The organism is Leisingera sp. SS27 (assembly GCF_028368855.1).
Taxonomy (GTDB): domain Bacteria; phylum Pseudomonadota; class Alphaproteobacteria; order Rhodobacterales; family Rhodobacteraceae; genus Leisingera.
Map to the genome: position 1 here is coordinate 54202 of NZ_JAQNCY010000003.1, position 353646 is coordinate 407847.

345 protein-coding genes, 2 tRNA genes, 1 pseudogene and 1 riboswitch (1 of these 349 only partly in view) are annotated in these 353646 nt (G+C 63.1%); of the genes and pseudogenes, 198 read left to right on the forward strand and 150 right to left on the reverse strand.

Annotation, left to right across the window (positions count from 1 at the left end; translation table 11 throughout):
* The 4 genes from N6L27_RS08245 to N6L27_RS08260 form a co-directional block, all read left to right on the forward strand.
* Positions 1-351 carry the 3' portion of an EF-hand domain-containing protein gene (locus N6L27_RS08245; protein ID WP_271906768.1) on the forward strand. It extends 108 nt beyond the left edge of the window, so 351 of the gene's 459 nt are visible here — the last part of the coding sequence; its start codon lies off the left edge, out of view; its stop codon occupies positions 349-351.
* A gap of 67 nt (positions 352-418) precedes the next feature.
* The gene (locus N6L27_RS08250) at positions 419-1000 is read left to right on the forward strand and encodes an RNA polymerase sigma factor (protein ID WP_271906769.1); all 582 of its coding nucleotides are present in this window, start codon (positions 419-421) and stop codon (positions 998-1000) included.
* On the forward strand, positions 993-1367 hold the full coding sequence (locus tag N6L27_RS08255) for a hypothetical protein (protein WP_271906770.1): 375 nt from the start codon (positions 993-995) through the stop codon (positions 1365-1367). The genes N6L27_RS08250 and N6L27_RS08255 overlap by 8 nt, the downstream gene beginning before the upstream one ends.
* Entirely contained in the window at positions 1364-1855 is a 492-nt protein-coding gene (locus tag N6L27_RS08260) for a periplasmic heavy metal sensor (protein ID WP_271906771.1), read from the forward strand. Before N6L27_RS08255 ends, N6L27_RS08260 begins: the two co-directional genes overlap by 4 nt.
* Positions 1856-1939: 84 nt before the next feature.
* On the opposite strand, the gene N6L27_RS08265 is transcribed toward N6L27_RS08260, so the two are convergent.
* Positions 1940-3334, reverse strand: a complete 1395-nt coding sequence (locus tag N6L27_RS08265) for a diguanylate cyclase domain-containing protein (RefSeq protein WP_271906772.1) — start codon at positions 3332-3334, stop codon at positions 1940-1942.
* A 115-nt stretch (positions 3335-3449) separates the two neighbouring features.
* Between N6L27_RS08265 and N6L27_RS08270 the strand changes: the two genes are divergently transcribed.
* The 5 genes from N6L27_RS08270 (at position 3450) to N6L27_RS08290 (ending at position 8288) form a co-directional block, all read left to right on the forward strand.
* A complete protein-coding gene (locus N6L27_RS08270; RefSeq protein ID WP_271906773.1) occupies positions 3450-3734 on the forward strand; it encodes a DUF3572 domain-containing protein in 285 nt (94 codons plus the stop codon).
* A gap of 57 nt (positions 3735-3791) precedes the next feature.
* Entirely contained in the window at positions 3792-4481 is a 690-nt protein-coding gene (locus N6L27_RS08275; RefSeq protein WP_271906774.1) for an HAD family hydrolase, read from the forward strand.
* Positions 4482-4727: 246 nt separating this feature from the next.
* A complete protein-coding gene (locus N6L27_RS08280) occupies positions 4728-6287 on the forward strand; it encodes a trimethylamine methyltransferase family protein (RefSeq protein ID WP_271906775.1) in 1560 nt (519 codons plus the stop codon).
* A gap of 364 nt (positions 6288-6651) precedes the next feature.
* On the forward strand, positions 6652-7239 hold the full coding sequence (locus tag N6L27_RS08285) for a heme NO-binding domain-containing protein (protein WP_271906776.1): 588 nt from the start codon (positions 6652-6654) through the stop codon (positions 7237-7239).
* Positions 7236-8288 (forward strand): GGDEF domain-containing protein, encoded by a 1053-nt coding sequence (locus N6L27_RS08290; protein ID WP_271906777.1) that lies wholly within the window; start codon positions 7236-7238, stop codon positions 8286-8288. Before N6L27_RS08285 ends, N6L27_RS08290 begins: the two co-directional genes overlap by 4 nt.
* Before the next feature lie 290 nt (positions 8289-8578).
* On the opposite strand, the gene N6L27_RS08295 is transcribed toward N6L27_RS08290, so the two are convergent.
* The 5 genes from N6L27_RS08295 to N6L27_RS08315 form a co-directional block, all read right to left on the reverse strand.
* Positions 8579-8653: transfer RNA gene (locus tag N6L27_RS08295), tRNA-Glu, on the reverse strand.
* A gap of 104 nt (positions 8654-8757) precedes the next feature.
* On the reverse strand, positions 8758-10497 hold the full coding sequence (recJ, locus tag N6L27_RS08300) for a single-stranded-DNA-specific exonuclease RecJ (RefSeq protein ID WP_271906778.1): 1740 nt from the start codon (positions 10495-10497) through the stop codon (positions 8758-8760).
* A 112-nt stretch (positions 10498-10609) separates the two neighbouring features.
* Positions 10610-11596, reverse strand: coding sequence for a class II fructose-bisphosphatase (gene glpX / locus N6L27_RS08305; protein ID WP_271906779.1), 987 nt, complete (start codon positions 11594-11596; stop codon positions 10610-10612).
* Positions 11597-11751: 155 nt separating this feature from the next.
* Positions 11752-13038 carry a homoserine dehydrogenase gene (locus N6L27_RS08310; protein WP_271906780.1) on the reverse strand — a complete coding sequence of 429 codons (1287 nt, stop codon included), beginning with the start codon at positions 13036-13038 and terminating at the stop codon, positions 11752-11754.
* 115 nt (positions 13039-13153) lie between these two features.
* A complete protein-coding gene (locus tag N6L27_RS08315; protein ID WP_271906781.1) occupies positions 13154-13408 on the reverse strand; it encodes a hypothetical protein in 255 nt (84 codons plus the stop codon).
* Between the two features lie 165 nt (positions 13409-13573).
* Between N6L27_RS08315 and N6L27_RS08320 the strand changes: the two genes are divergently transcribed.
* Together N6L27_RS08320 and N6L27_RS08325 are read left to right on the forward strand one after the other, a co-directional pair.
* Complete coding sequence (locus tag N6L27_RS08320; RefSeq protein ID WP_271906782.1) at positions 13574-14161, forward strand: TetR/AcrR family transcriptional regulator; 588 nt, start codon at positions 13574-13576, stop codon at positions 14159-14161.
* Positions 14158-14637 carry a GNAT family N-acetyltransferase gene (locus N6L27_RS08325; RefSeq protein ID WP_271906784.1) on the forward strand — a complete coding sequence of 160 codons (480 nt, stop codon included), beginning with the start codon at positions 14158-14160 and terminating at the stop codon, positions 14635-14637. Before N6L27_RS08320 ends, N6L27_RS08325 begins: the two co-directional genes overlap by 4 nt.
* 8 nt (positions 14638-14645) lie before the next feature.
* Here N6L27_RS08325 and N6L27_RS08330 read toward each other — a convergent pair whose 3' ends face one another.
* The 4 genes from N6L27_RS08330 to N6L27_RS08345 form a co-directional block, all read right to left on the reverse strand.
* Positions 14646-14948, reverse strand: coding sequence for an antibiotic biosynthesis monooxygenase family protein (locus tag N6L27_RS08330; protein ID WP_271906785.1), 303 nt, complete (start codon positions 14946-14948; stop codon positions 14646-14648).
* A gap of 127 nt (positions 14949-15075) precedes the next feature.
* Positions 15076-15987: a pirin family protein gene (locus tag N6L27_RS08335; RefSeq protein WP_271906786.1), complete on the reverse strand. Its 912-nt coding sequence runs from the start codon at positions 15985-15987 to the stop codon at positions 15076-15078.
* 181 nt (positions 15988-16168) lie between these two features.
* Positions 16169-17356, reverse strand: coding sequence for a 4Fe-4S double cluster binding domain-containing protein (locus N6L27_RS08340; protein ID WP_271906787.1), 1188 nt, complete (start codon positions 17354-17356; stop codon positions 16169-16171).
* A gap of 55 nt (positions 17357-17411) precedes the next feature.
* Entirely contained in the window at positions 17412-18287 is an 876-nt protein-coding gene (locus N6L27_RS08345; RefSeq protein WP_271906788.1) for a LysR substrate-binding domain-containing protein, read from the reverse strand.
* A gap of 122 nt (positions 18288-18409) precedes the next feature.
* On the opposite strand from N6L27_RS08345, the gene N6L27_RS08350 reads away from it, so the two are divergent.
* On the forward strand, positions 18410-19366 hold the full coding sequence (locus tag N6L27_RS08350; RefSeq protein ID WP_271907097.1) for an NAD(P)-dependent oxidoreductase: 957 nt from the start codon (positions 18410-18412) through the stop codon (positions 19364-19366).
* A 105-nt stretch (positions 19367-19471) separates the two neighbouring features.
* Positions 19472-19948, forward strand: coding sequence for a hypothetical protein (locus tag N6L27_RS08355; RefSeq protein WP_271906789.1), 477 nt, complete (start codon positions 19472-19474; stop codon positions 19946-19948).
* Between the two features lie 20 nt (positions 19949-19968).
* Here N6L27_RS08355 and N6L27_RS08360 read toward each other — a convergent pair whose 3' ends face one another.
* Genes N6L27_RS08360 through N6L27_RS08370 form a run of 3 tightly spaced genes read right to left on the reverse strand, consistent with a single transcriptional unit; the run spans position 19969 to position 22761 of the window.
* Positions 19969-20598: a TadE/TadG family type IV pilus assembly protein gene (locus tag N6L27_RS08360; protein ID WP_271906790.1), complete on the reverse strand. Its 630-nt coding sequence runs from the start codon at positions 20596-20598 to the stop codon at positions 19969-19971.
* Between the two features lie 4 nt (positions 20599-20602).
* Positions 20603-21139, reverse strand: a complete 537-nt coding sequence (locus N6L27_RS08365) for a TadE/TadG family type IV pilus assembly protein (protein ID WP_039184143.1) — start codon at positions 21137-21139, stop codon at positions 20603-20605.
* Positions 21136-22761 carry a TadE/TadG family type IV pilus assembly protein gene (locus N6L27_RS08370; protein ID WP_271906791.1) on the reverse strand — a complete coding sequence of 542 codons (1626 nt, stop codon included), beginning with the start codon at positions 22759-22761 and terminating at the stop codon, positions 21136-21138. The genes N6L27_RS08365 and N6L27_RS08370 overlap by 4 nt, the downstream gene beginning before the upstream one ends.
* Before the next feature lie 337 nt (positions 22762-23098).
* Here N6L27_RS08370 and N6L27_RS08375 point away from each other — a divergent pair, with 337 nt between their 5' ends.
* From N6L27_RS08375 to N6L27_RS08435, 13 genes are all read left to right on the forward strand, one after another.
* Complete coding sequence (locus N6L27_RS08375) at positions 23099-24529, forward strand: Glu/Leu/Phe/Val family dehydrogenase (RefSeq protein WP_271906792.1); 1431 nt, start codon at positions 23099-23101, stop codon at positions 24527-24529.
* A gap of 268 nt (positions 24530-24797) precedes the next feature.
* Positions 24798-26051: a sarcosine oxidase subunit beta family protein gene (locus N6L27_RS08380; RefSeq protein ID WP_271906794.1), complete on the forward strand. Its 1254-nt coding sequence runs from the start codon at positions 24798-24800 to the stop codon at positions 26049-26051.
* 66 nt (positions 26052-26117) lie between these two features.
* Positions 26118-26387: a sarcosine oxidase subunit delta gene (locus N6L27_RS08385; protein WP_271906796.1), complete on the forward strand. Its 270-nt coding sequence runs from the start codon at positions 26118-26120 to the stop codon at positions 26385-26387.
* On the forward strand, positions 26384-29329 hold the full coding sequence (locus tag N6L27_RS08390) for a sarcosine oxidase subunit alpha family protein (RefSeq protein ID WP_271906797.1): 2946 nt from the start codon (positions 26384-26386) through the stop codon (positions 29327-29329). Before N6L27_RS08385 ends, N6L27_RS08390 begins: the two co-directional genes overlap by 4 nt.
* Positions 29322-29867, forward strand: a complete 546-nt coding sequence (locus N6L27_RS08395) for a sarcosine oxidase subunit gamma (RefSeq protein ID WP_271906798.1) — start codon at positions 29322-29324, stop codon at positions 29865-29867. Before N6L27_RS08390 ends, N6L27_RS08395 begins: the two co-directional genes overlap by 8 nt.
* A 37-nt stretch (positions 29868-29904) precedes the next feature.
* Positions 29905-30243, forward strand: coding sequence for a hypothetical protein (locus N6L27_RS08400; protein ID WP_271906799.1), 339 nt, complete (start codon positions 29905-29907; stop codon positions 30241-30243).
* Between the two features lies 1 nt (position 30244).
* Positions 30245-32236 (forward strand): DNA primase, encoded by a 1992-nt coding sequence (gene dnaG / locus N6L27_RS08405; protein WP_271906800.1) that lies wholly within the window; start codon positions 30245-30247, stop codon positions 32234-32236.
* 131 nt (positions 32237-32367) lie between these two features.
* Entirely contained in the window at positions 32368-34350 is a 1983-nt protein-coding gene (gene rpoD, locus N6L27_RS08410; RefSeq protein ID WP_271906801.1) for an RNA polymerase sigma factor RpoD, read from the forward strand.
* Between the two features lie 235 nt (positions 34351-34585).
* Positions 34586-34885, forward strand: a complete 300-nt coding sequence (locus N6L27_RS08415) for a hypothetical protein (protein ID WP_271906802.1) — start codon at positions 34586-34588, stop codon at positions 34883-34885.
* Complete coding sequence (locus tag N6L27_RS08420) at positions 34886-35329, forward strand: thiol-disulfide oxidoreductase DCC family protein (RefSeq protein ID WP_271906803.1); 444 nt, start codon at positions 34886-34888, stop codon at positions 35327-35329.
* Positions 35326-35871: a DUF4166 domain-containing protein gene (locus N6L27_RS08425; RefSeq protein ID WP_271906804.1), complete on the forward strand. Its 546-nt coding sequence runs from the start codon at positions 35326-35328 to the stop codon at positions 35869-35871. Before N6L27_RS08420 ends, N6L27_RS08425 begins: the two co-directional genes overlap by 4 nt.
* 83 nt (positions 35872-35954) lie before the next feature.
* Entirely contained in the window at positions 35955-36251 is a 297-nt protein-coding gene (locus N6L27_RS08430) for a hypothetical protein (RefSeq protein ID WP_271906805.1), read from the forward strand.
* A gap of 106 nt (positions 36252-36357) precedes the next feature.
* Positions 36358-36759, forward strand: coding sequence for a hypothetical protein (locus tag N6L27_RS08435; RefSeq protein ID WP_271906806.1), 402 nt, complete (start codon positions 36358-36360; stop codon positions 36757-36759).
* A gap of 251 nt (positions 36760-37010) precedes the next feature.
* On the opposite strand, the gene N6L27_RS08440 is transcribed toward N6L27_RS08435, so the two are convergent.
* The gene (locus N6L27_RS08440) at positions 37011-37262 is read right to left on the reverse strand and encodes a hypothetical protein (RefSeq protein WP_271906807.1); all 252 of its coding nucleotides are present in this window, start codon (positions 37260-37262) and stop codon (positions 37011-37013) included.
* A 271-nt stretch (positions 37263-37533) separates the two neighbouring features.
* On the opposite strand from N6L27_RS08440, the gene N6L27_RS08445 reads away from it, so the two are divergent.
* The 4 genes from N6L27_RS08445 (at position 37534) to ribD (ending at position 40122) form a co-directional block, all read left to right on the forward strand.
* Entirely contained in the window at positions 37534-37959 is a 426-nt protein-coding gene (locus N6L27_RS08445) for a hypothetical protein (RefSeq protein ID WP_271906808.1), read from the forward strand.
* A 59-nt stretch (positions 37960-38018) separates the two neighbouring features.
* Positions 38019-38435, forward strand: a complete 417-nt coding sequence (locus N6L27_RS08450) for a secondary thiamine-phosphate synthase enzyme YjbQ (RefSeq protein WP_271906809.1) — start codon at positions 38019-38021, stop codon at positions 38433-38435.
* A 122-nt stretch (positions 38436-38557) separates the two neighbouring features.
* On the forward strand, positions 38558-39025 hold the full coding sequence (gene nrdR, locus N6L27_RS08455; RefSeq protein WP_019294728.1) for a transcriptional regulator NrdR: 468 nt from the start codon (positions 38558-38560) through the stop codon (positions 39023-39025).
* A complete protein-coding gene (gene ribD, locus N6L27_RS08460; protein ID WP_271906810.1) occupies positions 39025-40122 on the forward strand; it encodes a bifunctional diaminohydroxyphosphoribosylaminopyrimidine deaminase/5-amino-6-(5-phosphoribosylamino)uracil reductase RibD in 1098 nt (365 codons plus the stop codon). The genes nrdR and ribD overlap by 1 nt, the downstream gene beginning before the upstream one ends.
* A gap of 118 nt (positions 40123-40240) precedes the next feature.
* On the opposite strand, the gene N6L27_RS08465 is transcribed toward ribD, so the two are convergent.
* From N6L27_RS08465 to N6L27_RS08475, 3 genes are all read right to left on the reverse strand, one after another.
* Complete coding sequence (locus N6L27_RS08465) at positions 40241-42253, reverse strand: capsular polysaccharide biosynthesis protein (protein WP_271906811.1); 2013 nt, start codon at positions 42251-42253, stop codon at positions 40241-40243.
* 6 nt (positions 42254-42259) lie between these two features.
* The gene (locus N6L27_RS08470) at positions 42260-43354 is read right to left on the reverse strand and encodes a polysaccharide biosynthesis/export family protein (protein WP_442915751.1); all 1095 of its coding nucleotides are present in this window, start codon (positions 43352-43354) and stop codon (positions 42260-42262) included.
* Positions 43355-43488: 134 nt separating this feature from the next.
* Positions 43489-44781, reverse strand: a complete 1293-nt coding sequence (locus N6L27_RS08475) for a capsule biosynthesis protein (RefSeq protein WP_271906813.1) — start codon at positions 44779-44781, stop codon at positions 43489-43491.
* Positions 44782-44944: 163 nt separating this feature from the next.
* Between N6L27_RS08475 and N6L27_RS08480 the strand changes: the two genes are divergently transcribed.
* From N6L27_RS08480 to N6L27_RS08505, 6 genes are all read left to right on the forward strand, one after another.
* Positions 44945-45532 (forward strand): riboflavin synthase, encoded by a 588-nt coding sequence (locus tag N6L27_RS08480; RefSeq protein ID WP_271906814.1) that lies wholly within the window; start codon positions 44945-44947, stop codon positions 45530-45532.
* A 217-nt stretch (positions 45533-45749) separates the two neighbouring features.
* Positions 45750-46877, forward strand: a complete 1128-nt coding sequence (gene ribB, locus N6L27_RS08485) for a 3,4-dihydroxy-2-butanone-4-phosphate synthase (RefSeq protein WP_271906815.1) — start codon at positions 45750-45752, stop codon at positions 46875-46877.
* Between the two features lies 1 nt (position 46878).
* The gene (locus N6L27_RS08490) at positions 46879-47430 is read left to right on the forward strand and encodes a 6,7-dimethyl-8-ribityllumazine synthase (protein ID WP_271906816.1); all 552 of its coding nucleotides are present in this window, start codon (positions 46879-46881) and stop codon (positions 47428-47430) included.
* Positions 47427-47909 carry a transcription antitermination factor NusB gene (nusB, locus tag N6L27_RS08495; RefSeq protein ID WP_039184169.1) on the forward strand — a complete coding sequence of 161 codons (483 nt, stop codon included), beginning with the start codon at positions 47427-47429 and terminating at the stop codon, positions 47907-47909. The genes N6L27_RS08490 and nusB overlap by 4 nt, the downstream gene beginning before the upstream one ends.
* A gap of 171 nt (positions 47910-48080) precedes the next feature.
* Positions 48081-48407, forward strand: coding sequence for a hypothetical protein (locus tag N6L27_RS08500; protein ID WP_271906817.1), 327 nt, complete (start codon positions 48081-48083; stop codon positions 48405-48407).
* Positions 48408-48758: 351 nt separating this feature from the next.
* A complete protein-coding gene (locus N6L27_RS08505) occupies positions 48759-49241 on the forward strand; it encodes an MmcB family DNA repair protein (protein WP_271906818.1) in 483 nt (160 codons plus the stop codon).
* Between the two features lie 107 nt (positions 49242-49348).
* Here N6L27_RS08505 and N6L27_RS08510 read toward each other — a convergent pair whose 3' ends face one another.
* Together N6L27_RS08510 and N6L27_RS08515 are read right to left on the reverse strand one after the other, a co-directional pair.
* Positions 49349-50878 (reverse strand): hypothetical protein, encoded by a 1530-nt coding sequence (locus N6L27_RS08510; protein ID WP_271906819.1) that lies wholly within the window; start codon positions 50876-50878, stop codon positions 49349-49351.
* A gap of 125 nt (positions 50879-51003) precedes the next feature.
* A complete protein-coding gene (locus N6L27_RS08515) occupies positions 51004-51189 on the reverse strand; it encodes a DUF6324 family protein (protein WP_271906820.1) in 186 nt (61 codons plus the stop codon).
* A gap of 90 nt (positions 51190-51279) precedes the next feature.
* Here N6L27_RS08515 and N6L27_RS08520 point away from each other — a divergent pair, with 90 nt between their 5' ends.
* Positions 51280-51777: a GNAT family N-acetyltransferase gene (locus N6L27_RS08520; protein ID WP_271907098.1), complete on the forward strand. Its 498-nt coding sequence runs from the start codon at positions 51280-51282 to the stop codon at positions 51775-51777.
* Positions 51778-51955: 178 nt separating this feature from the next.
* Positions 51956-52032, forward strand: a tRNA-His gene (locus N6L27_RS08525).
* 210 nt (positions 52033-52242) lie between these two features.
* Here N6L27_RS08525 and N6L27_RS08530 read toward each other — a convergent pair.
* Positions 52243-52581, reverse strand: coding sequence for a hypothetical protein (locus N6L27_RS08530; protein WP_271906821.1), 339 nt, complete (start codon positions 52579-52581; stop codon positions 52243-52245).
* Between the two features lie 153 nt (positions 52582-52734).
* On the opposite strand from N6L27_RS08530, the gene N6L27_RS08535 reads away from it, so the two are divergent.
* Positions 52735-53316 carry a hypothetical protein gene (locus N6L27_RS08535; protein WP_271906822.1) on the forward strand — a complete coding sequence of 194 codons (582 nt, stop codon included), beginning with the start codon at positions 52735-52737 and terminating at the stop codon, positions 53314-53316.
* A gap of 9 nt (positions 53317-53325) precedes the next feature.
* Here the strand turns inward: N6L27_RS08535 and N6L27_RS08540 are convergent, their stop codons facing one another.
* On the reverse strand, positions 53326-53631 hold the full coding sequence (locus N6L27_RS08540) for a DUF6476 family protein (protein WP_271906823.1): 306 nt from the start codon (positions 53629-53631) through the stop codon (positions 53326-53328).
* Here N6L27_RS08540 and N6L27_RS08545 point away from each other — a divergent pair.
* From N6L27_RS08545 to N6L27_RS08555, 3 genes are all read left to right on the forward strand, one after another.
* Positions 53630-54655 (forward strand): RluA family pseudouridine synthase, encoded by a 1026-nt coding sequence (locus N6L27_RS08545; protein WP_271906824.1) that lies wholly within the window; start codon positions 53630-53632, stop codon positions 54653-54655. The genes N6L27_RS08540 and N6L27_RS08545 overlap by 2 nt on opposite strands.
* A gap of 161 nt (positions 54656-54816) precedes the next feature.
* On the forward strand, positions 54817-55713 hold the full coding sequence (gene rpoH, locus N6L27_RS08550; RefSeq protein WP_271906825.1) for an RNA polymerase sigma factor RpoH: 897 nt from the start codon (positions 54817-54819) through the stop codon (positions 55711-55713).
* A gap of 519 nt (positions 55714-56232) precedes the next feature.
* Positions 56233-56502, forward strand: a complete 270-nt coding sequence (locus tag N6L27_RS08555) for a DksA/TraR family C4-type zinc finger protein (protein ID WP_065269843.1) — start codon at positions 56233-56235, stop codon at positions 56500-56502.
* Between the two features lie 9 nt (positions 56503-56511).
* Here N6L27_RS08555 and N6L27_RS08560 read toward each other — a convergent pair whose 3' ends face one another.
* Positions 56512-56904: a GFA family protein gene (locus tag N6L27_RS08560; protein WP_334312490.1), complete on the reverse strand. Its 393-nt coding sequence runs from the start codon at positions 56902-56904 to the stop codon at positions 56512-56514.
* A gap of 289 nt (positions 56905-57193) precedes the next feature.
* On the opposite strand from N6L27_RS08560, the gene N6L27_RS08565 reads away from it, so the two are divergent.
* Entirely contained in the window at positions 57194-58315 is a 1122-nt protein-coding gene (locus N6L27_RS08565) for a serine/threonine protein kinase (RefSeq protein ID WP_271906826.1), read from the forward strand.
* Between the two features lie 51 nt (positions 58316-58366).
* Here the strand turns inward: N6L27_RS08565 and N6L27_RS08570 are convergent, their stop codons facing one another.
* The 4 genes from N6L27_RS08570 to N6L27_RS08585 all read right to left on the reverse strand — a co-directional run bounded on the left by N6L27_RS08570 (position 58367) and on the right by N6L27_RS08585 (position 62063).
* Entirely contained in the window at positions 58367-58840 is a 474-nt protein-coding gene (locus tag N6L27_RS08570; protein ID WP_271906827.1) for a GNAT family N-acetyltransferase, read from the reverse strand.
* Complete coding sequence (locus N6L27_RS08575; RefSeq protein WP_271906828.1) at positions 58840-60660, reverse strand: M3 family oligoendopeptidase; 1821 nt, start codon at positions 60658-60660, stop codon at positions 58840-58842. Before N6L27_RS08575 ends, N6L27_RS08570 begins: the two co-directional genes overlap by 1 nt.
* Positions 60661-60810: 150 nt before the next feature.
* On the reverse strand, positions 60811-61773 hold the full coding sequence (locus tag N6L27_RS08580) for an alpha/beta hydrolase (protein WP_271906829.1): 963 nt from the start codon (positions 61771-61773) through the stop codon (positions 60811-60813).
* On the reverse strand, positions 61773-62063 hold the full coding sequence (locus N6L27_RS08585) for an SCP2 sterol-binding domain-containing protein (protein WP_271906830.1): 291 nt from the start codon (positions 62061-62063) through the stop codon (positions 61773-61775). The genes N6L27_RS08580 and N6L27_RS08585 overlap by 1 nt, the downstream gene beginning before the upstream one ends.
* A 101-nt stretch (positions 62064-62164) precedes the next feature.
* Between N6L27_RS08585 and N6L27_RS08590 the strand changes: the two genes are divergently transcribed.
* The 5 genes from N6L27_RS08590 (at position 62165) to N6L27_RS08610 (ending at position 67214) form a co-directional block, all read left to right on the forward strand.
* Positions 62165-62731: a tetratricopeptide repeat protein gene (locus N6L27_RS08590; protein ID WP_271906831.1), complete on the forward strand. Its 567-nt coding sequence runs from the start codon at positions 62165-62167 to the stop codon at positions 62729-62731.
* 28 nt (positions 62732-62759) lie between these two features.
* Positions 62760-65621 carry a helicase-related protein gene (locus tag N6L27_RS08595; protein ID WP_271906832.1) on the forward strand — a complete coding sequence of 954 codons (2862 nt, stop codon included), beginning with the start codon at positions 62760-62762 and terminating at the stop codon, positions 65619-65621.
* 7 nt (positions 65622-65628) lie between these two features.
* The gene (locus N6L27_RS08600) at positions 65629-66003 is read left to right on the forward strand and encodes an RNA-binding S4 domain-containing protein (protein ID WP_271906833.1); all 375 of its coding nucleotides are present in this window, start codon (positions 65629-65631) and stop codon (positions 66001-66003) included.
* 62 nt (positions 66004-66065) lie between these two features.
* Positions 66066-66404, forward strand: coding sequence for a ferredoxin FdxA (fdxA, locus tag N6L27_RS08605; protein ID WP_019294695.1), 339 nt, complete (start codon positions 66066-66068; stop codon positions 66402-66404).
* Between the two features lie 300 nt (positions 66405-66704).
* Positions 66705-67214: a CarD family transcriptional regulator gene (locus tag N6L27_RS08610; RefSeq protein ID WP_019294694.1), complete on the forward strand. Its 510-nt coding sequence runs from the start codon at positions 66705-66707 to the stop codon at positions 67212-67214.
* 71 nt (positions 67215-67285) lie between these two features.
* On the opposite strand, the gene N6L27_RS08615 is transcribed toward N6L27_RS08610, so the two are convergent.
* Positions 67286-68044, reverse strand: coding sequence for an adenosylcobinamide-GDP ribazoletransferase (locus tag N6L27_RS08615; RefSeq protein WP_271906834.1), 759 nt, complete (start codon positions 68042-68044; stop codon positions 67286-67288).
* A 100-nt stretch (positions 68045-68144) separates the two neighbouring features.
* Between N6L27_RS08615 and cobT the strand changes: the two genes are divergently transcribed.
* Positions 68145-69161, forward strand: a complete 1017-nt coding sequence (cobT, locus tag N6L27_RS08620) for a nicotinate-nucleotide--dimethylbenzimidazole phosphoribosyltransferase (protein WP_271906836.1) — start codon at positions 68145-68147, stop codon at positions 69159-69161.
* Positions 69162-69213: 52 nt separating this feature from the next.
* Here the strand turns inward: cobT and N6L27_RS08625 are convergent, their stop codons facing one another.
* The 3 genes from N6L27_RS08625 to N6L27_RS08635 form a co-directional block, all read right to left on the reverse strand.
* The gene (locus N6L27_RS08625; RefSeq protein WP_271906837.1) at positions 69214-71106 is read right to left on the reverse strand and encodes a cation:proton antiporter domain-containing protein; all 1893 of its coding nucleotides are present in this window, start codon (positions 71104-71106) and stop codon (positions 69214-69216) included.
* Between the two features lie 88 nt (positions 71107-71194).
* The gene (locus tag N6L27_RS08630) at positions 71195-72415 is read right to left on the reverse strand and encodes a PAS domain-containing protein (RefSeq protein ID WP_271906838.1); all 1221 of its coding nucleotides are present in this window, start codon (positions 72413-72415) and stop codon (positions 71195-71197) included.
* Between the two features lie 67 nt (positions 72416-72482).
* A complete protein-coding gene (locus N6L27_RS08635; RefSeq protein WP_271906839.1) occupies positions 72483-72938 on the reverse strand; it encodes an Lrp/AsnC family transcriptional regulator in 456 nt (151 codons plus the stop codon).
* Between the two features lie 151 nt (positions 72939-73089).
* Between N6L27_RS08635 and hppD the strand changes: the two genes are divergently transcribed.
* Positions 73090-74190 carry a 4-hydroxyphenylpyruvate dioxygenase gene (gene hppD / locus N6L27_RS08640; protein WP_271906840.1) on the forward strand — a complete coding sequence of 367 codons (1101 nt, stop codon included), beginning with the start codon at positions 73090-73092 and terminating at the stop codon, positions 74188-74190.
* Between the two features lie 172 nt (positions 74191-74362).
* Here hppD and N6L27_RS08645 read toward each other — a convergent pair whose 3' ends face one another.
* The gene (locus tag N6L27_RS08645) at positions 74363-76855 is read right to left on the reverse strand and encodes a hypothetical protein (RefSeq protein WP_271906841.1); all 2493 of its coding nucleotides are present in this window, start codon (positions 76853-76855) and stop codon (positions 74363-74365) included.
* A 178-nt stretch (positions 76856-77033) separates the two neighbouring features.
* Here N6L27_RS08645 and N6L27_RS08650 point away from each other — a divergent pair, with 178 nt between their 5' ends.
* Positions 77034-77753: an SIMPL domain-containing protein gene (locus N6L27_RS08650; protein ID WP_271906842.1), complete on the forward strand. Its 720-nt coding sequence runs from the start codon at positions 77034-77036 to the stop codon at positions 77751-77753.
* Positions 77754-77812: 59 nt separating this feature from the next.
* On the opposite strand, the gene N6L27_RS08655 is transcribed toward N6L27_RS08650, so the two are convergent.
* The 4 genes from N6L27_RS08655 to N6L27_RS08670 form a co-directional block, all read right to left on the reverse strand.
* Positions 77813-79105, reverse strand: coding sequence for an O-acetylhomoserine aminocarboxypropyltransferase/cysteine synthase family protein (locus tag N6L27_RS08655; protein WP_271906843.1), 1293 nt, complete (start codon positions 79103-79105; stop codon positions 77813-77815).
* A 194-nt stretch (positions 79106-79299) separates the two neighbouring features.
* Complete coding sequence (locus N6L27_RS08660; protein ID WP_334312492.1) at positions 79300-80337, reverse strand: ABC transporter substrate-binding protein; 1038 nt, start codon at positions 80335-80337, stop codon at positions 79300-79302.
* A complete protein-coding gene (locus N6L27_RS08665; RefSeq protein ID WP_271906846.1) occupies positions 80337-81728 on the reverse strand; it encodes a sensor histidine kinase in 1392 nt (463 codons plus the stop codon). Before N6L27_RS08665 ends, N6L27_RS08660 begins: the two co-directional genes overlap by 1 nt.
* Entirely contained in the window at positions 81721-82392 is a 672-nt protein-coding gene (locus N6L27_RS08670; protein WP_271906847.1) for a response regulator transcription factor, read from the reverse strand. The genes N6L27_RS08665 and N6L27_RS08670 overlap by 8 nt, the downstream gene beginning before the upstream one ends.
* Before the next feature lie 156 nt (positions 82393-82548).
* Here N6L27_RS08670 and N6L27_RS08675 point away from each other — a divergent pair, with 156 nt between their 5' ends.
* The 3 genes from N6L27_RS08675 (at position 82549) to N6L27_RS08685 (ending at position 85580) form a co-directional block, all read left to right on the forward strand.
* Positions 82549-83526, forward strand: a complete 978-nt coding sequence (locus N6L27_RS08675) for a Bug family tripartite tricarboxylate transporter substrate binding protein (RefSeq protein ID WP_271906848.1) — start codon at positions 82549-82551, stop codon at positions 83524-83526.
* A 71-nt stretch (positions 83527-83597) separates the two neighbouring features.
* The gene (locus N6L27_RS08680; protein ID WP_271906849.1) at positions 83598-84029 is read left to right on the forward strand and encodes a tripartite tricarboxylate transporter TctB family protein; all 432 of its coding nucleotides are present in this window, start codon (positions 83598-83600) and stop codon (positions 84027-84029) included.
* Positions 84030-84041: 12 nt separating this feature from the next.
* Complete coding sequence (locus tag N6L27_RS08685) at positions 84042-85580, forward strand: tripartite tricarboxylate transporter permease (RefSeq protein WP_271906850.1); 1539 nt, start codon at positions 84042-84044, stop codon at positions 85578-85580.
* Positions 85581-85708: 128 nt separating this feature from the next.
* Here the strand turns inward: N6L27_RS08685 and N6L27_RS08690 are convergent, their stop codons facing one another.
* The 5 genes from N6L27_RS08690 to N6L27_RS08710 all read right to left on the reverse strand — a co-directional run bounded on the left by N6L27_RS08690 (position 85709) and on the right by N6L27_RS08710 (position 91670).
* Positions 85709-87217: an AMP-binding protein gene (locus tag N6L27_RS08690; RefSeq protein ID WP_271906851.1), complete on the reverse strand. Its 1509-nt coding sequence runs from the start codon at positions 87215-87217 to the stop codon at positions 85709-85711.
* Positions 87214-88635, reverse strand: a complete 1422-nt coding sequence (gene sauS / locus N6L27_RS08695) for an acylating sulfoacetaldehyde dehydrogenase (protein ID WP_271906852.1) — start codon at positions 88633-88635, stop codon at positions 87214-87216. Before sauS ends, N6L27_RS08690 begins: the two co-directional genes overlap by 4 nt.
* Positions 88636-88705: 70 nt before the next feature.
* A complete protein-coding gene (locus tag N6L27_RS08700) occupies positions 88706-89665 on the reverse strand; it encodes a Bug family tripartite tricarboxylate transporter substrate binding protein (protein ID WP_271906853.1) in 960 nt (319 codons plus the stop codon).
* A gap of 41 nt (positions 89666-89706) precedes the next feature.
* The gene (locus N6L27_RS08705) at positions 89707-90162 is read right to left on the reverse strand and encodes a tripartite tricarboxylate transporter TctB family protein (protein ID WP_271906854.1); all 456 of its coding nucleotides are present in this window, start codon (positions 90160-90162) and stop codon (positions 89707-89709) included.
* A complete protein-coding gene (locus N6L27_RS08710; RefSeq protein WP_271906855.1) occupies positions 90159-91670 on the reverse strand; it encodes a tripartite tricarboxylate transporter permease in 1512 nt (503 codons plus the stop codon). Before N6L27_RS08710 ends, N6L27_RS08705 begins: the two co-directional genes overlap by 4 nt.
* A gap of 113 nt (positions 91671-91783) precedes the next feature.
* Here N6L27_RS08710 and N6L27_RS08715 point away from each other — a divergent pair, with 113 nt between their 5' ends.
* On the forward strand, positions 91784-92809 hold the full coding sequence (locus N6L27_RS08715) for a LacI family DNA-binding transcriptional regulator (protein WP_271906856.1): 1026 nt from the start codon (positions 91784-91786) through the stop codon (positions 92807-92809).
* 527 nt (positions 92810-93336) lie between these two features.
* Here the strand turns inward: N6L27_RS08715 and N6L27_RS08720 are convergent.
* The 4 genes from N6L27_RS08720 to N6L27_RS08735 are packed head-to-tail and all read right to left on the reverse strand — an operon-like array spanning position 93337 to position 98313.
* Positions 93337-94245, reverse strand: a complete 909-nt coding sequence (locus N6L27_RS08720) for a glycoside hydrolase family 26 protein (protein ID WP_271906857.1) — start codon at positions 94243-94245, stop codon at positions 93337-93339.
* 3 nt (positions 94246-94248) lie between these two features.
* Positions 94249-96066, reverse strand: coding sequence for a glycosyltransferase family 2 protein (locus N6L27_RS08725; protein ID WP_271906858.1), 1818 nt, complete (start codon positions 96064-96066; stop codon positions 94249-94251).
* Positions 96053-97072, reverse strand: coding sequence for a UDP-glucose 4-epimerase GalE (galE, locus tag N6L27_RS08730; protein ID WP_442915740.1), 1020 nt, complete (start codon positions 97070-97072; stop codon positions 96053-96055). The genes N6L27_RS08725 and galE overlap by 14 nt, the downstream gene beginning before the upstream one ends.
* Positions 97072-98313, reverse strand: coding sequence for a UDP-glucuronic acid decarboxylase family protein (locus N6L27_RS08735; RefSeq protein WP_442915741.1), 1242 nt, complete (start codon positions 98311-98313; stop codon positions 97072-97074). Before N6L27_RS08735 ends, galE begins: the two co-directional genes overlap by 1 nt.
* A 358-nt stretch (positions 98314-98671) precedes the next feature.
* Between N6L27_RS08735 and N6L27_RS08740 the strand changes: the two genes are divergently transcribed.
* The 11 genes and pseudogenes from N6L27_RS08740 to N6L27_RS08790 all read left to right on the forward strand — a co-directional run.
* On the forward strand, positions 98672-99007 hold the full coding sequence (locus tag N6L27_RS08740; protein WP_271906859.1) for a hypothetical protein: 336 nt from the start codon (positions 98672-98674) through the stop codon (positions 99005-99007).
* Between the two features lie 1120 nt (positions 99008-100127).
* Positions 100128-101147, forward strand: a complete 1020-nt coding sequence (locus N6L27_RS08745) for a putative 2-aminoethylphosphonate ABC transporter substrate-binding protein (protein ID WP_271906860.1) — start codon at positions 100128-100130, stop codon at positions 101145-101147.
* 137 nt (positions 101148-101284) lie between these two features.
* Entirely contained in the window at positions 101285-102391 is a 1107-nt protein-coding gene (locus tag N6L27_RS08750) for a putative 2-aminoethylphosphonate ABC transporter ATP-binding protein (RefSeq protein ID WP_271906861.1), read from the forward strand.
* A gap of 5 nt (positions 102392-102396) precedes the next feature.
* Positions 102397-104412, forward strand: coding sequence for a putative 2-aminoethylphosphonate ABC transporter permease subunit (locus N6L27_RS08755; RefSeq protein WP_271906862.1), 2016 nt, complete (start codon positions 102397-102399; stop codon positions 104410-104412).
* 191 nt (positions 104413-104603) lie between these two features.
* Entirely contained in the window at positions 104604-106865 is a 2262-nt protein-coding gene (locus N6L27_RS08760; RefSeq protein ID WP_271906863.1) for a methyl-accepting chemotaxis protein, read from the forward strand.
* Positions 106866-106919: 54 nt separating this feature from the next.
* On the forward strand, positions 106920-107747 hold the full coding sequence (locus N6L27_RS08765) for a CheR family methyltransferase (protein WP_271906864.1): 828 nt from the start codon (positions 106920-106922) through the stop codon (positions 107745-107747).
* Positions 107748-107767: 20 nt separating this feature from the next.
* The gene (locus N6L27_RS08770) at positions 107768-108229 is read left to right on the forward strand and encodes a chemotaxis protein CheD (RefSeq protein WP_271906866.1); all 462 of its coding nucleotides are present in this window, start codon (positions 107768-107770) and stop codon (positions 108227-108229) included.
* Positions 108226-109839, forward strand: coding sequence for a chemotaxis protein CheW (locus N6L27_RS08775; RefSeq protein WP_271906867.1), 1614 nt, complete (start codon positions 108226-108228; stop codon positions 109837-109839). Before N6L27_RS08770 ends, N6L27_RS08775 begins: the two co-directional genes overlap by 4 nt.
* Positions 109840-109984: 145 nt before the next feature.
* Positions 109985-110176, forward strand: a riboswitch (cobalamin riboswitch).
* Between the two features lie 141 nt (positions 110177-110317).
* Positions 110318-111328, forward strand: a complete 1011-nt coding sequence (locus tag N6L27_RS08780) for an ABC transporter substrate-binding protein (RefSeq protein WP_271906868.1) — start codon at positions 110318-110320, stop codon at positions 111326-111328.
* Complete coding sequence (locus N6L27_RS08785; RefSeq protein WP_271906869.1) at positions 111325-112374, forward strand: FecCD family ABC transporter permease; 1050 nt, start codon at positions 111325-111327, stop codon at positions 112372-112374. Before N6L27_RS08780 ends, N6L27_RS08785 begins: the two co-directional genes overlap by 4 nt.
* Positions 112371-112881: pseudogene (locus tag N6L27_RS08790) on the forward strand (ABC transporter ATP-binding protein); the annotation flags it as partial. The gene N6L27_RS08785 and the pseudogene N6L27_RS08790, both read left to right, overlap by 4 nt.
* 304 nt (positions 112882-113185) lie before the next feature.
* Here N6L27_RS08790 and N6L27_RS08795 read toward each other — a convergent pair.
* Positions 113186-114073: a LysR family transcriptional regulator gene (locus N6L27_RS08795; RefSeq protein WP_334312493.1), complete on the reverse strand. Its 888-nt coding sequence runs from the start codon at positions 114071-114073 to the stop codon at positions 113186-113188.
* Positions 114074-114174: 101 nt separating this feature from the next.
* Between N6L27_RS08795 and N6L27_RS08800 the strand changes: the two genes are divergently transcribed.
* The 6 genes from N6L27_RS08800 to N6L27_RS08825 all read left to right on the forward strand — a co-directional run bounded on the left by N6L27_RS08800 (position 114175) and on the right by N6L27_RS08825 (position 121982).
* Positions 114175-115620, forward strand: a complete 1446-nt coding sequence (locus tag N6L27_RS08800; RefSeq protein ID WP_271906871.1) for an aldehyde dehydrogenase family protein — start codon at positions 114175-114177, stop codon at positions 115618-115620.
* 136 nt (positions 115621-115756) lie between these two features.
* Positions 115757-116740, forward strand: coding sequence for a membrane dipeptidase (locus tag N6L27_RS08805; RefSeq protein ID WP_271906872.1), 984 nt, complete (start codon positions 115757-115759; stop codon positions 116738-116740).
* A gap of 3 nt (positions 116741-116743) precedes the next feature.
* Entirely contained in the window at positions 116744-118432 is a 1689-nt protein-coding gene (locus N6L27_RS08810) for a hypothetical protein (RefSeq protein WP_271906873.1), read from the forward strand.
* Positions 118429-119058: a DUF3726 domain-containing protein gene (locus N6L27_RS08815; protein WP_271906874.1), complete on the forward strand. Its 630-nt coding sequence runs from the start codon at positions 118429-118431 to the stop codon at positions 119056-119058. Before N6L27_RS08810 ends, N6L27_RS08815 begins: the two co-directional genes overlap by 4 nt.
* Positions 119059-119070: 12 nt before the next feature.
* Positions 119071-120081, forward strand: coding sequence for an Ldh family oxidoreductase (locus tag N6L27_RS08820; RefSeq protein WP_271906875.1), 1011 nt, complete (start codon positions 119071-119073; stop codon positions 120079-120081).
* A 77-nt stretch (positions 120082-120158) separates the two neighbouring features.
* The gene (locus N6L27_RS08825; protein WP_271906876.1) at positions 120159-121982 is read left to right on the forward strand and encodes a BCCT family transporter; all 1824 of its coding nucleotides are present in this window, start codon (positions 120159-120161) and stop codon (positions 121980-121982) included.
* 183 nt (positions 121983-122165) lie between these two features.
* Here N6L27_RS08825 and katG read toward each other — a convergent pair whose 3' ends face one another.
* Positions 122166-124367, reverse strand: coding sequence for a catalase/peroxidase HPI (katG, locus tag N6L27_RS08830; RefSeq protein ID WP_271906877.1), 2202 nt, complete (start codon positions 124365-124367; stop codon positions 122166-122168).
* A 207-nt stretch (positions 124368-124574) separates the two neighbouring features.
* Here katG and N6L27_RS08835 point away from each other — a divergent pair, with 207 nt between their 5' ends.
* The 4 genes from N6L27_RS08835 (at position 124575) to N6L27_RS08850 (ending at position 128315) form a co-directional block, all read left to right on the forward strand.
* Complete coding sequence (locus tag N6L27_RS08835; protein ID WP_271906878.1) at positions 124575-125492, forward strand: LysR substrate-binding domain-containing protein; 918 nt, start codon at positions 124575-124577, stop codon at positions 125490-125492.
* A gap of 188 nt (positions 125493-125680) precedes the next feature.
* Positions 125681-126742 carry a Hint domain-containing protein gene (locus N6L27_RS08840; RefSeq protein ID WP_271906879.1) on the forward strand — a complete coding sequence of 354 codons (1062 nt, stop codon included), beginning with the start codon at positions 125681-125683 and terminating at the stop codon, positions 126740-126742.
* Positions 126743-126958: 216 nt separating this feature from the next.
* Positions 126959-127579 (forward strand): 30S ribosomal protein S4, encoded by a 621-nt coding sequence (gene rpsD, locus N6L27_RS08845; RefSeq protein WP_271906880.1) that lies wholly within the window; start codon positions 126959-126961, stop codon positions 127577-127579.
* 163 nt (positions 127580-127742) lie between these two features.
* Complete coding sequence (locus N6L27_RS08850; protein ID WP_271906881.1) at positions 127743-128315, forward strand: PA14 domain-containing protein; 573 nt, start codon at positions 127743-127745, stop codon at positions 128313-128315.
* A 43-nt stretch (positions 128316-128358) separates the two neighbouring features.
* Here the strand turns inward: N6L27_RS08850 and N6L27_RS08855 are convergent, their stop codons facing one another.
* Positions 128359-128820: an Lrp/AsnC family transcriptional regulator gene (locus tag N6L27_RS08855; RefSeq protein ID WP_271906882.1), complete on the reverse strand. Its 462-nt coding sequence runs from the start codon at positions 128818-128820 to the stop codon at positions 128359-128361.
* A 104-nt stretch (positions 128821-128924) separates the two neighbouring features.
* On the opposite strand from N6L27_RS08855, the gene N6L27_RS08860 reads away from it, so the two are divergent.
* The 5 genes from N6L27_RS08860 (at position 128925) to N6L27_RS08880 (ending at position 135106) form a co-directional block, all read left to right on the forward strand.
* Positions 128925-130349, forward strand: coding sequence for an aminotransferase class V-fold PLP-dependent enzyme (locus tag N6L27_RS08860; RefSeq protein WP_271906883.1), 1425 nt, complete (start codon positions 128925-128927; stop codon positions 130347-130349).
* A gap of 170 nt (positions 130350-130519) precedes the next feature.
* Positions 130520-132166: a peptidoglycan-binding protein gene (locus N6L27_RS08865; protein ID WP_271906884.1), complete on the forward strand. Its 1647-nt coding sequence runs from the start codon at positions 130520-130522 to the stop codon at positions 132164-132166.
* Between the two features lie 122 nt (positions 132167-132288).
* On the forward strand, positions 132289-133374 hold the full coding sequence (gene hisC, locus N6L27_RS08870; protein WP_271906885.1) for a histidinol-phosphate transaminase: 1086 nt from the start codon (positions 132289-132291) through the stop codon (positions 133372-133374).
* Entirely contained in the window at positions 133371-134291 is a 921-nt protein-coding gene (locus N6L27_RS08875; protein WP_271906886.1) for a prephenate/arogenate dehydrogenase family protein, read from the forward strand. Before hisC ends, N6L27_RS08875 begins: the two co-directional genes overlap by 4 nt.
* The gene (locus N6L27_RS08880) at positions 134288-135106 is read left to right on the forward strand and encodes an extensin-like domain-containing protein (RefSeq protein ID WP_271906887.1); all 819 of its coding nucleotides are present in this window, start codon (positions 134288-134290) and stop codon (positions 135104-135106) included. Before N6L27_RS08875 ends, N6L27_RS08880 begins: the two co-directional genes overlap by 4 nt.
* A 109-nt stretch (positions 135107-135215) precedes the next feature.
* On the opposite strand, the gene N6L27_RS08885 is transcribed toward N6L27_RS08880, so the two are convergent.
* The gene (locus N6L27_RS08885) at positions 135216-136214 is read right to left on the reverse strand and encodes a DUF2125 domain-containing protein (RefSeq protein WP_271906888.1); all 999 of its coding nucleotides are present in this window, start codon (positions 136212-136214) and stop codon (positions 135216-135218) included.
* Between the two features lie 67 nt (positions 136215-136281).
* Here N6L27_RS08885 and N6L27_RS08890 point away from each other — a divergent pair, with 67 nt between their 5' ends.
* The 3 genes from N6L27_RS08890 (at position 136282) to N6L27_RS08900 (ending at position 139925) form a co-directional block, all read left to right on the forward strand.
* Positions 136282-136812 (forward strand): gamma-glutamylcyclotransferase, encoded by a 531-nt coding sequence (locus N6L27_RS08890; RefSeq protein ID WP_271906889.1) that lies wholly within the window; start codon positions 136282-136284, stop codon positions 136810-136812.
* Positions 136813-136889: 77 nt separating this feature from the next.
* Positions 136890-138080, forward strand: coding sequence for a biopolymer transporter ExbB (locus N6L27_RS08895; protein ID WP_271906890.1), 1191 nt, complete (start codon positions 136890-136892; stop codon positions 138078-138080).
* A 3-nt stretch (positions 138081-138083) separates the two neighbouring features.
* Entirely contained in the window at positions 138084-139925 is a 1842-nt protein-coding gene (locus N6L27_RS08900) for a peptidoglycan -binding protein (protein ID WP_271906891.1), read from the forward strand.
* 331 nt (positions 139926-140256) lie between these two features.
* Here the strand turns inward: N6L27_RS08900 and N6L27_RS08905 are convergent, their stop codons facing one another.
* The 3 genes from N6L27_RS08905 to gloB all read right to left on the reverse strand — a co-directional run bounded on the left by N6L27_RS08905 (position 140257) and on the right by gloB (position 144502).
* A complete protein-coding gene (locus N6L27_RS08905; RefSeq protein ID WP_271906892.1) occupies positions 140257-141228 on the reverse strand; it encodes a M23 family metallopeptidase in 972 nt (323 codons plus the stop codon).
* Complete coding sequence (clpA, locus tag N6L27_RS08910) at positions 141228-143552, reverse strand: ATP-dependent Clp protease ATP-binding subunit ClpA (RefSeq protein WP_271906893.1); 2325 nt, start codon at positions 143550-143552, stop codon at positions 141228-141230. Before clpA ends, N6L27_RS08905 begins: the two co-directional genes overlap by 1 nt.
* A gap of 176 nt (positions 143553-143728) precedes the next feature.
* Complete coding sequence (gene gloB / locus N6L27_RS08915; protein WP_271906894.1) at positions 143729-144502, reverse strand: hydroxyacylglutathione hydrolase; 774 nt, start codon at positions 144500-144502, stop codon at positions 143729-143731.
* A gap of 55 nt (positions 144503-144557) precedes the next feature.
* Between gloB and N6L27_RS08920 the strand changes: the two genes are divergently transcribed.
* From N6L27_RS08920 to N6L27_RS08945, 6 genes are all read left to right on the forward strand, one after another.
* Positions 144558-145304 (forward strand): methyltransferase domain-containing protein, encoded by a 747-nt coding sequence (locus N6L27_RS08920; RefSeq protein WP_271906895.1) that lies wholly within the window; start codon positions 144558-144560, stop codon positions 145302-145304.
* Between the two features lie 372 nt (positions 145305-145676).
* On the forward strand, positions 145677-146237 hold the full coding sequence (locus tag N6L27_RS08925) for a F0F1 ATP synthase subunit delta (protein ID WP_039193638.1): 561 nt from the start codon (positions 145677-145679) through the stop codon (positions 146235-146237).
* A complete protein-coding gene (atpA, locus tag N6L27_RS08930; protein ID WP_271906897.1) occupies positions 146238-147776 on the forward strand; it encodes a F0F1 ATP synthase subunit alpha in 1539 nt (512 codons plus the stop codon).
* A gap of 14 nt (positions 147777-147790) precedes the next feature.
* Positions 147791-148666, forward strand: a complete 876-nt coding sequence (locus N6L27_RS08935; RefSeq protein WP_271906898.1) for a F0F1 ATP synthase subunit gamma — start codon at positions 147791-147793, stop codon at positions 148664-148666.
* A 21-nt stretch (positions 148667-148687) separates the two neighbouring features.
* Complete coding sequence (gene atpD / locus N6L27_RS08940; RefSeq protein WP_271906899.1) at positions 148688-150112, forward strand: F0F1 ATP synthase subunit beta; 1425 nt, start codon at positions 148688-148690, stop codon at positions 150110-150112.
* Positions 150113-150167: 55 nt separating this feature from the next.
* Complete coding sequence (locus N6L27_RS08945) at positions 150168-150581, forward strand: F0F1 ATP synthase subunit epsilon (protein WP_271906900.1); 414 nt, start codon at positions 150168-150170, stop codon at positions 150579-150581.
* A gap of 210 nt (positions 150582-150791) precedes the next feature.
* On the opposite strand, the gene N6L27_RS08950 is transcribed toward N6L27_RS08945, so the two are convergent.
* The 3 genes from N6L27_RS08950 to N6L27_RS08960 are packed head-to-tail and all read right to left on the reverse strand — an operon-like array spanning position 150792 to position 152784.
* On the reverse strand, positions 150792-151100 hold the full coding sequence (locus tag N6L27_RS08950; RefSeq protein ID WP_259969069.1) for a hypothetical protein: 309 nt from the start codon (positions 151098-151100) through the stop codon (positions 150792-150794).
* Positions 151100-152425, reverse strand: coding sequence for a phage minor head protein (locus tag N6L27_RS08955; protein ID WP_271906901.1), 1326 nt, complete (start codon positions 152423-152425; stop codon positions 151100-151102). The genes N6L27_RS08950 and N6L27_RS08955 overlap by 1 nt, the downstream gene beginning before the upstream one ends.
* Entirely contained in the window at positions 152389-152784 is a 396-nt protein-coding gene (locus N6L27_RS08960; protein WP_271906902.1) for a hypothetical protein, read from the reverse strand. Before N6L27_RS08960 ends, N6L27_RS08955 begins: the two co-directional genes overlap by 37 nt.
* A gap of 704 nt (positions 152785-153488) precedes the next feature.
* On the opposite strand from N6L27_RS08960, the gene N6L27_RS08965 reads away from it, so the two are divergent.
* Together N6L27_RS08965 and N6L27_RS08970 are read left to right on the forward strand one after the other, a co-directional pair.
* Entirely contained in the window at positions 153489-155156 is a 1668-nt protein-coding gene (locus tag N6L27_RS08965) for an ABC transporter substrate-binding protein (RefSeq protein WP_271906903.1), read from the forward strand.
* Between the two features lie 9 nt (positions 155157-155165).
* Positions 155166-156167 (forward strand): sterol desaturase family protein, encoded by a 1002-nt coding sequence (locus tag N6L27_RS08970; protein WP_271906904.1) that lies wholly within the window; start codon positions 155166-155168, stop codon positions 156165-156167.
* 72 nt (positions 156168-156239) lie between these two features.
* Here N6L27_RS08970 and N6L27_RS08975 read toward each other — a convergent pair whose 3' ends face one another.
* Positions 156240-157169 carry a LysR substrate-binding domain-containing protein gene (locus N6L27_RS08975; protein ID WP_271906905.1) on the reverse strand — a complete coding sequence of 310 codons (930 nt, stop codon included), beginning with the start codon at positions 157167-157169 and terminating at the stop codon, positions 156240-156242.
* A 207-nt stretch (positions 157170-157376) separates the two neighbouring features.
* On the opposite strand from N6L27_RS08975, the gene N6L27_RS08980 reads away from it, so the two are divergent.
* The 6 genes from N6L27_RS08980 to N6L27_RS09005 all read left to right on the forward strand — a co-directional run bounded on the left by N6L27_RS08980 (position 157377) and on the right by N6L27_RS09005 (position 166410).
* Complete coding sequence (locus tag N6L27_RS08980; RefSeq protein WP_271906907.1) at positions 157377-158984, forward strand: fatty acid--CoA ligase; 1608 nt, start codon at positions 157377-157379, stop codon at positions 158982-158984.
* Between the two features lie 20 nt (positions 158985-159004).
* Positions 159005-159691 carry a dimethylsulfonioproprionate lyase family protein gene (locus N6L27_RS08985; RefSeq protein ID WP_237457032.1) on the forward strand — a complete coding sequence of 229 codons (687 nt, stop codon included), beginning with the start codon at positions 159005-159007 and terminating at the stop codon, positions 159689-159691.
* Between the two features lie 11 nt (positions 159692-159702).
* The gene (locus tag N6L27_RS08990) at positions 159703-161823 is read left to right on the forward strand and encodes a 3-hydroxyacyl-CoA dehydrogenase NAD-binding domain-containing protein (protein ID WP_271906908.1); all 2121 of its coding nucleotides are present in this window, start codon (positions 159703-159705) and stop codon (positions 161821-161823) included.
* Positions 161820-163004: an acetyl-CoA C-acyltransferase gene (locus N6L27_RS08995; RefSeq protein ID WP_271906909.1), complete on the forward strand. Its 1185-nt coding sequence runs from the start codon at positions 161820-161822 to the stop codon at positions 163002-163004. The genes N6L27_RS08990 and N6L27_RS08995 overlap by 4 nt, the downstream gene beginning before the upstream one ends.
* Positions 163005-163481: 477 nt before the next feature.
* Positions 163482-165071, forward strand: coding sequence for a class I SAM-dependent methyltransferase (locus N6L27_RS09000; RefSeq protein ID WP_271906910.1), 1590 nt, complete (start codon positions 163482-163484; stop codon positions 165069-165071).
* Positions 165072-165186: 115 nt separating this feature from the next.
* Complete coding sequence (locus tag N6L27_RS09005; RefSeq protein WP_271906911.1) at positions 165187-166410, forward strand: PAS domain-containing protein; 1224 nt, start codon at positions 165187-165189, stop codon at positions 166408-166410.
* On the opposite strand, the gene N6L27_RS09010 is transcribed toward N6L27_RS09005, so the two are convergent.
* Positions 166407-167423 (reverse strand): GlxA family transcriptional regulator, encoded by a 1017-nt coding sequence (locus N6L27_RS09010; RefSeq protein WP_271906913.1) that lies wholly within the window; start codon positions 167421-167423, stop codon positions 166407-166409. The genes N6L27_RS09005 and N6L27_RS09010 overlap by 4 nt on opposite strands.
* Positions 167424-167499: 76 nt before the next feature.
* Positions 167500-168972 (reverse strand): Na+/H+ antiporter NhaC, encoded by a 1473-nt coding sequence (nhaC, locus tag N6L27_RS09015; RefSeq protein ID WP_271906914.1) that lies wholly within the window; start codon positions 168970-168972, stop codon positions 167500-167502.
* Positions 168973-169306: 334 nt separating this feature from the next.
* On the opposite strand from nhaC, the gene N6L27_RS09020 reads away from it, so the two are divergent.
* Positions 169307-169657, forward strand: a complete 351-nt coding sequence (locus tag N6L27_RS09020; RefSeq protein ID WP_271906915.1) for an H-type lectin domain-containing protein — start codon at positions 169307-169309, stop codon at positions 169655-169657.
* Between the two features lie 2 nt (positions 169658-169659).
* On the opposite strand, the gene N6L27_RS09025 is transcribed toward N6L27_RS09020, so the two are convergent.
* A complete protein-coding gene (locus tag N6L27_RS09025; RefSeq protein WP_271906916.1) occupies positions 169660-170703 on the reverse strand; it encodes a hypothetical protein in 1044 nt (347 codons plus the stop codon).
* Between the two features lie 82 nt (positions 170704-170785).
* Entirely contained in the window at positions 170786-171199 is a 414-nt protein-coding gene (locus tag N6L27_RS09030) for a helix-turn-helix domain-containing protein (RefSeq protein WP_271906917.1), read from the reverse strand.
* 69 nt (positions 171200-171268) lie between these two features.
* Between N6L27_RS09030 and N6L27_RS09035 the strand changes: the two genes are divergently transcribed.
* Complete coding sequence (locus N6L27_RS09035; RefSeq protein ID WP_271906918.1) at positions 171269-172462, forward strand: MFS transporter; 1194 nt, start codon at positions 171269-171271, stop codon at positions 172460-172462.
* A 55-nt stretch (positions 172463-172517) separates the two neighbouring features.
* Here N6L27_RS09035 and N6L27_RS09040 read toward each other — a convergent pair whose 3' ends face one another.
* On the reverse strand, positions 172518-173540 hold the full coding sequence (locus N6L27_RS09040) for a ribose-phosphate pyrophosphokinase (RefSeq protein WP_039185814.1): 1023 nt from the start codon (positions 173538-173540) through the stop codon (positions 172518-172520).
* Between the two features lie 167 nt (positions 173541-173707).
* On the opposite strand from N6L27_RS09040, the gene N6L27_RS09045 reads away from it, so the two are divergent.
* From N6L27_RS09045 to N6L27_RS09055, 3 genes are all read left to right on the forward strand, one after another.
* Positions 173708-174487 (forward strand): alpha/beta fold hydrolase, encoded by a 780-nt coding sequence (locus N6L27_RS09045; protein WP_271906920.1) that lies wholly within the window; start codon positions 173708-173710, stop codon positions 174485-174487.
* Positions 174488-174554: 67 nt separating this feature from the next.
* Positions 174555-175313, forward strand: a complete 759-nt coding sequence (locus tag N6L27_RS09050; RefSeq protein WP_271906921.1) for a nuclear transport factor 2 family protein — start codon at positions 174555-174557, stop codon at positions 175311-175313.
* 68 nt (positions 175314-175381) lie between these two features.
* Complete coding sequence (locus tag N6L27_RS09055; RefSeq protein ID WP_271906922.1) at positions 175382-175975, forward strand: 2-hydroxychromene-2-carboxylate isomerase; 594 nt, start codon at positions 175382-175384, stop codon at positions 175973-175975.
* A gap of 18 nt (positions 175976-175993) precedes the next feature.
* Here N6L27_RS09055 and N6L27_RS09060 read toward each other — a convergent pair whose 3' ends face one another.
* The 5 genes from N6L27_RS09060 to N6L27_RS09080 form a co-directional block, all read right to left on the reverse strand.
* Positions 175994-177028 carry a threonine aldolase family protein gene (locus tag N6L27_RS09060; protein WP_271906923.1) on the reverse strand — a complete coding sequence of 345 codons (1035 nt, stop codon included), beginning with the start codon at positions 177026-177028 and terminating at the stop codon, positions 175994-175996.
* Positions 177029-177116: 88 nt separating this feature from the next.
* Entirely contained in the window at positions 177117-177323 is a 207-nt protein-coding gene (locus tag N6L27_RS09065; RefSeq protein ID WP_271906924.1) for a hypothetical protein, read from the reverse strand.
* A gap of 122 nt (positions 177324-177445) precedes the next feature.
* The gene (locus N6L27_RS09070; RefSeq protein ID WP_271906925.1) at positions 177446-177928 is read right to left on the reverse strand and encodes a YcgN family cysteine cluster protein; all 483 of its coding nucleotides are present in this window, start codon (positions 177926-177928) and stop codon (positions 177446-177448) included.
* The gene (locus N6L27_RS09075) at positions 177925-178857 is read right to left on the reverse strand and encodes a bifunctional riboflavin kinase/FAD synthetase (protein WP_271906926.1); all 933 of its coding nucleotides are present in this window, start codon (positions 178855-178857) and stop codon (positions 177925-177927) included. Before N6L27_RS09075 ends, N6L27_RS09070 begins: the two co-directional genes overlap by 4 nt.
* A 608-nt stretch (positions 178858-179465) precedes the next feature.
* Positions 179466-179909, reverse strand: a complete 444-nt coding sequence (locus N6L27_RS09080) for a MaoC family dehydratase (protein WP_019298602.1) — start codon at positions 179907-179909, stop codon at positions 179466-179468.
* Between the two features lie 219 nt (positions 179910-180128).
* Here N6L27_RS09080 and N6L27_RS09085 point away from each other — a divergent pair, with 219 nt between their 5' ends.
* Positions 180129-180821, forward strand: coding sequence for a DUF1194 domain-containing protein (locus tag N6L27_RS09085; RefSeq protein ID WP_271906927.1), 693 nt, complete (start codon positions 180129-180131; stop codon positions 180819-180821).
* A gap of 63 nt (positions 180822-180884) precedes the next feature.
* On the opposite strand, the gene N6L27_RS09090 is transcribed toward N6L27_RS09085, so the two are convergent.
* A complete protein-coding gene (locus N6L27_RS09090) occupies positions 180885-181760 on the reverse strand; it encodes a TIGR01459 family HAD-type hydrolase (protein ID WP_271906928.1) in 876 nt (291 codons plus the stop codon).
* Positions 181761-181985: 225 nt separating this feature from the next.
* On the opposite strand from N6L27_RS09090, the gene N6L27_RS09095 reads away from it, so the two are divergent.
* Positions 181986-183902: a methyl-accepting chemotaxis protein gene (locus tag N6L27_RS09095; RefSeq protein ID WP_271906929.1), complete on the forward strand. Its 1917-nt coding sequence runs from the start codon at positions 181986-181988 to the stop codon at positions 183900-183902.
* A gap of 59 nt (positions 183903-183961) precedes the next feature.
* Here N6L27_RS09095 and N6L27_RS09100 read toward each other — a convergent pair whose 3' ends face one another.
* Positions 183962-184696 carry a helix-turn-helix transcriptional regulator gene (locus N6L27_RS09100; protein WP_271906930.1) on the reverse strand — a complete coding sequence of 245 codons (735 nt, stop codon included), beginning with the start codon at positions 184694-184696 and terminating at the stop codon, positions 183962-183964.
* Between the two features lie 319 nt (positions 184697-185015).
* On the opposite strand from N6L27_RS09100, the gene N6L27_RS09105 reads away from it, so the two are divergent.
* On the forward strand, positions 185016-185501 hold the full coding sequence (locus N6L27_RS09105) for a DUF995 domain-containing protein (RefSeq protein ID WP_271906931.1): 486 nt from the start codon (positions 185016-185018) through the stop codon (positions 185499-185501).
* A gap of 136 nt (positions 185502-185637) precedes the next feature.
* On the opposite strand, the gene N6L27_RS09110 is transcribed toward N6L27_RS09105, so the two are convergent.
* From N6L27_RS09110 to N6L27_RS09120, 3 genes are all read right to left on the reverse strand, one after another.
* Positions 185638-186558: a manganese-dependent inorganic pyrophosphatase gene (locus tag N6L27_RS09110; protein ID WP_271906932.1), complete on the reverse strand. Its 921-nt coding sequence runs from the start codon at positions 186556-186558 to the stop codon at positions 185638-185640.
* Positions 186559-186688: 130 nt separating this feature from the next.
* Positions 186689-187669 carry a TraB/GumN family protein gene (locus tag N6L27_RS09115; RefSeq protein ID WP_271906933.1) on the reverse strand — a complete coding sequence of 327 codons (981 nt, stop codon included), beginning with the start codon at positions 187667-187669 and terminating at the stop codon, positions 186689-186691.
* Between the two features lie 44 nt (positions 187670-187713).
* Positions 187714-188697 carry a TraB/GumN family protein gene (locus tag N6L27_RS09120; protein WP_271906934.1) on the reverse strand — a complete coding sequence of 328 codons (984 nt, stop codon included), beginning with the start codon at positions 188695-188697 and terminating at the stop codon, positions 187714-187716.
* A 150-nt stretch (positions 188698-188847) separates the two neighbouring features.
* Between N6L27_RS09120 and N6L27_RS09125 the strand changes: the two genes are divergently transcribed.
* The 8 genes from N6L27_RS09125 (at position 188848) to N6L27_RS09160 (ending at position 196794) form a co-directional block, all read left to right on the forward strand.
* Entirely contained in the window at positions 188848-189543 is a 696-nt protein-coding gene (locus tag N6L27_RS09125) for a DUF2161 domain-containing phosphodiesterase (RefSeq protein ID WP_271906935.1), read from the forward strand.
* Positions 189544-189770: 227 nt separating this feature from the next.
* A complete protein-coding gene (groES, locus tag N6L27_RS09130; RefSeq protein ID WP_039185788.1) occupies positions 189771-190058 on the forward strand; it encodes a co-chaperone GroES in 288 nt (95 codons plus the stop codon).
* Positions 190059-190134: 76 nt separating this feature from the next.
* Positions 190135-191787: a chaperonin GroEL gene (gene groL / locus N6L27_RS09135; protein ID WP_271906936.1), complete on the forward strand. Its 1653-nt coding sequence runs from the start codon at positions 190135-190137 to the stop codon at positions 191785-191787.
* A 138-nt stretch (positions 191788-191925) separates the two neighbouring features.
* The gene (locus tag N6L27_RS09140; protein WP_271906937.1) at positions 191926-192510 is read left to right on the forward strand and encodes a GNAT family N-acetyltransferase; all 585 of its coding nucleotides are present in this window, start codon (positions 191926-191928) and stop codon (positions 192508-192510) included.
* Between the two features lie 77 nt (positions 192511-192587).
* Positions 192588-193901, forward strand: a complete 1314-nt coding sequence (locus N6L27_RS09145; RefSeq protein WP_271906938.1) for an alpha/beta hydrolase — start codon at positions 192588-192590, stop codon at positions 193899-193901.
* A gap of 67 nt (positions 193902-193968) precedes the next feature.
* Positions 193969-194826, forward strand: a complete 858-nt coding sequence (locus N6L27_RS09150; RefSeq protein ID WP_271906939.1) for a DMT family transporter — start codon at positions 193969-193971, stop codon at positions 194824-194826.
* A gap of 46 nt (positions 194827-194872) precedes the next feature.
* Positions 194873-195649, forward strand: a complete 777-nt coding sequence (locus N6L27_RS09155) for an alpha/beta fold hydrolase (RefSeq protein WP_271906940.1) — start codon at positions 194873-194875, stop codon at positions 195647-195649.
* Positions 195646-196794 (forward strand): alpha-D-ribose 1-methylphosphonate 5-triphosphate diphosphatase, encoded by a 1149-nt coding sequence (locus tag N6L27_RS09160; RefSeq protein WP_271906941.1) that lies wholly within the window; start codon positions 195646-195648, stop codon positions 196792-196794. Before N6L27_RS09155 ends, N6L27_RS09160 begins: the two co-directional genes overlap by 4 nt.
* A 148-nt stretch (positions 196795-196942) precedes the next feature.
* Here N6L27_RS09160 and N6L27_RS09165 read toward each other — a convergent pair whose 3' ends face one another.
* Positions 196943-198031: a 5-(carboxyamino)imidazole ribonucleotide synthase gene (locus N6L27_RS09165; protein WP_271906942.1), complete on the reverse strand. Its 1089-nt coding sequence runs from the start codon at positions 198029-198031 to the stop codon at positions 196943-196945.
* Positions 198024-198512 carry a 5-(carboxyamino)imidazole ribonucleotide mutase gene (purE, locus tag N6L27_RS09170; RefSeq protein WP_271906943.1) on the reverse strand — a complete coding sequence of 163 codons (489 nt, stop codon included), beginning with the start codon at positions 198510-198512 and terminating at the stop codon, positions 198024-198026. Before purE ends, N6L27_RS09165 begins: the two co-directional genes overlap by 8 nt.
* A gap of 294 nt (positions 198513-198806) precedes the next feature.
* On the opposite strand from purE, the gene N6L27_RS09175 reads away from it, so the two are divergent.
* The gene (locus tag N6L27_RS09175; protein WP_271906944.1) at positions 198807-199121 is read left to right on the forward strand and encodes a DUF1272 domain-containing protein; all 315 of its coding nucleotides are present in this window, start codon (positions 198807-198809) and stop codon (positions 199119-199121) included.
* Between the two features lie 36 nt (positions 199122-199157).
* Here N6L27_RS09175 and N6L27_RS09180 read toward each other — a convergent pair whose 3' ends face one another.
* Positions 199158-200441 (reverse strand): uracil-xanthine permease family protein, encoded by a 1284-nt coding sequence (locus tag N6L27_RS09180; protein WP_271906945.1) that lies wholly within the window; start codon positions 200439-200441, stop codon positions 199158-199160.
* Positions 200442-200678: 237 nt separating this feature from the next.
* On the opposite strand from N6L27_RS09180, the gene N6L27_RS09185 reads away from it, so the two are divergent.
* Positions 200679-202718: an NADH:flavin oxidoreductase gene (locus N6L27_RS09185; protein WP_271906946.1), complete on the forward strand. Its 2040-nt coding sequence runs from the start codon at positions 200679-200681 to the stop codon at positions 202716-202718.
* Positions 202719-202828: 110 nt separating this feature from the next.
* On the opposite strand, the gene N6L27_RS09190 is transcribed toward N6L27_RS09185, so the two are convergent.
* On the reverse strand, positions 202829-203854 hold the full coding sequence (locus tag N6L27_RS09190; RefSeq protein WP_271906947.1) for an alpha/beta hydrolase family protein: 1026 nt from the start codon (positions 203852-203854) through the stop codon (positions 202829-202831).
* Positions 203855-203982: 128 nt separating this feature from the next.
* Here N6L27_RS09190 and N6L27_RS09195 point away from each other — a divergent pair, with 128 nt between their 5' ends.
* On the forward strand, positions 203983-205038 hold the full coding sequence (locus N6L27_RS09195; protein ID WP_271906948.1) for a helix-turn-helix domain-containing protein: 1056 nt from the start codon (positions 203983-203985) through the stop codon (positions 205036-205038).
* 216 nt (positions 205039-205254) lie between these two features.
* On the opposite strand, the gene N6L27_RS09200 is transcribed toward N6L27_RS09195, so the two are convergent.
* Positions 205255-205479: a YdcH family protein gene (locus N6L27_RS09200; protein WP_039185773.1), complete on the reverse strand. Its 225-nt coding sequence runs from the start codon at positions 205477-205479 to the stop codon at positions 205255-205257.
* A gap of 180 nt (positions 205480-205659) precedes the next feature.
* Here N6L27_RS09200 and N6L27_RS09205 point away from each other — a divergent pair, with 180 nt between their 5' ends.
* From N6L27_RS09205 to N6L27_RS09220, 4 genes are all read left to right on the forward strand, one after another.
* The gene (locus N6L27_RS09205) at positions 205660-206073 is read left to right on the forward strand and encodes an Hsp20 family protein (protein ID WP_019298576.1); all 414 of its coding nucleotides are present in this window, start codon (positions 205660-205662) and stop codon (positions 206071-206073) included.
* Between the two features lie 5 nt (positions 206074-206078).
* Positions 206079-206303, forward strand: a complete 225-nt coding sequence (locus N6L27_RS09210; RefSeq protein ID WP_271906949.1) for a DUF1150 family protein — start codon at positions 206079-206081, stop codon at positions 206301-206303.
* 140 nt (positions 206304-206443) lie between these two features.
* Positions 206444-207592: a peptidoglycan-binding domain-containing protein gene (locus N6L27_RS09215; RefSeq protein WP_271906950.1), complete on the forward strand. Its 1149-nt coding sequence runs from the start codon at positions 206444-206446 to the stop codon at positions 207590-207592.
* On the forward strand, positions 207592-208476 hold the full coding sequence (locus tag N6L27_RS09220) for a PhzF family phenazine biosynthesis protein (protein ID WP_271906951.1): 885 nt from the start codon (positions 207592-207594) through the stop codon (positions 208474-208476). The genes N6L27_RS09215 and N6L27_RS09220 overlap by 1 nt, the downstream gene beginning before the upstream one ends.
* Before the next feature lie 22 nt (positions 208477-208498).
* Here the strand turns inward: N6L27_RS09220 and N6L27_RS09225 are convergent, their stop codons facing one another.
* From N6L27_RS09225 to dctP, 5 genes are all read right to left on the reverse strand, one after another.
* Positions 208499-209374 carry a DUF1206 domain-containing protein gene (locus N6L27_RS09225; RefSeq protein ID WP_271906952.1) on the reverse strand — a complete coding sequence of 292 codons (876 nt, stop codon included), beginning with the start codon at positions 209372-209374 and terminating at the stop codon, positions 208499-208501.
* Between the two features lie 94 nt (positions 209375-209468).
* The gene (locus N6L27_RS09230) at positions 209469-210239 is read right to left on the reverse strand and encodes an alpha/beta fold hydrolase (RefSeq protein ID WP_271906953.1); all 771 of its coding nucleotides are present in this window, start codon (positions 210237-210239) and stop codon (positions 209469-209471) included.
* Positions 210239-211540, reverse strand: a complete 1302-nt coding sequence (locus tag N6L27_RS09235) for a TRAP transporter large permease (RefSeq protein WP_271906954.1) — start codon at positions 211538-211540, stop codon at positions 210239-210241. The genes N6L27_RS09230 and N6L27_RS09235 overlap by 1 nt, the downstream gene beginning before the upstream one ends.
* Positions 211540-212049 carry a TRAP transporter small permease gene (locus N6L27_RS09240; protein WP_271906955.1) on the reverse strand — a complete coding sequence of 170 codons (510 nt, stop codon included), beginning with the start codon at positions 212047-212049 and terminating at the stop codon, positions 211540-211542. The genes N6L27_RS09235 and N6L27_RS09240 overlap by 1 nt, the downstream gene beginning before the upstream one ends.
* 74 nt (positions 212050-212123) lie before the next feature.
* Positions 212124-213107, reverse strand: a complete 984-nt coding sequence (gene dctP / locus N6L27_RS09245; RefSeq protein WP_271906956.1) for a TRAP transporter substrate-binding protein DctP — start codon at positions 213105-213107, stop codon at positions 212124-212126.
* A 216-nt stretch (positions 213108-213323) separates the two neighbouring features.
* Here dctP and N6L27_RS09250 point away from each other — a divergent pair, with 216 nt between their 5' ends.
* Positions 213324-214208, forward strand: a complete 885-nt coding sequence (locus N6L27_RS09250; protein ID WP_271906957.1) for a LysR family transcriptional regulator — start codon at positions 213324-213326, stop codon at positions 214206-214208.
* Here the strand turns inward: N6L27_RS09250 and N6L27_RS09255 are convergent.
* Entirely contained in the window at positions 214203-215099 is an 897-nt protein-coding gene (locus tag N6L27_RS09255; protein ID WP_271906958.1) for a LysR family transcriptional regulator, read from the reverse strand. The genes N6L27_RS09250 and N6L27_RS09255 overlap by 6 nt on opposite strands.
* A 122-nt stretch (positions 215100-215221) precedes the next feature.
* Between N6L27_RS09255 and N6L27_RS09260 the strand changes: the two genes are divergently transcribed.
* The gene (locus N6L27_RS09260) at positions 215222-216241 is read left to right on the forward strand and encodes a D-cysteine desulfhydrase (protein ID WP_271906959.1); all 1020 of its coding nucleotides are present in this window, start codon (positions 215222-215224) and stop codon (positions 216239-216241) included.
* Between the two features lie 32 nt (positions 216242-216273).
* Positions 216274-217002: an aspartate/glutamate racemase family protein gene (locus N6L27_RS09265; RefSeq protein ID WP_271906960.1), complete on the forward strand. Its 729-nt coding sequence runs from the start codon at positions 216274-216276 to the stop codon at positions 217000-217002.
* A 486-nt stretch (positions 217003-217488) separates the two neighbouring features.
* On the opposite strand, the gene N6L27_RS09270 is transcribed toward N6L27_RS09265, so the two are convergent.
* The 8 genes from N6L27_RS09270 to N6L27_RS09305 form a co-directional block, all read right to left on the reverse strand.
* A complete protein-coding gene (locus N6L27_RS09270; protein ID WP_271906961.1) occupies positions 217489-218601 on the reverse strand; it encodes a class II histone deacetylase in 1113 nt (370 codons plus the stop codon).
* Positions 218602-218627: 26 nt separating this feature from the next.
* Positions 218628-219956 (reverse strand): outer membrane beta-barrel protein, encoded by a 1329-nt coding sequence (locus N6L27_RS09275; RefSeq protein ID WP_271906962.1) that lies wholly within the window; start codon positions 219954-219956, stop codon positions 218628-218630.
* A gap of 36 nt (positions 219957-219992) precedes the next feature.
* A complete protein-coding gene (locus tag N6L27_RS09280; protein ID WP_271906963.1) occupies positions 219993-220919 on the reverse strand; it encodes a branched-chain amino acid ABC transporter permease in 927 nt (308 codons plus the stop codon).
* Positions 220916-221785: a branched-chain amino acid ABC transporter permease gene (locus N6L27_RS09285; protein WP_271906965.1), complete on the reverse strand. Its 870-nt coding sequence runs from the start codon at positions 221783-221785 to the stop codon at positions 220916-220918. Before N6L27_RS09285 ends, N6L27_RS09280 begins: the two co-directional genes overlap by 4 nt.
* The gene (locus tag N6L27_RS09290) at positions 221782-222486 is read right to left on the reverse strand and encodes an ABC transporter ATP-binding protein (RefSeq protein ID WP_271906967.1); all 705 of its coding nucleotides are present in this window, start codon (positions 222484-222486) and stop codon (positions 221782-221784) included. Before N6L27_RS09290 ends, N6L27_RS09285 begins: the two co-directional genes overlap by 4 nt.
* Positions 222483-223196 (reverse strand): ABC transporter ATP-binding protein, encoded by a 714-nt coding sequence (locus N6L27_RS09295; RefSeq protein ID WP_271906968.1) that lies wholly within the window; start codon positions 223194-223196, stop codon positions 222483-222485. The genes N6L27_RS09290 and N6L27_RS09295 overlap by 4 nt, the downstream gene beginning before the upstream one ends.
* 3 nt (positions 223197-223199) lie before the next feature.
* A complete protein-coding gene (locus tag N6L27_RS09300; RefSeq protein ID WP_271906969.1) occupies positions 223200-224480 on the reverse strand; it encodes an ABC transporter substrate-binding protein in 1281 nt (426 codons plus the stop codon).
* A 168-nt stretch (positions 224481-224648) separates the two neighbouring features.
* Complete coding sequence (locus N6L27_RS09305; protein ID WP_271906970.1) at positions 224649-225653, reverse strand: helix-turn-helix transcriptional regulator; 1005 nt, start codon at positions 225651-225653, stop codon at positions 224649-224651.
* A gap of 82 nt (positions 225654-225735) precedes the next feature.
* Here N6L27_RS09305 and N6L27_RS09310 point away from each other — a divergent pair, with 82 nt between their 5' ends.
* Both N6L27_RS09310 and N6L27_RS09315 read left to right on the forward strand, forming a co-directional pair.
* A complete protein-coding gene (locus tag N6L27_RS09310) occupies positions 225736-226113 on the forward strand; it encodes a nuclear transport factor 2 family protein (RefSeq protein ID WP_271906971.1) in 378 nt (125 codons plus the stop codon).
* 23 nt (positions 226114-226136) lie between these two features.
* Positions 226137-227537 carry an aldehyde dehydrogenase family protein gene (locus N6L27_RS09315; protein ID WP_271906972.1) on the forward strand — a complete coding sequence of 467 codons (1401 nt, stop codon included), beginning with the start codon at positions 226137-226139 and terminating at the stop codon, positions 227535-227537.
* 28 nt (positions 227538-227565) lie between these two features.
* Here N6L27_RS09315 and N6L27_RS09320 read toward each other — a convergent pair whose 3' ends face one another.
* A complete protein-coding gene (locus tag N6L27_RS09320; protein ID WP_271906973.1) occupies positions 227566-227940 on the reverse strand; it encodes a winged helix-turn-helix transcriptional regulator in 375 nt (124 codons plus the stop codon).
* A gap of 104 nt (positions 227941-228044) precedes the next feature.
* Here N6L27_RS09320 and N6L27_RS09325 point away from each other — a divergent pair, with 104 nt between their 5' ends.
* Both N6L27_RS09325 and N6L27_RS09330 read left to right on the forward strand, forming a co-directional pair.
* On the forward strand, positions 228045-228875 hold the full coding sequence (locus N6L27_RS09325) for a nuclear transport factor 2 family protein (protein WP_271906974.1): 831 nt from the start codon (positions 228045-228047) through the stop codon (positions 228873-228875).
* A 38-nt stretch (positions 228876-228913) separates the two neighbouring features.
* On the forward strand, positions 228914-229501 hold the full coding sequence (locus tag N6L27_RS09330) for a YceI family protein (protein WP_271906975.1): 588 nt from the start codon (positions 228914-228916) through the stop codon (positions 229499-229501).
* Positions 229502-229604: 103 nt separating this feature from the next.
* Here N6L27_RS09330 and N6L27_RS09335 read toward each other — a convergent pair whose 3' ends face one another.
* Both N6L27_RS09335 and N6L27_RS09340 read right to left on the reverse strand, forming a co-directional pair.
* The gene (locus N6L27_RS09335; protein ID WP_271906976.1) at positions 229605-231236 is read right to left on the reverse strand and encodes an arylsulfatase; all 1632 of its coding nucleotides are present in this window, start codon (positions 231234-231236) and stop codon (positions 229605-229607) included.
* On the reverse strand, positions 231233-232093 hold the full coding sequence (locus tag N6L27_RS09340; RefSeq protein ID WP_271906977.1) for a TauD/TfdA dioxygenase family protein: 861 nt from the start codon (positions 232091-232093) through the stop codon (positions 231233-231235). Before N6L27_RS09340 ends, N6L27_RS09335 begins: the two co-directional genes overlap by 4 nt.
* A gap of 89 nt (positions 232094-232182) precedes the next feature.
* Between N6L27_RS09340 and N6L27_RS09345 the strand changes: the two genes are divergently transcribed.
* Positions 232183-233094 carry a LysR substrate-binding domain-containing protein gene (locus N6L27_RS09345; protein WP_271906978.1) on the forward strand — a complete coding sequence of 304 codons (912 nt, stop codon included), beginning with the start codon at positions 232183-232185 and terminating at the stop codon, positions 233092-233094.
* 347 nt (positions 233095-233441) lie between these two features.
* On the opposite strand, the gene N6L27_RS09350 is transcribed toward N6L27_RS09345, so the two are convergent.
* A complete protein-coding gene (locus N6L27_RS09350) occupies positions 233442-234185 on the reverse strand; it encodes a substrate-binding periplasmic protein (protein WP_271906979.1) in 744 nt (247 codons plus the stop codon).
* A gap of 101 nt (positions 234186-234286) precedes the next feature.
* On the opposite strand from N6L27_RS09350, the gene N6L27_RS09355 reads away from it, so the two are divergent.
* Both N6L27_RS09355 and N6L27_RS09360 read left to right on the forward strand, forming a co-directional pair.
* The gene (locus N6L27_RS09355; protein WP_271906980.1) at positions 234287-235777 is read left to right on the forward strand and encodes a sensor histidine kinase; all 1491 of its coding nucleotides are present in this window, start codon (positions 234287-234289) and stop codon (positions 235775-235777) included.
* Entirely contained in the window at positions 235737-236138 is a 402-nt protein-coding gene (locus N6L27_RS09360; RefSeq protein ID WP_271906981.1) for a response regulator, read from the forward strand. Before N6L27_RS09355 ends, N6L27_RS09360 begins: the two co-directional genes overlap by 41 nt.
* A gap of 102 nt (positions 236139-236240) precedes the next feature.
* On the opposite strand, the gene N6L27_RS09365 is transcribed toward N6L27_RS09360, so the two are convergent.
* Together N6L27_RS09365 and N6L27_RS09370 are read right to left on the reverse strand one after the other, a co-directional pair.
* Complete coding sequence (locus N6L27_RS09365; protein WP_271906982.1) at positions 236241-238316, reverse strand: bifunctional sulfate adenylyltransferase/adenylylsulfate kinase; 2076 nt, start codon at positions 238314-238316, stop codon at positions 236241-236243.
* 235 nt (positions 238317-238551) lie between these two features.
* On the reverse strand, positions 238552-240231 hold the full coding sequence (locus N6L27_RS09370) for an adenylate/guanylate cyclase domain-containing protein (protein WP_271906983.1): 1680 nt from the start codon (positions 240229-240231) through the stop codon (positions 238552-238554).
* Positions 240232-240364: 133 nt separating this feature from the next.
* Between N6L27_RS09370 and N6L27_RS09375 the strand changes: the two genes are divergently transcribed.
* Positions 240365-241651: a caspase family protein gene (locus N6L27_RS09375; RefSeq protein WP_271906984.1), complete on the forward strand. Its 1287-nt coding sequence runs from the start codon at positions 240365-240367 to the stop codon at positions 241649-241651.
* Between the two features lie 40 nt (positions 241652-241691).
* Here the strand turns inward: N6L27_RS09375 and N6L27_RS09380 are convergent, their stop codons facing one another.
* Together N6L27_RS09380 and trxB are read right to left on the reverse strand one after the other, a co-directional pair.
* Entirely contained in the window at positions 241692-242024 is a 333-nt protein-coding gene (locus N6L27_RS09380; protein WP_271906985.1) for a ribonuclease E inhibitor RraB, read from the reverse strand.
* A 5-nt stretch (positions 242025-242029) separates the two neighbouring features.
* Entirely contained in the window at positions 242030-242971 is a 942-nt protein-coding gene (trxB, locus tag N6L27_RS09385; protein WP_271906986.1) for a thioredoxin-disulfide reductase, read from the reverse strand.
* Positions 242972-243211: 240 nt separating this feature from the next.
* Here trxB and N6L27_RS09390 point away from each other — a divergent pair, with 240 nt between their 5' ends.
* Entirely contained in the window at positions 243212-243712 is a 501-nt protein-coding gene (locus N6L27_RS09390; RefSeq protein ID WP_174146456.1) for an Lrp/AsnC family transcriptional regulator, read from the forward strand.
* Between the two features lie 159 nt (positions 243713-243871).
* On the forward strand, positions 243872-244306 hold the full coding sequence (locus N6L27_RS09395; protein WP_271906988.1) for a CBS domain-containing protein: 435 nt from the start codon (positions 243872-243874) through the stop codon (positions 244304-244306).
* A gap of 38 nt (positions 244307-244344) precedes the next feature.
* On the opposite strand, the gene N6L27_RS09400 is transcribed toward N6L27_RS09395, so the two are convergent.
* From N6L27_RS09400 to lgt, 4 genes are all read right to left on the reverse strand, one after another.
* Positions 244345-245121: a Hint domain-containing protein gene (locus N6L27_RS09400; RefSeq protein WP_271906989.1), complete on the reverse strand. Its 777-nt coding sequence runs from the start codon at positions 245119-245121 to the stop codon at positions 244345-244347.
* A gap of 699 nt (positions 245122-245820) precedes the next feature.
* On the reverse strand, positions 245821-246576 hold the full coding sequence (pgeF, locus tag N6L27_RS09405) for a peptidoglycan editing factor PgeF (protein WP_271906990.1): 756 nt from the start codon (positions 246574-246576) through the stop codon (positions 245821-245823).
* A gap of 9 nt (positions 246577-246585) precedes the next feature.
* Positions 246586-247653: a class I SAM-dependent methyltransferase gene (locus N6L27_RS09410; RefSeq protein ID WP_271906991.1), complete on the reverse strand. Its 1068-nt coding sequence runs from the start codon at positions 247651-247653 to the stop codon at positions 246586-246588.
* A complete protein-coding gene (gene lgt, locus N6L27_RS09415; RefSeq protein WP_271906992.1) occupies positions 247650-248549 on the reverse strand; it encodes a prolipoprotein diacylglyceryl transferase in 900 nt (299 codons plus the stop codon). The genes N6L27_RS09410 and lgt overlap by 4 nt, the downstream gene beginning before the upstream one ends.
* A 111-nt stretch (positions 248550-248660) precedes the next feature.
* Here lgt and N6L27_RS09420 point away from each other — a divergent pair, with 111 nt between their 5' ends.
* Positions 248661-248906 carry an accessory factor UbiK family protein gene (locus N6L27_RS09420; protein WP_019296037.1) on the forward strand — a complete coding sequence of 82 codons (246 nt, stop codon included), beginning with the start codon at positions 248661-248663 and terminating at the stop codon, positions 248904-248906.
* Between the two features lie 239 nt (positions 248907-249145).
* Complete coding sequence (locus N6L27_RS09425; RefSeq protein WP_271906993.1) at positions 249146-249697, forward strand: 2OG-Fe(II) oxygenase; 552 nt, start codon at positions 249146-249148, stop codon at positions 249695-249697.
* A 41-nt stretch (positions 249698-249738) separates the two neighbouring features.
* Here the strand turns inward: N6L27_RS09425 and N6L27_RS09430 are convergent, their stop codons facing one another.
* Entirely contained in the window at positions 249739-250449 is a 711-nt protein-coding gene (locus N6L27_RS09430; RefSeq protein ID WP_271906994.1) for a glutathione S-transferase family protein, read from the reverse strand.
* A 67-nt stretch (positions 250450-250516) separates the two neighbouring features.
* Positions 250517-251059, reverse strand: coding sequence for an RNA polymerase sigma factor SigZ (gene sigZ / locus N6L27_RS09435; protein WP_271906996.1), 543 nt, complete (start codon positions 251057-251059; stop codon positions 250517-250519).
* A 109-nt stretch (positions 251060-251168) separates the two neighbouring features.
* Here sigZ and N6L27_RS09440 point away from each other — a divergent pair, with 109 nt between their 5' ends.
* The 5 genes from N6L27_RS09440 (at position 251169) to N6L27_RS09460 (ending at position 255184) form a co-directional block, all read left to right on the forward strand.
* A complete protein-coding gene (locus N6L27_RS09440; protein WP_271906997.1) occupies positions 251169-252245 on the forward strand; it encodes a DUF2652 domain-containing protein in 1077 nt (358 codons plus the stop codon).
* Between the two features lie 296 nt (positions 252246-252541).
* Complete coding sequence (locus N6L27_RS09445) at positions 252542-253042, forward strand: YbjN domain-containing protein (protein ID WP_039185723.1); 501 nt, start codon at positions 252542-252544, stop codon at positions 253040-253042.
* Positions 253043-253082: 40 nt separating this feature from the next.
* The gene (gene proC / locus N6L27_RS09450) at positions 253083-253898 is read left to right on the forward strand and encodes a pyrroline-5-carboxylate reductase (RefSeq protein WP_271906998.1); all 816 of its coding nucleotides are present in this window, start codon (positions 253083-253085) and stop codon (positions 253896-253898) included.
* Positions 253891-254229, forward strand: a complete 339-nt coding sequence (locus tag N6L27_RS09455; RefSeq protein WP_271906999.1) for a tRNA-binding protein — start codon at positions 253891-253893, stop codon at positions 254227-254229. The genes proC and N6L27_RS09455 overlap by 8 nt, the downstream gene beginning before the upstream one ends.
* Position 254230: 1 nt before the next feature.
* The gene (locus N6L27_RS09460) at positions 254231-255184 is read left to right on the forward strand and encodes a 2-hydroxyacid dehydrogenase (protein ID WP_271907000.1); all 954 of its coding nucleotides are present in this window, start codon (positions 254231-254233) and stop codon (positions 255182-255184) included.
* 37 nt (positions 255185-255221) lie between these two features.
* Here N6L27_RS09460 and N6L27_RS09465 read toward each other — a convergent pair whose 3' ends face one another.
* Complete coding sequence (locus tag N6L27_RS09465; protein WP_271907001.1) at positions 255222-255827, reverse strand: thymidine kinase; 606 nt, start codon at positions 255825-255827, stop codon at positions 255222-255224.
* Between the two features lie 372 nt (positions 255828-256199).
* Here N6L27_RS09465 and N6L27_RS09470 point away from each other — a divergent pair, with 372 nt between their 5' ends.
* The 3 genes from N6L27_RS09470 to N6L27_RS09480 all read left to right on the forward strand — a co-directional run bounded on the left by N6L27_RS09470 (position 256200) and on the right by N6L27_RS09480 (position 258605).
* Positions 256200-256664: a hypothetical protein gene (locus tag N6L27_RS09470; RefSeq protein ID WP_039185713.1), complete on the forward strand. Its 465-nt coding sequence runs from the start codon at positions 256200-256202 to the stop codon at positions 256662-256664.
* Positions 256657-257385: an arsenical resistance protein ArsH gene (arsH, locus tag N6L27_RS09475; RefSeq protein ID WP_442915744.1), complete on the forward strand. Its 729-nt coding sequence runs from the start codon at positions 256657-256659 to the stop codon at positions 257383-257385. The genes N6L27_RS09470 and arsH overlap by 8 nt, the downstream gene beginning before the upstream one ends.
* Positions 257386-257885: 500 nt before the next feature.
* Entirely contained in the window at positions 257886-258605 is a 720-nt protein-coding gene (locus tag N6L27_RS09480) for a trypsin-like serine peptidase (protein ID WP_271907003.1), read from the forward strand.
* A gap of 915 nt (positions 258606-259520) precedes the next feature.
* On the opposite strand, the gene carB is transcribed toward N6L27_RS09480, so the two are convergent.
* The gene (gene carB / locus N6L27_RS09485; RefSeq protein WP_271907004.1) at positions 259521-262877 is read right to left on the reverse strand and encodes a carbamoyl-phosphate synthase large subunit; all 3357 of its coding nucleotides are present in this window, start codon (positions 262875-262877) and stop codon (positions 259521-259523) included.
* A gap of 201 nt (positions 262878-263078) precedes the next feature.
* Between carB and N6L27_RS09490 the strand changes: the two genes are divergently transcribed.
* The 5 genes from N6L27_RS09490 to N6L27_RS09510 all read left to right on the forward strand — a co-directional run bounded on the left by N6L27_RS09490 (position 263079) and on the right by N6L27_RS09510 (position 269877).
* Positions 263079-264290, forward strand: a complete 1212-nt coding sequence (locus N6L27_RS09490) for an aminodeoxychorismate synthase component I (RefSeq protein ID WP_271907005.1) — start codon at positions 263079-263081, stop codon at positions 264288-264290.
* Entirely contained in the window at positions 264233-264886 is a 654-nt protein-coding gene (locus tag N6L27_RS09495) for an aminotransferase class IV family protein (protein ID WP_271907006.1), read from the forward strand. The genes N6L27_RS09490 and N6L27_RS09495 overlap by 58 nt, the downstream gene beginning before the upstream one ends.
* 364 nt (positions 264887-265250) lie before the next feature.
* Positions 265251-267035: an aspartate--tRNA ligase gene (aspS, locus tag N6L27_RS09500; RefSeq protein WP_271907008.1), complete on the forward strand. Its 1785-nt coding sequence runs from the start codon at positions 265251-265253 to the stop codon at positions 267033-267035.
* A 223-nt stretch (positions 267036-267258) separates the two neighbouring features.
* Entirely contained in the window at positions 267259-268644 is a 1386-nt protein-coding gene (locus tag N6L27_RS09505) for a DUF1800 domain-containing protein (RefSeq protein WP_271907009.1), read from the forward strand.
* A gap of 15 nt (positions 268645-268659) precedes the next feature.
* Positions 268660-269877 (forward strand): DUF1501 domain-containing protein, encoded by a 1218-nt coding sequence (locus N6L27_RS09510; RefSeq protein WP_271907010.1) that lies wholly within the window; start codon positions 268660-268662, stop codon positions 269875-269877.
* Positions 269878-270191: 314 nt separating this feature from the next.
* On the opposite strand, the gene N6L27_RS09515 is transcribed toward N6L27_RS09510, so the two are convergent.
* Together N6L27_RS09515 and N6L27_RS09520 are read right to left on the reverse strand one after the other, a co-directional pair.
* Complete coding sequence (locus N6L27_RS09515; RefSeq protein ID WP_271907011.1) at positions 270192-270335, reverse strand: hypothetical protein; 144 nt, start codon at positions 270333-270335, stop codon at positions 270192-270194.
* Position 270336: 1 nt separating this feature from the next.
* On the reverse strand, positions 270337-271056 hold the full coding sequence (locus N6L27_RS09520; protein WP_271907012.1) for a response regulator: 720 nt from the start codon (positions 271054-271056) through the stop codon (positions 270337-270339).
* Between the two features lie 177 nt (positions 271057-271233).
* On the opposite strand from N6L27_RS09520, the gene mce reads away from it, so the two are divergent.
* Positions 271234-271638, forward strand: a complete 405-nt coding sequence (gene mce / locus N6L27_RS09525; RefSeq protein WP_271907013.1) for a methylmalonyl-CoA epimerase — start codon at positions 271234-271236, stop codon at positions 271636-271638.
* Between the two features lie 56 nt (positions 271639-271694).
* Positions 271695-271970 carry a DUF1467 family protein gene (locus N6L27_RS09530; protein WP_271907014.1) on the forward strand — a complete coding sequence of 92 codons (276 nt, stop codon included), beginning with the start codon at positions 271695-271697 and terminating at the stop codon, positions 271968-271970.
* 333 nt (positions 271971-272303) lie between these two features.
* Here the strand turns inward: N6L27_RS09530 and N6L27_RS09535 are convergent, their stop codons facing one another.
* Together N6L27_RS09535 and N6L27_RS09540 are read right to left on the reverse strand one after the other, a co-directional pair.
* Complete coding sequence (locus N6L27_RS09535; protein ID WP_271907015.1) at positions 272304-272993, reverse strand: EI24 domain-containing protein; 690 nt, start codon at positions 272991-272993, stop codon at positions 272304-272306.
* Entirely contained in the window at positions 272990-273568 is a 579-nt protein-coding gene (locus tag N6L27_RS09540; protein WP_271907016.1) for a nitroreductase family protein, read from the reverse strand. The genes N6L27_RS09535 and N6L27_RS09540 overlap by 4 nt, the downstream gene beginning before the upstream one ends.
* A gap of 197 nt (positions 273569-273765) precedes the next feature.
* Between N6L27_RS09540 and N6L27_RS09545 the strand changes: the two genes are divergently transcribed.
* Positions 273766-274047 carry a DUF167 domain-containing protein gene (locus N6L27_RS09545; RefSeq protein WP_271907017.1) on the forward strand — a complete coding sequence of 94 codons (282 nt, stop codon included), beginning with the start codon at positions 273766-273768 and terminating at the stop codon, positions 274045-274047.
* Positions 274048-274065: 18 nt separating this feature from the next.
* Here the strand turns inward: N6L27_RS09545 and N6L27_RS09550 are convergent, their stop codons facing one another.
* Positions 274066-274302 (reverse strand): hypothetical protein, encoded by a 237-nt coding sequence (locus N6L27_RS09550; protein WP_039185684.1) that lies wholly within the window; start codon positions 274300-274302, stop codon positions 274066-274068.
* A 149-nt stretch (positions 274303-274451) separates the two neighbouring features.
* Here N6L27_RS09550 and N6L27_RS09555 point away from each other — a divergent pair, with 149 nt between their 5' ends.
* The 5 genes from N6L27_RS09555 to N6L27_RS09575 all read left to right on the forward strand — a co-directional run bounded on the left by N6L27_RS09555 (position 274452) and on the right by N6L27_RS09575 (position 276465).
* Positions 274452-275165 (forward strand): M48 family metalloprotease, encoded by a 714-nt coding sequence (locus N6L27_RS09555; RefSeq protein WP_271907018.1) that lies wholly within the window; start codon positions 274452-274454, stop codon positions 275163-275165.
* Between the two features lie 2 nt (positions 275166-275167).
* Positions 275168-275560 (forward strand): YigZ family protein, encoded by a 393-nt coding sequence (locus tag N6L27_RS09560; protein WP_271907019.1) that lies wholly within the window; start codon positions 275168-275170, stop codon positions 275558-275560.
* Positions 275561-275648: 88 nt separating this feature from the next.
* Complete coding sequence (locus N6L27_RS09565) at positions 275649-275912, forward strand: DUF6455 family protein (RefSeq protein WP_271907020.1); 264 nt, start codon at positions 275649-275651, stop codon at positions 275910-275912.
* Positions 275913-275926: 14 nt separating this feature from the next.
* Complete coding sequence (locus N6L27_RS09570) at positions 275927-276187, forward strand: DUF6455 family protein (RefSeq protein ID WP_271907021.1); 261 nt, start codon at positions 275927-275929, stop codon at positions 276185-276187.
* On the forward strand, positions 276184-276465 hold the full coding sequence (locus N6L27_RS09575; RefSeq protein ID WP_271907022.1) for a DUF6455 family protein: 282 nt from the start codon (positions 276184-276186) through the stop codon (positions 276463-276465). The genes N6L27_RS09570 and N6L27_RS09575 overlap by 4 nt, the downstream gene beginning before the upstream one ends.
* 2 nt (positions 276466-276467) lie before the next feature.
* Here the strand turns inward: N6L27_RS09575 and N6L27_RS09580 are convergent, their stop codons facing one another.
* The 3 genes from N6L27_RS09580 to rimO all read right to left on the reverse strand — a co-directional run bounded on the left by N6L27_RS09580 (position 276468) and on the right by rimO (position 279207).
* Entirely contained in the window at positions 276468-276710 is a 243-nt protein-coding gene (locus N6L27_RS09580) for a CDGSH iron-sulfur domain-containing protein (RefSeq protein WP_271907023.1), read from the reverse strand.
* 164 nt (positions 276711-276874) lie between these two features.
* Positions 276875-277735, reverse strand: a complete 861-nt coding sequence (locus N6L27_RS09585) for a hypothetical protein (RefSeq protein ID WP_271907024.1) — start codon at positions 277733-277735, stop codon at positions 276875-276877.
* Positions 277736-277788: 53 nt separating this feature from the next.
* Positions 277789-279207 carry a 30S ribosomal protein S12 methylthiotransferase RimO gene (gene rimO, locus N6L27_RS09590; RefSeq protein ID WP_271907025.1) on the reverse strand — a complete coding sequence of 473 codons (1419 nt, stop codon included), beginning with the start codon at positions 279205-279207 and terminating at the stop codon, positions 277789-277791.
* A gap of 188 nt (positions 279208-279395) precedes the next feature.
* On the opposite strand from rimO, the gene N6L27_RS09595 reads away from it, so the two are divergent.
* Positions 279396-281042, forward strand: a complete 1647-nt coding sequence (locus N6L27_RS09595) for a pentapeptide repeat-containing protein (RefSeq protein WP_271907026.1) — start codon at positions 279396-279398, stop codon at positions 281040-281042.
* 128 nt (positions 281043-281170) lie between these two features.
* Complete coding sequence (locus N6L27_RS09600; RefSeq protein WP_271907027.1) at positions 281171-283123, forward strand: AsmA family protein; 1953 nt, start codon at positions 281171-281173, stop codon at positions 283121-283123.
* 214 nt (positions 283124-283337) lie between these two features.
* Here the strand turns inward: N6L27_RS09600 and N6L27_RS09605 are convergent, their stop codons facing one another.
* The 4 genes from N6L27_RS09605 to N6L27_RS09620 are packed head-to-tail and all read right to left on the reverse strand — an operon-like array spanning position 283338 to position 288000.
* Positions 283338-284834, reverse strand: coding sequence for a phosphomannomutase/phosphoglucomutase (locus tag N6L27_RS09605; protein WP_271907028.1), 1497 nt, complete (start codon positions 284832-284834; stop codon positions 283338-283340).
* A gap of 21 nt (positions 284835-284855) precedes the next feature.
* Positions 284856-285689 (reverse strand): 3-deoxy-8-phosphooctulonate synthase, encoded by an 834-nt coding sequence (gene kdsA, locus N6L27_RS09610; RefSeq protein WP_039185663.1) that lies wholly within the window; start codon positions 285687-285689, stop codon positions 284856-284858.
* Positions 285690-285704: 15 nt separating this feature from the next.
* Positions 285705-287363: a capsule biosynthesis protein gene (locus tag N6L27_RS09615; protein WP_271907029.1), complete on the reverse strand. Its 1659-nt coding sequence runs from the start codon at positions 287361-287363 to the stop codon at positions 285705-285707.
* Positions 287341-288000: an ABC transporter ATP-binding protein gene (locus N6L27_RS09620; RefSeq protein WP_039185658.1), complete on the reverse strand. Its 660-nt coding sequence runs from the start codon at positions 287998-288000 to the stop codon at positions 287341-287343. The genes N6L27_RS09615 and N6L27_RS09620 overlap by 23 nt, the downstream gene beginning before the upstream one ends.
* A gap of 267 nt (positions 288001-288267) precedes the next feature.
* Between N6L27_RS09620 and N6L27_RS09625 the strand changes: the two genes are divergently transcribed.
* The 3 genes from N6L27_RS09625 to N6L27_RS09635 all read left to right on the forward strand — a co-directional run bounded on the left by N6L27_RS09625 (position 288268) and on the right by N6L27_RS09635 (position 290167).
* Positions 288268-288861 carry a uracil-DNA glycosylase family protein gene (locus N6L27_RS09625; RefSeq protein ID WP_271907030.1) on the forward strand — a complete coding sequence of 198 codons (594 nt, stop codon included), beginning with the start codon at positions 288268-288270 and terminating at the stop codon, positions 288859-288861.
* Positions 288858-289661, forward strand: a complete 804-nt coding sequence (locus tag N6L27_RS09630; protein ID WP_271907031.1) for an SseB family protein — start codon at positions 288858-288860, stop codon at positions 289659-289661. Before N6L27_RS09625 ends, N6L27_RS09630 begins: the two co-directional genes overlap by 4 nt.
* Before the next feature lie 92 nt (positions 289662-289753).
* Positions 289754-290167, forward strand: coding sequence for an ester cyclase (locus N6L27_RS09635; RefSeq protein WP_271907032.1), 414 nt, complete (start codon positions 289754-289756; stop codon positions 290165-290167).
* A gap of 72 nt (positions 290168-290239) precedes the next feature.
* Here N6L27_RS09635 and yghU read toward each other — a convergent pair whose 3' ends face one another.
* Positions 290240-291115: a glutathione-dependent disulfide-bond oxidoreductase gene (gene yghU, locus N6L27_RS09640; protein WP_271907033.1), complete on the reverse strand. Its 876-nt coding sequence runs from the start codon at positions 291113-291115 to the stop codon at positions 290240-290242.
* A gap of 272 nt (positions 291116-291387) precedes the next feature.
* Between yghU and N6L27_RS09645 the strand changes: the two genes are divergently transcribed.
* Positions 291388-291906, forward strand: a complete 519-nt coding sequence (locus tag N6L27_RS09645) for a YHS domain-containing (seleno)protein (protein WP_271907034.1) — start codon at positions 291388-291390, stop codon at positions 291904-291906.
* A gap of 218 nt (positions 291907-292124) precedes the next feature.
* Here N6L27_RS09645 and N6L27_RS09650 read toward each other — a convergent pair whose 3' ends face one another.
* The gene (locus N6L27_RS09650; protein WP_271907035.1) at positions 292125-292505 is read right to left on the reverse strand and encodes a VOC family protein; all 381 of its coding nucleotides are present in this window, start codon (positions 292503-292505) and stop codon (positions 292125-292127) included.
* Between the two features lie 39 nt (positions 292506-292544).
* On the opposite strand from N6L27_RS09650, the gene N6L27_RS09655 reads away from it, so the two are divergent.
* Positions 292545-293087 (forward strand): winged helix-turn-helix transcriptional regulator, encoded by a 543-nt coding sequence (locus N6L27_RS09655; protein WP_271907036.1) that lies wholly within the window; start codon positions 292545-292547, stop codon positions 293085-293087.
* Between the two features lie 145 nt (positions 293088-293232).
* Here the strand turns inward: N6L27_RS09655 and N6L27_RS09660 are convergent, their stop codons facing one another.
* Positions 293233-293829, reverse strand: a complete 597-nt coding sequence (locus N6L27_RS09660) for a GcrA family cell cycle regulator (RefSeq protein WP_271907037.1) — start codon at positions 293827-293829, stop codon at positions 293233-293235.
* A gap of 161 nt (positions 293830-293990) precedes the next feature.
* On the opposite strand from N6L27_RS09660, the gene N6L27_RS09665 reads away from it, so the two are divergent.
* Positions 293991-294803, forward strand: coding sequence for an ABC transporter permease (locus N6L27_RS09665; RefSeq protein ID WP_271907038.1), 813 nt, complete (start codon positions 293991-293993; stop codon positions 294801-294803).
* Positions 294804-294808: 5 nt separating this feature from the next.
* On the opposite strand, the gene N6L27_RS09670 is transcribed toward N6L27_RS09665, so the two are convergent.
* Both N6L27_RS09670 and N6L27_RS09675 read right to left on the reverse strand, forming a co-directional pair.
* Positions 294809-296047: an MFS transporter gene (locus N6L27_RS09670; protein WP_271907039.1), complete on the reverse strand. Its 1239-nt coding sequence runs from the start codon at positions 296045-296047 to the stop codon at positions 294809-294811.
* A gap of 130 nt (positions 296048-296177) precedes the next feature.
* On the reverse strand, positions 296178-297089 hold the full coding sequence (locus tag N6L27_RS09675) for a DMT family transporter (RefSeq protein ID WP_271907040.1): 912 nt from the start codon (positions 297087-297089) through the stop codon (positions 296178-296180).
* 438 nt (positions 297090-297527) lie between these two features.
* Between N6L27_RS09675 and N6L27_RS09680 the strand changes: the two genes are divergently transcribed.
* The 5 genes from N6L27_RS09680 (at position 297528) to N6L27_RS09700 (ending at position 301544) form a co-directional block, all read left to right on the forward strand.
* Positions 297528-298709, forward strand: a complete 1182-nt coding sequence (locus N6L27_RS09680) for an aspartate aminotransferase family protein (RefSeq protein WP_271907041.1) — start codon at positions 297528-297530, stop codon at positions 298707-298709.
* Between the two features lie 78 nt (positions 298710-298787).
* Complete coding sequence (argF, locus tag N6L27_RS09685; RefSeq protein WP_271907042.1) at positions 298788-299714, forward strand: ornithine carbamoyltransferase; 927 nt, start codon at positions 298788-298790, stop codon at positions 299712-299714.
* Positions 299715-299729: 15 nt separating this feature from the next.
* Complete coding sequence (locus tag N6L27_RS09690; RefSeq protein WP_271907043.1) at positions 299730-300125, forward strand: ACT domain-containing protein; 396 nt, start codon at positions 299730-299732, stop codon at positions 300123-300125.
* An 89-nt stretch (positions 300126-300214) separates the two neighbouring features.
* The gene (locus tag N6L27_RS09695) at positions 300215-300733 is read left to right on the forward strand and encodes a GFA family protein (protein WP_271907044.1); all 519 of its coding nucleotides are present in this window, start codon (positions 300215-300217) and stop codon (positions 300731-300733) included.
* Positions 300734-300827: 94 nt separating this feature from the next.
* Entirely contained in the window at positions 300828-301544 is a 717-nt protein-coding gene (locus tag N6L27_RS09700; protein WP_271907046.1) for an SDR family NAD(P)-dependent oxidoreductase, read from the forward strand.
* A 79-nt stretch (positions 301545-301623) separates the two neighbouring features.
* Here the strand turns inward: N6L27_RS09700 and N6L27_RS09705 are convergent, their stop codons facing one another.
* From N6L27_RS09705 to hrpB, 3 genes are all read right to left on the reverse strand, one after another.
* A complete protein-coding gene (locus tag N6L27_RS09705; RefSeq protein ID WP_271907047.1) occupies positions 301624-303105 on the reverse strand; it encodes an inorganic phosphate transporter in 1482 nt (493 codons plus the stop codon).
* A gap of 90 nt (positions 303106-303195) precedes the next feature.
* On the reverse strand, positions 303196-303654 hold the full coding sequence (locus tag N6L27_RS09710) for an NUDIX hydrolase (RefSeq protein ID WP_271907048.1): 459 nt from the start codon (positions 303652-303654) through the stop codon (positions 303196-303198).
* A 208-nt stretch (positions 303655-303862) separates the two neighbouring features.
* Positions 303863-306337 carry an ATP-dependent helicase HrpB gene (hrpB, locus tag N6L27_RS09715; RefSeq protein WP_271907049.1) on the reverse strand — a complete coding sequence of 825 codons (2475 nt, stop codon included), beginning with the start codon at positions 306335-306337 and terminating at the stop codon, positions 303863-303865.
* Positions 306338-306696: 359 nt separating this feature from the next.
* Here hrpB and meaB point away from each other — a divergent pair, with 359 nt between their 5' ends.
* From meaB to N6L27_RS09735, 4 genes are all read left to right on the forward strand, one after another.
* On the forward strand, positions 306697-307674 hold the full coding sequence (gene meaB, locus N6L27_RS09720) for a methylmalonyl Co-A mutase-associated GTPase MeaB (protein ID WP_271907050.1): 978 nt from the start codon (positions 306697-306699) through the stop codon (positions 307672-307674).
* 216 nt (positions 307675-307890) lie between these two features.
* A complete protein-coding gene (rpmB, locus tag N6L27_RS09725) occupies positions 307891-308181 on the forward strand; it encodes a 50S ribosomal protein L28 (RefSeq protein WP_019296104.1) in 291 nt (96 codons plus the stop codon).
* Positions 308182-308297: 116 nt separating this feature from the next.
* On the forward strand, positions 308298-308669 hold the full coding sequence (locus N6L27_RS09730; protein WP_271907051.1) for a hypothetical protein: 372 nt from the start codon (positions 308298-308300) through the stop codon (positions 308667-308669).
* Positions 308670-308725: 56 nt separating this feature from the next.
* Positions 308726-309199: a copper chaperone PCu(A)C gene (locus N6L27_RS09735; RefSeq protein WP_271907052.1), complete on the forward strand. Its 474-nt coding sequence runs from the start codon at positions 308726-308728 to the stop codon at positions 309197-309199.
* Between the two features lie 84 nt (positions 309200-309283).
* On the opposite strand, the gene N6L27_RS09740 is transcribed toward N6L27_RS09735, so the two are convergent.
* The gene (locus tag N6L27_RS09740) at positions 309284-309991 is read right to left on the reverse strand and encodes an NAD-dependent deacylase (RefSeq protein WP_271907053.1); all 708 of its coding nucleotides are present in this window, start codon (positions 309989-309991) and stop codon (positions 309284-309286) included.
* Positions 309992-310041: 50 nt separating this feature from the next.
* Here N6L27_RS09740 and N6L27_RS09745 point away from each other — a divergent pair, with 50 nt between their 5' ends.
* The gene (locus tag N6L27_RS09745; RefSeq protein ID WP_271907054.1) at positions 310042-310479 is read left to right on the forward strand and encodes a low molecular weight protein-tyrosine-phosphatase; all 438 of its coding nucleotides are present in this window, start codon (positions 310042-310044) and stop codon (positions 310477-310479) included.
* Position 310480: 1 nt separating this feature from the next.
* Here the strand turns inward: N6L27_RS09745 and N6L27_RS09750 are convergent, their stop codons facing one another.
* The 4 genes from N6L27_RS09750 to N6L27_RS09765 all read right to left on the reverse strand — a co-directional run bounded on the left by N6L27_RS09750 (position 310481) and on the right by N6L27_RS09765 (position 313766).
* Positions 310481-311446, reverse strand: a complete 966-nt coding sequence (locus N6L27_RS09750) for a LysR family transcriptional regulator (RefSeq protein ID WP_271907055.1) — start codon at positions 311444-311446, stop codon at positions 310481-310483.
* 165 nt (positions 311447-311611) lie between these two features.
* Entirely contained in the window at positions 311612-311923 is a 312-nt protein-coding gene (locus N6L27_RS09755; RefSeq protein WP_271907056.1) for a hypothetical protein, read from the reverse strand.
* A 148-nt stretch (positions 311924-312071) separates the two neighbouring features.
* Positions 312072-312254 carry a hypothetical protein gene (locus N6L27_RS09760; RefSeq protein ID WP_271907058.1) on the reverse strand — a complete coding sequence of 61 codons (183 nt, stop codon included), beginning with the start codon at positions 312252-312254 and terminating at the stop codon, positions 312072-312074.
* A 324-nt stretch (positions 312255-312578) separates the two neighbouring features.
* Entirely contained in the window at positions 312579-313766 is a 1188-nt protein-coding gene (locus N6L27_RS09765) for a hypothetical protein (RefSeq protein ID WP_271907059.1), read from the reverse strand.
* Between the two features lie 223 nt (positions 313767-313989).
* Here N6L27_RS09765 and lepA point away from each other — a divergent pair, with 223 nt between their 5' ends.
* From lepA to N6L27_RS09780, 3 genes are all read left to right on the forward strand, one after another.
* Complete coding sequence (gene lepA, locus N6L27_RS09770) at positions 313990-315804, forward strand: translation elongation factor 4 (protein ID WP_271907060.1); 1815 nt, start codon at positions 313990-313992, stop codon at positions 315802-315804.
* Between the two features lie 106 nt (positions 315805-315910).
* Positions 315911-316822, forward strand: a complete 912-nt coding sequence (locus N6L27_RS09775; RefSeq protein ID WP_271907061.1) for a DUF4238 domain-containing protein — start codon at positions 315911-315913, stop codon at positions 316820-316822.
* 300 nt (positions 316823-317122) lie between these two features.
* Positions 317123-317362, forward strand: a complete 240-nt coding sequence (locus N6L27_RS09780; RefSeq protein ID WP_271907062.1) for a hypothetical protein — start codon at positions 317123-317125, stop codon at positions 317360-317362.
* An 81-nt stretch (positions 317363-317443) separates the two neighbouring features.
* Here the strand turns inward: N6L27_RS09780 and N6L27_RS09785 are convergent, their stop codons facing one another.
* The gene (locus N6L27_RS09785) at positions 317444-317581 is read right to left on the reverse strand and encodes an entericidin A/B family lipoprotein (protein ID WP_260015563.1); all 138 of its coding nucleotides are present in this window, start codon (positions 317579-317581) and stop codon (positions 317444-317446) included.
* A gap of 153 nt (positions 317582-317734) precedes the next feature.
* On the opposite strand from N6L27_RS09785, the gene N6L27_RS09790 reads away from it, so the two are divergent.
* The 5 genes from N6L27_RS09790 to N6L27_RS09810 all read left to right on the forward strand — a co-directional run bounded on the left by N6L27_RS09790 (position 317735) and on the right by N6L27_RS09810 (position 322121).
* On the forward strand, positions 317735-318052 hold the full coding sequence (locus N6L27_RS09790) for a TraR/DksA family transcriptional regulator (RefSeq protein WP_271907063.1): 318 nt from the start codon (positions 317735-317737) through the stop codon (positions 318050-318052).
* Positions 318053-318300: 248 nt separating this feature from the next.
* The gene (locus N6L27_RS09795) at positions 318301-318519 is read left to right on the forward strand and encodes a TraR/DksA family transcriptional regulator (RefSeq protein ID WP_271907064.1); all 219 of its coding nucleotides are present in this window, start codon (positions 318301-318303) and stop codon (positions 318517-318519) included.
* A 231-nt stretch (positions 318520-318750) separates the two neighbouring features.
* The gene (locus N6L27_RS09800) at positions 318751-319404 is read left to right on the forward strand and encodes a protein-L-isoaspartate O-methyltransferase family protein (RefSeq protein WP_271907065.1); all 654 of its coding nucleotides are present in this window, start codon (positions 318751-318753) and stop codon (positions 319402-319404) included.
* Between the two features lie 128 nt (positions 319405-319532).
* Positions 319533-320957: a TolC family outer membrane protein gene (locus tag N6L27_RS09805; protein ID WP_271907066.1), complete on the forward strand. Its 1425-nt coding sequence runs from the start codon at positions 319533-319535 to the stop codon at positions 320955-320957.
* Between the two features lie 75 nt (positions 320958-321032).
* Entirely contained in the window at positions 321033-322121 is a 1089-nt protein-coding gene (locus N6L27_RS09810) for a hypothetical protein (RefSeq protein ID WP_271907067.1), read from the forward strand.
* Positions 322122-322346: 225 nt separating this feature from the next.
* Here N6L27_RS09810 and N6L27_RS09815 read toward each other — a convergent pair whose 3' ends face one another.
* On the reverse strand, positions 322347-323801 hold the full coding sequence (locus N6L27_RS09815; RefSeq protein WP_271907068.1) for a cobyric acid synthase: 1455 nt from the start codon (positions 323799-323801) through the stop codon (positions 322347-322349).
* Between the two features lie 191 nt (positions 323802-323992).
* Positions 323993-324310, reverse strand: a complete 318-nt coding sequence (locus N6L27_RS09820) for a DUF6280 family protein (protein ID WP_008556013.1) — start codon at positions 324308-324310, stop codon at positions 323993-323995.
* Positions 324311-324529: 219 nt separating this feature from the next.
* On the opposite strand from N6L27_RS09820, the gene efp reads away from it, so the two are divergent.
* A complete protein-coding gene (gene efp / locus N6L27_RS09825; protein WP_039185609.1) occupies positions 324530-325093 on the forward strand; it encodes an elongation factor P in 564 nt (187 codons plus the stop codon).
* A gap of 138 nt (positions 325094-325231) precedes the next feature.
* On the opposite strand, the gene N6L27_RS09830 is transcribed toward efp, so the two are convergent.
* From N6L27_RS09830 to ygfZ, 3 genes are all read right to left on the reverse strand, one after another.
* Positions 325232-325768 carry a hypothetical protein gene (locus N6L27_RS09830; RefSeq protein WP_271907069.1) on the reverse strand — a complete coding sequence of 179 codons (537 nt, stop codon included), beginning with the start codon at positions 325766-325768 and terminating at the stop codon, positions 325232-325234.
* A 69-nt stretch (positions 325769-325837) separates the two neighbouring features.
* Positions 325838-326641, reverse strand: a complete 804-nt coding sequence (locus N6L27_RS09835; protein ID WP_271907070.1) for a fructosamine kinase family protein — start codon at positions 326639-326641, stop codon at positions 325838-325840.
* Positions 326642-326651: 10 nt separating this feature from the next.
* Positions 326652-327386: a CAF17-like 4Fe-4S cluster assembly/insertion protein YgfZ gene (ygfZ, locus tag N6L27_RS09840; protein ID WP_271907071.1), complete on the reverse strand. Its 735-nt coding sequence runs from the start codon at positions 327384-327386 to the stop codon at positions 326652-326654.
* 99 nt (positions 327387-327485) lie between these two features.
* On the opposite strand from ygfZ, the gene N6L27_RS09845 reads away from it, so the two are divergent.
* Positions 327486-328166 carry a TIGR04283 family arsenosugar biosynthesis glycosyltransferase gene (locus tag N6L27_RS09845; protein ID WP_271907072.1) on the forward strand — a complete coding sequence of 227 codons (681 nt, stop codon included), beginning with the start codon at positions 327486-327488 and terminating at the stop codon, positions 328164-328166.
* Between the two features lie 45 nt (positions 328167-328211).
* Here the strand turns inward: N6L27_RS09845 and N6L27_RS23280 are convergent, their stop codons facing one another.
* Both N6L27_RS23280 and N6L27_RS09850 read right to left on the reverse strand, forming a co-directional pair.
* Positions 328212-328475 carry a hypothetical protein gene (locus N6L27_RS23280; RefSeq protein WP_442915748.1) on the reverse strand — a complete coding sequence of 88 codons (264 nt, stop codon included), beginning with the start codon at positions 328473-328475 and terminating at the stop codon, positions 328212-328214.
* Positions 328472-329008, reverse strand: a complete 537-nt coding sequence (locus N6L27_RS09850) for an ABC transporter transmembrane domain-containing protein (protein ID WP_442915749.1) — start codon at positions 329006-329008, stop codon at positions 328472-328474. The genes N6L27_RS23280 and N6L27_RS09850 overlap by 4 nt, the downstream gene beginning before the upstream one ends.
* A gap of 206 nt (positions 329009-329214) precedes the next feature.
* Here N6L27_RS09850 and N6L27_RS09855 point away from each other — a divergent pair, with 206 nt between their 5' ends.
* Entirely contained in the window at positions 329215-330423 is a 1209-nt protein-coding gene (locus N6L27_RS09855) for a pyridoxal-phosphate-dependent aminotransferase family protein (protein ID WP_271907073.1), read from the forward strand.
* A gap of 33 nt (positions 330424-330456) precedes the next feature.
* On the opposite strand, the gene N6L27_RS09860 is transcribed toward N6L27_RS09855, so the two are convergent.
* Together N6L27_RS09860 and N6L27_RS09865 are read right to left on the reverse strand one after the other, a co-directional pair.
* Complete coding sequence (locus tag N6L27_RS09860) at positions 330457-330651, reverse strand: histidinol phosphate aminotransferase (RefSeq protein ID WP_271907074.1); 195 nt, start codon at positions 330649-330651, stop codon at positions 330457-330459.
* 90 nt (positions 330652-330741) lie between these two features.
* Positions 330742-331851, reverse strand: a complete 1110-nt coding sequence (locus N6L27_RS09865) for a pyridoxal phosphate-dependent aminotransferase (RefSeq protein ID WP_271907075.1) — start codon at positions 331849-331851, stop codon at positions 330742-330744.
* A gap of 95 nt (positions 331852-331946) precedes the next feature.
* On the opposite strand from N6L27_RS09865, the gene N6L27_RS09870 reads away from it, so the two are divergent.
* The 4 genes from N6L27_RS09870 (at position 331947) to N6L27_RS09885 (ending at position 334843) form a co-directional block, all read left to right on the forward strand.
* Positions 331947-333011 carry an SMP-30/gluconolactonase/LRE family protein gene (locus tag N6L27_RS09870; protein ID WP_271907076.1) on the forward strand — a complete coding sequence of 355 codons (1065 nt, stop codon included), beginning with the start codon at positions 331947-331949 and terminating at the stop codon, positions 333009-333011.
* A gap of 77 nt (positions 333012-333088) precedes the next feature.
* On the forward strand, positions 333089-333874 hold the full coding sequence (locus N6L27_RS09875; protein ID WP_271907077.1) for a crotonase/enoyl-CoA hydratase family protein: 786 nt from the start codon (positions 333089-333091) through the stop codon (positions 333872-333874).
* Between the two features lie 496 nt (positions 333875-334370).
* Entirely contained in the window at positions 334371-334568 is a 198-nt protein-coding gene (locus tag N6L27_RS09880; protein WP_271907078.1) for a hypothetical protein, read from the forward strand.
* The gene (locus N6L27_RS09885) at positions 334565-334843 is read left to right on the forward strand and encodes a hypothetical protein (protein WP_271907079.1); all 279 of its coding nucleotides are present in this window, start codon (positions 334565-334567) and stop codon (positions 334841-334843) included. Before N6L27_RS09880 ends, N6L27_RS09885 begins: the two co-directional genes overlap by 4 nt.
* A gap of 78 nt (positions 334844-334921) precedes the next feature.
* Here the strand turns inward: N6L27_RS09885 and N6L27_RS09890 are convergent, their stop codons facing one another.
* The 3 genes from N6L27_RS09890 to N6L27_RS09900 form a co-directional block, all read right to left on the reverse strand.
* Positions 334922-335824, reverse strand: coding sequence for a fructose bisphosphate aldolase (locus N6L27_RS09890; RefSeq protein WP_271907080.1), 903 nt, complete (start codon positions 335822-335824; stop codon positions 334922-334924).
* A gap of 80 nt (positions 335825-335904) precedes the next feature.
* Positions 335905-336237, reverse strand: coding sequence for a DnaJ family domain-containing protein (locus tag N6L27_RS09895; RefSeq protein ID WP_271907081.1), 333 nt, complete (start codon positions 336235-336237; stop codon positions 335905-335907).
* A 41-nt stretch (positions 336238-336278) separates the two neighbouring features.
* A complete protein-coding gene (locus N6L27_RS09900; RefSeq protein WP_271907082.1) occupies positions 336279-337649 on the reverse strand; it encodes an aminotransferase-like domain-containing protein in 1371 nt (456 codons plus the stop codon).
* A gap of 145 nt (positions 337650-337794) precedes the next feature.
* Here N6L27_RS09900 and N6L27_RS09905 point away from each other — a divergent pair, with 145 nt between their 5' ends.
* Positions 337795-338175 carry a DUF983 domain-containing protein gene (locus N6L27_RS09905; RefSeq protein ID WP_271907083.1) on the forward strand — a complete coding sequence of 127 codons (381 nt, stop codon included), beginning with the start codon at positions 337795-337797 and terminating at the stop codon, positions 338173-338175.
* Positions 338176-338331: 156 nt separating this feature from the next.
* On the opposite strand, the gene N6L27_RS09910 is transcribed toward N6L27_RS09905, so the two are convergent.
* From N6L27_RS09910 to secG, 3 genes are all read right to left on the reverse strand, one after another.
* Entirely contained in the window at positions 338332-339156 is an 825-nt protein-coding gene (locus tag N6L27_RS09910) for a hypothetical protein (RefSeq protein ID WP_271907084.1), read from the reverse strand.
* A gap of 177 nt (positions 339157-339333) precedes the next feature.
* Positions 339334-340977, reverse strand: a complete 1644-nt coding sequence (locus N6L27_RS09915; protein ID WP_271907085.1) for a CTP synthase — start codon at positions 340975-340977, stop codon at positions 339334-339336.
* 172 nt (positions 340978-341149) lie between these two features.
* On the reverse strand, positions 341150-341518 hold the full coding sequence (gene secG, locus N6L27_RS09920) for a preprotein translocase subunit SecG (protein WP_271907086.1): 369 nt from the start codon (positions 341516-341518) through the stop codon (positions 341150-341152).
* A gap of 174 nt (positions 341519-341692) precedes the next feature.
* Between secG and nthA the strand changes: the two genes are divergently transcribed.
* The 5 genes from nthA (at position 341693) to N6L27_RS09945 (ending at position 345607) form a co-directional block, all read left to right on the forward strand.
* Positions 341693-342307: a nitrile hydratase subunit alpha gene (gene nthA / locus N6L27_RS09925; protein ID WP_271907087.1), complete on the forward strand. Its 615-nt coding sequence runs from the start codon at positions 341693-341695 to the stop codon at positions 342305-342307.
* Positions 342304-342981, forward strand: coding sequence for a nitrile hydratase subunit beta (gene nthB / locus N6L27_RS09930; RefSeq protein WP_271907088.1), 678 nt, complete (start codon positions 342304-342306; stop codon positions 342979-342981). Before nthA ends, nthB begins: the two co-directional genes overlap by 4 nt.
* A complete protein-coding gene (locus N6L27_RS09935; RefSeq protein WP_271907089.1) occupies positions 342978-343310 on the forward strand; it encodes a nitrile hydratase accessory protein in 333 nt (110 codons plus the stop codon). Before nthB ends, N6L27_RS09935 begins: the two co-directional genes overlap by 4 nt.
* A gap of 747 nt (positions 343311-344057) precedes the next feature.
* Positions 344058-345371 (forward strand): adenylosuccinate synthase, encoded by a 1314-nt coding sequence (locus N6L27_RS09940; RefSeq protein WP_271907090.1) that lies wholly within the window; start codon positions 344058-344060, stop codon positions 345369-345371.
* Positions 345371-345607, forward strand: a complete 237-nt coding sequence (locus N6L27_RS09945; RefSeq protein ID WP_174146559.1) for a DUF2842 domain-containing protein — start codon at positions 345371-345373, stop codon at positions 345605-345607. Before N6L27_RS09940 ends, N6L27_RS09945 begins: the two co-directional genes overlap by 1 nt.
* Positions 345608-345810: 203 nt before the next feature.
* Here the strand turns inward: N6L27_RS09945 and N6L27_RS09950 are convergent, their stop codons facing one another.
* Positions 345811-348015, reverse strand: coding sequence for a chemotaxis protein CheA (locus tag N6L27_RS09950; protein ID WP_334312494.1), 2205 nt, complete (start codon positions 348013-348015; stop codon positions 345811-345813).
* A 119-nt stretch (positions 348016-348134) separates the two neighbouring features.
* Here N6L27_RS09950 and N6L27_RS09955 point away from each other — a divergent pair, with 119 nt between their 5' ends.
* Positions 348135-348800 carry a thiamine diphosphokinase gene (locus N6L27_RS09955; RefSeq protein WP_271907091.1) on the forward strand — a complete coding sequence of 222 codons (666 nt, stop codon included), beginning with the start codon at positions 348135-348137 and terminating at the stop codon, positions 348798-348800.
* 27 nt (positions 348801-348827) lie between these two features.
* Here N6L27_RS09955 and N6L27_RS09960 read toward each other — a convergent pair whose 3' ends face one another.
* The 3 genes from N6L27_RS09960 to N6L27_RS09970 all read right to left on the reverse strand — a co-directional run bounded on the left by N6L27_RS09960 (position 348828) and on the right by N6L27_RS09970 (position 352020).
* Positions 348828-349742 carry a DMT family transporter gene (locus tag N6L27_RS09960; protein ID WP_271907092.1) on the reverse strand — a complete coding sequence of 305 codons (915 nt, stop codon included), beginning with the start codon at positions 349740-349742 and terminating at the stop codon, positions 348828-348830.
* A gap of 196 nt (positions 349743-349938) precedes the next feature.
* Entirely contained in the window at positions 349939-351312 is a 1374-nt protein-coding gene (locus tag N6L27_RS09965; RefSeq protein WP_271907093.1) for an L-serine ammonia-lyase, read from the reverse strand.
* Complete coding sequence (locus tag N6L27_RS09970) at positions 351313-352020, reverse strand: glutathione S-transferase family protein (protein ID WP_271907094.1); 708 nt, start codon at positions 352018-352020, stop codon at positions 351313-351315.
* Between the two features lie 464 nt (positions 352021-352484).
* On the opposite strand from N6L27_RS09970, the gene N6L27_RS09975 reads away from it, so the two are divergent.
* A complete protein-coding gene (locus N6L27_RS09975) occupies positions 352485-353510 on the forward strand; it encodes a hypothetical protein (protein WP_271907095.1) in 1026 nt (341 codons plus the stop codon).
* Positions 353511-353646: the final 136 nt, after the last annotated feature.

Below are 353646 nucleotides of genomic sequence, written 5' to 3' on the forward strand. Positions count from 1 at the left end.
GAGGAGATCGACGCCGACGGCAACGGCGAGGTGACCAAGGCGGAGATCCAGGCGATGAAGGACGCGCATTTCGCCAAGGCAGACAGCAATGGCGACGGCAAGCTGTCGCTGGAGGAAATGCAGGCGCGGGCAAATGACCGCGCTGCGCATATGCTGGAACGCTTTGACAAGGACGGCGATGGCGCGTTGAGTATGGACGAGATGCCGCAGCCGCGCCGGGCGGGCAGGATGTTCGACCGGATGGATGCCGATGGCAGCGGCGGCATCTCCAAGGAAGAGTTTGAAGAGGCCCGGGCGCGCCACAGCGGCAAGCGGTGGCATGGCCATGGGGATGAAACGGAGCAGAACTGATCGCTGAGGCGTGCTGCAGAACGCGGAAATATCACGGCGCCGGGCCCCTGCTGCGGGTCCGGCAGCCATGAACGCAGCGGCGGAGGAGGCCTCCGACGATGCGCTTCTGGTGCTTTATGCCAATGGCGACAGCCGGGCCGCGGCAGAGCTGACCGCGCGGCTGGGGCCGCGGGTCTATGGCGTCGCGATGCGGGTGATGGGGATCCGTGCCGAGGCCGAGGATGTGACCCAGGAGGCGATGCTGCGCCTTTGGAAGATGGCGCCGGAGTGGCGGCCGGGGGAGGCGCAGGTGTCGACTTGGCTGTACCGGGTGGCGATGAACCTGTGCATCGACCGCAAGCGGCGCGCCCGCGGTGGCCACGTGGATCTGGACGCGGTGCCGGAGCCGCCGGACCCGGGCCGCTCGGCCGTGGAGCATCTGCAGGACGGCGCGCGCCAGGATGCACTGCAGGCAGCATTGATGCAATTGCCGGAACGGCAGCGGCAGGCGGTGGTGCTGCGGCACCTGGAAGAGCTTTCGAACCCGGAGATTGCCGGGATCATGGACATCAGCACCGAGGCGGTCGAAAGTCTGACCGCCCGGGGTAAACGGGCGCTGGCTGCGGCTCTGGCCGGGCGGCGCGAAGAATTGGGGTATAGCGATGGCTGAGACGGATAAATCACTGCAGGAGCTGGACGGCCTGTTTGCTGCGGCGCGCAGTGAGCCGCGCGCGCTGCCGGATCATCTGAGCGCCGCAATCCTGGCGGATGCGGCGCATGTGCAGCCGGGCGGCCAGCCCGCGGCACCTGCCCGGGCGGCGCGGCAGCCGCTGTGGCGGCAATTGGCAGAGGCGCTTGGCGGCTGGCCGGCGCTGGGCGGGCTGGCCGCGGCCAGCGCGGCAGGTCTGTGGATCGGGCTTGCACCGCCCGCGTTTATGCCGGACCCGGCGGCGCTGGCCGGGTATGAGGACAGCAGCACCGCCTTTGCGGACGGCAGTTATGACATGGCGCTGATGCTGAGCGAGGACCTGCAATGACTGCGGAGGCAAAACCCAGGATGAAGCTGTGGCTGAAACTGCTGCTGGCGGGATCGCTGGCGCTGAATCTCGCGGTGATCGGCATCGCGGCCGGAGCAGCCTGGCGGTTCAGCGGCAAGGACAGGCACTGGCAGCGGCCGCCGTCGGTGGGGGCGATGATCTTCCGCGAGCTGGACCGCGATACCCGCAAGGCGCTGCGGCAGAGGGCGGGCGGTGATCACGGCAGCTACTTCAAGCGCCGCCATGCAGAGGGCGAGGCGGTCATTGCGGCCCTGCGCCGTGAGGATTTCGATGCTGAGGCATTGCTGGCTATGCTGAAGGGGCAGGCAGAGGCGCGTCATGCCTTCCATAGCAGCGTGCAGGAGGCCTGGGTGCGCAAGCTGGAAAGGATGGCGCCGGAAGAGCGGGCGGCCTTTGCAGATCGTATGGAGGCGCGGATGCAGCAGGCGGGCAAATACTGGCACCGCAAGCGGGAAGGACGGGACTGATCCGTCTGCAGCGGATCCTGACCCAAGCCAAGGGGCCGCTGGAACGGTTGCTTTTTCTGCTGGAGCGCGAACGGTTGCGGCGGTTCAGGCGGCCTCTGTGCACTCCGGCGTCAGGGTTACCTGATTGCGGCCCGCGTTCTTGGCATCATAAAGCGCCTGGTCGGCCTTTTCGACCAGTGCCGCAGTGCTGCCGCCGTGGCCTGCGCCGCCCATCACCGCGCCGACGCTGATCGTGACTTTGACCGGTTCGGCGGCACCCGGCACCTGAAACGGGGTGCTGTTGATCGCATTGCACAGGGCAATGGCAGCCAGGCTGGCCTCCGGCTCGGTGGCGCCGGGCAGTACCGCCATGAATTCCTCGCCGCCGACGCGGGCCAGCAGGTCCGCCGGCCCCAGCACCGCCTGCATGCGGCGGGCGGCCTCGATCAGCACGGCATCGCCGGCCGGGTGGCCATAGACATCGTTGATCCGTTTGAAGTGATCCAGATCGGCCAGCATGACGGCAAATTTCTCGCCGGTCTCAGCAGCTGAATGCGCCACACGATCCAGAAAAGGCTTGGCATAGCGGCGGTTGTAGAGGCCGGTCATCGGGTCCAGGTTGGCAGCGCGCAAGCCATTGCGGACGCTGTCGCGCATCAGGTCGTTGCGGGCTTTGTGCTGCAGCTGCGTGTTCAGGCGCAGGGCAAGCTCCTGGACATCGAACCCGGTTTGCAGCACGTCGTGTGCGCCGCGGTCCAGCGCCTCTGCCGCGATGTGCGGATCAGCGGGGTTGGGCACGGCAATCACCACTGATTTGCGGGTGGCAGCGCGGGCGCGCAGATCGGCCAGCAGGCGCAGCCCGGGGCCGGCTGACGCCTCGTTCAGCTCAATGATGATGGCATCCGCCACAGGCGCCTGCATCAGGCCCTGAATGTCGCTGATGGCATGGGTGCGGAGTGCATAGGGCAGGGTGCGTGAGAGACGGTCGCGCCAGGCCATGGCCGTGCGCGGGTCCTCGGCCACCACGGCCACGGTGGCATCGCGCAGGCTCTCGCTGCCGGCGCGGTCGCACAGCGGCAGGATGAAACCCTGCGAGGCGTCGCGCTGCAGGTTCAGCTCCTCGCTGGCGCTGCGTGCGCGCAGCAGGCTGCGGATGCGGGCCTGCAGGATCACGTCGTCCACCGGTTGTTGCAGCACATCGTCAATGCCTTCTGCCAGCGCCTGCAGCCGGGCCTGGTGGCCCTCCCAGTCGGACACCGCAATCACCGGCAGGTCGGCCAGCCCCTCATCCGCTGCCAGCGTGCGTTTGACATCTGCGGCTGTGCCATCAGGCAGTGACATCGCGGTGAGCACAAGGTCAGGGCGGCAGGTGCGGGCGGCCTGGAGCACCTCTGCCATGCAGCTGGCCTGGGCGACATCGTAATAGGCAGACGCCAGCTGCACCTTCAGCATGATGCGGTTGGTGGAGACGCCATCGATGACCAGGATAGTGCCTTGCACGCGGTATCCTTTCGCCTCTTGCTAATCCTTTGATTTCCAATTTTGCTGAGACTGGTTAAAAAAACGTTTCAGATTTTTACTAAATTGGCCGCAATACGGCAGGAGTGTGGGGAACATGCGGATTTCCGCTGATGGAGCAGAAACGGTGGCGCTCAAGGCTTTGGCCTGGCTGGCCGGAAATGACGAGCTTTTGCCGGTTTTTCTGGGCGCCACCGGCGCCTGCGAAGCGGATCTGCGGGCGCAGGCGGCGGAACCGGCATTCCTGGGATCGGTGCTCGACTTCTTAATGATGGACGATGCCTGGGTTATGCAGTTCTGCGATTCCGAGGGATTGGCCTATGAGATACCGATGCAGGCGCGGATGTCGCTTCCGGGCGGGGAGCAGGTGAACTGGACTTGAGAATAGCGCGGAGCGGCCCTAGGGTCCGGCCCTGACCCTGAGCAAAAAGGACCTGCAATGACGGTTGATGCTTTCCTGTTCGACAAGGACGGAACCCTGTTTGACTTTGCCGCCACCTGGGATGGCTGGGCGTCCAAGGTGCTGGAGATACTCTCCAAGGGCGATCTTGCCATCAAACAGGGGATGGCAGAGGTTATCAGCTATGACCTGGAGCGCGAGGCTTTCAATCCGGACAGCCTGGTGATCGCCGGCTCCAATGACGAGGTGGCTGGCGTGCTGGCGCCTTTTGTGACGCATATGGAGGCAGGGGAGCTTGCGGCATTCCTTGCGCAAAGCGCTGCAAATGCCGATCTGGCACCGGCGGTACCGCTGGCGGCGTTTCTCGATGGTCTACTGGCACGCGGCAAGGTGCTGGGGGTTATGACCAATGACGCCGAGGTCTCAGCCAGGAGCCAGCTGCAGCGGGCCGGGGTGCTGGACCGCTTTGCCTTTGTAGCGGGCTGCGACAGCGGTCACGGTGCCAAGCCGGACCCGGATCCGCTGCTGGCGTTCTGCAAGGCCGCGGGCGTGTCTCCGGACCGGACCGCCATGGTTGGCGACAGCCGCCATGACATGGAAGCAGGTGCGGCGGCCGGGATGCAGCGGATTGCTGTGCTGACCGGAATGGCCCTGCGCGAGGAGCTGCTGCCGCACGCGGATATCGTGCTGCCCGACATCGGCCATATCCCCGGCTGGCTGGACCGCTGAGCCCCTGATTTGCATCTGCTGATTCCCGCATGACCACAGGCAAAGGGGCATTCCGCCGGCGCGCTGCCCTTGCGTGCCGGCTTTTTTGCATGTCAGACTGGGCATATGTGTACAGAAATACTCCGGCCCGGCGCTTGATGCGGGAAAAGCGACAGGCGGGGTCGTGAACGGACAGGTTCAGGCGCGCGGGAATGGCGCAGTGTTTGCTTGTCAGCAGGTGGCAATTCAGACCCAGGGGAGGGCAGCATGGCAGAAACAGGCACACGCAAACGGCGCGGCGGGGGCAGGGCGGGTGCGGCAGCCCGGCGCGGCAGTGCTGTTCTGGAGCAGATGCCCTGGAATCCGCCGCGCAACATCGACCGCCCCATAGAGCCGCTGAGCGAGGACGGGGTGCAGGCCATCCATGATGGCGCCATGCGCATCCTCGAAGAGATCGGCATCCAGTTTTTCAACGAGGAAGCGCTGGGGATCTTCAAGCAGGCGGGCGTGAAGGTTGAGGGCGACCTGGTCCGGATGGACCGGGACTTTGTCATGGAAATGGTCGCGAAGGCGCCGCGGCAGTGGACCCTCACGCCGCGCAACCCGGAGCGCCGGATCACCGTCGGCGGCGATGTGATGCTGTTCGGAAACGTGTCCTCGCCGCCCAATTACTGGGACCTGGAGCAGAACAAGAAGACAGCGGGCACCCGCGAGCAATGCCGCAACCTGCTGAAGCTGACACAGTACTTCAATTGCATCCACTTTGCCGGCGGCTATCCGGTGGAGCCGGTGGACATCCATGCCTCGGTGCGCCACCTGGATGTGCTCTATGACAAGCTGACGCTGACCGACAAGGCCATGCACGCCTATTCCCTGGGCAAGGAGCGTGTTGAGGATGTGATGGAAATGGTCCGCATCGCGGGCGGCCACAGCCATGAGGAATTCGACGCCAGCCCGAAGATGTACACCAACATCAACTCCACTTCACCGCTGAAGCATGATGAGCCGATGATCGACGGCTCGCTGCGGCTGTGCCGCCGCGGCCAGGGGGTGGTGGTGACGCCCTTCACGCTGGCAGGCGCTATGGCTCCGGTGACCATGGCGGGGGCGGTGGCGCAATCCATCGCGGAATCGCTCTGCGCAATCGCGCTGTTCCAGTATGTTGCGCCGGGCTGCCCGGTGGCGATCGGCACCTTCACCTCCAATGTGGACATGAAGTCCGGCGCGCCTGCCTTCGGCACCCCGGAATATATGCGCTCAACCCAGATGACCGGCCAGATGGCGCGCTTTTACGGGCTGCCGATGCGGGCCTCCGGCGTCTGTGCAGCCAATGTTCCGGACGGGCAGGCGATGTGGGAGACCTCCAACTCGCTGTGGTCCGCCGTCCAGTCGGGCAGCAATATGATCTATCACGCGGCTGGCTGGCTGGAGGGCGGGCTGATCGCCAGCCCTGAAAAGTTCATCATGGATTGCGAAGTGCTGCAGATGATCCAGCGCTACATGGACCCGACGGTCAACGCCACCGGCCCGGACGAAATCGCCCTGGATGCGATCCGGGAGGTTGGCAACGACGGTCATTTCTTCGGCATCCAGCACACTCAGGACCGCTATACCACGGCGTTCTACCAGCCATTCCTGAGCGATTGGAGTAACTTTGAGGCCTGGGAGGCCGCAGGGGCCACCTGGACCGCGGAGCGCGCCCACAAGATGTTCAAGGAGATCATCGGGTCCTTCGAGGAGCCGCCAATGGATGCGGCGATCCGGGATGAACTGGCGGATTTCGTGGCCCGGCGCAAGGCTGAGGGCGGGGCGCCCACTGATTTCTAAGATACAATAAAGCGGTTATTGAAGCGGAGGCCAGTCCTCCGCTTTTTTTGTGCAAGCTCCGACCGGGCGGTGAATTTCCGCCGGGACAGGGTGGTGCAATGTTCCGAGGGCTTGCCACTGCGGGCGGGCGGGTACAGTAGTGCAGCTGGTTGCCAGCGCCAGAAGTGGTTGGCCGACGCTCCGGTTGGACTATAATGGCCGGGCTTTGCGCAGAATTTGTTGGTGAGATTGAGAGTGCAGGTGTGGTGCTAGGGGAAGAAAAAGCGGGATTTTTATACGCTGGACGCTTAAGTGATCTGCTTTGTTGTGCCTTTCTTAACCAGCACGCGTCAAGACTGTGGCATAGGCAAAGAGGGGCCATTGCATGCACGGTCTGATCAACAGGGCGATTCAGGCTTTTGTGACGAGTACCTACGGGGCGGACCGCTGGGAAGAGGTCATGGAGCAGGCCGGACTCGGTTTTACCGAGTTCGAAGCAATGCTGTATTACACTGAGGAGCAGTCCGGCAGCATGCTGACTGCGATGGAGACAGTGCTTGCCCGGCCCCTGCCGGAAATGCTGGAGGACATGGGCACCTTTCTGGTATCGAACCCGCAGGTGGAGGCGCTGCGGCGGTTGCTGCGCTTTGGCGGCGTGACCTATGTGGAATTCCTGCACTCTCTGGATGACCTGCCGGACCGCGCCCGGCTTGCGGTGTCCGACCTGCACCTGCCGGGTCTGGAATTACTGGAACAGGCGCCGGACCAATTCGAGTTGATCTGCCAGCCCGGACTGCCAGGATACGCGCATGTCCTGATGGGGGTTCTGCGGGCGATGGCGGATGATTATGGCGATCTGGTCTTTCTGGACCACAGCGGCACCCACGGCGGTGCAGAGGTAATCTCAATCACCCTGGTGGAAACCAAATTCGCCGCCGGGCGGGAATTTGACTTGGGGGCTCATTCATTATGATGACACTCCCGCAACTGACCGGAATGGCAGATGTCATCTGCCCGATGTTTGTGATCGTTGACCACAAGGGGCGGATCGTTTCGGCCGGTCCCACACTGAAGAAGCTGCGCCCGCAGCTGAACTGGGAAGGGCGGCGCTTCTTCCGGGTGTTTGATCTGTCCAGGCCCCGGTCGGTCCGGTCAGTGGAAGATCTGCTGGGCTCCGCCGGCAGCAAACTGCATCTGCAGTTCCGGGATGCGCCGCAGACAGGGCTCAAGGGGGTATGCACGCCGCTGCCGGACGGCCAGGGGGCCTTTCTGAACCTGTCCTTTGGCATCTCGGTGCTGGAGGCCGTGCGCGACTACGACCTGACAAGCGCAGATTTTTCCCCCACGGACCTGACCATCGAGATGCTGTATCTGGTTGAGGCGAAATCTGCTGCGATGGAGGCCTCGCGCCAGCTGAACCTGCGGCTTCAAGGGGCCAAAATCGCTGCTGAAGAACAGGCTTTCACCGATACGCTGACGGGGCTCAAAAACCGCCGGGCTATGGACCATGTACTGGCACGGCTGATCAGCAGCGGCCGGGAGTTCGCGCTGATGCACCTGGATCTGGATTTCTTCAAGCAGGTCAATGACACGCTGGGCCATGCCGCCGGAGATGCGGTGCTGCAGCAGGCGGCGCGGATAATGGTGGAATGCACCCGGCAGTCCGACACGGTGGCCCGTGTCGGCGGTGATGAATTTGTGATGATCCTTGAAGGGGTTCTGGATACCGGCAGGCTTGCGGCGATCGCCAAGCGGCTGATCCAGCGGCTGGAGGAACCGGTTGCGTTCGGTGGTCAGAGCTGCCGGATTTCCGCAAGCGCAGGAACCACCCTTTCCAATTGGCAAAAGGTTCCGGATGCCCAGGAGCTGCTGAACCAGGCTGATCTCGCGCTCTACGCTGCCAAACGCGCCGGGCGGGCACAGCATTGCTTCTACCGTGAGGGCATGGAGAAGAATGGCGCGGCAGCTGCAGGGGCAGAGGCGTCTGCCAGTTCCATGGCATCCCGCGGCCCTGCAAAGTGACCCGGGCTTCGCCCGTTTAGGACGGGCGGCGGCACAGCAGTCGTGCAAAATGCCCGTAAGAAAAAACTGTGGGGCCTTGCCCGAGCTGAGGCTGCTAACGAATTTCCAGCCGGACTCCTTAGCCCTTTTGCGGAGCCAGCCGGGTTTATGGAAACGCGGTGCCTTCCGGCCCATGCTCCTCTGATAACCTTTTGCGCTGTCTGCCGGGGGTGGAGCGCTGACGCTCAATCGGTTAAATTCTGCGGGTACTTTCCTGCAGGAAAGCCGTATCATCTAAAGATCTGGAAAAGTGGCAGCCCGTAGGGGAATCGAACCCCTCTTTCCAGGTTGAAAACCTGGCGTCCTAACCGATAGACGAACGGGCCACTCTGTGTGTGAGCGGGTATTTAGTTGTAAGCGCCGGAACCCGCAAGAGAAAAAATAAGCCTTTGTGAAATTTCTTATCCACAGGCGGCAAGCCTTTGAAAAGTCAGGCTTCAGCGGCATCTTCCAGGCGGAGCTGCGGGCTTTGGCGGCCGCCCCAGGTGTTGATTTCCAGCCGTCCGGCAAAGTGAAAGCGCGCACCGCCGTGGTCCAGCAGCCGCGGGCCCAATGCGGTGTCGAATGCGCCAAAGCAAATTGCGTCGACGCCGCCGCCCATACCGTCGCTGAGGGACAGTTTCAGGTGGCTTTCACCCACTTTCTTGGCAAAGCGCACCTGCAGGTCCGGCAGTGCATAGCGCGGGGCGGGGGCGCCGGCGCCGAACGGGCCTGCCTGCTCAATCTGTTCAATCAGATCCACGCTGGCAGCCCCTGGCATCAGGGCGCCGTCCAGTTTCAGATCCGCGGGGCCGCCTTCTCCTGCGCCCTGTTTTGCAAGGAGCTCGCTCAGACGCTTCATCGCGGGTTCCAGCTTGTCACGCATCACGGTGAGGCCCGCCGCCATTTTGTGGCCGCCGCCCTTGACCAGCAGCCCTTCTGCGGCCAGCCGCTGGATGGAGGCGCCGAGGTCGACACCTGAAACCGATCGGCCAGAGCCCTTGCCCTCTTCACCGTCGAAGCCGATCACGACGGCAGGCCGGTTGGCGGCTTCTTTCAGGCGGGAGGCGACGATGCCGACCACGCCCGGGTGCCAGCCTTCGCCTGCCGCCCAAACCAGCGGGGCCTCCAGACCGCGCTTCTCCGCCTGCTCCAGCGCTGCGGCGCGCACGGCGTTCTCGATGTCGCGGCGTTCGGTGTTCAGCTGGTCCAGCCGTTCCGCCAGGGCGGCAGCTTCATGCGGATCGTTTGTGGACAGCAGCCGGGCACCCAAGTCCGCCTTGCCGATGCGCCCGCCTGCATTCACCCGCGGCCCCAGCAGAAAGCCGAGGTGGTACGTGGAGGGCGCTGAATCCATGCGGGAGACGTCAGACAATGCCACCAGCCCGGGCCGGTTGCGCGCACCCATCACCTTGAGGCCCTGGCGCACCAGCGCCCGGTTGGCGCCGATCAGCGGGGCAACATCCGCCACGGTGGCCAGTGCCACCAGATCCAGCAGCGACATCAAGTCCGGACCCTTGGCCCCTGCTTCGCGCAGCTGGCGGCCTGCTTCGACCAGCATCAGGAAGACCACGCCCGCGGCACAGAAATAACCCAGATCCCCGCTCTCGTCCTGCCGGTTGGGGTTCACCACTGCAACGCAGTCCGGCAGCGTCTCGCCGCCCAGGTGGTGGTCCAGCACGATCACGTCAGCGCCCTTGGCGGCAGCAATCGGCTCATGGCTCAAGGTGCCACAGTCCACGCAGATGATCAGGTTGTGGGCGCTGGCAAGCTCCTGCATGGCGGGGACATTGGGGCCATACCCCTCGTCGATGCGGTCGGGGATGTAGAGGGTCGCCTCCAATCCCATCTGGCGCAGCCAGACCAGGAGCAGCGCGGCTGAGCTGCCGCCGTCGACGTCATAATCGGCAAAAACCGCAATCCGCTGCTTGTGCCGGACCGCTTCCAGGAACCGGGCGGCGGCGGGTTCCATGTCCTTCATCTCGCGCGGGTCGGGCAGCAGTTCTTTCAGCTTAGGCTCGAGAAACCCCTGTGCTTCCATCGCAGGCACGCCGCGCCGGGCCAGCACCTGACAGACAGAGCGGGGCAGGCCGGTCTGCTGCGCCATCATCTCGGAGGCGCGATCCACTTCAACCCCGGGACCTACCCAGCGGCGCCCGCTCAAGGACTGCTCAACACCCAAAAAGCTCATTTCTGCCCCTCGTATGCAAAGGCCGGACCCAATACGGACCCGGCCCTTCTTCTGGATTCAAATATCCCCGCCGGAGGCAGCGGCGCAAGCCGCTAACAGGCCCGGGGCCGGTTTACTGCTGGTGCGGTTCCAGCGGTGTGCGGTAGGACATGCGGCGCACCGAGCCGGTCTTGGAGCGCATCAGGAGCGTAGTAGTCTCAACCCAGCCCGGGGTGCGTTTGATCGCAGGCAGCAGCGAACCGCCGGTTACGCCGGTTGCGGCAAAGATCACGTCCTGGGTGACCATTTCGTCGCGGGTGTAAATCCGGTCCAGATCGGTGATGCCGGCCTTGGCGGCGCGGCCCTTTTCATCGTCGTTGCGGAACAGCAGGCGGCCGAAAATCTGGCCGCCCATGCATTTCAGCGCTGCCGCGGCCAGCACACCCTCAGGTGCGCCGCCCTGGCCCATGTACATGTCGATGCCGGTCACATCGCTTTCGGCGCAATGCATGACGCCGGCCACGTCGCCGTCGGTGATCAGGCGGATGGCGGCACCGGTTTCACGCACTTCGGCGATCATCGCCTCGTGGCGCGGACGCTCCAGGATGCAGACGGTGATGTCGGAGGGGGCGCAGCCCTTGGCGGCAGCCAGCGCCTCAACCCGCTCACGCGGGGGCATGTCCAGCGAGACGACGCCTTCGGCGTAACCCGGGCCGATTGCCAGCTTGTCCATATAAGTATCCGGCGCGTGCAGCATGGAGCCGCGCGGGCCCATGGCGATCACGGTCAGCGCGTTCGGCATGTCCTTGGCAGTCAGCGTGGTGCCTTCCAGCGGGTCCAGCGCGATGTCGACGCCGGGACCTTTGCCGGTGCCGACTTCCTCGCCGATGTACAGCATCGGTGCTTCGTCGCGCTCGCCTTCACCGATTACCACGACGCCTGCGATATCCAGCAGGTTCAGCTGCTCGCGCATCGCGTTGACCGCGGCCTGGTCGGCGGCCTTTTCGTCGCCGCGGCCGATCAGCGAGGCAGAGGCCAGTGCGGCTTGTTCAGCAACGCGGGCGAGGCCCAGCGACAGCATGCGGTCATGAAAAGGCGCGTCAGAGGTGTTCGAAGTCATACCGGAAATCCTGTCTCAACGGGTCAGAAGTGAATGGGCGTTTCAAGCCGAATAGCGCGGGGCGGGGCTGGCTCGCAAGAGGCGATAGGGGGCACGGCGGCAGGAAATCCCGGCCGCAGCGCTGTAAACTGCCATTTTTTGCCGGTTTTGCCGGCTCAAACCTCTTCGATGCGCAGCGCAACGGGGGTGCCGTCGACCACGTCGGTGGCGGTGAGGCCTTCCAGTGCCACGTCCAGAGTGGCGCGGGTGCATTTGTGGGTGACGAACAGCACCGGTGCCACCGGCGCCTTGTGGCTGTACTGGCGCATGCGGTCGATGGACACGCCGGCCTCGCCCAATATCGCGGCCACTTTGGCAAGTGCGCCCGGTTTGTCCAGCAGGCCCATGCGCAGATAGAAGGGGGCGGGCAGGCCGGTTTGGGCGGCGGGCACGTCCTGCAAGGTGCTGGCGGGCTGGCCAAAGGTGGCAATGCGGAGACCGCGGGCGAGGTCTAGGATATCGCCCATTACCGCGCTGGCGGTCGGGCCTTCGCCGGCGCCGGGGCCGCGCAGCACAACCTGCTCAATCGAGTCGCCCTCGATCACCACCATGTTGGTGCCGCCTTCCAACTGTCCCAGCGGCGAATTGTCGGGCACCAGGCAGGGCGACATGCGCTGTTCCAGCCCGCGGGCGGTGCGCTGCGCCACACCCAATAGCTTGATGCGGTAGCCCATATCGGCTGCGGCGCGAATGTCATCCAGCTGGATGCGCTGGATGCCTTCCAGTTCCACTTTTTCAAAGGCCGGTTTGGTTCCGAAGGCGATGGAGGCCAGCAGCGCCAATTTGTGGCCCGCGTCGATACCGCCCACATCCAGGTTCGGGTCGGCCTCCAGATAGCCCAGGCGGCCGCATTCCTCGAACAGGGCGTTGTAGCCTTGGCCTGTGGCCTCCATTTGGGTCAGGATGTAATTGCAGGTGCCGTTCATCACCCCCATGACGCGGGTGATTTCATTGCCGGCCAGCCCTTCGGTCAGGGATTTAATCACCGGGATGCCGCCGGCAACGGCTGCCTCGAACCGGATCACCCGGCCCGCAGCCTCGGCCTTTTCCGCCAGTTTCTGGCCGTGGATGGCCAGCAGCGCCTTGTTGGCGGTAACCACATCCTTGCCAGCCTCCAGGGCGGCCTCGGTTGCGGCTTTGGCAGCGCCTTCGTGGCCGCCCATCAGCTCGACAAAGACATCAACGTCGCCGCGCACGGCCAGCGCCACCGGATCTGTCTCCCAGGCGTAGTCCTTGAGCGGTACGCCGCGGTCCTTGTCCGGATCCCGGGCCGACACCGCGGAGATGACAACAGGGCGTCCGGTCCGCGCCTCCAGCAGTGCAGCGTGACGGCGGATGATTTTCACCACGCCGATGCCGACGGTGCCCAAGCCTGCGATCCCTAGGCGTAGCGGTTCTGTCATGGCTGGAGGTCCTTTGTGCGAAACTTGTCCGCTTCGCCTTAGCGGGTTCGGCGCAGGCGTGCAACGCCGCCGCGGAACAAGGCGCGGCAGTACGGGCAGGAATACCGCGGAGGGGTCAGAGTTCGGCGTTTTTAACGGCTTCTGCGCGGCGCCTCAGGCGCTCGCTTCGGGCATCCAGTTCTTCCTGCAGATCCTGGCTGGCCTGTTGCGGCGGATCCAGCGGTTCCAGCGCGTCATCCAGCGGCAGGAGGTCGGGGTAGCCTGCGCCGCGCAGATCCGGGGTCAGCCGGTCCTCCAGTTCTGGCACACGAGTGCAGGCGGCGGCTGCCGTCACGGCCAGAAATATCGCGATCCGTGTCCAAAACTGCATTGCCAAGCCCCATGTTCTGCCGGGCTGTTTTTAGGATGTCCGTCCGGCTGGCACAATTGGATTCACGCAGCTATGGAGTGCTGGTTTGCACCTGCAGGCCTGCAGGGGCGAGAAACGGCGGCATTCGCTCTTTTTTCTGAACATTTGTTCAGTTAATGTCCGGCTATGGCACGTACCCAAGGTTCCCATTCCGATATCACCGGCCCCCGCATCCGCGAGGCGGCCCTGCGGCTGTTTGCGCAGCATGGCTATGCCGCCGTCTCGATGCGCCAGATCGCCAAGGAGGTCGGCGTGCAGGCGGGTGCCCTGTACAATTACACACCGGACAAGCAGAGCCTGCTGTTCAACCTGATGGCGGGCCATATGGCAGAGCTGCAGGCGGCCTGGGATTCGGTGCCGCAGGCGGACAGCGCGCTGGAACGGCTGCGCGCCTTCACCGGCTTTCACATCCGCTTTCACCTGGAGCGTCCGGATGCGGTGTTTATCGCCTACATGGAGCTGCGCAACCTGACGGAGGAAAATTTCACCGTCATCGAATCGCTGCGCCGGGACTACGAAAACGGGGTGGAAGGTATCCTTAAGCAAGGCGTGGAACAGGGCGTGTTCGCCATTCCAGACACCAAGATCGCAACACTGGCGGTGATTGCCATGCTGAACGGCGTCAACACCTGGTACCGTTCCGAGGGGCGGCTGTCGCTTGACGAGGTGGAGCGGGTCTATTGGGGCATGGTGCAGAAGGCGGTCAGCTCGTGAGCCTGCTGAGTTTGACGACCAAGCGGATGAAGGCAGCGCCATGGCAAGATCTGACAGTGGCGGAGCTGGCGGGTTTGTTTGCGCCGAAAGTGGTGCAATGGCTGCCGGACGGGTTTCAGGCACAGGGCAGCGATCAGAGCCGCCGCGAATTCCTGGCGGCTGTGTCGCAGCAAGCCGAAGTGGCGGCCCTTCGCAGTGCAGCGGATGAGGGCATCGGGCTGATCATCCTGTCCATTCCGAAAGCGGGCAGCAGCATCCGGAACCTGGGATATCTCTTTACCGAATCCGCCTGGGGGCAGGGGCTGGCGAGCGAACTGATCGGCGGATTGCAGGCGCATTTCCGCGGCAGCGGCGTCACGCTGTCCGGCGGGGTCATGCGGGAAAACGCGGCCTCGGCCAGGGTGCTGCAGAAATCCGGTTTCACGCCGGAGCGCGCGGCGGCGGAGACCGTGTACAGCTGGTATTCCGGCGCCTGACGGCCTTATCAGCTCAGCAGTCCAAGCAGGTCGTAGTGGTCGATCTGGCGGCTCAGCACCATCGGGTCCTCTTCGGGCAGCACATGCGGCTGTTCCCAGTCCTTGCCGGCAAAGGCCTGCAGCGCCTCGACGCTTTCCCAGACCATAACCACACAGAAGGTGGCAGGCGAATCCGGCCGCGGCAGTCCAGCGGTGACCGAAACAAGGCCCGGCTGGCGGCGCACGTGCGGCACAGCGGTATCGGTCAGAAAAGCCTTGAAGTCCTGGATCTTGTCGTCGCGGACGGTAGCACGGAACACCCGGATAATCATCACTCCCCCCATCGGTCATTGGACGGGGAGAGTATAGCACAACAAGCGTCGCTTTGGCGGGCCGATGCGGATGGTGCGCGGGCTTGATGCGCCGCGCACAGGGAAAAGTGGGCACCGGTTTTCCCGGTCAGTGCGCGGGCTTGATGAAGGTGCCGTTGCGCAGGTCGCGGAAGGCCTGGTGCAGTTCGGCCTGCGTGTTCATCACGATCGGCCCGTGCCAGGCCACCGGCTCGTTGATCGGCGCGCCGGAGATCAGCAGGAAGCGCACGCCCTCGGGACCGGCCTGCACAGTGATCTCATCGCCGGTGCCAAAGCGGATCAGGGTGCGGTCGCCGGACAGGTCACGGATGTTGACCTCCTGGCCAGCGACTTCCTTTTCCAGCAGCACACCTTGCGGAGCAGAGGCATCGGCAAAGGCCGCTTCGCCCTCGAACACATAGGCAAAAGCCCGGCGGTAGGTGTCAATCGGCAGGGTCTTCTTCACCGCTGGTGGAATGCAGACGTCCAAGTACTGCGGATCGGCGGCAATACCGTCGACCAGCCCGCGCTTGCACCAGAAATCGCCGGCGATCACTTTCACGCGGGTGCCGTCGTCGTCGATGATCTCGGGAATTTCAGTGCCTTTGATGTCCTGATAGCGTGGCGCGGTCATCTTCTGGCTGGCGGGCAGGTTGCCCCACAGCTGGAAGCCGTGCATTTGGCCCTTGGCGTTGCCCGCGGGCATCTCCTGATGCAGGATGCCGGACCCGGCGGTCATCCACTGAACGTCGCCCGCGCCAAGCGTTCCCTCGTTGCCCAGCGAGTCGCCGTGTTCAACCGTGCCTGTCAGCACATAGGTGATGGTCTCAATTCCCCTGTGGGGATGCCACGGGAAGCCGCGCAGGTAATCCTCGGGTTTCTCATTGCGGAAATCGTCGAACAGCAGGAACGGGTCCAGTTCTGACGGGTCCTGAAAGCCGAAGGCGCGGTGCAGCTTGACGCCCGCACCCTCGGTATGGGGCTGCGCGTCGCGGGTTTCCAGAACGGGTCTGAGGGACATTGTGTGTCTCCTGTGAACGGTATGTGCCGTCAAAATAGAACGTTCGCAGCCCCGCTGAAACAGGCCGCAGGTCACGCCTCCTGTGCGCAGATGAACAGAGATCCCGCAGCCCGCAGGGCTGCCCGGCCCAACGGGACGCGGTGCCGGAGGCGCCAAGGACGGGCGGGAGCCCTCGTGCTGGTCAGTCCTGACCGGGTGAAGATGCGGCCCACCAGTCAGCCGGTTTGCGCCGCTCGCCGTGTTTTCCCGCCAGCCGCAACGCCAGTTTGCGCAGCGGGCCAAGCGCCAGTTTCAGCCACAGACGGTGCTTGCGCCGGGTGTAATCCCGGTTGAAGGGGCAAACCCGCATGCAGATCGCGCAGTCGGAGGCCATCTTGGCCCAGAAGGAGAAGCATTTCTCTGCATCCGAAGTCCATTTCTTCACCCCCTTGATGGCCGAGACATTGGCGGCCTCCGCCGACGGCGGCCCGTATGGCAGCGCCTTCACCGGGCAGGCATCGGCGCATTTGGTACAGATATCGCAGAAGGCCTTCACCCCCTGCGGTTTCGGGGTGTCATGCGCCAGCAGCAGGCTGGTGAAAATCTTGGAAAACCGCAGGCGCGGCCCGAATTCCGGCGTGATCACCATCTGATTGCGGGCGTATTCGCCAAGGCCGGCCTTCACCGCATAGGGGATCACCAGGCCGGTGTCGTTCATCGACGGCACTGCCTCGTACCCCAGATTACGGATATAGGCGGCAAGCTGCATCACGATGGCGGCCTCATGGCTGTATTCCCGCCCCGTCGCAGCGCCTGCCAGCGCCGAGGGGTAGGTGGCAACCAGTTCCTTGTCCATTTCATGGCCCAGCACGATCACGCTGGTCAGCCCTTCAGGCAGATCATGCGGTGCTTCGGATATGTCGCGGGCATCGACACGGGCGGTATAAAGCCAGCGTTCATCCAGATCGGTGATCCCGCAGAGATCGGCGCCGAAGAATTTGGCGATGCGTTTCACCTCGGCGGACATCTTTGCCGGGTCGTCGATCTCCAGGGCATCTTTGGCCACCGGGGTGTCCGGGCGGATGGCGGCCTGAAACCCTTCGCGGATGCCTTCGTGCGCTCGCCGTGAGGAGACCACGTCGGAAATCAGCCAGGCCGCATTTCGCAGGGCGAAGTCGCGCTGTGTAAACCCGTCGCCGCGCCGGGGCGCCGCTTCCATCCGGTAGGAGGAGAAGAATTTCGTTGTGTGCTTGGATTTTACCCGGTCATCCCAGAAGGCGCGGGTAAAGATGTCATTGCGCTGTGAGAAACGCTCGAAATCATCAGTGACTTCAATTCCTGCGGCTGCATCGCCGTCACGCTGGGGCGGGGTGTTCAGAGGCCAAGGCATGGCGGGACGCTAACCATCTGTCCGGATTCCGGCAAGGGCCGCGGGCGCGCGGCAGTCAGCTGAACAGCGAGGTGACCCAGTCCCGCACCATCGTGACCTCAGCGCTGTTGGGGGCCTCGCCGGCGGCGGGCATCAGATAATGCCCCTGACTCATCGGGATTTCGGTTTTCAGCACTGGTGTCAGCCGACCAAGCGAAAGCGGCAGTTCAGCGTAGCGGCGCATCAGCATGGCTACACCGGCACCGGAGGCCGCCATCTCAATCGCAGCCAGTGAGGTATCGACAAACAATGGTGCACTGCGATCCTTGAGCGGCACGCCGGCCTGCTCCGACAAACGCAACCAATGGTCCTGGTAGCCGTGTATGTGGATCAAGGTTTGGTCGAGCAGCTGATCCACCGACTGCAGCTGCGCCGCCTGCTGAGGTTCCGCGACCGGTATGACGCTTTCCGTTGCCAGCAGATGCGCGCGGCGGTCGAACCAGCCGGATGGCCCCAGCCGCAGGTCGATATCGACGTCCTCATCCTGGGTACTGTCGGCCCAGACGGCGGAGATCAGCCGGATGCGGATATGCGGGTGCGCCGCGTGAAAGGCCCCCAGCCGCGGCGCCACCCACAGGACCGCGGTGGAAACCGGTGCCCGCAAGGTTACAGTCCGGGTTTGCGCATGGCCCAGCAGGCCGCGGGTGGAATAGGCGATATCGGTGAGCGCCTGTGCGACCGAGGGATAATAGGCATGGCCCAGCTGGGTCAGTTCCAGGTGCCGGGCGCGTCGGATGAACAGGGTGATGCCAAAGCTTTTCTCCAGGCTGCGGACCTGGTGGCTGACCGCGGCCTGGGTGAGGCCCAGTTCATCAGCGGCGGCAGTGAAGCTTTGCAGGCGGGCGGCGGCCTCAAAGGCGCGCAGCCAGACGAGGTTGGGCAGATCAGACATTTGCGTTGCAAAATTTCTTAGGGTCAGTTCGCGTTATTATTCGTTTTTCTTTTGGCTCAGGTCAAGCTAGCCCTTTTGCAAGCGATTACCCCCGGGAGGAGAAACGGGACATGAAAACGGAAATGAAGATCGGCTTCATCGGCCTGGGCAATGTTGGCGGCAAGCTGGCGGGCAGCCTGGTGCGCAACGGGCTGGATGTGGCTGTGCACGACCTGGACGCGGCGCTGGTTGGAAAATTCGTGGCGCGCGGTGCCAAGGCTGGCGGCAGCCCCGCGCAAATGATGCAGGACTGCGATGCGGTGATCACATGCCTGCCCAGCCCGGCGGCTTCGGACGCGGTGGTGACCGAAATGCTGCCGCATGTGAAACCCGGCAAGGTCTGGATGGAAATGTCCACCACCGACGTGGCGGAGGTGAAGCGCCTCGGTGCCTTGGTTGTAGAACGCGGCGGTGAGCCGGTCGATTGCCCGGTCTCCGGCGGCTGCCATCGGGCCGACACCGGCAATATCTCGATCTATGCCGGTTGCGAGCGCGCCACTTTCGACCGTATCCTGCCGATCCTGACCACCATGGGCCGCCGCATCCTGCATGTGGGTGAGATCGGCAATTCCTCGACCCTGAAGGTGATGACCAACTACCTGGCCAACCTGAACCTGCTGGCAGTCATGGAAGCGCTGACAGTGATGAAGGCCTGCGGCATGGATCTGGGCATGACATTCGAGGCAATCTCGATGTCCTCGGGCACCTCCTTTGCGCATGAGACCGAAAGCCAGCTGATCCTGTCCGGCTCGCGCGATGTGAACTTCACCATGGATCTGGTGATGAAGGACATCGGATTGTTCCAGACCCTGGCCGACCGCCACAACGTGCCGCTGGAATTGTCGCCCCTTATGATCGAGATGATGAAGGACGGGCAGCGCCGCTACGGCGAACGGGCGCAGTCGGACCGGATGATCGAGCGGCTGGAGGAAGCAACCGGCCTGTCGATCACTGCGCCGGGTTTCCCGCAGGAACTGATCGACGACGAGCCGGAAGAGCCGGGCTACGAGGTAGTCGTGCGCCGCGCTGCTGCGGAATAAGTTTCCCCAAAACAGCACGGCTGCGGTCAGCCCCCGGTGCGCCGGGGGCTGTTTTCTTTTGCGGATCCGGTCTATGCCCGGCAGAGCAGCAAAGGGGAGCAGCGGATGAGCAAGGAAGTTCTGGCCACAATCGAGGCCTCGGCCAGCCGGCGTGTGATGGGAACGGTGATGCTGGGCTTGACCGGCTGCCTGCTGGTCTATGTCGCCTTTGCGGCGCCGCCTTCGCCGGCCTGGCTGCTGTTCCTATTGGTGGTTGGGGCAGGGGCCCTGTGGCTGGCCGTCCGGATGTGGCAGGCTACTGTTCACAGGATTGAGCTCACGCCGGAAGAGCTGCGCTGCTCTGACGGGCAAGTGATCGCGCGGGTAGAGGATATCGAAGCCATCGACCGCGGCTTCTTTGCCTTCAAGCCGTCCAACGGCTTTTTGGTCCGAACCGGCACCCAAGGCAGCCGGGCCTGGATGCCAGGGTTGTGGTGGCGGTCCGGCCGGCGGATCGGCATTGGCGGGGTGACGCCCGGATCGCAGGGCAAGGCCATGTCAGAAATTTTGGCCGCGATGCTGGTGCAACGCGGCCAAAGCTGATTGATTGATCCGTTAACTGATCAGGCCGGCGGCGAAACCTTTTCGGCGTCGTCGTTGTGGTTGTTGCCATTGCCCTTGTCCTCGAGGAAGACAACCTGAGGTGCAAAGCGCGGGCGGGTGAACACGAAGTTCTGAACATCCAGAAGCGGCAGGCCGATGTTGAAGGCCGGGGTCACTTCGTTCCAGGTTTCCACCACGATCACGCGTTCCTGGTCGTACATCGCAGGCAGTTTGTCCTCGGCTTCGGCGATAGAGCCATCGTCCCATTCCGTGAAGGTAGAGCCGCGGACTTTTGACCAGTCGACATAGTAGCTCTGATCGCCCTCATCCCAGCGAACGACAGTGATACGGGTCGACAGGGAGGTGTCGCCGCGCACCAGCTCCGTTGCCAGCGCGTGCATGCTGTCGATGTAGGTCTCGTTCACATAATTGGTCTCGCGCGAGATCAGGTCAGAGACCGTGTAGGCCGCTTTCAGGTTGACGTTCTCCTGGCGGAAGGCGTCGAAGAACGTATAGATCGCGGCGAACATGAACATCAGCAGCGGCGCATAGATGGCGAACTCCATCGAAACGCTGCCCTTGGTGTTTTCCACGAAGCCGCGCAGCGGTCGCGGAGTCCGGTTGGAAAGGCGGGAAATAAGCGTCAGCATGGCGTTACCTCGGTTCCTGGACAAAGGCAGAAGATGCAATCAGCTGAATGCGGCCGTCTTCGTCCTGTGCAATATGGGAGGCAAGCCCCCAGCTCGGGAAAATCGGATTGAACTTCATGCAGGCCCGCAGGAACATCAGTTCGTTGGACTGGCCGTTTTCAAAGCTGCGCACGGGCTGAACGTCGTCAATCACGTCGATACAATCCGGCGTCGGATCAATCTCAGCCATATTGAACGGGTCCAGGCGGATCATCTCCAGCCGCAGCGAGTCCGAGCAGTTGCTGATGAAGCCTGAGCGGGCGCAGATCGCGTCGCGCAGCTGATCGTGCTGCAGGTCGGCGCCGGTGCTGAGGCGGATGTCGCGGACAGTCTGATCCACGGCGCGCTCCAGCTGGGAATGGCGCAGGTTGATGATGCCGAGTTCGACCGTGGCCAGCAGGATCATCAGGAAGGCTGGAACGATGATGGCAAATTCCATTGTTGCATTGCCATCCTCACGGTGCCGGAACCGGCGCAGGGCGGTTTGGATACGGTGTGTCATTGGGTGAGCCTCAGCTGACGGATGGAAGTCGCAATTGACGAGAAGGCGTCGGTGATCTCCAGGCCATCCACGTCAAAGAAGTGGGCGGGGGAGCTGGCGCAGTCCTCGAGGACCTTGATGCCGCCGGACGGGGCTTCGAAGCCGACCGAGTAGACGATAACACCCTGATCCTTAGTGATGTCGCAGATGTGCTTGGTGTGCTGGTCCTTGGCGACACGATTATGGAAGTACCGGCCAGCGTGGAACCAGTCGGCCCAGGCGCTGCTGCTGAACTCGTAGACGTATTTCGCAATCCAGGCCAGCGAGGCGCGGGCGTGCAGCTCCGGATAGGTCAGGCGGGAGGATGTGCCTTCCTCAGTGTGGGTCGTGCAACCGTTATAGTCGCAAGTCTGGTATGTGCCTTCACCGTAGGGGTGGTCTTCCCAGCGGTTCAGATGCTCCCAATAGTAGTTCTTGGTGCCGTTAGAGTGATAAACCGAGTAGCTGTCCGAAGTGGGGTTGTACCACACGTCGGAGTCGCCTTCCCGCCGGGACGGATTGACCATATACTGATTGGTGTTCTGGCCGTCGGACATCAGCACGATGATCTTCAGCGTGTCGCCGCTGCCATAGTCAGTGGGCCGGTCCACGAAGGATGCATCGATTACACCGTCGGCGATCAGGTCGTTCACAACCGGACGTGCAGTTGGGTCGAGCAAAGCGCTGCCCCACTTCATGCCAATGTCGATAGAGGTGTTGCCGCTTGCAGTCAGCTTGTCGATATGCTCATGCAGCAACGTTGCATTGTTGGTCAGAGGCAGGATCTGGGAGCCGTCCCTAGTCGGGCAGACAGGCGTGGAGATCATGTTCTCCGAATAGGTGAACGTGTCGAAATGGGCCGTGCGCTCAAGGTTTTCATCGCGAGGCAGCGTGTGTTTGCTGAACTGATCCTTGATGAAGTTCACGCAGTGAGAATAGTTATGCTCCTGGGTGACGTTGGTGTACTGGCTCAGCAGCTCTTCCCCCACATTCACCTGTGTGGCGTAGGGGATGATCGAGATCGACAGGTTATCGATATCGGTGTTCTGAGTGATCTGATCCACAAAGCTGTGCGCGGCGGCCTTCAGGTTGACCAGCCGGTTGTTGCGGGACATCGAACCGGAAATGTCGAGCACCATGGAGATTTCGACAGCGCCGATGGTCTCTTCGGCCCGGGAGTTCGCGTAAACCGGAAGGTCGCCGACGCCGGCAAACTTCAGCAAATGTGCCGGGAAGGTAGCATTGATCGTGCTTTCAACGCTTTTATAGCCCAGTGACTGTTCCACGTCCGGCTCGCTGTAATAGTCGGCGAGCCCGGCCTTGGTCAGGTATTCCTGAACAACTGTTGCTGGATCCTGCTGCTGATCAAGGTCGGCAGCTGCGAGAACGGCACGGTCCAGCGTGTACTGCAGCGTGGTGCGATCGCGCTCCATCCGCATCAGGTCAACGCCCATACCGCCAGCAGCCAGCATGAGGAGGAGCGTGATAATCATCGGTTTCGCCAGAACGCCATCCTCTTCCCGCAGGAAGCCTTTGACCTTTTCCCGGCAGCGCAGAAAGAGCGGATTGCTCAGCGCAGTTGAATTCTTGTGGTGCTTACTCATTTAAATACCCCCTTCCGGCTGGGGAACGGGCCAGCTCGGCTTCTGCAGCGGAATTCCATTAATTAATGCTTGGTAAAGTGGGCGGAAATGGGGCGGAAATTGGCCGAAAACTCTCCCATTGTTGCGGCTTCGAATGCCAATCCTGCGCAATTCGGCAGGGTTGTGGTCCGGGGTGGGACAATCGCTCTTTGGGTAGTGGCGAATCGCTCGCCGCATGCCGGGAATTGATTCTTTTTGGCCGCAAATGGTCAAAAAGGTCGCACTCCTTAATCATCTCTGCATAGAGTGTCAGCATCATCGGCAGCGAGTCGATGTTTGAGTACGGAGAACTTTTTTCATGAGCAGCCGCACAGAGCCGAGCTTCCGCGAAAGCGTGGACCTGATGTTTAACCGGGCCGTCAAACTGATGGACCTGCCGCCCGGGCTGGAGGAGAAGATCAGGGTTTGCAACGCAACCTACACGGTGCGTTTCGGGGTGCGCCTGCGCGGCGCCATGCATACGTTTACAGGCTACCGTTCGGTGCATTCCGAGCATATGGAACCTGTGAAGGGCGGCATCCGCTATGCAACCGGCGTGAATCAGGACGAGGTGGAGGCGCTGGCGGCGCTGATGACCTACAAATGCGCCCTTGTTGAGGCACCGTTCGGCGGCTCCAAAGGCGGTTTGTGCATTGATCCGCGCGAATATGAGGAGCATGAGCTGGAGCTGATCACCCGCCGCTTTGCCTATGAGCTGGCCAAGCGCGACCTGATCCACCCTTCGCAGAACGTGCCTGCGCCTGACATGGGCACTGGCGAGCGTGAAATGGCCTGGATCGCAGACCAATACGCGCGGATGAATACGACCGACATCAACGCCAAGGCCTGTGTGACCGGCAAGCCGCTGAATGCCGGCGGCATTTCGGGCCGGGTCGAGGCAACCGGCCGCGGCGTGCAGTATGCACTGCAGGAATTCTTCCGCCATGAGGAAGACAAGGCCGCTGCAGGCCTATCAGGCAAGCTGGATGGCAAGCGGGTTGTTGTTCAGGGCCTGGGCAACGTGGGCTACCACGCTGCCAAGTTCCTGTCCGAGGAAGATGGCTCGCGCATTATCGGCATCATCGAACGCGATGGCGGGTTGTTCAATGCTGACGGGCTGGATGTCGAGGCGGTGCGCAACTGGATCGTGAAACACGATGGCGTATCCGGTTACCCTGATGCTCAGTTCCTGGAAAACGGTGCTGCGCTCCTGGAAGAGGAGTGTGACATTCTGATCCCGGCGGCTTTGGAGGGCGTGATCAACCTGTCCAATGCGGAGCGCGTTAAGGCGCCGCTGATCATCGAAGCTGCCAACGGGCCGGTGACTGCCGGTGCGGATGAAATTCTGCGAAAGAAAGGCTGTGTGATCATTCCGGACATGTATGCCAACGCGGGCGGTGTGACGGTTTCGTACTTCGAGTGGGTGAAGAACCTCAGCCACATCCGGTTCGGCCGCATGCAGCGCCGCCAGGAAGAGGCGCGCCATCAGCTGGTGATTGACGAGCTGCAGCGCCTGGATGACGTGATGGGCAACACCTGGTCAATGTCGCCGGACTTCAAGGATAAGTACCTGAAGGGCGCGGGTGAGCTGGAACTGGTGCGCTCCGGCCTGGATGACACGATGCGGGCTGCCTATCAGTCGATGCGCGAAGTCTGGCACAGCCGTGATGACGTGACCGACCTGCGCACCGCCGCTTATCTGGTGTCAATCGACAAGGTCGCCAAGAGTTACCACGCCAAGGGTCTCTGAGAGGTACCCGAAGCGGAAGATGATGGACGGGGCGGAGAGGAAACTCTCCGCCCTGTTTCGTTGCCTTTGACCTGCAATACGTCACCTGCCGTCGCAATTGGTACTAGACACAAGTGAATAGTTCGTGTGTTTTGCGGCAAGGCCATGCTGAAGTGCCGCAACTTGAGCCTTGGGGCTAGGAGCCGCACGCGAAAGCGGGTAGCAATGCGGCCAAAGCCCGGACCGGAATTTTCCGGGTGGCAGAAGTGATTTGACGGGGAGGGACGACATGCGGTTTTCGGGCTGGCGTGTGCTTCGCGAGGGGCTCACCGGAAACAAGGGGTGGAAACCCCATTGGCGGGATCCTGAACCCAAATCCGAGTATGATGTTGTGATCATCGGTGGCGGCGGCCATGGGCTGGCAACGGCCTATTACCTGGCCCAGGAGCACGGAATTACAAATGTCGCAGTGCTTGAGAAGGGCTATCTGGGCGGTGGCAACGTCGGGCGCAATACGACCATCGTGCGGGCCAATTACTATCTGCCGGGCAACTCGGAGTTCTATTCACACTCTCTGAAACTGTGGGAAACCATGGAGCAGGACCTGAATTACAACGCGATGATGTCTCAGCGCGGTATCATCAACCTCTTCCACAACGACGGCCAGCGCGACTCGGCGGTTCGCCGGGGCAACTCCATCGTCAACCAGGGCGATGATGCCGAGATCCTGAGCCGTGAGCGCGTGCGCGAGCTGGCACCATTCCTGAACTTTGAAAACAACCGCTTCCCGATCATGGGGGGATTGATGCAGCGCCGTGCCGGCACAGCGCGCCATGACGCCGTGGCCTGGGGTTATGCCCGCGGCGCCGACATGCGCGGGGTGGATCTGATCCAGAACTGCGAAGTCACTGGTATCGACGTGGAGAATGGCAAGGTGGTGGGCGTGCAGACCGCCCGCGGCCCGATCCGTGCCAAGAAAGTCGCGCTGGCAGCTGCCGGCCGATCCGGCCAGGTGGCAGCGATGGCGGGCCTGACCCTGCCAATTGAAAGCCATGTGCTGCAGGCCTTTGTCTCAGAAGGGCTGAAACCCATTGTTGATCACGTGATCACCTTTGCCGAGGGGCATCTCTATATCAGCCAGTCGGACAAGGGCGGTATGGTTTTCGGCAGCTACCTGGATTTTTACAGCTCCTATGCCGCGCGGGGGAACCTGCCGATGGTGGAGCACACGATGGAGAGTTTTGTGGCGATGGTGCCGGCGCTCAGCAAGGCGCGGCTGTTGCGCAGCTGGGGCGGCATCATGGACATGACACCGGACGGTTCGCCGATCATCGATCATTCGCCGATCGACGGCCTCTATTTGAACTGCGGCTGGTGCTACGGCGGCTTCAAAGCAACGCCGGGGTCGGGCAGCGTTTATGCGCATCTGATTGCCACGGACCGGCCGCACGGGGCGGCCACGAAGTTCAAGCTCGACCGCTTCCGCAGCGGCGTGGGCCTGATGGACGAGGAGGGGACCGGTGCGCAGCATAATCTGCACTAAGCGTTTGGAGCACGTCGGGCATGCCTCCGGCGGGAGTATTTTCGCAAAGATGAAGGAGCGCCGGTCATGAGAATTACCTGTCCGCTCTGCGGTGAGAGGGACCGCCGCGAATTCTATTACAAAGGCGCTGCGCTGGTGCGCCCGGCTGAAGGCGCGGATCTGGACGCCTGGCATGAGTATGTGAACCTGCGGGAAAACCCGGCGGGGCCGCTGGATGAGCTGTGGTATCACGAGATGGGCTGCAATGCTTGGCTGAAGGTCACCCGCGATACCGCGACGCATGAGATCCTGGCGGTGCAACTGGCATCCGAGGCCGGACTGGGAGGTGAGAAATGAGACTTCCCGGAAAAGGCCTGAACCAGGGGGCAAAGCCAATCACATTTGCCTTCAATGGCCGCCATATGATGGGGTTGGAGGGGGACACGCTGGCTTCGGCGCTGCTGGCAAACGGGACGCATCTGGTAGGGCGGTCGTTCAAATACCACCGCCCGCGCGGGGTGCTGACTGCGGGCAGTGAGGAGCCGAACGCGCTGGTGACCATCGGCACCGGCGGCGAGCAGGATCCGAACATCCGTGCCACCCAGCAGGAGCTGTTCGAAGGGCTGGAGGCGCGCAGCCAGAACTGCTGGCCGTCGGTTGAGCGCGACGTGATGGCTGTGAACGATCTGGCGGCACCGTTCTTTGGTGCCGGGTTCTACTACAAGACCTTCATGTGGCCTGCGGCGTTCTGGGAAAAGCTGTATGAGCCGATGATCCGCAATGCCGCGGGTCTGGGCGCGCTGTCGGGCGAGGCGGACCGCGACACTTACGAGAAGGCCTTTGCCTTCTGTGACGTGCTGGTGATCGGCTCCGGCCCCGCCGGGCTGATGGCGGCGCTGACCGCCGGCCGCGCCGGTGCGGATGTGATCCTTGCTGAGGAAGACAGCCGTATGGGCGGCCGCCTGCTGGCGGAGCGCGAGGAGATCAGCGGCAAACCGGGCCACGCGTGGGCCGCCGATGTGCTGGCCGAGCTGGAGACGATGGACAACGTGCGGCTGATGACCCGCACCGCAGTGACCGGCGCTTTTGACCAGGGCACCTATGGTGCGCTGGAGCGGGTCTCGCATCATCTGCCGCGGCGGCATTCGCTGAAGGGCAGCCATCTGCCGCGTGAATGCTTCTGGCGGATTGCGGCCAAACATGCGGTGCTGGCAGCCGGCGCGATCGAACGGCCGGTGGCCTTCCGCAACAACGACCGTCCCGGTATCATGATGGCAGGTGCTGTGCGCGCCTATCTGAACCGCTGGGGGGTGGCGCCGGGCGAGCGGGTGACGCTGTTTGCCAACAACGATCAGGCCCATCGCACAGCGCGGGACCTGCATGCCGCGGGCGTGCATATCGCCGCCGTAATCGACAGCCGCCATGACGCGCCTGTCGACGGACCCTATCAGGTGATCAAAGGCGCACAGGTCTGCGGCAGCGCGGGCCGCCAGCGTGTCGAGAGCATTACCGTGCGCTCGGTCAAGGGCGAGGAGAAGATCCAGACCGACTGCCTGGCGATGTCCGGCGGCTGGAACCCGTCTGTGCATTTGACTTGCCATCTGAACAGCCGCCCGCAATGGAACCGCGAGGCGCTGGCCTTTGTGCCGGCCGAAGGCGCGGTACCGGGCATGGTGACAGCAGGCGCCTGCAACGGCACCTTTTCTACCGCTGGTGCTCTGCGCGAAGGCGCTGAGGCTGCTGGCAAGGTTCTGGAGGCGCTGGGCTTGAAACCTGCCGCTGCCGATCTGCCGGATGCCGAGGATGATCCTTACCGCATCTCTGCTCTGTGGGCGGTGCCTGGCAAGGGCCGCGCCTGGCTCGACTTCCAGAACGACGTCACCGTCAAGGATGTGAAGCAGGCGGCCACCGAAAACTTCCGCTCGGTCGAGCATATGAAGCGCTATACCACCCAAGGCATGGCGACCGATCAGGGCAAGAATTCTAACGTCGCGGCGCTGGCGGTGCTGGCGGATGCCACCGGGCGGACAATCCCCGAGACCGGCACCACCACCTTCCGCCCGCCGTTTGTGCCGGTGTCATTGGGCGCTATGGGGGCAGGGGCGACGGACGAGGGCTTCAAGCCGCAGCGGTTCCTGACCTCGCATGGCGAGAGCGAGAACCGCGGAGCGCATCATTTGGAGGTCGGCCTGTGGTACCGCGCCGCCTATTTCCCGAAACAGGGCGAGACCAATTGGCGTCAGTCCTGCGACCGGGAAGTCACCATGGTGCGCAAGGCGGTGGGCATCTGCGATGTCTCCACCCTGGGCAAGATCGACATCCAGGGGCCGGATGCGGGCAAGTTCCTCGACTTCCTCTACACCAACACCTTCAGCACGCTGAAGGTTGGCAAGGTCCGCTATGGTCTGATGCTGCGCGAGGATGGCTTCGTCATGGACGACGGCACCACCGCGCGGCTGGGCGAGAACCATTACGTGATGACCACCACAACTGCTGCCGCAGGGCAGGTGATGGCGCATATGGAGTTCGTGAGTCAGGTGCTCTACCCCGAGTGGAACGTGCGCTTTACCTCGGTGACCGAGCAATGGGCGCAGTTTGCCGTGGCCGGGCCGAAGTCGCAGGAGCTGTTGGACGGACTGCTGGACGAGGACGTGAACGGCGAGACCTGGCCCTTCATGGGCTGCGGCGCGGCGACCGTGCTGGGCTTCAAGGGGCGGCTCTTCCGGATCTCCTTCTCGGGCGAACATGCCTATGAGGTGGCGGTGCCTACGCGCTATGGCGAAAGCCTGTTCCGCGAGCTGCTGAAGCGGGCGGAGGCGATGGGCGGCGGTGCCTATGGCATGGAGGCGCTCAATGTGCTGCGGATCGAGAAGGGTCTGATTACGCACGCCGAGATCAACGGCACCGTGACAGCCTTTGACCTGGGCCTGCAGGGCATGATGTCCAAGAAAAAGGACTTCCTTGGCAAACCCATGTCAACGCGTGAAGGCCTGATGGCCGAAGACCGGATGCGCCTTGTGGGACTGAAGCCCGTTGGTGCGGCCAAGGAAATCACCGCCGGTGCGCATCTGTTCACGCCGGGCGACCCGGTCGAGCGGATCTATGACCAGGGCTATGTGGCCTCGGCCGGCTATTCGCCGACGCTGGGGCATCCGATTGGTCTGGCCTTCCTCAAGGAAGGACCTGACCGTATTGGCGAAACCGTGCGCTTGGTCGACCATATGCGGGGCGTCGATACCCTGTGCGAGGTTGTCTCGCCTGTGTTCTTTGATCCTGAGGGAGGGCGTGCCCGTGGCTGAACTGACTGCAAAAAGCCCCTGCGACGGGCTGCTACCGGTGACTATCGGCGGAATGAGCCTGACTGAGGAACAACCCGGCAGCATGTGGATCGTTGCCCCCTACAAAGGACAGCAGGACGTGTTGAGCAAGGCCTTGGAAGCGGCGCACGGCATGGCCTTTCCGGCCGTGAACCGGGCAACGGGCAAGGCAGGCAGCCGGGCGGTCTGGTTCGGCCGGGACATGGCGCTGCTGATGGGGCCTGCACCGGATGCCAGCTTGGCCAAGCACGCCGCCCTGACCGATCAGAGCGATGCCTGGGCGGTGGTGCGGCTGGACGGGCAGGGTGCAGAGGACGTGCTGGCGCGGCTGGTGCCGGTGGATCTGCGCCCGCAAGTTTTCAAGCGCGGCCATACCGCGCGGACGGAACTGAAGCACATGATGGCCTCTGTCACCCGCATTGGCCCGCAGGCGTTTCAGGTCATGGTGTTCCGGTCGATGGCGAAAACGCTTGTGCATGATTTGAAAACAGCCATGGAAGCCGTCACGGCACGGGGGTAACCTGCGGGGATCACCAACTGATTCCCGGAGCGCATCTATGATCCGCATCGCCTTTGCAGCCGCCTTGCTGGCGGCTCCGGCCTATGCTTCTGAAAGTAAAGAGCAAAGCTGCAAATATCAGGGCCAGGTCATGGCCGCAGTGCAGCAGGCGCGGCTGGACCGGGTGAAGCAGGAAGAGGTGGAACAGGTGATTCTGGACAACAATCCGGAGTGGCCCGAAGCCTATTCCAATGCGATCCCCCAGCTGGCCAGCCACGTCTACACGATGAAACGCCGCGACCTGAAGGAGACCGATCTCGGCGCGCTGTTTGAACAGCAGTGCCTGCAGAACTGGGATCAGATCCAGGCGATGCAAAAACAGCTGAAGTCGAACTGATATGTCCCTGCCGCCCGGCTTTCTGGATGAACTGCGCACCCGCATCAGCATTTCTGATGTTGTCGGGCGCAAGGTCATGTGGGACCAGCGCAAGTCGCAGCCGGGCAAGGGGGACTTCTGGGGGCCATGCCCCTTCCACCATGAAAAAACTGCGTCTTTCCACGTCGAAGACCGCAAAGGCTTCTATTACTGCTTCGGCTGCCATGCCAAGGGCGACGCGCTGAAGTTTGTCCAGGAAACCGAAAACGTTGGTTTCATGGAGGCGGTTGAGATCCTGGCCGGCGAAGCAGGCATGGAGATGCCCAAGCGCGACCCGCGCGCGCAGGAAAAGCAGGATCGCCGGACGCTGCTTGCCGATGTTATGGAACAGGCGGTGCAGTTCTTCCGACTGCAGCTCAAGACCAATGGAGCCCAGGATGCCCGCGCCTATCTGCAGCGGCGGGGACTGACGGCGCAGGCGCTGGACCGCTGGGAGATCGGCTTTGCCCCTGACGGCTGGCAGAACCTGTGGGATGCCTTGCGCGGCAAGAATGTGCCCGAAGATTTGATCATCGGGGCGGGGCTGGCCAAACCCTCGAACAAGGGCGGCAAGCCTTATGACACCTTCCGCAACCGGATCATGTTCCCGATCCGGGATGCGCGCGGCCGTGCGATTGCCTTTGGCGGCCGGGCGATGGACCCGAACGACAACGCCAAATACCTGAACTCGCCAGAGACGGAATTGTTCGACAAGGGCCGCAGCCTTTACAATCACGGTCCTGCGCGGGCGGCCTCCGGGCGCGGTTCCACCCTGGTTGTGGCCGAAGGCTATATGGATGTGATTGCTCTGGCAGAGGGCGGCTTTCAGTCCTCTGTGGCGCCTCTGGGCACCGCGATCACCGAAAACCAGCTGCAGATGCTGTGGCGGATGTCGGATGAGCCGATCATCGCGCTGGATGGCGACACTGCAGGTCTGCGTGCGGCCATGCGGCTGATCGACCTGGCGCTGCCCCTGCTGGAGGCGGGCAAGTCGCTGCGCTTTGCCATCATGCCAGAGGGCAAAGACCCGGACGACATGATCCGCAGCGAAGGGCCGGAAGCGGTACAGGCGGTGCTGGACCGGGCGATCCCGATGGTCAAGCTGCTTTGGCAGCGCGAGACCGAGGGCAAGGTCTTTGACAGCCCGGAACGCAAGGCTGCGCTGGACAAAAGCTTGCGCGAAAAGATTAAGCTGATCCGCGACCCCTCGATCCGCAAACACTACGGCGAGGACGTCAAGGAAATGCGCTGGCAGCTGTTCCGCGGCAGCCGGGACAGCGGCAGCTACCAGCAGCGGACCGGCAAAGGCGGCGGCTTCCGCGATGGCGCCCGCGCGCCATGGAAACCGGGCAAGGGCTTCGGCGCGATTCCGCAGCCGCGCGCCACCACCCGCGCCTCGCTGGTGGCGGGGGCCAATGATGAATCCTTTGCTGCAATGCGGGAGGCGGTGATCCTGGCAACCGCCATCACCACCCCCGAGGTGATCCCGGAATTCGAGACCAGTCTGGAGCGCTTGCAATGCGCCGACCCGGATCTGGCGGCCCTGCGCGACATGGTGCTGCGCCACGGCATCAGCGCGCCGGAGCGTCTGCGCGAGGAAATCGACTGGTCTTTGGGGCCGCATGCCCTTGAAAACCTGTTTGCCCTTCGCCACGTTGCAATCATCCCCTGCCTGCGCAAACCCGGCGACACCGAACTGGCCAGCATGACCCTGGCTGAGGAGCTCGCAAAACTCGAAACGCTGCGCGGGCTGGATGCGGAACTGGCGGAAGCCGAAGAGGATTTGCACGGCCTTGCGGATGAGGCGCTGACCTGGCGGCTGCGGCAGGCAGCTGAGGCCAAGAACAAGGCTGTGCGCAGCGAGAATGAGGACAAGGCGACGTATGACGTGGGCAAGAATGGTGCGCGGCTCAACCGGGATGAACGTGATGCCTTTGGTGCCCTTTTGGACCGGATCGGCTTCTCCGAGAAGTAACTCGCGGGAGTGATTCTGCGTTTTGCTAAGGAAGAGCACAGGAAAATTGGGTAAACGGGGTGACGAATCAGATGATCGCGCTAATGATTCGCTCAGCGAATCGCCCCGCAGCCCCTGAGTAGGAGCATTTAATGGCCGCCAAAGACACCGACGACCGCAAACCTGACGATCAGGACGCCGAAATCTCCCTTGATATGAGCCAGGCTCAGGTCAAGAAGATGATCGCGGAGGCCCGCGAGAAAGGCTATATCACCTACGATCAGCTCAATCAGGTTCTGCCGCCGGATCAGGTCAGCTCGGAACAGATCGAAGACGTGATGTCGATGCTCAGCGAGATGGGCATCAACATCATCGAGGACGAAGAGGCCGAGGAAGAAGAGAACAAGGGCACTACCGACCTAGTGACCACCGAAGGCCCGCGCGAGGTTGCTCTGGCCGGCGCCCAGACTGAGAAGCTGGACCGCACCGACGATCCGGTGCGCATGTACCTCCGCGAGATGGGCTCGGTTGAGCTGCTGTCCCGCGAAGGCGAGATCGCCATCGCGAAACGCATCGAGGCGGGCCGCAACACCATGATCGCAGGCCTTTGTGAAAGCCCGCTGACATTCCAGGCGATCACCATCTGGCACGACGAACTTCTGTCCGAGGATATCCTTCTGCGCGACGTCATTGATCTGGAGGCCACCTTCGGCAACCAGATGGACGAGGACGGCGAGGAGGAGCCTGTGGTCGACACCTCCGCTGTCGCAGCTGCCAAGCCCGCCAAGGATGAAGGTCCGGAACTGGACGCCGATGGCAACCCGATTGCCAGCGACGACGACGACGACGAGGACGATCAGGCCAACATGTCGCTCGCTGCGATGGAGGCTGCGCTCAAGGACCGGGTTCTGGTCACGCTGGAGCGGATCTCCACCGACTTTGCTGAGCTCAGCGAAATGCAGGACAGCCGGATTTCGGCAACCCTGAACGAAGACGGTTCCTTCAGCGCCGAGGATGAGGCGCGCTACCAGTCGCTGCGGGCGGAAATCGTCGAGCTGGTGAACGGCCTGCACCTGCACAACAACCGTATCGAAGCGCTGATCGATCAGCTCTATGGCATCAACCGCCGCGTCATGCAGATTGACAGCTCGATGGTGAAGCTGGCCGATCAGGCCCGCATCAACCGCCGTGAGTTCGTGGACGCATACCGCGGCCGTGAGCTGGACCCGAACTGGCTGGCGGACATGGGCGAAAAGCCGGGCCGCGGCTGGCAGATGTTCATCGAACGCTCCTCTGACAAGGTCGAGGAACTGCGCGCCGACATGGCGCAGGTCGGCCAGTATGTCGGTTTGGACATCTCCGAGTTCCGCCGCATCGTGCAGCAGGTCCAGAAGGGCGAGAAAGAAGCCCGCCAGGCCAAGAAGGAAATGGTCGAGGCCAACCTGCGCCTGGTGATTTCGATCGCCAAGAAATACACCAACCGCGGCCTGCAGTTCCTGGACCTGATCCAGGAAGGCAACATCGGCCTGATGAAGGCGGTGGACAAGTTCGAATACCGCCGCGGTTACAAGTTCTCGACCTATGCGACCTGGTGGATCCGCCAGGCCATCACCCGTTCGATCGCCGACCAGGCCCGCACCATCCGGATCCCGGTCCACATGATCGAGACCATCAACAAGCTGGTGCGCACCGGCCGCCAGATGCTGCACGAGATCGGCCGCGAGCCGACACCGGAGGAACTGGCAGACAAGCTGCAGATGCCGCTGGAGAAGGTCCGCAAGGTGATGAAGATCGCCAAGGAGCCGATCTCGCTCGAAACCCCGATCGGCGACGAGGAAGACAGCCAGCTGGGCGATTTTATCGAGGACAAGAATGCCGTGCTGCCCTTGGACAGCGCCATTCAGGAGAACCTCAAGGAAACCACCACCCGCGTTCTGGCCTCTCTCACCCCGCGCGAGGAACGGGTTCTGCGGATGCGTTTCGGCATCGGCATGAACACCGATCACACGCTGGAGGAAGTCGGCCAGCAGTTCAGCGTGACCCGCGAACGAATCCGCCAGATCGAGGCCAAGGCGCTGAGGAAGCTGAAGCACCCCAGCCGGTCGCGGAAGCTGCGCAGTTTCCTGGATCAGTAAAACAGAAGGCGCCCCGCGGGGCGCCTTTGCATTTTGACGGAGCAGTCGTTTGCGAATAATCTTGTCTGGCCTCATTGTTCTGGCCAATAGCACGCCGGTTTTGGCCTGCCCCGAGGGCTCCGAGACACTGGTCTCCTGTACATTTAACAGTGGAGCTAAAACTCTGACGACCTGCCTGCAAGGCGGGCAGGCATCTTATGATTTTGGGAGGACCGGGCGGCAGCCGGAACTTACAATGGTGCGTGATGTTCGGGACGTGGACATGACCCCATGGCCGGGCATTGGCGGGTCGATCTGGGAGGAAGTCATTTTCACCAGCGCCGATGTCCGCTACATCGTCTATCACAGTATCTCTAAGGATCCAGGAGCGCAGATACCTGTGGAGGGCGGAGTGGTCGTCGAACAGAGCGGCAAGGAACTGGCGCATCTGCGGTGTGATCCCGGAAGCGTGGACAGCGGCTACCCTTTGCCGCTTTATGACGCAAAAATCACAGCCGGGCAGGAATACTCCTTGGAAACGGGGGCTTGGCAATAGGTGAGCGGCAAGGCACGAAACCAGGAATCGGAGCACAAACACCTCATCGTTTTTGATGGCGAATGTGTGCTGTGCTCAGGCTTCTTCCGCTTCATGCTGCGCCACGACCGTGCCGGGCAGTTTGCCTTTGCCACCGCGCAGTCACCGTTGGGACAGCAGCTCTACCGTGATCTTGGGCTGCCCCAAGATGATTTTGAGACCAACCTGGTGATCGTTGACGGATGCCCCCATCAGCGCCTTGATGCCTTTGCCGCGGCAATGCAGGCGCTGCCGTGGCCCTGGCTGGTCTTGTCGTTGTGCCGGTTTCTGCCGCAGCGCTTAAAGGACACGCTGTATTTCAGGGTCGCCCGCAACCGCTACCGCTTGTTCGGACGGCATGACACTTGCATGATCCCCAATTCCGAAATCCGCGACCGCTTTGCCCTTGGGGGCTATGGCGGATGAGAGATGCCTTTGGCGAAGTCATCGCCGCGGAATCCCTGCAAGTGCCGCCAGCGCTGATGCGGTTTCATGCAGAACCGCCTGAACGCAGCTTTGGGGTGGTTCGTGTCGAGGGCGGGACCCGCTGGGCGCAGTTGCTGGCGCGGCTTGCAGGCTTCCCGCCGCCGATGCCTAAAACCCGGTTCCGGCTTGACGTTACACCGCAGGCGAACGGTCATGTCTGGCGGCGTGTCTTCGGCAAGCATCAGACCCGGTCTTTTCTGCGCTATGATGCACGCAAGGGCCGCGTGCTGGAGCGGTTCGGTCCGGTCGATCTGGAGCTTTCGGTCTGGATGCAGCAGGGCGCGCTGATGGTTTCTGTGGAGAAAGCCCGCCTGTTCGGATTTCCGCTGCCCAAGGCTTTGTGCCCGCAAAGCGCGTCCATGGAGTTTGAAACACAACAGGGGCACTTGGGTTTTGACATCTCCGCCAGCCTGCCAAGGGTGGGCCTTTTGGTGCGCTATACCGGGCATATTGCGCTGCCGGAATTGAACCTTCGGCGTTAACCATTTGCTAACCGTGGCGTTGCCCGCTTGCGGTCCGCGCCATAAACTCCGGGCATCCGCATTTACCTTCCGGGGGGAAGAAGATGTCTGCACATGCCGATTTGAATGGAGCGCTGGATGCGCTGCAGGGAAAACTCCAGTCGCTGAACAACCTGGTCAGCGCCAACCAGTTCATGGTCGAGGTGATGGCCAGCCAGGGTGACGCTCTGAAACAGATGAGCAGCGAACATACCCGGGACATGCTGCGCCATCAGGCCCGGGCCCGGTTTCATCCTGAAACCGGAACTGCACCTGATGCCGCGGTTCTGGCCATTCTCGAAGAAGTGCTGGCTCCTCACCAGGAGAGTGCGGAGATTATTCCATTTCCTGTTCAGGCTTGACGCCTGCCGGCACACATCTGCGAGAGGTCGCGGTCAGGACCGCGATCGCCCCTTGGAGGCCCTGCGGATAGTCCTTATGTTGAAGTAAACAAAGGGACATTTCTGGATGAAAAATCTCATCATGGCCGCCTTGCTGGCTTTCGCCTCTGCCGTCCCCGGGTCTGCCGATACATTTGTTGCCAACCGCGGTGTTCGTGTTTTGCCTGTCAACGACTTGGTCTACGAGGTGGTGCCGGGCCGCTCTGGCGGCACTTGGGACTATTGGTGTGCCGGCGCGCAATACGCCCGCCGGGTCCTGGGCGCGAACTGGACTGACCGGTATTACGTCGTGCGCGGCCGCGATGTCAGCGTCACCACGGGACGCAGGTCTTCCGTGCAATTCACTCTTTACCCGGAACAGGCAGGCGTGCCGCCCAAGACGGGCTGGCTGTCGCTTGGGTTCCGCCCGGGTGAAAGCCTTTCAGTGCAGCAAGGCTATGGGTACTGCGTGCAGGCCCCGGCGCTGTAGACCGCCCATAAGCCAATAGGGTTCACAGGCGCCCACAGAATTGTGCGGCTGCTGCGAGAAGCGCTCAGGACGCGATGATTGAAACCGTTAGGCAGGTTACCCGCGCCAGCTGGCAAAGTGATGCCGGCTGTATTTTCTAAAGATCTGTGATGATTTGGAATTTCCTGCGCGCGTGTGATGGCGCCCTGCGGTGTCTTGGTTCGATGCCTGAGAAGGGATCTTGCCGCACAGCAGTGTGAATGGCCTGTGCTTCAGATTTCCTTACCCTGAAAACTGGGCGCAGCGTTTTGCGCCTTGATGAAAGAGAGGGTGCCGCCATGAAACCTGTTTCCGCTGCCGCAGTTGCCGCCACGATTTTGACGCTGGGACTGCCCGGCAGTTCCGAAGCCAATGCAAGCCGTCACAGCATACGCGTCAATGAAATGCCGGGCGGCATCTTCGAAGTGATACCAAGAACTGGTAACGGTTACCTGTTCTGGTGCGGCGCGGCTGACTATGCCCACCGCGTTATCGGAGCGCCATGGACAGCCAGCTTGCACATTTCGCGGGGTTTGGGGCCCAGTGAAACCACCGGCCGCAGGTCAGCGGTCCAGTTCACGCTGGACAGGAATTCGGCCCAAACACCTCCGTCTGGCGGGTACGGGTCTGTTAACAGCCTGCAAGCTGGTGATACAATGACTGTCCAGAGAGCGTTTGATTATTGTTTTGTACCGTTCGGGAGGCCTTGAACGTATTTGATACACGGTCATTCCGACAGGGGAGTAGGAGGTTGATATGACCGGCAAGAGACTTTGGCTGATGGGAATGCTGGCGCTGGTTCTGTCCGTACCGGTGCCCGCGTCCGCCTGGAGAGCAATCAACCGCAATGAGGTGCTGCCGGTCTCCGAAGGTGTTTGGGAAGTGGTGGCCCGGAGCCGATCCGGCGCCCAGGACTACTGGTGCAGCATTGCCGATTTCGCCATCCGCCAGCTGCGGGCGCCGGTGAACCAGCGGATCTACGTCTGGCGTGGAGAAGGCCCTTCGGTGAACCGGCCGGGGCGCAAAGCGGTGCAATTTGCCTTCGGCCTGCCGCCAGGGGTTCCCGACCGCTCCGGCAGTCTGTCGCTTAACGTGCGCGAAGCAGGGGACAGCCTGCGGGTAACATCAGCGCAGAACTATTGCTACGACCACTTGCCCGGGCGTGACCGCTGGCTGCCATAAAAAGCAATGGCCGCTGGTGCAGGGTTGCCTGAATGGTCTGTTCCGGCCAGAAATAAATCATGCAGCATGACTTCAGTATTCCGACGCGCGGCCAGGGGCTCTATGAATTCACCCGGGACGTGAAAGCTTGGGTGGCGGCAAGCGGGCATCAGGACGGGCTGCTGACGCTGTTTGTGCGCCATACGTCCTGCTCATTGCTGATCCAGGAAAATGCCGACCCTGAGGTGCAGGGGGATCTGCGTGCGTTTTTTGCCCGTCTGGTGCCGCCGTCGTCCGATCCGTCCATGGGCTATCTGCGCCACACCTATGAGGGGCCCGACGACATGCCTGCCCATATCAAGGCAGCGATGATGCCTGTCAGCTTGTCGATCCCGGTCCGCAATGGCGCCCCGCTGCTTGGCACTTGGCAGGGCATTTACCTGTTTGAACACCGGGATGCGCCCCATCAGAGGCGGGTGGCGGCGCATCTGTCCTGAACCTCTTTATCTAGCGGCGGCAAATGCCCCCTACCCAAATTCTGGAGGGTCGCCTATAGTTGTGGATAACCGGGAACATGCCGGCACAATAAACAGGCTGACAGGATTGAGGGAGCAGGCGGATGCGCTGCCCATTTTGCGGAAATATCGACACTCAGGTCAAGGATTCACGCCCCGCGGAGGATCATGTTTCGATCCGTCGGCGCCGGTTTTGCCCGGCCTGCGGCGGCCGTTTCACCACCTACGAGCGGGTGCAGTTGCGCGATTTGGTGGTGATCAAAACCAACGGCAAGCGCGAGGACTTCGACCGCGACAAGCTGGAGCGTTCGATCCGTATTTCAATGCAAAAGCGCCCGATTGAGCCGGAGCGCATCGACCAGATGATCTCTGGCATCGTGCGGCGGTTGGAAAGCATGGGCGAGACCGATATTCCTTCTAAGAAAATCGGTGAAATCGTGATGGAAGCACTGGCCCGCATCGACACCGTGGCCTACGTGCGCTTTGCCAGCGTTTACAAGAACTTTCAGGCAGCAGACGATTTCGAGGACTTCGTCCACGAACTGCGGCCGCCGGTGGCGCCGGAAGAATAATGGATACGGATCACCGTTACATGGCGCTTGCGCTGTCCCTCGGGCGGCGCGGGCAGGGTAATTGCTGGCCGAACCCGGCAGTGGGCTGTGTCATCGTGCAGGGCAGCAGGGTTGTGGGGCGCGGCTGGACCAAACCGGGCGGGCGGCCGCATGCGGAAACCGAAGCGCTGGCGCAGGCGGGAGACGCTGCGCATGGCGCCACCGCCTATGTGACGCTGGAGCCTTGTGCCCATCATGGCGAAACACCGCCTTGCGCGCAGGCGCTGATTGATGCCGGGGTGGCCAGGGTTGTCGCAGCGATCGGAGACAGCGATCCGCGCGTTTCAGGGCAGGGCATCCGGATGTTGCGGGACGCAGGTATCAGAGTGGACACTGGCGTGTGGGGGGCGCAGGCTGCGCGGGACCATGCCGGGTTCTTCCTGAAGACCGAACAGGGGCGCCCGCTGGTGACCTTGAAGCTGGCCGGCAGCTTTGACGGCCGCATCGCAACCGGATCGGGCCAAAGCAAGTGGATCACCGGGCCGGAAGCGCGGCGTGCCGTGCATGCGATGCGCGCACGCCATGACGCGGTCATGGTGGGCGGCGGCACCGCACGGGCGGATGACCCCTCGCTGACAGTTCGTGATCTGGGGGTGGAGCATCAGCCGGTGCGCGTTGTGATCTCGCGCCATCTGGACCTGCCGCTGATGGGTCAGCTGGCCCGCACCGCCAAGGACATCCCGGTCTGGCTGTGCCACGGCCATGGGGCTGATCAGGAGCGCATCCGCGCCTGGGAAGGGCTGGGTGCCAGGCTGATCCCTTGTGCGTCGCATGGGGTGCAGCTGGATGCCGGGGATATTCTGCAACAGCTGGGCGCGGCTGGACTGACCCGGGTGTTCTGCGAGGGCGGCAGCGCGCTGGCTGCGTCGCTGCTGGCCTTTGATTTGGTGGATGAGCTGGTCGGGTTCACCGCAGGCCTGGGCATCGGTGCCGAGGGGCTGCCTTCGATCGGCGCGCTGGGCATCGGAAGGCTGGAGGAAGCACCGCGGTTCGAGCTGGTCGAGGCGCGCCCTGTCGGTAAAGATATTCTGCACCGCTGGACACGCGCTCTGCGGTAATGCTTCGCTGTAGCCTTGCTAATCCGGGTTCTCCTGTCTGCCGCCGGACGATGCTTCTGCTCCGGTCCCGTTGGCCCAGCCTCGGTATCTTGCGGGTGCGGGAGCGCTTCTGCTTCGGTCAGCGCCACAGATAGGCGTAAGTGGCGAACAGTCCTTGCAGCTTCGACAGCAGCCTGTTGCTGAGGCCCGGATGCGGCAGGCGGCCCTCACGCAAGCGCATCACCGCCACTTCCGGGGGGCAGGGCTGGCCGGTCACTGGATCGAAATAGCGCGGATAATCGATCAGGGCTGCATGGGCCAGGCCGAATAGGGACACTTGCGCCTGCCGCCAGACGGGAACCGGCGCCAGATCGGTGGTGAGCCCCCAGCCCGCATAGAAGGGCGTGCCCAGGGTTGTGACTTTGAGCCCGCGCAGCAGCGCCTCGAATCCCAGAAGCGAGGTCATTGTCCAAACCTCCTCCACGGCGCCCAGCAGCGCCATCGGGTCTGCCCGGCAGGCAACAACGTCAGCCAAATCCTCTGCTTCGATCTGGCCCTGCCGCAATCCCGCCTCCACATCCGGGTGGGGCTTGTAGATGATCACTGCATCCGGATTGGCCGCCCGCGCGGTGCGCAGCAGATCCTGGTTGGTCCGGATCTCGCCAGCACCGCAGAGGATCGAGGCGTCGTCCTCAACCTGGCCCGGCACCAGGATGCGGCGGCCTTCGGGCAGGGCGGTGGCCGCACCGCCAAGGTTGTACTTTGAAACACCGTCTCTGATCAGGGACTGCACAAACCGCTCCGCCCGCCGTTCCTCAGCCTGGGTCATCTCTGTACGCTTGGAAATCAGCGCATCAAGGTCAGATGGCTGGCGCGGATCGTAGTAGATCCCTTGTTGGTCGGTCACCAGCGACAGCGGCGGCACCAGTTCCGCCCCCAGCCCGCGGGAGCGCAGAAACCCGTCCTCCACTCGCACTGCACCTGAGTGGGCTTCTGCTGCCTTGCCAGCCCAAACCATCCGCCTGCGGCCGCTGGCCTGCGCCTTGGCGGTGTTTTCGGTGAACAACACCCGCCTTTCCGCACCAAAGAACTTTTGCAAAGGCTTGCGCTTCCAAAGCCGCATGCCCGAGGCTGCCCAGCCCTGGCTGTCTTCACGCCAGGCCCGCGCTTTGGCCTCAAGGTTATTCAGAACCGTTTCAAGCCCGCACAGCTCATCCCGGAACGGGTCGTACCATTTGGGGTAAAGGATCATCGCGGCTGCAAACAGCTGCGCGCGGGTCAGACGCCGCTGCCGCCGCGGGGGCGGGGCATCATCCGTGCTGAGTCCCCAGCCTGCATAAAACGGCTGCCCGAACACCCGTGGTTTGTGACCCGCCAGGATCGCCTCGAAACCCAGCTGCGATGAGACCGTGTAAACCCCGATCGCCCCCTCCAGTAACGCCCACGGTGAGACACTGCCTGTAAACAGTTGCACACGCCCCAAAGCATCATCCGGATCATAGTATCCCGCCCGGTATCCGCGCAGGGTCTCGGGATGGGTCTTGATCAGAACCCGCGCGCCGGGATGCTCCTCCTGTGCAAACGCCAGCATTTCCAGAAACCGCGCCCGGTCCGAACGCGAGGCAATAACGGAGGCATCGTCACGCGCCTGATCAGCAACCAGCACATAGCCAGGCTCGGGCACTGGAGCGCTGGGATCAAACGCGTTGTACTTACTGAGATGTGCTGACTTGAGGCGGGCAATGGAGTCGCGTGCCCGTTGCATCAGATGCGCGTCATCCAAAGGGTGAGTCGCCAGCAGCTGCTCCAGATCTGATGGCTCCGACGCATCGAAATGCACACCGGAGCGGTCCAGCATCAGGCCTGCAGGCGGTTCTCCGGCGCGGCCGGGGTGCAGTGAGCGCAGAAACGCGTCCTCCACCCGCAACAGCCCGCAGCCGCGCTTCGCAGCAATGGCCTGGCCGCGATGGGCGGTGGGGGAGGCGCCCCAGATGCCAACCAGATCTTCTGCCTGCGGCAGGCCCAAGCGGATGGAATATCCAGACAGCTCCAGGATACGCCGCACACGCCGTTGTGTCAGAAAGCCGCCGTTGTAGACAAAAAGCCGGGACGCTGCGCTCCCGGCTTCCTGGTGGCCTGCGGTCAGGCGCATCTTCCCTTAGCCGCTAACCGCTGAGGAGGTGCTGGCCAGCGATCCAACCGGGGCAAGCAGCAGCGAGATCGTCTTGGTCCACTGGGCGTAGGGCGCTTCAGTCACATAGAGCGTGTCGTCGTCGCGGATCACGAAGTCGCGGGCCATGAACAGCCCGTTCGGCTGGGTCAGGTTCAGCACATAGACCATTCGTTGCGCGCCGATGAGGTCGTCGCGGCCCAGCACCTGATTGGCGATCTCGGCAGGTTCATTGCGCAAAACGAAGACACCGGTCGGGTCGGCCGCGGTGGAGATCAGGCCGCCGACCTGTGCAATGGCTTCGAGCGCCGACAGATCCTGGCTTTCAAATGGCACCCTTGCCTGTGCGGATGTTGCACCCAGCGCGGTGAAGGAGCGTGTGTCTTCCTCGACAAGAATGCGGTCGCCGCCGCGCAGTGCGACATCCAGCTCCGGATGGTCGAACAGATCCTGAAACCAGATCTTTCCTTTTTCCTGGCCACGGATCACGGTGACCTGGGCAATTTCAGGCTGGATCGTCACGCCGCCGGCCTGGGCCAGCATCGCTGACAGAGTACGGGTCGGGCGTTCAATCGGATAGACACCCTGCGCGCCCACAGAGCCGGTCAGGCTGACCGTGGCGCCATCCCCAGCCAGCCGCCGCACCTGCACCTGCGGATCGGGGGTCTGATCTTCGAGCTTTCTGGTGATGGTTTCGCGCAGCTGCTCAGGCGTATTGCCAGAGGCCCGCAGGCGACCCGCATAAGGAACGAAGATAAAGCCCGCACTGTCGACCTGCACCTCTTCCAGCACGGTGGAATTGCTGGCTTCGGCGGCCAGCAGCCCGTCATCTACGTTTTCCCAGACTGTCAGCCCCAGGACATCGCCAGGGCGGATGGTGTCCGAAGTCAGCCTGCCTGCCGAAGTGAACCCGGTGGAAAAGCCGAGTGCCGGGACAACAGCTGTGGCGCGGGCGACCCGGTCATTGACGGAAACGATAAAGGCATCGCCTTCGCGCTGTACCGAGCCGGCGAAAATCTGGCGCTTGCTAGGGCCGACTTTCGGCAGCCCGCAGGACGCCGCAAGTACCAATGCCGCCAGCATGGCCACGGGGCGCGCCCAGCGAAGGGGAACGGATGTCACTGCTCGGTCTCCTCGACCAATTATTGTTTGCCTCAAGTTTTAGGGGCAACCTAACCGGCTGGCAGGAAAAAATCCAGTCTTTGGGTGTTTCCGCTTCAGGTCACCAGCCGCAACTGTTGCCGTGGAGCCGCTGTACCCAGCCGCAGAGCGTCATATGGGTCCTCACCCGCCAGCATCATGTCGGCCACCTGGCGCAGCAGCTGGCGGCGTCCTTCGCGGGAGTAATAGCCGCCCGGCACCTGAGAGGTTTCCAGCAGGAACCGCCGGTAATCCTTGTAAGCGCGGCTGTCAGGGCGCGCCGGGGCCGCAAAGAACTGGGCCAGCGGCTGTTCCGACACAAACTCCGGTTTGCCATAGACCGCACGGCCGAACACGCGCAGCGGAATGCCGCGCCACAGCACCTGCTGGCCGGCCGTGGAATTGACAGTTACCGCACTGCGGGCTTCATTCAGCAGCTGTGCCAGCTTGCCCCCGCGCACATAATGCACCCGGCCTGCAACGCCATGCTCGCGCGCCAGGCGGCGCAGCGTGCGGCGGACCTGGGCGCGGCCGTCCTCCAGCGGATGCGCCTTGATGACCAGATGGTGATGGCGCGGCGCCCCTTCCGCAAAACCTGTGATCACTTCAGCCAGGAAATCGCCCATGCTGGTAAATGGGGAATGCATCTGGAAAGAGCTGTCGTGCTCCAGCTGAAGCAGTGCCAAGTGATAGGGAAACCCGCCATTGCGGATACGCCTCTCTGCCAGCCGCCGCTCCAGTGCCTGTACGGGCATCAAGAGCAGGCGCTTGAGGTAGAGCTGAAATTCCTTGGTCACCGGAATCGCCCGGTGCGGCTGGAAATTGCGGTACTTGCGGTTCCGGAACATGACGAACCAGTGGTAAAGCGCACCATAGAAAACGTGCTGGCGCATGTCGCCCCAGTGCGCGGGCGGCAGCGGCGCTTCCATGTCCGAGAGCGCCAGCGCCTCCTGCATCTGCGGCACAGTCATTTCCATCAGCCGAGAATGTCCATTGGCGCCACCGCGCTCATAGGTGACCCAATACGGGCGCAGGTAGCCTTCCTCAAACACATGCACTGTGATGCCGCGCTGCCGTGCCGCCGCGACGGCAGCGGCGTGAATGGGGCGGGTGTCCCCGTATAGGACGATGTCCGTCACCCCGCGGCTTTCCAGCAGTCCGGCCAGGTAATCAGGCCAATCCTGCGGGCTGCCGTCATAGGGGATGTAGTTGGCCTTGGGGCGCCAGAAGGCCTCGTCGCCGGCATTGAACCCCACCCGCGCCACTTCGCATCCCGCCGTCCCCAGCATCCGTCCAAGCGCGGCAAAAAACGGACCATGAGGGCCTTGCAGGAACAGGAAGCTGCGGTGTTTCAAAGCGGCATTTGGCATCACGAGGAGTGTTGTATAGGAGCGATTTCAGGATTTGATTAACATTTGACTGGGGCGAAACTAAGGCTTGGCCGGCTGCAAACACAACCCGGGGCTTGTGAAGGCCGCGCGGCTTGGCTACCTCTGCGGCAGGAATGACATATGACCTGCGGGGAGCGCACCCATGTTTACTGGCATCATCACCGATGTGGGCACCATTGCCGAGCTGGAGCAGCAGGGCGATCTGCGCGCCCGCATCCGCACGGCCTATGACACGGCCACAATTGACCTCGGTGCCTCGATTGCCTCGGACGGTGTTTGCCTGACTGTGATCGCGCTGGGGGACGACTGGTACGACGTGCAGATCTCGGCAGAGACCGTGTCCAAGACCAACTTGGACAGTTGGGCCGTGGGCAAGCGTGTGAACCTGGAACGCGCCCTGAAGGTGGGCGATGAACTGGGCGGCCATATCGTCTCCGGCCATGTGGACGGTGTCGCCGAAGTGGTGGAGATGAAGGACGAGGGCGACAGTACGCGCGTTACCCTTCGCGCGCCTCAGGCGCTGGCCCGCTTCATCGCGCCCAAGGGATCGGTTGCGCTGAACGGAACCTCGCTGACGGTTAATGACGTGGACGGCTGCGATTTCGGCATCAATTTCATTCCGCACACCAAGGAGGTCACCACCTGGGGCGATGTGAAGCTGGGCGACCGCATCAACCTGGAAATCGACACGCTGGCTCGTTACGTCGCCCGGCTGCACGAGGCAGGCTGAGCAGGTCCGCGCCTTCATCTTTCCTCAAGTACTCCGGGGTGAGGCCGGCAGGCCGAGGGGCAGCGCCCCTCAGCAACCTGTGCGCAGGCGCACAGGACGCGTCCGGACGTCCGGTTGCCGTTTGCAGGACTGGCATTTGCCGCCGGCCTGGGCTATCTGGCTGGGAAAGAACCCGCAGTGCCAGGCGTGCTGCCCATGCGCATCGAAAGGCTGCCATATGAGCTTTGAAACACCAGGGCCGGTTGAGGCGCAATTGCGCGATGCCATCAGCCCGATTGAAGAGATCATCGAAGAAGCCCGCCAGGGCCGCATGTTCATCCTTGTTGATCACGAGGACCGCGAGAACGAAGGCGACCTCGTGATCCCCGCGCAGCACGCCGATGCCGCCGCGATCAACTTCATGGCCACCCACGGCCGCGGGCTGATCTGCCTGACCATGCCCGCCGAGCGGATCGAGGAGCTGGGCCTGCCGATGATGGCGCTGCACAACTCCTCGCGCCACGAAACTGCCTTTACCGTTTCCATCGAGGCGCGCGAGGGCGTCTCCACCGGTATTTCCGCCGCCGACCGCGCGCTGACCGTGGCCACCGCCATCGACCCGGAGAAGACCGCAGCCGACATCGCCACGCCCGGCCATGTCTTCCCGCTGCGCGCGCGCCGGGGCGGGGTACTGGTTCGTGCAGGCCACACGGAGGCCGGCTGCGATGTGGCGCGTCTGTCAGGCCATTACCCGTCGTCCGTGATCTGCGAGATCATGAAGGAAGACGGAACAATGGCGCGTCTGCCTGATCTGGTCGAATACGCCCAGAAACACGGGCTGAAGATCGGCACCATCTCCGACCTGATCACCTACCGCGCCCGCAACGACAACCTGGTGGTGGAAACCTCGCGCGAGACGGTGACCTCGGAAATCGGCGGCGAGTGGGAAATGCGACTGTTCACCGACCAGACCCATGGCATCGAACACGTGGTGATGATCAAGGGCGACATTACCACGCCAGAACCGGTACTGGTGCGGACCCACGCACTGCATGAGGCGACAGATATCCTCGGTCTCGGCCCCAAGTCAGCCCGCCAGCTGCCGCGCGCGATGGAGATCATTGCCGAAGAGGGTCGCGGCGTCGTGACCCTGTTCCGCCAGCCGCGCAATGCGCTTTATGCCAATGAGGACGAAGGCCCGCGCACCGTGACCATCAAGCAGACCGGCATCGGTGCCCAGATCCTGTCGGGCCTGGGCCTGCATGAGCTGGTCCTTCTGACCGACTCGCCCTCGACCAAATACGTCGGGCTGGATGCCTATGGCCTCGCCATCACCGGCAGCCGCCCCATTTTGAAGGACGCTTGATATGGCTGGACATGAAACCCACTACACCCTGCCGCGTGCCGAGTTTGACAAGCCGGTGAAACTGCTGATCGTTGTCGCGCCTTACTACAAGGATATCGCCGACAATCTGGTGGCCGGTGCCGCAGCCGAGATCGAAGCCGCAGGCGGCACCTTCGAAATCGCCGAAGTGCCCGGCGCGCTGGAAGTGCCGACCGCCATTGCGATTGCTGACCGCACCTCCAACTTCGACGGCTACGTGGCGCTGGGCTGCGTGATCCGCGGCGAGACCACCCACTATGACACCGTCTGCAACGACAGCTCCCGCGCGATCCAGCTGATGGGTCTGCAGGGGCTGTGCATCGGCAACGGCATCCTGACCGTCGAAAACCGCAAGCAGGCCGAAGTGCGCGCCGATACCGCTGATCAGAACAAAGGCGGCGGCGCGGCGGCTGCGGCCTTGCATCTGATCGCACTCACGCGTAAGTGGGGCGCCCAGACCAAAGGCATCGGCTTCAAGGCGCCCGCAGGGGCATACCAGGTCGCCGGTACAGACAACGGATCCACCAGCGCATGAGCACACAGGACAGCCGCCCCAAGGGCAACGGCAAGAATCAGATGAGATCGGCAGCGCGGCTTTATGCCGTGCAGGCGCTGTTCCAGATGGAACACAGCAGCCTCACCTTTGACAGGGTGATCGTCGAGTTTGAGGACCACCGTTTTGGCGCTGTCTATGAGGGCGACGAGATGGCGGAAGGCGACACTAAGGTGTTCCGCAATCTGGTGCGCGAGGCGGTGAACCATCAGGCGCGGATCGACCAGATGACCGACCGGGCGCTGGTGGCGAAATGGCCGATTGCCCGCATCGACCCGACCCTGCGGGCGCTGTTTCGCGCGGCCGGTGCCGAGCTCACTCAGTCTGACACCCCGCCCAAGGTGGTGATCAACGAGTTTGTCGATATCGCTCGCGCCTTCTTCCCCGAGGGCAAGGAGGCGAAGTTCGTCAACGCCGTGCTCGACCACATGGCGCGCGAAGCCCGGCCGGAAGCATTCTGAGCCGGCCTCTGCCACAGACGTGAACTGAAAAAGGCGTGCCTTGGGGCGCGCTTTTTTGTTTTGCGGGGGGAGAGAATGAAAGGGTGCGGCAAATTCCGCTCATCCCTTCCGGAAACGCTGGACGCCGCCGCAAAGGCTGATAACCTCTTCTTGCTTATCTGGAGGACTCAGATGCCTGAACTGGTGAAAATGTACATCCGCAACGTGCTGATCGGCTTTGGGATCGCTGCGGCCTTTGTGGCAATGCTCCTGTGGTTCAATGTGATGAACCTATGGGCGCTGGTTTCGACCTCTGACGTCGGGCTGCTGGCGGTGTTCCTGCTGTGGTTCATGAACGGCATCGTGTTTGCAGGCGTGCAGTTTGCATGGGCGGTGATGGCCATGGCCGAGAAGAACGACGGCCCCCGCGGCGGCACCCCGGTGGCGCATGAGTTCCAGCCGGTGCGGGTACCGGCAGAGGAAACCTCCCGGCAGCAGCGCCAGCTGAAGCGCCGCTGAACCGCGAAACACCTGAATTTCTGCCGCGTTTTCCCTGGAAAACGCGGTTTTCGTTTGTACCAACGGGGGAAGAAGCGGCGGGACCACCAGTCAACCGTGCGGCTTTGATTCCCGAGGACCTGTATATACAGGTGGGCGCCAGGTAAACGGACCAGGATCCGGACAGAGCCAGCTCCCTCGGAATTGCTTAAGGCCACCGGAATGCTGCCTGTCACGAGAAGGGCAGTACCCGCCAAGCCCGTAACTAAGCTGCCGGAGGCGCCGTTACAAGGGGGCAGGGGGCATCCGGCAGCGTTTCGCTGCAAAAGCGCGGGATTGCATTTTGTTCCCTAATTGTTCACATTCACTGCCATGATGGAAGATCTGCAGCCAGGACAGAAACTCGCCCGCGGAGTGTCGCGCTATCTGCGCTCGCTCGGCTTTGCGCCGCTGGAGGAATTCGTGCCGGCCCGCGGGTTGCGGGTGGACGTGATGGCGCTCGGCCCCAAGGGGGAGCTCTGGGTGATCGAGTGCAAGTCCAGCCGCGCCGATTTTCAGTCCGACAGCAAGTGGGAAGGTTACCTGGAGTGGTGCGACCGGTATTTCTGGGCGGTGGACATGGATTTCCCCACCGAACTTTTGCCGGACGGCACCGGGCTGATTATTGCCGATCCCTATGATGCGGAAATCATCCGCATGGCGCCGGAAGACAAGCTGGCGCCGGCCCGGCGCAAGAAGCTGGTGCAGAAATTCGCCATGGACGCCGCCCGCCGGCTGCAGGTCTTGCGCGATCCGCGCCCGGGCAAGGACGGGCAGCTTCTGGGGGCGGCAGCAGAAGAACAGCCGGACTGGTGAACCAGAGGTGCTCCCGCGCCTGCAGAGGCCCCGGCTGCGCCGGTGCCTCTTGGCAGCCTTGGGCCGGGCAGCGCACCTGCGGTGCGCTGCGGGCCGCTCCGGCCGGCTCAGGCCGTTGCGTTCAGTGCCGCAGGCTGGTGCAGCAGCGCAATGGGGGCGTCCTGGCCGGTCGCAACGCCAATGGCGCCGCCTTGGGAAACATTGGTGAAGGTGATGCTTCCGCCGGTGTCGAACGTAAGCGTCAGAGTGTCGCCGTCGCGGGTTGAACTGTAGGTTGAGGCGCCCATTTCGCGCAGTTGCACCACGGCGTTTGCGCCTTCTGTCAGTTCAACAGTGTCATGGCCGTCGCCGAGATTGTACTGCAGCGCCACGGTACCGCCCTGCAGGGTGAAACGGTCATCGCCAATGCCGCCGCGTGCGGCCAGGGTCTCTCCCACCTGCAGGGTGATCTGGTCATCCCCGCTGCCGCCGCTCACCTGCGAGTAGCTGCTGAGGGCTTGACGCATCTTCTCTGCTGCCGGGGCGCCGGCATCGTAGATTGGCGCAGGGCCTTTGCTGGGGTCCCGCAGAGCGCGCTGAGCCGCGACCGAGATCACGTCGTTTCCAGCACCGCCGCGGATGCGCGAGACCAGAGTGGCCGCGACCGCGATACTGTCATCGCCTGCACCGGCCCAGACACCTCGCAGGGTGCCTGCCTGGATTGCAATGGCGTCATCGCCGCCGCCGGTGCTGATATTGCGGGCATGGCGGGCGCGGATCGATACCGAATCCGCATTGGAGAACTGTTCTTGCCTGCGTGCTTGACCCGCGGCGTGCTGATGCCCGAGCGCAAGGCCCTGCATGCGGCCGAACCGGCGGCCATAGCCGAAACCGGGGCCTTCAAAGGGGCGGGCGGACTCGCGGTCTGTGTGAACGCCCTGCACGATGCGCCCCTCCAGCGCCACTGCATCGGCTCCGTCACCGGTGGCAACCCGCCGGATCACATCAGCACGCAGCTCAACCGTGTCGTCGCCCGCCGTGCCAGCCGTGTCTGTCACCATGGCAGGAAACTCCTGCGGGGTTGTTTGCGGCTGCTCTGCGGCCGACGGCAGGGGAACGTCCCCCTGTTCTTCCGGCAGGCCGGTCAGCAGAATAAGGGCCACGGAATTTTCCGGCCAAGGCTGCGATGCAAGGGTGTGCAGCGCCTTGGCCATCTCGAAAATGCGCTTTTCGTAGTAGCTGGCTTCCGGACTGGCAGCGCTGGCCTGCGTCACCTCCTGTGGGGGAAGAACTTCTGCAGCCGGATCATCCGCAGGGGCAGGGGCTGGCTGCAATGTGACAGAAGCGCCCTGGGCGGGTTGCTCAGCGGGTGTGCTGGTTTGCGGCGCGGGGGCGGGGGCCGAGGGGGCGCCGCCCAGTTTCACCACTGCATTCTGAACCTGCGGCTTCTCCCATCCGTGGGCGGCGGGCGGCAGGCCTTCTGCGCCGCGGCGGCCCTGGCCGCCAAACAGGGCGTTGGCTTCCTGCTGCAACTCATCAGCGGTCATGCCGAGGGCGGGATTGATCCCGTCCAGGGAAGCGCGCGCGCCGCTGGTCACAGCGGTCAGCTGCGCCGAATAGAAAAAGGGGTTGGCTGTACTGCTCGTCAGGTTCACCATCTTACTCACTCCGATAACTGGCTGAGCACTAAGGTGAGCCCTGGGGCTTTAGATAGATATAATAGCTAAAAATGCAGATTCGAAAATTCGTCTGAAAACAGAGATGGATTTTCCGAAATCTGATGTTACTTGACGATGCGGGCCGCCTGCGCTGCAGCGCGAAGTTCGTCTGCGATCTCTTCTGCTTCTTCCGGCTCAAAGTCCATCGGGATCTCGACACCGTCCGCCTCGATGAAAATCCGCACCATGCCTTGATCGGTAGGGCCGATTTGCATGTTTGCTTCAACGTCGCGTTCGGTATTGATGCCCATCTTGCACTCCACTGGCAGTCAGCCGCTTGAATGCCGGTGCTATCCCGCCGCAGGCTGAAACGCAAGCCGGGTTTGCGCTACACTGCCTGTATGATGGATGTAACGCTGCGCCGATTCGCCCCGACTGACATGCAATGGCTGGTGGCACGCCACCAGGATCTCTATTCCCGCGAAGCCGGGTTTGACGGCAGTTTCGGCGTGCAGGTCGCGGATATTCTGCACAGCTTCTGTGCGGCTCACGATCCCGCGTGTGAGCGCGGCTGGATGGCGGTCAGCGGCAAGGAGCGTCTGGGCACGGTCTTCTGTATGAAAAAGGACGGTAAGACAGCCCAGTTGCGCCTGTTCCTGCTGACGCCAAAAGCACGCGGCAAGGGGCTGGGAAAGCGGCTTCTGCGTGAGTGCATGGCGTTCGCCCGCGCCGCCGGTTACAGCAGCATGATGCTGAAGACCCACGAAAGCCACCGCACCGCCTGTGCCCTCTACCGCGCTTTTGGTTGGCAGTTGCAGAACAGCCGCCCCGTGCGCAATTACGGCCAGGATCTGGTGGAGCAGACCTGGCATCTTTCGTTTGAGGAAGTCACGGCCTAGTCTGGACGGCCGACGGAAATTTGGTTTAAATGCAATCGGTTGCGGAAGGGGCTCCGCACCGGTCTGTGTGTATTGCAAAGGGCATGGCTGCCTGTCTTTCTGAGAGGCGGATTTCTGAAACAGAAAGGTGAAAAACCTCTTGCACGCCTCCGGAGCGTGCTATAAATGCCCCCTCAGTGCCGCCTTAGCTCAGTTGGTTAGAGCGCTGGATTGTGGATCCAGAGGTCCCCCGTTCAAGCCGGGGAGGCGGTACCATCTTCCTTACACTGCTATCGTTTTTTTTGCCTTTCGTCTGGCAATCCGATCGCCCCGCCGGTCAGGTTATTGCCATGGCAGGCTGCGGCCGCAAGGGGGCCGTCTGCTTAGTACAGAACGGGCCGCCGCAAGGATTTGCGGCGGCCCGTTCTGAAGTCATCATCTCATCGGAGTTGATAGGTCCGTGTTCCCGGTTGCGGTGATGCCGGGTCAGTCGGTCGTTGTTGTTGTCGAGGTGGAGCCATCGTCATCAGCAACCACAATCACGAGCAGGGCCCCGCCGACAACGGCGGCCGTGGCGCCGGCTGACAAGCCGGTTTCCGGCAGGCCGCCAGCAGTGGCTTGCGCCACGGTCTCGGCGCCCGGTGCACGGCAGGTAACCTGCAGAGAGCCGTTCGGAAGATAGCTGGCGGACACCGGCACCCCGGCTCCGCACGCCAGCCGCCGTTTGGCTTCGTCAAGCGCTGGATTTGCCTGGGCCATGGCCGTCTGGGCGGCAAGGGTCAGCGGGACCAGCAATGAGGCCGCGCGCAAGATACTGGTATACATGGTAAAACAACCTTATGCTTTGGGATGGGTTAAGGTTAACGGGCAGCCGGGAATCGGGCAATACGGCGAAATTGCGGCATGCTTGCTCCGGCGGGATGCTGCCCAGAAACACCGCTCCATAGGCGGGTTTCAGACTGTAATGAGGGTAATCAAATGTTCCAGACAGCCATCAAGATCTTGACTGCGGGTGGGGCAAGCCTGGCGTTCGGCGCTGTGCCTGCGTTGGCCCAGGCTCCGGGCGGACTTGTTTACACGGTGGTGGTGCCCGCCGGTGAGTTCGGATCTGCAGCCTTTCTGACAGAGCTTCTGGGCTCACTGGCGGCTGCCAAGGCGTTTTGCCGGTCCACTGGCGATTCGGCGCTGCAGGTTGACTGCTTGTCCGAACGCTTGGAGGCGGCCGCAGATGGCATTCCCGAGGGCACGGATTATGAAGAAGTGCGGGATGTTTTGCAGGATACCTCCCAGCGGCTGAAGCGGCTGGCACGCCAAAACAGGGATCCGAACCGCGGGCGGGTGACGGTCACCAGCTCAACAGACCCGGCGCAAAGCACAAACCGGCCGCTGACCCCGGTCAGTGCTGCGGCGCAGGCTGCGGTCAATCAGGAAGCGGCACGTATCCTCGAAGATGCAGCCACCGTTCTTCTGCGCAGCGCCGAGGCGGCGCAGGAGCGGCAGACGCAATATGCGCAGATCGCTTCGGCAATCGACTCCAACAAGGTGCTGCTCAGATCCTGACCTGCCGGATCAATTGTTCATCGGAACTTCCTGGCGCAGATCACCGGTCTCACGGTCAAAGATCAGGATGCGGTTGTCCCGGCTGACGATGGCGATCCAATCGCGGCCCAGCGTTACCGCTTCGGCTTCAACACCGTCGGGCAGGGCGATTTCCGCAGGCAGCGGCGCATCGCCTGCTTGCAGGCGGATGACAAGCAGCGAGATAATCACTACAAGCCCGCCAATCATCACCACCGTCAGCGTGGTTACCAGCCGCCGCAGGAACCGGATCTGCGGCGGTTCCTGTTGGATTTCGGTCTCGGAAGGATCAGTCATGGGCAGCCGCCGGATTGAGTTTGTCATCGCGGAAAACCCGCCTAAACGGCTTGATAAAGCGGTTTCGCGCGATGTGCCAGAGGAGGCGTCTCTGTCGCGCACCCGGCTGGCACGGCTGATCGAGGAAGGAGCGCTGACAGTGGATGGCGCCGTCGTGCAGGACCCCAAGGCGAAGATCGCCGAAGGCGCACAGATCTTCATCCAGGTGGAGGAGGCCGAGGACAGCCACATTGGCCCCGAAGACATCCCGCTGGAAATCGTCCATGAAGACGAAGATCTGATTGTCATCAATAAGCCCGCGGGCATGGTGGTGCACCCGGCGCCGGGCTCGCCTTCCGGCACGCTGGTCAACGCTTTGCTGCACCATTTCGGCGGCAACCTCTCTGGCGTCGGCGGGGTTAAACGCCCCGGTATCGTGCACCGGATCGACAAGGAAACCAGCGGCCTCCTGGTGGTGGCCAAATCCGATGCCGCGCACCAGGGGCTGGCGGCGCAGTTCGAAAAACACACGGTGGAGCGCTATTATCAGGCTGTCTGCTACGGCGTGCCGGATGGCAATGATCCGCGCCTGCGCGGGGTGAAGGGCGCCAGTTTCGAGCCCGGCAATATTCTCAAGCTCACCACCCAGTTAGCCCGGCACAAGACCGATCGCCAGCGCCAGGCGGTGCTGTTCCAGGGCGGCCGCCACGCCGTGACCCGCGCCCGTATCGTCGAGAGTTTCGGCACGCCGCCCAGCCTTGCGCTGATCGAATGCTGGCTGGAAACCGGCCGCACCCACCAGATCCGGGTGCATATGGCCCACGCCGGTCACGGGCTGATTGGCGATCCCACCTATGGCGGCCGCCGCAAATTGGCCGCCAAGGCGCTCAGTGAGGCCGGGCAGACGGCGGTGCAGGCCTTCCCGCGGCAGGCGCTGCATGCGGCAGTGCTGGGGTTTGACCATCCGGTAACAGGCGAGGCCCTCAGGTTCGAGGCGCCGCTGCCTCCTGATATGGCCGGATTGCTGGACGCTTTACGTCAGTAAATTGACTGCAAATAAGCGTGTTCTGTCCTGTGACGCAATTCACAGACGAAAAGACTCGGGCTAACATAGAAGAATTCCTTAAGCGGTCCTTGAAAAGGGCTTAGCGCTATCACATATGCGCTAATGTTAAGTCCTTATACATTTTGGGAGGGACACTTTATATGGCGAATTATGCAAACCTGCCTGCCCCGACGCCCGAAGGCGGCCTGAACCGGTATCTCCAGGAAATCCGCAAGTTTCCGCTTTTGGAGCCGGAAGAAGAATACATGCTGGCCAAGCGCTGGGTTGAGGAGCAGGACGCAAAGTCCGCCCATAAAATGGTAACGTCCCATCTGCGGCTCGCGGCCAAGATCGCCATGGGTTACCGCGGCTACGGCCTGCCGCAGGCCGAAGTGATCTCTGAGGCGAATGTTGGCCTGATGCAGGCGGTGAAACGGTTTGATCCGGAAAAAGGCTTCCGCCTGGCAACTTATGCTATGTGGTGGATCCGTGCGTCGATCCAGGAATATATTCTGCGTTCCTGGTCTCTGGTGAAGCTTGGCACCACCTCGGCCCAGAAGAAGCTGTTCTTCAACCTTCGCAAGGCCAAGGCCCGCATTGGCGCGCTGGAAGATGGCGACTTGCGCCCCGAAAACGTCGCGCGGATTGCCACCGACCTTGGCGTGACCGAGGAAGAGGTGATCTCGATGAACCGCCGCATGTCCGGCGGCGATGCGTCCCTGAATGCCACTGTCGGCTCCGAAGGCGAAGGCACCATGCAGTGGCAGGACTGGCTGGAGGACGAAGATGCCGACCAGGCCGGCGATTATGAAGCCCGCGATGAGCTGGAGGCCCGCCGCGAGTTGCTGGCCGAGGCGCTGGACGTGCTGAACGACCGCGAGAAGGACATCCTGACCCAGCGCCGCCTGATGGACCAGGCTGTTACGCTGGAGGACCTGAGCACCCAGTACAATGTCAGCCGGGAGCGCATCCGCCAGATCGAGGTGCGGGCTTTTGAGAAGCTGCAGAAGAAGATGCGCGATCTGGCAATGGAAAAGGGGATGCTGAACAGTGCTTGATCCCCGGCACTGGCAGTAGAGCGGAAAGGCGGTGCAGTGCACCGCCTTTTTTTGTCTGCTGACAATGACGCTGGCTTTACGGCAGTGCTTCTGCCGCAATGTTTCGCACGCGAAACATTTGGTCAGGTATTCTGACCTGTATTGCTGGCAGATTCTTGAGGGAAAACCTGTCTGGCGCGGGCCTGGCAAACTGCTGGGTGCGCGGCTGAATAGGCGGAGGCTGGCTGACTTGCTGGCTAAGCACTTTAGGCGCGGCTGGCTGAAATCACGCTGGTTGCTGGCGATGCTTGCTGTCTGGCTGCCCTAACGGGTGGCTGGAGCGCTGGCTGCTTGCGGCCTGGTGATTCTGGCTTGCTTGCAATTTCTTCATTCTGTGTAGCTGGCTGGGGCGGGTGGGTCAACGGAAAATGTAATGAAATCAAATAGTTGATAGTTTTACTCGGAAATTGTCGGCAGCTGCCACTGGTCAGGCAGCCCCTGCGCTCCTAAATTTGTGCCTCTGGCACAGGAGGAAGGATGATGGCAGGCGGCTGGGCGCAGGACGGCGCGGTGAATGAACAGATCGAGGCCTCGATCAATGATGAGCTTGCGCGGTTGAAGGCTCAGAAACGCCCGGTCGGCGAAAGCCTGACCCACTGCGCTGAATGCGAAGAGCCGATCCCGGAGAAGCGCCGTATAGCCATTCCTGGTGTCAAACTGTGCATCGATTGCCAGCAAGAGCGCGACGGGGCCCATCAGGCGCGCGGCGGCATCAACCGGCGCGGCTCCAAGGACAGCCAGCTCAAATAGGCTGGGCTGCTACAAGTATTCCGGGCCGTTGCGCTTGGGCAGCCCGTCATCGCTGTTGAGCCAGCACAGCTTTTCTTCATGCGCGACATGCAAGGAAGGAGCAAAGGCCTCCGGGTCCGCCATCGCCGCCGCGTAAAAGTGCATCGTGCCTGACATCGCTTGCGAACGGAACGACAGGGGCGAGCCGCAGGTTCTGCAAAATGTCCGCTCCACTTTGGGAGAGGAGCGGTACAGTCGCGGTTCTGCTCCGGTCCAGCGCCATTGGCCGTCTTTCACGCCTATGTAGGTGGTCATCGGTGCCGAACATTGCCGCCGGCAGCTTTCACAATGGCAATTCACAACGGACAGGACCGGCATCTTAACTTCGAATGTCACGGATCCGCACAGGCATCGTCCTTGCATGGTCTTCTCCTCAGGCTGGTGCAATCAGGATCCGCTCCAGCCGAATTGGTGTCTGAGCGGATTGCGAAGCGGAATCGCCTGCCTGCGGCAAGCTGTTGTGCCGCCTGCCGCCGGTGAAAACATCTTCCTCCTTCCGCCGGTCGGTGTTATATCCCGTGCCGGGCTCACAGGCGATGGCGTCGCCGGAGAGCGCTGCTGCTCTGGCCCGCTCACCACGCTCCTGTACGCCGGGACTTTCAATCGGGAGATTGAAGGCCCCGCCTTTGCCTCCCATACAAAGGAGGCATCCATGGCCTGGTCGCCGGAGAAAACCGAAGTCAAAAGCTGGAATGAATGGGACACGCTGCGCCATGTGATCGTGGGCCGTGCCGATGATTGCCACATCCCGCCGGAAGAGCCCGCGCTGGATGCCAAGGTGCCGGAAGACAGCGACATGCGCGGCCAGTGGGGCCGCCGCCCGCAGGAAACCATCGACCGTGCGAATGAGCTGCTGGACAACTTTGCTGATCTGCTGCGCAAGCGGGATATCCGGGTGGACCGGCCGGTCTCCATCGATCATTCGCAGCCGGTGACCACCCCGGATTTCCACACCGATAGCCAGTTCGGCTGCATGCCGCCGCGCGACGTTCTGCTGACGGTCGGCCATGAGATGCTCGAAGCCACAATGTCCTACCGCTGCCGCTGGTTTGAATACCTGAATTACCGGCCGCTGCTGAAACAGTACTGGGAGGAAGATCCGAACTTCCGCCACGAGGCAGCCCCCAAGCCGCGCCTGACCGATGCGGATTACCATCCGGATTACCTGAGCGACAAAATCGGGGAGGCCAAGCGGCTGGAATGGGCTGCGGAGAAATTCTTTGTCACTACCGAGGAAGAGCCGCTGTTTGACGCCGCCGACGTGCTGCGGTTCGGCAAGGATCTGGTGGTACAGCATGGCTTTACCACCAACCTCAAAGGCATCGAGTGGCTGCGGCGCCACTTCCCTGATCACCGGGTGCACACGGTGAATTTCCCGGGCGACCCTTATCCGATCCACATCGACGCGACCTTCACGCCTCTGCGCCCAGGGCTGATCCTGAACAACCCGCAGCGCCGCCTGCCGGAGGAGCAGCGCGCGATGTTCAACAAGAACGGCTGGGATATTGTTGATGCGGCTCAGCCCGCCCACAACACCCCGCCACCGCTGTGTTATTCCTCCACCTGGCTCAGTATGAACGTGCTGGTGCTGGACCCGAAAACCGTGTGCGTCGAGAAGTCCGAGGTCTATCAGGCCGAACAGATGGACAAGTTGGGGCTAGAAGTGGTCGAGGTCGAGTTGCGCGACGCCTATGCGTTCGGCGGCGGGCTGCACTGTTGTACGGCGGATGTGTACCGCGACGGCGACTGCGAGGACTACTTCCCGCATCAGTAAGGGCAAACCCTTTTGCAAGATCAGGCTGTTCGCCGCAGTTGCGGCGGATGGCTATGCCAAGGCCATCCGCAAGATATACTGCGGGCCCGCAAGGCCGTGCGGATGAATGCCGCCGGTGTCTGCAAACCCGCCTTTGCGGTAGCAGCGGACGGCGCCGGGGTTTTGCATATTGACCGTCAGCACCACCGCACTGCGGTCCGGGTAATGGGCGGGCAGGTAGGTCTTGAAAGCAGCCACAGCAGCTGTGGCATAGCCTTTACCCTGTTCATTGCGATCTATCATGAAGGCGCGCAAGCCGAGTTCGTTCGCTTGGGCGAAGTTATATGTTTCATGATACAGGCGGTCGATCTTGAAAAAGCCCACCGCGCGGGGCCCGTCGAGGATGGCGTGAAAATCCACACCGTCCTCATCTTCTTGAAACGCCTGCGCCACGGTGCCGGAAAACCGGACTTGATCCGGTTCCACCTGGATATGGGCGACCAGATCAAATTCCTCTCGGGACACCGGGCGCAAGGCTATCGGCATCAGTCTTCCATCGCTTCCAGCTCGTCAATAAAGCCGGAGATCATGGAGAGGCCCTTGTCCCAGAACTTGGGGTCGGTGGCATCCAGGCCGAAGGGTGCCAGCAGCTCCTTGTGGTGCTTGGAGCCGCCGGCTTTGAGCATCTCAAAGTATTTGTCCTCGAAGCCCTCGCCGCCCTCGGCATAGACCGAGTAGAGCGCGTTCACCAGGCCGTCGCCGAACGCATAGGCGTAGACATAGAAGGGCGAATGCACGAAGTGGGGGATATAGGCCCAGAAGGCCTCATAGCCTTCCATATACTCGAACGCTTCGCCCAGGGATTCCGCTTGCACCGACATCCAGATGGCGTTGATGTCATCCGGGGTCAGCTCGCCTTCGGCGCGGGCAGCGTGCAGCTTGCACTCGAAGTCATAAAACGCGATCTGGCGGACCACCGTGTTGATCATGTCCTCGACCTTGCCTGCCAAGAGCACCTTGCGCTGCTCCTTGGTTTCGGCCTTGTCGAGCATCTTGCGGAAGGTGAGCATTTCACCGAACACAGACGCGGTTTCCGCCAGCGTCAGCGGGGTGGAGGACAGCATCTCCCCCTGTTCCGCCGCCAGCACCTGGTGCACGCCGTGGCCCAGCTCATGCGCCAGGGTCATCACATCGCGCGGTTTGCCCAGGTAGTTCAGCATCACATAGGGGTGGACGTTAGTGACAGTCGGATGGGCAAAGGCGCCGGGGGCCTTGCCGGGTTTGACACCCGCGTCGATCCAGCCGTCCGAGAAGAAGGGCGCGGCGATTTCGCCCATGCGGGGATCAAAGGCGTTATAGGCCTCCATCACCGTATTTTCCGCCTCGTCCCATCCAATAGTACGCGTGTCTTCCAGCGGCAGCGGCGCGTTGCGGTCCCAGACCTGCATCACGTCGAGGCCGAGCCATTTCCGCTTCAGCTCGTAGTAGCGGTGGGAAAGCTTGGGGTAGGCGGCAACCACCGCCTCGCGCAGTGCCTCGACCACTTCCGGCTCCACGTCGTTCGACAGGTGGCGGCCGGTTTGCGGGCTGGGCATGCCGCGCCAGCGGTCGATGATTTCCTTTTCCTTGGCCTGGGTGTTGTGGACGCGGGCAAAGGTCTTGATGTTTTCGCCAAACACGCGGGCCAGTTCGCGGGCCGCGGCCTCGCGTTTGCTGCGGTCCTGTTCGGTCAGCAGGTTCAGGGTGCCTTCGATGTTCAGCTCTTCGCCATCGACGGTGAAGGTTAGGCCGGCAATTGTCTCGTCAAACAGTTTTTCCCAGGCGTCGCCGACGATGCCGAGGTCGTGCATGAACTTCTCCAGTTCATCAGACAGCTGGTAAGGCTTCATCGCGCGGATGCGGCGGAAGACGCTGTCATAACGGGCGAGTTCGGCGCTGGCGGCCAGATGCGCGTCCAGCACACTGTCTTCGATCCGGTTCAGCTCCAGCGTGAAGAACACCAGCGGAGTTGTGGCGATGGTGACCTTTTCCTGGCAATCAGACAGGAAGGCGGCGCGGTCCGCGTCGGTGGTCAGCTGGTAATAACGCAGGCCCGCAAAGGACATGATGCGGCCGGCGATGTTGTTGATCTTCTCGTTGCGCTGCACGCACTCCAGCAGCCCGTCCGCGTCCAGTTCCGCCAGCTTGCCCTCGTAATCGGCGGCGAAGGCGGCGCATTCCTCTTGCAGCCAGTCCAGGTCGCGGGCCAGTTCGGGGGCGTCCTCAGATGCATAGAGATCGCTGAGGTCCCATTCCGGCAGGTTGCCAAGGCCGCCGGAGCCGGCTGTGGCGTTTGCGTCGCGGACGGGGAGGGGAAGCTGGAACATGGGGGCTCCTGTCATGAGAAATGATTTGACCCAACATCTAAGGGCGGGCTTGCGGGATCACAAGCAATGGGTCGCGGAACCGGGAGAGAATGACAGAAACAGGTAAGAGGCGCGTAAACGCAGCGTGCGCTCCCCGCGCAACGGGTGGGGTTAGCTGCCGTGCCGATCGAACAGGCGGCACATGCGTGAAAACACATGGGTGCGGATTTCCGGAGTTTCCATCATCACCTCGTGCTGGGCCCCTTTGATCAGGTCCAGTTCACTGCCGGGCCATCGGTCCATGCGGCTTTGGATCGCCGCCGGGCTGACGATCTGTTCATCGGTGCCGAGGAAGGTGATGCAGGGCAGGGCGGGTGAGGGCATTTTCCCCAGTTCCGCGCATTCCTGCAGGCTGACCCGCAGCCATTGAATAGTGGGGCCACCCAGCGCCAGATCCGGTTGGGCTGCCAGCTGGGCGTGCATCAGCTTGTACATCTCGGGATCGGTGGTCAGCGTGTTGCCCTCGAACGGAGTGATCTGCACGTATTGCTCCAGCGCGGTGGTCGGCAGCAGCCGTTCGTCCAGGCGCAGAAATGGCGCGATGCCGCCTAGGGCGCGAACCAGCGGGCGCATCAGCGGCGGGATCTGGATGCCCCACATCGGGCCGGTGAAGCAGCAGGAGTTGACGTCCAGACCCTCAATGAGGGCGCGCAGGCCGATGGCACCGCCCATCGAATGGCCAACCAAATGCCAGGGCCGGGGCAGGTCCAGCTGCTTGGTCAGCGTGGTCAGCGCCTGCACATCTTTTTGAAAATCAGTGAAATGGCCGACGTGGCCAAGCCGGCGTTCGGCCAGCATACGCCCGGCAAGCCCCTGGCCGCGCCAGTCCACGGTCAGGGTGGCATAGCCGCGGGCGGCAAACTCGGCCGCTGCGGGCCCGTATTTCTCGATATATTCCGTGCGTCCGGGGAACAGCAGGACCGTGCCCTTTGCCTCCCCCTCCGGCCTCCAATGGCCTGCACGGATGCGCAGGCCATCTGAGGTGTGCACCCAGTGGGCTGCCCCGCCTGCCGGTCCTTGCGCGATTTCCGCGAACAAAGGGGCGGGCTGGAGGTCCACCGGAGCGCCGTCCATCAGGCCAGCGCAGAGGCGAGCTGCATCGCTGTGCCCATATCGCCGTCGATGGTCAGCTTGCCGGACATGAACGCAGCGGTCGGATTCAGGTCGCCCTCCAGAATCGACTGGAAGGTGTCGGCGTCCGCAGACATGGTTACGTCGGCCTCTTCATCGGCGACGCGGGCGCCGGAGCCGTCCAGCATGATGGCGCCCAGACCTTCGATCTGGAATTTGGCAGAGGCGGTGAATTCGCCTGCATCCAGTTTGCCGTTCAGGGCCTCAGCTGCCTGTTCAAGGGTTACGCTCATCTTGATCCTCAATCTGTTTTGCGCGCCTTATAGCACAAACCTGTGAAGCCATAGCAGCTATTACTGGTAAATGCAGCGCGCGGGATTACACTGGGGGTATCATGGTGGCAAATTTCCCAAAGCTCAAAGCTATCGTGGCGGCAACGGCGGCCATGACTGCGCTGTGCCTGCCCTTCGGCAGCGCTGCGCAGGTGCTGTCCGCCGACGTGCTGCTGCAGGACCTGGCGCAGGCGGAAGCGTCTGAAGCCGCCGCGATTGACCGCGAGCTGCAGGCGCTTTGGGCCAGAAGCGGCTCTCCTTCAATGGACCTGCTGCTGCGGCGGGGGCGCGATGCGATGGAGCGCGGCGACCTGCAGGAGGCGGTGGAGCATCTGACCGCGCTGACCGATCATGCGCCTGGCTTTGCCCGAGGCTGGTATGAACGCGCGCGGGTCTATTTCGAGATCGGGCTTTACGGGCCGTCTGTCGCGGATTTGGAGCGGTCACTGGCGCTGAATCCGCAGGATTACAACGCGATTTATGCGCTGGGCGTTGTGTTTGAGCAATTCCGCCAGCCGGAGCGCGCCTATGAGGCCTACCAGCGCGCCAAGGCTATACATCCGCACCACGAGGAAGTAAGCAGCGCCCTCGAACGTCTGAGGCCCTCGGTTGAGGGCAGGGAACTGTAAGCCCCGCTGGGGCGCGGGGGCTGAAGTTATGGCAAACGCATCGCGGATCGTGGCCGTTCTGGGCCCGACCAATACCGGCAAAACCCATTATGCCATCGAACGGATGCTGGGCTACCGCACCGGAGTGATGGGTTTTCCGCTGCGCCTGCTGGCGCGTGAAGTTTATGATAAGGTGGTGGCCGCGCGCGGCCCGTCGGTGGTGGCGCTGGTCACCGGAGAGGAACGCATCGTGCCGCCGCGCGCGCAGTATTGGATCTGCACGGTGGAGGCGATGCCGGAGGGCATGGGCTGCGACTTCCTGGCCATCGACGAAATCCAGCTCTGCGCCGATCCGGAGCGCGGCCATGTGTTCACAGACAGGCTGCTGCGCGCCCGCGGTACTCATGAGACGCTGTTTCTGGGCGCAGACACCATGCGCGGACCGATCTCGGCGCTGGTGCCGGGTGTCGAATTCGTCCGTCGCGACCGGATGTCCGATCTGGTCTATACAGGTTCGAAAAAGATAAGCCGGATGCCGCCCCGTACCGCAATCGTCGGGTTTTCGGTTGATAATGTCTATGCGATTGCAGAGCTGATCCGCCGCCAGAAAGGCGGTGCAGCGGTGGTGATGGGGGCGCTCTCCCCCCGAACACGCAACGCGCAGGTGGCGCTCTATCAGAATGGCGAGGTTGATTACCTTGTGGCGACTGACGCCATCGGCATGGGGCTCAATCTCGATATCGACCATGTGGCTTTCTCCTCCACCACCAAGTTCGACGGCCGCCGGATGCGCGAACTGGCCCCCAATGAACTGGCGCAGATCGCGGGCCGCGCGGGCCGGGGAATGAGCCACGGTACCTTTGGCGTCACCGGTGATGCACGGCCGTTGGATGAGGGCACCGCATCGGCGATCATGAACCACCAGTTCACGCCGCTGAAGAAACTGAACTGGCGCTCTGCCGATCTGCAATTCGGCTCGGTTGAGGCGCTGATCAACTCGCTCGAATCAAGCCCCTCGAACGAGAACCTGATCAAGGCGCGTGAAGCCGATGATCTGGGCGCGCTGAAGATGCTGTCGCGGGAATCCGCCGTCATCTCGCGCACCACCAACGCGCAATCGGTCAAACTGCTGTGGGACGTTTGCCGCATCCCGGATTTCCGCGGTATCAGCCATGCCGAACACACGTCGCTCTTGGGCGTTATTTTCGAGCATCTGCACGGCGGCGGAGTGGTGCCGGACGACTGGATGGCCCGCCAGATAAAGCGGATTGACCGCACCGACGGAAACATCGACACATTGTCCAAGCGTCTGGCATTTATCCGGACGTGGACATATGTCGCGCAGCGGAATGGCTGGCTGCGTGACGAAAGCCATTGGCGCGGGGAGACGCGCGCTGTAGAAGACAGGTTGTCGGATGCTCTGCATGAGCGTTTGACTCAGCGATTTGTGGACCGGCGCACGTCTGTGCTGTTGCGGCGGCTCAAACAGAAGGAGGCCCTTTTGGCCGAAGTGAATGACAAGGGTGAAGTGACGGTCGAAGGTGAATTCGTCGGCCGTCTGGAGGGGTTCCGGTTCAGCCCGGACAAAGCTGCGCAAGGCACCGAGGCAAAGGCCCTCAAAGCGGCCTCGCTGCAGGCATTGGCGCCGCAATTCCATCTGCGTGCGGACCGGTTCTACAACGCACCCGATACCGAGATCGATTTTACCGAGCAGGGCGGCCTGATGTGGGGCGAGCATGCGGTGGGCAAGCTGGTTGCCGGTGCCGATGCGCTGAACCCGCAGATCGAGGTGTTTGTGGATGACGCCGCCGGGGCGGATGTTGCCCAGAAGGTCGAGCGCCGCCTGCTGCATTTCATCACCCGCAAGATCAACGCGCTGTTCGAGCCGCTTTTGAATCTGCAGAAAGACGAAGAACTGACCGGCCTCGCCCGCGGTTTTGCATTCCGCATGGTCGAGAATCTCGGCGTGCTGCCGCGTGCAAGCGTTGCGCAAGAGGTGAAGGACCTGGACCAGGACGCCCGCGGCGCGCTGCGCAAACATGGCATCCGTTTCGGCCAGTTCACCATTTTCATGCCGCTGCTGCTGAAGCCGGCGCCGACCCGTCTGCGCCTGGTGCTGTGGTCGCTGGCCAATGGCCTGCAGGACTTCCCGGAGGCACCGCCCCCGGGGCTGGTCACCGTGCCGTCCATCAAGGATGCGCCCGAGGGCTATGACACCATGTCCGGCTACCGCGCGGCAGGCGAGCGGATGATCCGCATCGACATGCTGGAGCGTCTGGCCGACATGCTGCGCAGCGAAGACAGCCGCGGCGGCTTTGAAGCCAAGGCCGACATGCTGTCGATCACCGGCATGACGCTGGAACAATTTGCCGACCTGATGCAGGGCCTGGGCTATAAGGCTGAGAAGGGTGAGCGCGAGAAGGTGAAACCGGTTGCGTCTGAGGCTGAGGTGAAAACTGCTCAAGTGGCTGAAGAAGCGCCTGCAGCGGAAGAAACCGCCACTGAGGCCCCGGTTGCTGAAGCCGCTGGGGAAGCTACTGAGGCGCCGGCAGAAGCTGAAGCCGAGGCTGCACCTGTTGAGGAGGCAGTTGAAGCCAAGGCTGAACCTGCTGCTGATGCAGAAGCCGAGATCGAGGTCTTCATTACTTTCACATGGGGCGGCAACCGTGGCGGACGCCAAGGCGGCCAGCGCCAGCAGAACCGCCGCCCGCAGGGCGACGGTAAGCCCGGCGGCAAGGGCAAGCCTCGCGGCGCCAAGGGCGGCGATCGCGGCAAGCCGGGCCGCAAGGGCGGTCCGCGTCAGGATCAGGGTGCCAAGACCTATTCCTCGCGTCCCGCCAAGAAGGAAAAGCAGATCGATCCCGACAACCCCTTTGCCGCAGCGCTGATGGGGCTGAAGCAGGGCGACTGATCCCGCCATGACTGACGGGACGCCCAAGATCCGCATCGACAAGTGGCTGTGGCATGCGCGGTTTTTCAAGACCCGCAGCCTGGCCGGTAAGCAAGTCAGCGCGGGTCATGTACGGCTGAACGGCAGCAAGGCACTGAAACCGGCTCAGAACGTCGCCCCGGGTGACGTTCTAACCTTCGCCCAGGCCAAAGTGATCCGCGTCGTTCGGGTCGAGGCCATAGGCGAGCGCCGCGGCCCGGCGCCGGAGGCTCAGGCGCTGTACTTCGACATGACGGAAAAGCAGGAAAAAATTCCGGCCAATCCAAAGTTCGAGGGAAAAGGCCGCCCGGACAAAAAAGCCCGCAGGGCGCTTGATCTTACCCGCAAGCCCGAGGGCTTTTGACGCCTTGAAGTGCAGCCGCGTCTGGATTAGCTAGGCGCAAACGGAAAACGGGACTCGGTACAATGACCTATGTCGTGACGGAAAACTGCATCGCCTGCAAATACACCGACTGTGTCGAGGTATGCCCGGTGGACTGTTTCTATGAGGGAGAGAATACCCTTGTGATCCATCCCGACGAATGCATCGACTGCGGCGTTTGCGAACCGGAATGCCCGGCAGACGCAATCCGCCCGGACACCGAGCCGGACATGGATAAATGGGTTGAATTCAACCGCAAATACGCCGAACTGTGGCCGGTGATCGTCTCCAAGAAAGATCCGATGCCGGGTTACGAGGAGCGCGACGGCGAGGAAGGCAAGATGGAGAAGTATTTCTCCGAGGCGCCCGGCGAAGGCGGCTGATTCTCTGCCTTGCACGGCAATGCCGCATTTGTGCGGAAAACTGCCGTATTGCTTGGGGTTTTCACGAGCCCTTGCCAGCAGGCCGCCTTTCGGGCGGCCCTTTTTTATGGTATACTTAAACCACAATAGACATAAACAATCGGAGTCCGCCCCCGGTGCGCCGTAGCAGTGGCGCGCATAATGGGCGGTATTTCTGCGGAGAAAGTGTCCTGAGGGCTGGTCAAACTGAACTGACCGGAACTGGAGATTTTTTCCGCCACAGTGCCGGAGCCGCCCGGCCATGAGTGAGGAAGAACCTGTATGACCAAGTCGAAGAAGCTCGAATTCCGCCCCAATGATTATGTGGTCTACCCGGCGCATGGCGTCGGCCAGATCATCTCGATCGAGGAGCAGGAAGTGGCCGGCTTCGCGCTGGAGCTTTTCGTGATCACCTTTGAAAAGGACAAGATGACCCTGCGGGTGCCGACCAACAAGGCGACCGAAGTGGGCATGCGCTCGCTGAGCTCGCCGGACGTGATCGCCCAGGCCATGAAGACGCTGAAAGGCAAGGCCAAGGTCAAACGCGCCATGTGGTCGCGCCGTGCTCAGGAGTATGAGCAGAAGATCAACTCGGGCGATCTGATCTCCATCGCCGAGGTTGTGCGCGACCTGCACCGCACCGACGACCAGCGCGAGCAGAGCTATTCCGAGCGTCAGCTGTATGAAGCAGCTCTGGAACGCCTGACCCGTGAGGTGGCCGCCGTTTCCGGCAATGATGAGATTGCTGCTGCCAAGCAGGTGGATGAGGTCCTGACCTCCCGCGCTGCCTGACTTATGCGGTGACTTTGGATTGACGGGGCCGTGCCTGAACAGGCGCGGCCCTATTTGCGTCTAAAGGCAGTCTAGCTGCAGAGCGCAAGCAAGGTAAGCAAACCTGCGATCTCAGCAACTTGCTGGGAAGCGCCAAGGATATCGCCGGTCTGACCGCCGATTTTGGCCTTTGCGACCAGGCCCAGTCCGGCCGCAGCCACGCCCATAGCCAAAGCTGCAGCAAATGCAGTGCCGCCGACAAGCGGCAGCGACAGGCATATGGCCAACCCGGCAGCCAGGAGGCATGGCAGGGTGCCGGGGCGCCCGACGGTCTGCGACAGCCCGGCGGAACGGGCGTTGGGAAGCGCGGCCATTACTACGGGCATCACGGCCCGGCTCAGCATTGTAAGTGCCAGAAGCGGCCAGACACCCGCGGATTCAATCAGCGCCGCCAAACCGCTCCAGCGCAGGCCCAGGCCCAGGATCAGTGCAATCACCCCATAGGCCCCGATGCGGCTGTCCCGCATGATCTCCAGTCGCCGTTCGCGGGTGAACCCGCCCCAAAGCCCGTCGGCGGTATCGGCCAACCCGTCCTCATGCATGGCGCCGGTCAGCATCACCTGCACTGCCAGCGCCAGACCTGCGGCCACCATTGCAGGCAGCCCGGCAGCCAGCGCCAGCGCCGCCAGCAGCACCGCAGGCAAGGCAACGGCAAGACCTGCCAGCGGAAAGGCCCATACCGCCTTGGCTTGCCGATGGAATGCTTGCGGCGGCAATTGCGGCAGCGGCAGCCGGGTCAGCAGCACCAGTGCCAGCAGGATGTCTTTTGGCTGTATGTCGTTTTTTCGCATTCGCGGGCCTATTGCAGTGCTTGCGGCGGGGCTGCTAGCGGTTAAAGAGGGTCAATCCGCTTTATCCGCGTCCACCACTCAGATGCAACGAGGCTTTCACATGCTGCCACAGCTTTCCTCCCTTGATGATTTCCGCGCCGCACTGGCCGGCGCGCCGGCCCAGGACCAAACGTTTGTCGCCAGTGCGGCGGCACGCAATGGCCAGCTGACAAAACCGCCGGGCGCACTGGGGCGGCTGGAGGATCTGGCGGTGTGGTACGGCGGCTGGCGGGGCAGCGACCGGCCTGAAATCACAGCGCCCCAGGTGATTGTGTTTGCCGGCAATCATGGGGTGATGGAGCAGGGGGTTTCGGCGTTCCCGGCGGAAGTGACAGCCCAGATGGTCATCAACTTTGAGCACGGCGGGGCTGCTATCAACCAATTGGCCAAGCTGGCCGGGGCCCGTATGGACGTGCATGCGCTGGAGCTGGACCGCCCTACCGACGACTTCACAAAAGGCGCCGCGATGAGCCAGGAAGATCTGCTGGCGGCGCTGAAGGCAGGCTGGGATGTTGTTGATCCGTCCGCGGACTTGCTGGTGGTCGGCGAGATGGGTATCGGCAACACTACCCCGGCGGCGGCCCTGGCCTGCGCGCTGTTTGGCGGCGAAGCGGCGGACTGGACCGGGCGCGGCACTGGCGTCGATGATGCGGGGCTGGCCAATAAAACCAGGGTTGTTTCCGAGGGGGTGGCGTTGCACCGGGATTCTATCGGCGATGGTCTGGATGCGCTGGCCTGCCTTGGCGGCCGTGAAATTGCGGCAATGGCTGGCGCCATCGCGGCGGCCCGTGTGCTGCGCATTCCGGTGATCCTCGACGGGTTCATCTGTTGCGCAGCGGCTGCGTGCCTGTTGCAGACGGCGGACGGAGCGCTGGATCATACGGTCGCGGGTCACCAAAGCGCTGAAGGGGCGCACGCAGCGTTGCTTGCAAAACTTGGCAAGGAGCCGCTGTTGTCGCTGGGTTTGCGCCTTGGCGAAGCCTCTGGCGCGGCGCTGGCGATCCAAATTCTGAAAGGTGCCATTGCCTGCCACAGCGGCATGGCCACATTTGCCGAGGCCGGGGTCTCGGACGGCTGATCCGTTGGACTATGCCATGAAACGGAAAACCCCGGCTTGATCCGGGGTTTTATTATTCTGCGGCTTCCGATGACCTCTTGCGCTTCCGCTCAGCCATGTCGAAGATCGCGCTTTCGATGGCTTTTTCCAGTTCCTGGGCCCGCTCGATGTAGGCCGGGTTCTGGCTGGCCGGAACACCCGGCATCCAATGCTGCGCCAGGTCGCGCAAGTTCTGGCGGTCATGATTGTAGAAGGTCTGCGCCGCCTGTGCGGCTTCATATTCGCTGAGGCCGACGTTTTCGAGCACGTAGCGGCCTGCGCGAACTGAGCTGTCGAACAATTCCCGCACAATGTCGTCGGCACCGGCCTGATACAGCTCGTAGACGTGATTGCGGTCCTTGGCGCGGGCAATGATGTGCAGGTCGGGGTAGGCGCGGCGCACATAGGACACCATTTTCACCACGCCTTCCGGGTCGTCCAGCGCCACCACAAAGACTTTGGCCTTTGCAATGCCTGCGGCCTTCAGGAGTTCGGGGCGGGTGGGGTCGCCGAGGAAACTTTTGACCCCGAAGCGGCGCATCAGTTGCACCGCTTCCATATCGTGATCAAGCACAACAGTCTTGAAGCCGCTGGCCTGCACCAGCCGGTTGACGATCTGCCCGAAACGGCCGATGCCCGCGATGATCACCGGCCCTTCTTCGTCGATTTCGTCCGGTTCAGGTGCCTGCAGCGGCTCTCCCATGCGCTTGGACAGCAGATCATAGGCGATGAACAACAGGGGAGTGATCAGCATAGACAGCGCGATCACCAGCAGCAGTTTCTCTGACAGTGCCGCGGGAATAACGTTTAGCTGGGTGGAGAACGCCAGCAGGACAAAGCCGAATTCCCCGGCCTGTGCCAGGCTGAGGGTGAATAGCCACAGCCGGCGCCGGCGCAGCCCGAAGGCACGGCCGACAGCAAACAGCACTACTCCCTTGGCGAAGATCACCAACAGCGCCAGCCCGATCAGATCGCCGGGGTCGGCCAGGAACTGGCGGTAATTGATGCCGGCCCCCACGGTGATGAAGAACAGTCCGAGCAAAAGCCCCTTGAATGGGTTGAGGTCGCTTTCCATTTCGTGCCGGAACTCGGAGTTGGCCAGCACCACGCCCGCCAGGAAGGCGCCAAGCGCCGGAGACAGGCCGACAAGTGTCATCACGAAGGAAATGCCAACCACAATCATCAGCGCCAGTGCCGTATACATCTCGCGCAGGTTGGAGGCGTGAATGAAGCGGAACAGGGGCCGGGTCAGGTAAATGCCTGCCAAGATGATGAGGGCGATCGCAGCCAGGGTCACCAAAGCCACGGCCCAGCCGGGCAGCCCCTCTACCAGTGACAAGGAGCCATGCCCGCCGCCATGCCCGCCCGCAGCTTCACGGCTGATGGAGCCGTCGGCAGAGAATTGCGGAATGGCGTAGGTACCCAGAAGCGGCAGAAAGGCGAGGATCGGAATCACCGCGATATCCTGCGTCAGCAGCACCGAAAAGGACGCGCGGCCACCGCCGGTCTGCATCAGCCCCTTTTCCGATAATGTCTGCAGCACAATCGCGGTGGAAGACAGCGATAGTGCCAGCCCCACCGCCAGGCTCACATGCCATGGCTGACCCATGGCCATTGCTGCGCCCATCAGGACAATTGTCGAAGCAGTGACTTGCATGCCACCCAAGCCAATCAGCTTGTCCCGCATTGCCCACAGCGCGCGGGGTTCCAGTTCCAACCCGATCAGGAACAGCATCATCACCACGCCAAATTCAGCAAAATGGCGCAGATCTTCGGTTTCAGCGCCGGTCAGACCCAAAACCGGGCCGATGGCAATGCCGGCCGCCAGATACCCCAGCACCGACCCCAGGCCGAGACGTGCTGCCAAAGGCACCGCGATGACCGCGGCGCCCAGGTAAATGGTTGCCTGATAGAAAAACTCTTCCATGAAACAGGTATCGCAAGCCTGCCGGTGCCTTGGCAATGGCTTTGCAGCGGCAGGGCTGGCTGTTATGGCAAATGAGCGCCTGCGGGCGCTACTGCTCCAGCATACGAATGTCTTCGCTGAGGCTTGCGATCCGGTCCAACCGCCGTGAAATCCGTTCCTGGAACCCGCCGAGCTGGTCGATGATATCGGCCAGGGTCTCCCCGGAATCAGTCAGCCGGGCGCTTTCGATCTTGAGGAGCACACGCGTGGAGCTGAGGCCCAGGAAGTGACGATGCATGATCTGGCAGGCGCCGGTGATGCGCGCGGCTTCCTCATCCACTTCCTTCATTCCGTCCTCAGACCGTTTCACCTGGTCTTTCACAAGGTCCCCCAGGATTTTTCGCTCATCCTCCATGTCTGCGCTGCCCAGGTCACGGCGTTCCTTCTGCAACTGTGTGTCGCATTCGATCAGGATGCGGGCCATTCCCTCGACAAAGAGGCTGTCGTTCACTGAGGATTTGATCTTGGCGAAGTTGCTGTTCTCACCCATTACGTGGGCGCCAAACCAGTCGGACATTTGCCGGGACATAGCGCCATAATTCTGGGACAGGACAGTGACGGGGCCGCCCGAAGGTTCGATGCGGGAGGCCAGCACGCGCAGGTTATGCGGAATGGTGTGCATGGCATCGAAGTCGGCAATCAGCCCATCGGTTTCCTCTGCAAGCTTTTCAGCATCACGCAGCATGCTTGTCAGCTCTTGAATTCGGGCATGAACCTGGTTTCCCAGTCCCTGATCCCGCGCGATCAGTTCCTGGCTGAGGGCATGGGCGGCAAACTGATGATAGTTTTCGTAGCCCTGGCCCTTGAGCCAGTCGAGCAGGTGCTGGGCGCTTTCCTCCGGCTTGACACCTTCTTCTTTTTCACGCTTCAGCATCTTGGCATAGAGGCCGCGCACCTCGTCAAACAGCTTGCTGCTCGGTTTGATGCGGGCAGACAGATAACCGTCCTGACAGGGGACCACCACAGCGAACACCCAGTAGTACAGTCCGTCTTTCGCTTTGTTCTTCACGTAGGCGCCCATGCTTTCGCCGCGCTGGATGGTGTTCCAGAATAGCGAAAAAACCCCTTTTGGCATGTCCGGGTGGCGGATCACCTTGTGCGGTGCGCCAATCAGTTCTTCCCAAGGGTAGGCGCCGACGCGGCGGAAGACGTAGTTCCCGGCCCGGATCACACCGCGGCCGTCAGTACGGGAAAAGAACACCTCATTGAGGCCAAACGGAGCCTCGCCGCTGGTTGGGCGGGTTTCAACACGGCGGTCTACAAAAGACACGGAACAGTTCCACTTTAGGTTACAAAGGTCGCTCCTGCATCATTAAGTCAGAATCCTTCCCAGCTGGTTAAGTCGGCAGCGGTGCATCGCGTTTTAATTGTGCCATCACGATTTGGCTCTGAACCCTCGCGACGCCGGGATGGGGCAGCAGAATCTCGTGGATCAGCGTGTTCAGCGCCTGCAAGTCAGTGCAGTAGACGCGCAGCAGGTAATCGGCCTCGCCGGTCATGGTCCAGGCTGAAGTGATTTCCGGCTGGCTGGCCACCAGACGTGCGAATCCCTTCGATTGCTCCGGCCCATGGCTGCTGAGGTGCACCTGCACGAATCCCTGTACGGCCAGCCCCAGCTTGGCAGGGTTCAGCCGGGCAGCATAACCTTCGATGTAGCCTTCGGCCTCCAGCCTCTGCCGCCGGCGGCCAGCTTGGCTGGGGGACAGGTTCAGCATTTCTCCCAGCTCTTGTGCTGTCAGGTGTGCGTTTTTCTGCAAAGCCGCGAGCAGTCTCGTGTCAGTTGGGTCGATCATGCGTGATTTTTCCTTTCTCGAGCATAATGGTGCGTGATGCACGCACAAATCAACTTCTTGATGCGCAACTTTGCGGAAAACCTGCGCGGCAAATGCGGTATTCTTGATTCAAGTAATCACACTTCCCTGAATGACATGAAGGAGACGCGCTGTGGGACCTTTTCCGCATAACGCCCCCAAATCTGAAATCACTCCGGAGAATCCGGCCGGCACTGACGGCTTTGAATTTGTTGAATTTGCCAGTCCCGATCCGGATGAGCTGCGGGCTCTGTTCACCCGTATGGGCTATGAGCTGACCGGCCATCGCAAGGGGCAGCCGCTGGTGGAACTGTGGCAGCAGGGGGATGTTACCTACATCCTGAACGCCGACCCGGAAAGCTTTGCCGCAAAATTCGTTGACGAACACGGCCCCTGCGCACCGGCAATGGGCTGGCGGGTGGCAGATGCGCAGAAAGCGTTTGATCACGCGGTGTCCAAAGGCGCCGAAGCCTATGAAGGCCCCGGTAAGCTCATGAATGTGCCTGCAATCAAGGGCATCGGCGGTTCGCTGATCTACTTCATCGACCAGTATTACGACACTTCGCCCTACAACGAGGAATTTGAGTGGCTGAAGCAGTCCAAACCGCGCGGCGATGGCTTCTACTACCTCGATCACCTGACCCACAATGTCTACAAAGGCAACATGGACAAGTGGTTCAAGTTCTACGAGGAGCTGTTCAACTTCAAAGAGATCCGTTTCTTTGACATCCAGGGCAAATACACCGGCCTGTTCAGCCGCGCGCTGACTTCGCCGTGCGGCCGCATCCGGATCCCGATCAATGAAGACCGCGGAGAAACCGGGCAGATCGTATCCTACCTGAAAAAATACAACGGTGAAGGCATTCAGCACATCGCCGTCGGCACAGAGGATATCTATGCCAGCACCGATGCGATTGCGGACAAGGGTCTGAAATTCATGCCCGGCCCGAATGACACCTATTACGATTTGTCCAAGGAGCGGGTGCACGGCCATAATGAGCCGCTGGACCGGATGAAGAAGCACGGCATCCTGATTGACGGTGAAGGCGTGGTGGACGGCGGTGAGACCCGTATTCTGCTGCAAATCTTCTCGAAAACCGTGATCGGGCCGATCTTCTTTGAGTTCATCCAGCGCAAGGGCGACGACGGCTTCGGAGAGGGCAACTTCAAGGCGCTGTTTGAATCGATCGAGCGCGAACAGATCGAAAGCGGCGAGATCCAGGCTGCGGAGTAATCTCGGGCTGAAAAACTGACTGGGCCGGGTCTGTTCTGCAGGCCCGGCTCTTTTGCGGCTGGATTGCGCCGGTTAGGGCGATTTCGAGCGAACAACGGTGCTGATGCTTTCCATGCAGCGGGCCTCAGGGGGTGCCGGTGCCATAGCATTCTGGATTATTAGCTTTTGGTGCTCAGCTCTTGGGCATTGTCAGGGTACGGTTGCGGCCGCCCTTCTGATACTGAAGCTGGCCTTCGCCGATGGCTATGACCCTGCCGCCATCGATGCGGTCGCCAACTTGCACTTTCTTGTAGCGGCCCGAGGGCAAGCGTACCAGGGCGCGGCGGTTGGCTGCTGTGCCATAGACGCCGATCAGGTTCAGCTTTCGCAGGTTGAGGGCGTTGCTGACGGTGGCGCGGCGGGCGACAGAGGCGCTGGTCGGAATACGCGGCGGCGCCGCCGCTGCGGCGGCAGGAACGGCAGCGGCAACCTGCACTTGGTTTTGTGCATTGCGGCGGGCGCGGTCGACCAGATTGGCGAAATTGGCAGGACGGCCGCGCGGCACGACTGAGGAGGCGATGGCCCGCGCGGTGACCGGCAGCTCCTCCTCTTCTGCCGGTTTCAGAGTTGCGGGCCGGTGGCGCGGGCGCAGGCTGGCCAGTTCGGCGCGGCTGAGGCCGCCATTCTGGGCCCGTTCGACCTGTTCCGCCAGATCAGCCGGGCGGGCTTTAGGCCGTTTGCGTGACAGCACCTGATTGCGGGCGACTTCTTCTGCCAGCGCCTCGGCAGCCGGGTCGCTGCGGTCCGGCGCAGGCGGCGGCACTTTCTTGGGGCGGCCAAGAAAAACGGTGATGCCATCAGGATTGAGCGCCCCTTCGGGCGTTGCCTTGACCAGGCCGCGTGCGTCCAGATCAAAGGCTGATCCTGCCGCGGCAGGGGATGCAACGGCCGCCGGCGCATCATCCTGATCATAGGACTGGGGGTCCGGCAGGGCCACGGCGTCAGCAGCAAATTCGGTGCGGTCAACAGACGCTGTGTAGAGCTCATCCAGACCGGTAGCTGCCGGGATGCCGTCGAGGTCCGGTGCCACTGCCCAGACACCGGTTGCCGCATAGCGCGCGGCCAAAGCCAGCTCATCCAGTTCGGGGGAAACGGGTGTGTCCGCGGCGCCAGGCTGCAGGGCTTCTGGATCCAGGAAAGCGGTATCGGTTCCTTCTTCCGGCGGTTCCACGCCGTCAGCAACGGCTTCATCCTCGGCTGTGGGGGCCGCATCCGTATCGCTGGCCTCAGGGAGGCCGACATCGGAGAGCCCAGGGTCCAGCTGATCAGCCAGCACGCTAACTTGCGGTGCAATATCCCCTGCAGTTCCGGTTGCGCTGGAGCGCTGGGGGGAAGCGGTTCCGTTGCTGCTGATGGCTGGGGCAGGGGAGAGGTCGCCGCCGGTTTCCGTCAGCGCAGCAAGCAAGCCGTCCTCGCGGAACAGCGCCCACGCAGCGATTGCCGCCAGGAGCAGCGCGGCAGTCAGGGCCAGGCCAAGCGGACGCCGCTTGCCGCCGGTTGCAGTCTTGTGTGCCGGTGCAGTTTCCGGCGGCCGCACCTGCGCGGCAGGGGACGGAGCGCGCAGGGCAGCAGGAGCGGGCGGAATTGTTCGCGCCTGTCCGGCCTGTCCCTCCGCGGGAGCGGCACTTGCCGGTCCCAGCGGTTTCACCGCTGCAGGATTTGCTGCGCTTGAACTTCTTTCCGTCAGGACAAATGGGGCGGGTTTCGCTGCAGATGGTGAACCGCCGGGAGAACTCTCCTTGGCTCCGGGCACTTTTGCTGGTGCCTGGGAGTTGGTGTTTTCTATCGTTTCCGGCCTTGCCCCTTCCGGGACAGCGACGCTGACGGTTGCGGGAGCGGCAGGCGGCGCAAGTGGTACGTTCGCCGGCATTGCAGCGGGTTCCGGCTGATTGCAGCCCTCTTCATTTGCAGTTTTCGGGTGTTTTTGCAGACTTGACGGGGCCAGGGCGTTTGGTTCCCCGCTGACTTCAGAGGCTTCTTCACCTGCAGCAGTTTCCCTGGTGGATGCAGCAGGAGCCGGAGCTTCCTCGGGTTCTGCGGCGGCCGCGTTCTGGTTTTCGGCGTCTACGTCTGGCGCGGCATCGGGAAGCTGCACTGCACCGATAACTTTGACCGCGCTGCTGTCGGGCTCAACTTCGGTTCCCCGGATCACCCGGGTGGTGCCAAAGAACGGCTCCCCCTGAAAACCGCCGTCTTCTGGCACCGCCACGAAACTGACAGGCCCGAAGCCATGCTCAACCGCAAAAGTCTCTGCCTCGTCCAGGGTTTCCAGCGCCACTGCGGCCACATGGGTCACATTGCCGTCAGCGCACACATCAAAAGCCAGTTCGTCCACCGGATAAGGCGTGGCGCCTTCCAGTGCCCGCTGTGCCGCCGCAATCCGTTCCCCGGCAGGCAGGCCGCCGGTTTCAATGCTCAGATACCGGATCTGGTCATTGGGCAGGATCAGCTTGCTGTAAATCCCTTCCGGCACCAGCCGCAGCGCATCAGCCCGGATTGCGGCCAGTGCGGCGGGAAGGTCCTCGGTGTTGAACGGAGTGCTGGCGACGCTCCTCCAGCCGTCCCCGGCACGGTAGATCAATGCGATCCCGTCGGCGGAAAGCGAAAGAGCAAAGGCCGGTTTCATACTTTGGGTCAAACCATCCAAATCCATACTGCCCGGAGGCGCACGGCGCGCCCGGTGTTTTGCTGCGGACCTTAAAGCAGGAACCTGCCGAGTTAAAGGAAAAGACATTTCCTGGCTCTTGCGGGCGGCGGTTTGCCGTTCCCATCTAAGGGGTATTCGGAAAAGGAGCTTTTTCAGTATGAAGGCAAAGAAACTTCTGGCAGCCGCACTGATGCTGTCGATGAGCGCAAGCGCCCTGGCCGCAAGCGAAACCGTGCCGCCGCGCCAGATTACCGTAAACGGTGAAAGCACCCTGCAAGTGCCGCCTGAACTGGCAACAATCACTCTGGGCGTGACAGAGGAAGCCGAGGAAGCCGCTGCCGCTATGACCGCAGTGTCGCAAGCCATGGGGGCGGTGATCACCCGGCTCAAGGAGGGTGGCATCGCCGCCGAGGACATGCAGACCCAGCAGATATCCATGCGCCCTGTCTGGTCGCAGGACCGTTCCTATGACAGCAGCGGGCGGCGCGAGATTACCGGTTTCGAGGCCTCGAACACGCTGATGGTTCGGGTCCGGGATCTGGACGGCCTGGGTCCCGTTCTGGACAAGGTTCTGGCTGCAGGGGCGAACCGGTTTCAGGGCTTGAGTTTCGGCGTATCTGATCCCGCCGCAGTGATTGACCAGATCCGCGGCGAGGCGGTCAAGGATGCCATCCGCAAGGCGCAGCAGCTGGCGGATGCCGCGGGCATGGAGCTGGGACCGGTGCGCTCAATCTCGGAGCACGGCGGCGGAGGCGGCCGTCCGATGATGGCAATGGAAATGGCCCGCAGCGACGCGATGCCGATTGAGGCCGGGGAGCTGAGCTTTACCCACAATGTCTCGGTTGTCTTCGACATGACGGTGCCGGGCGGAGAGTAACATCAAACGAAGAAAGGCCGGGCAGGGTGCCCGGCCTTTCCATTCGGATAGAGCAAGCCTTAGCCGCAGGCTTTGGCCAGTGCCTGATCCAGGTCGCGGATAAGATCGTCCGCATCTTCGATGCCGATGGAGACCCGGACCACATTCGGACCGGCACCTGCCGCTTCCTGCTGCTCCGGGGTCAGCTGCCGGTGCGTGGTCGAAGCCGAGTGGATGATCAGCGAGCGGGTGTCGCCGAGGTTGGCCACATGGCTGAAAATCTCCAGCGAATCCACCAGCTTGACGCAGGCATCATAGCCGCCCTTGACCGCAAAGGTGAACAAGCCGCCGGTTCCCTTGGGATAGCAAGCCTGGGCGCGCTCGTAGTAGGGCGAAGACGGCAGCCCGGCATAGGTCACATAATCGACGCGGCTGTCATTCTCCAGCCATCCAGCCACCTTGCGGGCGTTCTCGCAATGGCGCTGCATCCGCAAGGAAAGGGTTTCAATCCCCATCAGCGTGTAATGCGCGGCTTGCGGATTCATCGTCATGCCCAGATCGCGCAGGCCGATTGCGATGCCGTGGAAGGTATAGGCCAGCGGGCCGAAGGTTTCGTGGAACTTGAGGCCGTGATAGGCGGTTTCCGGCTCTGACAGCGATGGAAACTTGTCATTCGCGGACCAATCGAACTGGCCGCTGTCGATAACACAGCCCCCGGTGACGGTGCCATTGCCAGTCAGGTACTTGGTTGTCGAATGCACCACCAGCGTCGCGCCTTGGGAAATCGGGTTGCACAGGTACGGGGTGGCAGACGTGTTGTCGACGATCAGCGGAATGCCCGCGCCATCGGTTATGTCTGCAAGCGACCGGATGTCGGTCACATAGCCGCCAGGGTTGGCGACGGATTCGCAGAACACCGCGCGGGTGTTCTCGTCGATCGCGGCCTTCACCGCGTCCAGATCGTCGGTATCGACGAATTTCGCCGACCAGCCGAAGCGTTTGATGGTCTGGCTGAACTGGGTGACGGTGCCGCCGTAAAGGCGGGTCGAGGCCACGACGTTGCAGCCCGGGCCCATCAGCGGGAACAGCGCCATGATCTGCGCCGCGTGGCCGGAGGAGCAGCAGACCGCGCCGACGCCGCCCTCCAGCGTCGCAAGGCGCTCCTGCAGTACTGCAACTGTGGGGTTGGTAAGCCGCGAATAGATGAAGCCGACTTCCTGAAGGTTGAACAATGCGGCCGCGTGTTCGGCATCGCGGAAGACATACGCGGTGGACTGATAGATCGGTGTCTGCCGTGCGCCGGTGGCCGGGTCCGGCTTGGCGCCGGCGTGAATTTGCAAGGTGTCAAACCCATAGGACGGGGCGTCGGTCATCTGTATGTCTCCCTGAGAGGTCTTCTGTTGCGCGCACCTCAGCATGGCTGCGCGCGGAAGGCAATCGCGCGAATGCCGCAGCGGCAGCGTCCTGTCAGCCACAGACCGTTGAATAACCTTAGCATTGAGGCGCCAGTTGCTTGGAGATCAAGCGCCCTGCCTGAAGTCCGGTGATTGAAAGGGCCTGAGGCTGTTCATGGGTTGGCGCCCTGGCCAAAGGTATCGCTCCAGAACTTGAGCAGCAGAGCGCGCCGGTTGGCATCGAGCGCGACCAGCAGGGACGGTGACAAAGGAATGTATCGGCGGGCACTGGCGGTTAGCCCGGAGCCGGTCTCCTCGATCACGGCGACGAGCCCGGCTTTGACGAGCATCTCTTGCGCCTCGGCGCTCAGCAGAAAATCGAGCAGCTCTGCAGATGCGCGTCGCTGTGCGGCGTGCTTGGGGATCATAAAGGCACGGGACAGAACCAGCGTGTAATCCTCTGGCAGAATGGTGCCGACCTCCGGCGCGGAGGCGTTGGCAACATAGGATCCCAAGACGTTGTAGGCGATCAGAAACCGGCCCTCCGCAACGCCAGCGATGATTTCGGCGGAACAGCAGGTGGCAACAGCATCGACCCGGGCAAAGCCCTCCATCAGCGCGCCAAAGGTGGTGGCTTCCAGACTGTCGCTGTAGGCGAACAAATAACCCAGGCCTGAGGCGGCGATGTCGTAGGTGGCGATTTTGCCGCGGTAGAGATCAGGTTCGGCGCGCAGCGCATCCAGCAGGGCAAACCGGCTGCGGGGCACATCGGCGACATCAAGCAGCTGTTTGTTGTAGACGATCACTGCCGGTTCGGTGGTGATCCCCCACAGTTCGTCGCGCCAGCGTCGCGATGGCGGCAGTACCACTGTTGCGGGCGAGCGGTGCGGTTGCGCACAGGCCGCGTTGACCAGCCAGACCATCTGCTGCACGGCCGAGGACAGGATCGCATCAGCGGGCGGGTTGCCCTCCCGGCAATCGGTGCGGCTTTGGGTGAAAAGCGCGTTGGATCCCCATTGCTCATAAGTGATTGCCAGCTCCGGATTGCGCTCTGCAAAACGCTCGATGACCGGCTGGATGATACTGTTGTCGGTGGTTGAGCGGACCAGGAAGGGCACTGGGCCGCTGCCGTACTGATGGGTTGCTTCCTGCGCAGCGGTAGCAGCAGGAAGCAGTGCGGCAAGGAGCAACAGAATTCGCCAAGCCCGCATCATAGTTTATCCTCCGCAGCCGGGAGGATCAGCGCCGCGCGGAAGCCGCCTTCCTCGCGCGCCATCTCTAGCCGACCGCCAAAAGCAGCGGCCACGGAGGTCACGATCGACAGGCCGATGCCGGTGCTGTTTTCCTGGCTGCCCGTGCTGCGGTTGAAGCGGCTGCCAAGCTGTGCGGTGACCGCAGGCGCAGGGCCAGGGCCTGCGTCGCGCACCCACAGGATGGCTTCGCCGCCGCGCCGCTCTGTGCCGATGGACACTGGCGGGGTGCCGTGCCTGAGCGCATTGCCCAGCAGGTTGCCGGCTGCCTCGCCAAGGGAGAAGGCATCAGCCAGCACCATCACGGGGTCCTCGCCGATCTCCAGCCGCAGGTCGCTGCCGGGGGCAAGCAATGCGTGGTCGTCGCGCTCCATGATTTCCAATGCCACCTCACGCAGGTCGACGGGCAGCCGCGGGGCGCTGTCGGTGCGGTGCACCACCAGCGCACGGCTGAGAAGCTGATCCAGCAGCCTCCCAAGCGAGCGTGTGCGCGCCAGCAGCCGGTCCAGGGCGCGGCGGCGGGCGGTTTCACCGGGTTCGGCAATCGCGGATTCCGCCTGCACGCGCATCGCAGCGACCGGGGTGCGCAACTGATGTGCAGTGTCGGAGATCAGATTGCGCATCGCCTCGACCTGACCATCCAGACGGCCCATGAACCGGTTCATAGCCCCCAGCACCACCTGCAATTCCCGCGGCAGCCGGCCGGTGGCAATCGGAGTCAGGTCATAAGGGTCGCGGCGGGCAAGGTCTTCGGTGATAGCATCAAGCGGCCGCAGGGCGGTGCGGATGACCAGCCAGGCCATTGCCATAAGTGCCAGCCCCGCCACTGCCATGGGCAATAGAGCATCCAGCATCAGCTCCGCCGTCATAGCCTTGCGCGCCCGCAGTGTCTGCCCGACCACAACCTCGACTGTTCCGGAAAAGCTGCGCTCCGCAAAACGGCGGGTGATCCGCACGAAGCGCGCGGGTTCGCCGTTGAGTGCGGACTCAAAGTAATCCGGCGCACCTGAACCGGGTCTAGGCATCTGGATTTCATTGTTGGGATCGACACCGGTGATGAACATCTGCCCGGGCCCAAGCACGGCATAATAGATGCGGTCATCGGGAGCCTGTGCCAGCAGCTGGAAAGCCGAGACCGGCAGGTCGGTGACAGGGATAGCCTCCTGGACCCGAACCGACTCGGCGATATCTCTGGCCGCTCCCAGCAGGATGCGGTCATAGGCCTGGCGCGCGGCCTGCTGGCCGTTCAGCCAGGCTGAGCCGGACACCAGCACGCCGCCGAGAAGCAGGATCAGCAGAACCGCCCCCAGCACCCGGGCCGCCAGCGTAAGCGGCGGGCGCGGCTCAGCCATTCAGATGCAGCCGGTAACCGACCCCCCGCTGGGTGCTGATGCTGACACTGCTGCCGGCGATCTTCTTGCGCAGGCGGGCGATATACAGCTCAATTGCGTTTTCCCCCACATCGGCATCTTCGAAACCATAGAGCGAGTCATAAAGGCGCGCTTTGGACAGGTAGCGGTCCTGGTGGCGGATCAGCATGTCCAGCAGCGCCGCCTCGCGCCGGGTCAGCTCCATCAGGCGGCCGTCCAGCCGGGCGCTGCGGTCACTGGGGGAAAAGGCCAGACCGCCCAGGACGATCTGCTCTTCCTTGCGATCAGCCTGCCGCCGCACCAGGGCCCGCAGCCGCGCTTCGAGCTCGCGCTGGTTGAAAGGTTTGCCGAGGTAGTCATCCGCCCCCTGATCCAGCGCTGCCACCCGGTCGTCCACCGAGGTCAGTGCGGTCAGCATCAGCACCGGGGACGGGTCGCCCGCCATGCGCATCTCGCGCAGCAGCGACAGGCCGGAGCCGTCCGGCAGGTTGATGTCCAGTATCACCGCGTCATAGGCTTGCACCGCCCGGCAGTCGCGGGCGCTTTCGATGTCCGGTGCCAGATCACAGGCAATTCCCGAACGGGCCAGGTGGGCGGTCACCCCCTCGGCCAGATCCTCTGCATCCTCAACCATCAAGACCCGCATTCAATGGCGCTCCGCTTTGCTGAAACCGGCGACAGGTTGGTGACAGCTTCAATGGGTAAACATGTCTAACCCGCAGAAAAGGAGCTGCCAAAGCGAATTCTTGCGGGTGATCTCCGGCGCCTGGGAGTGCGCCGGCCACGACCTGAGGAGGAACGCATGAAAATTACCGTCACCCGCGGCCTGGTTGCCGCTGCCGCCCTGTCGCTGTCCGCCTTTGCGGCCCAGGCACAGGAAAACCCCGAATGCATCGCCCCGGCCAATCCGGGCGGCGGCTGGGACTTTACCTGCCGCCAGGTCGGCAAGTCGCTGCAGGATCTGGGACTGATCGACAAGACCATGCAGGTGGTGAACCTGGCTGGCGGCGGCGGCGGCGTGGCCTTTGCCGAGGTGGTGAACAAGCGCACGGACGACAACAGCCTGATCGTTGCTGCCTCCAGCGCCACCGCGACGCGCCTGGCACAGGGCGCCTATCCGGGCAACAGCATGGACCAGGTGCGCTGGCTGGCGGCTATCGGCGCGGACTACGGTGTGATTGCGGTGTCTGCCGACAGCGAGGTCGAAACGCTGCCGCAGCTGTTGGACACCATCAAGGCGGACCCAACCTCTGTCTCCGTCGCCGGCGGTTCCGCGGTGGGCGGCTGGGACCACCTGAAGGTTCTGATCGCGGCCAGTGCCTATGGCATCGAAGACGTCCGCAGCGTCAAATACATCGCCTTTGACGGCGGCGGCGAGGCCGTGACCCAGTTGCTGGCAGGTTCCGTGCAGGCCTTCACTGGCGATATCTCCGAGGCCAAGGGCTTTGTGGACTCCGGTGACATCAAGGTGATCGCAGTGCTGTCGCCGGAACGCCTGCCGGGTGAGTTCGCGGACTTCCCGACCGCCAAGGAACAAGGCGTGGAGGCCATTGGAGCCAACTGGCGCGGCTTTTACGCGCCGGGCGGAATGTCGGATGAGGCCTATGATGCCTGGGTATCGAAGATCGGCGACCTCTATGCTTCCGGCGAATGGAAAGAGGTCATGGCCGCCAACGGCCTGGCGCCGCTGGACCTGCAGGGGGCGGATTTCCAGGAATTCGTGGCCGGTTCGGTTGCGCAGATCCAGTCGATTTCCAAGGACATCGGCATAATCAAGTAACCTGCTGCGGGGCGGTTCGGCACAGCAGTCTGCCAGCCCGCCCCGTCTGAATACCCGAACTGGAGACCGCCATGAGCGATCGTATATTCGGGGTTTTCGGCATCATCCTTGCCGTCGGCTATGTCATTGCCGCGCTTGCGATCGAGGAAAGTTTTCTCTCAGATGCTGTCGGCCCCAAGGCCTTTCCCCTGATCATTGCCGCCATCCTCGCCCTTTCGGGTGCCGTGATCGCGCTGCGCCCGGACCCCGAGCCGCACTGGCCCGCCTTGGCACGTCTGGCAGAAGTTGCTGCGGCCGTGGTGGTGCTGATCCTCTACGCCGAAATGCTGCCGGTCGCGGGCTTTGTCATCGCTACCGCTTTTGCCGCCGCCTATCTGGCCTGGCGCCTGGGATCGGGACCGCTGGAAACAGTGGCCGTGGGCGCCGGAACTTCCATCGGCATCTATGTCACCTTTCACCTGATCCTCGGTCTGTCGCTGGCCAAGGGTCCGCTTGGCTTCTGAGGAGGGCGCCGCATGGAGCTTCTCGCAAATCTTGGCGACGGCTTTGCCATCGCGCTCAGCTGGCAGAACATCGGCCTCGCGCTGCTGGGCTGTTTCCTGGGCACCATCATGGGGGCGCTGCCGGGGCTGGGGCCATCGAACGGGGTTGCCATCCTGATCCCGCTGGCCTTCACCCTGGGGTTGGGGGCGACACCCTCGCTGATCCTGCTGACCAGCGTCTACTATGGTGCCATGTACGGCGGCCGCATCAGTTCGATCCTGCTGAACATCCCCGGGGATGAGCCGGCCATGATGACCTGCCTGGACGGCCACCCGATGGCCAAGAAGGGCCTGGCTGGCGAAGCGCTGTCACTGTCGGGCATCGCGTCTTTCGTTGGCGCCTTCCTGGCCACATGGGGGCTGATCCTGCTGGCTCCGCAGCTGGTCAAGATCGCCCTTCTGTTCGGCCCGGCGGAATACTTCGCGCTGTTTGCGCTCGCCTTCATGACCTTGGGCGGCGTGTCCTCGACCAATCAGGCAAAATCGGCCTTTGCCGCAGCGCTGGGCCTGGGTCTGGCGACCATCGGCGTCGACACCCAGACCGGCGTGCCGCGGTTCACCTTTGGTGAGGTGCATCTCTATGACGGGCTGGATTTCCTGGTTGCCATCGTTGGCCTGTTCGCCCTGTCTGAGGTCTTTATTTTCCTGGAGACCCGGCACGGCGGATCCGACGCCGCGGGGCGCAAACTGACCATCGGCAAGCTGTATCCGCCGGTTTCGATGATCCGGCAGACCACCCCGACCATGCTTCGGACGTCCTTTTTAGGCTTCATTGCCGGTGTTCTGCCCGGCGCAGGCGCCTCTCTGGGGTCGTTCATCTCTTATTCGATGGAAAAGAAACTGGTCGACAAAGAAGGCACCTTCGGCACCGGGGATCCGCGCGGTGTGGCAGCGCCTGAGGCAGGCAACAACGCCGCTGCCGGTGGCGCGCTGGTGCCGATGCTGGCGCTGGGGGTGCCGGGATCAGGCACAACCGCGGTGCTGCTGGCAGTGCTGCTGGCGCTGAATATCACCCCCGGCCCGCTGCTGTTCAGCCAGAACCCGGATGTGGTCTGGGGCCTGATCGCTGCGCTGTTCATTGCCAACTTCATGCTATTGGCGATGAATATCCCCATGGTCGGCCTGTTCACCCGTGTGCTGATGATCCCCTCGCGCATCCTGATGCCTATCGTGGCAATGGTCAGCTTTGTCGGAATCTATGGCATCTCGGGCAGCACCTTCGACCTGCTGGTGATGATTGGCTTTGGTGTAATGGGCTGGGTGCTGCGCAAACTGGATGTGCCGCTGGTGCCGATCATTCTGGGCACGCTGCTGGGCAATTCGATGGAGAACAACCTGCGCCGCGCGGTTACCATCGACAACGGCAATTGGTGGACGCTGGCCGACAGCCCGCTGTCCATTACGCTGTGGGCGATTGCTATCATCGGCTTTGTGCTGCCGCTGATCGTCGGCGCGCGAGTCAAAGCCAAAATGCACCAGCGCCGGGACGAGGAGGGGGCAATCAGCGACTAACCACACAAAGAGCCATTCCAGAATACCCTCTGGAATGGCCTCTATTGGACTAAAGAACGATGATTTGGTCCCATCAGCTTCTATTTTTTGCCTGATCCAGATTCCGTGGTATTGCCGTGTTAAGCAGCTTAGACAGACCGGCGGGCAGTGGATATCACTGCCAGTATTTTGTTTCGCTGGATTTTCCCTGAAGGGCCTTTGGGCAGTTCGTTCAGGAAATGCACCCCGTCAGGCGATTTGAACTTTCCAAGCTGCGCCCGGCAAATTTCGATCAGCTCCCATTCGGTCAGCGCCGAACCGTCGCGGACCTTCACCGCCGCCTCCACCGTCTCGCCGTAGCTGCTGCAGGGGCGTCCGAAGGCGGCTGCCTCGATCACGTCGGGGTGGGAATAGAGCGCTTCGTCGATCTCGCGCGGGGCGATGTTTTCGCCGCCCTTGATGATCAGCTCCTTGAGGCGCCCGGTTACGAAAACATAGCCGTCACCGTCGATCCGCGCCAGATCCCCGGTGCGCAGCCAGCCGTCCTGGGTAAAGGTGTCCGCGGTGTCCACGGGGTTATTGAGGTACTCTTGCATCACGTTTGGGCCGCGCACGGCAAGCTCGCCCACGGTGCAGTCCGTGACTTGCTCCAGTTTTTTGTCCAGAATGCAGACCTCGTTGCCATAGGCAATACCGGGCGAACCTATCTTGCGTGTGCCCGGGGGCAGGGGGTTGGACAGGATCTGGGCGGCGGTCTCGGTCAGTCCCATGGTCTCGATGATGGGCATGCCAAAGCGACCCTCGAAAGCGCGCTGCACTTCCGGTGCCAGCGCTGAGGAGGCGGAACGCCCGAACCGTATGCGCGCCTTGGTGCTTTCGACTGGGTCCAGTTCTGAATGCAGGAGGTGCGAAATGATAGTGGGCACCACAGAGAACCAGGTGGCCTCGGACCATCCGGCATGAGCCCAGAAGCGGCTGGCAGAGAATCGTTCGCACATCGCCAGTGAGCCGCCGGAAATCAGCGTCCCCATAACCGTCACGCAGAGCCCGTTTATGTGATAGATCGGCAGCACGCAGAGGCCACGGTCCTGCGGCGTCAGCTCATGCGCCACGGCTGTGGTCCAGCCGCCTGCCAGCAGGCTCGCATGGGTATGCACCACGCCCTTGGGGCGGCCGGTGGTGCCGGAGGTGTACATCAGCAAAGCGTGGTCACCGGCAGAGAGCGGGTGCAGCTCTGCCGGCGGACCAGCAGTTGCCGCCGCCTGGTCCAAAGGGGAGATGTTGGACAGGTCGGCAGTCTGCTCGAAAAGCCCGGTCTGACTGGCGTGCACAAAGGCAAAGCGGGCGCCGCTGTGTTGCAACGCGTAGGAGACGGCGCTGGTGCCCGCGACCAGATTGATCATGGTTGCGCGGAAGCCGCCGTAGAGCACCCCGAACAGGCACTCCAGCGCCTCGCGCCCGTTCGGGTGCAGGATGGCGATGCTTTCGCCCTTGGCGATGCCCCGGGCAGCCAGCGCACGGGCGATGTCCCGGGCCGTATCGCGCAGTTCCGGCCAGCTGAGATCCGGGGCGCCGTCAGGGAAGACAAAGCCGGTGCCGCCCTCAGTTGCGCGTGTATCCAGCCAGTCGCGAATGGTTCCCTTGGGCGGTTCCATCATTGGCCTGCCTCCGCCCAGTAGCTGCCAAAGATGTCTTCCAGCGCAGGTTCGCGGGAGGGGATTTCGCGCACGATCTTGGTGCTTTGCACGAAGTGGCGCCAGTTGAGGTTGGTATCGATCGAATTGCCGCCCCAGCTGCCGCATCCCATCGATAGAGAAAACGGCATGCCATTGGTAAAGGCGCCGCCGGTGGCGAATGTATGGGCCTGATTGACGATCACCCGGCAGGTGGGCATGTCGCGGCCCATTTGCACTGCGCGTTCGTCCCGGGTTGTATGAATGCCGATGGAGTGGCCAGCGCCCTGATGATCGAGGATGCGGGAAGCGGTGGCTTTGGCATCCGTGAAATCAGCAGCCCGGTAGACAGACAGAATACGGCTCAGCTTTTCGCCGGACAGCGGGTGGTCCGGGCCGATGCCCTTGGTTTCCACCGCCAGGAATTTGGTGTCAGCCGCCACTTTGTAATCCATGCCAAGCGCGGCCAGCATCTTGTCCGCATCCTGTGCGATGACTTCGCGGTTCAGGTGACCGTCCGGCCAGAGCCTGGCGATGATGCCTGCGGCGTCCGCCTCGGGCACCAGCGCGCCGCCTTCCCGGGAGAGCGCTTCAAAGAACTGATCGTAGATGGTGTCCACCACCACGACGGAATTCTCCGACGAGCAGGAAGTGGCATTGTCGAAACATTTGGAGGCTGTGATCTTGGCCGCTGCATCGGCCAGGTCCGCGGTTTCATCCACGATCACGGTCACATTGCCGGCGCCGACTGCTACGGCAGGCGTGCCGCAAGACTGGGCGCGGTGGACATTGTTCTGGCTGCCGGTGCAGATCACCCGGTCGGCGGCTTCCATCAGCGCCTGGGTCTTCGCCTTGGAGCCGGGGGCAGGAATCATCTGCACCAGATCCGGATCCAAGCCGAGCTTGGCAAATTCGGCGTGGATATAGGAAAGCAGCAGCTCGCAGGAGGCGACGCCCTTGGGCGAGGGGGCCACCACGATGGCATTGCCGCCCTTCAGCGCGTTGATGATGTTGTTGGCAGGCGTCGCCGCCGGGTTGGTCGAGGGGACAACGGCCCCGATCACGCCGATGGGGCGCATGATCTCGGTGATGCCGGTTTCCGGGTCGTCGCTGATGACGCCATGGGTCTGGACGTCCGCGATGTCGCGCAGCAGTCCCAGCGTCTTGCGGTGGTTCTTGGTGATCTTGTCCGCCACATTGCCAAGGCCGGTGGTTTCCACCGCCAGCTCTGCCAGGGCGCGGTTGCGGGCGGGTTCCATGATGGCCCAGCCTGCCGCCAGGGCTGCCTTGTCGTAAAGCGCCTGGCTTCCCTTGACTTCAAAACCCCGTTGGGCGGTGCGGGCGCGCACCATGATCTGTTCCACCTCGGCGGTGCCGGAGGCGACTGCGTCCTGAGCGTTCATGTCTTACCTCGATATCTTGGCCAGGACGCGCGCTGCGGCGGCGCGCGCCCCGTAGGAGTTCCGGCTGGGGTCAGAGCCCGGCCAGAAGCTCTTTCAGTGTTTGTTCACGGGCAGCCCACATCGCCTTGACCTCGTCGCGGGTCATGATGTGCATGGGCGATCCGCCAGCCTGCATCTTCTTGGCGACACGGGGGTTGGCGAACATCTCAGGCACGGTGGCGGCCAGTTCGTCGATCACCTCCTGCGGGGTGCCCTTGGGCACCATCACGCCGCGGAAGTTGACGGAGGAATTGTCAACGTCCAGCCCCTGTTCCTGCATGGTGGGCACGTTTGGCAGGAAGTCAGAGCGCTGCAGATCCGCAACGCCCAGGATTTTCACGTTGCCTGCCTCCTGCGCGCGGAAAGCGTCGGACAGGTTGTTGATGCCGCCCATGACCTCACCGGCGATCACCGCCTTCATCGCCGCCGCGCCGCCGCCCTTGGTCGGGATATAGGCCATCTTCACGCCTGCAGCCTTTTCGATCTGCAGCGCAGCGATGTGGTGGCCAACGAACAGGCCCGCGCCGGAGAAGGTGAGCTTGCCCGGGTTTTCCTTGGCATGGGCAACCACATCTGCCATCGAATTGAAGGGGCTGTCAGCACCGACAACAAAGACCGCCGGGTCGGCTCCCCAGTTGGCGATGGGTTCAAAGCTGTCTGCGGAATAGGAGACGCCGCCCTTGATCGACTGGGCGATGAAGTGGGGCACGTTGTAGGCCGCCAGGGTGTATCCGTCCGCATCGGCCTGAGTGGCAAACCAGTTCCAGCCGACACGGCCGCCGGCGCCGGGCTTGTTGATGATGGCGATGGGCATTCCCAGCGCATCCTCGTTGCCTGCGGTCATGGTAACGATCCGGGCCTGGAAATCGGTCGCCCCGCCGGCCCCGTAAGAGACCATCATCATGATGGGGCGGTCAGGGTACTCCTCGGCCATGGCGGTGCCTGCCAGGCCCATCAGCGCCATGGCGGCGCCTGCGATCAGATTCTTCATTTTCTTCTCCTCCCTAATGGTATCGGACCGGGTTCAGGCGGTCAGAACAGAATTTCCCGCGGCGTGTAGACGCTCAGCAGCTTGGCAAAGAGGCCGTACATCACCGCCACGAATACGCCCGTGATCAGCGCCCGCTTGACCCATGTCTTGCCTTCGGAGTGCGGCGCGGGATCGTAGAGCGACAGCAGGATGAAAAAGCCGATGGCGGTGGCGGTGTAGAACCCCAGCGCCTTGGCGGCCCAGAAAACATAGACCAGCATCAGAGCCAGCCCCGGCACCATGTTCAGGAACATGGTGCGTGAGATGCCCGAGCCGACCTTGCTAAGTCCCATGACGGCTTTGCCGAAGGTCCAGCCTGCCAGCACCACGAACACCGATGCGATCAGGCGCGGGAACAGGAAGGCCTCGGCAGGCTCTTGCGTAAAGCTGACCCAGGCGACCCAAATGCCTACGGCAAAGACCAGGCCGGAGCCAACAATGTGCTGAGACCGGTTCATGCCTGCGCCTCCTCTTTGGTGGTGTACCGGCGGCTGCGCAGTTCCATCCAGGCCGAGTAGGCGATGGAGGCGGCGACCACGGCGATCAGGAAGATGTTCAGCCCGCCGGTCAGGAAGTAGCTGGCCTTGCCCACGGTGGCGTCGGCGATCATGCCGCCCTGGATGAAATTCGCCTCGGCAATCGGGCCCAGGATCAGACCAAGCACCAGCGGCGCAGCGGAAAAGCCGAAACGCTCCAGGAAATACATACCAATGCCGAGGCAGGCCATGACATAGACGTCTCCCATGGAGCTTTGCACCGAGTAGGCTCCGAAGACCGACAGGGCCAGCACGATGGCAGCCATCACCGATTGCGGCACCTGGGCAACGCGGGCGGCAAGACCGGCGATGTACAGACCGAAGAGGCACATCAGGACCTGGCCCACCAGCATCGAGTTGATGAAGGTCCAGGCCACATCCGGGTGATTGTCGAACAGATCGGAGCCGGGGAAAATGCCGTGGATCAGCAACCCGCCCAACAGCACGGCGGCGGTGGGGCTGCCGGGGATCGACAGCGTCAAGAGCGGCACCAGCGACGGGCCGACCATGGCGTTGTTGGCGGCCTCTGCGGCGATCACGCCTTCGCTGTGGCCCTTGCCGAATTTCTCCTTCTCGGAAGAAAACTTCTTGGTCTGGTCATAGGCCACGAGCCCGGCGATCTGGCCGCCGACGCCGGGTATCAGTCCGATGACGGAGCCGGTGATGGTGCCGATGCCAAGCGCGCGTGGGCAGCGCAGCAGTTCACGTGTGGCGTCGAGGACGGAATGTTTCTGCACCTCGATCACTTCGGCGCCCTCCGTGCGGCGGCCCTTGGCAAACATGGTCAGCACCTGCGGGATGGCAAACAGGCCGATGAGGGCTGCAATGATGTTGATGCCGCCGCCCAGTGACGGGTGGAAGATAAAGCGCTGGGCACCCATGATGTCGTCAAAGCCGATGGTCGCCAGCCACAACCCGATGCAACCCGACAGCAGCCCCTTCACGACAGAGGCCGAATCCAGCGAGCCGATCACGGTGACGCCCAGGATTGCCAGCCAGAACAGGTGCGAGGGGCCGAAAGCCAGAGCCCACTCAGCCAGCAGCGGGGTCAGGAAAATCAGCAGGAGCACGCCGAAGATACCGCCCGCGGCAGAGGCGAGGAAGGACAGCTGCAGCGCCTTGGCGCCCTGGCCCTGCTTGGCCATCTTGTGGCCGTCCAGCGTGGTGGCGATATTGGCGGGCGCGCCGGGGATTTTCAGCAGGATCGCGCTGACCGCGCCCCCCGCCACAGTAGAGGTATAGGCGGCACCCAAAAGGATCAGGCCCTGAACCGCCTCCAGGTGGAAGGTGAAGGGGATCAGCAGCGCCACTGCCATTGTCGGGGAAAGTCCCGGAGTTGCCCCCAGGATCAGCCCGCCGATGGTACCGCCCAGAAGCAGCAGGAATGACAGCGGCGAGAACACGTCTCCGAAGTAATAAATGAACTCCATTCAGGGCCTCCCAACCCGGCTGATCGCGCTTTTGCTTTTGTTGACAAAACAGGTTAGGCCATGAAAATAGTATTGCAAACGTTTTCATAAATCTTGCCGGAGGAGGGGAGATTGTGGCGCCGAAACAAAAGGGTAATGTGGATATCGTGGCTGTGGCAAAGGCTGCCAAAGTGTCGCCTTCCACGGTGTCGCGCACCTTCAATCATCCCGATCTGGTGAGCCCGGCGACTCGCAAGAAGATCAATCGCGCGGTGCAGAAACTGGGCTATGTCAGGAACCGCGCGGCGCAGATGATGCACGGCAAGCGCTCCGGCACCATCGGGCTGGTGGTGCCGACCATCAACCACGCGATTTTCGCCGAGGTGATCCAGGCCTTCTCAGACGCCATTGACCAGGAAGGGTTCACCCTGCTGCTGGCCTCGCACGGGTATGACCTGGACCGCGAATACGAGATGGTGCGCAAGCTGATGGAGCACCGGGTGGACGGTGTGGCGCTTATCGGGCTGCAGCACTCGGCGGCCACGTCCCGGCTGATTGCGCAGCAGGAAACGCCTGCGATGGCGATCTGGAACTATACCGAGGATTCCGAATTGCCCTGTGTTGGCGCTGATAACCGTCTGGCCGGGCGGATGGCGGCGGAGCACTTGCTGGAGCTGGGCCATCGGGACATCGGTCTGATCTTTCCGGACACTCGCGGCAATGACCGGGCCCAGTACAGATTATCGTCGGCTTTGGAGACTCTTCAGAAAGGAGGTGTGTCTGTTCCCGAAGACCGCATGTCAGAAGCCCCTTACAGTGTGGCGCAGGCAAAGCAGGCGGCGATCAGGCTTCTCTCGGGGCCGGCCAGGCTCACGGCACTGTTGTGCGGCAATGACGTGATCGCTCAAGGCGCCGTTTACGGCGCGCAAAATTGCGGCCTTCGGGTGCCCGGGGACGTGTCAATCATTGGGATCGGCGATTTCAAGGGATCCGCGGATATCGAACCTGGGCTGACCACCATCCGTATACCAGCTGAAACCATCGGAACGCTCGCAGGGCAGCGATTTACAGCATACATCACTTCAGAAACGCGTGAGCAGTTCAGGCTGCGCTGCAGGTTGGAACGCGTCGTCCGGGGGACAACCTGTTCAGCGGCCTGAAGGCATATCACCACTAATGCAGCCTAAGGCTGTTAACGTCGATAGCACCTGGATTTCTGTCCAAACCCGCTGGGAGAACAAACGTAAGTTCCCTTTGCCAGTTTTGTTTCTCCGGCGTCGGTTTTGCCGCCCTGAGCACTTGCGCTGCTCAGGCTGACGGCAAGGCCCAGAGCCGCCGCGCAGGCAAATTTAACCACATGAAAAAAGACCGGCGTGCGCCGGGACTCCGCAGATACTGCGTACATGAACTGCACCTCGTCCTCATCGACCCCGGGCTGCTCTTTAGTGCCTGAACGGCACGCGGCAGCCAAACGGCCATGTCACTCACCGCGCGGTCTGCGCAGCAAGTAATTTTTAGAGGCCTTGACATTTTTTTTCAACGCAATTGTGCGGAAATCCGCTCAATGCCCCTGCAACTGTGCTGTGTTGCACAATATCGCCATCAAAATCAAAGAGTTCCAAAAAACCTCTGAGCAGCAGGCTTTCCCAGTCAGCCAGTTGCGCAATTGGTCGGGATGCAGCGTGGCCTAGTTTCCGGCGGTTTCTATGCGCACTCTGTGCTCTACTCGCCAATCGGGCAGGCCGAAACCATCAGGCCACGGATAAACTTCCTGCTGGTTGAAATAGACGACACCTGTCAGGGCCGGGTAGCCGCTCTTGTCCCGGCGCACGTTCTGCTCCCAGCGTGCGACGTAGGTTTCATCGCCCGAGTAGCCAAGTTCAGCCACCATGACGGGCTTGCCGTAACCTTTCACGCGCTCATAGCGGGGAGCAAAAATGTCATCAAAACTCATCTCGCCGCCCCGGTAGATCTGCTCCCAGGGCTGCAGGCCAAAAACCGAGAGTCCGATGATATCGACGTAATCGTCGCCGGGATAATAGTCCTGCAGGTTCTCATACCCCAGCGGAGACCACATAACATCTATCTCCGGTGCCTTGTTCCGGCAGATGTCAATCATGCGCTTGAAGGCGTAAATATACGTTTCCGGCTGCCATTGAGCCCAGATGAACTGACCGCTGTCATCGTCCATTTCCTGCGCCCAGCGGACAGTGACCTTGCTTTCGAACTCGTTCAGAACTTCACATATCGCAGCCATGTTGCCGTCGTATGTTCCGTCCCGGATGCCGCGGATCAGACGTTGCGGTGTGTTGCGGGCGTCGCGGGTCCATGTCCAGGGTTCAATCGTGACAAGCACATCGCGGTTGCGTTCCTTGGCGTATTTATCGGCCTCTATCAGTGACCCCAGGAACAAGTCTTCCCACGGCAGGAACAGATGTTCGATCTGAACATTCTGTTCGTCAGAGAAATCTCCGTCCGGATCATAGACACCAAAGGGAAAATCACCCGGTGGCGGAGGGAAGGATTGCAGCGCAGAGCCAAGGAATGTTGCAGCCGCGGCGGCGGTGATCAGGAGGTGCCGGTTTCGATAGGACATGGTCTACTCCATTTTCTGCTGGAACAGGGATTTCCCCGGCCATTCCAGGTTCATTTCGTAGGTAACTGTGCCCGGCGGGCCGAGACCCGCGCCGGACACGATGTATTTGGGTGTGTATGGGGTGAATACGCCGCTTCCATAGGACAGCGCATAAAGGCTGTGTGCGCCCTGACCGCCAAGCGCAGCAGCGATCACAACGACAAGCGCCGCACTTGCGGAGGCCTGAAAGGCGGAGGCAAGCGGCCACTTGAACGGTGAAATGCGGTTCTCCCGCAGATGCTGGATCGCGATCACGGTGAACAGCAGCGTGTAAACGGCGGCGTTCAGCAGGCTCAGCACCACAAAGCCCGCCGCCTGTTCCAAGTCGTGGACAAAAAGCGGCGGCAGCGCTGCTCCTATGGCCAGCAGCAGGTAAGGCAGCAGGACCCGCAATGGCACCGGGGGGGCCTTGTCGCCGCCCTTTGGTGTTACACGGAAATCGACAAATCCGCCGCGAAGCCGATCAGCAACGGCGGTGCCGCAGCCCAGCAAAACCCAGGGCCATTGCGCGCAGGGAAACAGGGCGCGTTCCCAGCTGAGCACCTTTGCATCATATGGTCTCAGAGTATCCCGCGCCCGCATCAAATAGACGAACAGGATAACTGCGGCGGTCGACGGCAGCGCGTGCAGAACAAACCCGATGAAGGTCACTCCGGCGAACCTGATATCAAACAAAAGCGCGGCAATGGGGAACATGTACATCAAAGCCATGAACAGCGCGAAAAGCGGATACCACAGCTGGCACAGCAGAAACTGAAACCGAAGCCGCGGCGGCAATCCCCTCAGGTAGCGCGGGGTATAGCTCAGCAGCAGCGTTGTCAGGCTGCGCGACCATTGGAACTCCTGGGTGGCCAGATCGGCCATGCAGGCCGGTCCGGCGCCATGTGCTATGGCATCTGCGGCATGTGTGCCGCGCCATCCTGCGGAGTTCATCAGCATCGTTGTGGAATGATCTTCCGCCAGCTCCGGTCCCAGACCGCCAGCCTGCCGCAGCGCGCGCGTGCGCACGGCATAGTGCGACCCAATACACATCGGCGCCCATCCGGTGCTGTAGCCAAGCTGGATGCCCCCATGGAACGGCGCTTCAGCGTACAGCCGCATCCTTGCGGCCCAGCTCTCGTTTGCATTGCTGCTGCAAATTGACGGAGCGCTGACATAACCCGTTTCAGGGTCATCGAAACTGTTCAGAACGGCTTCCAGATACCTGGACTGAGGCACATGGTCAGCGTCGAGCTGGGAGACGATGTCGTATGCCTCGTAGCCGTAAAGGTCGTAAAAATAGGTCAGGTTTCCTTCCTTGCATCGGGTTCTGCGCGGCCACTCCTTGCGGTGATAGGCATCAACTCCTTTGCGGGTGGAGATCCTGACTCCATGAGCCGCGCACCAGGCGCGGGTTTCCTCGTCCGGATCTTCATCGGCCAGCCAGGTATCATGCGGCGGTCCTTGCGCAAGCATGGCGGAGAGGGTCTCTTTCAGCACTGCCAGGGGTTCTGCTGGTGTCTTGGTGGTGACCATTGCCACCCGCATCGGCCCTTGCAGTGCAGGCCGCCGGCGGCGGCGTGTGCCGTTCAGGAAGAACAGCATGAAATACGCCTGCAGGAAGTAGAGCCATAAGATGGCCAGTGAGACCGTAACATAGCGCCCTGTGCCGATATTGTGGCCAGGCAGAAGCCACCAGTGCCAGAAATAGGCCGCCGCCAGCAGCCATAAGGCAAACACTGCAGCGGCAGCCCCGTCACAGCCGGGCTTGCGGCGGGCTGAGGCCCGGTTATTCCGCAGCATGGCGCCCATGGCGTGCCTTTCTCGCGTCTGCCAGCCCAAAGGACGGGGCGGCATCGCTGATGATCTGGTCCAGCCCGGAATGTTCGGTTCGAAAGCCCAGCGTTTTTGCCGCAAGCTCCGCGTCCGCCGTCAGCGAAGGCGGGTCGCCGGGGCGGCGACCTACCAGTTCATGCGGGACTGGCGCCCCCGTTACCCTTTGAATAGCGGCCAGTACTTCAAAGACCGTGTGGCCGGTGCCGCTGCCCAGGTTCAGGGCGGTGCTGGGGCCGCCCGCGGCCAGATAGTCTGCCGCCAGGACATGGCCGCGGGCCAAGTCGCTGACATGAATGTAATCCCGCTCGCAGCTGCCGTCGCGCGTGCAGTAATCCGTTCCAAAAACCTGCAGGGGCCCGCGCTGGCCGGAAGCCGCCTGCAGCGCCAAAGGCAGCAGATGGGTTTCCGGGTCATGGCGCTCGCATAGCTCACCCTCGGGGTCTGCACCGGCAGCATTGAAATACCGCAACGCTGCAAACCGCAGTCCATGGCCGGAAGAACAATCGCGCAGCATCTCCTCGCACATCAGCTTGCTGCGGCCATAGGGGTTGATTGGCGCCTGTGGGGTGGTCTCGCGGATCGGGCCGCCAGCAGGGATGCCATAGGTCGCACAGCTGGAGGAGAACACGATTTGCTTTACTCCTGTGCTGATGCAGGCGTTGATTAATGCGATCATGCCCCCGGCATTGTTGTCGTAGTAGAACGCCGGCCGCGTCATCGACTCTCCGACATACGCGGAAGCAGCAAAATGTATCACAGCTTCGACATCATGCTCGCGGATGGTTCGGCACAAGGCTGTCTGATCGCGCACGTCTGCGTTTACCAAAGGTCCCCACTTGACCGCATCGGCATGACCGGTGCTCAAATTGTCCACCGTTACCGGCAGGTATCCCGCCTGGCTCAGGGCTTTGCATGCGTGGCTGCCAATGAAGCCGGCACCGCCTGTCACGAGTATGGGGAACCGCAGCGCCATCAGCGCGCCGCCGCTGAAATGTGATCTGTCTCTGCCATTTCCGCCTGAAAGTGGCGGATGGTCCGGCGCAGCCCGTCTTTCAGGCGCACTTTTGGGTGCCAGCCGAGTTTGGCCGTGGCAAAGCTGATGTCTGGCTTGCGCTGCTTCGGGTCGTCCTGCGGTAAATCCTTGAACACCAATTGCGACCTTGTGCCGGTCAATGCGCAGACCTTTCGGGCCAGTTCAAGCACTGTGAATTCTCCCGGATTACCCAGATTGACCGGCGCAGGCGCGGTTTCATTCAGGTCCATCAGGGCTTCGATGGCGTCCAGCAGGTCGCCGGCATAGCAGAAAGACCGCGTCTGCCTGCCGCCGCCATACACGGTTATGTCTTCGCCCCTCAGCGCCTGGGTGATGAAATTGGACACCACACGGCCATCCTGCGGATCCATGTAGGGGCCATAAGTGTTGAATATCCGGGCGATGGAAATCTGCACGCCGTAACGGTGGTAATAGTCATGGAAAAGCGTTTCCGCTGCTCGCTTGCCTTCGTCATAGCAGGCGCGGGGGCCAAAGGTGTTGACGCTGCCGCGGTATCCTTCCGGCTGAGGGCTGATCTCAGGATCACCATAGATTTCGGAGGTCGACGCCTGAAATACTTTGGCACCCTTTTCCCGGGCCAGATCCAATGCGTTCATTGCCCCCATCACGCTGGTTTTAAAGGTGTGTATAGGGTCCATCTGGTACTTCGGCGGAGACGCGGGGCAGGCGAGATTGAATATCTGATGCACCGGTCCCTTGAGCTGGTAGGGGGTAATAACGTCATGCTCGATAAAGCGGAAACTGCGGTGCGACATCAGCGGGGTGATATTGCGCATCCGGCCGGTTTGCAGGTTGTCCAGGCAAATCACCTGATGGCCCTGCTCGAGCTTGCGGGCACACAGTTGCGATCCCAGAAAGCCTGCGCCGCCGGTAACCAGGACCGTTTTGCGCAAAGGCAAACACGGTTTTACCGGCGTGTGCACCGCACGCTTATTCCCATTTGGCAGCGTCATGTACCTAACCCCCATTTGGTACAGCACCGCAATACGATTGCAGGGAGTTTCGGTCCCTGAATTTCCGCCTGATACGGCGGTGTTCCTATTTCCGGCTGGTCTTGCTTTAACGCTTATGAACCAGCGCATTTGGACAAACTTAATTGCGTTGCGTTTTACAATATCTGCGCGCCTCAGGAAAAACGATAGGAGCGGGGTGCGCCCCATCAAGAATAAGCAGCGCCTCTAATACTTAATCGTGCCGGACTACCACTTTTGGAAGGGCTGCAAGATCCCGGCCGCCGCCCTTAAGGGCGATTAAATGTGCCTAAAGATCGCCGTTGCCGTGTGATGCCTGAGGAACGAAGCGCTCAGCTTTTACCGCCCCTCTTTCGCAGGCAATGCCTTTACGCAGCTACGCTGCGCGAGCCGGCATCTGGAAGTCTTCAAATTGAACCGGGTTAATGCGTGCTTTCTTCCACCTTCTTCTCTGGCCTTTGGTTTGACTTGTCAAAATAAAACTCCAGCTAAACTAGAAGATTAAGAGGATCCGCGCCGTTTGCCTTTGGAGGCCGCGGTTCGCCAAGTGGCGAAACTGGCGGCGTTAATGGGGCAGTTAGGCGTGCAACCGAATGGGACTTGGAAATTTCAGAGAGTAGAAAAGGGTTATCAGATGAAAGTGGCAAACTTTTTGGCAGCAGCTGCAGCGGGCTTAATTCTGTCTGGATGCGAGGAATTCGAAGGTGAGCAGGCTCCTGAAGTCACGCCGCCGGAATACTATCCGTGCAGGGAGTTGCCTCAGGCGATCGCACAGGCCGACGCTGTCGTCCGTAACCCTGACAGGTTGAGCGGAAATGAGCAAAATTACTGGTTCGACCGCAAGGACCGCCTGGTCAAGCGCGCCTGGGAGTGCAAATCCTAGTCTACTATCGGTGCGCCTGGTGTTTCAGTCTGAGATTTCTTTTGCTTAGAACCGCAGTGTCGGCATAACGGTCCGGCGCTTGCGGTGTGTTTTGAGCTTGTCTTAGTCCTAGCGGCCTAGATCCGGCACGGGGTCGTGCAGCGCCTGCACAATCGTCAGTTTTAATCGTTTCTCAACAAAGACGGACCGTGCGACCGGGCCAGATAGGGCAGGCAGAAAGGGTGGGGGTAACGGCAAGCCAGCCGGCGCACCACTGCACAGCGGAGGCCACCTCTGCAAACCCGGCGGGCCCGCATCGACCTGCTGGACCAGCCAGTTCAAGGCATTGCCGGCGGCTGCCTCGATCAGGAAAACGGTTTCGCAGAGAGAAAGGCGCAGAACTGCAGCCGGATACCCGAGCTTGCGAAAGGGCCTGGCAGCGGCCAGCTGATAGAAGAGGAAGCCTGCGACGCTGGCCAGGCAACCCGTATCCAGGGCCAGAGGTATTACCAAGGGAAGCGCATCGAACTTGGCAGTTGCGGCCCGCGCCAGAACCCAAACGGGAGCTAGTTTTTTCTGGCCAGCCTCTTTCAGGCGAGGGCATGCCGCGCAGCTTACGGAGCGCAGGCGCCTGGTCCTGCTGACCCCGGCGCACCTGACCGCGGTAACCGGAATGGATGCCCTTGGAGTTGCCTTTTTGCGGGCAAGGAGAGGGAATGGCTCAAGTTACCAATTGTTCATAGTCGTTCCAGGCATCACTCGGAGTTTGGCGTGTCATGTGGTGGATTGTGGAAATATGTTGACATTTGAGGGTGATTCAAGAAAATTTCCTCAAAAGATCCAAGAAAACGCACAAAAACCCTCGTTTGAGACGGAAAGGCTTTTTGTCTTAATGCCACGAGATTGCTGTCTCCTGCCGGAATGCGTGTGTCATCTGTGTGGCACTGGCGGGATCTGCGGCTGTGCTGGACAGGGCGCGCAGGGAAGGTAAGTGGTATAGGCGCGGCCTATGATGTGATGGGTATTACCGATTTTTATTGATGGGAAAACCTGTCAAACTGCCAGTCGAAGAAAAAACTAAGACCAGAAAAGCCCCGTTAGAGGGTGACCAATAATAACACCCAACCAACAGAGGAAATCCATGACACAGAAAGCGTCTTTCTTAACCGCTCTGGCCTTTACTATGACGGCCGCCAGCGCGGCCTTCGCCGAAACGGAGCTGACGGTATATACCGCTGTCGAGGCGGAAGATCTTGCCCGCTATGCCGAAACCTTCAACCAAAGCCATCCGGACATCAAAATCAACTGGGTGCGCGACTCGACCGGGATCATCACCGCCAAGCTGTTGGCCGAGCGTGACAATCCGCAGGCGGATGTGGTTTGGGGGCTGGCGGCAACCTCGCTGCTGCTGCTGAAGTCCGAGGGCATGCTGGAACCCTATGCGCCAGCCGGAGTGGATCAGCTGGATCCGAAGTTCGTTGATGGTGACAACCCGCCCAGCTGGGTTGGCATGGACGCCTGGGTGGCCTCTGTCTGCTACAACACGGTTGAGGCAGAGAAACAGGGCCTGACGCCGCCCGCGTCCTGGAAGGATCTGACCGATCCGCAGTATGCCGGCCATGTGATCATGCCGAACCCGAATTCCTCCGGCACCGGCTTCCTGGATGTGTCCAGCTGGCTGCAGATGTTCGGAGAGAAGAAGGGTTGGAAGTTCATGGACGCGCTGCATGAAAATATTGCGCGCTACACGCATTCCGGTTCCAAGCCCTGCAAGCTGGCGGCGGCTGGCGAGATCCCGATCGGCATTTCTTTCGCCTTCCGCGGTGCCAAGTCCAAGGCCGCAGGCGCACCGCTGGAGATCATTGTGCCATCGGAGGGCGTCGGCTGGGACATGGAAGCAACTGCCATCGTGGCTGGTACCGCAAATCTGGAAGCGGCGCAGACACTTGTCGACTTCACAGTCACCAAGGAAGCCAACGAAATGTACAACACCGGCTATGCGGTTGTGGCTTACCCGGGCGTCGCGAAGCCGGTTGAACATTTCCCCGAAGGGCTGCTGGACGCGATGATCGACAATGATTTCGAGTTCGCGGCCAACAACCGTGCCGCGATCCTCAAGGAGTGGCAGGCCCGCTACGACGGCAAGTCGGAAGCGAAATAAGCTTTCGGGGGCGGCGGGTTAGCCTTCCGCCCTTCTGTCTTCCTCATCCTCACTGCCCCATGCCCTGAGCCATGCCGCCCGTTGACAAAAGACAGGGTGCCGCGTTGGCATATGCAAGGACCAACGACGTGCTTCAAATGACCCCGCCAAAAGAAACCTACCTGAGCATCCGCGACCTCTGGAAAGCCTTCGGCAGCTTCATCGCGCTCAAAGATATCTCCCTGGACGTGACGGAGGGCGAATTCATCTGCTTCCTCGGCCCCTCCGGCTGCGGAAAGACAACCCTGCTGCGCGCCATTGCGGGTCTGGATCTGCAATCTAAGGGCACCGTGACCCAGGGCAATCAGGACGTATCAAACCTGCCGCCATCAGAGCGGGATTTCGGTATCGTGTTTCAGTCCTATGCGCTGTTTCCGAACCTCACCATTGAGAAGAACATTGCCTTCGGCCTGGAAAACGCGGGCCGCAGCAAGCAGGAAATCAATGCGCGCGTCGCGGAACTTCTTGAACTGGTCGGCTTGCCGGATCAGGGCCGCAAGTACCCGGCTCAGCTGTCCGGGGGGCAGCAGCAGCGGATCGCCTTGGCGCGCGCCATTGCGACCAATCCGGGCCTCTTGCTGCTGGATGAGCCGCTGTCTGCCTTGGATGCCAAGGTGCGCGTCCACCTGCGCCATGAGATCAAGGAACTGCAGCGCAAGCTGGGCGTGACCACCATTATGGTGACCCATGACCAGGAAGAGGCGCTGGCCATGGCCGACCGGATCGTGGTGATGAACCACGGTGTGATTGAACAGGTCGGCTCTCCCACCGAGATCTACCGGGAGCCAGCCAACCTCTTTGTGGCCGACTTCATCGGTGAGATGAATCAAATCAGCTCGTCCGTTGCCAAAGGGGGACGTCTGGCTGTGGGTGAAAAGACCTTTGCCTGCCTGCCGCATGACTTTGCCGATGGCACGCCCGTCATTGCCGCCATCCGGCCTGAGGACGTGATCCCGCATGAGGCCGGCTATTTGGAAAGCAGCGGCAACCGGAACTGTATCGACGTCCAACTGGCGGAAATGGAATTCCTCGGCTCCTTCTGGCGCTGCAGGCTGACGAATGAACGCTTTGGCGGCAAGGAGCTGATTGCCGACTTCTCCATTAACGCGGTGCGGCGCCTGGATCTGGAGGCCGGCTGCCAGATGGAAATCGAACTGCCCGACAACCGGCTGATGGCCTTTGCGCAAGACGGGCAGGGGGTTTAACGCAGATGACTGATACCACGCAATCCGTCATGCCTGCAGGCCCTTTGGTCAAAGGCAAGCTCAGCCGCGACGACATCATCATGCGCGGCAGCATGATCATCATCGCGCTTTACTTGGTCGTGTCACTGGTATTCCCGCTTTATGCGATGCTGTCGAAGTCCTTCTCCACCTACCGGGTGGAGCTGTCGCAGTTTGAATTCCAAGTCAGCGATGAGGCCGGGACGTTTGATGGCAGCATCCTGACCGGTGCGGACCTGAACGCCAGAACTGCCACCTTTGCCGAAGCCGATCTGTCTACAGGGGCCGACGGGCGGCTGCCGGTCACTGGCTTTTTCCCGGACTTCAGCTTCCGCAGCCCGGTGATGTATCAGATCCGCAATACCTCCAGCACCGGCCGTTTCTTGATCGGCTCCAACCTGCAAACTGGCACCGAATGGGTTACGCTCGATTCCAACACCTTCCGCCGCGTGCAGCTGCGCCCCGTGAAAGCGCAGGGTCTGGACAATTTCGTTTCCTACTTCTCGACGCCTGCGCTGTTCAATTCGATAAAGAACTCGCTGTGGATTGCAGTGCTCAGTACCGTTGTCACCGTCTCGCTTGCGTTCTGGTTCGCCTACGCGCTGAACCGCAGCTGCATGAAGTACAAAGGCGTGTTCCGCCTGATTGCCATGGCGCCGATCCTGGTGCCGTCGCTGCTGCCCGGTATCGCGCTGGTCTACCTGTTCGGCAACCAGGGCATGATCAAGGAACTGCTGTTCGGCGCCAGCATATACGGCCCCATAGGCATCGTGATCGGCTCGGTTTTCTTCACCTTCCCGCATGCGTTCATCATCATCTCAACTGCGCTGGCGATCTCTGACGCGCGCCTTTACGAGGCCGCTGCCAGCCTGCGCTCCACCCCCTGGCGCACCTTCTGGACAGTCACGGTGCCCGGCGCGCGCTATGGCCTGATCTCGGCAGCCTTCGTGGTTTTCAATCTGGTGATCACCGACTTTGGCCTGCCCAAGGTGATCGGCGGCCAGTTTAACGTGCTGGCGGTGGATATCTACAAGCAGGTGATCGGCCAACAGAACTTTGAAATGGGCGCGGTGGTCTCAGTGGTTCTGGTGATCCCGGCAATCCTCGCCTTTGCCATCGACCGCATGGTGCAGTCGAAACAAGTGGCGTTGCTGTCGGCGCGCTCGGTCCCGTATGAGCCGCTGCCGAACAAGAAGATGGATCGTATCTTTTTTGCCTATTGCACCCTGATCGGCCTGTTCATTGCCGGGCTGCTGGCGGTGTGCCAGTTTGCGGCGCTGATCAAGTTCTGGCCTTACGATCTCAGCTTCAGCCTGAACAACTACCAATTCGACAAGATGGACGGCGGCGGCTGGGGGTCTTATGTGAACTCCATCAAGCTGGCGCTGATGACGGCAGTGGCCGGCACGGCGGTGGTGTTCTTCGGCGCTTATCTGGTGGAAAAATCCAAGGGCTTCCGCACCGGCCGCGCCATCTTCCAGATGTTTGCGATGCTGCCAATGGCCATTCCGGGCATGGTGCTGGGGCTGGCCTATATCTTCTTTTTCAACAACCCGGCCAACCCGCTGAATGCAATCTACGGCACCATGGCGATCCTGGTTGTCTGCACCGTAACCCACTTCTACACGGTGTCGCACCTGACGGCGGTCACGGCACTGAAGCAGATGGACAGGGAGTTTGAATCCGTCGCCGCGTCGCTCAAGCAGCCGACCATGAAGCTGTTTGCCCGCGTTACGGTGCCAGTCTGCCTTCCCGCGGTGCTCGACATCTCCATCTACCTCTTTGTGAACGCGATGACGACAGTGTCTGCGGTGGTGTTCCTCTATTCACCCAAGACCACGCTGGCGTCGATTGCGGTGCTGAACATGGATGATGCGGGCGACATCGCCCCTGCGGCGGCGATGGGGATGATGATCTTCTACACCAACGCGCTGGCGCGGATCATCCACCTGCTCGCATCGCGGGGCATCCTGAGGAGAACCCAGGCCTGGCGCAGCCGCTGACCGCCGTTTCCGCCAGACAGTCAAAGGGGCGTCGCAGCCATAAGGTGTGCGTCGCCCCGTCAAGATTCCATAGATTGTATTTTAAAAATAAAAAACAGCCGCAAATGCACGTTCAGGGTGCATCGGTATCCTGTTGTTAACAGCTGTCCCTCAATTTGGCCTCGAAACGTTTATATGAGTGAGGCGAAACTATGGGTGCGAACGAAATGGCAGCAGCGCCGGAAACAGGTCAGGCCAGCAACGACCTTCAGGGGGTTGTGGACGCAATAAACCGTGTCCAGGCTGTTATTGAGTTTGAGCTGGATGGCACAATCATAACGGCGAACGAGAACTTCCTGGCTACGGTCGGTTACACGCTGGGGGAGATTGCGGGCAAGCACCACCGTATGTTCTGCGATCCGGACTATGCGGCGTCTGACGAATACAGGGATTTCTGGCTTCAGCTCGCGATGGGCGAGTTTTCGGCCGGCGAATACAAACGCCTGGGCAAAAACGGCACTGAGGTTTGGATCAACGCCTCCTACAATCCAGTGTTTGATGGGAGCGGCAAACCCTACAAGGTGGTCAAGTTTGCCACAGATGTCACCAATCAAAAAAAGCTGGAACAGGTAAACCTGCGCAAGACCACGGGGTATGAGAACGCCTCCGCCGCCATGATGACCGTTGACCGGGACTTTATCGTCACCGATGTCAACGCCGCGACCCGTGAGTTGTTGAGCCGCAGTGCAGAGGCTTTTGCACAAGTCTGGCCGAACTTCGATCCGGCCCATATCATCGGCACCTGCATCGACCAGTTTCACAAGAACCCGGCCCACCAGCGCAAGCTGCTGTCTGACCCTGCCAATCTGCCGTACAAGACCGACATTACAATCGGAGACTTTAAGTTCGCGCTGAATGTGGGCGGCATCTTCGATCAAGGCGGCGAATATGTCGGCAATATGCTGGAATGGGACGATGTGACAGAAGCCCGGATGAACGCCGGGGTCCTGGCCGCTCTAGACCGGGCACAGGCCATCATCGAATTCACTCCGGACGGGAAGATCACCAATGCCAACGAGAACTTCCTGGCAACGGTGGGGTATTCTCTGGATGAAATCGTGGGCCAGCATCACCGCATGTTCTGCGATCCGGACTATGTCAGTTCAGCGGAGTACAGCAAGTTCTGGGCCGATCTGGCCGCAGGAGAATATGCGGCCGGCGAATTCAAACGCTTCGGCAAGGGCGGTGCCGAAGTTTGGATCAACGCCTCCTACAACCCGATTTTGGACGCAGGCGGCAAGACCTTCAAGGTGGTGAAATTCGCCAGTAACATCACCGAGGAAAAACAGCGCACAGCTGAGCAGGACGGCAAGATGGCCGCCATCAGCCGGGCCCAGGCCATGATCGAGTTTGAACTGGACGGCACAATTCTGACCGCCAACCAGAACTTCCTGGCAACCGTCGGATATTCGCTCGACGAGATCCGCGGCCAGCATCACCGGATGTTCTGCGACCCGGAATACACAAGCTCGCCAGAGTACCGGAAGTTCTGGGCGGATTTGGCCGCCGGCGAATTTTCAGCCGGTGAATACAAGCGTTTCGGCAAGGGCGGCAATGAGGTGTGGATCAACGCCTCCTACAACCCGGTGTTAAATGCCGATGGCGAACCCTTCAAGGTGGTGAAATTCGCCACCAACATTACTGCTGAAAAACAGGTCGCGCAGGAAGTGACCCGGATTGCAACGCAGTTTGCTGAACAGTCCAAGAAGATCTCGGAGCAGGCCCATACGGTTGCCGGCGGTGCCCAGACCCTCGGCTGCACAACCGAGGAAATCAGCGCCTCCGTTGAGGAACTGAGCGCCTCCATCGACTCGATTGCACAGAACAGCAATCATTCCGACGAGATAGCTCAGAAAACCAAGGGCGAAGCTGATCTTGGGGCAAAAGCGATCGAGAGGTCGATTGAGGCCATGGATCTGATCAATGCCTCCTCCGAGGAGATCAGCGAAATCGTCAAGACGATCAGCGAGATTGCCGGGCAGACCAACCTGCTGGCTTTCAATGCGGCGATTGAGGCGGCGCGGGCAGGCGAGCACGGCCTGGGCTTTTCGGTTGTTGCTGACGAGGTGCGCAAGCTGGCGGAGCGGTCGTCGCAATCCGCCAAGGAAATCAGCAAGCTGATCAATGAAACGGTAAAGCGCGTGACCCAGGGCAGCGAGGTCTCCAGAGAGGCTGGGGCTGCCTTCACCAAGATCCTCACGGGCATCTCGGATACAACCGATTCCATCGCCCAGATTTCAGTGGCCGCAAACGAGCAGCAGACAGCAGCGCGGGACGTCTCCGAAGCCATCCAAAGCATTGTTGACGCGTCTGAAGAAGCTGTGATCGCCTCGGACTCCATTGCCGCTGCGACCGAGGAGCTGAACAGCGGAGCGCAGGAACTGAAGACGGAAGTTGGCCGGCTCGGCTGCTGATCCATTGCGTTGGCGAAAGGACCGGGGATGAGAAAACCTGAAACTGACATAAGCATGAGCGATGGGGATTTTACCAAACTCCGTGCCATCGTTCACCGGAACACCGGAATAACCATCGGCGAGACCCGCAAGACCATGCTGGTCAGCCGCTTGCGGCGGCGGCTGCGGGAGGTCGATGAGCCGAGTTTCGCATCTTATATCTCCCGGCTCGCTTCCGACCCCGAAGAGATGCAGGAACTGACAAACCGGGTGACCACCAACGAAACTTATTTTTACCGCACGCCGCGGGTCTGGGACTATTTCCAGGAAGTGTTCCTGCCGGACTTCCATGCGCGGGGGGGGAACACCCGGATGCGTGTCTGGTCGGCTGCTGCCTCAACCGGGGAGGAGGCCCATACCATCGGCACCATCCTGGAACAGCAGCGGCTGGAAAAGCCGGGCTTCGATTATTCCGTGCTTGGCACGGATGTTTCTTCGCGGGTTCTGGATGTGGCGCAAACCGGGGTCTACAACGGCCGCTCGATTGCCCGTTTCCGCAAAGAACAGCCTGACCTGTTTGCCAGCCACATGAAAGGCAACGATGCAGATGGGTATAAGGCAGTGCCGCAGATCCGGGCGCGCCTGAAGTTCAAGCTGCATAATCTTCTGGAAAGGCTGGGTGGCACCAGCCCGTTTGATGCCGTTTTTTTGCGCAATGTGCTGATTTACTTCACTGACGAAGATCAAGAGAAGATTCTTCAGAATGTCAGGGATCTGATCAAGCCTGATGGTGTTCTGTTCATCGGTGAAAGTGAGACACTGAACAATCTTCGTACCGGGTTCGAGCAACTGGCACCAATTATCTACCGGCCGTCCGCCAGGGTTAGCAGCCCATGTGCGTGAATGATGTTCAGAAAATCCACGTGCAGATCGGCCAGGTGAAAACCGGACGGGCAGGACAATCGCTGAACGCGATTCTCGGCTCCTGCATCGGGTTGGGGCTCCTGAATCCCGCCAAGGGGATCTACGGGCTGGCGCATTGCCTGCTGTCCAAGTCTCCGGATACCTCAGATGCCATCAGCGGCAGGCATGTTGATCAGGCGCTCAGGTCGCTGCAGTCCTTGATGGAGGTGTCCGGCAAGGATCTACGCAAACTCCAGGCGATTGTTGTTGGCGGCGCCAATATGACGATGCCGGCAGATACGGATCCCGAGCGGCTTGTTGGGAGCATCAATGCGCGCTCCGCCTACCGGGCCCTGCGGGATGCCGGCGTCCGTAATATCCACGAGGATGTCGGTGGTATGCAGGGGCGGCAAGTGAGCATTGACTGCAGCAGCGGCGAGTTCACTGTCAAATCCATTCCGCGCTTGGGGGTGCAGTCATGAAACCGGAAACCACGCCCCCGCTGATCCTTGGCGCGCAAATCCTTCCTCAGGGACTAACAGACGGTTCCGTGGTCGGCGCAGAGGATAGCGCAGCAGCCCCGCAGGCCACGGCTTCGCCGCCTGCGGCCAGGGCGCAGCGCAGCAACTCGAGCAAATACGGGTCTTTCCTGATCGATGACAGTGAATTTGCGATCCCTGTCTCCGCGCTGCAGGAGATCGTGAATGAACCGGAGGATATTTCACCGGTGCCGCTTGCCCCGCCCTTTATGCTGGGTCTGTTCAACCTTCGGGGCATGATTGTTCCAGTGATAGATTTGCGCCGCCTGCTGGAGTTTCCGGAGTCCGGCGCCGCGCACGCGCGGAAAGTCGCCATCATTGAACACGGCGCCCATTGCATTGGCCTGCTGTTTGACCGGACTGGCGAGGTTTTGAATGGAAAGGGCGTGGCGCGGGTGGATTTCCGCCCCAATGGCGACGGCATAAAGGATGTGGTCATCGATGGGGTGCTCAAATTCGACGGCGGTGAAAGGCTGGTGCAGATACTGGACCCGCATGAATTGCTGAACCTGGAGAAACTGCCACGGGCGGACAATGAGGCGAGAAAGGAAAACGTCAAACTCAGCAGGGGCAAAAAGCTTGCCTGCGTGTCTTTCCAAACCGGCCACACGACCTGTGCAATTGACCTCCGCTATGTAAAGGAGGTCAAAGCCGTTCCTGAGCTGGAACAGTCATTGCTGGCCGGCGGCAACGTGATCGGCACCGCCAATCTGCGCGGCGTTATTCTGCCTGTGATAGATTTCCGCGGTTTCATGGGGGATGAAGCAAAGTTCACGCTTGGGGCGACCATTCCCAAGGCACGAAGAATGCTGGTCATCGAAACCGAAGAAGGGCCGGTGGGGCTGATGGTTTTCTCCATCGACAGTATCCTGCCGTACTTCGAGGACGAAGTGCTTCCCTTTGCCAAACTTGCCCTGCCGCGCGGCGATCTGGTGAACGGGTGCCTGCTCGACAAGAATAATCAAATTGTTATGATGCTGGACCCGGAAAAGCTTTTGACAGAGCCCAGTTTCCTTGCCGCGGCAAAGTCCTGCCAGGAAGTCTTTCCACCCGATACGGCGGAACATGACGCGGCTGAAGTTGAAGCGCGGTCGGCACGGCGCACCTTCATCAAATTCACCTTTGATAAAAAGTTTGCGCTCGACACGTCGCAGGTCAGCGAGGTGATCAACCGTCCCCGGGATCTGCTTGAGCCACCGTTTTCCCTTAACTTCGTCGAAGGCATTCTCAATTTACGGGGAGAGCTGATCACACTGTTTAACCCCCGGATGCTTTATGGTCTGCCGCCGGTGTCGGGGCAGGACCAAAAGGTACTCATTTTCAGGCATGAAGCGCAGAAGTTCGGAATACTCGTGGACTCCGTCGACGAGATTATCATCACGACTCAAAGCCGTGTGGCTGAACTGAAACCCTTGGACCAGCAGAGCACCTCCAAAAGCATTGCAGAGGATGTGTCCGGCTGTTTGCAGCACAAAACAGTGGACGGCATGCATGAGTCGATTTTGATCCTCGACACAACGGCCCTGGTGGACCGTTGCTTCAATGCCGCCTGAGGCATCCGGTGGCGCCGGGTTTTGAAATGCCTCTGATGCCATCCGGGTTTCTGTTGCAAAATCCATAGCAGCAGGCCGGACTGCTTAGGTTTCACAAGGAAACCTGCCCTCCGGTGAAGTTTTTCTTGCCGCAGGAGAGGTGATGCGCTACGCGCGCTTTACCGGTCCCGCAAGGGCTAAGAGGGAATCCGTGGCGCCGGCTGGCGCCAACCGGAACTGCCCCCGCAACTGTAGGCAGCGAGTGCTGTGTCATGATGTCACTGGACCTGTTGGTCCGGGAAGGCGGCACAGGCAATGACCCGCCAGTCAGGAGACCTGCCGGTCAAAACTGAAGCACACCGGACGGGGTTGTCCGGGGAGGTTGCCGGCAGGATGCGCCGCCAGTATTGGAGGCTGCAAGAAGGGTCAAACGCCTTCGCCTGGCCGGTCAATGCCCTTTCACCCGTTCTCCGGTCATTGACACATGGAGATCGAAATCATGTTTCTGCGTTCCGGCCTGATGGGCCTTTCCTTCATTGCGGCCGCTCAGGCTGCTTCCGCGGGCGAAAACTTCCCGCTGACCCTTCAAAACTGCGGCGAGACGGTCACTTTCGAGGCGCCGGTTGCGTCCTCCGTGACAGTCGGCCAAGCGGCAACTGAGGTGCTCTATGCGCTCGGCCTGGGAAACAAGGTGCTGGGCACTTCGGTCTGGTTCAACGATGTGCTGCCCGAATTTGCTGAGCTGAACGACAAGGTCGAACGCCTCGCGGACAACGACCCGAGCTTTGAAAGCGTCGTCGCCAAGCGTCCTGGATTGGTGGCGGCCCAGTATGAATGGCATGTAGGACCAGAAGGCGTGGTCGCCAAGCGCGAGCAGTTCCATGACCTCGGCATACCGACCTATGTGATGCCTGCCGATTGCGTCGGCAAGGACAACACCACCGGCGGCGACGGAACCCGGACCGAAATGTTCACCACCGACAGCCTCTATCAGGGCATCGAGGAACTGGCGGCGATCTTCGGCGACGCCGAAAAAGGCGCTGAGCTGGTAGCCGACTACAAGGCACGTGAGGCCGCTGCTGTGGCCAAGGCGCAGGAGGTTTCGCTGGAAGACGCCTCAGCCGTGTTCTGGTTCTCTTCACCCGAGATCGAGAGCGATCCGTTTGTAGCCGGTCAAAAGGGCGCACCGGGCTACATGATGCAGCAGCTGGGCCTGAAAAACGTCATCGAAACCGACGAAGAATGGCCGACCGTTGGCTGGGAAACCATTGCCAAGGCCAACCCGACGGTGATCGTGATCGCCCGCATGGACCGCCGCCGCTTCGCCGCCGACGACTATGAAAAGAAGCTGGAATTCCTGCGTACTGACCCGGTTGCCAGCCAAATGGACGCGGTGAAGAACGATCGCATCGTGGTGATGGACGCGCAGGCAATGGACGCCACCATCCGCGCCATCCCGGCGCTGGAGGACCTGGCCGCTGAACTCAGCGCGATCGGCAACGGCGAATGAGCGCAGCCGCCGCACTGGCCTTGCAGGGCATCCGGGGCGTTTGCCTGGCCCTGCCGGTTCTGGCTGCGGCGGTTCTGGCGGGCGCAATGATCGGGGAAACCCCGCTTGCGCCCGACCTTGTCCTGTCCGTTCTGGCCAACAAGCTGGCGGGCGCAGGCCTGCCGGTTGATCCGGTGGACCAGGGCATTGTCTGGAGCTACCGGCTGCCGCGGGCACTGGTGGCAGCGGCCTGCGGGGCGGCCCTGGCGGTGGCCGGCGTGGTGCTGCAGGCGCTGCTGCGCAACGCGCTGGCGGACCCTTACATTCTGGGCATTTCCGCCGGCGCCTCGACCGGCGCCGTGGCTGTCACAATTGCAGGGCTGGGCGGCGGCGCCCTGTCACTGTCTTTTGGCGCCTTCAACGGGGCGCTCCTGGCCTTTGGTTTTGTTGCCATTCTGGCGCGCGCCGCCGGGGCAGGGGGCAACCGTGCAGCGGCGGCGCAGATCGTGCTGGCGGGCATTGCCGGTTCACAGCTGTTCAATGCGCTTACCGCCTTCATCATTGCCAAGTCCGCCAATGCCGATCAGGCCCGCGGCATCATGTTCTGGCTGATGGGCAACCTCAGCGGCGTTCGCTGGACGGATGTGTGGCTGGCGGTGCCTCTGGCGCTGGCGGGCTGGATCATCTGCCGGTTCCATGCCCGCGCCCTTGACGCCTTCACTTTTGGCGCCGATTCCGCAGCTTCGCTTGGTATCCCGGTCCGCCGCGTGCAAGTGGTGCTGATTTTTGCCACTGCGCTAATGACCGCGGTCATGGTGTCGATTGTTGGCTCCATCGGCTTCGTCGGTCTTGTGATCCCCCATGCAGCGCGGTTTCTGGTTGGTCCTGGCCACCGCAGGCTGATGCCTGCCGCAGCTCTTACCGGCGCGGTGTTCCTGATTGCCGCCGACATTGTGTCCCGCATCATCATCCCCGGCCAGGTGCTGCCCATCGGGGTCGTTACCGCGCTGATCGGCGCGCCGTCCTTTGCGGTGATCCTGGTGCGCGGGCAAAGGGCCGCCCGATGAAGATCGAAGCCCGCAACCTATCTTTTGCCGTGCGCGGCAAAACCCTGCTGCAGGATGTGTCTCTATCCGTTGAGCCGGGCGAGACGCTGGCGCTGGTTGGTCCCAACGGCTCTGGCAAGTCGACCCTGATGCGTCTGCTTTCCGGTATCGCGAGACCGACACAGGGGCAGGTGCTGCTGGCAAACAAACCGCTGGCGCAGCTGACCCGCCGCCAGATTGCTCAGCGGATTGCCATTGTTGAACAGCAAGCTGAAACCGCGGAACGCATCACCGCCCGGTCGGTGGTGGAACTCGGGCGTACCCCCTGGCTGACGGCCCTGAACCCTTGGAGCGGTGACGACACTGCGCTGGTGGACAAGGCACTGGGCACGGTGGAGATGGAAAGCTTTGCTCTCCGGGAGTGGTCCACCCTGTCTGGTGGTGAGCGCCAGCGGCTTCACATCGCCCGCGCTTTGGCACAGCGTCCGGGGCTCTTGCTGCTGGATGAGCCGACGAACCACCTGGACATCCATCACCAGCTGTCGATCCTGAATTGCATCCGCAATCTGAAAGTGACATCCGTTGTGGCTCTGCATGACCTGAACCAGGCCCTGACATGTGACAAGGTGGCAGTTCTGTCGCATGGGCGTCTGGCGGCCTTCGGAGCGCCGGAACAGGCGCTGGCGCCGGAAACGGTGTCGGATATCTTTGGGATCAGGGCCCGCTGGGTCCGGGACGCCGAAGGGGCAGATCCCTTTCTATCATTCCAGCTGACCTGATCTTAACCGGCGTGACCCTGACCGGTCTGAGCATAGGGCCGCGGGCCAGCATTTCAGCCAGGTTCCCCGGACAAGTCGCAGAACTGGATGAAATTGCAGCATTCCTCGGTCAGCGCGGCAAAGCGGGACCGCTCGCGCTGGTAAAGGTAAACCGCACGCTTGTCAGGCAGGTCGGCAATCGGGCGGAACGCAGTGGCCTCCGGCATGAAACGTGCAACCGTCTGCGGCAGGACCGTTACCCATTTGCCGGTCCGCACCATGGTGATCAGCGAATGGGTGTTGTGGATCGTTATATCGGCTTTGCTGCTAGCTTCGACAAAGCGCTCATTCCTGATTAGATCGCACAGCGCATTACGGACAAAGGATGCGCCGGTCACATCGGCAATCGTCGGGACAGTCTTTTGCCGGTACAGAGGGTGTGCCGTGGAACAGACCAGGCCAAAACGGTCCTCGAACAAAGGAACTGCCTTCACGCCGTTCAGCGGGTGGTAGCCGGAGGCAATACCGATGTCCGCCTTGCCCTCCGCCAGCGCATCCAGCACCTCCTGGCTGTCGGTGTCGCGAAGCTCCACCTTGAGGCCTGGGTGGCGGGCCGTCATGTGCTCCAGCACAGCCGGGAAAACCAGGGCTGCAACCGACGGAACCGAGACGATTTGCAGCAGCCCGTGGGCCGCCTCTGCCGCCAATTCGATGCTTTGCACGGTTTGGTCGAAGCGCCGAACCTGCTGCTGGGCCAGTTCAAAAACCTGTGCGCCCAAAGGCGACAGCTGGTTTTTGCGCTCGCCCTCGAACAGCTTCTTACCCAGATGGTCCTCCATCTGCTTCAGAGTCATTGAAACGGCGGACTGGGTCCGGCCCAGCCTGTTTGCGGCCTCAGACAGGTTGCCGGTTTGGGCTACAGTGCAAAAGGCGCGCAGCATTTCGATTTTCAGGGCCATCATTCAAGTTTTCTGAAGTTACTTACAGTTTATTGAGTTTGACTGATGTGGCTGGCAGAGTCCATCCTGCTGCAAACCTGAAATTCATCATCTGGGGCCGTACTGTGACCAAACTGAACCTGATTGCCGGCGAATGGCTGGCGGGCGAAAGCGAAATCGAAAACCGCAACCCTTCAGATCTAAGCGATCTGGTCGGCATGTTTGCCCAGGCCAGCTCCGATCAGCTGGACGCCACTCTGGAACAGGCGCAAATCGCACAGCGGGAATGGGCGGCTTACGGGCTGGAACGCAAACAGGCGGTGCTGATGAACATCGGCAATGAGCTGATGGCCCGCGCAGAGGAATTGGGCACGCTCTTGAGCCGCGAAGAAGGCAAGCCGCTGGCCGAGGGCAAGGGCGAAGTTTACCGCGCCGGACAGTTCTTCACCTATTATGCTGCCGAATGCTTGCGTCAGATCGGTGAAAACGCCGACTCCGTGCGTCCGGACATCGAAGTGGACGTGCGCCGCGAAGCGGTGGGTGTGGTGGCCATCATCTCCCCCTGGAACTTTCCGACAGCAACCGCGTCGTGGAAAATCGCGCCGGCGCTGTGCTACGGCAATGCCGTGGTATGGAAGCCCGCGAACATCACTCCTGCATCGGCTGTTGCCCTGACTGAAATCATTGCCAAGCAGGACATCCCGAAGGGCCTGTTCTCGCTGGTCATGGGATCCGGCCGCTCAATCGGCCAGCGCCTGGTCGAAAGCCCCAAGGTGAATGCTATTTCGTTCACCGGCTCTGTGCCGGTGGGCAAAGGCATTGCGTCCGCCGCCATCCAGAACCTGACCAAGGTGCAGATGGAGATGGGTTCCAAGAACGCACTCGCCGTCATGGATGACGCTGACCTCGATCTGGCTGTCACCCTGGCGCTGGGCGGCGCCTTCGGCGGCACCGGGCAGAAATGCACCGCCTCCTCCCGGCTCGTGGTCCACGCGGCCATTCATGATGCCTTTGTCGACAAGCTTGTCGCCGGGGCACAGGCCATGAAAGTGGGCCACGCGCTGGAAGCGGGCGTGCAGATGGGGCCGGTGGTCAGCGAGCAGCAGCTGAATGAAAACCTGTCCTATGTTGACCTTGGCACATCTGAAGGCGCCGAACTGGCCTGCGGCGGCCAGCGCCTCGAGATGCCGCACGAAGGCTTCTACATGTCCCCGGGCGTGTTCCTGAACACCACCAACGACATGCGCATCAACCGCGAGGAAATGTTTGCGCCGCTGACCAGCGTTATCAAGGTCGGCAGCTATGACGAAGCGCTGAGTGTAGTGAATGACACCAACTTCGGCCTGACCTCCGGCATCGTGACCCAGTCGCTGGCCCGCGCCACCCACTTCCGCCGCAATGCGCGCACCGGTGTGGTGACCGTCAACCTGCCGACCGCAGGCACCGACTATCACGTGCCTTTCGGCGGCCGCGGCGACAGCTCCTATGGCCCGCGCGAGCAAGGCAAGGCTGCGGCGGAGTTCTACACCACCGTCAAGACCGCCTACATCAGCGCCGGCAAGCCGACCTGAGACTGAAATCCTGGCCGTGCCGAAGACCGGCCTGCCAGTTTGCGGAAGCGCCCGCCCTCTTGTTTCCCCTGTGGCGGGCGCGTCCTGCCCGCCGCCTGAGGGCCGGGTGCGCGACATTGATAACCGAGGTGCTTGAATGACCGGATACCGTATCGACTGCCTGCAGTATGCCAACTGGTCCGAGAAAATTTTCCGCCAGCTGCGCGAGGGCGGCGTGGACGCAATCCATGTCACCATTGCCTATCACGAGACCTTCCGCGAGACGGTCCTGAACTTCGAGAAATGGAACCGCTGGTTCGAGCAGTACCCGGACCTGATTATGAAGGGGCAGTGGGCTTCTGACATCGACAAGGCCCGTGAAACCGGCCGCACGGCAGTGTTTTTTGGCTTTCAGAACCCCTCGCCGATGGAGGATGATATCGGGCTGGTCGAGATCCTGCACACGCTCGGCGCCCGATTCATGCAGCTCACCTACAATAACCAGTCGCTGCTGGCGACGGGCTGCTACGAGGCCGAAGACATGGGCATCACCCGCATGGGCAAGCAGGTGATCAAGGAAATGAACCGGGTTGGCCTGGTCGTGGACATGAGCCATTCCGCTGACCGCTCCACCATTGAGGCGGCGGAGATTTCCACCCGTCCGATTGCCATAACCCATGCCAACCCGCATGAATGGTCGCCTGCGCTGCGCAACAAGAAGGATGACGTCATCCGCGCGGTCACCGGCCATGGCGGTATGCTGGGGTTCTCGGTCTATCCGCACCACTTGAAGGGCAAGTCCGACTGTACCCTGCAAAGCTTCTGCGAGATGATCGCGCGCACTGCCGAGAAATACGGGGTGGAGCATCTCGGGATCGGTACTGATCTCTGCCAGGATCAGCCCGACAGCATCGTTGAATGGATGCGCGTGGGCCGCTGGACGAAAGAGATCGACTACGGCGAAGGATCAGCCGCCGCACCGGGTTTCCCGGCAATGCCTAGCTGGTTCAACGATAACCGCGACTTTGGAAACATCGAAGAAGGCCTTCGCGCGACAGGCATGAACGATGACGAGGTCAGCGGCATCATGGGCGGGAACTGGTACCGGTTCTTTGCCGAAAACTTTGGCCCAAAGGGATAGGTCATGGAAACAACCGCGCAGACAACGATATCACGACGGGATCCGGCTCAGGTGATGCGCCTCAGCCGTCTTGGCTCTTTGCATCAGTGCCGCCTCAGCTTCATGCGGGTGCTCACTCGGCGGATGGCCCGGGAAAACTGGAGCTTTGCACGCCCCAAGTTCGATATCGATGCCAAGGGCGTCGGCGTGGCGGTGTATACTGCCACCGGCCCTGCGCGGACCTATTCTCTGATTGCCTTTGCGCACGACCTGCCGCCTGAAATGCGGTCGGACCGGGTGATTGCCACTGCCTGGGACGCTACCTTTACCCTGTTTGACGGGGTGCCAACGGACGACGACATTGAACGCTTGTCAAAAAACGTGCCGTATCAGGAAGCGGGCCGGGTCAATGAGAAATCCCTGTCTGTTTCCCGCGCCAACCGCTCAGTGCGCCTCTGGGCGCATTTCGTTGACGCGCTATCACAGGGCCGGCAGCCGGACCCCGCGCAGGTGGAGGCTGTCGGTTACCTGATGCGAACCACCGCCGTCTACGGCTCCGGCAAGCTGGGAGCTGCAGACCGTGAGGCGATTGCCGACCGCCCCGAACTCGTCGCACCATTCCAGGCAGAGATGCTGTCGGTCTATCTGACCCGCGTTTTTGTCCGCGATCTGGTTGAACATATGGCCCGCGCAAAAGGCGGCGAAAACGCTGTGCCGCTGGCGCCGGAAACCGCACGGCGGCTGGGCATCGGCAATTCCACCGGCCTTGGCATGGCGCCGTATATCGTCAACCACCCGGTGCTGTTCAACAACTGGATCATGGCGCGGGAAGAGGCGATTGCCCGGGTGCGATCGGTCGAAACTGCGACCGATGAGGAAGCCGCTTGCTTCCGCCGGATGCTGCGGCGGAGCGAGCTGTCAGCAGGGCGCTGGCACTCCGAACACCCAGTGCAGATCGAAAAACTGGCCAGCCTGCGCAAGGATCTGGATGCGCTGGCCGCCTGGGTCGCCTCCGATGATTTGCTCAACGATAAACCCTGGAACCGCTTGATCCGCTGGAGCGAGACAGAACTGAGCCTTGAAGGGCAGGAACTGGCGGCTTCGCTGATCCTTGAACCCTATGCTGAGCTGGTGGACGGGCTGTCCGACTGCATGGCCGACGCAAACAAAGACGCCTTTATCATCAACGGTGCTATGCCGGTCGCGCAGGTGCGGGAGCTTCTCAGGGACAGTTTTGGCTGGGCGCTGGATCTGGACTGGTCTGCCCGCGAAAACATCGCCCGCGCCTGGTATGTCTCGGAGGAGAAACTGGAGCCGCGCATGGGCGAGCGTTTTGATGAGCCGATTGCTGAATATGAACAGCCGCTGGCCCCGGCCCGCGACGCGGCTGCCGCTCATGCAGCGCTGGCCGGCTGGGAGGGAGAGGAGCCCATCGCAGCTTTCCTGCTGCGCCATCCGGAACACCGCCACACCGTGCGCCGGGCGCAGATGAGCCTGGTTGCGCCTTATGGTGAAATCCGCAGCAACACCATCAGCGATCGTGTGCTGCCGATCGATATGCTGCGGGCCAAGCTTGCGTTTTTTGGGGCCACCCATTTCGACCCGCGTTCTGACCGCTGGGTGCGGATCTGCATGTATGCGGGTGCGCCGTATCCGGAGGACCTGTCCACCTCCAACGCCGATCTGTGGGTTTATCCGGAGGCAGACCAATGAGCTATGCGCTGAACGAAGTCGAAGCCACCGCCAAACGTGCCGCCCGCGGCGCGGGTTACAATTGGGGGCTGGCCGAGGAGGCCGCAAAGGCCACCCGCTGGCTCTGTGCGCAAGGGTTGGACGGAACCGCCGTACTGGCAGGCTTGCTTGAGGCGGGATATGCCGCGGACCTGTCCGCCCATGTGCCGCAAAGCTTGCAGGGAGAGTGGCAGGCCGGGGCACCGCTCTGTCCGCTGGCAACCGGTGCTGCCGTGTCGGACTGCGCTGCCGGTCTGAAGCAGGCTCCTCTAGAGCTTGGATCTGTCTCCCAGCCCGCGATGGTCCTGCCTTTCGCGGCGTTGGCCGCCCGCCAAACAGGCACCTGCATCACTGTCGAAGGGAAGGGCTTTCAAGCCGTTACCGACGGGTTCCAGCTGCAGTGCGAAGGCACTCTCCCGGATGCGGCGGACAGGCTGACAATCCGCGCTGCGGGTAATATCGCCCAGCCGAACCCAAGCTGCACCCGGGCAGAACCGGAGGAGTCCGTCTGGGCTACCCTGAACCGCTATGCCCATAAAACCTACGCTCCGGCCACTGAGGAGTCGCGCCTGCTGGGCGCCGGCGCCGGACTGTCGGACAACGACTGAAGAGGCGTCAACATGACCGAAACCAGAACCATGACCCTTGCCGAGATCGAGGACCTGTCCTTCCGCGCCCTGGTGGCCGCAGGCACGTCCGAGGCCAACGCCCGCCCGCTGGCGGTCGCCACAGCCGCGACTGAGGCAGACGGCGTCGCCAGCCATGGCCTCGCCTATATCCCGATCTATGCTGAGCATGTGCAATGCGGAAAGGTGGACGGGCAGGCGGTTCCAGTGCTGGCCCGCCCGCGTCCCGGTGTCGTGGCGGTGGATGCCGCCACCGGCTTTGCCCATTCCGCCATCGATCAGGGCTTTGAGGCGCTGATCCCGGCGGTACGCGAGCAGGGCGTCGCGGTTCTGGCGATTCGTAACAGCTACAACTGCGGTGTTCTGGGCTACCATACCGCCCGCCTGGCACGCGCCGGGCTGGTCGGCCTCGGCTTCACCAACGCGCCGGCTTCCATTGCGCCGTCGGGTGGTAAAAAGCCGGTTGTCGGCACCAATCCGTTCTCGGTTGCTGTGCCAGGCGCGGACGGCGAGCCGGAACTGCTGATCGACCAGAGCGCCAGCACCATTGCCAAAAGCGAAGTGATGAAGCACGCCCGCGAGGGCAAGGAAATCCCGCTGGGCTGGGCGCTGGATGCCGACGGCAACCCGACCACCGATCCGGATGCAGGCCTCAAGGGTTCGATGGCGCCTTCGGGCGGTTACAAGGGTGTCGGCGTTGCGCTGCTGACCGAAATCATGGCTGCCGCGCTGACCGGCGCGACCCTTGGCATCAACGCCTCGCCCTTCTCGGGCACTGCAGGCGGGCCGCCGAAAACCGGCCAGATGTTCATTGCAATCGACCCGGATGCGACAGCAAATGACGCTTTTGGTGCCGGAATGGCCGGGATCGTGGAAGCGGTGCGCGGGCAAGACGGCGCACATCTGCCCGGAGACGGGCGGCGGGCAAAGCGCTTGCAGGCCCGTCAGGACGGCGTCGCTGTCAGCGTAGCAACGCTGGCGAGGATCGAAGCCCTGCTGGGCTGACGCCAGATACCGGCGGTTGCGCGAACCGCCGGACAATCCGCACCCCGGTGCGGCACGTGCGAAACGGGAGGAAACGCATGTCAATAAAACAACCTTTTACGGATCTGGAGATCAAGACCTCCGACGAGGGCTTCTACAAGGGGCACAGCGTCGAGATCGCCTTGCTCAGCAAGGGGATCATGGTCGCCCTGGTTCTTTGGGCACTGGTCTGGCCGGCAAACGCTACTGGCGTGCTGGGCAGCCTCAACTGGCGTATTCTTGAGGATTTCAACGCCTTCTACATCGTCATCGTCGGTTTCTTCGCCTTTTTCCTGTTTGTGGTCGCCGCATTGCCGCAAACCGGTAAGCGGATCATGGGGGGACCGGGCCAAGGCAAGGAATTCTCGGATTTCTCGTGGTTCTCGATGATGTTCGGCGCCGGTCTGGGCGTCGGCCTGATGGTCTTCGCAACCGCTGAGCCGCTGGGCCTGTGGGGTTCCAACCCCGTGGTTCTGGCGCAGGAAGTGGCCGGAAACACCGAAGAAGCGGTACAGTCCGGCTTCCGCTACACCTTCCTGCACTACGGCTTTCACGCCTGGGCTATCTATGTGGTGACCGGCCTGTCGCTGGCCTACTACGCCTATACCCGTGACATGCCGCTGACCATCCGCACTGCGCTGACTCCGCTGTTCGGTAAGCTGATGAACGGTTTCCTGGGTCACGTCGTTGACGTGCTGGGTGTTGTCGCCACCATCCTGGGTGTCTCCGTGACTATCGGCTTCGGTGTGTCCCAGTTCGTGGACGGCGCCTATGCCATCACCGGCATGGAGTGGATGATGGACATGAGCGGCGATGCACCGGCACCGGGCACCGTTGGCCTGCTGGCCGGCCTGTTCGCAATCATGGGTCTGTCGATCATCTCGGCTGTGTCCGGCGTTGGCCGCGGCGTGAAGTATCTGTCGAACCTGAACCTGGTTCTGTCGATCATCCTGCTGCTGACCTTCGTGGTCTTCGGTTCCTTCATGTTCGCCATGACCACCTATGCGTCCGCCTTCGTGGACTACATCCTGCACTTCACCTCGCTGAGCTTCGGCGCCTATGGCCCGCAGTCGGCAGCTGACTTCGCAGCAGCCCTTCCGGCGGATGCCGCACCCTACGCAGATGCTCTGCGCGGCGGTGCAACCAATGCCTGGGGTTCCTTCGATGGCTTCAAGTCCGGCCTGGAAGGCGAAGCTGCTGCTCTGTCCGACGACGTTCTGGCAGCAACCTATGCAGCCGGTGAAGCACAGCGCCAGTTCGGCTGGCAGGCTGGCTGGACCACCTTCTACTGGGCCTGGTGGATTGCTTTCTCGCCCTTCGTCGGCCTGTTCCTGGCACGCATTTCCCGTGGCCGTTCGGTGCGTGAGTTCATCGTGGGCTGCGTGTTCGCACCGGCGCTGGTCTGCTTTGCCTGGATGACCATCCTGGGCGGCACTGCCATCGACCTGGAACTGACCGGCGGCGCCGAAGGCGCAATCATCGGCGCATCGAACACCGCCAAGCTGTTCGTGACCCTGGGCCAGATGATCGACGGCGGCCTGCTGTCCGGCATCACCATCATGTGCGTTGTGCTGATCATGACCTTTCTGGTCACCTCGGCAGACTCCGGCATCCTGGTGATGAACACCATCATGTCCGGCGGCGACCAGAACATCGGCAACAAGCACAAGATCGTTTGGGGCCTGATCCTGACCGCCGTGATCGGCACCCTGCTGTTCGCAGGCAAGCAGAACGGCGGAGCCGATCCGATGGAAGCGCTGAAAAGCGCGATGATCATCGGCGCGCTGCCCTTCACCATGGTCATGGGCCTGATGTGCGTGTCCCTGGCCAAGGCGCTGTTCCGCGACGGCCAGCGTGAAAAGGCTGCGGCTCCGGCCGAATGAACAAAACACCGGGCAGCGCTGCCGCGCTTGCCCGGCCGTTTTCGAACCGCCCCTGATGGGGTTGAGAAGCCGGAGGAAAGATCCTCCGGCTTCTTTTATTGCCGTGCAGCGGCGGGCTGGAACACCGCGCACAAAAAGGCGCCCCGGATATCCGGGGCGCCTCTATGCTTTGCCTTTGGCGGTTTATGCCGTCAGGTCGAACCGGTCGGCGTTCATCACCTTGACCCAGGCCGCCACAAAGTCGCGGACAAAGGCCGCGGCGCCGTCATCCTGGGCATAGACCTCCGCCAGCGCCCGCAGCTGCGAGTTAGAGCCAAACACCAGATCCGCGCGGGTGCCGGTCCACTTGACCGCGCCGCTGGCCCGGTCGCGGCCCTCATAGGTGCCGTCGCCCGCCGGCTTCCACTCCACCCCCATATCGGTGATGCCGGTGAAAAAGTCTGTGCTCAGTACGCCAACCCGGTCGGTGAAAACACCATGCTTGGAGCCGCCGTGATTGGCGCCCAGCACCCGCAGCCCCCCGATCAGAGCGGTCATCTCCGGCGCGCCAAGGGTCAGCAGCTGCGCCCGGTCCACCAGCATCTTTTCGGCCGGGACGCTGTACTCCGCCTTCTGGTAGTTGCGGAACCCATCGGCCTCCGGCTCCAGTACCGCAAAGCCCTCGACGTCGGTCTGTTCCTGCGAGGCATCGGTGCGTCCGGGGGTAAAGGGCACCTCCACCGGATGGCCAGCCGCCTTGGCGGCTTCCTCGACACCAGCACAGCCCGCCAGCACGATCAGATCAGCCATCGACACCTTCTTGCCGCCGGACGCATTGGTGTTGAAGCCGCTCTGCACCTGCTCCAGCGCCTTGAGCACATTGGCCAGCTTGGCGGGTTCGTTGACCTCCCAATCCTTCTGCGGCGCCAGCCGGATACGGCTGCCATTGGCACCGCCGCGCATGTCGGAGCCGCGGAAAGTCGAAGCCGAGGCCCAGGCCGTGGCAACCAGTTCTGAAACCGGAAGCCCGGTATCAAGGATTGCCGCTTTCAGCTGCGAAACATCCTGCGCATTGACCAATGCGTGATCAGCGGCCGGCAGGGGGTCCTGCCAGATCAGGTCTTCGGCAGGCACGTCGGCTCCCAGGTAGCGCGACTTCGGCCCCATGTCGCGGTGGCACAGTTTGAACCATGCACGGGCAAAGGCATCGGCGAATTTCTCCGGGTTGGCATGGAAATCGCGCGAGATCTTCTCGTATTCCGGGTCCATCCGCAGCGACAGGTCGGCGGTTGTCATCATCGGGGCATGGCGTTTGCTGGGATCATGGGCATCCACCACCATGTGCTCAGGCTTTACGTCCTGTGCTTCCCACTGCTGAGCGCCTGCCGGGCTTTTGACCAGCTTCCACTCATAGCCGAACAGCACGTCGAAATAACCCATGTCCCAGGTGGTCGGGTTCGGCTTCCACGCGCCTTCGATACCCGAAGTGGTGGCGTCTCCCCCTTTGCCGGTGCCATGCGCATTGGCCCAGCCAAAGCCCATCTGCTCCATTGCGCCTGCTTCCGGCTCGGCGCCCACCAGTTCCGGATCGCCTGCGCCATGCGCCTTACCAAAGGTATGGCCGCCTGCCACCAGTGCCACGGTTTCCTCGTCGTTCATGCCCATCCGCGCAAAGGTGTCGCGCACGTCAAGGCCTGACGCCACCGGGTCCGGATTGCCGTTCGGCCCTTCCGGGTTCACGTAGATCAGGCCCATCTGCACTGCGGCCAGCGGGTTCTCCAGATCTCGGTCGCCGGAATAGCGCTTGTCGCCCAGCCACTCGGTCTCGGTGCCCCAATAGATGTCTTCCTCCGGCGCCCAGATATCCTCGCGGCCGCCGCCAAAGCCGAACACCGGCCCGCCCATCGATTCAATGGCGCAGTTGCCCGCCAGGATCATCAGATCCGCCCAGGAGATCTTGTTGCCGTATTTCTGCTTGATGGGCCACAGCAGGCGGCGCGCCTTGTCCAGGTTGCCGTTGTCCGGCCAGGAGTTCACCGGCGCGAACCGCTGGTTGCCTGTGCCTCCGCCGCCGCGCCCGTCGGCGGTGCGGTAGGTGCCGGCACTGTGCCAGGCCATGCGGATGAACAGGCCGCCGTAATGGCCATAGTCGGCCGGCCACCAGTCCTGGCTGTCGGTCATCAGCGCAAACAGGTCCTTCTTCACCGCTTCCAGGTCAAGCTTCTTGAATTCTTCGGCATAGTTGAAATCAGCACCCATCGGGTTCGATTTGGCTGAATTCTGATGCAGGATCTTCAGGTTCAGCTGGTTCGGCCACCAATCCTGATTCGAGGTGCCGCCGGCGTCGGTATTCAGCGCCGCGCCGTGCATCACCGGGCATTTTCCTGCGGGGGTATTTCCGTCCATTTCCATCTCCGATCGTGGCTTCAATTGTTTGAACTGCGATGTGGGGAAGCAACCCGGAACCAATCCGACAGCCTGAGTCCCGCCTGGAAATGCAAGCGGGTCACAGGCTGCCTGTGCCGGGTCTCCCTGTCTTTCTGATCATGAGGCTAGCAGGGAAAAGTCATTGGGATAAGTTGCATTTATTCATCGCTCTGATAATCAATTCCTATGATAAACGTGACCCTTCGCCAGATGCGCTACTTCGAGGCGCTGGCCCTGCACCGCCATTTCGGACGCGCGGCCGATGCCTGCGCGGTGTCTCAGCCAGCTTTGTCTGTTCAGATCAAGGAGTTGGAGGAGGCACTGGGCGTGCAGCTGGTGGAACGCGGAGCCCGACAGGTGCGGCTCACCAGCCTGGGCGAGGATCTGGCCGCCCGCGTGCGCGGCATTCTGCGCTCGGTGGATGAGCTGGGCGAGCTGGCGCGGGCCTCGCGTGACGGGCTGGCAGGGCGGCTGCGCATCGGGGTGATTCCCACCATTGCACCCTATTTGCTGCCCTCCATCGTGGGTACGCTCACCCGCCAGTACCCCGAGGCCGACATCCGCGTCCGCGAAACGGTGACGCCCAAGCTGCTGGAGGAGCTGGGGGAGGGGCGGCTTGACACGGCCATCGTCGCACTGCCGGTGTCTGAGCCATCCTATGAAGAGGTGCCGCTGTTTGCTGAGGACTTTGTTCTGGTGCGCCCGGGAGAAGATGCCGGCACGCCGGTTCCGGGTCCCGAAGGCTTGCGCGAGATGCGCCTCCTGCTGCTGGAGGAGGGGCATTGCTTCCGCGATCAGGCGCTCTCCTTCTGCAACATGCAGTCCGCCGCCCCGCGGGAACTCTTGGACGGCAGCTCCCTGTCAACTCTGGTGCAGATGGTCAGCGCCGGGATCGGTGTGACGCTGATCCCGGAAATGGCGGTGCCGGTGGAAACCCGCTCGGCGGAAGTGTCGGTTGCCCGTTTCCGCGACCCGCAACCCTCGCGCACCATCGGCATGATCTGGCGCCGCAGCAACCCGCTGGCACGGCAGCTGATGCAGGTGGCAGAGGTGGTCCGCCAGGCTGCGGACGGGTTGCGGTCCAGCTATGCGCCGATGGGCTGACGTAAGGTTCGCAGTGCTGCGCTCGGGCTGCCCTGCAGGCGGCTTGCCGCCTGAGACGTCCCGGATGCATTGGAAATGGTGCCTATAGAGCACGCTCACAGGCATATTGGCGGCCCACTGTTTCCAGGCGCGCGCCGCATTGTTAATGTTTCGTTAATAATTAAAAGACGAAGCAGGCATACAGGCAGATGAAGACGGGCTTTCGTGGCACGTTTGTTATTTCCTGGTCGCAAACCGAGATCGACGGCCTTCCGGCTGCGCCCATGGACGCACTTGATGCGGGGGCGGCGTGGTCCTGGCACGGAGATGCCGTGCAGGTGGATGGGCCTGCAGGGCTTTTGCGGCTGGATGGGGCAAACGGCGAGGCAGAATTGCGCCGCCGGGCGGCACGTTCGGTGCGCCGGCTGGTGGGGGCTGCGGTGCAGAACAGGACCGATCTCGCGGCGGTCGAGTTCGACGAGCCTCTGATGGACAGCTGGTTTGTTGTCACCAATGGGGTGCAAAGCTTCACGGCTACGGTGATAGAGACGGGGCCGGGCCAGAACCCGCTATTGATGTTTGTTGATCAGCTGCCGCCGCGCCGCACCGACCTGTGGGTCGTGCACCACGTGCTTGGCGCCGCCGGGACAGCCCGTCCAGGTGGCGAAGCCGGGGTCATCTGCTTTACACCCGGCACGCGGATTGCAACCCCTGACGGGCCGCAGCCGGTGGAGCAGCTGCGCGAAGGCGGCAAGGTTCAGACACGGGACAATGGCGTGCAGGAAATCCTCTGGATCGGATCCCGCCGGATCAGCGGCGCACGGCTGTACGTCATGCCGCAGTTGCGGCCAGTCCGCATTCAGGCGGGGGCCTTGGGTATTGACCGGCCGGAGCGGGAACTGCTGGTCTCCCCTGATCACCGGATGCTGCTGCGCGGTGCCGGAGTGCGGGCACTGTTCAACACCCCCGAGGTACTGGTTGCTGCCGGTGATCTGGTCAATGGCTCCACCATCCAGCCCGACACCTCCGTGCGCGAAGTCACCTATATCCACCTGATGCTGGCCAGTCACCAGGTGCTCTGGGCCAACGGAGTGGAAACGGAGAGCTTCCATCCTTCCAACGCGTCGCTGACTGCACTGAGCGGGCCTGACAGGGATCGCCTGTTCCGGCTGCAGCCGGAGCTGGAGCATAGTCCGCAGGCCTATGGCGCCCATGCGCGCCGCAACCTCAGCGCCACCGAAGCGGCGATTCTGAGGCATGAAGCAGCCTGAAGCCTTTTTCCGGCAAGGCCGGGATGCTATTTCGCGGCCGAGGCCGCGGTTCGACGCAGATTTCCGGCCGAAGACCCCTTCACAGTGTTGACTCTGCCCCATCCCCCTATATAAGCGCGGCTTCATTGGTGTTGGTGGCCCCCGCAAGGGGATCCCTGTCATGCCGAAAGGCAAGAGGACAACGCCCTTCGAAACCACATACGAAGGAGATCAGCCGTGACCAAACGCACGTCTGCCAAGTACAAAATCGACCGCCGCATGGGCGAAAACATCTGGGGCCGCCCGAAGTCCCCGGTCAACCGCCGCGACTACGGCCCGGGCCAGCACGGCCAGCGCCGCAAGGGCAAACTGTCCGACTTCGGCATCCAGCTGCGCGCCAAGCAGAAGCTCAAGGGCTACTACGGCGACCTGACCGAAAAGCAGTTCCGCCGCATCTACGGCGAAGCCGAGCGCGTCAAGGGCGACACCGGTGAAAACCTGATCGGCCTGCTGGAACGCCGCCTGGATGCGGTTGTTTACCGCGCCAAGTTCGTGCCGACCGTGTTCGCGGCCCGTCAGTTCGTGAACCACGGCCACGTCCTGGTCAACGGCAAGCGCGTGAACATCCCCTCCTACCGCGTCAAAGAAGGCGACGTGATCGAGGTTCGCGACAAATCCAAGCAGATGGTTGCTGTTCTGGAAGCCGTCCAGCTGGCTGAGCGCGATGTGCCGGATTACATCGAAGCCGACCACTCCAAGATGACCGCAACCTTCGTGCGCACCCCGGCTCTGGGCGACGTGCCGTACCCGGTTGTGATGGAACCGAACCTGGTCGTCGAATTCTACGCCAAGAACTAAGCCTGCTGCCCACCGGGGCATCTGGCGGAAGGGCTGTCCTCGCGGGCAGCCCTTTTTCTTTGGCGCGCCGGCCCTGCCGGGTGCCCGCGGCAAGTGTTTTCAAAATCGGTGGCCCGCTGGGGCCGTTGGGTCTATCCTGATCCAAAACATCAGGGAGTGACCAATGAAGATCTTGATGAAAGCCGCCGCCGCGGCAATGTTCGCGGTACTGGCTGCGTCGGCCAGCGCCGCACCGCTGAAACTCGCGCCGGCGAACCCGCAGCCCTCCGGCATCAAGCCCGGCCTGGCGGTGGTTTACGCCTATCCGCAGGATGTGAAGACACTGGCCGAAGCCTCCTCTGCGCTGAAAATCAGCAGCGAACCGGGCCGTCCGATCGCCGGGCTGGACAACCGCGATACGGAGGAGGGGCAGAACACGCTGACCGCCAAACGGCCGATGCATGTGGCGGCCCGTATCACTGGCTATGTCAAGCTCGACACCCCGGGTGTCCACAATATCGACTTCCTGACCAACGACGGGCTGCTGGCCAGGATCGGCGGACAGGTTGTGGGTGAGTACGACGGCCGCCAGTCCTGCGACAGCACCATCGTCACCCAGGTCGAGGTGCCCTCGGCCGGATGGTACCCGGTCGATATCCTCTATTTCCAGCGCCTTGGCACCGCCTGCCTGCACATGCGCATGGGCCCGGATGGTAAACGGCCGAAATGGATGAAAGACAGCGCCTTCGGGCACTGACGGCCTTGCCGCGGGGCAGGGGGCTAAACCCCTGCCAGCTTCCTTACAAGGGCAGCGGGCGTCCCTCGGCGATGGCCTCCATCGCGAAATAGGAGGTTACGCTGTCCAGCTCCACGCCGGCGATCAGCCGCTGATAAACCTTGTCATAGCTGGCCATGTCCTCGGTCACCACTTTCAGCTGATAGTCGTAGTCACCGCCTATGCGGTGGAAATCCACCACTTCGGGAATAGTCAGCACATGGCGGCGGAATTTTTGCAGCCAGTCTGCCGAATGATGCCGGGTGCGCAGCAGCACGAACACCACCAGATCCAGCCCCAGCTGCTTGCGGTCCAGCCGTGCGGTGGAGCCCTTCAGCAGTCCGCTTTCATTCAGCGCTTTCAGCCGCCGCCAGCAGGCGTTCTGCGACAGTCCCACCTGGTCTGCCAGTTCCCGCTGCGACAGGCTGGCATCCTGCTGCAGGGCGCGCAGGATGGCTCGGTCAATATTGTCTGCATTTTTGCTCATGGAGCAATCATATGACACAAAGATTTAGTAATCCACTCAGTAATTGATAAGGTTTTCGCGCTAGAAGTCGTTCATCATGCCTCTACAGATTTTGGAGGCGCGACATGACCCTGGCATCATTCAAACAGACAATCCGGCAAGCCGCACAGGACGGAACCCTTGGCCGCAGCGTGATTGGCGATGGCGTGATGATCCCCGGCCTCAATGGTGATGTGCCATTGATCTATGCCGATTACGTCGCCTCCGGCCGCGCCCTGCGCCAGGTGGAGGACTTCGTGGCAGGCCAGGTGCTGCCCTTCTACGCCAACTCCCATACTGAGGCATCCTATTGCGGCACCCAGATGACCCGGCTGCGCCGCGAGGCACGCGGGGAAATCGCCCGCATCACCGGCGCCACCGCAGAGGACGCGGTGATCTTCACCGGCTCGGGCGCCACCGCGGGTCTCAACCGTTTGGTCAGCCTGTTCGGCGTCAATGAGGCAGCCCGCCCGGTGGTCTTCATCGGCCCGTACGAGCATCACTCCAACATCCTGCCCTGGCGTGAAAGCAAGGCGGAGGTTGTTGAAATTCCCGAGGCTGCAGAAGGCGGCCCGGACCTGGCGGTACTGGAGCTGGCGCTCAAGCAGCACGCGGACAGCGATCTGAAAATCGGCAGCTTCGCTGCCGCCTCCAATGTGACCGGCATCGTCACTGATCCCGACCCCATCTGCCGCCTGCTGCATGCGCATGGCGCGCTGGCGGTCTGGGATTACGCCGGCGGCGGCCCCTATTTGCCTATCGACATGGGGCAGGGCGGCGCTGCGCGGAAAGACGCCGTCGTTGTCTCTCCGCACAAGTTCCCAGGCGGCCCCGGCGCTTCCGGCGTGCTGATCGTCAACCAGACCGCAGTGCGCCGCCGCTGCCCGTCCTGGCCCGGCGGCGGCACCGTCAGCTTCGTCTCGCCCTGGCGGCATGAATACAGCGAGGACCTGGCCGCCCGCGAGGAGGCCGGCACTCCTAACGTGATCGGCGACATCCGCGCGGCCCTGGCGTTTCTGGTCAAGGAAGCCGTCGGCCAGGAGCAGATCGAAGCCCGCGAGGCGAAATTCGCGCAGATGGCCTGGCAGGGCTGGTCTGCCAACCCGCGCCTGCGCGTCCTCGGCCACCGGGAGGCGCACCGGCTGCCGATCTTCTCCTTTCTGGTCTCCGACGGCGATGGAAACCCGGTGCACCAGCAGCTGTTCACCCGCATGCTGAGCGATATCTGCGGCATTCAGGCCCGCGGCGGCTGCGCCTGTGCAGGCCCTTATGCGCACCGCCTGCTGGGCATCAACCAGCCTGAATCAGAAGCCCTGTTTGCTGATCTGCAGGCAGGCGAGGAAATGAAGAAACCCGGCTGGGTGCGCCTTAACTTTTCCTACCTGATGGAGGAGGAGACAGCGCAATACATCATTGACTGCGTCAATGAGCTGTCGATGAAGGCAGGGGAGTTTGCGTCCCGCTACAATGCTGACCCGGCAACCGCGCGGTTCAAGTCCCAGGCAGCCTGAAACAATCGCAACGGGTGCTTTCCTGCATAAGGGAAGCACGTCACATATTCGTGATATGTAGGTGCCGTCTTCAGTCATTTAAAGGGGGAATGTGTCACCCAAATCCCCCGCGACGCACCGCTTAGGCCATGTCAGGCTTCCAACAGTAGTTATTTTGTTGGAGCAATGTCATGGCTCTCAAGCTTTCCGCCCCTGTTGGCGACAAGAAACGGATTACCAAGCCGGACCCGAAAACCGGCGAAAGCAAATTTAAACCGGTCAAGAACGCCCCGGCAGATGTCGAACTTGTGCGCCTGATGCTCAAGGCGAACGGCTATTCGATCGAGGTCAGCACTAAATGCGATTCCGGTCTGATCAGCACCATCAAGGATTTCCAGAAGAAGAAGCTGGGGTTCAGAAAGCCTGACGGCATCGTTGATCCCGGCATGCGCACCTGGAACGCGGGCCTGCCCAAACTGGCGGCGATGCATGCAGCCGACACCAAGGTCGAACGGGTTGAGGTCGTCGAGAACGGCAAGACCAAGCTGATCACGGTGGCAGAGTTTGAGGCCGGACAGGAGGAGCTGCGCCGCAAGCTTCTGGCCAAGGCCGAAATGATGTACGGCCAGGCGGAATGCTGGGTGGATTTCTGCAACGACGTTGAAAGCACCCGGCAGGGCAACGAAACCTTCCTGAATGCGCTGACCGAATTTGCCGTCAGCATGGTCAACGACAAGACCGATCCGCCCTGGACCCCGATCCTGAATGCGCGGTCTGAGGCAAGCTTCCTCAAGACACTGACCAGCAAGAAAAAACCGGACTGGAAAAAGGTCTACAAGCAGGATGTGAAAGCCTCCAAAGCCTATAACACCGGCGGCAAGGCCTTCAAAAAGTTCATTGACCAACGGATCGCTACGGCCGGCGGCATCGTCTGGAAGCTTGAAGTGGTGCGTGAGGTCTCTTTTGCCGTGGTCGAAACCTACATGACCGCGCGCCTTGTCGCGACCAAGGGCATGTCGCCCGCCAAGGCCCACGCCATTGCCGCCGCAAGCACCGAAGCGCTGAAATCCAGCGCAGGCCAGCTGGGCGAGCACCTGGCGGGCAACAACGTGACCTGGGACGGTGCCGCCAAGAAGGTCTTCATCGACAGCTTCATCGCAGGCCTGGCAGGTGCCGCCGGCGGCAAGCTGACCGCCAAGCTGTCAGCAGGCCTTGCCGATGATCTGGCCAAGGCCGCAGCATCCAGGCTGTCACGCGAGATGCCCAAAAAGGCCGTCAAAGCCTTCTTTGAGAAGTTCCTGAAATCCAAGGCTGGCGAGGCCATGGTGACAGAAGCGCTCAAGGAGACCATCGGTCTGGCAAAGCCACTGATTGAAAAGGGCCGCCCGCCCAACACCAAGGAGATCAAGGAAAGCATTGCCAAGATCCTGACCGCGGGCATCATGTCCGCAGGCGCAGGCAAGGCGCTGGAGAAATTCTCCTCCGGCTTCACCGGGGCTGCCGAGAAATTCCTCAAGACCAAATTGGCCCCTGCCGCCATGGAGGGCGCGGTCAAGAAGGATCTCATCGCCAAATACGGCACCAAGGCGACAGAGGACTTCATCAAGCTGCACGGCGACGCTGTCTATGGCGAGATCGCCAAGCAGATCTCGGGCAAGACGCTCAGCAAATATGCCGGCGAGGCGCTGAACGGGGCCGATGGCTCGCAATCGGCCTCGACCATGCAGAAACAGGCCAACGAGGCGATGCGCAAGGATATGGAACTGCGCAAGCAGATCCAGAAGATCATCATGGCAGAGGCCAAACGGAAAATGCCCAAGTCTGCATCTGCGCATTAACGCGAACATGCGGCCGGGGCAGGCTGCTGCTGGGGGGCGGCAGCATGGGGGAAGCGTCATCTTGGTGCTTCCCCGCCAGCGTTTGGGCCGTTATGACGGGTTGGAATTAAGGAGCCCGTATTATGACCCAACTCACACCGCAGCCCGGTATCATGGACATCGCTCTGTATCAGGGCGGGGCTGCCCATGTGAAAGGGGTGAGCAATGTTGTGAAGCTCTCCTCGAACGAGAACCCGCTTGGCCCCAGCCCGCGCGCTGTTCAGGCGATGCAGGACGCGGCGGCGAATATGCACCGCTATCCCGGCTCGGATCACGCGGCGCTGCGGCAGGCGATCGGCGAGGTGCACGGGCTGGATCCGGAGCAGATCATCTGCGGCGCCGGCAGCGACGAGATTATCGCCTTCCTTTGCCAGGCCTATGCCGGCCCGGGGGATGAGGTGCTTTACACCGAACACGGCTTTGCGATGTACCGGATCAGCGCGCTGGCTGCCGGCGCTACCCCGGTGGAGGTGAAGGAGCGCGAGCGTGTTACAGACGTGGATGCGCTGCTGGCAGGCTGCACCTCCAGGACCAAGCTGGTGTTCATCGCCAACCCCAACAACCCGACTGGCACCATGATCAGCGAGGCCGAGGTGGCCCGGCTGGCCGATGGCATCCCCGCGGGCGCGCTGCTGGTGCTGGACGGCGCCTATGCGGAATATGTCGAGGGTTTTGATGCCGGCGCGGCCATCATTGCCTCCCGCAGCAACGTTTTCATGACCCGCACCTTCTCCAAGATCTACGGTTTAGGCGGCGCCCGGATCGGCTGGGGCTATGGTCCCAGGGAAATCATCAACGTGCTGAACCGGGTGCGCGGCCCCTTCAACGTCTCCAGCACCGCGCTGGCGGGGGCAGAGGCGTCGGTACGCGACACGGATTACGTGGACCACTGCCGCGCTGAGAATGCCAGGTGGCGCGCCTGGCTGGCCAATGCGCTGGCGGAGTTGGGTGTGCCGTCTGACGTCTCCAGCACCAACTTTATTCTGGCCCGCTTTTCCAGCCAGGCGGAGGCGGAGGCCTGCGATCTTTACCTGCAGGCGCAGGGTCTGATTGTGCGCCGGGTGGCGGGCTACAACCTGCCCACCGCGTTGCGTATCACCATCGGCGACGAGGACTCCTGCCGCCGTATTGCGCAAGGTGTCAAAGCGTTCAAAGAGGGCAAGGCATGAGCGAGCAAGTGTATGGCCGCGTCGCGCTGATCGGCCTGGGCCTGATTGCATCCTCGATGTTCTGGGCGATGAAACGCGCAGGCCTTGCAGGCGAGGTCACCGGTTATGCCCGCAGCGCGGAAACCCGCGAAACCGCCCGCCGCATCGGCCTGTGCGACCGCGTGTGCGACAGTGCGCGCGAGGCGGTGCAGGACGCCGATCTGATTGTGCTTTGCGTCCCCGTTGGCGCCATGGGGCCGGTGATGGAAGACATCGCACCAGTGCTGAAAACCGGCGCGACCGTTTCGGACGTCGGTTCGGTCAAACGCCATGTGATCGAGGCGGTGCAGCCGCACATCCCCGAAAGTGTGCATTTCGTGCCTGCCCACCCGCTGGCAGGGACTGAGCATTCCGGCCCCGAATCCGGCTTTGCCGAACTGTTCGACAACCGCTGGTCGCTGCTGGTCCCGGTCGAAGGCACCGACCCCGAGGCAACTGCCCGCCTGCGCGCCCTGTGGGAAGGCATGGGCGCCAATGTCGATGAGATGGACGCAGACCATCACGATCTGGTGCTGGCGGTCACCTCCCACACGCCGCACCTGATTGCCTACACGATGGTGGGCGTCGCCGACGACTTGCGCCGGGTGACAGACAGCGAAGTGATCAAGTATTCCGCCGCCGGTTTCCGCGACTTCACCCGCATCGCCGCCTCGGATCCCACCATGTGGCGCGACGTGTTCCTGACCAACAAGGACGCGACCCTGGAAATCCTGGGGCGCTTCACCGAAGAGCTGTTTGCCCTGCAGCGCGCCATCCGCACCGGCGACGGCGACCACCTGCACGACTATTTCACCCGCACCCGCGCCATCCGCCGCGGCATTATCGAAGCAGGCCAGGACACGGACGCGCCGGACTTCGGCCGGGGGCAGAGGAAATGATGCGTACGGGCGTGCTGATCCTGGCTGCCGCGTTCGGCGGGGCAGCTCTGGCCTCGACACCGGATGCCTCGATGGAGCCGCCCGCACGTCCGGTATCGGACGCGCGCCTTGAAGCCGCGGCAGCGCCGCTGCCCGGCATGCGCCCGGTCTCCCGTCCGCAATCGGAGCAGCGCCTTGCAGCAGCCTCCCGGCCTGCGGACCTGCCGCTGCTGGCCCCCGGTGCATCCTTGCAGCCTTTTGCACGCCCGGACAGCCTGGCAGAACAAGTGCTGTTCAAACGCCGCCAGCGCCGCAAGGGCTCGGTCTGCGGTGACATCGACATCCAGGGGGACGATGTGGGCCATGTCTCCGGCACGCTGCCCGGCTGCGGGGCCAAGGACGCGGTGCGGGTGCGCGAGATCGCCGGGGTGCGCCTCAGCCAAGCCTCGCTGATGACCTGCAACACCGCCCGCGCCCTGAAGACCTGGATCAACCGCGAGGTCGAAACCGCCTTTGGCCGCGGAAACAAGGTGGTGTCTTTGCGCGTCGCCGCCCATTACGCCTGCCGCACTCGCAACAACCGCCCTGGCGCCAAGATCTCGGAACATGGCAAAGGCCGGGCCATCGACATCTCAGGCTTCACCCTTGCCAGCGGTGAGACCGTCACCGTGCTGCACGGCTGGCAGAACCGCAAGACCCGAAAGAAACTGAAAAAGATCTGGCGTGCCGCCTGCGGCCCCTTCGGAACCGTACTGGGACCTGAGGCCGACCGCTATCACAAGGATCACTTCCACCTCGATGTGGCCCGCCACCGCGGCGGATCCTATTGCCGCTGAGACCCCGGGCGGCAATCCGGGATCCCCTGTTCATCTGGCCCCAAATATCTCGGTGCGCGAGGCAGAGCCTCGCAAGAAATTTCCGGATGGATACAAACCAGCGTGCGGCCTAGCGGATGATCAGCCGTGGCGCATGGCCCAGCGGCAACGGGCCAAGCGTGACATACCCGTCCGCAAATCCCAGCGTGATATCCAGGTTGCGCGGGTTTCCGCTGGCCTCTGCCAGCAGGCCCAGCACCCGTTCCACCGTGCCGCGCAGCGCCGGGGCCAGGGCGCCGCTGCGTTCGGCCATCAGCACCAGCCCGCGCCAGTTTTCCGCCTGCAGCGCAATCTCGCCCTCCGGCAGACCCTGTTCATCCACCGTCAGCGCGCCAGTGGCCTTGAGGCGCAGGTCGCCCCAGCGGGCATCGGCCAGTTTCAGATCGATCCGGCGCGGCTGCGGCCGCCGTTGCTCCAGTGCGGAGCGGTCCCAGGGTGCGTCAAAGGCAACCGCCATCTCAAGCGCCAGCGTGTCGAAACGCTCCGGCAGCGGCGCGCTGGCCGCCAAGAGCCGCCGCCAGGCCGCCCGCGGGGCAAACTCCCGGACATCTGCAGTGATCCGGTATGCTTCCGGGATCTTCGACTGAACTGCCCGCAGATCCAGCGCCGCCCCGCTCAGCACCGTCTCGCCGCCGCGGGCAATCTGCCAGCTGTCTGCAACAGCGGCCATCTGCTCCAGCTCGAGTGCAGCACCGGGTTTCAGATGCAGGCTGGCCTGCAGCTCCTCCGCGGTGATCACAGCGGTCTGGTCATAGTAGGAAAGCCGCTGCGCCGTCGCCGGGAAATGCAGGTCCAGATGCCCGGGCCAGGCTGCCGGGCTCAACAGCTCCAGCCAGTCCGCCCGCCAGGCAGTGCCGGAGCGCAGATCCGCCAGGGCAGGGCGGCTGATCCGGGTCTGGTGCCGGAACGGATAGCCCTGTGTCTCCAGGCCTGCATGTTCTGCCTGCCAGCCGCGGTTCTCCTGTCGTTCGAACCAGGCGGCAATGCCGCTCTTCAGCCCCCATGCGGCCGCTGCCCAATACAGGCTCCACAGCAGCAGGGCCGCAATCAGCAGTTTTGCCAGGCGCATCGCATAGCCTCTTTTGTCCGGGTCAGGATTGCTGTTTATAGGGAGGGCACGGAAAGGGCCAGATGACATGACAATGTGGGTTTTCGGATACGGATCACTTCTTTGGAACCCCGGTTTCCCGGTGGCCCGGCGCGAGGTCGCGGTGCTGCACGGTTATGCCCGCTCCTTCTGCATGTCCTCGATCCACCACCGCGGCAGCGAGGAAAAGCCCGGCCTGGTGCTTGCGCTGGATGCCGTCCAAGACGCCCATTGCAAGGGCATTGCCCTGGCGGTTGAGGCGGGTCACGAGGAACAGACCCTGGCAGAGCTGCGGGAGCGCGAGCTGATCTCCTCGGCCTATCTGGAGCGCGACCTGGCGGTCGAACTGGCGGATGGCTCCATGGTCACCGCCGTCACCTACGTGATCGACCCGCATCATGTGCAGTATTGCGGCGGCCTCAGCCTGGAGGATCAGGCCCAGATCATCGCCCATGCCGTGGGCGGCCGCGGGCCCAACACCGAATACCTCTATAACACGGCGGAGCACCTGGCCGAGATCGGCCTGCATGACAGCGATCTGGACTGGCTGGCAAGCCGGGTGCGGGAAATCACCGCATAAAGCCTTGGCGGTTCTGACACTTTGCTTATAGGCTGCGTGGCAACACGAGCAGACAAAAGTGTCAGGAGCCACAGGAAATGGCGCAGCCAGACCGCAAGACCCGGCCGCAGTTCTCCCAGCCGGTGCGGCAGATCATCATGATGCTGATCGCGCTGGGGCTATCGGGGTTTGGCGCCTTTGTGGCGCTGCCGCGGGTGCTGCCGGTGTTCCAGGCCAATCCTTGGCTCAACGGGTTCATCGTCTTTGTCTTTGTGATCGGGGTGCTGGCTTGCTTCTGGCAGGTGGTGCAGCTGATCGGCTCGGTGCGCTGGATCGAACGCTTTGCCGGCGGCGACAATCAGGAGCACCGCCGCCCGCCATCTATTCTGGCGCCTCTGGCCTCGCTCCTGGGCTCGCGCAGCGCCCGGATGCAGCTGGGCTCGGCCTCCACCCGCTCCATACTGGACTCGGTGGCCAGCCGTATTGACGAAGACCGGGAAATCACCCGGTATATCGTCAACCTTCTGATTTTCCTGGGCCTTCTCGGCACGTTCTATGGCCTTGCCACCACCGTTCCCGCCGTCGTCGACACCATCCGCAGCCTGGCGCCGCAGGAGGGCGAAGAAGGCCTGTCGGTTTTCAACCGCCTGATGACAGGTCTTGAGGCGCAACTGGGCGGCATGGGCGTGGCCTTCGCCTCCTCGCTGCTAGGCCTTGCCGGATCGCTGATCGTCGGCCTGCTGGAGCTGTTCGCAGGCCACGGCCAGAACCGCTTTTACCGCGAGCTGGAGGAATGGCTTTCCTCCATCACCCGCGTCAGCTTCTCCTCAGGCGAGGAGGGCGCCAGCGACAGCGGCGTGGTCTCCCAGGTGCTCGACACCATGGCAGAGCAGATGGAGATGCTGCAGGAAATGTTTGTCGAGACCGCCGAGGGCCGCGCAGCAGTGGACCAGCGGCTGACAGAGCTGGTGGAAACCATTCAGGAAATGAACCGCCGCCAGGATCAGACCGGCACCATCACCGCGGCACTGGACCGGGTTGCGGTAGGGCAGGAGGCGCTGACCGAGATCCTGCGCGCGCAGGGAGAGCACGGCGGCATCGACGCCGAAAGCCGGATGCGGCTGCGCTCGATCGACGTGCAGATGCTGCGCATCCTCGAAGAAATCTCCGCAGGCCGCCAGGAGAGTCTGGCCGAACTGCGCAAGGATATCGACCTGATGATCAAGGCCTTCGCGCGTCCGCGCGGACTGTCCCGCGGCGGTCTGCCGGACCGGGGCCCGGGGGAGTAACCGATGGCCCTTTCCCGGCGTACAGGACAGCGGTTCCAGGCCTCGATCTGGCCCGGCTTCGTCGATGCGATGACCGGGCTGCTGCTGGTTCTGATGTTTGTGCTGACCATCTTCATGGTGGTGCAATTCGTGCTGCGCGAAACCATCACCGGACAGGAAAGCCAGCTGGATGAACTCTCCGCCGAGGTCCGCGCACTGGCCTCAGCACTGGGGCTGGAGGAACGCGAGAACAGCCGGCTGAATGCCCGGCTGGGGGCATTGACCTCGACCCTCAATACGGCGGAACAGGATCTGGCACAGGCCCGCAGCCTGATCACTTCGCTGACGGCTGAGCGCGACCGCCAGGCCGGCGAGCTGGCCGAGGCCGCCAGCCGCATCACCAGTTTCGAGGCCCAAGTGGCGGCTCTGATCGCCAGCCGCGACGCCGCCCAGGCGCGGGTTGCGGATCTGGACGCCGAACGTGAAAACCTCGAGGCAGCCCGCGCCGCACTGCTGAGCGAGCAGGACGCCCTGAACCTCGCACTGGCCCAGGCCCGCGGCGAAATCGACGCTCAGGCTGAAGCAGCCCGGCTGGCGGCGGCCGAGCGTGAGGCAATGGAGGCGCTGATCGCCAGCCTTGAGATGGAGCAAGCCGCGAAAACTGAAGAAATCGCGGGCCTGCAGGAGCAACTGAATGCGGAGGAAACAGCCCGCTTGCTGGAGGCCGCAGCCGCCGAAGCCTTGCGCGAAAAACTGCAGTCGGCAGATGCGGAACTCACTGCCATGACCTTGGCCTTGGAGGCGCAGCGGCAGCAGGCGGAGGACACCCTGACCCTGCTGGCCGCGGCAGAGGCAGCGCGAAAGCAGCTGGATGCGAAGCTCTCTGAACTGGAAACCGCACGTGCAGGCTCAGACGCTGAGGCCGGGCGGCTGGCAGCTGAACTGGCCGCGGCCAAGGCAGCTCTGGCCGCGGCGGAAACCCAGTCGGAAGACCTGGATGTCCTGCGCCAGCGCCTGCTCGCCGCACTGACCGCGCAGGAGACCGCAGAAGCCAGCGCCGCTGAGCAGCTGACCCGGGCCGAAGAACGCGCCGCCTTGCTGGCGCAGGCGCGGGACGCGCTGTCGCAAGAGCAGGCCGTGTCAGAAGAGGCCCGCCGCGAAACCGCTCTGCTCAATCAGCAGGTCGCGGCCTTGCGCGAACAGCTGGGCGGATTGCAGGCCATCCTCGACGACTACCAGGCCCGCGACGCGGCGCAGCAGGTGCAGTTGCAGAACCTGGGCCAGGACCTGAACGCGGCCCTGGCCCGCGCGGCATCTGAGGAACGCAAGCGGCGGCTACTGGAAGAGCAGGAGCGCAAGCGGCTGGAGGCCGAAGCGGAGGCGCTCACCGCCAAGGCACAGGACCTGGAACGCTACCGCTCAGAGTTCTTCGGGCGCCTGCGCGATCTGCTGGGCACGCAGGAGGGCGTCCGCATCCAGGGCGACCGCTTTGTCTTTGCCTCCGAGGTGCTGTTCCCGCCCGGCAGCGCCACCCTGTCGCCTGCGGGCCGGGTGGAGATCGCCAAGGTGGTGTCGATCCTTCAAAGCGTAGTTGCGGCGATCCCGCCGGAGATTAACTGGATCATCCGGGTGGACGGGCATACCGATAACACGCCGCTGGTCGGGCATTCGAAATTTGCCGACAACTGGGAGCTCAGCCAGGGCCGGGCGCTGTCTGTCGTGCGCTACATGGTCGAGGCGCTGGGCGTGCCGCCCTCACGGCTGGCGGCCAACGGCTTTGGCGAATACCAGCCGGTGAACCTGGCAGACACGCCGGAGGCGCGCGCGCAGAACCGCCGGATCGAGCTGAAATTCACAGAGAAATGAAGCGGTTAACCGCACTGGCAAACCAGCCTGTCAGGCCGTTTCCTGCCTGGTTCTGCCAGCCCGGCGGGTGGTGCGGGGTGCAACCCGCTTCACTAATGGAGACAAGCTACTAGTTACACACGGGTTGCGGCCCCGCCGGGCAGCAGGGCCAGATATAAACTATTGCGGATGCGGCATTTATCAAATCCAGCAGCCCGGCTTCCGTCTCAGCGCAGGCGCCGGGTGCTGGCGCGGGAGGCTCCCGCCCGGCGCCAATCCGCCCTGTAAGGGCGGCTGCGCCCGTTGGGCCATGCAGCCGCTGCGCGGCTGCAGAGCGGTTTCCCTGGCTGCGTTATTGGGCCGCGATGGTCATGCTGCGGGCGAAGCGGGCGATTTCCTGCCCGTCGCGCAGAAGCCGGGCCACGCCGGTATAGCTGCCCGCAGGCCACTGCCCGCCGCGCAGGCGCCGCCCCGCGGCACGAAAGAACTGCGCCTGGTTCTTTTGCAGCGCTTCGCTGTGGGAGACAAATTCGCCGCCGGGGCCGGTCACATTCAGCTCCATGAGGTCCCCGGCCTGGCCGCCATAGGCATAGGCCCAGAATACAAAGGCAGGCGCATCCGGCGGCAAAGGTGCCTCATCGGCGGTTCCGGTCTTGACGGATCCGTACTCCGGGATGGCGGTGCTGAAACCGGCACCCAGAACGCCGCCCGCCTGGTAGGGCGGCAGGCTGGCCCAAAGCGTCTCCTCCGGCTGGACGCCGCAGGTGTCCGCAGCCTCCGGGGAAAACGGATCCACGACCGCGCCGTCCTTCCTGACCGACAGATGCAGATGCGGGAACTGGGTCTTGCCCGAAAGGCCGACCTCGCCCAGCACATCGCCGGCTTTCACCTTCTGACCGTTTTCCACCAGGATCGAGCCGCGCTTCATGTGGCAGTACTGGGTCTCCCAGCCGCCGCCATGGCGCAGCACCACACCGTTGCCGCATTCCATCCCCTCGATGCTGGCGGCATTTTCAGCCGTGGCATACTGGTCCGCCATCGTGTTGCGGGTGCCCAGCACAACCCCGTCCGCTGCCGCACGCACCTGCACGCCGGCCTGCATGTCCGACAGATAGGGCAGGGCGATGTCGGTGCCCTTGTGCCCGTCATAGCTGAGCGTGCCGCAGGTGAAATCACGGGCACCCGGCCCGGGATCGCGGTCCACGAACTGCTGGATGTGACAGCTTTCGCCCAGGGTGCAGTCCAGCGGAAACTGCAAACGGAAATCGCCCGCCGCGGCAGGCGCGGCGAGCGATAGGGATACCGTCAGCGCTGCGAAGCGCATCAGTCCGCGGTCAGGAGCGGCGGCTTGTCGCCGGAAATGCGCGGCTTGCTCGGGCCTTCCAGACGCAGGTCCAGCTTGCCATCCTTGATGCCGACCTGGACCACGCCGCCCTTGGTCAGCTTGCCGAACAGCAGCTCTTCGGCCAGCGGTTTCTTGATGTGCTCCTGAATGACCCGGCCCAGGGGACGCGCGCCCATACGGTCGTCGTAACCCTTGTCGGCCAGCCATTCGGCAGCCTTGCGGGTCAGTTCGATCGAAACGTTGCGGTCCATCAGCTGCGCTTCCAGCTGCAGGACGAACTTCTCGACCACCTGCAGGATCACCTCTTTGCCCAGCGGCGCGAAGGAGATCACCGCATCCAGGCGATTGCGGAACTCCGGTGTGAAGGTGCGCTCAATTGCGGCGGTGTCCTCACCCTCGCGGCGGTCGCGGCCAAAGCCGATGGCGGCCTTCGCCATGTCCGAGGCGCCCGCGTTGGAGGTCATGATCAGGATCACATTGCGGAAGTTCACTGTGCGGCCGTTGTGGTCGGTCAGCTGGCCGTTGTCCATCACCTGCAAGAGGATGTTGTAGACGTCCGGGTGCGCCTTCTCGATCTCATCCAGCAGCAGCACGCAGTGCGGGTGCTGGTCGACACCATCCGTCAGCAGGCCGCCCTGGTCGAACCCGACATAGCCCGGCGGTGCGCCGATCAGGCGGGAAACCGCATGTTTCTCCATGTATTCCGACATGTCAAAGCGCAGAAGCTCCACCCCCAGCTGATCTGCCAGCTGTTTGGCAACCTCGGTCTTGCCGACACCGGTGGGGCCTGCAAACAGGTAGTTGCCGATGGGTTTTTCCGGTTCGCGCAGGCCGGCACGGGCCAGCTTGATAGCGCTCGACAGTGCGGTAATGGCATCGTCCTGGCCAAAGACCACGCGCTTCAGCGACTTCTCCAGATCCTTCAGCACCTCGGCGTCGTCCTTGGAGACGTTCTTGGGCGGGATACGGGCGATCTTGGCCACAACAGCTTCGATCTCCTTGACGCCGATGGTCTTGCGGCGCTTGCTCTCGATGATCAGATGCTGCGCGGCGCCGGCCTCGTCAATGACGTCGATGGCCTTGTCCGGCAGCTTGCGGTCATTGATATAGCGTGCCGACAGCTCCACTGCGGTCTTGATTGCATCGCCGGTGAACTTGATGCCGTGATGCTCCTCGAAATAAGGCTTCAGCCCTTTCAGGATCTCGATGGAATCTTCCACCGTCGGCTCGTTCACATCGATCTTCTGGAACCGGCGGGACAGCGCGCGGTCCTTCTCGAAATGCTGGCGGAACTCCTTGTAGGTGGTGGAGCCCATGGTGCGCAGCTTGCCGCCCTGCAGTGCAGGTTTCAGCAGGTTGGAGGCATCCATCGCGCCGCCGGAGGTGGCGCCGGCACCAATCACTGTGTGGATCTCGTCGATGAACAGCACCGCGTCCGGATGCTCTTCCAGTTCGGAGACCACAGCCTTCAGCCGTTCCTCGAAATCGCCGCGGTAGCGGGTGCCCGCCAGAAGCGCGCCCATGTCGAGCGAGTAGATGGTGGTTTCCGACAGGATTTCCGGGGTTTCACCCGAGACAATGCGGCGCGCCAGGCCTTCCGCGATGGCGGTCTTGCCGACACCGGGGTCGCCCACCAGCAGCGGGTTGTTCTTGCGGCGGCGGCACAGCACCTGGATGCAGCGCTCCACCTCATGGTCGCGGCCGATCAGCGGGTCGATATCGCCGTCGCGGGATTTGGCATTGAGGTCGACGCAGTATTTCGCCAGCGCCGACTCTTTCTTTTCGCCCTCGGGCGCGGCGGTCAGGTTGTCCTCTTCCTGCTCGGTCGCGCCGGTCACCGGACGGGATTCCCCGTAGGCCGGGTCCTTGGCAACGCCATGGGCAATGAAGTTCACCGCGTCATAGCGGGTCATCTCCTGATCCTGCAGGAAATAGGCGGCGTCGCTCTCGCGCTCGGCAAAGATGGCGACAAGCACATTCGCCCCCGTTACCTCAGTCCGTCCCGAACTCTGGACGTGGATCGCGGCGCGCTGGATCACGCGCTGGAAGGCTGCGGTCGGCACCGCCTCCGATCCGTCGATATCGGTCACAAGGTTGGCAAGATCCTCATCCACGAACTCGACCAGCGACGATCGCAATTCACTCAGGTCGACGCTGCAGGCGCGCATCACACGGGCCGCGTCGGGCTCATCGATCAGGGCCAGAAGCAGATGTTCCAGGGTTGCGAATTCATGACGGCGTTCATTCGCCAGCGCCAGCGCTGCGTGAATGGCCTGTTCCAGGGTGCTCGAGAATGAAGGCACGGGCGTGCTCCTCTGATCTTGGGTTGGCCGGTGGGGCGGTATTAACCAACCCCTCAGTTCAACCATGTGCTTATAAGGTTAGAGTTTGGTTGATAGAGCGCCGGCTTCAAGGTCTTTTCTTCATTTTGGGGTCACAATTATTTTCTCCCTGTTGCGCCCCGATACACTTGAATGGATCAGAAATTGTCCTTCCGCTTGCGGATTTCGGCGAAAACTTCTGACTCTTCAGCATCTTGCATGCCAAGATTGGCTCTCACAGCACTGTCACCGGCGCGCAGGAAGGGATTGGTGTCAAGTTCCAGCTGCAGCGAAGACGGTACCGTGGGCATGCCTTTTTCCCGGGCCTGTGCGATATCGCTCACCCGCGCCTGCAACGCCGGGTTGCCGGGATCCACGGTGACCGCAAAGGCACCGTTAGTCTGGGTGTATTCGTGTCCTGAATAAACCATAGTTTGCGGCGGCAGAACGGCAAGGCGCGACAGGCTGGCCCACATCTGCTGCGGCGTGCCCTCAAACAGCCGGCCGCACCCCAGCGCCATCAGGCTGTCGGCGGTGAACACGGCTTCGGCGCCGGGCAGGTAAAAGGCGATGTGGCCGACCGTATGGCCGGAGACATCCATCACCTGCACCTCTTCACCCAGCAAGGTGAAAGTGCTGCCATCCTCAACCGCCAAATCCAGTTCCGGCAGCCGGTGGGCATCGGTGGCCGCTCCGATGATTTTGGCACCAAATTCCATCTGGAGTTTGGCTGCACCGTCCACATGATCCCAATGGTGGTGGGTCAGCAGGATCCAGTCCAGCCCCCAGCCCCGTTCCGCCAGGGCGGCCCTGATGGCGCCAGCCTCGGGCGCATCCACCAGCGCGGTTTCGCCCGAGGCCGGATTATGGATCAAAAAGGCATAGTTATCCGACAGGCAGGGCAGGGTGATGATCTCAAGAGGCATGGTCATTCGCCTTTACATTGCTAAACTGCGCCCAGATTGGCCGAAGCAGCAGGCGCCCGCAATGCATCTTGATGTTCAGGATCTCAGGAACTTTTACTACCGCAGCACCCTGGGGCGCGCGGCGCAGGCCTCGATCCGGGGCCGCCTGCTGGAGCTGTGGCCGGAAGCGGAGGGTCTGACCGTGGCAGGCTTCGGCTTCGCCGCGCCGCTGCTGCGGCCCTACCTGCCGGAAGCGCGCCGGGTGATGGCGCTGATGCCGGGGCCGCAGGGGGTGATGCAATGGCCTGCAGGCCTGCCCAATGTCTCGGTCCTGTGCGAGGAGACCAGCTGGCCGATCGACACCGGCCGGGCCGACCGGCTGGTGGTGATGCACGGTCTGGAAACCTCGGAACGCCCCAGCAAGCTCTTGGAGGAGTGCTGGCGGGCGCTGGGCCCGGGCGGGCGCGCGATTTTCATTGTGCCGAACCGGGCGGGCCTCTGGGCGCGCTCCGATCTGACGCCCTTCGGCTATGGCCGCCCCTACACGCTGCGCCAGCTGGAGGGGCAGCTGCGGCAGCATCAGTTCGCGATTGAGCAGCATACCGCAGCGCTCTACCGTCTGCCCAGCCACAAGCGGTTCTGGCTGAAATCGGGCGCCATGCTGGAGAAGATGGGCCGCAAGCTGCCCGCGATGCTGGCCGGCGGCGTGTTCATGGTCGAGGTCAGCAAGCAGACCCATCCGCAGAAAGGCCACATGGCCCGCACCAAGGCCCCGAGCCGCATCCGGGTGCTGGAAGGGTTGTCGAATCCGATGCCGGAACCGGTGTGAGGCGGGCCGTGGCCGCAGCCACGGATTTCGATTCCCGAAATCGGCTGAATCGGCCGTCTCAGGGCGTCTGCCGCGGTTATGTGACGTTTTTCAGCGCAATTGCCGCGTTCCGGAATCGCCAAATCCTGCAGAACAGCAGCACTTTTTTTGAATAATACTGTGGTCAAAGGGCCGCACTTGCCGCAACCCTTTGAAATTGCTGAAAACAACCTTTCTTCTGTAACCGTTATAGGCAGTTGATAGGTCGCATCCGCTCTGCTAGACCCACGCTGATTTCAACGCCCCGCTGCCATGTGGGCTGACTCACGCCCCCGGACGCCTCCTGACGCCAGGTACGCCAACCGGGGCCAAAAACATATCGGAAGGGTGGACGTGTCCGAACCAGCTTCGATTTCTGCAGGCATTGCCGCGCGCTATGCCACGGCGGTGTTCGACATCGCGGAAGAGAACAAGGCGCTCGACAGCCTTGAAACCAGCATCAATGACCTGGCAGCCGCCCTGGCTGACAGCGAAGAGCTCAACAGCCTGATTCATTCGCCGCTCGTGTCGCGCGAAGAGCAGGGTGCCGCAATCACCGCGGTGGCAGACAAGATGGGCCTGGACCCTGTGCTGCGCAACACCCTGGCGCTGATGGCCGACAAGCGCCGTTTGTTTGTGCTGCCCGCGCTGATCGAGGCGCTGCGCGCCCGTCTGGCCGACGCCCGCGGCGAAGTCACCGCCGAGGTGGTCTCTGCCAAGGCGCTGACCAAGACCCAAAGCGAAAAGCTGGCCAAGACCTTGGCCGAGCGCGTGGGCAAGAAAGTTACCATCAATGCTTCCGTCGATGCCTCCATCATCGGCGGTCTTGTCGTTAAAGTGGGCTCGAAGATGATCGACAGTTCGATCCGCTCCAAGCTCAACTCCCTACAGAATGCAATGAAAGAGGTCGGATAAATGGGTATCCAAGCAGCAGAGATTTCTGCGATCCTGAAAGACCAGATCAAGAATTTTGGTCAAGAAGCCGAAGTGGCAGAAATCGGCCGCGTGCTGTCCGTCGGTGACGGTATTGCCCGCGTTTACGGCCTCGACAACGTCCAGGCCGGCGAGATGGTCGAATTCCCGGGCGGCATCATGGGCATGGCGCTGAACCTCGAAGCCGACAACGTCGGTATCGTGATCTTCGGCTCCGACCGCGACATTAAAGAAGGCGACACCGTCAAGCGCACCAACGCGATTGTGGACGTTCCGGTCGGCAACGGCCTCTTGGGCCGCGTTGTTGACGGCCTGGGCAACCCGCTGGACGGCAAGGGCCCGATCGAAGACGTCACCCGCGGCGTGGCCGACGTGAAGGCACCGGGCATCATCCCGCGTAAATCGGTTCACGAGCCGATGGCAACCGGCCTCAAGTCCGTTGACGCGATGATCCCGATCGGCCGCGGCCAGCGCGAGCTGATCATTGGCGACCGTCAGACCGGCAAAACCGCGGTTGCTCTGGACGCGATGCTGAACCAGAAGTCCTACAACGACGCCGCAGGCGACGACGAGAGCAAGAAGCTGTACTGCGTATACGTCGCGGTTGGCCAGAAGCGCTCCACCGTTGCCCAGCTGGTGAAGAAATTGGAAGAGTCCGGCGCGATGGAATACTCCATCGTTGTGGCCGCGACCGCGTCCGACCCGGCACCGCTGCAGTTCCTGGCACCCTATGCCGCAACCGCAATGGCGGAATTCTTCCGCGACAACGGCCGCCACGCGCTGATCATCTATGATGACCTGTCCAAACAGGCGGTTGCTTACCGTCAGATGTCGCTGCTGCTGCGCCGCCCGCCGGGACGTGAAGCCTACCCGGGCGACGTTTTCTACCTGCACTCCCGCCTGCTGGAGCGTTCGGCCAAGCTGAACGAGGACTTCGGTGCCGGCTCGCTGACCGCGCTGCCGATCATCGAAACCCAGGGCGGCGACGTGTCCGCGTTTATTCCGACCAACGTGATCTCGATCACCGACGGCCAGATCTTCCTGGAAACCGAACTGTTCTACCAGGGCATCCGCCCCGCCGTGAACACCGGTCTGTCGGTTTCGCGCGTTGGCTCCTCGGCCCAGACCAAGGCGATGTCGAGCGTGGCAGGCCCGGTTAAGCTGTCGCTGGCTCAGTATCGCGAAATGGCTGCCTTTGCGCAGTTCGGCTCCGACCTGGACGCCGCCACCCAGCAGCTGCTGGCCCGTGGCGCCCGTCTGACCGAGCTGATGAAGCAGGCGCAGTACTCGCCGCTGACCAACGCCGAAATCGTCTGCGTCATCTTCGCCGGCACCAACGGCTACCTCGACAAAGTCGACGTCAAGGACGTTGGCCGCTACGAGGCCGGCCTGCTGAGCCACCTGCGCGGCAAACATGCCGACCTGCTTGCCGACATCACCAACAACGACCGTAAGGTGAAGGACGAGCTGGCTGACAAGGTTAAGGCTGCGCTGGACGAGTTCGCCGCTAGCTTCGCTTAAGGGGGGACGAGGCGATGCCGAGTCTTAAGGACCTTAAAAACAGGATCGAGTCGGTCAAATCGACCCGCAAGATCACCAAAGCCATGCAGATGGTGGCCGCGGCGAAACTTCGCCGCGCCCAGGAAGCTGCCGAGGACTCCCGTCCCTATACCAAACGGTTCAATGCCGTGATGGCAGGGCTGGCGGCCTCGGTCGGCGGCAGCGAGTCGGCGCCCAAGCTGCTTCGCGGCACCGGCAGCGACCAGAACCAGCTGCTTGTCGTCATGACCGCCGAGCGCGGGTTGTGCGGCGGCTTCAACTCGAACATTGCCAAGCTCGCCCGCCAAAAGGCGGCTGAGCTGAAGGCCGCGGGCAAGACGGTGAAGATCCTCACCGTCGGCAAGAAGGGCCGTGACGCCCTGAAGCGCGACCTCGGCGATGACTTCATCGGCCATGTGGACCTGAGCGAGGTCAAGCGTGTGGGCTATGCCAACGCGCAGGACATCGCCAAGGGGATCCTCACCCGCTTTGACGCAGGTGAATTCGACGTTGCCACGATCTTCTTCGCGGAGTTCGTCAACGTCGTGACCCAGATCCCCACCGCACAGCAGATCATTCCGGCTTCGTTTGAAGCATCGGAAGGCGAAAGCACTGGCGCCGTCTACGACTATGAACCGGGCGAAGAGCAGATCCTTGCAGACCTGCTGCCGCGCGGCGTAGCGACCCAGATCTTCTCGGCCCTGCTGGAAAACGGTGCATCCGAACAGGGTGCGCGGATGAGCGCGATGGACAATGCAACCCGCAACGCGGGCGACATGATCGACAAGCTGACCATCCAGTTCAACCGTTCGCGCCAAGCCGTGATCACCAACGAGCTGATTGAAATCATTTCGGGCGCTGAGGCGCTCTAAGAGACAACCGGAGACCAACAAATGGCAAACGCAAAAGGCAAGGTGACCCAGATCATCGGCGCCGTTGTGGACGTCCAGTTTGACGACCACCTGCCCGCAATTCTGAACGCCCTGAACACCGAAAACGACGGCAAGAACCTGGTTCTGGAAGTGTCCCAGCACCTGGGCGAGAACACCGTCCGCTGCATCGCGATGGACGCGACCGAGGGCCTGGTCCGCGGTCAGGCCGTCGAAGACACCGGCGCACCCATCTCGATCCCGGTCGGCAACGCCACCCTGGGCCGCATCCTGAACGTCGTGGGCGAGCCCGTGGACGAAAAAGGCCCGGTGAACGCAACCGAGACCCGCGCGATCCACCAGCCCGCACCGGAATTCAATGACCAGTCGACCGAATCCGAAGTTCTGGTGACCGGCATCAAGGTTATCGACCTGCTGGCGCCTTACTCCAAAGGCGGCAAGATCGGCCTGTTCGGCGGTGCCGGCGTGGGTAAAACCGTTCTCATCATGGAACTGATCAACAACATCGCAAAAGTGCACTCGGGTTACTCCGTGTTCGCCGGTGTTGGCGAGCGGACCCGTGAGGGCAACGACCTGTACTGGGAAATGATCGAATCCAACGTGATCAAGCCCGACAACCTGGAAGAATCGCAGGTTGCCCTGGTTTACGGTCAGATGAACGAACCTCCGGGAGCCCGTGCCCGTGTTGCACTGACCGGCCTGACCCTGGCCGAACAGTTCCGCGACCAGTCCGGCACCGACGTTCTGTTCTTCGTGGACAACATCTTCCGCTTCACCCAGGCCGGTTCCGAGGTGTCCGCTCTGCTCGGCCGTATTCCTTCCGCTGTGGGCTACCAGCCGACCCTGGCAACCGACATGGGCGCCATGCAGGAACGCATCACCTCCACCAAGAACGGCTCGATCACCTCGATCCAGGCGGTTTACGTTCCCGCGGACGACCTTACCGACCCGGCACCGGCAACCACCTTTGCCCACCTGGACGCGACCACCGTTCTTAACCGTGCGATCTCGGAACTCGGCATCTACCCCGCTGTGGACCCGCTCGACTCCTCGTCGCGCCTGATGGACCCGCAGATCGTTGGCGAAGAGCACTACGCAGTGGCGTCCGACGTTCAGCAGATCCTCCAGCGCTACAAATCGCTGCAGGACATCATCGCGATCCTTGGCATGGACGAACTGTCGGAAGAGGACAAGCTGACCGTTGCGCGTGCGCGTAAGATCCAGCGTTTCCTGTCCCAGCCGTTCGACGTTGCGAAGGTCTTCACTGGCTCCGACGGTGTCCAGGTTTCCCTGGAAGACACCATCGCGTCGTTCAAGGCCGTTGTGGCCGGCGAATACGACCACCTGCCCGAAGGCGCCTTCTACATGGTTGGCGGCATCGACGAAGTGATCGCCAAAGCCGAGAAGATGGCTGCGGAAGCCGCCTAAGAATGGAACTTCCCCCGGGCCGCTAGGTGCGGGGGAACCCTGAAAGGAGGCCCCAATGGCACAAACGATGCAATTCGACCTCGTGAGCCCTGAGCGCGCCCTGGCGTCGCTGCAGGCCAGCGCGGTTCAGATCCCCGGAGCCGAGGGTGACTTGACGGCGATGCCTCAGCACGCGCCGACCATTACCACCCTGCGCCCCGGTGTCCTGAAGGTCGAAAGCCCTGAAGGCAACGCGGACTATCTGGTGACCGGCGGTTTTGCTGAAATCGCAGGCGACAGCCTGTCGGTTCTGGCCGAACGCGCGATCCCGATGGCCGAGATGACCCGCGATCAGATGAACGCGCTGATCGAGGAAGCCCGCGAGATGTACAAGACCGCGAAAGAGGAAGACCAGCCCCACGGCCTGGTTGAGGACGCAGCCAAGCTGCTCGCCGACATGGAAGCCCTGGGCACCCATATGTCCCTCTGATCCAAAAGCGGATTGGACGATTCAGAGACCGGCTCCCTTTTGGGGGCCGGTTTTCTTTTGGTTAGGAAGATTGACAATGGGGCAGGTCGGACGGCGGGCCTCACTCAGCAGAGGCTTTCTACCGCTTCAATACAGAGAGCTGCACACGTGTGGCAAAAGGCGGGACATTGCTGCCGTTGGCCGCATTCTCACCAATGGCCGCTTTTGCTTTTAGCCCTCTTGGAAATCGACAAAGCTGTCGCCGTTCAGGATAAGTTTCCGCCCGGGCAGTGAGTCAAAAAACTCAAGCAATTTGGCGCGCGCTTCTATGTCTCGGCCCTTGAAGTGGCGCGATCTCATTTTCGTTTTGTACCCTTTTTGGTCACCGTAATCCTCCATGATTTCCTCATGGAACGGTCCTAGGTCATCATAAACCCACCAGCCTGCCCAAAGGTCCTGCGTGCCTTTGGCAGCAGCTTCGGTTCGGCTCTTCAACGTTTCGATGTCCAGATCGGTGTATATCGTGTACTCAATTGCCATCACAGCCTCCCAATGGTTCCGTCACGGCGAACGATAATCACATCGCCAAGCCCTTCAATTGGCCAGTTCAGAAACTGTTGTCGTAGGGCGTCTTCATCTACATTGCTATCGTAAAGACCGATGACGATGTTTGCAGTCTGACCCTCATCAATTTTGTCTTTGACTTCCGACCAGATGTTTCGAGCGCGGTCCGTTGACGGCGCATAGTGATCGTAAATCTCTCCGTTGATCAGATAGTCAGGATTTTTTGGCCCATCGACCGCTGGGTTTTGAAGGACGTCAAAACCATTTTGCCCCAAAATCTGGGCAGATTCATTCTCTCGTCGATGCCCACGTTGCGTCGCCTCATCTGAATTGGGATCGATCGGAGTCGGCTCACCAGGCCTGACTGCAACGATGTTCGGTCCTGTCTCTTCCGGTATCGGGGTTGAAATGATATTGCCGGTCGGATCATCAGAGATCGGCGATCCGGAATGGTGCGGCAGCCCTAAATCTTCGATCGGATAGGTTTCAAGCCATTGCTCGATCCGTTCTGGCGTGAAACCTGGCAGTTGACCTAAGCGACGTTCGTCTTCCGTCAGTTCGGGGAAGACCTCAACCCAGCCCTGCGCCAGCTCTCCGTCCACTGGGGTAAGCCTTTGCGCCTCCAGGGCCGCCAAAGTGCCTGCCGCGAGCTGGCGTGCGCGTTCTACCGCCCCAGCGGCATCGTTGTTTGGTATCGTGAACAGCCCTGGCCGGACCATTTCATAAAGGCCAATGGCTTCGGCAATAAGTCTCGCCCGATCCCCGCGCTCCGGGGCGTCCGATAGGAAACCATTCTCAGAAAGTTCCTTAGCCAAAGCATAGGCTTGAGCGGCCAGCACCCCCTCAACAGTGCGCAAATCAGCACCCAGGATTTCTGCCGCATCCCGCACCCGCCTTTCGTTTGCCGCGCGTGTGAAGTCTTGCAGCTGGTTACTGGCTTCAAGGGCCGCGTATGCTGCCAGACCTGCGGGCGAGCGGGCAAGTAAACCATTGCCCAGGCGTCGAACCGTATTGTTACCGTTCGGAAAACTGTCTGCTGTGGGCGCGAAATCTGCAAACACAACGTTGTTTGATACGGCGGGAGAAATCGGTTCAGCATAACAACGGCAATTATGTGCTTCTCCGGGATGCCCACCTTCGGGCGGTTCGTCCCATCTGAACATGCGGTCGTCATAGGCCGCATGGCTGTCGCGCACCTTGGCATGATCCTGCGAGCGCCAGATGTATTGCTCAATCCCTAGGGTTTCCTGCCGTAGTTGATTGATCAATCCCGCAAAAGCCCGAAGGAGACGCTCTTCCATGGCGGTTCGCAGAGGCCGCAACCGTTGTGGATGGTTGTGGTATTCGCCAAAATATGCGCAAGGCGCGCGTCCCATGCGTTGAGCGCTTCTGCCTTTGCATCTGACACATCCCGCAACTCAGCTTCGGAGACAGTTGGCACTGTGTCAGGCGGGATCAGCGCGTTCAGGAGCATCCGCGTGTTTTCGGAAATCACCTGTTCGAGACGTTCGCTGAAATCCGCCCGTAGAGCCGTGTAGTTAGGAAATGTCGACTTGAGCGACACTCCAACGCAGCGGCCAATCAGATGACCGTGTCGCTGCGTTATCTCGTACTGGCCCTCACCGCCGTGCCGTAGGAAGTGGCTGAAACTGTGTTGCATGGAACCTCCGAGAACGTGCCGGACATGTTCTATTCACAATTGGTGAAGATTGCCCAAGACCACCGTTCGCAACTTTCTCGCGGAGAGCAACGCATCCCGCTTGCGATGGAACCAGACATTCATGCGCGGCGCAGCATGCGTTGAAATGGGCTCGCAGCTGGGTTTCGCCGCCTTTTGCGCGAAAGTTGGTTCCTGGGGCGCGAACGACTGCACTTCGAACGTCACGGCGGATAATCGGAGGCTTGGCCGATACTGCCGATGACTTGTTTCGTTGCGCCCACACCAAGGTGCTTGCTGCAGAGGCATTCGGCGGCAGCGAGCCCAAGTCGGTCAATGTTGCAGTACGCTTGAATAAGTGTGAACGGCGCAAAACAGACATTCACAGGAAGGATGACACTTCCCACAGGTTCTCGGCAGCAGTCTTACCGGTGCTCATATTCGCCAACTTAGGAACGAGATCACCTGTGCAAAAGTTCAGCTCCAATCCTGCACCGGTTACTGATTGTACATGATCCAAAAATCTTTTCAGTTCTTCGAGCGCGGGCCTGCCGATACATATTGCCATTACAAATAAGGCATAACTTGGCTTGGACTTTGTTTCACCCCAGGCGTGCCAACGACAATGGGAAGTAAGCGTTCATGATTCCAGAAGCCCTTCCGGCTCTGATCGCGGCGTTTGCCTCCCGCCAACCCGGGAGGAAATCATGAAACTTTACAAGTCCGGCTGTGACATACTGCCCGCAACCCTCGAAGACTCTGCTCACAATGCGAAGCGTCGGAATGACGAAGTCAGCCGGCGTGAATTTCTTGCCATGGCGACAACGTTCGGGGCCACTACCGCAACAGCCTACACCATGCTGGGCATGAATGCCCCGGCGTTCGCGTCAGAAACACCAAAGACCGGCGGAACGCTGCGGATCGGGATGGTTGTTCGGGAAGGCAAGGATCCGCGGTCTTATGATGACAGCCCGCAAGCCAACATCAGCCGGGGCTGGCTTGAGTATCTGGTGCGCTACACGCATCAGTTCACCTTTGAGCCGATGCTTCTGGAAAGCTGGGAAATCAGCGAAGATGCAAAGACCTACATTCTGAATGTGCGTCCCGGGGTGACCTGGCACAACGGCGATCCACTTACCGCGGAGCATGTCGCATACAATATTGAACGGTGGTGCGATAAGGGGGCCGAAGGCAATTCCATGGCGGGTCGGTTCGGGACATTGATTGATCCCGATACCTCAAAGGCGGCTGAGGGAACCATCGAAGTGGTCGACGCCTCGACCGTCCGGCTGAACCTGCCGAACCCGGATATTACACTGATCGCCGGCATGGCGGACTATCCCGCAGCTATCGTTCATCCAGACGCCGGCAGTTCAGATCCGTTTCAGGCACCGCTGGGGACAGGGCCTTACACCCTGGAAAGTCATGAAGTCGGCGTCAAAGCCGTGCTGGTCCGCAAAGAAGGCCACACGTGGTGGAATGAGGGCCAGGGGGCCTATTTGGATCGGATCGAATATCATGACGTTGGCACCGACCCGACCACCATCCTGTCTTCCTATGAAGCGGAAGAAATCGACGCCAACTACGAATCCAGCGGTGATTTTGTTGCAGTGCTGACCGGGCTGGGCCTGCAGCAAAACGAAGCCGTGACGGCAGCGACCATTGTTATCCGCCCTAACCAGGTCACTGAAGTGAACGGGCAAGCACCTTATGCCGACCCACGTGTGCGCCGCGCCCTGTCAATGGCGGTCGACAATTCCGTATTGCTCGAATTGGGGGTCAACGGGCTGGGGATACCGGCACAGAACCATCATGTCTGTCCGATTCATCCCGAATATGCCGAAGTCGACCGGATACCTCACGATCCTACCGGGGCCATGGAACTTCTCAAGGAAGCAGGGATGGAAGACTATGAGCACGAGCTGACTTCGATCGACGATGACTGGCGCCGTAACACAACCGACGCCATGGCTGCGCAATTGCGGGAAGCCGGGATCAAGGTGAAGCGAACAGTCGTTCCTGGAGCATCTTTCTGGAATGACTGGGCGAAATTTCCCTTCAGCTCGACCAATTGGAACATGCGCCCGCTTGGCGTGCAAATTCTGGCATTGGCCTACCGGTCCGGCGAAGCCTGGAACGAGACAGGATTCAACAATTCTGAATTCGATCAATTGCTGGCTGACGCGCTGGCAACCCCTGATGCTGACAAACGCAAAGGGATCATGGCCAAACTGGAAAGGATCATGCTGGACGAAGGTGTGATCACGCAGCCCTATTGGCGCTCCCTTTACAATCACAGCCGCCCAAATGTGAAAGGGATGGGCATGCACCCGACCTTTGAAATCCACATGGATAAGATCTGGTTGGACGCATAGGAGGCGCACATGTCGGCCACTGAAAAGCACGTGGAAGCTGGCACAAGCAGGGAATGGAACTGGCATCCCGACTTGCCTGTCGCCGTTACGCCGCTTTTCGCGTGGCCGCCAAGGCCCATGGCCACGCTCCGGTGGTTTGCGACCAACTGGCTGCCGATCACCGAATACCTGATCTACGCCCTGATGGCCTGGGCCATCTGGGCGTGGCTGGTGCCACCCCTGGAGCAGATGCAGCGCTTGAGCTGGGGATGGGTATTGCAGCTTTGGGCGCGCAACCTGATCCTGATGACCATTTTTGCCCAAGGGCTGCACCTGTGGCTTTACGGATGGAAGAAGCAAGGCGACGACTACAAGTTCGACCGGCGCGGACCAGCCAGGAATGCACGCATCTTCCTGTGGAACGATCAGTATTGGGACAATGTCACCTATGCGCTCCTATCTGGTGTGACCGTCTGGACGTTCTATGATGCCATCGTTTGGATGGCTTACGCTAATGGCTGGGCACCGATGATTACGGCCCGGAGCAATCCGCTCTGTTTCTTTGCCCTGTTCCTGTTGTTGCCTGTTGTACAATCCTTCCATTTCTACTGGCTGCACCGCGCACTGCACATCCCATGGATCTATAAACGCGTGCATTCGGTGCATCATCGCAGTGTTTCAGTCGCACCGTGGTCTGGCTTTTCCATGCATCCGATCGAGCATGTCGGCTACATGAGCCTGTTGCTGATCTTCCTGGTTGTGCCCGCGCATCCGATCCACTTCCTCTTCATCGGATTCTCGTTGGCGCTTGCTTCAGCCACGTCGCATGCCGGGTTTGAAAACTTGGTGCTGGGAGACAAGGCCCACCTGAAGATCGGGTCGTTCCACCACCAACTGCATCACCGGTATTTCGAATGCAATTATGGCGGCCCGGAAATGCCCTGGGATAACTGGTTCGGCAGCTTTCACGATGGCAGCCCGGAGGCAACGGAACGTGTGCGCGAAACCAAAAAACGCATGCACGCGAGATGAGTGGCATGGTGACACCCCAGGGCGGTCTGCGTTGATCTGGAACGCTGACCGGTGGTTCCTGAATGACGACGCCTAAACGTCGGCTGGAATGCGTCTCATCGTCGGGTCAGCTTCGATTTCTTCTTCAAGCCACCTGGTGAACAAAGCCAGTTTCGGGTTCGCTGCACGGTTTCTTGGCGTTGCAAGGTACCATTGGCTCGGCTCCGGAACAGAGAGGGCGAACGGCTGTACCAAGCGGCCCCTCTCAAGGTCACGGGAGCAGAACGGTGCTCTTGCCATTCCAATTCCATGGTTTTTCAGGACTGCCTCACGAACCAGCGGATAATTGTCAAAAACGGATCCGAATTTCATGTCGTCGCGGCTGAGGCCTGCCGCCTCCAGCCAGCAAGTCCAGTCATCAACATCTGACGGCGTGGTCGGGACACCCAGCAGCAAGAATCTCTCCAATTCATCAAGTGTCATGCCCATGTCCGGATCACCCAAAGCCTCGGGAGCGCACACCGGGTAAATGTCGGTTTCAAACAACGGGCTGTAGTTAAATCTCTTGTCAAAAGGCGGGGCATTGAAGATGCCCGCGTCAAATCTGTGCGCATCATAGTCACCGTCTTCAAAGGTTGAGATTATGCGCACGCGGGTGTTCGGATTGTCCTGAAGGAAATCGGCAAGCCTGGGCTGCAGCCACATTGTATTGAAACTCGCATAAGACTGAACGAGCAGCACATCGGGCTCGTCCGGCGCCTGTATGCGCCGGGTGGCCTTGATTATCCCCTGAATGTGTTCACGGATTGGCGGATAAAACTGTTCGCCGGCTGGCGTCAGTTCGACGGACCGGCTTGTGCGTTCAAGCAGTTGAACCCCGATTGAATTCTCCAGTGCCTTGATCTGATGGCTGACGGCCGCGTGCGTCACGCAGATTTCGTCAGCGGCCTTGCGAAAGCTCTTGTGACGCGCCACGGCTTCAAAGGCGCGCAGAGAAACCAATGTTGGCATATGGGTCGTCACCGGCGGGCCTCCTTGATGAATGCAGCCTGTCATCCTTTAGCTTGCCTAACTGGCGGCAAAAATTACGGCGGCGGGTGGCATTGAATATTTGCCCAACTTTACATGCGGTCAAACGGTATTTTCACGTTCAACACACCGGTTAGAAATCCTTGATGAATGCAAAAATCTTTCAATTCTTCGGCTCGTTGAGAGATGGCAGATTGGCAAGTGAAGAAAGCCAAGGATTCCTTCTGCATGTCCGTCACGTCACCTTCGCTGAATGCATATGGCTACCCGTTGCTGATCAAGCAGCTGCTGACGCGTTCCAGGCTGGTCTCCGCCAGGCAAGAGATCGTCAGCGGCTCCAATATGCGGTTGACATATGCTCAGCTCAACGAACGCATCGGCCAGCTTGCCAATGCCCTCAAGGCCAGCGGTATTGGCGAGGGCATGCGTGTTGGTGTCATGGACTGGGATACGCACCGCTATCTTGAATGTTTCTTTGCGGTTCCGATGATGGGCGCTGTGCTGCACACGATCAACGTGCGTTTGTCGCCTGCGCAGGTCCTTTACACAATCAACCATGGGCAGCCGGACCTGATCATAGTGCATCAGGATTTCATGCCGCTTATTGATGAGATTAAATCGGATTTTGACCGGGACATTACCATTGTCCCCATCGGAAACGGAGACGGTTACGAAGACTGGATCGGGGGCGCTCCAACCGGGTTTGAATTTCCTGATTTTGACGAAAGCCGGACCGCAACACTGTTCTATACGACTGGAACCACCGGCAACCCCAAGGGCGTGAGCTATTCCCATCGCCAGCTGGTGCTTCACACTTTGGGCCTGATCGCTGGTTTTGGCGCATTCCCCGGAAACGCCGGGTTTCACCGCGGCGACGTCTACATGCCGCTGACACCTCTGTTTCACGTCCATGGATGGGGGTTTCCATATGCCGCGACGATGATGGGCGTGCGCCAAGTCTATCCAGGCCGCTACACGCCAGACGAAGTTCTGCGGCTGATTGCTGCTGAAGGCGTCACTTTTTCCCATTGCGTGCCCACCATTCTGTCCATGGTGCTCGACCATCCCGGCTGCCCGCAGACAGACCTGAGCCAGTGGAAAGTAATCATTGGCGGGGCCGCTTTACCGCGCGGCCTGCAGGAGCGCGCTGCTGCGGCTGGCATATCATTGCATGCGGCTTATGGAATGTCCGAAACCTGTCCGTTTCTGACGGTGGCAGATCTGTCCAGCGATGATCCGGAGAGACAGGCGCAAACCGGCTTTCCCGGCCCGCTTGTCGACCTTCGTGTCGTGACGCCAGATATGAAGGACGTCCCACATGACGGTGAAACAACCGGCGAAGTTGTTGCCCGGGCACCCTGGTTGACCCAGGGTTATTTCGGAAATGAGCAAGCCTCTGACGAACTGTGGGCTGGCGGGTATCTGCACACCGGGGATGTTGGCTACATCCGTGAGAATGGATCGTTGCAGATCACTGACCGACTCAAGGATGTGATCAAAACCGGCGGCGAATGGATTTCGTCACTGGCATTGGAAAACATAGCCTCCGCTTGTGCCGGCGTCGAAGACGTGGCCGCGATTGGCCTGCCACATGCCAAGTGGGGCGAAAGGCCGGTGCTGGTTGCTCAGCTTGCAAAGAATGCCGAACCGGATCAGGTGCGCCAAGTCATCCTGGAAGAATTCCAGTCGCGCGCTGACATGGGGGACCTGTCGAAGTGGGCGGTGCCAGACCGAATAGTCTTTGTCGAACGGCTTCCCAGGACCAGTGTTGGCAAGCTCGACAAGAAACTCTTGCGGCAAGAGATTTAAACAGGCGCGGACGTGAAATCATGACAGATAAGCAGCACCGTATTCAGGCCCTCATCCGAGCCATTGTCGCGTATTTGGAGACCCACCGCAGCGATGCGCCCGGTGTTGATCTGACGCTGGACAAGCTTGCAGCCATGGATCTTTCCTGCAGGCGGCAGCGTGATGTCCCTCCCCAGGGAACCCGTCATGATCAGGTGCTGACTCAAGCCATCGCCGGCATCACCGAGCCCAAACTGCTTGAAATCGCAAAATGCCTGTCTGCGGCTAAGGATGACCTGGTCTGGCGCGAGGACAACGCGCAGTTCTATCCGCCCGGCGCCGACCTGGGAGAGGGTTATATCAAGTGCAACTTGCATTCCTTGCTGATTGGCGCCGACGCCTGCGGGCATCACCACCCGGACTTTAGCCTGGGTATCTTCATGCTGGGTCCGCGGACGTTGTACCGCGACCATAACCACGACGCGCCTGAGCTTTATCTGAACCTGTCCGAGAGATCCGGCTGGCGGTTCAGATCCGGCGAATGGCAGGACTATGCTGCTGGATCGCTTATCTGGAACGCCGCGGGCGAGCCCCATGCCACCCGGGTCTATGATCAGCCGTTCATCTCGGTCTTTGTCTGGCTTGAGAACGTGAGTTCTCGCTGCAATGTCATCCACTTCGACGACTGGGCCGAGATCGAACAAGGTCTTGCCCAAAAGTCCATCTGAGGTTTCCCAAAATGTTTTCTATAGAACGCAGCGGCAGCGTTGCAGTCATCGAACTGAACGCTCCGCCAGTGAACGCCCTTGGCCTGAAGATGCGGCAAGCGCTCTCTTCGGCCGTTCATGAGTTAGAATCTGACGAGCAGGTCAAGGCCATCGTTTTATGTTCCGCACTGCCGCTTTTTTGCGGCGGCGCTGACATCGCCGAATTCCGCACAGGGGCAGTCTGGGACAAACCGGATCTGCCAGACCTGTGTGTAACAATTGAAACCAGCAGGAAACCTGTTGTCGCGGCAATTGCAGGCCCAGCGATGGGGGGCGCGCTGGAGATCGCACTTGCCTGTGACTACCGTGTTGCCACGCCGGAGGCAGTGATGGGCCTGCCCGAGATCAAGCTGGGGCTGCTGCCCGGTGCCGGCGGCACCCAAAGGCTGCCACGGATTGCCGGGTTGGAAGCGGCGACGCGGATGATCCTTTCCGGTGATCCCGTGAACGGCGATTATGCTCTGTCTTGCGGGCTGGTCGACGCGCTGTTTGAAAACAACCAGGATTTTCGCGCGCATGTTCTGGACTTCGCCACCGGGATTGCGCGTAAGGATGACCCGAAACGCAGTTGCGCGGATATGATCGTCACACACCCTGATCCGAAAAGTTTACTCGCAGGTTTCCGGCACGAGATTGCGCCAAAATCCGAAAGTCTTGTCGCTCCTGAGAGATGCCTGGAATCTATCGAGGCCGCTTGTGAATTGCCGCTGGCCGAGGGGCTGGCACAGGAAAAGGCAGGTTTTGCTGAGCTGCTGGAGACCCCTCAATCGCGCGCGGGCCGCCATCTGTTCTTTGCAGAGCGTGAATGCACCAAGGTTCCCGGCGTTTCACGCGGGCAGCGGCCACGTGACATTGCATCGGTCGCCGTGATCGGCGCGGGAACAATGGGGCGCGGCATCGCCATCGCCTTTCTTCAGGCGGGGTATCCGGTCACACTTTTGGAAACTACACAAGGGGCGCTGGAACAGGGGCTGGATCAGGTTTCAAAGCACTTCCAGCGTGCAGCTGACAAGGGACGGTTCAGTCCCGATCAGGCAGAGGCTTTTGCATCCAACGCCACAGGGACGCTCAGCTATGCAGACCTCGCAGATGCCGACCTGATCATCGAAGCAGCGTTTGAAAGCATGAATGTCAAACGCCAGATTTTCGAAGCGTTAGACCGGCACGCAAAACCTGGCGCGATACTGGCCTCAAACACATCGACGTTGGATCTTGATGAAATAGCCGCGGTCACGTCCCGTCCGGAGGATGCGATTGGTCTCCATTTCTTCAGCCCGGCCAATGTCATGCGCTTGCTGGAAGTGGTGCGCGGCGCCAAGACCGCACCCGATGTCATTGCGACGGCAATCACAGTCGCAAAGAAGATTCGAAAGCTCCCTGTCACGGTGGGCGTTTGCTACGGCTTTGTCGGGAACCGGATGCTGGAGCCATACTTCCGCGAAGGGTCCCGGCTGCTGCTTGAGGGGGCGGCGCCGAAACAGGTAGATGACGTCCTTGAAGGTTTCGGCATGGCCATGGGCATTCATGCGATGGCAGATCTGGCTGGGATCGATGTGGGCGCCCGCGTGCGTCAGGAGCGGCGAAGTGAAATTGCGCATGATCCGGCATACCAGGCAGTCCAGGACAGGCTTTTTGAATTGGGACGACTGGGTCAGAAGACCGGGCGAGGCAGCTATATCTACGAGGGCCGGACACGGGTTGAAGATCCCGAGGTTGTTCAAATCAGCAAAGAGCTGGCCACACGGCATGGTGTAGCGCACCGGCAAATCGACGATCAGGAAATCCTTGAGCGGTGTCTGTATCCCTTGATCAACGAGGGCTTTCTGATCCTTGAAGAAGGCATGGCAACGCGCCCTGGGGACTGCGACCTGATCTGGGTCAACGGCTATGGCTTTCCCGACTGGCGCGGCGGCCCAATGCACTATGCCGATGAAGTCGGATTGCCCCGCATTCTGGACCGCATGAACCACTACCGGCAATCGCTGGGCGCCTATGGCGAGATGTGGTTCACACCCGCGCCTTTGCTGGAGGAACTCGCAAACACGGGCGTGACACTTGCAGAGCACTTTGAGGCCAAAAAGGGAACATCATGAGAGAAGCCGTTATCGTCTCTACCGCACGAACCCCTATTGGGGTTGCCTTCAAGGGTGCGCTGAACAACATCAAATCCCCAACCATGATGGGGCACGCCATTCAGCACGCGGTTGAACGTGCAGGAGTGGACCCCGGATTGATCGAAGATGTTGTGATCGGATCGGTCCTGACTGCCGGAACAGGAGGGCTGAATGTCGGCCGCTTATCCGCGCTGGCGGCTGGACTTCCTGTCACTGTGTCTGGTCAGACGATAGACAGGCAATGTTCATCGGGATTAATGGCCATTGCGACGGCCGCAAAACAGATCATCGTGGATCGGCAGAACGTTGCGGTTGCAGGCGGGCAGGAGAATATTTCCGCGGTGCAGAATGCCTATCTGAAGTGGGCAGGTGATGAGAAGGACCCAAGCGTTACCGCCCAGTGCGAACATGCCTATATGCCGATGCTGATGACGGCTGAGAATGTGGCCCGGGTATATGGGATAAGCCGCGACGCTCAGGATGAATACGCAGCACTTTCGCAAAAGCGGACTGCACGGGCACAAGCCGCTGGCGCCTTTGACGACGAGATTGTCCCGATCACCGCCACCAAGCGGGTCAGGAACCGCGAAACCGGGGAGGAGACCCTGGAAGAGGTGACTTTGTCCAAGGATGAAGGCAACCGGCCAGGCACGACAGCCGAAACACTTGGCCAATTGAATCCTGTTTTGGAAAGGGGCGTCATCACAGCCGGCAATGCAAGCCAGCTTTCCGACGGGGCCTCGGCCTGTGTCCTGATGGAACGGAAAATTGCTGACCAGCATGGCCTTACACCCCTTGGCATCTATCGCGGCATGGCAGTCGCAGGCAATGCACCGGAAGAGATGGGGATCGGCCCAATCCATGCCATACCGAAATTGCTAAAGAATGCAGGTCTCGGTATCGATGACATCGGGCTTTGGGAGTTGAACGAGGCATTCGCTTGCCAGGCGCTCTATTGCCGCGACCATCTTGGCATTGATCCCGAGCTCTACAACGTGAACGGCGGTGCTATATCGATTGGCCACCCCTACGGCATGACAGGCGCGAGACAAGTCGGGCATGCTTTGCTTGAGGGCAAGCGTCGTGGCGAAAAATACGTGGTTACGTCCATGTGTGTCGGCGGAGGCATGGGGGCCGCAGCGTTGTTCGAAGTCACCTGACGCCACTGAAGTAAAATTAAGCGGCGCGTTATCTGACCGAGACATCGACGACCTGTCATCTGCGACGGTCGCCTTCCGCAGAAGACACGTTCCATCTCGGACGCAATGTGCAAATAACAGTCATTTGAGAACTCGCAGCGAAAGTCTGAAAAGTCCCGCTCCTTGTGAGTTGCCCGTTCCAACCTCGCTGCGCGCTGCGTCAATGGCCGGTTTCATCGCCGCGTCACAGCGCCAGATTTGGAGCGCATGCAGCATTTATTCCGCTGCGAGCGCACGCAGCAAAAATTCACAATGACCGGGTTGGGCTCGAACCTGACCTTTGCAGGTCTAGAAGTGCGCGGCACAACGGCGGTGCAGCCAGGCTTTGCCGCCTTTATATACGCCTTCACCGCACCACTCCCTCCGCCCTTAACCCAATTCTCACCAAATTTTCCGAAATTACCCTGCAGGACGTTTACCCAAACAGCAGGATTCCCCGTGACCGATTGGACCTCCGGCTATGTCGCCGGCATCGACTACACCTTCGACTTTCACCGCCAGCTGACCCCGGCTCTTCTGGGCTTCACCGCAACCGCGCAGGGGCTCCGGCACGGGCTGGACGGCAATAACCTCACCTATTGCGAGCTGGGCTGCGGCCAGGGCTTTTCCGCCAATCTGCTGGCGGCTGCCAATCCTCATATCGAATTCCATGCGATGGATTTCAGCCCCTCGCATATCGCCGGTGCCCGCGATCTGGCGCAGGAGGCGGCGCTGGAGAATGTGCGGTTCCATGAGCGCAGTTTTGAGGATTTCGGCGACACTTCCGGCTTGCCCGCGTCCTTCGACGTCATCGCGCTGCACGGCGTCTACAGCTGGGTGTCTGAGGAGAACCGCCAGCACATCCTGCGCTTTATCGCGGACCGGCTGAAACCGGGCGGGCTGGTCTATGTCAGCTGCAACACCCAGCCCGGCTGGGCCGCCGCCATGCCACTGCGCCGGATTCTGATGGCCCGGGCAGAGCAGGGCAGGGGCACCCTGCCGGAACGCATCCAGGAAGCGATGGCGTTCGGCCGCCAGCTGGCGGGCACCGGCGGCGGTTATTTCGAACGGAACCCGGCAGTTGCTGCCCGCCTGGGTCATATGGCGTCGATGCCTGCGAACTACGTGGCGCATGAGTATTTCAACCAGGACTGGACGCCCTTCTTCTTCGAGGATCTGGCCGCCGAACTGGGTACCGCCAAACTCAGCTTTGCGGGGTCGGTCAGCCTGATGGACAATCTCGACTGTGTCCGCTTCACCCCGCAGCAGCGCGCCTTGCTGGACAGCGAAAGCGACCCGCTCCGGCGCGAAGGCCTGCGCGATGTGCTGCTGAACGAGCATTTCCGCACCGATGTTTTTGTGAAAGGCAGGCGGGCCCATACCCCGCGCGGCAGCATTGGCGCCTGGTTTGCCACCCCGCTGGCGCTGACCCTGCCTTACCACGGCGGGACGCTCAAATTCCACCACCGCGGCCAGGATGTGCCGCTGGAGCGGGCGGACTACGCGCCTGTCCTGCAGGCGCTTGGTAACGGTCCGGCCACGGTGCGCGGCCTGCTGGATCAGGGCGCATTCGGCACCATGGAGTGGGGCGCCATCACCCGGATGCTGACGGTGCTGGCCGGCGCCGGCCAGATCGCACCCGCCTTGCCGCTGGAGGGGCTGGAGAGCCGCACCGCCGCCTGCCGCGCCTTCAACCGCGCCGTCTGCAAACGTGCGGAAGACAGTGATGCCCTGCGCTATCTGGCTTCGCCGGTCACCGGCGGCGGGGTAGAGCTGGACCGGTTCGAACAGCTGTTTCTCCTGGCCCGCAGCGAGGGGCTGGAAACGCCCGCCGAATGGGCGGATCTGGTCTGGCGGATTCTGGCGCCGCAGGGCCAGCGCCTGCAGCATGACGGAAGGGTGCTGGAGACGGAGGAGGAAAACCTGGCGCTGCTGCGCGCCCGCGCGGGCAATTTCGCCGCCCGCCGCCTGCCGTTTTGTGAAAGCCTTGGCTTAACGCTGGACGAGGGGCGCCGGATGCCGCGGCAGGCCCGGACCGCCGCGGCCTGACACGCGGAACTGCCGGGGCGGAAAAACTTCCTCCACCGCCCCGCATTAGCATTTCGGAAAGCACCGGCCAGTAAACCGGAACCCGCACGAGACAACCACTGACAGGAACTGATACGTGTCCTTTGAAGACCGCGCGCTGGCTGCTCAATCCACAGGCCGGGAATCTCCCTTTGCCCTTGATGAAGTGTTCTTTTCCCGCACCGATCCCCGCGGTGTGATTCAGGCAGGCAATGCCGTCTTCAGCCGGGTTGCCAAGTACCCGATGGAGGAGCTTCTGGGCGCGCCGCACAAGGTGATCCGCCACCCCGACATGCCACGCGCCGTGTTCCAGCTGCTGTGGGACACCATCAAAAACGGCGAAACCGTCGGCGCTTATGTCAAGAACCGGGCCCGCGACGGCAGCTTCTACTGGGTGTTTGCCGTGATCACGCCTTGCGACGGCGGCTTTCTTTCAGCCCGGATCAAACCGACCAGCCCGCTGCTCAAGACAGTGCAGCAGGAATACAGCGCCCTGCGCCAGATCGAACAGACCGAAGGGCTGAGCCCGCAGGAAGGCGCCGCCCGGCTGCTGGCCCGGCTGCGCGAATTGGGCTTTGCTGCCTACAGCGATTTTACCGGCCACGCCCTGGCAGAGGAATTGCTGGCCCGTGATGCGGGCCTGAAACGCCCGCCCTGCGACCGTCTGGCGGAACGGCGGGCAATGCACGCCACCGCCGGCCAGCTGTTTGAGGAGACAGAGGCACTGGTGCAGGAGTTCGAATCCATGCGCACCATTCCTCACAACCTGCGGGTCATTGCCTCGCGGATCGAACCGGCCGGCGGCCCGGTGACGGTGCTGTCCCAGAACTACAGCGCCATGTCGCGCGAGATGTCGAACTGGTTCGAGGCCCACGTCTGGGGCAAGGACAGCAACTTCCGCGCCATCAAGGGCACTGTGACCGCCGCCATCTTCGTCGAAGGCCTGGCCCGGATCCTGACTGAATGCGGCCATCAGCTGGAGCAGGAAGGCGCAACTGCAGCCGTCGACATCCCCCGCGAGCAGGGCATTCTGAGTGACCTGACGGAAATCCAGTTCAGCAAGGCCCGCGCCAGCCTGATGACCGTTCGGTTTGAGGCCGACCGCATCCAGAAAGCCTGCCAGACCCTGCACCGGCATTTCATGGCGCTGACCACCACCCGGGTGCTGTGCAAGATCGAATGCGCCCGGTTGGGCAACGTCGGGGAATCGCTGAACTCCATTATTGATGAGCTCGGCGTGTTCCAGGATAAGATTTCCGCCCGGCTCGAACGCATTTCAGACCTCAGCACTGCCCTCGCCAGCGACGAGGCCTGCGCCTAGGCCTTCGTCTCCGCCCAGCTCTTGCGGAAGGACGCGGGCGATTGCCCGTATCGCTTCTTGAAACGGATCGACAGCTGGGTGGCGCTGCTGAAGCCGGTTGCGGCAGATATCTCCGCCACAGTCATGTTGGTTTCATTCAACAGCGCCAGCGCCCGGCCCACCCGCAGGTCGATATAGAACTGCACCGGCGAGGTGCCGACATAGCGCTGGAACAGCCGCTCCAGCTGGCGGCGCGAGATCTGCGCGTGCTCGGCCACCACGCCCACCTCCACCGGCTCCTCGATGGTCTCATGCATGAACTGCATGGCGTTGATCAGGTGCTGGTTACGGCTGCTGAGCGCCACGGAATAGGCTGATTTCTGCAGCGCCTCGCGGTTGTTGGAACGGAAGTGGATGCACATGTCCGACACAATCACCGCCAGATCCTTGCCGTGGTCGGTCTCGATCATTTCCAGCATCATGTCGGTGGCCGCATTGCCGCCGCCGCAGGTCATCAGCCCCTTGTCGATCTCATAGAGGTTTGAGGTCGGCTCCAGCCCGGGGAAATACTCCGAGAACGATGGCTGGTTCTCCCAATGCAGGGTAAAGCGCTGGCCCTGAAGCAGCCCCGCCTGCGCCAGGGCAAAGGCGCCGGTGCAAATGCCGCCGAACCGGCTGCCGTGGGCATTCTGGCGCCGGATCCAGGACAGCACCTTGGGGCTGGCGCTGTCCGATGGCTCGATGCCCGCGCAGACAAAACCGAAGCTGCCCCGCGGCAGGTCTTCCAGCGTCATGTCAGTGTTGATGCCGATCCCATTGGAGCAGGGCACCGGCGCACCGTCCTCGCTCAGCAGGAACCAGCGGTACAGCTCCTTGCCGGTCACCTGGTTGGCGATCCGCAAGGGCTCCACTGCGGCGCTGAAGGCCAGCATGGTCAGCTTCGGCAGAAGCACAAAATAGATGTCTTTGGGCGGCCCGTCGTAATCGACCCGGAAACTGGCCGCACCCTTCGGGACAAAGCTGCGGAATGTCATATCGCTAACCTAACAGATGGGACGTTCACAGTGAAACGCGCGCCGGAGGGGAGGCTCCGGCGCGCGCGGGGAAGGATCAGGCGGTCAGTTCCTGCACCGGCTCGCCGCTGTCCTCCCAGGCCGCGATCTCATCGTCGCTTGCCTTGGGCGAGAACAGCCCGGTCATCGCGTAGAAGATACCGATGAGCGGCGACAGCCAGCAGGCAAAAGCCAGCGGGATGTACAGCAGGTTCTCAAAGTTGCCGTCGGCAATCCCCAGCGCCAGCGCCGAGATCACAAAGGCGCCGCCCGCGTTCCAGGGGATCAGCGGTGACACCAGCGTGCCGCCTTCCTCGATGGCGCGCGACAGGTTCAGCGGCGAATACTTCATGCCGCGATACACAGGCGCATACATCCGCCCCGGCAGGGCAATCGACAGATAGGGGTCGCCTGCGACGGTGTTGGTCGCCACCGAGGTCAGAATGGCCGACGTCTGGATACCGGCAAAGCTCTTCACCCGGGCGATGATCACCTCGATGATCGCCTGCAGGCAACCGGTGCGCTCCAGCGCACCGCCGAACCCCAGCGCCAGCAGCACCAGCGAGATCGTCCACATCATCGACTGGATGCCGCCGCGGTTCAGCAGCGGGTCGATTTCCGCCACGCCGGTGTCGATGGAATACCCGCTGTTGGCAAAGGTGAAGGTCTCATGCAGGCCCGCGCCCTGGCAGGCCATCGCCATGATGCCGCCGACAACAGCACCGGCAAACAGCGACGGGATCGGCGGCTGCTTCTTCACCGCCAGCACGATCACCAGCAGGGCGGGCAGCAGCATCAGCGGCGAAATCCAGAACGCCTCGTCCAGCGCCGCGGTGATCGCATCGATCCGCTCGAACGACACTTGCGAGGTGTCGATCAGGGTGAACCCGACAACCAGATAGATCCCGAGCGCAATCAGCATCGACGGCACGGTGGTCGGCAGCATGTTGCGGATGTGGTCGAACAGGTTGGTGCCGGTGACGGCAGGGGCCAGGTTGGTGGTGTCCGACAGGGGCGAGATCTTGTCGCCGAAGAAGGCGCCCGAAACCACCGCGCCGGCGGTCCAGTACATCGGAATGCCAAAGCCCGCGCCGATTCCCATCAGCGCCAGGCCGACGGTGCCCACGGTGCCCCAGGAGGTGCCCAGCGACACGGACACGATGGAGCACAGCACCATGCCCGCAGCCAGGAACAGCTCCGGCGACAGGATTTTCAGGCCGTAATAGATCAGCGTCGGCACGGTGCCGCTGGCAATCCAGATGCCGACGATCATGCCGACGGTGATCAGGATCGACACCGACGGCAGCGAGATGTTGATGACGTGGAACACGCCCTCTTCGATATTGTCCCACTTGTGGCCCAGCTTCAGGCCGACCAGCGCGGTGATGGCAATGCCGATCGCCAGCGGGATATGCGGGGTGAAATCCCCGAAATAGAACAGCTGGATGCCCAGCACCAAGAGGGTCAGCAGGATCGGCAGCAGCGCCAGTCCCAGACCGGGTTTTGCGGTATTCGGATCAGATGGTGACACGGGGTTTCTCCTCCCTTGGGTCAAAACGCCTTGTTTGGCGGATGCGGATACACACCAGAGATCGCCGCCGCGGACTCGATGCCAGCGCGCCGGAATCCACAGGTATTGCGACATCCGGGGAGAACGGCCCGTTTCGGGGAGGTGTGGACGGTTGAGGGGAAATTTCCCTCGCCCGGGTCGTTTCTGCCCGTGCCGCTAAGGGAAACGCAGCTGCAGCACTGCCGTCCTCCGCCGTGCGCGAAAGGCCACATATTCGGCCGCATTTCGGCTGCTTTCTGGATTATCCCGCTGTATGAATTACTCTGAGAAGTGGGCTAACTGCTTGGGAACCGGAATGAAAAGGCTGCGCAACCCCCGGACCGGGGTCGAACAGGGCGATGTCACCGTCTTCTCGGATTTCGAGAAGGGCGGCGAGATGTGGACCGGCACCGGGCCGCGGATCCGGCGCCAGCCGGTTGCTTTCAGCACGCCCTATGCCAGCCCGCCGGCGGTGCATGTGTCGGTGTCGCTCTGGGATATGGCCACCACCGCTCCGATCCGCGCGGAACTGGTGGCGGAAAATATCACCTGCGAAGGATTCGAGATCGTCTTCCGCACCTGGGCCGACAGCCGTGCTGCCCGCCTGCGCGCGTCCTGGATGGCCATCGGCGAACTGCCTCATGCCGATGACTGGGACGTGGACTAGGCTCAGGTCAGCTTCGACAGCACGCTCAGGATTTCCTTGCCGCCATCGGTCAGGTCGCGCGCGTCGCGCAGCGACTTGGCGCTGCCGGTTGCAACCGTGCCCAGGGCCTGCACCATTGCCTTGTGATCTTCGGCCATCCGTGTCAGTGCAGCCCGCATGGCGGCGCTGTCCGGCCAGGTCTTGACCAGCGCCTGCACCCTGGCGGCATTGGCATCCAGCTGTTTCTGCAGCCCGGCCGCCTCCTTGCCGCCGCTGTCCTCGACCAGCTTCAGCGCCCGCTTCAGGCCGCGCTGCTCCGCAGCCAGCTGCGCTACCGCCATCTCCGAAGACGCCCGGTGCGCCTCCATCGCTTTGATCCGCTTTGCCACGCCCTTCAGCGCATCCGCCACCGCCGCCAGATCGCGCTTGGCCGCCCCCAGTTCGGTGTCATAGTCATTCAGCGCTTTCGACAGGTCCTCCTTCATCTTCATGCTGGCGCTGGCCCCTTTCAGCGCCGCCGAAGCTACCCCCGCCACATTGCCCGTGACCGCCGACGCCACCGCCGAGGCGATTGCCAGCACCGGCACCGCCGTCACCCGGCCGACCGTCTTGATCTTCTGCTTCTGCAGGTCCTTCAGCTCTGGCTCGCGGGCTTTCTTGACAACTTCCACCAGCACCTGATCGGCCATTTTCGGCGCCACCCGCTGGCTCCAGTTCTCCCACAGCGCCTTGATGTTCTTTTCCTCGTCCTGCAGGAATTTCGAGGCCCTGGCGCTGTCCATCCCGTCCTTCTCTATCACCGCACCCAGTGCTGCGATGTCGCTGTTCAGCTGCTTCAGAAACCCGGCTGAGCGTGCCTTGACCAGCGCATTGAAGGCCTTGTCCATTCCGTCCCGGAGCGTCTTGGCTGCGGGTTTTGACGGGGCGGTCCCCAGATCCATCTCAATTCTGCAGGCCATCTCGACAGGCTTCAGAAACTTGTGCCCCTTGGGCGCCTCTGACATTTCACAGACAAGCATCTTGCGGGAAATCGAAACCGTGAACATGTAAAACCCTTCCTTGGTCATGACAGGAAACTGACGGCACGGGAGACAGACTACCTTGGCATGACGGTCAAACCAGTCTTGAATTCCGCTATCGGCGCAGGAGTCAGCGCAGGGCCCGCGTCTTGCCTGCCCGGGATCCCGCCCGCAGAAGCCTTTGAAACTTGGGGCACTCCAGATGGCTGGGCGCTGGACAGTCCGCCACGTGGCGCAGTGCGGTCTTCAGCACGGTCAGCTCGCGGATCTGTGCTTCCAGCGCATCGGCGCGCGCGTGCAGCTGGTCCCGCGGCAGATCGGGCTGGCCGTCCTTGCCGAACATGCCCGCGACCTCCTGCAGCGAAAATCCCGCCGCCTTGCCCAGGGTGATCAGCGACAGCTGCAGCAGGACCTCCGGCCCGAACTGCCGCCTGAGCCCCTTGCGCGCCGCCGAAGCGATCAGCCCCAGATCCTCGTAATACCGCAGCGCAGAGGGTGCCACGCCAGAGCGTTCCGCGACCTCGCCAATATCCAGAAGTTTCATCCTTGACCTCAAGCTGGCTTCAATTGGCAGGCTGCCAGCCTTGAACGGACAGGACAAGGAAAATCCCCGATGACGAGCAACAACCTAAGCCTTTGGCGGAATCCCCAGGCCATTGCGCTGCTGATGGCCGCCAGCCTCACGGTGATGGCCAACGCCACCATCAGCCCGGCGCTGGCAGGGCTGGAGCAAGAGTTTTCAGATATGCCTGATGCGGGTTTCCTGGTGCGGCTGCTGGTCACCGCACCCTCGCTCGGGGTGATGCTGACCGCGCCGCTGGCGGGCTGGCTCATCGACGGCAAGGGGCGGCGGCCCGTGCTGCTGACGGGGATCTGGCTGTTCCTCCTGTGCGGCACCGCGGGGTATTACCTGCCAGGCCTGCACCTGATGCTCATCAGCCGCTTTGGACTTGGCATTGCCGTCGGGCTGATCATGACCGCGCAGACCGCGCTGATCGGCGATTATTTCACCGGTGCCAGCCGCCAGGCCCTGACCGGGCTGCAGATCTCTGCCCGCAATTTCGGCGGGCTGGTTTTCATCGGAACCGCCGGGCTGGCCGCCACCCTGTCGCCGCGGCTGCCGTTCCTGATCTACGGGCTGGCGGTGCTGTGTCTTTACACCGTCTGGCGCCACGCCCCCGAACCCCGGCGCAGCACCGGCGGGGCAGGGCAGGCGGAAACACCGGGCCACCCGGCCTGGCTGCCGCTGGTCATTGCCGTCTCTGCGCTGCAGATGCTGACCAATGGCCTATTCTTCATGATGCCGACCCAGCTGCCGTTCTTCTTTGCCTCCCAGGGCTTCAACAGCGCGCTGATGACCGGCGCCGGGCTGGGTCTCTTGTCGCTTTGCGGCGGTATCGCCGCGCTCTTTTACGGCCGGCTCAAATCCAGGCTGCTGCACAGCGCCGTATTTGCCCTCGGCTATGGCGCGCTTGCTCTGGGGTTCACGGTACTGGCACAGCAGGGCAGCGCCGCCCTGTCCCTCGCAGGCGCGATGGCTGTCGGCATCGGCTACGCCACGGTTTCGCCGGGATTTGTCGCGATCGCTCTGGCGCTTGCTCCGTCCGCGCGCCGCGGCACTGCCGGCGCCATCCTTACGGCCTCGGTGTTCTGCGGCCAGTTCCTGTCGCCGTTCTTCACCACGCCGGCCATTGCCCGGTGGGGCTACGGCGGCACATTCGGCATGGCTGCAGCGGGTATTGCGCTGATGGCACTGACGGCCTTGACCGTTGCCCTGTCCGCAGGCCGCCGCCGCGTTGCCCCGTAAAAGAAAAGCCCCGCACAACGGCGGGGCTTCCTCAAATCCTGCAAGCGGGGCTTCCTCAGCCGCCGTTGGAATAGAGGCTCTCGTAGATCGGAACCAGGGTCTTGTCCTCGAACAGCGACGAAACGCTGGTGCCGTGCCAGATGTTCAGGATCGCCTGGGTGAACAGCGGCGCGGTCGGCACGATGCGGATGTTCGGCGCAGCCTTCACCTCTTCGGTCGGCTGGATCGAGTCGGTCAGCACCAGCGATTTCATCACCGAGTTGGTGACGCGCTCAACCGCGGGGCCGCTCATCACGCCGTGGGTGATATAGGCGTGCACTTCCTTGGCGCCGTTATCCAGCAGCACTTGCGCCGCCTTGCACAGCGTGCCGGCAGTGTCGCACATGTCGTCGACGATTAGGCAGATCTTGTCCTTCACGTCGCCGATCACGGTCATCTCCGCCACTTCACCGGGCTTCTCGCGGCGCTTGTCAACGATCGACAGCGGCGCGTTGATGCGCTTGGCCAGCTCGCGGGCACGGGCCACGCCGCCAACGTCCGGCGACACCACCATCAGCTCGCCCATCCGGTCCTTGAACTGGTCCTTCACGTCCAACGCAAAGATCGGGCTGGCATAGAGGTTGTCCACCGGAATGTCGAAGAAGCCCTGGATCTGCGCCGCGTGCAGGTCCATGGTCAGCACCCGCTCGATGCCCGCACCGGTCAGCATGTTGGCGACCAGCTTGGCCGAGATCGGCGTGCGCGCCTTGGTGCGGCGGTCCTGGCGGGCATATCCGAAGTAGGGGATCACCGCGGTGATGCGCTGGGCAGAGGAGCGGCGCAGCGCGTCGGCGATGATCAGCAGTTCCATCAGGTTGTCATTGGCCGGGTTCGAGGTCGGCTGGATGATGAACATGTCCTCGCCGCGGACGTTCTCATAGACTTCGACGAAGATCTCGCCGTCATTGAACCGCTCGACGCGGGCATCCACCAGCCCCTGGTCGACACCGCGGTGCATGCTCATGCGGCGGGTAATGGCTTGGGCAAGAGGAAGGTTGGCGTTCCCAGCAATCAGCTTGGGTTCGTTCAAGGTCGGCATTGGCTGTTATCCCCAGGCAGCAATGGCAATGTGTCAGATTCGTGATATTGAACCCCGCTTATCATGCACTTACCCTCGCGCATAGTTCTAAGCGGGAGAAACAGCTTTTGGTGGCATCCGGGATACCCCCTTCAACCCCGCGTCAAACTTCGTGCCGCGCGCCCCAGGTGTTCCACCGCAGCTTCGGCAACGGCCCGCGCCCCGTGCTGGCGGTGCATTGCTCGCTGGCCCATTCCGGCGCCTGGCGCGGTGTGGCTGAGGCGCTGGCCGGGGACATCACCCTCACCGCCTTCGATATGCTCAGCCATGGCCGCAGTCCGGACTGGGACGGGCAGGGCAACTACCAGCTGTTGAACATGCAGGCAGGGCTTTCGCTGCTGACGGCCCCCGTGGACCTCGTCGGCCACTCTTTCGGCGCCACGGTAGCGCTGCGCATGGCGATGGCCCGCCCCGATCTGGTGCGCAGCCTCACCCTGATTGAGCCGGTGCTGTTCGCCGCCGCGCAGGACGAGGACCCTGCCGCCTTTGCCGAACTTGAGGCCGCCAGTCAGCCCGCCGAGGCGGCCTGGGCCTCTGGCGACCGCGAGCGGACCACCCGGCTGTTCAACCGCATGTGGGGCACAGGAGAGCCTAAATGGCCCGATCTGCCAGCCCCCGCCCGCGCCGCCATGGTCCGCGCCATGCCGGTGGTGATGGCCAGCCGCGCGGTGCTGCATTCGGATGCAAACGGCACCCTGGTGCCCGGCGCGCTGGACACCGTGACGATGCCGGTGCAGATCCTGACTGGGGCCGCCAGCCCGCCCGTCATCCCCGCCATCACCCGCAGCCTCTGCCGCCGTCTGCCCGCAGCCGCGCACACCGCGGTGCCGGGCGCGGGCCACATGCTGCCAATTACCCACCCGGCGGAAACCGCCGCGCTGCTGCGCCGCTTCTGGCAGGCGCACTGACCCTTTGCACCACCGCGATGGACGCGGCAGGATAGGGGCCAAGGCCCGCAGACAGGAGACGGCACAGATGGCATCGAAAAAGGACCTGCTGAAAACCCTCCTCAAAGGGCTGGAGACCGGCGACCCGGCCTCTGCCTCCGTCGTCAACGAGGCGAAATACATCCAGCACAACCCGCAGACCCACGAGGGCAGCGAGGGGCTGGCGGTGCTTTTCGCCCGCCTCGCCAAGACCTCGCCCCGCGTCACCTTTAAACGGGTGTTCGAGGATGGCGATTTCGCCTTTGCCCATATCGAATACGATTTCTCCTCGCTGCGCGCGGCCTTTGAGGTGTTCCGCTTCGAGGACGGCCAGGCCGTGGAGCATTGGGACAATATCCAGTCCCTGCGCGGCCCCAACCCGTCAGGCCGCGGCATGCAGGACGGCGCCACGGAGATCACCGGTCTGCACAAGACCGGGGCCAACCGTACCCTCGCGCGCAGTTACACGGAGAAGGTGCTGATCGGACGCCAGCTGGACCTCCTGCCGGATTTTGTCCGCGCGGATCTCATCCAGCACAACCCGGACCTTGCCGACGGCCTGCCTGCCTTGAATGACGCGCTGGCAGCCACGGAAGACGGCATGCCCGTAATTCAGTACCAGCATCTCCACCGGGTGCTGGCAGAGGGCAACTTCGTGCTCTGCGCCTGCGAGGGCCAGCGGGGCGGCATCCACACCAGCTTCTACGATCTCTACCGCATCGAGGACGGCAGGATCGCCGAACACTGGGACACGATCGAAGCCATCCCCCCGCGCAGTGAATGGAAGAACGGCAACGGCAAGTTCTGACAACAGGTGCCAAATGCTCTATCCTGTGCCTGACCGGTGAAACGCGCGGCAAACAGCAGGAGGCCCCCATGCCCGGACTGGATTTCTGGTATTCGATCGGCAGCACCTACAGTTACCTCACCGTGATGCGTATCGGTGACGCGGCAGCGCAGGCGGGCATTCCCGTCCGATGGCGCCCCTTCAACGTGCGCCATGTGATGACGGTGCAGAACAACATCCCGTTCAAGGACAAGCCGGAAAAGACCGCCTATATGTGGCGCGACATCGAACGCCGCGCCGGGCGCTACGGCTTTCACGCAAGGCTGCCCGCGCCTTATCCGCTGCCGGAACTTGTACTGGCCAACCAGGTCGCCGCGCTGGGCGCGGCAGAGGGCTGGGGCGAGGCCTATACCCAGGCCGCCTACCGCTGCTGGTTTGAGGCCGGCCAGCCTGCGGGCGAGGACCCGAACCTTTCCGCCAGCCTCCAGGCCGCGGGCCAGGATCCAGACCGCGTGCTGGCAGAGGCGGTGTCGGACAAGACCGTCAAACTGCTGGCGGACGCAACGGAAGAGGCAATGGCGCTGGGCATCTTCGGCGCGCCCAGCTTCGTTGTAGCGGGGGAGGTCTTCTGGGGCGACGACCGGCTGGAGGACGCCCTTCTCTGGGCGCAGGGCAACCGTTAGGCGCCGCCCCGCGAGAAATCACAGCAGCGACAGGAACGCCCGGATATCTTCCTCCGGCACCGACCAGTCGCAGACAAACCGGGCCGTGACCATCTCATGCTCCGGCCCCTGCAGCAGCCCGTCCCACAGGTGATAGATCGCACCTGCGGCGAACAGCCCTTGATGCTTGCGGCGGGGCAGGGCGGCAAAGATCATGTTGGCCTGGGCGGGATGGGTGAAATGCGCGCCCGCCGCCTCCAGCCCCTCGGCCAGCAGCGCTGTTTTCGCGTTGGCCGCGCGGGCATTCTCCAGCCACAGATCGTCGCTCAGATAGGCCAGCATCTGCGCCGACAGATAGCGGTGCTTGGAAAACAGATGCGCGCCGCGCTTGCGGCGGTACTCGAACTCCTGCGCGTGGCGGGGATCAAAGAAGATCACCGCCTCCACCCCCATGCAGCCGTTCTTGGTGCCGCCGAACGAGATCGCATCAACACCGGCTTTCCAGGTCATCTCTGCAGGCGTGCAGCCCAGCGACACCAGCGCATTGGTAAACCGCGCGCCGTCCATATGCACCGGCAGCCCGTATTCCTTGGCCGCTCCGCAGATGGCCTGCAGCTCCGCAAGGCTGTAGACGGTGCCGAATTCCGTCACCTGCGTCAGCGACACCGGCCCCCGCTGCGGCCCGTGCACGCCGCGGGTTTCCTCACCCTCGATGGCAGCGCGCAAGCCTTCGGAGGTCATCTTGTCGGCCTCGGTCACCAGCGTCAGCTTGGCGCCCCCGGTGTAGAACTCCGGCGCGTTGCATTCGTCCATGTTGATATGGGCAGGTTTGGTGCAGAACACCGTCTGCCAGGGCTGCGCCAGGGTCGACAGTGCCAGCACATTGGCGGCGGTGCCGGTGGCCACCAGATAAACAGCCGCCTCCGGCGCCTCGAAAATCCCCCGGATCCGCTCTGTCACCTCGGCCATTTCCGCGTCCGCGCCATAGCCCATGGCATAGCCCTGGTTGGCCCGCGCCAGCGCGTCGAGGATCTGCTGCGGCACCGGGCCGGAGTTGTCAGAGGCGAAATGCATCAGCGAAGTCCCTTGGTCAGCCAGTGGTATTGCCTAGCAGTAGGCAGTTCCGGCGCCGGTGCCAAGGCCGTTCCGGGCAGCCGCCGGCTCAAAACAGCTGCGCAAACAACAGCCCCAGCCCAATGCCGGAAATGGTTCCCGCCGTCGCCCATATCATCAGCTGCTTGCCAAGGCGGTACTGATGCCAGGCCTTGATTTCACTGGCTTGCTTGCTGCTCAGACCCAGGGTCGAAAGGAACTCCCGGGCTTTGTAGGTCTCTCTTTCGCTGAAATAGGTGCCGTGCTCGAATGGCATCTGCCGCCCTCCTCATTGGGAAACCTTTTGGGATTCCCTCATCATGGCGGCGGGGTTGCACGCAATGCAGCCTTAAATTGCATTCCTGTTTAATAGCGGCATACCTTGCGCAGGCAGCAGGCTCAGCCGGTCGGCTCTTCAATGATGTGGTCTTCCCACTCATCCTCGGCGATCTCAAACTCCGACACCGTCCAGCCGCGCACTGAAACGCCAGCCTCATGCACGCTTTCCGGCGTTCCGGTCAGCAGCGGGTGCCATTCCGGCAGCGGTTTGCCCTGCCACAACAGGCGGTAGGCGCAGGTTTCCGGCATCCAATAGGCGTGGGTGTCCAGGTTCTCAGGCTTCAGCACGATGCACTCGGGGATGAACTGATGGCGGATCGGATACTGGGCGCAGCGGCAGGTCGCGTCATCCAGCAGGCGGCAGGCCACCCGCGTCAGGGCAACCTCGCCGGTCTCCTCATCCTCCAGCTTGTTCAGGCAGCATTTGCCGCAGCCGTCGCACAGCGCTTCCCATTCCTTCTGGTTCAGGTCCTTCAGCGGCTTCTTCTCCCAGAAGCGCTGGCCCAGGCCGGAGCGGTCGATCACGTCTTTTGCAGGTTTCATAGCGCCGCCAGAATGTCACGCGCCTCGGCGCAATCCGCGTCCATCTGCGCGATCAGCGTGTCCAGCCCGTCGAACTTCATCTCCGGCCGCAAAAAGGCGACCAGCCCCACCGACAGCGTCGCGCCGTAAAGATCGCCGGAGAAATCAAACACGAATGTCTCGATATTCGGGACCACGCCCCCGAACATCGGCCGCACCCCGACAGAGGCGGCACCGCGGTAACTGCCCTTATGCGGCCCGTCCAGGACATCGACCAGCACTGCATAGACGCCAAAGCACGGCTGATGCAGCCCGTCGATCGACATGTTGGCTGTCGGGAAGCCCAGCTCCCGCCCGCGCTGCTCGCCGCCGATCACGGTGCCCTCGATCCGGTGCCAATGGCCCAGCATCTCCTTGGCATCGGCAGGCCGCCCTTCGCTCAGCGCATTGCGGATCGCGGTGGAGGACACCGCGTGTTCGGAATATTCCATCAGGGGCGCAATCGTTACGCCAAACCCGTACTGTTCGCCAAAGCGCTGCAGGTCTTCGGCATTGCCCGCGCGCCCCTTGCCGAAACAGAAATCGGCACCCACCACCACATGCGCCAGCCCCAGCCCTTCAGAGATCACGTCGCGGGCAAACTCCTCCGGCGTCAGGCTCGACAGCGCGGTGTTGAAGTTCAGCTCATAAAGCCGCTCCACCCCCAGCTTCTCCAGCCGGTGAGCGCGGGTCTCGGCGCGCATCAGCCGGAACGGCGGCGCATCGGGGGCAAAATACTCGCGCGGGTGCGGCTCAAACGTCATCACCCCCAAGGGCGCCCCCGGGGCGGCCTTGCGGGCCAGCTCGATCACCGACTGATGGCCCAGATGCACGCCGTCGAAATTGCCGATGGCAACGGTGGCGCCCCGGTCCTGGTGTTCGACGAATTCATAATCTCTGACGATACGCATGGCGCATCCGTACCTGCACCGCGGCGGCGGTTCAAGCGGCCAGTGCGGGAGGGGGAGAGAGCCGGGAGGGCGCCTGCACGCGGGGTGGCGTTGCAACGGCTATGCATGGCAGTTTATCCCTGCAACGTCCGTACAACTCATCATGGGACTACTGCACTTGCCAAAGCGCCAGCCCGGTGGGGCGGGCAGGCGCTCGCCCGGCGGCGCTGCGCGCCTTGATTCCGGGCGGGATGGCCTACCCTCACTGGGGCGTTGCGCCCCCACCGTACGCCCCCTTCACGCAACCCTCACGTGTAAATGCCAAACTGCCTCCTGATCGCGATCCCCCGCCATGGCTCTGCGCATGGGCCATGATACGAGGCGCAGGCATCTATGGGCTGCCTGCGCGACACCCCGGAGACCGGCCCTGATAAAAAGGGGGTCGTCCAAGCGAACTTGTCCGAGCAGGCCCCCGGCGGGGTCTGTCCACCTCCACCCGGCGGCGCCGCCCCCTTAATTGGGCTTCAGCGCATAAACGGAAACAAAATGGCCGGAACGAAACAGACCGGCAAAGAAAAACCGCCAAGGGCAAAGGCCCCCGGTGGCTGAAACGGCTGCGTGCGGAAAATTCAGTCGAACTTGCGCGAGGGCGCCATCACCATGGCCTCGCCCACCAGCACCTTCTTGCCATCCACGATGCAGCGGCAGTCCAGCTTGACCCGGCGCTTGTCGATCACGATGTCGGTCACCTCGACCTCCGCCAGCACCAGATCACCCGGGCGCACCGGTGCCAGGAACTTGAGCGACTGGCTCATGTAGATGGTGCCATGGCCCGGCAGCTGCTCGCCAATGACGGCAGAGATCAGCCCAGCGGTCAGCATCCCATGCGCAATCCGGCCTTCAAAGATGGTGTCCTGGGCATAATCGTCGTCCAGATGCACCGGGTTGCGGTCAGTCGACACCTGGGCGAATTTCTCGATGTCCTCATCGGTGATGACTTTGCGCAGGTAACGCACCATGCCCATCTCGATGTCCTCGATGCAGATGGTTCCGCGCGGCATGTTGTCCAACATTTCATCCTCCGTTCGCCCGGTCCTGCACGTGTTGCTTGACCGTTCGGCGTTGTAACTTTTGCGCGCCACCATGGCCGCTTGCGCAACTTTATTACTTTGCAACTGCAGAAAATCAAGCGATTCTTGAAAAGAATGGCCGCCTGGACCGGCCCGCAGCCGCTGCTGTTGAAAACGCACAGGTTTTGCCCCAGCCTTTGCGGGGAGTGGAGGAGGCGCGGAATGGTGATTTTCAGATGTGCCGTTGCGGCGGCGGCAATGGCGGCCTGCACAACCGCTCAGGCGCGGGAGCAGGTTGCAATCGAGCTTGTGCTCGCGGTTGACACCTCTGTCAGCGTGAGCGCTGAGGAGTACCGCTTGCAGATGTCGGGTATTGCCGAGGCCTTCAGAACGCCCGAAATTGCCGGCATCATCCAGAGGCAGCCCAACGGAGTCGCCGTGACGCTGGTTCACTGGAGTGTCGGAAGCCTCAACCGCCAGGCGGTGGGCTGGCGGCATTTGCACGGCCTGGAAAGCATTCTGGCGTTTTCCCGGCTGGTGGATCAGGCGCCCCGCTCCAGCACGGGCCGCGGCACCTCGATCGCCTATGCCATCGACTATGCAACCAGGCTCATCGAAACCAACGGCTTTGACGGCACGGCGCGCAAAATTGACATTTCGGGAGACGCAAGGAACAACTCGGGGCCTTCGCCCGCCTATTTCCGGGACAAGGCGGTTGCGCTGGGCATTACCATCAACGGCCTGGTGATCCCGGATGGCGACCGGGAACTGGTGAGTTATTACCGGTACCTGGTCACCGGCGGCGATGGCTCCTTTGTCATGACGGCAAGCCGCGGCGAGGATTTCGCGGCGGCAATGCAGCGCAAGCTGTCCCGGGAGCTGGACCTGTTCCTCTCGATGAACACAGCCGAGTAAGGGCGGGGCATCCTGCCCCTGCCGCGTTCCCCCGGGTCTCCTGTCCCGGCACAGCTGGCTGTTTTACCGCAAGAAACCGATGGCATAGCTCGGTGCGGACTGCTCCTGCGCCAGATAGGCCGCCAGCGCATCTGCATCCGGCTGGACCGATGTCTTTGTTTCTCTGGCCGCAAGCCCGCCGGTGATGAACAGGGAATCGATGCCTTCCCCCATGGCGCCGGCAATATCCGTATGCGGCCCGTCGCCGATCGCCAGGATCTCGGAATCGGCAATCCCCGGCGCCACTTCCCGCAGCCGCAGCCGGGCCAGGTCGTAAATCGGCGGATGCGGCTTGCCGAAATACAGGCTCTCGCCGCCCATCTCCGTGTAAAGCCGCGCCAGCGCGCCCGCGCACCATTCCCGCGTTTCGCCGCGGTCGACAATGATGTCGGGGTTCGCGCACAAGAGCTTCATGCCCATCTGCTTGGCATAGAGGAAATCGGGCCGGTTCACCTCAGGGTCCGCCATCGTGTCGAAGGGCCCGCAGCAAACGATGCCCTCCGCTTCCTTCAGCGGCACCCGGGTGATCTCCACCGGATCATGGATCACGTGCAGGGGCTCAAAAAAGCCCGCATCGCGCTCCCACTCGCCCATGAAATAGACCTTGTTTCCCACCGCACCCGTGAACATCGCCGCCCGCGCGCTGTCGCCCGAGGTGGAGATGGTGTCATAGGCATCATCCGGCACATTGAACTGCCCCAGCTGCGCCGCCACGCCCGCGCGCGGTTTCGGCGAGTTTGTCACCAGCACCACGATGCCGCCTTGTGCGCGGTAGGCCTTCAGCGCCGCCACCGCATCCGGAAAGGCGGTGATGCCGTTGTGCACACAGCCCCACAGGTCCACGAACAGCGCCTTGTAGCGGCTGGAAACTTCGGAGAGGGAGGTGATGATCTGGGTCATGGCCGGGCCTTCGCGCATGTTGCTGTTGCGGCCAGCTATGGCAGAGACCGCAGCATAAGGCCAGCCGCTGGAGGCTGCTCCCTGACAGGACAAACTGCGGCTCTTCCGTTTAGCTACCGTAAAAAATCTGCACCAGCCCTGCTGATTTTTCAAAAAATTAACCCGGGTGATTTTGCCTGCAGAAAACAACCTTGTGGTGAGTTTATCATGTTTCGCAGTCCTTCTATGTTACGCATAACACCCCTGAAACGCCGTCTGATGCTGTCCGGCGTCATTGCAATGTCCTCGGTTCTGATCCTGGCTGCAGTGTCGCTCTTCAGCCTGTGGCAGAGCGAGCTGAACCTGGAAGAGCAGATCAACGTGACCCAGGCGGTCCGGCATGAGCTGACAGCAGACATCGCCCACAGCCACATCAGCGCAGCGGTGGTCTCGGCGGTGGTGCTGGGCCAGGACGGGGCAGAGGACAAGAAGGCGGAGCTTCAGGCCATGATCGAAGAGGAGGCGCAGAAGTTCCGCTCCGAGATGGACGCGCTGCACGCACTGGAACTGCCGGAGCATATCCGCGGCATGGTGTCCTCTCTGCTACCCCTGGTTGACGGCTTCAACAAGACCGGCGCAGAGGTTGCGGCACTGGCCTTTATCAATACGCAGAACGGCACCGATGCGCTGCCTGCCTTCCAATCCTATTCCGCCAATATCTCCGAAAAACTGACCAAGCTGGGCAAGGCGATCAAGGCATCAGCGGCAGAAACCGCGGTAGAGGCGCGGCAGTATAATTATAACCTGCTCTATCTTGTGCTGGGGATTTCGGCGGTTGCGACGCTGGTCATGCTGCACAACTCGCGCAAGGTGACGCAGACCATCACCCTTCCGATCGAAAGGATGCGGGCAGCCCTGCATGAGGTGGCGCAGGGCGACTTCAGCCTCAGGGTTGCGGACCGGATGCGGGCCGATGACTTCGGCGAGATTGCCAAGGACATCGATGCGGTTTCGGGCCGCGTGGTCAAGGCGCTGGAGGAGCAGAACAAGCTGCGCCAAGAGGGCGAGAAGGTGATCGAGCGGCTGCGCCAGGCGCTGCAGCATCTGGCAGCAGGCGACTTCAGCGATCAGATATCCGAGCAATTCGGCGCCGAATACGATCCTCTGCGGGTGAACTACAATGAGACCGTCGATAAGCTGAATGAGCTTCTGTCCCAGGTGGTGCAGGCTGGCGGGCGGCTGCACAGCCAGGCGGACGGCATCCGCACAGCGGCAGAGGATCTGTCGGCGCGCACCGAAAGCCAGGCAGCCACGCTGGAACAGACCGCCGCGGCGCTGGAGCAGATGACGGCCAGCGTCAATTCTGCGGCCCAGAATGCGCAGGAGGTGCAGGGCGCAGTGGAAACCGCCCGCGCCGACGTGGAGCGCAGCGGCGAAGTGGTTGAGGGCGCCATTGCCGCCATGAATGAGATTGAAAACTCTTCCAGCCAGATTGGCCAGATCATCGGCGTCATTGACGATATCGCCTTCCAGACCAACCTCCTGGCGCTGAATGCGGGTGTCGAGGCCGCCCGGGCAGGCGAGGTCGGCCGCGGCTTTGCGGTGGTTGCCTCCGAGGTGCGGGCGCTGGCGCAGCGCTCTTCCGATGCGGCGATGGAAATCAAGACCCTGATCAGCGCCAGCACCGCCCATGTGCAGGACGGTGTCCACAAGGTGGACGGCGCGGGCAAGGCGCTGGAGACCGTGGTCACCCAGGTCAGCCGCATCACCGAGCTGGTGGCCGGCATTTCCCGCCAGTCGGCGGAACAGGCGCAGGGGCTGAACGAGATCAATATCGGCGTGGCCCAGCTGGACACGGTGACCCAGCAGAACGCCTCCATGGTGGAGGAAACCGGATCCGCCATCCGCGCGATGAGCGGCGAGACGGTAGAGCTGAACAGCATGGTTGGCCAGTTCGTGCTGCTGGACAGCGGCGCGGGACCGGCGCCGCAAGAGCAGGCGCAGGCAGAGGCCGCACAGCCGAACCCGCAGACGGACGCGGAGGCCAGGTATTCAGAGGCCATGGCTGGCGCGCTGGAAGAGGACCGCTGGGAGGACTTCGGCGACGAAGGAGACGCCTGGACTGGCGGCGAAGACGCGGAACCGGCCGCCCGCTCCGCCTGACTGGCTGAGCGGGGCAGATTGCCCAGGCGGCGGCCCGGCCGGGGCTGCCGCTTTAGCCGTTACAGGGAAATCAGCCCCTGTTTCAGCGCCAGCGCCAGGGCGTGCTCGCGGGTGGCAGCCCCCAATGTCTTGCGGGCATTGGAAAAATGCAAGGTGACCGCGGCCTCCGACAGGCCTAGTTTTTCGGCGATGCGGGCGGTCATCATGCCTTCGGCCAGCAAGGACAGTACCTCACGCTGGCGCGTGGTCAGCAGCGGCGGGGCCGGGGGGCCGTAGCGCTCACGCGGCGGCGGGGCGTCCTGTTCGATGGTGCTGGCCAAGAGGGCTGAAAACAGCTGCATCTCCAAGGCGCTGTTGGATCTGGCGGTGCGGATGTCCTCGGCGTAGCCAAGCGTGACATATTTTCCCGCTCCGTGCGGCGGGCCGAAACGGGTGCAATGCAGAGTGGCAAAGCCGGCGTCCTTGAGCCCGTGGTTATAGGCCACAGCTTTGCCCGGTACATCCCCGCTCTGCTGCAACGAGCCGCACTCCAGAACCATACTGCCGGGGCGTGCAGCAAGCTCACTGACAAGGGGGTCCACTTCGACATATCCTTCGCACAGGTATTCCTCCATCCAGCTGTCTGGCATGTCGGTGCTGATCCAGCTGATGTCTTTCAATGTGCCGTCTGCCTGGGCAACCAGGATGCTTTTGATGCCCATCCGCTGCGCCACGTCCTGAGCGGCCTGCCAGCGCCAGGCAGGGTCCTGCGGGTGCAACAGCCTGTCCAGCGTATCGATCAACTCGTTCTTCATACCCGCCCCAATCGCAAACCCGCCGCAAATTTTCCGGCCCGGCCGCGAGGGCCCGGCTACCTCTGGGAGAATTCACAGACCTATAAATATCCCTAGGTTGGCCGGCAGGCGGCTTTCACGCAATGTTTTTTCGCGGCCGGACATCTTCCGGGGGGCCGCTGTTTCCGGCGGGTGCGCGTGTGATGAGTGAGTGGTGGCAGCCCCGTTTCGGCTTGGCTTCAGGGGGACTGGGGCCAGACGCGCGCGGGCGCTGGCAGCGCAGCCGCCGGAAACCACCCGGCGGCGGCCGCGCAGGAGCAGATTTCAAGGAGCATTCAGGATGATATCAGTGAAACAGCATTTGGCGGCCGCCGCCGCAGCCTTCGCCCTGGCAGCGGTGCCGGCCAGCGGAGCATGGGCCGGGGCCAAGCCGAAAGGGGCCAAGGCAACGCCGCCGGAGGTGATCATGCAGCTTTATGCCGGCAAAACCTCAAACTGGAGCCGCGGCGGTCATGCCTACTGGGCGCCGGACGGCAGTTTTGAAGGCGTCAACAAAAGCGGCGATGCGGTGGGCATCGGCAAATGGTACGTGACCCGCAAGGGCAAGCTGTGCAACGAAGCCGACTGGCACAAGGCGGTGGATGGCGTGGTAAAGACCGTTTCCAACGAAAGCTGCTGGCAGTTCGTCACCGCACCGGACGGCTCGGTCTGGGAGCGTTACCTGGGCGAGGACGGCAGCTGGTACCGGCACAAGCCGGAAAAGCAGGTCAGCGGCAACAGTCAGAGACGCCTGTTCCGGAAAATCAGCAAGCGCCTGGGGCTGTAACGCGGTCCTGGCCAGCAGGCCGGCGTGGCCCGCGAACCGGAAAGCGGTCCGGGAATTCCCTATTACTCCAAGACCTCCCTCGACAAAAAAAGGCGCCCTGCGGGGCGCCTTTTGCTGTCTGGATCCGCGGTGCGGATCAGACTTTGAGGTTCGGAATGATCTGCTTCTTGCGGGACATGATGCCCGGCAGAACCACGGTGTCGCCGGCGGCATCGGCGCCAAAGGACTTGGCGGCGACGGTTTTCACCAGGTCGTTCGGCACCAGCAGGGTGGCTTGCTCGTTCAGGATGTCGACCACGAACAGCAGCACCTGATCGACGCCATCCTCAGCCGCGACGGAGGTCATCGAGTCCATCAGCGAGGCCTTGCGGTCCAGCACCACGCCCGGTGCGGTGGTTTCCAGAACGGAGACGCGGAACTTGGTGCCGTCGACTTCGTATTCCTTGGAATCCATGCGGATCAGCTCGGCATCGGAGAAGGAGGAGACGTCGGATTTTGCGGCGAACATCTCGGCGGCGTATTCGGAGATGTTGATGCCCAGCTCACCCGCCAGCTTCTCGGCCACGGCCTTGTCATGGGCGGTGGTGGTCGGCGAACGGAATTCCAGCGTGTCGGACAGGATGCAGGTCAGCGCGGCGCCCTTGACCGCCTCGGGCATCTTGGCGGCACCGTCGCCCATCAGGTCGTGCATGATGGTGGCGGTGCAGGCCAGCGGGCGGATGGTGATGTCGATCGGGCCTTTGGTTTCCAGGCCGCCGACCAGCTTGTGGTGGTCGATGATCGCCTGCACATCGGCGCCGTTGATGTTGGCGGGCAGCTCTGCCGGGTTGTTGGTGTCGACGATGACAACCGCCGCATTATCGGCCACGTCGGCGATGATCTCCGGCTTTTCCAGGCCCCAGCGCTGCAGCATGAAGGCGGCTTCGGTGTTCGGCTCGCCCAGCAGCTTGGGGGCCGCGGCCACGCCTTTCACCTCGTTCAGGTACCAGGCCCAGACAATGGGGGAGCCGGTGGAATCGGTGTCGGGGGATTTATGGCCGAAAACTTGGATGGTCATGGGGCTGTCCTGTTGATGCATAAGGTCACAAAGGCGGGATTTGCGCGCCTTATAGGGCTGGCGCGCAGGCTTGTCACCCCGCTGCTGCTGCAATGCGGCGTTGTGTTCAGAGCGAGGATAGGAACAGGATTTAGAACGGCGCGCGTTCGAGCGTGTAGCCCTGTTGCTGCAGGAGATTCAGCACGCCGGTTTCTCCGGGCAGATGCAGTGCGCCTGCGGCCACCACGATGAGGTCGCCTTCTGCGGCTTCGATCACCGGAATCCAGTTGCGGTTACGGTAGTCGATCAGCTCCGTCATGGTGTCCTGCCACAGCGCCTCGCGCTCAGACCGGGTCAGCGCGCCGCTGTTCAGGAAGTCGCGTTCGCTGAGGAAAAGGGCATAAAGCGCCTGCTCGTCGAAATAGGATTCAACCGTGGTGATGAAGCCGTCGGTGCCGCTGCCCAGCATGGCGGTAAAGGCGCGCAGCTGGCGGATCTGCTCTTCCAGCGGGTCGGAGTCCATCATCCGGATGATCGTCATCGGATCCTCCAGCGACTGCACCGGCACGCCTGCGGCCCCGGCCGCCTCGCCAAGGCGCAGATCGAGGCCGCGCTTGATGTCCTTGTCCTGGCGTAGGCAGGGCGGGAAGGCCAGCGACAACGCCAGGAACCAGGGCCGCATCTTGGCGGCCATCCAGGCAGGCATGCCGTGGTTGCGGATGATGGCGGCCAGTTCTTCCCATTCCTGCGGCGGCAGCCGGTCGATCAGGCTGGGGCCTTCGGTGATCAGCATCAGGGAGGGGGTGCGGCCCAGTTCGGCTTCGAAATCCGCCTTGTCGGCGGGGCTGGCCTCCATCAGCAAGAGGTCCGCCTGCTGCACCAGCGGGGCGAGGCGCGCGGTGATCTGCGCCATCCGCGGGTCATTCACATGCAGGGTGCCGATCACATGCAGGGTGCGGCTGCCGCGCCGCGCAATCCAGTGGTTGCCTGCGGCATAGGGCATCGCGCTGATACGGGCCTCAAGCCCGGCGCGCTCCTGCGGTGTCATGGTGGTGCGCAGGTCGGTGCCGGTGCAGGCGGCCCAAAGGGAGGCCGGCAGCAGCAGGAAAAACACGGTCAGAAAGAGGCGCATGAAATATCAGTCCTGAAAGAGTGGAACGGCTTGGCCGGGGGAGCCTACCACGGGGCGCGGGTCAGGCTGAAGCCCCTGGACTGGAGAAGGTTAAGCAGGCCGTTTTTGCCCGGCAGATGCGCCGCGCCGACGGCGACCACAATCCGGTCCTGGCTGGCGGCACCGATCACCTGCATCCAGCGGAGGTTGCGCTGGTCCAGCAGGCGGCGGTTGTATTGCGTCCATAGCCGCTGGGTTTCGGCACGGGAGAAGCTGCTGTACTGGGCGCTGATCCAGGGGGCGAGCACGAAGGAGGTCCAGACGCTCTGGTCGAAATAGGCCTCAACCGGGGTGGCGTCCTCGGGTTTGCCGGACTGGATCAGCTGCAGTTCAAGCTCCAGCATCCGGGCCTGATCCCGCAGCGGCAGGCCGGAGATGGCGGCCAGCGCCTGCTCTGGCGTTTCCAGCGCGCCGAGCGGGATCCGTTTGCGGCGGGCGAAATCGGAGATCCGGTCGTCCAGCCCGCGACGCAGGCCGAAGCCATAGGGGCGGCAGCCGCTTTGCACCACGAACATCGAGATCGCCCAGGGCTGCATCCGGTTCATGGTTTCCAGACTGGCGCCGCTGACCCGGGTGGTCAGCTTGAAGCGCTGCCAGGCTTCGGGCGTCAGCAGATGGCGCAGCTCGCGCCCCTGCGGCAGCAGAAAGCTGCGCGCCATTGCAGGCGGCATCCTGTCCAGCCGCTCCATGTCCTGGTCCGAGGTTTCAAGGTAGATCGCCTGTGCAGACACCAGCGCCGGGCGCAGGGTGCGCATCACCTTGGCCATGCGGGCATCGCCGCCGTGCATGGTGCCGATCACGTGGATGGTGCGGCGGCCCTTGGCGGCGACCCAGTGGTTTCCTTCGGAAAACGGGGTGGCGGCCATTTCGCGGTCCAGCTGCGCCCGGGCGGCGGGCGGCAGGTGGTCGCGGTAGTCGATGCCGCGGCAGGCGGCAAAACCGGCGGTGGCCTGCAGCATCAGCGCAAGTGCCAGTGCAATCCGTTTCATCACGCGCCCTTTCCCCGGGGTTCCGGAACTCTTGGCCTGACTTATGAGCCTAGGGCGGGGCAGGGGGGACGGCAATGCAGAACCCTGCGTTGCCCCGGAAAACCCGGGCGGCGGATTGCCATCGGCGCAGCTTCCTGCCAGTCATGGGGCATGGAACGCGAGGATCAGCTCTATGCGCCGGTGAAGGCGCTGCTGGAGGCCCAGGGCTATGCCGTCAAGGGCGAGGTGGGGGCGGCCGATGTGGTGGCTGTGCGCGGCGCGGAGCCGCCGGTGATTGTCGAGCTGAAGCTGAAGTTCTCGCTGTCGCTGTTTCATCAGGCCATCGCCCGGCTGGCCATTACCGACCATGTCTATATCGCGGTGCCGCGGCCCGGCGGGCGGCAGGCGCGGCGGATGATGAAGGACAATCTGGCGATGTGCCGGCGGCTCGGGCTGGGGCTGATCACGGTCCTGGCGGACGGGCGGGCAGAGGTGCATTGCGATCCCGGCCCTTATGCCCCGCGCAAGTTGAAGAAAAAGCAGGCACGGCTGCTGCGGGAGTTTCAGACCTTGCGCGGCGATCCCAATGCGGGCGGCGCCACACGGCACGGCATTGTCACCGCCTACCGCCAGGACGCGCTGGCCTGCGCGGCGCATCTGGCCGGGGCCGGCGCCTGCAAAGGGGCCGCGGTTGCCAAGGCCACCGGCGTTGCACGCGCCACCCAGCTGATGGCCAGGAACCACTACGGCTGGTTCGAGCGTGTGGAGACCGGCATTTACCAGCTGACGGATGCGGGCCGCGCGGGTCTGGTGCATTGGGCGGAGAGCTGGGAGGAACAGGGCGGCTCCGGTCCGGAGTTGTCCTGAGGCTCTGGTTTTTGTCATAAAAACAATAACTTGTTTGCGTCTGATCTGAAGCTGTCAACGGCGCGGAAAATCCTGCAATTTTTCTTTCACGAAGATGTTGACTCGGCCCGGATCGATGCCTAGCTTCCCCTCGTTAGCACTCAGCCCTATTGAGTGATAACGGCCCCGCCGGGGAGGCGGAGGTCCAACTGATAACAACCTTTGAGCCTTTTTAAGGAGCTGCAAAGATGGCATTGAAACCGCTGCATGACCGTGTGCTGGTGCGCCGCACCGAAAGCGAAGAAAAAACCGCGGGCGGCCTGATCATCCCCGATTCCGCCAAGGAAAAGCCGAGCGAAGGCCAAGTCGTCGCCACCGGCGAAGGCGCCCGTAAGGACAGCGGCGAGCTGATCGCAATGGCTGTGAAAGCCGGCGACAAGATCCTGTTCGGCAAGTGGTCCGGCACCGAAGTGACCGTCGACGGCGAAGAGCTGCTGATGATGAAGGAAAGCGACATCATGGGCATCATCGAGTAAGACCCCGGGATTTTCCCACGTCTTCTCTGATCCCACAATCGCTGAAACACACAGAATTTCTCTAGGAGAGTGAAAAATGGCTGCTAAGGACGTCAAATTCGACACCGATGCCCGCAACCGCATGCTGAAAGGCGTCAACATTCTGGCCGACGCCGTGAAAGTGACCCTGGGCCCCAAAGGCCGCAACGTGGTTCTGGACAAATCCTTCGGCGCACCGCGCATCACCAAGGACGGCGTGTCCGTGGCGAAGGAAATCGAACTGGAAGACAAGTTCGAGAACATGGGCGCCCAGATGGTGAAGGAAGTTGCTTCCCGCACCAACGACGAAGCCGGTGACGGCACCACCACCGCAACCGTTCTGGCCCAGGCGATCGTCAAAGAAGGCCTGAAGCAGGTTGCAGCCGGCCTGAACCCGATGGACCTGAAGCGCGGCATCGACCTGGCAACCGCCAAAGTCGTGCAGGGCATCAAGGACATGGCCCGCGAAGTGAAAGACTCCGACGAGGTTGCGCAGGTTGGCACCATCTCCGCCAACGGCGAAGCTGAAATCGGCCGCCAGATCGCTGACGCGATGCAGAAAGTCGGCAACGAAGGCGTCATCACCGTCGAAGAGAACAAAGGCATGGAAACCGAGACCGACGTGGTCGAGGGCATGCAGTTCGACCGCGGCTACCTGAGCCCCTACTTCGTTACCAACCCCGACAAGATGGTCGCGGATCTGGAAGACTGCATGATCCTGCTGCACGAGAAGAAACTGTCTTCGCTGCAGCCGATGGTTCCGCTGCTGGAGCAGGTGATCCAGTCGCAGAAGCCGCTGCTGATCATCGCTGAGGACGTCGAAGGCGAAGCGCTGGCAACCCTGGTTGTCAACAAGCTGCGCGGCGGCCTGAAAATCGCAGCCGTCAAGGCACCGGGCTTCGGCGACCGCCGCAAGGCCATGCTGCAGGACATCGCGATCCTGACCGGCGGCCAGGTGATCTCCGAAGATCTGGGCATGAAGCTCGAGTCCGTCACCATGGACATGCTGGGCACCGCGAAGAAGGTCTCCATCACCAAAGATGAAACCACCATCGTCGACGGCGCTGGCGAGAAGGCCGAGATCGAAGCACGTGTTGCCCAGATCCGCACCCAGATCGAAGAGACCACCTCTGACTACGACCGCGAGAAGCTGCAGGAACGCGTTGCCAAACTGGCAGGCGGCGTTGCCGTGATCCGCGTCGGCGGCATGACCGAAGTGGAAGTGAAAGAGCGCAAGGACCGTGTGGACGATGCGCTGAACGCGACCCGCGCTGCTGTGCAGGAAGGCGTGATCGTCGGCGGCGGTGTTGCCCTGGTGCAGGCCGGCAAAGGCCTGGAAGGCCTGGAAGGCGCCAACGCTGACCAGAACGCAGGCATCAACATCGTCCGCAAGGCCATCGAAGCGCCGCTGCGCCAGATTGCCGAGAACGCAGGCGTCGACGGTGCCGTGGTTGCAGGCAAGATCCGCGAATCCGCGGACAGCGCCTTTGGCTACAACGCGCAGACCGGCGAATATGGCGACATGTTCTCCTTCGGCGTGATCGACCCGGCCAAGGTGACCCGCACCGCGCTGGAAGACGCGTCCTCGGTTGCTGGCCTGCTGATCACCACCGAAGCCATGGTTGCTGACAAGCCCGCCAAAGAAGGCGCAGGCGCAGGCGGCGGCATGCCCGACATGGGCGGCATGGGCGGCATGGGCGGCATGATGTAATCATCAGCCATCCATCCGGATGACTTTGGGGGCTGCCTTCGGGCGGCCCCTTTTCGTTTTCAGGGGAGAAGAAGGCCCGCCTTGCGGGCCTGCCTCCGGCGGGAGTATTTGTGCAAAGGTGAATGCGGGAGGTTTAGAATGGTTGTTGGGCCGGATTTTTCGAGCAGCGTTAAGGAAGAGCATTTTGACGAGGTAGAGGCGCTTTTGCTTGCCGCCTTTCCCACCGATGCCGAAGCGCGGCTGGTGCGGCAGTTGCGGGCGGACGGAGATATGCTGGCCGAGTTTCAGAAGCCCTGGGACGGCAGGATCGGCGGCTATTACGCGCTGAGCCGGATGCAGGCGCCGGCGGGGTGGGCCTGTCTGGCACCGATGGCGGTGCGGCCCGAATGGCAGGGCGGCCGGCTGGCGGAGCGCAATCCGAATATGGAGGCCGGCGGGCCTGAGGATGAGTCCAATCGCAGGCCGTGGCGGTTCGGTACCCGGATGCTGCGGGAACTGGCGCAGTGCTATGAGATGCCGGCGGAGGCGTTTGAAGGGCAGCTTCCCGAAACCATCGTCGTTCTGGGAAAGCCCTCTTTCTACGGCCGCTACGGCTTCAGCCTGGAGCGGGCGCAGAAGCTCAAGAGCCCCTATCCGCTGGAATACACGCTGATCCTGCGCCGCGGCGATGATGTGCCGGAGGCGGAGCTGATCTATCCGCGGGCGTTTTCCGGCGGCAGCTGACACGAAGATTTCAGTGGCCGGGCGTGAGGGAGCGGGCTAGCTTTTTGAGAGACGCGCAACAGGAAAGGCTCCGGCACATGGCGACACCGGCAAGACCGATGCTGGCCCGTCTTTTGCTGGCCTTGGCTGTTGCAGGCTGTGCGGTTTCCCCGGTGGACCGGCTGGCCAAGCCGCCGAACCTCTATGTGACAGGGCGCAATTATCAGGCCGAGGAGGTGCCTGAGGCGCAGCGCTCGGTGGCGCCGCGGCTTCTCTATGTCACCAACCGCTCGCAGCAGGTGAACGGCGACGGGTCCGTGACCTATCTGGCGGAACGGTCGGATTCCATGGCTTTTGGTGTGGCCCAGGTTCAGTTCACGAGGGTGCAGGACTGGCCGGAACTGGTGGCCCTGACCCATGCCGATGGAAAGGGGCGGCTGCCGCGGCTGAAGGTGGCGGGCTACCGGGATAACATCCGATTCTCCAAAACACCGCTGCCTGCCGAACGGCGCGGCGGCCGTGTGGTGACCGAGGCGCAGGCTGAACAGGATTATGCGGCCTACGCAGCAGCCTTCCGTAAAGCGGTGGCGGCTGAGATCCGGCGGGCCGGGTCGGGGCGCATTCTGCTGTTTGTGCACGGGTTCAACAATGATTTCGATGAAGCCCTGACCACCCTGGCCAACATCTGGCATTACGCAGGCCGGCGTTCTGTTCCGATGGCGTTTTCCTGGCCCGCCGGAACGTCCGGCCTGTTCAAATACTTCCGCGACCGGGAGGCGGGGGATTTCTCGGTCTTCCATCTGAAGGAGACACTTGATCTGCTGGCGTCAGTGCCGGAGGTGGAGGACATCGATATCGTTGCGCATTCGCGGGGCGCTGATGTGGCCGCAACGGCGCTGCGGGAGCTGGTGATCCGCGAACGGGGGCGGGGGATCCGGCCGAAGATTTCGCTGAAAACCGGCACCCTGGTTCTGGCGGCGCCGGATCTGGATGTCGGCATTGTGCGCCAGCGGCTGATTTCCGAGCGGGTCTTTGCCGCCTTTGAGCAGGTCAATGTCTATATCAACCGTGATGACCAGGCGCTGGCCTTTGCCTCGATCCTGACACAGGAGGCGCGGTTCGGGCGTCTGGATGCCACCGATTTCGCGCCGGGCGAACTGGCCTCATTGAAGAAGGTCGGGCTGGTCCATTTCATCCGGGTCGAGGGCGCGGGCGGGGCCGGGCATTCTTATTTCCGCGACAACCCCGGTGCGATGTCGGACATTGCCCTGGCACTGCGGACACGGGCATTTCCGGGCGGAACATTGCGCCCGCTGGACCTGGATCACGACAATATCTGGACCCTGCACCCCAACTACCCCCTGGAACGGCTGCCGGATCTGGAACTGGATTTTGTGCAGGAGCGCCGCTGATTGAGAGCAGGCCGGGGCCCGAAAAATTCACTGGCGGGCGTTGCCATTACGCGGTAGCTGCCTTCCTATGCGCCTGTTTCTTCTCGTCTCTCTCACCATGGCAGCCTTTGCCGCGAACTCCATTCTCAGCCGGCTGGCGATCGGGGCCGGGCATATGGATGCGGGCAGCTTTGGCCTGCTGCGGCTGGCTTCAGGGGCGGCCATGCTGGTAATTCTGTGCCGGATGCAGGGGCTGGCGGTGCGGCAGGATTTGCGGGCGAGCCTGCAGGGCGGGGCGGCGCTGACACTTTATATCGCGGGGTTTTCGCTGGCCTATCAGCAGCTTGATGCAGGCCTTGGCGCGCTGGTGCTGTTCGGGGTGGTGCAGGTCACGATGTTCTTGTGGGGCGCGCTGCGCGGCACGCCTGTCAGCGGCGGCCAGGTGGCGGGTGCGCTGCTGGCCTTTCTGGGGCTTGCCTATGTGGTCTGGCCCGATGGCTCTGGCACGGCGCCCCTGGGGGCGTCGCTGCTGATGGCGGCGGCGGGGCTGGGATGGGGGATCTACAGCATATTGGGGCGCGGCGCGGCGCAGCCGCTGGCGGCGACGGCGGTGAATTTCCTGTGGTCCACGGCGATGTTCCTGCCGGTTGCCCTGTGGCTGGGCGGCGGCACGGTAAGCCTTTATGGCGCAGTGCTGGCGGCGCTGTCAGGCGCGGTGACCTCCGGCATCGGCTACGCGCTGTGGTACCGGCTGCTGCCGCAGATCCTGCCGGCAGTGGCCGCCACCGTGCAGCTGAGCGTGCCGGTGATCGCGATCCTGGCCGGGGCGGCGCTGCTGGGTGAGGCGATCGGCTTGCGGCTGGTCTTTGGCAGCGCGGCGGTCCTGGGCGGCATCGCGCTGGTGGTGCTGCGGGCGCCTGCACACAAAGCTTTGGCGGCGAAGTAGGAACCGGGGGCTTCCCTGTGCCGCCGCTTGCGCTTATCTGGGCGTCATGCGTGATGTTCTGAAATCCCTGTTGACCGCTGCTGCGGTGCTGCTGCCGCTGCCTGCGGCGGCTGATTGCGTGATCCTGCTGCACGGGCTGGCGCGTTCAGAGACCTCCTTTGCGGTGATGGAGGAGGTGCTGCAATCGCGCGGGTTTGACGTGGTGCGGCCCGGCTATGCCTCTACCGAACAGCCGGTTGAAGTGCTGGCAGAGCAGACCTTGCCTGCGGCTTTTGCAGACTGCGGCGGGCAGAGAACCCATGTTGTGACCCACTCGATGGGGGGCATTCTGCTGCGCCACTGGCTGCGGGGCAACTGGCCGGAAAACCTGGGCCGCGTGGTGATGATGGGACCGCCCAATCAGGGCAGCGAGCTGGTGGATGAACTGGGCGATTGGGAGGTTTTCGGCTATCTGAACGGCCCCGCCGGGCTGCAGCTGGGAACCGGAGAGGACAGCCTGCCGAAGCAATTGCCGGAGGTGGGGTTCGAGCTGGGGGTGATTGCCGGCAGCGAGACACTGAACCCGGTGTTCTCCGCGCTGATCCCCGGTGCAGATGACGGCAAGGTGTCGGTGGAGAGCACCAAGGTTGCGGGCATGGCGGCGCATCTGACGTTGCCGGTCACCCATACCTACATGATGAACAACCCGCAGGTGATGGCGCAGGCGCTGCATTTCCTGGAGGAGGGGAGGTTTGAGCCCGGCCTGGGCTGGCTGGCGGCAGTGGAAGAAATCATTGGCGAGGCCTGCCAGCTGAATGGCGGCTGTGAAGAGGCGGAACAATGACGTTGGAACTGACGCTGCAGGGCGGCGATGTGCTGCGTCCCGGCGGGCTGGAAACAGCTGGTGAGATCGCCATCGCGGGTGGTCTTGTGGCGGATGCGCCTGCCGGGCGGGTTGTGGATCTGTCAGGCTATCTGGTGCTGCCGGGGATCGTGGACGCCCATGGCGACGGGTTTGAGCGCCACCTGGCGCCGCGCCGGGGCGCTATGAAGCAGATGGCCGAAGGCGTGGTCGCTGCCGAGGCGGAGCTGGCCGCCAACGGGATCACCACCGCGGTGCTGGCGCAGTTCTATTCCTGGGAGGGCGGCCTGCGCGGCCCTGAGTTTGCGGCGCAGGTGTTTGAGGGCATCCAGGCGGTGCGCGGCTCTGTCGTGACCGATCTGATGCCGCAGCTGCGGTTCGAGATCCACATGCTTGAGGATTACGCCGGGCTGGCTGCGAAGGTGGCAGGCTGGCAGGTGCCTTATGTGGTGTTCAACGACCACCTGCCGCATGAGCGGCTGGCGCAAGGCAAGAAGCCGCCGCGGCTGACCGGCCAGGCGCTGAAGGCGGGGCGCAACCCGGAGGTGCACTGGCAGATGCTGAAGGACATGCATGCGCGCCGGGATGAGGTGCCGGGCCGATTGGACGCGCTCTGTGCGGAGCTGGCGGAGATGGGCATGCGCCTCGGCAGCCATGATGACCAGACGGCTGAAGACCGCGCGATCTGGCGCGAACGGGGTGCGCGGATTTCCGAATTCCCCGAGACGCTGGAGGCGGCGGAGGCCGCGTGTGCCGGTGGCGATCCGGCGATCCTCGGCTCACCCAACGTGGTGCGGGGCGGCTCGCACAAGGGCAATGCCTCCGCCGTGGAGCTGATTGCCATGGGGCTGTGTGACGCGCTCGCCTCGGATTACCACTACCCCAGCCCGCGCCGTGCGGCGCTGATGCTGGAACGCACTGGCCTGCTGGATCTGGCAGGCGCCTGGCGGCTGGTCTCGGAAGGGCCTGCGCAGCTGTTGGGCCTCACCGACCGCGGCACGCTGGAAGCGGGGAAGCGCGCCGATATCGTGGTGCTGGACAAGCAGACCCAGCGGGTTGCGGCGACAATTGCCGGCGGGCGCATCAGCTATATGGCCGGGGATGTGGCGGGGCGTTTCATCGCCTGAGGGGGGGGGGCGCCGCGCATCAGGCCGGATGGCCCTCTTTGCGGCGCGTGAAACCGGCGGGGCCGCTTTCACTGCCATCTCATATCCAGGCCGGCCGCTTCTTTCTGGTCAGAAGTACCCCGGGGGTCTGGGGGCAGCGCCCCCAGCCTTAGCTCTGCGGTTTCTGCACCCGGTTCACATGGCCCATCTTGCGGCCCGGTTTGGCCTCTTCCTTGCCGTAGAGGTGGAGGGCGCAGTCCGCCTCTTTCGCCAGTTCGGGGATGCGGTCCACGTCGTCGCCGATCAGGTTTTCCATCACCACGTCCGAATGCCGCTGGCCGTCGCCCAAAGGCCATCCGGCAACCGCGCGGATGTGCTGTTCGAACTGGTCGACGGTGCAGCCGTTCTGGGTCCAATGGCCGGAGTTGTGGACGCGCGGGGCGATCTCGTTGACGATCAGGCCTTGGGGTGTGACGAAAAGCTCGACACCCAGAACGCCGACATAATCCAGCGCATTCAGGATCTTGCCCGCCATCAGTACCGCGTCCATGCGCTGGCCTGTGCTCAGTTTGGCAGGCACGGTGGTGGTGTGCAGGATGCCATCGCGGTGGATGTTCTCGCCGGGGTCGAAACAGGCAATCTCGCCAGTTGTGCCGCGGGCAGCAATGACCGAGACCTCGTGGCTGAAATTGACAAAGCCTTCGAGGATCGAGGGCGCGCCTGCCATGGCGGCGAGCGCTTCGCCCGCGTCGTCAGCCGCTTTGATGCGGGCCTGGCCCTTGCCGTCATAGCCGAAGCGGCGGGTTTTCAGGATCGACGGCGCGCCGATCTCTGCCAGGGCGGCATCCAGGCTGGCCTGGTCGGTGATGTCGGCAAAGGGCGCGGTCTGCAGGCCGAGGTCCTGCAGGAAGGTCTTTTCCGTCAGCCGGTCCTGGCTGATCCGCAGCGCCTCGCGGCCCGGGCGGATCGGCTTTTGCGATTCCAGCAGGTCCAGCGCGGAGGTCGGGATGTTCTCGAACTCATAGGTGATCACATCGACCGAGGCGGCAAAGGCGGCCAGCGCCTCGGCATCCTCGTAGCCTGCGGTGGTCACGCGGTCTGCGACATGGCCCGCGGGCGGGTTGGCGCCGGGTTCAAAGATATGGGTCTTGAAGCCGAGGCGGGAGGCCGCAACCGAGAGCATCCGGCCGAGCTGGCCGCCGCCGAGGATGCCGATAGTGGCGCCCGGTTTCAAAGCCTGCGCGAGGGGATCAGTCATCGGAAGGTTCCTCGGGGATGGAGGCAGAAAGGGCGTCGCGCCAATCGTCCAGCCGCTGGGCCAGCGCGGGATCTTGCAGCGCCAGGATGCCCGCGGCCATCAGGCCTGCGTTGGCGGCGCCGGCGGAGCCGATCGCCATGGTGGCAACCGGGAAGCCCTTGGGCATCTGCACGATGGAATAGAGCGAGTCGACGCCGGACAGGGCGCGGGTCTGGACCGGGACGCCGACCACCGGCACCCTAGTCTTGGAGGCGACCATTCCGGGCAGGTGGGCGGCCCCGCCGGCGCCTGCGATGATCACCTGCAGGCCGCGGTCCGCCGCGGATTTGCCGTAGCTCCACAGCCGGTCCGGAGTGCGGTGGGCGGAGACGATCTTGGCCTCGTATTCAACGCCCAGTTCATCGAGGATATTGGCGGCTTCCTTCATGGTGGGCCAGTCGGATTGGCTGCCCATGATGATGCCCACTTTGATGTCACCCATGGATGGTGGCTCCTGTCGCGGCTTGTGGAGCGCGCACTATAGGGAAAGTTGCGGTTTTCGCAATGCGGGCCGGGCGGGAAAACCGCGGGATTTGCCCTGTTTTGCGGGGTTTGGCGCTATGCCGCAGGGGATTGGAGGCGGTGGCTCCCGCCCGCGCGGGGATGCAGGCAAGGTGCACCGCCCCCGCGGTTGGGCGTGGCGCCGCGCCCAGGCGCGGCGCGGGCGCATGCGGCGGGGCTTGCGGGATACTGGGAAGCGGGGCAGGGTGACGGCTGGATCAGGGAGGAGGTCAAGATGCTGGAACTGCGGCCCAATTGCGAGCTGTGCGACAGGGATCTGCCGCCCGATGCGGCGGATGCGCGGATCTGCAGCTATGAGTGCACCTATTGCGCGGACTGTGTGGAGCGGGAGCTGCACAATGTCTGCCCGACCTGCGGCGGCGGTTTTACGCCGCGGCCGGTCCGGCCCAGGCGGGCCTGGCGGGACACACTGAAGCTGGGGCTGGAAAACCATCCGCCGTCAACCCGGCGGGTGCATTCGAAGTTCAGCCGCGAGGATATCGCCGCGCATGTGGACCGCATCCGGCATCTGAAGCCTGAGGAGCGGTGAGCAGGGCCGCTTGCGCGGCCCTGACTCTTTTCAGGATCAGTCCCGCTGCGGCGGCAGGATCAGGTTCAGAAGCAGGCCCGCAACGCCGGAGAGGCCGATGCCTGCGAGGGTGAAGCCTTCGCCGAATTGCAGCGTGAGACCGCCGAGGCCGATGATCAGCACGGTGGAGATGATCACCATATTGCGGGCCTCAGACAGCGCCTCGCCCAGTTTGGCGAGCACCGACAGGCCGACCACGGTGACCATGCCGAACAGAAGGATCATGATGCCGCCCATCACCGGCATCGGGATGGTCGAGAGCGCGCCGGAGAGCTTGCCCGCAAAGGAGAGCGCGATGGCAAAGAGTGCGGCCCAGGTCATAATCGCCGGGTTGAAGGCGCGGGTCAGGGTGACGGCGCCGGTGACCTCGGAATAGGTGGTGTTGGGCGGGCCGCCCAGAAGGCCCGCGGCGGCGGTGGCGAGGCCGTCGCCCAGCATGGTGTTCTGGATGCCGGGTTTCTCCATGTAGTCGCGCTTGGTCACGCTGGAGATCGCCATGATGTCGCCGAAGTGCTCAATCGCGGGAGCAATGGCGACCGGCAGGATGAACAGGATGGCGGCGAGGTTGAACTCGGGCGCGACAAAGCCCGGCACCTTGAACCAAGGGGCATCCGCCAGCGGGGCGGTGTTGACCAGTGTCTCGCCAGAGACGGCGCCGATCACCAGCGCGGCGATGTAGCCCGCGGCAACGCCTGCCAGGATTGGCACCACCCGCATGATGCCGCGGCCCAGGATCGCAGTCAGCATGGTGGCCCCCAGCGAGATGGCAGCGAGCAGCAGGGCGGTGTTGCGCGGCATCACCTGGGTGTCGCCCGCCAGGCCGGTGGCCATGTTGACCGCAACCGGCGCCAGCGACAGGCCGATCACCATGATGACGGGGCCGACCACGACCGGCGGCAGCAGCCGGTGCAGGAAGCCTGCGCCAAAGGCGCGGATGGCAAAGGAGAGCGCGACATACAAGAGGCCCGCCGCGGCGAGGCCGCCGGTGGTGGCGGCCATGCCCCAGGTCTGCACGCCGTAGATGATCGGCGCGATGAAGGCGAAGGAGGACGCGAGGAACACCGGCACCTGGCCGCGGGTGACGATCTGGAAGATCAGCGTTCCAAGCCCAGCGGTAAACAGCGCGACGCTGGGGTCAAGGCCTGTCAGCAGCGGCACCAGCACCAGCGCGCCGAAGGCGACAAACAGCATCTGGGCGCCGATGAGGGCTTGTTTCGGGGTCAACTTATAGTCGGTGCTCTGGCTGGGAGGCGCAGAAGTGGGGTCGCTTGCGGAGGTCATTTTCGTTCTTTTCCCGGATCCTTGAAGTCTTTTTGCGGCAAGCTGATGCAGGTGCCGCGGGCAAAATTGTGCTGCTCCTAAACGGAAAATCCCGCTTTGACCATCCGGTCAGAAGGAGAAACCGCAGGCGCTGGACAGGGTGTCGCAACAGGGGCGGGCGGATGCCGGTTTTCTGCAAGCTGACGGCACGCGCACAGGGGTTTATCCTTGAGCAAAGCCACTGACGGAACATGCGCCATGAGCCACGACAGCGACCCGCTCCTCCAGCCCCTGCAGCTGCGCCATCTGACCCTGCGCAACCGGATCATGAGCACGGCGCATGCGCCCTCGTTCCAGGAGGGCGGCCATCCGCGCGACCGCTACCGGCTGTACCATGAGGAGAAGGCGCGGGGCGGCATTGCGCTGACGATGATCGGCGGGTCGACCAATATCGCGCCGGACAGCCCGTCGGTGTTCGGGCAGCTGTATGCGGGCGATGACAGCATCATCCCGTGGTTTCAGCGGCTTACGGACGGGGTGCGCAAGCACGGCGCGGCGGTGATGTGCCAGATCACCCATATGGGCCGGCGCACCGCCTGGGACGACGGGCACTGGCTGCCGGTGCTGGGGCCGTCGGGGCGGCGGGAACGGGCGCACCGGGCATTTCCCAAGGTGATGGAACAGGAGGATATCTCCCGCGTTATCAAGGATTTCGCCGCTGCTGCTGAACGCTGCCGGCAGGGCGGGTTCGACGGGATTGAGCTGCTGTCGCACTCGCATCTCTTGGGGCAGTTTCTGTCGCCGCTGGTGAACAATCGCGAGGATGACTACGGCGGGTCTTTCGACAACCGGCTGCGGCTGACGCTGCAGGTGCTGGAGGCGGTGCGCGCGGCGGTGGGGCCGGATCTGATCCTGGGGATGCGGGTCACGGGGGATGAGCTGGCGGAGGGCGGGCTGAGCGCCGCAGACTGCATCGAGGCCGCGCAGAAGATTGCCGCCACTGGCGCGGTGGACTTCCTGAACGTGCTGGCGGGGGCGCCGTATGACGATCTGGGACTGGCCGGCTGGGTGGCGCCGATGGGCATGCCCGCGGCGCCGGATCTGAATGTGGCGGGCGCGATCCGCGCGGCGGTGGATCTGCCGGTGTTCCATGCGGGCGGGGTGGCGGATATTGCCACCGCCCGCCATGCCATCCGCGAAGGCCAGGCCGACATGATCGGCATGACCCGTGCCCATATGGCCGACCCCTATCTGGTGGCCAAGCTGCAGCGCGGCGAAGAGGAGCGCATCCGCCCCTGCGTGGCGCTGGGCTATTGCGTGGACCGGGTCAATCAGGGCAAGCCCGCGGTTTGCGGCCATAACGCGGCGACGGGGCGCGAGGCAGTCATGCCGCATGTGATTTCCCCCGCGGAGGTGCGGCGCAAGGTGGTGGTGACCGGCGGCGGCCCGGCGGGGCTGGAAGCCGCGCGGGTGGCGGCGGAACGCGGCCATGATGTGGTGCTGTTTGAGGCCAGCGGCCGTCTGGGCGGGCAGATCGCCTTGGCGGCCAAGGGCATGACACGGCGGCAGATCTGGGGCGTGGCGGATTGGCTGATCTCAGAGGTGGAGCGGCTGGGTGTGGACGTGCGCCTCAATACTTACGCCGAGGCGGAGGATGTGCTGGCGGAAAGCCCGGACGCCGTGATCGTGGCGACCGGCGGCTGGCCGGAGACTTTGAACATTCCGGGCGGGCATCTGGTGGTGTCCAGCTGGGAGGTGCTGGGCGGCGAGGCGCGGGTTTCGGGTGAGGTTTTGCTGCTGGATGAGGTTGGCGACCACGCGGCGCTGGTCTGTGCAGATGTGATGGCGCGGATGGGCTGTGCGGTCACGCTGGCAACGCCGGACCGTATGGCGGGGCATGATCTGGGGCCGACGAACTCTGCCGTGGTCCTGCGCGATCTGGCGCGGCAGGGGGTGGTGTTCGAGAGTCTGCTGGGGCCGGTGTCGGTGGCCGCCGAAGGCAACCGCAAACGGGTCACCCTGCGGCATGTGCTGACCGGGGAGGTTACCTGCCGGGTGGTGGACCACGCTGTTTCGGAGCATGGCGTCACCCCGGCTGAGGATCTGTATCACACATTAAAGCCCAATTCGCGCAATCTGGGGCAGCTGGATCATCAGGAGATGATTGCAGGCCGCAGCCCTTATGCGGAGGTGAACCCGGCGGGGGCATACTGGCTGGCCCGCGCAGGCGATGCAGTGGCGGGGCGCAATATCCATGCGGCCATCTATGATGCGCTGCGGCTCTGCAAGGACCTCTGACGCCTGCCGCATAGAACGCCCGCAGCGCGCCGTCAGGCGCGCTGCCAGGCCCAACGCCGTTGCGGCGCAGCTGGCTGCGCCGCGCGGAGGGGGGAGCCCCGGCCGGTGCCTTAATCCCCGCGGAAGAAGGCGGCAACTTCAGTGATGATCTGCTGGTGTTTGGCGGCCCGCTCCGCGCCGCCGCCGCGGCAGATGATCTCGTCTCCGGGCTCTTCGGCAGCCAGAATGGCCTCTCCGGCGGGCGTGCAGATGCCCAGAAAGTCGAAATGCGAGAGCGTCTGCGGCTCGATGTAGCGCACGCTGGCGGCAGGCAGGGCGTTAACCAGCGCCCGGGATTCGATGTCCAGCGTCAGGCCGGAGTTCATGATGGGCGCACCGTAAACCAGCATCGGGCGGGTGATCCGTTCCAGGCTGCCCTCGTCGAAGCTTTGGGTGCCGCCCAGATCAAACAGTGCAAAAGCCTTGATCCGCGGATCGGAAAGATCTGCCTCCATGCGGGCGCGGTCCGCTGGTGTTTCGGCAATCTGCCAGCCCTTTAGAACACCGCAGACCAATTCCTCAGGCATTTGGCTGCAGGCGCGGGCCAGCTTGTCCGCATCGTAGCGCGCGCCGGCCAGCAGCGCCGCGGTGAAACCGCCGAGCGAATGACCGGCCATATAAATGCGGGCAGGATCAGCGAGCGCGGCAAGCTCCGGCGCGGTCAGAAGGTGATCAATGACGCGGGAGATGTCGCGCGGGCGCTGCCACAGCTGGCGGCTGAGGTCCGGCTCGCGCGACCAGGTGGAGGTACCGGGGTGGCTGATGGCCGCCACGGCAAAGCCTTGCCGGGCCAGCGCCGCGGCCAGCCAGGCCTGGTTCAGGGCGTTGCCGTACATGCCGTGCGACAGCACCACCAGCGGGAAGGGGCCGGGGGCGGGCTTGGCTGCCCGTGCGGCCAGCGGCGCCTCCCAGACCTTGCTGTCATAGACGGGTTCCAGCGCTGCGTTGTCTTCCGCCGGGTACCACAGAAGGCCGTCAAGCGGGCGGGTGTCTGCGGCTTCCGGGATATGCAGATCCCGCAGGCCGGGGCTGTAGCTCTGGGCAGAGGCCGCCGCAGCGGTGCACAGGAGGGCAAGGAGGTGCAGGAAGGGTTTCATGATGTGCTCCGGGTTCTGTTTCAGATGCCGCGGAACCTGTGCGGGCGGCGCAATTGCAGCAATGGCCGGGGCGCCCTATAGCTGTCCTGGAACCTGATGCAGGACAGGCCGGCAGGGAAAGAGGACAGATGGACAGCGCGGCAATGCTCACTTTTCCGCTGCCGGTGATGACTGCAGCCCTGTGCAGCGCCCTGGCGGTGCTGGTCTGGCGGGCAGAGCTTGGCTGCCGCCGGGCAAACCTGCTGTTTGCGGCCTTCTTTTGTCTCAGTGCGGTGTCGTCTCTGCTGGTCGGCCTGCGGTTCGGTTACGGTCTCAGCCCGCTGATCCCGCTGCAGCGTATCCTGCCGCTTTACTTCGGGCCGCTCCTGTATTTGGGGTTTGCGGCCTTGCTTGCCGAGGGCAGGCCGTTCAGGCGCCGGGCCGCGCTGCATATGGCAGCACCTGTGGCGGCGCTGGCACTGTTCTGGCTGCTGGTTGCGGATATGCGGCAGCTGGACTGGCTGATCAGCGCCAGCTACCTCGGCTATGCCGCCGCGCTGGCGCGCCTGTGGCGCAAGGGGCCGGACACGCTGGCGCAGGCGCGGCTGGACCGGGCGGGCCTGCTGCACCGGTGGATGCTGCGGGCGGCCGGGCTGCTGGTGTTTGTGCTGTTCCTGGACAGTGCGATTGCCGCTGATTTCGCCCTGTTTGGCGGCACCCATGTTCCGGCGCTGATCTCAGCCGGGACGGTGCCGCTGCTGGTCATGCTGCTGGCCATGCTTTGCGTCCTGCCTGCGGTATTTGCGGTGCCGGGGCGGTCTCCGGCCGCCGCTGCCCCGGCGCCAGCCGGCGCAGAGGCTGCAGGCACCGAAGAAAGGCTGCGGCAGCTGCTGCAGAAGGAGCAGCTGTTTCTGGATCCGGAGCTGTCGGTGCAGCGGCTGGCCAGGCGCCTGCACATCCCGGCGCGGGAGCTGTCCGCGGCGGTCAACCGCACGCAGGGCCAGAATGTTTCGCAATATGTGAACGGCTTCCGCCTGGCGCATGCGGCCGGGCTGCTGGAAAGCAGCAGCGGCAGTGTCACCAGTATCGCCGCCAGTTCAGGCTTCCTGTCGCGGTCCAATTTCTACCGCGAGTTCCAGCGGGTCTACGGTGAAACCCCGGCAGAATACCGCAGGCTGCGCGCAGCAGAGGGCACCGGCGCCTGAAACCGCGCGGGTGCGCGGCGCCTCCGGCGGCAGCATCTGCAACCGGAAAGAAGCAGCCGGTCCCGCAGCGCGCCGCAAGGCGCGCTGCCATGCCCAACGCCTGGGCCGGGCAGCTTTGCTGCATGGCCAGGGGGCGGGAGTACCTGCTGGAAGGCTGCATTCTGCAACTTGCCCCCGCGCAGCTTCGGCGCAGGGCGGTCCGGTGCCGGGGCACTGTCAGGCGATGATGTCCGGGGTCAGCCGGTCTTCGATCAGGGCGATCTTGTCTTTCAGGATGAGTTTCTGCTTTTTCAGGCGGCGGATCGTCAGCTGATCGGCGGTGCCGCGCTCCTCCAGCGCGGCGATGGCCTCGTCCAGATCACGGTGCTGCCTGCGGAAAACCTCGAGCTCGACCTTCAGGACTTCATCCGTCTTCATCGACACATCTGTGGGTGCATTCATGGGAGACTCAATCGGGCTTAAGAATGAAGTAAGGCTGAAGATACTTCGTTAAGGGCTTTTCCGCTAGACCTATGGGCACATGGTCTTGTGAATCCATAAAGAACTTCCCATATTCTTGGGGAAGCGGCTGCCGGAAGCGGGGCCGCGGTATCCGTCGCTTTGGCATAAAGGACGAACAGCGTGTCGAAACTAACCTTGGGCTCTTACCCGCATATGCTGGGGTTCGAGCAGCTGGAACGCCTACTGGAACGCTCGGCAAAATCGGGCAACGAAGGCTATCCCCCCTATAATATCGAACAGACATCAGACCATTCCTACCGCATCACCCTGGCCGTGGCCGGTTTCGCCGAAGAGGATCTGGCGATCACCGTCGAGGACCGCCAGCTGGTGATCCGCGGCCGCCAGCGCGACGACAGCGAGGGGCGGGTGTTCCTGCACCGCGGCATCGCGGCGCGCCAGTTCCAGCGCATGTTCGTGCTGGCCGATGGCGTCGAAGTGGGCGAGGCGGTGATGGAGAACGGGCTGCTGCATGTGGATCTGACCCGTGCGCGTCCCGAAACCGTGGTTCAGACGATCAGTATCAGAAAGGGGTAAGAGCAATGCATACACCGTTTGACTTCAAGGAGACCGGCGACCGGACCGTCTATGTGAAGGCGGTTGCGGTGGCAGATCTTCCCAAGGACGTGCAGGAAAACGCCGGCGGGCGCGAGCTGCTCTATGCCGTGCATGATGCGACAGGCGGCCAGCTGGCGCTGGTGGCCGACAGGCATCTGGCCTTTGTGCTGGCGCGCCAGAACGACATGACGCCGGTGCCGGTGCACTGAACCGCGCTGAGCGGCCGGTGCATTGATCCGGCCACAGGCTGCGGTGCAGTTGCCGGAAACAGCTTGATGTTTTTGCAGACAGGCTCCCATTTGGGGGCCTGATTTGTTTTGACCGGCTGATTTTGCAGAAGGGGCTTTGAATGTTCAGGAATTTCCGCCCGCTGGTTCGGGCGCTGGGGCTGGCGCTTGGACTGGCAGTAATGTCAGCACCCGCGAGTGCTGACCCGTTTGTGACATGCGTCCAGCAGCAGCTGAAAGATCTGGGATATGCTCCCGGTCAGCCGGACGGGCGCCTGTCGCCGCAGACCAAGGCCGCCTGGCAAGCGATGAAACAGGCGCAGGCCAGGTCTGGAGTGCTGGCCGGTCTTCCCGCTCTGGCTCCGAAAACCGCCATTCACTGGTGCCGTGAGCTGCCGGTTCTGAACGGCGGGCTGAAACGGTATCTGCTGTCCGCCGCGCCAGTGCGCATTCTGGCGGATGCTCCCAATGTGGAAAAGGGCATCCGGCAGGCGCATGACCGGGTTTTGCGGTTTATGGACCGGGAATACGGGATCGTACTGGCCGGGCATATCGGTATTGCAGCGGCTGGCGGCACCAAAGAGGTTCAGGGCTTTGTGCGCCATTTGCTGCGCGATATGTCCAGCGCGCGCTTTAATCCGGATGCGTCGATTGCGGCTCATTGCAAGAACACCTTCGGCGTTGCGGGGGCAGCCTATCTCAAGTTCATGTATATATGCTGGGATAATCCGCATCAGGCGGACGACGCCTGGCTCAAGCGATCCCGCAAATGGCTTGGATCGATGATGGCGCATGAATATATGCATCTGTTTCAGGCTGAACTGGGCGGAGCCCGTTCCGAAGGGTTCAATGGCCGCGCAGTACGTGCTCGTATGGGCCCCGCATGGCTGGTGGAGGGCAGCGCCGAAGTGGTGGCGGCGCGGTTCGGCAAGAAGGCCCTGCGCCTGCGCGCGCCGGGTCTTCCGGAGCTGCATCAGAGGTCGCTGAAGTCGCAGAAGAGCCTTAATGGCATGCGGGCGCACAAGACGGTCAGAACCGAAGGCGACTACGATTTGGCCCACTACGCGGTTCATGTCCTGACGCGGATCAGCGGTGAGGAAGCGCTGTTCAGCTTTTGGCGGCGGCTCAGCACAGGGCAAAGCTGGGATCAGGCGTTTCAGGGCACCTTTGGTCTTGGCATGGCAGAATTTGAGGCGCAGATTATGGAATTGCGCAAGCGGCCCGGCACGGAGCGGGCGTACATAACAAAAATGCGGCGGAGGAATTCGTGATGGCACAATTTGACTTTGACTGGGTGGATGCCTTCTCGGACCGGGCGTTCGGCGGTAATGGCTGTGCGGTGGTGCATGGCGGGGCGCATCTGCCGGAGGCGGTCTGCACCGCCTATGTGCGGGAAACCTCGCTGGTGGAATGCACGTTTACAGGACCGTCGGAAGTGGCGGATGTGAAGGTGCGCTATTTTCTGGCCAGCCGCGAGATCCCCTTTGCCGGCCATCCGACCATCGCCACGGTGGCGGCGATGCGGGACCGGGGGCTGATCGCGGGCGGCAGCATCACCCTGGAGACCGGCGCCGGCATCGTGCCGGTGCGGCTGGACGGCGATCTGATCGAGATGACGCAGGTTGCGCCGGAGTTCGGCCCCTTTGCCGATCCGGCACTGGTGGCGGCGGCGGTGAGCCTGCCGGTGGAGGCGATCGTGGGGCAGCCGCAGAAGGTCTCCACCGGGCTGCCGTTCTGCGTCACCGTGCTGAAGGACCGCGCAGCGCTGGAGGCGGCAGAGCTGAACCTGGATGCACTGGCGGTGCTGGGCAAATCGCTGGGTGCTGACGGTATCGACATGATGGAGCCGTTTCTGGTCACGCTGGAAGGGGCAACCGGGGCAGGCGATACCTTTTCGCGCCTCTTGATGGCGCCGCCGAGCCCGCCGGAGGATCCCTTTACCGGGTCGGCTACCGGCGCGATGGCGTCCTACCTGTGGCGCCATGGCCTGATGGACAAGGAAGAGTTCACCGCCGAGCAGGGTCACGGAATGGGCAGGCCGGGCCAGGCGCGGGTGGCACGGGTTGGATCGCCGGATGCGCTGGAAGGCGTGCGGGTTGCTGGCGAAGGATTTGTGCTGATGCGCGGCACGGTGGATTTGCCGGACTGCCTGTAACCGGAGGGCCGCGAAAGCCGGTTCAGGTCCGGGCGTCCGAAAGGTCACGCAAAGACGGGATGCCCCGGTCGTCCGCTTTTGGCACGATGCGCCAGGCGGCGTTGACAAAACACACCAAGGCAAAGCCCAAGAGGCCGATGCACAGGAAGGTCACCAGCAGCTGGCCGTATGTTCTGTCCTGCAGCCAGTCAAACGCTGTGCCGAGCCCCCCGGCCTGGCTGCGGGAGGCAAAGGCGGCGGCCTGCACCATCAAAAGGCCGATGATGCCGGTCGCGGCGCCATTGGCAGCCATGCCGGCCTTCAGCACCAGGTTCAGATGCAGGGTTGTCGGGTTTCCCTTGAGATGGCTGCGGTAGCCTTCGGTCCAGGCCTTGTAAAGATAGTAGCCGCCGGCAGCGAGCGTCAGCGCACCGGCAGTGCCCATGGCCGTCTGGCCTGCGGGAGATGCAAGAAGCCGGTTTGCAAGATCGGTCTTGCCGAGCCCTTCGGATCGTCCCAAAAGCACGGTGATGGCCAAAAGGCCGAGGCCCAGATGCACGAGGCCGGTGGCGATCATGCCGGCCCTCGCAATCAGGCCCTTGGCGGTGTTGCCGTAGTCTTCGAGATCCCAGATGCTGTCCACGGCGCGCCAGGCGGCATAGGCAAACATGCCGAGCGCAATCAGCACCAGCACGGCCGTCCCCAGGAAGCCCCGCAGCCCGCCCATCGCTTCTGCGGTGCCTTCGGCGTCGCCGCCGTGCCAGATCGACCACAGCGAAGCACTGGCGACCAGCAGGTAAACCAGCCCGCGCCCGGCGTAGCCTGCGCGCATGACCGGCACCGCCCAGGCGAAATGGCCGGGTGTTTCGTGTTTCGGATCGATGCTGCGGTTACTGGTCGGGCGGGAGCTGGGAGGCATTCCTGGCCTTTCACTGCTGCATTGGAGGTCGGGCAGGAAAAGAACGCCTGCGCCGGCAGAAAGTTCCCGCCGGCGCCATTGACCGCTGCTGTCTCTAATCCGTGCTGCAGCCTTCCTGCAGGAAGTCACGGATCAGGGAATGGAACAGGGCTGGTTTTTCCAGGTGCACAGCATGGGCGGCGCCGGGCACCACCGACAGGCGCACGTTGGGCAGGTTGGTCCACAGCGATTCCACCTGGGGCCACCGGTAGGAGCGGTCGGAATCGCCCCAGACCACCAGCGTCGGCATGGTCAGCCGCGGCAGAGCCTGCCGTCCGTCCCAGCCCGCCATAGCTTCCAGCGCGGCCAAAGCGGCCTGGGGGCTGGCCTGGTCGCCGATCCGTGTCAGCAGCGGGTAGCCGCGCGCCTTGGTGCCTGATTTGAACCAGGTTGCCCCGATGCGCGCGATGGTCTTTGCCACGCCGTCGGCCAGCAGCCGTTCGCGCGAGACGGTGATGGGTTCGAACCGGTCCGGCATCAGGCCGAGCGGGCCAGTGCCATAGAGGATCAGCTTCTGCACGGCATCGGGCCGGGCTGCGGCCATTTCCTGGGCGATCATGCCGCCCATGGAATGGCCCATGAGGATGAACTCCGGAACATTCAGGCTGTCGAGCAGGGCAAGCACCGCCTCTGCCATTGCGGCGATGGTGCTGCAGCCGGGCAGGCCTGCGGCTGCGCCAAAGCCTGGAAGGTTGGGAGCGATGACATCGTATTCGCCGCTGAAGGCATCGATTTCGCTTTGCCACTGGTCCGCACCGCCGAGGTAGCCGTGCACCAGCACCAGAACCGGGCCGGAGCCGGAACGCAGATAGGGGAGGTTTGGCATCAGCGCATCTGCTCCGGCAGCCACAGCGCCACGTCGGGCGACAGGATGAGAATAGAGATGAGCAGGATCATCGCAGCGATGAAAGGCAGGCAGCCCATGATCACGTCGCCGATGCTCACCTGTTCGCGGCCGATGGCCTGGATCACATAGAGGTTCAGCCCCACGGGCGGCGTCAGCACCGCGATTTCCATGGTGATGGTGTAGACGACACCGAACCAGATCAGATCAAAGCCGGCTGCGTCCATCAGCGGGTAGATGGTCGGCAGCGTGATGAAGGTCATCGACACCGGTTCCAGGAACATGCCAAGGACGATGTAGAACACCAGCACGATGGCCAGGACCGTGTAGGGTGACAGCTCAAACGACAGGAACAGGTCGGTGAACTGCTGAGGCACCCGGTAGTAGGTCAGCACGAAGCCGAACAGCACGCCGGCCGACAACAGCAGCCCAAGGTAGCCCATGGTGCGCATGGTGGCAAAGATCGCCCCCTTGAAGCCAAGCCAGTTCAGGTCGCCGACCCAGAAGGCCAGCACCACGGTCAGGAGGGCGGCGACAGCGGCGGCCTCGGTCGGGGTGGCGATGCCTGCGTAGATCGCGACAGTGATCACCAGGCCGATCAGGATAACCGGGCCGATGGTGCTGAGGATCATCTTCAGCGGCATCTTGGCGGCGTCTTCGCTGCCGGGGATGTCCTCGGGCTTCATCATGCCCCAGACCAGCACCACCACCACAAAGCTGGAGACCAGGATCAGCCCGGGGATTACGCCTGCAATGAACAAATCACCGATGCTTTGGTCTGTCACGATGCCGTAGAACAGCAGGATCAGGCTGGGCGGGATCAGCACCGACAGTGTGCCGCCTGCGGCCAGCACGCCGCTGGACAGCCGCTTGCCGTAACCCAGCCGCAGCATTTCCGGCAGGGCGACGCCGCCGATGGTGAGCGCCCCCACCATCGAGGAGCCGCAGACCGCCCCGAAGCCTGCGCTGGCGCCGATGGAGCCATAAGCGGCAGAGCCCTTGATCCGCACGCCCTGATGCAGGAACTGGTAGAGGTTGGGGCCGATGCTGGAACGTCCGATCAGTTCCCCCAGGAAGACAAACAGCGGCACCGCCAGCAGGATATAGTCGATCCAGACGCCCCAGAGCTTCAGTTCAGACGAGACAATGGAGGTTTCCCAGCCCTGGATCTGCCAGAGGAACGGCAGCGAGGCCGCCGCCAGGGCAAAGGGGATGGGCAGGCCGATGGTGATGAACATCATCAGCAGGCCCAGCAGGCCAAGGCCAACAGTATACCATTCCATTAGAGGTCTCCCGTAGGGGCCGGGGTGCTGATCAGGCGGATCAGACGCAGCGCGGCATATAATGAGAACAGCACCAGCGCCGTCGCGCCGGGAGCCCAGAACAAATAACGGGGCCAATGCAGGATTTCGGAGGCAACGCCCGAGTTGAACGAACGGATCGTGGCGCTGACCCCGGCATAGGCAAAGAAACTGCCGACCCCCAGCATCAGGATGTGATTGATGATATCCAGCAGCCGCCGGGCACCGGGGCGGAGCAGCTCCGTGATCATCGTGACCTTGGGAAAGGCATCTTCGCGCAACGCATAGGCGAGGCCGGCAAAGGCGACCGGAAACAGCAGCAGGGCGGTGGCTTCTGTCACCATCCGGTCGGGTTTTCCCAGGCCGTAGCGCACAAAGACACCGTAAGAGATCCAAAGCATCTGAACCAGAACCACAGCGGCGCCCGCTCCGGCCAGCCAGACGACGACGCGTTCCACGGCCCGGATCAGGCGGTCTAAACCGTCATCCATGACAGGGCTCCTTGTTGGAGGTCTTCAGATCCCGGCGGCGGGCAAGGTGCCGCACCGCCGGGCCGGGGGGAGCCTTAGGGCGCGTGGCTGGCCAGCAGGGAGCGGATGCTGTCGGCCATTTCCGCGCCGCAGGCCTCGTTCACCGTTTCATCCCATTTGGGTTTGACGCTGGCGATCAGGGCTTCGCGCTGCTCGTCCGGAATGGACACCGCCGCACCGCCGCCCTGCATGACCGCATTGCCGACCTGCTGATCAACCCAGGCCTCATAGTGCGGCTGCAGCCATTTTTCGGTCTCTGCCGCAGCCGCCGTCAGCGCCGCCTGTTCCTCTGCGGTCAGCGCGTCGAACTTGTTCTTGTTCATCATGTACTGGATGTTGCCATAGAACAGGTTGGCGTTGACCATGTAGGGCATCACGGTCCACAGCTTCCAGGAGCTGTAGGTGGCAACCCCCATGTTGATGCCATCCACGACACCGCGTTCAGCCGACTGGAACACTTCCTTGGGCGCCACGAACACCGGCTCGCCGCCCCAGGTCTCAATCATCATGCTGACCAGCGGCCCGATGGAGCGGACCAGCTTGCCGTCCAGGTTGCCGATGTCGCTGATCGGCTCCTCGAACCACCATTCCTGATCGTAGGAGTAATTCGAGTTGAACAGCGGCACGAGGCCAGCGTTTGCGGCCTCATCCCGGATCAGCTCGGCATAGGCAGCATCAAGCCCGGTCTGGTCTTCCAGGCTGACCTCGGCCGGATACAGCGACGTGACCGCATAGCAGGGCAGGCGGTTGTCGGCGTTGATCCAGCTGATGTCGGAGACGCCGCCCTGAACGGAATCGACGCCCTCGGACCAGCCGTGCAGGGTGGCTGAGGGGAACACCTCAACCTTGACGGAGCCGCCGGTCTTTTCCGCCACGAGGTCCGCAAAATGGGTGAAGCCCTGATAGCGGATGTCGGATTCGTTCACATAGGTGCTGAGACGCAGCGTGGTCTCGGCGGAGGCCGCGCCTGCGGCCAGGGCAGCCGCCAGGGCAACCGCGGATGTTGTCGTTCTGATCATTCGTTCCTCCCTTGAAACTCGGGCTTCATGACGGCTCTTAAGGACGCCGGGCCCGTGGCTCCCCCTTTTGGTGATTTTGGCCTGAGGCCCGGGATGCCTGCCAGAAAGGCTAGGTGCTGCCGTGCGGGGTTGGCCAACTCAAATATTTCATTAAACTATGCAGAAAACGCATAGACGTTTGTTTCCAGCATATTGGCGTTGATCGGGAGGTCTGTGATGGACATCAACTGGCTGCGGGACTTTACCTGCCTGGCACGGACGCTGAATTTCACCCGCGCCGCGGAAGAGCGGAATATCACCCAGTCCGCCTTCAGCCGGCGGATCAAATCGCTGGAGATCTGGATGGGAGTGCCGCTGATCAAACGGTCCAGCTACCCGGTGCAGCTATCTGAGGCGGGCCAGCAGTTTTTGCCGGTAGCGCTGGAACTGATTGCGGACCTCACCGACATCCGCCAGACCCTGCGGGCGCAGGAGCAGGGCAGCACCGCGTTTCAGCGCGTTGCGGTGCTGCATACGATCTCGGTCAATTACCTGTCGCTGCGGATTGCCGAACTGGAGGACAGTATCCCGAACCTGCGGGTGCGGATCTATTCGGACAACCTGCGCACCTGCTGCCAGCTGCTGTCGGAAGGCACCTGCGATTTCCTGCTGTATTACCGGCACAAGGACGTCCAGCCGGTCTTCGATGAGGCGCAATTCGCGCGCAAGGACATCGGCACTGAGCTGATGCTGCCGGTGGCGGAAGCCGCCGCGGCCAGGGCCGGGGGCTGGGACCTGGACCGCGGCGGGCGTGAACTGTTTCCCTATCTGGGTTATGACCCCAGCAGTTTCCTCGGGTCGGTGGTTGATCAGACCATCGGCAGCCGCACGCCGCCTTTGTCGCTGCGCTACATGGATGCGCTGACCGAGGCCATCAAACGCCGGATGATGTCCGGCAGCGGTATCGCCTGGCTGCCCGAAAGCGTGGTGGCGGCGGAGCTCGCCGCGGGCCGGGTGGTTCAGGTCGGCGGCCCTGCCTGGCAGGCAGAGCTGACCCTGTCGCTGTTTTGCTCGCTGGAGCGCCTGGACAAGACAGGGCTGCAGGTGTGGGAAGCGCTATGAGAGGCCGGGGCCGTCCGGCGCATCGCCCAGCAGGCGCCAGACGGCTTCCTGCTGACGGCTGCTGCGCCCGGCGAGGCGGATCATCACCACGCTCAGCTCTTCCGCGGGCAGGCCGGGCACGCGCAGCAGGCGGGCGGCTTCAAGATGCGGCCTGACCAGGCTCAGCGGCAGCCAGGCAACGCCGATCCCGTCCAGCGCATATTCGCAGGCCGCCAGCGTCAGCGCGGTTTCGGCCTTGGGCAGCAGCACGGTGCCGTCCGGCAGCCGGGGTTGAATCGCGTGGCTGGCTACCCGGCCGAGAAACACATCGGACGGGTAGGTGATTGCGGGGATTTCGGTTTGCTCCAGCGCGGCCATAAGGGAGGGCGCTGCCACCGGCACCAGCTGGTCGGTTCCCAATGCGCGGGTGCCGAAGGCATCGGGCAGCGCAAGGTTTCCGCCGCCGGTCCAGTCATAAGCGACGGCGAAATCGGCTTCGCCTGACAGCAGCTGCATCAGGCAGGCATCGCGGTTGCCTGAGCGGACCCGCACCGGCTGGTCCTGTGCGGAGGTCAGCAGTTTCACGATCCAGGGCGAGATGGTTGCCGTGATCGCGTGCTGGCAGGCAAAGGCAACGCCGCGGCCGCCGCTCTCGACCGATATCTTCAGGTCGTGCTCCAGGCGGCGCAGGCGGGCGCTGAGTTCGCGCAGTTCAGGCTCCATCGCCATAACGCCGGGCAGGATCGTCACCGGCTTGCGGGCGCGGTCGAACAGTTGGAGGCCAAGGCGGGTCTCGATGCCGCGCACCCGCCGGGTGAAGGCGGGCTGAGTCAGCAGACGCTGTTCTGCCGCGCGCGCCAGAGAGCCTGTGTCAATCACCGCAAGTATGTCGTCAATCCAGTCCAGCTGCATGGCGGCAGGATACTTGGAAAACCCTGTAACATGCAAGGAAGGCAACTTAAGGTGCGAATTTTGCATTAGTTTACCGGAATAAGGCCAGTTAACTTGCCTTAAATCCACTTTAGGAGAGCCCTATGCATCTTGCCCGCTTCCCCCGCCGTTTCATCGCCCATCTGCCCACGCCGCTGGAGCGGCTCGACCGTCTGAGCAAGGAGCTGGGCGGGCCCGAGATCTGGATCAAGCGGGACGATTGCACCGGGCTGTCCACCGGCGGCAACAAAACCCGCAAGCTGGAGTTCCTGATGGCAGAGGCGGAGCTGCAGGGGGCCGACATGGTCATGACCCAGGGCGCCACCCAATCGAACCATGCCCGCCAGACCGCAGCCTTTGCAGCCAAGCTGGGGCTGGACTGCCATATCCTGCTGGAGGACCGGACCGGATCGAACAACGCGAACTACAACAACAACGGCAACGTTTTGCTGGACCACCTGCATGGCGCCACAACTGAAAAACGTCCGGGCGGTCTGGACATGAATGCCGAAATGGAGGCCGTTGCCGAGACGTTCCGCGCAGATGGCCGCAAGGTCTATACGATCCCCGGCGGCGGTTCCAACGCCACGGGTGCCCTGGGCTATGTGAACTGCGCATTTGAAATCCTGCAGCAGGCGAATGCCGGCGGGCTGCAGATCGACCACATCGTGCACGCCACCGGCTCTGCCGGCACCCAGGCGGGGCTGATCACTGGCCTTAAGGCAATGAACGCACAGATCCCGCTCCTGGGCATCGGTGTCCGGGCGCCCAAGCCCAAGCAGGAAGAGAACGTTTATAATCTGGCCTGTGCCACGGCGGAGAAGCTGGGCTGCGCCGGCATCGTGCAGCGCGAGGATGTGGTGGCCAACACCGATTACGTCGGCGAGGGCTATGGCATCCCGACTGAGGGCGGGCTGGAAGCGATCCGCATGTTTGCCGAGCTGGAAAGCATCCTGCTGGATCCGGTTTATTCCGCCAAGGGAGCGGCCGGCTTTATTGATCTGATCCGCAAGGGCCATTTCAAGAAAGGTGAGCGGGTGGTATTCCTGCATACCGGCGGCGCGGCGGCGCTGTTCGGCTATGACAGCGCGTTCGACTTTGCGGGCCGCTGGAAATCAGCCTGATCTGACCCTTGAAGGAGGTACCGGCAGAAGACATGCGCACGCCCAGACCGATAGGCATCCTTGGCGGCATGGGGCCGGAGGCGACAGTGCTGATGATGCAGCGCATCATCAGCTGCACCCCTGCGGCACGTGATCAGGACCATATCCAGCTGCTGGTGGACTGCAATCCGCAGGTGCCGTCGCGGATTGATCACCTGATCCGCCGCACCGGCCCGGATCCGGCTCCGGTGCTGGCCGGGATGGCGCAGCAGCTGGAGGCGATGGGGGCCAGGGCGCTGGTGATGCCCTGCAATACCGCGCATTTCTACGCGCCGGCCATCACCGCCGCCTGCGGCATTCCCCTGATCAGTATGATCGAGGCGGTGCCCGAAGCGATCAAGGCATCGGGGCTGCCGCTGCGGAGTGCCGGCATACTGGCGTCGCCGGCGGTGCGGATGACGGGAATTTATGAAGCTCCTGCAAGGGCGCGCGGGCTGGAGCCGCTCTATTGCAGTGAGGAGGACGAGCTTCTGCAGCTGATCCAGACGATCAAGGCAGAGGGCGTCACAGACCTCTCCCGCCGAAGGCTGGGTGAGCTGGCGGCCGGCCTGCGGGCGGCTGGGGCAGACTGCATCGTGACCGCCTGCACCGAATTTTCGCTGCTGTTCGACGGGCTGGAGGCGGATGTTCCTGCGTTTGACGCGTTGAACGAGGTCAGCCGGGCCGTTGTCGCATTTGCCATGCAGGATGTGCGGCAGGGGGAGGCGCCCGGAGGGGGCTAGGATCCCGTTGCGCGCGGACGGCGGGGGCGTGGAGGGGCTGCGCTTGGGACGGAACCGGCCTTGGGCTTCCTGCCTTCGCTGACGCAACAGTTGCTGGCTCATGCGGCACAGCTTTTGCCGCGGTGCAGTCAGCTCCGCAAAGGCAGCCGCTGCCAGACGAATTGCTGGTCTCACCGAACCTGCATTTTCACTGCAGCAGGGCCGCACAGGCAAGAAGCGGCTTAAACTGGCCTATGGTCATCACAACGAATGCGCGTGCAAAGGCACGCGACACTTTTTTGCACCCGCAGCAACAGCACTCCAATGGCGCGTCAGATTTCTGCAAATCAGAACTGAGACAAATTGCTCCAAGGGCTTCCGGCGGTTCTTTGACAGCCCGTTGGCCGCGGCGGCAAATCGCTGGAAAATGATCGCCGCTCCGCCCTGCAGGGGGGCAGCCGAACACCCGGCAACCCGTTGCAGTTCACAGTTGTGCGGATCCTCTGTTTAAGCTGCAATCAAGCGGCCGGCAAACGTCTGCAGCCTTTCCCGCTGAAACTGAACAAAGTCCGCCGGCGGCTGGTTGGCTTCGGCGACGCCGCGGAACGGATCTTCGACATTGCTCTGGATTCCTGCCATCGTTGCGATCACCTCATGGGCGCAGAAGGGCACAACCGCCTCGGCATAGCCGCCTTCATGCACCGCGACCAGTTTGCCGCCGCACAGGTCGCGCGCGGCCTTCATCACCGCGCGGGTGAGATAGGCGAATGTGCCGCTGTGCGCGGTCATCCGGCTGAGCGGATCGAAGTTATTGGCATCAAGCCCGCAGGCCACGATGATCAGATCCGGATTGAATTCGTAGAGCGCGGGCAGCACCAGAAGCTCCATCGCATCGGCATAAGACTGGTGGCCGGCCCCCGACAGCAGTTCAACGTTGAGATTGCAGCCGGTGCCGGCGCCGGACCCGCGCTCCTCGCCCCGGCCGGAGCCCGGCGGGAAGCAGCTTTGCTGGTGGATCGAGATTGTGAAGACGTCGTCACGTTCATAGAAGATGTCCTGGGTGCCGTTACCGTGATGCACATCCCAGTCGAGCACCGCGACCCGGCCCAGCCCTTTTTCAGCCTTGGCGGCCTCGATGGCGATCGGAATGTTGGCGAGCAGGCAGAAGCCCATGGAGCCTTCGCGCCCGGCGTGGTGCCCCGGCGGGCGCGACAGCGCATAGGCGTTCTGATAGGTGCCGTCCAGCACATCAAAAACCGCCTGCCGTGCCAGGCCGGCTGACAGTGCGGCAATTTCGTAGCTGCCTGCACCAAAGGGCGAGAATACTCCGGCGTTGCCGCCGCCCGCATCGCTGAGCGCCTTGAAGCGTTCGATATAGCCGCCGCTGTGTACCCGCGCCATTTCGCATTCGGTGACGGGCCGGGCGGACTGCACACCCAGCTGGGCTGTCAGTCCGGACACATCCATCAGCGACTTAAGCCGCCGTTTGGATTCCGGCGATTCCGCGTGGCCGGCGCCTGCGGGCGGCTGCACCCAGCCCCCCACCGGCATGATCAGCGCGTGTTCGCCAGTGGTATGCCACAGGCAATGTTCGTCAAAGTAAAATCCTGTACCCGGCATTTTCGTCTCTCCTCGATGTGCAGGTTTCAGAAGCGCAGCGTTGCGTTCAGCAGCGCGGTGAACTGGTCGTTGCGGCCGCCGCCAAACAGGGTGCCGCCGCCGTCATAGGTGTCGTAACGCAGCTCTGGCCGGATCCGCAGCGCGGGAGTTGCTTGCCATTCCAGCCCCGCCGTCACCGCATAGACATTGCCGCCGGTAGCGCCATTGGCGGCCCACTGGATGTTGGCGGCGTTGTCGTCGCGGAACCACTCGGCGCGCCCGTTCAGATGCAGATTGTCCGCAAGCTTGTAACGGGCCTGGGCATTGAGGCCGTACCATTCGCTTTTTCGGGTGATCGCGCCGGGCGCCGGAATATCGCCGCCCTCCTGAAAGCCGTAGTTGGCCTCAAAAGCCAGGGACAGATCAGGGTTCACCTGATGGCCAACCGTCAGATAGGCGGCGGCGCGGTCAAGCCGCTCATCCGTGGAGCTGAGCGCGATATAGGCGGAACCTCCGCGGGCCGGGCCATAGGCGTCGCCCTCGCCGTCGCCATAGACCGCTTCGAAATCGACCCAGGTCCGGAAATCCGCACTGCGCCAGCGCAGCGCGCCGATCAGCGTCGGGCGGCTGTCTTCCACTGTGCTCCAGCCGGTCACGGCGCCCAGCTCAAACCCCCAGAGCCCGGCCCCTTCGCGCGTGGGCAGGCGCGAGCTGATCAGAACACCGGTATGTGTGCCCGGCCCGTGCTGCAGGCTGTAGGTATGGGTCGAAAACCAGTTGGGCGGGGTGAACGGCAGGCCGATTTCCTTGCCGGAAACCGGCGACAGGAAGTTGCCCGCCAGAACCGTGGTGCCGCCCAGCACCGGCAGATAGACCTCAGCATAGGCCTGCGGGAAGGCCAGCTTGTTGTCATTGTCCAGATCGGAGGTGAAATCGTCAAACCCAGCAGTGCGGAAGAAGTCGGAATCCCGCCCGTAAGTTGCCGTGACGTTGAAGCCGAACTCCACCTGGCCGCCGCGCGGCCCCGGAAAAGGGCCAACCCGGGCAATGACGCCTTGAGGGCGGCCGGCCAGCGGGCCCGGGCAGCTGATACCGCGGCAGAACACCAATCCCAGCTGGTTGAGGTTCAGCCCTTTCTCGCCGGAGAAAAACGCACCGTTGCCGAGCGACCCGTCCGCGCCAGTGCTGGACGCGGTGATTGCGGTGGCATCCACCCAGCCCAGGACACCGATACGGTGGTTCTTTTCCAGGCTGCCGCCCGCGATGCTGCGGAACAAAGAGCCGTAGGCATCCGGCGGCGGAGCATCCTCTGCGCGGGTTGCGGCAGGCAGCAGCGATCCGGCCAGCCAAGCGGCCAGCATCAAACTCTTCTTCATTTTTCCCCTCCTGAAGGTGTGGTCTTGCGGGCCGCTTCAGACGGCCCTTCTGGTGTTGGGGAGCAGGCGGTCCAGCAGGCCGCTCAGCCCCCTCGGCGCCATCAGCATCACCGCAACCGCGATGACGCCGAGGGCAATCTGGCTCCAGCCGGGATAGGCAGCGAGCCCCTCCCGCAGGAGTACGAACAGCAGCGCGCCCAGCACCGGGCCGCGGATGGTCCCAAGCCCCCCGATCACGCAGATGAAGATCGCATTCACTGTCCAGTTGATGTCGAAGGCGGCAACCGGCGAGACATAAAGCGTGCCAAGAAAGCTGATTGCCCCGGCCATTCCGCAGCCTGCCGCAGAGAGCACAAAGATGGTCCCTTTGATCCGCCTGGTCTTTACCCCCAGCGAACGGGCGGCGGTTTCGTCATCGCGCATCGCATGGACATGCAGTCCATAGGGGCTTTGCTGCAGCCGCCACAGGCCCAGGCACAGCCCCGCGGCCAGTGCCAGCGCAAACCAATGCGCCGAGGCGGGCAGCCAGCTGGTGTCGATCCGCCGCGCCGCATAAAGCGGCAAGCCGGACGAGGCTCCGAAGTAGTCCAGGCGGCTGACAGCGATCTTGACGATCTCCGCCGCCACCCACATGCCGATGGCGAAATAAACCTCGCGCAGGCGGAACAGCACCGGGGTCAGGGCAAGCGCCAGCAGCGCCGCCCCGGCCCCGGCCAACGGGACCATGATGTAGGGAGAGACAGGCAGGTCCCGTGTGACGGCAAACAAAAGGTACGCCCCGGCGGCGACAAATGCGTGGTGGCCAAGCGACAGCAGGCCGCCGTAGCCCGCCAGCAGGTTCCAGCTTTGGGCAATTGCCAGCAGCACCAGCATTTCAGTCAGCAGCGCCAGCCCGCCGACATCCAGCAGCGCTGGCGCCGCGGCGAGGGCTGCAAAAATCACAACAGCAAGGGCCCGGGTCATCGTGTCACCGCCTTTCCGGCAAGCCCCTGCGGGCGGATGAGAAGGAAGACCAGCAGCAGAAGGTGCCCGTAGAGCAGCCCCGATGCCGGATCGAAGTAGAAACCCGCCACATGCACCAGCGCTAGGGCGATGCCGCCAAGGTAGCTGGCCCAGATCGAGCCAAGCCCGCCGATCACGATCACTTCAAAGGCGATCAGAAGCCGCTCGGCGCCGGAAAACGGCGTGATCGAACTGCGCGAGGCCAGCAGCATGCCCGCGAGTGCCGCACAGGCGGCTGAGACCGCCATGGCGACGGCAAAGATGCGGCGGCGGCGGATGGCGAAAAGCGCCACGGTTTCCGCATCATCGGAGGTTGCGCGGACGGCCCGGCCCAGCCGGGTCTTGCGCAGCACCAGATGCAACCCGCCGAACAGAGCCAGCGACAGCAGGAAGATACCAAGCGGCAGCCAGCCGATCGTCTGGCCGGCAATAGTGAGATTGGCGGTCTTGACCGCGCCCAGGTCGATGCTGCGGCTGTTGGCTCCGTAGAGGCCGACCATGGCATTCTGCATCACCACCGAAAGGCCGAAAGTGACCAGCAGCGCAGGCATCGGGTCCGGGCTCAGCACCCGGTTCAGCAGTTGTGCCTGCAGCAGCCAGCCGAAGGCGAAGGCGCCCGCGCAGACCAGCGGCATCAGCAGCAGGGGGCTGACCGGCCAGTCCGCGCTGAGGGTGAACAGCGCCAGTGCGCCGGCAATGGCCAGCTCGCCGTGGGCAATATTGGCAATCCGCATGACGCCGAAGATCAGCGACAGCCCCAGCCCGAACAGCGCATAGAGCCCGCCCAGGAACAGACCGTTCATCAGGATTTCGATGGCTGCATTCATTGGTTCTCTCCGAAATAGGCCTGGCTCACCTGTTCGATACAGGCGCCATCCGAAGCACCCGCCAGCGACACTTGCCCGCCAAGCATGCAGTAGAAGCGGTCAGAGGCCGCCAGCGCCCTGCGGATATCCTGTTCGACCAGCACAATGGTGGTGCCGCGCGCCTTGAGGCCGGACAGGGCCTCGTACACCCGGTCCACAATCACCGGCGCCAGCCCGAGGGAGGCCTCATCCACCAGCAAAAGCTCCGGGTTGGTCATCAGCGCGCGGCCGATGGCCACCATTTGCTGCTGGCCGCCCGACAACAGCCCGGCGGGCCGCTGCGCCATTGGCGCGATCTCACTGAACAGCTCGAGTACCCGCGGCAGGGTCCAGTGGCCGCGCCGTCCGACATCACCGCCGATCATCAGGTTTTCCGCGACTGTCAGGCTGGGAAACAGCCGGCGGCCTTCCGGCACCATGGCGATGCCGCGCCGTGCCAGCGCGCCGGGGTCCTGTGCCAGAATGTCCTGCCCGGCAAAGGTCAGCTGTCCGGCTTCGCGTGTGCCCAGCCCGGCAATTGCGCGCAGCAGCGTGGTCTTGCCAGCGCCATTGGCACCGATCAGCGCGACGGTCTCCCCCTTGCCCACATGGGCATCAATCCCGAACAGGGCCTGAAAATCGCCGTGGCGGGCGGTCAGTTTCTGCATCTGCAACAGGGTCATGCCGCCGCCCCCAGATAAAGCGCACGCACCTGCGGATCGGCGGCAACGACCTCCGGGCGGTCTTCGATCAGCTTGCGCCCCAGCGCCAGCATCATGATCCTGTCGGACGCCTCCTGCAGCGCGTGGGCGATATGCTCAATCCACAGGACCGCGAAGCCCGCCTCCTTCAGGCGCTTGACCAGTGCCACCATCTCGGCGGTTTCCTGATCAGTCAGCCCGCCGGACACCTCGTCCAGCAGGATCACCTTGGGATCGGAGGCCAGCGCCTTGGCCAGCTCCAGCCGCTTGCGGTCCAAGAGCCGCAGCGCGGTGCCAGGACTGGTGCGGTGCGGTCCCAGGCCGGTGATCTCCAGTATCTCCTCCACCCGTGCCCTTGCGTCCTTGGGTGCAATACCGTGGCTGGCGTGCTGCGCCAGATACAGGGTGTCGCTGACACTGAGCGACGCAAAGGCGCGCGGCACCTGAAAGGCACGCGCCAGCCCGGCGCGCACCCGCCCGGCGGTATCGAACCCGGTGACATCGCGCCCGGCCACGCGGACCGATCCGCCATCGGCACGTGTGACATCGGTCAGCAGATCAAAGAACGTGCTCTTGCCCGCCCCATTGGCCCCCATGATGCCGAGGCAGCTGCCGGGTTCCACGGTGACCGAGACATCCTCGATCACCCGCAGGCCGCCAAACGCCTTGCTGAGATTTCGCGCGTCCAGCATGGCTCAGACCTTGGGCAAGGCGATGGTTTCGCTTTCGGCGCGGATGCCGGGTGCGAGGGTGTTCTCGGTGATCACCAGCTCAAACGCATGCTTGCCCGAGGACTTGCGCCACTGGCCGCCTGCCAGCTGCGTTTTGGCCACATTGCGGATCGGGCTGGAGGCAAAATCCACCGGCCCCACAACCGTATCCAGTTTTGTCGCGGCAAACACGTCGCGCACCGCCGCCCGGTCCTTGGGCGCGCCGGACTGCACCAGAGCGTTCAGGCCTACTTCGAACAGTGCGTGGCTGTAGCCCAGCGTTTGCACCCATTGCGCATTGCTGTCCGCCTCCCAGGCGCCGGCCAGCTCGCGGGCATTTTGCCCTGTGAAGGAGGAGGCAAAGGGCACATTCGGGGTCCACCAGACCTCTGTTGTCATGCCGTCGCCACGCGCGCCCATCGCCTCAATCGCCTGCGGAAACAGGAAGGCCGCGGCAAAGGTGCAGGCCTTGGGTGTGTAGCCCGCCTGGCCCGCCTGGTTCCAGAAGGTGATCCAGTGCGGCGGGAAGCCAAAGCCGGTCACGATATCGGCCTCCGCCTCGCGGAAACGGCTGACCTGGGCGGAATAGTCATCCGCATCGATCTTGAACATGCCGCCGTCGGTGCGCGAATAGCCGCCCCGTTCGATAAAGCCCGGCAGCCCCATGGCGGGATCGGCAAAGGCCTGCCCGACCGGATTGTCGAGGTAGAAGTCGCCGACGGTCCTGTTTGTGTCGATCTGGTCCCAGAGCCGCACAAAAGTGCTCATCGCGTCATCCGCGCCCCAGAAGAAGTGGAACGTCCAGGGAAAGCCCTGTTCGGGGTTGGAGCCGCGCGGGAACATCCAGGCCTGCCAGGGCTGCATGGTGCTCATCGTCGGGATGCCGTGGATATCGGCGATCTCGCCCAATGCGACCGCCGCATCCCCGTCGTTGATCAGCAGCATGTCGACCTGGTCGCGCAGGATCAGCTCATTGCCGGCAGAGATTGAGCGGTTCATGTTGGACTGGTTGTCCTTCACGATGATCTCCACCTCATGAGCGCTGCCACCGGCGTTCAGCCCGCCTTCCAGCTGCTTGCGGATGGTGCTGACCATCCATTGGTCCGAGGTCCCGAAGGAGGCGCGCGGCCCGCTCAGCGGCGAGATGAAGCCGATCCGCACCTTTTTGGAAGCCGCAGTTGCAATGGACGGCATCGCCAGTGCGCCGGTTGCGGCAACAGTTCCGGCCAGGAAACCGCGGCGGCTGAATGATGAATGTCTGGTCATGGTGATCCTCCCTTTTCCAAAACGGTAGGGAAGGCGCCCCGGTACAAACATAGTGCATATGCACCATGCCTGTGCTGGGGTCCCGAGATCACGAAAGCGGTCAGAGCCGGACGGCAAGGCGACGGAGTTTCAGCGGGACAGGCCTGCGGTGTTGCAGCGCCGCGATGCCTAACGCGGCAGGCTGCCCGCCAGGCGCAGCAGCTCAACTTTGCTGTGCACACCTGTCTTCCGGTAGATGGAAGCTGCCTGATTCCGCACGGTATTAACCGAGACGCCAGCCGCTTCGGCAATTGCCCGCATGGTCGCTCCGGAAATCAGCAGCTCCGCCACTTGGCGCTCCTTTGGCGAAAGACCGGTTAAGGGGCTGACAGGCTGCGCGGAGACCAGCCACAGATCTGCCGAGTACCGGGCGCGGCTGAAAGTTGTCCCCGAGGCAGCGGTGGTCACCGGCTGCCCGGCCAGCTTCCGCAGCTTCTCCGTCTGCTTCTGCCCGGGTTCAAGCCCGGCTTTCACCGCGGCACCAAAACCGGAGGAGCATAGAAACAGCTCCCCCTCATGGTCCAGAAGCGCCCACTCGTTGCCGGGATCCACCCGCAATCCGAGGTCAAGCTGCAGGCACATCGACAACGCCTGTTCCAGATGCCTCAGGATGGCCAGGAAATCTGTTGTCTCTGTGTCGGTGAAGGCTGGTTTCTGACCATGCCGGTAGAGCGACATGAAGAAATTGAATGGCCCCTCGCGCACCTTGCAATGACCGTTCAGCATCTGGGTCAGGTCGAACTCCCCGGCAAAAATCTTGAACCCGGGATCTGTCACCGCATCCTCAACCGACAAAGACCGGGCATAGCGTTTCAGAGAGCGGCCCGTGCGGACGAAAGGATCATTCACCAGATGCGCCTTGACCTTGGGTTCGAACCCCTCCGGCAGGCCGCTGACCATCGTGTGCACCATGGCGATCTTGCCGCCGCGGAACACGGACCAGCCCCACCAGGCGGAATCAAACACCGTGATCCCGCGCATCAGCCCGATCATGTGCTGCTGAAAATTCAGTGGCGTATGGGTGTTGGCCTTGTCCATCAGGCTCAGCACAAATTCACTCAAATCATAGCGGTTCATCAGGTCCGGGTATCCCGCGCCAAGCTGCAAAACACATAGTGCATATGCACTATACATCGCCACTCTTTCCCTGACTAGCGTTGCTGCCAGCGCCCCGGAACGATCCGGGGCAAGCGCAAACGCAAGGGAGGATTGCACCATGACTGCTACGCTGAAAGACGTGATCGCCGCCAAGTCGCGCCAGTTTGAGGCGGATTTCGCTGCCGGCGACATCGCCGCGCTGGTGGAGGGCTATTATACATCCGATCCCGTGGTGATCGGCCAGGGGGTTGGAACCTTTTCCGGGCGCGATGGCGCCTCGGCCTATTTCCTTGGCGCCGTGCAGGACATGAAAACGGCGCTGCTTACCACCACGTCCGTGCAGCAAGAGGGCAGCAGCGCCATTGAAACAGGCCGGGTGGTACTGACGCCGCGGGCCGAAGGCGCAGGTGAGATCCATCTGGCCTATGTGGTGGTCTGGCAGAACGGCGAAGACGGCTGGAAGGTCCATATGGACTATTTCATGCCCGCCGCCTGATCCGCTGGCAAGGAGAACATCCCATGGCATTTGAGATGACAATCGGCGGTGCGCCCGCGCCTGCGGCCGCCCGCTTTGATGTGGCAAACCCGGCAGGCGGGCTGGCAGGCCAGGCGCCGAACGGAACGCTGGCGGATCTGGATCGGGCCGTCACCGCCGCGCAGGAGGCTTTCGCCAGCTGGTCGCAGCTCCCGGATGGCGAGCGGCAGCGTTACTGCGAGGCCGTGACAGCGAAGATTGCGGACCATTCAGAAGAACTCGCGCAGCTGATCACGGCGGAACAGGGTAAACCGCTCAACGGGCTTGGATCACGGTTTGAAATGGGCGGCGCGCAGGCCTGGGCTGGCTGCACCGCGGGCCTGTCACTGCCCGTCAAAGTGTTACAGGACAACGCGGAGGGCAGGGTCGAGCTGCACCGGAAACCTCTGGGCGTCGTCGGATCGATCACGCCGTGGAACTACCCGGTGATGATCGCGGTGTGGCATATCCTGCCTGCGCTGCGCACCGGCAATACGGTGGTGATCAAGCCGTCGCCGCTCACTCCGCTCAGCACGCTGCGGCTGGTCGCGCTGCTGAACGATGTGCTGCCCGCAGGCGTCCTTAACTGCGTCACCGGCGACGACCGCAGTGAAAACCTGGGTGCAGCCATGTCGGCCCACCCCGGCATCCGCAAGATCGTCTTCACCGGCTCCTGCGCGACGGGAGAGAAGATCATGGCCTCAGCTGCGCCCACGATGAAGCGGCTGACATTGGAAATGGGCGGCAATGACGCGGGCATTGTGCTGCCGGACGCCGACCCCCAGGCAATCGCCGAGGGGCTGTTCTGGGGGGCCTTCATCAACAATGGGCAGACCTGTGCGGCGCTGAAACGCCTCTATGTGCACGAGGACATCCATGACGCGGTTTGCGCCGCGCTGGCAGAATTCGCCCGCGGCATTCCGGTCGGGCCGGGATCGGACGAGAACTCCATCCTCGGTCCGCTGCAAAACCCGATGCAGCACGCCAAGGTGGCCCGGCTTGTCGCCAGCGCCCGCGAAAAGGGACAGGTGCTGCTGGGCGGCAATCCCGGTGAAGGGCTGTTCTTTGAGCCGACCATCATCGCAGGCCTCGCCAACGGCGATGCGCTGGTGGATGAGGAACAGTTCGGCCCGGCCCTGCCGGTGATCAAATACCGCGATGTGGAAGAGGCGGTAGCCGCCGCCAACGACAGCCCCAACGGGCTGGGCGGGTCGGTCTGGTCCAGCGACATTGCCAGGGCGCGCCGCGTCGCGGCACGGCTGGAATGCGGTTCTGTCTGGATCAACAAGCACGGTGCGATCCAGCCCAACGCGCCCTTTGGCGGGGTGAAATCCTCCGGTCTCGGTGTGGAGTTCGGCGAGGAGGGGCTGGCGGAATACACCGATATCCAGGTGGTGTTCGCCTGAACCGGCGGCCGGGGCTGCGGTCCCGGCCTTATCCGGCGCTGTCGTAACGCTCCCGCGCCGACAGGATTTCCGGCTGTTTCGCCACTGCCCAGGCGGCCATGGCGCCAATGGGTTCGAACAGCGACCTGCCCAGATCTGTGATGGCATAATCAACCCGCGGCGGCACCACCGGAGTGACCCTGCGCGCCACCAGCCCGTCCCGCTCCAGCTGCCGCAGGGTCTGGGTCAGCATCCGCTGCGAGACATCCGGGATCGCCCGCTGAATCTCGGAAAACCGGTATTCCCCCTCCCGCAGCAGCAGGATCACCAGCAGGCTCCACTTGCCGCTGATCTGCGCCAGTACGGTCCGGATCGGGCACAGATCCAGCCCCAGCTCCCGTTCGATCTCTTCACGACGCTTCATGGATTTCCTTGGTTACTAAAAAGTGCCTACTTCTGAATCGGAACTACAGTTCTTATTCGTAACTTATGAGCCCGACTCAGGCAACTGTCACGATGGAGACCACAATGACACTTCTTAAAAATGCAGCTGCAGCTGTGCTTGCCTCCGCTGCAGCAACCAGCGCCGCAGCAGGCCCGGCAGGAAACAAGGCCACAGCCGTCGCCCTGCTTGAGCAGGGCCTCGCCAAGGGGGATCGCGATTTCATCCGCGCGCATGTCGCCGAAGGCTACATCCAGCACAACCCGCAGGCCGCCGACGGGCGGGAAGGGCTGTTGGGGTTCGTTGACTTCCTGGAAACGCTGGATCCGCCCGTGCAGGTCAACCCGATCCGGGTGTTCGGAGTTGAGAACTTCGTGGTGATCCACCAGACCGCGGAATTCTTTGGCCCTAAGGTGATCATTGACCTGTTCCGCTTTGAAGACGGCAAGCTGGTTGAGCATTGGGACGCCATCCAGGAGGAGGTGACCGAAACCGCCAGCGGCCGCTCCATGACTGATGGCGCCACTGAAATCACCGATTTGGAAAAAACGGACGTCAACAAGGCACTGGTCACCGGCCTCGTCACAGACGTGCTGATGGGCGGCGACCTTGCCAGGATCGACAGCTACATCCGCGCCGATTACATGCAGCACAATCCCTATGTGCCGGACACCCGCGACGGGCTGAAGGGGTTCATCGCCTATCTGGCCGAAAACGAAATCTCCTTTGGCTACACCAAGCTGCACAACGTGGTGGCGGAAGGCAATTTCGTCATGACCCAGGCCGAAGGCATCTACGACGGCAAACCCACTGCCTTTTATGACCTGTGGCGCGTCGAGGACGGGCTGATCGCCGAGCATTGGGACGCTGTCCAGGAAATCCCTGCCGAATTCGCCCACGGCAACGGCATGTTCTGATCCCATTTTCCATTCCACATCTGCAGAAAGGATACATTATGACCATTTCCCGCCTGTTCAGCACCCTGGCTGTTCTTGCCGCAACCGCTGGCGCCGCTGCCGCGGAAACCTATAAAACCGACCCCGGCCATACTGAGGTCCGCGTCGGCTGGAGCCATGCTGGCGTGTCCATGCAGCATGGCGAATTCACCACCGTCAGCGGCACTCTGGAGCTGGATGCAGAAAGCCCGGAAACCGCCAGCGTCACCGCTGCGATCGCGGCGGACAGCTTCTTCTCCGGGGTCGAAGCGCTTGATCAGCACGCCAAGAGCCCGGATTTCCTGGACGCAGGCACCTATCCGGAAATCACCTTTGCCAGCACCGCCGTGAAACTCACCGGCAAGGACACTGCTGAGATCACCGGCGACCTGACGCTGCATGGTGTTACCAAACCGGTGGTTCTGGACGCGCGCCTGACCCATCTCGGCGCGCATCCGGTCGGCCAGTTCTTCGACTATTACAAGGGCGATTGGGTGGCCTTCTCTGCCACAGGGCAGATTGACCCGGCAGACTTTGGTGTCGGCAGCGGCATCCCGGTAGGCCAGCTGACCATAAGCATCGACACCGAACTGAAGGCTGCTGAATAAGCTGAAGATTTCTAAGCGAACCAGCACTGGTGCCTTGCCGCCGGTGCTGGATTGGATGGGCCAGCCCCGCGACCAAGGGGCAGCTGCCGCCCGGTTGCCAGTTTCAGCCGTTGGCCGTTTCCATCTTCCAGGCCGCCAGCAGTTTCGGCAGTGCCTCGTTCCAGTTCAGCACCCCGGCAGATTCGGCCCAGGCCTGGTACTGGCGGATCAGATCCTTCTCGAGGGCGGGGTTGCGGCCGGCGAGGTCGGTCAGCTCAGTGCGGTCAGCCTCGATGTCATAAAGCTCCCAAGGCTGATCATGCAGCCGCACCAGTTTGAAATGACCCAGGCGGATGGCGGCATTGCCCTCGTGCTCCCAGAAGATCGGCTGCTCCCGCTGCCAGTCCTTGCCCTGCAAAAGGCCCAGCAGCGACTCCCCCTGCAGCGGCTGGATCTGGTGGCCGCCGACCTCTGTCTGATAGGCGGCCCCGGCAGCCTCCAGGATGGTAGGCAGAATATCGGCCACGTGGCAGGCCGCATGGGCGGTGCCGCGCGGTGTGAACCCCTCCGGCCAATGGGCCACCAGCGGGGTCGAGATGCCGCCCTCATGCACATAGTGTTTGTAGAGGCGGAACGGCGCGTTGGAGACATTGGCCCAAGGCTTGTCGTAGCTTTGAAAAGTCCGGGCATCGCCCGGGCGCAGGCCGGTCACATTGCCCATGGTGATCTGCTTCCCGTCGTGCGTCCTGTCCGGGTAGAATTTCGCCCAGCCGTCCTCCGCCATGAACTCGGCGCAGCCGCCGTTGTCGGAGAGGAACAGGATCAGCGTGTTCTCAAACTGCCCGAGCCGTTTCAGCGCAGCAACCAGCGTGCCGATCGACTGATCCATGCGGTCCACCATTGCCGCATAGGTTGCCATCTTGCTGGCCTCCCAGTCCTGGTTCTTTTCCTGCTCCCAGCCATGCGCGGTATTGTCGCGCGGAGAGATGTCCCAGCCGCGCTGAAACACGCCTTTGCCGTTCATGGTTTCGTGGCGCGCGGTGCGGATCTGATCCCAGCCCTTTGAGTAGACCCCATCGTATTTGGCGATGTCCCCGGGATGGGCATGCAGCGGCCAGTGCGGCGCCGTATGAGCAAGGTAAAGGAAAAACGGTTTCTCCTCGGCCACCACGCCTTCGATCATGCCGATTGCCTTATGGGTGATGGCGTCGGTGAAGTAGAAATCATCCGGGAAAGTTTCCACCCGGCTGTCATCCTCCAGCATGTAATGCGGTGAGAAGAAATGCGTCGCCCCGTCCATGATCCCGTAAAACCGGTCAAAGCCGCGCTGGCGAGGGGTCGGGTGCTCGACGTCACCGATCCGCCAGCTGTCCACGCTTCGCGGCTCGAAATCGCCGGCCACATGCCATTTGCCGGACATCAGCGTGGCATAGCCGCTGGCCCTGAGGTGTTCGGCAATGGTGGCGCTGTCATTGCGCAGGAACCCCTGATAGGCGGGCGTGCCCAGATTGGCACCCATATGCCCGACGCCGGCGTTGTGCGGGTAGAGCCCGGTCAGCAGCGACGCCCGCGTCGGGCAGCAGCGGGCACAGTTGTACATCGCTGACAGCATCACGCCGCCCCGGGCCAGTGCGTCGATGTTGGGGGTCTGGATTTCCGACCCGGTGCAGCCGAGATCGGCAAACCCCATGTCGTCTGCAAGGATCAGGATGACATTGGGCCGGGTGGTCCCGGGGTCTAGGTTGTGACTGGTCATACCGGTGCTTTCCTGTCGGGTCGGGCTGAGACAGCAGGCGCAAGCGGGCCGCCCTCGACGGTGACCCGGTGCATCAGGCGGCGGAAGCCGTGATAGTCGTTGATCGCCTTGTGCCAGGTGGCGCGGTTGTCCCACATGGCGATGTCACCAGCGCGCCAGCGCACCCGGCATTGAAACTCGGGTTGCTGGCAATGGGCATAGAGCATGGCCAGAAGCGCTGAGGATTCTTCCGGGGTCAGGCCTTCAATGCGGGTGGTGAAGACCGGGTTCACAAAAAGGCCGCGCCGTCCGCTCAGGGGTTGAGTGATGACAACAGGGTGCCGGGCGTCCTGGGTCGCGGCCTCTGCATTGCGCAGGCGGCCCGATTTCACCGCTTCGCTGTCCATCGCGGCGGCGCCGAATACATGGCGCGAGGAATGCACAGCAGTCAGACCGTCAAGAAACCGCCGCATCGGCTCTGAGAGCGCCTCATAGGCGGCGCCCATGGAGACAAACAGCGTGTCGCCGCCGTAGGGCGGCATCTCGATGGCATGCAGAATAGAGCCCATCGCCGGTTCCTGATCGTAGGAATGATCGGTATGCCAGCCCTCACCAACGGCCTCTGTCTGGTCTTTCTCTTTAAGGACCGTGGCAATTTCCGGGTGTCCATCGACCGGCTGGAAGAACCGGTTGACATTCACCGGTCCAAAGCGGCGGGCAAAGGCCAGGTGATCCGCCGGTCCAACGGTCTGCCCCCGCAGCACGATCACCGAGTATTTGGCAAAGGCGCCGCGAATGGCCTCAAAATCTGCGCCGCGGCGGATGTCCGCGCCCAGAATTTCCGCACCCAGCCCGCCGGTCAGCGGTAGAATCTCCATGTCAGCCTCCCCTTTGTCCTGAAGGCAGCATAGGGCTTGGCAAAAAGTCGGAAAAACTGATTTAATTCACTCAAAGGATAGGTTTTTTGATGGTTCGGTTTACCCTCCGCCAACTCACATATTTGTCCGAAACTGCCAGGCAGGGCGGAATTGCCCAGGCTGCACGCCAATTGAATGTCTCCGCTGCAGCCATCGCCTCGGCACTGGGCAAGCTGGAGGCTGCCACCGGGCTCAGCCTGTTCGACCGCTTTCCGGCGCAGGGCATGCGGCTGACGACCGCGGGAAAGGAGTTTTCCGCCCAGGCTGACGCGCTGCTGGCGCAGGCTGCGGCGCTGGACAGGCAGGCCGCGGATCTGGCGTCAGGCCGCACCGGCAGGATCCGCATCGGCACCCATCATGCACTGGCGCAGCGGATCGTTTTGCCTGCGGTGCTTGCCTTCCGCGAAAGCTATCCTGGCGTCCGTATCGAGGTGAAGGAAGCCGACTATCCCGCATTGATTGACTCGCTGGATGCCGGCGAAGTGGATGTGCTGGTGGTCTTTGACCAGGGACTTGATCCGAGACGGCATGAGGCTGAAGTCCTTTTGGAGCTGCCGCCCCTGGTTCTGCTGTCAGCGTCACACGCCCTGGCAGCGAAGACTCAGGTCAGCCTGAGCGATCTTGGCGGTTTGCCCTACATCGCCGTTTCACCCGCTGGCCCGGGCCCAAGCTATCTGCAACTGCTGCAGGCCGCGGGGGTTCAACCCGAAGTGCCGTTCCAATCCCAATCGCGCGAGCTTGTTCAGGCCTACGTTGGCAAGGGGTTCGGCTTTACGCTTGCAGGCTTCCCGCCCAAGCAGGACTGCACGATTGAGGGTGATACGGTTGTCGCACGGCCGCTCAAGGAAAGCATTGGGCACTATAAGGTGGTGATTGCCCGCTCACGCCAAGCAGTGCAGACAATGCTGGCGGAGCGGTTTTTGGAGTGCTGCAGGGTTCTGGTCTCCACCGCCGGCCAATAATACGCTCCTTGTTCTGCGCTCTGCATTTAAAAGATTGGGCGGTGTAGTCGGACAACTGGCATGGGGTGCACTGCATTCCGTATCTCCGCTTCACAAGGATCGGGCTTGGCGTTCAGGTCTCGGTGAATTTGGCGGAGCGCAAGGCGCAGGCGACCGCTGCGCATGTCGGAAATGATCCGGCCGCGGCGTGCCTTCACCGCGGCAGCGTCCGTCCGCAAAGGGCACAGGCCAGAACCGGCAATTTCCGCCGTAATTGAAGAAATGTGCGCCATGCGGTGGCGTCATGCATTTGGCGCCAAGGCCTGTTCCCTTCGTCCGGGTCTTTGCAGCGATGCGCTGACGCGTGCTCATTCGCCCGACAGGATGGCGGCGATGGCCCCCTCGGCGTGCAGGGCGGCAATGGCCCGGTTGAAATCCTCCAGATGCCTGGACGCGCCTGAGGCTTTGGATAAGCCGAAATGGGATGTGCGGCTGGCAACGGGTGTGGCCATGCGCTGGGCCTTGTCCTGCCAGCCGGCCTTTTCAAGAATGTGCCGCCCGACGGCTGCATCCGTTGCAACGAGGTCCACGCGCCCGAGCACCAGAAGCTCCATCAATGTCTGGATATCCCGGGCGCGGGTAATGCCCTGCTGGCTTTCAAAGGCGGTCTCCATTCCCTCGTCCACATAGGAACCGGTCAGCATCCCGAGCCGCAGGTGCGAAATTGAGCCGAAGCTGCCGTCCCAGACAAAGCCCCCGGGGAATTGATCCGGCCGGTGCCACAGGACCGATTGCTCGTCAAAGGTGGCGTCGGTGAACGCCATGTATTCCGCGCGTTCCGGATTCGGGAAAAGCGGCAGAACCCCATCGATCGTGCCGTCGCGGGCTTGCTGCTGGCATCTTTTCCAGGGCAGCAGAGTCACTGTTGCGGTCAGGTTTTCAATCCGGGCGGTGACGGCCTCCAGCAGCGCAACTTTCAATCCGCTGCTTGCCGGTCCGTATGTGCCCAAAGTGTAGGGCGGATAGGGGTCGTAGCAGAAGTGCAATTCTTCGGCCTGGGCTGCGTGCGCTGCGAACAGGAAGCTGATCAGAAACGGCGCAATTTTTGACACAACAGGTCTCCCTTTGGGGTGCAAGATATGCTTTAACATGAATGCCTTAATATGATATCAACCTATGATAGATGGCAAGACGAGTGTGTAAGGGTGCAGAGTTGACCATTGCTGACGATCAGAACGGGCAGGCTGCTGCCGCCTCATCTGGAGCGTGGACACCTTGGTTTCTTGCGTCTGCCTGGGCCGAAGGGCTGCGCAGCAGTGTCGCGCGCAGGTTCGCCTTTTGGACGATCCTGTGCAGCACGGTGCTGGCGCTGTTGATGACGTCGGTGCAGCTGGCTGCCGACTTTCACCGGGAGAAACACGATCAGGATGAGGCTCTGGGCAAGATCGAAGTGTCCATTTTGCCCAGTCTGGCAGAGAGTGTCTGGCTGCTTGATGACACTCTGATCCGGAGCCAGCTTGCCGGTATTGCCCGGATCGAAGGGGTCAACAAGGTTGAAATCACCGGGGCCGGAATCTCCTACCGCACGGCCGGGGAAGCATCCGCAACGGGCTACCGTGTTGAACTGCCGATCCTGCGCCTGGCAAATGGCAGGACAGACAATCTGGGTCAATTGGTGATCCATGCGGATTATTCCCGCATCTGGGACCTGGTTCTGAGCAGGGCTCTGGTCATCCTGGCAACCAACTGCCTGAAGACAGCGGTGGTGAGTCTGGCGATCCTGCTGATTTTCCAGCGCCTTGTCGGGCGCCATCTGTCCAGCCTGTCCAGATTTGCCAGCAGCTATGACCCGGAGAAAAAGGGGCAGAGGCTGGCGCTGGATACGGGATGGTCCTTTCCCGGGGGCGGGGGCAAGTCAGAGTTTGACACTCTTGAAAGCGCCATCAACCGGTGGAGCGAGGCGACGGAAACCTATACCGAACAGCTGCGGAACGCGAACCGGGAGCAGGCGGAGTTCACCTATGCCATTTCCCATGACCTGAAATCGCCAGTGAACACCATGGCGATGCTGATCGATGAGCTGGCGGAAGACGGCGCGCCGGGCGGGGAGGCGCGGGAAATCCTGGGCGACATGCGTGCCACGAATGCGCGGATGGGGGCGCTTGTAGATGATGTGCTGGGGTATGCCCGGCTTGTCCAAAGCGGTTTTGAGGCTGAACCCGTGGATCTTGCAACGCTGGCTCAGGATGTGGTCAAGGATCTGGCGGCGGACATCCGGGCCGCAGACGCCAGCATAGAGACCGGCCGCCTGCCGGTGGTCTGCGGGCATCCGGCGCAGCTGCGGCTCTTGTTTCAGAACCTGATTGCCAATGCGGTCAAGTTCCGCAAACCGGGCGTGAAACCCATTGTCCGCCTGACCGCAGAAACCCGTGCCGATTGTTTCGCCGTCACGGTGGCGGACAACGGCATTGGTGTTCCAAAGGAGCACCGGGACAAAGTTTTTGGCCTTTTCAAGAGGCTTCATGAGCGTTCGGCCTATGAAGGTTCGGGGATCGGCCTGGCCACCTGCCGCCGGGTTATTTCAAATCATGGCGGTGAAATTTCAATTCAAGACGGGCTTGATTGCGGAACAGCCATCCTCATGACGTTACCAAGGAGTTTAAATGACGAAACCCATTCAGCTGGCGGTTCTGATCGACGATGAGAAGATCGATCAGCGTCAGTACCAGCGCATCATCAATAAGTCGGGACTGGTGGAAGAGGTGCTGGTGTTCACTTACGCCGATGAGGCCCTGGAGCATTTGAAAGCCAACCCCCAGCTGGAGGTTGATGTCATCCTTCTGGATATCAACATTCCCAGAATGGACGGATTTCAGTTCCTTGAGGCTGCGACCCGGGAGATCGGCGAAGGCTTCGCCAAAAGCGTTGTGGTCATGATCACGACCTCGCTGAATCCGGAGGACAAGGCGCGGGCTATGAGTTTTGACGTGGTGAAGGAGTTTATTAACAAGCCTTTGACGGTGGAGCATGTGAAGCAGATTGCGGCACTGATCGCGTCACACTAGCCGCGCGGTCCTGGGCGGCTGGCGCGGGTACCACTGCTTTTCCTAAAATGAAACGGCCCGCCGGATGGCGGGCCGTTTGTGTTTTTCGCTGTGCAGTCAGGCTCAGGCCTTGATCAGCCCCATGCTTTCGAGCTTGAGCAGCACCTGGTGGGCGCAGTTGTCGACATCGACGTTTTCGGTCTCAACCGACAGCTCCGGGTTCTGCGGCACGTCGTAGGGGTCGGAGATGCCGGTGAACTCCTTGATCTTGCCTTCGCGGGCCAGTTTGTAGAGGCCCTTGCGGTCGCGGCGCTCGCATTCCTCGATCGAGGTGGCGACGTGCACTTCGACAAAGGCGCCGAACTGTTCCACGTCCTCGCGCACGGCGCGGCGGGTGGTGGCGTAGGGCGCGATCGGGGCGCAGATGGCGATGCCGCCGTTCTTGGTGATCTCGGACGCGACATAGCCGATGCGGCGGATGTTGAGGTCGCGGTGCTCCTTCGAGAAGCCCAGCTCGGAGCTGAGGTTCTTCCGCACGATGTCGCCATCGAGCAGGGTCACCGGGCGGCCGCCCATTTCCATAAGCTTGACCATCAGCGCGTTGGCGATGGTGGATTTGCCGGAGCCGGAGAAGCCGGTGAAGAACACGGTGAAGCCCTGCTTGGAGCGCGGCGGCTTGGTCTTGCGCAGCTCGGAAACCACCTCGGGGAAGGAGAACCACTCAGGGATTTCCAGGCCCTCGGCCAGGCGGCGGCGCAGTTCGGTGCCGGAAATGTTCAGGATAGTGACGTTGTCGCGGTCTTCGATCTCGTCGTTCGGCTCGTACTGGGCGCGCTCCTGCACATAGACCATGTGTTTGAAGTCGACCATTTCGATGCCCATTTCGCCCTGGAACTCGCGGAACAGGTCCTGCGCGTCATAGGGGCCATAGAAATCCTCGCCGGCAGAGTTCTTGCCGGGGCCTGCGTGGTCGCGGCCGACGATGAAATGGGTGCAGCCGTGGTTCTTGCGGATCAGGCCGTGCCAGACCGCCTCGCGCGGGCCGGCCATGCGCATCGCCAGGTTCAGCAGGCTCATGGAGGTGGTGGCGGCCGGGTATTTGTCCAGCACCGCCTCGTAGCAGCGCACGCGGGTGAAGTGGTCGACGTCGCCCGGCTTGGTCATGCCGACCACCGGATGAATCAGCAGGTTGGCCTGGGCTTCACGGGCGGCGCGGAAGGTCAGTTCCTGGTGGGCGCGGTGCAGCGGGTTGCGGGTCTGGAAGGCGACAACCTTGGTCCAGCCCAGCTTGCGGAAGTAGGCGCGCAGCTCGTTCGGGGTGTCGCGGCGGGCGCGGAAGTCATAGTGCACGGGCTGCTGGATGCCGGTGACCGGGCCGCCGAGATAGACCTTGCCGGCCTGGTTGTGCAGGTAGTTCACCGCCGGGTGGGCGTCATCGTCGGAGCCAAAGACCTTCTCGGCCTCCTTGGCCTTGTTCGGCACCCAGTTGTCGGTGACGGTCATGGTGGCGAGGATCACGCCTTCTTGGTCGCGAAGCGCGATGTCCTGGCCCGCTTCCAGCTTGGCCGCGAAGTCCTCGGACACATCGAGGGTGATCGGCATCGGCCACAGGGAACCGTCGGTCAGGCGCATGGTGTCGACGACGCTGTTGTAGTCGGCCTCGGACAGGAAGCCCTTGAGCGGGTTGAAGCCGCCGTTCATCAGTAGTTCCAGGTCGCAGATCTGGCGCGGGGTCAGGTCCCAGCTGACCAGGTCAGCCGCTTCGACTTTCAGTTTCTGGGCGCTTTCGTAGGAGACATAAAGCTCAGGGATGGGAGCCAGATTGCTTTGCATCGGGTTGGTCCTGTGTTTGAGAGGGGGGAGGCCGCTAGCGGAGCCGGTGAGTTCCGCGTGCAGCGCATTGTATTCTGCGAGCTTGCGGGCAAGGAATTGATCGGTGAGCCGCACTTTTTCCGCCGCACCCCGGGTGGTCAGCGAATAGGCAAACCGCTGCCGCTTGTCCGGGCCGGGGCGGGCGCTGATGGTGATCAGGCCGCTATCGGCCGCAGCGCGCAGCAGGGTGTTGAGCCGTCCCAGCGAAATCCCCACCGCGGCGGCGGTCGCGCGCTGCGAGGCATCCGGCGCCGTATCGAGCTGGCGCAGGAGGCGGAACAGCAGGTCTTCGCTTTCCGGAGTGGATATGGATGCGGGATCGGTCACGGGCTGCAGCAGTACGGTCAACGGGTTAAAAGTGTGTTCACGCGTGAACGGATTGCATGATCCGGCCTGGATGCAAAGGGGAAACTGGGTCCAGGCGGCGAATTTCCGCTGCGTTGCAGGGGGGCAACGGGAGCGGGCGGGCGGGGGATTGTTCTTTCCCGGCGTGGCGGGCTGGATGGCTGGTGCGGCCGGGGGCTGCCGGGCAAACATGCGTTTTGCGCTTTGGCTGCCGGGCCTAACGCTGTTCTCCGGCCAGGGTGCGGGGAAGGGCGGCCGCATGGGGCACGGGCAGGGCGTCCAGCGGCAGCGAAACGCCGCGCAGCTGGAAGGTTTCGAGCGCCAGATGGGCCGAATCATAGCCTGCAGCCTCCAGCACCTGGGCGGAAATCAGCAGCTCCACGCCCAGCTCCTTTGTCTTGGCCTCCAGCCGGCTGGCGGTGTTGACGCTGCCGCCGATAATGGTGCGCGGTGCGTGGGCGGCGCTGCCGATCTCGCCCAGTACCAGATCGCCCAGGTGAATGCCGATGCCGATCCGGACCTCCGGTTCGCCGTCAGCGGCCAGTTGCGCGTTGAAGTCCTGCAGCGCGGTACCGATGGCGGCGGCGGCCTCCAGCGCGGCGGCTGCGGAGCGGGCAGGGGTTGCGGCCTCAAACAGCGCCAGCAGCCCGTCGCCGAGGTATTTGTCCACCGTGCCGCCCGCATTTGTGATGGCGGGCACGATGGCATCAAAGAAGCGGTTCAGCAGGAAGACCACGTCATAGGGCAGCTGGCCTGCGGTGCGGGCGGTAAAGCCGCGCATGTCGAGGAACAACACCGCCAGCTGCTGCTCGCTGCCCTGGCTGGCATGGGCGCGGCCGCGGCGTCCGTCGGGGCGGAACAGGCGGGTGACAGAGAGCGGCGCCTGCGGGCGGATCTGGCAGGCCAGCCGCATATTGGCGGGCGCCTTGACGCGTTCCAGGCTGCGGGCCTCGGGCGGTTCGGGGGGCGGCAGGTGCTCGCCGCCCTCATCCAGCACCACGCGGCAGGTGGTGCATCGCCCCTTGCCGCCGCAAAGCGAGGTGTGCTGGACGCCGCCCGCGCGCGACATCTCCAGGAGGGTCATGCCGCGCTCTGCCCGGATTTCGGGTCCGAAGGCATAGCGGATGGTGACCGCCCGGCGGCGGCGGATGAGCTTGCGCAGAAGGTAGGCGGCGGCGGTGAGGCCCAGCAGCGCAAAGAAGATCATCAGCCACTGGCTTTCGGTTGCAAACATCTCAGCAAAGGCCTGCTGGCTGGGCCAGTTGAAATCCTCCATCAGCGCGGCGCGTTCGGTGCCTTCCACAAACAGGTCATAGATGCGGCGGCCCTCTGTCAGGAGGCCGGCAAAGGCAAAGGCGGGGATGAACACGGCGATGCCGGCCATCCAGGGGATTATCGGCCGCCACCAGCGGGTAAGCCGCAGCCAGTAATGCAACCCCATGCAGCCGTGGATCCAGACTGCCAGCAGCAGGAGGCTTTGCTGCCAGATCTCGGGCGAGGCCCACATCAGGATGATCTGATAGGGCATCTCGTCATTGGTGCCGTAGACCTCGTGCGAGTAGCGGGTAAAGACGATGTGCGCGATCAGCTGCAGCGGGATCAGAAGGCCAAGCAATGTCTGCAGCGCCTCGCCCCAGCGCATCCGCAGGCTGCGGCGGCGGGCCAGATTCCACAGTGCCAGCCCTGCGTGCAGGATCAGCGACGCATAGAGGATCAGGCTGCCCAGCAGGCTTCGGGTGATCACCTGGCGGGCGTCCTGGAATTCATCCATCCATTCGGATGAGATCAGGCCGAGGCCGATGTTTAGAAAGTGGAAGAAGGCATAGGTCAGCAGCACCAGCCCGGTGATGATCCGGGTGCGTGTGATCCAGTTGCCTTGCCAGAGTGCGCTTGCCACGGTCTGCCCTTCCGCTTGCCTGTTCTGCTGCCAAACTGGCCGCGGCGGGCGGGGCGGTCAAGCCAGCGGCTGGGTTGATTGCGCCCTTGGGCCTGTGCCACGGTGGCCGGGCATTGGTTTAACGGGGATTGATATGGTGTTGAATTATCTGAAGGCTGCGCTGCTGGCTGTGCTGGCGCTGCTTTGGTCTGCGCCTCTGGCAGAGGCCGGGCGGCGGATCGCGCTGGTGCTGGGCAATTCGGATTATGAGAACGCCTCCTTTCTGCCCAACGCGGAGCGGGACGCACGTGATATCGCAGCGGCTCTACGCAGCATCGGGTTCGAGGTGCACGACGGCTACAACCTGGGCCGCCGGGACACTCTGCGCCTGGCCCAGCAGGTCACAGGCCAGCTGCAGCAGGACGACACCGCGCTGTTCTATTACTCCGGCCACGGGGTGCAGCTGGGGGCAGAGAATTTCGTGCTGCCGGTTGATGTTGCGGGGTCGGATGAGCAGGAGCTGAAGTCCGCCTCGGTAAGCCTGCAGGCGATCCTGCGCGGGATGGAGCTGCGCGCCGGGCGTAACATCATCGTGCTGGATGCCTGCCGCAACAATCCCTTCCAGTCGCGGATGGCGGCGCGCAGCCTGGGCGGTGCGGCGCGGGGGCTGGCGCGGGTGGATGCGGGCGTCGGCTCCTACATCGCGTTTTCCACCCAGCCGGGCAACGTGGCGCTGGACGGCAGCGGCCGCAACAGCCCCTTCACGGCGGCGCTGCTGCGGCATCTGCCGCGCAACGAGGACCTGCACGCGATGATGCGGCGGGTGCGGGCCGACGTGGTGGCGGAAACCGGCGGCAGCCAGGTGCCGTGGGAGAACTCCTCGCTGATTGATGAGGTCTTTTTGGCGGCGCGCGGGCAGGCCGCGCCTGACCCGGCTGGCGCTGCTGGTGCCGCCGTTCAGGCGGTGCCGTCCGGGCAGATCCAGCCGCGGGCGCAGCAGTTCGGCTACCGCGTCGCAGGGCTGGACCCGAACGGTGACGGGTTCCTGGCCCTGCGGGACGGCACCACCTCCGGTGCGCGGCGGCTGGCCAAGATGGTGGAAGGCACGCGGCTGGCGGTGCTGGCACAGCGCGGGCGCTGGCTGCAGGTGCGGACGGAGACCGGGCTGGAGGGCTGGGCGCATTCGAACTGGATCCGCAAGGATGCAGCCGCTGGCGCCGCTGCGCCTGTTGCGCAGAACCAGTGCGACGCCCTGTGGTTTCAGCGCAATTCGATCTTTGCCCGCCGCGGCTATTGTTTTCAAAGCGCACGCGGGCAGGCGGCGTTTTCCAATGCGGGCTGCATTCCCGGCATGCGCGCAGGCGAAGTGCCGCTGAGCGCGGCGGAGCGCGATGAGGTCAGCCGGCTGAAGGCGCAGGAACAGCTGCTGGGGTGCCGTTAGGCTCCCGGGTGTGGAGCTGTTGCCCGCCGCAGAAGCGGGGTCAGCCCTCCAGCCCCCAGCCGTCCGGCGCAAAACCGTGCGGAAGGGCGGTGCGGGTGGCCAGTTCCTCGCCGATCCAGATGCCGGTGGCAGAGATGATCTGGTCCGGCAGGGTGGCGGCCAAATAGGATGCATCTTCGCCTTCGGCCTCAACGAACTCGCAGGCAAAGCCTTCGCGGCTCAGCTCTTCGGCCAGCGGGCGCCAGTCGGCGCCGTCGCGGGCGGGGACGAAGAAATAATCCACGTCCGCCACCTCAGGCAGGCCGTGTTCGGCCTGCAGATCGTTGAATGCCGCAACGGTTCCGGCCCGTTGCGCGGCGAAATCATGCGGCATCCCTGTTACTCCTGCTCAGCCAGGAAGCGTTCGGCGTCGAGCGCGGCCATGCAGCCCATGCCGGCCGAGGTGACCGCCTGGCGGTACTTGTGGTCGGTGAGGTCGCCCGCAGCATAGATGCCGGGGATCGAGGTCTCGGTGGAGCCGGGCTTCACCTTGACATAGCCGCCGTTATGCAGCTCCAGCACGTCCTTGACCAGTTCGGTGGCGGGCGCGTGGCCGATGGCTACAAAGACGCCCTTGCAGGGGATTTCCTTCAGCTCGCCGGTCTGCACGTTCTTGACCACGACGCCCTCGACCCCCAGCGGATTGTCGGTGCCGACAACTTCTTCGAGGGTGTGGAACCACAGAGTCTCGATCTTCGGGTTCTTCATCAGGCGGTCCTGCAGGATCTTCTCGGCGCGCAGCTCGTCGCGGCGGTGGATCAGGGTCACCTTGGAAGCGAAGTTGGTAAGGAAAAGTGCTTCCTCAACGGCAGTGTTGCCGCCGCCGATCACCACGATCTCCTGGCCGCGGTAGAAGAAGCCGTCGCAAGTTGCGCAGGCGGACACGCCGAAGCCCTTGAACTTTTCTTCGCTTTCCAGGCCCAGCCACTTGGCGCGGGCGCCGGTAGCCAGGATCACTGCATCGGCGGTGTAGGTGGTGCCGCTGTCACCCTTGGCCACAAACGGGCGCGAGGAGGTGTCGAGCGAGGTGATGATGTCGCCGATGATCTCGGTGCCCATCGCCTTGGCGTGCTCCTGCATCCGCACCATCAGGTCGGGGCCCTGTACCTCGGTGTCGCCGGGCCAGTTCTCCACCTCGGTGGTGGTGGTCAGCTGGCCGCCGGGCTCGATGCCCTGGACCAGAATCGGCTCGAGCATGGCACGGGAGGCATAGACCCCCGCAGTATAGCCGGCAGGCCCGGAGCCGATGATCAGAACCTTGGTGTGGCGCGTCTCGCTCATGTTTGTTCCCCACGTAATGCAGCCTGGCGGGCGTGCCGCCGTCAGGCAATGCATATAGCGGCAGGGCGGGCAGGCTTAAACCCCCAAGGGGCTGCATGCGGCGGGATACAAATTTGCCGCGGATCCGCGCATTGCGTCTTGCGCCCTCGCGCTGCAAAGAATATTGCGCGTCGATGAAACAATATTGCGCAGCCTGGCGGCGGTGCTATAAGAAACGCAAATCTCACAGGAGCTTCCGGTATGGTCACAACCCGTCTTGATCCGATTGATCGCAAGATTTTGTCGGAGCTTCAGGCCGATGGGCGGATGACCAATGTGGAACTGGCCAAGCGGGTCGGCATTTCCGCGCCGCCGTGTCTGCGCCGGGTGCGGGCGCTGGAGGAGGCCGGGCTGATTCACGGCTACCACGCGGATGTGAATGCGCGCGAACTGGGCTTTGAAGTGCAGGTCTTTGCGATGGTGGGGCTGGAGAGCCAGGCCGAGGCGGAGCTGAGCGCCTTTGAGGAGAAATGCCGCAGCTGGCCGCTGGTGCGCGAGTGCCACATGCTGAACGGCGAGGTGGATTTCATCCTGAAATGCGTGTCGCCCGACCTCAGCACCTTTCAAAGCTTCCTGACCGGCGATCTGCTGACCACCCCGAATGTGGCCAGTGTGAAGACATCGCTGGTGATCCGCGGCGCCAAGGATGAGCCGGGCGTGCCGTTTGAGGTGCTGGAAGAGCGTCTGGCACGCGAAGCCTGAGCCTAGGGCGGTCCATTTTACTGCCTGCCGGGCATCCGGTGTGGCGCAGTTTGATCCAAGTCATTGACAGCACGGTGAAACCCCGCATCCTGAAAAGGCGGGGCAGGCCAGTGCAATCGGTTTGGCCCGGCCTTTGTTCCGCCGACTGGAGGTGTAACGATGGCTACTGTTCAGCAAATACTCGATGACAAGAGCAAGACGCTCCATACACTCCCTCCCGAGGCGATGGTCGTCGACGCTCTGAAGGTGATGGCAAAGAATGACGTGGGGGCCGTGCTGGTGGTTTCGGGCCGGAAACTCGCCGGTATCTTCACTGAGCGGCACTATACCCGCAATGTCTTCCTGGCGGGAAAGACTTCTCCGGCTACGCCCCTGGCCGATGTGATGGCAACCGATTTCAGCAGCGTTGGCCCGGAGGTGAGTGCAGAAGCCTGCATGGCGCTGATGAGTGACAAGCATGTGCGCCATCTGCCGGTCCTGAAGGACGGGGAGCTTGCCGGGATTGTCTCTATAGGGGATCTGATGACAAGCATAATCAATGAGGAGCAGTTCAATGCGGGCCAGCTTGTGCGCTATGTCCGCGGCATGAACTGACCGGCGGCAGATGCCCGGGGCGGGCCGTCAGTTCCCGGTTACAGAATAGCAGGCCCCGGCTGGGTGAGACTGTCGGCTCTGGGATGCGCCAGCGGGCCGAAGCCATGGATGCTGTCGGCATGGGCAAACAGGTTCAAAAACAGCGTCTTGATGGCAAAGCTTGCCAGTTTCAGCGCGTCGGAGCCCGGGTGGTATGTTTCAAAGGCCAGGCCGCCCACGGTGATCACTGCGTGGCGCGGAAGGCAGAGGTGGTAGAGATCCACAGGCGCCGGCGGCGCTGTTTCAAAGATGCTCATGCCATCTTGGAATTCGGACGCCAGGGTCAGCAGCTGTCCATCGCCTGCGCCCTGCATGTGCGGCGGCGTGCGCAGCAGGCGTGCCGCGGGGCCGGCCACCAGGGGGGCTGCGGGTTTCTGCAGGCCCAGGCTGTCGGCCATGAAGCTGGTCAGGGTGCGGCTGCGGCTGCCGGAGCGGCCGGGCAGCACGCTGGTGCGGCCGATCCACACGAGCGGCTGGCTGCCGCCGCCCTGGGTTGCGATCTCGTCGCCGGGCAGCAGGTCCTCGACCGCAATCGGCCCTTGAGCCGTTTCCACCAGTGAGCCGCGGGTGAACGCGCTGAAGGCGTCCTCGAACAGCGGCAGGGCCGGGGCGATATGGCGTGTTTCCGAAATGCCCCCGCCGGGCAGCAGGCAGCTGACCTCATAGCGGCGCAGTTGCGGCTTGCTGGAGCTGCGCAGCGCAGCGGGGTCCTGCAGGATTGCAGTGGCCTCGACGGCATTGGCTGCAGCTCTGTGCAGCGACTGGGGGATGGTCATGACAGCAGACCTCTCCTTTCAAACTGCCCGCTTGCATCGGCCCCCACCGGCAACGCAGACGTGCTTGAACGATATGATATGCCCAGCTTTCCCGGAATTAGTTCAAATTGTCAAAAAATCTGAAGCAAACTGGTTAATGCACTGGTCTATTCTATATGGGGGCGGCGCAGCGCTGGAAGGCGGCTTTTCCAGGCCGGTTGGATGCCCTTTTGGCGGCTGGCCGGGCTGGCGCAGATGCGCCAGGGGTGGCCGCCTCGGGGGCACCCGTCCCCGGCGTTAACCCAATTTCCGCGTTGAACCCTGATGGTGCGCCTGGCCGTGGTACCGGCGGGCGCTCCCCCTGAGCAGAGGTGCGGCTTCGCTCCTGGCGGAGCGGATGATCGAGGCAATGAAGCGCTTGTTCATTTTCATGGTCAGTCTGTCCTTCGCCCGGCAAGTCCGCCCGGAGTTGCGGGCGGTTGCAGTTTTTTCTTGTCTGACCTGTTTATGGGTAATCTTTGCGCCCTGAATATGACCTGCACAGGGCATTTTGGGTCCCGCTGCGAATGACTTTGTCGCCGTGCAGCATGAGGTGGGGTTTTGCTATAGGGCTGAAATCAAAGGTAAAAACGGGGCGCCCTGAGAGGGTTTCCCCTGCGGAAACAGCGAATGCGGCGGATTTTATATAAATCCGCCACAATTGGCATGGTTAATGGAAGTTTAAAGCCGGATGCAGGAGATCAGGCGTCCGTAGTCGGCCTCTTTCGCGTGGGTGGCGCGGCGGTAGGAAAAGAATTTCTCCGCATCCGAATAGGTGCAGTGGCGGCTCCACTCGGCCGCGCCGATCCCTGCCTGGCGCAGTTTGTACAGCCCAAGCCCGGGCAGATCGAACAGGTAACGGCCGCTTTCGCCATTGGCGAAGAAGCGGGCGTAGGCGTCGTCCTGCATCATGAAGTCGTCAAAGAACTCCGGGCCGACCTCATAGGCGCGCTGGGAAATGGTCGGGCCAATCACCGCTGCGGTGTTCGTGCGGCTGGCACCGAGGGTTTCCATCGCCTCCAGCGTGGCCTCCAGCACCCCGTCCAGGGTGCCGCGCCAGCCAGCGTGGGCGGCGCCGATAACGCGGGCTTCCGGGTCGCAAAACAGTACCGGCTGGCAGTCGGCGGTCAGGATCGACAGGGCGATGCCCGGCACATTTGTGACCATCGCATCCGCCTGCGGGCGCTCGGTTGAGGGGGCAGTCACGACCTTCACATCGGCGCTGTGAACCTGATGAACGGCACTGAGGTGTTCCGGAGGCACCTCCATTGCTGCGGCCACACGGTTGCGGTTGATCTGCACTGCCTCGCGCTGGTCGGTGGAGCCAAGGCCGCAGTTCAGGCCATGGTAGATGCCGGAGGAGGCGCCGCCTTTGCGGGTGAAGAACCCGTGCCGCACCGGGCCAAGCAGATCGGACGTGAGAATTTCAAGCGTCATTGTTAGCCATCATGGGTTCAATCCTGGCGGAGGGGCGGCCTGCGAAGGATAAAGGCCGAGCACTTTGAACAGGTTTCCCATTTCATCGGGGTGCGTCAACCGCCGATGTGCCGTGATCAGGGTTTCCAGACCTTCCCCCTGAAGCGGCGCGGCCAGGGCGCGGGCGCGGCCGGTGATGCCGAGCCGTTCCAGGAACACCCCCTGCGGAGTGAGGCGTGTAAAGGCGCAACCAGCGGTTTTTGCGGCCAGCGCCAGCGCCTCGAAGTCCACATGCGCGGTCAGATCGGCCTCGCCCGGGGCTTGCAGCGGATCGGCGGGTTCATGCGCGCGCAGGGCTTGAAGCGTATCTCCAAGCGCCCGCCAGTCACCGTAGTCCACAATCAGCGCGGCGCCGCCATGAGCGGCGATTCGGGCGGCAATGCATTGGGTGATCGGGGCAGCGGCCTCGCAGAGTTCCACCAGATCGCCGTCACTTGTGTCTTCCAGCCGGTGCTGCAGCGCGTGCTGCGGTGCGGCGGGGCTGAGGCCGAAGGCAAGCGCGCCGTCCTGCAGGCCGATGCGTTTTTCGCTCCAGCCGTCACCTGCGCGGAGGAACTGGCGGACGGGCAGGGCGTCGAAAAATTCATTGGCGGCCAGGAACAGCGGCTGGTCCGGCAGGGTCTCCACGCTGTCCAGCCATACGGGCGCATAACCCTGCAGCGTGCTGGCCTGAACATCGCGCAGGGCGGGGGAGGCTTCCACCAGATGGATCTGCATGGCAGCGTGGAAGCCCGGCACGCCGCGGGTGGCGCGCAACAGGTCGGCCATCAGGGTGCCGCGGCCCGGTCCCAATTCCGCCAGCGTGAAAGGGGCGGGCGATCCCTGGTCGAGCCAGGACTGGGCGAGGGAAAGGCCCAGCAGTTCCCCGAACATCTGGCTGATCTCCGGCGCGGTGGTGAAATCCCCCTTGGTCCCCAGCGGGTCGCGGGTGGTGTAATAGCCGAACTGCGGGTGCAGAAGGCAGTCGGCCATATACTCGGCCACAGAGATCGGGCCGTTTGCGCGGATGCGGGCGGTCAGGTGGTCCCTCAGGCTCATGCCGTGCTCCGGGCGGCCTGACGGGCGCGCAGCAGGAACCAGAGACCGATCGCGATCATCGGCAGCGACAAAGCCTGGCCCTGGGTAAGGCCGATGCCGTCGATCTGCCAGGCCAGCCCCAACGGATTGCCGGGGGTGACGAACTGGGCGTCGGGCTGGCGGAAGAACTCGACAATAAACCGGGCGAGGCCGTAGCCTGCCAGGAAAATGCCCAAAAGGCGGCCCGGTGTGTGAAAGGCGCCGCGGCGCCAGGCAAGGTACAGGAGCAGGGCGCCGAGGATCAGCCCCTCCATCAGCGCCTCATAGAGCTGTGAGGGGTGGCGGGCGCAAAGCTCTCCCAGGGCCTGGACGCAGTCCTGCGCTGCTGGGCCGGGAAAGGCAACTCCCCAGGGCAGGTCCGTCGGGCGGCCCCAAAGTTCGGCGTTGATGAAATTGCTGAGACGTCCCAGCAGCAGGCCCGGTGCCACGGTATGAGCCACCAGATCGGCCATTTGGAGGCGCGGGATGCCGTGGCGCGCGGCGTAGATCCAGGAGGCGGCGATCACGCCGATGAGACCGCCGTGAAAGGCCATGCCGCCCTGCCAGATTTTCAGGATCTCCGCAGGGTTCGCCAGGTAATAGGCTGGCTGGTAGAAAAGCACGAAGCCGAGCCGTCCGCCGAGGATCACGCCAAGGATGATCCAGGTCAGCAGATCCTCCACCTGCTGCGGTTTCATCGGCGGCTGGCTGGCGGGCCAAAGCGCGGGGCGGCGCAGGGCGGCCACCGCCAGGCGCCAGGCAATGACGATGCCCGCGATATATGCCAGCGCATACCAGCGCAGGGCAAATTCGAAACTGCCGATGGCGATCGAGAAAATCTCGGGCGAGAGGTCGGGGAATTGGATCATGGCCTGCATGTGCGACTGAATGCCTTTGGTCTTTGGGAGAAGTCAACGGGGGGAAGTCAACGGCTTGCAGCCGCGCGCGTGCTTCCCCATATAGGAGGCAACCCCGAGACGGAGAAGAACATGCAGACCCGCAACAAGATCCTGGACGATATTTCGCAGCTGATGACCAATGCGATGGGCGTGGCCCAGGGCGCCAAGGATGAGGCGGACACCGCGCTGAAGAGCATGATCGACCGCTGGCTGGCCGACCGCGATTTCGTCACCCGCGAGGAATTCGACGCGGTGCGCGCGATGGCCCAGAAGGCGCGCGAGGAGAACGAGGCGCTGAAGGCCCGTCTGGACGCGCTGGAGGCGGCGCAGAAGTAAGCTAAGGCGCTGGCAGGCGGGTCGCCCGCCGTGCAGTGTTTCGTGTTCCGGCCTGCGGCAGGGGAAACCTGCGGCGGGCTTTTCTTTTGCCTCGTGCCTGACTGCGCCGCGCTCCTGGCTGCCTTGCCGCGCCTGACGTAAAAAAAGGGGTCGCTTTCTGTCCGCGGGGTCGAAAACTGCGCAGCGGTTTGCGGGGCCTGCGGTACATGCTGCCTCAGCTTCATCAGAGGGATCACAGCATGGTGTCTGTCTATACGGTGCCGGGGGCGTTCAGCACGCAGGAATGCGCGGAGATCATCCGCAAGGCGGAGGAGGCGCCCGACAGCGAGGCGCTGCTGGTCGGCCAGACCCGGGATCACAACTTGCGCCGGGGCAGCGTGGTGTGGCTGGACGATGTGCCGGGCACCGGCTGGGTGATGGACCGTCTGATCTCAGTGGTGCGGCGCGCCAACAAGGAACGGTTCGGCTTTGACCTGCGCGAGTTTGCCGAAAGCCCGCAGGCGGCCAGCTACAAGTCCAAGGACGGCGGCCATTTCGCCTGGCATTCCGACATCGGCGACGGCCCGGTGGCTGGCAAGCGCAAGCTGAGCCTGGTGGTGCAGCTGAGCAAGCCCGGGTCCTATGACGGCGGCGATCTGGAGATCATGCCGGGCGCCCATGTGGTGGCCGCCAGCCGGGTGCAGGGCAGCGCCACGGTGTTTCCCAGCTTCCTGCTGCACCAGGTGACGCCGGTCACCCGCGGCGAGCGCAAGTCGCTGACCGTCTGGGCGCACGGGCCGGCCTTCCGCTGAGTCTAGGGCCGGCCGGCGAAGGACGCCGGCCGGTCAGTTGCTTAGCCGCAGCAGCCGCTGCTGGCGGCCGCCTTTTGCTCCGCAGGCGCTTCGTTCAGGTTGGCACCGCGGCCCAGCCAAGTGCGGTCTGCAAGATAGAAGTCAGCGAATTTCTGTTCGAAGTCCGCCGGTACTGACTTTTGCGGGACGGCGCTGGCAAGCAGCGCCTGCTGCCAGGCTTTGACCTTGGGGAATGGGGCCAGCATGTCGTGGCCGCTGTGCTCTGCAACAATGGCAGCGCGGTGCAGCAGCGGCAGCCAGGCGATATCGACGTTGCCAAGCACCCGGCCCGCAAAAGACGGCCCGCTGTCCAACTGGGCCTCCGCTTTTTCAAAAGCCTTTGCGAGTTTGGCGCTGCGCTCCTCCCAAGTTGCCCTGTCCGCGCTTTGCATGGCGGAGCATTGCACCAGGTAGTGCTTGCTGGCCTGATAGCTCCAGGCGCGGTTCAGGGCGCGCTGTTCGGGCGTCAGGCCGGGCTGCAGCGGGGCGGAGATTTCGTCCAGGTATTCGGTGATGGCGTCGGATTCAAACAGCGCGGTCCCGCCTGCTGTCACCAGCAGCGGCACCTGACCGGTAGGGGATACGTCGAGGAACCACTGCGGTTTGTCGCTGAGGCTGATGTAGCTGATCTCATAGGGCAGGCCCTTGGCTTCGAGCAGGGCCGTTACCCGCTGCACAAACGGGCAGATCTTGAAGCTGATTATACGGATCATCGTGTTGTCCTTTTTCCGATGGTTTCGCCTGTAAGACGCGCGCCACGGGAAAAAGACGAAGGTCAGCCTAACATTTTTTGCAAGTATCTGACTTTTGGTCGTATTCCGCGATGCTGCCGCGGGCATCCAGCGAGAAGTTGCAGCAGTCCTCGAAGGCCTTGCGCAGTTCCTTGCGGCCCTTTTGCAGCCGCGATTTGAGGGTAGAGTAGGGCAGTCCCTGCTGATCGGCGTAGCTTTGCTGGGACATGCCTTGCAGGTCGATGGCGGTCAGCATACGGGCGGTTTCCGCAGGCAGGGACTGGATGAACGGTTCAACGCAATGCTCCAGGTCCTGGCGCACTGCGGGATCATCGCTGGTGTACCAAAGGTCGTCCGGGTGGACGGATTTGGCGCGGGCGCCTTTGCGGTAATGGTCGATGATCGTGCGCTGGGCGGTCTGGAACAGCCAGGGTTTCAGCTTGGCGCTGTCTTCCAGTGCGGGCAGGCCGGTGAAGACCTTGATCGAGATCTCCTGCAGCAGGTCTTCGGCATCTTCGGGGTTTGAAACCCGGGAGCGCAGGAAGGCACGCAGGCGGCTGCGGTACTGGGGCCAGATGTCTTCGATGGTCATTTCCGGGCCTCCGCAAGGAGATATGCGCAAATTTTGATGTGTTCTGTTATACTGGCGCGGGATGCCGGTGCAACCGGCGCCCATGTGTGTTGAACGGGGGATGGGAACAATGACGGCACAAAACGGCTATATGCTGATAGCGGATATTTCCGGGTACACGCAATTCCTGACCTCATCTGAGCTGGACCACGCCAATCCGATCCTGCAGTCGCTGCTGCAGGCGGTGGCGGAGCAGGTTGGCGCGCCGCTGCACTTCTGGAAGCTGGAAGGCGACGCGGTGCTGGCCTATTCATCCCGGGCTGAGCTGGTCTCCGGCGATCTGCTGCTGACGTTCTGCGAGAATCTGTACAATGCCTTTGCCGAACGGCGGCAGGATATCGTCGCCAACACCACATGCCCTTGCCGTGCCTGCGCCAATGCGGGCGGGCTGGATCTGAAGGTGATCGTACACTACGGCGCCTTTGAGGAGATGCAGGTGGGGCCGGTCAAGGATCTGTCCGGGGCCGACGTGATCCTGGTGCACCGGATGACCAAGACAGAGGCTGCGGCGGAAACCGGCGTGCGCAGCTATGCGCTGTTCAGCGATGCGGCAGTAGAGGCGATGCAGCTGCAGGCAGCGATGCAGCCCTATTCGCAGGCCATCGAGCATTTCGGCGATGTCACCATGCAGGTCTATGACCTGGCCCGCGCCTGGGAGCACTTCCGCGCCGGGCAGGCGCGGGATTTCCTGGAGGAGGCCGACGGGGTCTGGACCTACCGGCGCCGGTTCGACGCTGCGCCGCAGCTGGTCTGGGAAGCACTGACCGCGCCGGAGTTCAAACTGCGGTGGATGGATCAGGTAAGCGCGATGCGAATGGAGAATCCGCAAGGCCGCCTGGGGCCGGGATCGGTTTATCACTGCGCCCATTCGCTGGCCGAGTTTGTCTACCGCGTTACCGATTGGCAGCCGTTTGAGTATTTCTCCACCCGGATCAAGGATCCGGGCCGCGAAGGCATCGAACTGCCCGAAACCTACCAGCTGACGCCGGACGGGGTCGGGACCGCGCTGCGCTATACCATCGGCCGGGCCTATGACACTGCGGGTAACCGGTCGGAGGTGTCAGAGCAAGAGGCAGTGGGGTTCCTGTCGGAATTCTGGCCGGTGTCCTTTGATGCGATGGATCCGCAGGTGTCGCGGCTGTCCTGATCCCGGCAATGCGCAATGTGCAGATTAGGGCACAAAATACAGGGCCCGGGCGGTTGTCCGGGCTTTACCTTTGCAGCCGCCCGTTTCATAGTCGTGCGGCCGGCATTTAGGGGGCTGTGGATTGTTCATCCACAAGTTATTGCAGATATCCCCAAAATAAAGGGTTGCCAGATCACCTTTTCGGCTCCACCATATCTAGTATGGGAGCGGGGATGCCTCCCCGGCCCATAGCACAAAAACCTAGCTATAGGGTGCCTATGTGCCCTGATGTGCTAGGCAAAAAGAGAGGTGGCATCATGGCACTATCCGAGCTTCACCTGGAAGAAGACGTCCATCCGATCGACATTGTTGAGCATCTGGCGTCGCACCACGACTGGGACTTCGACAGGGTCGGGGACGATCAGATCGCGATGTCCGTGGAAGGGCAGTGGCGCACCTATTCGCTGACCTTGGCCTGGTCGGGCTATGAGGAATGCCTGCGGCTGGTCTGCAGCTTTGAGATGGAGCCGCCGGAGGCGGAGCTGCCGCGGCTGTATGAACTGATCAACAGCATGAACGACCAGTGCTGGGAGGGCTCCTTCACCTATTGGGCAGACCACAAGCTGATGCTGTTCCGCTATGGTCTGATGCTGTCCGGCGGCCAGATGGCCAGCCCGCAGCAGATCGATGCGATGCTGAATGCAGCCGTCGCCAATGCGGAGCGCTACTATCCGGCGATCCAGCTGGCGGTCTGGGGCCAGCGCAGCCCGCAGGAGGCGATGCAGGTCGCCATTGCAGAGGCCTACGGCCGGGCGTAAACCTGTGCCCTGAACCTGACACCAAGGGGAGGGGCGAAACATGGATATGCAGGATATCGCTGCACGCGGCCTGGTGCTGCTGGGCTGCGGCAAGATGGGATCGGCGATGCTGGCCGGTTGGCTGGAGGGCGGACTGCCCGCATCCTCGGTCTGGGTGATTGACCCGTACCCGTCGGACTGGCTGAAGGGCACCGGCGTCCAGATCAACGCAGAGCTGCCCGCGGCGCCGGGAATCGTCCTGATCGCGGTGAAGCCGCAGATGATGGGCGAAGCACTGCCCACGCTGCAGAGCTACGGCAATGGTTCCACTCTGTTCATCTCAGTGGCGGCAGGCACCTCGATTGCAACCTTTGAGGATGTGCTGGGTGCGCAGTCGCCGATCGTGCGGGCGATGCCGAACACGCCGGCCGCGGTTGGCCGCGGCATTACCGCCATTATCGGCAACAGCCACACCAGCGACGCCGACCTCGACCGGGCCGAAGGGCTGCTGAAGGCCGTGGGTCAGGTTGTGCGGCTGGACAATGAGGGCCAGATGGATGCGGTCACCGGCGTCAGCGGCTCCGGTCCCGCCTATGTGTTCCACCTGATCGAAACGCTGGCCGTCGCGGGCGAGGCGCAGGGGCTGCCCGCCGAACTGGCGATGCAGCTGGCCAAGGCAACCGTCGCGGGCGCCGGCGCGCTGGCGGAGACGGCAGAGGAAAGCCCCAGCCAGCTGCGCATCAATGTGACCAGCCCCAACGGCACCACCCAGGCCGCTTTGGAAGTGCTGATGGATGATGATGACGGCTTCCCGGCGCTGCTGAACCGGGCAGTGGCTGCGGCCGCCAACCGCTCCAAGGAGCTGTCGCGTGGCTGAGATCAATTTCGACGACTTCATGAAGGTTGACATCCGCGTCGGTGAAATCATCCGTGCGGAGCCGTTTCCCGAGGCGCGCAAGCCGGCAATCAAGCTCTGGGTCGATTTCGGGCCGGATATTGGCGTAAAAAAGAGCTCAGCGCAGATTACGGCGCATTACATGCCGGAAACGCTGGTGGGCAAGCAGGTTCTGGCCGTCGTAAACTTCCCGCCGCGGCAGATCGGCACGTTCATGTCAGAGATCCTGGTGCTGGGCCTGCCGGATGAAAACGGAGAGATATTCCTGGCGGGCCCCGATGGACAGGTCCCGCTGGGCGGGAGGATGCACTGAAATGAAAATCTGGATTGCGCGGCCGATGACGGCAGCAGTCACGGCGCGGGCGCGGGAGGCGTTTGCCGATCTGGAAATCCGCGAGACCAACGCGGTGATGTCTGAGGCGGAGATGCTGCGCGCATTGTCCGAGTTCGACATCGTGGTGCCGACGCTGGGCGACAAGTTCACGGCAGAGATTTTTGCCAAGGCGGGCACGCCCCGCTGCAAGCTGCTGGCCAACTTTGGCGTCGGCTACAACCATATCGACGTCGAGGCCGCGCGGGCGGCGGGTGTCGAGGTGACCAACACCCCGGGCGCGGTGACCGATGCCACCGCGGATATCGCGATGACGCTGATCCTGATGTCGGCGCGCCGCGCTTCCGAGGGCGAGCGGATGCTGCGCAAGGGCGATTGGAAGGGCTGGCACCCGACCCAGATGCTGGGGCTGCACGCCACCGGCAAACGCGTCGGTATCGCGGGCATGGGCCGGATCGGCCAGGCGATTGCGCGGCGCTGCCATTTCGGGTTCGGCATGGATGTGTCTTATGTGGCGCGTTCCCCCAAGAAGCTGGACTTCCCGGCGGACCGGGCCGAGAGCCTGATTGCCATGGCGGGCGAAGTGGATTTCCTGGTGGTGGCTGTGCCGGGCGGGCCTGAGACCACGCATCTGATCAACGCCGAGGTGCTGAACGCCATGCAGTCCCATGCGCATCTGATCAACATCGCCCGCGGCGAAGTGGTGGAGGAGGCGGCGCTGATCGACGCGCTGCAAAACAACCGCATCGGCGGGGCTGGATTGGACGTCTATGAGTTCGAGCCCAAGGTGCCGCAGGCGCTGATCGATCTGGATAATGCCACCCTTCTGCCGCACCTGGGCACCGCCACCGAGGAGGTGCGCAGCAACATGGGACAAATGGCGCTGGATAATGTCGCCGCCTATCTGGGCGGGGCTGAATTGCCAAACCGGGTTTAAGCCAAGCTGGTCGTGCGGCCGGAATGATGCAGCCGCCCTACGGGGCGGCTGTTCTGTCTTTGGGGGTATCGCCCACAGCCTCGCGCCAGTGGCGGCGGCAGAGCGAGACATAGGTTTCATTGCCGCCGATCTGCACTTGGTCGCCCTCGGTCAGCACCTGGCCCTGATCGTCCTGGCGCACCACCATCGTGGCCTTCTTGCCGCAATAGCAGATGGTGCGCACCTCGCGCATTTCATCGGCCAGCGCCAGGAGGGTGGCGGAGCCGGGGAAAAGTTTGCCCTGGAAATCCACCCGCAGCCCGTAAGCCAGCACCGGCACCCGCAGGTCATCGACCACGCGGGCCAGTTGCCAGACCTGTTCCGGTTCCAGGAACTGCGCCTCATCGACAAAAATCGCGGCCAGCTGGCCGCGGGCCAGGCGCGCTTCGATACGTGTATAGAGATCGTCGCCGGCAGAGAACATGTCCGCCTCCTCGCCGATGCCGATGCGCGACGCGATTCTGCCGGTGCCTGCGCGGTCGTCCAGCCGGGCGGTCAGCAGGTAGGTTTCCATATGGTTTTCGCGGTAATTGTGCGACGCCTGCAGCAGCACCGTCGACTTGCCCGCGTTCATGGTGGAATAGTTGAAATAGAGCTTGGCCATGGCGGCGGGTTTACCCGCAAGGGGGCGCCGGGGAAACCGGTTTCTTGGGCGGTGCGGCGGATCAGCCGGGGCGCAGGAAGGCCCCCCGGGGCAGACGCGGCCAGGGTGGAACAAAACCCTTTTTGGCGGCCAACGCCATTTGCCCCGGAGAGCACAAGTTCCGGGCAGACCAATTACCCTGAAAGGCAGGACGTCACTCACCCATCCTGCTTTGCACTGGACAACAGATGCCAATTGCACCATGTCACTTGCTAAATCCCTGAAAACCTGAGGGATGGATAAGGTATCGCAATTCCTCTACAACTCGGATATGGGAAATTAACTGGTTCGTTCCCCATGGGGGCACGGCGGGTCAAGCCAGGCAGGAAATTTATGGCGGAAATCGGGACGTATCTGAAAAAGCACACCGAGGCGCTGGTCAAGGATGTGGGCATTGAAGCTGCCTGCCAGATCACCGGCAAATCCAAGGCCACATTGGGCCGGTATTATTCGGACAATGCCGAACATGCCGACCGGTTCATGCCGGTGGATGCGGTAGCCAAGCTGGAAAGCGCGGCCTCCTATCCGCATGTGACTTCGGCGCTGGCGGATCTGAAGAACATCACGCTGTCCTACAATGGCAACGGCAGTGCTGAGGAAACCGGCCGCAGCGGCGGCGTCAATTCGGATGTGATTGCCCTCAGCCAGCGGTTTGCCCAGCTGATGTGCGAATACCAGGCCGCGATGGAAGACGGCATCATCACCGTCAACGAGGCCAAGCGCCTGTTGCGTGAAACGGTGCTGCTGCAGCAGGTGCTCTTGGACATGAAGCTGCACCTGGAAGAAGAAAGTGCCTGACAGCCCTGACTTGAGCGATCTGCCCGGAATAGCGGCGGATCAGCTGCATCCGGCTGACGTGGACTTGCTGGCCGCACCCGGTGATCCGCGCCACCCGCCGCGCATCCTGCTGCTGTACGGCAGCCTGCGCTCGGTGAGCTACTCCCGCAAGGCCGCAGAAGAGGCGGCGCGGGTGCTGCGCGCCCTGGGCTGTGAGACGCGGATTTTCGACCCGTCCGGCCTGCCGCTGCCCGACGATGCGGGCGCTGCGGAGCACCCCAAGGTGGCGGAGCTGCGCGAGCTGGCGGTGTGGTCCGAGGGCATGGTCTGGTCCAGCCCGGAGCGCCACGGCGCAATGACCGGCATCATGAAGCTGCAGATCGACTGGCTGCCGCTGTCCCTGCAGGGCGGCATCCGCACCACCCAAGGCAAGACGCTGGCGGTGATGCAGGTGTCGGGCGGGTCGCAAAGTTTCAATGCCGTCAACCAGATGCGCATCCTCGGCCGCTGGATGCGGATGCTGACAATCCCGAACCAAAGCTCGATCCCCAAGGCCTGGCTGGAGTTTGAGGAAGGCGAGCGCCTGCCAGACGGCCCGTTCTACCGCCGCCTGGTGGATGTGATGGAAGAACTGGTGAAATTCACCTGGCTGGTGCGCGGCCGCAAGGCGTACCTGGTGGACCGCTACTCTGAACGGGTGGAGAGCGCGGAAGAGGTGCACAAGCGGGTCTCGCAGAAGTAAGCGGAGCGCGTTTGCCTGCAACCAGCTTCACAAAGCCCCGGCAGTGCCGGGGCTTCTTTGTTTGCGGATCATGCCGGGCAGCATGGGAGAGCTGCTTGCCTCTGTGCTCATCCCATAGGTGTGGCCGGCGGTTAAGCATTTGGGCGGGCCCGGATGCCGCGCATTAGCGGGTTGTTAAGGCTTGATTGCGCCGTAATTGGGCTGCGGTGTTACCGGCGGTGCTGGGAAATGCGTGAAACCAGCGAAAACCACGGATTTTCCTCCTAACGAAACAGATCGGATTTTCCCGTGTTTTTCGGGGTTTTTTCCGAAATTTGAGGGCACCCGTTAAGTAAATAAGGGGTTTACACGCAGCGGCAGCGGCAAAACAACCGCCTGTTAAGACACTGGTAACCCTGTCTTATTTTGCACATCTTTCTGCCTGCACGGCACCGCAGCAGGCCCCATTCCAGCCTCACAGCTCACCGACATTGGCAATGTGGGAATATGGAGTGAGTGAGATGAAACGACTGCTTGGATTCGCCGCCGCCATCGCCATCGCCAGCGTCTGCAACGCAGGCAGCGCCGCCGCAGGGGGGCAGGGGGCCGCAGTGCACACGGTTCCGGGCTGGCAGGCAGTGGGCCGTCTGAATATCGGCGGCAGGGCCATGTGCACCGCCACGCTGATTGCACCGGATCTGGTGCTGACGGCGGCCCATTGCATGTTTGACATCCGCCATGGCCGCAAGGTGAACCCGCGCAGCATCAAGTTTGAGGCGGGCCTCAACGGCCGCCAGTCCACCGCAGCGCGTAAGGTGGCCAAAGCGGTGATCCATCCCGGCTACCGCCATGGCCAGACCAGTCAGTTCCAGACCGGCACCGACATCGCCGTGCTGCGGCTGGACCGGGCCATCAGCGGCGATGTCATCCGCCCGCTGTCGCTGGCCGCGGCCCCGCAAAAGGGCGCGCAGGTGGACGTGATGTCCTATTCCCACAACCATGCCACCTCACCCCGGCTGCAAAGTGCCTGCCAGGTGATCGCCGCACGCCAGGCCTCGGTTATCACCACCTGCCGGGTCGATTTCGGAGCCTCCGGCTCGCCGGTGCTGCAAACCCGTCCGGGGCGGCTGCCAAAGCTTGTGTCGGTGATTTCCTCCAAGGCGCGGATGAGCGGCCGGGGCGTATCGCTGGCTGCACCGCTGGGCCATGAGCTGCAAGCGCTGATGCGGGAGGCGGGGTGAGGCGGGTCATTCCCCGGTCCGGACCGGGCTGATCCGCACGTGAACAGCAAAAAAGCCCCGGTACTTCCCGGGGCTTTACTCACTTCTCTTTGCGAACACCTTTGAAAGGTGTCTTGCTGGACGTTTTCTGATCCATGAAACGGCCAGTCTTTGTGTCGCGTTTAACCCAGTTTCCGTTGGGAGCTTGGGTTTGAGAGCGGCCACGAACAGCTCCGATACGTTTGCCGTCGCCTTTGGGAGGATTTGTTGCCATGATTGTTACCTCGTGTGGCAGCTCCTATTGCACCAGTAGCAACCATCTGAGGGCGCGTAACCACGGATGCGAGCATCATTGATCGCGTCTTGGCACGTGTTGTGCCAGCCAAGATCGATGCGGTTTTCGGGTTGCGGAGGATAGGGGCAAGAGTTGTTGTCGACGTGAACTTCATGAACCCCGTCTGATTGAGCATTTCTGTTCACATAGTATCTTTGCACAGCCATCTGATAGGCCTTTCTTCATCATTATAAACGAAGGCCATCTTGACTGTACCTGCCCAAGTAGTATTCACTTGGGTTGCAAACCGGGTACTTCCGCGATGACCTTCCGGTGATTGCTGATCCTTGGATTGGCGCCGTCGAAGTCTGCACACTTCGACGGCGTTTCGAATCCAGAGATGTCATACCAGATATGGTTGACGCTTGTTAGGTGCATGTCAAGAGGGATGCGCACAGATTCTGCCATATTTGCAGAAGATCTCGTGTTACCCACAGTGTATTCCACAAGATTGTGTGTTCGTCAACAATTATTCGCAACTGAATGCTAGCGAAACCAACGAAATGTAGTGTCCCTATTGGGCTTTCGTCGCAGATATAGAAAACCCCGAGGAAACCCTCGGGGCATTCAAAGTTGCTGATGCCATGGGGAAACGCCGTAGGTCAGCCCTGCAGCGACTTCACCTCGACGTCCCCTTCAGCTTGGGCCTTGATCGCACGCGCGGCGGCGTTGGAACCGGCTGCGGTGGTGAAGTAAGGGATCTTGTCATAAAGCGCGACGGAGCGCATTTCCTTGCTGTCCTCAACGGCCTGGGCGCCTTCGGTGGTGTTCATCAGCAGCTGGACGTCGCCGTCCTTCAGCATGTCCACCACATGCGGGCGGCCTTCATAGACCTTGTTAACCAGCTCGCAGGCCACGTTCTGGCCTTCCAGCCAGTTCTGGGTGCCGCGGGTGGCGACCAGGGTAAAGCCCTGCTCGACCAGGATCTGCGCGGCCTCCAGCATCAGCTGGCCTTTATCGGCATCCTTGATCGAGATGAAGGCGCGGCCCTTGGACGGCAGCACCATGCCAGCCCCCATCTGCGCCTTGAGGAAGGCGCGGGCAAAGGAGCGGTCCCAGCCCATGACTTCGCCGGTGGAGCGCATTTCCGGGCCGAGGATGGTGTCGACGCCCGGGAAGCGGGCAAACGGCAGCACCGCTTCCTTGACCGAGAACCAGGGCATGTCCGGATCGGCCAGGGTCATCGGGTCGGCCATCGGTGTGTTGACGTCATAGCCGGCGTCCGGCTGGTAAGGCGGGCGCATCGGGAAGTTCGTCAGCGGCTCGCCGGCCATCACGCGGGCGGCGATGGAGGCGATGGCGCTGTCGGTCGCCTTGGCGACAAACGGCACCGTGCGAGAGGCGCGCGGGTTCACCTCGATCAGGTAGATCTCGCCGTCCTTGATCGCGAACTGCACGTTCATCAGGCCCACCACATTGAGCGCCAGCGCCAGGGCGTTGGTCTGGACCTTGATCTGCTCGATCATGTCTTTTTCGAGCGAGTAGGGCGGCAGTGAGCAGGCACTGTCGCCGGAGTGCACGCCGGCCTCTTCGATGTGCTGCATGATGCCGGTGACGTGCACGTCCTTGCCGTCGCACAGCGCGTCCACGTCCAGTTCGACCGCGCCGGCCAGATAGCTGTCGAGCAGCACCGGGCTGTCGCCGGAGACCACCACCGCTTCGGCGATGTAGCGTTTCAGCTGGTCCATGTCGCGGACAATTTCCATCGCCCGGCCGCCCAGAACATAGGACGGGCGGATCACCAGCGGGAAGCCGATTTCACCGGCGATTTCCAGCGCTTGCTCGTCGGTGGAGGCGATGCCGTTCTTCGGCTGCTTCAGGCCCAGCTGGTTGACCAGCGCCTGGAACCGCTCGCGGTCCTCGGCCAGGTCGATGGCGTCGGGGGAAGTGCCCAGGATCGGGATGCCCTCAGCCTCCAGCGCGTTGGCCAGCTTCAGCGGGGTCTGGCCGCCGAACTGCACGATGACGCCGTGCAGGGTGCCGTTGTCCTGCTCCACCCGCAGGATTTCCATCACATGCTCGAATGTCAGCGGTTCGAAATACAGCCGGTCCGAGGTGTCATAGTCGGTCGACACCGTTTCCGGGTTGCAGTTGATCATGATGGTTTCATAGCCCGCGCCGGTCAGAGCAAAGCAGGCGTGGCAGCAGCAGTAGTCGAACTCGATGCCCTGACCGATCCGGTTGGGGCCGCCGCCGAGGATGACGACTTTCTTCTTGTCCGAGGGGCGCGCCTCGCATTCCACATCGCCGAATGCCGGGGCCTCATAGGTCGAGTACATGTAGGGCGTCTGCGCCTCGAACTCGGCGGCGCAGGTGTCGATCCGCTTGAACACGGCGTTGACGCCAGCGGCGCGGCGGGCCTTGCGGACGTCGGATTCGCTCGCGCCGGTCAGCTTGGCCAGGCGGGCGTCGGTGAAGCCCAGCATCTTGAGCGCGCGCAGCCCGGCTGCGTCCGCGGGCAGGCCGCCGGTGCGGATTTCGGCTTCGGCCTGGACTATCTCGCGGATGCGGGCCAGGAACCAGGGGTCGAACTTGGTGACCGCCTGGATTTCATCATCCGACAGGCCGTGGCGCATCGCCTGGGCGATGGTGCGCATCCGATCGGGGGTCTGCTGGCCGATCGCCTTGATCACCGCGGCCTTGTCGCCTGCCGGTTCCCAGACACCGGCGCCGACGCCGTCGATGGCGACTTCGTCAAAGCCGGTGAGGCCCGATTCCATCGAGGCCAGCGCCTTTTGCAGCGATTCATGGATGGTGCGGCCGATGGCCATCGCCTCGCCCACCGATTTCATCGCTGTGGTCAGATAGGGTTCGGAGCCCGGGAATTTCTCAAACGCGAATTTCGGGATCTTGGTGACAACATAGTCGATGGTCGGCTCGAACGACGCAGGGGTCACCTTGGTGATGTCGTTGTCCAGCTCGTCCAGAGTGTAGCCCACCGCCAGCTTGGCCGCGATCTTGGCGATCGGGAAGCCGGTCGCCTTGGAGGCCAGCGCCGAGGAGCGGCTGACCCGCGGATTCATCTCGATCACCACCATGCGGCCATCTGCCGGGTTCACCGCCCATTGCACGTTGGAGCCGCCGGTCTCCACGCCGATCTCACGCAGCACGTTGATCGAGTGGGTGCGCATGATCTGGTATTCTTTGTCCGTGAGCGTCAGCGCCGGCGCAACGGTGATCGAGTCGCCGGTGTGCACGCCCATCGGGTCGACGTTTTCGATGGAACAGACGATGATCGCGTTGTCCGCCTTGTCGCGGACCACTTCCATCTCATACTCTTTCCAGCCCAGCAGACTTTCATCCACCAGGATCTGATTCACCGGCGAAGCATCCATGCCGGAGCGGCAGAAATGGATGTAATCGTCGCGGTTATAGGCGACGCCGCCGCCGGTGCCGCCGAGGGTGAAGGCGGGGCGGATGATTGCGGGCAGGCCGATCTCATCCAGCGCATCCAGCGCGATGCGGACGCCTTCGTCCAGGTCGGCGGTGCCGTTTTCGCGCTTGGGCGCGGTGACGATGGTGGCCTTGGGGTTTTCGATGCCCAGACGGTCCATCGCCTCGCGGAACAGCTTGCGGTCTTCTGCCATCTCAATGGCATCGCGCTTGGCGCCGATCATCTCAACGCCGAATTTTTCCAGGACGCCCATCTCTTCCAGCGCCAGCGAGGTGTTGAGGCCGGTCTGCCCGCCCATAGTGGGCAGCAGCGCGTTGGGGCGCTCTTTCTCGATGATTTTGGCGACCACTTCGGGGGTGATCGGCTCGATATAGGTGGCGTCGGCCAGGCCCGGGTCAGTCATGATGGTTGCCGGGTTGGAATTCACCAGGATGACCCGGTAGCCCTCTTCGCGCAGTGCCTTGCAGGCCTGGGCACCGGAGTAGTCAAACTCACAAGCCTGCCCGATAACGATGGGACCGGCTCCGATGATCATGATCGACTGGATGTCCGTTCTCTTGGGCATGGCAGGCTTCCTTTGGTTTTTCGCGCGAGCAGGCTTTGAATCACGGGCGCTGGCGTGCGCCCAAATTGTCCTGCGTTATAGGGACCGCGCCGAAAGGTTCAAGGGGTATCGGAAACGGAATTGGAAATGCCGCATCCACCCCTTTTGTTCGCATAGCGAACAGATATATGTGGGGGCAAGAAACTCGCGGAGATTTTTTCAGTGCGGATTCGCTTTGACCGGGGGCCCAAGGGGGCTGGCACATGCTTTGACCAGCCGCTGCGCGTGATCCGCGCGGACGGGGTGGAAGAGGTGCCTGCCGCGCTGGCGGCGCTGGATGCGGCGCGGGACGCCGGCCATTGGCTGGCGGGCTATGCGTCTTACGAGCTGGGCTATGCGCTGGAGCCGAAACTGGCGGGGCGGATGCCAGAAGGGCGGCGGTTGCCGCTGATTTGCTTTGGGGTTTATGCAGAACCGCAGCCGCAAAACACCGAGGGCAGCGCCCGGCCCGGCGGGGTGGAAGCGAAGCGCCCGCCCCGTGGGGGGCGGGACGGGCGCTGCCCGGCCTATCGGCCGGGCGATGCAGGATTGGAGGGCATCACCCCGCGCTGGACCTTTGACCGTTACGCCGAAGCCTTCGGCGAAGTGAATCGCAATATTGGCAAGGGCGACATTTATCAGGCCAACCTGACCTTCCCGATTGATGCGGACGCCTATGGCACCGCCGAAGAGCTCTATGCCGCACTGCAAGCCAAGCAGGCGGTCGGCTACGGCGCATTGGTCCAGCAGGACGGCCTGCCGGACCTGTTGTCGCGCTCGCCGGAGCTGTTCTTCCGCACCGGGGCGGAGGGCGTGATCGAAACCCGCCCGATGAAGGGCACTCAGCCGCGCAGCGACGATCCGGTCGAGGACGCCCGCCGCCGCGACTTCCTGCGCCAGGATGAGAAGAACCGCGCCGAAAACCTGATGATCGTCGACCTCTTGCGCAATGACATCAGCCGCGTGGCACAGACGGGCTCGGTGCAAGTGCCGGAGCTGTTTGCGGTCGAGAGCTATGCCACCGTTCATCAGATGGTCTCGCTGGTTCGGGCGAAACTGCGGCCCGATGCCGGCCTGGCAGAGATCTTTGCGGCACTTTTCCCCTGCGGATCCATTACCGGCGCGCCCAAGATCCGGTCGATGGAGATCCTGGCAGATCTGGAACCCTGGGCGCGCGACATTTATTGCGGCACCATCGGCTGGGCGGCGCCGGATGGATCGTCCGAGTTCAACGTGGCCATCCGCACCCTGATGCTGGAAGAGGGGCGCGCGACGCTCAACGTGGGCGGCGGCGTGGTCTGGGACAGCACCGCGGAATCGGAATATGAGGAAGCCCTATGGAAAGCCCGGTTCGCCCGCGTGACGCCATCCAGAACGATCCCGCTTTCCGCCTGATCGAGACGCTGGGCTGGCATCCAGGGCAGGGGTTCCGGCACCTGCAGCCGCATCTGGCCCGGATGGGGCGCAGTGCGGCGGCGTTTGGCATTGCCTTTGATCCTGATGAGGCACGGGCGGTTCTGGCCGGGGCCGCCGGAGATGCACCGCTGCGATGCCGGCTGACGCTGGATGCGGCCGGCCAATTGGAGCTTGCCTCAGCCCCGCTGGGCAGCACGCCTTCCGTATGGCGCCTCGGCATCGCGGACACCCGGCTGGACGCGGATGACATGTGGCTGCAGCACAAGACGACCCGCCGTGCGCTGTATGACACCGCGCGAGCGGAGCTGCCGGATGGCGTGGACGAACTGCTGTTCCTGAACCAGCGCGGCGAGGTTTGCGAGGGCACCATCACCAACCTGTTTGTGACCCGCGCGGATGGCCGGATGGTCACGCCGCAGCTTTCTTGCGGCCTGCTGCCGGGCATTCAGCGGCAGGTGCTGCTGGAGAACGGTCAGTGCCAAGAGGCCGTGCTGCGCCTTGAGGACCTGAAGGGGGCAAAAGCCATTTATATGGGTAACTCCCTGCGCGGGCTGATCCCGGCACGGCTGGTGTAACGGGGCCGGCCCAGGCAGGGCGCTCCCGCGGACAAGAGGCCCTCCGGCTGGCGCCGGCAGGCCTTTGCCCTTTGGGCCCGGCAGCGCACCTCACGGTGCGCTGCACGCCGCGCCGTTGGCGCGGCGCCCGGCCCAACGCTTCCCGGCCGATCGCGCCAGCGATGGGGCCCGCAAGGGGCGGGAGATCCCAGATAGCGTAGGGAACCGCCGGTTTCAGGCGTTCGTCTGCGCCGAAATGGCCCTGTTTGCTTGACAAGCGGCCTGCAACCTTGTGTACCACCCCGGACGAATTCCGCGCCCTTTTGCGCATTTCCCGAATGACGGTCCCCAAGGACCCGCGACCCGCATAACGAAAGGCCGAGCCATGCACGCCTACCGCAGCCACACCTGCGCCGAACTGAACAAATCCAACGTCGGTGAAACCGTCCGCCTGTCGGGCTGGGTCCACCGCGTCCGCGACCACGGCGGCCTGTTGTTCATCGACCTGCGCGACCACTACGGCGTCACTCAGGTCATGGCTGACCCGGACAGCCCGGTCTTTGCCGAGATCGAGAAGGTCCGCAGCGAATGGTGCATCCGCATCGACGGCAACGTCATGGCCCGCGACGAGTCCCTGGTGAACCCGAAAATCTCCACTGGCGAGATCGAGGTCTTCATCCGCGACATCGAAATCCTGGGCAAATCCGAGGAACTGCCGCTGATGGTCTTCGGCGAGCAGGAATACCCCGAGGAAACCCGCCTGCGCTACCGTTACCTGGATCTGCGGCGCGAGAAGATGCAGCGTAACATGGTGCTGCGCTCCAACATGATCCAGTCGATCCGCAAGCGGATGTGGGACATCGGCTTCAACGAATACCAGACCCCGATCATCACCGCGTCGTCGCCCGAAGGCGCGCGCGACTTCCTGGTGCCGTCGCGCCTGCATCCGGGCAAGTTCTATGCGCTGCCGCAGGCGCCGCAGCAGTTCAAGCAGCTGATGATGGTCTCGGGTTTTGACAAATACTTCCAGATCGCGCCCTGCTTCCGCGACGAAGACCCGCGCGCCGACCGTTCGCCTGCGGACTTCTACCAGCTGGATATGGAAATGTCCTTTGTCACCCAGCAGGACGTGTTTGACACCATCGCGCCGGTGATGGCGGGCGTGTTTGAGGAATTCGGGCAGGGCCGCAAGGTGGACGCCGCCGCCGACTGGCCGCAGATCTCCTACAAGGATGCCGCCAAATGGTACGGCACCGACAAGCCGGATCTGCGGAACCCGATCAAGATGCAGGACTGCTCCGAGCATTTCCGCGGGTCCGGTTTCGCGATCTTCGCAAATCTCTTGGAAAACGAAGGCACCGAAATCCGCGCCATTCCGGCACCGACCGGCGGCTCGCGCAAGTTCTGCGACCGGATGAACAAGTTTGCCCAGGGCGAAGGCCTGCCGGGCATGGGCTATATCTTCTGGCGCGACCAGGGCGAGGGCATCGAGGCCGCTGGCCCGCTGGCCAAGAACATCGGCCCCGAGCGCACCGAGGCGATCCGTCAGCAGCTGGGCCTGGGCGTCGGTGATGCGGCCTTCTTCCTGGGCGGTAAGCCGAAGGCGTTTGAAGGCGTCGCAGGCAAGGCCCGCACCGTCATCGGCGAGGAGCTGGGCCTCATCGATAAAGACCGCTTTGCCTTTGCCTGGATCGTCGACTTCCCGATCTACGAAAAGGATGAGGAAACCGGCAAGATCGATTTCGAGCACAACCCGTTCTCGATGCCGCAAGGCGGCATGGACGCGCTGTTGTCCGACCCGCTGGCGGTCAAGGGCTACCAGTACGATCTCGCCTGCAACGGCTATGAGCTGGTTTCGGGCGCGATCCGGAACCACAAGCCGGAGATCATGTTCAAGGCCTTTGAAATTGCAGGTTATGGCAAGGAAGAGGTTGAGAAGCGTTTTGGCGGCATGGTCAACGCGTTCCAGTACGGCGCCCCGCCGCACGGCGGCTGCGCGGCCGGCATCGACCGCATGGTGATGCTGCTGGCCGATGAGGCGAACATCCGCGAGGTCATCATGTTCCCGATGAACCAGCGCGCCGAAGACCTGATGATGTCGGCACCAAGCGAGCCGCTGAGCGAGCAGCTGATGGAGCTGGGCCTGCGCGTGATCCCGCAGGACCAGTAACCGCCGCAAGAGTATTGCAGAGGCCCGGGCATATGCCTGGGCCTTTTTGCTTTGAAGGAGGCCGCGCTGCGGAAACGCGCTGCGGGATTTGCTTTCCGGAAAAGGTGCAGAACAGGCGACGGAACACGCAGAATCCTGCGTACCATAAGAGATTCACCTGTGGACGAGGGCGGCGTTGCCTTAACCTGCAGGAGGGAAGGCAGTTCAGGGAGAAAGCAGGGCAATGCGGTTTGACGGGGAACTGGCTGAGATCCGCTTTGGCACCGGACTGTCGCCGCGGCTGCCGCCGCCGGTTTCAGAAGCAGACATGCTGAAGCGCCTGCAGGGGCCGGACGATGCCGCTTTGGCTTTTCCGGTTCCTGGTTTCGATGAGACAATGGCCGGGGCCCGGACCTTCTGGCAGCTGCAGAAGGAACGCAGGCAGCAGGAGGGCAAGCCCGGATACGAGGCTGCTGACAAGTCCTTTAAGAACTTCCGGCGGCTGCGCAATCACGCCCGCATCGGATGGCACGGTCAGCACCTGCTGCGCCAGATTCATTCCCGGGACGGCTTTCGCGAGCGGCTGGTGCTGTTCTGGGCCGACCATTTCACGGCGCAAGGCAAGATCGGCGCCCTGCGGGTGCTGGGGGCTCCCTATGCTGAAAGCGTGATACGTCCGCATCTGGCGGGCCGGTTCGAGGAGATGCTGATTGCCGCTGTCACCAGCCCGCTGATGCTGCACTATCTGGATCAGAAAAACTCTGCCGGCCCGGCCAGCTGGGCTGCTAAGCGGCGCAAGCGTCTGGCGGGGCTGAATGAGAATCTGGCGCGTGAGGTGCTGGAATTGCACACGCTGGGAGTAGATGGTCCTTACAGCCAGACCGATGTGCGCCAGCTGGCTGAACTGTTCACCGGGCTTTCCTTCAGCGCCAAGGACGGGTTTGTCTTCCGGCCCGGGATGGCGGAGCCGGGCGCTGAGACGGTGCTGGAAAAGGCATACGGCGGCGGCAAGCCGGAACTGGAGCAGGTGCTGGCCGCCCTGCGCGATCTTGCCCGCCATCCCGCCACCGCGCGCCATATCGCCTGGAAACTGGCGGTGCATTTCACCGCAGACGTTCCGGATCCCGAATTGGTGGATCACATGGCAGCGCGGTATCAGGCCAGCGGCGGCAGCCTGGTGCAGGTCTATGCAGCGCTGCTTGAGCATCCGGCAGCCTGGGTGCCGGAGCTGCGCAATGTGAAGCCGCCGTTTGATTTTCTGGCCTCCGCCTGCCGGGCGCTGGCGGTGCCGCAGGCACGCATCGTCCGCCTTAAACCGGGGCAAATGAACCGCCTGCTGCTGGCGCCGCTGACACCGATGGGACAGCGCTGGGAGTTTGCTGCCGGGCCGGACGGCTGGGCGGAGGAGGATACCGCTTGGATCACCCCTCAGGCCTTGGCCGCGCGGTTGCGATGGGCGATGGCGGCGCCGCGGCAGTTGCTGCAAGACCTGCCGGACCCGCGGGAATTTGCGGAGGCTGCCTTGGGGGCATATGCCAATGAGCGCGTCCGTTTTGCGGCCCGCGCTGCCGAAACACGAACCGAAGGGGTCGGGCTGATCCTGTCCTCTCCCGCTTTTCAGCGCCGCTGACTGGAGGCCATTATGATGAACCTTACCCGACGCTCGCTGCTGACCCGGTCCGCCGCGCTGGGCTGTTCGCTGGCGGCCAGCCCGCTGCTGACCCCGGTCACCCTTGCCGCTGCGCCCTGGGACACACGGCTGGTGGTTATCATCCTGCGCGGCGGCATGGATGCGCTGGATGTGGTGCAGCCTTATGGCGATCCGGATTATCCCGGGCTGCGCCAGTCCCTAACCGGCGGCCCGGCTGCGGGGTCGGCGGATCTGGACGGGTTCTATGCCCTGCACTCGGGTCTGGCGCCGCTGCTGCCGCTGTGGCGCGCGGGGCAGCTGGGGTTCGTGCAGGCGGTCTCAACGCCCTACCGCGACCGGCGCAGCCATTTCGACGGCCAGGATTTGCTGGAGGCAGGCACTGCAGGACTGGGGCAGGCGGATGGCGGCTGGCTGAACCGGTTGCTGCAATTGGTGCCGGGGGCTGAGGCGCGTACCGCGTTTGCGATCGGCCAGGAACGGATGCTGCTGATGGAGGGAGACGCGCCGGTGTCGCAATGGGCGCCGGGCGCCGGGCTGGTGATGAGTCCGCAGGCAGAACGGCTGGCGGGGTTCCTGATGGAAGAGGACGCGCTGTTCCACGCGGCGCTGAACGAGGCGCTGGAGCTGACGCGGCAGGACGTTTCCCTGAATATTGCGGGTGATGCAAGCGGTACTGAGGATATGATGATGTCCATGATGAAAACGCCGAAGGGCAGGGCGCATGCGGAAGTTGCCGCCTATGCGGCGCAGCAGCTGCGCGGCGACGCACGGATCGCGGCCTTCTCCATCAATGGCTGGGATACACATCAGAGGCAGGCCAATGGCCTGAAAAACGCGCTGGGCCGGCTGGCGGAGACCATTTTGACCTTGCAGAGCGGATTGGGGCCGGAGGCCTGGGGCAGGACGGCGGTGGCAGCGGTGACCGAGTTCGGCCGCACTGTGCGGGAGAACGGCACCGGCGGCACCGATCACGGCACCGGCGGTGCGATGCTGCTGGCAGGCGGGGCCATCCGCGGCGGACGGGTGCTGGGGCGCTGGCCGGGGCTGGCGGAGGCCGATCTCTATGACCGCCGCGACCTGATGCCCACCGCAGATGTGCGCGGCCCTCTTGCCTGGCTGCTGCATGGGCTGACCGGCGCCGGGCGGAGCGGGCTCGAAACGGATGTGTTTCCCGGCTTGGAAATGGGCAGCAACCCGGGGCTGCTGCTGTAGACCCCTGACAGCATAAGTGCAAAGCCGGGGCAGGCGGCGGCTCCCGCCGGTTCGGCCCCGTTCGGGGAACGGTCCGCCCCGCACGGCCCGGCACGGTCTTTCAGGCGGTGCCGGGCCCAAGGCCGCCAAGCGGCACGGCGCAAGCCGTGCGGCTGCGGGCGCGGGAAGGCTGCGGGAAGTGAGGGAAGAGAAGAGGGCGCAGACGAATCCTTCCGGACCGGTGCGATATGGGCAGAACGGCGCTGAGGGATCCTGCCGGCGGCGGGTTTCTTGCTGCAGCCTGCGGAAACGGCAGCAGCCGGTTCTGTCCGGGCTTAGTGTCTGCGCGGCAGCAGGATCAGGGATTGGCAGCGGTCAGTGCGGGTCAGGTTGCGGCGGATGGCACGGGCTTCCAGGCGGACTTGGCCATAGAGCACGATGATCAGCGTGGCGAGGGCTATGATGCAGGCTTCCAGCATATCAGATCGCCGCGCGGCGTTGCAGCCGTTCCTGCACCAGTCCGGCCAGAGTGGCGGTGTCCTGTGTGAGCGGCTGGCCTTTCTGCCGTGACCGCGCCAGCCGGTCGGCGGCATCGGCCAGCGGCCGGTCGCCGGCGCTGCGGGCAACGCCGCCCAGGAACTGCGCCAGATAGGCCAGGGTCTTTTCTTCCTGCCCCATGTTCAGGACATCGGCGGCATGGGCCATGTCGTCGCGGTAGGCGATCAGGTCCGGCTGCACCGTTTCATCTTTCAACAAGCGCGGGCCGGCGGGCTGGCGGTCTGCGGGCATGCTGGACAGCACCGCCTGCTGGAACGCCGCAAGAGAGGTGATCGGCTTTTCCAGGAAGCCCGCGGCACCCGCCTCGATCGCAGCCTCTGCCAGGCTGGGGTCGCCGGATGTGGCCAGGATCACGCTGGGGCGCGGGCTGGCGTCCGCCAGTTCGCGGATCAGGTCCAGTCCGGAGCCGTCCGGCAGCCCGACATCGGCGATCAGCACCGAGGGGCGGTAGACCTGCAGGTGGCGGCGGGCGGATTTCAGGCAATCGGCGCGGCGGATCCGGGCACCGCTGCGCAGGCACAGAAGGCGTAAGGCTTCGCAGGCAAAGCGGCTGTCCTCCACCACCAGGATGGTCAGCCCCAGCAGCGGGCGGCGGGTGGTGGGCAGGCGCTGGGCAGCAGCAAACAGTTCCGAATCGTCCATAACATATGCTCCTTGCGGGATATGATCCGACGCTAGGGAATCGAGGCTAATTACTCGTTAACGCAGCGCGCGCTGCCGCGGGGTGCCGCGCCCCGTGCGGATTGGCGCACTTGCCGCGGCGCAGCAAAATCCCCATAACCGCAGCGGAGGAATGTTTGTGAGAGGAGCACAACAGAGATGATCGGCCGTTTGAATCATGTTGCCATTGCTGTCCCCGACCTGGAGGCGGCATCCGCGCAGTACCGCAATGCGCTGGGGGCCAAGGTCGGCGCCCCGCAGGATGAGCCGGATCACGGTGTCACCGTGGTGTTCATCGAACTGCCCAACACCAAGATCGAGCTGCTCTATCCGCTGGGGGAAAACTCCCCCATCAACGGCTTCCTGGAAAAGAACCCGGCCGGCGGCATTCACCATGTCTGCTATGAGGTCGAGGATATCCTGGCCGCCCGTGATCACCTGCAGGCCGAAGGCGCCCGGGTGCTGGGCACCGGCGAGCCGAAGATCGGCGCGCATGGCAAGCCGGTTCTGTTCCTGCATCCCAAGGATTTCAACGGCTGCCTGGTGGAACTCGAGGAAGTTTGACGCTATGAGCACCCTGTCCCCGCAGCGGGGCAGGGAAAATCCGGGAGATCAGGGCAATGGGCATCACATCCGCAATCGTGCTTTATGCGGTGATCTGGTTCATGACCTTTCTTGTGATCATCCCGATCCGGCTGGAAACCCAGGGCGACAAGGGCGAGGTGGTGCCCGGCACCCATGCAGGCGCCCCGGAGAAGCACTTCCTGAAGCAGAAGGCCTGGATCACCACCGGCGTCGCCGCAGTGCTGTGGGCCGCCATCTGCGCGATCATCCTGTCCGATGTGATCTCGGTGCAGGATTTCGACTGGATGGGGATGATGCCTGAGCGGCAGTGATCCGCACCAGCATCTGATAATCGGGACTGCAGGATCTCCCTCCCGGCCCGGGAGGCATTGATATGCCTCAGGGCCGGTTGGGCGTGGCGCCGCGCTGGCGCGCGGCGCGGCCAGCCCGGCGGGCTGGAGCGGGCCGGGGTGCCAATGGGCAGTCAGAAGAGATTTGCTGAGAAGCGCTTTCAATGCAGCCCTGTACTGAAAGACGCCAGTTCGAGTGTACTCAGGCCTCCACCGCGTCAAGGCTGAACCGCGCGTGCCGCGCGGCGGCTGGCGCCGGCCCTGACCCGGCACAGGCCGGAGCGCGCCGCCGACTCACCGGAGCGCGCCGCCGGCTCATCGACGCGCCAGCGCGTGGTAGATATGGGTGAAGGTGGCGGCGCCCAGGATCGGGATCACCAGGTTTACCAGCGGCACCGACAGCGGCACTGCCATCAGCGTTCCGGCGGCCCAGATGGTGGTGGAATGGCGGCGGCGCAGTTTCTTGGCCTCGGCGGTGCCGACACGGCGCGCGGCAGCAAGGGTGAAGTATTCCCGGCCCAGCAGGAAGCCATTGAGGCCCCAGAAAATGAACAGCGCTGCAGGCGGAAACATCACGTAAAGAAACAGCGCCAGGATGTTGGCCGCAATCAGCAGGCCGAGGAAGTTCACCGTATCCTTGACGGCGTCCCAGAAGGGCACCTTGGCCGCCGCAGGCAGGGCGGGGTAGTGTTTGTCCTCCACCGCCTGAGCAACTTCGTCCAGGAACATCGAGGTGAAGGCCGAAGCCACCGGGATCATCAGGAACACAGATAACAGCAGCACCAGGAAAACCGAGCCGACGGACAGAATGTCGTCCAGCCAAGTGACTTCCCCCAAGAGCGGCAAGGCTGTCTCCGGCCCCACCAGCCACTGCACCAGCAGATAGAAACCCACGCAGGCCGCGATCAGCAGGGCAATGGTCAACCCCAGCCCCAGGAACAGCACCTTGCGGAAGCGCGGGTCGCCGGTCTGGCCGAGGGTCTTGAAAAAGGCGGTAAAGATCATGCGCTCATCCAGGTTGTGATTGCGTCGAGGTCGGGGCGCGGGCGCTCCGGCGGGGCAGAGCTTTCGGTGGCGATGTGGATGATGCCGGCAATGCGCTCGTTCTTGGCGAGGCCAAAGGCGGCTTCGCAGAAGCCCCGGTCATGGCTGGCCCAGCCGGTCAGCCAGTTGGCGCCCCAGCCGGCAGCCAGCGCCGCATTCAGAAGTGCGAGGCAGACGGCGCCGGCGGAGTAGGTCTGCTCAATGGCGGGCACCTTGGGGCTGTTCTTTTGCACCCCAACTACCACCACGGCAAGCTGGCCCTGGTCGAACTGGCTGCGGCCCTTGGCGGTATCCTCCGGGCTCTTGCCCAGGCGCTGGCCGCATTCTTCTGTCAGCTTTGCCAGCCGTGCCATAGCGGCCTGCTCCACCACGATAAAGCGCCAGGGCTCCAGCTTGCCATGATCGGGAGAGCGGGCGGCGGCGGTCAGGACCGGCAGCAGCTCCTCGCGCGTGGGCGCTGGCGCCACCAGCGTCTTGGCCGGGCGGGAGCGGCGCGACAGCAGAAAATCAAGGGCTGCGTCATTGCGTTCAGGCATATGTGAAACCTATTTACATCTGTTGCTGCCTATCTCGGCAGCTGGGGGCGTTTTTTCAAGAGCCATTGGGCCTTGCGGGCCATCTGTGCCGGAAATGCAGCAGGCGGCGGGGCTTGGGTTTCGCTATGCGGGTGATAGCTGCCGGAAGGCGGTAAAGTCTATGGCTTTTGGCCTCTGCACAGGGCAAGTGTGGGCCTATGGGAAAGCCTAGGAAGAAAGACCTGCCGGATCTGAGGCATCTGTGCATGCCAGGCGCGGAAATTGCGGTGCGCGCAACGCCCAAGGCGGCACGCAATGGCATTGTGCAGGCGGAGGGCGTGCTGAAGATCTCTGTCACCGCGGCGCCGGAGAACGGCAAGGCGACTGAAGCCATACGCAGCCTGCTGGCCACGGCAATGGGCACGGCGGCGTCGAACCTTGAATTGCGCCGGGGCGCAACCTCCCGGGACAAGGTGTTTGCCTATACCGGGCCGTCCTGAGAGACAGGGTCCTGAGCGCTAGTCTTCGCCAACCAGGCGGTAGACGCCTTCGGGCAGGTCCAGTGCGGCGGCGAGATCCCGCACCTGCAGGTGCGAGAGGGTGATTTTCTGCACACTGTCGGTGCGCGGGTCGTATTGCTCAACCGTGACGCATTCGGCAAAGGAATTGATGGTCACGTCCTCGTTGAGCGGAACGCCGTTCTCGTCAACAAGGGTGATGACCGTCGAGTCGAATTCATGTTCGATGGTAAACATGCCCCCAGCCTGCACTGCGCACCGCCTGCTGGCAAGGCCTTGCAATTGCACATGATCATACCAATGTAACGGCGAACTTCCGCCGCCAGGCAATTGCCTTCCCCAAGGCTTGCGCGGTACGGTGCGGACGAATTGCAATAGGATGTGCCATGCGCCGTTTTCTGTGTCTCATCGCCCTGACCGCCAGCGCCTGCAACATGGTGGTGGAACCCGCGCCCCAGCCTGCCCGGACCGCACCGCAGCAGCCGGTGCAGGGGCTGGCGCCGGGCGAGGCGCAAAGCGCCTTTGCCGCCGTTACCCGCCGGGTGGAGCCGGTGGCAGAGCGCGAATGCCGCAGCCGTACTCAGGGTTTGAACTGCGATTTCCTGATCCGCATCGACCCGGATCCGAACGCCGCCCCGAACGCCTACCAAAGCCTCGACCGCAACGGCCGTCCGGTGATCACCTTCACCCGGCGGATGCTGGGGCAGATCGCCAACCACGACGAGCTGGCCTTTGTGATGTCGCATGAGGCCGCCCACCACATCCGCGGCCACCTGGCGCGGCAGGCGACGAACTCGGCGCTGGCCAGTGCCGGTGCAGGCATACTTACAGCGCTGGTGGGCGGGGATGCCGGCGCGGTATCCTCTGCGCAGGATTTTGGCGGTTTTGTCGGCGCCCGCACCTACTCCAAAAACTTTGAACTGGAGGCGGACGAGCTGGGCACAATCATCACCCATAAATCCGGCTACCGGCCCAGCGTCGGCGTGCGCTTCTTCAACCGGCTGCCGGATCCGGGCGACCGGTTCCTGGGCACCCACCCGGCCAACCCGGACCGGGTGCGGGTGGTGCAGGCGACAATTGACCGCAACAACCTGAACTGACCGTGGAGCCCAAGGATACCTCTGCTCCCGTGCTGGAAAAGCTCGGCGTGGTGCTGACGGACCGCGGCTCGAAATACGCGGTCACCGGCGCGCGGGTCACCTCGCGCGGGGAGGTGGATGCGGTGCTGGCGGAGCTGAAGTCCGAGCGTTCCTACGCCAAGGCAACCCACAACACCTGGGCAGCAATGCTGCCCACCGGCGGGCTCAAGGCCGATGACGGCGAAAGTGGCGCAGGCATGGTGATTCTGCGGATGCTGGAGCGGGAAGGGATCACCGATCACGTCATTATCGTCACCCGCTGGTACGGCGGCAAAAAACTGGGCGGTGACCGTTTCCGCCGGGTGCAGGACGCGGTGCGCGCTTATCTGGACCACCGGGGCGGGAGCGCCGCCTGAAATTTCCCGCCGGTTGACCTGAGTCAAATCCCTGCCTGCCGCCCGCGGCTAAGCTGCCCCTGCAATGCATGATTACGGGGTATGCGCGATGACCGCCGAAGCTGATCTGAAGACCCACGCTGAACTGTTCGACCGGATGGCCTGCGCCGTTGGCCTGGATCTGGAGGAGGAGGCCGTGTCCGGCCATCTGCGCTTTGATGAGATCGCCGAGGCGGTGCTGCGCTGCACCCGCTGCGGCGGTGTCGGCGCCTGCCGCAAATGGCTGGCTGAGGGCCAGCGCCCCGGGGCAGATGCCCCAGATTTCTGCCGCAACCGCGACCTGCTCGGCTATCTGAACGAGAGCCAGGCGTAACAGGAGCGGATGCCATGCAGCCGCTGGGCGATCCCCTTTACCATTTGCGCCTGATGGCCCGGATGGGCCAGGCCACCGGCGTTGACCTGTCCGCCGCCTTTGCCTCCGGCGCCATCAGCCACGAGGACTGGGCGGCAATGATCACCCGCTGCCGCGGCTGCGATGCGCCCGTGCAGTGCGAGGCCTTTCTGGATGCCAAGACCCGCGCCGGTGCGCCGATGCCCGGCTGCCGCAATGCGGACCAGCTGATGCAGCTGAAGGGCCGCGGCGCATGAAGGACATGGCAGCGGAGGCAGAGGGCCTCGGCAATATCTTCCGCCACCTGTGGCTGCTGCGCGCCGTGGCAGAGGCTGCGGGTGTTGATCTGGATGCGGCGATGAAGGCCGGGCGCCTCAGCGGTCTGGATTATGCCCGTATGGTCACCAGCTGCCGCAGCGCCGGCTGCAGCAAATCCTGCGCCCTGTGGCTCTCCGCCCGCCGCGATGACGCGCCCGCGGCGCCTGAGTTTTGCCCCAGCGCCGGTGTCTTCAAGCGGCTGATGCCCGCCTCCTGACCCTAAAGCTTGGAATGGCTGCCGTCGCAGAGCGGCTTCTTGCCCGAGTGCTTGCAGCCGCAGAAGAACACTTTGCCGTCCTTCTCCGCCTTATACTTCACCGGTTCGAAATCCGTGCCCTTGTGCGAGCCATCGCAGAACGGCTGCCGCGAGGACTTGCCGCAGGCGCACCAGAAATAGGTCTTTCCCTCCGTCACCTCAATGGGGAAGGGGGCTTTCTGGGCGATTTCCGGAGTGTCTGACATGGCTGGGCGCTCTCCCTGGCTGGTTGCGGTTAAAGGAGAGCGTAGCAGGGAATTGGCGCGAGGGGAGGGGCAGATAGCCGCAAGCCCGCGCAATGCGCGGGCAGCGCCCGACTCTCCCCACGGGAGGGCGCTGGAGAGCAGCTCCGACCTGCTAGGCGGAATACTTAAATTGACGGATAAGTGTCTTTGTCAGAGGGGTAATATGATAGGCGCGCCATCTGCTTGTTGGCATATCTTTTTCTAGCTTGTTCGTGACGGCTTCTAAGGAACTCAATGCCGGAAGACGAGTACAAGTATTCGCTTTCACCCACTACGGGGTCTACTCTTTCGATACCAAGCTTCACTTGCATGTCTTTGTGGAGGTCGTCCAAAACTTGGTAGGAACGATTGAAAATTTTGCGGGTGAAGTTGGACAGATTGTTGTTCAGCTGGCAAATTGACTGCATATAGCTTCGGGTTAGCAGTACTAAGTCGAACCTTTGGTAGCTTTCAGCCAAGAGCTCCTGTTTTGTTGCCTTGTCCCTAGCTTTCTGAGGCTGCATAGCGGTAACTGCTGATTTGCTAAGGAAGAAACCCAGCGCGACCTCTTGGGAAGGAAAGTTACCACTTCGGTCGTTTTTAATATTGGACTTCGAGTACGACACGGGAAGCGCGTGGTGTTGAGCGCTGTTCCGAACAAGTTCCATTATTCGAAAATCGCGATCTCCATCTCGTAGCTCTGCTATTGTGTTCCCCCAAAATCTCGCACCTTCATCATTTTGGGGGAGTAACTGTGAGATTAGTCGTTTCGTCTGATCGGTGTAGCACTTAACTGCAGTCAAGAGCGCTAAGAGCCTGATATTAATTCGTATTTTGTTTTCTGAGTCGCGGGTGCGAAAATCTCTATCAAGCTTAGAAGAACCAAGAATTGTTATCCTGCTTAGTTCCTCTTCGAACTCTATGTACGTCTCATGTGCAACGATAAATAATTCATCAATCTTTTGAATTATGCCCAGCTGTTGCTCGGCAGTCTTGACCTCTTGCAACTCGAAAACGTCTATCTCGATATACTCATTATCAAGAAAATTCCGAACTCGTACTAGTTCTGCAGCCTGCCCCAAAGGTCATACTCCCCGGCCTCATCAACCTCAACGGTCACCATATCGCCGGGATTCAACTCTTCAACCCCCTCATCAATGAACAGGTTGCCGTCGATCTCCGGCGCATCGGCCTTGGTGCGGCAGGTGGCGATGCCTTCCTCGTCGATGTCGTCGACAATCACTTGCATCGTCTGGCCGACCTTGGCTGCCAGCTTGGCTTCGGAGATCGCCTGGGCCTTCTCCATGAACCGCTCCCAGCGCTCCTGTTTCACCTCTTCCGGCACATGGTCCGGCAGGTCGTTGGAACGCGCACCGTCGACGTTTTCGTATTTGAAGCAGCCAACCCGGTCCAGCTGCGCCTCATCCATCCAGTCCAGCAGATACTGGAACTCCGCCTCGGTCTCGCCGGGGAAGCCGACGATGAAGGTGGAGCGCAGGGTGATATCGGGGCAGGTGGCGCGCCAGGCGGTGATCTCGTCCAGCGTCTTGGCCGCCGCGGCGGGGCGGGCCATGCGGCGCAGCACGTCCGGGTGGGCGTGCTGGAAGGGGATGTCCAGATAGGGCAGCAGCGCGTTCTCCGGGTCCGCCATCAGCGGGATCAGCTCGCGCACATGCGGGTATGGGTAGACATAGTGCAGCCGCACCCACAGGTCCTCCGCCGGGGCCAGCTTACCCAGCTCTCGGGAGAGGTCGAGGATATGGCTGCGCACGTCGGCGCCCTTCCAGGGATGCGTGGAATACTTGCGGTCGAGCCCGTAGGCAGAGGTGTCCTGCGAAATCACCAGCAGTTCGCGCACCCCGGCCTCAACCAGTTTCTCCGCCTCACGCAGCACCGCGTGCACCGGGCGCGACGCCAGCTTGCCGCGCATGTCCGGGATGATGCAGAATTTGCACTTGTGGTTGCAGCCCTCTGAAATCTTTAGGTAACTGAAGTGCCGCGGGGTCAGCTTCACACCCGCCGCGGGCAGCAGGTCCACGTAGGGGTTCGGGCTGGGCGGCACCGCGGAATGCACCGCGTCCAGCACCTGCTCATACTGGTGCGGGCCGGTGACCGCGTGGATGCGCGGGTGATGCTCGCGGATGTAGTCCGGCTCGGCGCCCAGGCAGCCGGTGACGATCACCTTGCCGTTTTCCTTCAGCGCTTCGCCGATCGCCTCCAGGCTTTCCGCCTTGGCGCTGTCGAGGAAGCCGCAGGTGTTGACGATCACCGCGTCAGCCCCGGCGTAGTCGGGCGAGATGCCATAGCCCTCGGCGCGCAGCCGGGTCAGGATGCGCTCGCTGTCCACCAGCGCCTTGGGGCAGCCGAGCGACACCATGCCGAGGGTCGGCTGGTCGTCACGGGGCGCCTCACGGAACTGCGGTTCCGGGGCAAGGTCAGGGCGGAGGCTGGGCGGGTTGCTGGACGGGGTACTGGTCATGCGCGCGCGTATATCAGGAATGCGGCAGGAGGCAAGGAAAACGGAGGGTGCCAGCCGTGCACCCCCTGTACACCCCCTGTGCACCGGGGAGGTGCATTTTCGCCGGATGTGCCGGGGTTCGGTGTTGAAGGCGGGGCGTCAATGCCCGTAGCCTGCACTAAAGCGGATATGCAGGACGAGAGCGATTGATGCGTGACGAGAGTGAAACGCCGGAAGCCCCGGCTGCCCCGCAGCGCAAGCTGACCCCCGCCAACGAGAACCCTTGGTATGTTCTGATGACACTGTATGGAGAACAGGAGGGGGATGAAGTCGACTGGAAGTTGCATGAGAAGAACCGCAAGGTGTGGAACGCTTGGGCGGGCCATGGACTGAGCGAGGAGGAGAGAACCGCTGCGTCTGAACAGCTAAAAATTGAACGCGCTGAGCTGGAGGCCTGGCCAGAGATTGTACCAGAGATCGGGGGACTTTTCCGTAAGGAATTTCAGAGGCGTAATCCTGAGGCGAACGAGGTTCCGGAGCTGCCAGTCAGTTCGGAGCGAATTAATGTTTCCAACACTTCTTTCTCCAATGCTGTGGTGTTAACGCAGGCGATATTCGCGACCCTAGTGGACTTTCAAAAGTCGACCTTTAGGCGTGTCGTGTTTTGTAATGATGCTTTCTTTGCGAAGGGGGCCTATTTTTGTTCATCTGTTTTCGGTGAGGTGGTGAAGTTTTCAAACGCTATCTTTTCACATTTGGCGAACTTCCGGTCTGCAAGATTCATTGGAGATGCCGAGTTTACTTCAGTGAAGTTTTCACAAGTGGCAATTTTTTCTGATTCTAATTTTGTCGAGAGTGCTGGTTTTAAATCAGTTATTTTTGTTCAAAATGCTATATTTCATTGTGTGCGATTTGAGGGTGAGTGTATTTTCGCCTTTTCCAGATTTGACAGGGGAGTGAACTTCTACGGCTCAAAGTTTGAAAAAATTTCAAACTTCAGGCTGTCGAGTTTTGGACAAAATGCATACTTTTCTTTTTCTTCGTTTTCCCAGGTGGTGAACTTTCGATCAGTAATTTTTAAGCGCGGTGTTGATTTTCGCGCTACCACCTTCGGTGCGAGTGCTTACTTTGTTAAGGTTGTTTTCGGCGTGGTGGCAAATGGGGAGGCATTTAGCAGATTCGATGACTGCTTGTTCCATGGACCTACTTCATTCCGTCGAGCTCAGTTTTGGGGGCGGTACCCGACTTTTGCTGGTGCTGTAATGCACGATAATACCGTCTTTCCTGCGAGGTTCTCTCCGCGAGAAGATGAAGTTAAGCTCGACGCTAGGCTGTTGAACGTTGTTTATTGGCCGGTTGAACCTGATCAGGATCCTGCGGAAGCCCGCGAAAGCTGTGCCACCATTCGCCATATCCTCGCCAAACAAGGCCTCCCCGAAGACGAACACTTCTTCTTCCGCCGTGAAATGCAGTTTGCCGGCAAGATCGGCTCCATCTGGCAGCGGCTGCCTTATCTGCTGTTCGGGTTGTTCTCCGAATACGGCTATTCCATCCTGCGGCCCACGCTCTGGCTCTTGGGTGTCTGGGCCTTGGGCTTTGCCGCCTTTTGGGGCCATTTCTCCGGTTGTTGCGTCCCAGCGCCGGACACTTTGATCGAACGCCCGATGGGATCGGCGATGGCGCTCAGCTTCTCCAACCTGTTTCCGCTGTTCGGGTTCGGGCGGACGTTCCTGCTGGAGGAACTGAAGGCGCTGCCCGCCGTCCTGCAATTCTTCTCCGGCTTCCAGACCGTCGCCAGCCTGCCGCTCTTGTTCTTCCTCGGCCTGGGCCTGCGGCAGCGGTTCCGGCTGCGCTGACCATCAGCCGCAAACGCGCGAAGCTTTGATGCCGTGCGGGGGCTTCGTGCATTGCACCCGCCCGCCCACGCGGTAAGCTGCGCAAAACCCGTTGGGGAACGTGGGGCAAGGCAAAAAGGAGCGGGATGATGAAGCTGATTTTCCGGGTGGTGACGGCGCTGGTGCTGACGGTGGTGCTGCTGGCGGGGCTGGTGCTGCTGCTGCCGGGCGAGAAGATCGCGCGGCTGGCGGCGGATCAGCTGGAAACGCAGACCGGGCGCAAGCTGGCGTTTGGCGGCAAGGTGCGCTTTACCTTCTGGCCCACTCTGGGGGTCAAGGCCGATGCGGTGACGCTCTCCAATGCGGACTGGGCCGGGCCGGAGCCGATGCTGCAGGCCGAACGGCTGACCATCGGGGTCTCTGCCGCCGACCTGATGCAGGGCGATGTGCGGGTCACTGAGGTCTCTGCCATTCTGCCGCATCTCAACCTGGCGACCAATGCCGAGGGCGTTGGCAATTGGGTGATGGGCGGCGCCGGGGCGGCACAGGACGGCAGCGCAGGCACTGACGGCGGCGCAGGCTCAGCCGGCGGCGCGCTGCCCTTGCGGATCGAGGCGGTGGAGCTGACCGGGGCCTCGCTGCGCTATGCAGCCCACGGCGAAGCGCCGGTTGAGATGAAGAACATCGACCTCAGCCTCTTGTGGCCGGACCCGGCGGGCACTGCCAGTGCAAAGGCCACGCTGCGCCCGGCGGGGGAGCCGGTGCAGGTGGACGCGGAGATCGGCACCTTTGCGGGGTTTCTGGCCGGTGAGGTGTCCTCGATCGGGGCGACGGTGACGGCGCCGGGCGGCAAGGGGCGGTTTGACGGCCATGCCGGTATCAATGGCGAGGCCAGCGGGCGGCTGACCTTCGGGGCGCAGGATGCCTTGAAAACCGGCGTGGCGCTGGGGGTGTTCCTGCCCGATGCGCTGGCGCAGAAGGCGGTGTTTGCGGCGGATGTGACCTATACCGCCGACGGGCGGCTGTCGATGCGCGACCTGGCGGCCGAGCTGGGCGCCAACCGGCTGACCGGCGCGGCGGACATGGAATTCAAGGACCGCCCCAAGATCACTGCCCAGCTGCAGGGCGGGGCGCTGGATTTCAGCAGCTTTGCCGGCGCACAGAGCGGCTCCGGCGGCGGGTCCAGCAGTGCAGGCGGTGCATCTGCTGCCAGCGGCTGGCCTGAGGACGCGATTGATGCCTCGGCGCTGGGGCTGGCGGATGCTGCGGTGGACCTGAGTTTCGACAGCCTGCGCACCGGCGGCGTGACCCTTGGCGCCAGCAAGCTGAACCTGACGGTGGAGCGCAGCCGCGCGGTGCTGAAATTCCTGCCAGCGGCGATGTTCGGCGGCCAGGTGCAGGGCCAGGTGGTCGCCAACAACCGGGGCGGGCTGTCGGTGGGCGGCAATCTGACCTTCAACGGCATCCGGCTGGAGCGCGCTTTGGGGGAGACCGCCGGTTATGACCGCTTGAACGGCGAGGCGCTGGGCGCGCTGGAGTTTCTTGGCTCCGGCAATTCGGTGGCGGCCATCATGCGTTCCCTCAGCGGTAAGGGCTGGCTGGAAGCAGGGAAGGGGTTTTTCACCGGCTTCGACCTGGAGCAGCTGATGCGCTCGGGCGGTAATGGCGGCAGCACCGTGTTTGACCAGCTGACCGCCAGCTACACGATTGAGGGCGGCAATCTCAGCAATCAGGACCTGCTGGTGCTGCTGAAGGGGTTCCGTGCCGAGGGCAAGGGCCGGATCGGCTTGGGCGCACGCGACATCGACTACCTGTTCTCGCCGCAGCTGGTGCGGGCGGGCAGCGATCAGGTGCTGACCATCCCGGTCCGTATCCGGGGCAGCTGGGACAATCCGGACATCCGGCCGGACTTCGGCCAGGCGCTGCAGCCGAAGATCGACGAGATCGAGCAGGAGGCCAAGGACCGGGTACGCCAGAAGCTGGCCGAGGAGCTGGATCTGGAAACCGAAATCGCGCCGGACCAGGACATCAACGATGTGCTGAAGCAGCGGATCGAACAGGAGGCCCGCGACCAGCTGCTGAAACTGCTGGGCGGCGACTGAACCCTTCTGCCTGCGGCCGGGTCAAGGAAGGCCGGGAGGCCTCCTGGCATAGCCCGGCAAGTCCTTGAGGCGGCTGCAGGCGTCTTACACTGGAAATGGCGCATCTAAGGGCAGACCTGTCCTTAGATCGCGTCTCAGCCAAAGAAAAAGCGCCCGCCGGAGGCGGGCGCGGATCGCCTGCGTCAGCAGGCGAAATCCCTCATGTGAACCGGGATCAGATGGTCTGGTCGTAGTCACCGACCAGCGGCTCGGTGCGGATCACCGCGTCAATATCGGCAAAGATCGCCCGCATCTCGTCTTCGCTGTCGGAGCTTTCGCAAACCACCACCAGGTTCGGGGTGTTGGAAGATGCCCGCACCAGCCCCCAGGAGCCGTTGTCGAGGATCACACGTGCGCCGTTCACGGTCACGACTTCCTTGATGGCGCGGCCTGCGAACTGCTCGCCCGCCTCATGCTTGGCCACCAGCTTCTGCACCAGCCGCTCCAGCACGGTGTATTTCTCGGTGTCGGCGCAATAGGGCGACATGGTCGGGGTGGACCAGGTCTTGGGCAGCGCCTTGCGCAGGTCCGACATCGACATATCCGGGTTGCGGTCCAGCATCTTGCAGACCTCAACCGCGACCCGCATGCCGCAGTCGTAGCCGCGGCCGACCGGTTCGGCCAGGAAGTAGTGGCCGGACTTCTCAAACCCCGCCAGGGCGCCGATTTCCTTGACCCGCCGCTTCATGTGGCTGTGACCGGTCTTCCAGTAATCCGCGGTGACGCCGTTCTTCTGCAGTTCGGGGTCGGAGGCAAACAGGCCGGTGGATTTCACGTCGGCGACAAAGGTAGAGTTCGGGTAGAGCTTCGACAGATCGCGGGCCATGATCACGCCCACCTTGTCGGCAAAGATCTCCTCGCCTTCGTCGTCGACCACGCCGCAGCGGTCGCCGTCGCCGTCAAAACCAAGCGCCAGATCAGCGCCGGAGGCCTTCACCGATGCCGACATGTCGTGCAGCATCTCCATGGCTTCGGGGTTGGGGTTGTAATGCGGGAAAGTGTAGTCCAGCTCGTTGTGGCTCTCGACCACCTCGACGCCGATGCGTTTGAACAGCTCCGGCGCAAAGGCGGAGGCGGTGCCGTTGCCGGTGGCGCAGACAACTTTCAGCGGGCGGGACATTTTGAAGCCGCCTGCCAGGTCGTCCAGATAAGCTTCCTTGACGCCGTCCACGAATTCGTAGGAGCCGCCGGGCGCGGGCTGGCCTTCGCCGTTCAGCACGATATCGCGCAGCTCGCCCATCTCGTCGGGGCCGTGGGTCAGCGGGCGGTCAAAGCCCATTTTGACGCCGGTCCAGCCGTTGGGGTTGTGGCTGGCGGTGACCATGGCGACCGCGGGCACATCCAGGTGGAACTGGGAAAAATAGGCCATCGGCGACAGTGCCGGGCCGATGTCCTTCACTTGGATGCCGGCCTGCATCAGGCCCAGGATCAGGGCGTTCTTGATCGCAAGCGAATAGTCGCGGTAGTCGTTGCCCACCGCGATCACCGGTTCGATGCCGCGCTTGCGCATCTGGGTGCCGAGGCCGAGGCCCAGGGCGGTCATGCCGGGGAGGTTGATCTCCTCCGGGTACTTCCAGCGCGCGTCATATTCGCGAAAGCCGGTGGGCTTTATCATCGCGTCACGCAGGAAGCTCCAGGTGTTCGGGGTCACCTCAGGCTGCGGTTTGGTCATGTCTGAAATCTCTTTACTGGATCAAATACGGATGGGGTCGGCCTTGGCCAGCGCATCAAAGCGCATCAGGCTACCGATCAGCTGCGGCATCTGGTCAAGGTAGATCATGTTCGGCCCGTCGGAGGGGGCGTTGTCCGGGTCCTGATGGGTCTCGATGAAGACGGAAGCGATTCCCAGCGAAACGGCTGCGCGCGCCATCAGCGGTGCAAATTCGCGCTGGCCGCCGGTGGAGCCACCCTTGCCGCCGGGCTGCTGGACGGAGTGGGTTGCGTCCATCACCACCGGGTAGCCGCCCTGCGCCATCTGCGGCAGCGAGCGCATGTCTGCCACCAGGGTGTTGTAGCCGAAGGAGGTGCCGCGCTCGGTCAGCAGGATGTTCTGGTTGCCAGTGCTTTCCACCTTGGCGACCACGTTGGCCATGTCCCAGGGCGCCAGGAACTGGCCTTTTTTGATGTTCACGGCCTTGCCGGTGTTGCCCGCGGCCAGCAGCATGTCGGTCTGGCGGCACAGGAAGGCCGGGATCTGCAGGATATCGACGGCTTCAGCCGCCACCGCGCATTGCGCCTCAGTGTGGACATCGGTCAGCACCGGCACGCCGAACTCGCGGCGGATGGTGTCCAGAACCTTCAGCCCCTCGTCGATGCCCAGCCCGCGCTTGCCCGAGAGCGAAGTGCGGTTGGCCTTGTCGTAGGAGGCCTTGAACACGAACTGGGCGCCGGACTTGTCGCAGGCTTCCTTGAGCTGCCCGGCAATCATCCGGGCGTGGTCTGCGGTTTCCAGCTGGCAGGGGCCGGCAATGATGGTCAGCGGACGATCATTGCCGACTGTGAGACCGGCGATATCGATGTTTTTCATGGGTACCCGATGGCTTTACGATGACACCTGCTCCCGCAGGATGGACGCGGTGAGCGAACACATCAGGTAGATACCGGAAAAGATCAGGAAAGCCAAAACGGTATTCTCGAATTTGCGCGGATAGGAGGGTTCCTGGCTGGCGACCGGCTCCACCGCGGTGGTCAGATAGCGCACCTGGCGGTTGGCCTCCATCCGGGTGGTTTCCATTTGCTGCAAGGCCGATTGCAGCATCAGGTCGCGGGTCGCGAGATCGGCCTGGGCCATCTGGATCTGGATGCGCAGGCTGGCCAGCGAGTTTTCGCCGGCGGAGGCATCCACCATCCGGTTGTTGAGGCTGGCAATCACCGCCTCCAGCCGCTTGATGTCGGCTTCGGCGCCGGACACCTTGGCGCGGTTGGGGCGCGCGTTGTCCTGCAGCGCGGCCAGCTCCAGCCGTTTTTCCTCCAGCTGGATTTCAAAGGTGCTGATCTGCGACCGCAGCGCGGCCACCACGCCTTCGGGGTCCAGAACCGCGCCCTGCTGCTGCAGCACCACAAGGTTGCGCTGCGCGGCCCGGCGTTTTTCCTCGGCAGCGGTCAGCGCGGCCTCGGATTCGGCCATCTGGTCGGCCCGCTTCTGCTGCGAGAGGTTGTTCACCTTTTCCTGCGCGTAGGAGATCAGCCGGCGGGAAAACTCCGCCGCGACTTCGGGATCGGCGGCCGAGACCTCCATCCGGACCACGCCTTCGGTGGGGTCGTAACCGATTTTCACGTTGCGCTTGTAGGTGGCAAAGGCCTGCTCGTTGGTGGGGTCCGCTTCCAGCCGCTGGATCGGATCCAGCCAGTCCTGGGTGAAATGCGTCCTGAAGCCGGATTCCGCGTCCAGCCGCAGCATTGCCTCCTTGGATTGCAGGTAATCCTGCACCGCGATCGAATCCTGGCTGGTGGCAAACTGGGTGCCGCTGAGCAGCCCGCCGACGCCGCCGCCCGCGCCGCCATCGGCCTGAAGCACCAGGAAGGCGGATTTGGAGGAGTACATCGGCGTGGCCACCGAATAGAAGTAATAGCCTGCGGCCAGCGTCGGCAGCATCACGAAGAATGCCAGACGCGCCGCGAGCAGCGACAGCTTGCGGCGGCGGCGGCGCGCAATGTCGCGCTGGATGTCCTGGATTTCGCGGGCGCGCCGCTCCGCCGGGCTCAGCTCTGCCGCCGGCAGGTTGCTGCGGCCGGCCGGAACCGTCTGCGGCAGCTGGATGGAGCCGGGGGCAGGCGGGCTGCCCGCGGGCTGCGCCTTGTTCTGGGGCACCACCAGTTCCAGCATGTTGGCGCGTTTGAACGGGTCGATGCCGCGCTCGCGCAGCATCCGCACGGCCTCAAAATCAGAGGTGGCGGGCAGGTTGTGCTTTTGCGCCATCCGCCGCGCCAGGCGCAGCTGGCGGCCGGTCAGCCCTTCCTGGCGGATCGCGTCGAGATCGGTTTCCATCTGGGTCTCGCGGGCAGAGCTGACCATGCCCGAGAGGGGGGCGGCGGACGCCCCGGCACCGGCGGACGCAGGCGCAGCGGAAGCGGGAGCAGCGGCCGCAGGCCTTGCGGCTGCCGCGGCAGGCTTTTGCGGTGCCTGCGCCGGGGCTTCGCTGCCGTCCGCAGGGCTGCTGCGGCGGATGCGGAACTTCTTAGCTCTCGGTTTCGTAGTCATAGAGCTGTTTCGCTTCTTCCAAAGTGTCAAACATGTGCAGCTGCCCCTGCAACAGGACGGCAGCTGAACGGGCAAATTTTTCCAGTGTCTGGGCCTGGTGCGAGACGATGATGATGGTGGTGGTCTGCAGCCGTTCCTGCAGGATCTCGCCGGCCTTGCGGTTGAACTCCACATCGGTGGTGGAGGGCATGCCTTCGTCGATCAGGTAGATGTCGAAATCCAGTGCCAGCATCAGCGAGAAGCTGAACCGCGCCCGCATGCCGGAGGAATAGGTGCCCACCGGCTGGTCGAAATATTCCTTGAGCCCGCAGAGCCAGCGGCAATAGGCCTCCACGTAATCCGGGTCCAGCCCGTAGAGCTTGGCGATGTAGCGGCAGTTCTCCATTGCCGACAGGCGGCTGATGACGCCGCCCATGAACCCGAGCGGAAAAGACACCTTGCAGTTGCGGCGGATCTCGCCCTCATCGGGTTTTTCAAGTCCCGCCATCATGTTTATCAGGGTGGTTTTGCCGGTTCCGTTCGGGGCCAGCACGCCCAGCGATTTGCCGGGTTCAATACGGAACGACACGCGGTCAAGGATCACCTTGCGCTGGGTTCCTGTCCAAAAGGACTTGCTGACGTTCTCAAACTCAAGCATCGCTTGTTCCGGTACTGCCTGTACGGCCCTCTGGCGGGCTCTCTCAACTGCCTCATTGCCCAGGCGCTTGCAGGGCGCCTATGGCCCTTTCTTATCAAAAGAGTGTTAATGGCCTACGCGGTGAATTTGGCCTTATTATGTCGAATTGTGACATAAATCATCAACCAATTCTTAACCAATTTGCCGCGGATCCGGGCCGCAGGGGCCGGAAAATGCAGGCAGAAGCGGTTTGCGGGGTGCCAGGTGACTGTTTCCAGGCTCGAAACAATGAAAAGCAGCCGGCGGCTGAAGGAGCAGATTCGCAGCTGCCGGATCTGCGCGGACCGGTTTGCCGCCACGGCCACCGCGCATGAACCGCGCCCGGTGGTGTGGTTCCGCCCCTCTGCGCGTATCCTGATTGCGGGTCAGGCGCCGGGGCTGCGGGTGCATGAAAGCGGCCGCCCCTTCACCGATCCCTCCGGCGACCGGCTGCGGGCCTGGCTGAGGCTGAGCGAGGCGGAGTTTTATGACAAGGACCGCGTCGCGGTGGTGCCGATGGGGTTCTGCTTTCCCGGCTACAATGGCAAGAAAGCCGACCTGCCGCCGCCTGCTGTCTGCGGCAGGACCTGGCATCATCAGGTGATGGACTATCTGCCGGATGTGCAGCTGAAGGTCTTGGTCGGCGCTCATGCGCAGCGCTATCATCTGGGGCTGAAGGGGCCGGTGACGGAGCTGGTCCGGGGCTGGCGGGATCATGCGCCGCAGGTCTTCCCCTTGCCGCATCCCTCGTGGCGTAATACCGGGTGGCTGAAGAAAAACCCCTGGTTCGAGGCGGAGCTGCTGCCGGTTCTGCAGGCCCGGGTGAAGGAGCTGATGCGATGACAGATGAAACCCCGCTGGATCTGGCCCATGCCGCGATGGAAGCCGCGCCCGAGGATGATGCCGCCCGGCTGCGGTTCTATGAGCGGCTGGCGGATGCAGAGCTGTTCCTGATGCTGGAGAAGGAAGCGGAGGGAGAGCAGATCTCGCCAGTGCTGTTTGACACGCCCGACGGCGCCTTTGTGCTGGTGTTCGACCGGGAGGAGCGGCTGGCGCAGTTTGCAGGCCAGGCGGTGCCCTATGCCGCCCTGTCAGGCCGGGTGATATCGCAGATGCTGGCCGGGCAGGGGGGCGGCCAGAGAATTGGACTGGGGCTGAACCTGGAGGTGGCGCCCTCCGCCTTTCTGATCCCGGCAGAGGCCATCAGCTGGCTGCACCAGACGCTTGGCCATGCACCGGAGGAAGTCGAGGCAGGCGTCGCCGAATTCGCCGCCCCCAAGGGCCTACCGGAGGCGCTGCTGACCGCGCTGGACGCCAAGCTTGCGACTGCAGGCGGTCTGGCGGCGGCGGCCTATCTGGCCGGTGTGCGCTATGCCGGTGGCGGGCAGGGGCATCTGCTGGGGTTTGTCGGCGCCAAGGAAGCGGCGCAGGCCTCGCTCGCCAAGGCCGCCAGCGAGGCGCTGACCTTTTCGGGGATTGAGGCCGGGGCGATGGACGTGGGCTTCTTCGCCGCAGAGGACCCGGTGGCGGCCAGTCTGGCTCGCGTCGGCCTGCGCTTTGACCTGCCGCAGCCCAAGGCGCCGCAGGAAATGAAGCCCGTCACGCCCGGCAGCGACCCTGAAAAGCCGCCGCGGCTCAGGTAAGCATTTCTCGCCCTTTGCCGTTTTCGCCTTATCTGCTGCTGCAAGGGCAGGGCGGCGGCCCGTGCCCGCCACACAGCAGGGAGGGGAAAACCATGTCCATCAAACAGACCGCACATGACTTCTGCGAGGCCTGCGATGCGGGCAAGGGCTGGGACGTGTGCCGCGAATGGTGCACGCCGGACGCGACATTCTCTGTCCAAGCGGATGCGCTGGCAGAGATCAGGACGATTGCGGATTATACCGAATGGGCCAAGGGGCTGCTGACACCGATGCCGGACGCCCATGCCGAATTCAAATCCCTGATGGCGGATGAGGACAGCAACCGCGCGATCCTGTTTGCGGTGTTCCATGCCACCCATACGGTGGACGCCGGCAACGGCGCGCCGACGGGCAAGAAAGTCGCCTCGGATTATGTCTATGTGCTGGACTTCGAGGGCGGCAAGATCCGTCACATGACCAAGGTCTGGAACGACGTGCACGCCCTGACGCAGCTGGGTTGGATGTAGCCGAACAAGAAAACGCCCGCTGCGAGGCAGGCGCTTTGACTGTCTGAAACCAGCCGGTTGCAGGCGGAAAGGTTACTCCGCCGCTTCCAGCTTGTCCTGGGTGCGGGTCTCGAAATCGCTGGCGTCGTGGCGCTCATGCAGCTGGGTGGACGGATCGCCGGAGGTGCGGTTCACCATGCGGCCGCGCTGCGCCGCCGGGCGGGCGTCGATGGTCTTGGCCCAGCGGACCACGTTCTTGTAGCTGGCGGCATCCAGGAACTCGGCCGCATCGCCGTAGTTGCGGCCCAGAACCAGCTGGCCGTACCAGGGCCAGATGGCGATATCGGCGATGGTGTATTCGTCACCGGCAATAAACTCGCGCTCCGCCAGCTGCCGGTCCAGCACATCCAGCTGGCGTTTGGTCTCCATGGTGAAACGGTCGATCGGATACTGGAATTTCTCCGGCGCATAGGCATAGAAATGGCCAAAGCCGCCGCCCAAGTAGGGCGCGCTGCCCATTTGCCAGAACAGCCAATTCATTGTCTCGGCGCGGGCCGCGCCCTCCTTGGGCAGGAAGGCCCCGAACTTCTCCGCCAGATGCAGCAGGATCGAGCCGCTCTCGAACACCCGCACCGGCTCCGCGCCGCTGCGGTCCAGCAGTGCCGGGATCTTGGAGTTCGGGTTCACATCAACAAAGCCGGAGCCGAACTGGTCGCCGTCGCCGATCTTGATCAGCCAAGCGTCATATTCGGCGTCCGCGTGGCCTGCCGCCAGCAGCTCCTCGAACATCACGGTCACTTTCACCCCGTTCGGGGTCGCCAGCGAGTACAGCTGGAAGGGATGCTTGCCCGCGGGCAGCTCCTTGTCATGGGTCGCACCGGCGATGGGACGGTTGATGGAGGCAAACTCGCCGCCGTTCGCTTGTTCCCATTTCCAGACTTTCGGCGGGGTGTAGGGGGTGTCGCTCATCTGTCGGCCTTGTCCTGATTGTTTCCTGTTGCGTCTCAATCGCTCGCGCTGCGGCGACCGGTTCCGGCAGAGATAAGGGGGATTTCGGAAATTCCAATGACTGGAAGGTCTGCGCGCGGAAATTTTACAATCCGCTCACATCCTCTCGTCCCCGGACACAGAGCCGTGAGCCCCCCTTCGCATTTGCCGCTGCGGCAGTAATGTCAGTGCCAAGGCCGGTGCGTTGGACCGGAGCCCAAGTTGAAGCGATCACCGATGAAAGGGATGATTTGATGAAGCGTCTTGTTTTTGCTGCTGCGGCAGCGCTGTCCTTTGCCCTGCCGGCCTTTGCCGGGGAGCAGTACGTTGATGGCACCGGTTATGCCGTGTCGGGTTATGACGTGGTGGCCTACCGCAGCCTGGAGATGAACCCGGTCGGCACCCCGCAGACCGCCCCGGTGCGCGGCAACGCGGCCTTTACCGCTGAATACAACGGTGCCACCTGGGCGTTCTCCTCGGCTGAGAACCGCGACAAGTTCGCCGCCAACCCGGACTATTACGCGCCGCAGTATGACGGCCACTGCGCCTATGGCGTCTCCAAGGGCGGTAAGGTGCCGGCCAACCCGAACCTGTGGCGCATCGTGGATGACAAGCTCTATCTGAACATCACCGATGTTGTCGTCGGCTTCTGGGAGGAGGACATCCCCGGCAACATCAACCTGGCCGAAGGCAACTGGCCGGGGATCGAGCCGAAGGCAGCGTCTGACAGCGTGATCCCCAAGTTCACGTCTGAGGGGCCGGTTGCGAACTGATTGTAGCTTGCAGGCAAGGCGAGGGCTTTGCCTGCAAGGCGCTCAAAGTGGTTTTGAGCCTGTTTCAACTAACGCATCTAAGTGCTTAGATGCCCAATATGGGGATGTGCCTGGCGGTTGCGGATGAACGCAAGGCCCCGAAAAGGTGCCGTGAGATGCAACCGGCGCCGTCCCTGCCAGAAACAGGCACGCCGTGCCTGCGATAAGAAATCCGCGTGTTATTCAATTCCACCGGTCAAATCCTGCGCAAGCATCAGCGCATTGCCGTCTGGGTCGTAGAACGTTGCGGTTTTGACCATGCCCTCGACGACATCCGTTTCGCCGTCAAATCTGACTTTGGCCTGCTCCAGTTTCTGCCGGGCTGAATCCAGATCAGCGATCCCAAAAACCGGCACGCAGTTGCCGGGGGCTGGCTTGGTGTGCTCGCCAAGGCCGATGGCGACGCCTGGTGTGTTCGTCCGGACCTCGGACCAGCCCGCCTCGTCGGCATGGTAGAGCAGTTCAAATCCCAACATGGTTTCGTACCATTTTGCGCTCGCATGGCGGTCTTTGACCGACATTGCGATGGTGATGGTTTGATCGACTTCAATAAGCGGCATGGGCTTCCCCTATGATTTAAAATATACTAACTATACTTTATGTACATTAAAACGTTTGTCAACGTCACATCAAAGGCTTGGGCAATGCCCATACTCTCGTGCCTGCATTCGGGCGTGGCCGGACGGCAGGCGCCTCTATTGGCTGCGAGCGGTGCAGGCAGAACCGCCTTCGCGCAAAGCATGGATCATCTGATTGAAATGCAATTGATTGAACGTAATCCCGGGTATGGCCATCCGCTGCGCCCCGAATTCCGCCTTACACAGTTGGGAATTCCGGCGGCGGCTATTGCCCATAAGATCTACGGTGTTTCGAAGGAGGAGGACCAGCCTTTGCTGCGCCGCTCATGGACTTTGCCGATCCTGACATCGCTCCACACACCTAGCCATTTCAGCGGCATCAAGCGAACCCTGCCGGCGATAACGGACCGGGCGTTGTCCCAGTCATTGAAATCCATGGAGGCCAAAAGCTGGGTGTGCCGCAGCGTAGATGCCGCCGCCCGCCCGCCGAGGTCTATCTATCGCGCGGTGAACACCGGTGGCGTGATCAGCCAGCTCATCGCGCCTGAAATTCGGTTCATTTAGAAGAACCTGGAAGAAACGGCCATTCGTTGACAGATGACGAACGTCAGGAATGTCACTCATGCAGGTCATCTTGGAAGGCGGGAGGCCTTTAAAACAAAAAGCCCCGGACGCAGTGCCGGGGCTTCGGAACTCTGGGGCGCGCAACTCAGCGGCGGCGGTCGCGGCGCGAGGACATCGGCTGGAAGGCCACGCCCACATGCGCCTCGCAATAGGGCTTGCCCTGCTGCGAGGGCAGGCCGCAGAACCAGAAGTCCTCGGTTGCGGGGTCGCCCACCGGCCATTTGCAGGTGCGCTCAGTCAGCTCCATCAGGCTCAGCTTTTTGGCTTTCTTCTCGATCTCATTGACCTTGGCCAGCGCCTCGGGGCTGATTTCATTGGCCGAGGGCTGCGGCGGCAGCGGCTGGCCGGCCGGGATGATCTGGCGGCGCGCAGGCGTTGCGGGTTTGGCGTCAGCCGCAGGCTGGGCCGCGGCCGGGCGGGCCGGTTCGGTCTTGGGCTGCGGCTTGGGCTTGGCTGCGGCGGCAGGTTTCGACGCGGCGGCCGCGGGGGCTGCTGCTGGCTTTTCCTTCGGCTCAGCCGCCTTGGATCCGCCGCTGTTGCGGTTGGACAGGCCGAGGCGGTGCACCTTGCCAATGACGGCGTTGCGGGTGACGCCGCCCAGTTCCTTGGCGATCTGGCTGGCCGACTGGCCCTCGCCCCACATTTTCTTGAGCAGTTCGACGCGCTCGTCTGTCCAGGACATCTGTTGCCTTTCCAAGCTAATAGCGGCCCCAGGGGTTCTGCGGCCGCCATCATATTCCGTGTGATCGCCCTATTCTAATCACTGCGGGCGGAGTTACAAGGCATCTTGCGCCTATTGGCACAGCCGTTATGCAGTCCGGGCAGCGAAATGCAGGGGGCAGCATGGCGGATCAAGGTTATCAGGTGGAACTGGGCGCGCGCCGGTTCGGGCGGGTGAACTGGCTGGGCCTCAAGGCGCTGGCCTGGCGCGAGGTGAAGCGGTTCCTGGCGGTCTGGACCCAGACGCTGCTGGCGCCCCTGGTGACCGCGGCGCTGTTCCTGATGATCTTCAACATCGCCATCGGCCCCAAACGCGGCGACGTGATGGGGGTGCCGTTCCTGACCTTCCTGGCGCCGGGCATCATGATGATGACGGTGATCCAGAACGCCTTTGCAAACACCTCATCCTCCATCGTTATTGCCAAGGTGCAGGGCAATATCGTCGACACGCTGATGCCGCCCCTGTCGGGGCTGGAGATCCTGTTGGGCTATCTGGCCGGCGCGGTGGCGCGCGGCACGCTGGTGGCGCTGGGCATCGGGCTGGGGCTGATGGCGGTTCTGCAAATCGTGCCGGCGCACCCGCTGGCGGCGCTGGTGTTCATCGTGCTGGGCGCGGCGTTTCTGGGCGGTCTGGGCATCGTCGCCGGCGTGTTCGCCGACAAGTTCGACCAGATGGCGGCGATCACCAATTTCATCGTGACGCCCCTGGCGTTTCTCTCGGGTACTTTCTATTCAGTGGAGGCGCTGCCGCCGGTTCTGAAAGTAATCTCGCATCTGAACCCGGTGTTCTACCTGATCGACGGGGTGCGATTCGGGGTGATCGGTACGTCGGACAGCCCGCCCTTGCTGGGGCTGGTGGTCTGCAGCGGCGCCACCTTTGCCGTCTGCCTGCTGGCCTGGGTGATGCTGCGCACGGGATACCGGCTGAAACCCTGACGCCTTCATTCCGCGGGCAGGGGGTCCTCTGCAGGCGGAGGTGCCGCCTTCTTGCGCCCCAGCCGCGGATGCAGCTTGCCCGCCAGCAGCGCCGCAAAGGCCGCGGCGGCACCGCCTGCCGCAAATATCCCGGCCAGGGGCGCCACCATCAGAACCAGCCAGGCCGCCCCCGGCGTCAGAATGCCGGAGATATCGCGGTAGCTGGAATAGACCGCCGACATCTCTGTGCGCTCGGAGGGTTTCACCGCCATCAGGAACGGCAGCCCGCCGCAGATATCCAAGAGGATCAGCGCCGCAGACCCCGCCATCAGCATTCCCACCGATACCGCAGGCCAGCCCTGCAGCGCCGCCGCCGCGGCGAAACAGGCGGCAACGGTCAGAAACCCCGTGCGCACGGCCATCCGGATTGAATGCCGCTGCACCCAGCGCTGCAGCAGCGGCGCGCCGAACAGGCAGGCGTTGGTCACGGACAGAAGGATCCCGCCCAGCTCCTGCCCCAGCCCCTTTTCGATGGCAAAGATCGGCAGGTAAACCACATAGATCCACCAGCCGGCAGACCGGATCACCGCAAACAGGAAGCCGGCGATCAGCCGCGGCTGCTCCAGGAACCGCGGCAGGTATTTCAGCGGGCTGGAGGCCGGGCCGCGGGCGCGGGCGATCTGCTTGCCGTTGCCCATCCGCATCCACCAGAAGGCCGCCAGCATGAATACCGCCGCTGCGCCGGAGATAAGGAACGGGGCAGGCGGCCACCAGTCCAGCAGCAGCACCCCCGCCATCGGTCCGGCGGTCCAGCCCAGGGCTGAGTAGAACATCCGCGAGGTCTCGCATCTGCCCAGCTCGACCCGGGAAATGTAGTCCAGCACATAGGCGTTGAAGCAGATGAAGGTGGTGACCGCTGCCATGGTGTTGAGCGCCAGCGCCATCAGCACCGAACCCGGGCTTCCCTCGATGGCGAACCCTGCTGAGGCCACGAACATCGCAGCACCCAGGGAGTAGGCCCAGCGGCGCGGCACCAGCCGGACCAGCGCGGGCACCATCAGCCCGGCCAGCAGCGACAGGATGCCCACCGCGAAATAGGAGGCCGAGACCAGCCCGGCGTCCCCCAATGCCCGGTACATGATCAGCGGAAACACAGAGATCAGCGTGCCGCGCACCACAGCCTCAAGCCCCGCAAGGATGCCGAAATCCCGGACCGAGGGCACCGGCGCATGGCGCAGCCATTCGGGGATTCGCCTCTCGTGCATCTGCGCGCTCCTGTCCTGTTACAGGGCAGGGTGGCGCAGCGGACAGGCGGAAAATGCCAGTTTTCGACTTCGGCGTCGCCGCCGGGCCAGTGGCGGAAAATAACTTTTCGTGAGGGGCGGCGGCCCGGGGCTATTTTCCCGCGGGTGCCGCGCGGCCTGCAGGCGGCCGCATCCGGCCTTCGCGCCAGGCCAGAACGGCGGCGCCGGCCAGGATGATGACGGCGCCGAGGAAGGAGACCGCATCCGGCACCACGCCGAAGCCCAGAAAGTCGTAGAGCGCGGCAAAGACCAGCGTGGCATAGCTGAACGGCGCCACAAAGGACGCATCGGCCCGTGCCATGCCGTTGATGAAACAGGCCTGCGCGCAGGCCATCAAGAGCCCAAGCGCCGCCAATGCGCCCCATTGCCCGGCGCTCGGCATCTGCCAGACCGGCAGCACCGCACAGCTGGCAATCATCATGCCCAGAAGATTGTTGAACCACAGCACCTGCAATGGCCCTTCGCGGCCTGCGAGCTTCTTGATGAAAATCAGCTCCAGCCCCATCACCGCCGCCGCGCCCAGGGCCAGCAGTGCGGCGGGCTGGAAGCTGGCGGGCGTGGGCCTCAGCAGGATCATTGCCCCCATCATCGCAATCAGCGCCGCGCTCCAGCGCCACGGTCCGACGCGCTCGCCCAGCAGCGGGATCGCCAGCAGCATGCCAAAGACCGGGTTCAGGAAGGTAATCGCGGTGGCATCGGCCAGCGGAATATAGGCCACCGAGGCAAACATCAGCGTGACCCCGGCCCAGCCGAAGGAGGTGCGCCCAATGTGATAGCCCCAATGCGGACGGATGAAGCGCGGGCGCAGGATCAGCACAGCGGTCGAAATGCCCGCGAAGGCAAACAGAAAGCGCCCGTGGCTGATCTGCAGCGGATGCAGCGGCGCGCCAAGCACATCTGTCCCCAAGGACTTGGCCAGCAGAGTGGTGCCCGCAATGAAGGTGGTGGCAGCCAGGATCAGGGCGGCGGCCAGGGCCGGGTTCTGCGGAGTGTTGCGCGTCATGGCAACAGCGGTGCGGCAAGCCGCCGCGGGATGCAAGGGGAAAGGCTTCGTCAGCCGCCGTAATATGCCGCCAGGGCAGGGGGCTGCCCCGCAAGTTTGGAGAAGGAGGGGCGCTGCCCCTCTTGGCCTTAAGGCCAATTCACCCCGGAGTATTTTGCCAAAGGTGAAAGGCATGGGCAGCGTGTTGCGGCACATTGGCGGGAAGGGTTGCACAAAAGGGGTTTTCTTTCGCCAAAACCTCCACTATGGAACCACCTCATGATCAAACGCGCATATACCTCCATCTCGCGACGCCGACGCCGCCTGGCGTAACCGGCCCTTGATCCCCTGTGCCTGCCGTGCAGCACATCCCCCATTCGAAATCCATTGATCCACCGTTGACCCAAGGCCAGGCTTCCGTCACAGCTTTGGCTTCCACCTTTGAAAAGGATGATCCCGATGATCCCGTCCGTTCTGCCGACCTACAACCGTGCCCCGCTTGAGTTCGTCAAAGGCGAAGGCGCCTGGCTGACCACGGCGGACGGGCGCCGCTTTCTGGATCTGGGCAGCGGCATCGCGGTCAATGCGCTGGGCCATGCCCATCCGGCGCTGGTGGAGGCGCTGACCTCCCAGGCGCAAGCCTTGTGGCATGTCTCCAACCTCTACCAGATCCCGCAGCAGCAGGCGCTGGCGGACAAGCTGGTGGAGCATACCTTTGCCGACACCGTGTTCTTCACCAACTCCGGCACCGAGGCCTGCGAGCTGGCGGTGAAGATGGCGCGCAAGTATTTCTATGAAAAGGGCCAGCCGGAGCGGGTGGAGATCATCACCTTTGACGGCTCCTTCCATGGCCGCTCCTCTGCTGGCATCGCGGCGGCGGGCTCTGAGAAGATGGTCAAGGGCTTCGGCCCGCTGCTGCCCGGTTTTGTGCATCTGGCCTTCGGCGATCTGGACGGCGTGACCAATGCCATCTCGGACAGCACAGCGGCCATCATGATCGAGCCGGTGCAGGGCGAGGGCGGCATCCGTGTGGTTCCCGATGCAGAGCTGAAGGCGCTGCGCCGGATCTGCGACGAGCATGGCCTGTTGCTGATCCTCGATGAGGTGCAATGCGGCGTCGGGCGGACCGGCAAGCTGTTTGCCCATGAATGGGCGGGCATCACCCCGGACGTCATGATGGTGGCCAAGGGGATCGGCGGCGGCTTCCCGCTGGGCGCGGTGCTGGCCACCGAGGAGGCCGCCAGCGGCATGACCGCAGGCACCCATGGCTCCACCTACGGCGGCAACCCGCTGGGCTGCGCGGTGGGCTGCGCGGTGATGGATCATGTGGCTGATCCGGACTTCCTGGCCGAGGTGAACCGCAAGGCGGGCCTGCTGCGGCAGAAGCTGGAGGGGCTGGTGGCCGACCACCCCGAGGTGTTCGAAGAGGTGCGCGGCTCCGGCCTGATGCTGGGCCTCAAGTGCGCGGCGGCGAATTTTGATGTGGTCAACGCAGGCTACGCCAACGCACTGATCACCGTTCCGGCCGCGGATAATGTGATCCGCTTGCTGCCGCCGCTGACCCTGACGGACGAGGACATCGCCGAGGCCGTCAGCCGTCTTGATGCCGTGGCAACAACCGTTCGCATCGGTAATGCCTGACCTTCCTCTTGCCAGAAAAATCCCGGGGGTCCGGGGGCAGGCAGCCCCCGGCCTTCGCCAGAACAAAGCGATACGACCATGAACCATTTCCTCGACATCCACAAAACCAGCCCTGCCGACCTGCGCGCCATCATCGATCAGGCCAAGGCCACCAAGCAGGCGCGCCTGGGCCGCCCCAAGGCGGCGCTGGACGATGAGCTGCCGCTGAAGGACCGGATGGTGGCGCTGATTTTTGAGAAACCCTCGACCCGGACCCGGGTGTCCTTTGACGTCGGCGTGCGCCAGATGGGCGGCCAGACCATGGTGCTGTCGGGCAAGGACATGCAGCTGGGCCACGGCGAGACCATTGCCGACACCGCCCGCGTCCTCAGCCGTTATGTGGACATGATCATGATCCGCACCTTTGACGAGACCGTGCTGACCGAGATGGCGGAATACTCGGACGTGCCGGTGATCAACGGCCTGACCGACCGCACCCACCCCTGCCAGATCATGGCGGACGTGCAGACCTACGAGGAGCACCGCGGCTCCATCAAGGGCAAGAAAGTTGTGTGGTGCGGCGACGGCAACAACGTCTGCGCTTCCTTCATCCATGCGGCCGGCCAGTTCGGTTTCGACCTCACCTTCACTGGCCCGTCGCAATTGGACCCGGAGGAGGAATTCATGGGGCTTGCGCGCAAGGCAGGGTCCAGGATCACGGTTGAGCGGGATGCCTTCAAAGCGGTGGAGGGCGCCGATCTGGTGGTGGCCGACACCTGGGTTTCCATGCATGACAGCCAATCGTCGAAAGAGCGCCGCCATAACATGCTGCGCCCGTATCAGGTGAATGAAGAGCTGATGGCCCATGCGGGGCCCGACGCGCTGTTCATGCACTGCCTGCCCGCCCACCGCGAGGAAGAGGTGACAAGCGCCGTGATGGACGGGCCGCAGTCGGTGATCTTTGACGAGGCGGAGAACCGCCTGCACGCGCAGAAGGCCATCATGCGGTGGTGCCTGGGCGGCTGACGGGCTTCTGAGACAATGAAGCTGAAACTTCAGATGCGCGGGCTGCCCGGTGAATACGCTGTGTCGCGGCTCGCGCCCGGTGCTGCCATGCCCGCATGGGCCAGCGGGCCGGGACTGGTGAATGTGACCCATGCCGAAGACGAAATTTCGGTTGTCTGCCTGGCCGGGCGGGTGCCGGAGGGCGTGGAATGCTCCCGCGGCTGGGCGGCTTTCCAGGTCTCGGACCTTTATGATTTTGACGCGCCGGGGGTGGTTTTGTCCGCGGTGCGGCCGGTTTCCGAGGCCGGACTTGGGGTCTTTGCCGTCTCAACCTTCTACCGCGACTACTTGCTTGTGCGGCAGGCCGAGCGCGCCGGAGCGGAAGACGCCTGGCGGGCTGCCGGGCACCAGGTGGATGCCGCCGCCATGTAAAAGCGGTGTAGGATGAACCGGTCCTGACGCCAAGTCTTATTCCGGTCCTTCCTTCTGGGGCACGGGTTCCAAATTTGCGAGGTAAAACTATGCCAGGAGCAAAAGGCGGATGCCTGTGCGGTGCAATACGGTATGAAATCGCGCGTCAGCCTGCCAAGGTGACCCTGTGCCATTGCAGGTTCTGCCAGCGCGCAACCGGTGCCGCCTATATGATTCAGCCAGCCTTCGCTGCCGCAGATTTCAAACTGCGCAAAGGCACTCCAAAGAACTACAGCCATATCTCAGCTGGCAGCGGCAAAGAGATACGGGTCAGGTTCTGCGGCACCTGCGGCACCAAACTGTTTCAAGCTTTCGAACGCTTCGAAGGGGCGATCGGGCTGTTTAGCGGCACGCTGGATGATCCCGGCTGGCTTGAGATCAGCCCTGTAAACAGCAAACACATCTTCCTGAAGAGCGCACGCAGCGAAACAGTCATCCCGGCGGATACACCCGTATTCATGCAACACGCTATTTCAGTTGATGGCACGCCCTTGGTGCCAATGGTGCTGGCAACCGCTCAGAAGGCCGGGGACCTGCAGCACGAACCCTCAGGCAGCGAGACCGGATAAGCTGTCCGGTGCCTTGCAAAATCGGTGATCTCAGCCTCTTGTGCCAGTGCCGGTTTCCCGCCAGCATTTCCCTGGTTCGCAAGGGAGATGCATCATGGACAGAACCTCAAAACCGCAAGCGCTGATCGTCGGGGCCGGGACCGGCCTGTCCGCGTCCTTTGCCAGGCAGCTCTCTGCTGCGGGCTATGCGGTGCATCTGGCTGCCCGCAACACGGACAAGCTGGAGGCGCTGGCGGTTGAGACCGGCGCTAAGCTGCACGTGCTGGACGGCACCGATGCCGAAGGGACGTCCGCGCTCATCAGCAATCTGCCCGGCGATCTGCGGGTGGCCTGTTACAACCCCTCAGCCCGGCTGCGCGGGCCTGTGGCGGAGCTGGACCCGGAAGCGGTGAGTGAAGCAGTGGAGATCACCGCCTATGGCGCCTTTGTGCTGGGGCAGGCAGCGGCGCGGCGGATGCTGGCGCAGCAGATGGATAACGGGCGGCGCGGCACCATCCTGTTCACCGGCGCCTCGGCGGGCGTCAAGGGCTTTGCGCACTCCGCTCCCTTTGCGATGGGCAAGTTCGCGCAGCGCGGCCTGGCGCAGTCGATGGCGCGGGAGCTGCATCCCAAGGGCATCCATGTCACCTGGATTAATATCGACGGCGGCATCCGCAATGCCGCGCGGCCTGAGCGGACCGAGGCGGCAGACAACCCCGACAGCATGCTGGACCCGGAGGCCATTGCGCAGGAATACATGCATCTGATCCATCAGCACCGCTCCGCCTGGAGCGACGAGCTGGTGCTGCGGCCCTGGGTGGAGCGGTTCTAGGGCTCGGGCCGTAAGGCAAAGAAAATCCCCCGCAGCCGGAGGGCGCGGGGGCTCTGTTTGTGCGTGAAAGCGGTGCAGCTCAGCTGACGAAGGTGTTGAGCAGCAGGTAGATCACCGCGGACAGAAGTGCTGCGGCGGGCACGGTGATCACCCAGGCGGCCACGATGGTCATGAAGTGGCTGCGGCGCACCAGTTTGCGGCGGCGGCGCTCTTCCGGCGCGATGCGCTTTTCTGCCGGGCGGCCTGCGGCGGATTTCTTCAGGCGGCGCTCCATGTGCCACTCGCGGAAGAAGCCGACGCCGAACACCGCGCCCACCGCGATATGGGTGGAGGAGACCGGCAGGCCCAGCCAGCTGGCCACGATCACGGTGATTGCTGCGGACAGCGACACGCAGTAGGCGCGCATCGGGTTCAGCTTGGTGATCTGGCTGCCGACCATGCGGATCAGCTTGGGGCCGAACAGGAACAGGCCAAAGGAGATGCCGAAGGCGCCGATCACCATCACCCAGGTCGGGATTGCCACCTTGGAGGCAAAATCGCCGAACTCGGTGGCGTGCACGATGGCGGCAAGCGGGCCGACCGCATTGGCGACGTCATTGGCGCCATGGGCAAAGGACAAGAGGCCCGCGGAAATCACCAGCGGCAGGCCGAACAGCGCTTTCAGCGACTTGTTGCGGTTCTCCATGCCCTCGGATTGGCGCTTGATCAGCGGCGCGGTGATGACATAGGAGACCGCCCCGATACCGGCACCGATCAGCAGCGCGGTCTGCAGGTCGATCTTGACGATCTTCTTGAGGCCCTTCAGGGCCAGATAGGCACCAAAGGCGGCGGCCATGACGGCGACCAGCACCGGTACCCAGCGCCGTGCGGCGGCGATCTTGTCGTCCTGGTAGATGATCTTGGCCTTGATGAAGGCAAGGAACAGCGCGGCGATGATGCCGCCCAGAACCGGAGAGATGACCCAGCTGGCAGCGATCTTGCCCATGGTGGGCCAGTTCACTGCGGCGGTGCCCGCGGCAGCCACACCAGCGCCCAGCACGCCGCCCACGACCGAATGGGTGGTGGAAACCGGCGCGCCGACCCACGTCGCCAGGTTCACCCACAGCGCCGAGGAGATCAGCGCTGCCATCATCGCCCAGATGAACACGCTGCTGCTGGACACTGCGGTGGGGTCGACAATGCCCTTGGAAATGGTCGACACCACATCGCCGCCTGCCAGCAGGGCACCTGCGCTTTCACAGATGGCGGCAATCACGATGGCGCCGCCCATGGTCAGCGCGTTTGCGCCCACCGCCGGCCCCATGTTGTTGGCCACGTCATTGGCGCCGATGTTGATCGCCATATAGGCGCCGAACGCCGCGGCGGCGATCACCACCATGCTCATGGCGGAACCGCCGAAGAACACGCCGGCTGCAAGGCCTGCCAGCACGATGAAGGCGAGCGCAATGCCCGGCGCCACCAGCGGGCGGGAGGCATAGCTGGTCGCGAGCTCCAGCTGGGAGATCCTGTTCAGATCCTTATCCAGCGTGTTCCATTGCGGGCGCTGATCTTCGTGGCTCATCGTCGCGTTCCTGATTCCGGGGTCTGGGCACGCGCCTACCCCCGCTCAGGAAACGGATCAAGCTTCTGACATGAAAATGTCACATAACTTTTACAAACGGTGCAGAATGTCCCGCAGTTCCGGCTCATCGACCAGCCCGGCTGCTTCTGCAGGATTCATCCACTGGCGGGTGCGCTCGCTGGACTCCGGGTAGTCGTCCTCCAGCTGCTCCACCTCAACCTCGAAAATCAGCGTGGTCACCGGCTCTTCGGTGCCGTTGTCGTGGCGCTTGGTGAAATGATATTCGCCGATCGGCTGCGGCGTGATGCTGGCGGGTTTCACCCCGGCTTCCTCCCAGGCTTCCTGCAGCGCCGACTCCGGGCCGTCCTTGCCCTCAACCGGCCAGCCCTTGGGCAGAATCCAGCGCCCGGTGCCGCGGCTGGTGATCATCAGCACCTCCTTGCCGTCCGCGCCGGAGCGGCAGCACAGGGCGGCAACCTGCACGCGGGCAGGGCGCTGCAGCATCGGTTTGATAATCTCGTTCCAGGCGCGGGTCAGCGGGCTTGTCATGGGTGCTCAGCCTTTGTTGTTGGGGAAGTTCCCGTGTTTATGTGTGCAATTGCGGGAATCTACGCCTGATTTTCCGGTGGTGCAAGGTGATCTGCCGGTTTGCCCTGCATCAGGCCGCAGGCAGGGGCTCCCGCCCGCTGATCCGCGCATCACAGATGCACGGCCAGCGGTTGGGCGCGGCAGCGCGGCTGCGCCGCGCTGCGGACCGCTACTTGCGCCGTTTCGCGCGCAGCGTCGGGTCAGCCTCGGTCGGGTCTTCCGGCCACGGATGCTTGGGGTATTGGGCGCGCATGTCCTTTCTGACATCGGTATAGGATCCGGCCCAGAACCCCGGCAGGTCGCGGGTGATCTGGATCGGGCGCTGCGCGGGGGACAAAAGCGAGACCTTCAGCGGCACGCCGCCAACAGAGGGATGCCGGGTCACCCCGAACATCTCCTGCAGGCGGACCGAAATTTCCGGGATTTCGCCGTCATAGCTGATCGGGATCTTGCGCCCCAGGGGGGTGATGAAACTGCCAGGCGCCTCGCGGTCCAGCACCTGCGTCTGCTCCCAGCTGAGCGCGGCCTTGAGCGCAGGCAGCAGGTCAAAGCGTTTCCAGTCCTCGGCCGATTTCACCCCGTCCAGCATCGGAAGCAGCCAATCCTCCAGGCTTTCCATCAGGCCGGGGATGGAGAAGTCCGGCAAGTCATGGCCTTCCGCCCTGACCAGCTCCACCCGCGCCGCCAGCCGCGCCGCAGCGCCGGTGAGGCGCAGGCCCAGGTCGCGCACGCCGTCGAGCATGGCTTGCGCCACAGCGTCCGGCGGCACGTCCTTCCAGATGCGGTCGTCCAGCACCACGGCGCCAAAGCGTTCCTGCTGGCGCGCCACCACCCGGCGGTCGCGTTTGGACCATTCGCAGACGTCGGTCCAGATGATCTGATCCGCGAACAGCTCGCGGATCTCGGCCAGCGATATCTGCGCCGCCATCCGGATCCTGGCCTCGCGCGGGTTGCCGTCGGTGTCCAGCGCCACGATGAAGGGCGCCCCCGCCAGCGTGTCGCCGCCGTCCAATATGGCGCCCTTGCCGCCCGACAGCACAAACCGCGGCGCATCGCCCTTGCGGCGCTGGCCGATGCGGTCGGGATAGGCGAGGGCGGCCATCATCGCGGCAGACAGTCCGGCATCGCGGCGGCCTGCCTGTTTCTCCAGCCGCCGCGCTTCGCTCTTGATCCGCTCCACGACGGGGCGGTTCAGCTGATAGGGGTGGCCGCGGGTAAACCCCTTGGGGTCCCGCAGCGCCTTCAGCCGCAGCGCCTTCAGCCGCAGCGACAGATCCGCAGGCGCGCCGCGCAGCGGGTCGCGCTCGCCCAGCAGTGCCGCCAGAGGTGCGGCATCGGGGCCTGCCTGCAGCAGCATGTGGCCAAGCCGCGGATGCAGCGGCAGCGCCGCCAGCGCCTTGCCATGCTCAGTAATCCGCCCCTGCGCATCCAGTGCGCCCAGCATGGCCAGCAGCGCCTGCGCTTCCGCCAGCGCACCCGCGGGCGGCTGGGTCAGGAACATCAGATCGTCAGGAGCGGCGCCCCACAGCGCCAGTTCCAGCGCCAGCGCGGTGAGGTCGGCGCTTTCGATCTCGGCTGGCGGAAACGCCATCAGCGCACCTTCCTCGCCCTTGGTCCACAGCCGGTAGCAGATGCCCTCCGCCACACGGCCCGCGCGGCCCTGCCGCTGGGTCGCCTCGGCGCGCGTCACCTTCTCTGTCACCAGCCGTGACATGCCGGAGCCGGGGTCGAACCGCGCGCGGCGCGCCTGGCCCATATCGACCACCACCCGGATGTCCTGAATGGTCAATGAGGTCTCGGCGATTGACGTCGCCAGCACCACCTTGCGGCCCTGCGGTTCGGGCTGGATCGCGGCGCGCTGCTCGGCAAAGGGCAGGGCGCCGAACAAGGGGCGGATATGGCAATGGCCGGGCAGGCGCTTTTCCAGCGCGCCAGCAGCGCGGCGGATTTCGCCTTCGCCGGGCAGGAAAACCAGGATGCCGCCGCCATTGCCGGGTCCGGCAGCGCGGGTTTCCTTCTCTGCCTGCACCACGAGATCCGCCAGCGCATCCACGCGCCGCGCTTGCGCGGGCAGCGGACGCTCCAGCCAGCGGGTCTCCACCGGGTAGCTGCGGCCCTCGGAGGTGACCATCGGCGCGTCCATCAGCGCCGCCACCGGTCCTGCGTCCAGCGTCGCGGACATCGCAAGCAGGATCAGGTCATCGCGCAGCGCGCCCGCGACCTCCAGACACAAGGCAAGCCCCAGGTCGGCGTTCAGGGAGCGTTCGTGAAACTCGTCAAAGATCACCGCGCCGATGCCCGGCAGGTCCGGGTCCGACTGCAGCATCCGGGTCAGGATGCCCTCGGTCACCACTTCGATCCGCGTCGCCTTGGAGACCTTGGCATCGCCGCGCACCCGGTAGCCGACAGTCTGGCCGGGTTTCTCCCCCAGCGTTTCCGCCATCCGCTCCGCCGCGGCACGGACAGCCAGGCGGCGCGGTTCCAGCATCACGATGCGGCCCGCGGTCAGCCCGGCCTCCAGCATCGCCAGCGGCACCCGCGTTGTCTTGCCCGCGCCGGGCGGCGCCTGCAGCACCGCACGGCCGCGGGCGCGCAGGGCGTCCAGCAGTTCGGGGAGGGCGTCTTCGATCGGCAATCTGGTCATCTCAGCCTTATCGCCAAAGGGGCAGAAGAGGTCCAGCAGTGAGTCTCTTGATAGAGCGCAGAGGGGAGTGCCTGTCCGCGGGCGGAAGCGAAGCGCCCGCCGTTTTGCCGGAGGCAAACCTTCGGTTTGACGGGGGCGGACGGGTGCTGCCCGGCGTTCCGCCGGGCGAAACAGGGGTGATCGGTGAGTTCGTTCGCGTTTCAATTCAGAACACAGGCTGCGCAAACCGCACCCGCCGCGGCGGATTTGCCGCCTTTCCTGCGGCGCCTGCTGATGTAGGGTGCGCGCCAGACGGCAGGGGCTGGACTTTGCGGCATGGCTTGCGCCAAGGTCCCGCCCATTACATCAGGAAGACGCGCATGGACACCGATGAACTGACACAGAAAATCCTCGATGGCGACCGCCGGGCGCTGGCCCGGGCCATCACCCTGGTGGAAAGCGGCCGCGAGGATCACCGCGCCAGGGCGGGGGAGCTGCTGTCGGACCTTGCCAAGCACAAGCGCCAGTCGCTGCGGATCGGCCTGTCGGGCACGCCCGGCGTCGGTAAATCCACCTTCATCGAAAGCTTCGGCATGATGCTCACGGGCCTTGGCCTGCGGGTGGCGGTGCTGGCGGTCGATCCCAGCTCTGCGCGCTCCGGCGGGTCGATCCTGGGCGACAAGACCCGGATGGAACGCCTCAGCCGCGAGCGCAATGCCTTCATCCGCCCGTCCCCCAGCCAGAGCCACCTGGGCGGCGTCGCCCGCCGCTCTCGCGAAGCGGTTGCCTTGTGCGAAGCGGCAGGCTTTGACGTGGTGCTGATCGAAACGGTCGGGGTGGGGCAGTCGGAAACCGTGGTGGCAGAGATGTCGGACCTGTTCCTGCTCTTGCTGGCGCCCGCAGGCGGCGATGAGCTGCAGGGGGTGAAGCGCGGCATCATGGAAATGGCTGACCTGATCCTGGTGAACAAGGCGGACGGGCCGCTGAAACCCGTCGCCACCCGCACCTGCGCCGACTACGCCGGCGCCCTGCGGCTGTTGCGCAAGCGCCCGCAAGACCCCGAAGGCTTCCCCAAGGCGCTGATGGTTTCCGCTGTCGAAGAGCACGGGCTGGACAAGGCCTGGGAAGAAATGCAGGTGCTGACCGCCTGGCGCCGTGAAAACAGCCACTGGGACCGCCGCCGCGCTGATCAGGCCTGCTACTGGTTCGATCAGGAGGTGCGGCAGGCACTGCTGGCACGGCTGGAAACACCGGAGGCCAAGGCGCAGATGGCGGAACTGGCGGGAACAGTGGCCGGGGGCGGCAAAAGCCCGGGCGAGGCGGCGCGGATCATGCTGAAGGCGCTTGGCGCTGCCTGACACCTGCGGCGGACAGTAAAACAGGCGCCTGCAAGGGGGTTGCGGCAGGCCTGAAATGGGTGCAGTAAGCCCGGCAAGAAAGCTGAGTTGAATCACTTGACGCTGTTGCCGGTTGAGCGTAAGAGCAGCGGACCAGTTTTCGGGCGCAGCCAATGGCCGCGCCCCTTGTGATTTGGCGCCGGACTGCCGGAGCCACCAAAAACGAAGGATGAAGATATGTCGCGCCGTTGCGAACTGACCGGAAAAGGCCCGATGACTGGCAACAATGTCAGCCACGCCAACAACAAAACCAAGCGCCGCTTTCTGCCCAACCTGAACGACGTGACCCTGCAGTCCGAAGTTCTGGGCCGTGGCGTCAAGCTGCGCATCTCCGCAGCTGCCCTGCGCTCTGTCGACCACCGCGGCGGCCTGGACGCGTTCCTGGCCAAAGCCAAGGACGAAGAGCTGTCGGCAAACGCGCTGAAAGTGAAGAAAGAGATCGCCAAGGCACAAGCCGCACAGGCTTAATTCCCTGGCCTGATCCCTTCACCGGATCGGATTACGGACACCGCGCAGAGGCAACTCTGCGCGGTGTTTGCGTTTGCGCAATCTGCCGCAGAGCCGGGCCTTGCGGCGGGCACGCCATGGGGGCATACCTGCCTGTGATGATGCACCTCTTGCGCATATCCCTTGGCCTGTTTCTGGCCCTGACCGTTGCCTTGACGGCGCACAGCGCGGCCGCCCGGCAGGGGGAGCGCGGCGCTGCAGGCCAGATGGTGATCTGCACCGGCACCGGCCCTGTCACAATTTATGTGGACAGCGAAGGCCAGCCGGCCAAGCCGCCGCACAACTGCCCCGATTGCGTGATGCATGTGCTGGACGCAGTGGTGCAGCCTGCGCGGCTGGTTCTGCAGGTGGAGGCTTGCGGCACCTTGACAGGGGATCAGCAGGCCGCACTGGCATCGGTGCAAAATATCCCGCAGGCCACCGCCCGGGCGCCTCCAGCGGCTGTCTGACCGGCCACGCACATTCCCAATTTCAAAACTGAATACCTATCCAGAGGAGACAGGATATGTCCCTGAAATCTGTTGTCATTGCAGCCGCGGCTGCCGCTGCCTTTGCCACTTCAGCCCTTGCAGGCGAAGCCATGATCAAGGTGCACGACCAATACGCGCGGGTGTCGTCCCCGACGGCCAAGGCCGGCGCTGCCTTCATGGAGATCATGAACTCCGGCGAGGCCGACGATCAGCTGATCGATGTGCGCTCTGACGTGGCCGCCAAAGTGCAGCTGCACACCCACAAGGAAGGCGGTGACGGCGTCATGAAGATGATGCATGTGGAGGAAGGCTTTGCCGTCCCTGCAGGCGAAACCCACATGCTGATGCGCGGCGGCGACCACATCATGTTCATGGGCCTGAAGCAGGCGCTGAACCACGGTGACGTGGTCAAGGTGACACTGGTCTTTGAAAAGGCGGGCGAGGTCGAGATCGAAGTGCCGGTGGATCTGGAGCGCAAGGCCGAAGGCCACTCCGGCCATTCCAACTGATCCGGGCAGGGCGGGCGCGGCGTCAGGCCGCGCTGCAGCCCTCCTTCGCGCCCAAAGCCCGCCGCGTGGCGGGCTTTTTGCCGTCTAGGACTGGCCGAGCAGCTCCGCCACCCAGGCGGGGACAGTTTCGCTGGCCGGGCCAAAGCGGCGCTCTGCAAAGCGGGAGGCGGTGGCCGACGGCTCCAGGTTCAGCTCCACCGTACGGGCGCCTGCCAGATGCGCCTCATCGACAAAGGCCGCGGCCGGGTAAACCTCGCCCGAGGTGCCGATGGCGGCAAACAGATCCGCCCCGGCCAGATGCGCATAGATCTCCTCCATGAAATACGGCATCTCGCCGAACCAGACCACATCGGGCCGCCCGGTAGGGGCCGCGCAAGCAGGGCAGGGCTGGCCGGTCTGCATTTCCATCGGCGCAGCCCAGCGGTGGCTGCACGCACCGCACAGCGCGCCCGCCAGTGTCCCGTGCATATGCAGAACACGTTGCGCGCCGCCGGCCTCATGCAGCCCGTCGACGTTCTGGGTCACAATCACCACTTCTCCCGGATGCTCCCGCTGCAGCCGCGTCAGCGCCTGATGGCCCGGGTTAGGCGCGGCTCCCGCCGCCTGTATGCGCCGCGCATTGTAGAAGCCATGCACCAGGTCCGGATTGCGGGCAAAGCCTTCGGGCGTTGCCACATCCTCGATCCGGTGCTGCGCCCAGAGGCCGCCCGCGTCGCGGAAGGTTCCCAGCCCACTCTCGGCGGAAATCCCGGCGCCGGTCAGGATGACGATCTTCTGACTGCTCTTTCCCATAGCCGCAGAACCTCCTATCACTGACCCCGGATCACAGGAGCCCTTTGCCCATGCCTACCCGTATTCTGTTTGTCTGCCTAGGAAACATCTGCCGCTCCCCCGCGGCCGAGGGCGTGTTCCGCGCGCTCTGCCCGGATGCCGAGACTGACAGTGCGGGCACTGCGTCCTACCACGTGGGTGAGCCGCCCTACGGTCCGATGCAGGCGGCAGCAACAGCGCGGGAGCTGGATATATCGGACCTGCGCGCCCGCCAATTCCGGCGCGGCGATTTTAAGAGCTTCGACCTGATCATCGCCATGGACGCCAGCAACCTGGAAAACATCGAAGCCCTGCGCCCGGCCGGCAGCGAAACCCCGGTGCGCCTGTTCACCGACTACGCGCCGGAGTCCGGCGCGGATCATGTGCCGGATCCCTATTACACCCGCGACTTCGACGGCTGCCTGGACCTGATCGAACAGGCCGCCAAGGGCCTTAGGGCAGCGCTCTAAATCACTCTGCAATCACCCGGAAACCGCCCGCCAGGAACGGCATCTGCTGTACCGCCGGGTCGATCATATGGCTCTGGACGAGGCGGCGCACGGTCTCCGCCACATCCCGCGGCACCCGGTCGGCCCAGTCGGCAGCGGTGAACAGCGAGATCGTCCGCGACATCTCCCCGAACGGCAGCGGGAAGGCGTCGATCTGGTCGTGGAAGCGGCCCGCACGCATGTATCCCAGCGGCGTGGTGATGGCCCATCCGATCCGCCGCGCCACCATTGCCATCAGCGCCAGATGCGAGCCGACCTCGAACCGGTCCTCGAACTCCAGCTTCTGGCGCCCCAGCAGCCCTTCGATTTGCTGCGAGATCAGCTGCTCGCGGGCATAGCGCAGGAACGGCAGGTCCTGCAGCTGCTCCGCCGCCTGCGCCGCATCCGAGACCGCGCCGCGCGGCGCCACCAGGATGAAGGGGTCGCGCACCAGCGGGTATTCCACCAGCCCCTCGTGCAAGCCCCCGGCGGTGGCGGCAATGGCGATATGCAGCTCCCGTGCTTCCATCGCCCGCACAACGTCATGGCTGGAGGCGGTGATCATCTTGAACCGGCATTGCGTCAGGCTATCCGCAAGAATAGTGGCCAGCCGCGGTGTCAGATCATTGTCGAAATCGTCAATCAGCCCGATCGACAGCGCCTGCAGGTGGGTCAGGTCCATCACCGTCAGCTCGCTCTGGGCCAGCCGCAGCTCGCCCAGCACCGCCTCGGTCCGGGCCAGAAAGCTGCGCCCGGCGGCAGTCAGCACCATCGGGCGGCGGCCATGGTCGATCAGCGCGCTGTCCAGCGCCTTCTCCAGGTTGCGCATCTGCTGGCTGACGGCCGGCTGGCTCAGCCCGGTCATCTCGGCGGCCTGGGCCACGGACCCGGTCTTGGCCAAAGCCTCAAACACTTCCAGCCCGCGCAAGGAAACGCCCTTGATCAACATATCAACTGCTCCAATACCTTAGGCCGTTCTTTGCCGTTTGGCGCTGCGCGGTCAAGGGTGGCAATGCCGCAGTCTTTCCCCCTTGCGAAAATGCCGCAGCGCAGATGCATCAATGAAAAAGGCGCCCCGCAGGACGCCTTCAGCAAAGGTGATTGTGACGCCGCCTCAGCCGCAGCTGCGTGCCGCGTGGTCGCCAAAGGCCTTGTAGCGCAGCCACAGCCGCTCGTCGCTGCGGTTGGAGGACTGGCGCACCACCTGGGCCTGATGCGGATCGGCGAACCACTTGGAGACGGTCTTGCGCTCCGATGCGGTCAGGCTGACGTTGGCGGCCTTCTGGATGCAGTTGCAAAGGGAAGGCGAGGCCGCAGTGCGGTCCGACTGGCGGCAGGCGCGCTCAATGGCGCCGGCCTCGGCGCCTGCAGGCGCCAGTGCGGCCAGAAAACCGGCACACAGCGTGGTGGTCAGGAAAGTTTTCATCTGCTCATGCCCCGTTTTGGCAAGCGGGTCTGCTGCCCGCGGAATTGTCCGCAGTATGGCGCAGTCCGGCGCCGTTTTCAATCGTGGTAAACGGGGAGAACGGGCGGCTGGAGCACCGCCTTCCGCGGCCCTCCAGCGCCGGGGTCGCTCAGGTCTGGTTCGGCCCGCGCATGGCGCGGACGGCCTGGCGGACGGCTTTCCAGTCTGCCGCCTCGCTGTCTTTGCCGGCCTCCTGGCAGGCGCGCATCTTCTGCGCCGCCTCGGCCTCGGCCTTGTCGCCATGCGCGCTGTAGAGCGCGCGGGCATATTCAGCGGCTTTGATTGCATCCATGCGGATCGTCCTCCTTTGCTGGTGTCTTCCGTCACAGGGGCGCGCGTCTCGCGGTACGGCAGGAGTATAGCGCATTTTGGCGGCTGGTGCAGGGAGCGGGGAGAATTTGCGGGATTTTGGCGGATGGCTTAGCCTGCTGCGGAAACGGTAGGTGCCGCTAAACGTACGGCTATTTGGTCAGCTTGGTTGAAACGATTGCGTAAACCACTGAAGAACGCGCCTGACCTCAGGGGAGGCGCAAACGCGTCTTCGTCGTGCTGAAGGCACGCTTTCGGCATGACGGGGAAGGTCAGGCGTGTTCCGGCCTGTCAGCCGGGGGTAAAGCTAGATTTCTACCATGCTTTCTGCCGCCGCAGAGTGAGAGGGAGTTGTTTTGGAAGGCGAAGAAACGTCACCAAAAATCATGTCGCGATAGTGGGAGATGTTCTCAAGTCGGCGCTGTGTGCCTTCTATGTCACCACTCACGAACCACAGGCCGGTGCAAAGAGCCGCGTACAGTTTCCAGTCGCCCAGGCTTGTGCCCAGTTGTTTCTTGAAGGCATCGGAGAAAACCGAAGGTTCAGCGGCGTTCGCTTTCTGAAGTTCATTTTCAAGCTGAGCGACTTTTGCGTTCAGTCGGCCAATCTCTGCCCGCAGCTGATCTTCCGTTTCGCTCGCTAGAGGACCATCGCTTGGGGCCTGCTGAAGTGTTGAATTCACTGCGAGCAGCAGGGGAGGCAAAGCCGCCAGAGGCTCGAGCGCTTCAGGGAGCGCATTGGCGCCGGTTTCCGCATGAAAGCGCTCAATGCTATTGGTGACTTGCGCGGCGAGGCCTTGCAGGCTTGCAGTGGCAATAATCCGGTTTTCGAATAAGTGGCTTACGGACTTGGGTTCGTGCTTGGGGAACCTTTCCTTGCCTGGCGGCGGCGCATTGAATTCAGCCCTTATACGCTCGATTTCCGCAGCGACGGCTTCGGGACCGGATTCCCACTTCTCGACGCTTATAAGGGCTACCTGGCGCTGCAGATTCCAATCGAGTGGATCACCAGTTAGAAAGCCTCTGTACCAATCGTACCAGTAGCTCCAATTGCCGCCGGCGTTCTTTAGCGAAAGCAGCAAGTCGCTTGGGCTATTTCTTGGGTCTCCAGGTTGCCTTGTACCTGGTGTTAGTTCGCTGGAGGCGAAGAGGTCGTTGGGATTATCCATACTTTCTGCAAAGTGAAGATCAAGCTCGACCGGGTGCCAAAGGTGCAGGAATAGCTCTCCACGGCTCATCCTTGAGCCGATTTCCAAGGATTTGCTGCTGTATATGATCGCGTTCCGGTTCCGTAGTTTTTGTGATCGTACGTCCTTGATACAGGCATTACCGCAAGCATAACCGTACCCGGATTCCTCATCGTTCTCGAACAGTGTCTTGAGGGGGCCTTTCGCAAATCCGACGGTCATGGGGGGAGGAGCAGCAGCCGACCAGGCGCCAAAATAACTTTCAATTGCAGCTCGGCTGACGTCTCTGAACATTGCAAGTGCATACATGTCGTGCAAGGGCGTTCCTAAGTCGTCTAGGAAACGTTTAGTTGTGGTCATACTGCGCATAGCAGCCCGACAGCTCAGGACCCTTACGGCCTTGTAAGGAAGCCTTTCGAGTGCTGCCTGCAATTCGGCGTAGTTACGAATATTCCTACTATAATGCCTTAGGAGTAGGTTGGGGCCTCAACGGCGCTTGACCAAACCCCGAATCCAAATCATATGCCTCAGCATGACTGACCTCGCTCACATCCGCAATTTCTCCATCGTCGCCCATATCGACCATGGCAAATCCACCCTCGCTGACCGGCTCATCCAGGAGACCGGAACGGTGAAGGACCGCGATATGAAGGAGCAGCTGCTCGACGCCATGGACATCGAGCGCGAGCGCGGGATCACCATCAAGGCCAACACCGTGCGCATCGACTATACCGCGCAGGACGGCGAGACCTATGTGCTCAATCTGATCGACACCCCCGGCCATGTCGACTTTGCCTATGAGGTCTCCCGCTCCATGCGTGCGGTTGAGGGCTCGCTGCTGGTCGTCGACAGCACCCAAGGGGTGGAGGCGCAGACGCTGGCCAATGTCTATCAGGCGATCGACGCGGATCATGAGATCGTCCCGGTCCTGAACAAGATCGACCTGCCGGCCTCGGACTGCGACCGGGTGGCGGAGCAGATCGAGGATGTGATCGGCATCGACGCCACCGGCGCCATCCAGGTCTCGGCCAAGACCGGCCAGGGAATCCGCGAAACGCTGGAAAGCATCGTCCAGCACCTGCCCGCGCCCGAGGGCACCCGCGACGCGCCGCTGAAGGCCATGCTGGTCGACAGCTGGTACGACAGCTACCTCGGCGTGATCGTTCTGGTCCGCATCATGGACGGCGTCCTGAAAAAGGGGATGCGGGTCAAGTTCATGTCGAACAACACCCTGCATCACGTCGACCGCATCGGCGTCTTCCGCCCAGCCATGCAGGTGGTGGACGAACTGGGTCCGGGCGAGATCGGCTTCCTCACCGCCTCGATCAAGCAGGTGCGCGACACCCGCGTCGGCGACACCATCACCAACGACCGCAATGGTACCGAGGTGGCGCTGCCGGGCTTCAAACCCGCCCAGCCGGTGGTGTTCTGCGGCCTGTTCCCGGTCGACTCCGCCGAATTCGAGGACCTGCGCGACGCCATCGACAAGCTGGCGCTGAACGACGCGTCCTTCTCCTTTGAGATGGAAACCTCCGCCGCGCTCGGCTTCGGCTTCCGCTGCGGCTTCCTGGGCCTGTTGCACCTGGAGGTGATCCGCGACCGGATCGAACGCGAATACAACATCGAGCTGATCACGACGGCGCCGTCGGTGATCTACCACGTCTACATGAAGGGCAAGGATAACGAGCCCGGCGAGATGATCGAGCTGCACAACCCCGCCGACATGCCCGACCCCTCCAAGGTCGACCACATCCAGGAGCCGCGCATCAAGGCGACCATTCTGGTGCCCGACGAATACCTGGGCGACGTGCTGAAGCTCTGCCAGGACCGCCGCGGCATCCAGATGGACCTCTCCTACGCCGGCTCCCGCGCCATGGTGGTTTATGACCTGCCGCTCAATGAGGTGGTCTTCGACTTCTACGACCGCCTGAAATCGGTGACCAAGGGCTATGCCTCCTTCGACTACCAGATGACCGGCTACCGTCAGGACAACCTGGTCAAGATGTCGGTCTTGGTGAACGACGAGCCGGTCGATGCGCTCTCCACCATGGTGCACCGCGACCGCGCCGAGATGCGCGGCCGCGCCATGTGCGAGAAGCTCAAGGAGCTGATCCCGCGCCACATGTTCAAGATCCCGATCCAGGCTGCCATCGGCGGCAAGGTGATCGCCCGCGAGACCCTTTCAGCCTTACGCAAAGACGTGACCGCCAAATGCTACGGCGGCGACGCCACCCGGAAGCGGAAACTGCTGGACAAGCAGAAAGCGGGCAAGAAGAAGATGCGCCAGTTCGGCAAGGTGGATATCCCGCAGGAAGCGTTTATTTCCGCCCTCAAAATGGACAGCTGAGGCTGTCCATTTCCGAGGGCGCGCGGGCGAAAGCACTTGGCAATGCCAGTTGGGTGCCCGCAACTGAGTGTTGGTCAGAACACTCTTTTTGAAAGTGAATTAAGGATTGGCATTAGATCATTACGTTTCTCAGGTTCATTTAAGAGAGTTCGCAGATCCTAAAACCAAAAAGCTTTTTGCTGTTAGTAAGCTGGATTTGCGAGATTTCACTCCGAAACCCAAAAGCGTCTGTGCTATACGGGATGGGAATACAAACGAATTTCTGAAAGAGCCCCGGCTTATTGAAAAACTCCTTGAGGCTATCGAGCCCAACTACCCCTACGCTCTAAATGAACTTAGAAACCGTCGTTGCAACAACATTGTGCGAGAAACAATCGCGGGATTCATAACAGCCGTATCCATTTCTTCACCCACGTTTGACCGTCTGTGTTTTGATGGTACGCACAACCATCTCGCCGACTTCGCTAAGCACCTAGACACTAAAAGCATTCTACCCAAGTTCCCGGAAAACTCGGACAAGCGGTACTCTGGAAAGTCGATTACAGAACTGCTTGATCAAAATCTGGTGGAATTTAACATTGATATGAATATGCCTAAAGCCATGGCGACAACAAGGATGATTAATGTTGTCAAAGCTTTCTTAAATGCTCCCTGGGATATCCTCGAAAACCACACAGAACGAAATTTCCTGACTAGCGACTACCCAATGGTGCACGTCCCGACACTCAGTAGACGCTGGTCAAAGAAGTTCGTACCTCTGGCACCTGATATAGGCATAGTAGTTTATTCGCCAAGGGTTAGTATCTGGGATGGCCCTGTTGAAGTCGCGCATGTCGAAGTTTCTAGTTCATCTAAAATTTCTGAACTCAATCGGTTTGCGGTGTTTGCGGCGGAGGACCTTGTTTTCGCAGATCGCCCGTCACCTTTTCTAAGAAAGTTCGTTGCAAAGCATAGGCAAATGCAACTCGTCAACGACTCAAAGAGAAATGAGCTGCGGTACGTAAAGCGCAAAAGCTAAGACCCATAGCTATCGAAACTGCCCGGTCGCCAGACCGGGCAGCGCCCGTCCCGCCCCCCACGGGGCGGGCGCTTCGCTTCCCACCCCGCCGGGCCGGGCGCTGCCCTCCGCGTTCTGATCTGATGTCGGGCAATGTCCCTTAAGCGGGCAGGCTTGCACTACACTATCGGCCAACCGCCGCTCCTCTCAAAACCTTTGTGCGCCACTCTCTGCCCATCCTCGGCCTCTGCGCGCCAACCCGCTGAAAACCCACCCATTCCGTGTTATCCTCAACCCCGTTCATCTGGGGAGGATAACACCATGAAACACCTGACTTTGGCCGCCGCGATCACCCTCCTGGCGTCGCCGCTCCTGGCCGGGCAATGCCCCGCCGACATTGCCGCCATCGACGCCGCGCTGGCCGCCGGCACCGAACTGTCGGAGGCCGATCTGGCAACCGTCCAGGAACTGCGCGACGAGGGGCAAAGCCTGCATGACAGCGGCGATCACGCCAACTCGGTTGCGACCCTTGCCGAAGCCAAGGCGATGCTGGGCATCTGACACCCCGGCCCGAAACAGAAAAACGCCCGGCGGGACACCGGGCGTTTTTTATGTTTGCAGCTGCTCCCGGGACCGGGCCGCTCAGAAGCTGTTCTGCACGTCCTGCGCGGCGCCGCTGATGGCGTTGCCGGCCTTGGAAATGTCGCGCCCCGCGCCCTTGGCGGTCTCGCAGGCTGCCAGCCCCAGCAGCATCAGCGCGCAGGCAAAAATCCGCATCATTCCGGTTACTCCTCAAATCTGCTCTCTGTTGGCAAAATGTCTAGCAAGCCATTGGGGCGCCGGCCAGAGGCTTTGATGCGGTTGAGCGAGGTCAAGGCCGTGAGGTGCGCGCCGGGCTAGGCTTCGGGCGCACAATCACGAGGAGGCAGAGCCATGGACCTGAAGACCCGCAAACAGGCGCTGGAGGCGCGCCGCGCCGAGCTGACCGGGCATCTGAGCGAGGTTGAGCACACGCTGGACGCGCCGATGCCGCAGGACTGGGAGGACCGCGCGTCGGAACGCCAGGGCGACGAGGTGCTGGAAAGCCTCGGCAATGCCGAACTGGACGAGCTGCGCCGGATCGACGCTGCGCTGGACCGGATCAAGGCGGGCACCTATGGCCTCTGCGCGGCGTGCGGCGAGCGGATTTCGGAGGCCCGGCTGGACTTGCTGCCCGCCGCGCCGCTGTGCAAAACCTGCGCCGCGGGGTAGGGGCCGCAACCGGTTCTGCGGGGATTTACCAGAAATTTGCAACTTATAAGGTAGTGCAATCCCCGTAAATCGCGAGTATCTTGACCTGGATCAAGGAGATAGAACTGACCCGGGGGCACGTTGCGCGAAACCTGAACTGGAGGGCATGGACTATGGACTTTTCCGCCAGAAAACAAATACTTGAAGTGCGGCGCCAGCAATTGGCCGGGCTGCTGGCACGGACCGGGCAGGCACCCCGCGAACCCCGTATGGGGTCCCACCGCCAGCCGCAGTCCGAGCGTGGCGCCGGCTGCGCGATTGAGGTTCTGCCCTACGCCAGCCATGACGAGCTGCGCCGGATCGAGGCCGCACTGGCCCGTCTGAGCGACGGCTCCTACGGCTACTGCCGGATCTGCGGCGACAATATCAGCGACGACTGGCTGGACCAGCGTCCGGCCTCTCCTTTCTGCAAATCCTGCTCCCAGTAGCCGCGGCGCCCTCAGCGGCGCGGAACTGCCCCTCCCTCCGATTGCCAGCGGCCTGCCGGGCTGCTGGCCTTTTTGCGCCAGCTGCGGGTTTGCTTTGGGCCTGCGCGCAGGGATCAGTTGCCTGGCAGCAGCGCCGCGCTACTTTAGCTCTCCGTGCGCACAGGCCCCGTTGCCGTGCCGGGCGGGATATGCCACAACCGGCCTGACCGACTGAACAAATGAGTTTAGCAGATGCCAGAATTCACTGAGCGCCGCCGCATGATGGTGGATACCCAGATCCGTCCCTCGGATGTCACCAAATACCCGATCATTGAGGCCATGCTGGGAGTCCCGCGGGAGAAATTCGTGCCGGACGCTCAGCGCGAAGCAGCTTATGCAGACCAGAACGTGCCGCTGGGCGGCGGCCGGGTGCTGCTGGAGCCGCGCACCCTCGCCAAGATGCTGGATGCGGTGGATCTCCAGAACGATGAGCTGGTGCTCGATGTGGCCTGCAGCTTTGGCTATTCCACCGCTGTTGCGGCGCGGATCGCGCAGATGGTGATCGGCGTCGAGGAAGACGAGGCCATGGCGGCGGATGCCCAGGAACTGCTGTCCGAGACCGGCGCCGACAATGCCATCGTGCACACCGGCCCGCTGGCCGAGGGCGCGGCGGAACACGGCGCCTATGACGTGATCCTGGTGCAGGGCGGGGCTGAGGAACTGCCCGCGGCGCTGCTGGATCAGCTCAAGGACGGCGGCCGCGTCGCCGCGCTGATGGTGACCGGCAACCTGGGTGAGGTGAAGATCGGCTACAAGACAGGCGGCCGCATTTCCTGGCGGTTTGAATTCAACGCCAGCGCTCCGGTGCTGCCGGGCTTTGCCGCGGCACGCGAATTCGCGCTCTGAGCCCCAGGGCCGGGGCTGCGGCAATGCGTGCCGCAAGACAAGAAATAAGGCCGGGCGCTGCGGAAAAGGCGCCCGGGACCGGGACCAACCCACCGCGGCTGGCGGCGCGGCAAAAGATAAGGCAACCGATGCGAATGAAATTTCCTGCGAGTGTGTTTAAGGCTTTTGTGTTTGCCGGCAGCGTGACAGCCACAGTGCTGATGCCCCTCAAGGCGGCTGCGGACAATCTGTCCGATGCGATGATCGGCGCTTATAAGACCAGCGGCCTGCTGGAGCAGAACCGGGCGCTGCTGCGCGTTGCAGATGAGGATGTTGCGATTGCGCTGTCGCAGCTGCGTCCGCTGATCGAATGGACCGTGACCGCCAGCCACAGCTATTCCCGCGGAGCCAACCAGTTCGGCAACTTCAATGAACTGACCAGCAACGACATCAGCACCCAGCTGCAGCTGACCCAGTTGCTCTATGATGGCGGCGAGACGCGCCTGCGCAAGGACGCTGCGCAGGAACTGGTGCTGGCCACCCGCCAGCAGCTGCTCGGCGTGGAACAGCAGGTGCTCCTGTCCGCGGTGGAGGCCTATGTCGGCGTGCTGCAGGGGCAGGAGAACGTTGCCCTGCGCCGCAACAACCTGCGTCTCTTGCAGGAAGAGCAAAAGGCGGCCCAGGACCGGTTCGAGGTCGGTGAGGTCACCCGCACCGATGTTGCCCTGGCCGAAAGCCGGGTCGCCGGCGCCCGCGCCAGCCTTACCGATGCCGAGGGCATCCTGCTCACCGCCCGCGCGACCTATCGGCAGGTGGTCGGCCACGCGCCCGGCAGCATTGCCGGCCAGCCGCGGCTCCCGTCCCGCACCCCCTCGCTTGACCGCGCGCAGTCCATTGCGCAGCGCAACCAGCCGGATCTGCTGGCGCAGCAGCACGCGGTCAAGGCCGCCGACATTCTGGTCCAGGCGGCAACCCGCGCCCTGGGGCCGAGCGTCAGCTTCCGTGCCACCGCTGGTGTGAGCGACAACATCAACGACGGCACCGGCATCAGTTCGGATGCGTCGGCCTCGGTGGTGATGTCCCAGCAGCTTTATGCCGGCGGCCGCAATGCCGCCACCCGGCGCCGCGCCATTGCCAGCGCCGATGCAGAGCGCGGCACCCTGATCTCCACCCAGCGGTCGGTGCGCCAGGCGGTCAGCGCCGCCTTCTACAATGCCGAAACCGCCCGCGTCAGCCTGATTTCCTCGGGCGAGCGGGTGCGGGCCTCCAAGGTCGCCTTTGACGGTATCCGCGAGGAAGCCACCCTGGGCGCGCGCACCACGCTGGATGTGCTGCAGGCGGAGCAGGAATACCTCGACGCCCAGACAGAACAGGTGAACTCCCGCGCCAGCCAGGCCATCGCCGCCTATCAGCTGCTGCAATCGCAGGGCCTGCTGACGGCCGAACACCTAGGCCTGGCGGTGGAGATCTATGATCCGACCCTCTATTACAACCTGGTCAAGGACGCGCCGGCCCAGCACAGCAAGCGCGGCAAGGATCTGGACCGCGTGCTCAAGGCCTTGGGGCGGAACTGACAATTCACTCTATCTGTTGTGCGGGAACGGGAAGGCCGCTACACTCTGACTCAAGAGGCAAGAGTGGTAAAATAGATGTCCGACCCAGTGACCCACGCCGAGATTGAAGATGTCCTGTCCTCGATCCGCCGATTGGTGAGCGATGACACCCGGGAACAGCCTGCGGCGCCGGAACCGGCGGCGCGGCTGGTGCTGACGCCCGCCCTGCGGGTGCAGGAGCCTGCGCCCGGCACCGATCCCGGCAACACGTTGCCTTCTGAAGATACGGCAGAGCCTGCAGAAGATCTGGCAGCGCAATCAGAGGCTGAGCATCAGCAGCCTGCCTCCGGTTCTGACACTGATGCCGGGAGCGCCGCTGAGGACGCTGCCGGTCTTCTGGTTGAAGAGCCCCCTCTGGCCTTTCGCCATCACAGGGAGCTGTCCCTGTCGCGGCGCAGTGCTGCTGCGGCAGAGTCTTCTGAAACAGAGCGGGCAGACGCGGAGCAAACAGACGCAGAGGCGCCCTGGGGCAATCCTGAAACCACCTTGTTTGCAGCCGCGGCCGGTGCCGGCCGGCACGACGGCAGCGCACCGGAAGAGGCCGAGCCCGGGGCCGAGGCCGCTGACACGGCGCCTGTCCTGCTCAAGGACGGGGGGCTTTCGGGCGGCACCGCCGGCGCCCGGGCGGCCTCCGTGGTCCGCAAGATCGCCGAGATGGAAGCGCGCGGCTCTGCTGCGCAGGACCACCCTCAGCAGCACTGGGAACCGGACAGCCAGACCGAGGCGCCCTTTGCAGGTGCCGGTCCGGACACCATCGAATGGCGTGATGAGCCGCTGCCGCTGCGCCGCGGGCAAGACGCAGAGGAAGAAATCCTGGATGTTCCTGCATCCTATTTCGAACCGGAAAGCAGCACCGCCCCGGAAAGCCCCGAGGCGGCACTGAACCCTGATACTGCAGCCGCTTCAGCAGCCACGGCGGTAGAAGACGCGGTCACCAGCGCGGCTATGGATACCCTGGCTGAGGATGGTGACAGTTTCCTCGACGAGGACGCCCTGCGGGATCTGGTGGCCTCCATTGTGCGCGAGGAACTGCAAGGCCCGCTGGGGGAGCGCATCACCCGGAACGTGCGGAAACTGGTCCGCCGCGAAATCCAGCGCGCCTTGGCTGCCCACGATCTGCTTTGACCGGGGCGTGCTGAAGTCTTCGCTTCCGGCTCAAGAGAAAACGGGGAAGCCGTCCCCTTTCCCCATCGCCTTCACAGACAGATGCCTATGGCGCACAGGCTTCTGCATCAAGGACGCTGCGCGCCAGCAAGCTGGCAAATCCTTGACGCAGAACCCCGTCCGCCATTTTCCGGCATCAGCGAAGGCGACGGAGAAAGGGGACGGCGGGCAGCACCGCGGCCGGAGTCAGGCCCGCACTTCCTGTGCCAGTTCCAGCAACTGATCCAGATCCATATACCGCTCCAGATGGTCCGCCAGCGCGTCCAGCACCTCCTCGACGCCATCCTCATATCCTGCCTGGCTTTCATGGCCGAGGCTCGCCAGCACGCTGGCGCGGAAGGCGTCTGCGGAAAACAGCCCGTGCAGGTAGGAGCCCTTGACGCGCCCGTCCGCTGAGGCCGCGCCCTCAGGCCGCCCATCGATGCTGAGCCAGGCGCGGGTGCAATCGGTGCCGGTGGTGCGGCCCATGTGGATCTCGTACCCGCTGACCGGCAGATTGCCATCACGGGTCACGGCCTCGGTCAGCGTCACCCGCTTTTCCCCGGCCATCACCGTGTGCACATCCAGCAAGCCCAGACCGTCAACTTTGCCGGGTCGCCCGTCGACGCCCTCCGGGTCGTCGATGGTCTTGCCCAGCATCTGATAGCCGCCGCACAGGCCCAGCACATGGCCGCCGCGGCGGTGATGCGCCAGAATGTCGATGTCCCAGCCCTGCGCGCGCAGGTAGTTCAGATCGCCGATGGTCGATTTGCTGCCGGGCAGGATCACCAGATCCGCATCGCCGGGCAGGGCGCGTCCGGGCGGCACGATCTCCACCGTTACTTCCGGTTCCGCTGCCAGCGGATCCAGATCGTCGAAATTCGCCATCCGCTCCAGCTGCGGCACCACCACCTTGCAGGCGCCGCCCGTGCGCGAGGCGATGTCCATCATGTCTTCGGCCGGCAGTTTCCAGGCATCCCAGAACCACGGCACCACACCCAGCGGGGGCCAGCCGGTGCGCGCGGCAATATCGTCCCGGCCGCCGTCAAACAGGCTCAGGTCGCCGCGGAAGCGGTTCACCATGAACCCCACGACACGCTCCAGGTCATGGCGTTCAAGCACCGCATGGGTGCCGACGATCTGCGCAATCACCCCACCGCGGTGGATGTCGCCGGCAATCACCACTGGCACCCCGGCGGCGCAGGCAAAGCCCATGTTGGCAATGTCATTCTTGCGCAGGTTCGTCTCGGCAGGGGAGCCCGCGCCCTCGATCAGCACCAGATCGGCCTCCGCCGCCAGCCGGTGAAAGCTTTCCAGCGCCGCCTCCAAGAGGCCGGACTTGTCGCGCATGAACGATCCCGCGCCCTGGGAGCCGCGGCGCTTGCCCTGCACGATTACCTGGGCGCCGGTGTCGGTCTCGGGCTTCAAGAGCACCGGGTTCATGTCGGTATGGGGCGGGCGTTTGGCGGCGCGTGCCTGCAGCGCCTGCGCGCGGCCGATCTCGCCGCCCTCCGGCGTGACGGCGGCGTTGTTTGACATGTTCTGCGGCTTGAACGGCGCCACCTTCAGCCCGCGCCGCACATAGGCGCGCGCCAGCCCCGCCACCAGCAGTGACTTGCCGACATTGCTGCCGGTGCCCTGGATCATGATTGCGCGTGCCATCCGCTGCTCCCTGCCTGCGCCCCGTCGTTCTGGGGCCTGCATAGCAGGTTAGACGCCCCCGTCCATGGGGGCTGTGCCGCAAGCGTCCCGCAGCGGCTGCCGCGCGACAGGGTTACCCTGCGGAAACCTCGGCGTTCAAAAGAAAAACGCGCCCCTAAGGGCGCGCTTTTCAGCAATGCGCAAGGGAAGCCTCAGGCGGCTTCAGCCTGCGCAGCGTTGCGGCGTTCGCTTTCTTCACGCGACAGAGCAACCGAGGTCCGCACACCGCGGCCCACGAAGTCCATCAGGCCTTCCACAACCCGTTCGTTCGGGTCGATGCCCGCGCAGGACAGCACTTCGCGGCCATCGCGCGAACGTGCCCAGCGGGCGATTTGTTCCGGGCCATTGCCGTATTTCTTGTCGTCGGCGATGGCATCATCCAGTGCGGCCAGGACAACGGCTGCAAACAGTTTGCGGGCGCGGTTGCCTTGCTCGTTATTATAAGCGGTGCCGTCTACGAAATCTCGCATCTCGTATCCCTTGTTGTTCTTGCTATTGCAATTTTCGGCGTAGCGCTGCTTATGACGGAAGTGTGACGATTCGGATAGAGCGCAGATGCATAGCTTTCATGCAATTTGCGCATATCTTATTCACAGATCTTCCATACCATATCCTTGTCTTGCCAGCGATCAGCCCGCCAGATATAGGGTCTTGCAAATTATCATCAACCATCTGAAAGGCATTTTCCCATGCCCAAGATCAACGGCAACGAAATCCGTCCCGGCAACGTGCTGGAACATAATGGCGGCCTTTGGGCAGCGGTGAAGGTCGACCACGTCAAACCGGGCAAGGGCGGCGCCTTTGCCCAGGTCGAGATGCGCAACCTGCGCAACGGCTCCAAGCTGAACGAGCGCTTCCGCTCCGCGGACAAGGTGGAGCGCGTCCGCCTGGAGCAGAAAGACCAGCAGTTCCTCTATGAGAGCGACGGCATGCTGGTGTTCATGGACGCAGAAACCTATGAGCAGATCGAGCTGCCCGCGGACCTGCTGGGCGACCGCCGCCCGTTCCTGCAGGACGGCATGACCATCGTGGTGGAATTCTACGAGGCAGAGGCGCTGAACGCGACCGTGCCGCAGAAAGTGACCTGCAAGATCGTTGAGACCGAGCCGGTCGTCAAAGGCCAGACCGCGGCCAATTCCTTCAAGCCCGCGATCCTCGACAACGGCGTCAAGGTCATGGTGCCGCCGTTTGTCGGCCAGGACGAGATGATCGTGGTGAACACCGAAACCATGGAATATTCCGAGCGCGCCTGATCCGGGACGTCTTCGGAAAACGGAAAAGCCGCCCTCCCTCGGGGGCGGCTTTTTCTGTTTCTGCGCGGGCCCAAGACTTTTTTGAAAAGTCTTGGCAAAAGTTTTCAAAAACTTTTGCACCAGCAGCCGGCCAATGGGTCACCCCGCAGGCAGCGCCAGGCTGAAGCCGCATTCATCCATCATCTTGCCATAGGCCGCGGTAAACCCGCTGAGCGAGGCCTCGTAGAACATGTCGTTGCCGGCCCAGATCTCCACCCAGCTGCCCTGTTTCATTGCCTGCAGCATCACCAGGTGGTCCTGGAACTGCAGCGCGCTTTCGGCTTCGGCCAGGCCTTCCTCGTTGATCCAGGAATTGATCCCGGCTGAGAGCGAGAAACTGCGGTCGAAGTCAAAGATGAAATCCACCGTGCCGCCCTGCTGCATCAGCGTCGGGTAGTGGCGCGGCGCATATTCCTGCACCTTGGCCATCGGGTAGAACTCCGGCGGGCCCGCGTCACCGGAAAACACCTCCAGCGCCAGCAGCGGATCGCCGTCGCCGCCGGTCCAGGCGCGGCAGGTCAGGTAGCTGTCCTGCTCCGTCTCATGGGGTTCCGTGGCGACATGCCAGTCCTTGTAGCTCCAGTAGTCGGCCCAGGCAGGGGAGGCCGCCAGCACGGCGGCGCAGGCTGCAAACATCAGACGCATCAAATACCCTTTCAGCAATTCCTGCGGCGACCCTAACGCAATCAGGTGAACAGAGGCTTGTCAGAAACCCAATGCGTCCAGCCGCGTCTCAACCATGTTCCGGTAGCTGGCACCGAACAGCCGCAGATGCACCAGCGCGGGCCACAGCTGATAGAGGGCGCGGCGTGCCTCAAATCCCGGCTCCAGCGGTCCATAGGCATCGTGAAAATCCGCAGGCGGCGTGCCGAACAGATGCAGCATCGCCAGATCCGCCTCTGCGTCGCCCCAGTAGCAGGCTGGGTCGATCAGATAGGCCTTGGGACCGCTGAACAGAACATTGCCGCTCCACAGATCGCCATGCAGCAGCGCGGCGGGCGCCGCCGCGGGCAGCAGCTCCGGCAGCCGCGCGCACAGCGCCTCAACCCGCAGCCGGAGATCACGGGGCAGGGCGCCCGGATCTGCCAGCAAGCGGCGGCTGGCCCAGAACTCCACCCAGTTCTCCAGCGGCGCGTTGGGCACCGCCACCGGACCAAAGGCGTAATCCTCCGCCCAGCCGTAGTGCGGGCCTGTGGCAGAATGCAGCTGCTGCAAGGCATGCCCCAGCGCCTGCCAGCCCTTTGCGTTGGCCCCGGTCTCCTCCAAAGCCTCCATCAGCAGCAAGCCACGGCCTACGCCCAGCACCTCCGGCGCGGGCACGCCTGCGTCCCGGACCGCGCGCAGCATCGCGGCCTCCGCCGCCACCAGCGGCCCGGTTTTGGCCACCACACGGCGGCCATCGCTTAAGGAAAGCAGCTGCACGTCCGACAAATCGCCGCCATGCAGCGGCCGGCTGCGCAAAACCTCCGCGCCCAGCAGGGACAGAACGGTATCGTTCAGCCCGCTCACGGCTGCCCGCTCATTCTTGCCAGGTGACGCCGGCGTCTCCCGCCTGCATCTCCCCCTTGGCGCGGTCAAACCGCAGATAGGCAATGCCCTTGCCGCCGGACTGGGTGTAGAGCGTGCCAACCACTTTTCCCTCGGCGGTGATCTCCGTTCCAACCGGCGCCGCGCCCTCGACCTCCACAGTCCGCAAGCCCTTGCGCAGCTCGGTCTTATGCTTCATCCGCGCCGTCACCTCCTGACCGACATAGCAGCCCTTGCGGAAATCGACGCCTTTCAGCGCCTCAAAACCCGCCTCCAGGATATAGCTGTCCGGCCCCAGCTCGATGCCGGTTTCGGGAATGCAATGGGCCACCCGGATCGCGTCCCAGTCGCTGCCGTCATCGCCGCCCTCAGGCCCATAGAGCCGCCAGCCCAGATCCCCATGGCGCGGGTCCGCCAGGGCGCCCTCCGGTGCCATACCAGTGCCGCGCTTTACCTGCAGGTCCGTCATTTCCACCTGCACATCGGCGCGCAGCCGGTACATGTTCAGCCGTTTCATCAGGCCCTCGGCCAGTGAGGCCTCCACGTCCAGAAGCACCGCATCGCCGTCTGCGGCCAGAAAGAAGTCCGCCAGGTATTTTCCCTGCGGCGTCAGCAGCGCGGCATAGACCAGCCCGTCGTCCAGATGGTCCACATTATTGGTCACCAGCCCCTGCAGGAAGCTCTTGGCGTCGGCGCCGGTCAGGCGCAGGATGCGGCGGTCGCTCATTTGTGTCTCCGGGTTGCTGCCAACGGCGTTTCATTGCCTGGCCCAGTGATATAGGAAGCAGGGCGGAAGAAAACAGCAAATCCGCACTCAGGAGCCCCCATGCCCGCGCCGGTCAGCATCGTGATCCCCACCCTGAACGCCGAAGCTGAACTGCCCGCCGCGCTGGAGCATCTGATGGAGGGGCTGGCTGCGGGATTGATCCGCGAACTGGTGATCACCGATGGCGGGTCCACGGATGCGACCCGCGCCATTGCCGAAGCGTCCGGAGCTGAATGGATCAGCGGCGCCCCGTCCCGCGGCGGCCAGCTGCGGCGCGGCTGCACGGCGGCGCAGGGGGAATGGCTGCTGGTGCTGCACGCCGACACGCGTCTGGAAGCCGGCTGGGCCGCATCGGTGGCGCAGCATCTGGCGGAGGGGCAGGGCAGGTCTGCCTGCTTCCGCCTTCAGTTCCGGGCCAAGGGGCCGATGGCCGCCTGGGTTGCAGGCTGGGCCAACCTGCGCACGCGGCTGTTCGCGCTGCCCTATGGCGACCAGGGCCTGCTGATCCGCCGCGATATTTATGAGGCTGCAGGCGGCTATCCCGATCAGCCGCTGATGGAGGACGTGGCATTGGCGCGCCGCCTCAAGGGGCTGACGGTGCTGCCCTCCGCCGCGCTGACCAGCGCCGCGCGCTACCAGCGGGCCGGCTGGCTGCGGCGCGGCGCGCGGAACCTGTGGACACTGATGCGGTATTTTCTGGGTGTGGCGCCGGAACGGCTGGCAGGGTCCTACAGCAAGTGAACGTCTCGCCCGGCCGCCAGGCCAGGCGGGCACGTGCTTTGCTGCTTACCCGAACACCTTGCTGGCAAAGCGGCGGAACCAGCGGTTCCTGCCGCGGGCGCTGCCGCCGGGCACTTGCTCTGCCTGGGCGGCGATGCCCTTGGTGTCCACCACGGTCTTGCCGTCCTGGAACTGCAGCCGGTAGAGATCGGCATAGATACCGCCGCGCGCCAGGAGCTCTTCGTGGCTGCCCTGGTCCACCACGCGGCCGCGGTCCATCACCACGATCTTGTCGGCGTTGCGGATGGTCGACAGCCGGTGCGCGATCACCAGCGTTGTGCGGCCGCCCGCCAGCTTGTCCAGCGCCAGTCGATGCTGACCGCAACCCCCAGAACCGCGATCGGTGACACGAAATCCTTGCCCGCACCGGTGATCACCGCCCGCCACACCGCGTCGATGGCACCAACATCGCCCAGCACACGGTGCATCAGCACCCCCGGCGGATGCTCCTGGTGAAAGGCCGGGTCCTGCCGGATCAGCCGCGCCAGCATGTCCTTGCGCAGATGCGCGGCCGAAGTCTGCGAGACCTTGCTCAGCAGCACCTTCTGGGTGACGCCGGAAATGCCGCGCAGCGCAAAAATGGCAAAAAAGGCGAGGCTGACCCAGAACAGCGCGTCGGTATTGCCGTCAACAAACACCAGGTCGAACATCGGCTGCATCATGTAGCCGAGCGCACCCATGGTGCGGCCTTCCACCAGCATAAAGACCACGGCGATGCCCAGCAGGCCGATGTAATGACGCAGATAGCCGCGCCACAGCCAGCCCAGAAGCTCCCGTGCGGATTTGGGTTCGTGCTGGCTCATGACGGTGTGTCCCTGCGGGAAATTCGTGACATTGCGGGCCTTTCCCTGTCGTTCCAGCGCCATTTAAGCAGGTGGAGGGCAGGGCGCAAGCACTTCGCCGTGACCCTGCGTCAGCGGCAATTGACGCGGGCGGCGGTGCGGCTACTGTGCCGTCATGGATCAACCGCGGCGGCCACGGGGCTGCGCGCTGTCAGGGAAAATCAGGCATGAGCGGACCAGTGAAGGTATCGGCAGGGCGGCAGTATCTGGCCATTCCCGGCCCGTCGGTGGTCCCTGATCAGGTGCTGCAGGCGATGCACCGCCCGTCGCCCAACATCTACGCGGGCGAGCTGGTGGAGATGACCGCAGGCCTGATCCCGGACCTGCGCCGGGTGGCGCGCACGGAGCACCACGCCGCCATCTACATCGCCAACGGCCACGGTGCCTGGGAGGCGGCGTTGCAGAACACCCTGCAGCCCGGCGACCTGGTGCTGGTGCCCGCCTCGGGCCGCTTTGCCATCGGCTGGTCGGAAATGGCCCAAAGCCTCGGGATCGAAACCCAGGTGCTCGATTTCGGCACCAGCGCCCCGTGGGACATGGCCAGGATTGCCGAGGTGCTGGCCGCCGACACGGGCCACCGGATCAAGGCAGTGCTCGGCGTGCATGTGGATACCTCCAGTTCCATCCGCAACGATATCCCGGGCCTGCGCAAACTGCTGGATGAGGAAGGCCACCCGGCGCTCCTGATGGCCGACTGCATTGCCTCACTGGGGTGCGAGCGCTTCGAGATGGACGCCTGGGGCGTCGACGTTATGGTCACCGCCAGCCAGAAGGGGCTGATGATGCCGCCGGGCCTCAGCTTTGTGTTCTTCAACGGCCGGGCCGCCGCGGCGCGGGCGGCGCTGCCGCGGATCAGCCGCTATTGGGACTGGGTGCCGCGCGCCAACCCGGAGGAGTTCTACCAGTATTTCGGCGGCACCGCGCCCACCCATCATCTCTATGGCCTGCGCGCCGCGCTGGACATGATCCACGGCGAAGGCCTTGAGAACGTGTGGAACCGCCATGCCCGACTGGCCCGCGCGATCTGGGCGGCTTGCGAGACCTGGGGCGCCGACGGGCCGCTGCGGATGAACGTGGCGGACCGCACCCTGCGCTCCCATGCGGTCACTGCGCTGCACATCGGTGCGCCGGACGGCACCCGCCTGCGGGACTATGTGGAGCAGAACCTGGGCCTGACCCTGGGCATCGGCCTTGGCATGGCTGCCCCCAAAAGCCCGGAATGGCACGGATTTTTCCGTCTCGGCCACATGGGCCACGTGAACGGTAAGATGGTGATGGGCTTGCTGGGCGGCATTCAGACCGGCCTTACCGCGCTGGATATCCCGCACGGAACCGGCGCGCTGGAGGCTGCTGCACAGGTGCTTGCGGGCCGCTGAAGGCCCGGCACCCGCAGCTTATACAGGCCGGGGCTAGGCCTGCTGTGAATTCAGCTTGATCTCCAGCCTGGTGATGAAATGGTTGATCAGCACGGCCAGCACCAGAACCGGCACCAGCCCGTACATCACCCAGACCACAAAGAAGATCCACATCAGGTTGATGCCGGCAAACATGATTGCGGCAGAAAAGAAATCCGGCATGGCGTCGGGCAGTTCAGGGTCACGCATGACAATTCTCCCGGTGATACCCTTCGATGGTAGGCCGGGAGTGGTGAATGTCCGGTAAAACTGCCGCGATCAAATGGCGATAGGCAGGTTTCAGCCGCCATTTGCCTTGGCCAGCGCCTTGGGCAGCGCCGCGGCAAAACCCTCCAGCTCCGCCGCAGGCCCGCAGCTCACCCGGATGCAGCGGTTCTGCGGTTCGGCAAAGGGCATCCGCACAAAGATCCCCTGATCGACCAGCCCGTCCAGAACCATCTTGGCAAACACCCCGTCACGCCCGCAGTCGATCGCCACGAAATTTGTGGCAGAGGGCAGGGCGGTCAGACCGTTCTCTGCCGCGATCTCCGCAATCCGCTCCCGCGCTGCCTCAATCCGCGCCAGCACCTGTCCGAGCCAGTCCTGATCCCGCAACGCCGCCAGCGCGCCCGCCTGCGCGGCCCGGTTCATGCCGAAATGATTGCGCACCTTGTTGAAGGCGGCGATCAGATCCGGGTGCCCGATGGCATAGCCCACCCGCGCCCCCGCCATTGCATAGGCCTTGGAAAACGTCCGCATCCGGATCACCCGCGCATCATCCGCACTGACCGGCGCCGCGGTGCCCTCCGGCGCGCATTCGACATAGGCCTCGTCCAGCAGCAAGAGGCACCCCTCAGGCAAATGATCCAGCGCCGCCGCAATATCGGCGCCCTTGTGCCAGCTGCCCATCGGGTTGTCCGGATTGGCCAGATAGACGATCTTGGCATCCGCCGCCGCCGCCTTGGCAAACAGCGCCTCAAAATCCTCGCGGTCGTCCCTGTAGGGCACCGTGTGGATCACCCCGCCATACCCCGCCACATGGTAGTTGAAGGTCGGATAGGCCCCCAGCGAGGTCACTACCGCATCGCCCGGCCCGACCAGCAGCCGCACCAGATAGCCAAGCAGCCCGTCAATGCCTTCGCCGACGATGATATGCGCCGGGCTGACCCCGTGGTGCGCACCCAAGGCATGGCGCAGTTCAAAATTCTCCGCATCGCCGTATTTCCAGATCTCCGCCGCGGCCTGCGCCATCGCTTCAACGGCCTTGGGGGAGGGGCCAAAGATGTTCTCATTCGCCCCCAGCCGCGCGGCAAAACCCGCACCGCGGGCGCGCTCCTGCGTCTCGGGGCCGACAAAGGGCACGGTGGCGGGGAGGGAGAGTGCAAGCGGGGTGTAGCGGGGACCAGTCATGGGGGCAGATAAGCTGAAGCGGGCAGCCCGGGCAAGGCTTGCGTCACCTTCCCGACCGGCGCAACCTGCGCATGGATTTTATAAGGGATTCTTTCATGCGCATTGCCCTGGCCCTGCTGGCCGCCGCCCTCGGCTACCTCTTGTTCTGGCCGGTGCCGGTCGACCCCATCGCCTATGACCCGCCCGCGGCGCCGGGCTTTACCGGTGATTACGCCGAGAACAATGCCCTCAGCGCATCCTCGCTGATCCATCTGCCTGACGGAGAGCTGGGGCCGGAGGACATCGCCCGAACCCCGGACGGCGCCATCTACACCACCAGCCTGTCCGGCAACCTCTACCGTATCGACGGGGACGAACCGGTGCTGGCAGACCGCTTGGGCGGCCGCCCGCTGGGGCTCAAGGCCAGGCCGGACGGCGCGCTTTACATCGCCGACAGCTTCCGCGGCATCCTGCGCTGGTCCGGCCCCGGCACGCTGGAGGTCGTGGCAGACGAAATCGATGGCGCCCCGATCATCTATGCCAACCAGCTCGACGTGGCACAGGACGGCACCATCTATTTCTCCAACTCGTCGGACCGCTTCGACCCCGAAACAATGGGCGGCACCAAGCCGACCTCGATCCTGACCATCTGGGAGCAGTCAAACACCGGCTACGTCGCCCGTATCAACCCTGACGGCACCACAGAGAAAATCGCCGAAGGTTTCGTCTACACCAACGGCATCGCCCTCTCACCCGACGAAGACTTCCTGCTGATCAACGAAACCGGCCGCGCCCGCGTCCACCGGCTCTGGCTCAAGGGCGGCCGCGCAGGCCAGCAGGAGGTCTTCCTCGACAACCTCCCCGGCTACCCCGACAATCTGGAGGCACAGGGCGACGGCACCTATTGGCTCGCCTTCGCCAGCCCGCGCGTTCCATCAGAGAAACTGATGCCCTATCCCTTCTTGCGCAAGGTGATCTGGCGCCTCGGCCCGCTGGTGCGCCCGGCGCCGATCCACCGCGGCATGCTGGTGCAGTTCGACGGGCAGGGCAATATCCTGCGCTCCCTTCAGGACCCGGACGGGCGCCTCGGCGTCACCACCGGCGGCAAGGTAATGGACGGGCAGCTCTTTGTGATGACCCTCGACTCGCCCTGGTTCGCCCGGATGCCGCTTTCCCCCTGATCCTTCCCCCACGTTGGGCTGGCACCTGTCCCGCATCCGGGGCAGGCTGACGCCAGATCAGCAGCGGGGAGCAAACCATGTCACGCGTCACCACCGGCTACAAAGACCGCATCGCCTATGTCACGCTTGCCCGCCCGGACAAGCACAATGCGCTCGACGAGGAGATGATCGAAGGCATCATCGCGGCAGGCCAGGAGGTTGCAGACTCGGATGCCCGCGCGGTGGTGCTGTCGGGCGCGGGGGCCAGTTTCTGCGCAGGTCTCGACATGGCCGCATTGGCCAGTTTTGCACAGCGTGACCTCAGCACCCTGATCATGGAACGCACCCACCACGACGCCAACGCCTTTCAGGAGGTGGCAATGATCTGGCGCCGGGTGCCGGTGCCGGTGATCGCGGCCATTCACGGCGCCTGTTTCGGCGGCGGCCTGCAGATCGCGCTCGGCGCCGACATCCGTATCGCCCACCCTGAGGCCAGGCTCTCGGTGATGGAGATGAAATGGGGCCTCATCCCCGACATGGGCGGCATGGCGCTGTTGCCGCGGCTGCTGCGCTCGGACGTGCTGCGCCGCCTCACCTGGACGGCGGAAAAGGTGGAGGCGCCGCAGGCGCTCGACTGGGGGCTGGTCACCGAGCTTGCGGGCAACCCGCTCAGCCGCGCCAATGAGCTGGCGCATGAAATCGCCGCAAAAAGCCCCTCTGCGGTGCGCGCTGCCAAACGGCTCATTGCCTATGCTGAATCCGGCGCCTCCCAGGCAGAGGTGCTGCTGCGCGAAAGCGCCGAACAGCTGGATCTGATCGGCAAACCCGACCAGATCGAGGCGGTGGCGGCGCAGCTGCAAAAACGCCCGCCGGAGTTCACCTGACAGGCCGCACCGGGGTTGCCGGACCGCGGCCCCGGCGGGGGCGCCTTCTGCTGCGCGGCTGCCCCGAATCCGCGCTCCCGCCGGTTTCATCTTTCCCCAAATACTCATGCCTTGCCCCCCGCCATCCGGTGCCGCCGGCGGGGGGGGATGCGCCGCCGCCGCAACAGGCGTTTACGCTCCGGTAACGCTTTTGGATTCTGCAACAGCGGAATTTCGCCAAATTGTCTGGAAACCTCTTTCCGCAGGCGGGAAACCGCCGCCTGCCGGCGGGAAAATGCCGCGTAAAACCAGCGCCAATTCCCGTTAACGTCTTAGTAACATCTGGGCGCGAATTCTGCCTTCAGCAGGGCGCAACAATGGCCAATCCAGCATCTGGAATTCTGCTGACCGGCGGCCCGGCGGGCCACTGGATGGCTGCGTGCACCCTGGCGAACTGCAATAGAACCGGCGGCGGCAAGGACGCACCGCAGCCGGACTTCAGAAAGGAGTGAGGCTGATGCAACTGGTGCAGAAAAAGTGGTTCATCCTGTTTGAAAGCGGCGGCCTGCTGTCCCGGACCGGGGACCGGATCACCTATTTTTACGACGAGGCGCTGAGCTTCGGAAACCGCGAGGAGGCGCAGCGCTATCTGGCAGTGAACGAGAACAAGGTCAGCTATACGGGGCTGCGCCCCTCGCTGACCCAGGCGGCGTGAGCGGGTGGCTCGCCGCCAGCCGCACGGCGGAACGGCTTGCTGTCAGCGACGGAAAGATGCCTAGGTCTGCACGCTGGCTGCTGGCGCTGACGGGGGTGGTGATCTCCGCCTCGGCGCTGATCTTCTGGGTCTGGCTTGGCGGTGCCGGACAGGCGCCGGAGGACCAGCCGGGATGGTTCACCCTCACCGCGCTGCGCTTCTTCTGGCTGCCCTTCCTCAGCGGTGCGGGGCTGGTGCTGGCGGTTTGCTGCGCCGGGCGCAGCAACGGCTGCTAGAACCGCTTGCCGAAACGGATAAGGCCGCGCCCGGGTGCAGGCGCGGCCTTCTCATTTTCACAACTGACAGTCCAGCTTTTACAGCGATGCGTCGTAGATCTTGCCGATGTTGGCACCCAGCGCCGCATCGTATTCTTCATCGGACATGGCCACGTTCAGCCCTTCGGTCAGCGCACGGCTGAAGGAGGCGATCATCTTGGCGTTCTGCGACAGGCGCGCGCAGGCGTCGTCGGTGGTGTATCCGCCCGACAGCGCCACAACCCGGACCACATTGGCGTGATCGGCCAGATCATCGTACAGACCTGCCTGGGATGGAATAGTCAGCTTCAGCGCCACTTTGCTGTCTGCCGGCAGGGCGTCCAGCTGCGCCTTGATCTCTGCCTTCAGCAGCACTTCGGCCTCGGCTTTGGTGGCAGAATTGATGTCCACTTCCGGCTCGATGATCGGCACCAGGCCCGCGGCAACGATCTGCTGGCCCACTTCGAACTGCTGGGCGACAACCGCCTTGATGCCTTCCGCATTGGCTTCCTTGACAACCGAGCGCATCTTGGTGCCGAAGATGCCCTTGGTGCAGGCGCGCGCCAGCAGCGCATCGAGCTCCGGCATCGGCTTCATCATCTGCACGCCTTCGGCCTCATCGGCCAGGCCCTTGTCCACCTTCAGGAACGGCACCACGCCGCAGTTGCCCCACAGGAAGTCCGCAGTCGGCTTGCCGTCGATCTCGCCGTCCATGGTTTTCTCGAACAGGATCGCACCCAGGATGCGCTCCTTGCCGAAGCTCGGCGAGGTGATGATGCGGGTGCGCATCTTGTGGATCTCGGCGAACATCTCGTCATCGCCGGAGTAGGCGTCTTCGTTCACGCCATAAAGCGCCAGCGCCTTCGGGGTCGAGCCACCGGACTGGTCCAGCGCGGCAATGAAGCCCTTGCCGGTTGCGATACGGTCGAGTTGTTCCTGATGAACGGAAGCGTCTTTGGCCATAATGCGTCACTCTTCTTTGGAATGGTCTGTCTTGGCGCTGTCTATAGCGCGAATCTGCCGGGAAACAACGGGGTGTTGCGCTAACGGAAGAAGGATTTCCGCGCATCCCGCGCCATGTTGTAGCGCATTTCCAGATCCGAGATCCGTGCCATCGCCGCCTTGCGCGCTTCCGGATCCGTCAATCCGGAATATTCCCGGCGCGCAGCGGCCAGCTGCTCCTTCAGCCCGAACTCCTCCGGCACCACGCCGGCCTGTGCCATGATCCGCATGCCAGCGGCCAGCCCGGCGTCCACATGCGCCTCGCTGCTGCGGTCGGGCAGGGGCTTGCCTTCGCCTTCCAGCCCCTGCAGCTTGCCCTCGGCCTGTGCCTTGGTCAGCTGGCGCTCAATCAGGTTGCGGAAGGCGCGGATCATGCGGGCTCCTGTGGTTGCGGCAGCAGCATATCAGCCGCGGCTCAGCCCAGCCAGTCCTTGCGGGTGACGGCGTCGTTCAGCGCCAGCAGATCCTCGCGCAGATCCGCCAGTGTGACCGGCCCGCCCAGGCACACCCGCACCGCTTCTGCCGGCAGGCCCGAAACCGTGAAGGCATCGCTGGGCATAATGCCGATCTGGCGGCCTGCCATGCGGCCCATCACCTCGGCCCGGCTGGTGCCGCGCGGCAGGGTCAGCCACAGGTTGAAGGCCAGCGGATCGCTCTCGATGAAACACTCCTGCAGCACCTCAGCCGCCAGTGCCTGCCGCTGGGCCGCGGCCTTGCGGATGAACCGCTGGATCTCTGCCGCGGTGCCATCTTCGATCCAGCGGCCCAGAAGCGCCAGGTTCAAGGGCGACACCATCACATGCATCGACCGGAGCGCCTGGCTGAACTGCCCCAGCAGTGCGCGTTTGGGCACCGTGGTATAGGCCAGCCGCAGCCCGGCGCCGAAGCATTTGGAGAGACCGGCGATGTGCCAGCCCAGGCCGGGGATCAGGCTGCTGACCGCCGCTGGCGCGCCATTGTCGACAAAGCAATAGGCGTCATCCTCGATCAGCGGCAGCTCATGTTTCTGCAGCACCGCGGCAATCTCCTGCCGCCGCTTGGCCGGAATGGTCCGCGTGGTGGGGTTCTGCAGAGTGGGATTGAGGTAGAGCGCCGCAGGCCAGTCGCCGGTGATGGCCTTTTCCAGCGCCTCCGGCAGGATGCCGTCCTTGTCGCTTGCCAGCCCGATCAGCCGCACGCCTAGCCGCGCCGCGATGGAGCGCAGCCCGGGATAAGTCACCTCCTCGCACAGCACAGCGGACCCCGGCTCGCACAGCACCGTCAGGATCGCATAGAGGCTGGCATGGGCGCCGGGGGTGATCACCAGCCGGTCCGGGGCGCAGTCCAGCCCGTTGGCCTGCATCCACTCTGCCGCGATGGCCCGGTCCTGCGGACTGCCGGTCACCGACTGGTAGCGCAGCAGCGGCACCATGTTGGCGGCGACATGCTCCAGCCCCTTTTGCATCCGTGCCAGCAGGGCTGGGTCATCCGGTTCCGGCGGCATGTTCATCATCGGATCTTCCTCCAGCGCCCGGCGCGGGTCGGGGCGCTCCGGCAGCGCGTCCAGGGCTCTTACAAATGTGCCGCGGCCGACAAAGCTCTCGATATAGCCGCGCCGCACCGCCTCGGCATAGCCGCGCGACACGGTGGAGAAATCCACCCCCAGCTCTTGCGCCACCCGCCGCTGCGGCGGCAGCCGGTCGCCGGGCGCCAGCACGCCTGCGTCGACGTCGGCGCCGATCGCCTCGGCCAGCTCGATATAGCGCGGCCGGGCGCCGTCCAGACGGGCAGGGGTCCAGTGTGTCATCGCCGGGTCTCCGAGGGGTCATTGTATCGTGATTGATTGGTTCAATGCAGGAGTGCGGCAATAAATGCAATATCAATGTTTGCATATTGATTGCATTCAATCCGGGAATCGCGTTATCAGGCAGCGGAACCCAAGGAGACGCGCGATGACCCATGCGGACGTTCTGGACGAGACCCAGCGGGAGCTGAAACCGGCCCTGCTGAAGGGGCTGCGGCTGCGCTGCCCGAATTGCGGCGGCGGCAAGCTGCTGCACAGCTACCTGAAGGTGAACGACAGCTGCACCGAATGCGGTCAGGAGCTGCATCACCAGCGCGCCGATGACGGCCCGGCCTATCTGACCATTCTGGTGGTGGGCCACATCCTCGGCTTTGCGCTGCACATCGTCTATACCCAGCTGCGCCCGGACCCCTGGACGCTGGCGATCATCATGTCGGTGATCACTGTCGGGGCATCGCTCTTGATGCTGCCGCGGATGAAGGGGCTGGTGGTGGCCTATCAATGGGCCAAGCGGATGCACGGTTTCTGAGCCGCCAGGAGCCAATCAATCAAAATGCAAAAGGCGGGCCAGCAGCCCGCCTTTTTCTGTTCTCTCCCAGCGCCGCGCAGCGGCGCCGGGCCCAACGGGATGGATCAATCTGCGATTGATCCGGGACGGGCGGGAGAGCCCGGCCTGCTTGGGGTGTCAGTTTTCAAACACTGTGCCCTTGCGCTGCTTCATAGCTTTCACACGGCGCTGGAACTCATTTGCGTCCCTGACTCCCTCCCTCACGATCAAGGCCAGCTTGCGGATCTTCTTTTCCATCTTCCCCTGCAGAAGCTGGGTGAATTCAACGAGTTCCTTCAAGCCGTTCTTAAAATCAGCTTCGTTCGCGTCAATGGCTTTGTTCAGCTTTTTCAGCTGTTTCGCTTCCGTGTCGGAAATCGTTTTGGCGCGGCGCTTCTCATCCAGCGGGTCTGAAATTTCTCTGAGCCTGATCAGATTCTGGTTGATTTCAGAGATACGGCTGATGCCGGCATTGGAAAATTTTTTCAAGGCCTCGTGCAGGGCCTCAGCGGATGCCAGTGCCGTCTCTGCCTGCTTTGGGTCTCCGACACAGTATCCTTTCACATAGTTTGCCTTGTACTTGTCAAAATCTTTTTGGAACCTGTCGAGCGCACTTCCGACGGCTTTGCCGCTTTTCTTCACCACGCTGTTCTCGGAGGCATTTGCGCATTTGACAAGTGCCCGCCATTCCTTGTTGTAAACCGTTGTGAGGGGGCTTTTAGAGATGGCGATTTCGCTGTCGAATTGCGATTTGAATTTTTGCAGCATTTTTCTGCCCTCGTCTCCGAACATAAAGTTGAGCGAGTACTTGTATTCCTTGAGAACGGCCTTCTCTTCTTTTCCGACCGCCTTCTCGAGGGCGTCCCATGCCTTCACAACGTGTGAAAATTTCTTGTTGCCCTGACCCAGCTCTCTCAGCGCTGTCTCGTATTCTTTCCGCAGCTGTTCGGCGGTTTTCGCCATGTTAATATCCCCCTTACCTTCCGGCCCTCATAAGCAGGCGGTACGGGCCGGTGACTTGTTAACCATAATGCTGAAAGCTTAGCGGGCGCATCCGGCCGCGGTCAACATGGCCCCGGGAAAAGAAAAGGGCGCCGGCTGATGTGCCCGCGCCCTCAGTTCCAGGTGCTTTGCTGCTTGTCAGACCAGCCGCGAGGCGTCCTTGGCCGCGCGCACGAAATCGTCAAACAGCGGGTGCGGCGCGAAGGGCTTGGACTTTAGCTCCGGGTGGAACTGCACGCCGATGAACCACGGGTGGTCGGTCCACTCCACGATCTCCGGCAGGCGGCCGTCCGGCGACATGCCGGAGAAGCTGAGGCCGCATTTTTCCAGCTGTTCCTGATACTTGGTGTCTACCTCATAGCGGTGGCGGTGGCGTTCCTCGATGTGGGTGCTGCCATAGACTTCCGCCACTTTGGAGCCTTCGGTCAGCGCCGCGTCATAGGCGCCCAGACGCATGGTGCCGCCCTTGTCGTCACCGACCTTGCGCTCGACGGTCATGTTGCCCTGCACCCATTCCTTCAGGTGATAGACAACCGGTTCAAAGCGTTTCTTGCCGGCCTCGTGGTCGAACTCCTCGGAGCCCGCCTCGGAGATGCCCGCCACGTTGCGCGCGGCTTCGATCACCGCCATCTGCATGCCGAGGCAGATGCCGAGATACGGCACCTTGTTCTCGCGCGCGTACTGGGCCGCCTTGATCTTGCCCTCGGTGCCGCGCTCGCCAAAGCCGCCCGGCACCAGAATCGCGTGGTAGCCCTGCAGGTAGGGGGCGGCGTCTTCCTTGTCGAACAGCTCGGCATCGACCCACTCGATCTTGACCTTCACCCGGTTCGACATGCCGCCGTGGGTCAGCGCCTCGGCGATGGATTTATAGGCATCTTCCAGCTGGGTGTATTTGCCGACGATGGCCACCCGCACTTCGCCCTCGGGATTGTAGATGCGGTCCGCCACATCTTCCCAGCGGGCCAGGTTCGGTTTCGGGGCGGGGGAGATGCCGAAGGCATCCAGCACCGCCTGGTCGAGGCCTTCGCGGTGGTAGGCCAGCGGCGCCTCGTAGATGGATTTCAGATCCTGCGCGGCAATCACAGAGTCAGCCCGCACGTTGCAGAACAGTGCCAGCTTCTCGCGTTCCTTCACGGGGATCGGGCCCTCAGAGCGGCAGACCAGGATGTCGGGCGCCAGGCCGATGGAGCGCAGCTCCTTAACGGAGTGCTGGGTCGGCTTGGTCTTCAGCTCGCCGGAGGCCTTGATGTACGGGAGCAGCGTCAGGTGCATGAAGATGCATTCGCCGCGCGGCTTGTCCTGGGCGAACTGGCGGATCGCCTCGAAGAAGGGCAGGCCCTCGATATCGCCAACGGTGCCGCCGATCTCACAGAGCATGAAGTCGACCTCATCCTCGCCGATGGAGATGAAGTCCTTGATTTCGTTGGTGACGTGCGGAATGACCTGAATGGTCTTGCCGAGGTAGTCTCCGCGGCGCTCCTTCTCCAGCACGTTGGTGTAGATGCGGCCCGAGGAGATCGAGTCGGTCTTGCGCGCCGGAACACCTGTGAAACGCTCGTAATGGCCGAGGTCGAGATCGGTCTCGGCGCCGTCGTCGGTCACGAACACTTCGCCGTGCTCGAACGGGCTCATGGTGCCCGGATCGACGTTCAGATAGGGGTCCAGCTTGCGCAGCCGGACAGAGTAGCCCCGCGCCTGCAGAAGGGCGCCCAGTGCAGCGGATGCCAGGCCTTTGCCCAGGGATGAAACAACACCGCCAGTGATGAAGATAAAACGCGCCATATGTGTTCGGCTGCCCCCGTGAGAAGTCAGAATTCAGCTGCCCGGCGGTGATTGGAATCAGTCCAAAAACCGCAGCATCACGGGACTTCATATATAAAGGATTCGCACGAAATGCGCAAGGGAACCGCAAGATGCTGTTGCGGCTCCTAAAACCCTCTCAAGGTGTAGTGGATCAGTCTGCGCTGGGAACCAGCGGAGCGTTGTCGCCTTCGGCGGGCGGCAGAAGATCGCTGCCCAGTGCCGGAACTGCAGGCGCCTCGCCGCTGTCCTGGGTTTGCGGTACGCCGATGCGGTCCGCAACAGAAGAGCCTGCGGATTTCTGCGCCGCCATGATGGTCAGGGTGATCGAGGTGCAGATGAAGGCGATGGCCAGAAGCCAGGTGATCTTGCCGAGCGCGGTTGCTGCCGCGCGGCCGGAGATTGCGCCGCCGCCACCGCCGCCGCCCATGCCCAGGCCGCCGCCTTCGGAGCGCTGCAACAGCACAACAGCGATCAGGCCGAGAGCCAGAAGAAGATGGATGATCAGAACAACGTTTTCCATGGGTCCCTGCGGCGGTTGGCTAAGTACCGGGCGGTAAATAGGCAAGATTGCCCGGGGGGGCAAGGGCGGAGTTGGCCTGCAGCCGAGAACAGCGCCGGCAGTTCACGCAACGTGATTGTTTGCATCAGGAAACGTGACTGGACAGGGCGGCCCGCAGCGGCGCAGCATGGGCGTATGCCTCATGACCATTCCGACCATCCGCACGCCCTTTTGCCGCCTGATCCTGCCCTGCGGGTGAAGGCGCTGGAGACGATTCTGACCGAGAAGGGCCTGATCGACCCCGCCGCGCTGGAGGAGATCATCGACACCTATCAGAACAGGATCGGCCCGCAGAACGGCGCCCGGGTGGTGGCCCGCGCCTGGAGCGATCCGGAGTTCAGGGCGGCGCTGCTGGCCGATGCGGATCCGGTGCTGGCGGAGCTGGGATATTACGGCCGCCAGGGCGAGCATATGGTGGTGGTGGAGAATACGCTCCAGCAGCACAATATGGTCGTCTGCACCTTATGCAGCTGCTACCCGTGGCCTTTGCTGGGTATTCCGCCGGGCTGGTACAAATCCGATGCCTACCGCGCCCGCGCGGTGCGCGAGCCGCGCAAGGTTCTGGCGGAATTCGGGGTGACGCTGCCGCCGGAGACCGCGGTGCGGGTCTGGGATTCGACGGCAGAGGTCCGCTACCTGGTGCTGCCGATGCGGCCTGAAGGCACAGAAAGCCTTGGGGAAGATGAGCTGGCGGCGCTGGTCACCCGTGACAGTATGATCGGCACGGGATTGGCGAAGGTGCCGTCATGACCCGGGTGCATGACATGGGCGGGCGATTCGGCGATGGGCCGGTTAGCCCCGAGGCTGAGGACGCACCGGTCTTTGCCGAGGACTGGCACGCGCGCGCGCTGGCGGTGACGCTGGCCTGCGGGGCGCTGGGGCAATGGAATATCGACACCTCGCGCCATGCGCGCGAGCGGCTGTCGCCCAAGGATTACACGCGGTTTTCCTACTATGAGAAATGGATTTCGGGACTTGCGGATCTTCTGGTCGAGAAGGGTGTGCTGACGCGCGACGACCTTGAGGGCAAGGGGGCTGCAGGGCTGCATGCGCTGGCGGAGCGGGCCCTGAAAGCGGAGAATGTGGCTGCCGCCCTGGCCAAGGGCGGACCTGCGGACCGCGCGGGCGGGCCTGCGCCGCTGTTCCATCCGGGGCAGGCGGTGCGGACGCGAATCCCCGGTGACAATACGCTGGTGGCGGGCGGCCACACCCGGCTGCCGCAGTACGCCGTCGGGGCGCAGGGCTATATCCTGCGGCTGCATGGCACCCATGTGCTGCCCGACAGCAGCGCCCATGGGCTGGGCGAGGCGCCGGAGCCGCTCTATGCGGTGCGGTTTCATGCCAGCACCCTGTGGGCGCATGCCGAACACCCCGAGGACGAGGTGGTGCTGGACCTGTGGCAGAGCTATCTGGAGCCGCTATGACTGCATGTCCTGAGGTTGCCGCTCCTGAGCCCGTCTTTGCCGAACCCTGGCATGCGCAGGTCTTTGCGCTGACCGTGCATCTGAACGAGGCCGGGCGGTTCAGCTGGGCCGGCTGGGTGGAGCGGTTTTCCGCGACGCTCAAGCGCCATGGGTTGAGCCGGGAACTGGATGGCGGCGAGGATTATTTCCGCGCCTGGCTGGAGACGCTGGAGGTGTTTCTGGCCGAGGACGGCGCGGCCAGCCGGGCGGAGGCGGAGGTGATGCGCAACCGCTGGGAGGAGGCGTATCTGAGCACGCCGCATGGCGCGCCGGTGCATCTGCGCGGCTGAGCGCGCGCAGCTTTGGCCGCCGGGGCCGTTCGGGGCCGGGGCGGTTTTGTCTTGGCTGGCTCTGTTGTTCTGTTCGGTTCGTGCCGTTTCGCGCTGTGTCCCAATTAAGGGGGCGGCGCCGCCGGGTGGAGGTGGACAGACCCCACGGGGGGCCTGCTCGGACAGGATATCCTGGACGACCCCCTTTTTATCAGGGCCGGTCTCCGGGGTGTCGCGCAGGCAGCCCAAAGATGCCTGCGCCTCGTATCATGGCCCCGCGCGCGGGAACCATGGCGGGGGATCGCGATCTTTTGGCAGTTTGTCATAGGGAAATGAGGATCGGGTGAAGGGGGCGTACGCTGGGGACGCAACACCCCCGTCCAGGGAAGGCCTGATGCAAAGGGTGGGCGTCTGCCCGCGGGGTGGCGCTGCAACGCTGGTGCGGGGCAATTTATCCCTGCGATGTCCGTACAAGTCATCAAGGGCGAACTGCCCTCTCCAAAGCGCCAGCCCGGTGGGGCGGGCAGGCGCTCGCCCGGCGGCGCTGCGCGCCTTGTTCCGGGCGGGTGCTCAAACGTCTCCGGCGGGAGGCAAGCGTAAAGCCCGAAGCTGAAGGAAGGCGCCCGCCCGGCGCCTGCGGCTTGATTCCGGGCGGGGAAGGTGCTGCGCCTTATGAATTAGCGCCAACTGCGGCGAATTTGCGGTTCCCCTGCCTGCGCAGCATCGCTATATGAGCGTGGGTTTGAACCAGACTGTAAAGGACCGGATATGGCCAATGTCGTCGTAGTCGGCGCCCAATGGGGCGACGAAGGGAAAGGCAAGATCGTGGATTGGCTGAGCGAGCGCGCTGACGTGATCGCCCGCTTCCAGGGCGGCCATAACGCCGGCCATACGCTGGTCATTGACGGCAAGGTCTACAAGCTGCACGCGCTGCCCTCGGGTGTGGTGCGCGGCGGCAAGCTGTCGGTCATCGGCAATGGCGTGGTGCTGGATCCCTGGCACCTGCTGAAGGAAATCGAGACGGTCCGCGAACAGGGTGTCGAGATCACGCCTGAGACGCTGATGATCGCCGAGAACACCCCGCTGATCCTGCCGCTGCATGGCGAGCTGGACCGGGCGCGCGAGGAAGCGGCCTCCAAGGGCACCAAGATCGGCACCACCGGCCGCGGCATCGGCCCGGCCTATGAGGACAAGGTGGGCCGCCGTGCGGTCCGCGTCGCGGATCTGGCGGATGAGGCGACCCTGATTGCCCGCGTCGACCGCGCGCTGCAGCACCACGACCCGCTGCGCAAGGGCCTGGGCGTTGATCCGATCGACCGCGATGCGCTGATCGAACAGCTGAAGGAAATCGCGCCGAAGATCCTGCCCTATGCGGCGCCGGTCTGGAAAGTGCTGAACGAGAAGCGCAAGGCGGGCAAGCGGATCCTGTTCGAAGGCGCCCAGGGCGCGCTCCTGGACATTGATTTCGGCACCTATCCGTTTGTGACTTCCTCCAACGTGATCGCGGGCCAGGCGGCCACCGGCGTCGGCATCGGCCCGGGCTCGATCGATTATGTGCTGGGCATCGTCAAGGCCTATACCACCCGCGTGGGAGAAGGCCCGTTCCCGACTGAATTGCTGAAGGAAGACGGCACCCCGGATGCGGATGGCCAGCGTCTGGGCGAGCGCGGCCATGAGTTCGGCACCACCACCGGCCGCCAGCGCCGCTGCGGCTGGTTCGATGCAGCCCTGGTGCGCCAGACCTGCGCGACCTCGGGCATCAAGGGTATCTGCCTGACCAAGCTGGATGTGCTGGACGGCTTTGAAACCCTGAAGATCTGCACCGGCTATGATCTGGACGGCGAGCATCTGGATTACCTGCCGACCGCCGCTGACCAGCAAGCCCGCTGCAAGCCGGTTTATGAGGAAATGCCGGGCTGGAGCGAGTCGACCGAAGGCGCGCGCAGCTGGAACGACCTGCCGGCCAATGCGATCAAATACGTGAAGCGCGTGGAAGAGCTGATCGAATGCCCGGTTGCACTGCTGTCCACCAGCCCGGAGCGGGACGACACCATCCTGGTGACCGACCCGTTCGCCGACTGATGGCAGAGAAACAAGGCCTGAGCTACAAGGCCCGGCGGCGCTGGGCCCTGGTGATCCTGCTGGTCGGCATGCCGGTCTACATCGTGGCCGCGGTCACGGTGATGAACTGGCTCGACCGGCCGCCCCTGTGGCTGGAGCTGATCGTCTATGTCGCCCTGGGCATCGTCTGGGTGCTGCCGTTCAAGTTCGTGTTCCGCGGTGTCGGCAAGGAAGACCCGGACGCCGGGGATCAGTAAAGAGAGGGGCGCTGCCCCTCAGGTTTGACTTGAAGAGGGGCGCTGCCCCTCAGGTTTGACTTGAAGAGGGGCGCTGCCCCTCTTGGCCTGACGGCCAATTCACCCCGGGATATTTTGGGGCCAGATGAAGCAGGATCTGGTTTGAAAATAAGAAAAGGCGGCCTTGCGGGGCCGCCTTTTTCTGTTTCTGCCGGCTGTCAGGCTCAGCCTGCGGCGCGTTTGCCGGGTTTGAAGCCGATGTCGCCGGAGGCAGTGAATTTGCCATTGCCGGAGCGTTCGATCTTGCCGTCGCGCAGGAGCTGGCCGAAGGAGCGCAGCCCGTCCTCGCGGTTGAAGCCTTCGCTGCCGGCGCTGCGCACCTTGTTCATCAGCTGCGGGCGCGAGAAGTGGTCGCGGCCTTCGACGAAGCTCATATAGGCTGCGGCGGCCTCCAGAAGCTCATGCAGTTCGGCGGCGCCGCGTTCTTCGGCATAAGCCGCAAAGCCGCTGCTGTCGCCGTCGGTCTCGGAGGCGAGCCCTCCGGCGGTGACCCGGCGCGGGCGGATGGGTTGCGGCTGCTGCGGCCCGGCGCCCTCGTCGATGCGCTGTTCTGCCACCAGTTTCAGCGGGGCGGGCCGGGCGGCGGGGCTGGCCGGGCGTTCCGAGGCGCCTTCGCGGGATTCAGGGCGGGCCTCGGGGCGGCGCGGGCGCACCACGCTGGCCAGGTCCTCGCGGTAGGGCTGCGCCTCGTCTCCATCTGTGCCCGCGTCTGCGCCGCCGGCCTTGGTCGCGGCGACCGCAGCGCGCAGCTGGCTGTAAGCCTCGCGCGAGGAGGCGGTTTCCGGATCTTCCAGCTTCTCGTCTGCGGCGGCCATCAGGCGGGAGACATCGCTGTCGGCCAGGCTGGCCGCAGCCGGTTCCGCAGTGTCTGCGGCGGCGGTCTCTTCTGCGGGTGCATCTTCGGCAGCGGGCTGTTCGGAGGCGGCAAGGATTTCCGCTTCCACCTCGGCCAGTTCACGCATCAGGTCGGCTTCATCCTCTTCCGAGAGGGCGGCCTGCGCCGCATCAGAAGCTGCGGAGTCTGCGGTTTCTTCTTCCTCTTCCGCTTCCTCCAGCTGGCCCGAGGCGATCGCCTCGTCGAACACGGCGCGCTTGATCTTGGTGATGCGGACGCGGGCGGGAGCCCGGGCAGGAGCGGCAGCCTCTTCTTCATCGCTGCCGGCCGGCAGGAGGCTGTTGTCTTCTGCTCTGTCCGCTTCGGCTTCCGGGGCGTCGTCGGCGAGGCTGGTGAAAATCCCGTCTTCGGATCCGGCGTCGCCGGCATCGCCCTCGTCTTCGGCGGCCTCTTCAATTCCGGCGGCGTCCTGTGCTTCCGCTTCAGCGGCGGCGGTGTTCAGGTCCAGACGGTCCAGGGCACGGGCGATTTCGTCATCGCCTTCGTCATCGAAGTCCGGGGCGCCGTCGTCCTCCAGCAGGGCGGCAGAGATGTCCTCTTCGGCGCCTTCCAGCACGTCATCGGCATGCTCGTCCTCGCTGAAGTCTTCCTCGGGGGTCTGCGCAACCACGGCGCGGATGCGCTGCAGCTTGGCGGCGATGCTGTCGGCGGAAGGGGCGGCTGCCGGGGCTTCGGCCTCAACGGGCTCTGCGGCTGCTTCAGGCTCTGCCGCATCGTCCTCCGCTTCGGTGGGGCCGGCCTCTGCTTCGGTCACTTCCAGAAGCTCGACGGCGGGGGCGGGCTCTTCTTCGCTTGCGGTTCCCAGCACAGCGGCGATGGTTTCTTCGGCTTCGGCTTCGGCTTCGGCTTCGGCTTCGGCTTCGGCTTCGGCTTCGGCTTCGGCAATGACGTCCGCGGCCACGTCCGAAGCGTCCTCTGCCTCGGCCTCTGCTTCAGCCTCTTCCGGGGCCTCAGTTGCCGCGATTTCTGCGGCGTCCTGGGTGTCCTCGGCTTCCGGCTCGAAGAACTCAACCTCGGAGTCCGGGAGGGCTGCTGCGGGTGCGGTCTCCGCCGGAGCGGCGGCTTCGGCTTCTGCAGCCGGGTCTTCCGCCGGCGCAGGGGCGGGCTGCTCTGCAACCGGCTCAGCGGCGGGGGCGGGGGCCGGGGCGGCTTCCGGTGCCGGAGCGGCGGCCCCGGCAGCGGCAGCGCCAAGGGCCGGGGTGGCGGCGCGCAGGTGGATGCCGGTGTCGCTGGTGCGGGCCTCGACCTGGCGGGCGATCTCGCGTTGGGCGATGCGGGCCAGCATGTCGGCGTCTGGCTGCGGGGGTTCGGCGCCGAAGTAGCGGTCATCCGCGGCAAGGTCTCGGAAATACTCGGCAATTGCCTTCATCGTGTCGAAGGAATCCTCAAACCCTTCCAATGTGCAGGAAAAGGTTCCATAGGATACGGTCAAGACTTTGTTGTTGTGTACCATCAGCTCGCTCGTCTTCGTCACATCTGTTGTCATTCACCATAAAGGCTGGAAGGACCAATTTTGCTCGAATCCGTGCAATTGATCGTATCATTTTGTGTTCACAATATGGCTTGTTTCCAAAATAGGCGGGAATACGCTGCATGAATACTAAGATTGTAGACGTCCAGGAACCAATCACCCTGGTGGGCGGCGGTGAGCTGGCGCCGGGCGCGCTGGCGGAGGCGCTGATGCTGGCGCCGGTGCTGGCGGCGGCGGATGGCGGCGCTGCGGCGGCGCTGGCCGCCGGGCATGTGCCGCGGGCGGTGATCGGCGATTTCGACTCTTTGTCTGAGGAGGTGCGGGCGCAGCTGCCGCCAGACGTCCTGCATCCGGTGGCGGAGCAGGACAGCACCGATTTCGACAAGGCGCTGAGGATGATAGCGGCGCCGGCGGTGCTGGCGGTGGGGTTCCTGGGCGCGCGGGTGGACCACCAGCTGGCGGCGTTCAGCACGCTGGTGCAGGGGCATGATACGCCTTGTGTGCTGGTGGGGGAGACGGAGGTGATCTTTCACCTGACCCGGGCGGTTGAGCTGCCGGCACAGGCGGGGGAGGTGATCTCGCTGTTTCCGATGCAGGCGGTGACGGGGCGCTCGGAAGGGCTGGAGTGGCCGATCGACGGCCTGCGGATGTCGCCGATGGGGCGCATCGGCACCTCGAACCGGGCAACAGGTCCGGTGCGGCTGGAGGCAGAGGGGCCGGGGCTGCTGGCGATTGTGCCGCGGCGGCTGCTGGCGGATGTGCTCAGTGAGGTCCGGCTGGACCGCTAGGCCGCAGGCCGGTTTTCGGGGCGGACGTCAGGCGGGGTTAATGCGCTCTTCGGTTTCGGACGCCTTGCGCTCGCGCATCACCGCGTAAAGCCCTGCGCTGATGGTCAGGAGGATGCCGAAGGCGGCGAGGGTGTTCGGCAGTTCCGAAAAGATCAGCCAGCCGAAGAACACCGCCACCGGGATTTCGAGGTATTGCATCGAGGCGAGGGTGGATGTGGGGGCGAACCGCAGGCTCCAGGTCATCATCAGATGCGCGGCGGTGCCAAGCGCGCCTGCGGCGGCCAAGAGGCTCCAGGTGTCCTGCGGCGGCAGACCGGTGGAGAGCGCGGCGATGCCGGCAGCGTCGCCGATCAGGAATAGTGGCGCCAGCAGTGCGGTGCCCATGGCTCCGGCCACCGCCTGAACCGCGATGGGATCGGTTTCCTTGGCGATTTTGCGGGTGATCAGCATGAAAAGGGCAAAGATCACCGCCACCAGCAGCGGCCAGAGCGCGTTCCAGCCGACCGCGGCAAAGCTGGGCTGAATGACCAGCAGGGTGCCGGTGAAGCCGACGACGCAGGCGCCGAGGCGGTGCAGGCCGACCTGTTCATGCAGCACGTATTTGCCCAGGAGCAGCATCAGGAAGGGCATCACGAAGGCAATCGCCACCGCATCAGCCAAGGGCAGGTAGCGGAAGGCGGTGAACATCGCGGCGATGCCGCCCATCTGCAGAAGGGTGCGCAGCAGCAGGAGAGGCGCCACCCGGCGCGACAGGCTGAGCGGCAGCCGCAGGGCCAGCGCCAGCGGCAGCAGGATCGCGGCCTGGGCGGCAAAGCGGATGAACACGATCTGGGCGACCGGCACCCGGTCAGTCAACAGCTTGGCAATGGCGTCGCCCAGCGGGATCACCATGCAGAAGCCCAGCATCAGCGCGATGCCGAGAAGGGGCCGGTCCTGTGTCATGGCGCCACGCTAGGCCTGCACGGTGTAAGGCGCAAGCTGGAGTTGCGGGGAAAGGAGGAACGTTGCGTCCCCTTTGGGACGTGACGCGCAGCGGCACGGCCCGCGCCTGACCTTCCCCCCGGGAAGGCGCATTCGCGCCCTCCCAAGGCCAGGCCCGAACCTTTTGTTGCGCTGTCTTTTTTGGACAGCGAAAAACTCAGCAGTTCGGCACGTTCACGGCGAGGCCGCCGAGCGAGGTTTCCTTGTACTTGTCGTGCATGTCGGCGCCGGTCTGGCGCATGGTCTCGATGCAGGCGTCCAGCGGCACGAAGTGCTGGCCGTCGCCGCGCAGGGCGAGGGAGGCGGCGGAGACCGCCTTGATCGCCGCCAGGCCGTTGCGCTCGATGCAGGGCACCTGCACCAGGCCCTTCACCGGATCGCAGGTCATGCCCAGGTGATGCTCCAATGCGATCTCGGCGGCGTTTTCGACCTGCTCGGGCGTGCCGCCCATCACCGCACAGAGGCCTGCGGCGGACATTGCCGACGCGGAGCCGACCTCAGCCTGGCAGCCGGCTTCGGCGCCTGAGATCGACGCGTTGTACTTGACCAGGCCGGCAATGGCGGCGGCGGTCAGCAGGAAATCCTCGACATGGGCCTCGGACGCGCCCGGCACGTGGTCGAGGTAGTAGCGGATCACCGCCGGAAGGGTGCCTGCGGCGCCGTTGGTGGGCGCGGTCACAACCTGGCCGCCGGCCGCGTTCTCCTCGTTCACCGCCATCGCGTAGACGCTCATCCAGTCGTTGATGGTGTGCGGCGCGGTCAGGTTCATGCCGCGTTCGGCCATCAGCGCGTCATAGATGCCCTTGGCGCGGCGGCGGACCTTCAATCCGCCGGGCAGGATGCCGTCGCGCTCCAGCCCGCGGTTGATGCAGTCGTTCATCACCTGCCAGATGCGGGCGGTGCCCTTGGCGAGGCTCTCGGAGCAGCCGCGGGAAATCTCGTTGGCACGCTTCATGTCTGCAATCGACTTGCCGCTGGCCTTGGCCATCTCCAGCATTTCGGCCGCGGATTTGAACGGGAAGGGGACCGGGTCGCCTTCGTCGGTGGCCTTGCCTGCGGCCAGTTCCTCCTCGGTGACGACAAAGCCGCCGCCGATCGAGTAATAGACCTGTTTCAGGATCACGTCGCCCTGGGCATCGGTTGCCATCAGGATCATGCCGTTGGCGTGGCCCGGCAGCGCGTGATCGTAGTCGAAGATCATGTCCGCCTTGGGGTCGAAGTGCAGCGCGCCCAAGCCTTCGGGGTGCATGGTATGGGTCTTGTCCAGCTCCGCCAGGAAGGCCTCTGCCTTGGCGTCGTCATAGTCATGGGCGACAAAGCCGCCGAGGCCGAGGATGGTGGCGCGGTCGGTGGCGTGGCCGACACCGGTGAAGGCGAGCGAGCCGTGCAGCGAGGCGCGCAGCCCGTGGAATTCAAAGGGCGAGGCGCGCATCATGTCGAGGAAGCGCGCGGCGGCGACCATCGGACCCATGGTGTGGGAGGACGACGGGCCGATGCCCACTTTGAACATGTCGAATACGGAGAGGAACATTTAGGTGGCTGATCCTTCTGGGGGATTGGCGTAGGCCGGGGATGTGAACGGGGTGGCGCCGAGGCCCTCGGCCTCGCGCGCCGCTGTAACGGCGGGGCGGTGTTCCAGCCCGGCGCAGATCCGCTGCAGGCTGGGGTAATGGGCCAGGGTGAACCAGGTTTTGTCGGCCTGCGCAGGGTAAAGCGCCATCCATCGTATCTGGCAGGCGAGGTAATAGTCCAGCACCGAGGGCTGCGGCGCGCCGAGCCAATCGGGACGGGCGGCGGCGGCCTGGTCGAGGCTGGTCAGATGCACGTGCAGGCGCTGGCGCAGCACGGTTTGCAGCTGGTCCTGATCAGCTTTCTCGGCGCCGATGTATTTGTCCGGGTAAAACAGCATCCGCAGGTCGGCGTGCAGGGTGTTGGAGGCAAAGAACAGCCATTTCAGGAAGGCCGCGCGGTCTGCATTGCCGGGCTGCGGCGCCATTGCGCCGTGGCGTTCGGACAGCCACAAGAGGATGGCGGCGGTCTCGAACACCGCACCGTCGGGCGTTTCCAGCACCGGGATCAGCCCGCCGGGGTTCAGCGCCCGGTATTCCGCGCTGTTTTGCGCCTGCGCCTTGCGGTCGACCAGAACCGTCTCATACGGCTGGCCAAGCTCCTCCAGCACCAGCCGGATGACCAGCGAGGCGTTGTCGGGGGCGTAGTGCAGGCGGTATTCGGGTTTCATGACGCAACAGTATAACCGGGACCGGCGGAATATGTGTCCGTTTCCGGCGTTTCCAATAGGAAACCCGCCTTTGTGATGCATGTTTGGTCAAGAGGCCCCGAAGCGGCGGAAGGACGCCGCTCAGGGCGCGTGCAGCGCAGGTCAGTTTTGAGCCCAATTTACCGGCTTCTGCGATACGCCTGAACGGCCGGTAAGGCTCTTTGTTCTCCTTTTCGGCCTGACGCTGGCTTTTCCGTACACCTACACAGAAAGGCTTGGTCCTCTAAACGGCTACCTGCTATGAGCGCGTTCCACTAAGCTCTTTATGCATCAAAGACGCAAGGCAAGAGGAACGCGCATACCTCTTGTAGTTCTATTGGTTGCCAAAATTTCAACAACATCAATCCGTACTGTCAAATTTATCATTTCTTCACTGTCCCGGGCCGCTGGCCCCTATACTTTTGTAAATGCTGTATTGAAACCAGATGTCCATGATTTTCAAATTTCTAAGAAGACCTAAGCACAATGCTTACCTCGCACTCCGAGAACCTGCGGAAAAGATGATCCGTCGCAAGGAATTGCCTGACCTCGAGAATTTGCGCACAGAAATTACCGTGGGCGCTTCGAACATCGCCATGTGGGCGGTGAGGGAAGACGGGCGCGGAAAAGTAGGGCAAAAATTCCCAAGAAAGCCAGCAGTAGAAGAGTTGTTGGCCGAGATCACCAGCGAAATCACGACTCTGCAGCCTATTCCGAAAGGCAAAAGAATGACCGTTGAACAGTTGGCTGAGCAAGCGACTGTCTATCGGCTTGTTGCTTCTTATGATGAGGATCCAGAAGACGTAATCTCCTTGTTCAAGGACAAAACCGCAGCTCGGGCATTGTGGCAGCGAGCGGAGGGCGTTCGTAGGCAGATCAAAAGTTATGAAGCAGCCGTTGACGCCTATCATCAGGCAATCTCAGACTGGGAGGTGGCGGGCCGGATTGCACGCTATCATGACGACGGCGACCTTGTAGGGCTTCTTCAAGAAATGGAGCCTTATGACAGAGACTTGTGGCACGTCATCACCGTGGAGAACGAGATTGGACACCGCGTTCATCAAGATGCGCTCTATTGGATTTTTTCCCAACCCACCTGTGATGGCGCCAGTGTTGCTGCCTTCATTCAAAGGCATGCTGGCTTAGGGTACATGGCGTCCTTAGTGGCAAGCGAATGGAAACGAGGCGAAACACAGTTTGCAGATCAAGTGGCCGCTATAATTCGGCGGTGGAACCAAGGCTTTTACACCTCTACAGAGTTTGAATTTTCCGATGGAGACTTGGAATTTGTCGTAAGACGGTTTCACGAACAACGGGCTGAAGCACAAGAAATCTTGGGCCGTGAACCCTGGGGGATTCCTGATGGATTGTTTCGGGATTTTCCGGGCCGAACTCCGCAGCCCACCCTTTATTTCCGGAACAGCTTTGGATTGATGAAGTTGCCACCACAGCCAGAGCAGTTCTTCACTTAGGTTTTAGTGGGATTGAGCTACTCCCCAATCGTTGGACAGCTTTCGGCGTAACTTAAGCTACTCTCTGCTCCTGCTGACCTGTTTGGGTTTCGTCTTTTCTCAGCCAATAAACCACGGCCGGAGGTTTGCCACCAAG

Coding starts and splice junctions, on each gene's coding strand:
- N6L27_RS09445 (WP_039185723.1), top strand. CDS start 252,542: ATGGCACTATCCGAGCTTCACCTGGAAGAAGACGTCCATCCGATCGAC.
- N6L27_RS09555 (WP_271907018.1), top strand. CDS start 274,452: ATGCGCCGTTTTCTGTGTCTCATCGCCCTGACCGCCAGCGCCTGCAAC.
- N6L27_RS08710 (WP_271906855.1), bottom strand. CDS start 91,670: ATGGAGTTCATTTATTACTTCGGAGACGTGTTCTCGCCGCTGTCATTC.
- N6L27_RS09260 (WP_271906959.1), top strand. CDS start 215,222: ATGCATCTTGCCCGCTTCCCCCGCCGTTTCATCGCCCATCTGCCCACG.
- N6L27_RS08515 (WP_271906820.1), bottom strand. CDS start 51,189: ATGGGCATCAATACCGAACGCGACGTTGAAGCAAACATGCAAATCGGC.
- N6L27_RS08600 (WP_271906833.1), top strand. CDS start 65,629: ATGACTGACGGGACGCCCAAGATCCGCATCGACAAGTGGCTGTGGCAT.
- N6L27_RS09495 (WP_271907006.1), top strand. CDS start 264,233: ATGGAAAGCCCGGTTCGCCCGCGTGACGCCATCCAGAACGATCCCGCT.
- ribB (WP_271906815.1), top strand. CDS start 45,750: ATGAGCTTTGAAACACCAGGGCCGGTTGAGGCGCAATTGCGCGATGCC.
- N6L27_RS08865 (WP_271906884.1), top strand. CDS start 130,520: ATGGCTCTCAAGCTTTCCGCCCCTGTTGGCGACAAGAAACGGATTACC.
- N6L27_RS09615 (WP_271907029.1), bottom strand. CDS start 287,363: ATGACTACGAAACCGAGAGCTAAGAAGTTCCGCATCCGCCGCAGCAGC.
- atpD (WP_271906899.1), top strand. CDS start 148,688: ATGGCAAACGCAAAAGGCAAGGTGACCCAGATCATCGGCGCCGTTGTG.
- N6L27_RS08480 (WP_271906814.1), top strand. CDS start 44,945: ATGTTTACTGGCATCATCACCGATGTGGGCACCATTGCCGAGCTGGAG.
- N6L27_RS09330 (WP_271906975.1), top strand. CDS start 228,914: ATGACCATTTCCCGCCTGTTCAGCACCCTGGCTGTTCTTGCCGCAACC.
- N6L27_RS08880 (WP_271906887.1), top strand. CDS start 134,288: ATGATGCGTACGGGCGTGCTGATCCTGGCTGCCGCGTTCGGCGGGGCA.
- ygfZ (WP_271907071.1), bottom strand. CDS start 327,386: ATGAGCGACCGCCGCATCCTGCGCCTGACCGGCGCCGACGCCAAGAGC.
- N6L27_RS09430 (WP_271906994.1), bottom strand. CDS start 250,449: ATGATCCGTATAATCAGCTTCAAGATCTGCCCGTTTGTGCAGCGGGTA.
- N6L27_RS08945 (WP_271906900.1), top strand. CDS start 150,168: ATGGCACAAACGATGCAATTCGACCTCGTGAGCCCTGAGCGCGCCCTG.
- N6L27_RS09680 (WP_271907041.1), top strand. CDS start 297,528: ATGATCCCGTCCGTTCTGCCGACCTACAACCGTGCCCCGCTTGAGTTC.
- cobT (WP_271906836.1), top strand. CDS start 68,145: ATGCTGCCACAGCTTTCCTCCCTTGATGATTTCCGCGCCGCACTGGCC.
- N6L27_RS09620 (WP_039185658.1), bottom strand. CDS start 288,000: ATGCTTGAGTTTGAGAACGTCAGCAAGTCCTTTTGGACAGGAACCCAG.
- N6L27_RS09220 (WP_271906951.1), top strand. CDS start 207,592: ATGGCACAATTTGACTTTGACTGGGTGGATGCCTTCTCGGACCGGGCG.
- N6L27_RS09865 (WP_271907075.1), bottom strand. CDS start 331,851: ATGACTGGTCCCCGCTACACCCCGCTTGCACTCTCCCTCCCCGCCACC.
- N6L27_RS08840 (WP_271906879.1), top strand. CDS start 125,681: ATGAAGACGGGCTTTCGTGGCACGTTTGTTATTTCCTGGTCGCAAACC.
- N6L27_RS09665 (WP_271907038.1), top strand. CDS start 293,991: ATGGCGGATCAAGGTTATCAGGTGGAACTGGGCGCGCGCCGGTTCGGG.
- N6L27_RS09940 (WP_271907090.1), top strand. CDS start 344,058: ATGGCCAATGTCGTCGTAGTCGGCGCCCAATGGGGCGACGAAGGGAAA.
- N6L27_RS08965 (WP_271906903.1), top strand. CDS start 153,489: ATGAAACTTTACAAGTCCGGCTGTGACATACTGCCCGCAACCCTCGAA.
- N6L27_RS08310 (WP_271906780.1), bottom strand. CDS start 13,038: ATGACAGAACCGCTACGCCTAGGGATCGCAGGCTTGGGCACCGTCGGC.
- N6L27_RS09545 (WP_271907017.1), top strand. CDS start 273,766: ATGGGAAAGCCTAGGAAGAAAGACCTGCCGGATCTGAGGCATCTGTGC.
- N6L27_RS09145 (WP_271906938.1), top strand. CDS start 192,588: ATGGCGACACCGGCAAGACCGATGCTGGCCCGTCTTTTGCTGGCCTTG.
- secG (WP_271907086.1), bottom strand. CDS start 341,518: ATGGAAAACGTTGTTCTGATCATCCATCTTCTTCTGGCTCTCGGCCTG.
- N6L27_RS08820 (WP_271906875.1), top strand. CDS start 119,071: ATGACCGAAACCAGAACCATGACCCTTGCCGAGATCGAGGACCTGTCC.
- N6L27_RS09955 (WP_271907091.1), top strand. CDS start 348,135: ATGAATACTAAGATTGTAGACGTCCAGGAACCAATCACCCTGGTGGGC.
- N6L27_RS08575 (WP_271906828.1), bottom strand. CDS start 60,660: ATGTTCCAGCTTCCCCTCCCCGTCCGCGACGCAAACGCCACAGCCGGC.
- N6L27_RS09095 (WP_271906929.1), top strand. CDS start 181,986: ATGTTACGCATAACACCCCTGAAACGCCGTCTGATGCTGTCCGGCGTC.
- N6L27_RS09750 (WP_271907055.1), bottom strand. CDS start 311,446: ATGTTGATCAAGGGCGTTTCCTTGCGCGGGCTGGAAGTGTTTGAGGCT.
- N6L27_RS09790 (WP_271907063.1), top strand. CDS start 317,735: ATGGACCTGAAGACCCGCAAACAGGCGCTGGAGGCGCGCCGCGCCGAG.
- N6L27_RS09650 (WP_271907035.1), bottom strand. CDS start 292,505: ATGCCGCTTATTGAAGTCGATCAAACCATCACCATCGCAATGTCGGTC.
- N6L27_RS09040 (WP_039185814.1), bottom strand. CDS start 173,540: ATGCCGACCTTGAACGAACCCAAGCTGATTGCTGGGAACGCCAACCTT.
- N6L27_RS08275 (WP_271906774.1), top strand. CDS start 3,792: ATGACGGTTGATGCTTTCCTGTTCGACAAGGACGGAACCCTGTTTGAC.
- N6L27_RS08585 (WP_271906830.1), bottom strand. CDS start 62,063: ATGAGCGTAACCCTTGAACAGGCAGCTGAGGCCCTGAACGGCAAACTG.
- N6L27_RS09675 (WP_271907040.1), bottom strand. CDS start 297,089: ATGACGCGCAACACTCCGCAGAACCCGGCCCTGGCCGCCGCCCTGATC.
- N6L27_RS09380 (WP_271906985.1), bottom strand. CDS start 242,024: ATGCCGCATGATTTCGCCGCGCAACGGGCCGGAACCGTTGCGGCATTC.
- N6L27_RS09410 (WP_271906991.1), bottom strand. CDS start 247,653: ATGAGCCTGAGGGACCACCTGACCGCCCGCATCCGCGCAAACGGCCCG.
- N6L27_RS08950 (WP_259969069.1), bottom strand. CDS start 151,100: ATGGCAATTGAGTACACGATATACACCGATCTGGACATCGAAACGTTG.
- N6L27_RS09780 (WP_271907062.1), top strand. CDS start 317,123: ATGAAACACCTGACTTTGGCCGCCGCGATCACCCTCCTGGCGTCGCCG.
- N6L27_RS09160 (WP_271906941.1), top strand. CDS start 195,646: ATGACGTTGGAACTGACGCTGCAGGGCGGCGATGTGCTGCGTCCCGGC.
- N6L27_RS08345 (WP_271906788.1), bottom strand. CDS start 18,287: ATGTCTGATCTGCCCAACCTCGTCTGGCTGCGCGCCTTTGAGGCCGCC.
- N6L27_RS08510 (WP_271906819.1), bottom strand. CDS start 50,878: ATGGTGAACCTGACGAGCAGTACAGCCAACCCCTTTTTCTATTCGGCG.
- N6L27_RS09110 (WP_271906932.1), bottom strand. CDS start 186,558: ATGACCATCCAAGTTTTCGGCCATAAATCCCCCGACACCGATTCCACC.
- N6L27_RS09470 (WP_039185713.1), top strand. CDS start 256,200: ATGGCGGAAATCGGGACGTATCTGAAAAAGCACACCGAGGCGCTGGTC.
- N6L27_RS09175 (WP_271906944.1), top strand. CDS start 198,807: ATGCTGGAACTGCGGCCCAATTGCGAGCTGTGCGACAGGGATCTGCCG.
- N6L27_RS09915 (WP_271907085.1), bottom strand. CDS start 340,977: ATGGCGCGTTTTATCTTCATCACTGGCGGTGTTGTTTCATCCCTGGGC.
- kdsA (WP_039185663.1), bottom strand. CDS start 285,689: ATGAAAAACATCGATATCGCCGGTCTCACAGTCGGCAATGATCGTCCG.
- N6L27_RS09295 (WP_271906968.1), bottom strand. CDS start 223,196: ATGCTGGACGCGCGAAATCTCAGCAAGGCGTTTGGCGGCCTGCGGGTG.
- N6L27_RS08465 (WP_271906811.1), bottom strand. CDS start 42,253: ATGCGCCTGACCGCAGGCCACCAGGAAGCCGGGAGCGCAGCGTCCCGG.
- N6L27_RS09400 (WP_271906989.1), bottom strand. CDS start 245,121: ATGACCATCCCCCAGTCGCTGCACAGAGCTGCAGCCAATGCCGTCGAG.
- lgt (WP_271906992.1), bottom strand. CDS start 248,549: ATGCAGGCCATGATCCAATTCCCCGACCTCTCGCCCGAGATTTTCTCG.
- rimO (WP_271907025.1), bottom strand. CDS start 279,207: ATGACCAGTACCCCGTCCAGCAACCCGCCCAGCCTCCGCCCTGACCTT.
- N6L27_RS09810 (WP_271907067.1), top strand. CDS start 321,033: ATGTCCGACCCAGTGACCCACGCCGAGATTGAAGATGTCCTGTCCTCG.
- N6L27_RS08370 (WP_271906791.1), bottom strand. CDS start 22,761: ATGAGTAAGCACCACAAGAATTCAACTGCGCTGAGCAATCCGCTCTTT.
- N6L27_RS09150 (WP_271906939.1), top strand. CDS start 193,969: ATGCGCCTGTTTCTTCTCGTCTCTCTCACCATGGCAGCCTTTGCCGCG.
- N6L27_RS09815 (WP_271907068.1), bottom strand. CDS start 323,801: ATGGCACGCGCAATCATGATCCAGGGCACCGGCAGCAATGTCGGCAAG.
- N6L27_RS09465 (WP_271907001.1), bottom strand. CDS start 255,827: ATGGCCAAGCTCTATTTCAACTATTCCACCATGAACGCGGGCAAGTCG.
- N6L27_RS09390 (WP_174146456.1), top strand. CDS start 243,212: ATGGTCACAACCCGTCTTGATCCGATTGATCGCAAGATTTTGTCGGAG.
- N6L27_RS09270 (WP_271906961.1), bottom strand. CDS start 218,601: ATGCCGGGTACAGGATTTTACTTTGACGAACATTGCCTGTGGCATACC.
- katG (WP_271906877.1), bottom strand. CDS start 124,367: ATGGACGGAAATACCCCCGCAGGAAAATGCCCGGTGATGCACGGCGCG.
- N6L27_RS09395 (WP_271906988.1), top strand. CDS start 243,872: ATGGCTACTGTTCAGCAAATACTCGATGACAAGAGCAAGACGCTCCAT.
- N6L27_RS08690 (WP_271906851.1), bottom strand. CDS start 87,217: ATGATGGAACCGCCCAAGGGAACCATTCGCGACTGGCTGGATACACGC.
- N6L27_RS08725 (WP_271906858.1), bottom strand. CDS start 96,066: ATGCTGCGGAATAACCGGGCCTCAGCCCGCCGCAAGCCCGGCTGTGAC.
- N6L27_RS09190 (WP_271906947.1), bottom strand. CDS start 203,854: ATGAAACCCTTCCTGCACCTCCTTGCCCTCCTGTGCACCGCTGCGGCG.
- N6L27_RS09285 (WP_271906965.1), bottom strand. CDS start 221,785: ATGAATGCAGCCATCGAAATCCTGATGAACGGTCTGTTCCTGGGCGGG.
- N6L27_RS09315 (WP_271906972.1), top strand. CDS start 226,137: ATGGCATTTGAGATGACAATCGGCGGTGCGCCCGCGCCTGCGGCCGCC.
- N6L27_RS09880 (WP_271907078.1), top strand. CDS start 334,371: ATGCAACTGGTGCAGAAAAAGTGGTTCATCCTGTTTGAAAGCGGCGGC.
- N6L27_RS09690 (WP_271907043.1), top strand. CDS start 299,730: ATGAAGCTGAAACTTCAGATGCGCGGGCTGCCCGGTGAATACGCTGTG.
- N6L27_RS08735 (WP_442915741.1), bottom strand. CDS start 98,313: ATGGGGCGCACCCCGCTCCTATCGTTTTTCCTGAGGCGCGCAGATATT.
- N6L27_RS09180 (WP_271906945.1), bottom strand. CDS start 200,441: ATGACCTCCGCAAGCGACCCCACTTCTGCGCCTCCCAGCCAGAGCACC.
- N6L27_RS08590 (WP_271906831.1), top strand. CDS start 62,165: ATGGTGGCAAATTTCCCAAAGCTCAAAGCTATCGTGGCGGCAACGGCG.
- N6L27_RS08555 (WP_065269843.1), top strand. CDS start 56,233: ATGGCAGGCGGCTGGGCGCAGGACGGCGCGGTGAATGAACAGATCGAG.
- N6L27_RS09055 (WP_271906922.1), top strand. CDS start 175,382: ATGCCCGGACTGGATTTCTGGTATTCGATCGGCAGCACCTACAGTTAC.
- N6L27_RS08435 (WP_271906806.1), top strand. CDS start 36,358: ATGAAAAATCTCATCATGGCCGCCTTGCTGGCTTTCGCCTCTGCCGTC.
- N6L27_RS08320 (WP_271906782.1), top strand. CDS start 13,574: ATGGCACGTACCCAAGGTTCCCATTCCGATATCACCGGCCCCCGCATC.
- N6L27_RS09105 (WP_271906931.1), top strand. CDS start 185,016: ATGATATCAGTGAAACAGCATTTGGCGGCCGCCGCCGCAGCCTTCGCC.
- N6L27_RS09440 (WP_271906997.1), top strand. CDS start 251,169: ATGACGGCACAAAACGGCTATATGCTGATAGCGGATATTTCCGGGTAC.
- N6L27_RS09730 (WP_271907051.1), top strand. CDS start 308,298: ATGGGGGCATACCTGCCTGTGATGATGCACCTCTTGCGCATATCCCTT.
- glpX (WP_271906779.1), bottom strand. CDS start 11,596: ATGACTTCGAACACCTCTGACGCGCCTTTTCATGACCGCATGCTGTCG.
- N6L27_RS09805 (WP_271907066.1), top strand. CDS start 319,533: ATGCGAATGAAATTTCCTGCGAGTGTGTTTAAGGCTTTTGTGTTTGCC.
- N6L27_RS08860 (WP_271906883.1), top strand. CDS start 128,925: ATGACCCTGGCATCATTCAAACAGACAATCCGGCAAGCCGCACAGGAC.
- N6L27_RS09235 (WP_271906954.1), bottom strand. CDS start 211,540: ATGGAATGGTATACTGTTGGCCTTGGCCTGCTGGGCCTGCTGATGATG.
- N6L27_RS08545 (WP_271906824.1), top strand. CDS start 53,630: ATGGGCAGCCGCCGGATTGAGTTTGTCATCGCGGAAAACCCGCCTAAA.
- N6L27_RS08360 (WP_271906790.1), bottom strand. CDS start 20,598: ATGCTGACGCTTATTTCCCGCCTTTCCAACCGGACTCCGCGACCGCTG.
- ribD (WP_271906810.1), top strand. CDS start 39,025: ATGGATACGGATCACCGTTACATGGCGCTTGCGCTGTCCCTCGGGCGG.
- N6L27_RS09460 (WP_271907000.1), top strand. CDS start 254,231: ATGAAAATCTGGATTGCGCGGCCGATGACGGCAGCAGTCACGGCGCGG.
- N6L27_RS08745 (WP_271906860.1), top strand. CDS start 100,128: ATGACACAGAAAGCGTCTTTCTTAACCGCTCTGGCCTTTACTATGACG.
- N6L27_RS09515 (WP_271907011.1), bottom strand. CDS start 270,335: ATGCTGGAAGCCTGCATCATAGCCCTCGCCACGCTGATCATCGTGCTC.
- N6L27_RS08340 (WP_271906787.1), bottom strand. CDS start 17,356: ATGCCTTGGCCTCTGAACACCCCGCCCCAGCGTGACGGCGATGCAGCC.
- N6L27_RS09635 (WP_271907032.1), top strand. CDS start 289,754: ATGTCCATCAAACAGACCGCACATGACTTCTGCGAGGCCTGCGATGCG.
- N6L27_RS09540 (WP_271907016.1), bottom strand. CDS start 273,568: ATGCCTGAACGCAATGACGCAGCCCTTGATTTTCTGCTGTCGCGCCGC.
- N6L27_RS09670 (WP_271907039.1), bottom strand. CDS start 296,047: ATGCACGAGAGGCGAATCCCCGAATGGCTGCGCCATGCGCCGGTGCCC.
- N6L27_RS09745 (WP_271907054.1), top strand. CDS start 310,042: ATGCCTACCCGTATTCTGTTTGTCTGCCTAGGAAACATCTGCCGCTCC.
- N6L27_RS09255 (WP_271906958.1), bottom strand. CDS start 215,099: ATGCAGCTGGACTGGATTGACGACATACTTGCGGTGATTGACACAGGC.
- N6L27_RS09060 (WP_271906923.1), bottom strand. CDS start 177,028: ATGCATTTCGCCTCTGACAACTCCGGCCCGGTGCCGCAGCAGATCCTC.
- N6L27_RS08675 (WP_271906848.1), top strand. CDS start 82,549: ATGAAAATTACCGTCACCCGCGGCCTGGTTGCCGCTGCCGCCCTGTCG.
- N6L27_RS08920 (WP_271906895.1), top strand. CDS start 144,558: ATGCATCTTGATGTTCAGGATCTCAGGAACTTTTACTACCGCAGCACC.
- N6L27_RS09660 (WP_271907037.1), bottom strand. CDS start 293,829: ATGTCCTGGACAGACGAGCGCGTCGAACTGCTCAAGAAAATGTGGGGC.
- N6L27_RS09375 (WP_271906984.1), top strand. CDS start 240,365: ATGGTGTTGAATTATCTGAAGGCTGCGCTGCTGGCTGTGCTGGCGCTG.
- N6L27_RS09855 (WP_271907073.1), top strand. CDS start 329,215: ATGAGCGGACCAGTGAAGGTATCGGCAGGGCGGCAGTATCTGGCCATT.
- N6L27_RS08280 (WP_271906775.1), top strand. CDS start 4,728: ATGGCAGAAACAGGCACACGCAAACGGCGCGGCGGGGGCAGGGCGGGT.
- N6L27_RS08760 (WP_271906863.1), top strand. CDS start 104,604: ATGGGTGCGAACGAAATGGCAGCAGCGCCGGAAACAGGTCAGGCCAGC.
- N6L27_RS09975 (WP_271907095.1), top strand. CDS start 352,485: ATGTCCATGATTTTCAAATTTCTAAGAAGACCTAAGCACAATGCTTAC.
- nthA (WP_271907087.1), top strand. CDS start 341,693: ATGCCTCATGACCATTCCGACCATCCGCACGCCCTTTTGCCGCCTGAT.
- N6L27_RS08680 (WP_271906849.1), top strand. CDS start 83,598: ATGAGCGATCGTATATTCGGGGTTTTCGGCATCATCCTTGCCGTCGGC.
- N6L27_RS08970 (WP_271906904.1), top strand. CDS start 155,166: ATGTCGGCCACTGAAAAGCACGTGGAAGCTGGCACAAGCAGGGAATGG.
- N6L27_RS08955 (WP_271906901.1), bottom strand. CDS start 152,425: ATGGAAGAGCGTCTCCTTCGGGCTTTTGCGGGATTGATCAATCAACTA.
- N6L27_RS09140 (WP_271906937.1), top strand. CDS start 191,926: ATGGTTGTTGGGCCGGATTTTTCGAGCAGCGTTAAGGAAGAGCATTTT.
- N6L27_RS08290 (WP_271906777.1), top strand. CDS start 7,236: ATGATGACACTCCCGCAACTGACCGGAATGGCAGATGTCATCTGCCCG.
- meaB (WP_271907050.1), top strand. CDS start 306,697: ATGGACACCGATGAACTGACACAGAAAATCCTCGATGGCGACCGCCGG.
- proC (WP_271906998.1), top strand. CDS start 253,083: ATGGATATGCAGGATATCGCTGCACGCGGCCTGGTGCTGCTGGGCTGC.
- N6L27_RS09870 (WP_271907076.1), top strand. CDS start 331,947: ATGCGCATTGCCCTGGCCCTGCTGGCCGCCGCCCTCGGCTACCTCTTG.
- N6L27_RS09050 (WP_271906921.1), top strand. CDS start 174,555: ATGGCATCGAAAAAGGACCTGCTGAAAACCCTCCTCAAAGGGCTGGAG.
- N6L27_RS09700 (WP_271907046.1), top strand. CDS start 300,828: ATGGACAGAACCTCAAAACCGCAAGCGCTGATCGTCGGGGCCGGGACC.
- N6L27_RS09860 (WP_271907074.1), bottom strand. CDS start 330,651: ATGCGTGACCCTGAACTGCCCGACGCCATGCCGGATTTCTTTTCTGCC.
- N6L27_RS08890 (WP_271906889.1), top strand. CDS start 136,282: ATGACAATGTGGGTTTTCGGATACGGATCACTTCTTTGGAACCCCGGT.
- N6L27_RS09875 (WP_271907077.1), top strand. CDS start 333,089: ATGTCACGCGTCACCACCGGCTACAAAGACCGCATCGCCTATGTCACG.
- N6L27_RS08350 (WP_271907097.1), top strand. CDS start 18,410: ATGAAGATCGGCTTCATCGGCCTGGGCAATGTTGGCGGCAAGCTGGCG.
- N6L27_RS08650 (WP_271906842.1), top strand. CDS start 77,034: ATGAAGGCAAAGAAACTTCTGGCAGCCGCACTGATGCTGTCGATGAGC.
- N6L27_RS09290 (WP_271906967.1), bottom strand. CDS start 222,486: ATGACCCTGTTGCAGATGCAGAAACTGACCGCCCGCCACGGCGATTTT.
- N6L27_RS09300 (WP_271906969.1), bottom strand. CDS start 224,480: ATGACCAGACATTCATCATTCAGCCGCCGCGGTTTCCTGGCCGGAACT.
- N6L27_RS08375 (WP_271906792.1), top strand. CDS start 23,099: ATGAGCAGCCGCACAGAGCCGAGCTTCCGCGAAAGCGTGGACCTGATG.
- N6L27_RS08270 (WP_271906773.1), top strand. CDS start 3,450: ATGCGGATTTCCGCTGATGGAGCAGAAACGGTGGCGCTCAAGGCTTTG.
- N6L27_RS09340 (WP_271906977.1), bottom strand. CDS start 232,093: ATGGAGATTCTACCGCTGACCGGCGGGCTGGGTGCGGAAATTCTGGGC.
- efp (WP_039185609.1), top strand. CDS start 324,530: ATGCCCAAGATCAACGGCAACGAAATCCGTCCCGGCAACGTGCTGGAA.
- N6L27_RS09155 (WP_271906940.1), top strand. CDS start 194,873: ATGCGTGATGTTCTGAAATCCCTGTTGACCGCTGCTGCGGTGCTGCTG.
- N6L27_RS08810 (WP_271906873.1), top strand. CDS start 116,744: ATGGAAACAACCGCGCAGACAACGATATCACGACGGGATCCGGCTCAG.
- N6L27_RS08355 (WP_271906789.1), top strand. CDS start 19,472: ATGAGCAAGGAAGTTCTGGCCACAATCGAGGCCTCGGCCAGCCGGCGT.
- N6L27_RS09250 (WP_271906957.1), top strand. CDS start 213,324: ATGGACATCAACTGGCTGCGGGACTTTACCTGCCTGGCACGGACGCTG.
- N6L27_RS09065 (WP_271906924.1), bottom strand. CDS start 177,323: ATGCCATTCGAGCACGGCACCTATTTCAGCGAAAGAGAGACCTACAAA.
- N6L27_RS09520 (WP_271907012.1), bottom strand. CDS start 271,056: ATGGACGATTCGGAACTGTTTGCTGCTGCCCAGCGCCTGCCCACCACC.
- N6L27_RS09305 (WP_271906970.1), bottom strand. CDS start 225,653: ATGTATAGTGCATATGCACTATGTGTTTTGCAGCTTGGCGCGGGATAC.
- N6L27_RS09565 (WP_271907020.1), top strand. CDS start 275,649: ATGACCGCCGAAGCTGATCTGAAGACCCACGCTGAACTGTTCGACCGG.
- N6L27_RS09550 (WP_039185684.1), bottom strand. CDS start 274,302: ATGTTTACCATCGAACATGAATTCGACTCGACGGTCATCACCCTTGTT.
- N6L27_RS09195 (WP_271906948.1), top strand. CDS start 203,983: ATGGACAGCGCGGCAATGCTCACTTTTCCGCTGCCGGTGATGACTGCA.
- groL (WP_271906936.1), top strand. CDS start 190,135: ATGGCTGCTAAGGACGTCAAATTCGACACCGATGCCCGCAACCGCATG.
- N6L27_RS08530 (WP_271906821.1), bottom strand. CDS start 52,581: ATGTATACCAGTATCTTGCGCGCGGCCTCATTGCTGGTCCCGCTGACC.
- nrdR (WP_019294728.1), top strand. CDS start 38,558: ATGCGCTGCCCATTTTGCGGAAATATCGACACTCAGGTCAAGGATTCA.
- N6L27_RS09280 (WP_271906963.1), bottom strand. CDS start 220,919: ATGACCCGGGCCCTTGCTGTTGTGATTTTTGCAGCCCTCGCCGCGGCG.
- N6L27_RS09600 (WP_271907027.1), top strand. CDS start 281,171: ATGAAGCTGATTTTCCGGGTGGTGACGGCGCTGGTGCTGACGGTGGTG.
- N6L27_RS09480 (WP_271907003.1), top strand. CDS start 257,886: ATGAAACGACTGCTTGGATTCGCCGCCGCCATCGCCATCGCCAGCGTC.
- N6L27_RS09945 (WP_174146559.1), top strand. CDS start 345,371: ATGGCAGAGAAACAAGGCCTGAGCTACAAGGCCCGGCGGCGCTGGGCC.
- N6L27_RS08985 (WP_237457032.1), top strand. CDS start 159,005: ATGACAGATAAGCAGCACCGTATTCAGGCCCTCATCCGAGCCATTGTC.
- carB (WP_271907004.1), bottom strand. CDS start 262,877: ATGCCCAAGAGAACGGACATCCAGTCGATCATGATCATCGGAGCCGGT.
- N6L27_RS09785 (WP_260015563.1), bottom strand. CDS start 317,581: ATGATGCGGATTTTTGCCTGCGCGCTGATGCTGCTGGGGCTGGCAGCC.
- N6L27_RS09695 (WP_271907044.1), top strand. CDS start 300,215: ATGCCAGGAGCAAAAGGCGGATGCCTGTGCGGTGCAATACGGTATGAA.
- N6L27_RS09310 (WP_271906971.1), top strand. CDS start 225,736: ATGACTGCTACGCTGAAAGACGTGATCGCCGCCAAGTCGCGCCAGTTT.
- rpmB (WP_019296104.1), top strand. CDS start 307,891: ATGTCGCGCCGTTGCGAACTGACCGGAAAAGGCCCGATGACTGGCAAC.
- N6L27_RS09850 (WP_442915749.1), bottom strand. CDS start 329,008: ATGAGCCAGCACGAACCCAAATCCGCACGGGAGCTTCTGGGCTGGCTG.
- groES (WP_039185788.1), top strand. CDS start 189,771: ATGGCATTGAAACCGCTGCATGACCGTGTGCTGGTGCGCCGCACCGAA.
- N6L27_RS09820 (WP_008556013.1), bottom strand. CDS start 324,310: ATGCGAGATTTCGTAGACGGCACCGCTTATAATAACGAGCAAGGCAAC.
- N6L27_RS08415 (WP_271906802.1), top strand. CDS start 34,586: ATGGTGCGTGATGTTCGGGACGTGGACATGACCCCATGGCCGGGCATT.
- N6L27_RS09970 (WP_271907094.1), bottom strand. CDS start 352,020: ATGAAACCCGAATACCGCCTGCACTACGCCCCCGACAACGCCTCGCTG.
- N6L27_RS09755 (WP_271907056.1), bottom strand. CDS start 311,923: ATGAAAACTTTCCTGACCACCACGCTGTGTGCCGGTTTTCTGGCCGCA.
- N6L27_RS09360 (WP_271906981.1), top strand. CDS start 235,737: ATGACGAAACCCATTCAGCTGGCGGTTCTGATCGACGATGAGAAGATC.
- N6L27_RS09120 (WP_271906934.1), bottom strand. CDS start 188,697: ATGAAACGGATTGCACTGGCACTTGCGCTGATGCTGCAGGCCACCGCC.
- N6L27_RS09115 (WP_271906933.1), bottom strand. CDS start 187,669: ATGCGCCTCTTTCTGACCGTGTTTTTCCTGCTGCTGCCGGCCTCCCTT.
- N6L27_RS08380 (WP_271906794.1), top strand. CDS start 24,798: ATGCGGTTTTCGGGCTGGCGTGTGCTTCGCGAGGGGCTCACCGGAAAC.
- N6L27_RS09215 (WP_271906950.1), top strand. CDS start 206,444: ATGTTCAGGAATTTCCGCCCGCTGGTTCGGGCGCTGGGGCTGGCGCTT.
- N6L27_RS08855 (WP_271906882.1), bottom strand. CDS start 128,820: ATGAGCAAAAATGCAGACAATATTGACCGAGCCATCCTGCGCGCCCTG.
- N6L27_RS09795 (WP_271907064.1), top strand. CDS start 318,301: ATGGGGTCCCACCGCCAGCCGCAGTCCGAGCGTGGCGCCGGCTGCGCG.
- N6L27_RS09935 (WP_271907089.1), top strand. CDS start 342,978: ATGACTGCATGTCCTGAGGTTGCCGCTCCTGAGCCCGTCTTTGCCGAA.
- N6L27_RS08255 (WP_271906770.1), top strand. CDS start 993: ATGGCTGAGACGGATAAATCACTGCAGGAGCTGGACGGCCTGTTTGCT.
- rpoH (WP_271906825.1), top strand. CDS start 54,817: ATGGCGAATTATGCAAACCTGCCTGCCCCGACGCCCGAAGGCGGCCTG.
- N6L27_RS09625 (WP_271907030.1), top strand. CDS start 288,268: ATGAAAAGCAGCCGGCGGCTGAAGGAGCAGATTCGCAGCTGCCGGATC.
- N6L27_RS08450 (WP_271906809.1), top strand. CDS start 38,019: ATGCAGCATGACTTCAGTATTCCGACGCGCGGCCAGGGGCTCTATGAA.
- N6L27_RS08615 (WP_271906834.1), bottom strand. CDS start 68,044: ATGCGAAAAAACGACATACAGCCAAAAGACATCCTGCTGGCACTGGTG.
- dnaG (WP_271906800.1), top strand. CDS start 30,245: ATGTCCCTGCCGCCCGGCTTTCTGGATGAACTGCGCACCCGCATCAGC.
- N6L27_RS09035 (WP_271906918.1), top strand. CDS start 171,269: ATGACGAGCAACAACCTAAGCCTTTGGCGGAATCCCCAGGCCATTGCG.
- N6L27_RS09240 (WP_271906955.1), bottom strand. CDS start 212,049: ATGGATGACGGTTTAGACCGCCTGATCCGGGCCGTGGAACGCGTCGTC.
- N6L27_RS09325 (WP_271906974.1), top strand. CDS start 228,045: ATGACACTTCTTAAAAATGCAGCTGCAGCTGTGCTTGCCTCCGCTGCA.
- N6L27_RS08595 (WP_271906832.1), top strand. CDS start 62,760: ATGGCAAACGCATCGCGGATCGTGGCCGTTCTGGGCCCGACCAATACC.
- N6L27_RS09630 (WP_271907031.1), top strand. CDS start 288,858: ATGACAGATGAAACCCCGCTGGATCTGGCCCATGCCGCGATGGAAGCC.
- N6L27_RS08670 (WP_271906847.1), bottom strand. CDS start 82,392: ATGCGGGTCTTGATGGTTGAGGATGCAGAGGATCTGGCCGAGGGGGTG.
- N6L27_RS08490 (WP_271906816.1), top strand. CDS start 46,879: ATGGCTGGACATGAAACCCACTACACCCTGCCGCGTGCCGAGTTTGAC.
- N6L27_RS09185 (WP_271906946.1), top strand. CDS start 200,679: ATGAGCCACGACAGCGACCCGCTCCTCCAGCCCCTGCAGCTGCGCCAT.
- N6L27_RS09735 (WP_271907052.1), top strand. CDS start 308,726: ATGTCCCTGAAATCTGTTGTCATTGCAGCCGCGGCTGCCGCTGCCTTT.
- N6L27_RS08990 (WP_271906908.1), top strand. CDS start 159,703: ATGTTTTCTATAGAACGCAGCGGCAGCGTTGCAGTCATCGAACTGAAC.
- N6L27_RS08610 (WP_019294694.1), top strand. CDS start 66,705: ATGACCAAGTCGAAGAAGCTCGAATTCCGCCCCAATGATTATGTGGTC.
- N6L27_RS08560 (WP_334312490.1), bottom strand. CDS start 56,904: ATGCAAGGACGATGCCTGTGCGGATCCGTGACATTCGAAGTTAAGATG.
- N6L27_RS09910 (WP_271907084.1), bottom strand. CDS start 339,156: ATGGCGAAAACCGCCGAACAGCTGCGGAAAGAATACGAGACAGCGCTG.
- N6L27_RS08385 (WP_271906796.1), top strand. CDS start 26,118: ATGAGAATTACCTGTCCGCTCTGCGGTGAGAGGGACCGCCGCGAATTC.
- N6L27_RS09080 (WP_019298602.1), bottom strand. CDS start 179,909: ATGTTGGACAACATGCCGCGCGGAACCATCTGCATCGAGGACATCGAG.
- N6L27_RS08470 (WP_442915751.1), bottom strand. CDS start 43,354: ATGCTGGCGGCATTGGTACTTGCGGCGTCCTGCGGGCTGCCGAAAGTC.
- N6L27_RS09570 (WP_271907021.1), top strand. CDS start 275,927: ATGCAGCCGCTGGGCGATCCCCTTTACCATTTGCGCCTGATGGCCCGG.
- N6L27_RS09125 (WP_271906935.1), top strand. CDS start 188,848: ATGGAACGCGAGGATCAGCTCTATGCGCCGGTGAAGGCGCTGCTGGAG.
- N6L27_RS09905 (WP_271907083.1), top strand. CDS start 337,795: ATGACCCATGCGGACGTTCTGGACGAGACCCAGCGGGAGCTGAAACCG.
- N6L27_RS08565 (WP_271906826.1), top strand. CDS start 57,194: ATGGCCTGGTCGCCGGAGAAAACCGAAGTCAAAAGCTGGAATGAATGG.
- nthB (WP_271907088.1), top strand. CDS start 342,304: ATGACCCGGGTGCATGACATGGGCGGGCGATTCGGCGATGGGCCGGTT.
- N6L27_RS09765 (WP_271907059.1), bottom strand. CDS start 313,766: ATGTATGCACTTGCAATGTTCAGAGACGTCAGCCGAGCTGCAATTGAA.
- rpoD (WP_271906801.1), top strand. CDS start 32,368: ATGGCCGCCAAAGACACCGACGACCGCAAACCTGACGATCAGGACGCC.
- N6L27_RS08500 (WP_271906817.1), top strand. CDS start 48,081: ATGCCTGAACTGGTGAAAATGTACATCCGCAACGTGCTGATCGGCTTT.
- N6L27_RS09705 (WP_271907047.1), bottom strand. CDS start 303,105: ATGAGCCACGAAGATCAGCGCCCGCAATGGAACACGCTGGATAAGGAT.
- N6L27_RS08390 (WP_271906797.1), top strand. CDS start 26,384: ATGAGACTTCCCGGAAAAGGCCTGAACCAGGGGGCAAAGCCAATCACA.
- fdxA (WP_019294695.1), top strand. CDS start 66,066: ATGACCTATGTCGTGACGGAAAACTGCATCGCCTGCAAATACACCGAC.
- N6L27_RS09090 (WP_271906928.1), bottom strand. CDS start 181,760: ATGACCCAGATCATCACCTCCCTCTCCGAAGTTTCCAGCCGCTACAAG.
- N6L27_RS08750 (WP_271906861.1), top strand. CDS start 101,285: ATGACCCCGCCAAAAGAAACCTACCTGAGCATCCGCGACCTCTGGAAA.
- atpA (WP_271906897.1), top strand. CDS start 146,238: ATGGGTATCCAAGCAGCAGAGATTTCTGCGATCCTGAAAGACCAGATC.
- N6L27_RS08685 (WP_271906850.1), top strand. CDS start 84,042: ATGGAGCTTCTCGCAAATCTTGGCGACGGCTTTGCCATCGCGCTCAGC.
- gloB (WP_271906894.1), bottom strand. CDS start 144,502: ATGACCATGCCTCTTGAGATCATCACCCTGCCCTGCCTGTCGGATAAC.
- sauS (WP_271906852.1), bottom strand. CDS start 88,635: ATGAACGCTCAGGACGCAGTCGCCTCCGGCACCGCCGAGGTGGAACAG.
- N6L27_RS08625 (WP_271906837.1), bottom strand. CDS start 71,106: ATGGAAGAGTTTTTCTATCAGGCAACCATTTACCTGGGCGCCGCGGTC.
- N6L27_RS09505 (WP_271907009.1), top strand. CDS start 267,259: ATGCGGTTTGACGGGGAACTGGCTGAGATCCGCTTTGGCACCGGACTG.
- N6L27_RS08875 (WP_271906886.1), top strand. CDS start 133,371: ATGAGCGAGCAAGTGTATGGCCGCGTCGCGCTGATCGGCCTGGGCCTG.
- N6L27_RS09605 (WP_271907028.1), bottom strand. CDS start 284,834: ATGACCAAACCGCAGCCTGAGGTGACCCCGAACACCTGGAGCTTCCTG.
- dctP (WP_271906956.1), bottom strand. CDS start 213,107: ATGATCAGAACGACAACATCCGCGGTTGCCCTGGCGGCTGCCCTGGCC.
- N6L27_RS09030 (WP_271906917.1), bottom strand. CDS start 171,199: ATGAAACTTCTGGATATTGGCGAGGTCGCGGAACGCTCTGGCGTGGCA.
- N6L27_RS08535 (WP_271906822.1), top strand. CDS start 52,735: ATGTTCCAGACAGCCATCAAGATCTTGACTGCGGGTGGGGCAAGCCTG.
- N6L27_RS09830 (WP_271907069.1), bottom strand. CDS start 325,768: ATGTTTGCAGCCTGCGCCGCCGTGCTGGCGGCCTCCCCTGCCTGGGCC.
- recJ (WP_271906778.1), bottom strand. CDS start 10,497: ATGAGCTTTTTGGGTGTTGAGCAGTCCTTGAGCGGGCGCCGCTGGGTA.
- N6L27_RS08540 (WP_271906823.1), bottom strand. CDS start 53,631: ATGACTGATCCTTCCGAGACCGAAATCCAACAGGAACCGCCGCAGATC.
- N6L27_RS08885 (WP_271906888.1), bottom strand. CDS start 136,214: ATGCGCCTGGCAAAACTGCTGATTGCGGCCCTGCTGCTGTGGAGCCTG.
- purE (WP_271906943.1), bottom strand. CDS start 198,512: ATGGGTGACATCAAAGTGGGCATCATCATGGGCAGCCAATCCGACTGG.
- N6L27_RS08330 (WP_271906785.1), bottom strand. CDS start 14,948: ATGATTATCCGGGTGTTCCGTGCTACCGTCCGCGACGACAAGATCCAG.
- N6L27_RS08905 (WP_271906892.1), bottom strand. CDS start 141,228: ATGCGCTTCGCAGCGCTGACGGTATCCCTATCGCTCGCCGCGCCTGCC.
- N6L27_RS08825 (WP_271906876.1), top strand. CDS start 120,159: ATGTCAATAAAACAACCTTTTACGGATCTGGAGATCAAGACCTCCGAC.
- N6L27_RS08995 (WP_271906909.1), top strand. CDS start 161,820: ATGAGAGAAGCCGTTATCGTCTCTACCGCACGAACCCCTATTGGGGTT.
- N6L27_RS08835 (WP_271906878.1), top strand. CDS start 124,575: ATGATAAACGTGACCCTTCGCCAGATGCGCTACTTCGAGGCGCTGGCC.
- N6L27_RS09345 (WP_271906978.1), top strand. CDS start 232,183: ATGGTTCGGTTTACCCTCCGCCAACTCACATATTTGTCCGAAACTGCC.
- N6L27_RS08815 (WP_271906874.1), top strand. CDS start 118,429: ATGAGCTATGCGCTGAACGAAGTCGAAGCCACCGCCAAACGTGCCGCC.
- N6L27_RS08250 (WP_271906769.1), top strand. CDS start 419: ATGAACGCAGCGGCGGAGGAGGCCTCCGACGATGCGCTTCTGGTGCTT.
- N6L27_RS09010 (WP_271906913.1), bottom strand. CDS start 167,423: ATGACATTCCGCAGCTTTGTCCCGAAGGGTGCGGCCAGTTTCCGGGTC.
- N6L27_RS08900 (WP_271906891.1), top strand. CDS start 138,084: ATGGCCCTTTCCCGGCGTACAGGACAGCGGTTCCAGGCCTCGATCTGG.
- N6L27_RS09900 (WP_271907082.1), bottom strand. CDS start 337,649: ATGACACACTGGACCCCTGCCCGTCTGGACGGCGCCCGGCCGCGCTAT.
- sigZ (WP_271906996.1), bottom strand. CDS start 251,059: ATGACCATCGAAGACATCTGGCCCCAGTACCGCAGCCGCCTGCGTGCC.
- N6L27_RS09275 (WP_271906962.1), bottom strand. CDS start 219,956: ATGAAGAAGAGTTTGATGCTGGCCGCTTGGCTGGCCGGATCGCTGCTG.
- N6L27_RS09320 (WP_271906973.1), bottom strand. CDS start 227,940: ATGAAGCGTCGTGAAGAGATCGAACGGGAGCTGGGGCTGGATCTGTGC.
- nusB (WP_039184169.1), top strand. CDS start 47,427: ATGAGCACACAGGACAGCCGCCCCAAGGGCAACGGCAAGAATCAGATG.
- N6L27_RS09335 (WP_271906976.1), bottom strand. CDS start 231,236: ATGACCAGTCACAACCTAGACCCCGGGACCACCCGGCCCAATGTCATC.
- N6L27_RS08755 (WP_271906862.1), top strand. CDS start 102,397: ATGACTGATACCACGCAATCCGTCATGCCTGCAGGCCCTTTGGTCAAA.
- N6L27_RS08260 (WP_271906771.1), top strand. CDS start 1,364: ATGACTGCGGAGGCAAAACCCAGGATGAAGCTGTGGCTGAAACTGCTG.
- trxB (WP_271906986.1), bottom strand. CDS start 242,971: ATGAGCGAGACGCGCCACACCAAGGTTCTGATCATCGGCTCCGGGCCT.
- N6L27_RS08700 (WP_271906853.1), bottom strand. CDS start 89,665: ATGAAGAATCTGATCGCAGGCGCCGCCATGGCGCTGATGGGCCTGGCA.
- N6L27_RS08505 (WP_271906818.1), top strand. CDS start 48,759: ATGATGGAAGATCTGCAGCCAGGACAGAAACTCGCCCGCGGAGTGTCG.
- N6L27_RS08400 (WP_271906799.1), top strand. CDS start 29,905: ATGATCCGCATCGCCTTTGCAGCCGCCTTGCTGGCGGCTCCGGCCTAT.
- N6L27_RS09845 (WP_271907072.1), top strand. CDS start 327,486: ATGCCCGCGCCGGTCAGCATCGTGATCCCCACCCTGAACGCCGAAGCT.
- N6L27_RS09230 (WP_271906953.1), bottom strand. CDS start 210,239: ATGCCAAACCTCCCCTATCTGCGTTCCGGCTCCGGCCCGGTTCTGGTG.
- N6L27_RS08425 (WP_271906804.1), top strand. CDS start 35,326: ATGAGAGATGCCTTTGGCGAAGTCATCGCCGCGGAATCCCTGCAAGTG.
- N6L27_RS09895 (WP_271907081.1), bottom strand. CDS start 336,237: ATGATCCGCGCCTTCCGCAACCTGATTGAGCGCCAGCTGACCAAGGCA.
- N6L27_RS09965 (WP_271907093.1), bottom strand. CDS start 351,312: ATGTTCCTCTCCGTATTCGACATGTTCAAAGTGGGCATCGGCCCGTCG.
- N6L27_RS09085 (WP_271906927.1), top strand. CDS start 180,129: ATGGTGATTTTCAGATGTGCCGTTGCGGCGGCGGCAATGGCGGCCTGC.
- N6L27_RS08785 (WP_271906869.1), top strand. CDS start 111,325: ATGAGCGCAGCCGCCGCACTGGCCTTGCAGGGCATCCGGGGCGTTTGC.
- N6L27_RS08805 (WP_271906872.1), top strand. CDS start 115,757: ATGACCGGATACCGTATCGACTGCCTGCAGTATGCCAACTGGTCCGAG.
- N6L27_RS09580 (WP_271907023.1), bottom strand. CDS start 276,710: ATGTCAGACACTCCGGAAATCGCCCAGAAAGCCCCCTTCCCCATTGAG.
- N6L27_RS08285 (WP_271906776.1), top strand. CDS start 6,652: ATGCACGGTCTGATCAACAGGGCGATTCAGGCTTTTGTGACGAGTACC.
- N6L27_RS08775 (WP_271906867.1), top strand. CDS start 108,226: ATGAAACCGGAAACCACGCCCCCGCTGATCCTTGGCGCGCAAATCCTT.
- N6L27_RS09420 (WP_019296037.1), top strand. CDS start 248,661: ATGCAGACCCGCAACAAGATCCTGGACGATATTTCGCAGCTGATGACC.
- hrpB (WP_271907049.1), bottom strand. CDS start 306,337: ATGACCAGATTGCCGATCGAAGACGCCCTCCCCGAACTGCTGGACGCC.
- lepA (WP_271907060.1), top strand. CDS start 313,990: ATGACTGACCTCGCTCACATCCGCAATTTCTCCATCGTCGCCCATATC.
- N6L27_RS09165 (WP_271906942.1), bottom strand. CDS start 198,031: ATGACTGATCCCCTCGCGCAGGCTTTGAAACCGGGCGCCACTATCGGC.
- N6L27_RS08660 (WP_334312492.1), bottom strand. CDS start 80,337: ATGCGGGCTTGGCGAATTCTGTTGCTCCTTGCCGCACTGCTTCCTGCT.
- N6L27_RS08850 (WP_271906881.1), top strand. CDS start 127,743: ATGAAGATCTTGATGAAAGCCGCCGCCGCGGCAATGTTCGCGGTACTG.
- N6L27_RS09070 (WP_271906925.1), bottom strand. CDS start 177,928: ATGAAACCTGCAAAAGACGTGATCGACCGCTCCGGCCTGGGCCAGCGC.
- N6L27_RS09510 (WP_271907010.1), top strand. CDS start 268,660: ATGAACCTTACCCGACGCTCGCTGCTGACCCGGTCCGCCGCGCTGGGC.
- N6L27_RS09535 (WP_271907015.1), bottom strand. CDS start 272,993: ATGATCTTTACCGCCTTTTTCAAGACCCTCGGCCAGACCGGCGACCCG.
- N6L27_RS08765 (WP_271906864.1), top strand. CDS start 106,920: ATGAGCGATGGGGATTTTACCAAACTCCGTGCCATCGTTCACCGGAAC.
- N6L27_RS09890 (WP_271907080.1), bottom strand. CDS start 335,824: ATGGCCAAAGACGCTTCCGTTCATCAGGAACAACTCGACCGTATCGCA.
- N6L27_RS09210 (WP_271906949.1), top strand. CDS start 206,079: ATGCATACACCGTTTGACTTCAAGGAGACCGGCGACCGGACCGTCTAT.
- N6L27_RS09265 (WP_271906960.1), top strand. CDS start 216,274: ATGCGCACGCCCAGACCGATAGGCATCCTTGGCGGCATGGGGCCGGAG.
- N6L27_RS08520 (WP_271907098.1), top strand. CDS start 51,280: ATGATGGATGTAACGCTGCGCCGATTCGCCCCGACTGACATGCAATGG.
- N6L27_RS09645 (WP_271907034.1), top strand. CDS start 291,388: ATGAAGCGTCTTGTTTTTGCTGCTGCGGCAGCGCTGTCCTTTGCCCTG.
- galE (WP_442915740.1), bottom strand. CDS start 97,072: ATGGCGCTGCGGTTCCCCATACTCGTGACAGGCGGTGCCGGCTTCATT.
- N6L27_RS09200 (WP_039185773.1), bottom strand. CDS start 205,479: ATGAATGCACCCACAGATGTGTCGATGAAGACGGATGAAGTCCTGAAG.
- N6L27_RS08430 (WP_271906805.1), top strand. CDS start 35,955: ATGTCTGCACATGCCGATTTGAATGGAGCGCTGGATGCGCTGCAGGGA.
- mce (WP_271907013.1), top strand. CDS start 271,234: ATGATCGGCCGTTTGAATCATGTTGCCATTGCTGTCCCCGACCTGGAG.
- N6L27_RS08315 (WP_271906781.1), bottom strand. CDS start 13,408: ATGCAGTTTTGGACACGGATCGCGATATTTCTGGCCGTGACGGCAGCC.
- N6L27_RS08655 (WP_271906843.1), bottom strand. CDS start 79,105: ATGACCGACGCCCCGTCCTATGGGTTTGACACCTTGCAAATTCACGCC.
- N6L27_RS08645 (WP_271906841.1), bottom strand. CDS start 76,855: ATGAAACCGGCCTTTGCTCTTTCGCTTTCCGCCGACGGGATCGCATTG.
- N6L27_RS09530 (WP_271907014.1), top strand. CDS start 271,695: ATGGGCATCACATCCGCAATCGTGCTTTATGCGGTGATCTGGTTCATG.
- N6L27_RS09425 (WP_271906993.1), top strand. CDS start 249,146: ATGGTGTCTGTCTATACGGTGCCGGGGGCGTTCAGCACGCAGGAATGC.
- N6L27_RS09655 (WP_271907036.1), top strand. CDS start 292,545: ATGTACATTAAAACGTTTGTCAACGTCACATCAAAGGCTTGGGCAATG.
- N6L27_RS08635 (WP_271906839.1), bottom strand. CDS start 72,938: ATGATCGACCCAACTGACACGAGACTGCTCGCGGCTTTGCAGAAAAAC.
- yghU (WP_271907033.1), bottom strand. CDS start 291,115: ATGAGCGACACCCCCTACACCCCGCCGAAAGTCTGGAAATGGGAACAA.
- aspS (WP_271907008.1), top strand. CDS start 265,251: ATGCACGCCTACCGCAGCCACACCTGCGCCGAACTGAACAAATCCAAC.
- N6L27_RS08475 (WP_271906813.1), bottom strand. CDS start 44,781: ATGCCAAATGCCGCTTTGAAACACCGCAGCTTCCTGTTCCTGCAAGGC.
- N6L27_RS09960 (WP_271907092.1), bottom strand. CDS start 349,742: ATGACACAGGACCGGCCCCTTCTCGGCATCGCGCTGATGCTGGGCTTC.
- N6L27_RS09710 (WP_271907048.1), bottom strand. CDS start 303,654: ATGACAAGCCCGCTGACCCGCGCCTGGAACGAGATTATCAAACCGATG.
- N6L27_RS09100 (WP_271906930.1), bottom strand. CDS start 184,696: ATGAAGAACGAGTTGATCGATACGCTGGACAGGCTGTTGCACCCGCAG.
- N6L27_RS08570 (WP_271906827.1), bottom strand. CDS start 58,840: ATGCCGATAGCCTTGCGCCCGGTGTCCCGAGAGGAATTTGATCTGGTC.
- N6L27_RS09025 (WP_271906916.1), bottom strand. CDS start 170,703: ATGACCAAGGAAGGGTTTTACATGTTCACGGTTTCGATTTCCCGCAAG.
- N6L27_RS09575 (WP_271907022.1), top strand. CDS start 276,184: ATGAAGGACATGGCAGCGGAGGCAGAGGGCCTCGGCAATATCTTCCGC.
- N6L27_RS08335 (WP_271906786.1), bottom strand. CDS start 15,987: ATGTCCCTCAGACCCGTTCTGGAAACCCGCGACGCGCAGCCCCATACC.
- N6L27_RS08780 (WP_271906868.1), top strand. CDS start 110,318: ATGTTTCTGCGTTCCGGCCTGATGGGCCTTTCCTTCATTGCGGCCGCT.
- N6L27_RS08895 (WP_271906890.1), top strand. CDS start 136,890: ATGGCGCAGCCAGACCGCAAGACCCGGCCGCAGTTCTCCCAGCCGGTG.
- N6L27_RS08960 (WP_271906902.1), bottom strand. CDS start 152,784: ATGCAACACAGTTTCAGCCACTTCCTACGGCACGGCGGTGAGGGCCAG.
- N6L27_RS09760 (WP_271907058.1), bottom strand. CDS start 312,254: ATGGATGCAATCAAAGCCGCTGAATATGCCCGCGCGCTCTACAGCGCG.
- N6L27_RS08935 (WP_271906898.1), top strand. CDS start 147,791: ATGCCGAGTCTTAAGGACCTTAAAAACAGGATCGAGTCGGTCAAATCG.
- N6L27_RS09020 (WP_271906915.1), top strand. CDS start 169,307: ATGAAAAGGCTGCGCAACCCCCGGACCGGGGTCGAACAGGGCGATGTC.
- N6L27_RS09075 (WP_271906926.1), bottom strand. CDS start 178,857: ATGCGTATCGTCAGAGATTATGAATTCGTCGAACACCAGGACCGGGGC.
- N6L27_RS08365 (WP_039184143.1), bottom strand. CDS start 21,139: ATGACACACCGTATCCAAACCGCCCTGCGCCGGTTCCGGCACCGTGAG.
- N6L27_RS09740 (WP_271907053.1), bottom strand. CDS start 309,991: ATGGGAAAGAGCAGTCAGAAGATCGTCATCCTGACCGGCGCCGGGATT.
- N6L27_RS09595 (WP_271907026.1), top strand. CDS start 279,396: ATGCGTGACGAGAGTGAAACGCCGGAAGCCCCGGCTGCCCCGCAGCGC.
- N6L27_RS09225 (WP_271906952.1), bottom strand. CDS start 209,374: ATGCCTCCCAGCTCCCGCCCGACCAGTAACCGCAGCATCGATCCGAAA.
- N6L27_RS08665 (WP_271906846.1), bottom strand. CDS start 81,728: ATGGCTGAGCCGCGCCCGCCGCTTACGCTGGCGGCCCGGGTGCTGGGG.
- N6L27_RS08445 (WP_271906808.1), top strand. CDS start 37,534: ATGACCGGCAAGAGACTTTGGCTGATGGGAATGCTGGCGCTGGTTCTG.
- N6L27_RS08580 (WP_271906829.1), bottom strand. CDS start 61,773: ATGGACGGCGCTCCGGTGGACCTCCAGCCCGCCCCTTTGTTCGCGGAA.
- N6L27_RS08795 (WP_334312493.1), bottom strand. CDS start 114,073: ATGATGGCCCTGAAAATCGAAATGCTGCGCGCCTTTTGCACTGTAGCC.
- N6L27_RS08720 (WP_271906857.1), bottom strand. CDS start 94,245: ATGTCCTATCGAAACCGGCACCTCCTGATCACCGCCGCCGCGGCTGCA.
- hisC (WP_271906885.1), top strand. CDS start 132,289: ATGACCCAACTCACACCGCAGCCCGGTATCATGGACATCGCTCTGTAT.
- N6L27_RS09800 (WP_271907065.1), top strand. CDS start 318,751: ATGCCAGAATTCACTGAGCGCCGCCGCATGATGGTGGATACCCAGATC.
- argF (WP_271907042.1), top strand. CDS start 298,788: ATGAACCATTTCCTCGACATCCACAAAACCAGCCCTGCCGACCTGCGC.
- N6L27_RS08705 (WP_271906854.1), bottom strand. CDS start 90,162: ATGAACCGGTCTCAGCACATTGTTGGCTCCGGCCTGGTCTTTGCCGTA.
- pgeF (WP_271906990.1), bottom strand. CDS start 246,576: ATGACGCTTGAAATTCTCACGTCCGATCTGCTTGGCCCGGTGCGGCAC.